This window comes from Streptomyces mobaraensis (assembly GCF_020099395.1).
In the GTDB taxonomy this organism is placed as follows: Bacteria; Actinomycetota; Actinomycetes; order Streptomycetales; family Streptomycetaceae; genus Streptomyces.
In genome coordinates this window covers 3,198,282-3,651,521 of sequence record NZ_CP083590.1, presented here as the reverse complement: position 1 = coordinate 3,651,521, position 453,240 = coordinate 3,198,282, and the positions used below count along the sequence as shown (strand labels likewise).

At 72.6% G+C, this 453,240-nt stretch carries 413 protein-coding genes, 8 tRNA genes, 3 rRNA genes, 1 other RNA gene, 6 pseudogenes and 1 riboswitch (2 of these 432 running past the window's edge); of the genes and pseudogenes, 205 read left to right on the top strand and 226 right to left on the bottom strand.

Annotated elements, in window-relative coordinates; genetic code table 11:
* Positions 1–374, bottom strand: partial view of an ATP-binding protein gene (locus tag K7I03_RS15800; RefSeq protein ID WP_224347069.1) — the 5' portion only. Its footprint begins 67 nt before the window's first position; only the first 374 of its 441 coding nucleotides appear in the window; it begins with the start codon at positions 372–374; its stop codon lies off the left edge, out of view.
* Between the two features lie 153 nt (positions 375–527).
* Between K7I03_RS15800 and K7I03_RS15795 the strand changes: the two genes are divergently transcribed.
* Positions 528–1,844 carry a helix-turn-helix domain-containing protein gene (locus tag K7I03_RS15795; RefSeq protein ID WP_185940429.1) on the top strand — a complete coding sequence of 439 codons (1,317 nt, stop codon included), beginning with the start codon at positions 528–530 and terminating at the stop codon, positions 1,842–1,844.
* Entirely contained in the window at positions 1,845–2,453 is a 609-nt protein-coding gene (locus K7I03_RS15790) for a YdcF family protein (protein ID WP_185940430.1), read from the top strand.
* Between the two features lie 2 nt (positions 2,454–2,455).
* On the opposite strand, the gene K7I03_RS15785 is transcribed toward K7I03_RS15790, so the two are convergent.
* From K7I03_RS15785 to K7I03_RS15765, 5 genes are all read right to left on the bottom strand, one after another.
* Entirely contained in the window at positions 2,456–3,403 is a 948-nt protein-coding gene (locus tag K7I03_RS15785) for an aminoglycoside phosphotransferase family protein (RefSeq protein ID WP_185940431.1), read from the bottom strand.
* Between the two features lie 51 nt (positions 3,404–3,454).
* Entirely contained in the window at positions 3,455–4,732 is a 1,278-nt protein-coding gene (locus tag K7I03_RS15780) for a CynX/NimT family MFS transporter (RefSeq protein WP_185940432.1), read from the bottom strand.
* Between the two features lie 66 nt (positions 4,733–4,798).
* Positions 4,799–5,515, bottom strand: coding sequence for a FadR/GntR family transcriptional regulator (locus K7I03_RS15775; protein ID WP_185940433.1), 717 nt, complete (start codon positions 5,513–5,515; stop codon positions 4,799–4,801).
* Between the two features lie 198 nt (positions 5,516–5,713).
* A complete protein-coding gene (locus K7I03_RS15770; RefSeq protein ID WP_185940434.1) occupies positions 5,714–8,671 on the bottom strand; it encodes a helix-turn-helix transcriptional regulator in 2,958 nt (985 codons plus the stop codon).
* A gap of 69 nt (positions 8,672–8,740) precedes the next feature.
* Complete coding sequence (locus tag K7I03_RS15765) at positions 8,741–9,313, bottom strand: NADPH-dependent FMN reductase (protein WP_185940435.1); 573 nt, start codon at positions 9,311–9,313, stop codon at positions 8,741–8,743.
* 245 nt (positions 9,314–9,558) lie between these two features.
* Here K7I03_RS15765 and K7I03_RS15760 point away from each other — a divergent pair, with 245 nt between their 5' ends.
* Entirely contained in the window at positions 9,559–11,079 is a 1,521-nt protein-coding gene (locus K7I03_RS15760) for an MFS transporter (RefSeq protein WP_185940436.1), read from the top strand.
* A 111-nt stretch (positions 11,080–11,190) separates the two neighbouring features.
* On the opposite strand, the gene K7I03_RS15755 is transcribed toward K7I03_RS15760, so the two are convergent.
* Positions 11,191–11,394 carry a hypothetical protein gene (locus K7I03_RS15755; protein ID WP_398857281.1) on the bottom strand — a complete coding sequence of 68 codons (204 nt, stop codon included), beginning with the start codon at positions 11,392–11,394 and terminating at the stop codon, positions 11,191–11,193.
* Positions 11,395–11,459: 65 nt separating this feature from the next.
* Positions 11,460–11,831: a DUF6247 family protein gene (locus tag K7I03_RS15750; RefSeq protein WP_185940438.1), complete on the bottom strand. Its 372-nt coding sequence runs from the start codon at positions 11,829–11,831 to the stop codon at positions 11,460–11,462.
* A gap of 161 nt (positions 11,832–11,992) precedes the next feature.
* Here K7I03_RS15750 and K7I03_RS15745 point away from each other — a divergent pair, with 161 nt between their 5' ends.
* A complete protein-coding gene (locus K7I03_RS15745) occupies positions 11,993–12,703 on the top strand; it encodes a rhomboid-like protein (RefSeq protein ID WP_185940439.1) in 711 nt (236 codons plus the stop codon).
* A gap of 108 nt (positions 12,704–12,811) precedes the next feature.
* Here K7I03_RS15745 and K7I03_RS15740 read toward each other — a convergent pair whose 3' ends face one another.
* The 9 genes from K7I03_RS15740 to K7I03_RS15700 all read right to left on the bottom strand — a co-directional run bounded on the left by K7I03_RS15740 (position 12,812) and on the right by K7I03_RS15700 (position 22,841).
* The gene (locus K7I03_RS15740; RefSeq protein ID WP_185940440.1) at positions 12,812–13,624 is read right to left on the bottom strand and encodes an HAD family hydrolase; all 813 of its coding nucleotides are present in this window, start codon (positions 13,622–13,624) and stop codon (positions 12,812–12,814) included.
* Complete coding sequence (gene serS / locus K7I03_RS15735; protein ID WP_185940441.1) at positions 13,621–14,898, bottom strand: serine--tRNA ligase; 1,278 nt, start codon at positions 14,896–14,898, stop codon at positions 13,621–13,623. Before serS ends, K7I03_RS15740 begins: the two co-directional genes overlap by 4 nt.
* 640 nt (positions 14,899–15,538) lie before the next feature.
* Positions 15,539–16,489: a prephenate dehydratase gene (gene pheA, locus K7I03_RS15730; RefSeq protein ID WP_185940731.1), complete on the bottom strand. Its 951-nt coding sequence runs from the start codon at positions 16,487–16,489 to the stop codon at positions 15,539–15,541.
* A gap of 97 nt (positions 16,490–16,586) precedes the next feature.
* Positions 16,587–17,927 carry an iron uptake transporter deferrochelatase/peroxidase subunit gene (gene efeB, locus K7I03_RS15725; protein WP_185940442.1) on the bottom strand — a complete coding sequence of 447 codons (1,341 nt, stop codon included), beginning with the start codon at positions 17,925–17,927 and terminating at the stop codon, positions 16,587–16,589.
* 36 nt (positions 17,928–17,963) lie between these two features.
* Complete coding sequence (locus K7I03_RS15720; protein ID WP_185940443.1) at positions 17,964–19,973, bottom strand: copper resistance CopC/CopD family protein; 2,010 nt, start codon at positions 19,971–19,973, stop codon at positions 17,964–17,966.
* A 6-nt stretch (positions 19,974–19,979) separates the two neighbouring features.
* Complete coding sequence (locus K7I03_RS15715) at positions 19,980–20,444, bottom strand: copper chaperone PCu(A)C (RefSeq protein ID WP_185940444.1); 465 nt, start codon at positions 20,442–20,444, stop codon at positions 19,980–19,982.
* On the bottom strand, positions 20,444–21,106 hold the full coding sequence (locus tag K7I03_RS15710) for an SCO family protein (RefSeq protein WP_185940445.1): 663 nt from the start codon (positions 21,104–21,106) through the stop codon (positions 20,444–20,446). Before K7I03_RS15710 ends, K7I03_RS15715 begins: the two co-directional genes overlap by 1 nt.
* 80 nt (positions 21,107–21,186) lie before the next feature.
* Entirely contained in the window at positions 21,187–21,945 is a 759-nt protein-coding gene (locus tag K7I03_RS15705; protein ID WP_185940446.1) for a YcnI family copper-binding membrane protein, read from the bottom strand.
* 98 nt (positions 21,946–22,043) lie between these two features.
* Entirely contained in the window at positions 22,044–22,841 is a 798-nt protein-coding gene (locus K7I03_RS15700; protein ID WP_185940447.1) for a hypothetical protein, read from the bottom strand.
* A gap of 177 nt (positions 22,842–23,018) precedes the next feature.
* Here K7I03_RS15700 and K7I03_RS15695 point away from each other — a divergent pair, with 177 nt between their 5' ends.
* Complete coding sequence (locus tag K7I03_RS15695) at positions 23,019–23,522, top strand: ATP-binding protein (RefSeq protein ID WP_185940448.1); 504 nt, start codon at positions 23,019–23,021, stop codon at positions 23,520–23,522.
* A 122-nt stretch (positions 23,523–23,644) separates the two neighbouring features.
* Here the strand turns inward: K7I03_RS15695 and K7I03_RS15690 are convergent, their stop codons facing one another.
* Positions 23,645–24,793: an RNA polymerase sigma factor gene (locus K7I03_RS15690; RefSeq protein ID WP_185940449.1), complete on the bottom strand. Its 1,149-nt coding sequence runs from the start codon at positions 24,791–24,793 to the stop codon at positions 23,645–23,647.
* Positions 24,793–25,206: a YciI family protein gene (locus K7I03_RS15685; RefSeq protein WP_185940450.1), complete on the bottom strand. Its 414-nt coding sequence runs from the start codon at positions 25,204–25,206 to the stop codon at positions 24,793–24,795. Before K7I03_RS15685 ends, K7I03_RS15690 begins: the two co-directional genes overlap by 1 nt.
* 425 nt (positions 25,207–25,631) lie before the next feature.
* On the opposite strand from K7I03_RS15685, the gene K7I03_RS15680 reads away from it, so the two are divergent.
* Positions 25,632–26,015, top strand: a complete 384-nt coding sequence (locus K7I03_RS15680; RefSeq protein WP_185940451.1) for an RNHCP domain-containing protein — start codon at positions 25,632–25,634, stop codon at positions 26,013–26,015.
* Between the two features lie 26 nt (positions 26,016–26,041).
* Positions 26,042–26,470 (top strand): RNHCP domain-containing protein, encoded by a 429-nt coding sequence (locus tag K7I03_RS15675; RefSeq protein ID WP_185940452.1) that lies wholly within the window; start codon positions 26,042–26,044, stop codon positions 26,468–26,470.
* A gap of 69 nt (positions 26,471–26,539) precedes the next feature.
* Here K7I03_RS15675 and K7I03_RS15670 read toward each other — a convergent pair whose 3' ends face one another.
* Positions 26,540–27,994, bottom strand: coding sequence for an aminopeptidase P family protein (locus K7I03_RS15670; protein WP_185940453.1), 1,455 nt, complete (start codon positions 27,992–27,994; stop codon positions 26,540–26,542).
* A 110-nt stretch (positions 27,995–28,104) separates the two neighbouring features.
* Positions 28,105–29,949: a PP2C family protein-serine/threonine phosphatase gene (locus K7I03_RS15665; RefSeq protein ID WP_185940454.1), complete on the bottom strand. Its 1,845-nt coding sequence runs from the start codon at positions 29,947–29,949 to the stop codon at positions 28,105–28,107.
* A gap of 749 nt (positions 29,950–30,698) precedes the next feature.
* On the opposite strand from K7I03_RS15665, the gene K7I03_RS15660 reads away from it, so the two are divergent.
* From K7I03_RS15660 to K7I03_RS15650, 3 genes are all read left to right on the top strand, one after another.
* On the top strand, positions 30,699–31,454 hold the full coding sequence (locus tag K7I03_RS15660) for a bifunctional DNA primase/polymerase (RefSeq protein WP_185940455.1): 756 nt from the start codon (positions 30,699–30,701) through the stop codon (positions 31,452–31,454).
* 420 nt (positions 31,455–31,874) lie between these two features.
* Complete coding sequence (locus K7I03_RS15655) at positions 31,875–32,579, top strand: hypothetical protein (protein ID WP_224347068.1); 705 nt, start codon at positions 31,875–31,877, stop codon at positions 32,577–32,579.
* A gap of 918 nt (positions 32,580–33,497) precedes the next feature.
* A complete protein-coding gene (locus tag K7I03_RS15650; protein ID WP_185942461.1) occupies positions 33,498–34,466 on the top strand; it encodes a DUF5926 family protein in 969 nt (322 codons plus the stop codon).
* Positions 34,467–34,689: 223 nt separating this feature from the next.
* Here the strand turns inward: K7I03_RS15650 and K7I03_RS15645 are convergent, their stop codons facing one another.
* Both K7I03_RS15645 and K7I03_RS15640 read right to left on the bottom strand, forming a co-directional pair.
* The gene (locus tag K7I03_RS15645) at positions 34,690–35,115 is read right to left on the bottom strand and encodes an ATP-binding protein (protein WP_238513498.1); all 426 of its coding nucleotides are present in this window, start codon (positions 35,113–35,115) and stop codon (positions 34,690–34,692) included.
* A gap of 283 nt (positions 35,116–35,398) precedes the next feature.
* Positions 35,399–36,247 (bottom strand): glycerophosphodiester phosphodiesterase, encoded by an 849-nt coding sequence (locus tag K7I03_RS15640; RefSeq protein ID WP_185942460.1) that lies wholly within the window; start codon positions 36,245–36,247, stop codon positions 35,399–35,401.
* A 322-nt stretch (positions 36,248–36,569) separates the two neighbouring features.
* Between K7I03_RS15640 and K7I03_RS15635 the strand changes: the two genes are divergently transcribed.
* Positions 36,570–38,090 carry a S1C family serine protease gene (locus K7I03_RS15635; RefSeq protein WP_185942459.1) on the top strand — a complete coding sequence of 507 codons (1,521 nt, stop codon included), beginning with the start codon at positions 36,570–36,572 and terminating at the stop codon, positions 38,088–38,090.
* A gap of 106 nt (positions 38,091–38,196) precedes the next feature.
* Positions 38,197–38,283, top strand: a tRNA-Ser gene (locus tag K7I03_RS15630).
* A 67-nt stretch (positions 38,284–38,350) separates the two neighbouring features.
* Here the strand turns inward: K7I03_RS15630 and K7I03_RS15625 are convergent.
* Both K7I03_RS15625 and K7I03_RS15620 read right to left on the bottom strand, forming a co-directional pair.
* Complete coding sequence (locus K7I03_RS15625; RefSeq protein ID WP_185942458.1) at positions 38,351–40,057, bottom strand: fibronectin type III domain-containing protein; 1,707 nt, start codon at positions 40,055–40,057, stop codon at positions 38,351–38,353.
* A 131-nt stretch (positions 40,058–40,188) separates the two neighbouring features.
* On the bottom strand, positions 40,189–41,088 hold the full coding sequence (locus K7I03_RS15620) for an FG-GAP repeat domain-containing protein (RefSeq protein WP_185942457.1): 900 nt from the start codon (positions 41,086–41,088) through the stop codon (positions 40,189–40,191).
* Positions 41,089–41,359: 271 nt separating this feature from the next.
* Here K7I03_RS15620 and K7I03_RS15615 point away from each other — a divergent pair, with 271 nt between their 5' ends.
* Positions 41,360–41,863: a carboxymuconolactone decarboxylase family protein gene (locus K7I03_RS15615; RefSeq protein WP_185942456.1), complete on the top strand. Its 504-nt coding sequence runs from the start codon at positions 41,360–41,362 to the stop codon at positions 41,861–41,863.
* Between the two features lie 97 nt (positions 41,864–41,960).
* Here K7I03_RS15615 and K7I03_RS15610 read toward each other — a convergent pair whose 3' ends face one another.
* The gene (locus K7I03_RS15610; protein ID WP_185942455.1) at positions 41,961–42,629 is read right to left on the bottom strand and encodes a GGDEF domain-containing protein; all 669 of its coding nucleotides are present in this window, start codon (positions 42,627–42,629) and stop codon (positions 41,961–41,963) included.
* Between the two features lie 588 nt (positions 42,630–43,217).
* Here K7I03_RS15610 and K7I03_RS15605 point away from each other — a divergent pair.
* From K7I03_RS15605 to K7I03_RS15590, 4 genes are all read left to right on the top strand, one after another.
* Positions 43,218–43,541, top strand: a complete 324-nt coding sequence (locus K7I03_RS15605) for a hypothetical protein (RefSeq protein ID WP_185942454.1) — start codon at positions 43,218–43,220, stop codon at positions 43,539–43,541.
* A 675-nt stretch (positions 43,542–44,216) separates the two neighbouring features.
* Positions 44,217–45,053 carry a DUF1906 domain-containing protein gene (locus K7I03_RS15600; RefSeq protein WP_224347067.1) on the top strand — a complete coding sequence of 279 codons (837 nt, stop codon included), beginning with the start codon at positions 44,217–44,219 and terminating at the stop codon, positions 45,051–45,053.
* 386 nt (positions 45,054–45,439) lie between these two features.
* The gene (locus K7I03_RS15595) at positions 45,440–45,970 is read left to right on the top strand and encodes a SigE family RNA polymerase sigma factor (protein ID WP_185942453.1); all 531 of its coding nucleotides are present in this window, start codon (positions 45,440–45,442) and stop codon (positions 45,968–45,970) included.
* A gap of 207 nt (positions 45,971–46,177) precedes the next feature.
* Positions 46,178–47,848, top strand: a complete 1,671-nt coding sequence (locus tag K7I03_RS15590) for a long-chain fatty acid--CoA ligase (RefSeq protein WP_185942452.1) — start codon at positions 46,178–46,180, stop codon at positions 47,846–47,848.
* A gap of 302 nt (positions 47,849–48,150) precedes the next feature.
* Here K7I03_RS15590 and K7I03_RS15585 read toward each other — a convergent pair whose 3' ends face one another.
* Entirely contained in the window at positions 48,151–49,404 is a 1,254-nt protein-coding gene (locus tag K7I03_RS15585) for an MFS transporter (RefSeq protein WP_185942451.1), read from the bottom strand.
* A 126-nt stretch (positions 49,405–49,530) separates the two neighbouring features.
* On the opposite strand from K7I03_RS15585, the gene K7I03_RS15580 reads away from it, so the two are divergent.
* Positions 49,531–50,109, top strand: coding sequence for a TetR/AcrR family transcriptional regulator (locus K7I03_RS15580; protein WP_185942450.1), 579 nt, complete (start codon positions 49,531–49,533; stop codon positions 50,107–50,109).
* 13 nt (positions 50,110–50,122) lie between these two features.
* On the opposite strand, the gene K7I03_RS15575 is transcribed toward K7I03_RS15580, so the two are convergent.
* Both K7I03_RS15575 and K7I03_RS15570 read right to left on the bottom strand, forming a co-directional pair.
* On the bottom strand, positions 50,123–54,859 hold the full coding sequence (locus K7I03_RS15575) for a PAS domain-containing protein (protein ID WP_185942449.1): 4,737 nt from the start codon (positions 54,857–54,859) through the stop codon (positions 50,123–50,125).
* Positions 54,860–55,244: 385 nt separating this feature from the next.
* Entirely contained in the window at positions 55,245–55,844 is a 600-nt protein-coding gene (locus tag K7I03_RS15570; protein WP_185942448.1) for an SSI family serine proteinase inhibitor, read from the bottom strand.
* A 207-nt stretch (positions 55,845–56,051) separates the two neighbouring features.
* Here K7I03_RS15570 and K7I03_RS15565 point away from each other — a divergent pair.
* The 7 genes and pseudogenes from K7I03_RS15565 to K7I03_RS15535 all read left to right on the top strand — a co-directional run bounded on the left by K7I03_RS15565 (position 56,052) and on the right by K7I03_RS15535 (position 60,713).
* Positions 56,052–56,142: transfer RNA gene (locus K7I03_RS15565), tRNA-Ser, on the top strand.
* 205 nt (positions 56,143–56,347) lie between these two features.
* Positions 56,348–56,420: transfer RNA gene (locus K7I03_RS15560), tRNA-Arg, on the top strand.
* Positions 56,421–56,467: 47 nt separating this feature from the next.
* Positions 56,468–56,541 (top strand) — tRNA-Met (locus K7I03_RS15555).
* A gap of 101 nt (positions 56,542–56,642) precedes the next feature.
* Positions 56,643–57,713: an amidohydrolase family protein gene (locus tag K7I03_RS15550; RefSeq protein ID WP_185942447.1), complete on the top strand. Its 1,071-nt coding sequence runs from the start codon at positions 56,643–56,645 to the stop codon at positions 57,711–57,713.
* A gap of 181 nt (positions 57,714–57,894) precedes the next feature.
* Positions 57,895–58,209, top strand: a pseudogene (locus tag K7I03_RS15545) (winged helix-turn-helix domain-containing protein); the annotation flags it as partial.
* 112 nt (positions 58,210–58,321) lie between these two features.
* Positions 58,322–59,860, top strand: a complete 1,539-nt coding sequence (locus tag K7I03_RS15540; RefSeq protein ID WP_185942446.1) for an MFS transporter — start codon at positions 58,322–58,324, stop codon at positions 59,858–59,860.
* A gap of 64 nt (positions 59,861–59,924) precedes the next feature.
* Positions 59,925–60,713: a TetR/AcrR family transcriptional regulator gene (locus K7I03_RS15535; protein ID WP_185942445.1), complete on the top strand. Its 789-nt coding sequence runs from the start codon at positions 59,925–59,927 to the stop codon at positions 60,711–60,713.
* 317 nt (positions 60,714–61,030) lie between these two features.
* On the opposite strand, the gene K7I03_RS15530 is transcribed toward K7I03_RS15535, so the two are convergent.
* Both K7I03_RS15530 and K7I03_RS15525 read right to left on the bottom strand, forming a co-directional pair.
* Complete coding sequence (locus tag K7I03_RS15530; protein ID WP_185942444.1) at positions 61,031–62,665, bottom strand: MDR family MFS transporter; 1,635 nt, start codon at positions 62,663–62,665, stop codon at positions 61,031–61,033.
* Between the two features lie 30 nt (positions 62,666–62,695).
* Complete coding sequence (locus K7I03_RS15525; RefSeq protein ID WP_185942443.1) at positions 62,696–63,199, bottom strand: MarR family winged helix-turn-helix transcriptional regulator; 504 nt, start codon at positions 63,197–63,199, stop codon at positions 62,696–62,698.
* A gap of 234 nt (positions 63,200–63,433) precedes the next feature.
* Between K7I03_RS15525 and K7I03_RS15520 the strand changes: the two genes are divergently transcribed.
* On the top strand, positions 63,434–63,655 hold the full coding sequence (locus K7I03_RS15520; protein WP_185942442.1) for a hypothetical protein: 222 nt from the start codon (positions 63,434–63,436) through the stop codon (positions 63,653–63,655).
* A gap of 588 nt (positions 63,656–64,243) precedes the next feature.
* On the opposite strand, the gene K7I03_RS15515 is transcribed toward K7I03_RS15520, so the two are convergent.
* The 4 genes from K7I03_RS15515 to K7I03_RS15500 all read right to left on the bottom strand — a co-directional run bounded on the left by K7I03_RS15515 (position 64,244) and on the right by K7I03_RS15500 (position 66,951).
* Positions 64,244–65,077: an RNA polymerase sigma factor SigF gene (locus K7I03_RS15515; protein WP_004943124.1), complete on the bottom strand. Its 834-nt coding sequence runs from the start codon at positions 65,075–65,077 to the stop codon at positions 64,244–64,246.
* 198 nt (positions 65,078–65,275) lie between these two features.
* Positions 65,276–66,127 (bottom strand): RNA polymerase sigma factor SigF, encoded by an 852-nt coding sequence (locus K7I03_RS15510; RefSeq protein ID WP_185942493.1) that lies wholly within the window; start codon positions 66,125–66,127, stop codon positions 65,276–65,278.
* 268 nt (positions 66,128–66,395) lie between these two features.
* On the bottom strand, positions 66,396–66,689 hold the full coding sequence (locus K7I03_RS15505) for a Dabb family protein (protein ID WP_185942441.1): 294 nt from the start codon (positions 66,687–66,689) through the stop codon (positions 66,396–66,398).
* 97 nt (positions 66,690–66,786) lie between these two features.
* Entirely contained in the window at positions 66,787–66,951 is a 165-nt protein-coding gene (locus tag K7I03_RS15500) for a hypothetical protein (RefSeq protein WP_004943131.1), read from the bottom strand.
* 757 nt (positions 66,952–67,708) lie between these two features.
* Here K7I03_RS15500 and K7I03_RS15495 point away from each other — a divergent pair.
* The 5 genes from K7I03_RS15495 to K7I03_RS15475 all read left to right on the top strand — a co-directional run bounded on the left by K7I03_RS15495 (position 67,709) and on the right by K7I03_RS15475 (position 71,647).
* Positions 67,709–68,206, top strand: a complete 498-nt coding sequence (locus K7I03_RS15495) for an STAS domain-containing protein (RefSeq protein ID WP_185942440.1) — start codon at positions 67,709–67,711, stop codon at positions 68,204–68,206.
* A 149-nt stretch (positions 68,207–68,355) separates the two neighbouring features.
* Positions 68,356–68,877 (top strand): YlcI/YnfO family protein, encoded by a 522-nt coding sequence (locus K7I03_RS15490; RefSeq protein ID WP_185942439.1) that lies wholly within the window; start codon positions 68,356–68,358, stop codon positions 68,875–68,877.
* A 118-nt stretch (positions 68,878–68,995) separates the two neighbouring features.
* Positions 68,996–69,832: a DUF4097 family beta strand repeat-containing protein gene (locus tag K7I03_RS15485; RefSeq protein WP_185942438.1), complete on the top strand. Its 837-nt coding sequence runs from the start codon at positions 68,996–68,998 to the stop codon at positions 69,830–69,832.
* A gap of 46 nt (positions 69,833–69,878) precedes the next feature.
* The gene (locus K7I03_RS15480; protein WP_185942437.1) at positions 69,879–70,850 is read left to right on the top strand and encodes an ATP-binding cassette domain-containing protein; all 972 of its coding nucleotides are present in this window, start codon (positions 69,879–69,881) and stop codon (positions 70,848–70,850) included.
* The gene (locus K7I03_RS15475; RefSeq protein ID WP_185942436.1) at positions 70,847–71,647 is read left to right on the top strand and encodes an ABC transporter permease; all 801 of its coding nucleotides are present in this window, start codon (positions 70,847–70,849) and stop codon (positions 71,645–71,647) included. The genes K7I03_RS15480 and K7I03_RS15475 overlap by 4 nt, the downstream gene beginning before the upstream one ends.
* Positions 71,648–71,710: 63 nt before the next feature.
* Here K7I03_RS15475 and K7I03_RS15470 read toward each other — a convergent pair.
* From K7I03_RS15470 to K7I03_RS15455, 4 genes are all read right to left on the bottom strand, one after another.
* Positions 71,711–71,797, bottom strand: a tRNA-Ser gene (locus K7I03_RS15470).
* Positions 71,798–71,866: 69 nt separating this feature from the next.
* Positions 71,867–72,361, bottom strand: a complete 495-nt coding sequence (gene tadA, locus K7I03_RS15465) for a tRNA adenosine(34) deaminase TadA (protein WP_185942435.1) — start codon at positions 72,359–72,361, stop codon at positions 71,867–71,869.
* A 61-nt stretch (positions 72,362–72,422) separates the two neighbouring features.
* Positions 72,423–72,953: a tRNA adenosine deaminase-associated protein gene (locus K7I03_RS15460; protein ID WP_185942434.1), complete on the bottom strand. Its 531-nt coding sequence runs from the start codon at positions 72,951–72,953 to the stop codon at positions 72,423–72,425.
* Between the two features lie 335 nt (positions 72,954–73,288).
* Positions 73,289–73,576, bottom strand: coding sequence for a hypothetical protein (locus K7I03_RS15455; protein WP_185942433.1), 288 nt, complete (start codon positions 73,574–73,576; stop codon positions 73,289–73,291).
* Positions 73,577–73,714: 138 nt separating this feature from the next.
* Between K7I03_RS15455 and upp the strand changes: the two genes are divergently transcribed.
* Entirely contained in the window at positions 73,715–74,350 is a 636-nt protein-coding gene (gene upp / locus K7I03_RS15450) for a uracil phosphoribosyltransferase (RefSeq protein ID WP_185942432.1), read from the top strand.
* Positions 74,351–74,404: 54 nt separating this feature from the next.
* Here upp and K7I03_RS15445 read toward each other — a convergent pair whose 3' ends face one another.
* The 4 genes from K7I03_RS15445 to K7I03_RS15430 all read right to left on the bottom strand — a co-directional run bounded on the left by K7I03_RS15445 (position 74,405) and on the right by K7I03_RS15430 (position 77,130).
* Positions 74,405–75,076 carry a LytR C-terminal domain-containing protein gene (locus tag K7I03_RS15445; RefSeq protein ID WP_221902864.1) on the bottom strand — a complete coding sequence of 224 codons (672 nt, stop codon included), beginning with the start codon at positions 75,074–75,076 and terminating at the stop codon, positions 74,405–74,407.
* A 174-nt stretch (positions 75,077–75,250) separates the two neighbouring features.
* Positions 75,251–75,547: a type II toxin-antitoxin system VapB family antitoxin gene (locus K7I03_RS15440; RefSeq protein WP_004943146.1), complete on the bottom strand. Its 297-nt coding sequence runs from the start codon at positions 75,545–75,547 to the stop codon at positions 75,251–75,253.
* 93 nt (positions 75,548–75,640) lie between these two features.
* Complete coding sequence (locus tag K7I03_RS15435) at positions 75,641–76,252, bottom strand: HhH-GPD-type base excision DNA repair protein (protein ID WP_185942431.1); 612 nt, start codon at positions 76,250–76,252, stop codon at positions 75,641–75,643.
* A 125-nt stretch (positions 76,253–76,377) separates the two neighbouring features.
* Complete coding sequence (locus tag K7I03_RS15430) at positions 76,378–77,130, bottom strand: SDR family NAD(P)-dependent oxidoreductase (protein ID WP_185942430.1); 753 nt, start codon at positions 77,128–77,130, stop codon at positions 76,378–76,380.
* Between the two features lie 248 nt (positions 77,131–77,378).
* Between K7I03_RS15430 and K7I03_RS15425 the strand changes: the two genes are divergently transcribed.
* Entirely contained in the window at positions 77,379–78,281 is a 903-nt protein-coding gene (locus K7I03_RS15425; RefSeq protein WP_224347066.1) for an alpha/beta fold hydrolase, read from the top strand.
* A 6-nt stretch (positions 78,282–78,287) separates the two neighbouring features.
* On the opposite strand, the gene K7I03_RS15420 is transcribed toward K7I03_RS15425, so the two are convergent.
* Positions 78,288–79,217: a LysR family transcriptional regulator gene (locus tag K7I03_RS15420; RefSeq protein ID WP_185942429.1), complete on the bottom strand. Its 930-nt coding sequence runs from the start codon at positions 79,215–79,217 to the stop codon at positions 78,288–78,290.
* A 183-nt stretch (positions 79,218–79,400) separates the two neighbouring features.
* Here K7I03_RS15420 and K7I03_RS15415 point away from each other — a divergent pair, with 183 nt between their 5' ends.
* Entirely contained in the window at positions 79,401–80,849 is a 1,449-nt protein-coding gene (locus tag K7I03_RS15415; RefSeq protein WP_185942428.1) for an MFS transporter, read from the top strand.
* 46 nt (positions 80,850–80,895) lie between these two features.
* Positions 80,896–81,384: a pyridoxamine 5'-phosphate oxidase family protein gene (locus K7I03_RS15410; RefSeq protein WP_185942427.1), complete on the top strand. Its 489-nt coding sequence runs from the start codon at positions 80,896–80,898 to the stop codon at positions 81,382–81,384.
* A gap of 78 nt (positions 81,385–81,462) precedes the next feature.
* Here K7I03_RS15410 and K7I03_RS15405 read toward each other — a convergent pair whose 3' ends face one another.
* The gene (locus K7I03_RS15405; RefSeq protein ID WP_185942490.1) at positions 81,463–83,751 is read right to left on the bottom strand and encodes a HelD family protein; all 2,289 of its coding nucleotides are present in this window, start codon (positions 83,749–83,751) and stop codon (positions 81,463–81,465) included.
* A 1,522-nt stretch (positions 83,752–85,273) separates the two neighbouring features.
* Complete coding sequence (locus K7I03_RS15400; protein WP_185942426.1) at positions 85,274–86,086, bottom strand: TetR/AcrR family transcriptional regulator; 813 nt, start codon at positions 86,084–86,086, stop codon at positions 85,274–85,276.
* 196 nt (positions 86,087–86,282) lie between these two features.
* Here K7I03_RS15400 and K7I03_RS15395 point away from each other — a divergent pair, with 196 nt between their 5' ends.
* The 3 genes from K7I03_RS15395 (at position 86,283) to K7I03_RS15385 (ending at position 90,954) form a co-directional block, all read left to right on the top strand.
* Entirely contained in the window at positions 86,283–87,719 is a 1,437-nt protein-coding gene (locus tag K7I03_RS15395) for a serine hydrolase domain-containing protein (RefSeq protein WP_185942425.1), read from the top strand.
* Positions 87,720–87,838: 119 nt separating this feature from the next.
* A complete protein-coding gene (locus K7I03_RS15390; RefSeq protein WP_221902863.1) occupies positions 87,839–88,618 on the top strand; it encodes a MerR family transcriptional regulator in 780 nt (259 codons plus the stop codon).
* A 485-nt stretch (positions 88,619–89,103) separates the two neighbouring features.
* Complete coding sequence (locus K7I03_RS15385) at positions 89,104–90,954, top strand: M6 family metalloprotease domain-containing protein (RefSeq protein WP_224347065.1); 1,851 nt, start codon at positions 89,104–89,106, stop codon at positions 90,952–90,954.
* A 513-nt stretch (positions 90,955–91,467) separates the two neighbouring features.
* Here K7I03_RS15385 and K7I03_RS15380 read toward each other — a convergent pair.
* A complete protein-coding gene (locus tag K7I03_RS15380; protein ID WP_185942423.1) occupies positions 91,468–92,034 on the bottom strand; it encodes a cupin domain-containing protein in 567 nt (188 codons plus the stop codon).
* Positions 92,035–92,078: 44 nt separating this feature from the next.
* Entirely contained in the window at positions 92,079–92,732 is a 654-nt protein-coding gene (locus tag K7I03_RS15375; RefSeq protein WP_185942422.1) for a TetR/AcrR family transcriptional regulator, read from the bottom strand.
* Positions 92,733–93,366: 634 nt separating this feature from the next.
* Between K7I03_RS15375 and K7I03_RS15370 the strand changes: the two genes are divergently transcribed.
* Together K7I03_RS15370 and K7I03_RS15365 are read left to right on the top strand one after the other, a co-directional pair.
* Positions 93,367–93,786, top strand: a complete 420-nt coding sequence (locus K7I03_RS15370) for an ester cyclase (protein WP_185942421.1) — start codon at positions 93,367–93,369, stop codon at positions 93,784–93,786.
* A gap of 26 nt (positions 93,787–93,812) precedes the next feature.
* Positions 93,813–94,217: pseudogene (locus K7I03_RS15365) on the top strand (thioesterase II family protein); the annotation flags it as partial.
* 69 nt (positions 94,218–94,286) lie between these two features.
* Here K7I03_RS15365 and K7I03_RS15360 read toward each other — a convergent pair.
* A pseudogene (locus K7I03_RS15360) lies at positions 94,287–94,553 on the bottom strand (thiamine pyrophosphate-dependent enzyme); the annotation flags it as partial.
* A gap of 14 nt (positions 94,554–94,567) precedes the next feature.
* Between K7I03_RS15360 and K7I03_RS15355 the strand changes: the two are divergent.
* Complete coding sequence (locus K7I03_RS15355; RefSeq protein WP_185942420.1) at positions 94,568–94,867, top strand: hypothetical protein; 300 nt, start codon at positions 94,568–94,570, stop codon at positions 94,865–94,867.
* A 77-nt stretch (positions 94,868–94,944) separates the two neighbouring features.
* On the top strand, positions 94,945–95,253 hold the full coding sequence (locus K7I03_RS15350; protein ID WP_185942419.1) for a hypothetical protein: 309 nt from the start codon (positions 94,945–94,947) through the stop codon (positions 95,251–95,253).
* A gap of 36 nt (positions 95,254–95,289) precedes the next feature.
* Here the strand turns inward: K7I03_RS15350 and K7I03_RS15345 are convergent, their stop codons facing one another.
* Positions 95,290–96,258 (bottom strand): PP2C family protein-serine/threonine phosphatase, encoded by a 969-nt coding sequence (locus tag K7I03_RS15345; RefSeq protein ID WP_221902899.1) that lies wholly within the window; start codon positions 96,256–96,258, stop codon positions 95,290–95,292.
* A gap of 1,103 nt (positions 96,259–97,361) precedes the next feature.
* On the opposite strand from K7I03_RS15345, the gene K7I03_RS15335 reads away from it, so the two are divergent.
* The gene (locus K7I03_RS15335) at positions 97,362–98,807 is read left to right on the top strand and encodes a hypothetical protein (protein WP_221902862.1); all 1,446 of its coding nucleotides are present in this window, start codon (positions 97,362–97,364) and stop codon (positions 98,805–98,807) included.
* 140 nt (positions 98,808–98,947) lie between these two features.
* Positions 98,948–100,216, top strand: coding sequence for a competence protein CoiA family protein (locus K7I03_RS15330; protein WP_221902861.1), 1,269 nt, complete (start codon positions 98,948–98,950; stop codon positions 100,214–100,216).
* Between the two features lie 91 nt (positions 100,217–100,307).
* Here K7I03_RS15330 and K7I03_RS15325 read toward each other — a convergent pair.
* Positions 100,308–100,392: transfer RNA gene (locus K7I03_RS15325), tRNA-Ser, on the bottom strand.
* A 121-nt stretch (positions 100,393–100,513) separates the two neighbouring features.
* On the opposite strand from K7I03_RS15325, the gene ffs reads away from it, so the two are divergent.
* From ffs to K7I03_RS15265, 12 genes are all read left to right on the top strand, one after another.
* Positions 100,514–100,608: signal recognition particle sRNA small type (gene ffs, locus K7I03_RS15320), an RNA gene on the top strand.
* A 149-nt stretch (positions 100,609–100,757) separates the two neighbouring features.
* Positions 100,758–103,145 (top strand): DNA polymerase III subunit gamma and tau, encoded by a 2,388-nt coding sequence (locus tag K7I03_RS15315; RefSeq protein WP_185942418.1) that lies wholly within the window; start codon positions 100,758–100,760, stop codon positions 103,143–103,145.
* A 296-nt stretch (positions 103,146–103,441) separates the two neighbouring features.
* Complete coding sequence (locus K7I03_RS15310; protein WP_004939552.1) at positions 103,442–103,780, top strand: YbaB/EbfC family nucleoid-associated protein; 339 nt, start codon at positions 103,442–103,444, stop codon at positions 103,778–103,780.
* Positions 103,781–103,835: 55 nt separating this feature from the next.
* Entirely contained in the window at positions 103,836–104,435 is a 600-nt protein-coding gene (gene recR, locus K7I03_RS15305; protein ID WP_004939553.1) for a recombination mediator RecR, read from the top strand.
* Positions 104,428–105,084 carry a DUF5063 domain-containing protein gene (locus K7I03_RS15300; protein ID WP_185942417.1) on the top strand — a complete coding sequence of 219 codons (657 nt, stop codon included), beginning with the start codon at positions 104,428–104,430 and terminating at the stop codon, positions 105,082–105,084. Before recR ends, K7I03_RS15300 begins: the two co-directional genes overlap by 8 nt.
* Positions 105,085–105,203: 119 nt before the next feature.
* Positions 105,204–105,575, top strand: a complete 372-nt coding sequence (locus K7I03_RS15295) for a hypothetical protein (protein ID WP_185942416.1) — start codon at positions 105,204–105,206, stop codon at positions 105,573–105,575.
* Between the two features lie 375 nt (positions 105,576–105,950).
* Positions 105,951–107,189, top strand: a complete 1,239-nt coding sequence (locus tag K7I03_RS15290) for a MarR family transcriptional regulator (RefSeq protein WP_185942415.1) — start codon at positions 105,951–105,953, stop codon at positions 107,187–107,189.
* A gap of 53 nt (positions 107,190–107,242) precedes the next feature.
* Positions 107,243–107,821 (top strand): Uma2 family endonuclease, encoded by a 579-nt coding sequence (locus tag K7I03_RS15285; protein WP_185942414.1) that lies wholly within the window; start codon positions 107,243–107,245, stop codon positions 107,819–107,821.
* Between the two features lie 226 nt (positions 107,822–108,047).
* A complete protein-coding gene (locus tag K7I03_RS15280; protein WP_185942413.1) occupies positions 108,048–109,319 on the top strand; it encodes an aspartate kinase in 1,272 nt (423 codons plus the stop codon).
* 813 nt (positions 109,320–110,132) lie between these two features.
* Positions 110,133–110,720 (top strand): SigE family RNA polymerase sigma factor, encoded by a 588-nt coding sequence (locus K7I03_RS15275; RefSeq protein WP_423229688.1) that lies wholly within the window; start codon positions 110,133–110,135, stop codon positions 110,718–110,720.
* Between the two features lie 176 nt (positions 110,721–110,896).
* Positions 110,897–112,216, top strand: coding sequence for a hypothetical protein (locus tag K7I03_RS15270; RefSeq protein ID WP_185942412.1), 1,320 nt, complete (start codon positions 110,897–110,899; stop codon positions 112,214–112,216).
* Between the two features lie 80 nt (positions 112,217–112,296).
* Positions 112,297–113,184 carry an SURF1 family protein gene (locus tag K7I03_RS15265; protein ID WP_185942411.1) on the top strand — a complete coding sequence of 296 codons (888 nt, stop codon included), beginning with the start codon at positions 112,297–112,299 and terminating at the stop codon, positions 113,182–113,184.
* A gap of 204 nt (positions 113,185–113,388) precedes the next feature.
* On the opposite strand, the gene K7I03_RS15260 is transcribed toward K7I03_RS15265, so the two are convergent.
* On the bottom strand, positions 113,389–115,209 hold the full coding sequence (locus K7I03_RS15260) for a S9 family peptidase (protein WP_185942484.1): 1,821 nt from the start codon (positions 115,207–115,209) through the stop codon (positions 113,389–113,391).
* 211 nt (positions 115,210–115,420) lie between these two features.
* Here K7I03_RS15260 and K7I03_RS15255 point away from each other — a divergent pair, with 211 nt between their 5' ends.
* On the top strand, positions 115,421–115,912 hold the full coding sequence (locus tag K7I03_RS15255) for a pyridoxamine 5'-phosphate oxidase family protein (protein WP_185942410.1): 492 nt from the start codon (positions 115,421–115,423) through the stop codon (positions 115,910–115,912).
* Between the two features lie 133 nt (positions 115,913–116,045).
* Here K7I03_RS15255 and K7I03_RS15250 read toward each other — a convergent pair whose 3' ends face one another.
* Positions 116,046–116,564 (bottom strand): phenolic acid decarboxylase, encoded by a 519-nt coding sequence (locus tag K7I03_RS15250; RefSeq protein WP_185942409.1) that lies wholly within the window; start codon positions 116,562–116,564, stop codon positions 116,046–116,048.
* Positions 116,565–116,657: 93 nt separating this feature from the next.
* Here K7I03_RS15250 and K7I03_RS15245 point away from each other — a divergent pair, with 93 nt between their 5' ends.
* On the top strand, positions 116,658–117,113 hold the full coding sequence (locus K7I03_RS15245) for a MarR family winged helix-turn-helix transcriptional regulator (RefSeq protein ID WP_185942408.1): 456 nt from the start codon (positions 116,658–116,660) through the stop codon (positions 117,111–117,113).
* Between the two features lie 41 nt (positions 117,114–117,154).
* Here K7I03_RS15245 and K7I03_RS15240 read toward each other — a convergent pair whose 3' ends face one another.
* The 5 genes from K7I03_RS15240 to K7I03_RS15220 form a co-directional block, all read right to left on the bottom strand.
* On the bottom strand, positions 117,155–117,958 hold the full coding sequence (locus K7I03_RS15240; protein WP_185942407.1) for a response regulator transcription factor: 804 nt from the start codon (positions 117,956–117,958) through the stop codon (positions 117,155–117,157).
* Positions 117,955–119,214, bottom strand: coding sequence for a sensor histidine kinase (locus tag K7I03_RS15235; RefSeq protein ID WP_185942406.1), 1,260 nt, complete (start codon positions 119,212–119,214; stop codon positions 117,955–117,957). Before K7I03_RS15235 ends, K7I03_RS15240 begins: the two co-directional genes overlap by 4 nt.
* Before the next feature lie 62 nt (positions 119,215–119,276).
* On the bottom strand, positions 119,277–119,783 hold the full coding sequence (locus K7I03_RS15230; protein WP_185942405.1) for a hypothetical protein: 507 nt from the start codon (positions 119,781–119,783) through the stop codon (positions 119,277–119,279).
* Between the two features lie 255 nt (positions 119,784–120,038).
* Positions 120,039–120,112, bottom strand: a tRNA-Pro gene (locus tag K7I03_RS15225).
* A gap of 136 nt (positions 120,113–120,248) precedes the next feature.
* The gene (locus tag K7I03_RS15220) at positions 120,249–121,178 is read right to left on the bottom strand and encodes a metallophosphoesterase (protein ID WP_185942404.1); all 930 of its coding nucleotides are present in this window, start codon (positions 121,176–121,178) and stop codon (positions 120,249–120,251) included.
* 141 nt (positions 121,179–121,319) lie between these two features.
* On the opposite strand from K7I03_RS15220, the gene K7I03_RS15215 reads away from it, so the two are divergent.
* Positions 121,320–121,781, top strand: coding sequence for a GatB/YqeY domain-containing protein (locus tag K7I03_RS15215; protein ID WP_185942403.1), 462 nt, complete (start codon positions 121,320–121,322; stop codon positions 121,779–121,781).
* Positions 121,782–121,884: 103 nt separating this feature from the next.
* On the opposite strand, the gene K7I03_RS15210 is transcribed toward K7I03_RS15215, so the two are convergent.
* Entirely contained in the window at positions 121,885–124,077 is a 2,193-nt protein-coding gene (locus K7I03_RS15210; protein ID WP_185942402.1) for a transglycosylase domain-containing protein, read from the bottom strand.
* Between the two features lie 384 nt (positions 124,078–124,461).
* On the opposite strand from K7I03_RS15210, the gene K7I03_RS15205 reads away from it, so the two are divergent.
* Positions 124,462–124,797, top strand: coding sequence for a WhiB family transcriptional regulator (locus tag K7I03_RS15205; protein ID WP_004939680.1), 336 nt, complete (start codon positions 124,462–124,464; stop codon positions 124,795–124,797).
* Between the two features lie 219 nt (positions 124,798–125,016).
* Here the strand turns inward: K7I03_RS15205 and K7I03_RS15200 are convergent, their stop codons facing one another.
* Together K7I03_RS15200 and K7I03_RS15195 are read right to left on the bottom strand one after the other, a co-directional pair.
* Complete coding sequence (locus K7I03_RS15200; RefSeq protein WP_185942401.1) at positions 125,017–126,690, bottom strand: ArsA family ATPase; 1,674 nt, start codon at positions 126,688–126,690, stop codon at positions 125,017–125,019.
* Positions 126,687–127,793, bottom strand: coding sequence for an ArsA family ATPase (locus K7I03_RS15195; protein ID WP_185942400.1), 1,107 nt, complete (start codon positions 127,791–127,793; stop codon positions 126,687–126,689). The genes K7I03_RS15200 and K7I03_RS15195 overlap by 4 nt, the downstream gene beginning before the upstream one ends.
* Before the next feature lie 71 nt (positions 127,794–127,864).
* Between K7I03_RS15195 and K7I03_RS15190 the strand changes: the two genes are divergently transcribed.
* The 4 genes from K7I03_RS15190 to K7I03_RS15175 all read left to right on the top strand — a co-directional run bounded on the left by K7I03_RS15190 (position 127,865) and on the right by K7I03_RS15175 (position 130,475).
* Positions 127,865–128,023: a DUF4177 domain-containing protein gene (locus K7I03_RS15190; protein ID WP_003967454.1), complete on the top strand. Its 159-nt coding sequence runs from the start codon at positions 127,865–127,867 to the stop codon at positions 128,021–128,023.
* The gene (locus K7I03_RS15185) at positions 128,020–128,484 is read left to right on the top strand and encodes a RidA family protein (protein WP_185942399.1); all 465 of its coding nucleotides are present in this window, start codon (positions 128,020–128,022) and stop codon (positions 128,482–128,484) included. The genes K7I03_RS15190 and K7I03_RS15185 overlap by 4 nt, the downstream gene beginning before the upstream one ends.
* Positions 128,485–128,673: 189 nt before the next feature.
* The gene (locus K7I03_RS15180; protein ID WP_221902858.1) at positions 128,674–129,639 is read left to right on the top strand and encodes an NUDIX hydrolase; all 966 of its coding nucleotides are present in this window, start codon (positions 128,674–128,676) and stop codon (positions 129,637–129,639) included.
* Positions 129,636–130,475: an MBL fold metallo-hydrolase gene (locus K7I03_RS15175; protein WP_185942398.1), complete on the top strand. Its 840-nt coding sequence runs from the start codon at positions 129,636–129,638 to the stop codon at positions 130,473–130,475. The genes K7I03_RS15180 and K7I03_RS15175 overlap by 4 nt, the downstream gene beginning before the upstream one ends.
* A 99-nt stretch (positions 130,476–130,574) precedes the next feature.
* Here the strand turns inward: K7I03_RS15175 and K7I03_RS15170 are convergent, their stop codons facing one another.
* On the bottom strand, positions 130,575–131,249 hold the full coding sequence (locus K7I03_RS15170; RefSeq protein WP_004939715.1) for a Crp/Fnr family transcriptional regulator: 675 nt from the start codon (positions 131,247–131,249) through the stop codon (positions 130,575–130,577).
* 403 nt (positions 131,250–131,652) lie between these two features.
* On the opposite strand from K7I03_RS15170, the gene nth reads away from it, so the two are divergent.
* The 3 genes from nth to K7I03_RS15155 all read left to right on the top strand — a co-directional run bounded on the left by nth (position 131,653) and on the right by K7I03_RS15155 (position 134,754).
* The gene (nth, locus tag K7I03_RS15165) at positions 131,653–132,657 is read left to right on the top strand and encodes an endonuclease III (RefSeq protein WP_185942482.1); all 1,005 of its coding nucleotides are present in this window, start codon (positions 131,653–131,655) and stop codon (positions 132,655–132,657) included.
* A 97-nt stretch (positions 132,658–132,754) separates the two neighbouring features.
* Positions 132,755–133,447, top strand: a complete 693-nt coding sequence (locus tag K7I03_RS15160; RefSeq protein WP_185942397.1) for an NUDIX hydrolase — start codon at positions 132,755–132,757, stop codon at positions 133,445–133,447.
* A 107-nt stretch (positions 133,448–133,554) separates the two neighbouring features.
* Positions 133,555–134,754, top strand: a complete 1,200-nt coding sequence (locus tag K7I03_RS15155; RefSeq protein ID WP_185942396.1) for a MarP family serine protease — start codon at positions 133,555–133,557, stop codon at positions 134,752–134,754.
* A gap of 152 nt (positions 134,755–134,906) precedes the next feature.
* On the opposite strand, the gene K7I03_RS15150 is transcribed toward K7I03_RS15155, so the two are convergent.
* The 6 genes from K7I03_RS15150 to K7I03_RS15125 all read right to left on the bottom strand — a co-directional run bounded on the left by K7I03_RS15150 (position 134,907) and on the right by K7I03_RS15125 (position 142,742).
* A complete protein-coding gene (locus K7I03_RS15150) occupies positions 134,907–135,128 on the bottom strand; it encodes a hypothetical protein (protein WP_185942395.1) in 222 nt (73 codons plus the stop codon).
* Between the two features lie 131 nt (positions 135,129–135,259).
* Complete coding sequence (locus K7I03_RS15145) at positions 135,260–136,258, bottom strand: alpha/beta fold hydrolase (protein WP_221902857.1); 999 nt, start codon at positions 136,256–136,258, stop codon at positions 135,260–135,262.
* On the bottom strand, positions 136,255–136,713 hold the full coding sequence (locus K7I03_RS15140) for a phage holin family protein (RefSeq protein ID WP_185942394.1): 459 nt from the start codon (positions 136,711–136,713) through the stop codon (positions 136,255–136,257). The genes K7I03_RS15145 and K7I03_RS15140 overlap by 4 nt, the downstream gene beginning before the upstream one ends.
* Before the next feature lie 108 nt (positions 136,714–136,821).
* Positions 136,822–138,219, bottom strand: a complete 1,398-nt coding sequence (gene nhaA / locus K7I03_RS15135; RefSeq protein WP_185942393.1) for a Na+/H+ antiporter NhaA — start codon at positions 138,217–138,219, stop codon at positions 136,822–136,824.
* 192 nt (positions 138,220–138,411) lie between these two features.
* Positions 138,412–140,388: an acetate--CoA ligase gene (gene acs / locus K7I03_RS15130; RefSeq protein WP_185942392.1), complete on the bottom strand. Its 1,977-nt coding sequence runs from the start codon at positions 140,386–140,388 to the stop codon at positions 138,412–138,414.
* Between the two features lie 134 nt (positions 140,389–140,522).
* Entirely contained in the window at positions 140,523–142,742 is a 2,220-nt protein-coding gene (locus tag K7I03_RS15125; protein ID WP_185942391.1) for a SulP family inorganic anion transporter, read from the bottom strand.
* A 274-nt stretch (positions 142,743–143,016) separates the two neighbouring features.
* On the opposite strand from K7I03_RS15125, the gene K7I03_RS15120 reads away from it, so the two are divergent.
* Positions 143,017–144,396 carry a polysaccharide deacetylase family protein gene (locus K7I03_RS15120; RefSeq protein WP_185942390.1) on the top strand — a complete coding sequence of 460 codons (1,380 nt, stop codon included), beginning with the start codon at positions 143,017–143,019 and terminating at the stop codon, positions 144,394–144,396.
* On the opposite strand, the gene K7I03_RS15115 is transcribed toward K7I03_RS15120, so the two are convergent.
* Positions 144,377–145,369: an ATP-binding protein gene (locus K7I03_RS15115; RefSeq protein ID WP_185942389.1), complete on the bottom strand. Its 993-nt coding sequence runs from the start codon at positions 145,367–145,369 to the stop codon at positions 144,377–144,379. The genes K7I03_RS15120 and K7I03_RS15115 overlap by 20 nt on opposite strands.
* A gap of 101 nt (positions 145,370–145,470) precedes the next feature.
* Here K7I03_RS15115 and K7I03_RS15110 point away from each other — a divergent pair, with 101 nt between their 5' ends.
* Positions 145,471–146,292 (top strand): Fic family protein, encoded by an 822-nt coding sequence (locus K7I03_RS15110; RefSeq protein WP_185942388.1) that lies wholly within the window; start codon positions 145,471–145,473, stop codon positions 146,290–146,292.
* 347 nt (positions 146,293–146,639) lie between these two features.
* On the opposite strand, the gene K7I03_RS15105 is transcribed toward K7I03_RS15110, so the two are convergent.
* Positions 146,640–147,491: an HAD family hydrolase gene (locus tag K7I03_RS15105; protein ID WP_185942387.1), complete on the bottom strand. Its 852-nt coding sequence runs from the start codon at positions 147,489–147,491 to the stop codon at positions 146,640–146,642.
* A 474-nt stretch (positions 147,492–147,965) separates the two neighbouring features.
* On the opposite strand from K7I03_RS15105, the gene ssd reads away from it, so the two are divergent.
* The 7 genes and pseudogenes from ssd to K7I03_RS15070 all read left to right on the top strand — a co-directional run.
* Entirely contained in the window at positions 147,966–149,072 is a 1,107-nt protein-coding gene (gene ssd / locus K7I03_RS15100) for a septum site-determining protein Ssd (protein ID WP_185942386.1), read from the top strand.
* Positions 149,069–150,268: a TadA family conjugal transfer-associated ATPase gene (locus K7I03_RS15095; protein ID WP_185942385.1), complete on the top strand. Its 1,200-nt coding sequence runs from the start codon at positions 149,069–149,071 to the stop codon at positions 150,266–150,268. Before ssd ends, K7I03_RS15095 begins: the two co-directional genes overlap by 4 nt.
* Complete coding sequence (locus K7I03_RS15090; protein WP_185942384.1) at positions 150,265–151,164, top strand: type II secretion system F family protein; 900 nt, start codon at positions 150,265–150,267, stop codon at positions 151,162–151,164. The genes K7I03_RS15095 and K7I03_RS15090 overlap by 4 nt, the downstream gene beginning before the upstream one ends.
* Positions 151,161–152,000, top strand: coding sequence for a type II secretion system F family protein (locus K7I03_RS15085; protein ID WP_185942383.1), 840 nt, complete (start codon positions 151,161–151,163; stop codon positions 151,998–152,000). The genes K7I03_RS15090 and K7I03_RS15085 overlap by 4 nt, the downstream gene beginning before the upstream one ends.
* A gap of 173 nt (positions 152,001–152,173) precedes the next feature.
* Entirely contained in the window at positions 152,174–152,311 is a 138-nt protein-coding gene (locus tag K7I03_RS15080) for a DUF4244 domain-containing protein (RefSeq protein ID WP_351503528.1), read from the top strand.
* Positions 152,298–152,642, top strand: a complete 345-nt coding sequence (locus K7I03_RS15075; protein WP_185942381.1) for a TadE family type IV pilus minor pilin — start codon at positions 152,298–152,300, stop codon at positions 152,640–152,642. The genes K7I03_RS15080 and K7I03_RS15075 overlap by 14 nt, the downstream gene beginning before the upstream one ends.
* Positions 152,620–152,910: pseudogene (locus K7I03_RS15070) on the top strand (Rv3654c family TadE-like protein); the annotation flags it as partial. The gene K7I03_RS15075 and the pseudogene K7I03_RS15070, both read left to right, overlap by 23 nt.
* Before the next feature lie 158 nt (positions 152,911–153,068).
* Here the strand turns inward: K7I03_RS15070 and K7I03_RS15065 are convergent.
* On the bottom strand, positions 153,069–155,546 hold the full coding sequence (locus K7I03_RS15065) for a DEAD/DEAH box helicase (protein ID WP_185942380.1): 2,478 nt from the start codon (positions 155,544–155,546) through the stop codon (positions 153,069–153,071).
* Positions 155,547–155,600: 54 nt separating this feature from the next.
* On the opposite strand from K7I03_RS15065, the gene bldG reads away from it, so the two are divergent.
* From bldG to K7I03_RS15040, 5 genes are all read left to right on the top strand, one after another.
* A complete protein-coding gene (gene bldG / locus K7I03_RS15060) occupies positions 155,601–155,942 on the top strand; it encodes an anti-sigma factor antagonist BldG (protein ID WP_049716377.1) in 342 nt (113 codons plus the stop codon).
* A gap of 112 nt (positions 155,943–156,054) precedes the next feature.
* Positions 156,055–156,504, top strand: a complete 450-nt coding sequence (locus K7I03_RS15055) for an ATP-binding protein (protein WP_185942379.1) — start codon at positions 156,055–156,057, stop codon at positions 156,502–156,504.
* Between the two features lie 384 nt (positions 156,505–156,888).
* Positions 156,889–159,348, top strand: a complete 2,460-nt coding sequence (locus tag K7I03_RS15050) for a sodium-translocating pyrophosphatase (RefSeq protein ID WP_185942378.1) — start codon at positions 156,889–156,891, stop codon at positions 159,346–159,348.
* Positions 159,349–159,617: 269 nt separating this feature from the next.
* Positions 159,618–160,190 (top strand): small secreted protein, encoded by a 573-nt coding sequence (locus K7I03_RS15045; protein ID WP_224347064.1) that lies wholly within the window; start codon positions 159,618–159,620, stop codon positions 160,188–160,190.
* A 74-nt stretch (positions 160,191–160,264) separates the two neighbouring features.
* Positions 160,265–161,797, top strand: a complete 1,533-nt coding sequence (locus K7I03_RS15040) for a DUF7059 domain-containing protein (protein ID WP_185942377.1) — start codon at positions 160,265–160,267, stop codon at positions 161,795–161,797.
* A gap of 95 nt (positions 161,798–161,892) precedes the next feature.
* Here K7I03_RS15040 and K7I03_RS15035 read toward each other — a convergent pair whose 3' ends face one another.
* From K7I03_RS15035 to K7I03_RS15025, 3 genes are all read right to left on the bottom strand, one after another.
* Positions 161,893–162,174, bottom strand: a complete 282-nt coding sequence (locus tag K7I03_RS15035; protein ID WP_185942376.1) for a TM2 domain-containing protein — start codon at positions 162,172–162,174, stop codon at positions 161,893–161,895.
* 251 nt (positions 162,175–162,425) lie between these two features.
* Positions 162,426–162,851, bottom strand: coding sequence for a DUF2752 domain-containing protein (locus tag K7I03_RS15030; protein WP_185942375.1), 426 nt, complete (start codon positions 162,849–162,851; stop codon positions 162,426–162,428).
* On the bottom strand, positions 162,844–163,254 hold the full coding sequence (locus K7I03_RS15025; RefSeq protein ID WP_185942374.1) for a TM2 domain-containing protein: 411 nt from the start codon (positions 163,252–163,254) through the stop codon (positions 162,844–162,846). The genes K7I03_RS15030 and K7I03_RS15025 overlap by 8 nt, the downstream gene beginning before the upstream one ends.
* Positions 163,255–163,612: 358 nt before the next feature.
* On the opposite strand from K7I03_RS15025, the gene topA reads away from it, so the two are divergent.
* The 3 genes from topA to K7I03_RS15010 all read left to right on the top strand — a co-directional run bounded on the left by topA (position 163,613) and on the right by K7I03_RS15010 (position 171,959).
* Positions 163,613–166,462, top strand: coding sequence for a type I DNA topoisomerase (topA, locus tag K7I03_RS15020; RefSeq protein ID WP_185942373.1), 2,850 nt, complete (start codon positions 163,613–163,615; stop codon positions 166,460–166,462).
* Between the two features lie 145 nt (positions 166,463–166,607).
* The gene (tmk, locus tag K7I03_RS15015; protein WP_221902855.1) at positions 166,608–170,591 is read left to right on the top strand and encodes a dTMP kinase; all 3,984 of its coding nucleotides are present in this window, start codon (positions 166,608–166,610) and stop codon (positions 170,589–170,591) included.
* A 129-nt stretch (positions 170,592–170,720) separates the two neighbouring features.
* Complete coding sequence (locus K7I03_RS15010; protein WP_185942372.1) at positions 170,721–171,959, top strand: DNA polymerase III subunit delta'; 1,239 nt, start codon at positions 170,721–170,723, stop codon at positions 171,957–171,959.
* Positions 171,960–172,033: 74 nt separating this feature from the next.
* Here the strand turns inward: K7I03_RS15010 and K7I03_RS15005 are convergent, their stop codons facing one another.
* The 7 genes from K7I03_RS15005 to K7I03_RS14975 form a co-directional block, all read right to left on the bottom strand.
* A complete protein-coding gene (locus K7I03_RS15005; protein ID WP_224347062.1) occupies positions 172,034–172,309 on the bottom strand; it encodes a hypothetical protein in 276 nt (91 codons plus the stop codon).
* A gap of 59 nt (positions 172,310–172,368) precedes the next feature.
* Complete coding sequence (locus tag K7I03_RS15000; protein WP_185942370.1) at positions 172,369–173,343, bottom strand: NAD-dependent epimerase/dehydratase family protein; 975 nt, start codon at positions 173,341–173,343, stop codon at positions 172,369–172,371.
* Complete coding sequence (locus K7I03_RS14995) at positions 173,333–174,343, bottom strand: Gfo/Idh/MocA family protein (RefSeq protein ID WP_185942369.1); 1,011 nt, start codon at positions 174,341–174,343, stop codon at positions 173,333–173,335. Before K7I03_RS14995 ends, K7I03_RS15000 begins: the two co-directional genes overlap by 11 nt.
* A 4-nt stretch (positions 174,344–174,347) precedes the next feature.
* Positions 174,348–175,748, bottom strand: a complete 1,401-nt coding sequence (locus tag K7I03_RS14990) for an NDP-hexose 2,3-dehydratase family protein (RefSeq protein WP_185942368.1) — start codon at positions 175,746–175,748, stop codon at positions 174,348–174,350.
* A complete protein-coding gene (locus tag K7I03_RS14985; protein ID WP_185942478.1) occupies positions 175,742–176,782 on the bottom strand; it encodes a GDP-mannose 4,6-dehydratase in 1,041 nt (346 codons plus the stop codon). Before K7I03_RS14985 ends, K7I03_RS14990 begins: the two co-directional genes overlap by 7 nt.
* 230 nt (positions 176,783–177,012) lie before the next feature.
* Positions 177,013–178,065, bottom strand: coding sequence for a methyltransferase (locus K7I03_RS14980; protein ID WP_185942367.1), 1,053 nt, complete (start codon positions 178,063–178,065; stop codon positions 177,013–177,015).
* A gap of 1 nt (position 178,066) precedes the next feature.
* A complete protein-coding gene (locus tag K7I03_RS14975; protein WP_185942366.1) occupies positions 178,067–178,918 on the bottom strand; it encodes a phytanoyl-CoA dioxygenase family protein in 852 nt (283 codons plus the stop codon).
* 201 nt (positions 178,919–179,119) lie between these two features.
* Here K7I03_RS14975 and K7I03_RS14970 point away from each other — a divergent pair, with 201 nt between their 5' ends.
* A complete protein-coding gene (locus tag K7I03_RS14970) occupies positions 179,120–180,577 on the top strand; it encodes an NAD(P)/FAD-dependent oxidoreductase (protein ID WP_185942365.1) in 1,458 nt (485 codons plus the stop codon).
* Positions 180,578–180,743: 166 nt separating this feature from the next.
* On the opposite strand, the gene K7I03_RS14965 is transcribed toward K7I03_RS14970, so the two are convergent.
* Positions 180,744–181,676: an NAD-dependent epimerase/dehydratase family protein gene (locus tag K7I03_RS14965; RefSeq protein ID WP_185942364.1), complete on the bottom strand. Its 933-nt coding sequence runs from the start codon at positions 181,674–181,676 to the stop codon at positions 180,744–180,746.
* Positions 181,673–182,395, bottom strand: coding sequence for an HAD family hydrolase (locus K7I03_RS14960; RefSeq protein ID WP_224347061.1), 723 nt, complete (start codon positions 182,393–182,395; stop codon positions 181,673–181,675). Before K7I03_RS14960 ends, K7I03_RS14965 begins: the two co-directional genes overlap by 4 nt.
* Before the next feature lie 199 nt (positions 182,396–182,594).
* On the opposite strand from K7I03_RS14960, the gene K7I03_RS14955 reads away from it, so the two are divergent.
* Positions 182,595–183,347, top strand: a complete 753-nt coding sequence (locus K7I03_RS14955) for a phytanoyl-CoA dioxygenase family protein (RefSeq protein WP_185942363.1) — start codon at positions 182,595–182,597, stop codon at positions 183,345–183,347.
* 47 nt (positions 183,348–183,394) lie between these two features.
* Here K7I03_RS14955 and K7I03_RS14950 read toward each other — a convergent pair whose 3' ends face one another.
* From K7I03_RS14950 to K7I03_RS14835, 24 genes are all read right to left on the bottom strand, one after another.
* The gene (locus K7I03_RS14950; protein ID WP_224347060.1) at positions 183,395–184,423 is read right to left on the bottom strand and encodes a glycosyltransferase; all 1,029 of its coding nucleotides are present in this window, start codon (positions 184,421–184,423) and stop codon (positions 183,395–183,397) included.
* Complete coding sequence (locus K7I03_RS14945; RefSeq protein WP_224347059.1) at positions 184,420–185,448, bottom strand: glycosyltransferase family 2 protein; 1,029 nt, start codon at positions 185,446–185,448, stop codon at positions 184,420–184,422. Before K7I03_RS14945 ends, K7I03_RS14950 begins: the two co-directional genes overlap by 4 nt.
* A 17-nt stretch (positions 185,449–185,465) precedes the next feature.
* Positions 185,466–186,428, bottom strand: a complete 963-nt coding sequence (locus K7I03_RS14940; protein WP_185942362.1) for an alpha-ketoacid dehydrogenase subunit beta — start codon at positions 186,426–186,428, stop codon at positions 185,466–185,468.
* A complete protein-coding gene (locus K7I03_RS14935) occupies positions 186,428–187,405 on the bottom strand; it encodes a thiamine pyrophosphate-dependent dehydrogenase E1 component subunit alpha (RefSeq protein ID WP_185942361.1) in 978 nt (325 codons plus the stop codon). Before K7I03_RS14935 ends, K7I03_RS14940 begins: the two co-directional genes overlap by 1 nt.
* Positions 187,406–187,463: 58 nt before the next feature.
* Positions 187,464–188,261, bottom strand: coding sequence for an ABC transporter permease (locus K7I03_RS14930; RefSeq protein WP_185942360.1), 798 nt, complete (start codon positions 188,259–188,261; stop codon positions 187,464–187,466).
* Positions 188,258–189,229, bottom strand: a complete 972-nt coding sequence (locus tag K7I03_RS14925) for an ATP-binding cassette domain-containing protein (RefSeq protein WP_185942359.1) — start codon at positions 189,227–189,229, stop codon at positions 188,258–188,260. The genes K7I03_RS14930 and K7I03_RS14925 overlap by 4 nt, the downstream gene beginning before the upstream one ends.
* The gene (locus tag K7I03_RS14920; RefSeq protein ID WP_185942358.1) at positions 189,226–190,416 is read right to left on the bottom strand and encodes a twitch domain-containing radical SAM protein; all 1,191 of its coding nucleotides are present in this window, start codon (positions 190,414–190,416) and stop codon (positions 189,226–189,228) included. The genes K7I03_RS14925 and K7I03_RS14920 overlap by 4 nt, the downstream gene beginning before the upstream one ends.
* Positions 190,413–191,249, bottom strand: coding sequence for a class I SAM-dependent methyltransferase (locus tag K7I03_RS14915; protein ID WP_185942357.1), 837 nt, complete (start codon positions 191,247–191,249; stop codon positions 190,413–190,415). Before K7I03_RS14915 ends, K7I03_RS14920 begins: the two co-directional genes overlap by 4 nt.
* The gene (locus K7I03_RS14910; protein ID WP_185942356.1) at positions 191,243–192,169 is read right to left on the bottom strand and encodes a phytanoyl-CoA dioxygenase family protein; all 927 of its coding nucleotides are present in this window, start codon (positions 192,167–192,169) and stop codon (positions 191,243–191,245) included. The genes K7I03_RS14915 and K7I03_RS14910 overlap by 7 nt, the downstream gene beginning before the upstream one ends.
* 10 nt (positions 192,170–192,179) lie before the next feature.
* Positions 192,180–192,896 carry an FkbM family methyltransferase gene (locus K7I03_RS14905; protein ID WP_185942355.1) on the bottom strand — a complete coding sequence of 239 codons (717 nt, stop codon included), beginning with the start codon at positions 192,894–192,896 and terminating at the stop codon, positions 192,180–192,182.
* Between the two features lie 42 nt (positions 192,897–192,938).
* Positions 192,939–193,670 (bottom strand): class I SAM-dependent methyltransferase, encoded by a 732-nt coding sequence (locus K7I03_RS14900; RefSeq protein WP_185942354.1) that lies wholly within the window; start codon positions 193,668–193,670, stop codon positions 192,939–192,941.
* Positions 193,667–194,680 carry an SDR family NAD(P)-dependent oxidoreductase gene (locus tag K7I03_RS14895; protein WP_185942353.1) on the bottom strand — a complete coding sequence of 338 codons (1,014 nt, stop codon included), beginning with the start codon at positions 194,678–194,680 and terminating at the stop codon, positions 193,667–193,669. Before K7I03_RS14895 ends, K7I03_RS14900 begins: the two co-directional genes overlap by 4 nt.
* Positions 194,677–195,927, bottom strand: coding sequence for a nucleotide disphospho-sugar-binding domain-containing protein (locus tag K7I03_RS14890; RefSeq protein ID WP_224347058.1), 1,251 nt, complete (start codon positions 195,925–195,927; stop codon positions 194,677–194,679). The genes K7I03_RS14895 and K7I03_RS14890 overlap by 4 nt, the downstream gene beginning before the upstream one ends.
* 89 nt (positions 195,928–196,016) lie before the next feature.
* Positions 196,017–196,688 carry a phytanoyl-CoA dioxygenase family protein gene (locus tag K7I03_RS14885; RefSeq protein ID WP_185942352.1) on the bottom strand — a complete coding sequence of 224 codons (672 nt, stop codon included), beginning with the start codon at positions 196,686–196,688 and terminating at the stop codon, positions 196,017–196,019.
* Positions 196,689–196,735: 47 nt separating this feature from the next.
* Positions 196,736–197,452 carry a class I SAM-dependent methyltransferase gene (locus K7I03_RS14880; RefSeq protein WP_185942351.1) on the bottom strand — a complete coding sequence of 239 codons (717 nt, stop codon included), beginning with the start codon at positions 197,450–197,452 and terminating at the stop codon, positions 196,736–196,738.
* 59 nt (positions 197,453–197,511) lie between these two features.
* Entirely contained in the window at positions 197,512–198,540 is a 1,029-nt protein-coding gene (locus tag K7I03_RS14875; protein WP_185942350.1) for an NAD-dependent epimerase/dehydratase family protein, read from the bottom strand.
* Between the two features lie 63 nt (positions 198,541–198,603).
* Positions 198,604–199,656: a dTDP-glucose 4,6-dehydratase gene (gene rfbB / locus K7I03_RS14870; protein WP_185942349.1), complete on the bottom strand. Its 1,053-nt coding sequence runs from the start codon at positions 199,654–199,656 to the stop codon at positions 198,604–198,606.
* A gap of 29 nt (positions 199,657–199,685) precedes the next feature.
* Positions 199,686–200,753: a glucose-1-phosphate thymidylyltransferase gene (locus K7I03_RS14865; protein ID WP_185942348.1), complete on the bottom strand. Its 1,068-nt coding sequence runs from the start codon at positions 200,751–200,753 to the stop codon at positions 199,686–199,688.
* A 191-nt stretch (positions 200,754–200,944) separates the two neighbouring features.
* Positions 200,945–204,763 carry a type I polyketide synthase gene (locus K7I03_RS14860; RefSeq protein WP_224347057.1) on the bottom strand — a complete coding sequence of 1,273 codons (3,819 nt, stop codon included), beginning with the start codon at positions 204,761–204,763 and terminating at the stop codon, positions 200,945–200,947.
* A 52-nt stretch (positions 204,764–204,815) separates the two neighbouring features.
* A complete protein-coding gene (locus tag K7I03_RS14855) occupies positions 204,816–205,850 on the bottom strand; it encodes a ketoacyl-ACP synthase III family protein (protein WP_185942347.1) in 1,035 nt (344 codons plus the stop codon).
* 152 nt (positions 205,851–206,002) lie between these two features.
* Complete coding sequence (locus K7I03_RS14850) at positions 206,003–207,424, bottom strand: cation:proton antiporter (RefSeq protein ID WP_224347056.1); 1,422 nt, start codon at positions 207,422–207,424, stop codon at positions 206,003–206,005.
* A 4-nt stretch (positions 207,425–207,428) separates the two neighbouring features.
* Entirely contained in the window at positions 207,429–208,652 is a 1,224-nt protein-coding gene (locus tag K7I03_RS14845; RefSeq protein ID WP_185942345.1) for a class I SAM-dependent methyltransferase, read from the bottom strand.
* Positions 208,649–209,266 carry an NAD-dependent epimerase/dehydratase family protein gene (locus K7I03_RS14840; RefSeq protein WP_224347055.1) on the bottom strand — a complete coding sequence of 206 codons (618 nt, stop codon included), beginning with the start codon at positions 209,264–209,266 and terminating at the stop codon, positions 208,649–208,651. The genes K7I03_RS14845 and K7I03_RS14840 overlap by 4 nt, the downstream gene beginning before the upstream one ends.
* Before the next feature lie 74 nt (positions 209,267–209,340).
* On the bottom strand, positions 209,341–209,646 hold the full coding sequence (locus K7I03_RS14835) for a cupin domain-containing protein (protein WP_224347054.1): 306 nt from the start codon (positions 209,644–209,646) through the stop codon (positions 209,341–209,343).
* A 520-nt stretch (positions 209,647–210,166) separates the two neighbouring features.
* Here K7I03_RS14835 and K7I03_RS14830 point away from each other — a divergent pair.
* Complete coding sequence (locus tag K7I03_RS14830) at positions 210,167–210,418, top strand: LuxR C-terminal-related transcriptional regulator (protein ID WP_185942342.1); 252 nt, start codon at positions 210,167–210,169, stop codon at positions 210,416–210,418.
* 409 nt (positions 210,419–210,827) lie between these two features.
* Positions 210,828–211,070 (top strand): annotated as a pseudogene (locus K7I03_RS34325) (response regulator transcription factor); the annotation flags it as partial.
* 143 nt (positions 211,071–211,213) lie between these two features.
* Here the strand turns inward: K7I03_RS34325 and K7I03_RS14820 are convergent.
* Positions 211,214–212,245: a GDSL-type esterase/lipase family protein gene (locus K7I03_RS14820; RefSeq protein WP_224347053.1), complete on the bottom strand. Its 1,032-nt coding sequence runs from the start codon at positions 212,243–212,245 to the stop codon at positions 211,214–211,216.
* A 210-nt stretch (positions 212,246–212,455) separates the two neighbouring features.
* On the opposite strand from K7I03_RS14820, the gene K7I03_RS14815 reads away from it, so the two are divergent.
* Positions 212,456–213,340 (top strand): glycosyltransferase, encoded by an 885-nt coding sequence (locus K7I03_RS14815; protein ID WP_224347052.1) that lies wholly within the window; start codon positions 212,456–212,458, stop codon positions 213,338–213,340.
* A gap of 39 nt (positions 213,341–213,379) precedes the next feature.
* On the opposite strand, the gene K7I03_RS14810 is transcribed toward K7I03_RS14815, so the two are convergent.
* Positions 213,380–214,348 carry an NAD-dependent epimerase/dehydratase family protein gene (locus tag K7I03_RS14810; protein WP_185942341.1) on the bottom strand — a complete coding sequence of 323 codons (969 nt, stop codon included), beginning with the start codon at positions 214,346–214,348 and terminating at the stop codon, positions 213,380–213,382.
* A 207-nt stretch (positions 214,349–214,555) separates the two neighbouring features.
* Between K7I03_RS14810 and K7I03_RS14805 the strand changes: the two genes are divergently transcribed.
* Positions 214,556–215,308 carry an rRNA methyltransferase gene (locus tag K7I03_RS14805; protein WP_185942340.1) on the top strand — a complete coding sequence of 251 codons (753 nt, stop codon included), beginning with the start codon at positions 214,556–214,558 and terminating at the stop codon, positions 215,306–215,308.
* 126 nt (positions 215,309–215,434) lie between these two features.
* Positions 215,435–216,466: a glycosyltransferase family protein gene (locus tag K7I03_RS14800; RefSeq protein ID WP_185942339.1), complete on the top strand. Its 1,032-nt coding sequence runs from the start codon at positions 215,435–215,437 to the stop codon at positions 216,464–216,466.
* Here K7I03_RS14800 and K7I03_RS14795 read toward each other — a convergent pair.
* The 29 genes from K7I03_RS14795 to K7I03_RS14655 all read right to left on the bottom strand — a co-directional run bounded on the left by K7I03_RS14795 (position 216,424) and on the right by K7I03_RS14655 (position 240,213).
* Positions 216,424–217,281, bottom strand: a complete 858-nt coding sequence (locus tag K7I03_RS14795) for an RNA methyltransferase (RefSeq protein WP_185942470.1) — start codon at positions 217,279–217,281, stop codon at positions 216,424–216,426. The genes K7I03_RS14800 and K7I03_RS14795 overlap by 43 nt on opposite strands.
* A 319-nt stretch (positions 217,282–217,600) precedes the next feature.
* On the bottom strand, positions 217,601–218,569 hold the full coding sequence (fabD, locus tag K7I03_RS14790; protein ID WP_185942338.1) for an ACP S-malonyltransferase: 969 nt from the start codon (positions 218,567–218,569) through the stop codon (positions 217,601–217,603).
* A gap of 13 nt (positions 218,570–218,582) precedes the next feature.
* Positions 218,583–220,184: an MFS transporter gene (locus K7I03_RS14785; protein WP_185942337.1), complete on the bottom strand. Its 1,602-nt coding sequence runs from the start codon at positions 220,182–220,184 to the stop codon at positions 218,583–218,585.
* 46 nt (positions 220,185–220,230) lie between these two features.
* On the bottom strand, positions 220,231–221,265 hold the full coding sequence (locus tag K7I03_RS14780; RefSeq protein ID WP_224347051.1) for a beta-ketoacyl synthase N-terminal-like domain-containing protein: 1,035 nt from the start codon (positions 221,263–221,265) through the stop codon (positions 220,231–220,233).
* Positions 221,262–222,470, bottom strand: a complete 1,209-nt coding sequence (locus tag K7I03_RS14775) for a beta-ketoacyl-[acyl-carrier-protein] synthase family protein (RefSeq protein WP_185942335.1) — start codon at positions 222,468–222,470, stop codon at positions 221,262–221,264. Before K7I03_RS14775 ends, K7I03_RS14780 begins: the two co-directional genes overlap by 4 nt.
* Positions 222,467–222,955, bottom strand: coding sequence for a 3-hydroxyacyl-ACP dehydratase FabZ family protein (locus K7I03_RS14770; protein WP_185942334.1), 489 nt, complete (start codon positions 222,953–222,955; stop codon positions 222,467–222,469). Before K7I03_RS14770 ends, K7I03_RS14775 begins: the two co-directional genes overlap by 4 nt.
* A complete protein-coding gene (locus K7I03_RS14765) occupies positions 222,939–223,352 on the bottom strand; it encodes a 3-hydroxyacyl-ACP dehydratase FabZ family protein (RefSeq protein WP_185942333.1) in 414 nt (137 codons plus the stop codon). The genes K7I03_RS14770 and K7I03_RS14765 overlap by 17 nt, the downstream gene beginning before the upstream one ends.
* Positions 223,353–223,402: 50 nt before the next feature.
* The gene (fabG, locus tag K7I03_RS14760; RefSeq protein ID WP_185942332.1) at positions 223,403–224,149 is read right to left on the bottom strand and encodes a 3-oxoacyl-[acyl-carrier-protein] reductase; all 747 of its coding nucleotides are present in this window, start codon (positions 224,147–224,149) and stop codon (positions 223,403–223,405) included.
* A gap of 34 nt (positions 224,150–224,183) precedes the next feature.
* Positions 224,184–224,327 (bottom strand): hypothetical protein, encoded by a 144-nt coding sequence (locus K7I03_RS14755; protein ID WP_185942331.1) that lies wholly within the window; start codon positions 224,325–224,327, stop codon positions 224,184–224,186.
* Positions 224,328–224,332: 5 nt separating this feature from the next.
* On the bottom strand, positions 224,333–224,971 hold the full coding sequence (locus K7I03_RS14750) for a 2-hydroxychromene-2-carboxylate isomerase (RefSeq protein WP_185942330.1): 639 nt from the start codon (positions 224,969–224,971) through the stop codon (positions 224,333–224,335).
* Positions 224,968–226,785: a serine aminopeptidase domain-containing protein gene (locus K7I03_RS14745; protein ID WP_185942329.1), complete on the bottom strand. Its 1,818-nt coding sequence runs from the start codon at positions 226,783–226,785 to the stop codon at positions 224,968–224,970. Before K7I03_RS14745 ends, K7I03_RS14750 begins: the two co-directional genes overlap by 4 nt.
* Positions 226,782–227,657, bottom strand: a complete 876-nt coding sequence (locus K7I03_RS14740) for a beta-ketoacyl synthase N-terminal-like domain-containing protein (RefSeq protein WP_221902851.1) — start codon at positions 227,655–227,657, stop codon at positions 226,782–226,784. Before K7I03_RS14740 ends, K7I03_RS14745 begins: the two co-directional genes overlap by 4 nt.
* Positions 227,647–228,750 (bottom strand): beta-ketoacyl-[acyl-carrier-protein] synthase family protein, encoded by a 1,104-nt coding sequence (locus tag K7I03_RS14735; RefSeq protein ID WP_221902850.1) that lies wholly within the window; start codon positions 228,748–228,750, stop codon positions 227,647–227,649. The genes K7I03_RS14740 and K7I03_RS14735 overlap by 11 nt, the downstream gene beginning before the upstream one ends.
* Before the next feature lie 4 nt (positions 228,751–228,754).
* Positions 228,755–229,921 carry a beta-ketoacyl synthase N-terminal-like domain-containing protein gene (locus K7I03_RS14730; RefSeq protein ID WP_185942326.1) on the bottom strand — a complete coding sequence of 389 codons (1,167 nt, stop codon included), beginning with the start codon at positions 229,919–229,921 and terminating at the stop codon, positions 228,755–228,757.
* Positions 229,918–231,123, bottom strand: coding sequence for a beta-ketoacyl-[acyl-carrier-protein] synthase family protein (locus tag K7I03_RS14725; RefSeq protein ID WP_185942325.1), 1,206 nt, complete (start codon positions 231,121–231,123; stop codon positions 229,918–229,920). The genes K7I03_RS14730 and K7I03_RS14725 overlap by 4 nt, the downstream gene beginning before the upstream one ends.
* A 5-nt stretch (positions 231,124–231,128) precedes the next feature.
* Positions 231,129–231,389, bottom strand: coding sequence for an acyl carrier protein (locus K7I03_RS14720; RefSeq protein WP_185942324.1), 261 nt, complete (start codon positions 231,387–231,389; stop codon positions 231,129–231,131).
* Between the two features lie 225 nt (positions 231,390–231,614).
* Complete coding sequence (locus tag K7I03_RS14715; RefSeq protein ID WP_185942323.1) at positions 231,615–232,436, bottom strand: alpha/beta fold hydrolase; 822 nt, start codon at positions 232,434–232,436, stop codon at positions 231,615–231,617.
* Positions 232,437–232,475: 39 nt separating this feature from the next.
* On the bottom strand, positions 232,476–233,039 hold the full coding sequence (locus K7I03_RS14710; protein WP_185942322.1) for a hypothetical protein: 564 nt from the start codon (positions 233,037–233,039) through the stop codon (positions 232,476–232,478).
* An 18-nt stretch (positions 233,040–233,057) separates the two neighbouring features.
* Positions 233,058–233,546, bottom strand: a complete 489-nt coding sequence (locus tag K7I03_RS14705; RefSeq protein WP_185942321.1) for a glutathione peroxidase — start codon at positions 233,544–233,546, stop codon at positions 233,058–233,060.
* Positions 233,533–234,504 (bottom strand): hypothetical protein, encoded by a 972-nt coding sequence (locus tag K7I03_RS14700; RefSeq protein ID WP_185942320.1) that lies wholly within the window; start codon positions 234,502–234,504, stop codon positions 233,533–233,535. The genes K7I03_RS14705 and K7I03_RS14700 overlap by 14 nt, the downstream gene beginning before the upstream one ends.
* Before the next feature lie 35 nt (positions 234,505–234,539).
* The gene (locus K7I03_RS14695; protein WP_185942319.1) at positions 234,540–234,932 is read right to left on the bottom strand and encodes a hypothetical protein; all 393 of its coding nucleotides are present in this window, start codon (positions 234,930–234,932) and stop codon (positions 234,540–234,542) included.
* A complete protein-coding gene (locus K7I03_RS14690; RefSeq protein ID WP_185942318.1) occupies positions 234,932–235,345 on the bottom strand; it encodes a hypothetical protein in 414 nt (137 codons plus the stop codon). Before K7I03_RS14690 ends, K7I03_RS14695 begins: the two co-directional genes overlap by 1 nt.
* Positions 235,345–235,677, bottom strand: coding sequence for a DsrE family protein (locus K7I03_RS14685; RefSeq protein ID WP_185942317.1), 333 nt, complete (start codon positions 235,675–235,677; stop codon positions 235,345–235,347). The genes K7I03_RS14690 and K7I03_RS14685 overlap by 1 nt, the downstream gene beginning before the upstream one ends.
* A gap of 21 nt (positions 235,678–235,698) precedes the next feature.
* Positions 235,699–236,217, bottom strand: a complete 519-nt coding sequence (locus K7I03_RS14680) for a hypothetical protein (protein ID WP_185942316.1) — start codon at positions 236,215–236,217, stop codon at positions 235,699–235,701.
* A gap of 56 nt (positions 236,218–236,273) precedes the next feature.
* Positions 236,274–236,525: an acyl carrier protein gene (locus K7I03_RS14675; protein WP_185942315.1), complete on the bottom strand. Its 252-nt coding sequence runs from the start codon at positions 236,523–236,525 to the stop codon at positions 236,274–236,276.
* Between the two features lie 90 nt (positions 236,526–236,615).
* Positions 236,616–237,626, bottom strand: coding sequence for a beta-ketoacyl synthase N-terminal-like domain-containing protein (locus K7I03_RS14670; protein WP_185942314.1), 1,011 nt, complete (start codon positions 237,624–237,626; stop codon positions 236,616–236,618).
* On the bottom strand, positions 237,623–238,762 hold the full coding sequence (locus K7I03_RS14665) for a beta-ketoacyl-[acyl-carrier-protein] synthase family protein (RefSeq protein WP_224347428.1): 1,140 nt from the start codon (positions 238,760–238,762) through the stop codon (positions 237,623–237,625). Before K7I03_RS14665 ends, K7I03_RS14670 begins: the two co-directional genes overlap by 4 nt.
* 57 nt (positions 238,763–238,819) lie before the next feature.
* On the bottom strand, positions 238,820–239,320 hold the full coding sequence (locus K7I03_RS14660; protein ID WP_185942312.1) for a 3-hydroxyacyl-ACP dehydratase FabZ family protein: 501 nt from the start codon (positions 239,318–239,320) through the stop codon (positions 238,820–238,822).
* Between the two features lie 104 nt (positions 239,321–239,424).
* The gene (locus K7I03_RS14655) at positions 239,425–240,213 is read right to left on the bottom strand and encodes a recombinase family protein (protein ID WP_185942311.1); all 789 of its coding nucleotides are present in this window, start codon (positions 240,211–240,213) and stop codon (positions 239,425–239,427) included.
* Positions 240,214–242,095: 1,882 nt separating this feature from the next.
* Between K7I03_RS14655 and K7I03_RS14650 the strand changes: the two genes are divergently transcribed.
* On the top strand, positions 242,096–242,473 hold the full coding sequence (locus K7I03_RS14650; RefSeq protein WP_185942310.1) for a 3-hydroxyacyl-ACP dehydratase FabZ family protein: 378 nt from the start codon (positions 242,096–242,098) through the stop codon (positions 242,471–242,473).
* Positions 242,474–242,628: 155 nt separating this feature from the next.
* Here K7I03_RS14650 and K7I03_RS14645 read toward each other — a convergent pair.
* Together K7I03_RS14645 and K7I03_RS14640 are read right to left on the bottom strand one after the other, a co-directional pair.
* Positions 242,629–242,702: transfer RNA gene (locus tag K7I03_RS14645), tRNA-Thr, on the bottom strand.
* A 138-nt stretch (positions 242,703–242,840) separates the two neighbouring features.
* On the bottom strand, positions 242,841–244,469 hold the full coding sequence (locus tag K7I03_RS14640; RefSeq protein WP_185942309.1) for an alpha/beta hydrolase: 1,629 nt from the start codon (positions 244,467–244,469) through the stop codon (positions 242,841–242,843).
* 775 nt (positions 244,470–245,244) lie between these two features.
* On the opposite strand from K7I03_RS14640, the gene K7I03_RS14635 reads away from it, so the two are divergent.
* From K7I03_RS14635 to K7I03_RS14615, 5 genes are all read left to right on the top strand, one after another.
* On the top strand, positions 245,245–246,099 hold the full coding sequence (locus K7I03_RS14635; RefSeq protein WP_185942308.1) for an ABC transporter ATP-binding protein: 855 nt from the start codon (positions 245,245–245,247) through the stop codon (positions 246,097–246,099).
* The gene (locus K7I03_RS14630; RefSeq protein ID WP_185942307.1) at positions 246,096–248,234 is read left to right on the top strand and encodes an ABC transporter permease; all 2,139 of its coding nucleotides are present in this window, start codon (positions 246,096–246,098) and stop codon (positions 248,232–248,234) included. Before K7I03_RS14635 ends, K7I03_RS14630 begins: the two co-directional genes overlap by 4 nt.
* A gap of 62 nt (positions 248,235–248,296) precedes the next feature.
* Complete coding sequence (locus K7I03_RS14625; protein ID WP_185942306.1) at positions 248,297–248,626, top strand: hypothetical protein; 330 nt, start codon at positions 248,297–248,299, stop codon at positions 248,624–248,626.
* A 191-nt stretch (positions 248,627–248,817) separates the two neighbouring features.
* Positions 248,818–249,078 carry a hypothetical protein gene (locus K7I03_RS14620; RefSeq protein WP_185942305.1) on the top strand — a complete coding sequence of 87 codons (261 nt, stop codon included), beginning with the start codon at positions 248,818–248,820 and terminating at the stop codon, positions 249,076–249,078.
* Between the two features lie 129 nt (positions 249,079–249,207).
* A complete protein-coding gene (locus K7I03_RS14615; RefSeq protein ID WP_185942304.1) occupies positions 249,208–249,717 on the top strand; it encodes a hypothetical protein in 510 nt (169 codons plus the stop codon).
* Positions 249,718–249,761: 44 nt separating this feature from the next.
* On the opposite strand, the gene K7I03_RS14610 is transcribed toward K7I03_RS14615, so the two are convergent.
* The 3 genes from K7I03_RS14610 to K7I03_RS14600 all read right to left on the bottom strand — a co-directional run bounded on the left by K7I03_RS14610 (position 249,762) and on the right by K7I03_RS14600 (position 252,671).
* Entirely contained in the window at positions 249,762–250,943 is a 1,182-nt protein-coding gene (locus K7I03_RS14610) for a GDSL-type esterase/lipase family protein (RefSeq protein ID WP_185942303.1), read from the bottom strand.
* A gap of 137 nt (positions 250,944–251,080) precedes the next feature.
* On the bottom strand, positions 251,081–251,794 hold the full coding sequence (locus K7I03_RS14605) for an SMI1/KNR4 family protein (RefSeq protein ID WP_185942302.1): 714 nt from the start codon (positions 251,792–251,794) through the stop codon (positions 251,081–251,083).
* A gap of 88 nt (positions 251,795–251,882) precedes the next feature.
* A complete protein-coding gene (locus tag K7I03_RS14600; protein ID WP_185942301.1) occupies positions 251,883–252,671 on the bottom strand; it encodes an SDR family oxidoreductase in 789 nt (262 codons plus the stop codon).
* A gap of 102 nt (positions 252,672–252,773) precedes the next feature.
* On the opposite strand from K7I03_RS14600, the gene K7I03_RS14595 reads away from it, so the two are divergent.
* Positions 252,774–253,673, top strand: a complete 900-nt coding sequence (locus tag K7I03_RS14595) for a sigma-70 family RNA polymerase sigma factor (protein ID WP_185942300.1) — start codon at positions 252,774–252,776, stop codon at positions 253,671–253,673.
* 22 nt (positions 253,674–253,695) lie between these two features.
* Here K7I03_RS14595 and K7I03_RS14590 read toward each other — a convergent pair whose 3' ends face one another.
* A complete protein-coding gene (locus tag K7I03_RS14590) occupies positions 253,696–255,228 on the bottom strand; it encodes an IucA/IucC family protein (protein ID WP_185942299.1) in 1,533 nt (510 codons plus the stop codon).
* Between the two features lie 42 nt (positions 255,229–255,270).
* On the opposite strand from K7I03_RS14590, the gene K7I03_RS14585 reads away from it, so the two are divergent.
* The 6 genes from K7I03_RS14585 (at position 255,271) to K7I03_RS14560 (ending at position 262,480) form a co-directional block, all read left to right on the top strand.
* On the top strand, positions 255,271–257,217 hold the full coding sequence (locus tag K7I03_RS14585; protein WP_185942298.1) for an IucA/IucC family protein: 1,947 nt from the start codon (positions 255,271–255,273) through the stop codon (positions 257,215–257,217).
* A gap of 94 nt (positions 257,218–257,311) precedes the next feature.
* Positions 257,312–258,481 (top strand): cation diffusion facilitator family transporter, encoded by a 1,170-nt coding sequence (locus K7I03_RS14580; RefSeq protein WP_185942297.1) that lies wholly within the window; start codon positions 257,312–257,314, stop codon positions 258,479–258,481.
* A 545-nt stretch (positions 258,482–259,026) separates the two neighbouring features.
* On the top strand, positions 259,027–259,299 hold the full coding sequence (locus K7I03_RS14575; RefSeq protein WP_185942296.1) for a DUF1876 domain-containing protein: 273 nt from the start codon (positions 259,027–259,029) through the stop codon (positions 259,297–259,299).
* A 342-nt stretch (positions 259,300–259,641) separates the two neighbouring features.
* Positions 259,642–259,914 carry a DUF1876 domain-containing protein gene (locus K7I03_RS14570; RefSeq protein WP_185942295.1) on the top strand — a complete coding sequence of 91 codons (273 nt, stop codon included), beginning with the start codon at positions 259,642–259,644 and terminating at the stop codon, positions 259,912–259,914.
* Positions 259,915–260,141: 227 nt separating this feature from the next.
* Positions 260,142–261,350, top strand: coding sequence for a cytochrome P450 (locus tag K7I03_RS14565; protein WP_185942294.1), 1,209 nt, complete (start codon positions 260,142–260,144; stop codon positions 261,348–261,350).
* An 11-nt stretch (positions 261,351–261,361) separates the two neighbouring features.
* Positions 261,362–262,480, top strand: coding sequence for a type III polyketide synthase (locus tag K7I03_RS14560; protein WP_185942293.1), 1,119 nt, complete (start codon positions 261,362–261,364; stop codon positions 262,478–262,480).
* An 81-nt stretch (positions 262,481–262,561) separates the two neighbouring features.
* Here the strand turns inward: K7I03_RS14560 and K7I03_RS14555 are convergent, their stop codons facing one another.
* Positions 262,562–263,017 (bottom strand): tellurite resistance TerB family protein, encoded by a 456-nt coding sequence (locus K7I03_RS14555; protein ID WP_185942292.1) that lies wholly within the window; start codon positions 263,015–263,017, stop codon positions 262,562–262,564.
* A 156-nt stretch (positions 263,018–263,173) separates the two neighbouring features.
* Positions 263,174–264,208, bottom strand: coding sequence for a rod shape-determining protein (locus tag K7I03_RS14550; RefSeq protein ID WP_185942469.1), 1,035 nt, complete (start codon positions 264,206–264,208; stop codon positions 263,174–263,176).
* Positions 264,209–264,564: 356 nt separating this feature from the next.
* On the opposite strand from K7I03_RS14550, the gene K7I03_RS14545 reads away from it, so the two are divergent.
* The 3 genes from K7I03_RS14545 (at position 264,565) to K7I03_RS14535 (ending at position 266,789) form a co-directional block, all read left to right on the top strand.
* The gene (locus tag K7I03_RS14545) at positions 264,565–264,918 is read left to right on the top strand and encodes a UBP-type zinc finger domain-containing protein (protein ID WP_313772152.1); all 354 of its coding nucleotides are present in this window, start codon (positions 264,565–264,567) and stop codon (positions 264,916–264,918) included.
* Positions 264,919–265,170: 252 nt separating this feature from the next.
* The gene (locus K7I03_RS14540; RefSeq protein ID WP_185942291.1) at positions 265,171–266,055 is read left to right on the top strand and encodes an NAD(P)-dependent oxidoreductase; all 885 of its coding nucleotides are present in this window, start codon (positions 265,171–265,173) and stop codon (positions 266,053–266,055) included.
* A gap of 494 nt (positions 266,056–266,549) precedes the next feature.
* Complete coding sequence (locus K7I03_RS14535; RefSeq protein ID WP_185942290.1) at positions 266,550–266,789, top strand: DUF397 domain-containing protein; 240 nt, start codon at positions 266,550–266,552, stop codon at positions 266,787–266,789.
* Positions 266,790–266,802: 13 nt separating this feature from the next.
* On the opposite strand, the gene K7I03_RS14530 is transcribed toward K7I03_RS14535, so the two are convergent.
* A complete protein-coding gene (locus K7I03_RS14530) occupies positions 266,803–267,291 on the bottom strand; it encodes an ATP-binding protein (protein WP_185942289.1) in 489 nt (162 codons plus the stop codon).
* Positions 267,292–267,609: 318 nt separating this feature from the next.
* Between K7I03_RS14530 and K7I03_RS14525 the strand changes: the two genes are divergently transcribed.
* The 5 genes from K7I03_RS14525 to K7I03_RS14505 all read left to right on the top strand — a co-directional run bounded on the left by K7I03_RS14525 (position 267,610) and on the right by K7I03_RS14505 (position 271,648).
* Positions 267,610–268,473 (top strand): helix-turn-helix domain-containing protein, encoded by an 864-nt coding sequence (locus tag K7I03_RS14525; protein ID WP_185942288.1) that lies wholly within the window; start codon positions 267,610–267,612, stop codon positions 268,471–268,473.
* An 81-nt stretch (positions 268,474–268,554) separates the two neighbouring features.
* Entirely contained in the window at positions 268,555–270,021 is a 1,467-nt protein-coding gene (locus K7I03_RS14520) for an aldehyde dehydrogenase family protein (RefSeq protein WP_185942287.1), read from the top strand.
* 93 nt (positions 270,022–270,114) lie between these two features.
* On the top strand, positions 270,115–270,666 hold the full coding sequence (locus tag K7I03_RS14515; protein ID WP_185942286.1) for a DinB family protein: 552 nt from the start codon (positions 270,115–270,117) through the stop codon (positions 270,664–270,666).
* A 78-nt stretch (positions 270,667–270,744) separates the two neighbouring features.
* Positions 270,745–270,960: a DUF4287 domain-containing protein gene (locus K7I03_RS14510; protein ID WP_185942285.1), complete on the top strand. Its 216-nt coding sequence runs from the start codon at positions 270,745–270,747 to the stop codon at positions 270,958–270,960.
* An 82-nt stretch (positions 270,961–271,042) separates the two neighbouring features.
* Positions 271,043–271,648, top strand: coding sequence for a PadR family transcriptional regulator (locus K7I03_RS14505; protein ID WP_185942284.1), 606 nt, complete (start codon positions 271,043–271,045; stop codon positions 271,646–271,648).
* Positions 271,649–271,668: 20 nt separating this feature from the next.
* On the opposite strand, the gene K7I03_RS14500 is transcribed toward K7I03_RS14505, so the two are convergent.
* Together K7I03_RS14500 and K7I03_RS14495 are read right to left on the bottom strand one after the other, a co-directional pair.
* Positions 271,669–272,292 (bottom strand): Uma2 family endonuclease, encoded by a 624-nt coding sequence (locus K7I03_RS14500; RefSeq protein WP_185942283.1) that lies wholly within the window; start codon positions 272,290–272,292, stop codon positions 271,669–271,671.
* Positions 272,293–272,436: 144 nt separating this feature from the next.
* Positions 272,437–272,805: a YbjQ family protein gene (locus tag K7I03_RS14495; RefSeq protein WP_004940357.1), complete on the bottom strand. Its 369-nt coding sequence runs from the start codon at positions 272,803–272,805 to the stop codon at positions 272,437–272,439.
* Positions 272,806–273,084: 279 nt separating this feature from the next.
* On the opposite strand from K7I03_RS14495, the gene K7I03_RS14490 reads away from it, so the two are divergent.
* Positions 273,085–274,341: a DedA family protein gene (locus tag K7I03_RS14490; RefSeq protein ID WP_185942282.1), complete on the top strand. Its 1,257-nt coding sequence runs from the start codon at positions 273,085–273,087 to the stop codon at positions 274,339–274,341.
* 175 nt (positions 274,342–274,516) lie between these two features.
* Complete coding sequence (locus tag K7I03_RS14485; RefSeq protein ID WP_398857197.1) at positions 274,517–276,175, top strand: threonine/serine exporter family protein; 1,659 nt, start codon at positions 274,517–274,519, stop codon at positions 276,173–276,175.
* 126 nt (positions 276,176–276,301) lie between these two features.
* On the opposite strand, the gene K7I03_RS14480 is transcribed toward K7I03_RS14485, so the two are convergent.
* On the bottom strand, positions 276,302–276,799 hold the full coding sequence (locus tag K7I03_RS14480) for an inorganic diphosphatase (RefSeq protein WP_004940362.1): 498 nt from the start codon (positions 276,797–276,799) through the stop codon (positions 276,302–276,304).
* 85 nt (positions 276,800–276,884) lie between these two features.
* Between K7I03_RS14480 and dacB the strand changes: the two genes are divergently transcribed.
* From dacB to folE, 6 genes are all read left to right on the top strand, one after another.
* Positions 276,885–278,360: a D-alanyl-D-alanine carboxypeptidase/D-alanyl-D-alanine endopeptidase gene (gene dacB / locus K7I03_RS14475; RefSeq protein ID WP_224347049.1), complete on the top strand. Its 1,476-nt coding sequence runs from the start codon at positions 276,885–276,887 to the stop codon at positions 278,358–278,360.
* A gap of 242 nt (positions 278,361–278,602) precedes the next feature.
* A complete protein-coding gene (locus K7I03_RS14470; RefSeq protein WP_185942280.1) occupies positions 278,603–279,730 on the top strand; it encodes a zinc-dependent metalloprotease in 1,128 nt (375 codons plus the stop codon).
* Positions 279,731–279,924: 194 nt separating this feature from the next.
* The gene (gene tilS, locus K7I03_RS14465) at positions 279,925–280,953 is read left to right on the top strand and encodes a tRNA lysidine(34) synthetase TilS (RefSeq protein WP_185942279.1); all 1,029 of its coding nucleotides are present in this window, start codon (positions 279,925–279,927) and stop codon (positions 280,951–280,953) included.
* A 118-nt stretch (positions 280,954–281,071) separates the two neighbouring features.
* Positions 281,072–281,611: a hypoxanthine phosphoribosyltransferase gene (hpt, locus tag K7I03_RS14460; protein WP_185942466.1), complete on the top strand. Its 540-nt coding sequence runs from the start codon at positions 281,072–281,074 to the stop codon at positions 281,609–281,611.
* A gap of 301 nt (positions 281,612–281,912) precedes the next feature.
* Positions 281,913–283,925 carry an ATP-dependent zinc metalloprotease FtsH gene (gene ftsH, locus K7I03_RS14455; protein WP_185942465.1) on the top strand — a complete coding sequence of 671 codons (2,013 nt, stop codon included), beginning with the start codon at positions 281,913–281,915 and terminating at the stop codon, positions 283,923–283,925.
* Between the two features lie 155 nt (positions 283,926–284,080).
* Positions 284,081–284,689 (top strand): GTP cyclohydrolase I FolE, encoded by a 609-nt coding sequence (gene folE / locus K7I03_RS14450; RefSeq protein WP_004940397.1) that lies wholly within the window; start codon positions 284,081–284,083, stop codon positions 284,687–284,689.
* Positions 284,690–284,761: 72 nt separating this feature from the next.
* Here the strand turns inward: folE and K7I03_RS14445 are convergent, their stop codons facing one another.
* Complete coding sequence (locus K7I03_RS14445) at positions 284,762–285,874, bottom strand: alpha/beta hydrolase (protein ID WP_185942278.1); 1,113 nt, start codon at positions 285,872–285,874, stop codon at positions 284,762–284,764.
* 170 nt (positions 285,875–286,044) lie between these two features.
* On the opposite strand from K7I03_RS14445, the gene K7I03_RS14440 reads away from it, so the two are divergent.
* From K7I03_RS14440 to K7I03_RS14415, 6 genes are all read left to right on the top strand, one after another.
* On the top strand, positions 286,045–287,895 hold the full coding sequence (locus K7I03_RS14440; protein ID WP_185942277.1) for a phosphatidylglycerol lysyltransferase domain-containing protein: 1,851 nt from the start codon (positions 286,045–286,047) through the stop codon (positions 287,893–287,895).
* Between the two features lie 111 nt (positions 287,896–288,006).
* Positions 288,007–288,894 carry a dihydropteroate synthase gene (gene folP / locus K7I03_RS14435; protein WP_185942276.1) on the top strand — a complete coding sequence of 296 codons (888 nt, stop codon included), beginning with the start codon at positions 288,007–288,009 and terminating at the stop codon, positions 288,892–288,894.
* Complete coding sequence (locus K7I03_RS14430) at positions 288,891–289,391, top strand: nuclear transport factor 2 family protein (protein ID WP_185942275.1); 501 nt, start codon at positions 288,891–288,893, stop codon at positions 289,389–289,391. Before folP ends, K7I03_RS14430 begins: the two co-directional genes overlap by 4 nt.
* 338 nt (positions 289,392–289,729) lie before the next feature.
* On the top strand, positions 289,730–290,089 hold the full coding sequence (gene folB, locus K7I03_RS14425) for a dihydroneopterin aldolase (protein WP_185942274.1): 360 nt from the start codon (positions 289,730–289,732) through the stop codon (positions 290,087–290,089).
* Entirely contained in the window at positions 290,086–290,679 is a 594-nt protein-coding gene (gene folK, locus K7I03_RS14420; RefSeq protein ID WP_004940404.1) for a 2-amino-4-hydroxy-6-hydroxymethyldihydropteridine diphosphokinase, read from the top strand. The genes folB and folK overlap by 4 nt, the downstream gene beginning before the upstream one ends.
* Before the next feature lie 82 nt (positions 290,680–290,761).
* Entirely contained in the window at positions 290,762–291,250 is a 489-nt protein-coding gene (locus K7I03_RS14415) for a DUF3180 domain-containing protein (RefSeq protein ID WP_185942273.1), read from the top strand.
* Between the two features lie 32 nt (positions 291,251–291,282).
* Here K7I03_RS14415 and K7I03_RS14410 read toward each other — a convergent pair whose 3' ends face one another.
* Entirely contained in the window at positions 291,283–292,461 is a 1,179-nt protein-coding gene (locus tag K7I03_RS14410) for an ABC transporter ATP-binding protein (RefSeq protein ID WP_185942272.1), read from the bottom strand.
* Between the two features lie 139 nt (positions 292,462–292,600).
* On the opposite strand from K7I03_RS14410, the gene K7I03_RS14405 reads away from it, so the two are divergent.
* The 4 genes from K7I03_RS14405 (at position 292,601) to K7I03_RS14390 (ending at position 296,440) form a co-directional block, all read left to right on the top strand.
* The gene (locus K7I03_RS14405) at positions 292,601–293,374 is read left to right on the top strand and encodes an ABC transporter permease (protein WP_185942271.1); all 774 of its coding nucleotides are present in this window, start codon (positions 292,601–292,603) and stop codon (positions 293,372–293,374) included.
* The gene (locus K7I03_RS14400; protein ID WP_185942270.1) at positions 293,374–294,111 is read left to right on the top strand and encodes an ABC transporter permease; all 738 of its coding nucleotides are present in this window, start codon (positions 293,374–293,376) and stop codon (positions 294,109–294,111) included. Before K7I03_RS14405 ends, K7I03_RS14400 begins: the two co-directional genes overlap by 1 nt.
* A gap of 126 nt (positions 294,112–294,237) precedes the next feature.
* Positions 294,238–295,224, top strand: coding sequence for an ABC transporter substrate-binding protein (locus K7I03_RS14395; RefSeq protein WP_185942269.1), 987 nt, complete (start codon positions 294,238–294,240; stop codon positions 295,222–295,224).
* A gap of 199 nt (positions 295,225–295,423) precedes the next feature.
* A complete protein-coding gene (locus K7I03_RS14390) occupies positions 295,424–296,440 on the top strand; it encodes a coiled-coil domain-containing protein (protein ID WP_313772151.1) in 1,017 nt (338 codons plus the stop codon).
* Positions 296,441–296,615: 175 nt separating this feature from the next.
* On the opposite strand, the gene K7I03_RS14385 is transcribed toward K7I03_RS14390, so the two are convergent.
* A complete protein-coding gene (locus K7I03_RS14385; protein ID WP_185942267.1) occupies positions 296,616–297,758 on the bottom strand; it encodes an NADH-quinone oxidoreductase subunit D in 1,143 nt (380 codons plus the stop codon).
* Between the two features lie 12 nt (positions 297,759–297,770).
* Positions 297,771–298,790 carry an SAM-dependent methyltransferase gene (locus K7I03_RS14380; RefSeq protein ID WP_185942266.1) on the bottom strand — a complete coding sequence of 340 codons (1,020 nt, stop codon included), beginning with the start codon at positions 298,788–298,790 and terminating at the stop codon, positions 297,771–297,773.
* Between the two features lie 160 nt (positions 298,791–298,950).
* On the opposite strand from K7I03_RS14380, the gene K7I03_RS14375 reads away from it, so the two are divergent.
* Positions 298,951–300,156 (top strand): sensor histidine kinase, encoded by a 1,206-nt coding sequence (locus K7I03_RS14375; protein WP_185942265.1) that lies wholly within the window; start codon positions 298,951–298,953, stop codon positions 300,154–300,156.
* 65 nt (positions 300,157–300,221) lie between these two features.
* Positions 300,222–300,905 carry a response regulator gene (locus K7I03_RS14370; RefSeq protein WP_185942264.1) on the top strand — a complete coding sequence of 228 codons (684 nt, stop codon included), beginning with the start codon at positions 300,222–300,224 and terminating at the stop codon, positions 300,903–300,905.
* A gap of 23 nt (positions 300,906–300,928) precedes the next feature.
* On the opposite strand, the gene K7I03_RS14365 is transcribed toward K7I03_RS14370, so the two are convergent.
* Positions 300,929–301,498, bottom strand: a complete 570-nt coding sequence (locus K7I03_RS14365; RefSeq protein WP_185942263.1) for an HXXEE domain-containing protein — start codon at positions 301,496–301,498, stop codon at positions 300,929–300,931.
* A gap of 59 nt (positions 301,499–301,557) precedes the next feature.
* Positions 301,558–302,430, bottom strand: a complete 873-nt coding sequence (locus K7I03_RS14360; protein WP_185942262.1) for a LysR family transcriptional regulator — start codon at positions 302,428–302,430, stop codon at positions 301,558–301,560.
* 112 nt (positions 302,431–302,542) lie between these two features.
* Between K7I03_RS14360 and K7I03_RS14355 the strand changes: the two genes are divergently transcribed.
* Positions 302,543–303,145, top strand: a complete 603-nt coding sequence (locus tag K7I03_RS14355) for a short chain dehydrogenase (protein WP_185942261.1) — start codon at positions 302,543–302,545, stop codon at positions 303,143–303,145.
* A 70-nt stretch (positions 303,146–303,215) separates the two neighbouring features.
* On the opposite strand, the gene K7I03_RS14350 is transcribed toward K7I03_RS14355, so the two are convergent.
* Positions 303,216–304,340, bottom strand: coding sequence for a DUF5937 family protein (locus K7I03_RS14350; protein WP_185942260.1), 1,125 nt, complete (start codon positions 304,338–304,340; stop codon positions 303,216–303,218).
* 1,021 nt (positions 304,341–305,361) lie between these two features.
* Between K7I03_RS14350 and K7I03_RS14345 the strand changes: the two genes are divergently transcribed.
* From K7I03_RS14345 to K7I03_RS14300, 10 genes are all read left to right on the top strand, one after another.
* Positions 305,362–306,372, top strand: a complete 1,011-nt coding sequence (locus K7I03_RS14345) for a Rossmann-like and DUF2520 domain-containing protein (protein WP_185942259.1) — start codon at positions 305,362–305,364, stop codon at positions 306,370–306,372.
* Positions 306,369–307,247: a pantoate--beta-alanine ligase gene (gene panC / locus K7I03_RS14340; protein WP_185942258.1), complete on the top strand. Its 879-nt coding sequence runs from the start codon at positions 306,369–306,371 to the stop codon at positions 307,245–307,247. The genes K7I03_RS14345 and panC overlap by 4 nt, the downstream gene beginning before the upstream one ends.
* Positions 307,244–308,950, top strand: coding sequence for an L-aspartate oxidase (locus tag K7I03_RS14335; protein ID WP_185942257.1), 1,707 nt, complete (start codon positions 307,244–307,246; stop codon positions 308,948–308,950). The genes panC and K7I03_RS14335 overlap by 4 nt, the downstream gene beginning before the upstream one ends.
* On the top strand, positions 308,947–309,945 hold the full coding sequence (gene nadC / locus K7I03_RS14330; protein WP_224347047.1) for a carboxylating nicotinate-nucleotide diphosphorylase: 999 nt from the start codon (positions 308,947–308,949) through the stop codon (positions 309,943–309,945). The genes K7I03_RS14335 and nadC overlap by 4 nt, the downstream gene beginning before the upstream one ends.
* Positions 309,945–310,742 (top strand): type III pantothenate kinase, encoded by a 798-nt coding sequence (locus K7I03_RS14325; RefSeq protein ID WP_185942255.1) that lies wholly within the window; start codon positions 309,945–309,947, stop codon positions 310,740–310,742. The genes nadC and K7I03_RS14325 overlap by 1 nt, the downstream gene beginning before the upstream one ends.
* Positions 310,743–310,830: 88 nt before the next feature.
* The gene (locus K7I03_RS14320; protein WP_185942254.1) at positions 310,831–311,634 is read left to right on the top strand and encodes a hypothetical protein; all 804 of its coding nucleotides are present in this window, start codon (positions 310,831–310,833) and stop codon (positions 311,632–311,634) included.
* Positions 311,635–311,719: 85 nt separating this feature from the next.
* Entirely contained in the window at positions 311,720–311,905 is a 186-nt protein-coding gene (locus K7I03_RS14315) for a hypothetical protein (protein ID WP_185942253.1), read from the top strand.
* Positions 311,906–312,067: 162 nt separating this feature from the next.
* The gene (locus K7I03_RS14310; RefSeq protein ID WP_185942252.1) at positions 312,068–312,463 is read left to right on the top strand and encodes a BlaI/MecI/CopY family transcriptional regulator; all 396 of its coding nucleotides are present in this window, start codon (positions 312,068–312,070) and stop codon (positions 312,461–312,463) included.
* A 9-nt stretch (positions 312,464–312,472) separates the two neighbouring features.
* A complete protein-coding gene (locus tag K7I03_RS14305) occupies positions 312,473–313,021 on the top strand; it encodes an amino-acid N-acetyltransferase (RefSeq protein ID WP_185942251.1) in 549 nt (182 codons plus the stop codon).
* A gap of 165 nt (positions 313,022–313,186) precedes the next feature.
* Positions 313,187–313,525, top strand: a complete 339-nt coding sequence (locus tag K7I03_RS14300) for a histone-like nucleoid-structuring protein Lsr2 (RefSeq protein ID WP_004949517.1) — start codon at positions 313,187–313,189, stop codon at positions 313,523–313,525.
* On the opposite strand, the gene K7I03_RS14295 is transcribed toward K7I03_RS14300, so the two are convergent.
* The gene (locus K7I03_RS14295) at positions 313,456–314,277 is read right to left on the bottom strand and encodes an SCO3374 family protein (RefSeq protein WP_224347046.1); all 822 of its coding nucleotides are present in this window, start codon (positions 314,275–314,277) and stop codon (positions 313,456–313,458) included. The genes K7I03_RS14300 and K7I03_RS14295 overlap by 70 nt on opposite strands.
* 512 nt (positions 314,278–314,789) lie before the next feature.
* Here K7I03_RS14295 and K7I03_RS14290 point away from each other — a divergent pair.
* The gene (locus K7I03_RS14290) at positions 314,790–317,315 is read left to right on the top strand and encodes an ATP-dependent Clp protease ATP-binding subunit (RefSeq protein WP_004949520.1); all 2,526 of its coding nucleotides are present in this window, start codon (positions 314,790–314,792) and stop codon (positions 317,313–317,315) included.
* Between the two features lie 76 nt (positions 317,316–317,391).
* Here the strand turns inward: K7I03_RS14290 and K7I03_RS14285 are convergent, their stop codons facing one another.
* Both K7I03_RS14285 and K7I03_RS14280 read right to left on the bottom strand, forming a co-directional pair.
* Positions 317,392–320,670 (bottom strand): NACHT domain-containing protein, encoded by a 3,279-nt coding sequence (locus K7I03_RS14285; protein WP_185942250.1) that lies wholly within the window; start codon positions 320,668–320,670, stop codon positions 317,392–317,394.
* Complete coding sequence (locus tag K7I03_RS14280; protein WP_185942249.1) at positions 320,667–321,017, bottom strand: trypco2 family protein; 351 nt, start codon at positions 321,015–321,017, stop codon at positions 320,667–320,669. The genes K7I03_RS14285 and K7I03_RS14280 overlap by 4 nt, the downstream gene beginning before the upstream one ends.
* Before the next feature lie 344 nt (positions 321,018–321,361).
* On the opposite strand from K7I03_RS14280, the gene K7I03_RS14275 reads away from it, so the two are divergent.
* The gene (locus tag K7I03_RS14275; RefSeq protein WP_185942248.1) at positions 321,362–322,081 is read left to right on the top strand and encodes a M23 family metallopeptidase; all 720 of its coding nucleotides are present in this window, start codon (positions 321,362–321,364) and stop codon (positions 322,079–322,081) included.
* 77 nt (positions 322,082–322,158) lie between these two features.
* On the opposite strand, the gene K7I03_RS14270 is transcribed toward K7I03_RS14275, so the two are convergent.
* From K7I03_RS14270 to K7I03_RS14245, 6 genes are all read right to left on the bottom strand, one after another.
* On the bottom strand, positions 322,159–322,995 hold the full coding sequence (locus K7I03_RS14270; protein WP_185942247.1) for a hypothetical protein: 837 nt from the start codon (positions 322,993–322,995) through the stop codon (positions 322,159–322,161).
* A gap of 208 nt (positions 322,996–323,203) precedes the next feature.
* Complete coding sequence (gene cseC, locus K7I03_RS14265; RefSeq protein ID WP_185942246.1) at positions 323,204–324,505, bottom strand: two-component system sensor histidine kinase CseC; 1,302 nt, start codon at positions 324,503–324,505, stop codon at positions 323,204–323,206.
* A 71-nt stretch (positions 324,506–324,576) separates the two neighbouring features.
* Complete coding sequence (gene cseB, locus K7I03_RS14260) at positions 324,577–325,287, bottom strand: two-component system response regulator CseB (RefSeq protein ID WP_185942245.1); 711 nt, start codon at positions 325,285–325,287, stop codon at positions 324,577–324,579.
* 16 nt (positions 325,288–325,303) lie between these two features.
* Positions 325,304–325,990, bottom strand: coding sequence for a hypothetical protein (locus K7I03_RS14255; protein ID WP_185942244.1), 687 nt, complete (start codon positions 325,988–325,990; stop codon positions 325,304–325,306).
* The gene (locus K7I03_RS14250; RefSeq protein ID WP_004949546.1) at positions 325,978–326,526 is read right to left on the bottom strand and encodes a SigE family RNA polymerase sigma factor; all 549 of its coding nucleotides are present in this window, start codon (positions 326,524–326,526) and stop codon (positions 325,978–325,980) included. The genes K7I03_RS14255 and K7I03_RS14250 overlap by 13 nt, the downstream gene beginning before the upstream one ends.
* Positions 326,527–326,733: 207 nt before the next feature.
* Positions 326,734–327,660 (bottom strand): HhH-GPD family protein, encoded by a 927-nt coding sequence (locus K7I03_RS14245; RefSeq protein WP_224347045.1) that lies wholly within the window; start codon positions 327,658–327,660, stop codon positions 326,734–326,736.
* Positions 327,661–327,902: 242 nt separating this feature from the next.
* Here K7I03_RS14245 and K7I03_RS14240 point away from each other — a divergent pair, with 242 nt between their 5' ends.
* The 3 genes from K7I03_RS14240 (at position 327,903) to K7I03_RS14230 (ending at position 329,749) form a co-directional block, all read left to right on the top strand.
* On the top strand, positions 327,903–328,076 hold the full coding sequence (locus K7I03_RS14240) for a hypothetical protein (protein WP_185942243.1): 174 nt from the start codon (positions 327,903–327,905) through the stop codon (positions 328,074–328,076).
* 88 nt (positions 328,077–328,164) lie between these two features.
* Entirely contained in the window at positions 328,165–328,701 is a 537-nt protein-coding gene (locus tag K7I03_RS14235; protein ID WP_185942242.1) for a pyridoxamine 5'-phosphate oxidase, read from the top strand.
* Positions 328,702–328,903: 202 nt separating this feature from the next.
* Complete coding sequence (locus K7I03_RS14230) at positions 328,904–329,749, top strand: hypothetical protein (protein WP_313772150.1); 846 nt, start codon at positions 328,904–328,906, stop codon at positions 329,747–329,749.
* Between the two features lie 75 nt (positions 329,750–329,824).
* On the opposite strand, the gene disA is transcribed toward K7I03_RS14230, so the two are convergent.
* Together disA and radA are read right to left on the bottom strand one after the other, a co-directional pair.
* A complete protein-coding gene (gene disA / locus K7I03_RS14225) occupies positions 329,825–330,958 on the bottom strand; it encodes a DNA integrity scanning diadenylate cyclase DisA (protein WP_185942240.1) in 1,134 nt (377 codons plus the stop codon).
* 97 nt (positions 330,959–331,055) lie between these two features.
* Positions 331,056–332,573, bottom strand: coding sequence for a DNA repair protein RadA (gene radA, locus K7I03_RS14220; RefSeq protein WP_185942239.1), 1,518 nt, complete (start codon positions 332,571–332,573; stop codon positions 331,056–331,058).
* 625 nt (positions 332,574–333,198) lie between these two features.
* On the opposite strand from radA, the gene K7I03_RS14215 reads away from it, so the two are divergent.
* Entirely contained in the window at positions 333,199–335,028 is a 1,830-nt protein-coding gene (locus K7I03_RS14215) for a hypothetical protein (protein ID WP_185942238.1), read from the top strand.
* Positions 335,029–335,837: 809 nt separating this feature from the next.
* On the opposite strand, the gene K7I03_RS14210 is transcribed toward K7I03_RS14215, so the two are convergent.
* Positions 335,838–336,653: a hypothetical protein gene (locus tag K7I03_RS14210; RefSeq protein ID WP_185942237.1), complete on the bottom strand. Its 816-nt coding sequence runs from the start codon at positions 336,651–336,653 to the stop codon at positions 335,838–335,840.
* Positions 336,654–336,698: 45 nt separating this feature from the next.
* Here K7I03_RS14210 and K7I03_RS14205 point away from each other — a divergent pair, with 45 nt between their 5' ends.
* The 5 genes from K7I03_RS14205 to K7I03_RS14185 all read left to right on the top strand — a co-directional run bounded on the left by K7I03_RS14205 (position 336,699) and on the right by K7I03_RS14185 (position 342,023).
* Positions 336,699–337,631 carry a Ppx/GppA phosphatase family protein gene (locus K7I03_RS14205; RefSeq protein WP_185942236.1) on the top strand — a complete coding sequence of 311 codons (933 nt, stop codon included), beginning with the start codon at positions 336,699–336,701 and terminating at the stop codon, positions 337,629–337,631.
* Positions 337,632–337,654: 23 nt separating this feature from the next.
* Entirely contained in the window at positions 337,655–338,479 is an 825-nt protein-coding gene (locus tag K7I03_RS14200) for a sugar phosphate isomerase/epimerase family protein (RefSeq protein ID WP_185942235.1), read from the top strand.
* Positions 338,476–339,108: a TetR/AcrR family transcriptional regulator gene (locus tag K7I03_RS14195; RefSeq protein WP_185942234.1), complete on the top strand. Its 633-nt coding sequence runs from the start codon at positions 338,476–338,478 to the stop codon at positions 339,106–339,108. The genes K7I03_RS14200 and K7I03_RS14195 overlap by 4 nt, the downstream gene beginning before the upstream one ends.
* Positions 339,109–339,322: 214 nt before the next feature.
* Positions 339,323–341,164 (top strand): dihydroxy-acid dehydratase, encoded by a 1,842-nt coding sequence (gene ilvD / locus K7I03_RS14190; protein ID WP_185942233.1) that lies wholly within the window; start codon positions 339,323–339,325, stop codon positions 341,162–341,164.
* Between the two features lie 94 nt (positions 341,165–341,258).
* Positions 341,259–342,023, top strand: coding sequence for a PepSY domain-containing protein (locus K7I03_RS14185; protein WP_224347044.1), 765 nt, complete (start codon positions 341,259–341,261; stop codon positions 342,021–342,023).
* Between the two features lie 271 nt (positions 342,024–342,294).
* On the opposite strand, the gene K7I03_RS14180 is transcribed toward K7I03_RS14185, so the two are convergent.
* Positions 342,295–344,544: a serine/threonine-protein kinase gene (locus tag K7I03_RS14180; protein WP_185942232.1), complete on the bottom strand. Its 2,250-nt coding sequence runs from the start codon at positions 344,542–344,544 to the stop codon at positions 342,295–342,297.
* A 164-nt stretch (positions 344,545–344,708) separates the two neighbouring features.
* Here K7I03_RS14180 and K7I03_RS14175 point away from each other — a divergent pair, with 164 nt between their 5' ends.
* The 5 genes from K7I03_RS14175 (at position 344,709) to rrf (ending at position 351,321) form a co-directional block, all read left to right on the top strand.
* Positions 344,709–345,071, top strand: coding sequence for an SH3 domain-containing protein (locus tag K7I03_RS14175; protein WP_185942231.1), 363 nt, complete (start codon positions 344,709–344,711; stop codon positions 345,069–345,071).
* A 54-nt stretch (positions 345,072–345,125) separates the two neighbouring features.
* Positions 345,126–345,617, top strand: coding sequence for an EamA/RhaT family transporter (locus K7I03_RS14170; protein ID WP_185942230.1), 492 nt, complete (start codon positions 345,126–345,128; stop codon positions 345,615–345,617).
* Positions 345,618–346,202: 585 nt separating this feature from the next.
* Positions 346,203–347,728, top strand: a 16S ribosomal RNA gene (locus tag K7I03_RS14165).
* Between the two features lie 275 nt (positions 347,729–348,003).
* Positions 348,004–351,126: ribosomal RNA gene (locus tag K7I03_RS14160) — 23S ribosomal RNA — on the top strand.
* 78 nt (positions 351,127–351,204) lie between these two features.
* Positions 351,205–351,321, top strand: a 5S ribosomal RNA gene (gene rrf / locus K7I03_RS14155).
* Together the 16S, 23S and 5S rRNA genes form the textbook arrangement of a ribosomal RNA operon.
* A gap of 87 nt (positions 351,322–351,408) precedes the next feature.
* On the opposite strand, the gene K7I03_RS14150 is transcribed toward rrf, so the two are convergent.
* Positions 351,409–352,380: a hydroxyacid dehydrogenase gene (locus K7I03_RS14150; protein ID WP_313772141.1), complete on the bottom strand. Its 972-nt coding sequence runs from the start codon at positions 352,378–352,380 to the stop codon at positions 351,409–351,411.
* 80 nt (positions 352,381–352,460) lie between these two features.
* On the opposite strand from K7I03_RS14150, the gene K7I03_RS14145 reads away from it, so the two are divergent.
* The 4 genes from K7I03_RS14145 (at position 352,461) to K7I03_RS33820 (ending at position 357,834) form a co-directional block, all read left to right on the top strand.
* On the top strand, positions 352,461–353,699 hold the full coding sequence (locus tag K7I03_RS14145) for a sensor histidine kinase (RefSeq protein ID WP_224347043.1): 1,239 nt from the start codon (positions 352,461–352,463) through the stop codon (positions 353,697–353,699).
* The gene (locus K7I03_RS14140; protein ID WP_185941638.1) at positions 353,696–354,382 is read left to right on the top strand and encodes a response regulator; all 687 of its coding nucleotides are present in this window, start codon (positions 353,696–353,698) and stop codon (positions 354,380–354,382) included. Before K7I03_RS14145 ends, K7I03_RS14140 begins: the two co-directional genes overlap by 4 nt.
* Before the next feature lie 150 nt (positions 354,383–354,532).
* Positions 354,533–355,303 (top strand): ABC transporter ATP-binding protein, encoded by a 771-nt coding sequence (locus tag K7I03_RS14135; RefSeq protein ID WP_224347042.1) that lies wholly within the window; start codon positions 354,533–354,535, stop codon positions 355,301–355,303.
* Positions 355,297–357,834 carry an FtsX-like permease family protein gene (locus tag K7I03_RS33820; protein ID WP_185941637.1) on the top strand — a complete coding sequence of 846 codons (2,538 nt, stop codon included), beginning with the start codon at positions 355,297–355,299 and terminating at the stop codon, positions 357,832–357,834. Before K7I03_RS14135 ends, K7I03_RS33820 begins: the two co-directional genes overlap by 7 nt.
* A 47-nt stretch (positions 357,835–357,881) precedes the next feature.
* Here K7I03_RS33820 and K7I03_RS14125 read toward each other — a convergent pair whose 3' ends face one another.
* The 6 genes from K7I03_RS14125 to K7I03_RS14100 all read right to left on the bottom strand — a co-directional run bounded on the left by K7I03_RS14125 (position 357,882) and on the right by K7I03_RS14100 (position 365,340).
* Positions 357,882–359,435 (bottom strand): type VI secretion protein, encoded by a 1,554-nt coding sequence (locus tag K7I03_RS14125; RefSeq protein ID WP_185941636.1) that lies wholly within the window; start codon positions 359,433–359,435, stop codon positions 357,882–357,884.
* A gap of 2 nt (positions 359,436–359,437) precedes the next feature.
* Positions 359,438–360,859 carry an ATP-binding protein gene (locus K7I03_RS14120; RefSeq protein WP_185941635.1) on the bottom strand — a complete coding sequence of 474 codons (1,422 nt, stop codon included), beginning with the start codon at positions 360,857–360,859 and terminating at the stop codon, positions 359,438–359,440.
* 138 nt (positions 360,860–360,997) lie between these two features.
* Positions 360,998–362,551 carry an SCO6880 family protein gene (locus tag K7I03_RS14115; protein ID WP_185941678.1) on the bottom strand — a complete coding sequence of 518 codons (1,554 nt, stop codon included), beginning with the start codon at positions 362,549–362,551 and terminating at the stop codon, positions 360,998–361,000.
* Between the two features lie 2 nt (positions 362,552–362,553).
* The gene (locus tag K7I03_RS14110) at positions 362,554–363,930 is read right to left on the bottom strand and encodes a hypothetical protein (RefSeq protein WP_185941634.1); all 1,377 of its coding nucleotides are present in this window, start codon (positions 363,928–363,930) and stop codon (positions 362,554–362,556) included.
* A complete protein-coding gene (locus K7I03_RS14105) occupies positions 363,920–364,792 on the bottom strand; it encodes a hypothetical protein (protein ID WP_185941633.1) in 873 nt (290 codons plus the stop codon). The genes K7I03_RS14110 and K7I03_RS14105 overlap by 11 nt, the downstream gene beginning before the upstream one ends.
* Before the next feature lie 239 nt (positions 364,793–365,031).
* The gene (locus tag K7I03_RS14100; RefSeq protein WP_004955155.1) at positions 365,032–365,340 is read right to left on the bottom strand and encodes a hypothetical protein; all 309 of its coding nucleotides are present in this window, start codon (positions 365,338–365,340) and stop codon (positions 365,032–365,034) included.
* A 402-nt stretch (positions 365,341–365,742) separates the two neighbouring features.
* Here K7I03_RS14100 and K7I03_RS14095 point away from each other — a divergent pair, with 402 nt between their 5' ends.
* Positions 365,743–367,236, top strand: coding sequence for a serine/threonine-protein kinase (locus K7I03_RS14095; RefSeq protein WP_185941632.1), 1,494 nt, complete (start codon positions 365,743–365,745; stop codon positions 367,234–367,236).
* Between the two features lie 87 nt (positions 367,237–367,323).
* Here the strand turns inward: K7I03_RS14095 and K7I03_RS14090 are convergent, their stop codons facing one another.
* From K7I03_RS14090 to K7I03_RS14080, 3 genes are all read right to left on the bottom strand, one after another.
* Positions 367,324–367,542: a DUF397 domain-containing protein gene (locus K7I03_RS14090; protein ID WP_004955360.1), complete on the bottom strand. Its 219-nt coding sequence runs from the start codon at positions 367,540–367,542 to the stop codon at positions 367,324–367,326.
* A 98-nt stretch (positions 367,543–367,640) separates the two neighbouring features.
* Entirely contained in the window at positions 367,641–368,594 is a 954-nt protein-coding gene (locus tag K7I03_RS14085) for a GlxA family transcriptional regulator (protein WP_185941631.1), read from the bottom strand.
* Complete coding sequence (locus K7I03_RS14080) at positions 368,591–369,187, bottom strand: cysteine hydrolase family protein (RefSeq protein ID WP_185941630.1); 597 nt, start codon at positions 369,185–369,187, stop codon at positions 368,591–368,593. Before K7I03_RS14080 ends, K7I03_RS14085 begins: the two co-directional genes overlap by 4 nt.
* A gap of 368 nt (positions 369,188–369,555) precedes the next feature.
* Here K7I03_RS14080 and K7I03_RS14075 point away from each other — a divergent pair, with 368 nt between their 5' ends.
* On the top strand, positions 369,556–370,086 hold the full coding sequence (locus tag K7I03_RS14075; RefSeq protein ID WP_185941629.1) for a DUF3995 domain-containing protein: 531 nt from the start codon (positions 369,556–369,558) through the stop codon (positions 370,084–370,086).
* Between the two features lie 19 nt (positions 370,087–370,105).
* On the opposite strand, the gene K7I03_RS14070 is transcribed toward K7I03_RS14075, so the two are convergent.
* Positions 370,106–370,306 (bottom strand): DUF397 domain-containing protein, encoded by a 201-nt coding sequence (locus K7I03_RS14070; RefSeq protein WP_185941628.1) that lies wholly within the window; start codon positions 370,304–370,306, stop codon positions 370,106–370,108.
* Positions 370,307–370,316: 10 nt separating this feature from the next.
* Positions 370,317–371,204, bottom strand: a complete 888-nt coding sequence (locus tag K7I03_RS14065) for a helix-turn-helix domain-containing protein (RefSeq protein ID WP_185941627.1) — start codon at positions 371,202–371,204, stop codon at positions 370,317–370,319.
* Positions 371,205–371,439: 235 nt separating this feature from the next.
* Between K7I03_RS14065 and K7I03_RS14060 the strand changes: the two genes are divergently transcribed.
* From K7I03_RS14060 to K7I03_RS14040, 5 genes are all read left to right on the top strand, one after another.
* Entirely contained in the window at positions 371,440–371,925 is a 486-nt protein-coding gene (locus K7I03_RS14060) for an ATP-binding protein (RefSeq protein WP_224347041.1), read from the top strand.
* Positions 371,926–371,988: 63 nt separating this feature from the next.
* Complete coding sequence (locus tag K7I03_RS14055; protein ID WP_185941625.1) at positions 371,989–373,767, top strand: serine/threonine-protein kinase; 1,779 nt, start codon at positions 371,989–371,991, stop codon at positions 373,765–373,767.
* A 165-nt stretch (positions 373,768–373,932) separates the two neighbouring features.
* Complete coding sequence (locus K7I03_RS14050; RefSeq protein ID WP_317988265.1) at positions 373,933–374,964, top strand: bifunctional lytic transglycosylase/C40 family peptidase; 1,032 nt, start codon at positions 373,933–373,935, stop codon at positions 374,962–374,964.
* A 150-nt stretch (positions 374,965–375,114) separates the two neighbouring features.
* Positions 375,115–375,843 carry a phosphatase PAP2 family protein gene (locus tag K7I03_RS14045; RefSeq protein WP_185941624.1) on the top strand — a complete coding sequence of 243 codons (729 nt, stop codon included), beginning with the start codon at positions 375,115–375,117 and terminating at the stop codon, positions 375,841–375,843.
* Positions 375,844–375,944: 101 nt separating this feature from the next.
* The gene (locus K7I03_RS14040; protein WP_185941623.1) at positions 375,945–376,199 is read left to right on the top strand and encodes a hypothetical protein; all 255 of its coding nucleotides are present in this window, start codon (positions 375,945–375,947) and stop codon (positions 376,197–376,199) included.
* 51 nt (positions 376,200–376,250) lie between these two features.
* Here the strand turns inward: K7I03_RS14040 and K7I03_RS14035 are convergent, their stop codons facing one another.
* Both K7I03_RS14035 and K7I03_RS14030 read right to left on the bottom strand, forming a co-directional pair.
* Entirely contained in the window at positions 376,251–377,819 is a 1,569-nt protein-coding gene (locus K7I03_RS14035) for an FAD-binding oxidoreductase (protein WP_185941622.1), read from the bottom strand.
* A gap of 103 nt (positions 377,820–377,922) precedes the next feature.
* Positions 377,923–378,126 (bottom strand): hypothetical protein, encoded by a 204-nt coding sequence (locus K7I03_RS14030; RefSeq protein WP_185941621.1) that lies wholly within the window; start codon positions 378,124–378,126, stop codon positions 377,923–377,925.
* A gap of 121 nt (positions 378,127–378,247) precedes the next feature.
* On the opposite strand from K7I03_RS14030, the gene K7I03_RS14025 reads away from it, so the two are divergent.
* Together K7I03_RS14025 and K7I03_RS14020 are read left to right on the top strand one after the other, a co-directional pair.
* Positions 378,248–379,240 carry a hypothetical protein gene (locus K7I03_RS14025; RefSeq protein WP_185941620.1) on the top strand — a complete coding sequence of 331 codons (993 nt, stop codon included), beginning with the start codon at positions 378,248–378,250 and terminating at the stop codon, positions 379,238–379,240.
* Positions 379,241–379,426: 186 nt separating this feature from the next.
* Positions 379,427–379,621: a hypothetical protein gene (locus tag K7I03_RS14020; RefSeq protein ID WP_185941619.1), complete on the top strand. Its 195-nt coding sequence runs from the start codon at positions 379,427–379,429 to the stop codon at positions 379,619–379,621.
* Positions 379,622–379,687: 66 nt separating this feature from the next.
* Here the strand turns inward: K7I03_RS14020 and K7I03_RS14015 are convergent, their stop codons facing one another.
* The gene (locus K7I03_RS14015; protein WP_185941618.1) at positions 379,688–380,143 is read right to left on the bottom strand and encodes a metal-sensitive transcriptional regulator; all 456 of its coding nucleotides are present in this window, start codon (positions 380,141–380,143) and stop codon (positions 379,688–379,690) included.
* 288 nt (positions 380,144–380,431) lie between these two features.
* Between K7I03_RS14015 and K7I03_RS14010 the strand changes: the two genes are divergently transcribed.
* Both K7I03_RS14010 and K7I03_RS14005 read left to right on the top strand, forming a co-directional pair.
* The gene (locus K7I03_RS14010; RefSeq protein WP_185941617.1) at positions 380,432–381,052 is read left to right on the top strand and encodes a DUF47 domain-containing protein; all 621 of its coding nucleotides are present in this window, start codon (positions 380,432–380,434) and stop codon (positions 381,050–381,052) included.
* Between the two features lie 6 nt (positions 381,053–381,058).
* Positions 381,059–382,057 carry an inorganic phosphate transporter gene (locus K7I03_RS14005; RefSeq protein WP_185941616.1) on the top strand — a complete coding sequence of 333 codons (999 nt, stop codon included), beginning with the start codon at positions 381,059–381,061 and terminating at the stop codon, positions 382,055–382,057.
* A gap of 214 nt (positions 382,058–382,271) precedes the next feature.
* Here the strand turns inward: K7I03_RS14005 and pstB are convergent, their stop codons facing one another.
* The 4 genes from pstB to pstS form a co-directional block, all read right to left on the bottom strand.
* The gene (gene pstB, locus K7I03_RS14000; RefSeq protein WP_185941615.1) at positions 382,272–383,051 is read right to left on the bottom strand and encodes a phosphate ABC transporter ATP-binding protein PstB; all 780 of its coding nucleotides are present in this window, start codon (positions 383,049–383,051) and stop codon (positions 382,272–382,274) included.
* Positions 383,052–383,084: 33 nt separating this feature from the next.
* A complete protein-coding gene (gene pstA, locus K7I03_RS13995; protein WP_185941676.1) occupies positions 383,085–384,152 on the bottom strand; it encodes a phosphate ABC transporter permease PstA in 1,068 nt (355 codons plus the stop codon).
* A gap of 11 nt (positions 384,153–384,163) precedes the next feature.
* Positions 384,164–385,132 carry a phosphate ABC transporter permease subunit PstC gene (gene pstC, locus K7I03_RS13990; RefSeq protein WP_224347424.1) on the bottom strand — a complete coding sequence of 323 codons (969 nt, stop codon included), beginning with the start codon at positions 385,130–385,132 and terminating at the stop codon, positions 384,164–384,166.
* Positions 385,133–385,304: 172 nt separating this feature from the next.
* Positions 385,305–386,435 (bottom strand): phosphate ABC transporter substrate-binding protein PstS, encoded by a 1,131-nt coding sequence (gene pstS, locus K7I03_RS13985; protein ID WP_185941614.1) that lies wholly within the window; start codon positions 386,433–386,435, stop codon positions 385,305–385,307.
* A gap of 499 nt (positions 386,436–386,934) precedes the next feature.
* Here pstS and K7I03_RS13980 point away from each other — a divergent pair, with 499 nt between their 5' ends.
* Complete coding sequence (locus K7I03_RS13980) at positions 386,935–387,987, top strand: C40 family peptidase (protein ID WP_224347040.1); 1,053 nt, start codon at positions 386,935–386,937, stop codon at positions 387,985–387,987.
* A gap of 681 nt (positions 387,988–388,668) precedes the next feature.
* The gene (locus K7I03_RS13975; protein ID WP_185941612.1) at positions 388,669–389,919 is read left to right on the top strand and encodes a PP2C family protein-serine/threonine phosphatase; all 1,251 of its coding nucleotides are present in this window, start codon (positions 388,669–388,671) and stop codon (positions 389,917–389,919) included.
* A 25-nt stretch (positions 389,920–389,944) separates the two neighbouring features.
* Here K7I03_RS13975 and K7I03_RS13970 read toward each other — a convergent pair whose 3' ends face one another.
* From K7I03_RS13970 to K7I03_RS13935, 8 genes are all read right to left on the bottom strand, one after another.
* Positions 389,945–390,283, bottom strand: coding sequence for a DUF2516 family protein (locus K7I03_RS13970; RefSeq protein WP_185941611.1), 339 nt, complete (start codon positions 390,281–390,283; stop codon positions 389,945–389,947).
* Positions 390,284–390,423: 140 nt separating this feature from the next.
* Complete coding sequence (locus tag K7I03_RS13965) at positions 390,424–391,017, bottom strand: hypothetical protein (RefSeq protein WP_185941610.1); 594 nt, start codon at positions 391,015–391,017, stop codon at positions 390,424–390,426.
* 43 nt (positions 391,018–391,060) lie between these two features.
* Complete coding sequence (locus tag K7I03_RS13960; RefSeq protein ID WP_185941609.1) at positions 391,061–391,438, bottom strand: helix-turn-helix domain-containing protein; 378 nt, start codon at positions 391,436–391,438, stop codon at positions 391,061–391,063.
* Between the two features lie 84 nt (positions 391,439–391,522).
* The gene (locus K7I03_RS13955) at positions 391,523–392,233 is read right to left on the bottom strand and encodes an SDR family oxidoreductase (protein WP_185941608.1); all 711 of its coding nucleotides are present in this window, start codon (positions 392,231–392,233) and stop codon (positions 391,523–391,525) included.
* Between the two features lie 135 nt (positions 392,234–392,368).
* Complete coding sequence (locus K7I03_RS13950; RefSeq protein WP_224347039.1) at positions 392,369–393,121, bottom strand: AAA family ATPase; 753 nt, start codon at positions 393,119–393,121, stop codon at positions 392,369–392,371.
* A 9-nt stretch (positions 393,122–393,130) separates the two neighbouring features.
* On the bottom strand, positions 393,131–393,496 hold the full coding sequence (locus K7I03_RS13945; protein WP_224347038.1) for an AAA family ATPase: 366 nt from the start codon (positions 393,494–393,496) through the stop codon (positions 393,131–393,133).
* 108 nt (positions 393,497–393,604) lie between these two features.
* Positions 393,605–393,910 carry a putative quinol monooxygenase gene (locus K7I03_RS13940; RefSeq protein ID WP_185941607.1) on the bottom strand — a complete coding sequence of 102 codons (306 nt, stop codon included), beginning with the start codon at positions 393,908–393,910 and terminating at the stop codon, positions 393,605–393,607.
* Between the two features lie 30 nt (positions 393,911–393,940).
* Positions 393,941–394,996, bottom strand: coding sequence for an aldo/keto reductase (locus K7I03_RS13935; protein WP_185941606.1), 1,056 nt, complete (start codon positions 394,994–394,996; stop codon positions 393,941–393,943).
* A 241-nt stretch (positions 394,997–395,237) separates the two neighbouring features.
* Between K7I03_RS13935 and K7I03_RS13930 the strand changes: the two genes are divergently transcribed.
* Positions 395,238–396,104: a helix-turn-helix transcriptional regulator gene (locus K7I03_RS13930; protein WP_185941605.1), complete on the top strand. Its 867-nt coding sequence runs from the start codon at positions 395,238–395,240 to the stop codon at positions 396,102–396,104.
* Between the two features lie 131 nt (positions 396,105–396,235).
* Complete coding sequence (locus K7I03_RS13925) at positions 396,236–396,697, top strand: helix-turn-helix domain-containing protein (protein ID WP_398858521.1); 462 nt, start codon at positions 396,236–396,238, stop codon at positions 396,695–396,697.
* A gap of 16 nt (positions 396,698–396,713) precedes the next feature.
* On the opposite strand, the gene K7I03_RS13920 is transcribed toward K7I03_RS13925, so the two are convergent.
* Both K7I03_RS13920 and K7I03_RS13915 read right to left on the bottom strand, forming a co-directional pair.
* Positions 396,714–397,211 (bottom strand): GNAT family N-acetyltransferase, encoded by a 498-nt coding sequence (locus tag K7I03_RS13920; protein WP_185941604.1) that lies wholly within the window; start codon positions 397,209–397,211, stop codon positions 396,714–396,716.
* A 53-nt stretch (positions 397,212–397,264) separates the two neighbouring features.
* A complete protein-coding gene (locus K7I03_RS13915) occupies positions 397,265–397,618 on the bottom strand; it encodes a DoxX family protein (protein WP_185941603.1) in 354 nt (117 codons plus the stop codon).
* A 108-nt stretch (positions 397,619–397,726) separates the two neighbouring features.
* Between K7I03_RS13915 and K7I03_RS13910 the strand changes: the two genes are divergently transcribed.
* A complete protein-coding gene (locus K7I03_RS13910; protein ID WP_185941602.1) occupies positions 397,727–398,617 on the top strand; it encodes a LysR family transcriptional regulator in 891 nt (296 codons plus the stop codon).
* A gap of 120 nt (positions 398,618–398,737) precedes the next feature.
* On the opposite strand, the gene K7I03_RS13905 is transcribed toward K7I03_RS13910, so the two are convergent.
* Positions 398,738–400,345, bottom strand: coding sequence for an MDR family MFS transporter (locus tag K7I03_RS13905; protein WP_185941601.1), 1,608 nt, complete (start codon positions 400,343–400,345; stop codon positions 398,738–398,740).
* Between the two features lie 324 nt (positions 400,346–400,669).
* Entirely contained in the window at positions 400,670–401,293 is a 624-nt protein-coding gene (locus tag K7I03_RS13900; protein ID WP_185941600.1) for an NADPH-dependent FMN reductase, read from the bottom strand.
* Between the two features lie 105 nt (positions 401,294–401,398).
* On the opposite strand from K7I03_RS13900, the gene K7I03_RS13895 reads away from it, so the two are divergent.
* Positions 401,399–402,124, top strand: coding sequence for a TetR/AcrR family transcriptional regulator (locus K7I03_RS13895; RefSeq protein WP_185941599.1), 726 nt, complete (start codon positions 401,399–401,401; stop codon positions 402,122–402,124).
* A gap of 88 nt (positions 402,125–402,212) precedes the next feature.
* A complete protein-coding gene (locus tag K7I03_RS13890; protein WP_185941598.1) occupies positions 402,213–402,671 on the top strand; it encodes a GNAT family N-acetyltransferase in 459 nt (152 codons plus the stop codon).
* A 13-nt stretch (positions 402,672–402,684) separates the two neighbouring features.
* On the opposite strand, the gene K7I03_RS13885 is transcribed toward K7I03_RS13890, so the two are convergent.
* The 5 genes from K7I03_RS13885 to K7I03_RS13865 all read right to left on the bottom strand — a co-directional run bounded on the left by K7I03_RS13885 (position 402,685) and on the right by K7I03_RS13865 (position 407,199).
* On the bottom strand, positions 402,685–403,029 hold the full coding sequence (locus K7I03_RS13885) for a winged helix-turn-helix transcriptional regulator (RefSeq protein WP_185941597.1): 345 nt from the start codon (positions 403,027–403,029) through the stop codon (positions 402,685–402,687).
* Positions 403,030–403,216: 187 nt separating this feature from the next.
* Positions 403,217–403,810, bottom strand: a complete 594-nt coding sequence (locus K7I03_RS13880) for an NADPH-dependent FMN reductase (protein ID WP_185941596.1) — start codon at positions 403,808–403,810, stop codon at positions 403,217–403,219.
* A 264-nt stretch (positions 403,811–404,074) separates the two neighbouring features.
* Complete coding sequence (locus K7I03_RS13875; RefSeq protein WP_185941595.1) at positions 404,075–405,313, bottom strand: GNAT family N-acetyltransferase; 1,239 nt, start codon at positions 405,311–405,313, stop codon at positions 404,075–404,077.
* Between the two features lie 203 nt (positions 405,314–405,516).
* Positions 405,517–406,509, bottom strand: coding sequence for an asparaginase (locus tag K7I03_RS13870; RefSeq protein WP_185941594.1), 993 nt, complete (start codon positions 406,507–406,509; stop codon positions 405,517–405,519).
* A 39-nt stretch (positions 406,510–406,548) separates the two neighbouring features.
* Positions 406,549–407,199 (bottom strand): RsiG family protein, encoded by a 651-nt coding sequence (locus K7I03_RS13865; RefSeq protein ID WP_185941593.1) that lies wholly within the window; start codon positions 407,197–407,199, stop codon positions 406,549–406,551.
* Positions 407,200–407,357: 158 nt separating this feature from the next.
* Here K7I03_RS13865 and dtd point away from each other — a divergent pair, with 158 nt between their 5' ends.
* Complete coding sequence (gene dtd / locus K7I03_RS13860; protein ID WP_185941592.1) at positions 407,358–407,783, top strand: D-aminoacyl-tRNA deacylase; 426 nt, start codon at positions 407,358–407,360, stop codon at positions 407,781–407,783.
* A gap of 159 nt (positions 407,784–407,942) precedes the next feature.
* Here dtd and ygfZ read toward each other — a convergent pair whose 3' ends face one another.
* From ygfZ to K7I03_RS13830, 6 genes are all read right to left on the bottom strand, one after another.
* On the bottom strand, positions 407,943–408,923 hold the full coding sequence (ygfZ, locus tag K7I03_RS13855; RefSeq protein WP_185941591.1) for a CAF17-like 4Fe-4S cluster assembly/insertion protein YgfZ: 981 nt from the start codon (positions 408,921–408,923) through the stop codon (positions 407,943–407,945).
* Between the two features lie 53 nt (positions 408,924–408,976).
* Positions 408,977–409,414 carry a Fur family transcriptional regulator gene (locus tag K7I03_RS13850; RefSeq protein WP_185941590.1) on the bottom strand — a complete coding sequence of 146 codons (438 nt, stop codon included), beginning with the start codon at positions 409,412–409,414 and terminating at the stop codon, positions 408,977–408,979.
* A 19-nt stretch (positions 409,415–409,433) separates the two neighbouring features.
* Positions 409,434–410,468 (bottom strand): ABC transporter substrate-binding protein, encoded by a 1,035-nt coding sequence (locus K7I03_RS13845; protein ID WP_185941674.1) that lies wholly within the window; start codon positions 410,466–410,468, stop codon positions 409,434–409,436.
* Between the two features lie 50 nt (positions 410,469–410,518).
* On the bottom strand, positions 410,519–411,289 hold the full coding sequence (locus tag K7I03_RS13840) for an ABC transporter ATP-binding protein (RefSeq protein WP_185941589.1): 771 nt from the start codon (positions 411,287–411,289) through the stop codon (positions 410,519–410,521).
* Complete coding sequence (locus K7I03_RS13835; protein ID WP_185941588.1) at positions 411,289–412,377, bottom strand: FecCD family ABC transporter permease; 1,089 nt, start codon at positions 412,375–412,377, stop codon at positions 411,289–411,291. The genes K7I03_RS13840 and K7I03_RS13835 overlap by 1 nt, the downstream gene beginning before the upstream one ends.
* Positions 412,378–412,477: 100 nt before the next feature.
* A riboswitch (cobalamin riboswitch) is annotated at positions 412,478–412,607 on the bottom strand.
* The gene (locus tag K7I03_RS13830) at positions 412,602–413,207 is read right to left on the bottom strand and encodes an FABP family protein (protein ID WP_185941587.1); all 606 of its coding nucleotides are present in this window, start codon (positions 413,205–413,207) and stop codon (positions 412,602–412,604) included. It overlaps the preceding riboswitch by 6 nt.
* Positions 413,208–413,483: 276 nt before the next feature.
* On the opposite strand from K7I03_RS13830, the gene K7I03_RS13825 reads away from it, so the two are divergent.
* Positions 413,484–413,849: a DsrE family protein gene (locus K7I03_RS13825; protein WP_004949161.1), complete on the top strand. Its 366-nt coding sequence runs from the start codon at positions 413,484–413,486 to the stop codon at positions 413,847–413,849.
* A 27-nt stretch (positions 413,850–413,876) separates the two neighbouring features.
* On the opposite strand, the gene K7I03_RS13820 is transcribed toward K7I03_RS13825, so the two are convergent.
* The 7 genes from K7I03_RS13820 to K7I03_RS13795 all read right to left on the bottom strand — a co-directional run bounded on the left by K7I03_RS13820 (position 413,877) and on the right by K7I03_RS13795 (position 418,561).
* Positions 413,877–414,155 (bottom strand): DUF3099 domain-containing protein, encoded by a 279-nt coding sequence (locus K7I03_RS13820; RefSeq protein WP_185941586.1) that lies wholly within the window; start codon positions 414,153–414,155, stop codon positions 413,877–413,879.
* 156 nt (positions 414,156–414,311) lie between these two features.
* Complete coding sequence (locus K7I03_RS13815) at positions 414,312–414,599, bottom strand: DUF1416 domain-containing protein (RefSeq protein WP_185941585.1); 288 nt, start codon at positions 414,597–414,599, stop codon at positions 414,312–414,314.
* Between the two features lie 45 nt (positions 414,600–414,644).
* The gene (locus K7I03_RS13810; RefSeq protein WP_185941584.1) at positions 414,645–415,487 is read right to left on the bottom strand and encodes a sulfurtransferase; all 843 of its coding nucleotides are present in this window, start codon (positions 415,485–415,487) and stop codon (positions 414,645–414,647) included.
* A 116-nt stretch (positions 415,488–415,603) separates the two neighbouring features.
* Positions 415,604–415,684, bottom strand: a complete 81-nt coding sequence (locus K7I03_RS34320) for a putative leader peptide (RefSeq protein WP_398278107.1) — start codon at positions 415,682–415,684, stop codon at positions 415,604–415,606.
* A gap of 166 nt (positions 415,685–415,850) precedes the next feature.
* On the bottom strand, positions 415,851–416,555 hold the full coding sequence (locus K7I03_RS13805) for an LmeA family phospholipid-binding protein (RefSeq protein ID WP_185941583.1): 705 nt from the start codon (positions 416,553–416,555) through the stop codon (positions 415,851–415,853).
* Positions 416,556–416,728: 173 nt separating this feature from the next.
* Positions 416,729–418,228, bottom strand: coding sequence for a hypothetical protein (locus K7I03_RS13800; protein ID WP_185941582.1), 1,500 nt, complete (start codon positions 418,226–418,228; stop codon positions 416,729–416,731).
* Positions 418,229–418,249: 21 nt separating this feature from the next.
* The gene (locus tag K7I03_RS13795; protein ID WP_185941581.1) at positions 418,250–418,561 is read right to left on the bottom strand and encodes a MoaD/ThiS family protein; all 312 of its coding nucleotides are present in this window, start codon (positions 418,559–418,561) and stop codon (positions 418,250–418,252) included.
* 234 nt (positions 418,562–418,795) lie between these two features.
* Between K7I03_RS13795 and K7I03_RS13790 the strand changes: the two genes are divergently transcribed.
* Entirely contained in the window at positions 418,796–420,529 is a 1,734-nt protein-coding gene (locus K7I03_RS13790) for an ABC transporter ATP-binding protein (protein ID WP_185941580.1), read from the top strand.
* 245 nt (positions 420,530–420,774) lie between these two features.
* A complete protein-coding gene (locus tag K7I03_RS13785) occupies positions 420,775–422,670 on the top strand; it encodes an ABC transporter ATP-binding protein (protein WP_185941673.1) in 1,896 nt (631 codons plus the stop codon).
* A gap of 176 nt (positions 422,671–422,846) precedes the next feature.
* On the opposite strand, the gene K7I03_RS13780 is transcribed toward K7I03_RS13785, so the two are convergent.
* Entirely contained in the window at positions 422,847–423,698 is an 852-nt protein-coding gene (locus K7I03_RS13780) for an alpha/beta hydrolase family protein (RefSeq protein ID WP_260630102.1), read from the bottom strand.
* A gap of 271 nt (positions 423,699–423,969) precedes the next feature.
* On the opposite strand from K7I03_RS13780, the gene K7I03_RS13775 reads away from it, so the two are divergent.
* Both K7I03_RS13775 and K7I03_RS13770 read left to right on the top strand, forming a co-directional pair.
* Entirely contained in the window at positions 423,970–424,773 is an 804-nt protein-coding gene (locus K7I03_RS13775; RefSeq protein ID WP_185941579.1) for a winged helix-turn-helix transcriptional regulator, read from the top strand.
* Positions 424,774–424,797: 24 nt separating this feature from the next.
* The gene (locus tag K7I03_RS13770; protein ID WP_004943907.1) at positions 424,798–425,826 is read left to right on the top strand and encodes a LacI family DNA-binding transcriptional regulator; all 1,029 of its coding nucleotides are present in this window, start codon (positions 424,798–424,800) and stop codon (positions 425,824–425,826) included.
* Between the two features lie 218 nt (positions 425,827–426,044).
* Here the strand turns inward: K7I03_RS13770 and K7I03_RS13765 are convergent, their stop codons facing one another.
* Positions 426,045–427,322, bottom strand: coding sequence for a damage-control phosphatase ARMT1 family protein (locus K7I03_RS13765; RefSeq protein WP_224347037.1), 1,278 nt, complete (start codon positions 427,320–427,322; stop codon positions 426,045–426,047).
* A 355-nt stretch (positions 427,323–427,677) separates the two neighbouring features.
* Here K7I03_RS13765 and K7I03_RS13760 point away from each other — a divergent pair, with 355 nt between their 5' ends.
* The 4 genes from K7I03_RS13760 to K7I03_RS13745 all read left to right on the top strand — a co-directional run bounded on the left by K7I03_RS13760 (position 427,678) and on the right by K7I03_RS13745 (position 432,570).
* Positions 427,678–428,952, top strand: a complete 1,275-nt coding sequence (locus K7I03_RS13760; RefSeq protein WP_185941578.1) for a S1C family serine protease — start codon at positions 427,678–427,680, stop codon at positions 428,950–428,952.
* A 270-nt stretch (positions 428,953–429,222) separates the two neighbouring features.
* Entirely contained in the window at positions 429,223–430,026 is an 804-nt protein-coding gene (locus tag K7I03_RS13755; RefSeq protein ID WP_185941577.1) for a response regulator transcription factor, read from the top strand.
* The gene (locus K7I03_RS13750; RefSeq protein WP_185941576.1) at positions 430,023–431,420 is read left to right on the top strand and encodes a sensor histidine kinase; all 1,398 of its coding nucleotides are present in this window, start codon (positions 430,023–430,025) and stop codon (positions 431,418–431,420) included. The genes K7I03_RS13755 and K7I03_RS13750 overlap by 4 nt, the downstream gene beginning before the upstream one ends.
* A 220-nt stretch (positions 431,421–431,640) precedes the next feature.
* Positions 431,641–432,570 (top strand): RpnC/YadD family protein, encoded by a 930-nt coding sequence (locus tag K7I03_RS13745; RefSeq protein ID WP_185941575.1) that lies wholly within the window; start codon positions 431,641–431,643, stop codon positions 432,568–432,570.
* 95 nt (positions 432,571–432,665) lie between these two features.
* Here K7I03_RS13745 and K7I03_RS13740 read toward each other — a convergent pair whose 3' ends face one another.
* Positions 432,666–434,501: a bifunctional metallophosphatase/5'-nucleotidase gene (locus K7I03_RS13740; RefSeq protein WP_185941574.1), complete on the bottom strand. Its 1,836-nt coding sequence runs from the start codon at positions 434,499–434,501 to the stop codon at positions 432,666–432,668.
* A gap of 203 nt (positions 434,502–434,704) precedes the next feature.
* On the opposite strand from K7I03_RS13740, the gene mshD reads away from it, so the two are divergent.
* The 7 genes from mshD (at position 434,705) to K7I03_RS13705 (ending at position 442,354) form a co-directional block, all read left to right on the top strand.
* Positions 434,705–435,637 (top strand): mycothiol synthase, encoded by a 933-nt coding sequence (gene mshD / locus K7I03_RS13735; RefSeq protein WP_185941573.1) that lies wholly within the window; start codon positions 434,705–434,707, stop codon positions 435,635–435,637.
* A gap of 103 nt (positions 435,638–435,740) precedes the next feature.
* Positions 435,741–436,196 carry a GntR family transcriptional regulator gene (locus K7I03_RS13730; protein WP_185941572.1) on the top strand — a complete coding sequence of 152 codons (456 nt, stop codon included), beginning with the start codon at positions 435,741–435,743 and terminating at the stop codon, positions 436,194–436,196.
* Positions 436,193–437,128 (top strand): ABC transporter ATP-binding protein, encoded by a 936-nt coding sequence (locus tag K7I03_RS13725; protein ID WP_185941571.1) that lies wholly within the window; start codon positions 436,193–436,195, stop codon positions 437,126–437,128. Before K7I03_RS13730 ends, K7I03_RS13725 begins: the two co-directional genes overlap by 4 nt.
* Positions 437,125–438,153, top strand: a complete 1,029-nt coding sequence (locus K7I03_RS13720; RefSeq protein ID WP_185941570.1) for an ABC transporter permease — start codon at positions 437,125–437,127, stop codon at positions 438,151–438,153. Before K7I03_RS13725 ends, K7I03_RS13720 begins: the two co-directional genes overlap by 4 nt.
* Positions 438,154–438,370: 217 nt before the next feature.
* Positions 438,371–440,782 carry an RNA degradosome polyphosphate kinase gene (locus K7I03_RS13715; protein WP_185941569.1) on the top strand — a complete coding sequence of 804 codons (2,412 nt, stop codon included), beginning with the start codon at positions 438,371–438,373 and terminating at the stop codon, positions 440,780–440,782.
* Positions 440,763–441,920, top strand: a complete 1,158-nt coding sequence (locus K7I03_RS13710) for a CHAD domain-containing protein (RefSeq protein ID WP_185941568.1) — start codon at positions 440,763–440,765, stop codon at positions 441,918–441,920. Before K7I03_RS13715 ends, K7I03_RS13710 begins: the two co-directional genes overlap by 20 nt.
* A complete protein-coding gene (locus tag K7I03_RS13705; RefSeq protein ID WP_185941567.1) occupies positions 441,917–442,354 on the top strand; it encodes an NUDIX hydrolase in 438 nt (145 codons plus the stop codon). Before K7I03_RS13710 ends, K7I03_RS13705 begins: the two co-directional genes overlap by 4 nt.
* 166 nt (positions 442,355–442,520) lie before the next feature.
* On the opposite strand, the gene K7I03_RS13700 is transcribed toward K7I03_RS13705, so the two are convergent.
* Positions 442,521–443,336 carry a class I SAM-dependent methyltransferase gene (locus K7I03_RS13700; RefSeq protein WP_185941566.1) on the bottom strand — a complete coding sequence of 272 codons (816 nt, stop codon included), beginning with the start codon at positions 443,334–443,336 and terminating at the stop codon, positions 442,521–442,523.
* Positions 443,337–443,523: 187 nt separating this feature from the next.
* Here K7I03_RS13700 and mshA point away from each other — a divergent pair, with 187 nt between their 5' ends.
* Both mshA and K7I03_RS13690 read left to right on the top strand, forming a co-directional pair.
* A complete protein-coding gene (gene mshA, locus K7I03_RS13695; RefSeq protein ID WP_185941565.1) occupies positions 443,524–444,891 on the top strand; it encodes a D-inositol-3-phosphate glycosyltransferase in 1,368 nt (455 codons plus the stop codon).
* Positions 444,884–445,411: a type III secretion system chaperone family protein gene (locus K7I03_RS13690; protein WP_224347036.1), complete on the top strand. Its 528-nt coding sequence runs from the start codon at positions 444,884–444,886 to the stop codon at positions 445,409–445,411. The genes mshA and K7I03_RS13690 overlap by 8 nt, the downstream gene beginning before the upstream one ends.
* A gap of 7 nt (positions 445,412–445,418) precedes the next feature.
* Here K7I03_RS13690 and K7I03_RS13685 read toward each other — a convergent pair whose 3' ends face one another.
* Positions 445,419–446,690 carry an MDR family MFS transporter gene (locus tag K7I03_RS13685; RefSeq protein ID WP_185941669.1) on the bottom strand — a complete coding sequence of 424 codons (1,272 nt, stop codon included), beginning with the start codon at positions 446,688–446,690 and terminating at the stop codon, positions 445,419–445,421.
* A 144-nt stretch (positions 446,691–446,834) separates the two neighbouring features.
* Here K7I03_RS13685 and K7I03_RS13680 point away from each other — a divergent pair, with 144 nt between their 5' ends.
* Positions 446,835–447,596, top strand: a complete 762-nt coding sequence (locus K7I03_RS13680) for a phosphoglyceromutase (RefSeq protein ID WP_185941564.1) — start codon at positions 446,835–446,837, stop codon at positions 447,594–447,596.
* Between the two features lie 353 nt (positions 447,597–447,949).
* Here K7I03_RS13680 and phoU read toward each other — a convergent pair whose 3' ends face one another.
* Entirely contained in the window at positions 447,950–448,639 is a 690-nt protein-coding gene (gene phoU / locus K7I03_RS13675) for a phosphate signaling complex protein PhoU (protein WP_004943958.1), read from the bottom strand.
* 213 nt (positions 448,640–448,852) lie between these two features.
* Between phoU and K7I03_RS13670 the strand changes: the two genes are divergently transcribed.
* A complete protein-coding gene (locus tag K7I03_RS13670) occupies positions 448,853–450,109 on the top strand; it encodes a sensor histidine kinase (protein ID WP_185941563.1) in 1,257 nt (418 codons plus the stop codon).
* A gap of 76 nt (positions 450,110–450,185) precedes the next feature.
* Positions 450,186–450,867 (top strand): annotated as a pseudogene (locus K7I03_RS13665) (response regulator).
* Between the two features lie 98 nt (positions 450,868–450,965).
* Here the strand turns inward: K7I03_RS13665 and K7I03_RS13660 are convergent.
* The gene (locus K7I03_RS13660; protein ID WP_185941561.1) at positions 450,966–451,685 is read right to left on the bottom strand and encodes a copper chaperone PCu(A)C; all 720 of its coding nucleotides are present in this window, start codon (positions 451,683–451,685) and stop codon (positions 450,966–450,968) included.
* Between the two features lie 522 nt (positions 451,686–452,207).
* On the opposite strand from K7I03_RS13660, the gene K7I03_RS13655 reads away from it, so the two are divergent.
* Both K7I03_RS13655 and ispD read left to right on the top strand, forming a co-directional pair.
* Complete coding sequence (locus tag K7I03_RS13655; protein ID WP_003953493.1) at positions 452,208–452,690, top strand: CarD family transcriptional regulator; 483 nt, start codon at positions 452,208–452,210, stop codon at positions 452,688–452,690.
* Between the two features lie 350 nt (positions 452,691–453,040).
* Positions 453,041–453,240, top strand: partial view of a 2-C-methyl-D-erythritol 4-phosphate cytidylyltransferase gene (gene ispD, locus K7I03_RS13650; protein WP_185941560.1) — the 5' end (the start) only. Its footprint extends 595 nt past the window's final position; 200 of the gene's 795 nt are visible here — the first part of the coding sequence; it begins with the start codon at positions 453,041–453,043; its stop codon lies off the right edge, out of view.

The window sequence follows — 453,240 nt, the reverse complement described above, 5'->3', positions numbered from 1 at the left end:
CACCGTCGGCTCAGCGCCTTGACCATCACCAAGCCGCGGCCCCCCTCCACGGAACCGCATGCGTGCTTGAGCTTCGGGACGCGGAGGGACCGGTCGTAGACGCTGATCCGGACGAGGCGGTCGCCGGCCTGGAAGACCGAAACACGAACTGCACGACAGCGCGTGTGGTCGATTACGTTACCGACGAGCTCGGAGACGATCTGTTCCGCATCACTGACCAGTGCCCCAAGGCCCCAGGTGTCCAGCGCCATGGTGACGAGTCGGCGGGCTCGGCGGGCGGATGTCGGCTCGCGCGGCATGATCTCGGTGTAGGCCGGGGCGCCGACGGCGCGTCTGGCGGCGGTGTGGTCAGGCCGCGAGGCTGTTGCACTCACCTGTGTCTCTTTCGTCTGAGGAGAAGGACACGGTCGCCCGGGGACCGTCCGGGCGATCGACATCAACTCAACGACATTGACGACCCTTTGCGTATCTGCCGCGAGATCTGCCATCGTTCTGCCACCGGGCAGATGGCCGAAGGGGGTTGAGCGGTGCTCACGAAGCCGCCATCGGATCTGGGACCTGTGATCAAGGCGGCGCGACGGGTTCGTGGCTGGACCCAAAAGAATCTCGCTGACCAGCTCAACCAAGCCTCCGGATGGGGCACCTGCACACCCAACGACGTCTACCGGTGGGAGACCGGTCGGCGGACGCCCAACGAGTGGCTGCCGTACTTGGCCGCCGTCTTGGAGCTGGACCTGAGCCCGCATCAGGGGACAATGACGCCGACGGGGACCGCCCCGGTCAGCGCCCCTGTGATTGCGGAGGACGATCCTGTGAAACGGCGCGCTTTGTTCTTGGCAGCCGCCGCGCTGGCCGTCCTGCCGTCGAGTAGAGGGCAACGCGTTGTCGAGGCCCTGAACGTCGTGAGCCAGGGGGACAGTCCCAGGGTCTTGGCGGACAGCTTGAACGAGCTGATCAACCACTACTCTTCGACGATTTGCTCCGCACCTTCTGATGTTGCGTATGACGAAGTTTTCGCGGTCAGGTCCTATGCAAACGCCATCCTGAAAGCTTCACCCGTTTCGGAGCGCAAGGATATTTCGCTCTCCATCGGCTGGCTGTCGTGCCTGCTCGGCATTGCAGCTTGCGACTCGGGAGCGCACGCGGCGGCACAGGTCTGGTGCGCTGACGCGGAGCACAGAAGTGCGGAAGCAGGGCACCCGGAGCTGGCTGGGTGGGCTGTTTTGACACGGTCGATGATTGCGTTCTACCAAGGGCAGTCGCAGCAGGCTTTTCTTTTGGCCTCGAAAGGCCGACATGCAACATCGGTGGGAACAGTGGTGCACGCGAAGCTCGCGGCGCAGGAAATGCGAGCGGCGGCAATGGCAGGTGATACTTCCCGGGTGGAAAAAGCAAGGCGTAATGCAGCGCAGGCGATTGCGTGTCTTTCTCGCGATATCCAGCAGGCCGGGGCGTTTTCCATCGCCCCAGGGGAAGAGCCGCCCTATACGGCCACGTCCCTCATGCTTCTGGGGCGGTTCAAGGAAGCCGTAGCCGCGACAAAACGGGTGCTCCAGACCTGCTACCAGCCCGAGGCGCAGCCGCGCGGCGGGCATGCACCCGGCTACGCGCGCGCCTTGTTGATCCTGGCCCTTGCGCATGCCGGCAACGGTGACCTCGATGAGGCAGTCGCCGCAGGCCACGCCGCGCTCGCCGGAAAGCGCACGGCGTGGCCCACGCTGACCCTTGCCGGAAAGCTCGATCAGGCACTAGAAAGAAACTTCTCCACCGCGCAACAGGTCCAGCACTACCGCGCCCGGTACCTGGAAGCGTCTCACCGTCTTCTCGCGCCGTATGAGGAATAAATGAGCAGCGATAACCTCAGCACTGAACAGGTCGAAACCTGCACGGCATATGTGGACATTGAAGCGCCCCCGCCTGATGGCGAGCCGACCGCTCATCTGCTCTTCGGAACGAATCAGACCCAACCGGTTGATATTGTGGCTGAGCGGTACCACAAGGGCCTGGCGCCCCTGATCATCGCCACGGGTGGCGTCAATCGCCACAACGGGATCATCGAAGGGCGTGAATTCCACCGCCTCCTTGTCGAGCGCGGCGTTCCTGAAGCCGCAATCAGGTACGAAGACACGTCCTGCAACACCTGGCAGAACGTGGAATTCTCACTGCCGTTCCTGCGTGAGGCCCTGGCCTCCGGGCTGAGAATCACCGCGATCGGCAAGTGGTATCACCGCCGTACCCTTCACTGCCTTACGACCCTGCTCCCCGATATCGGACCCTTCTACGGCATCTCGTGGGAGCCCTGGTATGCAGGAAAACTCGTCACACGCACGGAGTGGCCTCACATCCCCGACGGTAAACGCCGAGTGATCCGCGAGTGGGAAGAGGTATCCCGGAGGGTCGCCGACGGGAGCTTTCGCGCCGCGGAGCGCGTTGCCGGCGCCTGGCGCTGCTGAGGTCACACATACCGCCCCACCGCCCGCACCACCGCCATCTGCTCCTCCTGGAGCCGCACCGACCCGTCCTCCACGTCCCACAGGGAGTTCTGCAGCGCCCGCGCCATCGTCCACCGCGCCGCCCGTCCCCGGTCCAGGCTCAGGACGTCGGTCATCAGGTCGAACCGCCGGCGTACGGCCCGCTCCACGTCGCCCGTCGCGACGAGGTCCTCCCAGCGGTTGTCGAACGCCGGCATCAGGTCGAAGCACGGGTCGCCGACGAGCGGTACGGGGTCGATGGCCAGCCACGGTCCGCGGTCGGCGGCGGGGCTGCCGGGCAGCGGGGCCAGGACGTTCTCGTAGTGCAGGTCCCAGTGGAGCAGGCGGTCGCCGGGTTCGGTGGCCACCTCCCGGACGGCTTCGGCGCAGCCGGCGAGCCAGGCGCGCTCTTCCTCGTTCTCCAGGGCGGGCAGGGCCGCTGGTACGGCGGCGAGCATCTCGCGCGTCACGTCGCCCAGGTGGCGCAGGCCGGCCGGGGCGGGGGCCGTGTGCAGCCGGGCGAGCAGCCCGGTCAGGGTCAGCAGGGCGGCCTCGGCGTCCGGTTCGTCATCCAACGAGCGCGCGGGGTCCAGGCGTTCGAGCAGCAGGGTGCCCGTCGCGGGATCGTCCTCCAGGAGCCGGACCGCGCCCCGCCCCGACCAGGCGCGCAGCGCCAGCGGTTCGCCGGCCCGCTCCTCGTCCACCGGCTGGAGCTTGAGCGCCGCCGGGGTGCCGTCCTCCCGGCGGACGGGCAGGACGAGGGCCACGTAGCCGTGGGCCGGCTCCCCGTCGGGCCGCAGGTTCCAGCGGTCCAGGAAGTCGGCCGCCAGGCCGGGCAGGCCCGCGATCCACTCGGCGGCGTGCTCCGGATTGTGCTCCTCGTGGTGCTCGGCGAGCTGCGGGGGGACGGTGATCGGGGGCGGGGTGGACACGGGGCGCACGCTCCTCACGGGTGACAACGGGTCTCACCCACCCCCAACGTCTCAGATCTTCCGATCGCGCCCGGCTCCGAGGCCCAGGAACACCAGCGCCAGGCACGCGGCGAGCAGCACGCCGATCGGCAAGTCCCAGCCGCCCGTGGCCTGGTGGACCGCACCGACGGCGAACGGGCCGACGGACGCGAGCAGATAGCCCCACGTCTGGGCCATGCCGGAGAGCCGGGCCGCCGTGTGCGCGTCGCGGCTGCGCAGCACCATCAGCGTCAGCGCCAGGCCCAGCGTGCCGCCCTGGGCGACGCCCATCATGGTCGCCCACAGCCAGGCGCCCGCGACGGGTGCGAGCAGCAGGCCGGTCGTGCCGCCGGCCATCAGCAGGACGACGCCGACGGCCAGCAGCCGCTGGTCGCGCAGCCGCCCGGCGAGGACGGGCACGACGAACGAACCGGCCATCTGCACCAGGGTGTAGAAGGCGTAGACGAGGCCTGCCTCGCCCTTGTCCATGCCGTGGTCGGTGAAGACGGTCGGCATCCAGGCGATGCACACGTACGCGACCAGCGACTGGGTGCCCATGAGCAGGGTGACCTGCCAGGCGAGGCCGGAGCGCAGCAGGTTCGGGCCCTCGGCGGCGGTCCCGCCGGACGCGGTCCCGCCGGGCGCGGGGGCGGCGACGTGGTGGCCGCCGCGCCGGGCGATCAGCGCCTGCGGGATCCACACCACGACGGCGACGGCGGCGAGCAGCGCCCAGGAGGCGAGCGAACCGCGCCAGCCGCCGAGGGCGTTCTCCAGCGGCACCGCGCAGGCGGCCGAGACGGTGGCGCCGAGGATCATCGCCGTCGAGTAGAGGGCGGTCATGCTCGCGGCCCGGTCCGGGAAGTCCCGCTTGATCAGGCCGGGCATCAGGACGTTGAGGAAGGCGATCGCCGTGCCGACCAGCGCGCCGCCCACGAACAGCGCCACCACCGGCGGCGCGACGCGCACCAGGATGCCGCCGCAGAGCAGGACGAGCGCGGCGCACAGCACCGGCTCGGTGCCGAAGCGCCGGGCCAGCCGCGGCGCGGCGATCGAACCGAGCCCCATGAAGACCAGCGGAATGGTCGTGACCAGGCTGCTCGCGGTCGCGTTCAGACCGAAGTGGTCGTTGATCTCACCGACGAGCGGGGAGACGCCGGCGAGGGCGGCCCGCATGTTCAGCGACGCCAGGACGATGCCCGCGAGGACCAGCGCGGGGTGCGCCCGCAGGGTGCGGACGGCGGTGGGGGCGGGGGCCGCCGAGGAGGGTTCCTCGGCGGCTATGAGGGGTGTCTGGGGCCTCGATTCGGACATGTGCGTGCCTTTCGGTGGAGCTCGGGGTGGCGGGGGCGGGGGAAACCGCAGGCGTGACGGGAGCCGTCACGGCCGCCCGTCGGCCAGCAGCGCCTCGACCGCCCGCTTGGGGCGTTCGAGGAGGGCCCGCGCGGCACGGTCGGCCGCGTCCGGGTCGCCGGAGGCGATGGCCTCCATGACGGCGCGGTGGTCGCCGTGGAGGACGCGCGGCATGTCCCGGTCGCCGAGCGCCGTGAGCAGCGCCTCGCGCACGGAACTGCTGAACCAGGTGTACGTCGCGGTCAGCGCGGTGTTGTGCGCCGCCTCCACGACGGCCTTGTGGAACTCGATGTCGTGGTGCGCGTACAGCTCCACGTTGTCCGCGTCCGGCTGGCCGTGGTCGTCCTCCAGCTCCGTCTGGGCGTCCAGGGCGGCGCGCATCCGCTCCAGATCGGCGGGCTCGTGCCGGGTGGCGGCCAGCCGGGCGGCCTCCGCCTCCAGCGCGATCCGCAGCTCCAGGACGTCGCGTACGCCGGCGCGCTGCACACCGCGCATGATCTCCGCCGGGTCGGCGGTGGACACGACGAACGTCCCCTCGCCCTGCCGGGAGCGCAGCATCCCCGCGTGCACCAGGACGCGGACGGCCTCGCGGACGGTGTTCCGTCCGACCTGGAGCTGCTCGGCCAGGGCGTGCTCGGTGGGAATGCGCTCGCCCACCGGCCACTCGCCGGCCGCCACCTGGGCGCGGAGCTGCTCCACGACGGTGTCGACGAGGGACTGGCGTCCTGCTGCTTGTAGTGCCACGGCCGCCTCCGGCTGGGGTTCGTCTACGGTTCACCGGTATCCCGGTTGCCCAGTCATCCTACAACTTGCCCGACGGGCTGATATCCAGCCCGTCCGGCGCTTGAGGACGAGCGGCGAAGCCGCGACAAGGGGGTCTGGGGCGCAGCCCCGGGAAACGGCGAATGGGGGTGCCCCCTCTGGGGGAGGGACCGGGGCACCTCACAACCCCAGCCGCGCCAGCTCCCTCCGCGAGCTGATCCCGAGCTTCGGGTAGACGTTCGACAAGTGATACCCGGCCGTCCGCGGACTGATGAACAGCCGCGCCCCGATGTCGCGATTGCTCAGACCGTCCGCCGCCAGCCGCGCCACCTGCGCCTCCTGCGGCGTGAGCCGATCGAGCAGACCGGGCGTGGCGGCCGGTACGCCCAGGCTCTCCCCGGTGGCACGCAGCTCCGTCCGGGCCCGTTCCGCCCAGGGAGCGGCGCCGAGCCGGTCGAAGGCGTCGAGCGCGGAGCGCAGCAGGGGGCGCGCCTCGGACGTCTGGCGCCGCCGGCGCAGGTGCTCGCCGTAGAGCAGCTCGGTACGGGCCCGCTCGAAGCCGGAACCCCCTTCGCGGTGCAGCCGCACGGCGTGGGCGAAGTGCTTTCCGGCCTCGGCCGGCTCGGGGGAGAGCAGCGCCCGGCAGCGCTCGGCGACCGCTTCCGTCCACGGCCGCGGGTAGGCCGCCGCGTGCCGTTCGTACCAGGCCAGGGCGGACCGCCCGCCGTCCGGGCGGTCCAGGCGGGCCGCGGCCTCGACGAGGTCGGGCAGGCTGCCGATGACGCCCTGCCGGTCGGGGCCGGAGGCGACGGCGGAGAGCCGGTCGAAGGCCGCCTCGGTGCGGCCGAGGCCCAGGTCGAGCAGGGCGAGGGCGCAGGCGGCGTGCACCGTGCCGGGGGCGACGCCGCGCGCCAGGGCCTCGGCGGTCAGCTCGCGGCAGCCCTCCTCGTCGCCCCGGACGGCGGCGAGCTGGGCGAGGACGGTCGCCAGGTGGACGCGGACGCGGGCGTGCCCGGTGTCCTCGGCGACGCGCATTCCCTCGGTGGCCGTGGCCAGCGCCTCCCGGTGCAGGCCGAGCAGCAGCTGGACCCGGGCGAGGAGCATCTGCACCAGGGCCAGGGTGCCGATCGCGCCGCTCTCCCGGCACCGCCGCTCCAGCGCGACGGCCAGGTCCCGCGCGGCCGGCAGGTCGCCCGCGAACAGGTGCCACCAGCCGAGGCGCACCACCTCCCGCAGGTCCGCCGCCGACTCCCCGTCGGCGCCGATGAGCTGCCGGACGGCGTCGGCGCCGGCGCCCGGGTCGCCGGGGCCGCAGCGGTGCTGCCCGGCGGCGAGCCGGGCGAGCGCGGCGATCCGCCCGGCCTCGGACAGGCCCAGCCCGGCCGCCTGTGCGGCGGTACGGTCGAGGGCGTCCTGGTCGCCGGCGTGCCAGGCGGCCTGCGCGGCCTGGAAGAGCAGCGGCCCGACGAGTTCGGGGGCGGGTCGCACGGCCTCCGGGGCGGATCCGACGGCCTCGCGGGCGGGCCCGTCGAGTTCACGGGCGGGCCCGTCGAGATCGCGGGTGGATCCGACGTGTCCGGATGCCGGCCCGCCGAGCTCGGGTCCGGGCCCGACGCGGTCCGGGACGCTCCCGACCAGGCCCGGAACGCCCCCGACCAGGTCCGGGACGATGCCGACCAGGTCCGGGACGATGCCGACCAGCTCCGGGACGATGCCGACCAGATCCGGGACGACCCCGGCGAGCAGGGCGTACGCGTCCCGGGAGCGGCCCTGTTCGTCGAGGGCCTCGGCCTTGATCCGTACGGCGCCGGCCAGTGCCTCGGGACCGTCCGCCAGTGCCGCGGCCCGGCCCGCGAGCTCCTCCGCGTGGGCCGGCCGTCCGGCGTCGGCGGCGGCCCGTGCCGCGGCCGTCAGCCGGCGGCACTGCCCGGCGGCGTCCGGGGTGAGCTCGGCCGCCCGCTCGTACGCCGCCGCGACGGCGCGTGAACTGCCGCGCGCGCGGGCGCGTTCGGCGGTCTCCTCCAGCAGCCGGGCGGTCTCCGGATCCGGTCCGGTGCCCGCGGCGGCGAGGTGCCAGGCGCGCTGGTCCGCGTGGTCCGGGCGGCCGGCGAGCGCGTCGGCCAGTGCGCGGTGCGCGGCGATCCGGCGGCTCGTGGGCGCGTCCTGGTAGACGGCGGTCCGTATGAGGGGGTGCCGGAAGGCGAGCCGGCCGTCCGCGAGGCCCAGCAGCCGGGCGCGTTCGGCCGGTTCGAGGTCGTCCAGGGAGGCGTCGAAACGTTCCGCCGCGCCGAGTACCGTCGCGAGGTCGGCGCCGCCGGCCGCGGCGGCGACGAGGAGCAGGGCCCGGGTGGGTTCCGGCAGCGCCGTGACGGCCGTGGTGAACGCGCGCAGCAGCCTGCTGTGCGGGGGCAGCGCGGCCATGCCGTACGGCGAGGCGTACCGTTCCGCCTCGCCCTGGACGGTGGGGAGTTCGCGCAGGGCGAGGGGGTTGCCCGCGGCTTCCTTGAGGACGAGTTCGCGGGCGTGCCGGGGCAGCCCGGCGGCGGACTCGTCCAGCAGCGCCCCGGCGGACTCCGCGTCCAGCCCGCCCAGCCGCAGCTCCGGGACGCCGGGGGCGGGGAAGGCGGGCGCGTCGTCCTCGCGGACGGCCAGCAGCACGGCGATGGGCTCGGCGCCGAGCCGCCGGACGGCGAACAGCAGGGCGTCCGCCGACTCCCGGTCCAGCCAGTGCGCGTCGTCGACGACGCACAGCAACGGCCGTTCCTCCGCGAGGCCGTCGAGGAGGGTGAGGACCGCGAGGCCGACGAGGAACCGGTCGCCCCCGGTGCCGTCGGAGGTCATGCCGAAGGCGGAACGCAGCGCATCCGCCTGGGCCGCGGGCAGCCCGGCGACGCGGTCGAGCACCCCGGACAGCATCAAGTGCAGCCCGGCGTACGGGAGTTCACCCTCCGCCTCGACGCCGGTGCCGCTCAGCACCCGCATCCCGGCCTCCCGCGCCGCGTGGGCGGCGTGGTCGAGGAGCACGGACTTGCCGATGCCCGCCTCGCCGCGGAGCAGCAGGGCGCCGCTGCGCCCCTGGCGGGCCTCGGCGAGGAGCCGGTCGAGCGCGTGCAGTTCACCGGAGCGTCCATGAAGCATGACGGTCACAGTAATCGCTGGTCAGAGCCGTGCGAAGGGGTAGCGGAAGGGAGATCGGAAAGGGAATCCTCAGGCCGCGTAGGGCACCTCGTCGCGGGCCTGCCGCAGGGCGCGCCCCCACCAGACGAGCTGGTCGAGCATCCGCTTGGCCGCGCCGTTGACCACGGCCGCGTCCAGCGGCTCGCCCTCCTGGTCGAAGCGCTCCCAGGCCATGTGGAAGCTGACCGTGTCCCGGACGGTGACGGCGTGCAGCTCGGCGAAGACCTGCCGCAGGTGCTCCACGGCGCGCAGGCCGCCGCTCACCCCGCCGTAGGAGACGAAGGCGACGGGCTTGGCCTGCCACTGCGGGAAGTGCCAGTCGATGGCGGCCTTGAGGGAGGCGGGGTACGAGTGGTTGTACTCGGGCGTGATCACCACGAAGGCGTCGGCGGCGGCGAGCCGCGGGGTGACCGCGGCGACCTCGGGGGTGGGCTCGCCGGAGAGGGTGCTCGGAATGCCGGCGTCCGCCAGGTCGATCACGTCCACGTCGAACCCGGTGTGAGCACCGGCCTCACGGACGAACCAGTCGGCCACGGTCGGACCGAACCGGCCCTCGCGGGTGGAACCGACGATGACGGCGAGGCGGAGGGGGGCGGTGTTCATGGCGGTACTCCCTTGTGGAGGCGAAGGACGGGAACGAACGGGCCGGCGGCCCCCGTCGGGGGACGGCGGGGGACCGCCCCCGGCGGGAGCGGCCGGCCCGTCCGGCTGACGTCGAGAACGCTACGAGCCCGGCCCCTGTCCCCACATCTGTCGGATGACCAGGTCTCGGTGACCGGTGACCGGGTCGCCGAACCCGGTCGTCCGGCAGATGTGGCGGCCCGGCCCGCGGACCTAGCGTCACCGCCATGAAAGCCGCCACCGTGAACACCGCCACCGCGACCGCTCCCTCTCCGACCGCCCCCGCCCCGATCACCGCCCCCGAGGCCCCCCGCCGCCCGGCCGTGACCCTGGCGCTGGTCCTGCTCGGGATGCTGACCCTGGCCATGTCGATGTCCGGCACCACCGTGGCGCTCCCGGACATCGGCGCGGACCTCGGGGCGTCCGGCGCGAGCCTGCAGTGGGCGGTCACCGGCTACTTCCTGACGGCGTCCAGCTTCATGCTGGTCACCGGCGCGCTCTCCGACCTCCTCGGCCGCCGCCGCGTCTACCGCGCCGGAGCCGCCCTGTTCACCGCCGGCCTGCTGCTGAGCGCCACCGCCACCGACGTCCTCGTCCTGGACGCGGCCCGCGCGGTCGCCGGCCTCGGCGCCGCCGGGGTGATGGCGAGCGGCGGCGCGCTGCTGGCCACCACCTTCTCCGGCACCGCCCGCACCAAGGCGTACGCCGCCCTCGGCACCACCGGCGGCATCGGCCTGGCCGCCGGCCCGACGATCTCCGGGGCCCTGGTCGGCGGCCTCGGCTGGCGCACCGGCTTCCTGGTCTTCGCCGCGGTGGGCGCGGTGCTGCTGGCCGGCACCTTCCTCGTCGCCGAGTCGCGGGCGGCCGTCCGGCCGCGCCTGGACGTGCCCGGCGCCGTGACGTTCATCGCCGCCCTCGCCCTGGTGATGACCGGCGTCACCCAGGGCCCGCAGAACGGCTGGACGCACCCGCTGGTCCTGGCCGCCTTCGGCGCCGGCGCGCTCCTGCTCGTCCTCTTCGCGGTCCTCCAGCGCCGCTCGGCCCACCCCGTCCTCGACCTGACCCTGGTCCGCGACCGCCGCTACCTCGCCTGGACGCTCGCCGGACTGACCGGAGCCGTCGGCTTCGCCGGCTCGCTGACCTACCTGCCCACCTACTTCCAGGGCGTGAACGGCGTCCCGGCGGGCGAGGCCGGTACGACGATGCTGCTGCTGACCGCTCCCGTCCTCGTCGCGCCGCTGGTCAGCGGGCAGTTGGTGAACCGGGGCGTGCCCGCCCGCCTGGTCATCACCGTCGCCATCGCGCTGGTCGCCGCCGGCAACGCCTGGCTGACCGTCCTCGCCCCGGGCGGCGGCATCGCCCCCCTGGCCGGCCCGCTGCTGACCATCGGCATCGGCACCGGACTGGCCAACGGCATCATCGACGGCCAGGCCATGAGCCTCGTCGACCCGGAGCGCTCCGGCACGGCCGCGGGCTTCCTCAACACCGTCCGCGGCGGCGGCCAGGCCATGATGATCGCCGCCCTCGGCGCGGTGATGCTCAGCCTCCTCCAGAGCCGCCTCGGCTCCGCCGGCCTCGCCGCCCGCGTCGCCTCCGGCCACCTCACCGGCCCGGACCACGCCCATCTCGCCCAGCAGCTCACCGGCGTCTGGCACACGGTCCTCTGGGGCATCGCCGGCCTCACCGCCCTCCTCTGCGTCACGGTGACCACCCTGCTCCGCGCCCCGCGGCCGGCCGCCACACGGTGAGCCCCTCCCCCCTCGCAACCGGCACCGCGAACGGGCCCGGAAGGCACGCACCTCCCGGGCCCGCGAGCCTGTGCGGCCGACAGGGGGGGCGGGCTCTCGCCGGGCGCCCCGCTACAGCGCGTCGAACGGGGGCACGATGCGCACGATGATGATCAGCGGATCACGTGGTGCCACCAGAAAGTAAAACCAGCCACCAGCGGCGTCCATGCGGCGGAGGCCACCGGGGCGGGGCCCGTTGCCGAGATCGCTGACGTCGATACCCGTGCTGGCGAGGTCGACAAGTTGCCCGGCCAGTCGCTCCACCTCCGTCACCACGTGTGCGGGGATCCCACCCGCGACATGGCCGTGGCCGGGGTCGTACTCCCAGCGCCAGTCCCCGCTCACCGGGGCGGCAGACCGATGGCTGCGTGGGCTCCGTCCAGAATCCGCCCGATCGCGGAGGCGGCTGCCCGTGCCTGGTCGGCATCGCCCGAGCGCGCGGCGTCTTCCCAGCGCCGGAGGTCCGCCGCGAGGTCAGGGTGGCGCTGGATGTGGACATAGACCGCCCACTGGGCGATGAAGCGCTGGAGCGGCGCCAGGTCGGAGCCTTGCCGGGACTGGTCCGCGGCTTGGTCCAGTTCCCTGGTGAAGGCCGGCAGCGCGGCGGGCGCGATCTGGCTGATGGCCTGCCGCAGTGCGGTGACCGTGGCGGGGGGCTGTGGGATGAGCGGCTGCCCGGCGGCGGAGGAGGAGGTGGTCACGGTTGCTCCCATGGGCGCGATTCTGATCCCGGCCTCAGCGTATCGGGCACGAGTGCGTTTCCCGCCGCCAGAACGAGTGAGGCAGAAGCGATTCGGCGCCCCCGGTCACCCGGCTCGGCCCCGCGGTGCCCCGTCCGCTGTCCGGGCCGCGGCCCCTCGACTACCGTCGAATGATGGAACAGGACGAACCCGGGGCACCGGAGGGCGGCCGTCCGTCCGTTCCCACCCGGGTGCGCCGGTACGGGCGGGAGACCGCCCGGGCCCGGGACGCCGTCCTCGCCGCCGTCCGCTCCTGGGTCCGCGGCTCTCCCGGCACCCACATCTGGCTGCTCGTCATCGGCGTCACCAGCCTCGTCATCGCGGCGGCCAGCGAGGGACTGGAGACCTTCCTCCTCCACCGCACCAGCAGCAACATCCACGAGCTGAACAAGCACCCGCTCCAGTCCCTGCTCATCAGCGGCTTCTGGATCGAGACGCCCTCGTCGTTCCTGCTCTACGCCGTCCTCTTCGAACTGGTCCACGCCAACGTGGAGCGCTGGGCCGGGACCTGGCGGTGGCTGTTCACCGTCGGCGTCGCACACATCGCGGCCACCCTGATCAGCCAGGAGGTGCTGCTCGTCGCCATCGAGCACCACGCGGCGCCGCGTGCGATGCGGCACGTGGTGGACATCGGGGTGTCGTACGGGCTGGCCGCGGCGGCCGGGCTGCTCACGTACCGGATTCCGCGGCCCTGGCGGTGGGGGTGGCTGGTGGCGGTCGTCCTGTTCTTCGCCACACCGCTGGCGACCGGCGGCACCTTCACCGATGTCGGGCACGCCATCGCTGTGAGCGTGGGCTTCGCCTGCTGGCCGCTCGTCCGGGGCCGGCGGGGCGGGTGGCGGTGAGGTTTTTCGCCGTGCTTCGCGCGGTTTCGGGGTGTGGGGGCGCAGCCCCCGCAAGAAACGGTGAAAGGGCGGGACCGGGGCACCCCCCGCCGAAGGCGTACCCCCGCCTCAGCCGAAGAGCCGCTCCACAACGACGGCGATGCCGTCCTCGTCGTTCCCCGCCGTCACCTCGTCGGCGACGGCCTTGAGCTCCGCGTGCGCGCCGGCCATGGCCACGCCGTACCCCGCCCACCCGAACATCGGGATGTCATTGGGCATGTCGCCGAAGGCGATCGTCTCCGCGGCCTTGATCCCGAGCCGCCGCGCGGCCAGCGACAGCCCGGTCGCCTTGCTCAGCCCGAGCGGGAGCAGTTCGACGATGCCCTCGCCGGCCATCGTGACGTCGACGAGGCCGCCCGCGGCGGCCCGGGCGGCCTCCGCGAGGGCGTCGTCGTCGAGCCGCGGGTGCTGGAGGTAGAGCTTGTTGAGCGGCTCGGCCCACAGGTCCGCCTGGTCGGTGACGGGGACGGGCGGGCGCGGCCCTTCCTGGAGCCGGTAGCCGGCGGTGACGAGCAGGTCGCCGTCGAGGCCGTCGCGGGAGGCGGCGAGGTGCAGCGGTCCGGTCTCGGCCTCGATCTTCTCCACGGCGAGTGCGGCCACCCGCCGGTCCAGGGTCACCGAGGTGAGCAGCCGGTGCTCGCCCGCGTGGTAGACCTGCGCGCCCTGCCCGCACACCGCGAGGCCCCGGTAGTCCAGCACGTCGAGTATGTGCTTCGTCCATGCGACCGGGCGGCCGGTGACGACGATGTGCGCGGCTCCGGCCGCCGCCGCGCGGGCGAGGGCGGCGCGGGTGCGCTCGGAGACGGTCTCGTCGGACCGCAGCAGCGTGCCGTCGAGGTCGGTGGCGACGAGACGGTACGGGGGCGGGGGCGCGGACGTCACTTGGCGACCGGCTCCAGGACCTCGCGTCCGCCCAGGTACGGCCGGAGCACCTCGGGCACCCGGACCGTGCCGTCGGCCTGCTGGTGGTTCTCCAGCAGCGCGACGATCGTGCGCGGCACCGCGCACAGCGTGCCGTTCAGGGTGGCGAGCGGGCGGACGTTCTTGCCGTCGCGCATCCGCACGGACAGCCGGCGGGCCTGGAACTCGTCGCAGTTGGACGTCGAGGTCAGCTCGCGGTACTTGCCCTGGGTGGGGATCCACGCCTCGCAGTCGAACTTGCGGGAGGCGGAGGCACCGAGGTCACCGGTGGCCGTGTCGATCACCTGGAAGGGCAGCTCCAGGCTGGTCAGCCACTGCTTCTCCCACTCCAGCAGCCGGGCGTGCTCGGCCTCGGCCTCCTCGGGGGCGATGTACGAGAACATCTCCACCTTGTCGAACTGGTGGACGCGGAAGATGCCCCGGGTGTCCTTGCCGTACGTGCCGGCCTCGCGGCGGAAGCAGGGCGAGAAACCGGCGTACCGCAGCGGGAGCTTGTCCGCCTCGATGATCTCGTCCATGTGGTACGCGGCGAGCGGCACCTCGGACGTGCCGACCAGGTAGAAGTCGTCCTTCTCCAGGTGGTAGACGTCCTGCGCGGCCTGGCCCAGGAAGCCGGTGCCCTCCATGGCGCGCGGCTTGACCAGCGCGGGGGTGAGCATCGGGGTGAAGCCGGCCGCGGTGGCCTGCGCGATGGCGGCGTTGACGAGGGCGAGCTCCAGGAGCGCGCCGACGCCGGTGAGGTAGTAGAAGCGCGAGCCGGACACCTTGGCGCCGCGCTCGACGTCGATCGCGCCGAGCGACTGGCCCAGCTCCAGGTGGTCCTTGGGCTCGAAGCCCTCGGCGGCGAAGTCGCGGGGGGTGCCGACGGTCTCCAGGACGACGAAGTCGTCCTCGCCGCCGCGCGGTACGTCCGGGTGGACGAGGTTGCCGATGCCCAGCAGGAGGCGCTGGGCCTCCGCCGCGGCCTCGTCCTGCTCGGCGTCGGCGGCCTTGACGGCGGCGGACAGCTCGCCGGCCTTCTTCAGCAGCTCGGCCTTCTCGTCGCCGGTGGCCTTGGGGATCAGCTTGCCGAGCGCCTTCTGCTCGGCGCGGAGTTCGTCGAAGCGGACGCCGGACGACCTGCGCCGCTCGTCGGCGGAGAGCAGTGCGTCGACGATGTCGACGTCCTCTCCACGGGCGCGCTGGGAGGCGCGCACACGGTCGGGGTCCTCACGAAGCAGGCGAAGGTCAATCACCCCCCCAGGCTACCGTTGACCGTCACGATCACTCGACGCGATATTCCTCTTCGGGAGGTTTTGCCCCATTCCGGGTGGTTTTCCCGGTTTTCCGGGACCGGGTGCGGGCCGGTGGGGAAAGGGTGGAAAACCTTGGGGGCGCACGGGGTGAATTCGGTGATCCGCCGCGAAAAGGAGAGAGGTCGACGAATCGTCCCATGGCGGTGGGGAGGCGCCTGTGGGCCTTTGGTTGTCCACAGGAACGGGTGATTCCGGTTTGTTGTCCACAGGGTGTGTGCGAAATCTGTGGACGCCGGAAGCGGATCTTCCGGCTGTTTTCGTTATCGGCCACGGTTTGGTGGCTTTCTGGCGGATAAACCTTGTTCCAACACTCTTTCGAGTGGAGATTTCCTGCTCTTAAGGGTTGTTCGAGACCTTTCGGCTGACCCCGGGGTGGTGGACGATCCCACCACTCGACGGCCGGTCCTGTGGACGATCCGGTGGATTGCTAGAGAGATTTGTCGACGTTGACCGATTCGTACCGCCCGGCCGGGCCTCGCTCTGTCGACTTATCCCCAGGAGTGGACCGCCCTGTGGATAACTCTGTGGACGATCCGACGGTGGACCTCGGGACAGGGCTGAGGACGGTGCTCAGGCGGGCTCAGGCCCGCCCGTCCTGGCAGCGCGCCAGCCACTCCGCCGCCGCCACGAAATCGGCGTCGGACGTCCCCGGCCGCGGCGCACCCCCGGCCGGCGCCCCCGGCTCGCCGCCGTCCGCGCTCGCGCGCGGATACGACCCGAGGAACCGGACGTTCGGGCAGATCCGCTTCAGGCCCATCAGCGTCTCGGCCACCCGCCGGTCGGTGATGTGCCCCTCGCAGTCGATGGAGAAGCAGTACCGCCCCATGCCCTCGCCCGTCGGCCGCGACTCGATCCACGTCAGGTTGACGCCCCGCGCCGAGAACTCCTGGAGCAGTTCCATCAGCGCGCCCGGGTGGTCGTCCCGCAGCCATACGACCATGGACGTCCGGTCGGCGCCCGTCCGGGCCGCCGGCCGCGCCGGCCGTCCCGCGAGCACGAACCGCGTCTCCGCGTTCCGCGCGTCGTGGATGTCGGTGACCAGCGGCTCCAGACCGTACGTCGCGGCGGCGAACTCCCCGGCGAACGCCGCGTCGTAGCGGCCCTCCCGCACCAGCCGCGCCCCGTCCGCGTTGGACGCCGCCGACTCCCAGCGCGCGTCCGGCAGTTGGGCCGCGAGCCACTTGCGCACCTGCGGCTGCGCGACCGGGTGCCCGGTCACCGTCTTGATGTCGGAGAGCTTCGTTCCCGGCCGGACGAGCAGGGCGAACGCGATCCGCAGCAGCACCTCGCGGTAGATCATCAGCGGGGCGCCGGTGGCCAGTTCGTCCAGGGTCGCGGTGACGCCGCCCTCCACCGAGTTCTCGATGGGCACCAGCGCCGCCGCCGCCTCGCCGCCGCGCACGGCGTCCAGCGCGGCCGGGACGGAGACCTTGGGCACGAGCTCACGCGTCGCCGCCTCCGGGAGGGTGCGCAGCGCGGCCTCGGTGAAGGTGCCTTCGGGACCGAGGTAGGTGTAGCGGCTGGCCGACATCACGCGATACTCCTCCGAACGGTCCGCTGCGGAGAGCGGGCTGCCGCCACGATACCGAGCGGGGCGGCAGCGGTCCCCCGCCCATCACCGGCCCCGGCTACCCCTCCAGCAGCCGCTGTCCCACGTACTCGCCCTCGGCGCAGCCGCCCGGCACCGCGAACAGCCCGCTCGCCTCGTGCCGCAGGAAGCGCGACAGCCCGTCCCCCCGGTCCAGCTTCCGCTGCACCGGCACGAACCCCTTCATCGGGTCCGCCTGCCAGGCGACGAACAGCAGTCCGGCGTCCGGGGCACCGTCGTCGCGGAAGCCGTCGTGGTACGAGAAGGCGCGGCGCAGCATCGTCGCGCCGCGGTTGGCGGAGGGTGCGGCGACGCGGACGTGGGCGTCGCCGGCGATGGCCAGCGCGCCGTCGGGGCCGATCTTCTCCAGGTCGACGGGGGTCGTCTCACCGCCGCCGGACAGCGGGGCGCCGTCCGACTTGCGACGGCCTATCACCCGCTCCTGCCGCTCCAGCGGCAGGTTGTCCCAGGTGTCCAGCAGCATCCGGATGCGCCGCACCACCGCGTACGACCCGCCCGCCATCCACGCGTCGGGGCCCTTGCGGTCGCGCGGGACGAAGATCTTCTCCTCGAAGTCCGGGTCCGTGGGCTTGGGGTTGTTGGTGCCGTCGACCTGGCCCATCAGGTTGCGCTGGGTCATCGGGCGCGGGGTGGCGCCGGGGGTGCGGTTGAAGCCGCTCATCTCCCAGCGCGGCCGGACGGCGTCGCCGGCCTGCTTGCGGAGCAGCCGCAGCGCGTGGAACGCCACGAGCGCGTCGTCGGCGCCGATCTGCACCCAGAGGTCGCCGTCGCCGCGCTTGGGGTCGAGGGCGTCCTGGGTGAAGGCGGGCAGCGGTTCGAGGGCGGCGGGCCGCCGGTCGGCCAGGCCCGTGCGGTCGAAGAAGGTGCGGCCGAAGCCGAAGGTGACGGTCAGCGAGGACGGTCCGGCGTCCAGCGCGATGCCGGTGTCGTCGCCCTTCGGCGCCCGCCCCTCCGCCAGTTCGGCCGCCGTCGCCGACCAGCGTCTGAGCAGGGCGGCGGCGGCCTTGCGGTCCGCGCCCGGCGCGAGGTCGAAGGCCAGCAGGTGGCCGTGGGCCTGCGCGGGGTCGGCGATGCCCGCCTGGTGGTCGCCGTGGAAGGGGACGGACGCGGAGCCGACGCCGGACAGCGGGTCCGATTCCTTGCGGACCGCCTCCGCGACGGAGGCGCCGCCCAGCCCGCCGACGACGAGCCCGCCGGCCCCCACCGCGCCGGCGGTGCCGAGCAGCCGCCGCCGGGACAGCCCGTCCGGCTTGCCCTGGGGGTCCGCCTTCTTGCCGGTCTTGCCGGCCCTGTCGATCTTGGCGGCCGCGTCCGGCTTGCCGGTCCGCTGCGTCTTGGTCTTGCCGGAAGTCTCAGCCATCAGCCTCAGCCATCTCAGCCATCACAGTCTCAGCCATCAGTCGATCTTCACGTCGTGGATCTCGGTGACCTGGTCGATCTCGGAGGTCCGTACGGTCAGGGTGAGCTGCCACCGACCCGCCATGGGCAGCTGGAATCCGGAGGCACGCGACCGGCCGGCCGACAGGCGCTTCAGCGGCGCCCGCAGCGGGCCGATGCCCTTCTCCTTCTCGGTGAACGAAACCGCCACCTCGGGGACGTCCACCGGCCGCCCGGCGGGGTCCGTGAGCGTGACGTCGACGGTGTTGGCGCCGGAGCGCCCCGGGGCGACGGTGATCCGGGCCGTGCCGCGCCCGCCCTTCCCCCCGGTGTCGTACGCGATCTCCGCCTCGACCGGCCCGGCGGCGGACGCCGACGAGCCGCCGGCCGCGCGGCCGGCCCTCTCCTGCTCGGTCTCGGCCCGGCCGGGCTGGGTGGTGGTGAGGACGGTGGTGACGGCGAGCACCACGACGGCGACCGCCGCCTCGGCGAGCACGGTACGGCGCAGGCCGGACCGGCCCTCGTCCGCGGCGCGCTCCCGCCGCCCGGCGGCCTTGGCCATCGCGGCCCGCTGCCGGGCGAGTTGGGCCGCCCGCTCGGGCGACGCGCCGGCGGCCCCCTTCTCGGCGGCCCCCTTCTCGGCGGCCCCCTTCTCGGCGGGCTTCCCTCCGGCCTTCTCCGGTACGGCCTTGGGGCGCGGCCCGCGGCCTGGCGCCCGGTCGGTGAGCCGCGCCGTCCAGCGCCGCGAGAACGCCGCCAGGACGACCAGCACCCCCACCAGCCCCACCTTGACCAGCAGCCACCGCCCGTACTCCGTACCGGTCACCGCGGCCCAACCACCGACCTGCCGCCACGCCTGGTAGACCCCGGTGGCGACCAGGACGCAGACGGCGGTGAAGGCCAGCCGGGAGAACCGGCGGGCCGCGCCGCCGGGCAGCGGCTCCTCCGCCCCCAGCGCGGCGAGCAGGGCGGCGAGTCCGCCGAGCCATACGCCGACGCCGAGCAGGTGGAGGACGTCGACGGGCATGGCCACCCAGGGCTGGAGGCCGGCCGAGGCGTGCTCGGCCGCCGCCCAGGTCGCCGCGAGCCCCGCGGCCACCAGCCCGCCGCCGGCGCCCAGCCCCCAGGCGTACGCCCGCCGCCCGCCGCCGGGCCGGGCGCGCTCACCGGAATCCCCCGGCCGGGCGCGCTCGCAGGAAGTCCCCGTCCGCGCACGCTCACCGGAAGTCCCCGTCCGCGCACGCTCACCGGAAGTCCCCGTCCGGACGTGCTCGCCGAACACCACGGCCAGCACCACCGCCGCCGCGCTGAGCAGCAGCAGCCGGGTCAGCAGGGCCGCGCCCGGCCGGCTCGACAGCGCGTCCCCGAGCAGCGACAGGTCGAGGACGGCACCGAGGCCCCGGCCGCTCGTGTACGCGCCGCGCAGCACCAGCAGCGCCGCCGTCGCCAGGAACAGCGCCACCCAGCCGCCGACCGCGACCCGCCGCACCCCGCGCCCGGTGTGGCACACGGCGGCGAACACACAGCCGCCGACGAGCAGCGCGAAGCCCGCGTACGCGGCGTACCGGGCGGTGTCGTAGAGCGTCCCGACCACCGGGTCCGTCCCCTTGACCACCGCCTTCACCGTGGTCGCCGAGGGCGCGCCGACAGAGAAGGTGAAGGCCCCGGCCACCGGGTGGCTGTCGGCGGAGACCGCCTGCCAGGCCACGGTGTACGTCCCGTTCGCGATCCCGGCCCGCAGGGTGACGGCCGCCGTCTCCGACCGGCCGTCGACGTGCGCGGGCCGCCCGTCGTCGACGCGTGCGCCCTTGGGGTCGAGGACCCGCACCGAGTCGGCGCCGAGCAGCACGCCCTCGGAGAAGGTCAGCCGGACCTGGCGCGGCGCCTCCGGCACCACCGAGCCCTGGCGGGGGTCGGTGGCGGTGAGCGCGGCGTGCGCCGACGCGGTGCCGGCGGCGGTCAGCACGCAGAGCAGGGCGGCGGCCAGCGCGCCCAGCAGGCCGCCGAGCCGGCGAACGGTGGTGCTCATGCCGCGTCAGTCCTTGGGCCGGTACGACGCGTCCTCGACCGGCACCTGGATCTTCACCGGCGCGGACGTGGCGAAGTGCAGCGTGAACTCGATCTTCTCGCCCACCTTGGGCAGGTGGTCGAGCTTGCCCAGCATCAGGTGGCTGCCGCCGTGCGCGAGGGACAGGCTGCCCTTCGCCGGGACGTCCAGCTTCTCGGCGTGCTTCATCCGCGAGCCGTCGGTGGTGTGCAGGGTGACGTCGCGGGAGAGCGGGGTGGTGACCTTGGTGAGCTGGTCGGTCGAGTCGCCGTCGTTCTTGACGGTGAAGTACGCCGCGGCCATGTCGTCCATGGCCGGCCGGGGCATGTAGGCGCCGCTGACGGACAGTTCGGGCTTGTCCGAGGAGCCGGTCCCGTACCCGGCGATGGCCACCAGCGCGCCGGCCAGCAGCAGCGGGACGGCCGCCACCGCGGCGAGGGCGGACTTGCGCATCAGGGGTTCTCTCCCTTGACGATCTTCGGGAGGCCCTTGGCGTACTGGTCCGCGGTGGTCTCGGCCGTGTAGAGCCAGTGGCCCTTGTCGTCCTTGGGCGAGAAGCCGACGACCTGGGCGCCATGGCTGACGGTGACCGAGCCGTCCTTCTCCTTCTTCGGCTTGTCGACCAGGATGCCCAGCGGCTTGGCCGCCGCCTGGATGGTGTCGAACGAGCCGGTCAGGCCGACGATGTCCTGCCCGCCCTGGGCGTCCAGCCACTTCCGCATCCGGGCCGGGGTGTCCCGCTCGGGGTCGGTGGTGACGAAGACGATCCGCAGCTTCTCGCGGTCGGCCTGCGGCAGCTTCTTCGCGGCGGCGGCCATGTCGGAGACCACCGTCGAGCAGACGTCGGGGCAGTAGGTGTAGCCGAAGTAGAGCAGCACGGGCCGGCCCGCGGTCTCCTTGACGAGCTGGTACTGCTTGTCGGAGGTGTCCTTCAGGACCAGGTCCGGCTTGGCCTTGGCGTCGTCCAGCGTGATCGGGGACTTCTTCGCCTCGACGCCGGACACGTCGGCGATCGGCTTGTCCTCCGCCTTGTCGTCGGAACCGCCGCAGGCCGACAGGGTGAGCGCGGCGGCGAGGGCCAGCACCGTGCTCGCGGTCTTGGTACGCATGCGCATGGAGTGCTTCTCCAGGTGTGGGTTCGGGGATGGGGGCCGGCGGCCGCCCGGTGCGGCGCCGGCCCTGGCCGTTCCGTGCGTCAGGCCGCCGGGCGGCGGCGTCCGGCGAGCACGCCGAAGGCGGCGCCCGCCACACCGACGACGATGCCGACGACGCCGAGGACGCGCGCGGTGGTGTCGGTGGAGTCACCGTCGCCGCCCGAGGTGACGGCCGCGGTCGCGGTGCCCTGGTTGTTCTTGCCGTCGTCCGCGGGCTTCCCGGCGGCCGGCTTGTCGACGAGCTTCAGGACGGGGGCGGGGTGCTCGGGCTCCTCGCCGCCCGGCTTCGACGGGTCGATCCAGCGCACCACGTCGTCGTCGGAGTACGTCTGGAGCGCCTTGAAGACCAGCTGGTCGGCGTCGGTGGGCAGCTGCCCGACCGACAGCGGGAACTGCTGGAAGTTCCCGGGCTCGATCTTGCCGCCGGTCCACACGACCTTGCTGACGGCCTCGTCGATGGACTTGCCGTGCATCCGCACCGGCTTGTCCAGCTTGGTCTTCTCGACCTTCACGTCCCAGCCCGGCACCGCCTGTGGCATCACGGAGACGAGTGGGTGCTGAGGATCGAGGGCCAGCTCGACCTTGACCGTCGAGGCGTTGTCCTTCTCGTTCGGCACCTTGATCGAGATCGTGCTGTAGCCGCCCTTCTCGGCGGTCCCGGGCTGGACGCTGACGTGCGCCGAGGCGGGCCCGGCGAGGAACAGCACCCCGGCCGCGGCGGCGGTGCCGACGGCGGCGAGACGGCCGGCACGGACGGCGAGACGGGTGCGGGCAGCGGTCATCGTGGTCTTGGTGTGCATGCGGAAACACTCCCTGTGCAGGAGGGGGCGGATGAGGTGGCACGCGTGCGGCCACCACGCGTCCGCCCTCCCGCCGTACGGCGGAGTGCGACGCGTGCTCAGGCCGCGAGGGCGTACCGCGGCGGGCCCCGCCTGACCACGACGTGCTGGAGCTCCGGCTCGCGCGCCGGACGCTCGTCGTCCCCGCCCGTCCGCCGCGCGCGGACCACCGGCTGCCGCGGGACACCGGCCAGGAAGGCGCGGACGAGCCCCGCCGCCGCGCGCAGCGCGCGGACCAGCGCGGCCTCCACGACGCCGCGCGCGGGCCGCTCCGACAGCCGCACCAGGCGCCACAGCGCCGCCTCGCCACGCCACAGCAGCCAGCCGACGGCCAGGGCCGCGAGCAGATGGCCGAGCAGCATCGTCGGCGAGGGCATCAGGACGTGCGCGACGGCGTCCCACGGGCCGTCGCCGCCGTGGACGTTTCCAGTGACCGGTGCCGGGGCCGGTGCCGGGGCGCCGACCCCGGCGTCGGTGAGGATCCGGCGCGCCTCGGCCGCGGAGGCCGGGGGCCGCTGGTTGCACAGCAGCCGGCCGGCGAAGGAGACCAGCGGACCGTCGTGACCGGTGCGCGAGGACGCCTCCGGGCCGCGCTGGCCCACGGCGAACAGCGCGTGCAGCGCCACCTGGCCCACCGCCAGGCAGGCCGCGATCCCCGGCAGCGAGCGCTCCCGCCCGGCCAGCGGCGCGACGAGCCCGAACACCACCGCGAAGCCCGCCGCCAGCGTCCATACCGGAACGGGTGCGCAGGACGCCAGCGCGTGCCCGGCCGCGGACAGCAGAACGCAGACCGCGGTGAACACCGCGGCCCGGAGCAGTCGCAGATCGGCGCCGGCGCGCGCGACGGGGTGAGGCATGGCCGCGCCATCATCCCACCGGACGCACGCCCTCCCCACGGCAGGGTCCACCGCATACCCCAATGCGCCGTCCCGTCGCATCCGCCGAATGAGCGGACTCACACGCCCGGCAGGCTTACCACGTGTCGCGCACGGCTATAGGTATCGGTATGTCGAGCCGCGGCCAGGAGGCTGAGCATGAGCATCTGGTGGTCACTCCATTTGCGGCGCGAGGCTGCGAGCGTTCCGCTCGCCCGGCGGCTGCTGGTCGGTGCGATGGAGACGGCCGGGGTCGACCCCGAGACGGCCTACGACCTGGCGGTGGCCCTCAGCGAGGCATGTGCCAACGCCGTCGAGCACGGCGGTGACGCGTCCACCGGCTACCGGGTGACGGCCCGCATCGACGGGGACACCTGCCGCATCGAGGTCACCGACTCGGGCCCGGGCTTCGCCTCCTCCGAGGGCTCCGCGAGTCCTCCGAGCCCCACGGGCCTCAGGGCGCCCCGCCACCTCCCGCACCGCGCCGAAGCGCGAACCCCCGCTCCCGCCCCCGCTCACGATGAGCACGGCCGGGGCCTGTTCCTCATCGAGTCCCTCACCGACCACGTCCACGTCCGCAACCGCCCGGGGCGGCAGGGGGCGGTCGTCACCTTCGACAAGATCCTCAAATGGCGCGAGGACGCGCTGCTGAAGGCGTCCTGACCGCTGCCCTGGCCGCTGGGAGCCGTACGGGCGGGGGCCCGACCCCACCCCACCGAACTGGTGGGCGCACGCCGGATGCGGGCGGCGCCGCGCCGGGTGCCCGGGGGAGAGGGACCCGGGCGTCAGCGACCCCGGCGACGGGCGTTGAGCCGCGCGGCCCGGCGCGTCAGGTGGTCGCGCTCGGCGAGGGTGGGTGCCTTGAGGGCCGCCTCGGCGTACAGCCGGGCCGCCGTCGTCAGGTCGCCGTCGCGCTCGTGGAGGTACGCCGCCACCGCGGTGTGCCGGGGCAGGGAGGCGTCCAGCGCCGCGAGCGCCGCCAGGCCGGCGCGCGGTCCGTCGGCCTCCCCGACGGCCACCGCGCGGTTGAGCCGGACGACCGGGCTGTCGGTCAGACGCACGAGCTCGTCGTACCACTCCACGATCTGCGGCCAGTCGGTCTCCCCGGCGGTCGGCGCGTCCGCGTGCAGCGCGGCGACGGCGGCCTGGGCCTGGAACTCGCCCAGCCGGTCGCGGGCCAGCGCCGCCTGCAGGATCCCGACGCCCTCGGCGATCAGCGCGGTGTCCCAGCGGCCGCGGTCCTGCTCGGCGAGCGGCACCAGGCTCCCGTCGGGCGCGGTCCGGGCGGCGCGCCGGGCGTGGTGGAGCAGCATGAGGGCCAGCAGCCCGGCCACTTCGGGATGGTCGACGACGGCCGCGAGCTGCCGGGTGAGCCGGATCGCCTCGGCGGCGAGGTCGACGTCGCCGGAGTAGCCCTCGTTGAAGACCAGGTAGAGGACGCGCAGCACGGTCGCGACGTCACCGGGCCGGTCGAAGCGCACGCCGGAGACCGTGCGCTTGGCCCGGCTGATGCGCTGCGCCATCGTCGCCTCGGGAACCAGATAAGCGCGGGCGATCTGCCGCGTGGTCAGCCCGCCGACGGCGCGCAGCGTGAGCGCGACCGCGGACGACGGCGTCAGCGACGGGTGCGCGCACAGGAAGTAGAGCCGGAGCGTGTCGTCCACCGCGGGCGCGGGCCCGGGCGGCGGCTCCTCCTCGACGCGGTCCTCGCGCCGGCGGCGGGCGGCGTCCGCCCGCGTCGCGTCGAGGAACTTCCGCCACGCGACGGTGATCAGCCAGCCCTTCGGATCCCGCGGAGGATCGTCCGGCCAGACCCGGAGCGCCTCGACCAGCGCGTCCTGCACGGCGTCCTCGGCCGCCGCGAAGTCGGCTCCGCGGCGGACGAGAACGGCGAGGACGCGTGGCGTGAGGCTCCTGAGCAGGAGCTCGTCCATCAATGGCACTCGGTGACGCCGGGCTCCGCCGTCATCACCGGCCGCACCTCCAGCCACTCGTGAATCGGCTTCCCCCCGGCCCCCGGCGCGGCCGACAGCTCCCCGGCCAGCTCGACGGCCCGCTCGTGGCTGTCGACGTCGATGAGCATCCAGCCGGCGATCAGATCCTTGGTCTCGGCGAACGGCCCGTCGGTCACCGGCGGCCGCCCCTCCCCGTCGTAACGGACCCACTCCCCCTCGGGAGCGAGCGCGTTCCCGTCGACGAACTCCCCGGTCTCCTCCAGCCGGGCCGCGAAGTCGTGCATGAACCGCACATGCGCCGAGATCTCCTCCGGCGTCCACTGATCCATGGGCACGTTGTTCACCGGAGCCGGGGCGCCGCGGTAGTGCTTCAGCAGCAGGTACTTGGCCATCGTGGGGTCTCCCTAGGTGCTGGTGCGGCCCATTCTGGCCGCGTTCGCACCGGGGACGGAGCGGGACGCGGGATTTCGACACCCCGGCGAAACTTCAGCCCGTCCGACGTTTGAGGACGAGCGGCGAAGCCGCGACAAGCGGGGGTCTGGGGGCGCAGCCCCAGGAATCGGCGAAGGGGCGGGACCGGGGCACCCCCACCGCGCGCGAAGCCCGCGAAAAACCGCTGGCGACGCCGGAACGCCCGCTGCTACGTTCCGCCCGTCCCCACCGGGACCCGACCCCGAACCCCGAAAGAAGAGGTGTGCATGAAGACGACCCGGACCGCGCCGAGCGCCCCTCGACGCACCGCGTAACCCGCGGAACCCCCGAGGACCGCTCGGCCCCTCCTGCTGACAGCGAGAACTTCCCAGCGAGGAGACCCCGGGTGTCCACCCACCACCACGACCACGCCCCCACCATCGGCGGCTTCGGCAAGACCGACACCTTCCCCTGCGTCCACTGCGGCCTGACCGTCTCCGCTCTCGCGGCCGACGGCCGCCGACGCGACCACTGCCCGTCCTGTCTGCACTCCCGGCACGTCGTCGACCATGCCGGGGGCGGCCCCTCGCAGTGCCTCGGCCGGATGACGCCCATCTCCATCGCCGTGCTGCGCACCGGCGACTGGATGGTCGTCCACCGCTGCGTACGCTGCGACGAGCTCACCTCCACCCCCGTCCGCGCGGACGACAACCGGCTGATCCTGATGCGGATGGCCGTCCGCCCGCTCGCCCAACCCCCGTTCCCGCTGGAAGCGTTCGGGGACATCTGAGCGGCGCGAGGGAGAGGAGACGCAATATGCCGCGACGCAAGTACCCTCGTGACGACGGGCGTTCACGCCGCCCGCAGCGCCGCAAGGACGTCCTGCACGGGCAGGGCGGCCACCGGACGGCCGACTTCCGGTGTGTGGGCTGCCGGCTCGGCGTGCCCCTGGCCGCACCCGGTACGGCGCACCGCAACCACTGCCCGCACTGCCTGGTCAGCCTGCATGTCGACGGGCGCGTTCCGGGTGACCGGGCCGCGGCCTGCCGGGGCCGGATGGAGGCGCTGAGCCTGTCCGTCCGCCCGGACGGCGAGTGGCTGATCATCCACGAGTGCCGCTCCTGCGGCGAACTGAGCGCCAACCGCATCGCCGGGGACGACAACGCCCTCGTCCTGATGCGCCTCGCGCTCCGCCCGCTCCGGGACGTCCGGGCCGAGGCGCACGGCGCGCTCCTGGCGCTGTGAGAAACGGCGGCGGCGCGGCCGGTCGGGGAAAACCCCGCCGGGCCGCGCCGCCGCCGATGGATCCGGGCCTCAGCCCTTCAGCCGCGCCATCCACGCCTCGACGTCGGAGGACGTCCGGGGCAGGCCGTCGGAGAGGTTCCGGTTGCCGTCCTCGGTGACGAGGATGTCGTCCTCGATGCGGACGCCGATGCCGCGGTACTCCTCGGGCACGGTCAGGTCGTCGGCCTGGAAGTAGAGGCCGGGCTCGACCGTCAGGACCATGCCGGGCTCCAGGACGCCGTCCACGTACGTCTCGGTGCGGGCGACCGCGCAGTCGTGGACGTCCAGGCCGAGCATGTGGCCGGTGCCGTGGAGCGTCCAGCGGCGCTGGAGGCCGAGCTCCAGGACGCGCTCGACCGGGCCCTCGACCAGGCCCCACGCGACGAGCTTCTCGGCGAGGACGCGCTGGGCGGCGTCGTGGAAGTCGCGGAACTTCGCGCCCGGCTTCACCGCGGCGATGCCGGCCTCCTGCGCCTCGTACACGGCGTCGTAGATCTTGCGCTGGAGCTCGGTGTACGTGCCGTTGACGGGCAGCGTCCGGGTGACGTCGGCGGTGTAGAGGGTGTGGGTCTCCACGCCCGCGTCCAGGAGCAGCAGCTCACCGGCGCGGACCGGGCCGTCGTTGCGCACCCAGTGCAGGGTGGTGGCGTGCGGGCCGGCGGCGCAGATGGAGCCGTAGCCGATGTCGTTGCCCTCGACCCGGGCGCGGAGGAAGAACGTGCCCTCGATGTAGCGCTCGGAGGTGGCCTCCGCCTTGTCGAGGACCTTCACGACGTCCTCGAAGCCCCGGACGGTGGAGTCCACGGCCTTCTGCAGCTCGGCGACCTCGAAGGCGTCCTTCACGAGCCGCTGCTCGCTGATGAAGATCCGCAGTTCCTCGTCGCGCTCGGCGGTGACCTTGTCGGTGAGCGCGGTCTCGATGCCGGCGTCGTGGCCGCGGACGGCGCGGACCGGGCCGGTGGCCTGGGCGAGGGCGGCGGTCAGCTCGCGCACGTCGGCGCAGGGCAGGCCGTAGAGCCGCTCGCCCTCGGCGAGGCTGTACCGGCGGCCGACCCAGAGCTCGCCCATGCCGTCGAGCCAGAACTCGCCGTTCTCGCGGTTCGAGCGGGGCAGCAGGTAGAGCGTGGCGTCGTGGCCGTCCGCCGTCGGCTCCAGGACCAGGACGCCGTCCTGCGTCTGGTCGCCGGTGAGGTAGACGTACTCGGTCGAGGCGCGGAAGGCGTACTCGGTGTCGTTCGAGCGGGTCTTGAGGTTGCCCGCGGGGATCACCAGGCGCTCGCCCGGGAAGCGCGCGGAGAGCTCGGCGCGGCGCCGCGCCGTCTCCTCGGCCTGGGGTATCGGCCGCAGGTCGTGCAGCTCGGTGTCGGCCCAGCCGCTCTTCATGTTCTCGGCGAGCTCGTCGGAGACGGCCGGGTAGAGGCCGTTCTTCCGCTGCTTGATCGGCTCGTCGCCTTCGGGGTTCTCGGGCGCGGGCTGCTCGGTCATGCTTTCCTCCTCGAACGGGGCCGCTCCCATCGTAGGTGGGCGGGGGAGCGCCGGGGGCGGCTGGAGGAGGGGCATACGTCCGGATTCACATGCGGACGAACCTGGATGTGTCAGTCGAAATGTGCCACCAGGAGGACGACGTCCTCGCCGGAGCGGAGTTCGTCATATCCGCCGGAGACGTCGGATCCGCCGGATGCGGCCGTTCCGCCGCCTGGCCCCCGGCCGCGGGCGGCCGTGGCGTCGGTGGCGTCGGTGTCGTCCGGCAGGACCGTGCGGAGGACGTGGTCGGCCACCGCCTCCGGATCCCGCCGCGCCTCGCGGGGGACGCTCGCCGCCGCCGCGTGCAGCCGGGCGAAGGCCCGGTCCATCGCGTCGCCGGTGCGGTGCAGCAGCCCGTCGCTGTAGAGCAGGAGCGTTTCCCCCGGCGCCGGTTCGATCTCGACGCTGGGCGCCTCCCAGCAGGCCAGCATGCCCAGCGGCGCGGAGAGCGAGGTCTCCACGTACTCGGTGCGGTGGTCGCCGATGATCAGCGGCGAGCAGTGGCCCGCCGCGGCGACGACGACCTTGCGGCTGGCCGGGTCGCAGTAGGCGAAGAGAGCGGTGGCGGAGCGGGCGGGCTCGGTCAGCCGCAGCAGGAGTTCCAGGTCGGAGAGGACGGCGACCGGATCCTCGCCCTCCATCACCGCGTACGCCCGCAGGGACGCCCGCAGCCGGCCGGTCGCCGCGACGGCGGACGGACCCGATCCGGTGATCCCGCCGACGGCGAGGCCGAGCGCGCCCTCGGGGAGGGGGAGCGCGTCGTACCAGTCACCGCCGCCGCGCGGCCCGGTGCGGTGCCGCACCGCGAGCCGGATCCCGGCGACGCGCGGCAGCCGGCCGGGAAGCAGCTCGCCGTGGAGCGCGGCCAGGGCGGCGCGGGCGCGGCCGAGCTCCAGCAGCCGGGCCAGGTGCCCGGCCGCGTGGGCGCAGTAGCGGGCGGCGAGCCGGCGCTGGCGCTCGGTGGGTTCGGCCGGTTCGTCGTAGAGCCAGACGGCGGCGCCGATCCGGCGGTCCGGCGGGGGCTCGGCGGGGGCGTCCTGCGCGGGACCGGGTTGGGCGGGACTGTCGTGCGCGGAGGCGTTCTGTACGGGGGTGTCCTGTGCCGGGCCGGACGAGGGGGTGTCCGGCGGGGCGGCGGCGTCCAGGGGCATCGCGTAGCTCGCGGCGTACCCGAGCCGGGCCGCGACCTCGCGGTGCCGGGGGTCCAGGCCCTCCTCGCCGGGGATGTCGGGGCGGGCGGTGCCGGAGCGGGCGCCGACGGGCGGCAGTCCCTCCAGGAGGTGAACGTACGGATGGGACGTGGCGGAGGGGGCAGGCGCGGGGGGCGACGGGCGCGAGGAGGGTGCGGGAGGAGAGGAGGGGGGCGGGGATGCGTGCGAGGTGTGCGGGGCTTGCAAGGTGTCTGCGGTCCGCGAGCTGTCCGAGGCCTGCGGGGCCTGCTGGACGTGCGGAATGGTCTCCAAGTGGCCGAGGTCCGCGCGGCCGAGCCCGAGCGTGGCGGTCGCCGTACGGCCGGAGTCGTCGACCGGGTGGAGGGTGACCAGGCCGCGGCCGGCGCCCAGGAGGGACGCGCCGGCGCGCAGGAGTTCACGCAGCGCGTCGTCCAGATCCGTGGTGCGGGTGAGGCGCTCGGTGAGTTCCTGGAGTGTGGTGAGGTCCGAGACCCAGCCGGCGAGCCGGTCCTGGACGAGGCCGTCGGGGCGCTGGGGGCCGCGGGGAGGGCCGGTGTTCGGGGGAGTCATGGTGCCGGACGGGTCCGTGGTGCCGGACGGGTCCGTGGCGCCGGACGGGTCCGTGGCGCCGGCGAGGGGGGAGGCGGCGGCGTTCGCGGGGCACGCGGCGGAAGCAGAAGCCACGGCCGGGGCGGGGAGGGACGGATCGATTCCGGCCACTTTCGGGAGGTGGGGGGCGCTCATGGCCGTCTGCTCCGCCGGACCCGTGCGGAGACGGCCCCGGGGTCCGCCCCGGAGGGCGTCCGCAGAGCTCCGGCGTCCGGTTTCGACCAGCCCGTCGGCCTGCTTGTTCCATGGAATAGCACCGCAAACCCCCTGTCGTGGTGCGCGCTATCGGTGACTCCACATGTACACGCCCCGGTGAGGCGATGTCCAGCATTGGACCAGTGGGAATGATGGTGTCTGAGGGGTTTTGAAGTTGGCCGGAAAATAGTGCTGTGCTCGCCGAATTGCGGTCGACTGGCCGTGCTCGACAGCGCGTCACCGCCACCGCGGTGGGTACGTACTTGAGGAAGGGCAGGGGGAGTTGGGGGCGCCCCGGAACCCGGCGGAAGGCCCGGGCGTCTTACCCGGCAACGGCCGTGCCCGTCCCCGAGTGGCGTGGGGGAACCCATGCCGTGGGCGAGGGGCGTACCGGCCCCAGCACCAAGCGCCATGCGTGCGCCACCCTCCGCCATGTTTCACGCTCGGCCCCAGGCGTGATGCGCTGCGTTGTACGCGCAGTGACCTGTGATCCATGTGGTGCGCCGACCATGAAGCGCGGCGGCGCGTCGAGTGCCGCGCGAAGCGGCGCCCGTAGTGCCATGTAATGCGACACGCAGTGCTGCACCTGCAACGAATGCAGTGCCCGGAAGCAACGAATGCAGTGCCCTGACGGCCCTGGTCTCCGACCGGGGCCCACCTTCGGCGTTCACGGAAAGGAACGAGCGCTCATGCGCGAGATCCTCGGAAGGCGACGCAAGCTCTCGCTCCGGCGGCCCGGCCGGTCCGCGGTGGTCACCGCGGCCCTGACCTACGCCACGGAGTGGCAGTGGCCCGTACTCCCCGGTGTGGGCCTCCGGCCCGGCATCGGCCGCGTGCGCGAATGCGGCTGCGCCCACCCGGACTGCGCGGTCCCGGGCGCCCACCCGTTCGACCCCGGGCTGCTGGCGGCCACCACGGACGCGCGGATGGTCCGCTGGTGGTGGACCAACCGCCCGGAGGCGCCGGTCGTCCTCGCCACCGGGGGGCGCGCGGCGAGTGCCGTGAGCCTTCCCGCGATCGCCGGGGCGCGCGCGCTGGCGGCCTTCGACCGCGCGGGCGTGCGCCTCGGCCCGGTGGTGGCCACGCCGACGCGCTGGACGCTCCTGGTGGCGCCCTATTCGCTGGAGGTGCTCGGCGAGCTGCTGCACAACCAGGAGTGGGTGCCCGGTTCGCTCCGCTTCCACGGCGACGGCGGTTACGTCGTCCTCCCCCCGTCCACCACGGGCCCCGGCCGGGCCCGCTGGGAGCGGGCGCCGCAGCCCGTCGGCGCGCCGTCCTCCGGATCCGGGCGGAACCGCGCCGGCCGGGCGTCCGGGCGGACGGCCGGCGGAGCGGCCGCGGGGGCGCGGCCCTGGCTGCCGGACGTGGCCTCGGTGGTCGACGTCCTGGTCGAGCAGAGCGCGGCCACCGGCTCGACCGGCGGCGGCAGCCGGCTGGCGTACTGACCGGCCGCACGAACGGCCGCACGGACCGGCCGCGCGGACCGGCCGTAATGAACGGCCTTACTCGACGGCCGCATTGGACGGCCGCCGCCGGAAGACCGGGTGCCACGGCCCCGGAACCCCGGAACGCATCGCTCGGGCGCGGCTCGCCCGTGGAGCGCGTACGGACGGGAGACGCACGCGCTCTCACTCGTACGGGTGCAAGCCGCGCCGAGAACTGCGGGATTCGGGTGGTGAACGGCGGGGTGCCGGGGGTGGGGGCCGCTATGTTCGGGGACCGGGCCTGCGTCGGAAGCGGTGCCGGTCGAACGCCGGTCGTCGCCGGCGGGTTCCGACCGGACGCCCCAATCGGCCGCGCCGGTCCGGCGGGGCGCGTTCCGACCGCCCCGCGTCCAGTGTCCGCGGCGAGTCGCAGGTGGTCCCATGGAGCGTGCGTCCGGTGTGCCCGGCGTGTCCCAGCAACGTGCAGCGAATCTCCGGATGGTCGCGCTCGCGGCCGCGGTGGCGCTCGCCGTCGTCCTGCCGCTCGCGGCGGCGACGGCGGGCCCCGCGGCCCCGGCCGGCCGGTCGAAGGCCGGACCGGACCGGAAACCGGTGGGTGTCCGTCCGGCCGGTGCGAAGGGAGCCGGGGCCCTGGGGGACCTCGGGGACACGGCCGGTGACGCGGTCGCGGCGGCCGGTGCCCTGACGGACGGCGCGCGCAAGGGGACGGGCGCCGGTGGCGGCCCCGGCGCGGAACGGGGCGCGTGGCCCGCCGCCGCGCCGCCCGCGGGCCCGGCCGAGCCGCCCGCCGTGACCCGCTGCGGCCCCGAACTCGACTCGCCCGAGGGCCTGGAGGCCCAGACCTGTGTGCTGACCGAGGGCGCGGAGACCTGGGCGCGGACGTACTACCGGAACGGCACCGACGCTCCGGTCACCGGCGTGTTGACCTTGATGGCGCCGGACGGCGGCTCGCTCCAGGTGCGCTGCCCGATGCCCGCGACGGACGCCCCGGACACCTGTGAGACCCCCCGGCGGCGGACCGTGCCCGGACATGGCGCGTATGCGGCGGTCGCGGAGATCGCCTCGGCCGAAGGGAAGCTGCTCCTCCGCTCCGGCAGCAACTCGCCGGAGAGCGCGGAGGATTAGCGCGGCCCGCGCGGAACGCCCAGCTCCGGCGAGGGGCCGGCGTTCCGCGCCGCCGCCGGGCCGCCTCGTGGCGGCCGTCGCCGCCGGACAGGAGAAACGTCGTGGCCTCGGCCTGCGGGCTTCGAAGAGGGGCGGCGGGGCGGCCCGGGGGATTCCCGCAGGGCCCGCTCCCGGAGACGCCCGGTGATCCGCGGCGGGTTCCGCCGGCATCCGGGCATGGAAGCGCCCGATCGCTGGCGACGGGGGATGCACCAGCGACCGGGCTCCTAGAACGGTAACAAGAGATCGGCGGTTCGCAAATTCGATCGTGGATTTCCGGACGCCGATTTCCGGGCTGACAGCGGGAGTTGTGACAGGAGTCACGCGAGTGACGCCCTCCGCGCCCCGGAACCGATGCCTCCGCCGAGCCGCGAAGCAAGGGTCCAGGGGCCCCGGCCCCCGACTGGACCACGGGCCTCCGCGACGGCCGCCCCCTCGGGGCGCCGGCCCCCGCCCCGGATGCGGACGGCGAGCCGGAAGGGGGCCCCGGACCCCCGGCATCGCGGCTTCGCCGCGAGGTCCTCAAACGCCGGACGGGCTGGAAAACCAGCCCGTCCGGCGTTTGAGGACAACCGCGCGGAGCGCGGTTTCGGGGGTGCGGGGGCTCGCCCCCGCAAGAAACGGTGAAAGGGCGGGGCCGGGGCCTCCCACCCCGCGTGCGAGCGGGCGCTAGGCTCGCGCCCGTACGGGCCGGAGCATCCGGCCGGCAGCCGGCGGGCCGGCGGGCGGACGTCCGGAGCGGACGGCCGGACGCCGGGAGTCCGGCGACAGGAGATCCGGTACCGGAGATCCGGACGTCGGGCATCCGGAGACGGAGCGCCGCGGCGCCGGAACCCCGAGGCCCGGAGTCGGAAGCATCGATCGGGAGACACGCACGCCATGGCCAAGAAGCGCCGCCCCCAGACCAAGGCCGCCGCACCGCGGGCCGTCGACGGGCCGATCCCCGTCGTCGGTGCCCGCGAGCCCTGCCCCTGCGGCTCGGGCCGCCGCTACAAGGCGTGCCACGGCCAGCAGGCCGCCCACGCCTCGGCCGAGCTGGTCCAGCGGCCCTTCGAGGGCCTGCCGGGCGAGGCCGACTGGGTCGCCCTGCGCGAGCTGGTGCCCGCCGCCACCGTGCGGCTCACCCTCAAGGACGGGCTGCCGGAGGGCGTGCCCTCGGTGACCCTGGCGACCGTGCTGCCCATGGCCTGGCCGGCCCTGCGCCGTGACAACGGCGCCGTCCTGCTCGGCCTGCAGAACGACACCGCGACCGGCGACCTCAGCCGCGACCTCGCGGACACCCTCCAGCGCGCCCTCGCCGCCGAGCCGGGCACCCCCGTCGGCGGTTCCCGCACCGGCGGCGACGGGCCGCGGCTCCAGGACCTGCTGGACCTCTCGGCTCCCTTCGAGCCCGAGGTGCACACCGGTTTCGAGTTCTGGGTCGAGAACGCCGAGAACGCCACCGGCGAGGTGGCCGCCTCGCTGGAGCGGGCCAACGCCGCCGCGATCCCGACCGTCCGGCTCACCGGGGCCGAGGGCGCGTACTGGTGCGAGACCCCCGAGAAGAACCACCTGCGCTGGGTGATGACCCACCCGGAGGAGAAGCTGCTGGACGCGCTCGCGCGGCTGCACGCGGCCGGTGAGTCGTCGCTCGGCGAGGGCACCCGCCTCGTCGGCTCGTTCCGCGCGCACGGACTGACCGTGCCCGTCTGGGACCTGCCGACCGGTGTGGGCGCGGCGGACGTCGAGAAGCCGGCCGCCGCGTTCGCGGAGCGGCTGAACAAGGCGCTGGCCGACGAGTCGCCGCTGTCCGGCGAGGAGCGCCGGGCACGCAGCGGCCTGACGAGCCGTCAGGTCACGCTGAACTGACCGTCCTCGGGCCGCCCTTCCGCCGTTCGCGGTCGGTCGTCCGCCGTCCGTGGCCGGTCGTCTGTCGTCGGCCGGTTCCGCTCGCCTGCCGTCCGGAGCCGGGCGGACGGCGGCAGGGCCCGGGCGGTGCCGGGCGCCCCCGCCTCCACGAGGCGTCCCGCGTCCGCGAAGCAGTCGGCGCACCCCCAACCCCCGGAAGGATCGCGTCCGATCGCGCGGCGGCCTACACCAGCCCGTCCAGATCCGAGAAGTCCAGCTCCGGCGCGAGGTCGACGCGCGTAGCGAAACCGGCGCGGGCGGAGAGCGCGGCCCATACCGTCACCTCGCCCGAGGTGTCGCGGACGCCCCACTCCTGGGACAGCGCGCTGATGATGTTGAGCCCGCGGCCGCCGCGGGCCGTGACCGAGGGAGTGGCCGGAAATGGCCGGGTCGGGCCGCCACCGTCGGTGACCTCGACGGTGAGCCGTCCGCGCTCGTCCACCCGCCAGGCGGCGAGGACGCCGCCGTTGCCGTCGGCCCGTGCCGGGCCGCGCTCCCGGCTCAGCGGGCGCCCGTGCCGGTACGCGTTGCTGAGCAACTCCGAAAGGATCAGTACGGCGTCGTCGATGACCGGATCCGGTACCCCGCTCGTTCGCAGGTCCTCACGCATGCGGTGTCTCGCTTCGCCCACACCGGCGGGACCATGGGGTACGGCCATGATCGACGACGTGGGCACCTCCTGTGCCACCACCAACGCCACCCCCGAGACCTCCTTTGCCCCACGTCAGGGGATGAATGCCCCAATGGCCTGGACCGGAAACCGGCCACTCCGGGTCCGATGGGGGCACTCGGGCCGGCCGAACACGGACCGAACGCGCCGGGGCACACCCTGTCATGAGCGCGGGGGCGTGCGAACGCGCCCGACGGCGTGCGGCGTTCGGGAAGCGCGCGTTTCAGCGCCGTCCCACCTGGGTGAGCACCGCCTTCGGCCGGTTGGTGATCACCGCGTCGACGCCCAGCCGCAGGCACAGTTCGACGTCCTCGGGCTCGTTGACCGTCCACACGTGCACCTGGTGCCCCGCGCGATGCAGCCGTGCCACGTAGCCGGGGTGGGAGCGCACGATCCGGATGCTGGGTCCGGCGATGCCCACGCCGGGCGGCAGCCGGCCGTCGCGCAGCCGCGGCGAGAGGAACTGCATCAGGTAGACGGCGGGGAGCGTGGGCGCCGCGGCCCGGATCCGGTGCAGGGAGCGGGCGGAAAAGCTCATCACGCGGACGGCCGGGGGCTCGTCGGGCGACGGCCGGTCGAGGCCGAAGCGGCCGAGCAGCGCGAGCAGCCGGGCCTCGACCAGGCCGGCCCAGCGCGTCGGGTGCTTGGTCTCGATGGCGAGCTCGACGCGGCGGTCGGCGTCGACGACGAGTTCGAGGAGCCGCTCCAGGGTGAGGACGGCGGTGTCGGCCGGGTCGCCGGGGCCCGTCGTCTCGGTGTCGGGGGCCTCCGCGTCCGTCGCGCGCCCCTTCCACGACCCGAAGTCGAGCGCCGCCAGATCGGCCAGCTCCAGGGACGAGACGGCGCCGCGCCCGTTGGACGTGCGGTTGACCCGCCGGTCGTGGACGCAGACGAGGTGCCCGTCCGCCGTCAGCCGCACATCGCACTCCAGCGCGTCCGCGCCGTCCTCGATCGCCTTCCGGTACGCGGCGAGGGTGTGCTCCGGCGCGTCCTCGGACGCGCCGCGGTGGGCGATGACGGCCGGCGGGCGGCTCCCGGGGCGGGACGCGGGGGCCGGGTGCGCAGTGGTCACCGCGTTATGGTGCCACTGCCTGGCACAATCGCGCATGGGCGCTCGTGCCCGGTCGGCCCGCTCGCCGTGCCGTCCGGTCCGCAGCCAGGCCACCCGGCCACCCGATCACCCGGCCGCTCCGGCGGACCGTCACCGCCGTCCCGTACGCCACCGGTGCCACCCGGCCCCCGGTCCGCGCGGCGCGGAGGCGCACAGGGTCCGCTTACGGCGGCCTGACGGGCGATGGGAAAGGCTGGCGGGGGTAGGTGTTCCGGCGTGGCCCCGCCCGTCCCGCAGCGGCTCCGGCCGTGAACGAACCGACGTACGTGATGAGGAGACCACCGTGAGCACCGAGAACGAGGGCGCCGCCGTTCCTTCCGCGGGTGGTTCGCAGTCGGGATCTCCGGCTCCGGAGGAGGCGAACGCTCCGGAGGCGGCGAGGGCCCCGGAACCGGCGAAGGCTCCGGAGGCGGCGAAGGGGGCGACACCGCCTGCGGCACCGGCGGCCGGCCCCGCCGCGACGGAGGGCGGGGACGGACGCACCGAGCGGTTCCCGGCCGTCCCGCCGCACGCTCCCCCCGCCCCCGGAACGCCTCCGCCGCCCGCGGACCAGGGCGCCTGGTTCAACGCGGCGGGCGCCCCGGCCGCGTACGGCGCGACGCCGCAGGACGGCACCGGGCACGGCGGCCCGCTCGTCCCGCCGGCCGCCCCCTGGGGCGCGCCCGAACCGCCGCGGCGCCGGCGCGGGGGCGGTCTCGCGGCGGCGGTCCTGGTGGCGGCCCTGGTCGCCGGCGCGGCCGGCGGCGGCATCGGCTACTGGGCGGCGAACCGGAGCGACACCTCGTCCACGACCGTCTCGGCCCCCGGCGACCCGAAGACCGCCAGCCGGACGCCCGGTTCCGTCGCGGACATCGCCGCAAAGGCGTTGCCGAACGTCGTGACGATCGAGGCGCAGAGCAGCGGCGGCGAGGGCGGCACCGGCACCGGCTTCGTCTACGACACCGAGGGCCACATCCTCACCAACAACCACGTCGTGGCCTCGGCGGCCGACGGCGGCCGGCTCTCCGTGACGTTCTCCAACGGCAAGCAGTACGACGCGGAGGTCATCGGCCGCGCCCAGGGCTACGACGTCGCGGTCATCAAGCTGAAGAACCCCTCCGGGGCGAAGCTCAGCCCGTTGCCGCTGGGCGACTCGGACAAGACGGCCGTGGGCGACGCGACGGTCGCGATCGGCGCGCCGTTCGGCCTCTCCGGCACCGTCACCACGGGCATCGTCAGCGCCAAGAACCGTCCCGTGGCGTCCAGCGACGGCGGCGGCAGCGGCAACGCCTCCTACATGAGCGCCCTGCAGACCGACGCCTCGATCAACCCGGGCAACTCGGGCGGCCCGCTGCTCAACGCGCAGGGCGCGGTCATCGGCATCAACTCGGCCATCCAGTCCGCGAACAACGGCGGCGGCTTCCCCGGCGCCCAGGGCCAGTCCGGCAGCATCGGGCTGGGCTTCGCCATCCCCATCAACCAGGCCAAGAACGTCGCCGAGCAGCTGATCAAGACCGGTAAGCCGGTCTACCCCGTCATCGGGGCCACGGTGAACATGAAGGACGGCGGCACCGGCGCCCGCGTCGCCGACAACGGCACCGACGGGTCCGCGGCGGTGACCCCCGGCGGCCCGGCGGACAAGGCCGGCCTCAAGCCGGGCGACGTGATCGTCAAGCTCGGCGACACCAAGATCGACAGCGGCCCCACCCTGATCAGTGAGATCTGGACCCACAAGCCCGGCACCAAGGTCCCGATCACCTACGTGCGCAACGGCAAGCAGACGACGACGGACATCGTCCTGGGCGAACGCACCGGCGACAAGTAGCCCCGCTCCACCGCTCCCCTCGTCCTCACCGCCCCCGGCAGGTCTCCCCGCCCCAACCCGCACCCGGTAGGCTGTCCCCCGCGCCGCGGCGGACAGCCCGGCGCGGGGAGGCTTGCCCGAGCGGCCTAAGGGAACGGTCTTGAAAACCGTCGTGGCAGCGATGTCACCGAGGGTTCAAATCCCTCAGCCTCCGCCGAGGCCGGCCATCATGCGCTGGCGGGAAGGGGTGCCGACCTCAGGGCGGCACCCCTCGTGCGTTCCTAGCGCTTCTCCACGCGTGCCAGGTTGCTGCGGCCGGATTCCACGCCGTCCTTGGACACGGCGACCACGTAGTAGGTCAGGCGGTCGCGGCGGGCGTTCGTGTCCAGGAATTCCAGGCGGCCGTCGCCGGGGTTCCGGAAGGCGCCGACGAAGGTGAAGGCGGGGCCTTCGTGCTCCTTCTGGACGTAGATGTGGAAGGACGGGGCGTTGTCGAGGGAGCGCCAGTACAGCTTCACGCCCTGCGGGGTGTCCTGGGCTTCCAGACCGAACGGGGGCTGGGGTGCGCCGCGGAATTCGGGGGTGAAGCGGACGGTCTGCGCGGAGCGCTTTCCTTCGCGTTCGTTGACGGCCACCGCGCTGAGGGCGTACTCGTACGTGGTGCCGTCGACCGCGGGGTCGTCGGTGTACGAGAGCACGCTGCTGCCGCTCTTTCCGATGGCCTTCCAGTCGTGCTGGGAGTCACGGCGCCAAATGCGGTAGGCGATCACGTGGTCCTCGTAGGGGCTCTTGTCCCAGGACAGTTTGGCGCGCCGGCCGTCGATGCCCGTCACCTTGAGACCGGTCGGGATTCCGGGCTCGCCGGGACGGCGGATCTCAGGGGTGAAGGAGACGGGTGCGGAGCGCTCCGATGCCGTCTTCTCCGCGACTGCCACGACGGCGTATTCGTACGCGGTGCCGTCGTCCTTGGGGGTGTCGATGGCCGAGGTCTCGGCGGTGGTGGCGGTGAGCTCCCAGTCGTGGCCGGCGGCGCGGCGCCAGACCTGGTACCCGCGGACCTCCGGCTCGGTGTTCTTCGTCCAGGAGAGTTCGGCCTGCCGGCCGTTGGACGAGGTCACCTTGAGCCCGCGCGGGGCGGCCGGTGCGACGGGGGCGGGCGGGACGGGCTTGGGCGTGCTGACGCGTGCCTCGGCGGACCGGGCGGACGCGTTGCCGGCCTTGTCGACGGCGGTGACGGCGTAGGCGTAGGCGCTGCCGTCCTTCGCCGGTCGGTCGGTGAAGGACGTGCCGGTCACCGGCTTGCCGCCGCTGACGGCCTGCCACGGCCCGGGCTTGCCGGCGGCCGGGAGGGTGCGGCGGTGGACCTGGTAACCGGCCAGGTCGAGTTCGCTGTTCCTGGTCCAGGTCACGGTCGCCTTGCTGGACGCGGCGTCGTAGGCGGCCCGCGCCCCGGCCGGGGCCAGGGGCTTGACCTTGTCGTCGGCCTTGCCGGTGACCGGCGTATAGGCGAATTTCACGGCGGCCGGGCCCGTGACATTCGCGTACTCGACGCGGAGGGTGTGCTTCCCCTGGGGGACCGTGACCCGGACGGATTTCTTCCGGGTGCCCTTCGCGCTCTTCCAGAGATCGATCGCGCGGTTTTTGTCCACGAAGACGCGGACACCGCCCTGAACTTCGGTGGCGAGGGTGAAAGGGCCCCCGGAGCCGAAGTCACGGGTGGTCGTCCAGCGCATACCGAAGTTGTCGCGCGGCAGGCCCGCCGGGGCGCCGTTGCCGTAATTCTCGGCTATCGCGTCGTCGCAGGCGGTCTTCTTGGGCTTGCCCGAGAACGTGGTGCCGGCGAAGAATTCGGCCTTCCAGACGCCGGACGCGCAGCCGGAAACGGGTGCCCCGAGGGCGGAACCGGCCGGCACCGTCAGTCCCAGCGCCGCGGAGGCGATGACGAGCGTGGTCGCCGATGCGCGACGTACGGCGTTTCTTCCGTGCATGCTCAATGGGTCCTTGCTGTGAAACGGATGGCGCAAGGATGTGGGGGGAACGCCGCCGTGATAGTGCCATGCGGCGGGCCGGTCCCGCACGCGCGGAGCCGCCGCTCCGGGCGGAGCGGCGGCCCGGTGCGTCAGAAGAGGTCGCGGTACTGGCCGAAGCCCGTACCGATCTTCGTCCTGGCCTTGAACGGCGCGGCGGCCTTGCCGGTGCCCTTGTACAGCCACAGGTCGCCCTTGGGGTCGCGGGCGAGGAGGTCGCTGTGGCCGTCGGCGTCGACGTCGCCCGTGGTCACCAGCTTGTCGAACCGGTTCCAGCCGCCGCCGACGCGCGTCCGGGCGGCGAACGGCTTCCGCGCGTCGCCCGTGCCCTTGTACAGCCAGAGGACGCCCTGCTTGTCCCGGGCGACGATGTCGGCCTTGTCGTCGCCGGTCAGGTCGCCGAGGCCGGTGATCCGGGTGTACTGGCCCCAGCCGGGACCGATCTTCACGCCGGGGGCCGGGGTGCCGTCCGCCTTGGTCTGGAAGCGCCAGAGGACGCCCTGCTTGTCGCGCGCCACCAGGTCGGGGTGGGCGGCGCGGGCGAGCGTGCCGGGCGAGAAGACGTTGTCGTACCGGTTCCAGCCGCCGGCCACCCGCTTCAGCTTCCCGTTCCGCCAGAGGTCGAGCGTCCCGTCGTCCATGACGTGGTACGCGCCGTCCTGACTGCCCGTCAGGTCAGGGTCGACCGACACGCCGTACTTGAGGTGGGGCCAGACGTAGGCGCCGGAGCGGGCGTCGAAGCCGCCCTTCCCGTCGGGCAGGTACACGTACATCTGACCCGACGGCAGGATCGCGGACAGGAAGAAGAACGGCGCGACGGGGGTCGGCTCGTGCCGCCCGGCCTTGGCCTCTGCCGTGCCCGCCTTGCCTGCCGTGGCGCCGCCCTGGCCGGCCGCCGTGGCGGTGCCGGCGGCGGTGCCGACCAGGACGGTGGCGATCGCCGAGGCGACGAGACGCGACAGGACGCGCGCCTGCCGGGAGGAGTGGGTCACGTGGTGCTCCAGGGGTCGTGCGGAACGGAGTCGGGGCGCCTCTCCGGTGGGGAGGCGCCCGCATCATTCTCCGGATCTTCGTACCGGTGGCCCAATGAATTGCGGCGGGGCGGGCATCGAACGGCGTCCGCGGTGGGCGCCGCGTGCTCCGGATCACACTCCGCCGCTGGTCACGTTCGTTTTCCGGGATCCGTCAGTGCGGTGTCAGCGAACAACGAGGAACACGGCGGCGGTTCGGCCGCGGCGGTGACGGATCGAGGAGGAGATGACGATGGCGGAGCGTGCGATCACGGCAGAGGTGGCGGCGGCCTCGCGGATGTCCGACCCGGTGGAGCTCGTGCCGGAGATGGCGGAGGTGTCGGCGGCGCTGTTCAAGGCCGTGGGGAACCGGACGGTGCCGCGGCGCACGATCGGGCTGGTCCACCTGCGGGCCGGCCAGATCGTCGGCAACACGTACCTGACCATGCTGCACACCGACCTGCTGCGGAAGGCCGACGAGACCGAGGAGCGGATCACGGCGGTCTCCTCGTGGCAGGACGCGCCCTACTTCACCGCGGCGGAGCGGGCCGCGCTGGCCCTGGTCGAGGCGGTGTTCCAGCCGTCGGCGTGGGGTGAGCGGGTGTCCGACGAGCTGTACGCGCAGGTGGCCGAGCACTACGACGACAAGGCGCTGGCCACTCTGACGATCGCGATCGGCCAGGTCGGGTTCTTCGTACCGCTGGCTCTCGTCGCCAAGCCGGTGCCGGGGCGGACGTTCTCCGAGCAGTGGAAGTAGGGGAAGTAGGGGCAGTAGGAGCAGTAGGGGCAGTTGAGGCGGCGAAGTGAAGGGGCCGTTCGCCGGGCGGTGGGTGCCGCCCGGCGGACGTCGGCGTTCAGGAGGCGGCCCGGCGCCGGACCGGGGTGAGCAGCGTCAGGTGCGTCCCCGGGCGGCCGGCGCGGCGTCCGGCCACCGTGGGGTACGTGCCGACGGGACCGGCCGGCCGCCAGTGGTCGCCGAGGCGCTTGGCCGTGTACATGGCCTCGTCGGCACCGCGCAGCAGTTCGGGCAGGGCGGCACCCGGGTGGTGCGCGGTGTGACAGAGGCCGATGGATGCGCGAGGGGCGAGCGTGACGGTTCCCGTGTCGAGGGGCGCGGAGAGCCGGGCGGACAGGCCGTACGTCAGCTCGTCGTCCAGGTCGGCGTCGGGGTCGAGGCGGACGACCGCGGCGAACTCGTCCCCGCCCAGCCGCGCGGCGAAACCGCCGCGTGAGGCGCACCAGGCGGCGAGCCGGCGGCCCACGGCGGCGAGGACCTGGTCGCCCACCGCGTGCCCGTGCGTGTCGTTGATCTGTTTGAACCCGTTGAGGTCGAGCAGCAGCACCGCGGCCTGCGGGTGGCGCACCGCGCGCGGGGCGCGGGCCGTGAACTCCTCGCGGCGCATCAGCCCGGTGAGCGGGTCCGTGCGGGCGGTACGGAGGCGGCGGGCGAGGACGAGGGCGTGGGCGGCCCAGCCGAGGGTCGGGGCGGCGATGGGCAGGACCTGGCATATGAGGTTCGTCATCGGGTGCCTTCCTGTGCGATCGCTGGTGCGTGAGGGCGTTCCGGATTGCCGTCCGGCGGTGGGCGCCGGTGTGCCTGAAGTGCCGTGACGCGGTGCGCTGTTGCGCGCCGGGCCGGTGCGTCGACGTGCCGGTGTGTCTCGTGTGCGCTTGCGGCCGCGCACCCGCACGGTGCCGTGCGGAACCACCCGGACCCGCTTGTTCCGCCCGGGAGTTCGCCCGTGGGGTGGGCGGAACGTCGGCCCGCCGGGCGGCGGGAGCGGGCGGTGCACATCCCTTGCCCGTTCCGCGCCGGGGGAGTGGCGGGCCGGCGGTGCGGGGTACACCGGGGCGGATCGGTGGTGAAACGGTTCGGTCCGTGGGACTTTCGGGGGTTCGGGGTGATGAGGGAGGGATGTGCGGCCCGATGCATGGGTCTGTGGAGGTGGTGAAGGTTTATCCAGGGAACGTCATGCTTGCGAGGGAATGAGGAACAGCAGGGGGTTCGGTGGGGATTCGGTGGGCAAATCTGCTGTCGCGACGTCGTTGATCCGCAAGGCGGCCGGCCAACCGCCTTGCCTCGAAGCGCAGTTCCCCTATGGAGGCATGACATGGCAAGCACCCGCACGGCGGCCCGTATCCTCGCCGCTGTAGCCGCCCTCCCGATGGCGGCGCTCCTCTTCGCCGGCTCGGCGCAGGCCGACGACGGTCCCCGTGGGCAGCTCGCCAACCGGGGTTCCAACGCGGCGATCGCCGGCGTCGTCGGCAGCGGCGTCGGTGGCAGCAACCATGGGAACTCCACTACCAGCCAGCAGGTGGCGACGGGCACGGGAGCCACGAACCAGGAGAACACCGCGAGCGTCACCGGCCCCGGCCATACCGCCATCCAGCAGGAGAACGTCCGGGTCGTCTTCGCCAATATCCACGACGACTGAGGCGTTGGTCCGCGCTGTCGCCGAGAGACGCCCGGGTGGCCGGGGAGGCGGCCGAGGTGACCGGCCGGTCGGGGCCACCGGGGCGTGCGCGGCGGGGCGGGTGGTGTGGGAGTGCGAGTGCGGTGACCGGAGGGGCTGAGGTGGTCTGACGGTTCGGGGGCCGGTCCGGGGAGCGGGGGTTCGGGGTTCCGGAGGCCCCGACCACCCGGCCGCCCGACCCCCCGCTCCCCGGACCGGCCGGCCGCCCGGGCCCCGGGCCTCGGGCGGCCGGGGTCTCAAGGAAGCGCCGGTGACGCCGGGGCGGGTCTCGGTCGGGCGCCGATTCGGCGCCGGCGGCCGGAGTGAGGCGGGAGTCCGCAGGAAAGGGGCGGCATCGGACAGCGACAGGCAAGCCGTGGACAGGGTCAGGATCAGGGTCGGATTTCAGGGCCGAAGGCCCGAACGGCCGCGCGGGGATGCCCCCATGCCGTCGCGCGGCCGCTCACCCACAGAGACGGCGAAGCGGCGGGGGAGCGATCACGAAGCAGTGGCGAAGCGGCGACAGAGCGTCCTGAAAAGACGGTTTCGTCACCCTGGAGCCGGAGTTCCCACGTCCGGGCTGCCTTTCGGGCCAGACGGATGAATCGAGGGCGTGTCAGCGAAGGCCCATGGGATCCTGGACCTTGACTTCGCCGTATGGACGCACGAAGAAGGATCATCGGATATCTCGTCGCCCTGATGGCGGGCGTGGCCCAGCTCCCGGCCGGCTACGCGCCCGCCACGGCGGCCGACGCGAACGCGCCGATGGCCAAGGCCCGCGCCGTCTTCCGGGGCCGGGCGTTCGACACCTGCCAGGCCCCGTCACTGGTGACGCTGCGGGCGTGGAAGACCTCTCCGTACCGGGGCGTCGGCGTCTACTTCGCCGGTGACGGGCGGGCCTGCCCCCGCCAGCGGTGGCTCAGCCACGCGTGGCTCACCGGCGCCCGCGACCTCGGCTGGCACGTGCTTCCGCTGTACGTCGGCTCGCAGTCGCCCTGCGTCCGCTCGGAGACCAAGCGGGCCATCCCGATCGGCGACGAGCCGGAGGACCAGGGGGCCGAGGAGGCCGTCGAGGCGGTGGAGAAGGCGCGGCGGCTCGGCATCCTGCCGGGCAGCCCGATCTACCTCGACATGGAGGCGTACAACGACAAGGACGAGGACTGCGCCGCGGTCACGCTGGCGTTCATCCGGTCGTGGAGCGGCACGGTCGCCCGGCACGGCTACGTCTCCGGCTTCTACAGCAGCGCGGAGTCCGGCATCCGGCACATGGAGCGCGCCCGGCGCGCGGGGGTCAGGTCGCTGCCGTCGGTGATGTGGTTCGCCCGCTGGCGCGTCACCGCCTCGACCGCCAACGAACGCACCCTGTCCAAGAGCGCCTGGCAGCCCCACCGGCGCATCCACCAGTACGCGGGGGAGGTCTCGGAGACCCACGGGGGCCGGAAGCTGACCATCGACCGGGACCTCGTCGACGCCCCGGTGGCCGTCATCGGGTGACTCCGGGGCGGGGAGCTCGGGGGGAGCTCGGGGGCCGGGCCGATACCGGCACCGGCGCCGGGGCCCGGGGGCCGGGCCGCCTACCGACCTCGGGGCCGGACCGACACCGAGTCGGGGTCTCGGGAGCCGGACTGGCCCCGACGTCGCGGGGCCCGCGGCCGGGCCGACGCTGACGCCGGGGATTCGGGAGCCGGGCCGATACCGACGCCGGGGTCGCGGCCGATCCGGCACCGACGTCGCAGCACCCGCGGGCGGACCGATACCGACGTCGCGGCGTCTACCCCTCCAGGAGGTGGGGGCGGCCCCACCCGTACGACCTGAGGGGGAGCGGTCTTCGGCACCTCCGGCCGATCCGCCGGGTACAGGGGCGCTCCTAGCGTTGAGGCATGACCACGACCGTGTGCCCCAGTGCATCCACTGCCGTGTACCCGTCGTTCTCGTCGTACGTACGGGCACGCGGTCCGGTGCTGCAGCGCACCGCCCGCTCGCTGACCGCGAACCCCAGCGACGCCGAGGATCTGCTGCAGACCGCCCTCACCAAGACCTACCTGGCCTGGGAGCGGATAGAGGACCACCGGGCGCTCGACGGTTACGTCCGGCGCGCGCTGGTGAACACGCGCACCTCGCAGTGGCGCAAGCGGAAGGTCGACGAGTACCCCTGTGAGGAGCTCCCCGAGCGCGAGGCGCCGCCCGCCGCGGACCCGGCGGAGGCGCAGGCGCTGCGGGACGCGATGTGGCGCGCGGTGCACCGGCTCCCCGACCGGCAGCGGGCCATGGTCGTCCTCAGGTATTACGAGGACCTCACCGAGGCGCAGACCGCCGAGTTGCTCGGCGTCTCGATCGGCACGGTCAAGAGCGCCGTCTCGCGCGCCCTGGGCAAGCTGCGGGAGGACCCGGAGCTGGCCCGGGCGGCGTGACGGGCCGGGGCCGCGCCCTCGTACCCCCGCCGCGCGCCGCCTCCGTGGCGCGTGGGGCACCGCCGCCCCCGAAGATCAAGCCCCGCCGAGGTAGTGACGTACCACCGGAAACGCCACCAGAATCACCCGGGAACGACCTGACGACCTTCGCCTGACGGCCCAACCGGCGGCCAGAGGTGCGAAACAGGCGAAATGGGGAGGCCCCTGGTGCAGAGCACGATGCAGGACGTACCGCTGACCGTCACCCGGATGCTGGTCCACGGGACCGTGATCCACGCGCGTGCGCAGATCACGACCTGGACGGGGGATGGCACACCGCGCCGGCGGAGCTTCGCGGAGGCCGGGGCGCGGGCGACGCGGCTCGCGCACGCGCTGCGGGGGCTGGGCGTCGCCGAGGACGACGTCGTCGGGACGCTGATGTGGAACAACGCCGAGCACGTCGAGGCGTACTTCGCGATCCCCGCCATGGGCGCCGTGCTGCACACGCTCAACCTGCGGCTGCCGCCCGAGCAGCTGACCTGGATCATCCGGCACGCGGCGGACCGCGTGGTGATCGTCGACGGTTCGCTGCTGCCCCTGCTGGCACCGCTCCTGCCGCAGCTCGACTGCGTGGAGCACGTGATCGTCTCCGGCCCCGGCGACCGCTCCGTCCTCGCGGGCTGCCGCCCCCGCGTGCACGACTACGAGGAACTCCTCGCCGCGCAGACCGCCGACGCCTACGCATGGCCCGAGCTGGACGAACGCCGGGCCGCCGCGCTCTGCTACACCTCCGGGACGACGGGCGACCCCAAGGGCGTGGTCTACAGCCACCGGTCGCTCTACCTGCACTCCATGGAGATCAACTCGGCCGCGACGTTCGGGCTGAAGCAGGGGGAGACCTGCCTTCCGGTCGTCCCCATGTTCCATGTGAACGCTTGGGGGTTGCCGCACGCCGCCTTCATGGCGGGTACGTCGCTGCTGCTGCCCGACCGTTTCCTCCAGCCCGGCCCGCTCGCCGAGATGATCGAGCGCGAGCGGCCGACCCTGACCGCCGGGGTGCCGACCATATGGCAGGGCCTGCTGGCCGAACTCGACGCCCGCCCGCGGGACACGTCCTCCCTGGGGGCCGTGATCAGCGGTGGCGCGCCCTGTCCGCCGTCCCTGATGAAGGCGTTCGAGGAGCGGCACGGGTTGCGGGTGGTGCAGGCGTGGGGGATGACGGAGACGTCGCCCCTCGGCTCGATCGCCCACCCGCCGGCCGGGCTCACGCCCGAGGAGGAGTGGCCGTACCGCGTCACCCAGGGCCGCCTCCCGGTTTCGGTCGAGGCGCGGCTCGCCGGTCCGGATGGCGGCTTCCTCCCGTGGGACGGCACGTCGGCCGGTGAACTGGAGATCCGCGGGGCGTATATCGCCGGGGCGTACCACGGGGGCGCGGACGGCGAACCGATCCGCCCGGACGACAAGTTCAGCCCCGACGGCTGGCTGCGCACCGGCGACGTCGGCACGATCACCCCGGACGGCTATCTGACCCTCACCGACCGGGTGAAGGACGTCATCAAGTCGGGCGGCGAGTGGATCTCCTCCGTCGAGCTGGAGAACCACCTCATGGCCCACCCGGAGGTCGCCGAGGCGGCCGTCGTGGCGGTCCCCGACGAGAAGTGGGGCGAACGGCCGCTCGCCGCGGTGGTGCTGCGCGACGGCTGTTCGGCGGGGCACGAGGTGCTCCGCGCGTTCCTCGGGGAGCGTGTGGCGCGCTGGCAGCTGCCGGAACGGTGGGTGCGGGTGTCGTCCGTCCCGAAGACGACGGTGGGGAAGTTCGACAAGAAGGCGCTGCGGCGGGAGTACGCGGAGGGGAAGCTGGAGGTGACGGTGCTGCCGCCGGTGCGGGCGGGGGAGTGAGCGGGCGGGCGCCGGCGCCCGATCGTCATGGACCGATCGTCATGGACCGAGCGCTGTGGTCTGAGTGCCACGGACTGAGCGCTGCGGTCCGAGCGCTGTGGACTGAGCGCTGTGGACTGAGCGCTGCGGTTGAGCGCTGCGGCTTGAGTGGAGAGGCGCCGGCGCCTGGACGCACGGGCCCGAGCAGGGGGCGGGACGCTCGGAACGAACCCCGTCCGTCCAGCCCGGCCTGTCCGTCCCGCCCGGCCTTGTCCATCCCGCCAAGCCGGTCCGGCCTGCCGGCCCCGCCCGTCCCGCCCGGGTCAGCGCTCCCGCGCCACCAGCGCTCCGCCGACCCAGCCCGCCACCGCGCAGACCGCGGCGATCACGCACACGCCGTCCCAGCCCCAGTGCCCGAACGCCGGTCCGGCGAGCGCCGACGTGATCGCGCCGCTCGCGAACGAGCAGACGACGTACGCGGTGTTGGCCGCGGAGGGCGTCGAGGTGGCGCCCAGGGCGCGGGTCTGGTTGGCCACCTGGCCGGCCGTGAAACCGGCGTGCAGCAGGATCGCGCCGGCGCACAGCGCCCACAGGTGCTCGCCGCCGAGCCAGAACAGGGGCAGCGAGACGACCGCCGCCGCGTAGCCGGTGGCCATCACCCGGTGGGTGCCGAAGCGGTCGATCAGGGTGCCCGCGAGGGGCGAGGCCGCGGCCGAGGTGAGGCCGAAGAGGCCGAACAGACCGGCCGTCGCGGTGGACATGGCGTACGCGCCGTGCTCGTCCGTCAGCAGCAGGACGAGGGTCGTCCACAGCGCGCTCCAGGTGCCGAACACGCCGGCCTGCCGGACGCACGCCGCCCGCAGGGCCGGCGAGGAGACCATCAGGCCCGGCAGCCCGGCGATGACCTTGAGCGGGCAGGACCGGCGGATGGGGCGCGTCTCGGGCGGGAGCACGGCCGCCGTCAGGGCGCCGATGCCCAGGGTGAGCACGGCCGCGCCGAAGAAGACCGGCCGCCAGCCGTAGGCCTGTCCGGCGAGTCCGCCGAGCACCCGGGCCGCGACGCTGCCGGCGAACAGGCCGGTCACCACGGCCCCGACGTGCCGTCCCCGGCGCTCGGCGGGCGCCCGCTCGGCGACCAGGGGGACCAGCAGCTGCGGGACGACCGTGGCCGCGCACGCCACGAGGACGGCCGCCGCCAGCGCGGGCGTACCGCGCATCAGCCCGGCCGCCGCGACCGCCACGGCCGCCACGGTGGAGAGCATCCACACCAGCCGTCGCCGGTCGGCGGTGTCGCCGAGCGGGGCGAACAGCAGCAGGCCGACGGCGTAACCGAGTTGGCCGACCGACGCCACCCAGCCCACCGAGGAGGAGGGGACGCCGAAGTCCTTGGCGATCAGGCCGAGGAGCGGGGTCGCCAGGTAGATGTTCGCGGCCATGATGGCCGTGCACACGGAGATGACGGTCAGGAGGAGGCCGGTCCGGGGGCCTTTCCCGCCGCTTACGGGGAGGGTGGGGGCGGCAGGGGCTGGGGTAGTCGTCTCGGCGGTTGCGGCGGATGCGGCAGGTGTGGCGGTCATCGCGGGAGGTGCTCCCCACTTTCGGTAGGACGTCGCGTCGCGCGGCTAGCAACCAACTGGTTGGTTGAAGATATTCCCGAGCCGGTCCCGCCCTTGTCAACCGATTAGTTGGTTACTCTGGGTGGCATGGCAGGAGTAAGGGACCCCGAGGCCACCAAGGCCCGCATCTTCGAGGCGGCCACCGCCGAGTTCGCCGCGTACGGCATCGCCGGCGCCCGGGTGGACCGCATCGCCCGCGAGGCCAAGGCCAACAAACAGCTCATCTACGCCTATTTCGGCAACAAGGCGGAGCTGTTCTCACAGGTCCTGGAGGCCCGGCTGACCCAGCTCGCCGCCGAAGTCCCCGTGGACGCCGAGGAGGTCGACACCTGGATCGACCGCCTGATGGACTACCACGCCGCCCACCCCGAGCTCATCCGCCTCATCTACTGGGAGGGCCTGGAGTACGGCACCGACAGCTTCCCGCACGAGGACGAGCGCAAACAGCACTACGACCGCAAGGTCGCCGTCTTCGCCGAGGCCCAGCGCAAGGGTGTCATCAGCTCCGAGATCCCGCCCGCCGACCTGCTGTTCATGCTGATCGCCCTGGTCTCCTGGTCCACCGTCCAGCCGCAGATGCGCCGCGTCCTGACCGGTGACACGGACGAGGACCGCGCCCGCCTCCGCGCGTCGGTACGGGCCGCCGCGCGGCGCATCGTGAGCTGACGGCCGGGCCGGCTCACCCCGGGCTGGTGCCGATCTTCGTGAGGAGGTCGACGATCCGGCTCTGCACCTCGGCGCTGGTCGAACGCTCGGCGAGGAAGAGAACGGTCTCGCCGGAGGCCAGCCGGGGGAGCTGGGCCGGGTCGATCCCGGCCGAGGTGTAGACGACCAGGGGCGTCCGGTTCAGGAGCCCCTGCGCCCGCAGCCAGTCCAGGATCCCGGCCCGGCGGCGCCGTACCTGCATCAGGTCCATCACCACCAGGTTGGGACGGATCTGCTGGGCCAGCGCCACGGCCTCCGCGTCCGTGGCCGCGCAGGCCACCTGCACGCCGCGCCGCTCCAGCGTCGCCGTGAGCGCGTCGGCGATCGGTTCGTGCTCCTCGACGAGCAGCACGCGGGCCGGGTGCATCTCGCTGTCGCGCGGCGCCAGCGCCTTGAGGAGGACGGCCGGGTCGGCGCCGTACGCCGCCTCCCGCGTGGCCTGCCCGAGACCGGCCGTCACCAGGACGGGAACGCCGGCGGCCACCGCCGCCTGACGCAGCGCCTGGAGGGCGGTACGGGTGATCGGCCCGGTGAGCGGATCGACGAACAGCGCGGCCGGATACGCCGCCATCTGCGCGTCGACCTCCTCGCGCGAGTGCACGATCACCGGGCGGTAGCCGCGTTCGGTCAGGGCCTGCCGGGTGGACGTGTCCGGGGCCGGCCAGACGAGGAGGCGGCGCGGGTTGTCGAGCGGCTCGGGCGGCAACTCGTCGTCCACGGGCGGCGGTACGGACGCAGCGGGGTTGATCTCCACGGCGCCGTTGGGGCCGTCCAGCGGCTCCGGGCCCTCGGCGCCCTCGTCCGGCGCCCCAATGGCGAAGGCGCGGCCCTCCGGCGCGGCGGCGGGCGGGCGGAGGCCGAGAGGACCCGGGTGGCCGGTGCCGGTTCCGGGACCGGTGCTGGTGCCGGCGCCGGGACCGATCGGGCCGCCCGTCGGGCCGGGGCGCGGCGCGGCGGCGGGCGCCTGCGCCCGGGCCTGGGCTTCCCGCTCACCGGCGTTGTCGGCCGGATTGCCCAGTTTGCGCCGCCGCCCGGAACCGGCTCCCGACGCGTTCGGGGTGCCGCCGGGCGGGGTCTCCCCGCCCTGCTGGGCGTAGGGCGCGCCCTGCCCGAGCGTGCGCACGCTGATGGCGCGGGCGACGTCGCCGGCGCCCGGCAGCGCCGTCGCGCCCGGTTCCTCGGCGAGCGCCCGGCGCGCACGCCGGCGCCCGGTGGGCGGCGCCTCAGCCGGACCGTCGAGATCCGTACGGGCGTGGAGAACGTCCTGACCGGCCGGCGCGGCGGGACCGGCGACCCCGGGCGCGGCCGGCGGCGGAGACGCCGGAGAACCGGGCTGACCCGCCGGGCTGACGGGACTCTCGGGACCTGTGGAGCCGACGGGGGCGTGGTGACCAGCGGGGCCGACAGGGTCGACGGGACCGACGGGGCCGACGGGGTCGACGGGGATGGCCGTCCGGCCTGCTTCGGGATGCGCGACGTCGGTGCGGTCGGCGCCCCCGGTGGGGCCGGTGGGGCCGGCGTGGGCGGGATGTCCGGGCTGTCCAGGGTGCCCGGCATGACCGACAGAGCCGGCCCCTACCCCGGCCCCGGCATGTCCCGCACCCGCGGGCCCCGCACCGGCCTCGGCCGGGCCGGAGTGCCCCGGCGCGGCGGGCGAGGCGGCGGGCCCGACGGGCCGGGCGGGGCCCATCGGCCCGGCGGCGTCCGCAGGCCGCGCGGTGACGGGCGCGGCGTTGGGCGCGGTGACGGGTGTGGTGCCGGGCGCACCGGACTGCCCGGCCGGCAGCGGCACGGAGCCGTCGGAGCCGGTCGAAGCGTCGGGCCGGACCCCGCCCCCTGCGCCGTCTACCGCGTTGCCATGACCGGGACCGCTGTGACCACCGGGACCGCCGTGGCCACCGGGACTGCCGTGACTACCAGGACCCCCGTGACCGGGGCCACCATGCCCGGCCACCGCCGGGTCCGTCGGCCGGCCCTCCGCGGGCCCGCCGTCGAGCGGCCCGCCCTGGGCCGGCACCGGACGGCCCGGGACGGGTTCGGCACCCGGGCCGGGCGCCGGCTTGCGGTCGGCTTCGGCCGGCGGCAGCGCGAACGCGGCGCGCGGAATGTCGGGTTCGGCGTCGGCCTGGCCCGGGATGGGCCGCTCGGGCGCCTCGGTGAGAGCGCGCCGGGCGCGGCGCCCGGTGGGCGCGGCGGCGGCCTCGGCGGCCGGGCCGGGTCCGCGGTCCGCCTCGGCGGGCGGCAGCGCGAACGCCGCGCGCCGGGCGTCCGCGCCCGCCGGCTCCGCCGGTTCGGCCGCGGCGGCCTCCCGCCGGGCGCGGCGTCCGGTCGGCTGCGCGGGCGCGGCCACCTGCGGCGGCACGAGCCCGGCACCCGGTGCGGGGGCCTGGTCGGCGCCGCGGCCGTGCCGGTTGGCCCGTACCCGCTCGGCCGCGGCCGCCTCCTCCTCGTCGGGACGGGCCGGACCGCGCCGGCGCCCGGTCGGCTGGGCGGGCACGGGCACGCCGGGTACGGAACCGGGGTGCGGCGCCGCACCCCCCGGCCCGTCACCGGCGGATGGCGTGGGACCGAGAGGTACCGCGGCGTTCGGAACGCCGGGCTGCGCGGGGGCACCAGAGGCACCAGAGGCACCGGTGACCGGGGGGACGTCCCTGGCGGGCGAACTCCCTTGCCGCGCCTGCGGAACGGGGTAGGCCGGATGAGCCACGGCGACCGGCTGAGACGGATGAGGCGAAGGAGAAGCATGCGGCGGGGGAGCCGGATGGCCGGGCTTCGCCTGCTGGTTCTGATGGGGTGGGGCAATCGGCCGTGCCGCGGAGTTCGGCGCATGCGCAGCGGCCGGTGCGCCGGACGTCGCACCGCCGCCATTCCCGGTGACTTCGGTGCCCGCGGAACCCCCGCCGTCCCCGGCGCTCCCGGCGGCCGCGGCGGGAACCGCCGCTCCGGCGGAACCCGACGGCCCCACCCCACCGCCGGAGTCCCCGGAACCCCGAGCTCCCCCAGCCCCGACAACACCACCGGAAGCCGCGGGACCTCCGGAACCCGGAGAGCCCGCCGGGCCCCCGGCCCCGCCAACTCCCGTGGCACCAGAAGAAGCTGCAGAAACAGCAGAAACAGAACTCCCGTCGGCCCCGACCGTCCCCCGAGCCGCCGCCGTCTCTCCCGACCGCTGCCCCGGCATCGGCATGATCGTCGTACCGCTGCCGATGCTGGCCGGGGAGTCGGGCCGGTCGGACGGGATGACGGGCCCGGCCTCCGCCGAGACCGGCACCTCCAGGACGTACGCCTTGCCGCCCCCGCTGCCCGGCACGTCGTGGGTCTGGAGGACGCCGCCGTGCCGCCGGACGATGCCCCGCACGATGGGCCCGTGGACCGGGTCGCCGCCGGGGTGCGGGCCGCGGACCTCGATCCGGACGGCCGTGTCCCTCTTCGCGGCCGCGACGACGATCGTCGAGTCGCCGGACGGCGCCGTGCCGGCGGCGGTCTCGCCCGTCGCGTCCACGCCCGCGACGTCCGCGATCAGATGGGTGAGCGCCCGGGCGAACCACTCCGCGTCGATCTCGGCCTCTATGGCCGGCGCGTGCACCGCGAACTGCGCACGCCCGGGGCCGATCAGCTCGACGGCCCCCTCGACGCCGGCGGCGACGACCTCGTCCAGGGCGGTCGCCACCCGCTCCAGCCGCCCCTCGCCCTCCTCCAGTCGCTGGTAGGCGAGCACACTCTCGACCAGCCGGGCCATCCGCCCGTAGCCGGCGGCGAGGTGGTGCAGGATCTGGTTGGCCTCGGGCCACAACTGCCCGGCCGGATCGGCGGCCAGCGTGCCGAGCTCGCCCCGCAGCCGCTCCAGCGGCCCGTGCAGCGAGCCATCGAGCACAGCCACCAACTGGGCGTGCCGCGCGGCCAGCGCGTCGTACGGACGCCGGTCGGTGAACGTCATCACCGCGCCGACCAGCTGGTCGCCGTCGCGCACCGGCGCCGTCGTCAGGTCGACGGGCACCGCGCGCCCGTCCTTCGCCCACAGCACCTGCCCACGGACCCGGTGTTTGCGACCGGAACGCAGGGTGTCGGCGATCGGCGAGTCCTCGAACGGGAACGGCGTGCCGTCCGCGCGCGAGTGGTGGATCAACGGGTGGAGTTCGCGCCCGCCCAGGTCGCTGGCGCGGTAGCCGAGGATCTGCGCGGCGGAGGGGTTGACGAGGACGACCTTGCCCGCCGTGTCCACGCCGACCACGCCCTCGGCCGCCGCGCGCAGGATCATCTCCGTCTGGCGCTGCTGGCGGGCGAGTTCGGCCTCGGTGTCGAGCGTGCCGGTCAGGTCGCGGACGACGAGCATCAGCAGCTCGTCGCCGGTGTACGGACCCTGTTCGGCGTACGGGGTGCGGCTGTCGGGCAGGTTGGCGCTGGTGACCTCGACGGGGAACTGCGTGCCGTCCGTCCGCCGCGCGATCATGCGCGTCGGCTTGGTGCGCCCGCCGTTCGTCCGGTCCTCGGGCAGGCGCATGGAGCCGGGGATGCGGCGCGAGTCGAACGCCGGCAGCAGGTCGAGCAGACCGCGTCCGACGAGTCCGGTGCCGGGGACCTCGAACGTCTCCAGCGCGATGTGATTGGCGTTGACGACCGTGCCGTTGCAGTTGACGAGCAACAGCGCGTCGGGCAGGGCGTCGAGTATGGCTGCGAGGCGAGCAGCGCCTCGGGATGGCCTGCTGCTCACTGCGACGCTTCCTCCCTGTTACCGCACGGTGCGACCCGAGGGACGGGGGGCACCCCCAGCGACGGCTGGGGGAGTTCCGCCGCCCCTGCGGCGTGTTGCTGGGGGGAAGTCTACGGGCTGTGGAGTCCGGCGCGACGGCGGTCGAGGGGTGCGGCGCCCCTGCCGTGCGGCGCCCGGGACGGGCGGTGTGTCGGCCCGGGGGGTTGGGCGGAGCGATTGGTTCCGCAGGGGGCCGGGGTCGGGCCGGAGTTGGAGGCGGGCGGAGGGCGGCGTCACGGCCGGTGAGGACGGAAGCGGTCGTCGACGGTCGTTGGCGGTCGTCGGCGGTCAGATGAGGAAAGGGAGAAAGGAGAGGAAAGGGAGGAAAGAGAGGAAGGGAACAGGCTCAGCCCTCGGACGGATGCGCGGGCTCGCCCAGGAGGTGGGAGAACCGGTTCCAGCGCGCCATCTCGCACCCGTTCACCCTGGTGAAGTCCGTGTCGACCGGGCGCCCGGCCCACGTCCCGCTCACATGCGCCCGCTCCGGACCGCCGTAGATCATCGTGCACTGCGCGTCGGCCGGCACCGGGGCGAAGAGGTCGCGGTCCCAGCGCGTCTGCCCGTCGAGCTGGTCGCACGCGCCCTGCGGGTCGGGGACGGTGCCGAACGTCGGGTGGCAGTGGAGCTCGTACCGGCCGTCGTTCCGTCCGCTGTCGACGATCACGACGGTGAGGTGGTCCCATGGCGTGCTCCCCGGCGCGCTTGCCGGCGTGCTCCCCGGAGCGTTCCCCGGCCCGGGCGCCGACCCTGCGCCCGGGCCTGGCAGCGGCGCCCCCGTGGCCGGCACCGCCCCGGGCCCCGGCGGGACCGGCAGCGGGCGGGCGGCGGCCGGCGAGGCACCGATCAGCGGGAGCAGCAGCGGTACGAGCGCGGCCGCCGCCAGGGCGGGACGGCCGGCGGGACGGCCGGAAGGGCGGGGCCGGGTACGGGGACGGTGGAGCGGCATGCGGGGACTCCGAGGGTCGCGGGGTGGTGCGGCCCGGCGGACCGGCCGCATCCTCACCCCTCTAACGCCCGGATGCGCCGTGCGTTGCGCGCCCGGAACCGCTTTGCCCGGGGGCCGTCGGGCCCGGTACCGTAGAGTGCGATTGGTGGCGAGCCCCAGGGCTGTGTCATCATCTGCACGCAACATCCGCGCACGCGTGGGTGTGCTGGAGGCGTCGCCTAGTCCGGTCTATGGCGCCGCACTGCTAATGCGGTTTGGGTCTTAAAGCCCATCGAGGGTTCAAATCCCTCCGCCTCCGCAGCCGGGAGCCCCGGCCGTCGATCCGACGGCCGGGGCTTTTCCGTGTTTCCGCCTCGGCGGTGGCTCCTCGGGGTTCCCCAGGGGTTTCCGCGATGTTTCCGCAGGTCAGAGGGGGTTGCGGCAATGGATTTCGCCTCACGGCGCAGTTCATGTAATGTTGTTCCCGCAACGCCGACCGGCAAGAAAGACCGCCGGGAAGCCAAGCGCTCGTAGCTTAACGGATAGAGCACTTGACTACGGATCAAGAGGTTGCAGGTTCGAATCCTGCCGAGCGCACAGCCGAGAGGCCGGTGCCACAGTGTTGGACCCGGTCTCTCGACCGTCGCGGGGTGGAGCAGCTCGGTAGCTCGCTGGGCTCATAACCCAGAGGTCGCAGGTTCAAATCCTGTCCCCGCTACTCGATCCGAAGGCCCGGTACCCAGGTACCGGGCCTTCGGCGTTCCCAACCCGGACCGGAGTCAAACCCGGGCCCGGCCCGGCCGCGCCGAAGGGAGCTCCATGCGAGACGACGACGTACGGCATGGCGGCAGACGGCACGACGGCGTACAGCCCGATGACATCGGGCACGAGGGCGTACTGCCCCACGACACATGGCACGACGACACATGGCACGACGGCGTACCGCCCGACGGCGTATGGCGCGGCGGCGCACGCCCCGGCGACCTGCCGGACGACAGGATTCCCCGCTTCTGGCGCGACCTCGGGCTCCCGGGCCTGATCGACGTGCATACCCACTTCATGCCCGAGCGCGTCCTTACCAAGGTCTGGTCCTACTTCGACGCGGCCGCGGAGGCGATCGGCCGCTCCTGGCCGGTCACCTACCGGGACGCGGAGGACGACCGGGTGCGCACCCTGCGCGCCTTCGGGGTGCGTGCGTTCACGTCGATGATCTATCCGCACAAGCCGGGCATGGCGGACTGGCTCAACGCCTGGGCGGCGGACTTCGCGGCCCGTACGCCGGACTGTCTGCACACCGCCACCTTCTTCCCCGAGCCGGGAGCCGTCCGGTCGGTCCGGACGGCGCTCGACGCCGGTGCGCGGATCTTCAAGGCGCACCTTCAGGTGGGCGCGTACGACCCGTGCGACCCCCTGCTGGACGGGGTGTGGGGGCTGTTGGCGGAGGCGGGTGTGCCGGTGGTGACGCACTGCGGTTCCGGTCCGTTGCCGGGGCCTTTCACCGGGCCGGGGCCCATCGGGCGGGTGCTGGCCCGGCACCCGGGGCTGCGGCTGGTCGTGGCCCACATGGGCGTCCCCGAGTACGGCGCCTTCCTCGATCTGGCCGAGCGGTATCCGGGCGTGCACCTTGACACGACCATGGCGTTCACCGACTTCATCGAGGACGTCGCGCCGTTCCCCGTCGGGGAGCGCCCGCGGCTGGCGGCGCTGGGGGACCGGATCCTGTTCGGCAGCGACTTCCCTAACATCCCCTACGGGTACGGGCACGCCCTGGCCGCCCTCACCCGGCTGGGGCAGGACGACGACTGGCTGCGCGGGGTGTGCCACGACAACGCGGCGCGACTCCTCGGCGTCCCGGGCCCGGACGAGGGCGGTGCGCCGGCCGCCGGATGACCGCGGCTGACTCCCTTTTCCATCCCGCGGCTCCCCCTGCCCCCCCGGCGGATTCTCAGACGTTTCCCAGACGGCGGAAAGGCGGCTCTCAGGGGCCCGGCGCACGCTCATCAGCATGACCATCGCATCGACGGAAGCGCGCCCCCGCCCCGCCCTCGGAGCCCCAAGTGCCCGGCCCCGCCTGGTCGTAGGCGATCTGGTCCTGGACGAGGCGAACCGTGAGGCGGTCCGCGGCGGTACGGCGATCCCGCTGACGGCGACGGAGTGCGCGCTGCTGCGCCAGCTCATGCGGGAGCCCGGCCGGGTGCTCAGCAAGACGCTGCTGCTGGACCGGGTCTGGGCGCACTCCTTCGGCGGGGGCGGCCGGGGCGACCGGGGCAACGTCGTCGAGCTCTATATCTCCTATCTGCGCAAGAAGATCGACGCCGGCCGGCCGCCGATGATCCACACCCGGCGCGGCATGGGGTACGTCCTGAAGCCGGCGGTGGCGGTCTGAGCGTCGCCCGGAAGGCTCTTCTACGGCGTATGGCAAATTCCCTGTACACCGTAGAAGCGCTCCCTGTACGGTGTAGACCGATCACGTCGGTCCGCCCTGCAAGGAGCTCGCCATGGCGGCGTCCACCCCTGTCGCGTCACCCTCTTCGCACACATCCCACCCCGCCCGTCACCCCACCCGCTGGGTGATCCTGGGCGTCATATGCCTCGCGCAGCTCACCGTGCTGCTCGACAACACCGTTCTCAATGTGGCGATCCCGTCGCTCACCACGGAGATGGGCGCCGCGACCGCCGACATCCAGTGGATGCTCAACGCGTACTCGCTGGTGCAGTCCGGTCTGCTGCTCACCGCCGGCAACCTCGCCGACCGCTACGGCCGGAAGAAGATGCTGGCCGCCGGGCTCGCGCTGTTCGGCCTGGGCTCGCTCGGCGCCGGACTGTCGGAGACGACGGGCCAGTTGATCGCCGCGCGGGCCGGCATGGGCGTCGGCGGCGCGCTGCTGATGACCACCACGCTCGCCGTGGTCGTCCAGGTCTTCGACGACGAGGAGCGCACCAAGGCGATCGGCATCTGGGGCGCGGTGGGCTCGCTCGGCTTCGCCTGCGGGCCGCTGATCGGCGGCACCCTCCTCGACCACTTCTGGTGGGGCTCGATCTTCCTGGTCAACATCCCGGTGGCGGTCATCGGTCTGATCGCCGTGCTCAAGCTGGTGCCCGAGTCGAAGAACCCGGCCGGCGACCGCCCCGACTACCTCGGTGCCCTGCTCTCCACCCTCGGCATGACCGGCATCGTCTTCGCGATCATCTCCGGTCCCGAGCACGGCTGGACGTCCGGCCGGGTGCTGCTGTCCGGCGGCGCCGGCGTCCTGATCATGGCCGCGTTCGTCCTCTGGGAGCTGCGCATCCCGTACCCCATGCTCGACATGCACTTCTTCCGCAACCGCCGCTTCGTCGCGGCCGTCATGGGCGGGATCCTGGTGGCGCTCGGCATGGGCGGATCGTTTTTCCTGCTCACCTCGCACCTCCAGCTGGTGCTGCACTACGGCCCGCTGGAGACCGGGCTGCGGATGACGCCGCTGGCCCTGATGATCGTCGTCCTCAACCTCACGGGCGTCGGCGCCCGGCTGATGACGAAGCTCGGCGGCCCGCTCACCATCGCCGGCGGTATGACACTGCTGGCCGCCGGCCTGGCCGTGATCGCCTGGACCGGCGCGCACGGGTACGGCGGGATGCTCGCCGGCCTGATCCTGATGGGCACCGGCATCGCCCTGGCCACGCCGGCCATGGCCACCGCGATCATGTCGGCCATCCCGCCGGAGAAGGCCGGGGTCGGCGCGGGCGTCAACGGCACGCTCCAGGAGTTCGGCAACGGGCTCGGTGTCGCCGTCCTCGGCGCGGTGCTCAACTCCCGCTTCGCCGCGCTGCTCCCGGCCGTCGCCGCCGGGGCCGGCTCGCTGCCGGAGGCCCTGGGCGAGGCCCGGACGGCCGCGCAGCGCTCCGCGGTGCAGGACGCGTTCGCGTCCGGTGTGCAGGCGGGCCAGCTGGTCGGCGCGGCGGCCGTGCTGGCGGGCGGCGTCGTGGCGGCCCTCCTGCTGCGCAGGGCCGAGCGGGCCGACGCCGCGCCGGCCGCCCCGGCGGGGCCGGGTGTTTGAGAGCGGTGCGGCCGGCAGGGCCTAGCATCGAGGACGGAGCAGCGAAGTGGTGGAGAGGGAACGCATGGCCGGCGGCAATCGCGCGGGGAACCCGAGGACCAGCATTTGGCTGGCCGAGGAGAAACCCTCCCCGCGGCGCAGGGCGTCCGCCGACCGGTCCCGGGAGCAGCCGGGCTCGCTGGACCGTGAGCGGATCATCGCGGCCGCCATCCGCCTGCTCGACGCCGAGGGGCTGGCCAAGTTCTCGATGCGCCGCCTGGCCGCCGAACTAGGGGTGACCGCCATGTCGGTCTACTGGTACGTCGACAACAAGGACGACCTCCTCGAACTGGCCCTGGACGAGGCGAACGGCGAGATCGCGCTCCCCGACCCGGACGCCGCGGACGCCGACTGGCGCGACCAGCTCCGGCACCTCGCGTGTGAGTACCGCGGGCTGCTCACCCGGCACCCCTGGGTGGCCCGGCTCGTCGGCCAGTACCTCAACATCGGCCCCAAGGCGATGCGGTTCTCCGACGTCACCCTCCGGGTGCTCCGGCACAGCGGGGTCGAGCCGAGCCGGATCGCGGGTTCGCTGGGCGCCCTCTTCCAGTTCGTCTACGGCTTCGCCACCGTCCAGACACTCTACGAGGAGCGCTGCCGGGCGGCCGGCGTCGATCAGGACCAGTACTTCAAGGAGATCACGGACACGGTGACCGGGCGGGCTGACTTCGCGGACCGGTACCAGGAGAGCGTGGAGATGGCGCACAGGATGCGCGACGGGTTGCTCGACGACATGTGGGAGCGTGATTTCGCCATCGGGCTGGACACGGTGATCGCGGGCATCGAGGTGATGCGGGGCCGGGCGCGGGACTAGGCGTCGTCGTAACGTCCCCTGTCCCGAGGCGGTGAAGTCCCGGCCGCGCGGCTCGGAAGACTCCGTACGGCCTGGAAACGGTGAAGGCCCCCGTCCGCGAAGGAGATTCCTTCGCGGACGGGGGCCTTCACCGTCCTCACCATCGGTGAGCGGAAAAGCACTCGGCCCCGGAAGCCGCGCGCAGGCCGTCCCCTGCCTTGTGTGCGCACCGCTTCCGGGGCCGTTCGCCCGGGGTCATGTCATGCCGTTCGGCCCCGGGCCGCCGGCCGGTCGTCCCCGCTCGTGGACGTCCGGCCGGAGTCTGTGAGGCGTGGGCCTCAGGCGGCGTTCGCCGGCTCGGTGTCCTTCGCCGGGGCGGAGGAGTCCGCCGGCGCGCCGGGCCGGCCCTTGAGGGCCACTTCCTTGATGAACAGGGTCAGCAGGAAGGCGACCAGCGCGGTCGGGGCGGCGTAGGTGAAGACGTCGCCGACGCCGTGCCCGTAGGCGTTCTCCATGATCGAACGCAGCGGCTCGGGCAGGTGCTTGACGTCCGGGATGCCCCCGCCGCCACCGGCCTGCTTGGCGATGGCCGCGCCCTTCGGGCCGAGGGCGGTCAGACCGTCCTTGACGTAGTCCGTGACCCGGTTGGCCATGACCGCGCCCAGCGCCGAGACGCCGACCGCACCACCGAGGGAGCGGAAGAACGTGACGACGGAGCTGGCGGCGCCGAGGTCCTTGGGGGCGACCTGGTTCTGCGCGGCGAGCACCAGGTTCTGCATCATCATGCCCATGCCGAGGCCCATGAGCGCCATGTAGCAGGCGAGCTGCCAGTACGGGGTGTCGTACCGGATGCTGCCCAGCAGGCCCAGACCGGCGGTGAGCAGGACGCCACCGGAGACCAGCCATGCCTTCCAGCGACCGGTCTTGGTGATGACCTGACCGGAGACGGTCGAGGAGATGAACAGGCCGGCGATCAGCGGGATGGTCATGACGCCGGACATGGTCGGCGTCTTGCCCCGCGCGAGCTGGAAGTACTGCGAGAGGAAGACAGTGGCGCTGAACATCGCCACACCGACGAAGAGGCTCGACGCCGAGGCGAGGGCGATCGTCTTGTTGCGGAACAGCCGCAGCGGGATGATCGGTTCGGCGGCCTTGGACTCGACCAGGATGAAGATCGCGCCCAGCAGGACGGAGCCGCTGACCATGACGGCGGTCTGCCAGGACAGCCAGTCGTAGTTCTTGCCGGCCAGGGTCACCCAGACCAGCAGCAGCGTGGCGGCGGCGGATATGAAGAACGCGCCGAGCCAGTCCACCTTCACCTGCCGCTTGACGACCGGGAGGTGCAGGGTGCGCTGGAGCACGATCAGGGCGAGGACAGCGAACGGCACACCGACGTAGAAGCACCAGCGCCAGCCGAGCCAGCTGGTGTCGGTGATCACGCCGCCGAGCAGCGGACCGCCGACGGTGGCGACGGCGAACGTGGCGCCCAGGTAACCGCTGTACCGGCCGCGCTCGCGCGGCGAGATCATCGCGGCCATGACGATCTGGGCGAGGGCCGACAGACCGCCGACGCCGATGCCCTGCACGACACGGCAGGCGATGAGCATGCTCGTGTTCTGCGACAGACCGGCCACCACGGAACCGGCGACGTAGACCACCAGCGCGGCCTGGACCAGCAGCTTCTTGCTGAACAGGTCGGAGAGCTTGCCCCACAGCGGCGTCGACGCGGTCATCGCGAGCAGCGCGGCGGTGACGGTCCAGGTGTAGGCGGACTGGCTGCCGTGCAGATCGTGCATGATCTGCGGCAGCGCGTTGGAGACGATCGTCGACGACAGGATCGCCACGAACATGCCGAGCAGCAGCCCGGACAGCGCACGCATGATCTGGCTGTGCGTCATGTCGATGCCGGGGGCGTCGGACGGGGCGTGATCGGTGTGGCTGTCCCGCACACCTGACGGTGTGGTCTTGGCCATGGACTTCCTTTTCGTGATGCTGTCGGGCGGTCAGTGGGGTGTACGGGCCGACGGGCAGGCCGCGAGGTCGTGCGCCGGGGAGGCCCCGCCGGGGGCGACGGGCCGGTGGCACTCGCCGAAGCTCTCCCGGAGCCGGGCGAGCAGACCGACGATCTGGGCGATCTCCGCGTCGCTCCAGTCACCCAGGCAGTGCGCCAGGGCCTCGGTGTAGCGGGCGCTGACGTCGTCCAGCAGCGCCTCGCCGCTGGGGGTGAGGCGCAGCAGCCGGGAGCGCTTGTCCAGCCGGTCCGGCTGCCGGTCGAGCCAGCCCCGTTCCGCGGCGTACGCCACGTGGCGGCTGGTCACCGACATGTCGACGACCAGGAGCTCCGCGAGCTTGCTCATCCGCATCTCGCCGTACCGCTTGAGCAGGGTGAGCACGATGACCGAGGTGGGCGGGCAGTCGGGGGGAAGGACCCGGGCGAGGCCGCGCTTGATGACGCCGATGGCGCTGAGCTGCTGGGCGAGCTCCTGGTACTGCTCGTGCGCGGCCAACGGATCCTCCCGTTTTAAGTTGCTTAGGGCAACCATAGAGGTTGTTGGTTGCTGAAGGCAAACGAAAAGCGGTAAAGGCGAGGTCAAGTTCAACGATAAAACGATGAGTGAAGGGGGTGTGACGGAGTGCGGCGCCAGGACTGTTCGTAGCGGTGGGTGTCCGCGCCGGCCCCAGACGCGGAGAGTGCCGCCCCGCGCGCGGGGGCCGGGCCGTCTTCGCTAGGGTCCTGGTCCATGGCCAACCCCCATCAGCAGCGTCCCGAGGGCACCTACGACCCCGCGGGCAGCACTCAGATGTTCCGCGCCTTCGTCGACGAGGGCGCTCCCGGGCCCCGCGCGGCCGCTCCGGCGAGCCATGGGCGCTCGTCCTCGTCCGGTCCCCGGGTGGGAGTGATCCTCGGCGTCGTGGCGGCGCTGGCGGTCGTGGCGGCGGTCGCCTGGCTCGCGCTCGGCTGACACGGGGGCGTGACGGACGCGGGGGCGCGGCTCACGCGGCTGGCGCGGCTGGGGCTTGTGTTCGGCTGACGCGAGGGCGCGGTTGAGGCGTGGGTGTGGCTGAGGGTCGCGCTCGGCCGGAAGCTCGTCCTCGGCTGACGCGAGGGCGCTGGTGAAGCTCGTGCTCGGCTGACACGGGAGGCGCGGCTGAGGCTCGCGCTCGGCCGGAGCTCTTCCCCGGCTGACAAGAGAGCGCGGCCAAGGCTCGCGCGCGGCTGACACGAGGGCACGGTTGAGGTCGGGATACGGCTCTTCATGCTCGCCCCCCGAAGCCCTTTCAGCCCGCTTTCTGCCCGCCGCTTCTGATGTGCGCGACGCACACGAGGCGTACCGCCCGTCGCCCGGGAGCGGGGTGTCCGCCGTGCGGGAGGAGGCATCGGCTCTGCGGCCGTCCCCGGAGGGGGTGGCGGGCCGGCGCCGGAGGCGCCGTGTACCTGCCGGACGGCCCGGCGGCCCCCGCCGCGACCTGCGTGTCGCGGTCCGCCGCTGCCGTACCGGGGTCGGTCGACCGGTGGTCCGTCCTGCCTGCGAGTGGGTGGGTGGTGCGGTTCAGTCGGAGATGAGGCCCTCACGGAGCTGGGAGAGCGTCCGGGTGAGCAGCCGGGAGACGTGCATCTGGGAGATGCCGACCTCCTCGCCGATCTGCGACTGCGTCATGTTGGCGAAGAAGCGGAGCATGATGATCTGGCGCTCGCGCGGGGGCAGCTTGGCCAGCAGCGGCTTCAGCGACTCCCGGTACTCGACGCCCTCCAGTGCCGTGTCCTCGTAGCCCAGCCGGTCGGCGAGCGAGCCCTCGCCGCCGTCGTCCTCCGGCGAGGGGGAGTCCAGCGAGCTGGCCGTGTAGGCGTTGCCCACCGCCAGCCCGTCGACCACGTCCTCCTCGGAGACGCCCAGGCACAGCGCCAGTTCGGGCACGGTGGGGGAGCGGTCCAGCTTCTGCGCGAGCTCGTCGCTGGCCTTGGTCAGGGCGAGCCGCAGCTCCTGCAGGCGCCGTGGCACCCGCACCGACCAGCTGGTGTCCCGGAAGAAGCGTTTGATCTCGCCGACGACCGTGGGCATCGCGAACGTCGGGAACTCCACCCCGCGTTCGCAGTCGAACCGGTCGATGGCTTTGATCAGTCCGATGGTGCCGACCTGGACGATGTCCTCCATCGGCTCGTTGCGGCTCCGGAACCGCGCCGCCGCGTAGCGCACGAGGGGGAGGTTGAGCTCGATGAGGGTGTCACGGACGTACGTACGCTCGGCGCTGTCCCGGTCCAGGGCCGCCAGCCGCAGGAAGAGGGAGCGGGAGAGGGTGCGGGTGTCGATGGCTTCGCAGTCGTCGAGCACGGCGTGCGGTGCGTCGTTGGTGAGCACCTTCGCGCTGCCCAGGTCTACGGACATGCCACCCCCTTGAGGTCGCGGACGGATCACAGCACAGCCCCGGCCGCGGATTCGGCCGAGGGTGCAGCCCCCACCTGAATACCGGAGGCTGCGCTGTGGCAAACGCAGTTCCAGCAGAATGTCACATGTCGGCAACGCGCTGTAGCGTCAAGTCGACATATCTGCCGGGGAGTCCGGAGAGGGTGTCACCCACAAGGGTTAGGCGTCGATACGGTTTGCGGATCTCAGCCGGGCGAAGCTCCGGGAGAGCAGCCGCGACACGTGCATCTGCGACACCCCCAGCTCCGCGCTGATCTGCGACTGCGTCAGATTGCTGTAGTAGCGCAGCAGCAGGATGCGTTGCTCCCGCTCCGGCAGCTGGACGAGCAGGTGGCGCACCAGATCGCGGTGTTCGACCCCGGCCAGCGCGGGGTCCTCGTACCCGATCCGGTCCAGCAGGCCGGGCAGGCCGTCGCCCTCCTGGGCGGCCTCCAGCGAGGTGGCGTGGTAAGAGCGCCCGGCCTCGATGCAGGCGAGCACCTCGTCCTCGCCGATTTTGAGCCGCTCGGCGATCTCGGCGGTGGTCGGCGACCGGCCGTGCAGCACGGTCAGGTCCTCGGTGGCGCCGTTGACCTGCACCCACAGCTCGTGCAGCCGGCGCGGTACGTGCACGGTCCGCACGTTGTCGCGGAAGTAGCGCTTGATCTCGCCGACGACGGTGGGCATCGCGAACGTCGGGAACTGCACCCCGCGGTCGGGGTCGAAGCGGTCGATGGCATTGATGAGACCGATGGTGCCGACCTGGACGACGTCCTCCATGGGCTCGTTGCGGCTGCGAAAACGCGCCGCGGCGTACCGCACGAGGGGGAGGTTGGCTTCGATGAGGGCGGCGCGCACGCGGGCGTGCTCCGGTGTGCCGGGCTCCAGGGTGGCGAACTTCTTGAAGAGCACCTGCGTCAGCGCCCGGGCGTCCGCGCCCCGGCTCTCCCGCGTCTGCGGTTCCCGCGGGGTCTCCTGCTGAACTTCAGGCCGGGCTTCCGGCCGGGCTTCCCGGCGGGTCTCTCGCGGGATCTCCGGCGCGATCTCCCGCTGGGCCCCCCGCGGTGGCGGGGGGTTCTCTTCTGACGCCGACGTCTCCTCTGACGCTGTACGGGCCGGCACGGTCACACCACCCCTTCGCGGTCAGCTCCAGGTCAACTCATCCGTCAAAAGCGGTCATAGCATCACAAGACATGTCCACTGTGTGCAAGCACCGCATAACGCCGTGTTGACCACGCGAAAAAGGCCCCTCGCCGTGGTGGCGAGGGGCCCGTGCCGGGGCTCCGGCGGGGAATGCGGCTCAGAACGGATAGTCGGCGATCACCCACGTGGCGAACTCTCGCCACAGGCCGACACCCGCCTGGTGGGCCGGGTGGTCGAGGTAGCGCTGGAGGGCCTCGGCGTCCTCGACGGCGGAGTTGATCGCGTAGTCGTACGCGATCGGGCGCTCGGAGACGTTCCAGCCGCATTCCCAGAAGCGGAGCTCGGGGATCTCCCCGCCCAGCTTCTCGAACGCCTGGACGCCGGCGAGGACGCGGGGGTCGTCGCGCCCGACGCCCTCGTTGAGCTTGAACAGGACGAGGTGACGGATCATCGGATGGCCGCCTTCCGGACGACGGGGTGCACGAAGGGGGACGCGGGACCTGTGGCACGTCGGCCCGCGGCGCACGGAGGCTCCGGACGGCGGGAGCTCACTTGATCAGCTCGGTCATGAACTCGCCGATGCTCTTGGCGGCGTCCGAGATCCCCTCGAAGCCTATCTGGACGAGCTCCGCCGCCCTGGCCGGGGAATGGATGATCGTGTAGCCGATGAAAACGGCGAGCACCCAGAACGTGATCTTCTTGGCCTGCGCCATGCCGCTGCCGCCTCCCCGTCCGCCTTCTTCCGTCGAAGTCCCCCGTAGCGCTTGCGAGAGTCTATCCGTACAGATGGACGAAGCCGGGAGAGAGTGGGTCCGGTGCGGATCGCCGGGGGATTTCGCGGACGGCGTCCCCTGACGGCGGTCGCTCACACCACCTTTAAGGACTTAAGCCCCGGCGAAGGGGGCCCTTCGCCCACCCGTCCGCCGTTTCCCGGAGCGGAGGATGGGGGAGTGCCCGCCGGATCTGGCAGGAATCCGACGGGCCTGGGACAAGGAACCCCTCTGCGGGGTCCGGGCCGCGAGCTTCCCCCTGACTGCGGCCCGTACTCGGGGTCCGTGTCCTCATGGGGGGAAGCGGCTTGTCCCCCCGATGCCGCTTCCCCCCGCCTTCTCCCCCTCTTCTCCGGTGCGCGGAGTCTTCTCCGGTGCGCCGAGTCTTCTCCGGTGTACGGAACTTCTCCGGTGTGCGGAACCCGCTGCCTTCTCTCCTCCCGCTTCCGGTCATGCCCGTGCAATTCCGCCGATTCCGCCGCCCGAATCCGCACAACCCTCTCGGCGGTACCGCGAAAGTTTCCAACACGGATGAACTCTGGGTCAGTTGAGGTGAGAAGAGCCCGGCACCGGGGCACCAGAAAGGCACACGGCCCGAGGCGCTCACCGGCTCGCCGGAGCGGCCGTCCCGGTGCTGTCACGTGGGAAACGGGATCCGGTGTGCTGCGGTACCTGAGTGAGGGAGAACGGTGAGGTTCGCATGGGCGGGTACGAGCTCGCCTTCACCATGCGGGAGCGTGTGGCGGGGGGAGCGGTCACCATTGAACTGTCCGGAGAGATCGACATCCTGGCCGAGCAGGAGCTCGGCCCCCGGCTGGAGGCCCTGGCCGGCCGTCGCCGCGCCGACCTCGTCATCGACCTGCGCGGTGTGACCTTCCTCGACGCGAGCGGCCTCCGCCTGCTGCTCCGCGCCCGCAACCGGGTGGCCCGCGGCGGCGGCCGGCTGCGGGTGGTGCGGGGTGGCCCGCGCGTGTCCAAGGTGATCCGCATCGTCCGCCTCGAGCCGGCCTTCCACTGGCTCGACGCGCCCCCGGGCCCGCCGGCCGGGCTCGGGGTACCGGGCACGGCCGGCGCCGCCGCGCCGGAGGCTTCCGGCGCTCCGGGTGCGCCCGTGACGCCGGGCAAGGCGGCCGGCGTCCCCGCCGCTTCCGACGAGGACGAGGTGCCATGCGGGCGGGACGGAAACGTCCCGGCGTAGCGGACGGACGCACGGACGGAGGGTGGTGCGGGGGTGGCCGAATAGGTGCCCTCCGTCCACCCCCCACGCCGTGCGCCCGAGGGCTCCGCGATGGCTCTGCCGGAGCCAACTCGCTTGCTGTGGCGCCAATATGACGCCATAGTGGCGTCATGGACCTCACCCCCTACGTCGACACCCTCCGCCAGGAGCTCGCGGTCGCCGCGAGCGCGGGCGGGGACGACGCGCGTGCCCTGGCCGAACGGCTGTCCGCGCCGCTGGAGTCGGCCGCCCGGCTCACCCTGCTGAACGCGCTCTCCACCGCCATGGAGGAGGTCACCCGTGACCTGGCGCCGGGCTCGGTCGACGTACGGCTCCGCGGCCTGGACCCGGAATTCGTGGTGACGCCGCCGCCGGCCCAGGGGCCCTACGCGGAGGCCGCGGCGCCCGGCGCCGCCCTGCCGCCGGCCCCCGCCCAGGGCGACGGCGACGAGGGTGGCACCGCCCGCGTTAACCTGCGGCTTCCCGCCCACCTCAAGGCGCGGGCCGAGGAGGCCGCCGCCCAGGAGGGGCTGTCGGTGAACGCCTGGCTGGTCCGGGCCGTCGCCGCCGCATTGGAAGCGGGCGAGCGCGCCGGCCGCCCGGCCGGGCCCACGCGGCACCGGGGCCAGAGCTTCACGGGCTGGGTCCGCTGACCCGGCGCGGATCCGCATACGCCTGACGCCATCTTGGCGCCATCATGGCGCCGCGCCGCCATCTCGCCGTATCCCTTCACCCGCCCGCCTCCCACCCAGTCATGAGGACGGCACAGCCATGCCCATTTTCGAGACACCCCAACCCGTCGGCGCCACCGTCGAGTTCGACATCGGACTGCTCCGGCTCATCGCCGGCGACCGCGGTGACACCGTGGTCGAGGTCCTGCCGACCGACCCCGGGGAGGAAGCGGACGTCCGGGCGGCCGCGCAGACCCGTATCGCCTGCTCGGACGGCGCCCTGCTGGTCAAAGGGCCCCGGCAGCGGTCGCTGTTCGGCCCGACCGGCTCGGTCGAGGTACGGATCGAGCTGCCGGCCGGCTCCGACGTCCGGGCCACCGCGCTCATCGGCGACCTCCTCTGCGAGGGCCGCCTCGGCGACTGCCGGCTGAGGACCTCGACCGGGCACGTCCGCGCCGGCGAGACGGCGGCGGCGTGGCTGCGGACGAGCCACGGCGGCATCCGGCTCGACCGCGCGCGGGGCGACGCCGAACTCGTCGGCGCGGGCCCGATCGACGCGGGAGCGATCGGCGGCACCGCCACGGTCAAGAACCTCAACGGCGAGACGGCGCTCGGCGAGGTCGGCGGCGACCTCCGGGTCAGCTCGTCGAACGGGCCCATCACCGTCGGCACCGCGCGCGGGGACGTCGACGCGCGGTCCGCCAACGGCGGCATCCGGCTGGACGAGGTGGTCCGCGGCCGGGTCACCCTCCAGTCCTCGGCCGGCGACCTGGAGGTCGGCATCGCCCCGGCCACGGCCGCCTGGCTCGACGTCGACACCCGCCTCGGCAGCGTCCGCAATCTGCTCAGCCCGTCGGACGGCCCCGGCGGGGCCGAGCACACCGTCGAGGTCCGCGCCCGCACCGGCATCGGCGACATCGAGATCCGCCGCCCCTGACCGTCCGCCCGCTCGTGACCTCTCACCCACAGAAGGGCAGAACGTCATGAACGCACCACCGACATCACTCGTACCACCCGGCACCGCAGCGATCAGTGCCACCGGCCTCCGCAAGTCCTACGGCGGCCGGCCGGTGCTGGACGGCATCGACCTGAGCATCCCCGAGGGAACGGTCTTCGCGCTCCTCGGCCCCAACGGCGCCGGCAAGACCACCACCGTACGGATCCTCTCCACACTCATCGCCCCCGACGCCGGGCAGGCCCGGGTCGCGGGCCACGACCTGCTCCGCGAGCCCGACGCGGTCCGCGCCCGCATCGGCGTCACGGGCCAGTTCTCCGCCGTCGACAACCTGCTCACCGCCCGCGAGAACATGACGCTCATGGCGGACCTGCACCACCTCGGCCGCCGGGAGGGCCGCCTCCGCACCGAGGACCTCCTGGACCGCTTCGACCTGACCGACGCGGCCGACCGGACCGCCGCCACATTCTCCGGCGGCATGCGGCGCAAGCTGGACCTGGCCATGACGCTCGTCGGCGCGCCGCGCGTCGTCTTCCTCGACGAACCGACCACCGGCCTCGACCCGCGCAGCCGCCGCGTCATGTGGGAGATCATCCGGGAACTGGTCGACGACGACGGCGTGACGGTGTTCCTGACGACGCAGTACCTGGAGGAGGCCGACCGGCTCGCCGACCGCATAGCCGTCCTGGACGGCGGCCGCCTGGTCGCCGAGGGCACCGCCGGGGAGCTGAAGCGCCGGGTGCCCGGCGCCCACATCAGCCTCCGGTTCGCCGACGCCGACGGACTCGCGGCGGCCACGACGGCGTTCGGCACCGGCACCGCCGACCACGACGACCTCACCCTGCGGATCCCCGGCGACCACAGCGTCCCCACGCTCCGCGCCGTCCTCGACGTCCTGGACCACGCGGCGGTCCGCGCCGAGTCGCTGACCGTGCACACCCCCGACCTCGACGACGTCTTCCTCAGCCTCACCGGCCGTCCGAAGGAGCCCGTACGGTGACCGCCCCCTCTCATGCCGTCGCCGACTCCCTGACGATGCTGCGCCGCAACCTCAAACACGCCCGGCGCTACCCGTCCCTGACCGTCTCCGTCGTCATGACGCCGGTGCTGATGCTGCTCCTGTTCACCTACGTCTTCGGAGGCGCCCTCGGCGCCGGCATCGACGGCCCGGCCTCCGGCGGGGAGTACGTCGACTACCTGGCGCCCGGCATCATCCTCATGGCCGCCACGTCCGGCGCCCTGGTGACCGCCGTCGGGGTCTGCGTCGACATGACCGAGGGGATCGTCAACCGCTTCCGGACGATGGCGATCTCGCGCTCCGCCTTTCTCACCGGCCATGTGGCCGGCAGCGTCATCCAGACCCTGCTGAGCATCGTCTGCGTCGTCGCCGTCGCCCTGCTCGTCGGCTTCCGGCCGCACGCGGGCCCGGTCGAATGGCTCGCCGCCGCCGGTCTGCTGACCCTGCTCACCTTCGCCCTCACCTGGCTCGCGGCCGGCATCGGACTGGTGGCCAGGAACCCGGAGTCGGCCAGCAACATCCCCCTGCCCCTCCAGTTCCTCCCCTTCCTCGGCAGCGCCGTCGTCCCCCCGGAGTCCATGCCCTCGGGCCTCCGCTGGTTCGCCGAGTACCAGCCCTTCACCTCCGTCAACGAGACCCTGCGCGGCCTCCTGACGGGCACGGAGATCGGCACCAGCGGCATCACCGCGGTCGCCTGGTGCCTCGCCCTCACCCTGACCGGCTACTTCTGGGCCCGCACGGTCTTCCACCGCGGCGCGGCCGCCGATCGGCGGGCATGACCACGAAAAACGCCGAGGGCCCGACACGATCACACGGATCGGGTCGGGCCCTCGGGCTTGAAGCGGTAGCGGTGGGATTTGAACCCACGGAGGAGTTGCCCCCTCACACGCTTTCGAGGCGTGCTCCTTAGGCCGCTCGGACACGCTACCGAGAGAGAGCTTAGCGGACGAGTGGCCGTGGTCCGAAATCGGTTCTTCGGAGACCCGGGCGGAGGGGGCTCAGCGGGTGCGGAAGAAGTCGGTGAGGAGGGCGGCGCACTCGTCGGCGAGGACGCCGGTGATGACCTCGGGGCGGTGGTTGAGGCGGCGGTCGCGGACCACGTCCCAGAGGGAGCCCGCCGCGCCCGCCTTGGCGTCGGCGGCGCCGTAGACGACGCGGTCGAGGCGGGAGAGGACGATGGCGCCGGCGCACATCGTGCACGGTTCCAGGGTGACGACCAGGGTGCAGCCGGACAGCCGCCACTCGCCGACGGCGCGGGCGGCCTCGCGGACGGCGAGCACCTCCGCGTGGCCGGTGGGGTCGCCGGTGGCCTCGCGTTCGTTCCGGCCGCGGCCGATGACCGTGCCGTCCGGGGCCAGGACGACGGCCCCGACCGGGACGTCACCCGTCCCGGGGGCCCGCGCGGCCTCCTCCAGGGCGGCCCGCATCGCGGGGAGCCAGGGATCGCGGACGGGGTCGGGACCGGGCGGGCGGCCGGGGGCGGCGTCGTTCATGGCACCAGTGTGGGCGAGCCCCGCCGGGCCGCACTCCCCGCGCCCCGCGCCCCCGCGGCCGTCAGCGGACGGCCTCCAGGACGTCGGTGCAGCCGAGGGCGTCCGCGATCTCGCTGAGGGCGTCCCCGGTCAGGGCGAGCAGCTGCCGTTCGCCGATGCCGATGTCCTCCAGCAGCCGGGGGTCGCCCAGCGGACCGCTCGGCACCGCCGTCCCGGCGGCGTCCGCGGTGTCGGCCTCGTCCTCTGCGGGCTCCGGCTCGCCGTCCTCGGTGCCGTCGAGGTCGAGGGTGTCGAGGTCGTCGGCGTCGCTGTCGTCGCGGCCGACGATCTCGTCGACGAGCATGGAGCCGTAGGAACTCCGCTTGGCGAGCAGGCTGTCGGAGAGGAAGATCCGCGGGTCGTCCTCGCCGTCCACCCGGACGATGCCGAACCAGGCGTCCTCCTGCTCGATCAGCACCAGGACCGTGTCGTCGGCGATCGAGGTCTCACGGGCCAGGTCGACGAAGTCGGACAGGGTTTCCACGTTGTCGAGGTCTGTGTCGCTCGCTTCCCACCCGTCGTCGGAGCGCGCGAGCAATGCGGCGAAGTACACCGTGACTCTCCCACTGGTCATAGGCGGTGCCGGGCCGGACGGGGACAGCACCCCGCCCACTCGGAATCGTGGCAGAAACCCGGCCGTTGCGAGAGGTCTTCCGCGCTGCGTCGTGCAGTAGTCCGAGAGATTCCCGGGACTTTTCCGGGGACGATCCGGGGGCGCGGACCCGTGGGGGCGCCCCCGGACGGCCATCCGGGGTGTGTTCGGGGGCCGTCCCGGAGCGCCTTCCGGGAAACGGCGGCGGGACGCGCGAAACGGCGGCGGCGTGACGGCCGTCACCGGGACGGCGGCGGCCGCCGCCCGCTCAGCTCACCAGCCGCCGCCCGCTCAGCTCACCATCTGAACGTCCGCATGCGCATCTGCTGGCGCATGCGCGCCGCCCGCGCGCGGCGCGGCTGCACCCGGTCGCGGAGCTCCCGGGCCTCGTTCAGCTCACGGAGGAACTGGGCGCGCCGGCGCCGCCGCTCCCCGTCGTCGTCCAGGGGGGTGTCCGGGTCCTGCGGGCGTTCGCGGGAGCGCTCCCGGGGACGCTCCCTGGGCCGTATCCCCGAAACCGCCGGTTCCGCCGGGCTTTGGGGGCCCTTACGGGCTCCCGGTCCGCGTTCGTCACGCTCGGCCATGCGCAGCACCACCTCGTGCCGAGGGTCTCGCCCGGCGGAGCAGGCCGGGCGTACGTGCCCACTTTCCCCCTGAGCGGTGGTGTGATGCCACCGTGGGGCCGGGAGCCGGTGTCCGAAAGCTCGGATAATGTCGATGTCATGCGGATCCACGTCGTCGACCACCCGCTGGTGGCGCACAAACTCACCACGCTGCGCGACAAGCGCACCGACTCCCCCACGTTCCGGCGGCTCGCCGACGAGCTGGTCACCCTGCTCGCCTACGAGGCCACGCGGGACGTGCGGACCGAACAGGTCGACATCGAGTCGCCGGTCACCGCGACCACCGGCGTCAAGCTGTCCCACCCCCGCCCGCTGGTGGTGCCGATCCTCCGGGCCGGTCTGGGCATGCTCGACGGCATGGTCCGGCTGCTGCCCACGGCCGAGGTCGGCTTCCTGGGCATGATCCGCAACGAGGAGACCCTCAAGGCGGAGACGTACGCGACGCGGATGCCGGACGACCTCTCGGGCCGCCAGGTGTACGTGCTCGACCCGATGCTGGCCACCGGCGGCACGCTGGTCGCGGCGATCCGCGAGCTGATCGGGCGCGGCGCCGACGACGTCACCGCCATCTGCCTGCTGGCCGCCCCCGAGGGTGTCGAGGTCATGGAGCGCGAGCTCGCCGGCACCCCGGTGACCGTCGTCACCGCCTCCGTGGACGAGCGCCTCAACGAGGACGGCTACATCGTGCCGGGCCTCGGGGACGCGGGCGACCGGATGTACGGGACGGCCGGCTGAGCGACCGGCTGGTTCACCGGTCGGTCAGGCAGTGCTCGGTCAGCCCGTGCTCGCTCAGCACTTCGCCGCGCTCTTCGAGGGTGCCGGGGACGACGGGGCCGGTCGCGGCGCGGCCGGTGCCCGGCTCGCGCCCGGCGCGGGCCTGAGCTCCTTGAAGCCGGTGCCGATGATCAGGTCGATGTCCGTGCCCTTGCGGACGTCGCTCTTCACCGTCGCCTCGCCGACCTGCTCCTCCAGGACGCGCATCGCCCCTTCGGCGTCCTCGGGCGGGCCCAGCAGCAGCGCCGTGCCCTCGACGTTCTTGTCGTAGGGCGCGGGGGCGTTGCCGACCTTGCCGATGCGGAAGCCGCGTGCCTTCAGCTCGTCCGCGGTCGTCTTGGCCAGGCCGCTGCGCGGGGTGGCGTTGTAGACGTTGACGGTGATGTCGCCGGGCCGGGGCAGTTCGCGGGGCGCCGGCCGGCCGGCGGCCCTGGCGTCCGTCGTGTCGCCGTGCCCGTCCCGGCCGCAGTCGGCGCTCTTCCGGGCCGCCTGCGGGGAGCCGCTCCCGCCGCCCGAGAAGACGTCGACGAGCTGGACCGTCCCCCAGCCGCCCAGCCCCAGGACGGCGACCGCGGCGACCGCGGCGAGCACGACCCTCCGCGGGTTCCTCGGCCGGCGCATATGCGGGAACCGACGGCCCGTGATGCGGTACTTGCCGCCCATGCCAGGAGGGGTGAGCATGCTCATGGGCGCAGCGTAGTGCGGGCGGGGGCCGGTGCCTACTAGATGATCAACGGTTGCGCCGACCCCAACCCAAAAGGGCCAATAACGGCCGGAAACGGCCGTGAACGAAGGGGCCGGAGGGGCGGACGGCCCCTGCCGGAGCGATGACCGGACCGGTACGCGACCGGTTCCGGGGGCTCAGTCCAGTTCGAGCACGCGGGCGTGCAGCACCTGGCGCTGCTGGAGCGCGGCGCGCACGGCGCGGTGCAGGCCGTCCTCCAGGTAGAGGTCGCCCTGCCACTTCACGACGTGGGCGAAGAGGTCGCCGTAGAAGGTCGAGTCCTCCGCGAGCAGCGTTTCCAGGTCGAGCTGCTGCTTGGTGGTCACCAGCTGGTCAAGGCGTACCGGGCGCGGTGCGACGTCCGCCCACTGGCGGGTGCTTTCCCGGCCGTGGTCGGGGTACGGCCGACCGTTTCCGATGCGCTTGAAGATCACACGGAAAGCCTACCGGGCCGGTGGTGCCGAGCGCAGCCATGGCACGGGAGTCGGAAGGCGACAATCGGCCGCATACCGGGACCCGCGGCCCGTTCAGCGCTTCGGCGGCGCCGGCTTTCCCCGTTCCCTCTCCTGTTTCGCCTTCTGCTTGGCCGCCTGCTTGAAGGCCCGGACCTCGCGCAGGGAGTCGGGGCCGGTGATGTCCGCCACCGAACGGTGGCTGCCCTCCTCGCCGTACGGGCCCGCGGCCTCCCGCCAGCCGTCGGGGCGCACCCCGAGCCGCTTGCCCAGCAGGGCGAGGAAGATCTGTGCCTTCTGCCGGCCGAATCCCGGCAGGTCGGTGAGGCGGCGCAGCAGTTCGGGACCGGTGGGCACGTCCCGCCAGACGGCGGCGGCGTCACCGTCGTACCGCTCGGCGAGGTGGCGGCAGAGCCGCTGGATCCGCTCGGCCATGGCGGCCGGATAGCGGTGGACGGCCGGCTTGGCGGCGCAGAGCTCCGCGAACGCCTCCGGGTCGTACGCGGCGATCTCGTGCGCGTCGAGGTCGTCACGGCCGAGCCGCCGGGCGAGGGTGTACGGGCCGGTGAACGCCCATTCCATCGGGATCTGCTGGTCGAGCAGCATCCCCACCAGGGCGGCGAGCGGGCTGCGGGAGAGCAGCGCGTCGGCGTCCTCCTGCTGGGCGAGCCGGAGGGTGTGCTCCATGGGACCGATGGTCTCCCGGGAGCGTGTGCTCCGCATGTGCGGGCGGGGGCGGTTCATCACTCCATCGGCGTCACTCCATCGGCGTCACTCCACCGACGTCACTGCACCGACATCACTCCACCGCATCACTCCATGGACAGGAGCAGCCGCTCGACGCCCTTGGGGTCGGTCCGGAGGCCGTCCCGGACCTGCCGGGCGAACGGGTCGGGGAAGATCTCCTCGTCGCCGGCCTCGATGCCGTCGGCGATGGCGCGGGCCGCGTCGGCGGCCGACGCGGTGGGGACGGCGCCGAGGTTCTTCAGGTGACCGGCGGCGTAGCGCAGCATGTCCGTCTCGACGGGGCCCGGGAAGACGGCGTGCACGCTGATCTCGCGCGGGGCGAGGTCCACCCGGACGGCCTGGGTGAGCAGGGCGAGCGCGGCCTTGGACGCGGGGTAGGCGCCCATCGCCGGGGTGCCGGCGAAGGCGCCGACGCTGATGACGTTGGCAACGGCGCCGCCGCCGTTGCGTTCGACGACGGGCGCGAAGGCGCGCAGGACGAGGAGGGTGCCCAGCCAGTTCGTCCGCATGACCGCCTCGACGTCGGTCAGGTCCATGTCGAGCAGGTGGCCCATTCCGTGCCGTCCCGCGTTGTTGACCAGGAGCGTCACGTCGGGCGCGGCCTCGGCGGCGGCCGTGACGGCGGCCGGGTCGGTGATGTCCAGGGTGAGCGGGACGATCCGGTCCGGGGCCTCGGCGGCCAGCGGTTCCAGGGACCGGGGGTCGCGCGCGGCGGCGTGTACGCGGGCGGCGCCGCGGGACAGGAACTCGCTGACCAGGGCGCGCCCGATACCTCGGTTGGCGCCGGTCACCAGGGCGACGGCTTCGTTGATCCGCACGGTGGCTCCTTCGCGTCGGCCGACGACCCACTCGGTACCCACGCGGGAGCGGGGTCCACACCTGTGGAGTCCGCGGGTGTGGACCCCGCGTCGCGAGGGCGGGCGCGCGCCCGGCGCGGCGGAGCCCGTACGTCCGGCTGCCGCGGTGGGCGGGGAGCCGGCGGAAGGGGTGAGGAAGTCGCTAGAGCGACCGTTCTAGTGGTGCTACTGTGACTCCTGTCTGGATAGAACGTTCGTTACAGACGAGCGTGCCCAAGCGATTCCTGTGGGGGAAGTACGTGGAAACCAAGCGCATCACCGTGAACGGCGTCGAGCTCGCCTACGTCGAGCAGGGCGAGGGCCCGCTCGCCCTGCTCCTGCACGGCTTCCCGGAGACGCCGGGGATGTGGCGGCACCTGATGCCGGTGCTGGTGGAGGCCGGATACCGGGTCGTGGCCCCGTACATGAGGGGCTTCGCGCCGAGCCAGGTGCCGGCGGACGGCAGCATGCTGATGAAGGACCTGGTCGCGGACGCCAACGCGCTGCACGAGGCGCTCGGCGGCGACGGGAACGCGGTCATCATCGGGCACGACTGGGGCGGCTTCACCACCTGGGGCGCCGCGGCCCTGGCCCCCGAGCGCTGGTCGAAGGTGGTCGTGGCCGACGTCCCGCCGCTGCGGTTCTACGAGCGCCGGGCGGCGGTCCCCGAGCAGATCCACAAGAACAGCCACTTCTACTTCTTCCAGATGGACGTCGCCGACCAGCTCGTACCCGTGAACGACTTCGGCTACATCGACTGGCTGTGGCAGCACTGGAGCGGCGACGTCCCCGGCTTCGACCCCGCCGAGGACGCGAAGGCCGGCAAGGACGCCCTGCGCGACCCCGCCAACCTCCGGATGGGCCTTGGTCTCTACCGGCAGAACTTCCCGTCGGACAAGTTCGGCACCGCCGAGTGGGAGATGGGCCACCTGCTGGCCGAGCTCCCGACGCAGCCGACCCTCTACCTGCACGGCAGTGAGGACCCGGTCGTCGACGAGGAGATCCTGGCCGACATCGTCGCCGCGCTCCCCGAGGGGTCGGACGGCGCGCTGCTGCGGGGCGTCGGTCACTTCCCGATGGTGGAGGCGCCGGAGGAGGTCAACAGGCGGATCATGGCGTTCCTCGGCAAGTAGGCGTCTCTACGCAGTGAGTACGTCCTGCCCGGCTCCCGTCTTCGCCCGCACCTCCCGCGCCACCTCGCGGGCGGTGCGGGCGAAGGCGTGCACCGCGCCGGTGGTGTCCCCGGCGCGCCACACCAGCCCGTAGTCCACGGGCGCCGCGTCCTCGAACGGCAGGTACACGACGCCCGGGCGGGCGTAGTACGTGGCCGTGTGCGCCGCCGTCAGCAGGGCCCCCTTGCCGCCCGCGACGAGCATCAGCGCCTCCCGCAGGTTGGTGACCCCGGGGCCCCGGCCGATCGGGCGGCCGCCGGGGGTCCGCGCCGGGACGTGGTGCTCCAGCAGGTAGTCGGGCAAGGGCCCGGCGATCGTCAGGAGTTCGACGTCCGCGAGGTCCTCCAGGGAGACGGCCGTCCGTGCCGTCAGCGGGTGCCCGTCGGCCACCGCGAGCACCCGGGCCTCCGTGAACAGCACCGGGCTCCCGCCCAGGTCGTCCTCGCGTACCGGGAACTCCTGCAGCTGGATGTCGAAATCCCCCTTGCGGAGCTGCCCGTAGGGGTCGGAGAGTGGTACCTCGCACAGCTCCACCCCCAGGCCGGGGCGGGCCGCGCGCAGCGCCTCGGCCGCCTTCATGGCGATCTCGCCCGCCAGCGGCCCGGTGAACCCGACGTGCAGCACCCCGCTGACCCCGCGCGCCGACGCGGTGGCCCGGGCGACCGCCGCCTCGATCGCCCCGTGGTGCGGCGCCACGTCGTCGCGGAACCGCCGGCCCAGCGCGGTGAGTTCCACGCGCCGGCTCGTCCGGACGAACAGGGGCGCGCCCAGCCGCCGTTCGAGCCGCTGGACGAGCTGGCTGATCCGTGCCCTGGACAGCCGCATGCGGTCGGCGGTGCGGCCGAAGTGGAGTTCCTCGGCCAGGATGAGGAAGCAGTCGAGTTCGTCGCGTTCCACGGATGTCCCCCCGGATGGCCCTCGGCAAGCCGTGATCGGTAGGCCTTGATCGGTAAGCCTTGATCGGTAAGTCTGGCTGAACGAACGTCGCGTTCTTCGCCGTTGTTCCCCCAGGGGCGCCGGACGGAGGGTGGGGCTCTGAATCCCTCACCTCACCTCCCCTCCCACCACCGAGGAATGCACATGTCTGCGCGTCAATGGGGCGTCCTCCTCGTCCTGTGCGGTGCCGTCTTCCTGGAAGGCATCGACGTGGCCATGCTCAACGTGGCCCTCCCCGTCATCCGGGCCGACCTCGGCCTGTCCACCGGCGAGCTGCAGTGGGTGATGAGCGCCTATGTGCTCGGCTACGGCGGCCTGATGCTGCTGGGTGGCCGGGCGGCCGACCTCTTCGGGCGCCGCCGGATGTTCCTCTCCTGGCTGGCCGTGTTCCTGCTCTTCTCCGGGCTGGGCGGCTTCGCCACCGAGGGCTGGATGCTGATCACAGCGCGCTTCGTCACCGGCGTCGCCGCCGCGTTCATCACCCCGGCCGGGCTGTCCGTCATCACCACCGGCTTCGCCGAGGGCGCCGAGCGCGACCGCGCGCTGCTGATCTACTCCGGTACCGGCGCCGGCGGCTTCTCGCTGGGCCTGGTCGCCGGCGGACTGCTGGGCGCGGCCGACTGGCGGTGGGTCTTCTTCGCCCCGGTCGCCGTCTCCGCCGTCCTGCTGGCCGCCGCCCTGGTCCTCATCCCCCGGTCGCCCCGCCCGGAGCGGGCGCCGGGGGAGAGCCTGGACCTGGCCGGGGCCGTCACCGTCACCGCCGCCATCGTGCTGCTCGTCCTGACCGTCGAACGCGCCGCGCACGGCAGCCCGTTCACGACCGCGGTCACGGCGGCCGCCGGGCTCGGGTTCCTCGCGGTCTTCGTCGCGGTGGAGCGGCGGGCGACGTCCCCCCTCGTCCGGCTCGGCATCCTCCGCGGCCCGCTGGTCCGCTCCAACCTCGTCGCCCTGCTCTTCGCGGCGGGCTTCTTCGGCTTCCAGTTCCTCGTGGTGCTCTACCTCCAGGAACTGCGCGGCTGGTCCACGCTCCGGACGAGCTTCGCCATGATCGTCATCGGGATCGACGCCATCCTGTCGCCCACCCTGACCCCGCGCCTCGTCCGGCGGTTCGGCAACCCCCGGCTCATCCTCGGCGGCATGCTCCTCGCGGCGCTCGCCTACGCCCTGTTCCTGCCGGTGGGCGCCGACTGGACATACGCGCTGATGCTCCCGAGCCTGGTCACCCTCGGCCTGGCGTTCTCGCTGGCGTACGGGCCGCTCACCATCGTCGCCACGGAAGGCGTCGCCGAGGAGGAGCAGGGGCTCGCGGGCGGACTGCTCTACACCTTCTTCCAGTTCGGCGCGGCGCTCGGCCTCGCCGGGGCCACGGCCGTGAACATCGCCGCCACGCCGTCGTCCGGATCCCCGGCCGACCTGCTCGACGGGTACCGTGCGGCGCTCCTCGTGCCGTTCGGCGCGGCCGTCCTCGCCGCGGTGGTGGCGGCGTTCGGGCTGCGGGGCCGAACGGGGGAGGTCGCGGCCGCAGGCGTGGATGTGGACGCGGGCGCGGGTTCCGGTACGGAGGGGGCGGTACGGGCAACGGCCGCCCCCTGAGCCGTCTGCCGCACCGCCTCCACCGCCCCGACCGAGGAGTCATCCCATGACCGACCGCGCCGCTTCCTTCGCCGACATCCGGGACACCTTCCTCGCGTACGTCCGCGAGATCCGGTACGCCACGATGGTGACCGTGGACCGGCGGAACCGTCCCCGGGCCCGCGTCCTGCTCCCCGTATGGGAGATCGTCGACGGGCGCCCGGTCGGCTGGCTCGCCGCCTACCGGACGCCCGTCAAGACGGCCCACCTCGCCGGCAACCCGCACACCACCTACGCCTATTGGAGCCCCCGGCAGAACGCCGCCTTCGTCGACGGCGTCTCCACCTGGGCCGACGACGACGGGTCCCGACGGCACGCCTGGGACCTCTACATCCGGGGCGGCCCGCCGGGCGTCGGATACGACCCGGTGCACTACTGGCGGGGCGGCCCGGACGACCCTCAGTACCACGTCATCCGCATCGACCCGTGGCGGATCCAGGTGGTGCGGGGGGCCGATCTGCGGAGCACGATCTGGCGGGCGGAGGACGGGGGTTGAGGGGCGGGGACTGAGAGGGACGGCGCCCGGGGCCCCGGCTCCGGGCGGGCCCCGGGACCGGGGCCGAAGCCCTCGGGGTCAGCCGGCCGGTGTCTCCTCCGTGTTCGCCGGTGCCTCCGTCGGCTTCTCCGCCGGCCCCTTCTGCAGCCCCTTCTCCAGGCCCGGCGGCAGCGCTCCCGTGTGCACCACGCCCAGCCGCTGAGTGGCCCGCGTGAGCGCCACGTACAGGTCACTCACCCCCATCCGGCCCGGCTCCACCACGAACACCGTGTCAAACTCCAGCCCCTTGGCCTGCCGGGTGTCCAGGAGGACGACCGGCCGTGTCAGGTCCGGCGCCGGGCCGGCGGAGGCGTCCGGGAGGGCGGCCGACAGGGCGTCGAGGAGGTCCCGGGGCGCGATCACCGCGAGCCGTCCCTCCGGATGCTCGGCCAGGGTCGCTGCCACGGCCTCCGCGACCGTCTCGGCCGGCTGGTCCGTCCGGCGTGCCCAGGGGCGTACGCCGGTGGAACGGACGGAACGCGGCGGTCGGAACCCCGGAATCCCGGAGGCCCGGACCACCTCCGCCGCCACCTCCATGATCTCGGCGGGCGTACGGTAGTTGACGCCCAGGCGGATGTGCTCCCAGCGGTCGCCGACGTACGGCGCGAGGGCCGCCTCCCACGATCCGCAGCCGCCCGGCTCGGCGGTCTGGGCCGGGTCGCCGACCAGCGTCATGGACCGGGTCGGGCAGCGGCGCATCAGCAGCCGCCACATCATCGGGGACAGCTCCTGTGCCTCGTCCACGATGACGTGGCCGAAGGCCCAGGTGCGGTCGGCCGCGGCGCGTTCGGCGGCGCTGCGGTGGTCGGTCTCCTCCTGGCGCTCCGCGAGCCGTTCCGCGTCCACGACGTCATGGGCGGCCAGTACCTCCGAGTCCTCGTCCTCCAGGTCCTCGAACTCCTGGGTGCGGGAGCCGTACGACATGTCGAGCACGCCCTGGGCGTAGGCGATTCGTTCCTGCCGGGCGGCCTCGGCGGCGGCGCGGGCGGCCGAGTCGTCCTCGCCGAGCAGCTCGGCGGCCTCGTCCAGCAGCGGTACGTCGGCCGGCGTCCACGGCCCGGCGTCCCGTCGGACGGCGTCGGCGTCCGCCGGGGGAAGGTGGCGGGGGTCGGCGAGGAAGTCCGCCACCAGCCGGTGCGGGGTGAGCGCCGGCCACAACGCGTCGATGGCGGCGTGCACGTCGCGGGAGGCCGCCACGGCCTTGCCGAGCTGGGCGGCGTCGTCCGGGCCGAGGAGGTTCGGGCCCCCGTAGGGGTCGGCCCCGATGCGGTCGACGAGTTGGGCGGTGAGCGCGTCGATCACGGCGAACGCGAAGGTGGGGCGCGCGAGGTTGTGCGGCAGCTTCGTGGCGCGCGCCCGTTCGCGGGCCGCCCGCGCGATGGCCTCGTCCAGCACCAGGTCGCCGTCGTCGTGCGGGATCACGAGCTCCGGGTCGGGCAGCGTCTGCCGGTCCCGGACGTACGCGGCCAGCGCGTCCGCCATCGCCGCGGCGCCCTTGACCTCGGCCGCCCGCGGGGTGTCGGTGCCGGTGGCGATGGTGCCGGGGAAGAGTTCGGCGGGCGTGGCGAGCAGTACCCCGGTCTCGCCGAGGGAGGGCAGCACCTCGCCGATGTAGCCGAGGAACGCCGGGTTGGGGCCGACGATCAGCACGGCGCGGCGGGCCAGTTGCTCGCGGTGGGCGTAGAGCAGGTACGCGGCGCGGTGCAGCGCGACGACCGTCTTCCCGGTGCCCGGGCCGCCCTCCACCACCATGACACCGCGGTGCGGAGCGCGGATGATGCGGTCCTGCTCCGCCTGGATGGTCTGCACGATGTCGTGCATCCGCCCGGTGCGGGCGGCGTCCAGCGCGGCGAGGAGGACGGCGTCGGCGTCGCTGCCCTCCAGGCCGGTGCGCTCGGGGTCGGCGAGGTCGAGGATCTCGTCGTGGAGGGCCGTGACCCAGCGGCCCTCGGTGCTGATGTGGCGCCTGCGGCGCAGCCCCATGGGGGTGTGGCCCGTCGCCAGGTAGAACGGCCGGGCCACGTCGGCCCGCCAGTCGATGACGAGGGGCGTCCGGTCGGCGTCGTCCCGGCGGATGCCGATCCGGCCGATGTGGTGGTCGCGGCCGTCGCGGAACGCCAGCCGGCCGAAGCAGAGCCCGTTCTCCCCCGCGTTGAACGCGGCCAGCAGCCCCGACCGTTCGGCCACCAGCACATCGCGCTCCAGCCGGGCCTGGAAGGTGCCGCCGCCCGGCGAGGCGAGGGCGGCGTTCATCCCGGCTTCGGCCTCGTCACGGAGTTCCGCGAGGCGTGTGTGGAGGTTGTCGATGAATTCCTGTTCGTTCCGCAATTCCTGGGCCGACGCGTTTGACACTGTGACTCCCGCCCCGATATCATGGCCTTACAAAGCTTCTCCATGCCTTGCTTTCGGCGCGGCATAGAAACAATCAATATACGCGAGAAAATGCCCCGGCTGTCAATACGCCGGGGCATTTGTTGTTTTGGCGCGGCCTTTCTCGATCTTTGTTTGGCGGGGCCTTTCGCGGCGGCGCCTGTCGCGGGGGCGTGTTTCGCAGCGGTGCCTTTCGTGGTGCGGGCGGGACCGGGGGTGCGGGTGCGGGGGCGGGTGTGCCCGGTGGGTCAGCGGGTGCGGCGGCTGCCGGAGCGGGGCCGCAGCAGGGCGGCGGTCAGCACGGCGGGTGTGGTGAGCAAGAGGGTGAGCGTGACCACGGAGGTGTGCGGTACGAGAGGGTTACCGCCCGCCGCCACCGTGTTCCGGTAGATGTGGTGCGGGGGAATGGGGAGGTGGACCGGCGGGATCGGCGCCGGGATGTGGCTCTCCGCCGGGGGCGGGGTGGCCGGCGATGACGGTGTGGACGGAGAAGACGGCGCGGCCGGTGCGCCCGGTGCTGGTGTCGCGGCGGCGGGGGCCGATGCGGCGGAGCGGGCGGGCGGGTTCGCGGTGACCGGGGTCGCCGGGCGGGCCGGCTGTGCGGGAGCGGGAGCGGGAGCAGGGGCGGGTGCTGCGGGTGCCGTCGGAGTCGCTGGTGCTGCCGGTGCCGCGGGTGCGGGGGCCGCAGGAGCTGCGGCGGCTGGTGGGGCAGCGGCGGCTGGTGGTGCTGCCGGGGCCGCGGCCGGGGGAGCCGCCGGCGCGGCGGGGGCCGGTGCGGCCGGAGCGGGAGCCGCTGGTGCGGGGGCTGCGGGTGCCGCAGGTGCGGGCGCCGCGGGAGCGGCTGGAGCGGCGGCGGCCGGGGGAGCTGCCGGGGCGGCGGGCGCCGCCGGTGCCGCCGGTGCCGCTGCCGGCGGGGCGGCCGGGGCCGCAGGAGTGGCAGCGGCTGGTGGGGCCGCCGGGGCGGCCGGTGCCACGGCGGCCGGAGGGGCCGCAGGGGCGGGAGCCGCTGGTGCGGCGGCCGCCGGAGGGGTCTGGGCCTGGCAGGCGCCCAGCCGCACATGGGCGGTCACCCGGAGCACTCCCGCCCCGACGGCCAGGCAGCGCACCCCGTCGTCGTCCACATTCGCGCGCACCGCGCCGCCCAGCGCGCGCACGCGCACATGCGACGGCGGGTGCGGTGGCAGCAGCCTTGGCACGTGGTGGACGACCGCGTGCAGCGAACTGTTGCCGGCCGTCGCGTCCGCCTCCAGGTCGTCGGCGGCCGCCTCGCCCGCCAGCCCGAAGACCGCGAACGCCGCCAGCGCCGTCAGCCGTCCCGCTCTCAGCCATCCCCGCACCCGTACAGCCTGGCCAAGGTCGGGTCCCAGTGGGCGAGTTCGGGAGTGCGTTCCACCGATGGGTGGAAAAAACCGTGAATTCGCCGTGAGGAGGTTTGGCACCCGGGATGCCGGCCGGGGAAGCCGGCCCCCGCGTCATGAGGTCACCGAGGGGAGGCCGCCGCGTCGGCGCCCGTGCCGTCCGTGATGCGTGTCGCCAGGCCGTCGAGTACGCGACGCAATCCGTACGTGAACTTCTCGTCCCGCGTCTCGTGCGGGTCGCGGTGGCGCAAGGAGGCGTACTGCACCTGCAGTTGGGGGTGTTCGCCGGTCGCCTCCTCGGCCGCGGGCCACAGGCTCTCGACCCATTCGCGTTCGGTCCGGCCGCTCCGCGCGACCGTCGTCAGCCACGCCGCCTCGCTGATGCTCATGCCGATGACGTAGGCGCTCAGTGTGGACACGGCGAGGTCCGCTTCGCCGGCCGGGAGGCCCGCCGCCTCGAACAGGGCTAGCAGGCCCTCGGAGAGCCGCATGGCGTTGGGGCCGAGCTGTGTGAGTCCGAGCCCGCCCAGGGCGGGGGCCAGCCAGGGGTGCCGGAGGATCGTCGTCCGCAGGCCGTGCGCGGCGCGGGCGGCGGCCTCGCGCCAGCCGGCCGGGTCATCCGCGGCGGGCACGTCGATCTCGCCGTACACCTCGTCCACGGCCAGTTCGATCAGCTCGTCCTTGGTGGACACGTGGGTGTACAGCGAGGTGGCCCCGGCGTTGAGCCGGGCGCCGAGCTTGCGCATGCTCAGGGCTTCGAGGCCGTCGGTGTCCAGCAGGCCGAGGGCGGCGGAGACGATCTGCTCCCGGCTCAGGGCGGGCTGTTCGCGGCGTACCCGGTGCGGCCGCGTCCAGACGGACGGGATCGGCAGGTCCGGGGCGGCCGGGCGGTCCGGTGCCGTCGGCGGGGTGTGGTCGTGCTGGTCGGTCGGCATGCGGTCGTCGTCCCTCTCCCTTGTGTCCGCGTGCGCTTCTCGGTTCCGCGCTCCCGCGTCCACGCGGCCCCAGGATAGCCGGGCGGCGCACAGCGTACGGGCTTGCGAACACTGTGCGGAGTGCCGTACAGTGTTCGGTGTCGGCAGGCCCGGGGAGGCCCGCCGCAGCGATCACTCGTTCCAGGGGGAGCCCGTCATGTCCGAGGACCTCAACACCACCGCCGCCCACGACCGGGACGCGACGCGGCCGACGGGCACCGCCTTCGACGCCGCCCGCTGGCAGCGCCGCCTCGACGAACTCTGCGCGGCCCACCACGTGCCGGGGGCCTCGCTCGCGGTCCTCGCGGACGGTGAGGTCCACGAGCTGGCCGCCGGACTGCTGCACCGGGGGACCGGGGTGACGGCCACGCCCGACTCCGTCTTTCAGCTCGGGTCCATCGCCAAGGTCTATACGGCGACCCTGGTGATGCAACTGGCCGAGGAGGGGGCGCTGGACCTGGACGCGCCGGTCACCGCGGTGCTGCCGGAGTTCTCGGCCGCGGACCCCGAGGCCACCGCCGTCATCACGCCTCGCATGCTGCTCAGCCACACCAGCGGTCTCACCTGTGACTTCACCCTGGACACGGGCCGCGGGGACGACTGCCTCGCCCGGTACGTCGCCGCCGCCGAGGGGGTGGCCCTGGACTGCCGGCCCGGTACGGGCTCGTCGTACAGCAGCGTCGGCTACAACGTCCTCGGCCGCATCGTCGAGGTGCTGACCGGTCTGACCTGGGACGAAGCCCTGAAGCAGCGCCTCGTCGCCCCGCTTGGGCTGACCCGGACCATGACCCTGCCCGAGGAGGCGCTCGCCTTCCGGGCCGCCATGGGCCACCTCGGCGAGCCGGGCCGTATGCCGGAGCCGGCCCCTGCCTGGGACCTGATGCCGCGGTCGGCCGGCCCCTACGGGAGGGTCCTGGCCAGCGCCGGCGACGTCGTCCGGTTCGCCCGGATGCACCTCGCGGGCGGTACCGCCCCTGACGGAACCCGGATCCTCGCCCCCGAGACCGTCGAGGCGATGCGCCGGCGCGAGGTCGACGTCCCCGACAAGTGGACCGTCAGCGCCGACGGCTGGGGCCTGGGCTGGTCGCTGTACGACTGGTCCGGGACCCCCGGCTTCGGCCACGACGGCGCCTCCATCGGCCAGTACGCGTACCTGCGGGTGGTCCCGCACGCGGGGGTGGCCGTCGCCCTGACGACCAACGGCGGCGGCGCCCGCCTGGTCTACGCCGCTCTGTTCCGCGAACTCCTCCGGGAACTGGCCGGCGTGCGGATGCCCGGCTCCTTCGCCCCGGCCGCCGTCCCGCCCGTCGTGGACCTCGCGCCGCTCGTCGGCACGTACCGGCGCGAGGGCGTCGTCATCACCGTCGGCGCGCGTGCCGGGGGAGCGCACCTGCGGTACGAGTTCGTCGACGGCATGAAGGGCTTCTCCGAGCCGCTGGAGATCGACTTGCGGCCGGTGACCGAGACGGTGTTCGCCGGGTCGGGGGTCGGGGCGGCTTTCAGCGAGGACTGGATGCCGGTGGTCTTCTCGACGCTGGCCGATGGCACCGGGTGCTGCTACATCGGTATGCGGGCCGCTCCCAAGGTCGCCTGAGGCCCGGTTGCGGGGCCCCGGTCTCCCGCCGGAGGGCTGAACGATCAGCCCGTCCGGCGATCGAGGACAATCGCGGCGGAGGAGGCACGGAGGAGGCACGCCGGGTGAAGGGGGCGGACATGACGGGTCTCGTGGAGTGGACCATTCAGCAGGTGGCGCGCCGCGCCGGGGTCACCAGCCGGACGCTGCGCCACTACGACGACATCGGCCTTCTCCCGCCCTCCCGCGTCGGTTCCAACGGCTACCGCTACTACGACGTCGACGCCGTGGCCAGGCTGCAGCGCGTCCTGCTCCTGCGGGACCTCGGGCTGAGCCTGCCGGTCATCGCGGAGGTGCTGGACCGGGAGGCCGACGAGGAGACGGCACTGCGGGAGCACATCCGGCTGCTGGAGGCCGAGCGCGAGCGCCTCGACCGGCGGATCGGGGCCGTCCGGCGCACCCTCGACGCCCGCCGCTCGGGGCAGGACCCGACGATGGACATGATGCTGGAGGGATTCAACGACAGCTACGAGGACGAGGTGGTCGCCCGCTGGGGCGAGCGCGCCTTCCGGCTCAGCAACGACTGGTGGCACGGGAAGGACATGCGGCAGCAGCTCGCCTGGAAGCGGGACACCGACGAGCTCGTCGACGCGTGGGCCGCGGCCTGGAGGGACGGCACGTCCCCGCTCTCGGACCGGGCGCAGGCGCTCGCCGCCCGGCACGTCGCCTGGCTCGGCGCGATCCCCGGCACGCCGGTGGCCGACGGGGACCGCGAGCGGTCCGCCGCGATGGTGCGCTGCCTGGGGGACATGTACGTCACGGACCCGAACTTCGCCACCACTTACGGGTCCGTGGAGGGCGCCGCGTTCGTCCGGGACGCGTTGCACGAGTACGTACGGGTCACCATGACCGCTCCATGAGGGGCGCCGCGCGGAGCCGGTTCGAGGGCACGGTCCGAGGATGTGGGGGTGCGGGGGCCCGCCCCCGTTCAAGGGCCCTCGCCCGGCAGCCGGGAGCCGCGTCACTCTGGCGCCACAGCCCCCTCCCCCTTACCTTGGCCCCGGTGGGCACCCCCATCGAACAGCTTGCCGCGTCTCCGGCGGTCAACTCCTGACGCCAGGGGACGACTTCAGACAAGAGGTGAGTCTTGTTCCTCCACCGTCACAGACGTTCACCGGGCTTACCGCCCCGCCGGGCCGGACGCGGCGGACACGACGGACGCGCCGGACGGACCGGACGCGGACGAATACGGTACGGCCGCGTCCGCGTCGCCGCCGCGCTCCTCGGGCTGACGGCCGGCGCCGTCGCCGCGGGGCCGGCGCTGGCGACGCCCGACGCGGGGCCGCGGGGACGGCAGTCTCTGGTCCGTCCGATCGATCCGCAGAACTGGCGCAACCCCGACGACATGACCTGGGCGGAGTACCGCTCGGTCCCCGGCACCCGCTGGGCCGATCCCGCCGTCCAGCCCACGCAGCGCAAGTTCAAGGGCGCGCTGGTGCTCCTGGACTACCCGGACGAGGAGTTCTCGGTCAGCAAGCCGGCCGGCGCCGGCCGGTTCGGCAATCCGCAGGCGCCCGCCTCCGGCATCCCCCGCGACCGCGTGCCCGCCTTCTACCGCGACTTCCTCAACAAGCCGGGCGCCCTCAACCACGGCCACACGATCAACGAGTACTGGATGGAGGACTCCGGGGGCCGCTTCGGCGTCGACCTGACGGCGTTCGGGGCGTACCGGCTGCCGTGGAAGTCGTACCAGTACGGGATCGAGCCGGAGATGAACCCCGGGGCCTGTCCCCGCGGCGACACCTGCGGGAAGGACATCAGGGCCGACGGGAAGCGGGCCTGGGCCGCCGACGTGGGTGCCGACCAGGTGAAGAAGTTCGACTTCGTCTTCTACCTGACGGCCGGCGTGGACGAGTCGTCCGCCTGGCAGGAGTTCGGGCAGATGAAGTTCCGGTCGGCGGCGGACGTGCCCGCCGCCTGGGGCCCGCCGTCCCCGCTGGCGTCCGGCGGCAACGCGGCGAAGACCCGGTACGTGCCCTGGACGTCCTGGCAGGCCGCCGCGCGGATCTGGCCGAACGCGGCGGACGGCTCGTCCACCCAGGCCGAGAGCTCCGGCATGGCGACGTTCGCCCATGAGCTCAGCCACATCCTGGGCATCGGGGACAACTACAACAACCCCTACGGGACGCCCCTGAGCCGCAGTTACACCGGCATCTGGGGGATGCTGTCGCGCGGGTCCTTCAACGGACCCGGTGGCCCGCACACGCGGTGGCGGATCCCCGCGACGGCCGGCGGTTCCATGGGCGCCCAGCACGTCCTGCGGGACAAGATGAAGCTCGGCATCGTGGACGACAAGAACGTCCTCCGCCTCGACCGCGACGACCTCAAGAACCAGGGGCTCATCGTGGCCCGCGTCACCGCGCGCTCCGCACCACCCGGTGACAAGGGCCTCTCCGGCATCAACGTCAGCATGGGCCGCGACCTCTCCCCGGCCTGTGACCGCACCAAGGACCCGCTCTGCGACGGCGGCGGCTACGACAACTACACCGTCGAGGTCGTCGACCGCATGGGCATGGACTCCTTCACCCCCGACCACGGCGTGCTGATCAGCAAGACCAAGAACGCCGACCGCGCCCCCTTCGCCTGGGTGATCGACGCCCATCCCGAGGACATCGGCATGGTCGACTTCAAGCGCCCCGACGGCACCCTCCAGAAGATCACCATGGGCGACTACCGGCAGCTCAGCGACGCCCTGTTCCACGCGGGCGCCGACTCCGGCAGCTCCTACGAGTACGTGGACCAGGCCAACCGCCTGCACTTCTACGTCCTCGACATCCGCCGCGACGCCGCCGGCGTCCTCTCCTACAGCGTCGGCGTGAAGTCCCTCGACGGGACCGGCCCGCAGGCGCGCGGCGCCGCGCTGGGCCGCGGGACGGCGAAGGGCCGGCCGGCCGACGGCCGCGCCCGGTGCACCTTCGACCTCGCCAACACCGGCCGCCCGGCGGAGGCCGACGACGGCTACCGCTCGGCCGACGTCTACCGGCTCTCGGCCACGGCCTCCGGCCGCGGCTGGACGGCCTGGCTGCCCAACCGCCTCGCGACGGCCGGAGCCGGCGCCTCCGTCCCCGTGGACGTCGCCGTCGCCGCGAAGGCGGGCGCCGAGCGGAACGGGAAGATCACCCTCACCGCCCGCTCGGAGAGCGACCCGCGCCGTACGGCCACGGCCGTCTGCTCGGTCCGGGCGACGGGCCGCTGAGCCGGCTCGGGGTCGGACTCCGGGGTCCGGGGGCGGGGTCCGGGGGCCAAGGGCCGACGGCCGGGGCCCGGGCCGCCCCCTCCGGTCGGCCCGGGCCCCGGCCCGAGGGCCCTCCCCAGAGGGCCTGCTGTTAAGGGTTCGCCTCTGAGGGGTCTCCCCTCAGGGTTCTTCCCTGAGGGCCCTGCCCTGATGAACCTCAGGGCAGGGCCCATCCCGCGGGCCCCGGCCCGGTGCCGGCCGGGGCCCGCGACCCGCTGCGGGGCGGTGCGTCAGGCGGGGGAAGCGTCCTTCCGCACCTCGCGCGTGACGGGGGGCAGCGCGCGGGAACCCCGTTCAGCGGGTGACCGGTGGGGCGTGCGGGACCTCGGCGAATCGCGCCGGACTTCGGTGGACCGCCCGGGACTTCAGCGGATCCCAACCCGACCCCACCGAGCCGGGAACGACTTCAACGGGTCCTGAACGACCTCGGCGAGGCTCGGACAACGTCATGCGGACAACGTCATGCGGACGACGTCACTGGGTCTTGAAGGACTTCCGGAGGGACGCCCGGCGCTCCCAGGAGTCCGCCCCCGGCCCCTTGGTCATGTCGGCGAAGAAGCTGTCGTGCCGCACCAGGAACTCGGCCCGCTCGTCGTCGGTCATGGAACCGAGGTGCTCCAGGCCCTCGAAGTACGCCTCGCGGGCGCCGCCGGGGGCGAACAGCATCAGGAACTCGGCCGGTTCGCCGGAGATGTTGCCGAAGGAGTGCACGCCGCCCGGCGGTATGTAGAGGTAGTCGCCCTCCGAGGCGTCGAACCACTGCTCCCCGTCGAAGACGTGGATCTCGCCCGAGAGGACGTAGAACGCCTCGGACATCGTCTTGTGGAAGTGCGGGCTGGTCCCGCCCACGGCCGGTCCCATCCTGTTCTTGTAGAGCCCGAAGAGCCCGTTGGTGGACAGCTTCGTGGAGAGGTAGTGGTAGGTGTTGCCGTTGGGGGCCGTGTAGTCCGGGGGAGTGTCCACGGGCCGGAAGGACGCGGAGAGCTCGCCCTTGTCGCGGTCGTAGAGGACCTCGGGGTAGTCAGGGGACAGGAAGGACACCGCGTGCTCCTTGGATCTGTGGTTCGGGTGCCGCCCGGCCGGGTCTAGGGGGAGCCCGGGGCCGGTGCGTACAGCCGGAGGAAGGTGCGGACGCCGTCCGTGACGATCTCTTCGGTCTCGGCGTCGGGAAGCGGGACCGCTCCGTAGTAGGAGCGGATGAGGACGTCGTGCAGGGTGAGCGTGTTGAGCCGGTGGGCGGCCCGTGCCGCGTCGTCGACGACCAGCAGCCCTCGGTCGGCGATCTTCCGCAGGTAGGGGGCGAGCCGGAGGTGGGAGGTGGGTGGCCCGTGGGCCGCCCAGGTCTCCAGGAAGTCCGCGGGCAGCCGGGTCACCTCCGCGTGGATCGTGCGGACGAGCGCGAAGTGCTCGGGGAATTCGGTGATCGCCCGCGCCCGGTCCAGGCAGAAGTCGGTGAGGTCCTCCTCCAGGTCCACGATCTTCCGCAGGTGCCGTTCCATGAGCGCCCGTACGGCGTCGGTAACGGCGTCGGCGCCCTCGATCGCGACCGAGAGGAACAGGTCCTCCTTGTCGGCGTAGTGGTTGTAGATGGTGCGTTTGGCGACGTTCGCCTCGGAGGCGATGACGTCGAGACTGGCTCGCGCGTAGCCCTCGCGGCCGAACACCCGCCGCGCCGCCTCGGAGATGGCCTGCCGCTTGTCGGGCAGTCCGCGGGGACGGGCGGTCGATGTCAGGGACATGTGGCACTCCTTCCTGGTCGGGCCCCTGAGGGGCTCCGGCCTCAGGGTGCCACCCGGCGCCTCATAAGCCCTGGTGAGTCGGGGGTTTGCGGGTCTTCACGCTGATCTCCCTTGTCCGGTGGGGGTGTTGCCGGGCGATGGTCCGGAGGTTACACAGGGTCGGGACGTTACTCAACCGTTCAGTGCAATCAATGCACTGACCAGTGCAATCCTTGCCGGTGAAAGGGGTCGGACGGTCTTCACGGTGCCCGCCGTTCTCTCAACCGTGTCCGGGACGGCCGGATTTGTGTGTTATTCGGGAGTGCGATTAAGTCAAGATTCACCTCGCCTTCGTTCGGACGGTTGCCCGGGCTCGGCGCATGAATTTGAATCGCAGACAACACGCGGTAATGGCGACAACACGGAGATAAACGTCCCGCTTTGGCGCCGTTGAGGTTGCCGGTGCCGGTGCCGGTGCCGGTGCCGGTGCCGGTGCCGGCCCTTCGGAGTGATGTGTGGTCAGGGTCCGGATCGCGACGGCCGGAGCGACCCGCCTCCACGGCGGAGCTTCGTGGAGGCGCGGGCCGGTGTCGTGCCGGACGCGCGCGGCCGGACGGCGACAGCGCGTCCGGCAACGGGGGAGAAGAGGCGCACGATGCATGACAGCCGACAGCGAACCAAGGCCGACCTGCGAAAACACCGCGAAGAACTGGTCCTCAGGCACACCGCGGCGGTGATGTCGAGCGCCGGGCGGGGGCCCGGGGGCGTCTGCCGCGTCGTCCCGTTCGACGAGCAGCCGCTGGTCGGCGACGACGCGGTCCGCCGGCACTTCGAGGGCATGCTGGCGGCCTTTCCCGACCTCGAACACGAGGTGCTGGCCATTCACCACACCGCCGACGTCGTCATTCTGGAGAGCCGGATCAACGGCACCCAGGCGGCCGACTGGCAGGACATCCCCAACCGCGGCAGGCGGATGGAGCTGCCCGTGGCCGTACTCTCCCAGTTCGACGGGGAGTTCCTCGTCGATGGGACGCTGTACTACGACCGCGTGGTGGCCGCGCGGCAACTGGTCTGAAGCGTGGGACGGGGGATGCCTGCGTGATGACGCCGTACCTGACGCCGGCGGCGGGCGAACGGCCGCCGGCGGGACTGAACCTGTTCTGCCTGCCGTGCGCGGGAGGCGGAGCCTCCGCCTACGAGCGGTGGCAGGAGCACCTGGACGCCCATGGAGCCGGGGTGCGCGTGCTGCCCGTCCGGCTTCCCGGGCGCGAAGGCCGGGCGCACGAACCGCGGTTCACCCGGCTCGACGACCTCGTCGCCGCGCTGGACGAGCACCTCGACGAGGCGCTGTCCCGGCCACACGTCCTGTACGGGCACAGCATGGGCGCGTTCGTCGCCCACGCGCTGACGCTGGCCCGGCAGCGGCGGGGCGCCGCGCCGCCGCGCGCCCTGGTGCTCAGCTCGCACCGCGCGCCGCACGTCCGGCCGACCCGGATCCTCGATCCGGACGCCGACGAGGAGACGCTCGCCGGTGGCGTGGGCGCGGCCGAGGGCCGCGGTCAGCTCGCCGGCGGTACGGACGGTCACGGCCGGCAGGCCGGGGAACAGGGCGGCGGCGCCGTCGCCGATCCGGGCCGGGCGGGAGAGGTTGTACGAGTAGTCGCCGGAGAAGAACAGCCGCTCGCGGGTGGCGCACATGCCGTGTGCGTTGTTGTTGAGCACCACGAACGTGACGGGCAGCCGGTGTTCGACGGCGGTGTGCACCTCCATGCCGTGCATGAAGAACGCGCCGTCGCCCGCGACGACACAGGTGCGGCGGCCGGTGGCGAACGCGGCGCCGATCCCGGCGCCGAGCTGTGGCCGAGCTGGCCCGCCTGACCCACCCGCTCCGCGACGAGCTCGCCCGGCACGCGGCGGACGAGGAACGCGAACTCTCCGTCCGCCTCGCCCCGGTGTTGAACGAGAAGGTGTGGAAGGGGTTCGCGGCGCACATGCGCAAGACGGCGCCTTCGTGGACGCCGAAGTTCATGCCGGCCTGGCTGTCCTCGGTGGCGGGCCCGGACGAGCGCTCGGGGGTCCCGGCACCGCCGGTGGCGGCCCTGTTCAAGGGCTGGCTGGAGAAGCGGCAGCGGGCGGCGTTCGGCGACAATTACTGATCGCGAATTACTGATCGCGAGCTTCCGGCAGCCATGCCGGGCGGCGGCAGCCGAAGAACCCGATCCGTGAGGCCAGGATGACGACCGACCCGAACCCGGACACCACGTGGCGCCTCATGAGCGGCGGCACCCTCGTCGGCACGATCACCGTGGACGACGGCGATATGCCGTGGCTGCGCGGCCGTTTCGTCCCCGAAGCGGCCTTCGACCGGTTCAGGCCCTGGTTCGACGAGGTCAACGCCATCGTCGAGGCGGAGGAGTTCGAACGGTTCGACGCCGCCTACGACCCCATCGAGAGCGCCCTGACGCTGGTGTCGCCGACCGGTCCCGTCGCCGAGTTCCTCCTCCACATCGACCGGGACCGCGCATGGTTCCGCTGGGACTGAGGGGCCCGAGCCTCCGATGCGTCGATCGAGCGGTGATCAACGATCGAGCCGGACCGCGAGCGCGGCGATGTCGTCGTCCAGCCCGCCCCGGCTGTAGCGCAGCAGGTCACGGTGGAGAGCGTCGAGCAGCGCCCTGGGCCGCCCCGGCGTCTGCCGCCGCATCCAGTCCTGGAGCGGGAAGAACGCCCCGCCGTGGCCGCGGGCCTCGGTCACCCCGTCCGTGTAGAGCAGCAGGATGTCGCCGGGGGAGACGTCGAAGACGTCGACGCTGTACGTGTCCCCGATCAGCTCCGCCAGGTTGAGCAGCGGCGAGGGGGCACTGGACTCCAGTACCCGGAGCCCCTCGCCGCCGAGCAGCAGCGGCGGGGGGTGTCCGCAGTTGAGGATGCCGATCCGGCCGCCGTCGTGCGGGATCTCGACGAGCAGGGCGGTGGTGAAGCGTTCCATGAGGTCGTCGGGGGGAAACGCGGCGCTGTACCGGGTGCTGCTGGCCTCCAGCCGGCGCGCGAGGTCGCCCAGGCCGGGGACGTCGTACGCGGCCTCGCGGAACGAGTTCACCATCGCCGCGGCCGACCCGACCGCGGGCAGCCCCTTGCCCCGTACGTCCCCGATCAGCAGCCGCACGCCGAACCGGGTGTCCGCCACCTCGTAGAAGTCGCCCCCGATCCGCGCCTCGGCCGCCGCCGCGAGGTACAGCGACTCGATCTCCAGGCTCCCGCACCGCCGCGGCATCGGGCTGAGCACCACCTGCTGCGCCGCGTCCGCCACCAGCCGCACCTGGAACAACGTCCGCTCCCGCTGCAGCCGCGCATGGCTCCCATACGCCGCCGCCACGGTCACCGCCACGATCCCGGCCGCGGTGTACCCCGTCCCCAGGTCGGGGAACACGATCCCCAGCCCGATCATCAACAGCAGACAGATCGTGCCCAGCAGCACCGTAGGCAGCACCGGCCACATCGCCGCCGCCAGCGCGGGCGCCGCGGGCAGGAGGCGGCTGAACGCCATGCTCCGCGGCGTGTTGTACGCCAGGCTCGCAATCACGACGGTCAGGAGCACCGGCGACAGCAGGGTAAACAGCTCCCGCCCGGGCCGACGCCGGAACCACAGCCGTCCAGGCTTGATCACATTCCATAGCATAGCCAGGCAAGCCGGACATGGCTTTCCGGATTCCTCGGGTGCTCTGACGCGGGAGCGTCGCGCCATCGGCTTTGCGCCGCCACCAGGGGGGCGCAGTGGCGTGCGGGCGAGGAGGGGCGGAAGCCGTACGGCGTGCCGGCGGAGGACGGCGTGGAAGAGGATGCCGGCCTCGCCGCCCGCAGGATGCACCAGGTCCTCAGCGGCGAGAGCGACCGCGAGGCGGTCCTGGCACGCTTCGTCGACGACCTGTCGGCGGCCGACGAGCAGGCCCCTACGCCGCCTGCTGGGCACCCACCTCAACGCACCCCTGGACCCCGACCACTGACCTGGGACTTTGCCCTGCGGACCAGTGACCTGGAGCCCTCTGCCGGGGGCCCAGTGACACGGATCCTGCCGGGGGACCACTGACCCGGGACCCCTGCCCCGCGGACCATTGACCCGGGACCCCTGCCCCGGGGACCACTGACCTGGGACCCCTGCCTCTGGGATCCTTGCCTCCTGGATCGCTGCCCCCCCGGGGCCACTGCCCCCCCCGGGGCCACTGCCCCCCCGGGGCCACCGCCCCGGTCCCCGCCGCCGCCCAAGGACCCGGGATTCACCTGGCCGTCTACCTGCCCCTGCTACCTGCCCCTGCTCTTCCCCCCTCCTCGCCGCCGCCGCGGCCCGCCCCACGGTCGAACGCCTCGAACCGCGCCTGGCCACCTGGCTGCTCACCGTCTCGGCCGTCGCCCTGGCTGCCGCCAGCAGCGCCGCCCTCCTCACCCCGCGCCCCCACAACCGCACCCTCCCCCTCGTACCCCTCCTGACCGTCCTGACCGCCAAGACCATCTGCTCCCTGGACGCCGCGACGGACCTCCACGAACGCTTCGAACTTGCCTGGACCCGCCGAGAGTCGGGGCTTCCTGCCGAAAACGCGCCGTCGGCACGGGGAGCATGCGGGAGCATGGGAACGGTGGCCGAGGGAGGGGCGCATGGGCAAGCGTGAACGTCGCCGGAAGAGGGAGCGGGCGAGGAAGGGGCAGGGGGCTGTACCGACGCCGGTGGTGGTGGAGTTTCCGCCTGGCGCGCCTCGTCTCCGTGTCGTCATCGAGGCCGGACGATCAGCGCAGGAGCAAGAAATCGCGAAGCTGTACTGGGAGATCGCCGAGGACGGTACGTGGGCACGCACCGTCGGCAGCATCGGCGAGCTGCAATGGGCGGCGGCCACCGCGACCTCCGCTTCGTACGCGGTTCTGCTGCGATCCCTGTGCGTCAAGTGCGACGAACCGATCAGGGTCGCCAACCGTTCGTGGGCCGTCAAGGTGGCCGGGAAATTCCTCGACCGTCCCAACGACAAGTACCTGTGCCAGGAATGCGGCGCCGTCCGGGAGGAGGAACGCGAGCGCGAGCGTCAGCACAGACTTGAGGCCGCCCGGGCCGAGAAGGAACGCGAGCGGCTGAAGGCGGAGGAGGAAGCGGCCGAGATCGCCGAGATCCTCGCGGCCGAGGAGGCCAAGGACGGGGCCGGCGCCCGCATTCCCTACGACAGTCCCCTCGCACCGGCTCTGTACCTCGCCTTGGTCGGCCACGCCGCCTATCGCCCCGGCAAGCCACTGCCCAGCATGGTGGATCTGGGCCTTCTCGGGTGGACGGCGGACATCGACCGGGACAGAGACGCCATTCTCGACCTGTACGCAGCGGACCTCCTGGCCGTCGCCGCCGAGACGCCCCGAAAGGCGTTCGTTTTCTCGGAGGGCGACGACAGTCCCCGCTTTTTCCTCACGGAGGCGCGATGGCGCCTGGTAGGCGACAGCAAAGTGATCACGGCGCACGCTCGGACAGTGAAGAGCCACTACATGACGGCTCCCGGGCAGGCGGCACATGAGGCCCGCCAGGCTCTTGCCGAACTCGTCGAGCACATGGAGATCGTCAACCTCATCCTTTACCTCGATGGGCTGTTGACGAAGACGTATCAGTACCCCGAAGTGCCCGAAGGGCGCCGCCGACAGCTCGCCGATATCGTCAAAAAGGGCTTCGACGCCGGATTCACCCCCGGCCAGATGATCTGCTTCGCATGGAGGGCCGCCGACACGGCGGCAGGCTGGAAAGAGCGCAAGGCGATGGGGCCGGCGGAGGCGTCCTCTGCCGCGGTGACCATCCTCAACGGCAAAATCGACACCGCCATCGAGGCCCGCCACGCCATTCCCGAGTACGAGCCGCCGCGCTGGCACCAGCAGCCCCTCGCACTCGACGCACTCAGGGAATTGAACGCCGACGTCAAGCGCGTGCGCGATCGTGCCGTGATGGACGCGTGCCTTCAGTGCGACCATCACGGGCTGCGCGAAACGGACACCGGCGCCGTCGTCCGCTGCGTACACGCCCCACCGGCCACCCCGGAGCAGCACACGGAATCGCAGAACGAGCCGGCCGGCGCCTGATCCGCCCCTCTGTTGCATCAAGATCAGAGGTGACTGCCTCGGGAAGCTGGTGTCAGGGATTGCCATTCCTGTCCTGCCCAGGACAACTCCCCTGACCCCGCGGGCTATTGAATGTCAGTGCCCGTTCCTATCGTGGAGAGATGGCTAATGGGGTGTGGCACACCGGATATGGCATAGAGATCAATCTGTCCCTGCCCGACCTGGGTCACCCGGACCGTCCCGACCTGCTCCAAGAGATCATCGTCAGCGTCTCCGAGCGCGACCCGCGGCTGCTCGAATGCCTCGCGCACCACGACAAGCGCGAGTGCCTGTCGGAGTCGGGCGGCAAGGCACCCTGGATGTTCATCCGCCGAGGACGCGTGGGCGGCCGGCGACCGCTCGTCGCCTCGCATCTGCCGATCACGCACAAGGCCACTCCGGCGGAGAGCGCCCAGCACAAGGCCACCAAGGAACGGATCGTCGAGACCGCCGGGCGGTACGGTCTGGCCGCCGTGGCCGAGGTTCCCATGGCCAACCGGCGGAGCGTCTCGGACGCTGTCGTCACCGGACCCGGCGGCCTGCGGATCGGCTGGGAGATCCAGTACCACCACCTCAGCCCCAGCAGCGTCCACCGGCGCTCGGTCAACGCCGTGGAGCACGGCGTCACCCCGCTCTGGGTGGCGAAGGACCGGACGGCTTCCTTGATCGACCGGGCGCCGTGGGCCCGTGTCGACGACATGCCGTGGAAGGACATCGCCGGAGGCAAGGAGATGGTGATCCGCGGCGGGTACCGGCACCTCGAAGTCTGGAAATGCGCACCGAGCAGCGAGCGTCACTGCCTCGTCAGCGACGGTGCCGGCCACTGTGGCGCGATTCACGCGGACTGGTTCGTCCCCGCACTGTGTCTCCCGCAGCGGAAGCCCGTGCAGATCGAGGACCTCGTCCTGCAGAGCGCCACGGGCGACAGCGTCCCGGTCTACGTACCCAACCGAGGGAATGGCCGCGCCGGCCGCCACATGTGGGTCTCGGCCGACGACCGCGCGCGGTGGCAGGAGCTCGTCGGCGAGAAGACACCTCTCCCTGCGGCCCTGGCCGAGGCGGAGGACGAGGACGACGTGGTCACGTTCGCCGAGCAGGAGATCGACCGCACCTGCCGGGCGGGGGAGGAGGGCAGGTTCGTCAGCGACGGTCGGCCCGCCCGGGATCTCGGTCAGCCGACCGGCGGCTTCACGCTTCCCCGTATGCCGGTCCAGCGCTCCCACGGCCCGATGCGGATCACCGCCGTAGAACGCGCCGCCGCCTCCGCCGCGCTGGGCTGCCCGCCGTGGGAGCTGGGACTGTGCGCCGGCTGCGGCCAGATGATGCGGCGCTATGGGCGGAACGCCGCCATGTACTGCAGGGCATGCAGGGCCCGCCTCAACGGGCGCTAGCCGGAAACCGCCGCCGATTCCGCGACCGCGAAACGACGAAGGTCCCGGCCGCTGAGCGGTCGGGACCTTCATCTGCCCTGCTGGGCGAGTGCGGAGGATACGAGATTCGAACTCGTGAGGGGTTGCCCCCAACACGCTTTCCAAGCGTGCGCCCTAGGCCTCTAGGCGAATCCTCCGCCGCAAACAATACAAGACGTGGAGCAGTGCTCGCGAACCCGATCGGTGACAAGATCGTCGGGAGGGGGTGCGGGTGGGGGAGGGGGCCGGGGTGGGGGTGGAGTGCGCTAGGGTGGGGGTCAAGCCCCTCACGTGGCGCTATCTCACCCAACTCCCCCAGGGCCGGAAGGCAGCAAGGGTAAGTGGGCTCTGGCGGGTGCGTGGGGGGCCCTTGTGTTTTCCGGGGGCTGCGGGGGCGTGCCGGGTTTCGGCGGGGCGTTGCCGGGGGCGGGGCCGCGGGGCGGGTGGGATCTGGCGGCGGGTGGCTGTGGCCGGAAACTGTGAGCGAGGCCACTTGTCAGTGGGGCCCGATATCGTCGTAGGTGTGTCGTCCCTCGCGCTCTACCGCCGCTACCGCCCCGAGTCCTTCGCCGAGGTCATCGGGCAAGAGCATGTCACCGCCCCGTTGCAGCAGGCGCTGCGGAACAACCGGGTCAATCACGCGTACCTGTTCAGCGGGCCGCGCGGCTGTGGCAAGACGACGAGCGCGCGCATCCTCGCACGCTGTCTGAACTGCGAGGAGGGGCCGACGCCCACTCCCTGCGGGCAGTGCCAGTCCTGCCGGGACCTCGCGCGGAACGGGCGGGGCTCGATCGACGTGATCGAGATCGACGCCGCGTCCCACGGTGGTGTGGACGACGCCCGTGAGCTGCGGGAGAAGGCGTTCTTCGGGCCGGCCTCCAGCCGCTACAAGATCTACATCATCGACGAGGCCCACATGGTCACCTCGGCGGGCTTCAACGCCCTGCTGAAGGTGGTCGAGGAGCCGCCGGAGCACCTCAAGTTCATCTTCGCGACCACCGAGCCCGAGAAGGTCATCGGCACGATCCGGTCGCGTACGCACCACTACCCGTTCCGCCTGGTCCCGCCCGGCACGCTCCGCGAGTACCTGGGGCAGGTCTGCGAGCAGGAGAAGATCCCGGTCGAGGACGGGGTGCTGCCGCTCGTCGTCCGGGCCGGCGCCGGTTCCGTGCGTGACTCGATGTCCGTGATGGACCAGTTGCTCGCCGGTGCCGCCGAGGACGGTGTGACGTACGCCATGGCGACGTCCCTCCTCGGGTACACGGACGGGTCGCTGCTCGACGCCGTCGTCGACGCGTTCGCGGCCGGTGACGGCGGCGCCGCGTTCGAGGTCGTGGACCGGGTCATCGAGGGCGGCAACGACCCCCGCCGCTTCGTGGCCGACCTCCTGGAGCGGCTGCGCGACCTCGTCATCCTCGCCGCCGTCCCGGACGCCGCCGAGAAGGGGCTCATCGACGCCCCCGTCGACGTCGTCGAACGCATGCAGGCACAGGCGTCCGTCTTCGGCGCCGGAGAGCTCAGCCGCGCCGCCGACCTCGTCAACCAGGGGCTGACGGAGATGCGCGGCGCCACGTCCCCCCGGCTCCAGCTGGAGCTGATCTGCGCGCGGGTCCTGCTCCCGGGCGCGTACGACGACGAGCGCTCCGTCCGCGCCCGGCTGGACAAGCTGGAGCGGATGGGGCTGAGTGCCGGGCCCGCCGCCGGCGGGTTCATGGGGGCGCCGCAGGGCGGCCTCTCCGCCGGGTACGAGCCGGGGCCGCAGGGGCACGCTCCCGCCGGCGTCCCCGGACCCCCTGGCCTTTCCGGGCCCGCCGCCGCCCGAGCGGCCGTTTCGGGCGCCGTTCCCGGGGGCGCGCAGCCTCCGGCGGCCCCCGCGCCCGTGGCCGCGCCGGCACCGGCTCCCGTCGCGCCCGCGCCCCCGCCGGCGCCCGCATCTGCGCAGCCCGACGCCGCCGCTTCCCGGCCCGGCGCCTGGCCGACAGCTACGGCGCCGGGGCAGGGCCCTGGGTCCGCTGGTGCCACGGCTCCTGCGGCGCCCGCCGGTGGGGCGCCCGCCGCCCAGCCCGGCGCCTGGCCGACCGCGGCCTCCCCGCAGCAGGGGGCCGGCCAGCCGGGTACGCGGCCCGGTGGCTGGCCGACCGCGGCCGCACCGACCGCACCGGCCGCGCAGGCGCCTCAGCAGTCCCAGCAGCCCCAGGCGCATGGCGGGCATGGCGGCAGCGTCGACCAGGCGCGCCAGATGTGGCCGCAGATCCTCGACGCGGTCAAGAACCGCAGACGTTTCACGTGGATCCTGCTCAGCCAGAACGCCCAGGTCAGCGGCTTCGACGGCACCACGCTCCAGGTGGGCTTCTCCAACGTCGGGGCGCGTGACAGCTTCGCCAACAGCGGCAGCGAGGACGTCCTCCGGCAGGCCCTCAGCGACGCCTTCGGCGTGCAGTGGAAGGTCGAGCTCGTCGTGGACGCGACCGGTGGCGGCGGTGGCGGTGCCGGTGGAGCCGGCCCGGCCGCCGGCCCCGGCGGCGGCTTCGGCGGCGGTGGCGCGTACGCGGGCGGTGGCGCCTACGGCGGCGGCGCCGGTGCCGGTGGCTTCGGTGGTGGTGGCGGAGGAGGCGGCTTCGCGCAGGGTGCCTCGGCGCCGGCCGCCCCCCGCCCGCAGGCCGCCGCCCCGGCCCCCACGCCTGCCCCGCAGCCCCCGCAGGCCCCTGCCGGCCCGGCGGCACCGCAGCAGGCCGCTCCGGCCGCCCCGGCGCAGCCCTACCGCGAGCCCGAGCCCCCGTCGGTCTCCATCGAGGACGACATGCCCGCCGAGGACGACCCCGACCTCGACGACACCGCCCTCACCGGCCACGACCTGATCATTCGCGAACTCGGCGCGACCGTGATCGAGGAAATCGCCAATGAGGGATGAGCAGCGGATGAGTAGTTGGACGACCAGCGGATGAGCCGCGAGAGAGGGCGTTAGGGGGCGCGGCAGGACGCCGACGGCAGTGGGCCCGCGCCCCCGGCCCGCCCCCGGCCCGCCCGCGTACGGCCGCGTGCCGGCCGAGTGCCGCCCACCCCGGACTTCTTCCCCTCGCATGGCGCGCCGCGCCCGGCGAGCACGTAGGCTCGGGCTACCGACCCCGCGTCGGACCGGCGTGGCGCCCAGCCGTGCCGCACGGCGCGCCGTCGTACCCGTAGTCGCGAGAGCACAGGAGCGAAGCCGTGATCCCCGGTGGTGGCCAGCCCAACATGCAGCAGCTGCTTCAGCAGGCTCAGAAGATGCAGCAGGACCTCGCCGCAGCTCAGCAGGAGCTGGCGGAGACCCCGGTCGAGGGTTCGGCCGGCGGCGGCCTCGTGAAGGTCACCGTCAGCGGTGCCGGGGAGCTCCAGGGCCTGGTCATCGACCCGAAGGCCGTCGACCCCGAGGACACCGAGACCCTCGCCGACCTGATCCTCGCCGCCGTCCGCGACGCCAACAACGCCGCCCAGCAGCTCCAGCAGCAGAAGCTCGGCCCGCTCGCCCAGGGCCTCGGCGGCGGCATCCCCGGCCTGCCGTTCTGACTGTCTGACCGCCTGGCCGTCCGGCCGCCCGCATCCCAGAAGGAGAACCCGATCCGTGTATGAAGGCGTGGTCCAGGACCTCATCGACGAGCTGGGCAGGCTGCCCGGCATCGGTCCGAAGAGCGCGCAGCGGATCGCCTTCCACATCCTCCAGGCCGAGCCGACCGACGTCCGTCGGCTCGCCCAGGCCCTGACCGAGGTCAAGGCCAAGGTCCGGTTCTGTGCCGTCTGCGGCAACGTGGCGCAGGAGGAGCGGTGCCGGGTCTGCCAGGACCCGCGCCGCGATCCGGCCGTCATCTGCGTCGTGGAGGAGCCCAAGGACGTCGTCGCCATCGAGCGGACGCGTGAGTTCCGCGGCCGCTACCACGTCCTCGGCGGGGCCATCAGCCCCATCGAGGGGGTCGGCCCCGACGATCTGCGCATCCGCGAGCTGCTGGCCCGGCTCGCGGACGGTGCCGTCACCGAGCTGATCCTCGCCACCGACCCCAACCTCGAGGGCGAGGCCACGGCCACGTACCTGGCGCGCATGGTGAAGCCGATGGGACTCAAAGTCACCCGGCTCGCCAGCGGGCTGCCTGTGGGCGGAGACTTGGAATATGCCGACGAGGTCACGCTCGGGCGTGCCTTCGAAGGGAGACGACTTCTCGATGTCTGACGCAACGCTTCACGACGCCAAGCGCGAACCGGACGACTTCGTCGTCTCCGTCGCCGACTCGATCGAGAGCTTCATCGTCGCCGTCACCGAGGTGTCCCGCGGCGATGAACCGGACAGTGCCGTTCCGTTCCTGCTGCTGGAGATCTCCCAGCTGATCCTCACCGGCGGCCGGCTCGGAGCGCACGAGGACTTCCTGCCCGACGAGCGCTACGAGCCCGACGTGGGCCCGGAGCCCGACGTCGACGAGCTCCGCGAGCGGTTCGCGACGCTCCTCGACCCGGTCGACGTCTACTCCGAGGTCTTCGACCCGTACGTCCCGCGCAGCGCCCCCGTCGCCTGCCGGATCTCCGACGACCTCGCCGACATCATCACCGACCTCCGGCACGGCATGGCCCACTACCGGGACGGCCGCGTCAGCGAGGCGCTGTGGTGGTGGCAGTTCTCGTACCTCTCCAACTGGGGCCCCACCGCCTCCGCCTGCCTCCGCGCCCTCCAGTCCCTCGTCGCCCACGTCCGCCTCGACCAGCCCCTCGACGAACTCGACGGGCTCGACACGGACACCGTCGGCACGGAGGAGCAGCTGGAGGAGGAGGCCGGACGCGTCATGGCCGCGGAAATCGGCGGAACGGCGCGGCTGCGCTCGCTCTGACGGACGTTCGCGCGGACGTTCGCGCTCGCTGAGGGATGCCTGTCCGGTGGTGATGCAGGCACACATGCGAACGGATATTCCGTAGCTGTGCGCCGATTCAGGCGGAACGATTCCTCCTCATGGACCGGATCATCGATCTCGACCAGGCGGCCGCCGCGATCGCGGAACGTCTGCCCCACTGGCACGCCCTGGGGCTCGCGGCACAGCCCCTGACGTGGCGTGACGAGACCGCTTCCTGGCCGCGGCCCCTCCTCACCGAACGGGCGTCGGCCCACGACCCCGACTCCGTCGGCCTCGTGCTCACAGGCCCGAACGACACCGAACTCCACGTCGTCCTGTTCCGCGGCGGCTGGGCCGACATCGACTTCCGCGCGGACGCGGACGGGGGCGACTTCGGTTCACTGCCCACCCCGCACCTCTCCTCGGTCGCGGAATTCCCGGCTCACCTTGACCGATGCGTGCGTCGCGTGTGGCCGTCGGCGGTGGTGTGAGGCGGTGTAAGCGGTTCAGGTGGCGCGGTAAGCCAACGAAGCTCGGAGCTCGGAGCGCACGCGGCGACGAGCGACGGAATTCCCAACTCCGGCCCTGGGGCTCAAGCTTCGGAGCTCCGAGCTTCGAGACCCGAGCTTTCTTTATACGGAATGGGAGGTGGGTTGAGTTTTCCCACCCACCCACCCCTCGCGCGCGGCAACGCGCGTATACCACAGGGGAGATGACGTTCGGTGATCAGCTTGCGACGGTCGGTGGGGAACCTCTAGCGTTCGCGACAACAAACGACCCCGGTCGGTGCGCCAACACCGGGTCCGGGGTCTGACCTACGAGATCGGAAAAGGCGATCTGTGGCTACCGCCCATGCTAGTGCTGTCATGCCCACCCCCGCATACCCCATGGCGAAACCGGGGTTCGGGAAGCGCGAGGCGCCGGACCAACGTCCGCGCTCACGTGCCGACTTCGCGCACCTGCCCGCCCGCGAGGAGTCGATCGCGGCGTTCGTCGACCGCCTCCCCGAGGGTGCGGCGATGGACGCCAAGACCCTGGCCAAACTGCTGCCGAACTACGGCCAGGCCGCGTGCCGCACGGCACTCAGGAACCTCGTCGCGGCCGGACACTTGATCAGCAAGCGGATGCAGGTGATCGGGGAACACGGTTCGCGCTGGGTCACCTGCACCTTCTTCTCCCGGACGCCGCGCCCGCGGGAGTGGTGGGAGAGCGTGGCGGAGGGCATGTTGCCCGATGGGGGCGCGTGGGAAGCAGTGCACCACCTGGGCGTACTCCAAGAGCCCGTACGGGATGCGGAATCCGTAGGAGGTGCGGAACCCGTAGGGGACCTCGGGCCCGTAGGGGAGGCCAGGCCCGTAGGAGACGGCGAGCCCGTAGGGGGCGACCCCGACCTCGTACGGGACGAGCCCCATCCCGTACGGGACGACCCCGCCCCCGTACACCACCTCCACCCGCCGTCCCACGCACCCGATCCACCCCTCCCACCCCTCGCACCTCACCCACCCCAAGCGTCCAGCCCGTCCCGTCCCTCCCCCGCCTACCGCGCCCTCGCCCTGCTCGGGAGCCGGGATCCCCGTCTGACCCTGTCCGCCGCCGACTGCTCCGCCCTCGAACCGCTCGCCGCCGAGTGGCTGGCACGCCAGGTGAACAGGGAGCAGCTGTTGGCGGCCCTGTCGAACGGGCTGCCGCCGCAGATCCACAACCCGGCCGCCCTCGTGCGAAAGCGGCTGGAGAGCAAGATGCCGCCCATCCCGTACCGGCCGTCCCTGCCACCTCCGTCGCCTCCGCCACTGCTGCCACCCCCGCAGCCGGAGGGCGCGGACGAAATCGTCGCCCGGAGCCACGTCGCCTGCGCCGTCTGCCACGGGACCGACGCGGCCACCCGCGATGGCGCGGGCGTCTGCGCGACGTGCGCCGTCCCGGAGGAACCCGAGCCGCTGCCCGGCGACTTCGACGAGCTGATGGCACACGTACGGCGCGGCGTGGCGCACGGACGGGCCGGTTTCCGCTCCCGGTGGGAGTACAAATCGCGCCCTGCCCGCGCCGCCGGCCGTCGGCGGCCCGGGCGCGGACCGGTCGAAACGGAGGAGGCCACAACCGAGTGACTGTCACACAGGACGCTCCCGTAGGGGCGCCATGGGGGCGAGGAGGCGACACCATGACACGCAGCGCCGCCGGCCGGCCCCAGATGAGCGTCGAGGACTTCGAAGAGCTCGCGCACGCGGCACCAGAGACCGTGCGCCTGGAATTCGTCAACGGGAAGCTAGAGGTCAAGCCGGTGCCGGACGGGGATCGCGGAGCGATCATCATGTGGCTCTTGGAGCGATGCATGCAGCAACGCTCTGAACTGCGTCTATACCCAGAGCAGGGGCTCAAGGTGGAGAGCTGCCGCACCGGCCGGGCGCGTGCGGACGGCGCGCTCGTGCCCCGCGACCACTTCGTCGGGCAGGGGGAGTGGGTGGACCCGGATGGTGTGCTGATGGCGGTCGAGGTGACGTCGTACGACGGTGACACCGACCGGCGGGATCGTAGGGAGAGGCGCGACGGGTACGCCGCCGCGGGCATCCCCGTCTATCTGCTCATCGATCGTGACGCGTGCGAGGTGACCGTCTACGGCGAGCCGGAGAAGGGGAAGTACCGGACCCGGAATTCGTACCCGTACGGGTCGGTCGTGGAGATTCCCGACCCGGTCGGCATCGCCCTGGAGACAGACCAGTTGAAAAAGTACGTCCGCTAGGGGACCCCCACCGCAAGAACTCCCGTTTCTCCCGCAGGGGGCGCCCCGGAGTTCCCGTAAGGGGCTCGTCGGGGCTTTCCCGCGCCCCTTACGGGCGCATCCGGAAGCCCCCGGATGCGCCCGGAGAAACGGGCGACGACGTCTCAGCATGCGGCTCCCCCGGGGCGCATTCCCGCCGCTCGTTAGACTGAGCCGACCGCATTACACAGAGCTGCGAGGAGCGCACGTGGGCCTTGTCGTGCAGAAGTACGGAGGCTCCTCCGTTGCCGATGCCGAAGGCATCAAGCGGGTTGCCAAGCGAATCGTGGAAGCCAAGAAGAACGGCCACCAGGTCGTTGTCGTGGTTTCCGCGATGGGTGACACGACGGATGAGCTGATCGACCTCGCCGAGCAGGTATCGCCGATCCCTGCCGGGCGAGAGTTCGACATGCTGCTGACCGCCGGAGAGCGAATCTCCATGGCGCTGCTGGCCATGGCGATCAAAACGCTCGGCCATGAAGCGCAGTCGTTCACGGGCAGCCAGGCCGGCGTCATCACGGACTCGGTCCACAACAAGGCGCGCATCATCGATGTCACGCCCGGGCGCATCCAGCAGTCGGTCGACGCGGGCAACATCGCGATCGTGGCCGGCTTCCAGGGTGTGTCCCAGGACAAGAAGGACATCACGACGCTGGGCCGGGGCGGGTCGGACACCACCGCCGTCGCCCTCGCCGCCGCGCTGGACGCCGAGGTCTGCGAGATCTACACGGACGTCGACGGCGTGTTCACCGCCGACCCGCGTGTGGTGAAGAAGGCGCGCAAGATCGAGTGGATCTCGTTCGAGGACATGCTGGAGCTGGCGAGCTCCGGTTCCAAGGTGCTGCTGCACCGCTGCGTCGAGTACGCGCGCCGTTACAACATCCCGATCCATGTGCGGTCGTCCTTCTCGGGGCTCAAGGGCACATGGGTGAGCAACGAGCCTCCAGGAGGTCAGCCGGTGGAGCAGGCGATCATCTCGGGTGTCGCGCACGACACGTCCGAGGCGAAGGTCACGGTCGTCGGGGTGCCCGACAAGCCGGGTGAGGCCGCGACGATCTTCCGCGCGGTCGCGGACGCCGAGATCAACATCGACATGGTGGTCCAGAACGTCTCGGCGGCGTCCACCGGTCTGACGGACATCTCCTTCACCCTGCCGAAGGCCGAGGGCCGCAAGGCGATCGAGGCGCTGGAGAAGACCAAGGGCCGCGTCGGCTTCGAGCACCTGCGTTACGACGACCAGATCGCCAAGATCTCGCTGGTCGGCGCGGGGATGAAGACCAACCCCGGGGTCACGGCGGCCTTCTTCGAGGCGCTGTCCAACGCGGGCGTGAACATCGAGCTCATCTCGACCTCCGAGATCCGCATCTCGGTCGTCACGCGCGCCGACGACGTGAACGAGGCCGTCCGCGCCGTCCACACCGCGTTCGGCCTGGACAGCGACACGGACGAGGCGGTCGTGTACGGCGGCACCGGGCGCTGACCCGCTGACGGTCACAGGGGGGGCAGGACCGGCGGCGCCGTCGTCATGACGACATCGGCGCCGCCTGTTTCGTCAACGGGCTTGCGGGGCAGATGGTTTGTCTCCTCGCGTCCGCCGCGCCCGCCGTCGGTGAGCGTCCGAGCGGTGGCTCCGGGTCCGTATCCCGCCGTCCCCGGATTGCCGAACTCGTGGCGGCGGGGACGGGTGCTCCGCAATACTGGGGAACGTGTGAAGGTTCTGTGATCAAGCCATTGGTCCGGGCCCCTTGAACTGCGCGGACGCTCCGTTCGAGCAGGCGCTTCCCGTTTCGCGCGCTTTCCGCCGCCCTGGCCGGCGGCGGCATGGGCACGGCAGGACCGCGGTGCCCGTCCGGCGCCAGGACCGGCCGCCCGGCGGGGGCCTGCTCGCCGCCTTCGCTCAAGGCGGCCGGGGATCAGGGCGTTTCGCGGCATGAGGAGGGCTGGTACGCATGGCGGCACACGGCGCGGCGGTCCGTGACACGTCGGCGGCCGGGGCGCCGAGCGCGTACAACCCTGTCGGGGGGAAGCGTGTCCAACAGACGTGGCAGAGGTCATCAGCATCGCAACGGTCCCGAGGCGCGGAAGCGTCGCCGCGCGCTCGCGTACGCGGGCTGTGGGCGGTATGCCGGTGATCGCCCCTTGGCCCCCGTCGTCTCCCGCTCCGGGCTCTGAATCCGGCGCTGCTTCGTCTGCTCCCTCTGCCTCGTCCGCCACGTCCGAGCGGACGGCTCGCATCCCGGCCCAGCCCACCCGGGGCCGGGCCGCCGACGCGCAGACCGGTGAAGCCCAGAGCGTGGCGACCCATGCTTCGGTGACCGCGCTGCAGCAGCCCGGGGCGCGTCAGGACGCCGACGTCCGGCCGGGGACCGCCGACGCGGCGATGGCCGTCGGCACCACGGTCGATCACCTCACGGAGACCTACCGGGCGCACTACCGGTCGCTGCTCGGACTGGCCGCGCTGCTCCTGGACGACACCGCGTCCTGCGAGGACGTCGTGCAGGAAGCTTTCATCCGGGTGCATTCCGCCCGTAACCGGGTCCGCGAGCCGGAAAAGACCCTGGCCTACCTGCGGCAGACTGTCGTCAACCTGTCCCGCTCCGCGCTGCGCCGCCGCATCCTGGGTCTCAAGCTGCTCTCCAAGCCGATGCCCGACATGGCGAGCGCCGAGGAGGGGGCGTACGAACAGCTGGAGCGAGACCAATTGATCAAGGCGATGCGCGGCCTGCAGCGCCGGCAGCGTGAGGTGCTCGTCCTGCGGTACTTCGCCGACATGACCGAGGCCCAGGTCGCCGAGGTGCTGGGCCTCTCGATCGGCTCGGTCAAGGCGTACGGCTCACGGGGCATCGCCGCGCTCCGTGTCGCCATGGAGGCTCCGGCATGAACCACCGCAATCCGGGCGACGGCCGCTTCCGCGGCCGCCACGGCAACCGATGGACATCCTCCCCGAACGATCCGACGTCCCCCCACCCCGGACCGCCGCCCGCCGCACCGCCGCCCGCCGCACCGCCGCCCGCCGCACCGCCGCGCCCGGGCGAACAGCACCCGAACGAGCAGCACGTGAACGACCAGTTTCCGGACCGACGCCCACACGACTCGCAGTCGCACGACTCACGGCCGCATGACTCGCAGTCGCACGCTGAGCGGCCGCACGAGGCGCAGCCGTACGACGGGCAACCGCACGACTCACGGCCGCACGACATCCAGCCGCATGGCGCGCACTCACTCGGCGCACCCTCGCCTGGCGCGCAGCCGCACGGCGCGCAGCCTTACGGAAGCCCCCAAAGCGACGACCGGCCCCTCGACGGCCGGCCCCTCGACGAGCAGGCGCTGCGCCGGATGCTGCAGGGGGCCGTCGAGAACCTCGAACCCTCCGACGACGCGCTGGAACACCTGCGCCGTGCCGTACCCGCCCGGCGCACCCGCCGACGTCAGGCGCTGGGCGGCGCGGTGGCGGCCGTGGTGCTGGTGGGGGCGGCGGTGCCCGCCCTGATGCACGTCGCCGACACCGTCGGAGTCCTCGGCTCCGACGACCGCCCCGCCAACGCCGCGAACAGCCACCGGCACGCCGAGGAGACGGTCGGCGCGGGAGAACGCGACGGCGGCCCCGCCGATACCGCACGGCCCGGCGGCGGAACGGCCGCCCGTGGCGAGCACCGCGTCGAGCAGCCGGGCGGTGAGGCCGGCACCCCCGAGGCGAGCCGGGAACCGAGCCGTCCCCACGGCACCGCCGGCAGCACCTCCCCGACCCCCGGCGTCACCTTCAGCGCCGCCGCTCCGACCTGCGACCGCGCCCAGCTCGGCAAGGGGTCGGGGACGGTCGGCGCCGCCGACGGCACGGGCCGCGTGTACGGCGCCTTCCGCATCGTCAACGTCTCGCACGCCCTGTGCGCCGTGACCGGCCCCGGAGAACTCGTCGCCCAGACCGGAGGCGGCGCGCAGAAGGCGCGCGTCTCCGTCGTGGACCACACCGCCGGCGACCCGGCGGCCGGCCTCCCCGACCCTGAGCGGGCACCCAGCACGGTGGTCCTCCGACCGGGGCAGGCGTACGAGGTGAAGTTCGCCTGGATCCCCGCCACGAGCAGCGGATCGGCGGGCTGTACTAAAGCCGCCGGCACCGCCACGCCGCCCCCCGCCGCCAGTGCCCCCGGCAAATCGGTCGGCCGGGACGCCGACGCCCCCGCCGCCTCAATCTCACCCTCCCCTCCCGCCGTCGTGCCGCCCGAGACGCCCGCCCCGCCGGCGCCGACGGGCAGCGTCACCCTCACCAACACCCCGGTGGCCGGTGAACCGGCCGCGGCGGAGGCCCGCATCCCCGACGCGTGCGCCGGGACCGTCTACCACACGGGCGCCCTCCCGGCCGTCGCCCCGCCCACGTAGACCGCGAACCGGCCTCCGAGGGGCGGCCCAACCCGAGGGCCGCCTGCCGTCACGCTCCGCGTTCCCCGTACCGTGGACGTGTGTACCGGTTCCTGCTGACTCCTCGCTGGTGGGGGATCAACGTCTTCGCCGTGCTCGCCATCCCCTTCTGCCTCTTCATGGGCAGCTGGCAGCTCGGCCGCTTCGAGACCCGCGTCGACTCGCACCACGAACAGCAGACCCAGGCCGACGAGGCGCGCCGTGCCGCCGCCACGCCGCTGCGCGACCTGCTGCCGGTGACGACGGAGACCTCGGGACGCAAGGCCAGTGCCACCGGCCGCTACGACACCGAGCACCAGCTGCTCGTGCCCGACCGCGACCTCGACGACCGCAAGGGCTTCTACGTCCTGACGCCGCTGCGCACCGACGACGGCAAGGCGCTGCCCGTGGTCCGCGGCTGGGTGCCCGGTGACGCCGACTCCAAGGCGGACACGGCCAAGGTGCCGGCCCCGCCGCCCGGCCGGGTCACCGTCGCCGGCGCGCTCCAGTCGTCGGAGAGCGCGACGTCGAAGGGCGTGCACACCGGCGGCCTGCCCGCCGGCCAACTGGGCGTCATCAGTGCCGCTTCACTGGTCAACCTCCTTCCCTATCAGGTGTACGACGCCTGGATCACGGCGACGGACGCGCCCGCCCCCCTGACCCCGGTGCCCCCGGCCGCTCCGCCCAACACCGGCCTGGACCTCAAGGCGTTCCAGAACCTCGGTTACACCGGTGAGTGGTTCGTCTTCGTGGGCTTCGTGCTCTTCATGTGGTTCCGGCTGTTCCGTCGCGAGGCCGAGGCCGCGCGGGACGCTGCCCTGGGCCTCGCCCCGGACCCGGGTCCGGTCGCCGCGGCCACGGCATCGGCCGCATCCGCCGCACCCACCGCGGCGGGCAAGACCCCGGCGGCTGGCCAAGCCGCTGCGCCCGACCAGACCCCCGTGGCCTGACGAACCGGTTCCCGGCCGGACCCCGCCCGCCGCCGGACGCAGAGCCCCGCTTCCGGCCGGGGCCCGGCACCTGCACCTGCACTGCACGACGCACCTGCACCTCGCGCCGGGCGCCCGATGTACGGGCCATCCGATATCCGGGGCGCCCGATATCCGGGGCGCCCGATGTCCGGGCGCCTCATGCCCGGCTACCCGACACCGGCATCACGCCGGTGCGGCGCTCCGGTGCTCCGGGCGGCCGTCCCGAAGGCCCAGGTGACGCTCCGCGAAAGCGATCTCCAGCCGGAGCTGCTTGATCCGCTCCTCCACGACCAGCGAGCCGTGGCCGGCGTCGTACCGGTACACCTCGTGCGGGTGACCGCGCTCCTCGAGCCGCCGCACGTAGTTCTCCACCTGGCGTATGGGGCACCGGGGGTCGTTCACGCCGGCCGAGATGTAGACCGGCGCCCGGACCTCGTCCACGTAAGTGATCGGTGACGAGGCGGCGAAGCGCTCCGGCACCTCCTCGGGAGTGCCGCCGAGCAGAGTGCGGTCGAGGGCCTTCAGCGCCTCCATCTCGTCGTGGTACGCCGTGACGTAGTCGGCGACGGGCACGGCGGCCAGGCCCACCGTCCAGGCGCCGGGCTGCGTGCCCACTCCCAGCAGCGTCAGGTATCCGCCCCAGGAGCCGCCCGACAGCACCAGCTTCTCGGGGTCGGCGAGACCGGTGGCGACGACGTGCTCACGGACGGCCGCGATGTCCTCCAGCTCGATCAACCCGACGCGGTGCTTGAGCGCGTCCGTCCACGCCCGGCCGTAACCGGTGGAGCCGCGGTAGTTGACTCGGACGACCGCGAAACCGTGGTCCACCCAGGCCGCCGGGCCGGCGGCGAAGGCGTCGCTGTCGTGCCAGGTTGGGCCGCCGTGGATCTCGAAGACGGTCGGGAAGGGGCCCTCGCCCGCCGGCTTCTGCAGCAGGGCGTGGACCTTGCCGCCGGGCCCGTCCACCCATATGTCCTCCACCGGGACCGACTCGGGCGCCCGGACCACACCGTCCGCCCCGGCCGGTGCCTCCAGCACCACGTGCCCGGCCGTGGAGCGGACCACGGGCGGCTTCTCGGCCGAGGACCAGAGGAACTCCACCGACCCGTCGGGGCGCGCCAGGGCACCGGACACCGTGCCCGAGGGGGTGTCCAGACGGCTCAGAGAACCGTCCGCCAGGTCGTAACGCCACAGCTCGGTGCGGGCGTGGTGGCTGTGCTCGACGAGCAGGGCCGAACCGTCCGGGTACCAGTCGGCTTCCAGGTCGCCGGGGAGGTCGAGGGAGATCACGGTCTCCTCACCGGTGACCGCGTCCCACAGCAGGGGCTCCCACCGGCCGCGCCGCTGGTGGCCGAGGAGCAGCCGGGAGTCACCCGGGACGGGGGAGAAGGCCGTCACCGACAGCCCGAGCTCCTGGGTGCCGCCCTGGGTGTCGTCCAGCTCCGCCACGGTCGTGCCGTCCAGCCGGAGGATCCGCACGGCCGAGTGCATGGCGTCGCCGTGCTCGGTGTGCTCTATCGCGATCAGGGTGCTGTCGTGCGAGAGCCCGGCGACCACGGCCGACTCGTCGTGGCGGTAGATCTCCATCGGCTCCGCGCCCGGGCGGGCCACGTGGACCGACGAGCCTGACTTGTCGGTGGACCGGCCGACGACCGCGGTGCCGTCCCGGCCCAGGGCCAGACCGCTCGGGTAGGAGGGCTCCAGGCCGGGCACCGCCGGCTCGTCCGCTCCGCCGTGGAAGGGCTGTCGCATCCAGACGCCGAACTCGTCGCCGTCCGTGTCCGAGAACCACCAGATCCACTCGCCGTCCGGCGTCAGTATCCCGCCCGTGGTGCCGTTGGGGCGGTCCGTCACCTGCCGCCGCTCACCGCTCGCCCGGTCCCACGCGTACACCTCGTAGGTGCCGGTCGCGTTGGAGGTGAACAGCGAGCGGTCCGGCGCCTCTTCCGCCCATCCGGGCAGCCCCGTGCGGGGCGCCCGGAAGCGCTTCTCCCAGTCGGGCATGGACTCGTCGCCCCGTAGGGCCCCGTTGCTCTCAGTCATGACCCCATTCTGCGCCGAACCACCGACATCCGGCTCGGACGGCACCGAGTCTGTGGACAACCACCCGCTTGTGGATAACTCCGTGACTCTCACGGGTGGTTGTCGAGCCGGTAGGGCCGGACGCCGGGCGTTTCGCCGACCGCTGTCAGTGGCCGGACTCATAGTGGGGAACATGTACGAGACGCCGGAAGACATGAAAGCTCTCCAGCGCCTGCTCGACGACAGCTACGCCGGGGCGGGCCCCCATCTGCGCCGGATCATCGGCGAGGACCGCCGGATGGACGCGACCGGAGTCGTGGCCGCGCTCGACGGCATCAAGATCATGGCGCTGGCCACCGCCGGCACCTCGGGCGACCCCCGGGTCGGCCCCGTCGACGGGCACTTCTACCGGGGCCGCTTCCACTTCGGATCCGGTCCGGATTCCGTCCGGGTCCGTCACATCCGCGCCCGCCCCGCGGTCAGCGCCACCTTCTTCGACGGGCAGCGGCTGCAGATCACCGTGCACGGCAAGGCCGTTCAGGTGTCGCCGACGGAGGACCCGGACCTGGAGAACTACCTGATCGAGTTGCACGGGAGGGCGCTGTGGGACGGATGGCTCAAGGACATGGCGTGGGCCCGGATCGATCCCGGAAAGATGTTCACCTTCCGCAACCCCGAGCCGTAGGGGGAGCCATGAGGGCCGATCCCGAGCGGGCTCCCCTGACCGGTTCGATCGGTCCGACCGGTCTGGGCGGTCCGACCGGTCTGGGCGGTCCGACCGGTCCGGGCGCGTCGGGGCGCCTCGGGGTGCCGTCCGCTCAGCCGACGCGCTCGGCCCAGCCCTCCGGAAGGTCCCCGGGAGCCACGGAGATGACCGAGTCGTCGTCCGGACCGACGTATTCGTCGAGCGTGATCCGGGCGAACTCCGGGACGACGTAGATGGGGTAGGTCGGCCCGGCGTCACGGTAGGCGCGCATCTCGTCCAGGTGGTCGTTCTGGAAGCAGACGGTCCGCTCGCCGTGCTGCCGGATCCAGTCCGGGAAGAAGATCACGCCGTGCAGCCGCCGCTTGCCCGGCATGATGTTGACGGCGACCGAGGTGCCGGTGGGCTCGGTCCAGGACACCTTGAAGCTGTCCTCGCCGAGCTGGACCAGATCGACTTCCTGGTCCTTGACCCAGCGCCCGCCGACGTGGCCGCTGTGGATGCGGTAGTCGATGGTGTGGTCGTTCTTGACGTACATCTCGTACTGCCAGCCGTTGGCGTACGTGTAGATGAACCGGTGGCCGACGATGCCGGAGAGGTCCTGCGCCGGGACGAGGTCGCTGAGCGCACCCATGATCTACCTCCAAGGAGCTGTTGAAGTGCGGGCTACTTCATTTTGCAACAAAACATGTTTGATGCAAAACAACCTCACCGGCACAATGGAGTCATGGACACCGCGACAGAGCTCGGACGGCTGCTCGGCCCCCTGCGCCGCGCCGTGCTGCGCACCCGCCGTTCGGAAGGGCTCCCCGACCTCCCGGAAGCGCAGATCGAGCTGCTGCGCGTACTCGCCGAAACCGGGAGCATCACCCCGCGCGAGGCGTCGATACGCCTCCGCGCCGCCCCCTCCACGATCAGCAACCTCGTCCGCACCATGGCCGCCGCGGAGCTGGTCGAGCGCACCCCGTCCGCCACCGACCTGCGCACGGTCCACCTGTCCGCCACCCCGCGCGCCCTCGACATGCTGGACCGCTACGACCGCACCAGCACCGCCGCCCTCCGCCGCGCCCTCGACGCCCTGCCCCCGGCCGGCCGCCTGGCCATCGACGACGCTCTGCCCGCCCTGGCCGACCTGCTGGTCACCCTGGAACAGCAGGACGCGACCGACCGCCGACGCGCCTGACGACCCGGGGCGCGAGGCGCCGAGGTGTCGGGTGCCGGGCGTCAGCCGACCAGCCCGGAGCGGTAGGCGTAGCGGACGGCCTGGGCGCGGTCGCGGGCGCCGGTCTTCGCGAAGACGCGGTTGATGTGCGTCTTGACCGTGGCGCGGCTGAGGAAGAGGCGTTCGCTGATCTCGGCGTTGGACAGCCCCTCCGCGATCAGGGTGAGGATCTCCGTCTCCCGGGCGGTCAGCCGATCCTGCGGAGGCACGGAGACGTCCCGCGCCGACTGGGACGTCTGCGGCACCTGCGACGTCGGAGGAGTCTGAGTCGCGTGCGACGGCCGACTCGGCTGAACCGGCCGGGGCGCGGCTGCTGGAGAGTCCTGCGGGGAGCCGCCCGGGGCCGCCTCGGACAGGGGAGGCTGGTCCCCGGCGGTGACGACCGCGATCAGGCGTTCCTGCACCACCGGGTCCATCCAGATCCGTCCCCCGTGCACGGCCCGGATCGCCCGTTCGATCTCGTCCGCGCCCGCGTCCTTGGTGAGGTACCCCTTCGCCCCCGCCCGCAGCGCGGGGAAGACCGACGAGTCGTCCGCGTACGTCGTCAGCACCAGGACGGCGATCCCCGGCGCCTGCTCGCGGAGCATCCGGGTCGCGGCGAGTCCGTCCGTCCCCGGCATCGCCAGGTCCATGAGCACGACGTCCGGCCGGTGTTCGCAGGCCAGGGCCACCGCCTCCGCGCCGTCGGCCGCCCCGCCCACGACCTCCATGCCCTCGTTCAGGCCGACCAACAGCATCAGACCCTCACGGGTCACCCGCTGGTCGTCGGCCACCAGCACCCTGATGGGAGCCACGGAATCGCTCATACCGGTATCTCCATCTCCACGGTCCACCCTTCCCCGGCGGGTCCCGCGTGGCTGCGGCCGCCGACACGTTCGATGCGCTCGCGCATCCCCCGCAGACCGTTTCCGCCGCCCGTCCACGCTTCGGCGGGCGGTGCCGGAACGCCGTCGCCGGTGTCGTCGTCCCGCGCGCCCGCGGCCCGTCCTTCGTCCGAGACGGTCAGCGTGGTGGCCTGCGGCGTGTAGCGCAGCACGACGGTGGTGGGCGAACCGGGGGCGTAGCGAGCGGCGTTGGTCAGCGCCTCCTGCGCACCCCGGTACAGCGCGAGGTTCGCCTCCGGCGTCAGCGTCCGGGGCTGTCCGGAGACCGACAGCGTGATGGGCAGCGCGAGGTCGCGACGGCACCGGCCGACCAGCGCGGTGAGTTGGTCCGCCACGGGCGCGTCGTCCCCACGCAGGGCGGCGACGGCCTGCCGCGCGTCGGAGAGGCCCTCCCGGGTCAGTTCGCCGCTGCGAACGATCAGTTGCCGCAGGACCGGGTCGACTTCGTCCCGCTCGGCGAGCTTGCGGGCCCCTTCCAACTGCACGGCGAGCGCGGACAGGGACTGCGCGAGGACATCGTGCAGCTCCCGGGCGATGCGCGTGCGCTCGGCGACGGCGGCGGCCCGCGCCTGCGCTTCCCGGGAGTCCTCCAGCTCGGCGAGCAGCAACTCGGCCTGATCGTGCCGCAGCCGGGCTTGGCGGGCGAACATGCAGACGGCACCGAGCACCGCGCACAGCAGGGCTGCTGCCGTCCCCTCCTGGAACGCGTTGCCGGACGTGCTGACGCACGCGGTGACGACGGTGATCGCCGCGGTCAGCGGTACCGCCGGCAGCACGGCGAGTCCGGGCCGCAGACGCGCGAAGAGCAGCGCGACGGCGGCGGAGACGGGGACGACCATCAGCGAACCCGACTGAAGGAACGCCAGGACGCTGCCGCCACCCCCCAGGACCAGCGACAGCGCGACGGTGACCGCCTCGGGCTGCCTGCGGCGGATCAGCGCCGCGAAGGCCAGGGACAGTAGGCATGCGGCCAACGCCAGGCTGACGACGAGGCGTTCGCCGGTGACACCCGGACCGGGCTGGCTCTGGGCGGCGGACAGCGCGGTGGAAACCATGATCGCCCAGAGCGCCAGGTGCAGGCGTGTGCCCTGACGCAGAGCGCGCAGGGTCGCGCGCGACCGTGCCTCCGCGACCCTCGGACTGTCCCCCGCACGACCGCCGGGCGGCGTCGAACTCATGTCGGACAGCATAGGCGCGGCCGGGCCCGCGAAACGCGAGCCCGGCCTCTGACGTGCGGCGATCACACCGACACCGCGGGGGAGGAGGACATTCGGTAGCCCCGGTACCGGATCACCACCAGGCGGGCTACCGCCTCGGACAGCGCCATCAGGACGAAGGCCGCCACCCATGCCTGGGACGAGGTGATCTCGTGCGTCCGGCTGAAGTCGGCTATGGCGTCACCCGCGCCATGGTCGGCGGCGAAGACGAAGCCCATCCGGAATGCCATCCCGAAGACCCAGAACGCGGCGGCGGCGACGCCCGCCTTGGCGTACACCCCGTCGTTCCGGCGCCAGAGCCGCGTCGTGATCCCGCAGAGCACCCCCAGCACAGCCCCCGCGCCGGCCAGCACCAGCTCCAGCACGAGGTCGTTCCCGGCCGTCGGCACGTCCCGCAGGTAGTACGCGGCGGTGGCGCCGACCAGCACGACCGGCAGCACCAGGTTGGACAGGTCGAGCCGCCCGCCGCGCACCTGGCGCAGGACGATCAGGACGAGGATGCCGTTGACGATGTAATCGGTGGTGTTCACAACTCCAAGACTGCTGCGAACGGCCCTTCCGATCGTCGGCCCCCGGGTTGACCACCGGGTGGAAACCGGGTGGAGAACCATCTCAACCCACGGGTTGACGCCCCCTCCGCGGAACCTGCTTTCACAGAGCCGAACACCTCGTGACCCGCATCACAACGCACCCCGCCGCGCCCCAGCGGCCACCCAGTCGACCATGCCAAAAAGCCGGAGCCCTGATCCACTCTGTGGATCAGGGCTCCGGCCTGTGCAACCAAGTCGGGGTGGCGGGATTTGAACCCACGACCTCTTCGTCCCGAACGAAGCGCGCTGCCAAGCTGCGCTACACCCCGCTGCAACGAGCTCTACTTTAGCGGACTGGAGCCGGGAGGCGAAATCCGGTTCTCAGGGAGGTGCAGGTGGGGGGAGCGGAAGGGGCCGCCCTCGTCGTTCGAGGGCGGCCCGGTGGGGCTTCGGCGGCGGCGCGGGTCAGGCGTCGCGTGGGGTGAGGGTGAGGAGGGTGGCCTCGGGGGGGCAGGCGAAGCGGACGGGGGTGTAGCGGTTGGTGCCGCAGCCGGCCGAGACGTGGAGGTACGAGCGGTGGCCGCCGGCGCGGTGGGTGGAGAGGCCCTTGACCCGGTCGGTGTCGATGTCGCAGTTGGTGACCAGCGCCCCGTAGAAGGGGATGCAGAGCTGGCCGCCGTGGGTGTGGCCGGCGAGGATCAGGGGGTAGCCGTCGGCCGTGAAGGCGTCCAGAACCCGCAGGTAGGGGGCGTGGACGACGCCGATGGAGAAGTCGGCGTCCTGGACCGGGCCGCCCTGGACGGCGTCGTACCGGTCGCGCTTGATGTGCGGGTCGTCGAGCCCGGTGAGCGCGATCTCGGTGCTGCCGATCTTCAGGTGGCCCCGGGTGTTGGTGAGGTTGACCCAGCCGGCCTTGTCGAAGGAGTCCCGCAGTCCCTCCCAGGGGTTGTGGATCACGCCGACGGCCGGTGCGTTGCCGTTGAGGCCGTGCCGTCCGCTGGCCTTCTCGAAGAGGTAGCGGGCCGGGTTCCGCAGCTTGGGCCCGTAGTAGTCGTTCGAGCCGAAGACGTAGGCGCCGGGGAACCGCATCAGCGGACCGAGCGCGTCCAGGGTCTCGGGGACGCCCTCCGGGTCGGAGAGGTTGTCGCCGGTGTTGATCACGAAGTCGGGGCGCAGGCCGGCGAGGGACTGCAGCCAGCGCTGCTTCTTGCGCTGCCCGCTCACCATGTGGATGTCCGAGACCTGCAGCACCCGCAGCGGCCGCATCCCGGGCGGCAGGACGGGCACGGTCACCCGCCGGAGCCGGAAGGAGCGGACTTCGAAGCCGGCGGCGTAGGCGATGCCCGCCGCGCCGACTGCTGTGATTCCCAGGGGTACTGCGTATCGCGCGCGCATACGGCCATGGTCGCAGACGGCGGGGGGCGGCCGTGTCACGGGCCGGGTGGCCAAGGGGAGTTGTGGGCCGCGAGCGGCTCTGGAGGCAGGTGCCTTCGTTAATGCGGGGCGCGGGCGGGGGCGGGATGCGAAGATTGCGGCATGACCACGCTCAAGGCAAAGCTCCAGGAAGACCTCACGGCCGCCATCAAGGCGCGCGACGAGCTGCGCTCCGCCACTCTCCGTCTCACCCTCTCCGCGATCGGTTACGAGGAGACCGCGGGCAAGCAGGCCCGTGAGCTCTCCGACGACGAGGTCCTGAAGGTGATCACGCGCGAGGCGAAGAAGCGCCGTGAGGCCGCGGACGCGTTCGCGAAGGGCGGCCGGGCCGACTCCGCCGAGCGGGAGCGGGCGGAGGGCGAGGTGCTCGCCGGGTACCTGCCGCAGCAGCTGTCGGACGAGGAGCTCACCGCGCTCGTCGCCGAGGCCGTGGCCGAGGCGAAGAGCGGTGGGGCCGAGGGGCCGAAGGCCATGGGCGCCGTGATGAAGATCGTCAAGCCCAAGGTCGGCAACCGCGCCGAGGGCGGCCGGATCTCCGCCGAGGTCAAGCGGCAGCTTTCTTAAGAAGCGGCAGCTTTCGTAAGAGCCGAAAGAGAAAGGAGGGGCCTGCCGGACCGTTCATGGTCCGGCAGGCCCCTCCTCTTTTGTCCCTCTTACGCCTCGCGCCTCAGTGCCCCCGGCCCGGCTTGTCGTTCCCGCCGGGCTTTCCGTTCTTCCCGTTCTTGCCGGGCTTGTTGCCCTGCCGGCCCGAGTCGCCGCCCTTCTTGCCCTTCCCCTTCTTGTCCCCCTTGTCGGAGTCCCCGGTGTCGATGCCGGGCACCGTGTCGAAGGTGGGGGCGGACCTGCTCTCCAGGGCGCCGTTCATGGCGTCCCGCCAGATCGGGCCCGGGGTGTCACCGCCGTAGACCTGGGCGTGGTAGACGCCGCCGATGGTGATGTCCTCCATCGAGACCTGGGTCTCGCCCGCTCCACCGACCCAGACGGCCCCGGCCATGTTGGGGGTGTAGCCGACGAACCACGCCGCCTTGCGGCCGTCCGTCGTACCGGTCTTGCCCGCGCTGTCGCGACCGCCGAGGCCGGCCTCCTTGCCCGTGCCGTCCTCGACGACGCCCTTCAGCAGCGTGCTGATCGTCTGGGCGGTCTCCTCGGACATGGCCCGGGAGCAGTTCGACTTCGGCACGTTCAGCGGCTTGCCGTTCGGGCCGAGCGCGGAGGAGACGACAACCGGCGTGCAGTAGGTGCCGCGGTTGGCGAAGGCCGCATAGGCGGAGGCCATGCTCAGCGGGGACATCGGCTGGGAGCCCAGCGCGATCGACGGGACGGCCTCGAACTTCCTGCCGTCGGCCCGCTTGAGGCCGAGCTTCTCGGTCATCTTCTGCACCGGGCAGAGCCCGATGTCACCGAGCAGCTGGACGAAGTAGGTGTTGACCGACTTCGCCGTCGCCTCCGCCATGCCGTACGGGCCGACCTCGCTCTTGTTCTCGTTGGTGAGCGACTCGCCGCCGTTCTTCCAGGAGGTGCCGCAGGTCTCCACCTCGTCCGGGTAGGGCATGGAGAACGGGGAGGAGTACGACTGGTTGGCCGACTTGCCCTCTTCCAGGGCGGCGGCGGCGATGATCGGCTTGAAGGTCGAGCCGGGCTGGAACCCGTTGGACCCGCCCTGCGAGAAGTTGGTCGACAGGTTGATCTGGGTCTGGTTCTTGCCGAAGCCGTACGGCTTCGACTGGCCCATGCCGAGCACCTTGCCCGACCCCGGTTCCACGATCGAGATCGCCGTGGCCACCGTGTCGCTCTGGTAGACGTGCTCGCTGATCGACTTCTGCACCGACTTCTGCGTCTGCGGGTCGAGGGTGGTGCGGATCGTCATCCCGCCCTCGTTCCACCGCTTGGCACGGGCTTCCTTCGTCTTGCCGAAGGCGGGGTCCTGGAGGAAGGTCTGCCGGACGTAGTCGCAGAAGAAGCCGGCGCCGTTGACGGCGGTGATGCAGCCGCTCTTGGGGCGGCTGACGTTGAGCTTGATCGGCTTCGCCTTCTCGGCGGCCAGCTGCGCGGGGGTGATGTTCTTCAGGTCCGCCATCCGCTGGAGGACCAAGTTCCGCCGCTTGACGGCCTCCTTGGGTGCGTTGACCGGGTCGAAGCGGCTGGGCGACTGGACGATCCCGGCGAGCAACGCGGACTCCCCGAGGGTGAGGTCCTTGGCGTGCTTGCTGAAGTAGCGCTGGGAGGCGGCCTCGACGCCGTACGCCTGCTGCCCGAAGAAGGTGATGTTCAGGTAGTTGGCGAGGATGCGCTGCTTGCCCAGCTCCTTCTCCACCTGGATGGCGTACTTCAGCTCCTTGACCTTGCGGCCGATGGTCTGCTGCGTGGCGACGGCGACCTTGTCGGGATCGTCGCCGGCCTCCTCGATGAAGACGTTCTTCACGTACTGCTGGGTGAGGGTGGACGCGCCCTCGGAGACGCCGCCGCTCTGGGCGTTGCGGTTGACGGCGCGGAGCACGCCCTTGAGGTCGACCGCGCCGTGCTCGTAGAAGCGCGCGTCCTCGATGGCGACGATCGCCTTCTGCATGTACGGGGAGATCCGGCTCAGCGGGACGACCGTGCGGTCGCGGGAGTAGACCTTGGCTATCTCCCCGCCTTCGGAGTCGAGGATGATCGTGCGCTGGCTGAGCGGCGGCGTCTTGAGGTTGGCGGGGAGTTCGTCGAACCCTTCCACCGTTCCCTTGGCCGCCAGGCCGAACGCGCCGACGGCCGGCAGGGCCAGACCGGCCAGCAGAACTCCGGAGAGGACGCTGACGCCGAGGAACTTGGCGGCCTGCTGGGCCCCTGAAGAGGCCCCCCCGCCCGAGCGCTTCATAGCCATGAAGGAAAGCCTACGTTCTCATTCGGCGGACAGACGCCCGTGTGTTCGCCTACGCTGTTTTACGCCAGCCACTGCGGCTTCTTCAGCATCACCCGTGCCTTCACTCCTGTAGGTGATGAGGTGTGTCCGTATTGCCGTATGTGTCACTGGGCGTCCCGTGCGAGAAGGGTGAAGTGTCCCTGTCTGCACAGGAAAGTCTTTGATGTCGTCAGGTCACTCCGTTGGGTGATCTGCCGCGTACGCATAGTCCGTTCGGGCCATTCAAGATTGGGCCCGAAGGGGGTGTTGCCCCCTGTCCTGCTTCCGTAACGTCCTCAACTGGCAACGGTGAATATGCCGCTGCCGCCGTGGGGGAGCCTCAATTCGGGAGAGGACGGCGCCAGCATGGGCTGGGTAACCGACTGGAGTGCGCAGGCCGCCTGCCGCACTACCGATCCGGATGAACTGTTCGTTCAGGGCGCAGCGCAGAACAGGGCCAAGGCGGTCTGCACCGGGTGTCCGGTCCGCACCGAGTGCCTGGCCGACGCGCTCGACAATCGCGTCGAGTTCGGCGTCTGGGGCGGGATGACCGAGCGCGAGCGGCGGGCACTGCTGCGCCGCAGGCCGACGGTCACGTCCTGGCGCAGGCTGCTGGAGACCGCCCGCACCGAGTACGAGCGCGGCGCCGGCCTCCTGCCGCTGGGCGAGGAGGAGTACGACGCGTACGCGGCGGCCGGGTAGACCGCCGGGCTGACGCGGGTCGGCGTCAGGGCCTGCCGCTCCCTGTGGCCCCTCCGGCCGCTCCTTTCCACCACGCCGCCCGGGCCGTCGGACCGGACCCGGTCCTTCCACTGTCACGCGCGCTACGGCTCAGGGCGCTACGGGCCGCGGCGCTATGGCCCGCAGCATTACGGCTCGCAGCAGCGCTATGGTCCGCAGCACTACGGCCCGCGGCCGCGGCTACTCCGCCCGGTCCGCCCCCGGCTGGGACGGCACCGCGCCCTCGGCCGCCCTACCCGGCCCGTCGGCCGGAACCGGCTGCCCGGCCAGCCGGTCGCCGATGGCCCGCAGCCCGGACAGGTCGTGCACGTCACCGGGGAGCGCCGGCACCTCGGCCACCGGAACGTCCGGGTGCAGCGCGGTGAAACGGTCCCGGGTGCGCCGCTCGCGCGTGAGTACCCGCATGCGCTCCGCGTGCAGACGCAGAAGCCCGGCGGCGAGCTTCTCGGTGGAGAGAGTGGTGCCCCCTCCGGCCGAATCCGTGGTTTCCGCTGTGACGGATTCCGTGATGACCGACTCCGCGTCGGAACCCGCCTGCGCGGCACCGACGGAATCCGCGTCCGCGCTCGATGACGTCGACGACCTCGATGACGTGGACGACACCGGTGACGAAGACGACGGCGCGGATGCGGATCCCGATGGTGCCGGCGCTGCCGGAGCTGCTGTTCCTGACGGTGCCGCGGAGTCTGCCGACATCGTGGGCACTCCGGGTGACACGGGCTGGGGGAAGCCGCTCTCGGGAGAGGATGTGTCGAGGGGAGTGACGGTGCCAGGGTCGTCAGCGGTACGTGTCCCAGCTTGCCCGCTGCCACGATCCACAATGCCGGAACCGGCAAGATTTTCTGTGTAATCCGCCGTCGCGGTGCCACCCGCGTGCGCCGGGGACCGTACGGGCTCGTCCGGCCCGCCGGCCTCGTCGGCCAGGGCCTCGGCCGCCGCGAGCGCCCGCTCGGCGGAGAGCCGTGCGGCACCGCTGCCGTGCACCCGGTTCAGCACCAGCCCCGCCAGCGGCATTCGCTCGGCGGCCAGTCGCTGGACGAAGTAGGCGGCCTCCCGCAGCGCGTCCCGCTCGGGGGCGGCGACGACGAGGAACGCCGTTCCCGGAGCCTGGAGCAGGCGGTACGTGGCATCGGCACGGGTACGGAATCCGCCGAACATGGTGTCCATCGCCGCCACGAAGGTCTGTACGTCACGCAGCAGTTGGGCGCCCATCAGTTTGTTCAGGGGCCCGCTCATCACGGACATCCCGACGCCCAGGAACTTCATCCCGGCCCGTCCGCCGATCTTCGCCGGGGCCATCAGCAGCTTGATGAGCTTGCCGTCCAGGAACGACCCCAGCCGGCTCGGCGCGTCCAGGAAGTCCAGCGCCGAACGGCTCGGCGGGGTGTCGACGACGATCAGGTCCCACTCGTCGCGGGAGCGGAGCTGGCCGAGCTTCTCCATGGCCATGTACTCCTGCGTCCCGGCGAAGCCGGCCGACAGTGACTGGTAGAAGGGGTTCTCCAGGATCGCCCGGGCGCGTTCCCTGTCGGCGTGCGCCTCGACGATCTCGTCGAAGGTCCCCTTCATGTCCAGCATCATGGCGTGCAGTTCGCCGCCGGCGGCCGCGTCGACGCCGGGCACCCGGCGCGGCACGTTGTCCAGCTCCTCGATCCCCATCGACTGCGCGAGCCGGCGCGCCGGGTCGATGGTGAGCACGACCACCCGCCGGCCGCGCTCCGCCGCCCGCAGGCCCAGCGCGGCGGCGGTCGTCGTCTTGCCGACCCCGCCCGAGCCGCAGCAGACCACGATCCGGGTGCGGCGGTCGTCCAGGATGGGGTCGATGTCGAGCGCTGTCGTCCTGTCCAGGCTCACTGGGCCCCCTCGGTCGTTCGGCTGGTGACGTCGTGCGACGTGCCGTCGTAGGACGTGCCGCCGTGCGACGCGGTGGTCCGCCGCGCCGCGCCCTCCCGCTCGCCGGCGTCCCGCCGGACGATGTCCTGTTCCCGCAGCGCGCGCGCCATGCGGTACAGGCCGGCCAGGTCCACGCCGTCGCCGAGCAGCCGCAATTCGCTGGTGGGAAGGGACAGTTCCGCCAGCCGGGAGCGGCCGAGGCGTTCCAGCGCCAGCCGTCCGGTGTGCTCGCGTGCCTCGTCGAGCAGCGGCCCGACCAGGGCGCCCGCCGCACCCGCCCGGCTCCCGCCGCCGGACGACGTCCGGGCCAGGGCCTCGGCGAGGGCCGCGGCGACGGCGTCGCGCCGGCCGTTCGCGGCCTCCTCGACGGCGGCCTCGTCGAGGACCTCGGGACGCACCATGTTGATGACCACGCCCCCGACCGGCAGCCCGGCGGCGCGCAGTTCCGCCACCCCGTCCACCGTCTCCTGGACCGGCATCTCCTCCAGCAGCGTCACCAGGTGCACCGCCGTCTGGGGCGACTTGAGGACGCGCATCACGGCCTGCGCCTGGTTGTGGATCGGACCGATCCGGGCCAGGCCCGCCACCTCGTCGTTGACGTTGAGGAAGCGGGTGATGCGGCCGGTCGGCGGGGCGTCCATCACGACGTGGTCGTAGACGAAGCGGCCCGCGCGGTCCTTCCGGCGCACGGCCTCGCACGCCTTGCCGGTCAGCAGGACGTCCCGCAGCCCCGGGGCGATGGTCGTCGCGAAGTCGATCGCGCCGAGCTTCTTCAGGGCCCGGCCGGCGCTGCCGAGCTTGTAGAACATGTGGAGGTAGTCGAGGAGGGCGCGCTCGGCGTCGATGGCCAGCGCGTACACCTCCCCGCCACCGGGAGCGACCGCGATCTTGCGTTCCTCGTAGGGGAGCGCCTCCGTCTCGAAGAGCTGGGCGATGCCCTGCCGGCCCTCGACCTCGACCAGCAGTGCGCGTTTTCCCTCGGCCGCGAGGGCGAGGGCGAGAGCGGCGGCGACGGTGGTCTTGCCGGTACCGCCCTTGCCACTGACGACATGGAGCCTGCTCATGGTGCGGAGCCTAACCAGTCGCCGCGCGGGCTACGCACGAGGCTGTCAGTGTGAGGCATTACAGTCGGGCCATGACCAAGTGGGAATACGCGACGGTGCCGCTTCTGGTGCACGCGACCAAGCAGATTCTGGACACCTGGGGCGAGGACGGCTGGGAGCTCGTCCAGGTCGTTCCCGGGCCGAACAACCCCGAGCAGCTCGTGGCCTACCTGAAGCGGGAAAAGGCGTGAGTGCCGTCGAGGACAGGCTCGCGGAGCTCGGGCTGACCCTGCCGGACGTCGTTCCTCCGCTGGCCGCCTACCAGCCGGCCGTGCGCAGTGGCGCGTACGTCTTCACCGCGGGCCAACTGCCCATGGTCAAGGGGTCCATTCCCGTCACGGGCAAGGTCGGCGCCGAGGTCAGCCCCGAGCAGGCCAAGGAGCTGGCGGGCGTCTGCGCGCTGAACGCCCTGGCCGCCGTGAAGTCGGTCGTCGGTGATCTGGACCGGATCGTCCGGGTGGTGAAGGTGGTGGGCTTCGTCGCCTCCGCGCCCGACTTCACCGGCCAGCCCGGCGTGCTGAACGGTGCCAGCGAGCTGCTGGGCGAAGTCCTCGGCGACAAGGGCGTGCACGCGCGCTCCGCGGTGGGCGTCGCGGTGCTGCCGCTGGACGCGCCCGTCGAGGTCGAGCTCCAGGTGGAGGTCGCGGACTGACGTCCGCTTCGTTTCGAGGGCGGCCGGATCCTTCCGTCGCCGGGCCGGGATCGGTCAGGGCGTGCGGCGCGGACCGGCCGAGTCCCGTCGCGCCGTGAGGAGTTCCGGGCGTGGAGGTCCGTGGCGCCGGGCGCCCCGGGCCTTTCGCGCCCCCTCGAACATCCGCGCACCAGCGCATAGCATCCGGCCATGGTGACGACGAACGGCCGGACGGGCGGCGACGGAGCGGACGACCGCGCGAGCGGCCGCGGGAACGGCCAGTGGTACCCGCCCGAGTGGCCCGACCGGATCCGGCGGCTCGCGCACGGCGAGCTCGAACCCGTACCGCCCCGGCGCGCCTCCACCGTCCTGCTGCTGCGGACGGACACCGACGGCGCCCTGGCCGTGCACATGCTGCGCAGACGCACCTCCATGGCCTTCGCCGGCGGCGCGTACGCGTATCCGGGCGGTGCGGTCGATCCCCGCGACGAACGCGACGTGCCCTGGGCCGGACCCTCGCCGCGGGAGTGGGCCGCCCGGCTTGGTGTCGAGCCGGAGGTGGCACAGGCCGTCGTCTGCGCGGCCGTCCGCGAGACCTTCGAGGAGGCGGGCGTACTGCTCGCCGGCCCGGACCCGGCCACGGTCGTCGCGGACACCACCGGCGCGGAGTGGGAGGCCGACCGTGCCGCGCTCGCCGGCCACGAGCTGTCGTTCGGCGACTTCCTGGAACGCCGTGGGCTGCTGCTCCGCAGCGACCTGCTGGGCGGCTGGGCCCGCTGGATCACCCCGGAGTTCGAACCCCGGCGGTACGACACCTGGTTCTTCGTGGCGGCCCTGCCCGAAGGCCAGCGCACCGCCGGCGTCTCCACCGAGGCCGACCGGGCCGTCTGGATCCGCCCCGCCGAGGCCGTCACCGGATACGACCGCGGCGAGCTGCTGATGATGCCGCCCACCGTCTCCACGCTGCGTGCGCTGCTGCCGTACGGGGACGTGCCCGCGGTGCTGGCGGCGGCGGGTGAGCGGGATCTCACCCCGGTGCTCGCACGGGCCCGGCTCGTGGGGGAAGAGATCGTGCTGAGCTGGCCCGGGCACGAGGAGTTCACCAAGCACCTCTCGTCCCGCCCTCAGGACCCTCCGCAGACCCCAGCGACCGCGACTCCGGGAGCCGACGCATGACGTACGCAGCCGTACCCGCCGAACCGCCGGGGCGCCCCCGGGCGGGCAGCCCGGCCGGTCCCGCCACCCCGCGCGCGACCTGCGTCCTCGCGCCCAACCCGTCCGCGATGACGCTCGACGGCACCAACACCTGGCTGCTGGCCGAGCCCGGGTCCGACCAGGCGGTGGTCGTCGACCCCGGCCCGCTGGACGAGTCCCACCTGCGGGCCGTCATCGCCGCGGCCGAGGAATCGGGCCGGCGGATCGCCCTGGCCCTGCTCACCCACGGCCACCTGGACCACTCCGGCGGCGCCGAGCGCTTCGCCGAGCTGACGGGCGCGCCGGTGCGGGCGGTGGACCCGGCCCTGCGCGTGGGCGGCGACGGGCTCGCCGCAGGCGACGTCATCACCGTCGGAGGCCTGGAACTGCGGGTCGTCCCCGCGCCCGGCCACACGGCGGACTCCGTCTGCCTCCACCTGCCCGCGGACCGGGCCGTGATCACCGGGGACACCGTCCTCGGCCGGGGCACCACCGTCGTCGCCCACCCGGACGGGCGGCTCGGCGACTACCTCGACTCACTGCGCCGGCTGCGGTCGCTCGTCGTCGAGGAGGACGTACGGACGGTCCTGCCCGCCCACGGCCCCGTCCTGGAGGACGCGCGCGGCGCCCTGGAGTTCTACCTGGCCCACCGGGCCAAGCGCCTCGCCCAGGTGGAGACCGCCGTCGAGGCGGGGCACCGGACTCCGGCCGAGGTGGTGGCGCACGTGTACGCGGACGTGGACCGCGCGGTGTGGCCGGCGGCGGAGCTGTCGGTCAGGGCGCAGCTGGACTATCTGAGCGAGCACGGGCTGATCTAGCAGCCCAGGGCCGCGAGACGAAGCGCCCGAGCACGCCGTAGGAGGGCCCCGCCGGAACGGGACCCTCCTACGGGCGGGCGCGCCTCGGCGCCCGCGGGGTCAGCGCGAGCGCTTGGCCAGCCGCTCGACGTCCAGCAGGATCACGGCGCGCGCCTCCAGGCGCAGCCAGCCGCGGCCGGCGAAGTCGGCGAGGGCCTTGTTGACCGTCTCCCGGGAGGCGCCCACGAGCTGGGCCAGCTCCTCCTGGGTGAGGTCGTGCACCACGTGGATGCCCTCCTCGGACTGCACGCCGAAGCGGCGCGACAGGTCCAGCAGCGCCTTGGCGACACGGCCGGGGACGTCCGAGAAGACGAGGTCCGACATGGAGTCGTTGGTGCGGCGCAGCCGGCGCGCGACGGCGCGCAGCAGGGCGGTGGCCACCTCCGGGCGGGCGTTCAGCCACGGCTGAAGGTCGCCGTGGCCCAGGCCGAGGAGCTTGACCTCGGTGAGCGCGGTCGCGGTGGCGGTACGCGGCCCGGGGTCGAAGAGGGACAGTTCGCCGATCAGCTCGCCGGGCCCCAGGACGGCGAGCATGTTCTCGCGGCCGTCGGGGGAGGTGCGGTGAAGCTTCACCTTGCCCTCGGTCACCACGTAGAGGCGGTCGCCCGGGTCGCCTTCGTGGAACAGGGCGTCGCCCCTCGCGAGAGTGACCTCGCCCATGGAGGCGCGCAGCTCAGCGGCCTGCTCGTCATCGAGCGCCGCGAAGAGCGGGGCGCGCCGCAGAACGTCGTCCACGAGTTCTCTCCTTGTCGACATGCACAGAGGACCGTGGTCCCCATGATGCCCGTCGGTAAAACTGTGTGATCAAACACAAGTGTGGCGCATCGTCGACGGAAGCCCTACGGCAGGGGTCCGATTGGGCTGTGCTTTTCCCGCGCTCGGGGCGGATGTCAGTGCCGGGCTTTAGTCTGGCCGGGTGTCCAATACGCCGGTGAGAGCACAGGGCAAGGGGGCCGGGAGGGTGACCTCGACCCGCGATTCCGCTGTGGGCGAACAGCCTGCGGCGAAAACCGCAAAAGACGCAGATACCACCAAATCGCAGGCCCGTGGAGAGAGCGGCCGGACGGCGGGCGGGAAGGCGAAGGCGGCGCCGTCGGCCGAACGGGGGGCGCGGACGGCCGACGGTGACGGCGGGGTGGTGAACGCCGCCCCGACGGCGGCGGCCGGCGGCCGGAGCGCCACCGCCGGGAGAACGGCGGCGAAGAAGGCCGTGGCGAGGAAGCCCACGGCGAAGAAGACCGCTGCCCCCGAGAAGGCCGCCGTCACCAAGAAGACAGTGGGCGCCAAGAAGACCGCAGCCACCAAGAAGACCGTGGGCGCCAAGGAGGCCGCCGCCGGGAAGAGCACGACGCCGCCCGCGAGCGGCAGCGGCGCCTCCGCCGAGTCGCGGACCGCGCTCGTCCGGCGCGCCCGGCGGATCAACCGCGAGCTCGCCGAGGTGTACCCGTACGCCCACCCCGAGCTGGACTTCGAGAACCCGTTCCAGCTCCTCGTGGCCACGGTCCTCTCCGCCCAGACCACCGACCTGCGCGTCAACCAGACCACCCCGGCCCTCTTCGAGGCGTACCCCACACCCGAGGACATGGCGGCGGCCGACCCGGAGCGGCTGGAGCAGCTGATCCGCCCGACGGGCTTCTTCCGTGCCAAGGCCCGGTCCCTGCTCGGGCTCTCCGCCGCCCTCCGCGACGACTTCGGCGGTGAGGTGCCCGGCCGCCTCCAGGACCTCGTCAAGCTCCCGGGCGTGGGGCGCAAGACGGCCAACGTCGTCTTGGGCAACGCCTTCGGCGTCCCCGGCATAACGGTCGACACGCACTTCCAGCGGCTCGTCCGGCGCTGGCGGTGGACGGCGGAGACCGACCCGGAGAAGATCGAGGCCGAGGTCTGCGCGCTCTTTCCGAAGAGCGACTGGACGATGCTCTCGCACCGTGTCATCTTCCACGGCCGCCGCATCTGCCACTCCCGCAAGCCCGCCTGCGGTGCCTGCCCGATCGCCCCGCTCTGCCCCGCGTACGGCGAGGGCGAGACCGACCCGGAGAAGGCGCGGAAGCTGCTCAAGTACGAGAAGGGCGGCCTGCCGGGCCAGCGCCTGAAGCCTCCGCCGGACTTCCCGGGCCCGCCCGCGCCCCCGCTGGGAGCCGAGTGAGGGAGCTGCCGCGCGGAGGCACGGCGCGGATTCCGCCAGAAGACCAGGAAACGCCCGGCAGCCGCCGGGGAGATCGTCGGGAACATTGGGGAAGCGCATGAGGAGCACGTACGGCCGCGACAGCCGTGAGATCACCGTGACCGCCGAGGGGCTGCCCGAGTGGCTGGAACCGGTGGCGCGCTTCCTGACGACCGTCGAGCCGCACCAGCTGAGCCGCTTCCTGCCGCCGGAGACCGGAGGGCGCCTCTCCGCGGTGCTGGTCCTCTTCGGCGAAGGGCAGGACGGCCCCGAGCTGCTGCTCCTCGAACGGTCCGGAACCCTGCGCTCGCACGCCGGCCAGGCGTCGTTCCCCGGGGGCGCCCTCGATCCGGAGGACGGCGAGCCGGCCGATGGCGGCCTGGTCCGCGCGGCGCTGCGCGAGGCCGAGGAGGAGACCGGCCTCGACCCCTCGGGCGTGCAGGTCTTCGGCGTGCTGCCGGACCTCTACATCCCCGTGAGCGGGTTCGTCGTGACCCCGGTCCTCGGCTGGTGGCGCGAGCCCAGCCCGGTCGGGCCGGTCGACCCCGCGGAGACGGCCCGCGTCTTCACCGTCCCCGTCGCCGAGCTCACCGACCCGGCGAACCGGGCGACCGCCGTCCACCCCAGCGGCCACCGGGGCCCCGTCTTCCACGTGGGCTCGGCGACGGTCTGGGGCTTCACCGCCGGGGTGATCGACCGCATCCTGCACTACGCGGGCTGGGAGCGGCCCTGGGACGCCGGCCGGGAGGTGCTGCTGGACCGGACGGCCTGACCACGCCGGCGGCCAGCCCGTACCGTCACACGCGCCCCCCGTCGCCCCCGCACCTCACACCCCGCCGCGTCACCACCGTCGACAACCGCAATGCGAGGCACCCTTCGGTGAACGTTCTGGACATCGTGCTGCTGCTGGCCGCCGCCTGGTTCGCGGTCATCGGCTACCGCCAGGGGTTCGTGGTCGGCGTGCTCTCGGTGATCGGTTTCCTCGGCGGCGGGCTGGCCGCCCTCTACGCACTGCCCGTGATCTGGGACAACGCGACCGGGGACCGCACGCCGGGCACCCCGGCGGCCGTCGCGGCGGTGGTCATCGTGATCGTCTGCGCCTCGGTGGGCCAGGCCGCCACCACCCACCTGGGGAACCGGCTGCGCCGCCACATCACCTGGTCCCCGGCCCGCGCCCTGGACGCGACGGGCGGCGCGCTGGTCAACGTGGTGGCCATGCTGCTGGTCGCCTGGGTGATCGGCTCCGCCCTGGCGGGGACGTCGCTGCCGACGCTCGGCAAGCAGGTCCGCACGTCGAAGGTGCTGCTCGGCGTGGCCCGGGTGGTGCCGGCGGAGGCCAACACCTGGTTCGCGGACTTCAGCACGGCCCTCGCCCAGAACGGCTTCCCGCAGGTCTTCGCCCCCTTCTCGACCGAGCCCATCACCTCCGTCCCGGCCCCCGATCCCGCGCTCTCGGGCAGCGCCGTCGCCGCCGAGGCGCAGCGGAGCGTCGTGAAGGTGGTCGGCAACGCGCCGGGCTGCGGGAAGGTGCTGGAGGGCAGCGGCTTCGTCTTCGCCCCGCAGCGGGTGATGACCAACGCCCACGTCGTGGGCGGGGTGACGGATCCGACCGTGCAGGTCGGCGGGCGTGGCCGGCTCCTCGACGCCAAGGTGGTGCTCTACGACTGGAAGCGCGACATCGCCGTCCTCCAGGTCCCCGACCTGCGCGCCCCCGAGCTGCGCTTCGCCCGCGCGGAGGCGGAGAGCGGGATGAGCGCCATCGTCGCGGGCTTCCCGGAGAACGGCGCCTACGACGTCCGGTCCGCCCGCATCCGCAGCCGTGTGGACGCCAACGGCCCCGACATCTACCACCGCGGTTACGTCCGGCGTGACGTCTACTCGCTGTACGCGACCGTGCGGCAGGGCAATTCCGGCGGCCCGCTGCTCACACCGGACGGGCGGGTGTACGGCGTGGTCTTCGCCAAGTCGCTCGACGACGCGGACACCGGGTACGCGCTGACGGCGGACGAGGTGCACGAGGACGTCGTGGAGGGGCGTACGGCCGTGGAACGGGCCGACACCCAGGGGTGCGCCCTCTGAGCGCGCCCCAGAGGCGCCCGGTCCGGGGCGCGTGAGGGCGCGCTCCGGGGGCGCGAAAGGGGCGTAAAGGGGGTCTGCGCTACGGGCGTGAGCCCCGCGCTATGTCAGCGCCGCGGGGGCCGGCCGAGCCGTACCGGGCGACGGCCCGGCGCTCAGCGCCCGCGAGGATGGCGCAGCCGCGCCGACACCCAGCGCGCGCGGCGCCGGATGATGCGCGGGATGCCGAGCTGGGGGTCCGTGCCCTCCCCCGGCCGGAGGAAGCCGCCGTGCGGTCCCTCCATCCTCTCGGATGCTTCGGTCACCACAGTCACCGCGGCATCGTCATCGGCGCCGCGCTGCTGAGTCAGGTCGCGATGGTCGTGCGTCCAGCCCATACCCGGTCCTGTGCCCGGGGTCGAAGGTCGGTAATCGCCGACGCGACGGGCAATTGGCCTATGCACGAGGCAATGACCGATCGTCGGCCAATTGTTCGACCCGTTGCTCCGGTAGCCCGCGGGCCCGCCCCCTACCGGTCCGGTTCGGGGTCCTTCAGCCAGCCGATCAGCTCCGCCGAGAACGCGGCCGGGTCCTCCTCGTGCGGGAAGTGCCCCAGGCCGTCGAAGAGGCGCCAGCGGTAGGGAGCCTCCACGTACTCGCCCGAGCCCGCCGCGCTCCGGGTCCGCATCACCGGATCGAGCGACCCGTGGACATGCAGCGTCGGGACGCGCACCGGCCGCTTCATCCGCCGGTTGAACTGGATGCCGTCCGGCCGCGCCATCGACCGCACCATCCACCGGTACGGCTCGACCGAGCAGTGCGCCGTCGACGGGATCGTCATCGCGCGCCGGTACACGTCGACCGCCGCATCCTCCGGCTGCCGCGGCCCGGACCAGTCCCGGATCAGCCGGCCGACCAGCGTCGCGTCGTCCGCGACCAGCCGGCGCTCCGGGATCCACGGCCGCTGGAAGCCCCAGACGTACGACCCGGCGGCGGTCTGCTGCGGGTCGGTGAGCATCGCCGAGCGCCACCGCCTGGGGTGCGGCATCGACGACACCACCAGCCGTCGTACCAGCTGCGGCCGCATCACGGCCGCCGTCCACGCCAGATAGCCGCCGAGGTCGTGGCCGACCAGGGCCGCGTCCGGCTCGCCGAGCGAGCGGATCACCCCGGTGATGTCCAGGGCGAGATTGGCCGGATCGTAGCCCCGCGGCGTGCGGTCGCTGCCGCCCACACCGCGCAGGTCCATCGCGACCGCCCGGAACCCGGCCTCCGCCAGCGCGGGCAGCTGGTTCCGCCACGTCCACCAGAACTGCGGGAAGCCGTGCAGCAGCAGCACCAGCGGCCCCTCGCCCATCTCGGCGATATGGAACCGCGCCCCGTTCGCCGCGACGTCCCGGTGCGTCCACGGCCCGTCCGGGCGCACCACCGCCGTCGGCGACGCGGCGGAGACCGCCGGCGCGGACGGGTCCGGGGCCTTGGCGGGTTCGGGAGACGCGGGCGCTGCGGAGGTATCGGGCACCGTCATACGGACGAGCGTGTCACAGATGCGTCCGCAGGGCGCGTGTCCGTCACAGGACGGGGATGCGGCTTGACCGTGCTCAGAACGGCCGCCGTCTCCTTGGCCGACGCCATGGTTCGCTCCGGCTTGCTGATCTTCTTCAGCTTGCTGATGGCCAGCAGCCCCAGCAGACCCGCCAGTACCAGGAACGCACCGCCCGTGATCAGGAACGACCAGGCGAGGCCGAGGCCCAGGTTGTGGATGCCGTACGCCGCCGCGAAGCTCAGCACCGGCAGTGAGAAGAGCGCCAGGGTCCCCGCCGCGGCGATCGCGCCGCCGCCCACGCCGACCCGCTTGGCGTCCTCCCGCAGTTCGGCCTTGGCCAGCGCGATCTCGTCGTGCACCAGCGCGGACAGCTCCGCGGTGGCCGTCGCCACCAGCTGGCCGAGGCTGCGTTCGGCACCGTCGTCGGCTGCGCTCATCGCTGCTCCCTCATCGTCGTCGCTCCCTCGTCTGCGCGTCCTCGGCGGCCCGGACCGGGTCCGGCCTGGGTGTTCCGCCCGCCTTCGGCGGTGGTGAGGACACTCAGATCATGCCGGACCATCGTCGCCGGTGGTGCGCCCGGAGGCGACTTCCGCCCGGCGGCGGTGTTCCGCGGCCTTCGCTTCGAGGATCGCCGCCATGCGCAGGTGGTACGCCGGGTCGTCCTGTTCGTAGATGTCCGGGATGCCGTCCTGGTCCTCGTCCCGGTCCTCCTCGGCGCACAGCTTCTTGTATTTGTTGTCGCGGAGCTTCAGCAGGATGCTCGCGAGGACCGCGGCGATCAGCGAGCCCACCAGGACCGCCGCCTTGATCTCGCCGCCCAGGACCGGATCGTCGCCGAAGGCCAGCTCACCGATGAGCAGGGAGACGGTGAAGCCGATGCCGGCCAGCGAGGCGACCGCGAGGACGTCGGGCCACTTCAGGTCGGGGTTCAGCTCGGCCCGGGTGAAGCGGGCCGCCAGCCAGGTGCCGCCGAAGACCCCGATCGCCTTGCCGAGTACCAGGCCGAGTACGACACCCAGCGTCTCGGGCCTGCGGAAGATGTCGGAGAGCGCGCCGCCGGAGAGCGAGACGCCCGCGGAGAACAGGGCGAAGAGCGGTACGGCGAGTCCGGCCGACAACGGGCGTACGAGGTGTTCGATGTGCTCCCCCGGGGAGACCCGCTCGTCGTCGTGCCGGTGGCAGCGGAGCATCAGTCCCATGGCGACACCGGCGATCGTCGCGTGGACCCCGCTGTTGTACATCAGCGCCCAGTTGACGACGGCCAGCGGGACGTAGACGTACCAGCCGCGCACGCCCTTCCACAGCAGCAGCCGGAAGACCGCGAGGCCGAGCACCGCGAAGCCGAGGGCGACGAAGTCGATCTGCGAGGTGAAGAAGACGGCGATGATCAGGATCGCGAAGAGGTCGTCGACGACGGCGAGGGTGAGCAGGAAGGCGCGCAGCGCGGACGGCAGGGCCGTGCCGATGACGGCGAGGACGGCGAGGGCGAAGGCGATGTCCGTGGCGGTGGGGACGGCCCAGCCCTGGAGGGAGCCGCCGCCGCTGCTCGCGACCGCGGTGTAGACGACGGCGGGGATCGCCATGCCGCAGAGGGCGGCGACCACCGGGAGGATGGCCGCCTTGGGGTCGCGGAGTTCCCCCGCGACGAGTTCGCGTTTGAGCTCGATGCCGGCGACGAAGAAGAAGACGGCCAGCAGCCCGTCGGCGGCCCAGTGCTGGACGGAGAGGTTCAGCCCGAGCGCGCCGGGTCCCAGGTGGAAGCCGCTTATGGACTCGTAGCTGTCCTTGAGCGGAGTGTTCGCCCAGATCAGAGCGGCGACGGCGGCGGCCAGCAGCAGAACGCCGCCGACGGTCTCGGTGCGCAGCGCGTCCGCGAGGTGGTTCCGCTCGGGCAGCGGCAGCCGGCCGAGGAGGACGGAACGGTTCTTCTGGGGCGCGGCCACGGTGGAGACCTCCTGGGGTCGATCGACGGACACACGTGGGGCCACGTGTGCCGAGTGCCGACCAGACTTCCCGGCGCGCCTGTGATTCTTGTCGAGATTTCTACGCGATGTGTCTTTACTTTAGCCCGAACAGGTGAAGGGCGCCCGGTGCGCACACCGAGCGCCCTTCCGTCTCGTGGCTCCCCAGCGGGGTCAGTCCTCGCTGGACGCCGCCGGGAGCTTGGCCTGGATGAGCTCCATGACCGAGGAGTCGGTCAGTGTGGTGACGTCACCGAGGGTGCGGTTCTCGGCGACGTCGCGGAGCAGCCGGCGCATGATCTTTCCGGAGCGGGTCTTGGGCAGCTCCGCCACCGGCAGGATCCGCTTGGGCTTGGCGATCGGGCCCAGCTGCTTGCCCACGTGCGCCCGCAGCTCCTCGACCAGCGCGGCGCTCTCCTCCTCGCCGAGATCGGCCTCGCCGCGCAGGATCACGAAGGCGCAGATCGCCTGGGTGGTCTGGGGGTCGGTCGCCCCGACGACCGCCGCCTCGGCGACCTTGGGGTGCGAGACGAGCGCCGACTCCACCTCGGTGGTGGAGATGTTGTGCCCGGACACCAGCATCACGTCGTCCACCCGGCCGAGCAGCCAGATGTCGCCGTCCTCATCCTTCTTGGCGCCGTCGCCGGCGAAGTAGCGGCCCTCGAAACGGGACCAGTAGGTGTCGAGGTAGCGCTGGTCGTCGCCCCAGATGGTGCGGAGCATCGACGGCCACGGCTCGGTGAGGACCAGGTAACCGCCCGAGCCGTTCGGCACCTCGTTGGCGTCGTCGTCCACCACGGTCGCGGCGATGCCGGGGAGGGGCACCTGGGCCGAGCCGGGCTTGGTCTCGGTGACGCCGGGCAGCGGGCTGATCATGATGCCGCCGGTCTCGGTCTGCCACCAGGTGTCGACGACGGGCGTGGTGCCGGCGCCGATGTGCTCGCGGTACCAGACCCACGCCTCGGGGTTGATGGGCTCGCCCACCGAGCCGAGGACGCGCAGGCTGCTGAGGTCGAACTTGGCCGGGATGTCGTCGCCCCACTTCATGGCGGCGCGGATCGCGGTCGGCGCGGTGTAGAGGATGGTGACGCCGTACTTCTGGACGATCTCCCACCAGCGGCCCCGGTGCGGGGTGTCGGGCGTGCCCTCGTACAGCACCTCCGTGGCGCCGTTGCTGAGCGGGCCGTAGACGATGTACGAGTGGCCGGTCACCCAGCCGACGTCCGCCGTGCACCAGAAGACGTCCGACTCGGGCTTGAGGTCGAAGACCGCGTGGTGGGTGTACGAGATCTGGGTGAGGTAGCCGCCGGTGGTGTGGAGGATGCCCTTCGGCTTACCGGTGGTGCCGGAGGTGTAGAGGATGAACAGCGGGTGCTCGGCGTCGAACGCCTCGGGCGTGTGCCGGTCGGACTGCCGCTCGACCAGGTCGTGCCACCAGATGTCGCGGCCCTCGGTCCAGGCGACGTCCTCCTGGCCGGTGCGGCGGACGACGAGGACGCTGCGGACGTTCTCCGTGCCCGGGCGGGTGAGGGCCTCGTCGACGGCCGGCTTGAGTGCCGAGGGCTTGCCGCGGCGGTAGCCGCCGTCGGCGGTGATGACGACGCGGGCGTCGGCGTCCTCGATGCGCGTGGCGAGGGCGTCGGCGGAGAAACCGCCGAAGACGAGCGAGTGCGGGGCACCGATGCGGGCACAGGCGAGCATCGAGACGACCGCTTCGGGGATCATCGGCAGGTAGATGGCGACCCGGTCACCGGCCTGGACGCCCAGCTCGATCAGGGCGTTGGCGGCCTTCGAGACCTCGCGCTGCAGCTCGGCGTAGGTGATCGAGCGGGTGTCGCCCGGCTCGCCCTCGAAGTGCAGGGCCACCCGGTCGCCGAGGCCGTTCTCGACGTGGCGGTCCACGCAGTTGTACGCCACGTTGAGCTTGCCGTCGGCGAACCACTTGGCGAACGGCGGGTTCGACCAGTCCAGGGTCTGGGTCGGCTCGGTATGCCAGCTCAGGCGGCGTGCCTGCGCGGCCCAGAAGCCCAGCCGGTCGGCCCGCGCCCGCTCGTAGGCCTCCGCGGTGACGTTGGCCTGCGCGGCCAGGGCGGCAGGCGGTGCGAAGCGGCGCTCCTCCTTCAGAAGGTTGGCCAGGCTTTCGTTGCTCACGACATCTCCCTTTCCCAGGGGGCTCGTTGCGTCCCGGGCATAGCTCACCAGCCCGGGGCACACCCTGACAAGGGGTGTTGGCGATTGATTGGTGTAGACCTGTACCCGTCCGGGTGGTGGGAGGTCGTCCGAGGTCAGACGGCATCGAGCACCTCCGGCCGGACGGCGGCGAACGTGCGGGACCGCTGGTCGAGGACGTATGCCTGGGCCTCGCCCACATGGAAGTACATGCCCTGGAGATGGAGCGTGCCTTCCGCCACCCGCCGGGCGACACAGGAATGCGCCCGCAGGTGGTCGAGCTGCTGCATGACGTTGACGAGGGCGAGCCGCTCGATGTCGTCCGCCACGGGCCGGTCGGCGAGCGCCACCTCACCGCGTCCGAGCCGCCCGATCCGCTGCATCCGGGCCAGACTCGGCCGGCCGTGCCGCAGCCAGCGGGCGAGCGGGGTCTCCGGGCCCGCGGCCGTCCCGGAGCCGTCCGCCGCTCCCGGGCGGGCCGCCGGCGGACGCGGCACGGTGTCCAGCAGCGCCTGCATCGCTCCGCAGCCGGAGTGCCCGCAGACGGTGATGCTCCCGACCTTCAGCACCTCGACGGCGTACTCCACCGCGGCGGCCACCGAGTCGCAGGAGGTGTCGGCGCCGGGCGGGGGCATGAGGTTGCCGACGTTGCGCACGGTGAAGAGGTCGCCGGGCCCACTCGACGTGATCATGCTGGTCACCAGGCGGGAGTCGGCGCAGGTCAGGAAGAGCTGGCTGGGGCTCTGCCCATCCCGGGCGAGCCGCGCCAGCTCGTCGCGGACCAGCGGCGCGGTATCCCGTTGGAACGCGCTCACCCCGCCGATCAGCTGCCGCCCGCCGGGGCTCCCGCCGGGCCCGGGCAGCGGTCGGGTGAAGCGGTGGTGGCGCCAGGACGTCCACGGCCGCAAGGCGGGGGATGCCGCACCGGGCGTGGAAACCGGGGCGGGCCGCCGGCCGGCTCCTTCGGAGCGTTCCGACCGATCCCGATGTTCCGTCAGGTCCGGTCGGCCGGACCCCTCATGGCGTTCAGGTCGGTCCCGGCGTCCGCCTTCTTCGGCATGGCCGCGCTGCTCTCCCGCCGCCGTGCGCCCTGCGCGAGCGGACTTCCGCACCGCCATGACGGCGGGCACCACGGCCGCGACCGCCAGCCCGGGCACCACGCCGAACAACGCGACGGCCGCGAAGGCGACCGGGTAGCCGGCCCGGGCCGCACCGCCGCGGGGCCGGTGAGTGTGCGCGTGGCAGGCCATCCGCACAGCGGCCGCCATGACCAGCGCCGAGAGTGCGACCACGGGGATGCGTTCCAGAGCGGTCGCGAAGAGCACCGCCCCCAGGGGGACCCAGAGTCCGTACAGCACCAACGAGGTTCGTGACACCGCCGGCCGGTCCCCGCCCGCCGGGCCGCCGGGCCGGAGCGTGCCCCCTGCGACCGGCAGGCCTCCCAGCAGCCCGGAGACGGCGGTGGCCGCCCCATGGCAGATCAGCTCCCGGTCCGGACGTTCCGCCTGCCGGTCGCCGTGCTCCGGAGCCAGCGTCGCCATGCCGGCCACGAGCGCCACACCGAGCACGGCGGAGGCCACCGCGAGGACGGAACCGGACGGCAGCCCGGGCAGGGTGTGCGTCTCCCATCCGGACAACTCCACCCGTGGCAGCGGCAGCCCCGTGCTCACCGCGGTCACGACGGCCAGCGCGGCGAGTGGCGCCGGCACGGCTCCCGCCCAGCGGCCGGCCCATCTCGGCAGCCTCCGCCACACGAGGAGGACGGCGACCGTGGCCGTCCCGACCAGCGCGCCCCTGAGCCATGGGTGCGCCATGTCCCCGGGCAGCGCCACCAGATTCCGCAGCGTGGACGCTTCGGTGCCCGCCACGCCCAGGACGCACCGCAGTTGGCCCAGCGCGACCGTCAGTCCCAGGCCGGCCAGCGCGCCGTGGACGAGCCCGGGGGCGACGACGGGTACGGCCCGCGCCACCCGAAGGGCACCCAGGGCGATGTGCGCCAGACCGGCCAGCACGGTGATCGCGCAGGTCGCACGCCAGCCGTACCGCTGGGTCAGCTCCGCCGTGACCGCCACGAGCGCGACGGTCGGACCTCCCGCCCGGAAAGGCGCCCGCCCCAGGCCACCCGCCACCAGACCGGCGGCGGCCGCCGCGACCAGCCCCGCCCGCGGCGGTGCGCCCGCCGCCAGGGCGATGCCCAGGCAGAGCGGCGCGGCGGCCAGGGCCAGGGCGACGGAACGGACCAGGTCCCGCTGCCACGCGACGCGGCGCGGCCGGTCCGGAGCGTCGTCGGCGGGCCCCTGGGCGGGCCGGGTCGGATCTCTCGGCTGAACGTGCATGTCGGTCCCGTCTTCATCGTCGGCGGCCGGCGGGAGCGTTGGGCGAGAGGAGCGCAATGGCAACTCTCGGTAAATGAATCGTAATGCTGAGTAAAGGCCGGGGGAAGGGGCAGACAGGAGTCAAGGGGGAGCTTCCTCCTATCAGGTGAATATGCACTTTTATCGGCTTGTCATACTTTTCTCTGTTCTTCGTGCATGCGAGGTTGACGGCGGCTCAGGGCGTCCGAACGCCCACCGAGGGATCGGCCGAGCGGGTCGAAAGGTGAGGTGCCTGATGGCGGCTGCATGGAGATACACACTGGGCGCGCTCGCCGCGCTGTCGCTGGCGACCGGGACCGCGGCCTGCTCCGGTACCGGGCCTCCGGAGCCGAGCGGCCCGCAGGCCGCCCCCGGGCCCAACACGGTCGAGCGTCCGGTCCGCCTCCTCGGTGACGGCTCCACCGCCGACACCGGCCCCCAGCCCCGGCAGCCGAAGCCCCGGCGGATGGCGTCCGGCGAGAAACCGCCGCAGTTCGTCGTCTTCTCCTGGGACGGCGCGGGTGAGGACAGCCAGCGGCTGTTCTCCCACTTCCGCAAGGTCGGCAAGAAGTACCACGCGACGATGACGTACTTCCTCAGCGGCGTCTACATGCTCCCCGAGGACAAACGCACCCTCTATGAGCCGCCCCAACACGCCGCCGGGGCATCGGACATCGGCTTCAACGACGTACGGGGCGTCCGTGACACCGTGGAGCAGCTGCGGGGCGCCTGGCTGGACGGCAGCGAGATCGGCACCCACTTCAACGGCCACTTCTGTGGCCAGGACAGGGGAGTGGGAACCTGGTCGCCGGCGGAGTGGAAGAGCGAGATCCGGCAGGCCCTGTCGTTCGTCCGCAACTGGAAGACCAACGCCGGGCTGAAGAACGAACCCCCGCTGCCCTTCGACTACGCCAAGGAGCTGGTCGGCGGGCGTGCTCCGTGCCTGGAGGGGCAGCACAACCTCATCAAGGCCGCGCGGTCGTTGGGCTTCCGCTACGACGCCAGCTCGGCGGGAGGCCGGCAGGTCTGGCCGTCGAAGATCGGCGGCCTGTGGGACTTCCCGCTCCAGGATGTCCCCGTCCCCGGCCGGGGCTTCGAAACCCTGTCGATGGACTACAACTTCCTGGCGAACCAGTCGGGGACCACCAAGGGCGACCCCTCACGGCGCGAGGCCTGGGGGCGGCAGATGCGCGACGGGCTGCTGGCCGGCTTCGAGCGGGCGTATCACGGCAACCGCGCCCCCCTGTTCATCGGTGACCACTTCGAGTCGTGGAACGGCGGCATCTATATGAAGGCCGTCGAGAGCGTCATGGCCCGGATCTGCACCAAGGAGGGCGTGCGCTGCGTGTCGTTCAAGCAGCTCGCCGACTGGCTGGACGCCCAGGATCCCGAAGTGCTCGCCAAGCTGCGCCGGTTGGAGGTCGGCGAGGCGCCGAGGGGCGGCTGGGCCCACCTCGGTGACGCGCGGTCGTCCGCGCCCCACCAGCCCACCCCGCACCTGCCCTCGTGGCACGCCCCCTCCTCGCAGGAGCCCTCGACGCACGAGCCGTACGAGAGCTCCCAGGGCGATGACGAGGAGGACGACGACAAGCCGATGCGGATCAGGCCCGTCCTGGTCAGGCCGGCTGCGGAGTAGCCGACATCCGCTCCCCGAGCACGAAGGCGGGGTCGACCTGGGCCGCCAGGTCGGCGCCCGTCTTCGCGTTGCCCCAGCTCTCGGCGTTCTTGAGGTGGAAGTGCACCATCTGGCGGGTGTACCGGTGCCAGTCCCGCCGCTCGTAGGCCGCGTCCGCCGCCGTCTGAAGGGTGTCCAGCGCCTGGTGGTTGGCCTTTTCGAGCAGCTCGAAGAGGGGTGGCCGGCCCTTCTCCATGGCCCGGACCCAGTCGGAGTGGCCGAAAGTGGTCAGCAGGTCGTCCCCGACCTCGTCCCGCAGGAAGTCCAGATCGTCCTGGCCCTGCACCTTGTTCCCCACCACCTTCAGACGGACCCCGAAATCCCGGGCGTACTCCTTGTACTGGCGGTAGACCGACACCCCCTTGCGGGTGGGCTCCGCCACCAGGAACGTCATGTCGAAGCGGGTGAACATCCCGGAGGCGAAGGAGTCGCTGCCCGCCGTCATGTCCACCACGACGTACTCGCCCGGCCCGTCGACGAGGTGGTTGAGGCAGAGCTCCACGGCTCCCACCTTGGAGTGGTAGCAGGCGACGCCCAGGTCCGACTCGGTGAACGGGCCGGTGGCCATGAGGCGTACGGATGCCCCGTCGTCGAGGGTGACCGTCCGCGCGCAGGCCGCGTAGACCGGGTTGTCCTCGTCGACGCGGAGCAGTCGGGAACCCTGCCCGGGCGGCGTCGTCTTGATCATCGTGTCGGCGGAGGCGATCCGCGGGTTGGTACCGCGGAGATATTCCTTGATCAGTGGGAGGTGCGCGCCCATCGCGGGCAGGGCGGCGGCCTCCGTCTCGTCCAGCCCGAGCGCGGCCCCCAGATGCTGGTTGATGTCGGCGTCCACGGCGATGACCGGGACCCGGTGGGCGGCGAGCCGGCGGATGAACAACGAGGACAGCGTGGTCTTTCCGCTGCCGCCCTTGCCTACGAAAGCGATCTTCATGTTCACCAAGAGTAGGTGCGGGGGTGCGTGGAGTGAGAGCGGTGAGTGAAGAAGACCACTCCTTCGGGGGGTGTAAGGCTGAAGTGCGTAGTGTCGTACTCATGAGTACGACTGCCGATCCCCTGGCCGCTCTGGGTTCCCTGCCGGGCGTCGCCGCATCCGTGGAGTCCGTGCGCAAGGCGGTGGACCGCGTGTACGGCCACCGGGTGATGCGCCGGCGCAGCAACGAGGTGACGTCCGAGGCGGCCCTCCGGGGCGCCCGAGGGTCGGCCGCGCTCTCCGGTGCCGACTGGGCGTTGGAAGAGGTGCGCCGCCGCACCGACTTCAGCGGGGACGGCGAGCCGCGCACGGTCGGGGCGGCCCTGCGGCTGACCGCCGAGGCGGGGCAGTTGCTGAGCGTGTGGCGGCAGTCGCCGCTGCGGGTGCTGGCCCGGCTGCACCTGGTGGCCGCGGGTGGTGCGCAGCCCGACGACGCGGTGGGCCGGCCCCGGCTGCGGGGCGAGTCCGTCGACGAGCCGCTCGTCGACCTTCCGCTGCCCGACGCGGACGAGATGTCGGGCCGTCTCGAGGGCCTGGCCGCCCTGCTGATCGCGGGGACCGAGGCGCCCGCCCTGGTGACGGCGGCCGTGGTGCACGGTGAACTCCTGGCCCTGCGCCCGTTCGGCTCGTGCAACGGGCTGGTGGCGCGGGCGGCCGAACGCATCGTGCTGGTGGGCAGCGGGCTCGACCCGAAGTCGATCTGCCCGGCGGAGGTGGGCCACGCGGAGCTGGGGCGGGACGCCTACGCGGCCGCCCTCGCGGGCTATGCCTCCGGTACGCCTGACGGAGTGGCGGCCTGGATCGCCCACTGCGGCCGGGCGGCGGAGCTGGGGGTGCGGGAGTCGACGGCCGTGTGCGAGGCCCTGCAGCGCGGCGCGGCCTGAGCTTCACGGGGACGATCGCCGACGGGCGGTGTACGCCCCGGGCGTGGACAGGGTTGCGGCGGTACCGGTTGTGCCTTGGTACCGCCGCTGGCATGTTCGCCGGGTTACCAGTGCGTGCACGAAATGGCGTCCATCAGGCGGGGGTACTTTGCTCCGCCTGGTGCGACAGGCCCGTATTCGACGGGTCGGCGTCGCGTGGGTGCCCGGCGTTCATGCAATCGGTCCGTGGGGCCATGGTGCGTGAAGGGCGTCCTCTCGGATGTCCCTGGTCTCGCGGGCCGTTGACTCCTTTTTACTCCGCTCCCCGCTCAAGCGGAAGGCGGAGGCGCACTTCTTTACTTTTAGCTTCAAAGACGGGTATTCCGGGCACCCCTCTCGGGGGTGCGGCGGCGGCTCGCCAGCCAGAAAAGGCCCGCGGCCGCCAGCGCGGCGCCGACCGTCGCCGCCGTCATCAGGGCGGGGCGGGACGGCATGCGCAGCGCGGCGACACGCTGCTTGAGCCGGACGGGGCGGTCGAAGGTGAGCACGGGCCATTCCCGTGCCGCGGCCTCGCGGCGCAGGGCCCGGTCCGGATTGACCGCGTGCGGGTGGCCGACGGCCTCCAGCATGGGCAGGTCGGTCGCCGAGTCGCTGTACGCGTAGCAGCCCGCGAGGTCGTATCCCTCCGACGCGGCGAGTTCCCGGACGGCTTCGGCCTTCGTCGGGCCGTACGCGTAATACTCCACCTCGCCGGTGAAGACACCGTCCTCGACGACCATCCGGGTGGCGACGACGCGGTCAGCGCCGAGCATCCGGCCGATGGGTTCGACGACCTCGGCTCCCGACGTGCTGACGATCACCACGTCCCGGCCGGCGGCATGGTGCTCCTCGATGAGCGAGGCGGCCTCGTCGTAAATGATCGGGTCGATGAGTTGGTGGAGCGTCTCGGCGACGATCTCGCGGACCTGGTGGACATTCCAGCCCCGGCAGAGCTCGGAGAGGTACTTCCTCATCCGCTCCATCTGCTCGTGGTCGGCCCCGCCCAGGAGGAAGACGAACTGGATGTATGCCGTACGCAGTGCGGCGCGCCGGTTGATCAAACCGCCTTGGTAGAAGGACTTGCCGAAGGTGAGCGTGCTCGACTTGGCAATGACCGTCTTGTCCAGATCAAAGAAGGCGGCCGTTCGGCGAGAGGAGTGGTTTTCCACGTCGCCGAGCATAGGGGCCCTCCATTCGGCGTAAGCTGAGGCGTGTGGGTTTGCCTGAGAAGCCTCTCGGGTACACCATGGAAGTCACGGATCGTTCGCGACCGTGTCTAACCCGGTCCGACTCCTCCCCCCCCGAGTCGGCCGTGGGGACGACCCCCGCTCTCCCCCCCGGCGGGGGTCGTCGCATGTCCGGACGCGTTTCGTGTGTCACTCCGGGCCTCCTCCGCCCTCCGCGGGCCCCGCTCGGCGCCCGTCCTCTCCCCTTCATACACGTGACTGTGTGTAATCGCCGCGCTGCGCTGGGGAAGTCACCGGTATAGGTGAGCGGGATATCCACAACCGGTGAGTTGTCCACAGTTTTTCACCAAGATCCACACGATTTCCCGCGCCGCCGCACGGTGATTCCCCACGAGTTCCGCGATGACCGCGGATGCGAGAGCGCGCCATGGGGCGCGCTGGAGAAGCACCGGAGAAGGGGGAGGGGCCATGACCGGACCCGAGACATCCGATTGGGCGCGGGCCGCCGCCACAACGCGGGGCGGCCCTTTGATTGCCACCGAGGACGAGGATCTGCTCGACGATCTGCTGCGATTGTGCGCGGCGGCGGGAGCGATGCCGGAGGTCTGCCATGGCACGTCCACCCACCGCGGCACCTGGGAGCGGGCCTCCCTGGTCCTGGTCGGCGGCGACTGCACCGGCCGGCTGGCCGGCCTGCCGCACCGCGAGAACGTGGTGCTCGTCGGCCGCGAGCCCGCCGATCCGGACCTCTGGCGGCGAGCCGTCCTCGTCGGCGCCCGGAACGTCGCGCTGCTGCCCGACGAAGAGGGCTGGCTCGTCGACCGGATCGCCGACACGGTCGAGGACGTGGACGGGCCGGCGCTCACCGTCGGCGTGATCGGCGGCCGGGGCGGCGCCGGGGCGAGCACGCTCGCCTGCGCCCTGGCGATCGGGGCGGCCCGGACCGGCCGGCGGACGATGCTGGTCGACGCCGACCCACTGGGCGGCGGCCTCGACGTCCTGTTGGGGGCCGAGCGGATCGACGGACTGAGATGGCCCGCGTTCGCCGGGTCCCGGGGCCGGATGGCGGGCCGGGCCCTGGAGGAGGTGCTGCCCGAGCCGCACGGACTGCGTCTGCTGAGCTGGGACCGCGGCGACTCGGAGGTGCCGCCCGAGGCCGTGCGCGCCGTCCTCGCGGCCGCTCGGAGGCGAGGCGGCGTGGTGGTCGTGGACCTTCCGCGCGGGACCGACGGCGCCGCGGTCGAGGTCCTCAGACAACTGGACCTGGGCCTGCTCGTGGTCCCCTCCGAACTGCGCGCCGTGGCCGCCGCCCACCGCGTCGCGTCGGCGATCGGCCTGATGATGGGCGACCTCCGGCTGGTCGTCCGGGGCCCGTGCGGACCCGGACTCGACGGCGAGGAGATCGCACGGCTCCTGGACATCCCGCTGGCGGGCGAGGTCCCGCAGGAGCCCGGCCTGGCCCAGGCACTGATCAGCGGACGTCCGCCCGGCGGCGCCGAACGAGGACCGCTGGCCGCCTTCTGCGCGGAGTTCTGGGCCCGCGCCCTGCCCGAGGGACCGGAGGTGCCGGCATGAGCACCGCACTGCTGGACGCCGTACGGCTGCGACTGGCCGGCACGGGCGCCGAGCCCACACCCGCCCGGGTCGCCGAGGCCCTGCGCCAGGAGGGCCGGCTCCTCGGCGACACGGAAGTGCTGGGCATCGCCACCCGGCTGCGCTCCGAACTCGTCGGAACCGGACCACTGGAGCCGCTCCTCGCCGAACCGGACGTCACCGACGTCCTCGTCACCGCCCCCGACCGGGTCTGGGTGGACCGCGGCGCCGGACTGCGCCGGGCCGACGTCTCCTTCCCCGACGCCACCGCCGTCCGACGGCTCGCGCAGCGCCTCGCCGCCGTCGCCGGCCGGCGGCTGGACGACGCCCGGCCCTGGGTGGACGCGCGGCTGCCCGACGGCACCCGGCTGCACGCCGTCCTTCCCCCGGTGGCCGTCGGCTCCACCTGCCTCTCCCTGCGCGTCGTGCGCCCCCGGGCCTTCACCTTGGGCGAACTGGCCGCGGCCGGCACGCTGCCGCCCAGTGGCCAGTGGCTCCTCCGGGCCGTGCTGGACGCCCGCCTCTCCTTCGTGATCAGTGGCGGCACGGGGTCGGGAAAGACCACCCTGCTCTCGAGCCTGCTGGGGCTGGTCGCGCCGGACGAACGGATCGTCCTCGCCGAGGACTCGGCCGAGCTCCGGCCCGACCACCCGCACGTGGTCCGGCTGGAGAGCCGGCCCGCCAACCAGGAAGGCACCGGGCGGGTGACCTTGCGGGATCTGGTGCGGCAGGCACTGCGCATGCGACCGGACCGGCTCGTCGTGGGCGAGGTGCGCGGCCCGGAGGTCACCGACCTCCTGGCGGCGCTCAACACGGGCCACGAGGGCGGATGCGGCACGGTCCACGCCAACGCCGCGGCGGACGTTCCCGCCCGGCTGGAGGCACTCGGGTCCACGGCGGGGCTGGACCGGGCGGCGCTGCACAGCCAGTTGGCCGCGGCGCTGTCGGTGGTGATCCATCTGGTGCGGGGCCGTGACGGCCGCCGCAGGGTCGCCGAGGTGCATGTCCTGGACCGGGATCCGGCCGGATTCGTGACGACCGTACCGGCCGCGCTGTGGGGACCGGACGGATTCCGACGGGCCACGGGATGGGACCGGTTGATGGCGCTGTGCGGACGCGGCGGATACGTACCGGATCACGCCGGTGTCCGGCCGGGAGCGGACGGAGTGCTGTCATGAAGGCGCAAGGCGCACTTGTCCCGCCGGTGTTCGCCGTCGCCCTGCTTCTCTGCGCCGCCCTGATGGCCTGGCAACTGGCACGGCGCGGCCAGGAACTCCGGCGCGCCAGGGTCATCCTGGCCGGAGGAGGCGGCCCCTTGGGGCCCTGGGCCCCCGCCCTGTCGGCGCGGATCCGCGCGGGGACCGACCGAGTCGCGGAAACGGCGCGACGGCGACGGGAGTTGCTCTGTCTGCCGGCGGGGTGCTTGATCGGTTGGTGGGGCGACTCGCTTCTTCCACCGCTCGCCGCGCTGGTGGCCGTGCCGCTGGTGAGACGCCGGCTGGACGCCCGGGCGCGCCGGCGCGCCCGTGAGCGGCGTTCCGAGGCGGTGATCGAGCTGTGCGGGGCCGTCGCGGGCGAGCTGCGGGCGGGCCGCCAGCCCGGTGAGGCGGTGCGGGCCTTCGACGGCGAGGCGCTCGGGCCGGCCTGGGCCGCGGTACCGGCCGCCGCGCGCTTCGGCGGTGACGTCCCCGCCGCGCTGCGGGAGGCGGGGCGGCAGCAGGGCGCCGAAGGGCTGGCCGGGGTGGCCGCCTGTTGGCAGGTCGCGGTCGACGGGGGTGCGGCGCTCGCGGCCGGCCTCGAACGGGTCGGGCACGCCCTCTCCGTCGAGCGCGACCAGCGGGAGGAGCTCGCGGCGCAGTTGGCGGGCACCAGGTCCACCGCCGTGATGCTCGCCCTGCTGCCCGCCGTCGCCCTGGCCATGGGAACGGCCCTCGGCGCCGAGCCCTTGAGGGTTCTGCTGCACACACCGGCCGGCCTCGGCTGCCTCGCCCTCGGCGGGCTGCTCGAAGCAGCGGGTCTGGCCTGGACACGGCGCATCGTGCGTGCCGCGGCCGGGGGAGGGGAGGGCACATGACCGGGACGGGGGGAGAGGGAGTCCCGACGCTCGGACCGGCACTGGGGCCGGCGCTCGTGCTGGCCGCCGTCCTGGCGGTTGTCGCGGCCGGCGCGGTGACGGCACTGCGCACGTCACACCGGCGGAACGCCGCCCGACGGCGCCCGGCACGGCTCTTCGCCACCGCCACCCCGGACGGCGGCCCTCGCGGGCCCTCCCGGCTCCGATCGTGGATGACGAGGCCGGTCGTCACCCGAAGGGTGCTGCCGGCGATGGCGGCGGGTGGCGCGGGGCTCGTCCTGGTGGACGGCGCCGGGGGCGGGGCGGTCGGCGTGGCCGCCGCCGGCGCGGCCTGGTGGTGGTGCGGCAGGGCGGCGCGCGCTGCCGCGGTGCGCGCGGTTCTTCCGGTGGACGACGTGCTCCGCCAACTGCCCCTGGCGGCGGATCTGCTGGCGGCGTGCCTTGCCGCCGGGGCCGGACCGGGGGAGGCGGCCGAAGCGGTCGGCGGCTCGCTCGGCGGCCCGGTCGGCGAACGGCTGGCCCGCTCCGCCGCGGAGGTACGCCTCGGCGGGGACCCGGCGGTCGCCTGGGGACGGCTCGGTGAACTGCCGGGTGCCCGGGGGCTGGCCCTGAGTCTGGAACGGGCGCAGGCGACGGGAGTTCCGGCGGTGGACACGATGGCGCGGCTGGCCGGCCGTCTGCGGGCCGCCCGGGGCCGTACGGCGGCGGCCGGGGCGAGACGCGCCGGCGTGCTGGCCACGGCTCCCCTGGGGCTGTGCTTCCTGCCGGCCTTCCTGGCGGTCGGAGTGGTGCCCATGGTGATCGGTCTGGCGAGCGGGTTGCTGACAGGCCGGTGAGCAGCCTGTGGGAGGTCCGGACGGCTCGGCACACAGGGCCGGTGAGGGAACGGAACGCGAAGACGTCCGGGCGACAGGTCCGGAGCGGAAGAACGGCGAACGAAGGGGTGGAGACGGACATGCGGTGGTGGAAGAGGGCCCGGTGCCGGGCCGGGTCGGCGGGGGAGGCCGGCATGACGACGGCCGAGTACGCGGTGGGCACGCTCGCGGCGTGCGCGCTGGCGGCGGTGCTCTACAAGGTGGTCACCAGCGGCGCCGTGAGCGCGGCGCTGCAGGCCCTGATCGAAAAGGGGCTTCATGCGGCGTTCTGACGGGGGTCAGGTCACCGCGGAGGCCGCGCTGGTGCTGCCGGCGCTGGTGCTGGTCGGAACGGCTCTCATGTGGGGGCTGGTGGCCGCATCGGCGCAGCTCCAGTGCGTGGACGCCGCGCGGGCCGGGGCCCGTGCGGCGGCCCGGTCCGAACCCGGTCCCGCAGTGGTCGCCGCCGCGCGGTCGGCGGCGCCCGCCGGCGCCCGGGTGGCGCTGACGAGGGAAGGAGACCTGGTGAGAGTGCGGGTGGAGGCCCGGGCGGCCGGTCCGGGTCCGCTCGCGGTCCGGCTCGACGGAGAGGCGGTGGCCCTTGCGGAGGAGACGGTGGGCTGACCGTTGGGCCGGTCCCGACCGGGGTTCCGCCACGGTCTGGACGGCGGTCGCCACCACGGCGCTCTGCGCGGTCTTCCTGGCCCTGCTGGCCATGAGCCAGGCGGTGCTGGCCCGGCACCGCGCCGGTGGTGCCGCCGACCTGGCGGCCCTGGCCGCCGCCGACCACGCCCTGCTGGGCCAGGAAGCGGCCTGTGGCTTCGCCCGCCGGGTCGCCGACGCCCAGCGGGCGGCCGTGGTCGGGTGCGCCGTGACGGGTGGGACCGCCGAGGTGGCGGCCGAGGCGGGAGCCGGCCCTTACACGGTCCGGGTCCGCTCGCGGGCGGGTCCCGCCTCGGCCGCGGGGGCCCCGGCGGACGCGAAGGCCCCGGTGGACGCGGAGGCCGGGCCGCCGGGCAGGGCGGCGGAGAGGGGGGGCTTGAGGGCGGATCAGGGCTGCTGCCCGGCCTCCGCCGGCGGGTCGTCCACCGGTCGCGGCGCGTCGGCCAGCAGGCGGGTGAGGAGGCGGATCGCGGCCCGCTTGTCGAGGGGGTCGTTGCCGTTGCCGCACTTGGGCGACTGGATGCAGGACGGGCAGCCGGTGTCGCACTCGCAGGCGGCGATGGCCTCACGGGTGGCGGCGAGCCAGCGCGCGGCCGTGTGGAAGGCGCGTTCGGCGAAGCCGGCGCCTCCCGGGTGGCCGTCGTAGACGAAGACGGTGGGCAGGAGCGTGTCGGGATGGAGGGGCACGGAGACGCCCCCGATGTCCCAGCGGTCGCAGGTGGCGAAGAGCGGCAGCATGCCGATGGAGGCGTGCTCCGCGGCGTGCAGGGCCCCGCCGAGGGCCTCCTGCGGGATGCGGGCGTCGTCGAGCTGGTCCTCGGTGACCGTCCACCACACGGCTCGGGTGCGCAGGGTGCGCGGTGGCAGGTCCAGCTTGGACTCGCCGAGGATCTCGTTGGTGATGAGCCGGCGCCGGAGGAAGGAGACGACCTGGTTGGTGACCTCGACCGAGCCGAAGCAGAGCCGTGCGTCACCCCAGGGGACCTCCCGGCTGGTCTCCAGGATGGAGATGGCGGTGGTGTCGCGGGCGGTCGTCGAGTAGGGCGGGTCGGCCTCCTCGACCAGGGCGACGGAGTCGTCGAGATCCAGGTGGCGGACGAGGTAGCTGCGGCCCTGGTGGAGGTGGACCGCGCCTTCGTGGACGGTGGTGTGCGCGGCGGAGGCGTCCACGGTGCCCAGCAGCCGTCCGGTGCCCTCCTCGACGACCTGGACGGGCCGCCCGTCCTCGCCGCGGATGCCGGTGAGGTCGGCGGCGCGTTCCCGGCGGGTCCAGTGCCAGGCGGAGCCGCGGCGGCGCAGCAGCTTGCGGAGTTCCAGCCGGGTGAGCAGGCTCCGCGTCTCCGGGCCGAAGAGTGACAGGTCGGCCTCGGTGAGCGGCAGTTCCTCGGCCGCCGCGCACAGGTGCGGCGTCAGGACGTAGGGGTTGTCCGGGTCGAGGACGGTGGCCTCCACGGGCTGCCGGAAGAGGGCGTCCGGGTGGTGCACGAGGTAGGTGTCCAGCGGGTCGTCACGGGCGACGAGCACGGCGAGGGCGCCCTGGCCCCGGCGGCCCGCGCGGCCCGCCTGCTGCCACACCGAGGCGCGGGTGCCGGGGTAGCCGGAGAGGACGACGGCGTCGAGGCCGGCGACGTCCACGCCGAGCTCCAGGGCGGTGGTGGCGGACAGGCCGAGCAGTTCGCCGGTGTGGAGGGCGCGCTCGATGGCGCGGCGTTCCTCGGGCAGGTAGCCGCCGCGGTAGGCGGCGACACGGGAGGGGAGGGAGCGGTCGACGGCCGCCAGGCGTTCCTGGGCTATGAGGGCGATCAGTTCGGCGCCGCGCCGGGAGCGGACGAAGGCGACGGTGCGGACGCCCTGCACGGCGAGGTCGGTGAGAAGGTCGGCGGTCTCGGCGGTGGCGGTGCGGCGGACGGGGGCGCCCCGTTCGCCGTGGAGCTCGGTGAGCGGCGGCTCCCAGAGGGCGAAGACGAGTTCGCCGCGCGGGGAGGCGTCGTCGGTGATCTCCACCACCGGCACCCCCGTGAGGCGGGTCGCCGCGGCGGCCGGTTCCGAGGCGGTGGCGGAGGCGAGCAGGAAGACGGGTTCGGAGCCGTAGCGGGCGCAGAGCCGGCGCAGCCGGCGCAGCACCTGGGCGACGTGGGAGCCGAAGACGCCGCGGTAGGTGTGGCACTCGTCGACGACGACATAGCGCAGGGCGCGCAGGAAGGAGGCCCATCGGGGGTGCGAGGGCAGGATCGAGCGGTGGAGCATGTCGGGATTGGTGAGCGCGTAGTTGGCGTACTGCCGCACCCACTCCCGTTCCTCGAACGGGGTGTCCCCGTCGTAGACGGCGGGCCGGATGGCCTTGCCGAGCGGCGCGGCGAGCTCCCGTACGGCACGCCGCTGGTCGGCGGCGAGCGCCTTGGTGGGCGCCAGGTAGAGGGCGGTGGCGCCGCGGCCGTTGGGGGCCTCGGAGCCGTCCAGCAGGGTGCTCAGGACGGGCGCCAGGTACGCGAGGGACTTCCCGGAGGCGGTACCGGTGGCCACCACGGCCGATTCGCCGCGCAGCGCGTGCTCGGCCATGAGCGCCTGGTGCGCCCACGGCCGGGCGATGCCGGCGGTCCGGATGGCGTCGGTCACTTCCGGCCGGATCTTCTCGGGCCAGGGGGCATGACGTCCGGGACGAGGGGGCAAGTGCTCCGTATGAGTGATGCGTGCAGCCCGGCCTGCCCCGGCGGCGAGTCGGTCGAGGACCGCCCGGGGAGTGGGATGTACGCCCGCCTCCGGCGGGAGTTGATCGTGGGCCATCGACATCGAGTGTGTCACTGGCGTGACGGACAATGGCGTCAAGGCGTCGTGCGCGCCTGCCGGTAAGTGATTGAATGCCATCGCGGCTGCCGATCCATGGGGGGCGACCGCTCGATGCAAGGTGCTGGAGGATCCGTGGACCTGTCCCTGTCGACCCGGACCGTTGGCGACCGTACGGTTGTCGAGGTGGGTGGCGAGATTGATGTGTACACCGCGCCCAAGCTGCGGGAGCAGCTGGTCGAGCTTGTCAACGACGGCAGCTACCACCTCGTCGTGGACATGGAGCGGGTCGACTTCCTCGACTCGACCGGTCTCGGCGTGCTGGTCGGCGGCCTGAAGCGAGTGCGGGCGCACGAGGGCTCGCTGCGCCTGGTCTGCAACCAGGAGCGCATTCTCAAGATTTTCCGTATCACCGGTCTGACCAAGGTGTTCCCGATCCACACCTCGGTCGACGACGCGGTGTCGGCGACCGACTGACGGTCGCCGCAGGACTGGTACGCGGGGGCGCCGGGCAGGCCGCTCGGTTCCTCCGTGATGTCGCCCTGCCCCGGAGGCGAGGGGGAGGGCACGTACGACTGAGGGGGATGGGATGGCCACCGTCGAACTGCTCTTCAGTGCCCTTCCCGAGCACGTCCGCACCGCCCGCCTGGTGGCGGCGGCGGTGGCGCGTCGGGCGGGTGTCGACGAGGCCGTGCTGGACGAGGTGCGGCTGGCCGTGGGCGAAGCCTGCTCGCGCGCCGTCGGCCTGCACAGGAACGGTGGCATTTCCTCCCCGGTCCGGGTCCGGCTCACGGAGGACGAGAAGAAGTTCTCCATCGAGGTGGGCGACGACGCGCCGCACCCGGTCGTCACCGAGGTCGTGGTGGGCGGCACCACGGTGACGACGGCCGAGCACGACGACGCGGGCTCCGAGGGCGAGGACGACATGGGCCTCGCCGTCATCAGCGGCCTGGTCGACGACGTCGAGGTGTCCGCCGACGAGAACGGCGGCGTCATCCGGATGAGCTGGCCGACGGCCTCGGCGGCCGTCCTGCCGTAGCCCCGCGTCCGCCGTTCGGCCCAGTGGCGGCTGCCGGATCCGCCGTAGCCGTGGGCGATGGCGGAATTCGCTTGTCTAGCCGTGCTTTTCTGTCGGGTTTTCCCGGTCGCGCGGACACCGGTTCCGCCGGTCCCGTCAGGAAAGGGGCGCCGGGCCGGAAACGGGTGCGGCGCATTTCCCGATCTTCACGGGCGGCCCGTCGAGTGTACGGATCATCCACGGATTCTCCACCGGAGAAGACTCATTCCGTTTGTGGCGCCCTGTTGGGACCTCGTCATGCTCCCTACAATCCGTCCATCTTGAGCTCAGGACGCCTGAGCGTGGTGGCCGTCCCGTGTGCACGGTCCGGCCGCGCGCCCATGTGCCAAACGTCAAGGAGGACGAATGGCGGGGCCCTTCACCCCTGAACAGGTGGTCTTCACTCAGAATCTCGCGGTTGAGCTCACCGGCGGCAACCGCGTCCTCGTGATCGTCATCGCGGCCGTGGCCCTCGCGGCCCTCGTGGTGGCCGTGGTGTTGGTGCGGCAGGTGCTGGCGGCCGGAGAAGGCACCGAGAACATGAAGAGAATCGCCGCGGCTGTACAGGAAGGCGCGAATGCCTACCTGGCGCGGCAGTTGCGGACGCTCAGTGCGTTCGCCGTGATCGTGTTCTTCCTCCTCATGCTTCTCCCGGCGGACAACTGGTCGCAGCGTCTGGGGCGTTCGGCATTCTTTCTGGTCGGTGCGCTTTTCTCCGCGGCCACCGGCTATATCGGTATGTGGCTCGCGGTGCGCAGTAACGTGCGCGTGGCCGCCGCGGCGCGGGAGGCGGCGCTTTCCGCGGCCGCACCCCCCGCGGGTTCCTCCGTGGGTTCCCCTGTGGGTTCCCCCGCCGTCCCGGGGCCGGGGGACTCCCCGGTCGCCGGGGACACGGGTGCCACGGCCGCCTCCCACCGGGCCATGAAGATCGCGTTTCGTACGGGTGGCGTCGTCGGCATGTTCACCGTCGGCCTCGGTCTGCTCGGCGCCTCCTGCGTGGTGCTGGTCTACGCGGCTGACGCGCCCAAGGTGCTGGAGGGCTTCGGCTTCGGGGCGGCGCTGCTGGCCATGTTCATGCGGGTCGGCGGCGGCATCTTCACCAAGGCGGCCGACGTGGGCGCCGACCTGGTGGGCAAGGTGGAGCAGGGGATCCCCGAGGACGACCCGCGCAACGCCGCCACCATCGCCGACAACGTGGGCGACAACGTCGGCGACTGTGCGGGCATGGCGGCCGACCTCTTCGAGTCGTACGCCGTGACCCTGGTCGCCGCGCTGATCCTCGGCAAGGCGGCCTTCGGCGACTCCGGGCTCGCCTTCCCCCTCCTCGTGCCCGCGATCGGCGTGGTCACCGCCATGATCGGCATCTTCGCGGTGGCGCCGCGCCGGGCCGACCGGAGCGGGATGACCGCCATCAACCGGGGTTTCTTCGTCTCGGCCGTCATCTCCCTCGCGCTCGTCGCCGTGGCCGTCTACACCTACCTGCCGTCCAGCTACGCGGATCTGGACGGTCTCGGCGACCCGTCCATCAGCGGCCGCGACGGCGACCCGCGGGTGCTGGCGCTGGTCGCCGTCGCCATCGGCATCGTCCTGGCGGCGCTCATCCAGCAGCTCACGGGTTACTTCACGGAGACCGGCAGGCGGCCCGTGCGCGACATCGGCAAGACCTCGCTCACCGGTCCCGCGACCGTCATCCTCGCGGGCATCTCGGTGGGGCTGGAGTCGGCCGTCTACTCCGCCGTGCTGATCGCCCTCGGCGTCTACGGGGCGTTCCTGCTGGGCGGCACGTCCATCATGCTCGCGCTGTTCGCGGTGGCCCTGGCCGGCACCGGCCTGCTGACCACGGTGGGCGTCATCGTCGCGATGGACACCTTCGGCCCGGTCTCCGACAACGCCCAGGGCATCGCCGAGATGTCCGGGGACGTCGAGGGCGCCGGGGCGCAGGTGCTGACCGAGCTCGACGCGGTGGGCAACACCACCAAGGCCATCACCAAGGGCATCGCCATCGCCACGGCCGTCCTGGCCGCGTCCGCGCTCTTCGGCTCGTACCGGGACGCGATCGGGACGGCCGTCGAGGACGTGGGCGCGAAGTCGACCGAGATGAACCTGAGTCTGGACATCTCGCAGCCGAACAACCTGGTGGGCCTGATCCTCGGGGCGGCCGTCGTCTTCCTCTTCTCCGGACTGGCCATCAACGCGGTGTCGCGGTCGGCGGGTTCGGTGGTGTACGAGGTGCGGCGGCAGTTCCGTGAGCACCCGGGGATCATGGATTACACCGAGAAGCCGGAGTACGGCCGGGTCGTCGACATCTGTACCAAGGACGCGCTGCGGGAACTGGCCACTCCGGGGCTGCTCGCGGTCATGGCGCCGATCGCGGTCGGCTTCGCCCTGGGCGTCGGCGCGCTCGGCTCGTACCTGGCGGGCGCGATCGGCGCCGGCACGCTGATGGCCGTGTTCCTGGCCAACTCCGGTGGCGCCTGGGACAACGCCAAGAAGCTGGTGGAGGACGGGCACCACGGCGGCAAGGGCGGCGAGGCGCACGCCGCCACGGTCATCGGCGACACGGTCGGCGATCCGTTCAAGGACACCGCGGGACCGGCCATCAACCCGCTGCTCAAGGTGATGAACCTGGTGGCGCTGCTCATCGCGCCGGCGGTGGTGAAGTTCTCCTACGGAGCCGACGCGAGCAGGCCGCTGCGGATCGGTGTGGCGGTGCTGGCCGCGCTGGTGATCGTCGCCGCCGTGTACGTGTCCAAGCGGCGCAGTGTCACCGTCGACGGCGGTGCCGACCGGTCGGCCAAGTCGACCGATCCGGCGGTGGTGTCCTGACGCGGACGGCGGCGGGAGCGCGGGCGGGACGGCGTGGTCCGTACGCCGGACGGTGTGTCATCAGCCGTTCCGGCCGGGTGCCGTCCCGCTCGCGCGTGTCCGTCCGGCGGCCCCGCGCGCTTCCGGACGGGCGGGTCCGGCGCGGCGAACGCCACATCGAGATTGCCGTAAATGGCGAGGTAGGAGGTCATATGGGATGCTCGGCTCGCGGGCCGTGCCGGTGGGACGTGTAAGTTCCGGGGCCGAGAGCCATTGAAGGGACCGATCCGGTGAACAAGAAGCTTTTGGCCGCACTGTCCGGCGGTGCGGCGCTCGTCCTGGCGCTGACGGGATGCGGTGGCGGCGGCGAGGACAAGGGCAAGAAGCTCGACGACTGGGCCAAGAAGGTCTGCGACACGATGCAGCCCCAGGTCAAGAAGATCCAGCAGGCCAACGCCTCGATCACCTCCGTGCGCACGGAGGAGGACTCGAAGAAGGTCCAGCGGACGGACTCGGCCGCCTTCCAGGCCAACGTCGACGCGTACAACGCCCTCGCCCAGTCCGTGCAGAACGCGGGCGCGCCGCCCGTCGACGACGGAAAGACCAACCAGGAGGACGCCGTCAAGGCGCTCAAGGACCTCTCCGCGTCGTACAAGACCCTGAAGACGAAGGTCGACGCGCTCGACACGTCCGACCGGGCCAAGTTCTCCGAGGGCCTCAAGAACATGGCCGCGGACCTCGGCAAGCTGAGCGGCAAGAGTGGTGACGCGCTCAAGAAGTTCCAGTCGGGCGACGCCGGTCAGGCGATGGCGAAGCAGGAGTCCTGCAAGATCCCGGCGGCCACGCCGCCCGCGCAGGTCTGATCCCCCGGGGCGCCGGCGCGGGAGGTGGCGGCGGGCTGTCACGGATTGTCAGTGGTGCCCCCGACAATGGTTCCGTGAGTACGCTGCCTTCCGCCGACGCACCCGTCCAGTCCGCGCGCACCGACCGGCTGCGCGACGCCCTGCTCGCCGCCGCCTTCACGGCCGACGGTCTGCTCGAACTGCTCGGCGCCCCCGCCTACGCCGCGCTCGCGCGCAGCGAGACCGTTCCCGCCCTGCGCGCCACCAGGGGGGACGGCCCGCTGGAGACCCTGGTCCGGCTCTTCCTGCTGCAGCGGTCCGTGCCCGCCGCGCGGGCCGCCGCCGCGCTCCCCCTGGAGGACTGCCTCGCCGACGGCTGGCTGGTCCGCGACGGTGATGCCGTCCGCGCGAGCGTCGACGTGCGGCCTTACGGCGGCCCGGAGGGGCAGGACTGGTGGATCGTCTCCGACCTGGGCTGCGCGGTCGGCGGCGCGGGGGGTATCGCCGGGGGCGGGGCGGGCCCGTCCGGCATCGACCGCTCGGAGCTCGTCCTCGGCGTCGGCGGCGCCTCCACCACGCTCGCCGGCATCACGGTCCGTACGCCGGTCGGCAGCGCCCTCGACCTCGGCACCGGCTCAGGCATCCAGGCGTTGCACGCGGCCCAGCACGCGGGCCGCGTCACCGCGACCGATCTGAACCCGCGTGCCCTGCGCTTCGCCCGGCTCACGCTCGCGCTCTCCGGCGCGCCGGAGGCGGACCTGCGCCAGGGTTCGCTGTTCGAGCCGGTGGCCGACGAGACGTACGACCTGATCGTCTCGAACCCGCCGTTCGTCATCTCCCCCGGGGCCCGGCTCACCTACCGGGACGGCGGCATGGGCGGCGACGACCTCTGCCGCACGCTGGTGTCCCAGGCGGCGGACCGGCTCAACGACGGCGGTTACTGCCAGTTGCTCGCCAACTGGCAGCACGTCGAGGGGGAGGACTGGCGGGAGCGGCTCTCGTCCTGGGTCCCGGCCGGCTGCGACGCCTGGATCGTCCAGCGGGAGGTCCAGGACGTGGCCCAGTACGCCGAGCTGTGGCTGCGGGACGCGGGGGACCACCGGGCCTCCCCCGAGGAGTACGCGGCGCGGTACGACGCGTGGCTCGCGGAGTTCGAGGAGCGGCGGACGAAGGGGGTCGGTTTCGGCTGGATCACCCTGCGCAAGTCGGGGGCCGAGCGGCCCTCGGTGATCGCCGAGGAGTGGCCGCACCCGGTGGAGCAGCCGCTGGGCGCGAGCATCCGCGACCACTTCGCACGGCAGGAGTTCCTGCGCACGCACGACGACGCGGCGCTGCTGGAGGCCCGCTTCCGGCTGGCTCCCGAGGTCGTCCAGGAGCAGGTCGGGCTGCCGGGCGCGGAGGATCCGGAGCATGTGGTGCTGCGGCAGAACCGGGGCATGCGCCGCGCCACCAAGGTCGACACCGTGGGAGCCGGGTTCGCCGGGGTCTGTGACGGGACTCTCAGCGCGGGCCGCATCCTCGACGCCATCGCCCAGCTCGTCGGCGAGGATCCGGTCCTGCTGCGCGACCGGACGCCCGAGGCGATCAGGCTGCTGGTGGAGCAGGGGTTCCTGATCCCGGAGGGGTGAGGGGAGCCGTCGGACGCGAGGCCTCGTCGCCGGAGAGCTCGGAGCGGCCCCGGAGGCGGGGCCGCCTCCGGGGGGCAGCGGCGCTCGCGGGGGCGTCAGCCGCGCAGCACGTGGCCGTTCTTGTCGGTGCGGGTGTTGCTGACGAGGAAGATGATTCCGTCGATCAGGGCCCAGAAGCCGAGGCCGCCGCAGGTCAGGAGCTGGGCGACGCCCATGCCCACGTGGCCGGTGTAGAAGCGGCCGATGCCGAGGCTGCCCAGGAAGAGCTGGAGGATTCCGGCCACGATCTTGGACTTCTCGGAGTACGGCTGCCCGTTGGGGGCGTAGCCGAAGGGGGCCGGCGGGCCCTGGTAGGGCGGGGGAGCGGGGTACGACATGGATGACTCCTCAAGCGGTCGGGACGAAGCCGCCGGCCCGTCAATGGGGGAAGGGCCTGTATGGCGGCGATCAAGCAGACCGGAAGGTCGCGCGGAAAGTTGTGCCGGACCGGTAATCGTGATCATTCGGTGACAGAGCGCAGGTCGGGCCGGGCGGGGCGGATGTGGCGATCCGTGAGGTGATCCGGCAGGTGCGCGGTTGGCCGAAACCGGTCGGTCGGCGAGCGCGGCCGGCCGGCGGCGTCATCCGGTCAGATCAGATTGCGCACCAGCGACCAGGTCACCGCGGTCCCCAGGACGGCGGCCGTCCCGGCCCGGCCCAGCCGCGGCCGGTAGCGGCGGCCCCTGAGTCCTTCGGCGAGCCAGCGGCCGCACAGGTACGCGGCCGCGGGGAGGCCGAGGAGCAGCAGCAGGGCGTTGTCGTGGAACGCGGCGCCGAGGTCCCCGTGCAGCAGGTCGTAGGCCATGCGCGTGCCGCCGCAGGCCGGGCAGAGCAGTCCCGTCGCCCAGTGGAACGGGCAGCGGGGGAGCCACTGCCCGGGGCGGTGTGGATCGGTGCCCCACAGATAGGCGGCGCCGGCCGCCCCCGCCGCGAGGGCCCCGAGCGGTGCCGCGGCCGGGTGGCGGACGGCGCGCGGGAGTCCGGCCCGCGCCCCGCGGCGGGGCTTCTCAGCCACGGAGCGGGCGCCCCGCCGAGTCGGTGCTGTTGCCGGTCAGCAGCATGATTCCGTCGATCAGCGCCCAGATGCCTAGACCGCCGCAGGTGAAGAGCTGGCCGAGGGCCATGCCCGTGTGTCCGGTGTAGAAGCGGCCGATGCCGAAGCTGCCCAGGAACAGCTGGAGGACGCCCGCCACGATCTTGGACTTCTCGGAGTAGGGCCGCCCGTAGGGGTCGTAGCCGTAGGGGGCGTTCGGGTCTCCCATGTACATCCCCGGCGCGCCCGGAGCCATCGGCGGCGGGTAGGCGTAGCCGGGCTGCTGAGCGTAAGGGGACGACGCCTGCGGGTAACCTGGCTGCTGCCCCTGCTGGGGCCGGCCGTACGGGTCCTGCGGGTACCCGTACGGGGTCTGGTCGGACATGGGCGGAAAACTCCTGCCGTGTGAGGTCTGGCGGAAATCAGTCGCACGATCGGATGGCATGACGTGCGGTGGTCATCCTGCCAGCAGGGTCCGACACGGCGCTCGGGGCTTTCGCCGCGGTTCCTCCACGGCTCCTCCGCGACGCGTTCCCGGCTTCTCCGCCGGCTCGTACGGTGCGGAGGCCGGGACGCGGCGGATGTGGCGTCCGACGCTCCGGGCGGCAGACAGGACGCTTGTCGGGTTACCGTTCGAGTGGCGTTGCGGGCTTTCCCCGTTTGACACGGGGGCGGGATGTACCGTCACACTCCGCAGCGTCACCGCAACTCCCATGCCGATTGCGACCGGAAGAAGAGCGAAGTTGTCCCCGACCAGCGAGACCGCACAGGGCGGCCGCCGACTCGTCATCGTCGAGTCGCCTGCCAAGGCGAAGACGATCAAGGGCTACCTCGGCCCCGGATACGTCGTCGAGGCGAGCGTCGGGCACATCCGTGACCTGCCGAACGGGGCCGCCGAGGTCCCGGCCAAGTACAAGGGCGAGCCGTGGGCCCGCCTGGGCGTGAACGTGGACGCGGACTTCCAGCCCGTCTACGTCGTCAACGCCGACAAGAAGGACCAGGTCAAGAAGCTCAAGGAGCTGTTGGCCGAGTCGGACGAGCTCTTCCTGGCCACCGATGAGGACCGCGAGGGCGAGGCCATCGCCTGGCACCTGCAGGAGGTCCTCAAGCCCAAGGTCCCGGTCCGCCGGATGGTCTTCCACGAGATCACCAAGGACGCGATCCAGGCCGCCGTCGCCCACCCGCGCGAGCTGAACAAGAAGCTGGTCGACGCCCAGGAGACCCGGCGCATCCTCGACCGCCTCTACGGCTACGAGGTCTCGCCGGTCCTGTGGAAGAAAGTCATGCCCCGGCTGTCCGCCGGACGGGTGCAGTCCGTGGCCACCCGGCTCGTCGTGGAGCGGGAGCGCGAGCGGATCGCGTTCCGCTCTGCCGAGTACTGGGACCTCACCGGCACCTTCTCCACCGGCCGCGGCGGTGACGCCGCCGAGCCCGGCACCTTCGCCGCGCGGCTGTCCTCCGTGGACGGCCGGCGGGTCGCCCAGGGCCGTGACTTCGGCTCGACCGGGCGGCTCAAGGACGCCGCCCAGGTGCTGCACCTGGACGAGGCGAACGCCCGCGCGCTGGCCGCCGCCCTCGCCGACACCTCGTTCGCGGTGCGCTCGGTCGAATCCAAGCCGTACCGCCGCTCCCCGTACGCCCCCTTCCGCACCACGACCCTCCAGCAGGAGGCGTCGCGCAAGCTGGGCTTCGGTGCGAAGGCGACCATGCAGGTGGCCCAGAAGCTGTACGAGAACGGCTTCATCACCTATATGCGTACGGACTCCACGACGCTGTCCGACACGGCCATTACCGCCGCCCGGGCGCAGGTCACCCAGCTCTACGGGGCCGACTACCTGCCGGAGAAGCCGCGCACCTACGCGGGGAAGGTCAAGAACGCCCAGGAGGCGCACGAGGCCATCCGTCCTTCGGGTGATCGTTTCCGCACCCCCGCGGAGACCGGTCTGACGGGTGACCAGTTCCGGCTGTACGAGCTCATCTGGAAGCGGACCGTTGCCTCCCAGATGAAGGACGCGGTGGGCAACTCGGTCACCGTGAAGATCGCGGGCCGCGCCTCCGACGGCCGGGACGCCGAGTTCAGCGCCTCCGGCAAGACGATCACCTTCCACGGCTTCATGAAGGCGTACGTCGAGGGCGCCGACGACCCGAACGCCGAGCTCGACGACCGCGAGCGCCGGCTGCCGCAGGTCACCGAGGGCGACGCGCTGACCGCCGAGGAGATCACCGCCGACGGCCACGCCACCAAGCCGCCGGCCCGCTACACCGAGGCGTCGCTGGTCAAGGAGCTGGAAGAGCGCGAGATCGGCCGCCCGTCGACCTACGCGTCCATCCTCGGCACCATCCTCGACCGCGGCTACGTCTTCAAGAAGGGCACCGCGCTCGTCCCGTCCTTCCTGAGCTTCGCGGTCGTCAACCTGCTGGAGAAGCACTTCGGCCGGCTCGTCGACTACGACTTCACCGCCGCCATGGAGGAGGATCTCGACCGCATCGCCCGCGGCGAGGCCCAGGCCGTGCCGTGGCTGCGCCGCTTCTACTTCGGCGAGGGCTCGGGGGAGGTCACCGGCCGTGCCGCCGAGGCGGGCAACGGCGACGGCGACCACCTCGGCGGTCTCAAGGAGCTGGTGACCGACCTGGGCGCGATCGACGCCCGGGAGATCTCCTCGTTCCCCGTCGGCGAGGGCATCGTGCTGCGCGTGGGCCGCTACGGCCCGTACGTCGAGCGGGGCGAGAAGGACACCGAGGGGCACCAGCGCGCGGACGTCCCCGAGGACCTGGCGCCGGACGAGCTCACCGTGGAGTACGCGGAGGAGCTGTTCGCCCGGCCCAGCGGCGAGTACGAGCTGGGCACGGACCCGGAGTCGGGCCACCCGATCGTCGCCAAGGACGGCCGCTACGGCCCCTACGTCACCGAGGTGCTGCCCGAGGGCACGCCGAAGACCGGCAAGAACGCGGTCAAGCCGCGGACGGCGTCGCTCTTCAAGTCGATGTCCCTCGACACGGTCACGCTCGACGACGCGCTCAAGCTGATGTCCCTGCCGCGCGTGGTCGGCGCCGACGCCGAGGGCGTGGAGATCACCGCGCAGAACGGCCGCTACGGCCCGTACCTGAAGAAGGGCACCGACTCGCGCTCCCTGGAGACCGAGGACCAGATCTTCGACATCACGTTGGAGGAGGCCCTCGCGATCTACGCGCAGCCCAAGCAGCGCGGGCGGGCCGCGGCCAAGCCGCCGCTGAAGGAGCTGGGCACCGACCCGGTCAGCGAGCGTCCGGTGGTCGTCAAGGACGGCCGCTTCGGCCCGTACGTCACGGACGGCGAGACCAACGCCACGCTGCGCCGCGACGACGACGTGGAGACGATCACGCCGGAGCGTGGCTACGAGCTGCTCGCGGAGAAGCGGGCCAAGGGGCCGGCCAAGAAGACCGCGAAGAAGGCGGCCAAGAAGGCCCCGGCCAAGAAGACCGCCGCGAAGAAGACGACGACCGCCAAGAAGACGGCGGCGAAGAAGACGACGACGGCCAAGGCGGCCGCCGCGAAGAAGACCGCGGCCAAGAAGACGGCGGCCAAGACGGCCGCCGCGGCCAAGGCCGAATAGGCGGCGCCAGGTAGAGGACGCAGTGGGCGGCGGGCCGGATTCCGGTTCCGCCGCCCGGTCGTTTCCGCAGGCGGGCGCCCCTCGCCATGCGAGCGGGTGTTCCCGGCGGCGGTTGGTATTCAGACGCTCCGGATAGGCTGGCAGGATGACGCGAGCCGAGCAGCCAACAGTGGTGACCTCTCCCTCAGGGGCACTGGCCGCGGACTCCCGCGAGCGTGCCGTCCGCGCCCTGCTGCGCATCCCCCCGTTGCGGCGGCTGTGGAGCGCCCAGGCCGCGGGGGGCGTCGGTGACGCCCTCGGCCTGCTGGTCCTGCTCCTGCTGGCGCTCCAGGCGGCCGTCACCGCCGGATCGTTCGGCGGCGGGTACCGGGGCGCCGCCTTCGCCGTGGCCGCCGTCCTCGGCGCGCGGCTGCTCGCGACACTGCTGCTGGGCACGGTCCTGCTCGGCCCCTTCAACGCGCTGCTGGCGCCCTCAGGGCCGCTCGACCGGCGCTGGACGATGATCGGCGCCGACGCCGTCCGGGCCCTGCTGCTGGCCGTCGCCCCGGTGTGGATCGACTTCACCGAGAGCAACGCGCTGGTCTCCTTGCTGGTCACGGCGTTCGTCCTGGGTGTCGCCGAGCGTGTGTGGACCGTGGCGAAGGACGGCGTGGCGCCTACCCTGCTGCCGCGGCCGCCTCTTGAGGGCGCGGCCGTCCGGCCCGTCCCGGACCACGCCGACGCGCTCCGGCGGCTGACGCTGCGCACGTCCTTCGTCGCCCTGCCGGCCGCCGCGGCGGCCCTCGTCGCCATCACGCTCGTCAGCAATCTGCTGGGGTCCGGCATCGACTGGTTCCACCAGCACCAGCCGGCGCTCGGCTCGTACCTCGCCGCGGCCCTGTTCAACGCCTCCGGTGTGATCGTCTACTTCCTGGCCCTCCCCGGCGCGCGGGAGATGACCCCGCGCTCCCCGCTGGAGGGTCTGCGCCGGCCCCAGCGCGACCAGGCGCCCGACAAGGGCCGGACGGGCGGCATCCCCGTCTTCGTCCTGTCCTGCGCGGCCGTCGCCGGGGCGGTCGCCGCCGCGTTCGGCGTCGCCGTCCTCCAGGCCTACGACCTGGGCGGCGGCCCGGTGGCCTTCGGGCTGCTGGCCCTGGCCCTCACCGGCGGACCCGTCCTCGGCATCCGGAGCGCGGGCCGCGTCCTGCCCGGGTTCTCCCGCCGCAGGCTGCTGGCCCTCTCGCTCGCCGTCACGGGCGTCGCGCTGCTGGCGGCCGGGCTGGTGCCCGACGCCACGACCGTGCTGCTGCTGATCCTGGTCGCGGGCGTCGCCGCCGGCGTCGTCGCGAACACCGGGCACGCCCTCCTCGACCAGGAGGCCGAGGAGGAGCGCCGCCCGCGCGTCACGGAGCACCTGCACGCGGTCGTCCGCGTCACCGTGGCGTCGGCCGCGGTCGTCGCCCCCGTCCTCGCCGCGCTCATCGGCCCGCACCGGGCCGAGAACGGCAACTTCGTCTTCGACCACGGCGGCGCGGCCTTCACCCTGATGCTGATCGGCGCGCTGCTGCTGCCGGTGGGCGCTCTCGTCCTGGGCAAGACCGACGACCGGCACGGCGTGCCGTTCCACCGCGACCTGCTGGACGCCGTCCGCGACGGCGACCCCGCCGAGGCGACCGCCGCCAACGGCTTCTTCCTGGTGTTCGACGGCGGCGACGGCGCCGGCAAGTCCACCCAGGTGCAGGCCATCGCCGAGTGGATCCGCTCCAAGGGCCACGAGGTGGTCGTCACCCGCGAACCCGGCGCCACCGCCATCGGCAAGCGGCTGCGCGCGATCCTGCTGGACGTCGCGTCGGCCGGGCTCTCGGACCGCGCCGAGGCGCTGCTGTACGCCGCCGACCGCGCCGAGCACATCAACGCCGTCGTCCGGCCCGCCCTGGAGCGCGGCGCGGTCGTCATCTCCGACCGCTACATCGACTCGTCCGTCGCCTACCAGGGCGCCGGCCGCGACCTCTCCCCGACCGAGATCGCCCGGATCAACCGCTGGGCGACGGAAGGGCTCGTTCCGCACCTGACGGTGCTGCTGGACGTCTCGCCGGAGACCGCGCGCGAGCGCTTCACCGAGGCGCCCGACCGGCTGGAGTCGGAGCCCGCCGAGTTCCACGAGCGGGTGCGGAAGGGCTTCCTCGCCCTGGCCGCCGCCGACCCGGCGCGCTACCTCGTCGTCGACGCCGGGCAGGAGCCCGAAGCCGTCACCACCGTCGTGCGCCACCGCCTCGACGAGGTGCTGCCGCTGTCCGCCCAGGAGATCGAGGCCCGTGAGGAGGCCCGCAGGGCCGCCGAGGCCGAGGCCCGCCGCAAGGCGGAGGAGGAGGCGGCGCGCAAGGCCGAGGAGGAGCGGCTGGAGCGCGAGCGCCAGGAGCAGCTCGCCAAGCTGCGCGCGGAGGAAGAGGAGCGCAAGCGCCGGGAGGCCGAGGAGGCCCGGCGCCTGGAGGCCGAACGGCAGGCGGAGGAGGCGCGGAAGCGCGCCGAGGAGGCGCGCCGGCTCGCGGACGAGGAGCGCAGGCGCCGTGAGGCGGAGGAGCGCGCCCGGGCCGCCGAGCAGGAGCGGCTGCGCAAGCAGGCCGAGGAGGAGGCGCGGCTGCGCGCCGAGGCCGAGGAGCGGCGGCGCGAGAAGCAGCGGAAGGCCGAGGAGGCGCTGCTGCGCGCGGAGGAGGCGCGGACGGCGGCGGGCGGTGCGGCCGCGGATGGCGTGGCTCGTGGCGGAGCGGCTTCTGGCGGTGTGGCTCCTGACAGTGTGGCTTCTGGCGGTGCGGCGGGGGCCGGCGCCGGGGCGCGGGCCGACGCCGTCGGGGCCGACGAGGTGCCCACGGTCGAGCGGCCGGCGCTGCGGGAGAGCGGTGCCGGTGCGGCAGGGAAGGCCGCCGACCTCACCAAGCGGGCGAAGGCGTCCGACGCCGGGTCCACCGCGCCTCGGGCCGGGGCGCGGGCTGCCGACGCCGAGCGGACCGAGCAGCTCCGGGTCCCGCCCGTGCACCGCCCGGACCCGCGCGAGACGCTGCTCATGCGCGACGCCGACGAGACGGTGACCGTCCAGACGCCGCTGGTGCACCGGAAGGATCCGCACGAGGCCGACAGGGCGGGCGGGGCGGAAGCCGCGTCCGGCGAGGCCGGCGCGGGGGACGAGACGGCCGTGCTGCCGACCACCGGCCCGGCTCGTGCCGGGAAGCGGAAGCCCGTCGGTGCGGAGGACGAGACCACGTATCTGCCGCCGGTGCGTTCGGACGAGTCGGCATCGGGTGAGGAGACCGGCGCTCCGGAAGCGGCCGGGGGCCGTGGTGCGGGGGACGAGACGGCCGTGCTGCCGGCCACCGGCCCGGCTCGTGCCGGGAAGCGGAAGCCCGTCGGTGCGGAGGACGAGACCGCTTACCTGCCGCCGGTGCGTTCGGACGAGTCGGCATCGGCTGAGGAGACCGGCGCTCCGGAAGCGGCCGGGGGCCGTGGTGCGGGGGACGAGACGGCCGTGCTGCGGGCCACCGGCCCGGCTCGTGCCGGGAAGCGGAAGCCCGTCGGCGCGGAGGACGAGACCACGTATCTGCCGCCGGTGCGTTCGGAGAAGCCGGCGTCGGGTGGGAAGGCCGGTGCTCCGGAAGCGGCCGAGGGCCGTGGTGGCGAGGACGAGACGACGGTGTTGCCGCCCGTGCCCACGCTTCCGCCGCCGGTGCAGCGGGTCACCTGGGGGCTGCGCTCCGGCAGGGACGGCGCGGACGGCACGGAGGGCGCGGACGGTGCCAAGGCCGCGGGGCCGACGGACGCCGGGCGGGCCGAGGACCCGGTGGAGCGGGTTCCGGACTGGCTGTTCCGCCCGGAGGAGTCCGGCGGCGCCGAGGGGGAGCGCGCTCCGGCGGACGACGCGGACGGCATGCGCACGCGCGAGATGCCGCGCCCCGGCGCCGGAGCGGACGCCGCGGACGCGGCGGACCGGGCGCGCAAGGCCCGGCGGCGCCCGGAGTGGGCCGAGGGCGGCCGGGAGGGCGACGACGCCGAGGCGCCGACGCTCGCCGACGACCTCTTGGGCCGGCGGGACGGCGGCTCCGGCGACGGCCCGGACGGCGGCGCTTCCGGCGCCTCCGGCCGGCGCGGAGGCCGCTGAGCGGCTGAGGGCGCCCGGAAGCGGGCGCCCGCACTGTGGCGGGGCCCTTGCCCGGGCTCCGTTGTCAGTGGTCTGCCCCACAATGGGTGACCGGGGAGACCGCAGGACCAACGGGCGCGGAGGACAGTCATGGCGGTATGGGACGACCTGGTCGGGCAGGACCGGGTCACGGAGCAGCTCTCCGCTGCCGCCCGTGACGCGGACGCGCTGGTCACGGCCGTGGAGGCGGATCGCGCGGCGGGGCAGGGCGGCGCGCCCGCCGACGTGTCCGGCTCCCGGATGACGCACGCGTGGCTGTTCACCGGCCCGCCCGGTTCCGGCCGGGCCACCGCGGCCCGCGCCTTCGCGGCGGCCCTGCAGTGCGTGAGCCCGGACCGGGCGCTCCCCGGCGGGGCCCCCGGCTGCGGGTTCTGCGACGGCTGCCACACGACACTCGTGGGCACGCACGCCGACGTCGAGATCGTCCGTACCGACCTGCTGTCGATCGGCGTCAAGGAGACCCGCGAGCTCGTCCGGCGCGCCCAGCTCTCACCGGCCGGCGGCCGGTGGCAGGTGATCGTGCTGGAGGACGCCGACCGCCTCACCGAGGGCGCCGGGAACGTGCTGCTCAAGGCCGTGGAGGAGCCCGCTCCGCGGACGGTGTGGCTGCTGTGCGCCCCCTCGCTGGAGGACGTCCTCCCGACGATCCGCTCCCGCTGCCGGTCGCTGACGCTGCGTACGCCGTCCACCGCCGCCGTCGCGGACGTCCTCGTCCGCAGGGACGGCATCGAGCCGGAGCTCGCCGCCCGGGTCGCCCGCGCCACCCAGGGTCACATCGGGCGCGCCCGCCGCCTGGCGACGGACGAGCGCGCCCGGACGCGCCGCGCCGCCGTGCTCAAGCTGCCGCTCCGGGTCGACGACGTGGGCGGCTGTCTGAAGGCGGCCCAGGAGCTGATCGACGCGGCGACAGAGGACGCCAAGCAGGTCGCCGAGGAGGTCGACACCAAGGAGACCGAGGAGCTGCGCGCCGCGCTCGGCGCCGCGGCCGGCACCGGCGGCCGCCTCCCGCGCGGCACGGCCGGTGCCATGAAGGAGCTCCAGGACCGGCAGAAGCGGCGGTCCACCCGTACCCAGCGCGACAGCCTGGACCTGGCCCTGACCGAGCTCACCGGCTTCTACCGCGACGTCCTCGCCCTCCAGCTCGGCTCCCGCGTCGAACTCGCCAACGCCGACGACCGCGACACCCTTCAGCGGATCGCCGCCGCCTCGCGTCCCGAGCACACCCTGCGCCGCATAGAAGCCATCGGCGCCTGCCGCCAGGCCCTCGACCGCAATGTGGCGCCCCTGCTCGCCGTCGAGGCCATGACGATGGCCCTGCGGGCGGGCTGAGGGCGACGGCCGGGAGGAGGGCGAGGGGGCCCGCCGCGGTTCACCGGTCCGCAGCGGTTCGCCAGCTCAGCGGTTCACCAGCCCGGCGGGAGGAACCCGGCCTGCACGCCGACCGAGACGACGCAGTCGCCGATGCGGCGGATCAGTTCGGCGTCCGCCTCACCGTCCGGCTTCTCCGGCTTCTCCGGCAGTCCCGGCCCGGAGGGCGCCCGCGCCGTCAGCGCGGCCCGCTCGCTCTTCGTCGGAGTGCGTGCGGCGAGGTCGCCGACCAGCCGTGCCATCGTGGTCCCCTTCTCCGCCGCCAGGACCGCCAGGCGGTCCCGGACCGTCTCCGCTACTTCGATCGACATGTATCTCATGTCCCGTCAGCCGCTCCTTCCGGCTCAGGGGCGCGAAGCGACGGCTCCCGTCACCGCCGCATCCCCGCGGGGTCGTGGATTCCATGGGCGCGCAGCGTCTCGTCCCACAGTCCGCTCACCGATTCGCGCAGCGAGCGGACGGCGGTCCAGCCGAGGAGCCGGCGGGCGGGTTCGGGGTCGATCCGGACCCAGTCGTCGCCCGCGGTGCCCGTCGTGGCGGCGGGAAGCTCCCGGACCTCGGCGGGCACGCCGCTGACCTCCACGAGGAGGTCGACCAGCCACCGCACCGCCACGGCCTCGCCGCGTCCGATCGGGACGACCAGCCCCGGTATCCGGGCGCGGGTGGCGGCCAGCACGGCTTCCGACACGTCGCGCACGTCGACGTAGTCGCGGTGGGCGCGCAGCTGGGACAGCTCCACGACCGCCGGGAGGGTGTCCCGGGCGACGGCCTCGGCGAGCCGCCCGGCCACCCGGCCCAGCAGGCTGACGGCCGGGGTTCCCGGGCCCGCCACGTTGCCGATGCGCAGCACGCCCGCGTCGACGACGCCCTCCGCCGCGGCCTCCAGTACGGCGCGGCTCGCCGCGAGCTTGGCCTTGCCGTAGGTGGTCGTCGGCCGGGCCGGCGACGCGATGCGGGTCGTCTCGCCGGGCGGGGTCGGGCCGTATTCCAGCACGGAGCCGAGGTGGACGACGTAGGGGCGGCAGGCGGTCCGCCGCAGCGCGTCCATCAGGCGTCTGGCCGGCACCGCGCAGTTGGCCTCGAGGTCCCGTTCGGCGATCCCCCAGTTGCTGCCGATGGCGTTGACCAGGGTGTGCGGGCGGAACGAGTCGATCAGGCCGGCCAGTTCGCCGGGCGAGGCCGTGGTGACGTCCAGGGTGAGGATCCGGCACGGCAGGGGTGAGTCCGGCGCGCGCCGGGCGACCGCGGCCACTTCGGCGCCGGCCGCGACGAGGTCCGCGCAGAGCCGGCGGCCCACGAACCCGGTTCCACCGGCGACGAGAACACGCTCGCGCTCATCGGCCATCTGCTCCTCCTGACCAGCCGTTGCCGAGCAGTCGTGCCCGGTCCTGCACCTGACGTACCAATCGGGCCCGCGCGACGACCTCGGCGCCGTGCGCCGCCGCCCCGCCGCCGGCGATGGCCCGGGCGAAGCGCGCGAGGGTGCCGGCGAACTGGTCGTCGGCCGGCAGGAGGCGCTCCCGTACCTCGTCGGCGCGTTCCAGCCGGACCGTGGGGCGGAGGTCGGGCGGCGGGGTGAAGGCGCGGTCGACGACGATGCGGCCCTCGCTGCCCCACAGCGTGTACGCGCAGCGGTAGACGTGCTCGAAGCCGAAGGACACGTGGGCCGTGCGGCCGTCCGGCGCGCTCAGCAGCGCGTCGCCGGCCACGTCCACGTCCACCGCGGTCCCCTTCCGCAACGTCGCCCCGACGACGTCGAGTTCGGGCCCGAGGAACATGCTCGCCGCCGTGAGCGGGTACACGCCCGCGTCCAGCAGGCTGCCGCCGGCCAGGTCCGCCCGGTAGCGGACGTTGCCGGGGTGCAGCGGCGGGAAGCCGAACTCGGCGGTGAGGGACCGCAGTTCGCCGATGTCGCCCTTCTCCAGCATTCCGCGCACGGCTTCGTGCATCGAGTGCTGGGGGAAGGTCATGTTCTCCATCAGCGTCAGGCCGAGGGAGTGCGCGAGGCCGACCGCCGCCACGGTATCCGGGTGCCGGGCGGTCAGCGGTTTCTCCGCGAGCACGTGCTTCCCCGCCCGCAGCGCCCGCTCGATCCAGTGGTGGTGCAGCCCGGTGGGCAGCGAGACGTAGACCGCCTCGACGTCCGGGCTCTCCAGCAGCGCCTCGTAGCCGGCGACGGCCTCGCCGCCGAACCGCGCGGCGACCGCGCGGGCGTTGTCCTCGCGCCGGGAGGCGACGGCGGCCACCGTCACCTCCGGCACTTTCAGCGCGGCCGGGAGGGTGCGGCGCCGGGCGATGTCGGAGCAGCCGAGAATGCCCAGCCGCACGGGACGCTCGTTCTTCATGGGTTCACCAACTCTGCAGGCAGGCCAGCAGGCTGCGCGCCTCGACGTTGACGTAGTAGCCGTGCCGGAGGAGCAGGGTGAGCTGGTGCGCGGTCATCCAGCAGTAGTCCTCGGGGACGGCCGTGGGGAAGTCGTCGCCGGCTTCGACGAGGAGGTAGTTGTTCTGCGAGTGGTAGAAGCGGCCACCCTCCTCGGCCAGGACGGCGTTGTAGAGCACACGCTCCCGGGGGGCGTTCAGGACGTAGTCGAGGAAGCGCGGCGGCCCGTCGGGGTAGTTCTCCGGGACGCACTGCACGGTCGGGCCCATCTCCATGCCGTCCAGCAGGCCGGGCTGGAACCGGGCGTGGACGAGCAGGTGGGCGACGCCCTCGATCACCTTGATGACGAACGCGACGACGCCGCGCCCCTCCGGGTAGAGCAGGGGCTGGTCCCATTCGGCCACCTCGCGGTTGCCGACCTGCGCGGTCACCCCGATGATGCTGAAGTGCCGCCCGTCCTCGTGGGCGATGGCCTCCGGGGTGGCGCGCCAGCCGGGCAGGGCGCGCAGGGGGATCCGGTGCGCCGACAGTTCGTGCCGGCTCTTGGCGCCGGTGAACCAGCGCAGCACGGCCGCGGTGTCGTTCAGGGCGGGGCCCCGGCCCGTCGTGGAGAGGACGAGCGCCGACGCGGCGTCCCCGGCCGGCACCGGCTGGGACGCGGGGAAGGTGTCCGCCGGGAGGCAGGCGAGCACGGTCCGGGTGTCCATGTTGACGAGGCCGTCGATGCGCAGCAGCCGCCGCAGTTCGGGCAGCGGCAGCCAGTGGTGGTCCTCGCCGGCGGGGACGTCCTCGGTGACCTGTACGACCATGTTGCGGTTGCGTTTGCGCAGGAACCACGAGCCCTGCTCGGACTGGAGGACGTCCACCAGGGTGCGGCCCGCGCCGGGATCGGTGAAGTACTCCAGGTAGCGGGTGCTCCGGCCCTGGTGGATCCGCGTGTAGTTGCTGCGCGTGGCCTGGACGGTCGGCGACACCTGGATGCCGTTGTGGTTCCCGGGTTCGATCTTGGCCTGCACGAGGCAGTACGGGACGCCGTCGACCTCCTTGACCAGCATGCCGAGGATGCCGATCTCGGGCTGGTTGATGATGGGCTGGCTCCACGCGCGGACCGGTCCGTAACCGGTTCGCACCTCCAGGCCCTCGACGACGAAGAAGGCCCCGGAGTCGTGGGCGAGGTTTCCGGTGTCGGGGTCGAACCGCCAGCGCCGCAGCCCGTCCAGGGGTGTCCGGGTCACCCGGCACCGCGCGGCGGCGGAGCACCGGGCGAACCAGTCGATGAACTCCGCGCCGGCGAAGTCCGCGAGATACGCCTCCGGCGGGAGGGACCGTACGAGTCCGTCGGCCGGTCCTGCCGGGAGGGTTACCACAGACCGGCCTGTTCGAGGACGGCTTCGGCGGCGGCGTTCTCGCTCCCGGTGAGCAGGCGCAGGTCGTTGTCGACCATCATGGCGATCAGTTCCTCGAACGAGACCTCGGGCTTCCAGCCGAGCTTCTCCCGGGCGCGGCTCAGGTCGGCGCAGAGCAGTTCGACCTCCGCCGGGCGGAGCAGCCGGGGGTCGACCTCCACGTGGTCGCGCCAGTCGAGGCCGGCGTGCGCGAAGGCGTACTGCACCAGGTCGCGGACGCTGTGGGTGACGCCGGTGCCGAGGACGATGTCCTCCGGCTCGTCCTGGGCGAGCATCATCGTCATGCCGCGCACGTAGTCCCCGGCGAAGCCCCAGTCGCGTTCCGCGTCGAGGTTGCCCAGCCGGAGCTTGTCCACCAGGCCGAGTTTCACGGCGGCCACCCCGAGCGAGACCTTCCGGGTGACGAACTCGGGGCCGCGGATGGGGGACTCGTGGTTGAACAGGATGCCGCTGACCGCGAACATGCCGTAGGACTCGCGGTAGTTCTGCACCATGTAGTGCCCGAACGCCTTGGCCACCCCGTAGGGGCTGCGGGGGTGGAAGGGCGTGGTCTCGCTCTGCGGGGTCTCCCGCACCTTTCCGAACATCTCGGAGGTGGACGCCTGGTAGAAGCGCGGGACGCCGCTGCCGGTGGTCCGGGAGGCGCTGAGCCCCGCCACGCTGCGGATGGCCTCCAGCATGCGCAGCACGCCCTTCCCGGTCACCTCCGCGGCGACGGCGGGCTGCTTCCAGGAGACCGGGACGTACGACAGGGCGCCGAGGTTGTAGACCTCGGTGGGGGCGGCCTGCTCGACGGCGGCTATCAGGCTCGTCTGGTCCAGCAGGTCGCCGCTCACCACCCGGATGTCCGGGTGCAGGGGGCTCCCGTCGCGCGCGTACGGCCGCCCCTGCCCGCGCACCATTCCGAACACCTCGTATCCGGACTCGATGAGCTGACGCGCGAGATAAGTGCCATCCTGGCCTGTGATTCCCGTAATGAGCGCTCGCCTAGACAGAATCATCTCCCAGCCGTGAGGAACCCACAGAACGGCATTCACATGGGTTTTGGATTCCATGCGCCGCGGGGCAATGCGTATCACCGGTCACCGGAAACGGTACGGGAAAAGCACAGGTAATTCACTGTCCGCGCAGGCAGTGTAGTGAATTCACTAGCGTCTTTTCGGGACCGGTCCGGTCATTACGTAACGGCCCACGAAAAGTCGCCGAGCGGGGTGGAATTCCCGGTTCAGGCCGTCGGGCCCGCGGCGGCGGGGGCGGCCTCGATCAGCCACAGGTCGGTGCCGTCCAGCGGGGTGAACGCGCCGGCCGTCAGTCCCGCCGCCGCGCAGAGCCGCTCGAAGTCACCGCGGGTGCGCTCCAGGCCGTTGCCGTTGACGAGCAGGTTGAGGTCGTTGAGGTACGTCGTCGGCACCGCGTCGGCGGGCACGGTGTCGGGCAGCACATGCTCGACCATGACGACCCGGCCGTGCGCCGGCAGCGCCCGGCGGCAGTGCGCCAGGATCGCCGCGGCGCGCTCGTCCTCCCAGCCGTGGACGACGCTCTTGAGCAGGTAGAGGTCGCCGCCCGGGGGGACGGCGGCGAAGAAGTCGCCGGTCTCCACCGTGGAGCGGTCGGCGACGCCCGCCGCCGCCAGCTCCTCGCCGGCCCGGGCGACGCCGGCCGCCGTGTCGTACAGCACGCCGCGCAGCGCCGGGTGCGCGCGCAGCACCGCGGCCAGCAGCGTCCCGTCCCCGCCGCCGACGTCCACCACGGTGCGGACGCCGGAGAAGTCCTGGCGCGCCGCGACGAGGCCGGCGATCCCGCGGGTGCCCTGGCTCATCGCGGCGTTGTAGAGCCCCGAGAGGTCGGGGTCGTCGGCGAGGTGGGCGAAGAAGTCGCGGCCGAAGACCTGGTCGAAGGCCGGGCCGCCGGTGCGGACGCTGTGGTCGAGGTGCTGCCAGGCCGTCGAGACCGCCGGGTCGGTGAGCATCCGGGACAGGGCGTGGAAGGACGGTGTGCGGTCGGCGCGCAGCAGCTCGCCGACCGGCGTCAGCCCGAACACCCCCGGCTCGGACTCGCGGAGCACCCCGAGCGCGGCCAGGCCGCGCAGCAGCCGGTTCATGGCGGCGGGTGCGCCCTCGAAGCGGGCGGCCAGCTCCTCGGTGGTCCGTTCGCCCGCCGCGATGGCGTCGGGCAGCCGGAGCCGCACCGCCAGGCCGACGACCTGGGTGGCCATGCCGCCGAACACCAGCCGGATCACGTCCGTCCAGGGGGCCTGCGCGTCGTGTCGCTCTTCCATGTCACCGGTTCTCTCGTCGCGGAACGTCCTGGCCCAGGCCCCGGCGCACGGCCTGTTCGACCGGGGTGTACCGGCCGTCGGGCCGGTCGAGTTCGAGCTGTCCCACGGGCAGCAGGTTCGGCTGGGCCATGAACCGCGGGCGGGTGCCGGTGTTGGCCACCGGCGTGTGCACCAGGAAGGGGTGGCAGAGGTAGGCGTCGCCGGCCTTGCCCGTCGCGGACCGCAGCGGCCGGTCCCGGCCCACCTCCCCGGCCTCCAGGTAGGTGCCCTCCGCGCCGTACGGCGCCAGCAGCGGCGGTACGTCCAGGTGGGAGCCGACGCGGATCAGCGTGGGCGCGTCCTCCTCGCCGGTGTCGGAGAACAGCAGCAGGAGCAGCAGCGCCCGGCCTCGGGACCACACGTTGTACCGGAAGATCTTGTCGTAGTCCGGCGGGATCACGTCCAGCTCACCGGACCAGTCCCGGTCGGCGTCGGCGCCCTCGGCGAGGAAGCTGGCGTCGATGTGCCAGCCGTAGTCCTCGGTCTCCTCCGGCCGCTTCGTCACGGGGAACCGCACCGGGAACGTGCCGACGTGGGTCAGCGGCTGCCAGCGGCCCTCCCCGGCGAGCTGGTCGTAGGCGGCGTGCAGCGGCGGGGTGTTGGCGGCGCGGACGAACACGTCGTCGTCGCGCACCCCGAGCCGGACCACCTCCCGCGTCCAGGTGCCCGGGTCGTCGGGGTCCATGTCCAGCTGCCGCCACAGCAGGGCGCGCGCCTCCTCGGCGAGCTCCCCCGGGAACGCACCCGGCAGGTGGACGAAGCCGTCGGAGACGAAGCTCTCGACCTGCTCCTCGGTCAGTACGCGGGTTCCCATCACGCTCCTTTGCAGGACGATCGCCGAGCTCGGCACTAATCCCGGAGCGGATGCTACATAGCCGGGACCGGAGAAGGACTAGAGATTCCACTAGAGCGTGCTCACTACACTCGGAGAAGTATTTCGCAATTGACCGTGCCTGGCGTTGGCAATCCATCCGTGACGCGCCGCCATGTGAAACCCGAATTCAGGGGGATCTCGATGCCCAGAAAAGTGCTCGTAATCGGCGGTGGGCCGGCAGGGTCCACTGCGGCCTCCTTGCTCAGCAAGGCCGGAATGTCCGTCAAGCTGCTGGAGCGGGAGACTTTCCCCCGCTATCACATCGGCGAGTCGATCGCCTCGTCCTGCCGCACCATCGTCGATCTGGTCGGCGCGCTGGAAGAGGTCGACTCCCGCGGCTACACGGTCAAGAACGGTGTGCTGCTGCGCTGGGGCAAGGAGGACTGGGCCATCGACTGGCCGAAGATCTTCGGCCCGGACGTGCGCTCCTGGCAGGTCGACCGCGACGACTTCGACCACGTGCTCCTGAAGAACGCGGTCAAGCAGGGCGCCGACGTCACCGAGGGCGTCACGGTCAAGCGCGTGCTGTTCGACGGCGACCGCGCGACCGGGGCGGAGTGGACGGACCCCGACACCGGTGAGCTGGTCAGCGAGGAGTTCGACTACGTCATCGACGCCTCCGGCCGGTCGGGCGTCATCTCCCGGCACCTGAAGAACCGCCAGCCGCACGAGATCTTCCGCAACGTGGCGATCTGGGGTTACTGGCAGGGCGGCTCCCTGCTGCCCACCTCGCCCACCGGCGGCATCAACGTCATCGGCGCCCCGGACGGCTGGTACTGGGTGATCCCGCTGCGCGACGACCGCTACAGCGTCGGGTTCGTCTGCCACCAGGACCGCTTCCTGGAGCGCCGCAAGGACCACGCCGACCTGGAGGCGATGCTCGCCTCGCTGGTCCAGGAGAACCCGACCGTCCGCGACCTCATGGCGGAGGGCGAGTACCAGCCGGGCGTCCGGGTGGAGCAGGACTTCTCCTACGTCGCCGACAGCTTCCACGGCCCCGGCTACTACCTCGCCGGCGACGCCGCCTGCTTCCTCGACCCGCTGCTGTCCACCGGCGTCCACCTGGCGCTCTACAGCGGCATGCTGGCCGCGACGTCCGTGCTCGCCACGGTGAACGAGGACGTCACGGAGAAGGAGGCCGGCGCCTTCTACGAGTCGCTCTACCGCAACGCCTACCAGCGGCTGTTCACCCTGGTCTCCGGTGTGTACCAGCAGCAGGCCGGCAAGGCCGCCTACTTCGGCCTGGCCGACGCGATGGTCCCGGAGCGCGCCACGGAGGAGTACGAGCAGGTGGACGGCGCGGTGGCCTTCGCCGAGCTGGTCGCGGGGCTCGCGGACATCCACGACGCCGTCACCGGGACGCACGAGGACCGCGCCCACCAGGCGCAGGCCCAGGCCGTCGCCCTGCCGGAGGACAACTCCGTCCGCCAGCTGCTCGCCGCGGCCGAGAACGCCCGGCTGATGGCGGAGGCCGGCACGCCGAGCGCCCCGGTCAGCGAGGCCCCCGGCAAGATGGACGCCCACGACCTCTACGACCCGGCCACGGGTCTGTACCTGCGCACCACCCCGACCCTGGGGATCGGCCGGTCCCGGTCCTGACCAGGCGGTTCCGGGCCCCGGGACTCGTGTCGTACGAGACCGGGGTCCCAGACCACGCAGCGCGCCCCGGGCCCGGGGCGGAGAACGCCAACGGCCGTTGACGGCCGCCCGTTTCCCCGCCCCGGGCCCGGGGCGCGTGCGTTCCGCCGCCGGAACGCCGGGGCCGCTAGAGCGTCGAGACGGTAGGGGCCCGGCCGGCGTCGTCGAGCACGCGCTCCCAGCACGCGCGGACGCCCTCGGCCAGCGGGATCTCGGCCCGCCAGCCGAACTCGGCGTCGGCCCGCGTGACGTCCAGCCAGTTGCCCTGCCGGTCGAAGGAGCGTCCCCGCTCCCAGCGCACCGCGACGGAACCGCCGGTCACCTCGGACACGACGTCCAGCAGGCCGCTCAGCGAAGTCGGCACTCCCGAGCCGACGTTCACCACGGAGGGCAGCCGGCCGCCGCCGACCCGGGTGCGCAGCGCGAGCAGGAACCGGGTGACGTCGTCGACGTTGACGTAGTCCCGGACGACGTGCGGATCGCCGAACACCCGCACGGGCTCACCCCGGACGGCCGCCCGCAGCCAGTGCGGCAGCACACCGAACCCGCGGACGGGACGCTGGCCGGGGCCGTAGACGTTGCTCAGCCGCGCCACCACGGCGCGGACGGCGTCCGGGCGCCGGAACAGCTCGGCTTCCAGGCGGAGTTTGGCGTGTCCGTAGGCGGAGTCGGGCCGGGTCGGGGTGGTCTCCCGGTACGGCGGCGCGACCTCGGGCGCGTAGACCGCGCCGCCCGAGCCGGCCAGGACGAACACCGGGCGGCGGCCCGCCGCGGCCAGCGCGTCCAACACCTCGACCAGCAGCAGGCGTTCGGCCTCCACCAGGTCGGGCCGCCGCTCGGCCAGGATCGGACTCAGGCCGGCGGCCAGGAAGTAGACGATGTCGGCCTCGATCAGGCCCGGGGCCGGGCGGCCGCCGGCCACCGGCGGGAACGCCCGGTTGAAGGCGGCCGGGACGCGGGCGTCCTCGTCGGTGAGCGCGGCCGTCAGCCGGGAGCCGATGAAGCCCGTCGCGCCGATCACCGCCGTACGGCCGCCGGACAGCGGGTCCGCCGTGGTCACAGCGCACCGAGGCGCGCCAGGGGCGACGCGGCCAGCTCGGCGAGGGAGGCGACCCGCGGCACGTCGTCGGCCGGGGGCGCGGTGCGGACCGTGCGCAGCGCGCGGTAGGCCCGGACGATGTCCGGGTGGACGCCGGGTGGGACGCGGTAGCCGTCCTCCGGCAGCACGAACACCGCCGGGCAGCCCAGGGCGCGGGCGGGCACCACGTCGTGGTCGGCGCGGTTGCCCACCACCAGCAGGTCGGCGGGCGACAGGCCCAGCCGCTCCAGGGCGATGCCCAGCAGCCGCGGATCGGGCTTGGCGACGCCCTCGAAGCAGTCGAGGACGACCGTCTCCAGGATGGCGGTCAGCCCCCACGCGGCGAGCACGTCCGCGCACTCGGGCGGCTGATTGGCGACCACCGCCGTCGGTATTCCGCGGGCGAGCGCCTTCGTCGCCGCAATGGCGCCGGGAATCTCCTGGGCCAGTTCCCCCCAGGCCCGCAGGATCCGGACCCAGCTCTCGTCGGCGGCCGCCGAACCGAGAATGTCCGGCCGGCCCGCGGGGACTTTCCCGCCCAGATAGAAACGCTCGGTGTCATCGATGAAATCTCGGAGGGTGACGCTCGGGTCAGCGGTGACCGCGAGGTCGAAGGTCCCCTGAAGCCAAGCCAGTTCGAAAGGCTCGTCGTAGTAGATGACGCCTCCGACATCCAACGCAATCGCACTGTGTGCAGTCATAGCAACCCGCTCCCGTATTTCACATACGTCGCGCCGAGAGTATTGCACGCGTTTCATCGGGGTCGCCGTCCGACGGCCGGAGGAATGGCCTTCGACGGCCAGAGTCTAGTCAATTCACTATTCTCCGGCTAAAGGCGATGCCCTATTCCGGGAAGGAACGTATCGTACTCGTCGAATACCTGACGAAAGGAGCCGCCGTATGGGGGCCGTGGAAACCGTGATCGACGAGGAGCTCGTCGCAGCCTTCCGGGACGACGGATTCGCCGCGCTGCCGCGGCTCGTGGACGACGCGGAGCTGGAGTGGCTGCGCGGCGTCTACGACCGGCTGTTCTCCGAGCACGCCGACTTCGGGACCGGCGACTACTTCGACATCGCCGCCCGCCAGGATTCCGACGGGCCGGCCCGGCTGCCGCAGATCGTGCGCCCGGAGAAATTCGCGCCCGAACTGGTCGACAGCGAGCACTTCAAGCGCTGCCGGGCGATCGCCGCACGGCTGCTGGACGTCCCCGAGGACGAGCTCGACTTCTACGGGCACGCCATTCTGAAGCCGCCGAACTACGGCGCGGAGACGCCCTGGCACCAGGACGAGGGCTACATGGACCCGCGCTGGCACCGGCGCGGGCTCAGCGTGTGGACCACGCTGGACGAGGCCACGGTGGACAGCGGCTGCCTGCACTACCTGCCCGGCGGCCACCTGGGCCCCGTCCTGCCGCACCGGCACATCGACGACGACGACCGCATCCGGGGGCTGGTGACCGACGCGGTGGACCCTGCCGCCGGGGTGGCCGTCCCGCTCGCCGCGGGCGAGGCCGTGGCGCACACCCTGCGGGCCCCGCACTACGCGGGCCCCAACCTGACCGGCCAGACGCGCCGGGCCTACGTGCTCGTCTTCATGGGGCCGGTCGAAGAGGTGGCCGACCCCGAGCCGCGCCCCTGGCTGGACGCGAGCTGACGACGTGCCGGGGTCCGGGCGGTGTACCCGCTCCGGACCCCGGCACCTCACGTCCAGGTCACCCCGGAGAGCAGCCTGCGGTACTGCTCCACATACCGGCCGGCGATCTCCACATGGCCCCACAGCCGGACCGCCTCGCGCCGGACCTCGCCGGGCGACGGCAGCTCGTCCAGGACCCGGCGGGCCTCGTCGGGCGCGAAGTCCGTGCCGTAGCCGACGACCCGGCCGACCGCCGGCACGATCTCCGCCAGGCAGCCGTTGCGCGTGCCCACGACGGGGGTGCCGCTCACCGCCGCCTCGGAGACCACCGTCGCGCCCGGTTCGCACCAGGTGCCGCCCCACGGCCCCTCGACCGCCTGGGACATGGCCAGCACCGCGTGCGCCGAGGCGAGCAGGTCGAGCCGCCGCTCGGCGCCCACCTCCCCGATCGGCTCGACGGCCGAGCCGTACCGTGAGGTGATCTCCGCGAAGTAGTCCGGCTCCCAGGCGGGCCCGGCCAGCACCAGGCGCCGGCCGCACGCCGCCGCGAACGCGGCGGCCTCCAGCGCCCCCTTGTGCGGCGAGATCCGGCCCATGAAGAGGAGGAAGTCCTCCTTGGGCACCGCGTCCGCCGCCGACCGGTAGCGGGCCGGGTCGACGGGGATCGGGATGACGGGCGCGTCCTCGCCGCCCCCGCAGTGTGCGCGCTGCGCCCGCGAACTGTAGGTGCAGCCCGCCGGGTTGACCGGGCGGGTGGTGAAGTGGTGCGAGCTGATGAAGGCGGTGCCCGGCCGCAACCCGGCCGGGCCGATCAGACCGCCGCTGTGGTCGTGGACCACGTCGACGTCCGACTCCCGCATCCACCGCTGGATCTCCTCCGGCTCGCCCACCGGCACGACGGTGAGCCCCGGGGCTCCCGCCGGGCTGCCCGGGGCGCCCAGCAGGAAGACCTCGTGGCCGAGCTCCAGCAGCCCGTCCATCAGGTTGGCGACGACCCACTGGATCCCGCCGTACCCCTGCGGCGGCACGGTGATCCACTCGTCGCTCCCCGGCACCCGGAGCGGGATGTTGACCAGCGCGACCTTCAGCGGCCTCATCGGGACGCCCCCTTCGTGCCCCGGGTCCGCAGCGCACGGTGGCTCCGGCGCCGGGACCGCATGGTCGGCACCCGGCCGGCGAGCCAGCGCAGCGCCTCGGCCGTCTCCCGCGCCCCCGTCGCCGCCGGGACGCGGCCGACGACGCTGTGGCCCATGAGGTCCGCGACCAGCCAGCGCCCGGCGAGGCGGGCGGCCTTCGCGGGGTGCCAGTCGATGTCCGTCAGCAGGTAGTAGTAGCGGTTGCGCCGCATGTGGACCCGGCTGTACTCGCTGGGGACGGCGGCACCGCCGCCGCCCCGGTGCTGGATGCCCAGGTCCAGGTGGAGTGCCACCCGCCAGCCCGCCCAGCGGGCCCGGCGGCAGAGGTCGGTCTCCTCGTAGTAGGTGTGCAGCACCTCGTCGAAGAGCCCGGTCTCGCGCAGCATCGCGGTCCGGGCGAACAGCGCCGACCCCTGGACGTAGGCGTGCTCCAGCGTCCGCGGGGCCCGGCCCTCGGCGGGGCCGGCGGTGGAGGGGTGGGCGATGCCGTCGCCGGCGAAGGCGTGCTGCTCGCCCAGCCACAGCACCGTGTGCGTCCACTCGTTGAACTCGTCGAGCGCGGTGGAGTCGGGGTCGTAGCGGTACTGCAGCGGGCCGAGGATGCCGTACTCCGGCCATTCCTCGGCCACTTCGGTGAGTCCGCGCACCAGGCCGGGCGGGGTCCAGGTGTCGGGGTTCACGAGGAACACGTAGTCCGCGCCGGACTCCAGCGCCCGGCGCATGCCGACGTTGTTCGCCCCGGCGAAGCCCAGGTTGCGGTCGTTGCGGATGACCGTCGCCCGGGGGTACTTCTCGCGCACGTGCTCGACGCTGCCGTCCGCCGAGTCGTTGTCGACGTAGCAGACCTCCAGGTCGATGCCGGTGGTGTCGCTGTCCAGCAGGGAACCGAGGCACCGGTCCAGCCAGCGCAGCTCGTTGGTCCCGACGGTGATCGTCACGACCTTCGGCCGGCGCTCGGCGTCCATCTTCTCTCCCGTTGTCGTCACGGCCCGGTCCCGTCCGGTCACTTCAGGACGGCGCGGATCGCGTCGGTCAGCTGGTCCCCGTTGGGCAGCAGCGCCTGGTCGAGCACCAGCGCGTAGGGGATGACCGCGCCGTCCGGCCGGGTCACCCGCCGGGGCGGGGCCACCAGGTCGAACTGCTCGGCGGCGGTGGCCAGGACCTCGCCGGCGAAGCCGCTCATCCGGTTGGCGTCGTCGATCACGACCAGCCGGCCCGTCTTCTCGGCCGAGGCCCGGATCGTCTCCCAGTCCACCGGGTAGATGGTGCGCGGGTCGACCACCTCGACCGACACCTCGTCCGCCATCGCCTCCGCGACGGCCAGGGCGGTGTGCACGCACTGGCCGGTGGCGACGACGGTCACGTCCTCGCCCGCGCGGTGGATCCGGGCGGAGCCGAGCGGCACCGGGCCGAGCTCGCCGGTCACCTCCTCGACCGTGCCCATCAGCGCGCTCGGCGCGAAGACCGCCACCGGGTCGGGGTCGCGCAGGGCGGAGAGGAGCAGGCCGTAGGCGTCCGAGGCGGTGGCGGGCAGCACGGTCTTGATGCCGACGTGGGCGAAGAGGCTGTAGGGGTGGTCGGAGTGCTGGCCGGCCATGCCGGACCGCGAACCCGAACCCGGCACCAGATAGGTGACGGGGACCTCCACCTGCCCGCCGGTCATCAGCGAGAACTTGTGCGCCTGGTTGGCGATCTGCTCGAAGACCAGGTAGAGCAGCGACGGGATCTGGTACTCCACGACCGGCCGCTGCCCGGCCATCGCCGCGCCGGTGGCCAGGCTGGTGAACGCCTGCTCCGACAGCGGCGTGTCGACGACGCGGCCGTCGCCGAAGCGCTCGTGCAGGCCCTTGGTGGTCTGGGTCAGCCCGATCCGGACGTCCTCGCCGAAGACGCAGACGCGGTCGTCGCGCGCCATCTCGTCGTGGAGCGCCTGGTTCAGCGCGGTGATGTACGCGAGTGCACCCATCAGATCATCACTCCGGGCCGTGTCGTCGTGCCGTCGGCATACAGGTGGTCGAGCGCCTCGTGGGGCTCGGGGGCCCGGCCCGCGCGGGCGAACTCCACGGCCTCGTCGATCAGGGTGGTGATCTCGGCGTCGACGGCGCGGACCGTCGCCTCGTCCACCCGGGTGCTCTGGGTCCGCAGCGGGTCGCGGGCCCGCCAGTCGCCGACCTCGGCGTCGTCGCGGTAGTTGAGCGCCACCTGCTCCTCGTAGGAGTGGTGGCCGTGGAACCGGTAGGTCCGGCACTCCAGGTAGGCCGGGCCGCCGCCCGCGCGGCAGCGCTCGACGGCCTGGGCGGCCGCGTCGGCGACGGCCTCGGCGTCCATCCCGTCGACCGCGCGCGCCGCGAGGCCGAACGCGGCCGCCCGCTCCACCGGGTCGCCGGCCAGTGCCCGGCCGACCGGCAGGCTCGTCGCGTAGCCGTTGTTCTCGCAGACGAACACCACCGGGAGCCGCCACAGGGCCGCGAGGTTGAACGCCTCCAGCACCACGCCCTGGCTGAGCGCGCCGTCGCCGAAGAAGGCGACCGCCACCCGGTCCTCGCCGCGCTGCTGGAAGGACCAGGCCGCGCCGGCGGCGATGGGCGCGCCCGCGCCGACGATGCCGTTGGCGCCGTAGACGCCGAGGCCGACGTCGGCGGCGTGCATCGAGCCGCCGCGGCCGCGGTTGAGGCCGTCGGTGGTGCCGAGCAGCTCGGCCAGCATGCGCTTGGGGTCGGCGCCCTTGGCGAGGACGTGGCCGTGCCCGCGGTGGGTGCTGGCGACGACGTCGTCCTGGGTGAGCGCGGCGCAGACGCCGGCGGCCACCGCCTCCTGGCCGATGTAGGGGTGGATGCCGCCGACGATCTCGCCGGTGAGCGACATCGCGAGGCAGCGTTCCTCGAATTCTCTGATCAGGCGCATCGTCCGGTAGAGCCGGACGGCACGTGACTCGGCGCCCATCGCCGGTCCCCCTTTTTCTCGTGGTCGGCGGCTGAGCGTCGTCATCCGCCGGGCGTGGTCAGCGGCTGAGCGTCCGGTAGCGGCGGACCGACAGCGGCATGAAGATCACCAGCAGCACTACGGGCCAGGCGACGGCCAGGGCCACGGCGTGCTCGGTGACCCAGGAGTCGCCCCCGACGCCCGGGTTGCCGAACAGCTCGCGGCAGGCGGAGACCGTGGACGACAGCGGGTTCCACTCCGCGATGTGGCCGAGCCAGCCGGGCATCTTCTCGGGCGAGACGAAGGTGTTCGCCAGCATGGTCAGGGGCAGCAGCGGCACGTACGCCGCTCCGGCGGCGTCCGGGGGCAGCAGCAAGCCCAGGTAGATCCCGACCCAGATGAGCGAGTAGCGCCAGAGCAGCAGCAGGCCGAGCGCGGCCAGCGCCTTGCCGGGGCCCTCGTGCCAGCGCCAGCCGACCAGCAGGCCGCAGACGAGGAGGATCGTCAGCTCGATCACCGAGCTGAACATGTCGGCGAAGCTGCGGCCCATCGCGACGCCCGACTGGGCCATCGGCATCGAGCGGAACCGGTCGGTCACGCCCCGGGAGACCGCGCTGGTGACGGCCAGCATGCTCGTCACGACGCCGAACATCATCGCCTGCCCGAACAGGCCGGGCATCAGGAACGCGCGGTAGTCGCCGCCGCCCTCGACCGACATGGCGCTGCCGAAGACGTAGCCGAAGACCACCGTCATGATCGGGAACATCATGCAGTAGAAGATCAGTCCGGGGTTCCGGCGCCAGTTGATCATGTTGGCGCGGCCGACCACCCAGCCATCGGTGACGGCCCACCGGGCCCTTCCCAGCACGGCCCTCATCCGACCGGCTCCTTCCTTCGACCGGCACGGTTGGTCACGTGCAGGAACACGTCGTCCAGCGTCGGGCGGCGCAGCGACACGTCCGCCACGTCGTGGCCCCGGTCGCGCAGCGTCCGCACGATCTCCACCAGGTCGCCGACCCGGTCGCGTACCGCCGCGTCGACGCGGCGGGTCTCGGTGTCCACCTCGGGCTCGGTGTCCGTGAGGCGGGCGACCTCGGCCACCGCGGCCGGCAGGTCGGCGCCGGCCGCCAGGGTCACCACGATGCGGTCGCCGCCGACGAGGGACTTCAGGGTCTCGGGCGTGCCCTCGACGACCCCGCGTCCCGCGTCGATGACCGAGATGTGGTCGGCGAGCCGGTCGGCCTCCTCGAGGTACTGCGTGGTGAGCAGCACGGTCGTGCCCTGCCCGACCATCGAACGGACCATCTTCCAGACCTCGGTGCGGTTGCGCGGGTCGAGGCCGGTGGTGGGCTCGTCGAGGAAGAGGACCTTGGGGACGGTGAAGAATCCGGCGGCCAGGTCGAGCCGGCGCCGCATGCCGCCCGAGTAGTGCTTGAGCCGCTTGTCGGCGGCGTCCGTCAGGTCGAACTGCTCCAGCAGCTCGTCCGCGCGGCGCCGGGCCTCCTTGCGGCCCACGTGGTACAGGCGGCCCCACATCTCCAGGTTCTCGCGGCCGGTCAGGATCTCCTCGACCGCCGGGTACTGGCCGGTGACCCCGATCTTCCGGCGCACCTCGGCGGGCTCGCGGCTCACGTCGTGGCCGGCCACCACGGCCCGGCCGCCGTCCGCCTTGAGCAGGGTGCTGAGGATGCGCACGGCGGTCGTCTTGCCCGCGCCGTTGGGGCCGAGCAGGGCGCAGACGGTGCCCTCGGGCACGACGAGGTCGAACCCGTCGAGTGCCGTGCCGGTCGGGTAGGTCTTGCGCAGGCCCTCGGCGACCAGGGCGGCGTTGGCCGACCCGCTCATGCTCCTCCTTCGGGGATCAGTTGGGACGGGTCGGCGGCGTTCATGAACGCGCTCAGCGCCCGCAGGTGCTTGGCGGGCTTGGCCCAGTCCAGGCTGTCGCACCACTCGGCCAGGTCGGCCAGTTCGACGGTCGCCCGCCGCTTCTCCTCGTCCGGGAGGTTGGCGACGGAGTAGTCGTCGGGCCACTGCACGACGTTGGCGAGGTCCGCGTCGAGGCCCTCCTCGCGGGCGAAGTGCAGCAGGTCCCGCAGCCCGAACAGGTTGAGCCGCTGGGGCGCGACCTGGAGCCAGAGGTTCACCTCGGTCTTGGCCCGGCGGAGGTTGGCGACGAACACGTCCCACTTCGCGGGCTGCCGGATGCGCTCGAAGACCTCGCCGACGCCGTCGCAGGACGCGCCGATGCCGACGCTCTTGAAGTGCGGGAAGCGGTCGAAGACCTTCTCCGGGAGCACCGTGAGGTTGGAGTTGTAGACGATGTCGACGTCGCCCGCGTTGCCGGTCTCGATCAGCAGGTCGAGCAGCGCGAAGTGGCCCGGCTGCATGAACGGTTCACCGCCGGCGAAGTACAGCCGGCGGATGAGGTGGGCGTTCTCGCGGAGCGTCGCCCACAGCTCCTCGTCCTCGCGGTACGGGTCGATCACCGCGGACGACCACGACGGCCGCTTCTTGGCGCCCCACCCGGAGCTGACCGGGTAGGCGCACATCACGCACCGCAGGTTGCAGGTGTTGCCGAAGCGGATGTCGAGGAAGAAGGGGAACTCGTCGAACGAGCCGTCGGGAGCGGTCCGTTCGGCCAGGTCGGCGAAGTCCACCGTGTCGGCGAACCGCTCGTTGATGCTCTGCCGGTACGAGGTCGCGCCCCGGTCCTCGCGGTGGTAGCAGTAGTCGCACGCGGACACGCGCTCGCCGGCCAGCATCTTCAGCCGGGTGCGCCGCATGTTGGGGCTGTTGAACGCCTCCTTCAGCCCGCGCACCTCGTCCGGGTTGTCCTTGGCGTAGCGCGAGTGGGGGGCGCAGCCGAGGGCGTCGGCGTTGAGCTTGAAGACCGGCTCCTCCACGGAGTCGTACAGCTCGTTGTGGTACATGGAGTCGTCCACGCAGCACCGGCCGTAGACGCCGTCGATGGAGGCGCACTGGTGGATCCACGGCAGCACGCACATGGTGGGGCTGGGCGGGGGCTGGGTCATTTCGCGTCCCTCTCCGGCGTCTCCGGTGCGCTCGGCTTGGTGGCGGTCAGCAGGATGTCCAGGTAGAAGGGCTCGGCCGGGCCCTCGACACGGCCCAGGCCGCCGAAGACGCGGTCGAGGTAGTCGTCGACGAGGCGCGGGCGCAGCCGGTCGGCCAGCGTCAGGGTCCGCAGCAGCAGCCCCACCGGCCCGCCGGCCGGCCAGCCGTGCTGCCGGCCGTGGTGGCGCAGCAGGAGCAGCAGGCCGCGGGGGCCGCAGGTGAGCTTGACCGCGCGGTCCACGGTGAACCCGGACCGCTCGGCCTGGGCCGCGAGCCCGTCCGCCGTCCAGCGCCACAGGTCCTGGCCGCCGTGCTCCTCCCACACGCCATGCGTGGAGAGCACCAGCTTCCCGCCCGGCCGGAGCAGCCGGAGGGCCTCCCGCAGGTGGGTGTCCGGGTCCGTCACGTGCTCCAGGACCTGGGTGGAGAGGATCCCGTCGAACGAGCCGTCCGGCAGGGAACTCATGCCGTCCGCGTCGAGTTCGTGGTCGGCGGTCAGGTCCTCGCCGCCGCGCATCTCGGCGGTCTCCAGCCGGGCGCCCGGGAGCAGGCCGCGGTAGGGCGAGGTGCCCGCGCCGAAGTCGAGCCAGCGGCCCGACGCCCCGCGGAGCTCCTCGGCCAGCGCGTCGCGGAGGTCGAGGAGGTGGGCGTAGGCCCAGTCGCCGGGGCGCGGGTCGGTCCGCTCGCGGTAGCGCTCGGCGACGACCTCGTCGTGGGTGGGTTCGCGGCGCGGGCGGGCCGGAGCCCCGGTCAGGGCCCCCAGCAGCGGCAGCCGGTTCAGCAGGTTCACCACCGCCAGTACTCCTCGTGCGGGAAGCGCAGGCCGGAGATGGCCGGGGACTCGTCCCACAGCCGGTACGACTCCGCCGGGCGGTACGCGAAGGGCTCCTCGCCCCGGTGCTCCTCGGCCGCGGCCCGCTGCTCCAGGCAGGAGCGCAGCACCTGCTGCTTGAGCCCCACGTACTCGGGTGTGTGCGGGCCGAGTTGGCGCTCCACCTCGGCGGGCCGGTACTCGTAGTAGACGACCCGGCGCTGCTTGCCGACCACCGCGGGGGCGCCGTGCAGCGTGAGGATGTTGTGGAACAGGGCGTCGCCCGGCTCCATCACGGCGGGGACGGCCCCGGTGGTGTCCCACTCGGTGGCGTTCATCCGGTCGGCGGTCTCGGTGATCCGCTCGTCGTCCCAGTAGTTGGACTGCGGGATGGCCCAGACGCAGTTGTCCTCGGGCGCGGGGTCCAGGTAGACGCCCACGTCGATGACGCGGCCGCCGCCGGTGACGGCGACGGCGTCGCGGTACATCTGGCCGTCGCGGTGCCAGGCCAGCCGGGGCGCGCCGGCCGGCGTCTTGAACACCATGCTGTCCCAGGTGGGGATGAAGTTGGGGCCGACCAGGGACTCCATGGCGCCCAGCAGCAGCGGATGGCCCGCCAGCCGCGCCAGCACCGGGGACTTGTCCATGACGTACTCGATGCGGACCGGGGCCGCGTCGGGGTCCTCGGGCTCCAGCGTCCAGATGGTGTCGTGCGGGGACCGGGTGCGCCAGGCGTCGTCGATCAGGCCGGCCGCCGCCTCCCGCGCCGCCGCCAGCTCGGCGGGGGTCAGCAGGCCGCGCACGGCCAGCACGCCCTCGCGCCGGAAGGCGGTGATGTGCTCGGGGAGCAGACCGGTCTCCCGGATGTGGCATTCGGGGACCGCTGGGGTGGTGTCGGTCACGGCGGTTGCACTACTCCTCGGGGGTACGGGCGGACACGGGCCCGCGGGCGGCGACGAAGTACCACTGCGTGCGCAGCTCCTCGGCGAAGGCGGCCCGGTCGAGGCCGGGCTCCGCGGCCAGCCAGCCCGCCAGGGTGTGGATCGTGTAGCCGAGGTCGTCGACCAGCAGCGCCCACAGGTCGTCGCTGGTGGTGCCGTAGTCGCGCATCGCGTGGTCGCCGCCGTGCTCGAAGACGACGACGGGGGACTCCCGGCGCAGCAGCTCGGCCGCGCCGCGCAGGGCGCCCACCTCGCCGCCCTCCACGTCCACCTTCACCAGATCGACGCGGGCGTCCGCCGGGACGACGTCGTCGAGGCGGACGGTGTCCACCGCGATCTCCACCAGCGTCTCGTCGGCGCGGTCGTACGGCCGGCGGCGCAGGCCGCTGTAGCCGGGGTTGGAGACGACGTGGACGAAGCTGTCCCGGCCCTCGGTGGCGGCCGCGGCGGCCTGCCACACCGTGACCCCGGGGAAGTCCCGGCGCAGCCCCTCCGCGTAGTGCGGCAGCGGCTCGACGGCGAAGTGCCGGCCCCGGGGGGCGGCCCGGCGCATGTGCGAGAGGATCTCGCCGCCGCCGGCGCCGATGTCCAGGCAGCCGGAGTCGGGGGCGCAGACCCGCCCGATGATCTCGACGGTGAGCTCGTCGTACCACTCGTTGAGCCGGTCGACGGGTATCGGCTCAGCCACCGCGCACCGTCCTCTCCGTACGCGCCCGCGGGGTGGGGGACTTCACGCGGACGCCCCTTCTTCCTCGTCCCGGCGCAGGGTGAGGAAGCAGACGCCGCCCTGGTCCACCAGCGACCCGGGGACGGGCGTCAGCCCGGCCTCCGCCGCGAGCTTGCCGACGACGTCGCTGCCGAGCCAGGACATGAACCCCTTCACGGCGACCGGGTGGGCGCCCGGGTAGCTCGCCACGTACTCGTGGAACTGCGGCCTGGTGACGTCGCCGAAGTCCAGGTAGTTGAAGAGGAACCGGCCGCCGGGGCGCAGCACGCGGCGGATCTCGCGCAGGTAGAGGAAGACCTCGAAGGCGTTCAGGTGGATGAACACGTTGAGCGCGAACCCGGCGTCGAACGAGGCGTCCGGCAGCCCGGCCAGATAGTCGTTCCGGATGTGGTGGTACTCGACGTTCGGGACGCCCGCGCAGGTGGCGCGGGTCTTGTCCAGGAACGACTGGCTGACGTCCGCGCACAGCAGGCTGTTGACCCGGGGGGCCAGCTCGCGGGCCATGACGCCCTCGCCGCTGCCGATCTCGAACAGGTCGACGCCCTGGTGCAGGGCGAGCGCCTCCGAGAGCTGCCCGATCCGCTCGGCGCGGTCGCGCAGGTACTCGTCGCGCGGCTGATAGCCGGCGAGCCGCACCTGCATCCCCTCGGCGTCGTCCCACTCCCAGACGACGTTGAGGTCCTCGACGCTCCGCGGCATGCGCACGCCCTTGCCGGCCGGTGTCTCGCTTGTCATGCCGCCTCACTCCTGATGTCGCTCGAACCATTCACGCCGTCGCGGGCGGTGTCCCGCGGGTAGGCGGTCTGCCACCAGTCGAGGGTGCGCTTGATGCCCTCGGCGAGCGGCACTTCGGGCTGCCAGCCCAGCTTCGTCCTGGCGGTCTCGATGTCGGGGCGGCGCCGGCCCGGCTCGTCCTCCGTGGGCGGGCGGTACTCGGTCCGCAGCTCCACCCCGGCGTGCGCGGCGATCGCCTCCGCGATCTCGCGGACGGTCATCTCCACGGTCGCGCCGATGTTGACCGGGCCCGGGAAGGACGACTCCATGAGGGCCAGCAGCCCCCGCACGGTGTCCTCGACGTAGCACAGCGAACGGGTCTGCTCGCCGCTGCCGTTGATGGTGAGCGGCTCGCCGGCGAGCGCCTGGTCGATGAAGGTCGGCACCACCCGCCCGTCCTCGCGCCGCATCCGCGGACCGTAGGAGTTGAACAGCCGGGCGATGCCGGTGTCCGCGCCCAGCGTGCGGGCGTAGGCGGCGGTCAGCGCCTCGGTGAACCGCTTGGCCTCGTCGTAGACCGACCGCAGGCCGATTGGGTTGACGTTGCCCCAGTAGGTCTCGGGCTGCGGGTGCTCGACGGGGTCGCCGTAGACCTCCGAGGTGGAGGCGACCACGAAGCGGGCGCCGTGCTCCAGCGCCAGCCGCAGCGCGTTCTCGGTGCCGGCCGAGCCGACGCGCAGCGTTTCCAGCGGCAGCGCCAGGTAGTCCAGGGGGGACGCCGGCGACGCCAGGTGGACGACGTGGTGGACCGGTCCCTCGACGTGGAACGGCTCGGTCACGTCGGCCACCAGCAGGGTGAACCGCTCCTCGCCGGCCAGCGCCTCGACGTTGGCGGCCCTGCCGGTCGACAGGTTGTCCACGGCGGTCACCGACAAGCCCCGCTCGACGAGCCGTTCGCACAGGTGGGAGCCGATGAAGCCGGCACCCCCGGTGACCACGGCCCGCTGGCCCTTCTCGAGTCCGATCGTCACGCGACCCTCCGCAGCTCGTTGGCTTTCCCCACGGCCTCGGCGACGTCCTCCGCCGCCAGTCCGCCGTCGGCCACCAGGCGTTCCAGCAGTCCGGCGATCACGGCGGGCGAGGGCGCCCGCTCGACGCCGTCCCGCAGCTTCTCCGCCGCCAGGCGGTAGCGGTGGTCGAACAGCACGCCGCGCAGCGCCTCGTCGATCTTCTCGGCGGTGGCCTCCAGGCCGGAGAGGGTCACCGTCGCGCCGGTGGGGTCGACGCGCCGGCCGCAGACCAGCGTGTCGTAGTTGAGGGCGAGGGAGAGCTGGGGGATCCCCGCCACGATGCCGTTCATGTAGCAGTTGGCGCTGCCGTGGTGGATCAGCAGGTCGCAGTACGGAAGGATCAGCTCCAGCGGGCAGTTGCGCAGCACCCGGACGCCGTCGGGCAGCGAACCGAGCTGCTCCACCTGCTCCGGCGGCGCCGTGAGCACGACCTCCGCGCCCTGCCGCACCGCCGCGTCGATGGCGTGCCGCAGCGCCGGGACGTCGGAGCCGAAGATGCCCGACGCCGAGTTGCCCCAGACCACGCAGACGCGCTTGCCGCGCACCGGCCCGAGCTGCCAAGGGTCGGCGCTCTGCGCGCCGTTGTAGGGCACGTAGCGCATCGGCAGCCGCAGCGCGTCGCCGAGCGGCGGGATCGCCGAGTCCGGCGAGGGGTCCACCGCGTACCGGATCCGGTCGCGGCCCCAGTCGACCCCGTACTTCTCGAAGCACGACAGCGGGTCCGCCGAGACGAGGTCGAGCCCCGGCTCGGTCTCCACGGTCCCGATGAACCCGGGGGAGACGTAGACGCTGGGCACGCCCCGGAGCGCGGCGACCAGCGCGCCCTCGACCGCCATGATGTCGTGCACCACCAGGTCGGGCTTCCAGTGGTCGCCGAAGCTCACCGCGTTGTCGTAGCTGCGCTGCACCGCGTCGATCGACTTCTGCCAGAAGTCCCGCAGGTCGGAGGCGTCGAAGTCGTTGAGCGACTCCATCGGCTCCCCGGTGAACGGGTGCAGCGGCAGCGGCCGCGGGCCGGACTGCGGCGGCGTGTACATGGCCTGCACGTAGAACGCCAGCCGCGCGCTCTCCATCATGTCCGGCGCGTCGAGCACCGGGACCGGCATCAGGCCGGCCGCGGCGACCCCGCGCACCTGCGACGGCGGGCACGCCACCCGGATCTCGTGCCCCGCGCCGCGCAGCGCCCAGGCCAGGGGCACCATGCACATGTAATGTCCCGCCCAGTTCGAGGCGGTGAACATAATCCTCATCCGAAAGACTCCCTGACCTGCCGTTCGATGTCTGCCTGGCCTGCGGCTCAGGGCGCCGGCGGTGCGGCCGGGTCGGCGTACTCGATGACGATGGTCCGCCGCCAGCGGCCGCCGGCGTTCGGGCCGGAACCGTGGACGAGCCGCACGTCGTGCACCACCACGTCGCCCTGGCTCACCGGGACGTGGGCGACGGGCCCGGCGGCGCGGACCTCCGCCACCACCGCGTCGTCGGGGAGCAGGTGCGACCCCGGGACCGCCGTCAGACAGCCGTTCTCCGGGCTCGCGTCGTCCAGGCAGATGCTCAGGTTGCAGACCGTGCGCGGGCCGACGTTGACGCGGTCGCGGTGCCAGGGCACCTCGGCGGCCCGGTACGGCTCCTTGAGGACGAGCGCGTACGCGGTGGGGACGACCGGGCCGTCGACGAACGCGGCGGCGAGCGCGGCCAGTTCCTCCCGGTGCAGAAGGTCCCGCTCCGGGGCCCAGTCCTGCTTCTCCAGGTTGTGCACGCGGTAGAGGACGGGGCGCTCGTCGCCCTCGACGGGGAAGTTCCAGTAGTCGTCGGAGCGCAGGCCCTCGTCGGTGAAGCGGGCGATGAGCCGCTCGGCTCCCGCCTTGAGGCGGGCGATCGCGTCCGGTTCGAGGACCGGGCCCGCGTTCGCGAAGCCGTCCCGCAGGAACCGCTCGATCGCCGCGGCGCGGTCGTGGGTCGCCGTGGTCATGGGGTCATCCGCTCCTTTCGCTCCGTCCTCGCCTCGTCCTCCTCGCGTCACGGGCGGGCGACGCCGGGCTTGCGGGCGGCCGCGACGATGTTGCAGACCTCGGGGGTGACCCGCTCCTGGAGGACCTCGACGTCGGTGAAGCCCGCCTGCTCCAGGGCGCGCATCAGCGACGGCCGGTCCAGCCAGCGCACGTCGACGCTGAGGCCGCGGGCCTGCGGCTCGGGGTGGTCCTCGCGGACGGGGTGGAACGCGTAGCCGTCGACGACGTCCAGGCCCTCCGAGCTGCCCCAGTAGTGGGTGGAGAGGTAGAGGCAGTCGGAGACGGAGCCGATGTCCGCGAGCAGCTCCCAGGGGCGCTGCACGTGGTAGAGGAGGCCCGCGCACAGCGTGGCGTCGAAGTGGCCGAGGGCGGCGAAGTCCATCGTCTCGACGTCGGCGAGGCGCAGTTCGACGTTGGAGACGCCGTGCAGCTCCATGACGAACTCGGCGCGGCGCAGGTTCTCCTCGCGGCCCTCCAGGGCGAGGATCTCGACGCCGTCCTGCCCGGCCAGGGCGAGGGTGTCCGCGCCTTCCAGCGCGCCGAGCTCCAGGACGCGCTTGGCCTGCGGGAACGCGCGGAAGAAGGCGTCGGCACGGTCCTGCGGCGGCTGGCTCAGCAGGTAGTCGCGGGTGGACGCGGTGGCGTACCGGACCCCGTTGTAGACGAAGTCGCCCACCCACGGCTTGAGTTCGGTCACCCGACGCTGGATCTCAAGGTCGTTCACTGCGGTGTTCCTCCACTATCAGGTGCGTTGCGGCGCGGGGCGGGCTGGGGCAGGGGTGTTCAGCGGTCGGCGGCGCTCAGCCGGTCGGCCACGCACCGCGCCCACTCCGGGACGTGCTCCCCGCCGATCTCGAGGGCGAACGAGGGGCTCAGCTCGGCGGGGCCGACGGAGGCGGCCCAGGCGGCGGTCCGGGCGAGCCCGTCCGCCAACGGGGTGTCCGCCCAGTCGCCGAAGACCTCGCGGGCCTCGTCGGTGGCGGTGTAGGCGACCATCACCTCGTCCCGGGCGGGCAGGTGCGCGATGGGGTGGTCGGGGGTGCCGGCCGCCCGGCGCACGGCCTGGGCGAGCTCCAGCACGGTGTTGGTGCGGGACGAACCGACGTTGAAGGCCCGGCCCCAGGCCGCCTCGGTCTCGGGGGCGCGGACGATGACGTCCACGATGTCCTTCACATAGCTGAACGCCCGGACCTGGCCGCCGTCGCCGTACACGGAGATCGGCTCCCCGCGCAGGATCTGGTTGAAGAAGATGGCGACCGCGTTGCGGTACGGGTCGCGCATGTTCTGCCACTCGCCGTACACGTTGTGCATACGGAACGCCGTGAAGGGCAGGCCCTGGGTGCGCATGGTCGTTTCCAGCTCGCGCTCGACCGTGAGCTTGGCGTTGCCGTAGCTGTCGGCCGGGACCGGGATCGACGACTCCCGCATCGGGGTCTCGCCGTGGCCGTACACCGCGACCGAGGACGCGAAGCAGAAGAAGGAGACCCCGTGGTGCAGGGCGGCGTTGATGAGGTTCACGCTGCCCATGACGTTGGTGCCGTAGTTGAGGCTCTTCACCGAGTGGCTGATGGCCTCGGCGGCGAACGCCGCGAAGTGGAAGACGCGGTCGAACCGCTGCTCCGCGAAGAGCTTGTCGACCAGCTCCGCGTCGGTCACCGAGCCGACGAACAGCTCCGCGCCGTCGGGTACGCGCTCGGCGCTGCCGCCGCTGAGGTCGTCGAGGACCGACACCCGGTGCCCGAGGCCGAGCAGGGCCTCCGCCACGTGCGAGCCGATGAAGCCGGCTCCGCCGGTCACCAGACAGTGCGCCATCGAAAACTCCTGGATGTCACGCGAAAAAGGGGGATGGGGTCAGGGAAGGGGGGGCGGCGGCTGTTAAGCGGACCGGCCGGCGACGGCCGGCACCGCGGCCTCGGACCGCGCGCGCTGGTTGAGCGGCTCCCACCAGTCCCGGTTCTCGGCGTACCAGCGCACGGTGTCGGCGAGGCCCTGCTCGAAGGGGACCCGCGGCGTGTAGCCGAGCGCGCGGAGCCGGGCGTCGGAGAGCGAGTAGCGGCGGTCGTGGCCCTTGCGGTCGGCGACGCGCTCCACCCGGTCCCAGTCGGCGCCGAGCGCGCCCAGCAGGTGCCGCGTGAGCTCCAGATTGGTCAACTCGGCCGTGCCGGCGATGTGGTAGACCTGCCCCGGCAGACCGCGCTCGGCGACCAGCCGGATGCCGCGCACGTGGTCGGAGACGTGCACCCAGTCGCGGACGTTGCCGCCGTCGCCGTACAGCGGGATGTCCTGCCCGTCCAGCAGCCGGGTGGTGAACAGCGGGACGACCTTCTCCGGGAACTGGTAGGGCCCGTAGTTGTTGCCGCACCGCGTCACGCTCACCGGCAGCCCGTGGGTGCGGGCGTAGGCCAGGGCGACCATGTCGCCGCCCGCCTTCGACGCCGCGTAGGGCGAGTTGGGCGCGATCAGCGCGTCCTCGTCCCAGGAGCCGGTCTCGATGCTGCCGTACACCTCGTCGGTGGAGACCTGCACGATCCTGCGCGTCCCGGCCTCCATGCACACCTGCATCAGGGCCTGGACGCCCAGCACGTTGGTGCGGATGAAGGGGGCCGCGTCGGCGATCGACCGGTCGACGTGCGACTCCGCCGCGAAGTTGACCACCAGGTCGTGGCCGGGGACGACCTCGGCGAGCAGCCGGGTGTCGCAGATGTCGCCGTGGACGAAGGTGTACCGGCCCTCGACCGGGGCCAGGTTCGCCTGGTTCCCGGCGTAGGTCAGCTTGTCCAGCACGGTCACCCGCGCCGGGCCGCCGTCCCGGATCAGCTCGCGCACGTAGTGGGAGCCGATGAAGCCCGCCCCGCCGATGACGAGGACGTTCCGTCCCCGCTCGGCGCCCGTGCCGCCGTCCCGCTCGTCCGCACTGCCCGTGTTCACCGTCGCGTCCCCCGCTTCCACAAGCCCGCTCAAGAGCCGACCCGGACCCGGCTGTGGTCCCCCAGCACCAGGCGGTGCGCGGTCGACGTCCGGGGGGCGGCGTTCACCTCGGTCTCGCGGCCGATGACCGAGTCCTCGACCCGGGCGACTCCCTCGATGGAGGCGCCGCGCAGGACGATGGAGTACTGGATCTCGCTGTGCGCGATCCGGCAGTTGCCGTCGATGGAGGTGAAGGGGCCGACGTAGGAGTCCTGCACCACGGTGTCCGGGCCGATGACGGCGGGTCCGACGATGCGGGAGCCGGTGATCTTCGCCCCGGCCTCCACCACGACGCGGCCGACGAGCTCGCTGGCCTCGTCCACCTCGCCGTCGACGCGGCCCTCGACGGTCTCCAGCACGTGGCGGTTCATCTCCAGGACGTCGTCGACGCCGGCGATGTCCTTCCAGTAGCGGTCGATGACCGTGGAGCCGACCCGGTGCCCCTGGTCCACCAGCCACTGCACCGCGTCGGTGATCTCCAGCTCGTCGCGCCAGGAGGGCTTGATGCCGGCCACGGCCTGGTGCACCAGCGGACTGAAGGCGTAGACGCCGACGATCGCCAGGTCGCTCCGCGGGTCCTGGGGCTTCTCGACGACGGCGGTCACCCGGCCGTCGACGTCGAGTTCGGCCACGCCGAACCGGCGGGGGTCGTCGACGCGGGCGAGCATGACCTGTGCGGCGGCCTTGTCGCGGCGGAAGTCCTCGACGAAGTCGACGATGCCGTCCACGACGTAGTTGTCGCCGAGGTACATGACGAAGTCGTCGTCGCCGAGGAAGTCACGGGAGATGAGCACGGCGTCGGCCAGCCCGCGCGGGGCGTCCTGCTGGAGGTAGGTGACGTTCAGCCCGAACCGCGCGCCGTCCCCCACGGCGGCCCGGATCTCCGTGGCGGTGGCCCCGACGACCATTCCGACCTCGGTTATCCCGGCCTCCTTGATGGAATTCAGCACATAGGAGAGAACGGGGATATTGGCCACCGGAATCAGCTGTTTGGCCGAGGTGTGCGTGATCGGCCGCAATCTCGAACCGACCCCGCCCACCAATATGAGCGCCTTCATATCCCGCACCTTACGATCAGCGTCGTTGGCTCGACTCGTTTCAAGGGAACTCCAGGTGGCATTGGCTTTCTCCGCTCAAGAACGATCGTAGTGGCGTGTCCTTCGGGTTTTCCCTAGGTTTCCGGGCCGCCGGCGGCGGGATATTCACCCCGCCGCCGTCCCGTGCGGACACGCGCCGCACCGTTCGTGAATCAGGACGCCCGGACGTCCTCCGCCGGAGCGCCGGCGAGGCGTTCGGTCAGGTGGTCGGCGATGTCACTGATGGTGGGCAGCTTCCAGAAGACGTTGGCGGGCACGTCCCGGCCGACGCGCTTCTCCAGCCGGCGGCGGACGACGACCGTCATCACCGAGTCGAGCCCCTGCTCCACCAGCGGGCGGCGGACGTGGAGGTCCGCGGGCGCCAGCCGCATCTCCTGGGCGATCTGCGCGCGCACCTCGTCGAGCACCCGCTGCCGCAGCTCGTCCGGCGACAGGCCCGCGAACGACACCGCGTCCGCGTCCGCCTCCCGCCCCGGCTCGTCGGCGGCCGGCGCGGCCGGCTGCTCGACCACCGGGTAGCGCAGGCCGCGCAGGCTCGCCACCGGGCGGCCGTCCGCGTCGGTGACCAGGGCGTGCACGGTGTCGGCGACGCCGGGATCGAGCACGACCTCGACCGTCGCCGCGTCCGGGGGCGTGCCGTCAACGGTGATCTCGTCCACCTGGACGACCATCCGGAGCTGCGGCAGGCCCATGAAGGCGGCGGGCGCGATGGACATCACGGCGTCCAGCAGCGGGGCCCAGGAGGTGGTGTCGGGCGAGGCGACGCGGGCGTGCAGCACGCCGAAGCCGGCGGACAGGTTCTCGACCGTCCAGTCGAAACCGGTCGAGGGCACGCCCACCTCGGCGAGCCGCCGCGCGACCAGCCCGGGGTCGGCGGGTTCGAGCCGGTGCTCGGCCGGGTCCAGCAGCGACCGCGACGTCAGGGCGGCGAGGTCGGGTGCGGCGGTGCCGGACGCGCAGTGCACGAGCCAGGCGGGGTTCGGGTCGGACGCGTCCGCGACCGTACGGGAGGCCAGCCGGACCACGTCGCCCTCGTGGACGACCTGGATCTGCCGCTGCCCCGCCGTGAGCACGGGGTGGGTCATCGTCATGTCCCGCAGGGCGCGGGGCCCGTCGCCCTCGGCCGCCGCGTTCAGGAACGTGACCGCGAGCACGGCGGCCGGGACGATCTCCACGCCGTTGAGGGCGTGGCTGCCCGGATAGGGGCGGCTGTCGTCGTCCAGCGTGCTGTGCCACAGCTTCACGTCGCTGCCCGCGACGGCGGCGGGGGTGCCCAGCAGGGTGTGCGACGCGACGTCGTGGCCCCGCCCCGCCGTCCGCGACCCGGCGATGGAGCGCCAGAGCGAGCGGTGCCGCCAGGGGTACGGCGGCAGGTCCGCCAGGTCGCCGTCCGGCTGGAGCGCCGACCAGTCGACGGTCACGCCGTGGCAGTGGGCCGCGGCCACGGCCGCGTCGAAGGTGCGCGCCTCGGGCTTGTCGCGCCGCAGCGTCGTGCCGACGAACACGTCCTCCACGCCGCGCTCGGCCAGCGTCTCGTGGACCGAGTGCGTGACCACGGGGTGCGGGGCCAGCTCGACGAACGCCCGGTGGCCGTCCTCGGCCGCGGCGGTGACCGCCGCGGCGAGCCGCACCGGGTTGCGCAGGTTGCCCGCCCAGTACGCGCCGTCGGCGGTCAGCGCGGCCCGCGGGTCCGTGAGCGCCGTCGTGTAGAGGGGGGTGTGCGGGGTGCGCGGGCGCAGCTCGTCGCAGGCGGTGCGGAGCCGGCCCAGCAGCGGGTCCATGTGCGGGCTGTGGAAGGCCACGTCGGAGGCGACGCGCCGGACCACCAGCCCCTCCTCCGTCCAGCGGCCGACGACCTCGTCCACCGCGCCGGGGTCGCCCGAGACGACGGTGGACGACGTCGAGGACGCGATGGCGGCGACGACCGCGGCGTTCCCCGCGAGCCGCTCGGCGACCTCGTCGAACGGCAGGTTCACCATGGCCATCGCGCCGCGCCCGGCGGCCTCGCGCAGCAGCAGCGACCTGCGGCAGATCAGCCGGGCCCCGTCGGCCGTGGTCAGCGCGCCGGCGGTGACGGCGGCGGCGATCTCGCCGACCGAGTGGCCGATGACGGCGGCGGGCTCGACGCCCCGGGACCGCCACAGCGCGGCGAGCCCGAGCTGCATCGCGAAGATCATCGTCTGGGCGCGGTGGACCTCGGCGTGGTCGCCCTCCACCAGCACCTCGCGGGGCGAGAAGCCGATCTCCTCCTTGAACACCGGCTCCAGCTCGTCGATCGCCGCGGCGAACACCGGCTCCGACTCCAGCAGTTCCCGGCCCATCCCGGCCCACTGGGAACCGTGGCCCGAGAACACCCAGACGGGACGGGCGGTGTCCGGCAGCACGGCCCCGGTGACGAGACCGGGCGCCGGCTCCCCGGCGGCCAGCGCGCGCAGCCCGGCGGCCAGTTCGCCGCGGTCGGCCGCCACGACGGCCGCCCGGTGGGCGAGCGGGGAGCGCCGGTGGGCCAGGGTGTGGCCGAGCGAGGCCAGGTCCACGCCCTCCTCGACCAGGGCGGCGAGCGCGCCGGCGTGCTCGCCGAGCGCCTCGGGGGAGGCGGCGGAGAGCGGGAACACGGTGCCGGCCGGCTCCGGCGCGGGGCGGACGGGCGCGGCGGGCGCCTGCTCCAGGACCACGTGGGCCACGGTGCCGCCGTAGCCGAAGCCGGACACCGCGGCGCGGCGGGGGTGCGGGCGCTCGGGCCACGGCACCGCGCCGGTGGCCAGCCGGATGGCGTGGCCGTCCCAGTCGATCTCGGGGTTCGGGTCGCCGTCCAGCAGGGTGGCCGGGATGCTGTCCCGCCCCAGGGCGAGGATGGCCTTGATGACCCCGGCGACGCCGGCGGCGCCTTCCAGATGGCCGATGTTGGACTTCACCGTCCCGACCACGCACGGCTCACCGCCCGCGCGGTCCCGCCCGTAGACCGCGCCGATCGCGCCGATCTCCATGGGGTCGCCGAGGCGGGTGCCGGTGCCGTGGGCCTCCACGTAGTCGACGGTGCCGGCGTCGACGCCCGCGGCCGCCAGGGCGCGCCGCATGACGTGCTCCTGGGCCTGGCCGCAGGGGGCCATGATGCCGTTGGTGCGCCCGTCCTGGTTGACCGCGCTGCCGCGCAGCACCGCCAGCACCCGGTCCCCGTCGCGTTCGGCGTCCGCCAGCAGCTTGAGGACGAGCACGCCGCAGCCCTCGCCGCGGCCGTAGCCGTCGGCCGACGCGGAGAACGGCTTGCTCCGGCCGTCGGGCGCCAGCGCGCCGGCCGTGCCCAGGGCGATCGTCTGGCCGGGCGACACCAGCAGGTTGACGCCGCCGGCCAGGGCCAGGGTGCACTCGCCGAGCCGCAGGCTCTGCGCGGCGGTGTGCAGCGCCACCAGCGAGGCGGAGCAGGCGGTGTCGACGGAGAGACTGGGTCCGCGCAGGTCGAGCGCGTGCGAGACGCGGTTCGACACGGCGCACACGGCCGCGCCGATCCCCGTCCAGGCGTCGATGCCCGGCAGGTCCTCCAGCCGGCCGGCGCCGTAGTCGTAGGTGCAGACCCCGGCGAACACCCCGGTGTCGGTGCCCGCCAGGGTGTGCGGCGCGATGCCCGCGTGCTCCAGCGCCTGCCAGGCCACTTCCAGCATGAGGCGCTGCTGCGGGTCCATCAGCTCGGCCTCGCGCGGGGAGATGCCGAAGAACTCGGCGTCGAAACCGGCGATGTCACCGTCCAGGTAGCTGCCGGAACGGATCGCCTTCCGCAGCGCCGCGTCGAAGCGCGGGCCGAAGTTCCGGTACTCCTCCCAGCGGTCGGTGGGCATGTCGCCGACGGTGTTGCGGCCGGCCGCCAGCAGGTCCCAGAACCCGTCGGGCGAGTCGACGCCGCCGGGGAACCGGCAGCCGATCCCGACCACGGCCACCGGGGGGAGGGAGTCTGCCGGGTGTGCGAGGGGTGTCACGGGCGTATTCCGTTCGTCGTTGCCGGTATTCGTCATGCGTCCCAGCCCGGCGTCATGCGTCCCAGTCCGGCGATTCGAGAACCTGGAGGACGGCGCTGGACACCACGAGGCCGGGGGCGGTGGCGAGTTGCAGGACGTGGTCGCCGGGGGCGAGCTCACCGGTGCGTACGAGGTGTTCCATGGAGAGCAGGTGGTCGCTGGCCCCGCAGTGGCCGATTCCCCGGCCGAACTCCCAGGTCGAACGGGACAGCGGCAGCCCCCAGGCCGCCATGCAGCGCTGTTCGACCACTTCCCGCGAGTAGTTCATGAAGGAGACGCGGGCGACGTCCGTCATCCCGATGCCGGCCCCCGCCAGGGCGCGCTCGGCGATCTCCGTCATGTGGTCCTGGATGTCGGCCATCGCGAGGGACGCGGGGCTGCGGGTGGCGAACTGCTGGCCGATGCGGGCGCTGAAGTCGGTCGGCCGGCCCCGGGTGATGCTCGGCGGGAACAGCGGTTCGTCGCCCCGGTGCAGTGCCTCGATCTCCGGCAGGCCCTTGGACGCCAGCGAGCGGAGCCGGGCGAAGCCGGGCCGCTTGGTCAGCACCAGGGCCGAGGCGGCGTCGCCGCCGATGAAGCCGGGGCCCATCCGCCACCGGTCGACCAGCGGCGTCCCGTAGTTGTCGGCGGCGACGATCAGCGCGCTCGTGCGCCGCGGATCGGCCTGCAGGTAGGCGGCGGCGAGTTCCAGTGCGCTGAAGACGCCGTTGCAGCCCTGCCGGATCTCCAGGGCGAGCATGTCCCCGCCCACCAGGTGCCGTTGGAGGTACGCCTGGGGCGGCCAGCCGTCGGGGCCCTGGTGCCAGGTGCTCGCGTACAGCAGCAGATCGAATTCCTTCGGCGATCCGCCCCACCGTTTCACCGCCTGCTGCGCCGCCCGCAGGGCCATTTCCGGAGGGGGTATGTCGCCGGCGATCGCGACCCCGCCGAGTTCGTGCGCCTCGGCTTCCTCGGCCGGATAGAGGCCGCGTTCCACGGCCCATTCGACGCTCACCACGGGCGGTACGAAAACGCCGAGAGCACCGATGTACAGGTCGGCTGTCTGCACCAACCCACCTCCCTGATTTCAGGTTTACTGGACCCGGCGCGCACAGCAGGTCATTCCGCGCCGATCATAATCAGTGGCACGCCGGCATTTTCGAAGGAATCACCTAGACCCGGCCCCGGCATTCCGTGCCCGGAATTCGCGAGGCCGCCGGGTCAGCGGACGACGGCCGTCGCCTTCGCGGGCGCGGGCGCGGCGCGGCGCGCCTCGGCGCGGTCGAGCAGGTCGAGCAGCGGCGCGGTCATGACGGTGGCGCACAGGGTGACCATGACGAGCATGGTGAACAGCGCCGGTGACAGGACGCCGAGGTCGAGGCCGATGGTGAGGATCACCAGCTCGGTCAGTCCACGGCAGTTCATGAGCACGCCGATGCGCAGGGCGTCGACGCGCTCCACCGACATCAGCGCCGCCGCGGCCGCGCTGCCCGCCAACTTCCCGGCCACGGCGACCAGCAGGGCGACACCGGCCCACATCCACAGGGCCCCGCCGCCCTCGCCGAGCCGCAGCAGATCGGTCTTCACTCCGACCGAGGCGAAGAACGGGGGCAGCAGCACGGCCGTGACGAGTTCCCGGAGTTTGCCGCGGGCGTTCTCCAGGGCCGGCGCCGTCTTCGGGCAGATCGCGCCGAAGAGGAAGGCGCCGAAGATGAGGTGGATGCCGATGAGTTCGGTGGCGACCGCCGACAGCAGGACGCCGGGGACGACCAGGGTGAGCACGCCGCCGTCGGCGAGCCGGCGTTCGGACCGTTCCAGGATCCGGCGCAGGGCGGGGCGGACGAGCACCACCATGACGCCGAAGAAGGCCGCGGTGAGCGCGAGGGTGCGCAGCACGCCCAGGGGCGAACCGCCGCGCAGCAGCGCGACGAGGCCCGCGAGCAGCAGCCAGCAGGCGAGGTCGGCGGTGGCGGCACCCACGATGGCGTACGTGCCGGCCCGGGACTGGAGCATGCCACGTTCCATCAGCAGCCGGGCCAGCACGGGGAAGGCGGTCACGCTCATGGTGATGCCCAGGAAGAGGGTGAACGGCAGGAAGCCGACGCCCTCCGGGGCGTAGCCCGTGTACAGCGCGTACCCCAGGCCGCAGCCGAGCGCGAACGACAGGCAGACGCCGACGATCCCCACGGCGACGCCGGTGCGGCCCGCGTCCTCGTGCCGGGTCTCGCCGAACTCCATGCCGATCAGGAACATGAAGAGCGCCAGCCCGATCTGGGCGACGAGGTTGAGGTACGAGTGGAGGGCGGCGGGGAAGAGGGCGTCGTAGGCCCGGGGGGCGACGAGGCCGAGCACCGAGGGGCCCAGGACGATCCCGGAGACCATCTCGCCGACCACGCGCGGCTGCGCCAGATACCGGCTCGCCAGCGTCCCGAGGCCCCGCGCGACGGCCACCACCACGGCGAGGGCGAGCAGCAGCTGCCAGGCCTCGACGCGCGATCCGCCGTGCGCGGTGCTCCCGCCGGACCGCCCGCCGCCCTTGCCCGCGGTCCCGTGCCACAGCAGCAGGGCCGCGGCCAGCAGCGGCAGGACGGACAGCAGGCAGACGGCGAGCAGCCGGGCGCCGCGCGTTCTCAACCCCGGCACCGCGTCACACCACTTCCAGGGTGGGCAGCGGGAAGACCAGCTTGCCCCCGGAGGCCAGGAAACCGCGTTCCCGGGCGATCATCGCGTCCCGGTAGATCCACGGGAGGACCAGGAACTGGTCGGGTTCGAGCGCCCGGGCCTCCCTCTCGGAGACGATCGGGATGTCCGTGCCGGGCGTGTAGCAGCCGAACTTGTCCTCGTTCACCTCGGCGACGCAGGGCAGCAGCGCCTCGTCCAGACCGCAGTACTGGAGGATGACGTTGCCCTTGGTGGAGGCGCCGTACCCGAGGGTGCGCAGTCCCTTGTCCCGCGAGGCGGTGAGGAAGTCCATGAGCCGGTCGCGCGATTCCTCGGTCCGCCGGGCGAACTCCGCGTAGGGCAGGTCCGTCTCGCCGGCGCGGATCCGGGCCAGGGCCGGCTCGTCGACCTCGCGCGGGGAGTCGCTCCGGGCCAGGACGAGGGAGAGGCTCCCGCCGTAGACGGGGGTCAGCTCGGCGTCGACGACCTTCAGGCCGGTGCGTTCGGCCATCCACTCGATCTGGCGGAGCCCGTAGTAGTCGAGGTGCTCGTGGCAGACGACGTCGTAGGCGGCGGCGTGCAGCATCGACGGCAGGTAGCTCTGCTCGGTCACCCAGATACCGTCGTCCGCCAGGACGCGGCGGATCTCCCGCATGAAGTCCATGGGGCGGGGCAGATCGTAGAACATCGCGATCGAGGTGACGACCTTGGCGCGGCGGCCGCCGAGCAGGTCGGCCGCGAAGAAGTCGGGGATCAGCTCGGCCCCCGGCGGGTAGGTCCCGGCGAAGACCGAGGCGGCGGGGTCGACACCGACCAGGTGGGGGCCGCCGGAGGGGTAGGCCGCCAGCAGGGTGCCGTCGTTGCTGCCGATGTCCAGGACGAGGTCGCCGGGGCCGAGGTCGACCGCCTTCGTGATGGCGGCGACCTTGCCGCGCAGGTGGTCCGCCATGGAGCGGTTGAGGCTGGACCGGTAGCCGTAGCCCTCGCCGTACATGAGGCCGAAGTCGGCGGTGTGCCGCAGCTGCACCAGCTCGCAGCCGGCGGGCGAGCAGCGCACCAGCTCCAGGGGGACGTACGGGACGTCCTCGCCGCGGGTCCGCGGGAACACACCGGTGAGTGCCTGCGGACCGAGGTCGAGCACGGGCAGCAACTCGGTGTTGTCGCAGATCCGGCAACGGTCGATCACTGTCGAGTGACCGGTCGTGGTCATGATTCTCCAGTCAGTGCTCTGCTACGGGCCCCGAGCCAGCCGATGACATCGGCGGCGTCCGGCCAGTCGGGCCGGCTGTCCAGGGGGAACTGGTCGTCCTTCCGGGTGCCGGCGAAGACGGAACGCGAGCCGACCGCGTCCCTGATCTCCCGCAGGCTGACCGTCGTCCGCGCGCCCACTTCCCACAGCCCCTCGGCGTCGAGGTGCGAGGCCACCCAGCGGCCGCACCACTCGACGGGGGCGAAGCTCTGCCGCGAGTCGCCGTGCGCGTAGACCGGCTGGTCCCCGAGGAAGTCCATGAGGACGCCCTTGGTGTTCTCGTCGCCGTACATGGGACCCAGGCGGACGATCAGGTGGTCGGCGCAGAGCTCCTCGGCCTCGGCCCGGTTCCTGCCGTAGGGGGTGTCCGGCTGGGTGCGGGCGGAGAGGGTGCTGATCTGGACGAAGCGGCCCCACTCCCAGTCGCGGAGGAGCGCCCGGGTCTTGTCGACCGTCTCGCGGCGGTCCTCGTCGGGGTGGTGCCGGGCCCAGTAACGCCGGGACGGGCAGGCGGCGTTGACCAGGACGTCGAAGGGGCCGCTGCGGCGGGCCTCCTCGTAGGTCGCACGGGTCACGGGAACCGCCGTGGATCCCAGCGCCCGGGTGATGGCGGTGCCGACGAATCCGCCGGCCCCGACCACCGCGACCCTCACTTGCGCTCCAGGGTGTGCGGCAGCGGCTCGACCTGGACCAGCGGCGGGTCGCACTCGTCCCAGGGCTTGGTGAGCATGGCGATGAACGTCAGCGGCGTGATGGCGTGGACGGCGTGCATGATGCCCGCCGGCGTCCTGGTGCAGATGCCGCGCGAGACGTGGATGAACTCCTCCTCGCAGTCCGGGTCGTCGGCGTCGTCCTTGGTGACCAGTACGCCCGAGCCCTCGACGAAGAGCAGGTATTCGACGAAGTGCGGGTGGTAGTGCAGACCGCGCACCTTTCCCGGGTACAGGTGCAGCATATTGAATTCCAGGATGGGTTCCGGGGGAACCCAGGTGAAAATTCCGCCGCGACCGTCCCGCACCGTGTCAAGGTTGCAGGTCGGTTGGAGCACCTCGATTTTCATGCCGTCTCCCCTCGTTCCGCCACAGATTCGCAGGCGTTGAGGATAAGGCGTATATGTATGAGGAATTTGCTAGTCCTGCCGGCGGAGGCCCCCGGCCGCGGGCCGCCCCCGGTCCGCGGACGCCGCTTGACGTCCTGTGAGTTCCCTGTCGACGCCCTGTGAGGGCTCCGGCCGTTCCGGCGCCTCGTTACCTGCGGTTATGCGTCCAGAACGGACAAGTGGCGCCTGTACGGGATGCCGGAATCCGTCCCATTTGCTCGGACAAACCAATGTTTCAAGAACGGCTGCTTCCACTTGTACAAAAGTCCACTACTCGCCGTGTTGGACTTGTGGATAGAAATGGACCCGCCGCCGGTACCCGGGTTCCGCCACGGCGCTCTCCCCTTCTCAGCGCTCTTCCCTCAGGGAGTACTAGGTGAACACCGCCCCCACGACGTTATCCACCCTGGACGCCAAGATCATGGAGCGCATCGCCGCTGGTGAGCGCACCACCTGTATCGCGAACAAGCTCTACCTCAGCCGACAGGGTGTCGAGTATCACGTCAGCAAGATGATGGACCGCTTCCGGGTGCCCAACCGCACCGCGCTCGTCGCCAAGGCCTACGCCATGGGAATCCTGGGATCGGAGGCATGGCCCCCCAGGGTCCTTCAGGACCGCATCAATTGAGCCGCCGCCGTGGGCGATAGCGGGCGGCTTCGTGGCCGGGCCGGACAAAACGCGCATATGGCCGATGTGAGTTTTGCCGAAACCGGCTTTGATGCCGCCCGCAGGCGTGGTAGCGCCAGACGGGCTCGAAGTCCCCTTCCTGGTAACGCAATTGTCGCGCGCAGAGCGGACGCGGACCACCTTGTCCGTCGCGTCGGCCGGCCCCGCGCATATCGGTTGGCGACACCAAGGAACTCGGCCGTGGATGCGATAAGATGATCTCAGTGGGTTATGTCCAGGGCCATTCGTCGCGTAGGCGGTACGCCGCACGACTTCATTGTCCGGCGGCGCTCTTTCGGTGCCGTACTGCTCGATGCGTCGGATGACCTCTTAGGGATGCACGGAACACAGGCTCATACGGGGGGCCACTTTGCCGTATTCCGAATGCGACACCAGTCATTCTGTCGACGATCGAGTCCTCCATGAGGACCGGTTCCCATGGCTGGAAGGGTTGAGCCAGGTACATCTGCTCTCCGAGCGTGAGCTCCAGGTCTTCTCCCTGCTGAGCCACGGGTACTCGAACCGCGAGATCGCGGCACTGCTCGGGGTCACCGAGCGCACCGTGAAGGCGCATATGGCCCAGATCCTCGCCAAACTCAGGGTCGAGTCCCGCCTGCAGGCCGGACTGGTCGCCTTCGCCCACGGGCTCGCGGCGCTCACCGGTGACTCGCCACCGGTCCCCGGGTCTCCGCCGCGGTGCCGTAGCGCCGTCCCCGCCATCGACGAACTTCCGTGCACGGCACGGGGGTTCCGTCGCTATGCCCGCGCCAGCCCCGGCACCAGCTCCTCGACCGTGCGCCGGAAGGCGGCCGCGAGCCGGTCGTGTCCCTCCTGGCCGAAGTGCAGCGGATCGAGGTGCGGCGGCTCCACGTACAGGTGGGCGGTCTCGGGGCCGGCGAGGCTCGGACCGTGGACGTAGTGCAGGTTCTCGTCGCCGTCCGCGCGCAGCAGTTCGACCGCCTCACGGGTCTGATCCCGGACTTCCGGCAGGGACAGGTAGCCGTCTCCTTTCAGCGGGTCGTGCCACGGGGAGTGGTGGTGCGACGCGATGAGCAAGGGGGTCGCGGGGTGCCGTTCCCGGATGATCCGGATCATGCCGATCAGGTTGGGGCGGTAGGTGAACTGGTTGAGGGCCCGGGTGCCGTAGATGTTGATGCCGACCATGCACGTGATCAGATCGGCGGGCAGATCACGGAGCAGGGTCGCGAACATCGGCTGGAGGTAGCAGCCCGCCCCGATCGCCAGCGACGTCAGGTCGAGGCCGAGTTCCGTGGCGACGGTCGCGGTCCAGTTCCGGCTGGGCGACAGCGCCCCCCGGCCCTGGGACTCGGAGGACCCGTAGTGGACCCAGCGGGGCGCGGTGCCGGTGTCCGCGCTCACCTCCGCGTCCGCCGGCACCTCCACCCCGTGCAGGGTGAACTGGTTCAGGCAGGGCAGCCACAGCTCCACCAGGCGGCTGTTGCCGGCGCCGGGCAGGGACCCGACGCGGCAGGTGTGGATCCCCTGGTCGGTCACCAGCGGGAGGCTGGCGCACGGCTTGCCGTCCACGCGCACGTCCACCTGCGGATTCTCGGGCGGCCCCGGCATCTCGTGGGCGGGACGGGCGGCGTAGCGGAAAGCGAACCCGTCCGCGTCCGTCCGGAAAGTGATCCGCACTCCCGACGGCATCGCGGCGCGCCCCACGCTGCCCTCGGGAAAGAACAGATGCCGTTCCTGAAAAGGTATTCGCCAGGGCAGTATTCCGCCGTCGACCTCCTGGAGGGAGACCGCACCGCGATAGGTCAGCACCGGGTCGTCCGCCTGAATGAGGCGCCCCGCTTCCAACATCCCTCACCCGTCCAGTCGTTCCGTTGGCCGACGCACCGACACTAACAGCAGTCAATGGAGTTGGGGCCGCCGATTCTCTAGTGCATTTCTTAGAAAGCGGTTCCTACAATGAATCCCGACCGGCACTCCCGAGTGCCCCCTCCAACGGAACGCAGCCATACTGGAGTGACTGTGGACAAGAAAGAGACTGCGGACCGGGGCACTCCCGGGCAGCGTCCCATGGTGGTGGCGGTCTGTGCCTTCCGTCTGGAGAACGTGCGCCGGCATCTGCGGCACAACCTCGACCAGTTGAGCGGCGACGAATATGTCGTCCTGCTGGACCGGCCGGTGACCCCCGAGGCCGAGAAGGTCGCCGCCCAGGTGCACGAGGCCGGCGGGACGATGCGCGTCCTGGGCGCCACCCGGGGGCTGTCGGCGTCCCGCAACACGGTGCTGCGGGAGTACGCCGGGCGGCACGTGCTGTTCGTGGACGACGACGTGCGGCTCGACGCCTCCGCCGTGGACGCCGTCCGCGCCGCGTTCCGCGCCGGGGCGCACGTGGTCGGGGCGCGGCTGCGGCCGCCGCACGACATCGGACGGCTGCCCTGGTTCCTGTCCTCGGGGCAGTTCCACCTCGTCGGGTGGCACCGCGCCCGCGGGGACATCAAGATCTGGGGCGCCTGCATGGGCGTCGACGCCGACTTCGCGCACCGCCGGGGCCTGCTCTTCGACCTGGGCCTCAGCCGCACCGGCGGCAATCTGCAGTCCGGCGAGGACACCACCTTCATCGCGCTGATGAAGGAGGCGGGCGCCGTCGAGCGCCTGCTGCCCGAGCACGCGGTCGTCCACGACATCGACCACGGCCGGCTCACCCTCCGCTATCTGCTGCGCAGGGCCTACTGGCAGGGGCACTCGGAGGCGCGCCGGCACCAGTCGGTCGCGGGTCTCCGCAAGGAGCTGAACCGGCACCGCACCGCCCCGGAGTCCCGTTGCACCCCGCTGCTGTTCTGCCTGTACGGCGCCGCCACCGCGATCGGCGTCGGCCACGGACTCGTACGCCGCCTGCGCGGTAAGTGAACACCGGGCCGGGGGCGTCGACCGCCCCCGGCCGCCGGGTCAGGCCCGCTGCCGGACGGGCGAGCCGGACCGGACCCAGTCGTAGGTGGCGGCGATGCCCTTCTCCAGCGGGACGGACGCGGTCCAGCCCAGGTCGGCGGCGGCCCGGGTGACGTCCAGCGTGCTGTGCCGGATCTCGCCCGGCCGGTGGAGCGCGAAGCGGGGGCGCAGCTCGCGCCCGGAAGCGGCGGCGATGTGGTCGAGGACCTCCAGCACCGTGCTGCCCCTGCCCGTGCCGATGTTCCAGACGCCGGGCGCGGGGTGCCGGAGGGCGGCGGTGAACGCCTCGGCGACGTCGCCGACGTACACGTAGTCGCGGGTCTGCAGGCCGTCGCCGTACACGGTGGGCTCCTCGCCGTCGCGGGCCAGCCCGCAGTGGATGGCGATGACACCCGCCTCCCCGCCCGGGCTCTGCCGGGGCCCGTACACGTTGCCGAGCCGCAGCACGCTGTGCGCGGTCCCGTGCAGCCGGTTGAAGAGGCCGATGTACTGCTCCGCGCAGTACTTGGCGGTGCCGTAGGGCGCGCCCGGTCCGGGCAGTGTGTCCTCGGGGGTCGGGACGGGGACGCCCTCCCCGTAGAGGGCCCCGCCGGTGGAGGCGAACACGACCCGCGCTCCGACGGCCCGGGCCGCCTCCAGCACGTTGATCGTCCCCTCCACGTTGACGCGCGCGTCGGCGGCCGGGCGGGCCACCGAGACCCGTACGTCGATCTGGGCCGCGAGGTGGCAGACGGCGGCGGGCCGTACGGACCGCACCGCCTCGTCGAGGGCGGCGGCGTCGGTCACGTCGACGCGGCGCAGGTCCGCCCGCGGGTCCAGCCGTTCCGGGTCGCCGGTGGTCAGATCGTCGAGCACGATGACCTCGGCCCCGGCCTCCAGCAAGGTGTCGACGACGTGCGAGCCGATGAAGCCCGCCCCTCCGGTCACCAGCAGACGCGTTCCGTCCGAGAATCCCGGGAACATGGACATGGCCGCCCTTCCTCGCAACGACAGCATCGGAGTGCGGCGATCGTAAGGCGGGACGCGTTCGGGAAAACCTCAGAGTTTTACCGCGGGAACCCGCGCCGACCACCCCGCTCCACCTGGGACAATGGACAGCCCCGGACGCGCCGGGGCGCGCTGTACGACCGCCGCGGGCCGCGACGGAGGCGGTGCCGAGTTGCTGGGAGTGGACAGGTGAGTTCGTACCGCCACGCCGTCGAGCGGAGCGACGCTGCCGACTTCGCCTGCGGCGTCGTGCTCCACTCCGCGCCGGGCTACCCCGCCTTCCCCGTCCGCCTGGCGACCGAGATCTTCCTGCGGGCCCGGACCAGGCTCCCCGGCGACGGCCCGGTGACGCTGTGGGACCCGTGCTGCGGCAGCGGTTACCTCCTGACGGTGCTGGGGCTGCTGCACCGCCGCTCGCTGCGGCGGGTGATCGCCTCCGACGTGGACCCCGCGCCGCTGGAGCTCGCGGCCAAGAACCTCGCCCTGCTCTCCCCCGAGGGGCTGACCGCGCGCGAACGCGAACGGCGCGAGCAGAGCGAGCGCTTCGCCAAGCCCTCCTACCTGGAGTCCGCGGCCGCTGCCCGCCGGCTGCGGGAGCGCCTGGACGCGGACGGCGGTGCGCTGCCGTACGCCGTCGGCCCCGCGGACGTCTTCGACCCTCGGTCGCTGTCGGCGGTCCTCGCCGGGGCCGCCCCCGACATCGTGCTGACCGATCTGCCGTACGGCGAGCGGACGCACTGGGACGGGGCGGTGCCAGGGCAGCCGGTGGCGGGCATGCTGCGCTCGCTCGCGTCGGTGCTGCCCGCGCACGCGGTGATCGCCGTCACCGACCGCAGCCGGAAGATCCCGGTGGCGCCGGTGCCCACCCTGGAGCGGCTGAAGATCGGGACCCGGTCGGCGGTGCTGGTCCGGGCGGCGGACGTGCTGGACGCCTGCCCCTGAGCGGCGGAACATGCCGAAACGGCGGGCCGGGCCTCAAATCGCGGGGCGGGCTGAGGTTTTCCCCAGTTCCTTTTCCCTAGACTCACCACGCCAGGATGGCTTCAGGTGTGTTCTTGGGAGGGCGGAATGGCGGGAGCCCGGGTGCTCATAGCCGGGAATTTCCATTGGCAGGCGGGGTTCAGCCAGACCGTCGCCGCCTATGTGGAGGCGGCGGCCGAGGCGGGCTGCGAGGTCCGGGTCAGCGGTCCCCTCTCGCGGATGGACGAGCAGATCCCGAAGCACCTGCCGGTGGAGCCGGACGTGGCGTGGGGAACGCATCTGGTGTTCATGTTCGAGGCCCGGCAATACCTCTCGGACGAGCAGATCGAACTGGCCTGCTCCATTCCCCGGGACCGGCGCCTGATCATCGATTTCGACGGCCACTGGGGCGGCGTCGCCACCGCCGGCGACAGTTCCGTGGGAACCCACTCGACCGAGAACTGGCAGCGGCTCTACTCCACGCTCACCGACCTCGTCCTCCAGCCCAAGACGGGCCCCCTGCCGGACGGGGCGGAGTTCTTCCCCTGTTTCGGAATGCCCGGCCCCGTACGGCACCCCCTCGCACTCGGCCGCGAGCGGGACCGCGACCTCCAGTACATCGGCAGCAACTGGGGGCGGTGGGAGCCGTTCGTCGAGGTCGTGGAGGCGGCCCGGCGGGCCGGGCTGCGGCGGATCCGGGTCTGCGGGCGGTGGTGGGACGACGAGACCTGCCCCGGGTTCGAGGACATCACCGCCGCGGAGCCGGCGCGGCTGGCGGGCGTGGAGGTCCGGCCGCCGGTGCCGTTCGGGCACGTCGTCACCGAGATGGGCCGGTCGCTGATCACGCCGGTGCTGGTCAGCCCGCTCGTCGCCGACACCGGGCTGCTCACGGCCCGGGTGTTCGAGACCCTCGCCTCCGGCTCGCTCCCGGTGCTGCCGGCCGCGGCGGAGTTCCTGTCCTTCCTGTACGGCGGGGAGGCGGAACCCCTGCTGCTGGGCCCGGACCCCGCCGCGACGCTGGGCCGGCTGGCGGGCGACTTCGAGCGCCACGCCGAGCTCGTGGGACGGATCCAGGAGCAGGCCCGGGCCCGCTACAACTACCCCCGGCTGCTCACCGAGTTGCTGGCGTTCTTCCGCTGACCGACCCGCTGCCGGACGGTCTCGTAGAGGACCGCGGTCGCCGCGTTCGCGGCGTTCAGCGAGCTCGCGGAGCCGGTCATCGGGATGCTGACCGTGTGGTCGCACAGCCCGCGCCAGGTGGTGCTGAGCCCGGCCGTCTCGTTGCCGATCAGCAGCAGGGTCGGCTGGGTGAAGTCGAAGTCGAAGACGTCGCACTCGCCGTCCTCGTCCGTGCCGACCAGGACGATCGGCGTCCCGGCGGCCCGGCGGGCCTCCACCCACTCCATCACCTCGGCCGGCGACGGCACCCGGACGGCGGGCAGGGAGAACAGCGAGCCGGTGCTCGACCGGACCGTCTTGGGGTCGTAGACGTCGGCGGCGTGCCCGGCCACGATCAGGCCGTGGGCGCCCAGGGCGTCCGCCGAGCGGATGATGCTGCCGATGTTCCCCGGGCTGGTCGGCCGGTCGAACAGCACGCCCAGGAAGTCCTCCCGGACCGGGATCCGGCCCAGGTCGTCGGCGGGCATCTCCACGACGGCGATGACCTCGGGCGGCGCCTCGCTCTTCTCGCCCAGCTCCATCATCAGGTCCGAGGCCATCGCGACCTGCTCGGTCCGCACCGTGCGGAGGAGCTCCCGCGCCCACTTCGAGAGCTGCCGCTGCCCGTCATAGAGGAGCGTGTGCACGGGCCAGCCCTGCTCCACCGCGAGCGAGACCGGGCGGACGCCCATGACCAGGAACTCACCGGCACGCGTGCGCTTGTTGCGGTTGCCGAGCAGCGCCTGCCACTGCTGGAAGCGAGCGTTGCGTGAGGTGATCCGCCGAGCCGCCGGCATCCGCACTCCCTGTGACCTTGCCATTTGCGCGAGCTTACCGCCCCCTCCGGGCGCCGGCCAAAGCCGTGCCGGGCCGGGCTCGGGGCCCGCCCGGCCCGGCGGGAGTCACAGGCCGGAGACTCGTGCCCGGGGTTCCCTGGAGCCGCCCGCGGAAGGTGGACCCGCGACTCCGGAGGCCCCGGCGTCAAGTCCTAGCCATTGGCGGCCGAATGCCAGCAGAACGGTGGCCAGGAGCGCGGCCTCTCCGGGGCCGGGAGCGCCGCCGGCCGCTCCGGGCGCACCGCTGACCGCTCGGGGAGCATGGTGGCTCGCGCGGGCGTCAGGCATGGCGCGCGAGGGTCTCGGCGGGGGCGAGCCCGTCCAGGGTCTTCCGGAGCCGGCGCGCGTCGTACGTCGCGTGCACCGGGATCTCCGGTGCGATCCGGCGGCAGAGCCCGCCGAGAACCCGGCCGGGGCCGACCTCGATGAAGCGGCCGACGTCCGTCCCGGCCATTCGGGTCACGGTGCCGGTCCAGCGGACCCGGGCCGTCAGCTGCCGATGCAGACAGGCGACGGCCTCCTCGGCGCTGTTCACCCGGTCCCCGGTGACCCCGGAGACGACGGGGACACGCGGATCACGGAATTCCACGCGGGCGAGCTCGGCCGCGAACTCCTCTTCGATGCCACGCATCAGCGTGCAGTGGAAGGGCGCCCCGACCGGCAGGGTGATCACCTTCTGTGCCCCGGCCGACCGCGCCTCGGCGGCCGCCTGCGCGACGGCCGCTGTCTCCCCCGAGATGACGAGCTGTCCGGGCTCGTTGTCGTTGGCGACCTCGACGACGCGCCCGGTCGCGGCCGCGACCCGGGCGCAGATCGCCTCCACCTCGGGCAGTGCGAGGCCGAGCACCGCGGCCATGCTGCCCGGCACGCTCTCGTTCACCGCGGCCATCAACTCGCCTCTCCGGCGGACCAGGCGCAGGGCGTCCGTCCAGTCGAGCGTGCCCGCGCAGACCAGCGCCGCGTACTCGCCCAGGCTGTGCCCGGCGACGACATCGGGGACGACGCCGTGGCCCGTCAGTACGTCCAGCGCGGCCAGGCTGGTCAGGAAGACGGCGGGCTGGGTGACCGACGTGTCGCGCAGCGCCTCGTCGGGGCCTTCCCAGCACAGCTTCGACAGCGGGAGGCCGAGGATCTCGTCGGCGGGTCGGTAGTACCTCTCGAGCAGCTCGGGCCACTGCTCCACCAGGTCGCTCCCCATACCAACCTTCTGGGAGCCCTGGCCGGGGAAGAGGAACGCGGTCTTGTCCATGGGTGGCGTCCTTTCACACGGTCGGTCGGTCGATCGGTCGGTCCGTGGCCGGCGGCTGTACCGCCGGCCCCGCCTGGGAGTGCTCCCCGTCGGCCGGCCGCTGCCCTGGCGCGGGCACCGGATCCCGTACGAGAACCGCCACCAGCGCGGCCGCCAGCAGCGTGGCGGCGGCGGCGTACCAGGCGCTGTTCTGGAATCCGTGGGTGACGGCCGCCTGCTGCAACCGCCGGACGTCGCCCGGGAGCAGGGGCCCGCTCTCCGCCCGGCGGGCCACCGCCGCGTGCACGGAATCCGTTTTGCCGCTCAGCAGCGCCCCCATGATGGCGATGCCGACGGCGTTGCCGACCTGGCGGAACATCGTCCCGGCGCTGGCGGCGACGCCGACCTGGTCGCGGGGGGCGGAGGCGATCGTCAGCTCGGAACAGAGGGGCATGGCGATGCCCAGGGTCAGTCCCGTGAGGAGCATGCCCGGCAGCAGCCGGGTCCAGGAGCCGGTGCCGCCGGCCGGGTCGGCCAGGGTGAGTAGCGCGATGCCGGCCGCCATCAGGGCCAGCGCGGCGACCAGTGCCTTGCGCGCGCCGAGCCCCGCCTTCAGCCGGCTGCCGAGCGGCGCGCCGAGGATCAGCATCAGGGTCATGGGCAGCAGCCGGACGCCGGCGGCCTGGGCGGAGAGGCCGAGGCCGGTCTGCAGGTAGATCGAGATGTAGAAGATCACCGAGAACATGCCCGCGCCGAGCAGGAACCCGCCGACCACGCTCCCGCCGAACGACGGCCGCCGGAACCAGCCCAGGTTCATGATCGGGGCGGCGGAGCGCGACTCCAGAACGAGGAAGACGGCGACGAGGGCGGCCGCCGCGGCGAACAGCCCGAGGGCCCCGCCACTCGTCCAGCCCCATGAACTCCCCTGGATGATGGCCAGGTTCAGGCAGAAGAGCATCGCGCTGACGGAGACGAGTCCGGGGACGTCCAGAGGCGCGCGGACGTTCGCGGTGCTCAAGGGCTTGCCGCCCAGTCCGCGCAGTGCCGCGAAGATGACGACGAGTCCGATGGGGAGGTTGAGCAGGAAGATCCATTCCCAGCCCGCGTGTGCGACCAGCAGACCGCCGACGAGCGGTCCCAGGGCGGTGGCGACGCCGCCCACCGCGCCCCACAGCATCATGCCCAGCGCCCGCCGCTTGCCTTCCGACGCGGAGTACACGATGGCGAGGGACAGCGGCATGATGACCGCGCCGCCGAACCCCTGCACCACTCGCCCCAGGTGCAGAACGGTCACGTGCGTCAGGCCGGGAACCTCGATCTTTCCGGCGCCCCCGCAGACCAGCGAGCCCACCAGGAAGACCACGACGCCGGCGGTGTAGATCCGGCGCTGTCCGAAGAGGTCGCCGAGCCGCCCCGCCGTGACGATGAACACCGCCAGGGCCAGCAGGTAGGCGTTGGCGACCCACTCCATGTCACTGAACGAGGCGTTCAGGTCGGTCCTGATGGTGGGCAGGGCGACGGTGACGACGGTGACGTCGAGCAGCGCGACGAACAGGCCGAGCAGGGCGGCGAGCAGGGCCAGGCCCTGATGCCGCCCGGCAGGCCGGGCAGCGCTGGGTGCGCCGGTCGGAGACATGGGCTCCCTCTCCTCAGACTCGATGGCTGGTACGGGAAGCGGGACTTCACATGGCGCCGCCACCCCGGTGGAAGCGAAGGGCCACCAGGTTGCCGTACGGCCCGACGGCCACGCACAGCAAACCGTTCCCCTCGCCGTCACCGGGCTGCCGCGCCAGCCGCCGGGCCAGCGCGAGCACGCCCGTGACGCTTGCCTGCGGGGCGCCGCGGACGACCTCCACGTCGCCGGGTACACCGCGGCTCGCGGCCCACTTGCGGACCGACTCCTCGACGTACCGGCCGACGTGCCCCGCGGGGACGCACAGGTGGAGACGGTCCGGCTCGGCCGCGGTGAGCCGGTCGAGCGCCGGGCCCAGGACACGTTCGGCGCCCTGGGGGTCGTCCGGGAGCATGCGCCGGACCCCTCCGGTCAGCAGGGCGTGAACGCGGGCGTCGCGCCGACGGGCCGCCGCGGGGTCCTCCAGGTACAGCAGGCAGGCGCCGCCGGCGTCGGCCCCGTGACCGGAGTGCGTGAGGAAGGCGGTGGGCGGTGGCCCTTCGACGGCACCGGTCAGCACGGCGTCGGCCCGGTTCCCGGCCAGCGCCCGGGCGCCGAGCAGCAGGGACGCGTACCCGGCCGTGACCAGGTCGACCAGGGTGATGTTGAACGCCTTCAGCCCATGGGCGATGGAAACCTGTCCGACGGGGACGTTGACCGCGAAGTTGGGGCTCTCCACCGGGCTGATCCCGCCGATGCCGCCGGCCAGCAGGGCGCGGTCGATCCGGTCGACGATCTCGCTCACGGCGAAGTTGGTGCCGAGCACGACGCCCGTCCTGTCCGCCGGCCGCTCGGGCGCCGGGCCCGCGTCCGCCAGGGCGAGGCGGACGGCGGCGAGCGCCATCCGCGTCGCGGGCGGCATGAACTTCCAGCCGCGTTTGCCCAGGAAGCGGGACGGTTCGAAATTGTCCAGCTCTCGTGTGCCGTCGCCGGGTCCGTGCCAGGCGGACTCGGGGACGGCGCACAGCTCCTCGACCCCGATGGCGGGCCGGCTGACCGGGCCGATGCCGGTGACGGCGGCGAGGGCCGCACCCTTCGCGCTCATGTCCCTGCCTCCGGGTGTGCTGTGTGGCCGATTGCCGCGCCGATGGCGACGGAGATGTTGTTGCCGCCGAAGGCGTAGGCGTTGACGAGCACCGTGTCGCCGACGGCGGGCTGGGGCCGGTCGCGCACGACACGCAGCGTGCACCGGGGGTCGAGGGTGCGCAGCGTGGCCACCGGCGGCACCGTCCCGTGCCGCAGGACGAGTGCCGCGGTCACGCAGGCGAAGGCCCCCGCGGCGCCGCCGCTGTGGCCGAGCGACGCCTTCACCGCGGTCACCGGCACGTCGGCCGTGCGGTCGCCGAGGAGCTCCGCGGTGACGAGGCTCTCTGTGCTGTCGTTGGCCGGTGTTCCCGTGCCGTGGCACATCACCGCGCCGACGTCCCGGCGGGACGCGCCGCCGCGCTCCAGCGCCTCGCGCGCCGCGCGCCCCGCCTGGACGCCCGACGGGTCCGGGGCCGTCGCGTGGAACGCGTCGCAGCTCCAGCCCGAGCCCAGCACACGGGCGTACGGCACCCGTCCCCGTGCCCGGGCGTGGTCGGCGGACTCCAGCACGAGGAAGGCGGCCCCCTCGCCGTACACCGTGCCCGCCCGGTCGGCGTCGAAGGGGCGGCAGTGGAGCGGGTCGCTCGCGCCGAGGCGGAGGAAGGCGCCGATCGCGGGTCTGCACACCGCTTCGGTGCCCCCCGCGAGGACGATGTCCGCCTCGCCGTCGGCGATCATGTCGGCGCCGAGGGCGACCGCGTACGCCCCCGCCGTGCACGCGGTGGACACGGTGAGGCCGGGCCCGTGCACGTCCAGCTCCCGGGCGAGGACGCCTGTCGTGCCGTACGTGAACCACCGCAGTCCGGTCTGCTCGTGCCGCCCGTCGCGCGCCGCCTCCTGCAGGTCGCTGTCCCCGTTGCCGGTGCCCACGCACAGACCGATGCCGTCGCGCACGCTCGCGTCGGCCGTGTCCAGCCCGGCGTCCACGAGCGCGGACCGGGAGGCCGCCAGGGCGAAGCCGGTGGCGCGGCCCGTGACCTCCGCAGCGTCGGCCGGCGGCGGGGAGGAGACCTGGTACACGGGTTCGCCGTGCACGGGCGTGCCCGGGCTGTGCAGGGGGCCGACCGGCACCCGTCCGGCCAGCAGCCCGTGCCAGAACTCCTGCGGGCCGTGGCCCAGCGGCGAGACCACGCCGAGCCCGGTGATCACCACGTCTGTCGTCATCGGTCCCCCCACGACACCTGGTCGGCGGGGCGCATGACGGCGATGGCGTAGCCCACTTCGCTCACCCGCTCGTCTCCCACATAGGACTCGCCGCTCATGACGATGCTGTCGCCGACGTACTGATCCACTCGCACCACATGGCGGAGGACGTCGCCGGGCAGGACAGGGCGGTGGAACGCCACGTCGCGTACGGCCGCGAGGATCAGCGGCCCCTTCGGTTTCTCCTCCTGCGCCGCGGCCCGCTTCATCCACAGCACCGCGCCCCCCTGGCCCCAGGACTCCATGAGCAGGGACGGCGGGTAGGCGAAGGAACGGCTGCCGAGTCCGTCGGCGAGACGCGTGTAGCAGGGTTCGCTGCCGGAGACGGTCTTGGTGGTCACGATCCGCTCGTACGGCTCGAACTCCACCACCCGGTCGATGAGCAGCATCGGATGGGCGTGCGGCACCAGCCGCCGGATGTCCGCGTACTCAAGCTGCTGAGGCATCCGGCCCCTCCTCGGCGGCGTCCCGGCCCGGAAGGACACGGAGAGTCATCCGGACCGTCGCGGCCTTCGTCCCCCCTTTGGTCACCAGACCGGTGACCGCCAGGGTGTCCGCGGTGAGCGCCCGGCAGGTGCAGCCGGCCTCGATCTCGTCGCCGGGCGCGAAAGCGGCGGTGAAGCGCAACGCGTCGATCCGCAGGGGCTCGACGTGGAGGTCCTCCCCCCGGGTCTCCCACAGCAGGTGGAGCACCGCCTGGCAGACGGACTCGACGAGGAAGACCCCCGGATAGACGGTGACCTCCGGGTAGTGGCCCTCCAGGTACGGGTCGTCGGCGCGGACGAGCCGCCGGACGAGGACCTCGTCCGGCGAGACCACCGCGAAGGAATCCACCGGGTCCACGGGTGCCGCACGCCTGCGCGCGCCCCGGACCGGCGTGAACCGCGGTGTGGTCACAACGTGATCCCGCCGTCGATCCGGACGATCTCCCCGGTGATGTACGAGGCACGGTCGGACACCAGGAACGACACCAGGTCGGCGACCTCCGCGGCCCCGCCGTACCGGCGCAGCGGGATCGACTTGAGCGCGCCGGCGCGGGCCTTCTCCGGCAGCGCTTCCGTCATGTCCGTCTCGATGAACCCGGGTGCGACCACGTTGACGCGGATGCCGTACGGCGCCAGCTCCTTGGCGAGCGAGACGCTCATCCCCTGGATGCCGGCCTTCGACGCGGCGTAGTTGGTCTGCGTCGCGTTGCCGTACACCCCCGCGATCGAGGACATGTTGACGATGACGCCTTCCTTGCGCTTCATGAAGCCGAAGACGGCCGAGCGGCAGAAGTTGAACGTGCCGTTCAGGTTGGTGTCGATCACGGCGCGCCAGTCCTCGGCGGCCATCAGCACCATGGGGTTGTCGCGGACGATGCCCGCCGAGTTGACGAGGACGTGCACGGGGCCGAGCGCCTCGGCGGCCTGCGCCAGGAACGTCTGGGCGGCGTCGAAGTCGGCGACGTCGCAGGGCGCGTGGTGGACGTTCGCGCCCTGCTCACGGATGAGCTTCTCGGTCTCGTTCGCCGTGTCACCGCCGCTGCGGTAGCAGAAGGAGATGTCGTACCCGTCCGCGGCGAGTCGGACGGCCACGGCTCGCCCGATCCCCCGGGAGCCGCCGGTGACGACAGCGTGGCGACGTTCGGTCCGGTTCATTGCTTCGGATCCTTTCGGGGTTCGTCGTGCCGGCTCAGCCACAGCCGCCGGCGGTGTCGTGCTCCAGCACACCGACCCGGTCCAGGACCTCCCGGGGGATGCCTGCCAGCGGGTCCTCGTCCCACTCGTCCGCGATCGGCGGGCAGCCCGCCGGGAGCGTCTCGGAGATCTCGACCATGGTTCTCACTCCTTGCTCGTGGTGGCTGGCGGCGCCTGGTCGAGCGCCGCCTCGAAATCGGCCAGCCGGTCCAGGCCCCAGAACCGGTGCCGGCCCGACGTGAAGTACGGGACGCCGAAGACGTCGTCCTCGTAGACCCGCATCAACGCCTCGACGCCCTTCTCCCGCATCGCCGGGTCGTCCGGGGCGGCGACGAGGGTGGCGCCGTCCAGGCCGGCGGCGCGGCAGATCGTCAACAGCCGCTCGCGGTCGCAGATGTCCTCGCCGCGGCCCCAGCGGGCGGCCATCACCGCCTCGTAGTACTCGCGGTGGATGCCGAGCTCCTTCGCCTTGATCCAGGCGAGGTGGGGGAGTTCCCACCACTCGTCACCCGTGTCGATCGGCCACTTCATGGGGAAGCCGAACTTCGCGGCGAGCCTCTTGGTGTCGCTGAGGATGTAGAGGTGCTTGGCCTTGCTCATCGCCACGTAGTGGAACTCGCCGCCCCGCGCCGTGAGCGCGGCCATGGTCTGCGGGTCGGGCTCGAAGAACGGGATGTACTCGATGAGTTCGTGGGCGTCCGGGCGGTGCTCCTCCAGCAGGCGCACCGCCATCCAGCTGAACGGGCTGCGCAGCGAGAAGTACAGCCGGGGCGGCTTCCTCATGCCGACGCCCGGCCGGCGGTCAGCACCGCGCGCACCTCGTCGTCGAAGACCGCGACGGTACCCGCCTTCTCGCCACGGCTGACGGCGTAACCGTGCATGATGGTCGCGGTCGCTACCCGCTCCAGGCCGTCGCCGCGGCGCACGTAGCAGTCCATGCGCGCGGTGTAGACGGTGTCCTTGATGACGTCCTGGACCTGGAAGACCGTATGGACGGTCTCCTCCATGAACACGTCGGCCAGCATCTGCACCCGCGCGCGGGACACCACCGGGATCCAGGCGCGCTCCTCGAGCAACCGGCCGATGGCGATGCCGCGGTCGTGCAGGAAGCGGTCCACGACCTCCTCGAGGGTGCGCACGTACGCGGAGTGCTGCAGACGGTCGGAGAAGTGGCAATAGGTGTACGGGGCACGCCAGGACCACAGGTACGCGCCGGAGCCCTCGGGCACCAGGACGTCGGCGACCTCCCGGCCCTCGCCGACCGGCAGCGTCGCCGCCTCCGGGTGGGTGAGCGCCGCGACCTCGGGGACGACGTACGGCTCCAGGACCGCCGGCACCGGCTCGGTGCCCGAGCCGTCCTTGACGGCGACCAGCGCCACCCGGACCTTGCCCTTGAGCACGGTCACGGGCCGGCCGTCACGCTCCACGTTCAGCGTCACCGTGAACGGCGCGCCCTTGCCGGGCTTGGGCGTGGCCGAGATGATCGTCGCGTACACCTGGTCCTCGGCCTCCAGGGTGGCCGGCAGCTGCACCGAGCTGTCGACGATCTCCAGGCCGAGCCCGTGGCGGTGGTAGATGTCGCGGGCTCCCACACCGCGTTCCCGGAAGTACGCCAGCACGGCCTCCTCGACGAGATACATGAAGTGCTTGAAGCCGACCCAGGTACGGATGTTGACGCCTTCGTACCGCGGCGAGCCGACATAGCTGGTCGGCTGGTCGTCGAGCAGCTCGGTGGACATGGTGGGTTCTCCTTCGAAAGGGCCGGTCGGCGGTTCGGCCGCCGGACGCAGGGCGCGGCGCAGGAAGGCCGCCGTCTCCCCGCTCAGCGCCGCGGGCTGCGCCACATGGCAGAAATGGCCGTACGACGAACGCAACCGGACAGTGGCGGCGGGCATCGCGCGGGCGAGCGCGGCGGCACGCATCGGGGTGAGCGACTCGTCGTCCACACCGGCGAGGACGAGGGTGGGGGTCGTGACGCGGGTCAGGTCCAGCAGGCCGGAGGCGATGAACTCCTCGTAGAACACGGGGAATCCGGCGGGCATCACCCGGTCCAGCAGCTTGCCGCCCATCGCGATCCTGAGGTCCGGGTCCAGGCTCGCCGCGCGCGGGCCGAGGGCCAGGGTGAAGCCCTCCCGGATCACCTTGCGGAGCGCGGCCCGCGAGCGCAGGCGCAGCGCCGGCGTCGGGTCGAAGTCGGCGGGCCGGTAGAACGGCGCGTACAGCACCACCGCCTTCAGGCCGGGGACCTCCTCCTCCGTCGCCAGGTAGTCGAGGACGGAATTGGCTCCGAACGAGTGCCCGAGGAGCACCTCGGGGGCTTCCGGAACCAGCGCGAGGGCCCGGCGCAGCCACTCCCCAGGCGTGGCCTCCTCGCGCCAGCGGTACGCGTTGCCGCCGCGCCACGGAAGCCGGAGGGCGTACGGAGTGAAACCCTCCAGCCTCCCCGTCAGGCCGCCCCAGATGCTCCAGGCGTCCTCCATCCCGTGCGCCGCGACCAGCGGGCGGCCCTCACCGGGTCCTCGCCAGACCTCCAGGTCGCCGGCCGCGGCGACCCGGGTCCAGCCGGTGGCGCCTGCCCGGCGGGTCCGCCCGGTCATGACGCGGCTCCGTGCGCCGAGGCACGGGAGACCTCAAGGCGGGCCCAGCCGTCCTCGCGGTCGCCGCAGCCCACGGTGACGGGGCCGGTGAGCCGCCCGGCGGCCAGCCCGGCCGCGGCCACCGCGAGGCGTATGACGCCCTCGGCGCCGTAGAGATCACCCAGGCCGGGATCGGGGGTGGCCTCGGTGGGCAGCGGGTCACGGTGGCGGGTGACCGGACCGACGCATACGCCGGTCGTCCCGCCCCACGCCCCCGGCTCGCCGAGCAGCACGCAGCCGGCCGCCGCGGTCAGCGCGCCCGGCGTGCCCGGGCGCAGGGCCGCCAGGCGCCGTGCCACCGGGTCGGCGGGCTCCACACCCACCACCACCGCGCGCCGGGCACGGCCCGCGGCGATCACGAGGCGGGCCAGCCGCACCGCGTCCAGCCCGGCCGTGGCGCCACTGCACACCATCAGGTTGGGTCCGGTGAACCCGTACCACAGGGCGATGGTGCTCGCGATGACGTTGCTGGAGGCGTTGGGGGCGTCCAGCGGGCTGACCACGCGACTGCCGCCCGCGCGCATCTCGGTCTGGATGGCGCACACGGTCTCGACGTTGCCGAGGTTGGAGGCCACGACCACAGCGGTGCCGACGGCGCCCGGGAGCGGTTCGGACGGCCGCGCCGGCGGCAGGCCGAGGGCGCGGTGGACGGCGCACAGCGCGAGCCGGGTCGCGGGCTCCTTGCCCAGCAGCCCCTTGCGGCCCAGCACCCGCCGGGCGTCCTCAGGGCCGCAGGCCGGCTCGGCCGGCGAACCGGGAAGCCGCTCCTCGGTATGACCGGGTACGTGGACCGCCCAGCCGTCGACGGCCGGCCACTGGTTGTTACTGGGCATCGCCGGCCTCCACGATCGCCACGGCATTGACCCCGCCGAAGCCGAATGCGTTGATCTGGGCCACGCGCGGCCGTGACGCCAAGGGCCCTCCATGGACGAGACGGAGCTCCGCGGCCTCGGGGATGGGAGTGCTCAGCCCCACGACCGGGGGCACCTGTCCGGTGCGGATCGCCTCCAGCGCGACGAGCAGGCTCATGAGCGCGGCGCCACCCGAGGTGTGGCCGACGGCCCCCTTGATCGCGGTGACCGGCGGCCCGTCCGGCCCGAACACCTCCAGCAGCGCCGCCGCTTCGGTCGGGTCGTTGAGAGCCGTCGACGTACCGTGCGCCAGGACGAGGTCGACCTGGCCGCTGTCGACTCCCGCGCGTTCGTGAGCCTCCCGTATCGTCGCGACGATCCCGGCACGGTCGGGTGCCGTCTCGTGGAACGCGTCGCACTTCAAGCCGACACCGCGCAGCACGCCGAGCGGCGGCCGGGAGATGTCGCCCGGGCGCTCCAGGACCACGGCGACCGCGCCCTCGCCGAGCAGTACCCCGCGCCGGTCGGCGTCGAAGGGACGCACCGCGTCCGAGGGGTGCTCGGTCACCCGCCCGATGATGGCGAGCATGCTCTCCGTCATCGCGTCGCAGCCGGCGGCGACCACCGCGTCGGCCTCGCCGAGTTCGAGCAGGTCGGCCGCGAGGCCCAGCGCGTAGCCGGACGCGGCGCAGGCGTTGGCGATCGTGTGTACCTCGGTGACGTCCGGCGCGACGGACCGTACCGCCTCGTCGAAGTGCAGCCGCGCCGCGCGCATCGGGGCACCGTCGCCGTGCCACTGCTCCACGGCGCGCAGCTCCCGCAGTCCTGTTCCGACGATCACGGCCACGCGGCGCCGGGCCGGGTCGACCCCCGCGTCGCGCAGCGCCCCGGCGACGCACCGTGCCAGCCAGCGGCCGGCCAGGCGGAGGCCGTCCTCCCCGTCCGGCTCGTCGATGCCGTAGGCGTAGTGGACGTTGAGCTTGTCGGGAGCGCCGTACCGCAGCTCGCTGACGCCGCCGCGCCCGGCGAGCAGCGCCTCGTACGTCGAATCGAGATCACCGAGGCAACTAACCATGGAGCTACCCGTCATCACCGTCGGCACGGCTCCACCCCCTGACGACCGCCGCGCCGGCCGCCCCGTCGCGGGACCGGCTGACGATCACCGAGAGCTCGCCGTCGCGCGCCGGTTCGGCACGGTGGCGGGCGAGAAGCGCGGCGAGCTGGAAGGCGCCGGACGCGCTGAACGCCTCACCCGTCGCCTCCTTGACCCGCAGCCTCGGCACGTCGTCACCGAGTACGGCGCGTACCGCGGCGGCCTCGGCCTCGTCGAGCCGGGTCATGCCGTTGGCCGCCCCGACGACGGTGGTGACGTCGGAGGCGGACACCCCGCTCCGCTCCAGAGCCCGCCTCAGGCACAGCGCGAGGCCGTCGGTGAACGACGTCCCGGACCCGGGCGGTTCGAAGACGCCCACTTCGGTGGCGAGTACTTCCGCGTCCGGCCGGCGGCCTGCGGCACGTACCGCCTCGGCGCTCTCGATGACGAACACCGCCGCGCCCTCGCCGCACGGCACGGTGCCGCCGTCGTCGGCCTGCGCGTAGTGCAGGGCCCACGCGGAGTGCGGGCTGAACTCCTCGACCGCCCCGGCCAGCAGGGCGTCGCCGTAACCGCAGTTGATCAGGTTCCGGCTGTACCGGAGGACATTGAGCATGGCGAGCGGCCCGCCGGCGACGGTGGCGTTCGGCCCCTTGAGGTCGAACCAGATGCCGGCCTGCCCGGCCGCGCAGTTCATCACGGCGTTGGGGAAGAGCAGCGGATTGACCAGGTACGGCCGCTCCTGGGTGAAGGTGTCGCGGCTGTAGTCGCTGGTGGACTTGGCGCTGCCCGCGGTCGTGCCGAGCGCGATGCCGATACGGGCGCGGTTCCCGTCGTCGACGCGCAGGTCCGTGTCGGCCAGGGCGGCCTGGCAGGCGACCAGGCCGAGCGAGGTGCTGCGATCGAAGAACGAGGTGCCCTTGCGGCCGAGGTGGTCGCGGACCCGGAAGTCCACCAGCGCGTACGCATCGTCGCGGGGCAGCGGTTCCTCGAACATCCCGCTGACGTCCGCCGGTTGTGCCGGGCGGGCCACGGCGGAGGCCAGCGGCTCCGGCCCGATCCCGGCCCCGGACAGTACCCCGAAGCCGGTGATGGCCAGCACGCCGGAGGCGGAACCCGCGGCGGGGGCCGTGCGCTCTGGTGCCGTCGTCATGACAGCCTCCCCAGGATGACGATGGCGTTGTTGCCGCCGAACGCGAAGCCGTTCACCTGGGCGATCCGGATGTCGGCGGGCCGCGCGTGGTTGGGCACAGGGTCGATCTCGGGCATGTCCGGGTCCGCCGTGTTGAAGTTGATGGTGGGCGGGAGGAACGATCCGGTGATGCCGAGCACCGACGCGATGGCGCCAAGGCCGCTGGCGGCACCCATGGCGTGGCCGAGCATCGACTTCGTCGAGCTGATCGGCGGCGCGTCCTTCCCGAAGACGTCGACCACCGCGCTGGCCTCGACGTGGTCATTGGTGGGTGTGCCGGTGCCGTGGGCGCAGATGTAGTCCACGTCCTCGGCCCGGATCCCGGCGTTACGGTGCGCCAGACGCATGCACGCGGCGATGCTGTCCCGGTCCGGGGCCACCATGTGCCCGGCATCGCAGTTCAGTCCGTAGCCGAGCACCTCGGCGTGGATACGGGCGCCGCGGCTCTGCGCCGATTCCAGGCTTTCGAGGAACATCGCGGCACCGCCCTCACCGGTGATGATGCCGGAGCGGTCCTTGTCGAACGGCGAACACGCCTTCTCCGTGAGGGCGCCCAGCCGGTAGAAGCCCGCGTGCGACCAGCGGTGCACGGAGTCGGCGCCTCCGGCGAGCATGTAGTCCGCCTCGCCCGTCCTGATCAGGTCGTAGGCGTAGCCCAGCGCGTAGTTGCTGGCCGAGCAGGCGGTGGCGAGCGTCACGGCCTCACCGGTGAGCCCCAGCTCCCTGTTGACCGCCTGCGACAGCCGGGCACTGGACACCTGGCGGACGAGCCCGGAGTCGAGCGCGTGGAAGCCCGCCGCCAGCGAGTCGGCGGTGAGCCGCTCCAGTACCTGGGACTCGCCGCCGGTCGTCCCCATGCTGGATCCGGCTCGTGAGGCGGCGAGGTGCTCCTCGTCGATCCCGGCGTCCGCGACCGCGAGACGGGCCGCGGACGCCGCGAAGAGGCTGGTACGCCCCCACTCCTCGACAGACAGCCGCCGGACCATGTCCTCAGGCCGGAAATCGTGGACTTCGCCGGCCATGTAGTAGGGGAAGCCCGACGAGTCGAAGCCGGCGATCGGTGAGACGCCACTGGCGCCGCGCCGCAACGCCTCTCCGTAGGCGGCGGCTCCGATGCCGATGGCCGACACGGGCCCCAGGCCGGTGATGACTACCCGTCGCATGAAGGTCAGCCCAGCCAGCCGGCGCGCTTGGCGAGGACGTCGTAGACCTCCGCCAGGTTCACCATCTTGGGCAGGTCGGACTGCGGAATCTCGACCTTGTACTTCTTTTCCAGCCGGGCGAGAATTTCGATCGCCCGCAGCGAGTCCGCCTCGTACTCCTCGGCGAAAAGGCCGGTCTCGGTGATTTCCTCGGGCTCCAGCTCCAATACCTCGGCGACAATCTCGCGAATCTCGTCGAGCTGCTCCTGCTTCGTCGCGGTCGTCATTTCTCAACACCCTTCCGGAGGCGATCCGTTCGCCTGCCCGTACCATTTAGCTTAGGAGTTCGAGACGTTCAGGCGGCAGCCCCCATGGGGGTTCACAGCTGACGCCGCCACATCGGCGGCCCGCCTCGCGGACACGTCAAAACGCCCCCGGGAGCAATTCACGGGGGCGTCGGAACGAAAGGGATCTGCGGATTCGGCGTCCGGCACGAAAGAGGAATGACGAGCTCAGAGATAAAGTCCCAGATGCGCGCCGGCCAGCGCGGCGACCTCGTCGGCCTGAGCGACCTGACAGAAGTGGTTGAAGTCCTCCAGGAGCTCCAGCCGTCCGGCCGGGAGCGCCGCCGCGAGGGCCCGGGTACCGGTCCCGACCTCGGTCGCCTCGGCCACCCCGGCGATGATCAGGGTCGGCATGCCGATCCTCCGGAGCTCGATGAACGGGCTGTGGCCCACGAGCCGGAAGAGATTGACCAGGCCATTGGGTCCCACCCGCTCCAGGATGGCGTCGACCATCTTCTCGAAGACCTCGGGCGGGAACTGCCGTCCCTCGGCCCGGACCTTCAGGCCGGCCGAGATGATGTCACGGAAGTTGACCACCGACTCCTGCAGCATCTCCCAGCTCACCTCTTCCCGCCGGGCCCGGTAGATCGGCGAGGTCAGCACCACGGCGTCCACGGGGACGGGGCTGGGGCCGGCCAGGTACTCCAGGATCGTGTTCGAGCCGAAGGAGTGTCCGATGAGTGCCGAGGGAGCGAAGGGCAGCATACCGACCGCCTCGGCGAGCCAGCGGGACGGCGGGAGCGTCTCCGACCAGGAGTAGTCCCCGTTGGCGCGCCACGGCAGGTCGACCGGCAGCAGCCTGTAGCGCGGCGCCAGCCGTTCGGCGAGCGGCAGCCAGCTCTGCCAGACCTCCTCCAGCCCGTGGGTCAGGAGGATCGGAATCCCCCGCGTGTGATCAGGGTGGTGCATCACCCGCAGCGGCTCACCGTTGATCTCTTTCGCCGCGAGCGGCTCCCACTGGGATTCGTACGCGGCCGTGGCAAAGGGCATGGGATGGCTCTCCAGAAGCACATGACGGGATGTCCCGGATCAGGCGGCGCCGGAGGCGAGGGCCAGTGCCCGCCGCTCCATGGCCGCCAGCATGGCCGTCCGCAGCACGCCCGCGAACCGGCCGATCAGATACCAGTAGACGAGGAAGCGGCGGCGGGCGGTCGAGTCGGTGGTGGCGACCCTGGTCGTGGTGACCACCCTGGTCCCCACGCCCAGGGGGGTGAGCTCGAAAGAGATGAGGGTCTTGGCGAATCCCGGGCCGCGGAACGCGTCGAACTCCGCACGGTCGGCGACGACCGGGCCGTTGGTGGGTACCGGCTCCCAGAACCGGGCGATCCTCGCCATCTCCACCAGGCGGTCCTCATCCTTGCTGAGGATCCCGAAGGCCGAGTCCTCCGCCCGCTCGAAGAGCGTCCGGGACCGGGGGGCCGCCGGGACCCGCCCGGCCAGCCGGCCGGGGAAGTCGCGTATCTGCAGAAAGGCACCGGCGACCGGGAGATCGGTGCCGCGGACCTCGAACAGGGAACGCCAGACCAGTGCGGGCGGCGCCTGGATGGTGCGGCTGTGACTCATCTCGACGTCCCACTGCTCTTGCTTCACCACGGTTGTCTCCTCCGGCGGTCAGACGGAAAGGTGGGCCTCGATGGCGGAGACGACCTCGTCGGACTCCGGCTCGGTGGCCGGGCGGATCCGGGCGACGGGGACACCGTCCCGGCCGATCAGGAACTTCTCGAAGTTCCACAGGACGTCACCGGCCTCCCCGGCCGCGTCGGGCAGGCGGGTGAGCTCGGCATACAGGGGATGCCGGTTCTCCCCGTTGACCTCGACCTTCTCGTAGAGGGGGAACGAGATACCGTAACTGGTCGAACAGAAGGTCTGGATTTCCTCCGGGCTGCCCGGCTCCTGGCCTTTGAACTGGTTGCACGGGAAACCCAGGACGGTGAACCCCCGGTCCGCGAAACGCCGCTGAAGCCGTTCGAGACCGGCGTACTGCGGGGTCAGCCCGCACTTCGATGCCACATTGACCACCAGCAAGACCTTTCCCTGGTGCTCGGCCAGGGAGGTCGGGGCTCCCGACAACGTACGCAGCGGAATCTCATACAGCTTCATGACCGGCCTCCACGTCTTTTACGGAGTGTTTTTCGGGATGTGCTTCCGGGGCGGCCCCGACCTCTGCCCTCGGGCGGTGCACCGCGATGAGTGAGTCCACCACGCCGACGCACCGTTCTCCCGACCAGATCGCCCCCGACAGAAACGCCGTACCGGACGACAACTGCTCCAGGCGGATCGTGTGCCGGATAGCGCCGCCGGGCTGGACGCCCCCGGCGAATCGGGCCTTGCGAATCGCGGCCAGCATGAGAACGCCGTCCGGAACGGCCATCTTCTCGCTGGACAGCCACAGCAGGGCGGCACTCTGGCCGAACGACTCCAGAGCCAGGGCACGGGGATAGGCATACGAGGCCGACGTCAGCCCCTCGGGGAGCCCCTGATAGCAGAGTTCGCTGCCGGACACGGCCTTCGTGGTGGCGATGTGCCGGCCGGGCTCCAGAGCGTCCACCCGGTCGACGAGCAGCATGGGGTGCCGGACCGGCAGCAGTTCCCGGATCCGCACGTGGTCCAGGACCGGTGCGGCACCCGAGGGCGCCGGCGGGTCCATGGGTGCGAGAAGTTCTCGCGCGGGGTCGGGAATCCCGACGAGCACCTTCAGCGTCGCCACCGGCACCCCGTCCTGCCGTGTGCACCGGGCGTCGAGCAACCAGCTCGTTCCGTCCGGCTGCGGGTCGACCGGCACGTCGAACGTGATCTCGTCGCCGCCGAGCATGGGGGCCAGCAGCCTGGCCGAGCGGACCTCGAGTACCTCCGGCGGCCGTCCGAGGCCGAAGGCTTCCGCCGTGGCCTGCCGCAACCCTTCCAACAGGAAGACCGCGGGCAACACCGTCAGGCCCGGAAAGTGGCCGCCCATGTAGGGATCACGAGCCGAGACCCTCTTGACGGCACGCAACCTCGGCATGCCGGCATCGGTGCGGAGCTCGGTGTGGTCCGCCGCACGCAGCGGCGACGCGAACATGACCGCGCGGACGTCCGCGTTCGTGGCGGTCCGGCTCATACGAACCACACGCCGTCGAACTCCGCCCAGGACGCGGTCAGTTCGTTCGTATCGAGGCACCGCACACCGGGGACCAGGTCCTGTGGTCCGAACCCCAGGGCACGCAGATCCGGCTCGTCCGCGACGACGGCGACCTTCTCGGCGATCAGCTGCCGCACCGCTGCGCGGTAGTCGGGCAGCGTATCCACGCGGACCGGACCGAAATCAACGACCGGGCGGTAGGTGTCCTCGTCCACCGCCAGGGTGACCGCGGCGCCCCGCAGGGCGATCATCACCCTGTCGAGTTGCGGGAGGAAGTCGAGGAAGCCGTACATGGCGTCGAAGAACTGGACCTCGACGGATCCTCGGTAGCCCCGGTCGATCACGCCCAGCACGCTGTAGCCGGACATCAGGCACCTCCGATGAAGACGGTCTTCTTCGCGGCCTGGATGGTGGCGACAAAGCGCGCGGGCGAACGGAAACGGACCTCGTCGATGTGGTGAGTGGCGCCGCGCTCGGCGCTGCACGCGGTGCAGGAGATCCAGCTGAGGCGACGGGGGTTCGCGGCCAGCATGTCACGGATGATTCGCGAGCTGGACGGGTAAATACCGTCCGGGTCCCGCGTGTTGACGGGTTTGGTATCGGCGTGAGTCGTCTGCGTCAGCATGTTGACGTAACCACACGCCCAAACGCGGACCGACTTACCCTCGTCCAGCACGGCCTGGGCGAGCCGCAGGGCCGAGGTGACGACGTCGTTGGAATGAGGGGCGGCCGTCACGACGAGCAGCAGGTCCCACAGCGCGCGGGCATTCCTGGCGGTCATCAGTGCCACACGTTCCGGCAGTCGTCCGCCAGCAGCAGCCGCGCGGCCGCGTCCATTCCCTTGACCGTTACATGCGGGCTCAGCGTCGTGCCGTGGAGAGCGCGTTGGGCCACCGAAAAGTCATCCGCCCACACCTGGGCGCCGTTCTCCGCCAGGCGCCGGAGTTGGGGTGCGCCCGGCGCCGCGCTGAACACGCCGTCCTGCACCAGGAAGACGCAGACCTCGTGGCCCGCCTCGGCGAGCGCGCAGGCGTCGTCCAGGAAGCGGCCCGCGTTGGGGCCGGCCCAAGGGCCCTGGCTCTCGAACATCAGGTAACGCGAGGCATCGTTCACGTCTGCCCATTCTCCTTCTGGTCATTGCGCCGCCGCATCGCGTTCGGCCAGCCCCTTCAGCGTCAGCAGTTGTTTACGCATGACCACGGCATCGCCGGCGGCGAGCACCGGAATCCGTAGTCGTGCCAGGCCCCGGGCATCCGCCATGTTGAGCCGGACGACCAGTCGACTGGCCTGGTCACCCTGGGGAACGACCCGGTAGGTCACCGCCATCTCCCCGTACATACGGCGGGCCTCGGGACTGGTGATCCCCGTGATATGACTGCCGACCTCGAATTCGACGAGGTGGAACACCAGAAAACGCTGGCCGACAGCGAGCTCGTCCGCGCCGGTGGTGAGGGCCCGGCTGCTCGTGCGCATACGCCCGTAGGAGTACGCATTCGTCTTGAGCTGGCACAGCCACCGGAATGTCAACGGTGCCGGTGCCCGGACGCCCACCGCACGATGGAGACTTCGGTAGGGCTTCGTCAGATGACGGTCACAGGGGTAACCGGCCGTGCGCTCGCCTTCGGTGACACCCCAAGAGTACGGACTGAACATCGCGGCCTCCTGCCGGATCGTGGTGCGGCGAGCGTACAACCACGGTCCACGGCCCATCAGTTGGACAGCTTGCTCCTTACCAGGTCACGAACGTCCGGGAACCGGCGCATCTGCGCCATCTCCGCCTCCGCGACCTTCACCCGGTAGGTGCGTTCGAGCGTCACCGCCAGCTCGAGTGCCACCAGCGAGTCGACGCCGAGATCATCGATGAAATGGGCCTCGTCGGTGAGCGCCTCGGGATCGACGTCCAACGCGTCGGCGACGGTTTCCCTCAAGTCGGCTTCATCGACGTCGTTCTCGGTGGCCATGGGGACTCCCTTCGGAACTGTGACTCTTTCCAGAGACTACGACGCCCGCGATTCCGCGGCGTTCATTCATGGGTGTTGGGAGTAACGGCATCATGCATCGCCGGGCCCGTCGACGGTCAGCGCGGCGAGATGCCCGTCGTCCGAGACGGCGACCACCAGGCCGGGCCCCGGTCCGCCCAGCAGCCCAGCGAGTTGGAGCAGCGGGGAGACGGTGCCGAACCGTGCGTCGGCCCCGACGAAGGCGGCGTCCTCGATCACGACACCGGCCCCGGCGAACGCCTCACGGACCGCCTCCGCGACCGGCGTTGTGGCGGCCGAACCGCAGTACGCGAACCGCGCGCGCCGCTCGCGCTCGCCCAGGGCGGAGATCCGGTGGGCCGCCGCCCTCAGTGCCGTCGGCTCCCAGCCGCCGGCCGTGGAGTACGGAACGAATCGCGAGACGCAGTGCACCAGCCGGCCCGCCTCCGGGTGACGGCCCCGGACCAGCCGCAGCACCGCGGCTCCGCCCAGTGTGCCTGCGGCAGCGCACGCCTCGTCGGTGGCCGCGGCCAGTACCTCGTCGGCCCGCCCACGGCGCAGCGCCGACATCGCGAAGAACACCGCGTCCAGGCCGCCGACCACCGGATTCGTCAGCGTGACGGAGAAGGCCCGGCACGCCATGCCGATCGCCAGCTGGCTGGCCGGCATGTTGGCCGAGAACCCGGGCAGCTCCGCCGGACTCAGCCCGGCGGGGCCGTGTTCCCGGACCGTACGGTCCATCGAGGCGTGTACCGCCTCGATGGCACGGTGGGTACCGACGCAAACACCCGAGCGGGTCGCCCGGCCATTCAGCGCTCGCTTGTCGCCGGGCTCGCGGCCGGTGGCGATGTTGGCGGCGGCCAGCAGATACCGGGTGGCGGGGGTGAGGTACTTCCAGCCACGCCGTCCCAGGTGGGGCACCGGGTCGAACCAGCCTGGGTCGTCGTCCACCGGATCACCGTCCGTCGGGGCGCCGCCCACCGCTACACCGTCCGCCGGGACGCGTACGTCGCTCGCCGCGAGGTCCTCGACGGTGGATACGCCGGGTGCGATCAGCCCCACGCCCGTCACGGAAATCGTCACGATGCCGCTCCGAGGACGATGGCGGCGTTGTTACCGCCGAATCCGGTGGCGCTGACCAGTGTCCGGGGTTCGGTGAGCGGCACCGGGCCGCCGACCGGCACGTCAAGGGGACAGTCCGGGTCGAGGGTGGTCACGTGCGCGTTGGGCGGCACCGTCCGGTGGCGAAGCATCAGCACCGCGGCGACGCAGGCGAAAACCCCGGCGGCTCCTGCCGTGTGTCCGATGACCCCTTTGATGCCGAAGGCGGGGGTCCGGCTCGCCCGTTCGCCCAGTGCCGCCGCGACGACGTCGCTCTCCACGATGTCATTGACCGCGATGCCGGCGCGGTGGAGCACCGCGGCTCCGACCGGTCCCGAGGCCGTGTGCAGCGCTCCCGTCACGGAACGGGCGAGCTGTTCCCCTCCCGGCTCGGGTGCCGTCTGGTGATGGGCGTCGCAGCTCCAGCCGTAGCCCTCGACCATCGCGTATGCCACGGCGCCGCGACGTGCGGCGTGATCGGCGGATTCGAGAACGAGCGCGGCGGCACCGTCGCCGGTCACCATGCCTTGGCGTGCGGCGTCGAACGGCCTGCACACGGTGTGGTCCAGCAGCCCGAAACGTTCCAGCGAGGCGAGCGCCACCCGGGAATGGGCGTCGGTGCCACAGGCGACCACCACATCGGCCCGGCCGCTGTCGATCAGCTCGGCGGCCCAGCTCACCGCGTAGGCGCCCGAGGAACAGGCGGTGCTGACAGTGTGGTTGGGGCCGCAGATGCGGTAGCGGCGGGCGACGACGGAGGCAGTACGGAAGGAGCCATCGGAATCCGTGGCTGGTTCGGACGTCTCGTGCAGAGCGATGTCACCGAGCGACGTGCCGACCGTCAGGCCGGCCTCAGCGAGGTGGTGCTCCTCCAGACCACTGTCGGCGATGGCCTCACCGACCGCCCGGCAGGCCATCGCGCTCGCCCTGCCGAGCGGCTGCCCGGTCCGTTCGTCGTGCTCCTGTGCGGGCCCGCTCACCTGGTAGACGAGTGGCTGCCGGGCCATACCGCAATCCTCGGGCGCCGGGGAGGGCGTCTTCCTGGCGAGCAACAACCCCGACCAGAGGTCTGTGGCCGAGTCTCCCAGGCAGCTGACCGCACCCAAACCCGTTATCACCACGGTCGACACATGAACTCCTCGATTCTATCGGTCTGTTGTGGGAGCGTCCGGCCGTCAGTCGGTCGGCGACAGGGCGGCGCTGGGCCGTAGTGCGGTCATCACATCGGCCACGCGCAGCACCGGCTCGCCGTCGACCGTGGACACGCCCTCGAAGAACCAGGTATCGGCCATCGCGCGGGATATCCGTACCTCGTGGCGCACCAGATCGCCGGGCAGCACCCGGCCGCCGGCCTCGATGCCCGACATGCCGCCGAAGAGCGCCACGGTGCCCGCGAGCGCGTCCGCGTCCCGGTCCCAGGCGGCGAGCAGGGCGGCACTCTGGCACCAGGATTCGATCAACAGGGGTGTGGGGTAGGCGTATTCGCTGTCCTGGCAGTCCTCGGGAATCCCCTCGAACCAGGGTTCGTTGCACGTTATCGCCTTGAGTGTGGTGATCGACTCACCCGGGACGACAGCGAGCACCCGGTCCACCAGCAGGACGGGATAGCGGTGTGGAATGAACGACTTGATGGAGCCGACTCCGTAATGATTCGGAGGGAGAACGGCGGCGGTCATCGGTGGCCTTCCTGGGGTGGTGTGAGGGGTGGCATGAGAAGAGGTGAGGGAAGAGCGGAGCAGGCCCCCGGGCGGGGGCCTGTCCCATGCAATCCGGCGGACCGTTAGATGCGCAGTGCCGTCCGGAGGGCGGGGCGGCCGGTTACCAGGGGGACCTTCACCTCGAGCGTGCGCGACGCGTCCGCATAGGTGAGCCGGACGCCCAATGAGCGGAAGACGGCCGCCTGTTCGTGCTCGGGGGCGGACAATCCGTTCCTGATCCTGCGGCCGAGCGCACTGATGGCCGACAGGTGCCGGTTCGTTTCCGTGGAGTCCGCGAGAAATCGAATGAGTTCACGTGGCGTGCACACCGACCGCAGCCAGGAGGCGAGCGGAGAGATGACCGCCTGCTCCCGGAGATAGACGTTGCGCGGATGCTCGCCGCAGTCCGCCTCCTGGTGCGACGGGGAAGTGCGGCAACGGTAATAGGACTCTCCGTTGGTGCGGGTCCCCTGCATCAGACGGCTGCAGAGCGCACAGCGGATCATTCCGCGCAGCAGGTAACGATGGCAGTCCGCGCGCGCGTCCGGGCTTGAGCTGATCCGCCGTGCCGCGAACTGGTGATGCACCCGGTCGAAGGTGTCCGTCGAGAGCAACGGCTCGCCGATCGTCGCGTCGTCCGCCATGCTGCCATCCGCCGAACGCCCGGCGTAGCGGGGGTTGACCAGGATCGACCGCACCGCCCCCTTGGACCAGGCCGCCGTTCTCTCGTCGGCGGAGTGCCCGCGTCTCCCCGGAGTGGGGATGCCGTCCGCGGTCAGCCCTTGTGCGATGCCCTGTAGTCCCCTGCCGGCCAGATACTCCTCGAAGATCCGCCAGACGATCAGCGCGGTGAGTGGGTCCGGGACGAGCACGGATCCGTGCGCGTCCTCGCCGGCCGCCCTCCGGTACCCGTACGGCGGTCGCCCCCGCAGCCGCTGTGCCGGTTTGGTGAGTTGCTGTTGCGTATGCATTTCTGGTCCCCGTTGTACGTTCTTATGTCACAGGTGGCTCGACTGTGCGGCCACACCGGACAGGTTTTGCCTTCTCCTTGCCCCCGTGTTCGACGCGGTGAGTGACCCGTCGAGTCGGGGGTACGCACCGCCGACACGACGGGCGGGCCCGGACCGCGGCGAATGCTGGCGCCGTGGACCGCGGCCGGGCACCTCAACTCCGCTTGCTCAAGCGCGTTTCAGGCCCTAAGTCATCCATGTGGGCACTCCTGACTGCTTCGACGCAGTGTCCGGAAGCCGACGAACAGCCGTTGAAGAGGCGCGTAGTGGCACGAGCTCTCCTCGTGTTGCCGCCTCGCACACGGGCTGGCCTGATCGCGGACGGTCGCCGGTGCGTTCAACTCGGCCTGCTCGGCGCACTGTTAGGCACCCATCGGGCCGCCTGGGCGCTGCCGGATGCGGCGGGCCCGGCTCGGCGGCGCGAGCGCCGGCCTGGAAGGGTGAACTGGCCTCCGGCCTCTGTATGGATTCGGTTACGTGGCTTCGGTGGGTACGGGACCGGCACGTACGATTCGTGCGCGTCGCTTCGTCGGTGTGTCCTTCGGCTGACAGCCGAGTATTTCGTCGGAAGAGAGTTTCCTCAGCCGGACCGTGACGTATTCGATAGGTAATTCATCGGTTTCCCGTCGGCGGAGTGAGTCGCTCCCGCGATCTGTCGAGTACGTCGTCCGGCACCTTATTCAAGCAGACATGTGAGTCAGAGTGATCTGCGGTCGGCCTCCGCTCGATTCGGAAAGTGTGAGCCCTAAGCGACCGTCCACGGTGATCGTGCCGTGCGGAACGGCCCCGGTGAGCCGGATATCGATCACTCGACTGTCGCGGGCGCCTCTTTTCTTCGGTTGTCCGGAAATTCCGCGGCGCTCGTTCATCGTTGTGAACGCCGCGCATGGATCCGCAGTCCCTCCGACGCGGCGGCCACCGGGTCGCCGATGACGTGGATCGGGATGGGCACCGTCTTCCCCGGTGACGAGCGTGCGCACGGAGCGCTCGGCCTCGCCCTGCTTCGGCTTGAGCCCGTCGGACGCCGCCTCGGAGCTCCCTGGCTCCACTGCCGAGCCGTGACCGCCGGCCGGTCGGAGTCGGCGATCCGGTGTCACGGACTCGACGAGGTCCGGAACATCGAGGAGGGGAATCCCGACCGTTTCCTTGCCTCTCGGAGATTCACCGGCCACGCCTTCGGAATGTGGGCAGGACACGTCAGCGGCACCGAAAGAAACGGTGCGACGATTCACTTATCCCCCTTTGAGCTGCATTGAAGAGTCAACGCGGGGAGATTAAAGGTGTCCACGCCTTTTCGAAGATGCGCTCTGTGAAAGTGCCCCCGCCGAGGGCCGGCTGCGGTCGGGCCCTCCATTCGTCACGACGCTACCGACGTCACGCCTGACGCGTCAAGGCTCATATTTAATGAACGCTAAACGATTGCGGTTTGGGCGCGCCAATGAAGTGCCCACTGACCTGCGGCTATTGGGCTTCCCGGGGGTGCCGGGAAATTGCTCGGCCCTCGTTACCCGGCGGTGCGTCAGGCCGCCCGAGCGGCGGACCGGCCGGGATCCCCGCGGCGAGCGCGAGGGCCCTGGCGGTGGGGTGCCGCCCCCGCCTCCAAGGCCCCGGCCCGCCCCGGCCGCGCCCGCGAGATCGTCGCCGGCCGAGATCCGAACACCCATGGTTTCTGGCTGGAGTTGGCGGTTCCGCGTAGCGTCCGAGGGAGGCCGGCCACTACGGCACACATGAAAGGGAGTCCCTCGTGAGCGCGGTGACGCTGCTGCCAGGTGCACGGATACTGCGCGCGGATGCCGAAGGCATCAAAACGGAGGTCCTGGTGCCACCCACTGCCCCGGTCTTCGCCGGTCACTACCCCGGATTCCCGATAATGCCGGGGGTCTTCGCTTTGGACGCCGTCCACCGGGCGGTTCTGCGCCACGCCGAGGAGGTGGACGGCGTCCGTACGGAGCAGCGGGAGATCAGCTCCGTACGCTTCGCCTCGCCTGTGTTTCCGGGTGATGTGCTGTCCGTCGAGTGCGTGATCACCCGGGGTGAGGGCGCCCGCGTCGTCCGCGCGGTGTGCCGGACCGGCCGCGGCAAGACCGCGACCTTGCGGCTGCGCTACGAGGACGCGCGGTAGCGCCGGAGCCCCGCTCGGCGGACGGTGATCGCCGTGGGCACCGGGCGCCGGTCGGACGGGCGGCGGGCAGGCCGGAAAGCGGGAAGGCGGGAAAGCGGGAAGGCGGGAAAGCGGACAAACAAAAGCCCCAGATCGATGATCTGGGGCTTTTTCTGAGCCGCCTGCGGGATTTGAACCCGCGACCTACGCATTACGAGTGCGTTGCTCTGGCCAACTGAGCTAAGGCGGCAAGCTGCCGGGCCAAGACTGGCATCAGCAGCGGACCCAAGTCTACACAGGTCCGGAGGGTGCTCCGTACCAGGCGGTCCTATGGGCGTATGAGCGGGCCGGAGCGGAGGTGCCGCGGGGGGCGTGGGGCGGGCGGGGGTCAGGAGCAGCGGAGGCCGGAGCGCGGGGGAGTGCCGGTGAGGAGGTAGGAGTTGATCGCGGAGTCCACGCAGGCGCTGCCGCGGGTGTAGGCGGTGTGGCCGTCGCCCTCGTAGGTGAGGAGGCGGCCGGAGGAGAGCTGGGAGGCGAGGGCCCGGGCCCAGGGGTAGGGGGTGGCGGGGTCGCGGGTGGTGCCGACGACGAGAATGGGGGCGGCGCCGCGGGCCGTGATGCGGTGCGGGTGGCCGGTGGGGTGCGTGGGCCAGTAGGCGCAGCTCAGGGAGGCCCAGGCGAGGGCTTCGCCGAGCACCGGGGAGGCTTTGCGGAACGCGGGGAGCGCCTGGCGGACGTCGTCCGGGCCGTGGAAGGCGGACGGCGCGTCCAGGCAGTTCACGGCGGCGTTGGCGGCCATGAGGTTGGAGTACGAGCCGTTCGCGTCCCGCTCGTAGTAGGCGTCGGAGAGGGCGAGCAGCACGGAGCCGTCGCCGGCGGCGGCCAGGGCCAGGGCCTTGCGGAGGACGGGCCAGCCGGCCTGGTCGTACATGGCCGCGATCACCCCCGTCGTCGCCAGCCCTTCGGTCAGCCGGCGGGACTGGCCGGTGGGGAGCGGGCGGGCGTCGACCCGGTCCAGGAACGACCGCAGGCGCTTCCCGGCGTCCGCCGGCCCGGAGGTGCCCAGCGGGCAGTCGGCGTGCCGTGCGCAGTCGCGGGCGAAGGCGGTGAACGCGGTCTGGAAGCCTGCCGTCTGCTCGCGGTTGACGCGCGCCGCGTCGAGCGACGGGTCCAGCGCGCCGTCCAGCACCAGCCGGCCGACGCGGGAGGGGAAGAGCTCCGCGTAGGTGGCGCCGAGGAAGGTGCCGTACGAGGCGCCGACGTAGTGCAGTTTGCCGTCGCCGAGCAGGGCCCGCAGGACGTCCATGTCCCGTGCCGCCTCGACGGTGGAGACGTGCCGCAGCATCCTGCTGGAGCGGGCGGCGCAGCCGTTGGCGAACTTCTTCAGGTTGGCCACGAAGCCGCGGGTCTCCGCGGCGGTCCTGGGGGTGGGGTCGGACTGGGCGTAGCCGTCCATCTCGCCGTCCGACAGACAGGTGACCGGGGCGCTGCGGCCCACTCCGCGCGGGTCCACGGCGACGAGGTCGTAGCGGGCGCGGACGGACGCCGGGTACTTCCCCGCGACGTGGCCCTGGAGGTAGCCGATCGCGGACCCGCCCGGGCCGCCCGGGTTGACCAGCAGGGAGCCCAGGCGTTTGCCGGGTCCCGCCGCCTTTTTGCGGGAGACGGCGAGGGTGACGTCCCCGCCGCTGGGGAGGTGGTAGTCCAGCGGCACCTTCATGCCCGCGCACTCGAACGCGGCGCTCTTCCCGCCGCCGCAGGAGTGCCAGCGCAGCTTCTGGCGGTAGTACGGGCGGAGGGGCTCCGCGAGGGCGGCGGTGTCGGCGTCGGCGGTGCTGTCGGCGGTGTCGGTGGCGCTGGTGTCGGCGGCGGTCGTGTGGGCCGACGCGCCGGGGTCGTCGCGGTCTCTCGGCGCGGCGGCGGCCGGTCCGGGCCCGCCGGCGGCCAGGGCGGAGAGCAGGAGGGCCGCGGTGGCGGCCAGGGTGCCGGAGGTACGGAGCATGCGGCTGGTGTCCATCGGCAGGTCCCTCTGTGTGGCAGACAGGTGGGCGTGCGGCGTACGGCGTGCGGCGATCACCGGAAATGCGGTGGTTCTGGCCGCGTGCGGGTGGATTCGCGCGGATTCGGGAGCCGTGCCGGGCCGGGCACGGGTGTACGGAGAGTATCCGGACGTCTACCGGAAAGGGGTCGTTCGAGCGGTCAGGTCGGCTCGTACGAGTGAGGATTCACTCGGGTTGTGGTGTCCTCGGGCCTCCTGTGCTGGGCCGGTCGGCGGGGGCGCGCAGGGCCGGTTGGCGGGGGTGCGCAGGGAGGGGGTGAATTTCGCGAACCTCTTGACTCTGGGCATATGCGGAGCAGACTGGTCATACACCAGCCAACGGTGAGAGCCGCACCGTCGATGAAGACGTTCATCGGCCCGAGTGACCCCCATCTCGTCGACTGGCCAGGCCCCCGGGAGGGTTCCTGCCGGGATCGGTGCCGTGGGTGACGGCCCGGGTACGCGGTCCGGTGTGGAGCACCGGGGGCTGTCGCATGCCCGTGGCCTGGCGCATGCCGTGGCGCGGACTCCGTGGCGCGGAAGGGGAATCTTTTCCTCCGCTGGAGAAGCGGTTTACCCGCCCCGTCGACGCACTCAACTGACCTGCGCTTACCGCCGGTTGCCGACGCGTACGGGCCCGGTGCCACCCCCCGTCGGAGCCATGACCGGGGCTCCGCATAATGACGCGGTCGGTGAGAGCGGACCGGGCGGCACCTGCCGCCGGGCGGGGCGCCGACGCGATATCGGGGGGAACATGTCAGGCGATCACGTCGTCGCGCCGCACCGTAGTGCTACCGGGGCCGTCACCGCGGCCGTCGCGCTGGAAGGCGTCGGCAAAACCTACGGCACCGCGGGGGCCTCGCCCGCCGTCCGCGCGCTCGACGACGTCTCCGTGACGTTCGGGCGCGCCACGTTCACCGCCGTCATGGGCCCGTCCGGCTCCGGCAAGAGCACGCTGCTCCAGTGCGCCGCCGGGCTGGACCGGCCGGACGTGGGCCGGGTCCTCGTGGACGGTACGGACCTGGGGCCGCTCACCGAGAAGCAGCTGACCGCGTTCCGGCGCGAGCGGATCGGTTTCGTCTTCCAGGCGTTCAACCTCCTCGGCTCCCTCACCGCCGCCCAGAACGTCGGCCTCCCGCTCCGGCTCGCCGGGCGCCGCCCCGACCGGCGGGCCGTGCGCGAGGCCCTGGAGCAGGTCGGACTGGCGGGACGGGAGGGGCACCTGCCGTCCCAGATGTCGGGCGGACAGCAGCAGCGCGTCGCCATCGCCCGCGCCCTGATCGCCGAGCCGCAGGTGGTGTTCGCGGACGAGCCCACGGGCGCCCTCGACAGCGGCAGCGGCCGGACCGTCCTCGAACAGCTCCGCACCCTCGTCGACGTCCGGGGCCGCACCGTCGTCATGGTGACCCACGACCCGGGGGCCGCCTCCTGGGCCGACCGGGTCCTCTTCCTCGCCGACGGGCGCATCCGCGACGAGCTCCACGGCGCCGGCGCGCAGCGGATCGCGGAACGCATGGCCGGCCTCGAACCGGCACGCGCCCACGGCGGGCCGCGGCAGCCCTCGCCGAACCACGGCTCGCTGCACCACGGCTCCGGGAGCCTCCGTTGAGCGGCGGCAGCGGCTCCCGCCGTACGGACGCGCCCCGCGGGCTGCCCTTCGCCCTCCTGCTCCCCGTCGCCGCCGCCTCGCTGCGTAAACGCTGGACCGCCTTCGCCGGCTCGTTCGTCGCCCTCACCCTCGGCGTCGCCCTGATCGGCGCCACCGGCCTGCTCACCGAGGCCGCCGCGGACATCGAGAGCCCCGACCCGGCCGCGCCTTCGCTGAAGAAACTGCTCACCTTCACGGCGGGCGTCTCCGGCTTCGTCTCGGTCTTCGTCGTCGCCTCCACCTTCGCGTTCGCGGTGGCCGCCCGCCGCCGCGAGACCGCGCTGCTGCGGGCCGTCGGGGCCACGCCCCGGCAGGTCGGAGGGCTGGTGCTGGGCGAGGCGCTGCTGGTCGCGCTGGTGGCGTCCGGCTGCGGTGCCCTGCTGGCGCCGGTCCTCGCGCCGCTGCTCGCCGACTGGCTCGTCCGGCGCGCCGTCGCCCCTGACGGCTTCTCGGCGCCCACGACGCCCGGCCCCCTGCTGACCGCCGTCGCCGTCGAGGCCGCCGTCGCCCTGCTGGGCGCCTGGGCCGCGGCCCGGCGCGCGGGGCGCGTGCGCCCCACCGAGGCGCTCGGCCAGGCGGCCGTGGACCGGGGGCGCACGACCGCCGGCCGCCTGCTGTGGGCCGTCCTCGCCCTCGCGGCCGCGGTCACCGTCCCGCTCCTGCTGGCCGCGATGCCCGAACCGCTGCGCCGCGACCCCCAGTTGCGCGACCCGCGCAACCTCCCCGACTGGGCCCTGGTCTGCGACCTGCTGGCCATCACCACGGTGGCGCTGCTGGCCCCGCTGCTGGTCCCGCCGCTCGTGCGGCTCCTCACGCTGCCGGTGCGGCTGTCCGCCGGCGCGGTCGGCCTCCTCGCGCGGCAGAACGCGCTCACGGCCGTCCGCCGGACGGTCTCCACGGCCACGCCCGTCTTCCTCGTCGTCGCCCTCGCCGGCAGCGTCGTGGGCTCCACCGCCGCGTTCGCCGAGGCGCGCGACGAACAGACGCGGGCGGCGCTGCGGGCCGAGTACGTCATGGAGGCGGACGGTCCCAAGGGCATCCCGCCCGAGTTCCCCCTCGGGGCGCCCGGGGACCGGGACGAGGACGCGACCGGCGGGGGCGCCGGCGAGGGCGGGGGCGGCCGTGCGGACCGGGGCCGGCTGGGCGCGTTCGGCCGGATGGGCGGCGACGACCGGATGGGCCTGTACGTCACCGCCGTGGCCGACACCCCGCTGACCGGACTCGACGGGGGTTCCGGGGACGCGGCGGCGGGCGCGGCGGTCACCACCGCCACGGTGGTCGACGGCGACATCACCCGGGCCTGGGAGCTGCCGGCCGAGGCCGGTTCCCTCGCCGACCTCAAGGGGCCGGGGACGGTCGCGGTCTCCGCCGGGCTCGCGAAGAGCCGGCACTGGCGGCTCGGCGACCGCCTGACCGCCGGTCTCGCCGACGGCGCGAAGGCCACGCTGCGGGTGGTCGCGGTCGTCCGTATGCCGCTGAGCCTGTCCGAAGTCCTCGTCCCGTACGCGGCGGTGGCGGGCCACGACCGGACCCTGCGGGCCGGCACGGCCTATGTGTCCACCGACACCCGGGCGTCCGTCTCCTTCCTGTTCGGAGTGGATCCTGGTGAGAGAGGCGCCGGTGGGGTGCGGGTGACGCCCGCCGGGGAGTGGACGGGCGGCAACGACAGTCCGCAGAACCGCTACTTGTGGATCGCCCTGGCCGCCATCCTCGGGCCGGCCGTGCTCTACGCCCTCATCGCCGTCGTCAACACGATGGTCATGTCCACCGGCGACCGTCTCCGCGACTTCGCGACCCTGCGGCTCACCGGCGGCAGCGACCGCCAGGTCCTCGGGATGGTGGCCGGGGAGGCGGTCCTGACGACGGCGACGGCGGCGGTCCTCGGGCTGCTGGTCACGCTGGCCACGCAGACGACGACGGCCTGGCTCTACAACCGGTGGATCGACGGCGCGGCCGTCCCCGCCTTCCGCCTCCCCTGGGCGGTGACCTGCGCGGCAGCCGGTGTGTGTCTCGTCCTCGCCCTGGTGGCCTCGCTCGTCCCGGCGCGGCTCGCCCTGCGCGGGCGGGCGCTGGACGCGGCCGGCGGGCGGGAGTGACGTCTCCGGGATGATGGCGGGGCGGCAGTCGGAACCGCACGGCCAGGAAAGACGGAAACACCATGAACAACCCCACCCCTTCGAACGGCCCACAGGTGAACGACCCACAGGTGAATGGCCCGCAGGCGAACGGCTCGCAGGAGCCGCAGGGCACCGGCGGCGGGCAGGACGGGGCGTCGGCGCCGGACCGCGAGCTGGCGCTGTGCCTGGCCCTCGGCCTGCCGTTCGGCCTCGTGCTCGGCCTGTTGTTCGGCAACATCGGGCTCGGCCTGTCCCTGGGCGTCGGGCTCGGGAGCATGGTCGGCCTGACCCTGCGCGCGCGGCGCGGGCGGGCGGGAAAGCCGGCGGAACCGGACGCGGGCGGCACGGGCGGCGGGATCGGCGGCGCCTGATGCACCACCCGTCCGGAGCGGGCGTGCTGCCGAGGGCAGGTGGGGCCACGGGGAGCGTAGGGGGCGCGTGCGTCGGGTGGAGGCGCGGGGACCGGCGCACCGGCGCACGGCCGGAATGCCGGCCACCGGCCCGGGGCAGACCGGCGGGGCGGCACCCGAAAGATCCGGCAGCGCCGCGAGAGGAGCTCACCATGCAGCGCGTCCCCCACGCCCTCGGCAGCCCGCACGGCGTCCGCGTCCGCGTCCGCGTCCGCCGTGTGCTGGCGACGGCCGTCGCCACCGCGCTGCTCGGCCTGAGCGGCGTCGCCCTCGCGGCTCCGGCCCAGGCCGAGGTCGACGCGCACCTCCTGGGCGGTGTGGCCGACGCCGTCATGAACGGAGGCATCACCGCGCAGGTGCTCCGGACCGACCTCGTGCACCACCTGCCCAACCCGTTGCAGGGCATCATCTGAGCCGGTCCACCGGGGCGGCCGGTCCACCGGGCTGGCCGGATTCCTCTCCCGCCCGTTGCCGGGGGCTCCTTCCTTCGCGATGATCACGTACCGCAGCGACTCGATCACGCAGAGGGCTGGAGATCGGACATGGCATTCCGCATCACGCTCCGCGCTGTCGCCCCCGCCCTGGCAGCCGCCGCGCTGAGCCTCGCCGTCGCCCAAGGCGCCCCGGCGTCCGCGGCGGAGCACGGGGGCATACCGGCGCACACGACGCCGAACGCACTCACCGCGCCCACCACGTCCGCCCCGGCCGACGACAACCCCTTCCGCGCCATGGAGCTGGACGGCCTGAAGGCGGAGTTCCGCTTCATGTGCCCGGCCGGGCACTGTGTGGGCTACTGGTCGCTCGCCCTCACCGAGGACCGCCTCAAGCGGCACTACCAGGGCGGGGAGTTCTTCGCGTACGCGCCCGCGAAGGGCGAGTTCGGCTTCTTCCTCGACACCGACATCGCCTACCGCACGGTCAAGGACCCGCGGCGGGTCCGGCTGGTCGACAGCGACTTCACCCGCCGGAACCCCCGCGTCGAGGTCCGCTACGGCAACCCGGACCGGCCCCGCGAGGCGGACGTCGTCGCCACGGCCACGACGTGGATGTGACGCGATCCCGCGCCGCGGGGTGAGGACCCGTCAGTGACCCGCCCTCACTTCTCCCGGGCGGCGAACGGGCCTCCGGCGCCGAAGACCCGCTCGGCGAAGCGTTCGCCGATGCGGCGGTGCCCGGCGTCGTCCGGGTGGAGGCCGTCCGGGAGCGGCACTTCGGCGAAGTCGGACTCGCCGTAGAGCGCGAGACCGTCCAGGTAGTGCAGGTTCGGGTCCTCGGCCGCCCGCTGCGCGGCGATCCGGGCGAGCTCGTCCCGGATGACGGTCAGCGTCAGCCGGGTGGGGTCGGACGGGTCGCCGAGGGCCCGGAAGGTCATCCGGTTGCCCTCGAACTGGGGCATGAGCGGCCCGGGGGTGGTCTCCTGAACCGGGCAGAAGACCGGGGAGACCACCAGCAGCGGTATGTCGGGGTGCCCGTCGCGGAGGGTGTCGAGGAAGCCGTGGACGGCCGGGGCGAAGGCGCGCAGCCGCATCAGGTCGGTGTTGACCACATTGATCCCGATCTTGACGCTGATCAGGTCCGCGGGCACGTCCCGCATCGTGCGCGCCATGAACGGGTCGAGCAGGGCGTTGCCGCCCAGCCCGAGGTTGACCAGCTCCACACCGCCCTTGGCGGCGGCCAGCGCCGGCCAGGTCGCGGTCGGGTGCGTGGCGGCGGACCCGTGGCTGATCGAACTGCCGTGGTGCAGCCACACCCTGCGGCCCCGGTCGGGGACGGGCTCCACGGGCGCGTTCGTACGGAGGGCGACCAGTTCCGTCGTCTCGTCGTGCGGCAGCCAGATCTCGACGTCCTTCGGCTCGTCCGGCAGCCCGTCGAACCGGAGGGTGCCGGACGGGCCGGGGGTGACGGTGAAGGAGCCGGTGGTCATGTCGACCGTCCGCACGTCGCCGCCCTCCGCGCTCGCCCGCCCGGCCGGGCGGCCGTCGACGAGCAGGTCGTACGTCCCCGAGGGGCGCGGCGGCAGGCCCGGGTACACGGTTTTCGTGGGCAGCACGTCCAGTTCGACGGCGGTGGCGCCGGTCCGGAAGGCCAGCCGGACGCCCGAGGGCTGGGACTCCATCGTCAACAGGCGGTCGTCCGGGAACCGCTGCCGGACCCCGGCCGGCAACCGGTGCGGCAGCAGTCCGCGTTCGGTGCGTTCCAGCTCCAGGGCGCCGCGCAGGATGCGGGTGTCGATCGGGGTGGTGATCCAGTCGGTCACTTCGTTCTCCTCACGAGGCATGGCTGCGCGGGCGTGCTTGTTCCGATCCCGGCACGGGGACGATCCCGGCACGGGGCCGGCCCCGTCCGTCCCGGGTCTCGGCGGCCGGCCCGCACGTCCGTCCGCCCTCCGGCCGCGGAAACCGGGACACCCTCACCCTAAGCGGCCCCACTGACATCGCCCGTCCGCGCGGCCTCCGCGCGCTGCGCGGCCTTGATCCTCGGCTCGGCCCAGTCCAGCCAGCCCAGGTACCACTCGGCGAAGGTCAGGCGCTCGGCCCCGCGCCGCCGCAGGGGCACCAGCCCCTCCCCGATCGCGCGCACGTCCTCCCACATCAGGCCGCGCTCCTCGCCGGTCACGACGAGCAACGAGTAGTACCCGCAGCCCTGGTGGCTCACGGACAGCGATCCCCAGGTCAGTTCGGCGTCGATCTCGTCCCACCGCGCGTCCCAGGCGTGCCAGGCGCGCCAGTAGGTCTCGTCGTCGGGGAACGCCGCCCGGCGCGGCTCGTTCTCCTCGTGCTCGTCGAGCAGTTCCTGGACCGGACCGGGCCGGAAGGGCCGGGCGAGCCGGGGCACCTCGCCCGGTGCCGCGCCCTGTTCGCCGGTCAGCCGGGTGCTCAGGGGGAACACGCCGTATTCGGGCCCCGCGCCGCTCGCGGCCACCTCCAGGAGAAATGAGCGGTAGTCCGCGGGGAAGGTGACGTCCAGGCGCTCCTCGGCGCGGGCCAGTTCGGCCTCGGTGAGGGGCGGTGCCAGCTCGAAGCGGTGCCCGCCGTCGAGCCAGACGGCCCCGAAGACCTGGTCCATCACCTCCGGCGTCGACCGGAGGGCCAGCACCCTCTCCCGTACGCCCGCCCATATGTCCGTCATGGGGCCGACGCTACCGGGCCCGGTCCGTCCTTCACCTCCCGATTTCGCCGGGTGGCGGCTGGTGCCTCCCGCGCGACAGGGCCTCGCCCTACTTCCCGGCGTGGGCGTTCCCGGTGTGCGCGTCCAGGAACTCCTCCCAGGTACGGGTGCCGAACGAGACGTCCTCCAGGGACAGGTTCTCGGCGGCGCGGTAGGCGCGCCCCACCTTTCCGGGCAGGCGCACCGGCAGCATCGGCCGCCGCTTGCCGTGCGCCCGGAGGTAGCCGCGGGCGAGTTCGCCCATGCCGTAGACGGTCGGGCCGGCCAGGTCGGGGACGAGGCCGGCGGGCTCGCCGAGGGCCAGTTCCACGAGGCGTTCGGCCACCTCGCGGGCGTCGACGGGCTGCATGCGGATCCCGCCGGGTACGGGCACCACCGGCATCTTCGCCATCGTGCGCACCACCTTCAGGACCAGGTCGTGGAACTGCGCCGCCCGCAGCGTCGTCCAGGGCAGACCCGACTCCGCCACGGCCCGCTCGGCGCCCAGCTTGGACCGGAAGTAACCCAGCGGGACCCGGTCCGCGCCGATCACCGAGATGTACACGAAGTGCCGCACCCCGGCCTCCGCGGCGGCCCGGACGAGGGCGCGGGTCGCGACGTCGTCCCCCTTCGGGCCGCCCGCGAGGTGGAGGACGATCTCGACGTCCTCCAGCGCCGCGGCGAGGGCCCGGCCGCCGTCCTGCGCGAGCAGGTCGCAGGCGACGTACTCGACGCCGTCCGCCGCCTCGCGGGCGTGCCTGCTCAGCACGCGCACGTCACGGCCGGCCTGCCGCAGGAGGGGGAGGACGTGGCCGCCCAGCGTGCCCGTGCCGCCGGTGACGAGGATGGGTGACGTCATGACTGCTCCACTGTGCTCGGACCCGGAAGCGGAACCTCCGGGCGCGTCCGCCGGTTTCGGTGATCTACTTCTCTGACCCGCAGGGGGAAGGGAATGTGACAGGTGAACGAGAGCGATTTCCCGGCCGTCCGGTTCGAGGAGCACCGGAGCCGGCTGCGCGCGGTGGCGTACCGCATGCTGGGCTCGGTGAGCGAGGCCGACGACGCCGTTCAGGAGGCGTGGCTGCGCTTCGACCGGACGGACGTCAGCGCGGTGGAGAACCTCGGTGGATGGCTGACGACCGTCGTCGCGCGCGTCTGCCTGAACGTCCTGCGCACTCGCGAACACCGTCGTGAGGACCCGCTCGACGCCGTTCCGCGCCAGCCCGATCCGCTCATCGGCCGGGAGGACGCGCCGGACCCCGAGCAGGAGGCGCTGCTGGCCGACTCGGTGGGGCTGGCGATGATGGTGGTGCTGGAGTCGCTGGCACCGGCGGAGCGGCTGGCGTTCGTCCTGCACGACATGTTCGCCGTGCCCTTCGACGAGATCGCGCCGTTGCTGGAACGTTCCACCGCGGCGACGCGCCAGCTCGCCAGCCGGGCCCGCCGGCGCGTCCAGGGCCAGGCGCCGGCCCCCGACCGCGACCTCGCCCACCAGCGCAAGGCGGTCGACGCGTTCTTCGCCGCGGCACGCGACGGCGACTTCGACGCCCTCGTCGCCGTCCTCCACCCCGACGTCGTCCTGCGCTCCGACGGCGGCGCCGCCCGGGCCCGCCGGACGACCGTCCTGCACGGCGCCCGCACGGTCGCCTCGCAGGCGGTCACCTTCTCGAAGCTCTCCCCGTTCGTCCGCCCGGTGCTGGTCAACGGCACCGCCGGTGTCGTGGTCGTCATGAAGGGGCGGTTGCTGACGGTCATGGCGTTCACGGTGGTCGACGGGCGGATCGCGGCCGTGGACGTGCTGATGGACCCCGAGCGGCTGGCCGGGGTCGAGGTGCCGGAGGTGCCAGAGGGCGAGGAGTGAGACGGAAGGGGCGCCTGACCGGTTAGCCCGCACCCACCGGATTCGGCAGCCCCGTCCACAGGTCGCCCCCCACGCCTGTGGACAGCCGCATGGCCGTCAGGGCCTTCGCCGGGAGGGGAGCCGTCCGGAGCGCGCGGACCTCCCGGGTCGAGGGGAGATCCCGGACCGCGGTGTCCAGGAGAGTCGCGAGGGTGGCGGCGTCACCGGCCAGAGGGGCCAGGGCGCCGGTGACGAGACAGCCGACGACCTTGCGGCGCAGGACGGCCGGGTCGTCGGTCAGCAGGCGGCCGGTCAGCGGCGGCGCTGGGATGCCGTGCCGGGCGAGCCGTGCGGGGCTGATGCGGATGTCGGCGAGGTCGCGGTAGACGAGGCGCAGGGGACGGTCGTCCCGGTCGACGACGACGAGCAGGTTCTGGCCGTGCGCCTCCAGGGCCACCCCGACGTCGAGCAGGTCCAGGCAGACGCCGAGTGCCAGGCGGGCGAAGGCGGCGGCCCGCGCCGGGCGTTCGCCGGGCGGCCGGGAGCCCAGCAGCGCCGGCAGGACGGCCGCCGGGACGACGCGTTCCCCGGCCGCCGCGTCCCCGTACCCGTACGGCGACTCGCGCAGCACCGCCGCCAGGTCGGCCGTGCCCGCCCCCGCCGCCGCGAGCGTGCGGGCGATGTGCAGCCGGCCGTCCAGCCGGCGGGCGACGCGTTCGGCGAAGTCGGAGGTGGCGAGGGCATGGGTGACGGAGTACGGCGAGATGTCCCGTACCGCCGATGTCAGTTGGGTGGTGACCGCCGTCTTGACGTGCACGTTCCCGCCCATGTCGAGCGTGCGCAGCGACAGCAGGGGGTGCGCCGGGGGGCCCGGGCGCAGCGGGCGGCCGTCGAGGACGTGCGCGGCCTGCCAGGGGTGCGTCGGTATCAACAGGGACCGGCCGTCGCGCAGTTCGTCCGGCCACGCGCCGGACACCGTCCCGTCCGTCACGGCCGCCAGGCGCAGCTCCACCACCGGCCCGTGCTCCGGCGCGTACGCCAGTTGCTCGGCGGCGGAGAAGCCCGGCCGCGCGCGGCAGGCGGGGTGGTAGGGGTGGCCGTCCGTCGGCCATTGCTCCCACTGCCAGGGGGACCGGACGGCGAACGGCGTGCCGCGTTCGTGGCGGGCGGCGCGGGAGAGCGCCAAGGAGGCGACGCTGTGGTCGAGTTCCGCGGTGAAACGCGGCCCGTTCGGCAGGCCGAGCCGTGCCGACACCTCGGCCATGAGCTCCGCCGGGTGGTCGTGGCGAGCCCCGCCGAGGTCCAGCGCGGTGACGGTGGTGGCCGTCGACCAGGGGTCGGACGGCGGGCCGTGCAGCCGCCGGCCGTCGGACAGGCGCAGGGTGACGCCGTCGTGGCCGTCCGCGCGGGCGGTGATCCAGGGCAGGGGTTCGTGGACGAGGCCGCGCCACAGGCGGGTCAGTACGGACGCCCTGGCGCCGGGCAGGAACGCGCTGTACACGGCCGCCACTTCCGGTGCGGCGGCGGTGAGTTCGCTGGCGAGGATCCGCTCGGCGGAGGTCCGGCACACGCGCATGTCCTACCGCGGGGGAACCCCCTCCACACATACTGATGGCCGATGAATGCACTCACCCGGGCCGCTGACGCGCTGGCCGTGACGCCACTGCTCAACTGTCTGCTCAGAGAAGCCGCCGAACCGGCCGACGTCCCCGAGCCGGCCGGGGCCGCCGCGTCGCCGGCCGCGCTGCCGGGCGAGGCGCCGGGCGCGGGCCCGATCGTGGGCCCGGCCGTGGCCCCGGGCGCGGGCCCGGCGGTGGTGAACGGCGCGTCGAGGGGCGCGGCGGTGCAGGGCTTGGTGCCGGTGGGCCCGACCTCCGCGGCTCCCACGGCTCCTACGGCTTCCACGGCTCCCATGGCCCCGGCGGACCCCGCCGCCCGCAGGGCGGCGCTCACGGTGCCGCCGCCCCTGATACCCGTGCCCCAGGACCGACCTCGTCCCCCTGATCCCCCCTTCCCATCCGCTCCTCCCTCTGTGTACCGACTCCGCGCCTCCGGCCGCCTGTTGCGCGTCCGTCCCGGACACCGCCCGTCCGCGCCCGAGCTGTGGACCGGGCGCAGCTGGCGGCCCCTGCCCCACGCGGGCCTCGTGTCCCTCGCGGCACAGGAGATGCGCGCCGCCACCGGTACGCCGAACCGCTCGCTGCCCGCCGAAATGGCCGCCAGCCGGGCCGCGGTGGAGGCGGTCCTCACCACCCGGGTGCACGCGGCACCGCCCGAGGACCCGTGGCTGCGGTCCGAGCAGGCGCTCGTCATGGGACACCCCTTCCATCCGGCGCCGAAGGCGCGCAGCGGTGGCGGCCCGCCCGCGTCCTGGCTGCGGTACGCGCCGGAGGCGTACGCCCGGTTCCCGCTCGTCCTGCTCGGCGTCCGGGAGGACGCGGTCGTGGAGGACGGCGACACCCGCGCGCTGGACGCCCTGGGCGAGGCGCCGCCCGGTTACCGCCTGCTCCCCGCCCACCCCTGGCAGCTCGAACTCGCCGGCGGCCGACCCGAGATGCGGGCGGCGTTCGCCGACGGGCGGCTGGTCCGCCTCGGTCACACGGCCCGGCAGGCCCGGCCCACGGCCTCCGTGCGCACGGTGTTCGTACCGGGGGAGACCCCGTGCGAGACCGGGCCGCGGCACCGGACGGAAGGGCACCGCTCCCCGGCGACCGCCGGTGATCTGTTCCTGAAGTTCAGCCTGGACGTCCAGATCACCAACGACGTCCGCCGCATGCGCCGCCACGAGCTCCGCCACGTCCGCCGTACCGACCCGTTGGTCACCGCCGCCTTCGCGGCGATGCGCGGCCCGGCGGCCTGGCTCAGCGAACGCTGCTACCGCACCGTCGACGGCCTGTTCGAGACCTGCGCCGTCCTCGTCCGGGACGGGCTCTCCCGGCACCTGCTCCCCGGGACGACCGCCGTCCTGGCCGCGGCGCTCGCCGAGGGCTTCGACGGCAACCCCCTCGACCGGATCGCGGAACCACTGGCCTGGTGGACGGCGTACATGCGGTGCGTGGTGCCGCCCGTGCTGGAGGCGTTCGCACGGTACGGCGTGGTGGTGGAGTGCCACCTGCAGAACACCCTGATCGCCGTGGACGCACAGGGCACACCCGTGCAGGCCGTCTTCCGCGACGCGGAAGGGGCCAAGGTGCTCGCCGAGATGCCGCGGGCTCCGGCGTGGCGGCGGCTCGCCTACTGCCTGGTCGTCAACAACCTCAGCGATGTCGCGGGCGCGCTGGCGCACCGGTTCCCGTGGTGCGGTGCGGAGTTGTGGGCCGTGGCGCGGGACGAGTTCGAGCGCTGCGGCACGCTGCCGGGCCTTCCCGCCCTCCCCGAGCTCGGCGCGCTGCTCGCCTCGCCCACCCTCCCCGGCAAGGCCAACCTGCTCTCCCGCTGGATCGGCGCGGACGGCACCGACCCCCGCTACCTCCCCGTCCCCAACCCGCTCGCCCCGCACTCCGTTACCGCACCGGGCCCGGCGCGCGCCGCCTCGCGCAGCGGGCTGCCCCCGTCCGCTCCCTGACACCAACAACCCGTAACTGCAAGGGATTCGCACCTGGTCAGTGGTGGTATGACCATGGTGGCTGCGATCGAATGCACGTGCCATGGTGGGCCCCATGGCACGCTCTCACGCTCGCGCGCACGGCCATGACCACCCGTCCCACGATCATCCGTCCGACGGCCACCCGCACCACGGCCACTCGCACCACAACCACCCACACCACGACCATCCGTCCCATGGCCGCCCACCGCACGGCCGTGGTCGGCGCGCTCTCGCCGACCGCGTCCGGCGGACGCGGCACCGGGCCGCGCACCTCCTCGCCCCCCACCACCATGACGCCGCGGACAAGGTCGACCCGGCGATGGAGGCGTCCCGCGAGGGGATGCGCACGCTGTGGTGGTCGCTCGCGGTCCTGGGCGTGACGGCGGTGGTCCAGGGGGCGGTCGCGGCGGCGTCCGGGTCCGTGGCGCTGTTCGGCGACGCGGTCCACAACGGGGCCGACGCGCTGACCGCCGTCCCGCTGGGGACCGCCTTCCTGCTCGGGCGGCGGGCGGCGAACCGGCGCTACACCTATGGCTACGGCCGCGCCGAGGACCTGGCGGGCGTCGCGATCGTCGTCACCGTCGCCGCGTCGTCGGCGCTCGCCGCCTACGAGGCGGTCGAACGGCTGCTGAGCCCCCGGCCCCTCGACCACCCGTGGGCGGTGGCGGCCGCGGCCCTGGTGGGGTGCGCCGGCAACGAGGGCGTGGCCCGGTACCGGATCCGCACCGGGCGAAGAATCGGTTCTGCGGCCCTGGTCGCCGACGGACTGCACGCCCGGACCGACGGCTTCACCTCCCTGGCCGTCCTGCTCGGCGCCGCCGGCACCGCTCTGGGGTGGCCCGCGGCGGACCCGGCGGTCGGGCTGCTGATCACCGTCGCGATCCTCCTCGTCCTGCGGGACGCGGCCCGCCAGGTGTTCCGGCGGCTGATGGACTCCGTCGACCCGGAGCTGGTGGACGGCGCGACGCGCGCCCTCCGGGCGGTGGAAGGGGTGCGCGAGGTGGGGCAGGTCCGCATGCGGTGGGTCGGGCACGCGCTGCGCGCCGAGGTGGACATCGTCGTGGACGCCGAGCTGAGCGTGGTGCGGGCCCACGAGCACGCGGTCGCGGCCGAGCACGCGCTGCTGCACGCCGTGCCCCGGCTGGTCGCCGCGACCGTGCACATCGACCACACCACACCCTGCGCCGGGGCGGGCGCCGCCGCGGACCCGCACGCCGCCCTGGCCCACCACCTCACGGCGTAGGCCGCGCCGCCTCCGGTGCCGGTGACGGGACGGCCGCGGTGACGGGAGGGTGGTGGGGGGCGGGGCGCCGCCCGGAGCGCCGTTGGCGCTTGAGGTCGCCGGTACGCCTTGGGGTGCCCATGGCGCGCTCGTGGCGCACCTCCGCACAACCCCTCCGCCGTGGGGGGAAGGCGTGTGCGAGGGGAAGGTTGGTCACTAGAGGTTCACGTACCGTAATCGACCGATGAGGAGGACGGCCATGGCCTTGATCCCCGTTCCCGGCCCGAAGCGAAGCGCGGTGGCGGGCCCGGACCCCGGGCCGGGCCCACGCCGCGGCCACCTGAGCGCGGTGAGTCCCCCCGCCGGCGCCCTGGTGGCCGTGCGGGGCGGCGTCGCGTCCGGGCCCGACCGGGGGCCGTCCCGTGTCCGCCCGGGTCCGGTACGCCGGGCGAGCCCGCCTAGGAGGCCGGGCGCCCGCGTGCGGCCGGTGGGGCGCGGTGTGACGATGGTGATCGGGGGTGTTTCCGGAGTGAGTTCATGCTGAGTGGCTGGAAGAGGGTGCTCCCATGACCGGCATGAAGAGCTGGAACGTACAGATCAGCATCAAGGAGAACGCCGAGACGGTGAACGCGGAAGCGCGGCTGAGCGGGGCCGCCGCCGGGACGATGGTCGGCGAGGGAGTGGCCCGCTGCAATCCCGCCGACGAGAACGTGCCGGAGATCGGCGACGAGCTCGCCGTGGCCCGCGCCATGTCGTCGTTGTCCCACCAGTTGCTGAACACGGCGGCCACGGACATCGAGCGCCACACCCACAAGCCGGTGCAGGGACTCGGGGTCTGAGAGACGCCGGCGCCGCGAACCGCGCGCCGCACCTCCTCGAACCGCTTTTCTCCACCGGCCACGGACGCCGTACACGGACGCCGTTCCCGCATCGCGCCGAGCGGAAGAACGGCGTCCGTGATGTCACCGCGTCCCCGGTCACCGCGTCCCCGGTCACCGGCCGGCAAGGCGTCGCCGGCCCCGGCCCGCCCGGCGGGAGGCCCGCGCATCCTGACGTGCGGGGGCCAGGCCGGCGTGCCAGTCTGACGACTCGGGGCGGACAGGGGCCGACAGGGGCGGACAGCGGGGGCAGGGGGCGGGCCGGGGAGGGCACACAGGAGCAGGCGGCAGAAAGGCCGGCGCATGAGTGGCACCAAGTCCTGGACCGTGAGCATCAGCATCAGCGAGCACGACCACGTCGTCACCGCCGAGGCCCGCCTCTCCGGCAAGCCCCCGGGCCCGATGGTCGGCGAGGGCACGGCCCGCTGCCATCCCGCGGACGAGAACGTGCCCGACATCGGCGACGAGCTCGCCGCCTCCCGGGCCCTGCACGTCCTGGCGGATCAACTCCTCGACATCGCCGTCAAGGACATCGAGCGCCACACGCACGAACGCGTGCGGGGGATCGAACCCTGAACCCGGGCACGCCCCCGGCCCACCCCCGGAACGCTTCGACAGGGGGTCACTCACTCGGGTGAACAGCTCTGGTGTGTTCGACAGAGACCTGTTTCATTTACACGGGTAAGTCCACAAATCGAGTGAATCATCCGGGTATAGGTGTGGCGTGCTTGCCCCTGCGGAATCGGTCTGTAGATATCGGCGCGCCACCAAGGCCGTGCCCTTGGGTATGGGGAGTGCTTCGCATGACCACTGAGGAATCCGAACGGACGTGTCCCTTCCGTCACGATGAAGCGCTGGAACCGGACCCGTTCATGGAGCGGATGCGGACCGAGGCCCCGGTCGCCAAGGTCCGCATGCCGTACGGCGAGGGCGAGTGCTGGCTGGTGACGCGGTACGAGGACGTCCGTACGGTCACCCAGGACCGACGCTTCAGCCGGGCCGCGCTGATCGGGAAGGACTTTCCGCGCATCACACCGGCGCCGATCGCCCAGTCGGAGGCGATCAACCTGATGGACCCGCCGGCGCTGAGCAGGCTGCGCCGCCTGGTGACCACCGGGTTCAGCAACAAGCAGGTGGAGGAGTTGCGGCCGAAGACGCAGCAGCTCGTCGACAAGCTGCTGGACGCGATGGAGGACGAGGGATCGCCCGCCGACGTGGCCCACCACCTGGCGGGGAAGCTGCCGCTGATGACCATCTGCGAGCTGCTGGCCGTCCCCATGGAGGACCGCCCGCAGCTGCGCGCCTGGGCTATGGCCATGATGTCCATGAAGCCCGCGGACAAGGAGGCGGCGGCCGAGGCCAAGGCCGGCCTCCGCCGCTACTTCGCCGGCCTGACGGCCGAGCGCCGCCGCAACCCCGGCAGCGACCTGCTGAGCTCCCTGGCCACGGCACGGGTCGGCGAGGAGATGCTGGACGAGAAGGAGCTCGCCGTCATGGGCATGCTCCTGCTGGTCACCGGGCACGACACCAGCACCTACGAGATCTGCAACATCATCTACACCCTCCTGACCCACCCGAAGCACCTGGCACGGCTGCGCGAAGAGCCCGAGATCATGCCGCGGGCCCTGGAGGAGCTGCTGCGGTACATCCCGTTCCGCCAGGGCGTCGGCATCCCCCGGGTGGCGCTGGAGGACGTCACGTTCAACGGCGTGACGATCCCGGCCGGGGACGTCGTCCACGTCTCGTACCTGTGCGCCAACCGCGACGGATCGGTCTACGAGCGCGCGGACGAGCTCGACTTCGACCGGGAGGACCCGGTACCGCACATGACCTTCGGCCACGGCTCCCACCACTGCCTCGGGGCCCATCTGGCCCGGATGGAGCTCCAGATCGCCATCGGCACGCTCATCAACCGTTTCCCCGAACTGCGCTTGGCCGTACCGGCGGAGGAGGTGCAGTGGAACACCGTGTCGATCTGGCGTTATCCGCTCACCCTGCCGGTCGCCTGGTGAGGAGGCCGACCATGGCGACTCTGTGCAGACCGGCCATCGCCGTCCCCGAGCACATCATCACCAGGGAAGAGACCCTGGAACTGGCGCGCACCCTGCACGCGGACCACCCGCAGCTGGAGCTGGCGCTGCGGCTCATCGGCAATACCGGGGTCCAGACCCGGCATCTGGTGCAGCCGATCGAGGCCACCCTCAAGCATCCGGGCTTCACCGCCCGGAACAACCTCTACGAGGCGGAGGCCAAGGCACGGGTGCCCGATGTGGTGAACCGGGCACTGGAGCACGCGGAACTGACCGTCCAGGACATCGACATGATCGTGTACGTGTCCTGTACGGGCTTCATGATGCCCTCGATGACCGCGTGGCTCATCAACACCATGGGTTTCCGGAGCGAGACCCGCCAACTGCCCATCGCCCAGCTGGGATGCGCGGCGGGCGGGGCGGCGGTCAACCGCGCCCATGACTTCTGCAGCGCCTACCCCGGGGCCAATGTGCTCATCGTGGCGTGTGAGTTCTGCTCCCTGCTCTACCAGCCCACCGACCTGGGGGTCGGCAACCTGCTCTCCAACGGCCTGTTCGGCGACGCCATCGCCTGCGCCGTGGTTCGCGGGGACGGCGGTACGGGAGTGAAGCTCGAACGCAACGGCTCGCACCTGGTGCCGGACACCGAGGAGTGGATCTCCTACGGGGTGAAGGACACCGGGTTCCACTTCATCCTGGACAAACGCGTGCCGGGCACCATGGCGATGCTGGCCCCGGCGATGCGGGAGATGGCCGAGCCGTACGAGTGGGACGTCTCCGAGCTGGACTTCTACATCGTGCACGCGGGCGGCCCCCGCATCCTCGACGACCTCGGCAAGTACCTGCGGCTGGAGCAGTCGATGTTCCGCTACAGCCGGCAGACGCTGGTCGAGCGGGGGAACATCGCCAGCGCGGTCGTCTTCGACGCGCTGGAGCGGCTGTTCCAGGACGGCGGCGCCGAGCACGCGGCGCGCGGTGTGATCGCCGGCTTCGGCCCGGGCATCACCGCCGAGATCGCCCTGGGCACCTGGTCGGGCGCGGTCACCGGCAACGGCCACCGCGCCCGCAAGTCGTCCGCCGACCGGAACTCTTCCGTGACACTGCCGGCCTGAGCGGACGCGGGAGCGCGGGTCACCTTCCCTCTCGGTGACCCGCGCTCCTCGCTGTGCGCTACGGCCTGACTGACGGCCTGCTTACAGGTCGAACTCGGAGGGCGCGATGCCCAGGGCGAAGCACGCCTCGCGCACGACGGCCTGCTCCTCCTTGTCGAAGTCGCCGTCCGCGCCGCCGATGACGATGCCGATCTGGATGACGGCACGCGCCTCGGTGGGCTTCTTCTGGACCTTGCCGATGGTCTGGAGCAGGCTCACCTTGCCGAAGTCGAAGTCGGCGGCCAGCTTCTGGCAGTAGTCCGTGAACTTCGCGTGCAGGTCGTCCGCCGGGAAGTTCTGCAGCACCTCGTTGGTGGCGATCAGCGAGGCGACGCGCTGCCGCTCCGAGGCGTCCACCGAACCGTCGGCCGCCGCCACCAGCGCGCACATCGCCATGCTCGCGTCGCGGAACGCACCGCTCTTGAGGTCGTTCTTCTTCGCGACCAGCTGGCCCTGCATCGTCGTGGCCGATTCCTTGAGCCGGTCCCAGAGCGCCATGTGCGTGTCTCTCCTTGTGAAAACGGGGGTAGCACTGGCAGAACTGACCGGAAGGCGCAGAAGTTCCCCCCGGGACGACGCCGGGCATCCCCGCATCGGCCCGCACCCCCCGTGGTGTCCCCGATGTCCGTCAATCCGCGCCGGGACCGCCGCCCTTCACCCCGCCGTCAGCGGATCCAGCACCATCGGCTTGACCCTCCCCTCCATCATCGCCCCCAGCCCCAGCACCGAGCAGTGGTCCGGGTTGGCCGCGATGTGCACGGTCATCCCCGTCGCGTCCTCGATCATCGTGTCGAGCCCCGGCATCAGCGCACTGCCGCCGGCCAGCATCACGCCGCGCGTCCCCAGGTCCGCGACCAGGTCCGGCGGGCAGTCCCGCAGCACCCGCCCTATGGCGTCCAGGACGACGGTGAGCGGTGTGCGCACCGCCTCGCGCACATGCGCCGTGCTCACCAGCACGGTGCGGGACAGGCCCGTCGCCACGTCCCGGCCGCGGACCTCCGTCTCGGTGCCGCCGCCCATCCGGTCCGCGCGGAGGGCCATGTGCAGCGGGTACAGGCCCTGGGTGGGCAGCATCAACTCGTGCTCCGCGCGCAGGTGCTGGACGATCGCGTAGTCGATGGCGTCCCCGCCGACCTGCACCTTCTCGGCCGCCACGATGGAGCCGAGGGAGAGTACGGCCACCTGGGTGGAGGCCGCGCCGCAGACGATGATCATCGTGGCCTCGGGCAGCTCGACCGGCAGTCCGCAGCCGACGGCCGCCGCGACGAGCGTGTCCACCAGCTCGACCCGGCGGGCGCCGAGCCCGGTCAGCGTCTCCACCGCCGCGCGCTGGGCGATCGGCTCGGCGTCGTGCGGCAGGCAGACCGCGGCCCGCAGCAGCGGCCTGCGCCGCCAGGCGCGGCGCAGCTTGTCGCTGATCAGGTGGCGCAGCATGCGCTGGGCCATGTCGACGTCGACGACCGTGCCGCCGGAGACCGGGCGGACGACGCGGATGTGGGCCGGCGTCCGGCCGGCCATGCCCTCGGCGAGGGCACCGACGGCGATGAGCGAGCCCGTCCTGGTGTTGACCGCGGCGATGCTCGGCTCGTCGACGATCAGGCCGGTGTCGCGGGCGTAGACGCGCGTGCGGGACGCGCCGAGGTCGACGGCGATGGTGCAGCGGCTCAGCTGGGCGAGGCTGAGGGTCATCACGGGCTCATCTCCCCGGCGGCGGTGCGGTGGCGCGGGACCGCCGAACGGCGGCCCCTGGGGCCATCGTGCGGTGCGGCACGGCGCGTCGCCCGCCGGAGTGCGCCACTCGGAGGAGCGGCCCCGCCGGCGGCCGGGCGCACCGGGGCACGCGGAGGTGGACACCCCCGTCACCCACCTCCACGGCCCCGGTGCGAAGAAGTCTGCCAGGGGGGTCTGACAACGCCGCTGACCTGCGGGTTCATAGGGCCGGCCGGCCGCGCGCGGAGTCGGGCCCGGGCGGGGTCCCGACGCGCGTCCGAACCCAGGTGACGTCCCGACGCGCGCCCCGCCCCCGTCCGCCCTACGCTCGGGCCATGAGCGCGTCGAAGAAGGGGCCGGACGGGCCGCACGGGCCGTCGGCGTGGCAGGTCGCCGCCGACGTCGAGGGCCGCCCACCGGACCGCACCTGCGGCCACCTGGCGCAGGCCCGCCCGGTGACCCCCAACACCCCGGAAGGCTGCGAGGAGTGCCTGCGCATCGGGAGCACCTGGGTGCACCTGCGCGCGTGCCTGGTCTGCGGGCACGTGGGCTGCTGCGACAGCTCGCCCCACCGGCACGCGAGCGCGCACGCGCACGGCACGCCCGGTCACGACCTCGCGCGCTCCATCGAGCCGGGTGAGGACTGGGCCTGGTGTTACGCGGACGAGCTGCTGCTCCTTCCGTCGTAGCTGACGGCCTTCAGGAGGGCGCGTCGGCACAGGCAGCGGACGACGGCCAGGTCGCGCAGCACGGACCGCCCCCGGGGCGGCCGACTCCCGGCGTTAATGAAAACCATTTCCACATGCTACCTCGCCCGATCTCCGGCGGCCGGGTGTGCATACCGGACAAATGGCCGAGACGCGCCATTGCGGACCGAGCCTTCCAGCTCTGACAATCAGCCGCGAAAGCGAACGCGCGCGTGGGCCGGGGACGGGGGCGTCATGGACACCGAGGTGAGCGTGGTCGGCCTGGGGGCGATGGGGGCCGCGCTGGCCGGCGCGTTCCTGGCCGCCGGGCACGCGACGACGGTCTGGAACCGGACGCGCGACAAGGCGCTGCCGCTTGTCGCGCGCGGCGCGGTGGAGGCCGCCTCGTCCGAAGTGGCCGTCGGCGCCGCCCCGCTGGTCGTCGTCTGCCTGTCGACGTACGAGGCCGTGCGCGAGGTGCTGGCGCCGTGCGCCGCGGAACTCGCGGGCCGGACGCTCGTCAACTTCACCTCCGGATCGCCGGTCCAGGCCCGGGGCGCCGCCGACCGGGCACGCGAGCGGGACGTCCGCTACCTCGACGCCGCGGTCCTGGTGATGCCGTCCGGTGTGGGCCGGCCGGACTCCCTCCAGCTGTACGGCGGGCCGCGCCCCGCCTTCGACGCGCACCGCGGCGTCCTGGCCGCCCTCGGGGACCCGGTGCACCTGGGGGACGACCCGGCCCTGCCCGCCGTCCACGACGTCGCGCTGCTCGGCCTGCTGTGGTCCACGCTCACCGGCTGGCTGCACGGCGTGGCGCTCACGGGCGCGGACGGGCCGGGCGGCGGGGTGTCGGCGACGGCCTACACCGGGGTCGCGGGCCGCTGGATGAGGACCGTCGGCCGGCTGATGGAGGAGTACGCACCGCAGATCGACGCGGGCGCGTACCCGGCCGGGGAGTTTCCGCTGGACCAGCACCTGATGCTGATGGGGCTGCTGGAGCACGCCGGTGAGCTGCGAGGGGTGGAATCCGGTCTTCCGAGGGTGTTCCTCGGGCTGGCGGGGCGCGCGGTGGAGGACGGGCACGGCGCCGACGGGTACGCCCGCCTCATCGAGTACGTCCGGGGGCGCGCCGCCCGGTGACGGCCGGGCCGCCGCCGCTCCTGGTGGCGATAGGGCGCCCGGTCACCACCGGGCGCGGGAGCGGAACCGCGCCCGGTACGCGCGGTCCGGCCCTTCGAACCGCCCTTCGAGAAAGGGCCGTTCCGCACCCCGCGAATACGTCCGGGAAGAGGGCGGAGTGCGGCCGCGATACGGGAGGGACGGGCGACGACGCCGAAAGGGGCGGACCGGAGGGCGAAGTACCGGAAAAGGACCGGCCCCCGGATGAATCACGCGCCGAGCCGTTCCGCGCGCCATCCGGAGGATTCGCGTCAATGACGGCCGCGACAGCGGCAATTGTCCCGGGCAAGCGGAAATGGGCATGGGAAATCCGCCCCGCGTCGTAGTGGCGGCGCCACCCTCAGTGCACGTGCATCTGCTCGTGCCGGGGAATGTGAACCGCGGCTATGATCCGAAGAAGTTGCCATCCCCGTAAACGCATGGGGATGCCCCCTGCGGCGATCCGGGAGACTCCAGTGCCACACGTCTACAACGGCATGGTTGCATCGGGCATCGATGGAGTCGTCTGGCGGAAGAGCCGGCACTCCAACTCACAGGGTTCCTGTGTGGAGTTCGCGAAGTTGCCGGGTGGCGGGGTCGCAGTGCGCAACTCCCGCCACCCGGATGGCCCCGCTCTCATCTACACCCCCGCGGAGATCGAGGCCATGCTGTTGGGCGTCAAGGACGGTGAATTCGACTACCTGGTGGCCGAGTGACCGCGAAATGCGGTTAATCGCGCGGCAGTCGGAACAGCGCCCAGACGACCTTGCCGTGCAGTGCGCCCGCCAGGGGGTGCCAGCCCCAGGCGTCGCTGAACGAATCCACCAGCAGCAGTCCGCGCCCGTGCTCGTCGCCTGGGGCCGCTTCCCCCGCGAGCGGCCCCTCCTCGCTCGGATCGCGTACCGCGCATACCAGCCGCGTCGTCCACCGCATCAGATGCAGGCGTACGGGAGGTTCATACCCTCCGTCGACGCGGCCGGTCGGTGTGGCGTAGCGCAGGGAATTGGTCACCAGTTCGGAGACCACCAGCGCCACGTTGTCGAAGATGTGCTGGACCCCCCACTGCGACAGGGTGATTCCGGTGAACCGCCGGGCCGTACGGACGGCTTCGAAGCGCGGCGGCAGGGCGCAGGAAGCGGAGTTCGACACCGCGGATGAGTCGAACCGGGGCAGCCCCCGCCAGACGGGGGAGAGCACAGTCGATCCTTCGGTACCCATCCGAGGCACTCCTGCAATCGTGGACGTGACGTGCACGTGTGCGGGGTCCATCGTTTCCGATGCGCAGGGCGGATGCAAGGGCAGATGCACGTGCACGTGGGGGATTTGGGGGCGCACAAGAGGATTGGGGAGCAATTATTCCTACGCCCCTCGCCGTAGCGCACCCGTCGTTGGCCGGTATCCGTAACCGGATGTGCACACAACGATGCCCGGGGGTGGCAGACTTCGGCGCCGAGGGGGAGCGGGGGTCACCCTCGGAAGGGTGAGCGCGACGGCGGACGGACAGGCCGGACCAGACCGGAAGGAAGGGTCGACGAGATGACCACGAGCGAGTCGAGCGGTTCCGTGGTACGCCGCATACTCCTCGGCTCCCAGCTGAGGAAGTTGCGCGAGTCCCGGGGGATCACCCGCGAGGCGGCCGGGTACTCGATCCGCGCGTCCGAGTCGAAGATCAGCCGCATGGAGCTCGGCAGGGTGAGCTTCAAGACGCGGGACGTGGAGGACCTGCTCACCCTCTACGGCATCACCCGGGAGAGCGAGCGCGAGGCGCTGCTCGGCCTGGCCAGGGAGGCCAACGTCGCCGGCTGGTGGCACAGCTACGGCGATGTGCTGCCGAGCTGGTTCCAGACCTACGTCGGCCTGGAGGGCGCCGCCTCGCACATCGGGATCTACGAGGTGCAGTTCGTCCACGGCCTGCTCCAGACCGAGGGCTACGCGCACGCCGTCGTCGTCCGGGGCCAGCCCACGGCCGACCCCGCCGAGGTCGAACGCCGGGTGTCGCTGCGCATGGAGCGGCAGAAGCTGCTGTTCTCCGAGCGGGCGCCGCACTTCCACGCCGTCCTCGACGAGGCCGCGCTGCACCGCCCCTACGGCGACGCGGACGTGATGCGCGGGCAGCTCCAGCACCTCATCGACCTCTCCGAACAGCCCAATGTGACCCTCCAGGTGATGCCCTTCCGGCACGGTGGTCACGCTGGCGAGAGCGGGGCGTTCACCGTGCTCCGCTTCCCCGAGTCGGACCTGCCCGACGTGGTGTACCTGGAGCACCTCACGGGCGCGCTCTACCTGGACAAGCCGGATGAGGTCGCCCAGTACGAGCGCGTCATGGGGCGGCTGCGCGCGGACAGCCTGTCCCCGTCGGGAACGCGCGACCTCATGCGCCGGTTACTCCAACTCCCCTAGCTCGTCAGTACGATGACGGCCAATCAGCAAGTCTGAACCAGCCCGGCCGGACGGTCGGGCTCCGGCAGACAGGGATGACGGATGTCGTACTCCTCCGCGTTCAAGGACCTCGCGTACCAGTACATCGACGGCCGCTGGCGGCCCGGTACGGGCTCGTGGGACATCGTCGACTTCAACCCGTACGACGGGGAGAAGCTCGCCTCCATCACGGTGGCCGGCGTGGACGAGGTCGACGAGGCGTACCGGGCGGCCGAGCGCGCCCAGGTGGCGTGGGGGAGGACCAACCCGTACACCCGGCGGCTGGTCTTCGAGCGCGCGCTGCGGATCATCGACGACCACGAGGACGAACTGGCCTCGGTGATCATGGCGGAGTGCGGCGGGACGGCGCTGAAGGCCGGCTTCGAGCTGCACCTGGCGCGGGAGTTCCTCCGGGACGCGCTGCAGATCGCCCTGCGCCCGGAAGGCCGCATCCTGCCCTCGCCGGACGACACCCGAGAGAACCGGCTCTACCGGCTGCCGGTCGGGGTCGTCGGTGTGATCAGCCCGTTCAACTTCCCGTTCCTGCTGTCGCTGAAGTCCGTGGCGCCCGCCCTGGCGCTCGGCAACGCGGTGGTGCTCAAGCCGCACCAGAACACGCCCGTCTGCGGCGGCGGCCTGCTCGCCAAGGTGCTGGAGGACGCGGGGCTGCCGCCTGGCGTGCTGAACGTCCTGGTCACCGATATCGCGGAGATCGGGGACGCGCTGATCGAACACCCGGTGCCCAAGGTGCTGTCGTTCACCGGCTCCGACAAGGTCGGCCGGCACGTGGCGACCGTCGCCGCCTCGCACTTCAAGCGGGTGGTGCTCGAACTGGGCGGCAACAGCGCGCTGGTCGTCCTCGACGACGCGGACGTGGACTACGCGGTGGACGCGGCGGTCTTCAGCCGGTTCATCCACCAGGGGCAGGTCTGCATGGCCGCCAACCGGGTGCTGGTGGACCGTTCGGTGCTGGACGAGTTCACCGAGAAGTTCGTGGCGAGAGTGAAGTCCCTCAAGGTCGGCGACCCCTCCGACCCCGCCACGCACATCGGTCCCCTGATCAACTCGGGTCAGGCGGAGGCGATCACGTCCCTCGTGGACCAGACCGTCGCGGACGGCGCCACCGCCCTCGTCCGGGGCCGCACGGTGGGCACCCTGGTCGAGCCGAGCGTCCTCACCGACCTCCCCGAGGACTCCCCGGTCCTCCGCCAGGAGATCTTCGGGCCCGTCGCGCTGATCATTCCGTTCTCCGGTGAGGAAGAGGCCCTGCGGATCGCCAACGCCACCCCCTACGGACTGAGCGGCGCCGTCCACACGGGGGACGTCGAACGCGGCGTCCGCTTCGCCCAGCGGGTGGAGACCGGCATGATCCACGTCAACGACGGCACCGTGCACGACGAGGCGATCGTGCCGTTCGGCGGTGAGAAGCACTCGGGCCTCGGGCGGCTCAACGGGGACGCCATGGTGGACGCGTTCACGACGACGAAGTGGATCTCCGTGCAGCACGGGCGCAGCACTTTTCCGTTCTGAGGGTCCCGCCGCCCCAGTAGGTCAGGAGATGACCTACTGGCGCCCTACTGTTGAGCCGTCAACAGGAAGCGATGGAAGGATCGGTGGAGTCCTATGCCTACTCTTGTGATCGAGAAGGACGCCAGTGACGAGCGGGGCACTTTGCTGGCCTTCGTGGACGCCCAGCGCGGCGGCGTCCGCCGGGCGCTCCTCGGTCTGACGGAGGAGCAGGCGCGCTCCCGCCCCAGCGCCAGTGAGATGTCCCTGATCGGCCTGCTCAAGCACGTCATGCATGCGGAACGAGGCTGGCTGGAGCTCGCGAGCGGCACGAGCCCCGACATCGACGCCGACGAGGCGGCGAAGCGCTTCGAGGCCGCCTGGCACCCGGACGAGAGCGAGACCGTCTCCGCGCTCCTCGCCGCCTGGGAGGAGCAGGCCGCCGAGGTGGAGCGGTTCGTCCGCGCCCTGCCCTCCCTGGAGGCGACCTTCGCGCTGCCGCCGGCCCCCTGGTTCCCCAAGGACACCCAGGTGTCGATGCGGTGGTTCCTGGTGCACCTGGTCGAGGAGATCGGCCGGCACGCCGGGCACGCGGACATCATCCGCGAGTCGATCGACGGCAAGACCGCGTTCGAGCTGGTCGACGCGGAGCGGCGCCAGACGGACTGACGCGCGCGGAAGCGGCCGGGGCGCTCACGGGAGGCGCGCGCCCCGGCCGTTGTCAGTGGCGGGTGGGATGCTCACGCCATGACCGAAGCAGTGAAGGGTCCCGTGAGCTATTTCCCCTCGATCGAGAAGAAGTACGGCCGCCCCGTGGCGGAGTGGAAGGAGCTCATCCGCTCCGCTCCCCTGGAGAGACACATGGAGTTGGTGTCCTGGCTCAAGACCGAGCACGGCCTGGGCCACGGCCACGCCAACGCGCTCGTCGCGCACACCTTGGCCGAGGCCGCCGGCCGGCCCTGACCCGCGCCCGCCCGCTCTGCGGCACGCCGCCTAACCTGGGACGGCAGATCCGGCGGAGACGGTGGGAGAGGGGCGGGGAGGTATGTCGGCGATCCGGCTGCTGGTGCTGGGGGCGGTCCGGCGGCACGGCCGCGCCCATGGCTACCAGGTGCGCTCCTCCCTGGAGTTCTGGGGAGCGCACGAGTGGTCCCAGGCGAAACCGGGCTCGATCTACCACGCGCTCAAGGCCATGGCCGGCCAGGGCCTGCTCACCGCGCACGACACCGCCCCGAGCGAGGCCGGCGGCCCGCCGCGCACCGAGTACGAGCTGACGGCCGCGGGCGAGGCCGAGTACCTCCGGCTGCTGCGGCAGGCCCTGTCCGACCACGACCGGAAGATCGACCACCTGACGGCCGCGGTGGGCTTCCTCGTCGACCTCCCGCGCGCCGAGGCGATCACCCTGCTCCGGCAGCGCGTGGCCGCGCTGGAATCCTGGCGCACGGAGATCCGCCACCACTGGCCACCGCCCGCCGGCGCCCACGACCAGGGCCACCTCGGCGAGGTCCGGGACCTCTGGCTGCACACGGTGGCGACGGGGGAGGAGTGGGCCCGCGGCCTGATCGAACGCCTGGAGGCGGGCGCGTACGTGATGGCGGGCGAGGGCGACCCGTGGGAGGGGGTCACTACGTCCCCGGAGGAGGGCGCGTGAGACCGGGCCGCGCCGGGAGCTCAGAAGTCGATCAGCGAGCGGAGATCGATCTCGACGGGGAAAGGCTGGTCGGTCTTGAGGGTGCCGACGTGAATGGCCTGGTCGGGCCGGGGAATGTAACAGTCCACCTCGCGGTGCTTCCAGAACTCGTACAGCACCGGCGCCTCGTCCTCGTCACGTTCCACGCGCCAGTAGGAGCCGATGCCCGCGCCGCTGTACACAGCGGGCTTGTACAGACGGTCCTCCGAAGCGGAGCCCGGTGACACCACTTCCACGGCGAGTACGACTTTCTCCGCCGGGATGCAGTCCACCGTGGCGATGTCGAGGCCGGTCCTGTCGAAGACGACGATGTCCGGCTTCGGCGCGTTCTTCCGGTCGATGAGGATCGACTGCTCACTGTTGACCATCAAGCCGGCCGGCTTGTCGCCCCGCAGGCGGTAATACAGCTCGTCCCGCACCGTGTTGTGCCACCACTTCGCCGCCCCTCGTACCACGATCTTCCCGCCCAGTAGCTCCCAGTCGAACGGCAGGACCAGCTCCTTCACCTGGTCGTACGTCCAACCGTCGGCCGGCGGGTACATCCAGTTCTCGGGTGTGGCCTGCTCGTCCTGTCGGCTGGCTCCTGAGGCCATCACTGCTCCCATGGCGGAGATCGTGGCGGGTGCTCGGCGCGTCGCTCCCGCCTCCGACCGTAGCGCCACCCGTGCGGGTGGCGCTGGACCGTTTTTCCTCATCACACGGGTCTCCGCCCCGCTACGCGGTCCGCCGCGGGGCGGGGCCGGGGCCCGTCACGAATGCGGAGCGATCACCACCGCCGTGCCGTACGCGCACACCTCCGTGCCGACGTCCGCCGCCTCGGTGACGTCGAAGCGGAACATCAGGACCGCGTTGGCGCCCCGGGCCCTGGCCTGCTCGACCAGGCGCTCCATCGCCTGGTTGCGGGTCTGGACCAGGGTCTTGGTGAGCCCCTTGAGCTCGCCGCCGATCAGCGACTTCAGGCCGGCGCCGATCTGGCTGCCGACGTGCCGGGAACGCACCGTGAGGCCGAAGACCTCGCCGATCACGCGCTCGACCCGGTACCCGGGCACGTCGTTCGTCGTGACCACGAGCACATCGGCCTGCTCGTGCTGACCGCCGCCATACTCGTCGATGCCCATCCCTGCCACCTTCGTCCGTTCGGTCTGTACGGAGATTCTTCCGCCTGACGAGCGGGACGCACCCCGGCGGCACGGGGTTGCCCCGACCGGGCGAAGCGCGGCGACAGGCGGGGGCGCGGGCCTGGAGGGGCGAGCGGGGGGAGTGCGGGCGGTGCGACTGGAACCGGGGGGTTCCCGGCCGCGTTGCTACCGTTGAACGGCACGCCTTCTCCCCCCGCCTGTGCCCGGGCCTCGCACGAGCCTGCGCCCTCGACCCAGGAGCCTGTCACCGTGACCCCCGTGACCACACTCGCGCTCGGCCCCCAGTGGCTGGACGCGGACTACCTGATCGGCCAGTTCGGCCTGCTCGGTGTGCTGGCGATCGTCTTCGCCGAGTCCGGCCTGCTGATCGGCTTCTTCCTCCCGGGCGACTCGCTCCTCTTCACCACGGGTCTGCTGGTGACCACGGGCAAGCTGAACGACTACCCGCTGTGGGCGGTGTGCGCCATGGTCGTGCTGGCGGCGGTCCTCGGCGACCAGGCGGGCTACCTCTTCGGACGCAAGGTGGGCCCCGCCCTCTTCCGGCGCCCGGACTCCAGGCTCTTCAAGCAGGAGAACGTCGAGAAGGCCCACGACTTCTTCGAGAAGTACGGACCGAAGTCCCTGGTCCTGGCCCGGTTCGTGCCGATCATCCGCACCTTCACGCCGATCATCGCCGGCGTGAGCCGGATGAACTACCGCTCCTTCCTGATCTTCAACATCATCGGCGGCACCCTGTGGGGCGCCGGTGTGACGCTGCTGGGCGCGGTGCTCGGCAAGATCGAGTTCGTGCGGACCAACATCGAGGCGATGCTGGTCGCGATCGTGCTGGTGTCGGTCGTGCCGGTCGCGATCGAGCTGCTGCGCGCCCGGTCCAAGTCCCGCGCGGCCGGGCCGGCGCCCGACGCCGACGGGGTGCCCAGCGGGCCCCAGCCGCCCCGCCAGTACACCCAGGTGCCGCCGCACTACCAGGACGTGCAGCCGTATCCGCTGCGGCAGCCCGAGCAGGGACAGCAGGCCGCGCGGAAGCAGGGGCGGTCGGGGAAGCAGCAGCCGGGGCCGGCGCCGGACGGTGTTCGTGACGTACGCGGGCCGCAGGGTGCCCAGCCCCCGCAGGCCGCTCCGTACCCGCAGCCGGGCCCGCACCAGCCGGGCCAGTACCCCCAGCCCGCACAGCACCCCCAGCCCGCACAGCACCCGCAGGCTCCGCAGGCCGGGCAGTACTCCTACGCGCCGACCGCGCAGATGCCGCCGGCCCCGCAGAACCCGCAGAACCCGCAGCACCTCCCGAACCCCGCGTACTCCCCGGCCGCCCCGTACCCCCAGGCCGCCCAGCAGCCTCTCCACAGCCGGCAGCCGCAGCCGCATCAGCCGCCGCAGCCGCAGTACACGGAGGACCCCCGGTACTCCGCGTACTCCCAGCCCTCACAGGACGGGCAGGGCACCCGGCCCCCGCAGGACGAGCACGACCCGCAGGACCCGAACCGCGGCCCCCGCGGCCGGCACGCGCGCCGCTGACGTACGCCCCGCCGCGTCCCCGGCCGTCCTCCTGCCTGCCCACCCGGCCGTCCATCCCCTGAGGGGTCGCTCACCCACGCCCCCGCCGGACCTCACACGCGTCTCCCCACCCCCACTGGGCACTCGTACTCCTGATCGGGCATGGTTGACCTGGGCAGGAGGCGTAGAGGAGCGCGTGGTGGCTGATCAGCAGCGGGGCGGCGGCCCACCGGATCCGGGCGAGGACCGCAAACCGCAGAGCGACGAGGCGCGCAGCGCGTTCACCCCGCCCCTCGGGGTGCCCTTGCCGGCGCCCCCGGAGGACGAGCATCCGACGTCGGAGTTCGCCGTCCCCGAGGGCGTGGCGGAACCGGAGGACCGACGTCCGGAGGGTTCGGCCTTCAGCCGGCCCGCCTCGCTCGCGTACCCGGAGATCACTCCGCCGCTCGGCACCCCCCTCGTCAGCCTCACCAAGGACGCGCCCTGGCAGGACCGGATGCGGACCATGGTCCGGATGCCGGTCGGCGAGCGGCCGCTGCCGGAGCGCGCGGTCAAGGAGGAGGAGACCGGGCCGGCCGTCCCGCGCGTGCTCGACCTGACCCTGCGCATCGGCGAGCTGCTGCTCGCGGGCGGCGAGGGCGCCGAGGACGTCGAAGCGGCGATGTACGGCGTCGCGCACGCCTACGGGCTGCACCGCTGCGAGCCCAACGCGACGTTCACTCTGCTGTCCGTCAGCTACCAGCCGTCCCTCGTGGACGATCCCGTCACCGCCAGCCGCACCGTGCGCAGGCGTGGCACGGACTACACCCGTCTCTCGGCCGTCTTCCGCCTCGTCCACGACATCACGACCCAGGGGCTCACCCTGGAGGAGGCGTACCGCGGTCTCGCCGAGATCCGCCGCAACCGGCACCCGTACCCCGGCTGGGGCCTGACGCTGTCCGCCGGGCTGCTCGCCGGCGCGGCGAGCATGCTGGTCGGCGGCGGCGTCGTGGTGTTCCTCGCGGCGGCGGTCGGCGCCATGCTGGGCGACCGGCTGGCGTGGCTCGCCTCGGGGCGCGGGCTGCCGGAGTTCTACCAGTTCGTGGTGGCCGCGATGCCCCCGGCGGCGATGGGCGTGGCGCTCAGCACCGCCCAGGACCAGGTGCATGTACAGGCGTCCGCCGTGATCACCGGTGGGCTGTTCGCCCTGATCCCGGGACGGGCGCTGGTCGCGGGCGTCCAGGACGGCCTGACCGGCTTCTACATCACCGCCTCGGCACGTCTGCTGGAGGTGGGCTACCTGATCGTCGGCATCGTCTGCGGCGTGATGATGGTGCTCTACGGCGGTGTGCGGATCGGCGGCACCACGCTCGACCCGGAGGCGGCGCTCCAGCGTCAGGAACGGCCCGTCGTGCAGATCGTCGCGGCGATGCTGCTGGCCTTCTCGTTCGCCGTCCTGCTCCAGCAGGAACGTCACACCGTGCTGTACGCGACGCTCAACGGCGGCGTCGCCTGGGTGGTCTACGGGGCGCTCGCCGACACCGGCGGCCTCGACCCGGTGCCCGCCACCGCCATCGCCGCCGGGCTGGTCGGCCTCTTCGGACAGCTGCTCGCGCGGTACCAGTACACGTCGGCGCTGCCGTACGTCACGGCGGCCATCGGGCCGCTGCTGCCCGGTAGCGCGGTGTACTTCGCGCTGCTGAACTTCGCCAAGAACGAGCTGGACACCGGCATGGCCAGCCTCACCAAGGCCGCGGCACTGGCCTTGGCCATCGCCATCGGGGTGAACCTGGGGTCGGAGGTGGCCCGGATGTTCCTGGTGGTGCCGGGCGGGGCGGCGTCGCGGCGCGCGGCGAAGCGGACGCGCGGCTTCTGACCGCGGAGGACGGGACGAGGCGGAAACGCGGACGCGCGGCCTCCGAGGAGCCCTTCCGGGGCCCTCAGGAGCCGCGCGTTCCGCACCGGCGCGATCAGCGCTTCCGGCGCGTCAGATCACCACGGATCAGTGGTGGGAGCCGCCCGCGGCCTCCAGGCGCTTGTAGGACGCCTCGATCTCGGCCTCGGCCTCCGCGCGGCCGACCCACTCGGCGCCCTCGACCGACTTGCCCGGCTCCAGGTCCTTGTAGACCTCGAAGAAGTGCTGGATCTCCAGGCGGTCGAACTCCGACACGTGGTGGATGTCGCGCAGGTGCTCGACGCGCGGGTCGTTGGCCGGGACGCAGAGCAGCTTGTCGTCGCCGCCCGCCTCGTCCGTCATGCGGAACATGCCGATGGCGCGGCAGGTGATGAGGCAGCCCGGGAAGGTGGGCTCGTCCAGGATGACAAGGGCGTCCAGCGGGTCGCCGTCCTCGCCGAGGGTGTTCTCGACGAAGCCGTAGTCGGCGGGGTAGCTGGTGGAGGTGAAGAGACGGCGGTCCAGACGGATGCGACCGGTCTCGTGGTCCACCTCGTACTTGTTCCGCGAACCCTTCGGAATCTCGATGGTGACGTCGAACTCCACGAGTGGCTCCTTCATGATCAACACATACGTCTGGTGATTAAGTGTCCCCTACGCAGGTGTGTGGTGGCGAAAGGGGCTGGTCCTCATGCCCGGGAGCGTCCGTCGGCAGGCCCGGTGGTGGCCTGCCGCCTTGCCGCCGCGGTCCGGTACCGGGCGGTTCGTCGCCGCCTCCACCGCGGTGGGACTGCTCGCCGCGGCCGGGGCGGTGGCCGCCGCCGGGCCCTGGGACGGCGGACAGCGTACGGCCGAACGGGTACGCGCCGCAGCCGCCGACCGGGGGGCGTACGCCAGGGGCGCGCCCTACGGGTCCTCACGGGCCGGCCCGGTGCTCGCCGGGGTGCTGGAGGCGCTTTCCGACGGGGCGGGAGGGGGCGGCGGGACGGGAGGGTCCGGCGGGGCGCCCGCCGCGGCCGGTCTCGCCACCGCGCTGGAGCCGCTGCTCGCCGACGCCGCGCTGGGCCCCCGCGTCTCGGCCTCCGTCGTCGACGTGGCGACCGGCGAGCGGCTGTTCGGATCGAACGAGGCCGCGGCCGTCACTCCCGCCTCCACCGTCAAACTCGCCACCTCCGCCGCGGCACTCTCCGCGCTCGGCGCGGATCACCGCATCGAGACCACGGTGACGCTCGGGGCTGACGGGATCGTGCTCGTCGGCGGCGGCGACCCCACCCTCACCGCCCGCCCCTCCCCTCCCGGCCGGGAGCCCACCGGCCTCCCGGCCCTGGCCGACGCCACGGCCCGGGCGCTGAAGGCGCTCGGTACCGACCACACGGCACTCCGATACGACGTCTCCCGCTACACCGGGCCCGTACCGCACGCGATCGGCTCCAACGAGAACCTCGCACCGGTCAGCGCCCTCATGGTGGACGAGGGCCGGCTGGACGACAGCGACCACGGCCCCGCGGACCGTACGGACGACCCGGCCGGGGACGCCGCACGGAAGTTCGCCGCCCTGCTGGGGGAGCGGGGAGTACGCGTCGAGGGCGAGCCCGCCGAGGGCCGCTCGCCCGCCGGCGCCCGCCGGCTGGCCGCCGTCTCCTCCGCCCCGCTCTCCGACCTCGTCGAGCGGGCCCTGACCCACAGCGACAACGACATCGCCGAGGCCCTGGCCCGGCAGACCGCCCTCGCCGACGGGCAGCCGGCGAGCTTCGAGGGCGCGGGGCGGGCGGTGGCCGCGCGGCTGGCGCGGCTCGGCCTGCCGATGGCCGGCGCGCGCTTCGCCGACGGGAGCGGCCTCGACCGGGCCGATCGGGTCTCGGCCGACCTCTTGGCCCGGCTCCTCGCCCGCGCCGGCGACCGGCGTTCGCCCGAGTTGCGGGCGGTGCTTACGGGGCTGCCGGTGGCGGGGTTCAGTGGGACGTTGCAGGGGCGTGTGGACGCGGCTCGGGGTGTGGTCCGGGCCAAGACCGGCACTCTCTCCGGGGTGAACGCCCTGGCCGGGACGGTCGTGAATGCCGGCGGGCGCTTGCTCGCGTTCGCTTTCCTGGCGGACGGGACGTCGGATTCGGAGGGGGCGCAGCGGGCGTTGGACGCGCTGGCGGCGGCGGTGGCCGCCGCCGGGTGAGGGTGCCCCGGTCCCGCCCTTTCACCGTTTCTTGCGGGGAGGACCCCGCACCCCCGAAACCGCGCTCCGCGCGGTCGTCCTCAAACGCCGGACGGGCTGTCTTCAGCCCGTCCGGCGTTTGAGGACGAGCGGCGAAGCCGCGAAAAGCGGGGTCTGGGGCGCAGTCCCAGGAAGCGGCGAAGGGGCGGGGCCGGGGCATCCGCCCCCCTCCGCAACCGCGCCGTACCACGTACCGTGAACCCATGACGAGCATCGGTGGTGCGGAGATGGTCGACTGGAAGCTCGCGGTGGCGACCGCGACGCGGCTCGTGCGGCCGGGGCCGGAGGTGAGCCGGGACGAGGCCCGCGCGGTGGTCGCGGAGTTGCGGCGGCACGCCAAGGCGTCGGAGGAGCACGTCCGGGAGTTCACCGGGATGACGCCATCGGGGGCGGGATCGGACACCCCGGTGCTGGTGGTGGACCGGGCGGGCTGGATCCGGGCGAACGTCGCCGGGTTCCGGGCGGTGCTCGGGCCGCTGCTGGAGAAGATGGAGAAGCGCCGGGGCGGGCTGCCGGGCGGCGCCGTGCTGGGCGCGGTCGGCGGCAAGGTCACCGGCGTGGAGCTGGGCATGCTGCTGTCGTTCCTGGCCTCGCGGGTGCTGGGGCAGTACGAGACGTTCGCGCCGCCCACCCGGGACCTGCCGGGCGGCGCGGGCGGTGGCCGGCTGCTGCTGGTGGCGCCGAACATCGTGCACGTGGAGCGCGAACTGGAGGTCGACCCGCACGATTTCCGGCTCTGGGTGTGCCTGCACGAGGAGACGCACCGCACCCAGTTCACGGGGGTGCCGTGGCTGCGCGACCACATCGAGGGCGAGGTCCAGGCGTTCCTCGCCGAGACCGACATCGACCCGGCCACCCTGCTGGAGCGGCTCCGCGAGGCCCTCCAGTCGCTGGCCGGCGGGCGCCCGCCGGAGGACGACGGGGAGCGGGGCGGGCGCAGCATCGTCGAGCTGGTGCAGACCCCCGCCCAGCGGGAGGTGCTGGGGCGGCTGACGGCGGTGATGTCCCTGCTGGAGGGGCACGCGGACTACGTCATGGACGGGGTGGGCCCGCGGGTCGTGCCGTCCGTGACCGAGATCCGGGAGAAGTTCCAGCAGCGGCGGGCCAGCGGCGCGGGCCGGCTGGACCAGGCGCTGCGCAAGCTGCTGGGTCTGGACGCCAAGCTGCGGCAGTACCGTGACGGCGAGCGGTTCGTCCGGGCGGTGGTGGACCAGGTCGGCATGGAGGGCTTCAACAGGGTCTGGACCTCGCCGAACACCCTGCCGACCAAGGCCGAGATCGCCAAACCCGCGGACTGGGTCGCGCGGGTGCACAGCCGGGCCGACGGGTGACGGTGTCACGCCCCTGACGGACGAACGCTCCCGTAATCACCCGTCCGAGGGACCGTGTGCCAGGGGTGGGCGTGCGATGCTCGGGTAAAGGCTCGTCTCTGTCACCATCTACGCACACAGCGTGACGGCGCAGCCCGCACGTCCCCACAACCCCTTCCCGTCAGCTCCTCGTTGGAACGATTGGACACTCGGACATGGGTCCACACCCCGCGGTCGCGGCGATACGCCTGGCGGTCCGCCGCGTTCTCCACGACGTCCTCACCCTCGCTCCGTCCGAAACCGCAACCGCAAGCGCCCCCGGCGGCTCCAGGCCCCCGCTCGTCCTGGCCGCCTGCTCCGGCGGTGCCGACTCCATGGCGCTCGCCTCCGCCCTCGCCTTCGAGGCCCCCCGGCTCGGCCTCCGTGCCGGCGGCGTCACCGTCGACCACGGCCTTCAGGAGGGCTCCGACCTCCGCGCCGCCGAGGTGGTGAGCCGCCTCCTCGCCCTCGGCCTCGATCCCGTCGAGGCGCTCCCCGTGACCGTCGGCCGGGAGGGCGGTCCCGAGGCCGCCGCCCGCGACGCCCGCTACGCCGCCCTGGACGAGGCCGCCGAGCGGCACGGCGCCGCCGCCGTGCTCCTCGGCCACACCCGCGACGACCAGGCCGAGACCGTCCTCCTGGGGCTGGCCCGCGGCTCCGGCACCCGCTCGCTGTCCGGGATGGCCGTGGCCTCCGGGGTCGGGGGCCGCTACCGCAGGCCGTTCCTGGGCCTCGACCGGCAGACCGCCCGCAAGGCGTGCCTGGTGCAGTCGCTGCCGGTCTGGGACGACCCGCACAACGTCGACCCGGCCTACACCCGCTCCCGGGTCCGCCACGAGGCCCTGCCGGTCCTGGAGAAGGCGCTGGGCAAGGGCGTCGTCGAGGCGCTGGCCCGGACCGCCCAGCTGTCCCGGGACGACGCGGACGCCCTCGACTCCTGGGCCGTCGCCGTGGAGCCGTCCGTACGGGACGACACGGGCGCCCTGGAGGTCGCCAAGCTCTACGCGCTGCCCCCCGCCGTCCGCCGCCGGGTGCTGCGCCGGGCGGCCATCGAGGCCGGTTCCCCGGCCGGTTCCCTCTTCGCCCGGCACATCGAGGAGGTCGACCGGCTGATCACCGGCTGGCGCGGGCAGCGGGCCATCAACCTCCCCGGGCGGGTCGCGGTCCACCGGCATGGTGGCAGACTGGTCCTTCGGCAGGGCTGAATCGAACGGCCGTGAGTGACCGCGGGCAGGCCCGGCCGGACCCTGGCCGGGCGGCAGGCGCCCGGACGGCCGGATGAGCCCCAATCGAACGAGAGTGGCGCGGGTGGACGAGAAGGACATGGGCACCGACCTCAAGTCGGTGCTCATCACCAAGGAAGAGATCGACGCGAAGCTGGCCGAGCTGGCCGCGAAGATCGACGCGGAGTACGCGGGCAAGGACCTGCTCATCGTCGGTGTCCTCAAGGGCGCCGTGATGGTGATGGCGGACCTGGCGCGCGCGCTGTCCACCCCCGTCACCATGGACTGGATGGCCGTGTCCTCCTACGGCGCGGGCACCCAGTCCTCCGGCGTGGTCCGGATCCTCAAGGACCTCGACACCGACATCAAGGGCAAGCACGTCCTGATCGTCGAGGACATCATCGACTCCGGCCTGACGCTGTCCTGGCTGCTGTCGAACCTCGGCTCCCGCGAGCCGGCGTCCCTCAACGTCGTCACCCTGCTGCGCAAGCCGGAGGCGGCCAAGGTCGCCATCGACGTGAAGTGGGTCGGCTTCGACATCCCGAACGAGTTCGTCGTCGGTTACGGTCTCGACTTCGCGGAGAAGTACCGCAACCTGCCCTTCGTGGGAACCCTCGCGCCGCACGTCTACGGCGGCTGACCCTCCCCGACCTGGGAGGACGGTATTGCCCCCGAAGGGCCCGGCGATCGCCGGGCCACCGGGAACCCCTCACGGTTTTCCGCCGTTGGAGGAGGGGAAGACGGATTTGTTGACCGTCTGCGGCGGCGTCGGGTGACAATGCTGGGGTACCGTCCGAAGGTCAGTCTTTTCAAGCATTCTTTAGCAAGCACCGCAAGCAAGTCTGCAAGGTCGAGCAGAACACCGTACGCACAGGCACCCCGATCGAGGGGCACCGTGCCTCACTGTGGCAGGAGGGACGGGGCGCTCGCGCCCCGTATGGATGGACGTGAAGCGCTACTTCCGTGGGCCGGTCATGTGGATCGTGCTGGCCGTCCTCGCCGTGGTCGTGTTGATGCAGGTCGTCGGCTCGTCCGGCGGCTACAAGTCGGTGGACACCAGTCAGGTTGTCGCGGCCATCCGTGACAACAGGGTGAAATCGGCCGAGCTGACCACGGGCGACGAAAACAAGATCAAGGTCGAGCTCAAGAGCGGCCAGAAGATCAAGGGCAGCAGCAAGGTCCAGGCGAACTACATCGGTGACCAGGGCGTCCAGCTGTCCGCGATGCTCCAGAAGGCCGTCGACCAGAAGGACAAGGACGTCCTGCCCGAGGGCTACAACGTGGCGACGTCCAAGCAGAACCCCTTCATCGGGGTGCTGCTGTCCCTGCTGCCCTTCGTCCTCATCGTCGTCGTCTTCCTGTTCCTGATGAATCAGATGCAGGGCGGCGGCTCCCGGGTGATGAACTTCGGGAAGTCCAAGGCCAAGCTGATCACCAAGGACACCCCGAAGACGACGTTCGCCGACGTGGCGGGGTCCGACGAGGCGGTCGAGGAGCTCCACGAGATCAAGGAGTTCCTGCAGGAGCCCGCCAAGTTCCAGGCCGTCGGTGCCAAGATCCCCAAGGGTGTGCTGCTCTACGGCCCGCCCGGTACCGGCAAGACGCTGCTGGCGCGCGCCGTCGCGGGTGAGGCCGGCGTCCCGTTCTACTCGATCTCCGGTTCCGACTTCGTCGAGATGTTCGTCGGTGTCGGTGCCTCCCGGGTCCGCGACCTGTTCGAGCAGGCCAAGGCCAACGCCCCGGCCATCGTCTTCGTCGACGAGATCGACGCCGTCGGCCGACACCGCGGCGCGGGCCTCGGCGGCGGTCACGACGAGCGCGAGCAGACGCTCAACCAGCTGCTCGTCGAGATGGACGGCTTCGACGTCAAGGGCGGCGTCATCCTGATCGCGGCCACCAACCGGCCCGACATCCTCGACCCCGCGCTGCTGCGTCCGGGCCGCTTCGACCGGCAGATCGCCGTCGACCGCCCCGACATGCAGGGCCGCCTGGAGATCCTCAAGGTCCACCAGAAGGGCAAGCCGGTCGCCCCGGGCGTCGACCTCGCGGCCGTCGCCCGCCGGACCCCCGGCTTCACCGGTGCCGATCTCTCCAACGTGCTGAACGAGGCCGCCCTGCTGACGGCCCGCAGCGACAAGAAGCTGATCGACAACCACATGCTGGACGAGGCGATCGACCGCGTCGTGGCCGGACCGCAGAAGCGGACCCGGATCATGAGCGACAAGGAGAAGAAGATCACCGCGTACCACGAGGGCGGTCACGCCCTGGTCGCGGCGGCTTCGCCCAACTCCGACCCGGTGCACAAGATCACGATCCTGTCCCGGGGCCGCGCGCTCGGCTACACCATGGTGCTGCCGGACGAGGACAAGTACTCGACCACGCGCAACGAGATGCTCGACCAGCTGGCCTACATGCTGGGCGGCCGCGCGGCCGAGGAACTGGTCTTCCACGACCCGACCACGGGCGCCGCGAACGACATCGAGAAGGCCACCGCCACGGCCCGCGCGATGGTCACCCAGTACGGCATGACCGAGCGCCTCGGTGCGATCAAGTTCGGCTCCGACAACTCCGAGCCCTTCCTGGGCCGCGAGATGTCGCACCAGCGGGACTACTCGGAAGAGGTCGCCGCGCTGGTCGACGAAGAGGTCAAGAAGCTGATCGAGACCGCGCACAACGAGGCGTGGGAGATCCTGGTCGAGAACCGCGACATCCTCGACAACCTCGTTCTGGCCCTCCTGGAGAAGGAGACGCTGAACAAGGAGGAGATCGCCGAGATCTTCAAGCACGTCGTGAAGCGCCCGGCCCGCCCGGCGTGGACCGGCTCCTCGCGCCGTACGCCGTCCAGCCGCCCGCCGGTGCTCTCCCCCAAGGAGCTCGCCCCGAGCAGCAACGGCGCCACCGGTGCCACCGGCGTCGAGTCGGTGGATCTGCCGGAGGACATCCGCCCGGAGTGAACCGCGCCTCAGGGCCCGGAATGGATGCCGCGTCTCCCAGGTTCTAGCCTGGGGGCGCGGCATCGCGCATGTGTGCGCGCTCCTCCGGCCGGGTGAACGGCCGAGCCGACGGGGAGGGCCGCCGCAGGCGCGTACGCACGAGAGAACGAGGCAACATGATCGATCCGGTGACCCTGGACGGCGAGCGAGCCATCGGGCCGTTCGACGAGAAGCGGGCCGAGCAGGCCGTCCGCGAACTGCTCATCGCCGTCGGCGAGGACCCGGACCGCGAGGGCCTGCGGGAGACCCCCGCCCGCGTCGCGCGCGCCTACAAGGAGATATTCGCCGGCCTGCGGCAGGAGCCGGCCGACGTGCTGACCACGACCTTCGACCTGGGCCACGACGAGATGGTGCTGGTCCGGGACATTGAGGTCTACAGCACCTGCGAGCACCACCTCGTCCCGTTCCACGGCGTGGCGCACATCGGCTACATCCCCGCGACCAGCGGCAAGATCACCGGCTTGTCGAAGCTGGCCCGGCTGGTGGACGTCTACGCCCGCCGCCCGCAGGTGCAGGAGCGGCTCACCACGCAGATCGCGGACTCGCTGGTGGAGATCCTGGAGGCGCGCGGCGTCGTCGTGGTGATCGAGTGCGAGCACATGTGCATGTCGATGCGGGGGATCCGGAAGCCCGGCGCGAAGACGATCACGTCCGCGGTGCGGGGCCAGCTGCGGGACCCGGCGTCCCGCGCGGAGGCGATGAGCCTCATCATGTCGGCCCGCTGAGCCGGCGGCACCCGGGAAACACGAAGGCCGCCCGCTGCGCTGCGGGCGGCCCGGCCGGGGGTCGGACGAGCGTCACGCGCTGAGGCGGCTGCCCATCCACTGGAGGGTGCCGGGGATCTCACGGCGCCAGGTGTTGAAGTTGTGACCGCCGCTCTCCAGGATCATCGAGGAGACCCGGGTGGGGTGCTTGGCGGCGAGGCCGATGAACTTCATCGTGTCGTTGTAGTTGTGCTCGCCCTGCTTGCTGCTGGTGACCAGCATCGAGATCTTGGGCAGCGGCTTGTTCTTCAGCCGCCAGATCAGGTTGTTCTCCTGCTCCAGCTTCTTGCTGCCGCCGAAGAGGGAACCGGTCGTGGGGTCCTGCGGGGCCTTGTAGTAGCCGGACAGCGCGGCGGCGGCGCCGTACGCCTCCGGGTGACGCATCGCGAGCTTGAGCGCGCAGTAGCCGCCGGTCGAGTCGCCGATCATGCCCCAGTTGGCGGCCTTGGTGCCGATCCGGTACTGCTGCGCCATGGCCTTGCGCAGGTCCTTGGTGAAGAACGTCTCGGTCTTGGGGCCGTCGGGTATGTCCATGCACTCCGTGTCCCGGGGCGGGGCGACGGTCGGCCGCATCATCACCAGGATGGTGGGCTGCATCTTCTTCTCTTTGGCCAGCTTGTGCGCCGTCTGCGGGTAGTGCAGGCCCTTGATCAGCGCCTCGGCGGTGCCCGGGTAGCCGGTCAGCACGACGGAGGCCGGAAAGGTGCGCTTGGCGAACTCGGGCTGGAAGTACTCCGGCGGCAGGTACACGAAGGCCGGGCTGGCGATCCGCGACTCGGGCCCCTGGATGTTCACCTTCTCGATCCGGCCGGCCACCCGGGGGACGGAGGCCCGGGGCACGTTCACCTGCTGGGTGCCCACCACCTGGACGCGGTGGGCGCCCGCGCTGTGGTCCACCACGACGCCCTGGTCCTGCTCCTGGCCGAAGAGGTCGGCCCACGAGGCGTAGAAGCCGAACGAGTAGTTCGCGTAGAGGCCGATGGCGGCGAACAGGGACAGCTGGGTGACGAGCAGCATGCCGACGCGGCCCAGGATGGAACCCACGCTCTTCTTGCCGAGCCGAGGCCAGAGCCAGACGGTACACGCGAAGAGCACTACCGCCAGCACGGCGGCCAACAGCAGAACTGTCTTGCTGGTGAGACCCATGAGGTGCTTTCTGCCGAGCGACCCGGCAACGGGTCGCGGAATGGTTACTTCTATCCGGGCCCGCCGCCGGCGGAACCTCCGCCCCTGAACCGTCGTCCTACAGGGCGCACATTGTCCGGAGCGGTACGGCCAGATGCCGTATGCCCACTCGACATGGACGACGGGAAGAGATGTCTGTCAGGGAAGATGGCAAAAAGTCCGATGGGGTTCCTTCGGGTCCGAAGTGGCTGTCGGTGCTTGCCCGGATGGCCAAGGGGCCTCGGCCGGAGCGCGTTCCGGCCGTCGTAGGCACGGTCGCGGCGGTCATCGGTCTGATGGACATCGCCGCCGGCGTCATCCCGCGCTTCCGCTTCAGCAAGATCCACACCCTGGCGGAGGTGCTGCCGGGGGCCGTCACCCAGCTGGCCGCCGCCGCGTCGATCGTCGTCGGCATCCTGCTGCTGATGCTCGCCCACGGCCTCAAGCGCGCGAAGTCGCGTGCCTGGTGGGCCGCGGTCGTCGTGCTGCCGGTGGGCGCCGCCGCGCACCTGATCTACCGGCACTCCATCGCGGGCGCGGTCTTCTCGCTGCTGCTCTTCGCCTACCTGGTGCGGCACCGGAACGCGTTCACCGCGCTGCCCGACCCGCGCAGCCGCTGGAAGGCGCTGGCCAACTTCATCCTCATGGGCGGCGCCAGCTTCGCCCTCGGCTGGGTGATCGTCGGCTCGCACCCGGACCAGATGGTCGGCGACCCGCCGGTGCTGGAGCAGATCGAGCACGTCCTGTGGGGGCTCTTCGGCTTCGAGGGCTCGATCCGCTACACCGGTGGCGTCGACTACGTCGTCGGCTACTCCCTCGGCGCCCTCGGCCTGCTGACCGTCGCCACCACCGCGTTCCTGGCCTTCCGGCCGGAGTACCCGGCGGCCGTCCTCACCGAGGAGGACGAGGACCGGCTGCGCGAGCTGCTGGCCAAGCACGGTGACCGCGACTCGCTGGGCCACTTCGCGCTCCGCCGCGACAAGAGCGTCGTCTTCTCCCCGTCCGGCAAGGCCGCCGTCTCCTACCGCGTGGTCTCCGGCGTCATGCTCGCCAGTGGCGACCCGATCGGCGACGTCGAGGCGTGGCCGGGCGCGATCGAGAAGTTCATGGAGCTGGCCAAGCGCCACTCCTGGACCCCCGCCGTCAACGGCTGCAGCGAGACCGGCGGCGAGGTCTGGACCCGTGAGACCGGTCTGGACGCCCTGGAGATGGGCGACGAGGCCATCGTCGAGGTCGCCGACTTCAGCCTCAGCGGCCGGGCCATGCGCAACGTCCGCCAGATGGTCAAGCGCATCGAGCGCAACGGCTACAGCACCAAGGTCCGCCGCGTCGGCGACCTGAGCCCCGAGGAGCTCGCGGTCGTCCAGCAGGCCGCCAACGCCTGGCGCGACACCGAGGAGGAGCGCGGCTTCTCCATGGCGCTGGGCCGGATCGGCGACCCGAAGGACCTGGACGCGATCATCGCCACCGCCCACAAGGACGTCGAGGAGGGCGAGAACGCCCCCTTCGGCGACCTGCGGGCCATGCAGCACTACGTGCCGTGGGGCAAGGACGGCAGCTCCCTGGAGCTGATGCGCCGCGACCGCAGCGCCGACCCGGGCATGAACGAGCTGCTGATCGTCGCCTTCCTCCAGGCCGCGCCCGAGCTGAAGATCAAGCGCCTGTCGCTGAACTTCGCGTTCTTCCGCTCCGCCCTGGAGCGCGGGAGCAAGCTGGGCGCCGGACCGGTGGTCCGGATCCAGCGCGGGGTGCTGATCTTCCTGTCGCGCTGGTTCCAGATCGAGTCGCTGTACAAGTTCAACGAGAAGTTCCGGCCGCGCTGGGAGCCGCGCTTCATCGTCTTCCCGAACAGCCGCGACCTGCCGCGCATCGGCTTCGCGATGATGCAGGCGGAGGGCTTCCTGGAGCTGCCGCGGCTGCTGCGCCGCCGCCCGGCGCCGCCCAAGCCGAGCTTCGACGAGGACGCGTCGGTGGAGCAGGCGGAGGTCACGCGCGCCGCGTGAGCCGCGCCCGCCGGCCCCTGTGAGAGCCCTTCCCGGAACCGCTTCCGGGGAGGGCTCTCGCCGTGTCGGCCGGTCGTCGCCGCCGGCGGCCCACGGCCTACGCTGGTGGGCATGAGTACCTTGCACGCTCGTATCGGGCCCGTCGGTCTGCCGCGGTGGGACCGCTGCGCGGTGATGGGCGTGGTCAACGTGACGCCCGACTCGTTCTCCGACGGCGGCCGCTGGTTCGACCCCGCCGAGGCGGTCAAGCGGGGCCTGGACCTCGTCGCGGGCGGTGCCGACCTGGTCGACGTGGGCGGCGAGTCCACCCGGCCGGGGGCGCTGCGGGTGGACGAGGCCGAGGAGCGGCGCCGGGTGGTCCCGGTCGTCCGGGAGCTGGCCGGGGAGGGCGTCGTCGTCTCGGTCGACACGATGCGGGCCTCGGTCGCGGAGGCGGCCCTGGAGGCCGGTGCCGGGCTGGTCAACGATGTGAGCGGCGGGCTCGCCGATCCGGCGATGGTCCCGATGGCGGCGCAGGCCCGGGTGCCGTTCGTGGTCATGCACTGGCGCGGTTTCAGCGAGGACATGAACAGCCGGGCGGTCTACGGCGATGTGGTCGGCGAGGTCGTCGACGAGCTGCGGCGGCGGGTGGACGCGGTCGTGGCGGCCGGGATCGAACCGGAGCGGCTGGTGGTCGACCCCGGTCTGGGCTTCGCCAAGAACGCGGGGCACGATCTGGCCCTGGTCGCCCGGCTGGACCGGCTGCGGGCGGAGCTGGGGCTGCCGCTGCTGGTCGCGGCGTCCCGCAAGCGCTTCCTGGGCCGGGTGCTGGCGGGCCCGGACGGCACACCACCGCCGGCCCGCGAACGGGACGCGGCGACCGCGGCGGTCTCGGTGCTGGCGGCGCGTGAGGGCGCGTGGGCGGTGCGCGTGCACGAGGTGGGCGCGAGCGCGGACGCCGTGCGCGTGGTGAGCGCCGTGGACGCCGCGCGCTCCGGAGCCCCCGAGGGGGCGGTGTGAGCCCGGCGCGCACGGACGCCGAGCGGGTCGAGCTCGCCAACACGGCCCTGTACGAGGCGGTGGAGCGCGGCGACACCGAGGCGATGCGGCGGATGTGGCTGGACGACCCCGGTACCGAGGTGTCCTGCGTCCACCCGGGCTGGCCGGTGCTGCGCGGGCGGGGCGAGGTGCTCCGCTCGTACGCGCTGATCATGGCGAGCACCGACTACATCCAGTTCTTCCTGACCGATGTCGAGGTCTCGGTGGCCGGTGACACGGCCCTGGTGACCTGCACCGAGAACATCCTCAGCGGGGCGCCCGCGGAGTCCGAGGGCGAGCTGGGGCCGCTGGTCGGCCAGCTGGTCGTGGCGACCAACGCGTTCCGGCGGGTGGGGTCCGAGTGGAAGGTGTGGTCGCACCACGGTTCGCCGGTGCTGGCGGGCCGGGAGGACGACGAGCGTGAGGAGGGGCCCGAGGACCTGGACGGGGGCTCGGGGCCGGTCGGGCCGCTGGGCTGACGGGCGTCCTTCCCGGGGGCGCGGACCGGCCCACACGTCATCGCCGCGCGTCAGTGTGATGGATCCGTGACCACTCGTTCGAGCTGCTTCCCGGACGGGTATGGGTGCTCATACGCCGGCCGGGGAACGCGGCGGACGCCGGTGACCAGCGTCACAGCCGTTCCCGGGCCGGGGCACCCGCGCCCGGACGCTGTCGGTGCTCGCAGGTAGATTCGACGTTGGGTATCCCGGTCGAAGGCCGGGGACGGGTGATGTCCGGCCGCCGCCGGACGTCCCTCCCCCGTGGCCGCGAGGGCACGGGCGGTACCCGTCACCGACGACCAGCAGGAGTGATTCGTGTGGACCGTGTCGCGCTGCGCGGCTTGAAGGCTCGCGGGCACCATGGGGTCTTCCCCCGAGAACGCGAGGAAGGCCAGACCTTCGTCGTCGATCTCGTGCTGAGCCTGGACACCCGGCCCGCCGCGGCCGGCGACGACCTCACGAAGACCGTCCACTACGGCATCGTGGCCGAGGAGGTCGTCGGCATCGTGCAGGGCGAGCCGGTCGACCTGATCGAGACCCTCGCCGAGCGGATCGCCGAGCAGTGCCTGAAGCACGACCCGGTGCGGGAGGTCGAGGTGGTCGTGCACAAGCCGGACGCCCCGATCACCGTGCCCTTCGACGACGTGACCGTAACGATCACCCGGAGCCGAGTATGAGCAGCAGCGACCCGACCGTGCAGCCGGTGCCCGCCTCCGTGGTGGAGCAGGTGGACGCCGCCGATGTGACCCTGAGCAATCCGCAGTGGGCCGTCCTGTCGCTCGGCAGCAACCTGGGCAACCGCCTGGAGACGCTGCAGGGCGCCGTCGACGCCCTGGAGGACACGCCCGGCCTGCGGGTGAAGGCGGTCTCCCCGGTCTACGAGACCGAGCCGTGGGGTGTGGAGCCCGGCTCCCAGCCGTCCTACTTCAACGCGGTGGTGCTGGTGAAGACCACGCTCCCGCCGGCCTCGCTGCTGGAGCGCGGACACGCCATCGAGGAGGCGTTCGAGCGCGTCCGCGACGAGCGCTGGGGGCCGCGGACGATCGACGTGGACATCGTCACCTACCAGGACGTGATCTCCGACGATCCGCTGCTGACGCTTCCGCACCCGCGCGCCCACGAGCGTGCCTTCGTGCTGGTTCCGTGGTACGACGTGGATCCGGACGCTGTTGTTCCGGGACGTGGGCCGGTCGCCGACCTGCTGGCCGGACTCGCCCGCGAGGGCGTACGGCCGCGGGTCGACCTGGAACTCCGGCTGCCCGAATAGCCGTTGGGCGAGTGGCGGCACGGACGCCATGGACCTGTGTACGACTGGTTACCGATGACGACGACGAGGGGCTGACGGCTCGGTGAAGCAACTTCGGATCGGGGTGCTGCTCGGCCTGTTCGCCGCGGCCGGAGTGCTGTCCTGGGCCGGTGCCCGGCTCTGGGACGCCTTCGACACGCTGCCGAGCGTGCCGGTCGCGGCGCCGATCGTGCTGGCCGTCATCGCCGTCGTCCTCTTCTCGACGGCCCTCTCGCTCCGCGCGCGGCTGCGCGCCCAGCGCGAGCGGCGCCCCGGCGCCAAGGGCGTCGACCCGCTGCTGGCGGCCAGGGCCGTGGTGTTCGGCCAGGCCAGCGCCCTGGTCGCGGCGCTGGTGTCCGGCGCGTACGGCGGGGTGGGGGTCTTCCTGCTGCTGGACGGCATGGAGACGGACGCCCGGCGGGAGCAGACGATCTACGCCGGGGCCTCGGTGCTGGCCGGGGCCTGTGTGGTGGCCGCGGCGTTCTTCATGGAGCGGGTCTGCAAGCTGCCGGAGGACGACGACGAGGGGCCGGGCGAGGGGAAGCCCGCCTAGGCTCCCGCTCCCGGCCGGCCGGGAGCCGCCGCTCAGTTCGGTGAGGCGGCCCGCAGGTCCCCTCCGGACGGCTCCGCCCGGTCCGCCCGCCGCGCGTCGTCCCCGACCGAGCGGCGCAGGGCCCCGTGCAGGCTCGTCGGGGTGAGGACGCCGAGGAAGTGGTCCCCGCGGTCGCCGTCGAGCACGGCGATCCACCCGGCGTCGTGCTGGAGCATCGTGCTGAACGCCTGCTTCAGCGAGGCCCCCAGGGGCAGCCAGGCCTCCATGCGCCGGGCGTGGTCCCGCACGGTTCCGCCGTTCGCGTGGACGATCGCGTCCGCGGCCACCCAGCCGTGCAGCTTCTCCCCGTCGTCGAGGACGACGGCCCAGTCGGCGTTCTCGCCGGCGAGGACGCTGAGGGCGGCCTCCACCGGGTCGTCCAGGTGGACGACGGGAGGCTGCTCCAGGTCGCCGCGTTCGATCGGGGTGACGGAGAGCCGTTTCAGGCCGCGGTCGGCCCCGACGAAGTCGGCGACGTAGGGCGTGGCGGGGGCGCCGAGCACCACCGAGGGCGCGTCGAGCTGCTCGATGCGGCCGTGGCCGTAGACCGCTATGCGGTCGCCCAGCCGGACGGCCTCCTCGATGTCATGGGTGACGAAGAGCACGGTCTTGCGCACCTGTGACTGAAGTCGCAGGAATTCGTTCTGCAGCCGTTCGCGGACGACCGGGTCGACGGCTCCGAACGGCTCGTCCATCAGGAGGACGGGCGGGTCGGCGGCGAGCGCGCGGGCGACGCCCACACGCTGCCGCTGGCCGCCGGAGAGCTGGTCGGGGTAGCGGCCGCCGTGCACGGCGGGGTCGAGGCCGACGAGCTCCAGCAGTTCGGCGGCGCGGTCGCGGGCCTTCTTCCGCTGCCAGCCGAGCAGGTACGGCACGGTCGCGGTGTTGTCGAGCACCGTCTTGTGCGGGAACAGCCCGACCTGCTGGATCACATATCCGATGCGCCGGCGCAGGGCGACAGGGTCGGTCTCCGCGATGTCCTCGCCGTCCAGCAGGATCCGGCCCTCGGTCGGTTCGATCAGCCGGTTGACCATCTTCATCGTGGTGGTCTTGCCGCAGCCGGACGGTCCGACGAGCGTGACCAGCTCGCCCTCCGCCACTTCGAAGGACAGGTCGTCCACGGCGGTCGTGCCATCGGCGTAGCGCTTGGTGACGTGCTCGAATCGGATCACGCCCCCCATTGTTGCCACATCCTCCCCTGTCGTGACGTGCCGGAGCCCTGGCTGTGCGACGGCCCACAGGCGATTGTCAGTGGTGGGCGTTAGGGTCGCCAGTAACCGTCGGTGAAGGCCAAGGGGGAGGTGAGCGTGCATGGCGGGGCAGGGCGGCAATTGCCTGATCGACAACGACTGGATCTGCGGCGAGTACGTGCGGACGCGAAGCCATGAGCTCGTGGACGCGACCCTGCAGCACATCGGCATCACGCTGGCGTCCGTCGGCATCGGGCTGCTCGTCGCGTTCCCGCTGGCGCTGGCGGCCCGCCGCTGGCGCGGTGTGGCGGGCCCGGTGCTAGGGCTGACCACGGTGCTCTACACGGTGCCGTCGCTGGCGATGTTCTCGCTGCTGGTGCCGGTCTTCGGGCTCTCGGCGGCCGTGGTGATCACCGGTCTGGTGCTCTACTCGCTGACGATCCTGGTGCGGAACATCCTGGCCGGGCTGGCCGCCGTGCCGGAGGAGGCCCGCGAGGCGGCGCGCGGCATGGGGTACGGGCCGATACGGCTGCTGTTCGGGGTGGAGCTGCCGCTCGCCCTGCCGGCGGTGATGGCGGGGGTCCGGATCGCCACCGTGTCCACGGTCTCGCTGACCACCGTCGGCGCGCTCACCGGCTACGGCGGGCTGGGCAATCTGATCTACGAGGGGCTGCACAGCGTCTTCAAGGCCCAGGTCCTGACCGCCTCGGTGCTCTGCGTGCTCCTGGCCGTCGTGGCGGACGTGCTGCTGCTGGGACTCCAGCGGCTGCTGACGCCCTGGACGAGGAAGCCGCGGGCGCGACGAGGGCTGGGGGGAACCGGAAGAGCCGGGGGAGTCGGGGGAGCCACGGAAGCGCGGGCGGCGCGCGGTGAGCGGAAGAAGGCGGTGGCCTGATGGACGTCGTCTCCAGGACGTGGACATGGCTCGCCACCGGATCGCACTGGTCCGGCCCGGACGGCGTCTGGCACCGGCTCGCCGAGCACCTCCAGCTGACCGTGGTGTGCCTGGCCCTCTCCTGCGCCATCGCCCTGCCCCTCGCCGTGGTGCTGGGGCACACCGGCCGGGGCGGCGCCCTGGCCGTCAACCTCTCCAACGCGGGCCGGGCCGTGCCCACTTTCGCGGTGCTGGTCCTGCTGACCCTGGGCCCGCTGGGTACGTACGACTCATGGCCCACCATCATCGCCCTCGTCCTGTTCGCGATACCCCCGTTGCTGACCAACGCCTACGTGGGCATGCGCGAGGTGGACCGCGACGTGGTGGAGGCGGCGCGGGGGATGGGGATGTCGGGCCGGCAGGTCATCGGCCGGGTCGAACTCCCGCTGGCCATGCCGCTGGTGATGACCGGGGTGCGGTCGGCGGCCGTGCAGGTGGTGGCGACGGTCTCCATCGCCGCGATCGTCGGCGGGGGCGGGCTGGGGCGGATCATCACCGCGGGCTTCCGGCTCACCGACACCCCGCAGGTGGTGGCCGGCGCCGTGCTGGTGGCCGCCCTCGCGCTGGTGGTGGAAGGGGCGTTCGTGCTGCTGGAGCGCCGGCTGGGGCGCCGGCGGCGGGGAGCCGCCGGGGCGGACCGGATATCCGACGCGTCCGCCACCGCCGACACCGCGCCGACCGCCGGGCGCGCCGCCTGAGCCGGAAGTGGCTTGGCGGCGCGCACAGATGACGGCCTATCAGCTGATGCAACGTCATATACGGGATGCTCGGGTGCACCGGAAGACGGTCGCGCCCGGCGTCCGCCGACATGGATGGAGTGCCGCATGACCAGCACCACCCCGCGCCGTGCGCGGACCGCCCGCGCCGCGCTGGCGGCGGCGGGAGTCGCCGCCCTGACGGCGGGCCTGGCCGCGTGCGGCGGGGACAGCCTGGAGAAGTCCGGGGGCGGTGACGGGGGATCCAGCGCGTCGGGCCGGGGATCCCTCGTGATCGGATCCGCTTCGTTCACCGAGTCGAAGGTGCTCGCGGAAATATACGCGGGCCTGTTGAAGGACGCCGGATATTCCACCTCGATCAAGACGGTGGACGCGCGCGAGCTGTATGAACCGGCGCTGGAGAAGGGGCAGATCGATGTCGTCCCAGAGTACGCGGCGACGCTCGCGGAATTCCTGAACAAGAAGCAGAACGGGAAGGACGCCCCGCAGGTCGCCTCCGCCGACTCCGACACCACGGTGAAGGCGCTGCGGAAACTCGCCGAACCGCGGGGACTCAAGGTGCTGGACGCCGGGCGCGCGGTGGACCAGAACGCGTTCGCCGTGTCGGCCGAGTTCGCGGGGAAACACCAGCTCAAGACGCTTTCGGACCTCGGGGCGTCGAAGGAGTCGGTCAAGCTCGCGGCGGGGGACGAGTGCACCGAGCGGCCGTTCTGCAAGCCGGGTCTGGAGAAGACCTACGGCATCCGTGTCGCGGGCATAGACCCCTTGGAGGTCGGCAGCACCCAGGCCAAGCAGGCGGTCAGGAACGGCAAGGACCAGATGGTCCTCACGACGACCACGGACGCCACGCTGGAACAGTTCGGTCTTGTCGTGCTCAAGGACGACAAGAAACTGCAGAACTCCGACAACGTGCTGCCGGTGGTGAATGCGCGGAAGGCGGGTTCACCGCAGGTCGTGGAAGCGCTCGGCAAACTCAACAAGGTGCTGACCACGGAGGACCTCACCGAACTCAACAAGAAGGTGGACGCCGAGCGGCTCAAGCCGGCCGATGTGGCCGCGCAGTACCTCAAGGACAAGGGGCTGCTGGGGAAGTAGGAGCCAAGGGGGAGGCGAGTAGGGAACTAGTAAGATCAAGGGAACGGTTTGGTGCCGGAGTCACACTTTCGCCGCAACGCACGGTAAGTTTCTGGCCATGCCACGAGGACGCCACCGCCATTCCACATCCCTGCACCGGCTTCTTCCCTCTTCGCTGGTCGCCGCGACATCGGTCGCCTGTGCGGCCGGAGCCTGGACAGTGGGCGAAACGGTCGTCATACGCGGCCTCGCCGCGGGTGCCGCCGTGGCGGCCGTGGTCGGCTCGGTGCTGATGCGCCGTTGGGACCGGTCGGCGGGCAAGCAGGTCGCCCAGCTCACCGCGGCCCGCGCCCGCGACGAGTGGAAGACGGACGAGCGCCTCGCCGAGCTCGAGACGGACCTGGAGGAGACCCGCCAGGCCCGCGCCCGCCTGGAGACCAAACTCCGCGGCAAGCGCGCCGAGCTGGCCCGGCTCCGGACCGAGCACGCCGACCTGCTGCGCCGCTACGCCACCGCCGAGGCCGAGCGGGCCAGTGCCCTCGAGGGCCGGCGGCTGCTGGAGACGGAGCGCTCCACGGGCGAGGCCGCCGCGAACGACGACGAGAAGGCCGGCGTGCCCAAGGCCGCGCGGGCGCTGGAGACCGCCATGCAGGCCCGCTCCCTGGTGCGGGCCCGCTCCGACGGGCGCGTCGGGGAGCGCGAGTACCGCCGGGCGGCGGACGCGCTGCGGGATCTGGCGCGGAACGGGGCCGTGCAGCGGGAGGCGGAGGAGCGGGCTTCTGCTTCGGCCTCGGCTTCGGCTTCCGTTGTGAGTGCGCCGGCCGTTCCGGCCCCGGCTGTCGCGGCTCCCGCCGTTCCGGCTCCCGCTGTCCCGGCGCCGGCCGTTTCGGAGCCTGCCGCGCCCGCCGCCTCCGCCGCGCCCGTCCCCGCCGCGCCCGTTCCCGCCGAGGGCGGCGCGGCCCTGGCCGTGCGCGACGCCCGGCCCGCCATGCCCGTGCGGCGACCCGCGCCTCCGGTGCGGCGTGCCACGGGCGGGTTCGACTTCTTCGGGACGCAGCACCAGGCCAAGCAGGCCGCTGCCGCGGCGAAGTCGGCTGTCGAGGAGCAGGATCTCGCCGATGTCGTGGGCGAGGAGGCGTTGGCCGCGGGGCGGGGTGCCGACGAGCGGGTCATCGATCTGACGGCTCATGACGAGACCGAGCAGATCGACGTGGTGGAGCTGCGCGACGCGATCTGACGCGCCTGCGGCGGGCTGTGCCCCGGTCCCGCCCTTTCTCCCCCAGCTACCGCTGGGAGGTGCCCCCAGTTTCCTGCGGGGGCGAGCCCCCGCACCCCCGAAGCGCGCTGCGCGCGCTGTCCTCAAACGCCGGACGGGCTGAGATCAGCCCGTCCGGCGTTTGAGGCTCCACCCCCTACTTGTCGATGTCCCCCACCACGAAGAACAGCGACCCCAGAATCGCCACCATGTCCGCCACCAGCGTCCCCGGCAGCAGCTCCACCAGCGCCTGGATGTTGTTGTACGAAGCCGACCGCAGCTTCAAGCGATACGGCGTCTTCTCTCCCTTGGAGACCAGGTAGTACCCGTTGAGCCCCAGCGGATTCTCGGTCCACGCGTACGTGGCGCCCTCCGGAGCCTTGAGAACCTTGGGGAGGCGCTGGTTGACCGGGCCGGGCGGCAGCTCGGCCAGGTGGTCGAGGCAGGCGTCCGCCAAGGCCAGCGAGTTGTGCGTCTGGTCGAGCAGGCACTCGAAGCGGGCGAGGCAGTCGCCCTCCTCGCGGGTGACGACCTTGAGGACGTCGGCCAGCTCCCCGTAGGCCAGGTACGGCTCGTCGCGCCGGAGGTCGAAGTCGACGCCGGAGGCCCGGGCGATGGGGCCGCTCACGCCGTAGGCGTGCACGGTCTCGCGGGAGAGGACGCCGACGCCGCGTGTCCGGCCGCGGAAGATCTCGTTGCCGAGGACCAGGCGGTCGTGGACGTCCATGCGGGAGCGGACGTCGGCGATCGCCTGCCGGGCGCGGCCGGTCCAGCCGGCGGGGAGGTCCTCCTTGAGGCCGCCGACGCGGTTGAACATGTAGTGCATCCGGCCGCCGGAGACCTCCTCCAGCACCGCCTGGAGTACCTCGCGCTCGCGGAAGGCGTGGAAGACGGGTGTGATGCCGCCGAGCTCCAGCGGGTAGGAGCCGAGGAACATCAGGTGGTTGAGGACGCGGTTCAGCTCGGCGAGCAGGGTGCGGAGCCACACCGCGCGCTCGGGCACCTCCATGCCCAGCATGCGTTCGACGGCCATGACGACGCCGAGCTCGTTGGAGAACGCGGACAGCCAGTCGTGGCGGTTGGCGAGCATGACGATCTGGCGGTAGTCGCGGGCCTCGAACAGCTTCTCCGCGCCGCGGTGCATATAGCCGATCACCGGCTCGGCGCTGCGGATGCGCTCCCCGTCGAGGACGAGGCGCAGCCGCAGCACTCCATGGGTGGAGGGGTGCTGCGGGCCGATGTTGAGCACCATGTCCGTGCTCTCCGCCGCGCCGCCGATGCCGACTGTCGTCTCCGTCATGGGAACAGTTTCTCAGCCGGGCCAGGGCGGTCGCGCGCTCGTGTCCTCCGTGAGGAGGTCCGCGCACTCCGGGCCGACGGGCTGGAGGAGCCAGCGGAAGCCGCCCATGCCGCCGGGTGAGGTCAGTTCGCCGGCCTCGCTCGCCGCGCCCAGGGCCCGGACGTAGGCGGCCGGGTCGGAGGAGGCGAGGGCGAGCGGCGGCCGGCGGCCGTCCACGCCGAGGGCGCGGAGCGCGGCGCGCTGGCTGAGCAGGGCGGCTCCGGGCCCGGCGCAGGCGTCGAGGGCGACGTGCGCGGTGATGTCGCAGCTCCCGTCGGGCACCGGGCGGACCTCCCGGCCCTCCCGGAAGCCGGTGAGGGTGCCGAAGGGCGGGCGGGTGGCGCGCTCGTGCGCGTAGTCGGCGGCGACGGCCAGGCCGGACCGCAGGGTGCCGACGGCCCGGGACCACGCCTCGTCCCGCGTCCGGCCGATCTCCGCGCGGCTGCCCGGCGGCGCGCCCTCCAGCGGCCACCAGCGGGCGAGCCAGTCCGCGTCCGCGCCCGCCACCGGGTCGCCCGGCAGTTCCTCGCCGTCCTCCTGGACGAGCACCAGGCGCGGGGTGCCGCCGCCGTCCGTCTCGACGACGTCCACCGGGACGTTGTCCAGCCACTCGTTGGCGAAGAGGAGACCGGTCACCCCTTCGGGTGGCGTGTCCCGCCAGACGACGCGCTCGTCGAGGCCGTCGGGGCGGTCGGCGCGCTCCACGGCGTACGGGCGGAGCCGGCCGGCCAGTGCGGGCGGGCACTGCGCGAGTACCCCGGTGATCAGTTCGCCGCGCCCGGCGCCCATGTCGACGAAGGCGAGCTCCTCCGGTGACCCCAGGGCGCCGTCGACCCTCCGCAGCAGCTCGGCGATCGCTCCGGCGTAGAGCGGCGAGGCATGCACGGCGGTACGGAAGTGGCCGGCGGGGCCCTCGGGGCGTCGGTAGAAGCCGTGGGGGCCGTAGAGGGCGGTTTCGGCCGCCGCCCGCCAGGTGCGCGTCCCGGATGTCATGTCCCCACGCTATGCGTACCCGGCCGTTCGCATGGCCTTGGCCCTCCCGGCACCCCTCGCATCCCGCCGCCTCCCTCCACCTTGGGGAGTAGGCGGAGCGGACCGGGATCGATCGCCGGAGGGACCCCGGCACACGGGCGGGGTGCCTACGCTGGGTGACGTGCACCGCCTCTACGAATTCCTCCGCAGACACCCCACAGGTGTGGACAGCTTCTGGGCCGTGTTGCTGCTGGGGCTGTGCGCCCTGACGCTGACCGAGAACGCGACGGAGAGCCCGGCGCAGCGGGTCGCCGCGGTCGGTGTCTCGCTGCTCATGTGCACGGTGATGGCGCTGCGGCGCCGGATGCCGGAGAAGATGCTGATCCTGGCGATCGTCGTCGGGCTGGCGCAGCTCGCGCTCGACGTCGGGGCGAACCTCTACGACGTCCCGATGCTGGTGATCGTCTACACGGTGGCGTCCGGCCCCCGCCGCTGGGCCTCCCGGGTGGCGCTGGCGGGCGGTGTGCTGGCGCCCGTCCTGTACTTCTGGCGCTGGCCCGACGAGTCGAGCGACTCCGTCACCCACGCCCTCTTCGGCCTCGCCTTCGCCGCCTTCCCCTTCCTCCTCTCCTGGGTGCTCGGCGACCGGATGCGGACCCGCCGCGCCTACTGGGACCAGCTGGAGGAGCGCGCCGCGCGGCTGGAGAAGGAGCGCGAGCAGCAGGCGAAGATGGCGGTCACCGCCGAGCGCGCCCGGATCGCCCGCGAGCTGCACGATGTCGTCGCGCACAACGTCTCCGTCATGGTGGTGCAGGCGGACGGCGCCGCCTACGTCCTCGACTCCTCGCCCGAGCAGGCCAAGCAGGCGCTGGAGACCATCTCCGGCACCGGCCGCCAGGCGCTCGCCGAGATGCGCCGGCTGCTGGGCGTGCTGCGTACCGAGGACGGCTCCGCGCCGGCCGGCGAGTACGTGCCGCAGCCCGACGTCGAGCAGATCGAGGAGCTCGTCGAGCAGGTGCGCGGCGCCGGCCTGCCGGTCGACTACCGGGTCGAGGGCAGCGCCCGCCCGCTGCCGAGCGGCGTGGAGCTGACCGCCTACCGCATCGTGCAGGAGGCGCTGACCAACACCCGCAAGCACGGCGGCCCCGACGCCGGTGCCAGCGTCCGGCTCACCTACTTCGACGACGGGCTGGGGCTGCTCGTCGAGGACGACGGGCGGGGCGCGCAGCACGAGCTGTACGAGTCGGGCGGTGCGGACGGCATGGGCCACGGGCTGATCGGGATGCGCGAGCGCGTCGGCATGGTCGGGGGCACGCTGGACGCGGGGCCGCGTCCCGGCGGAGGATTCCGGATCAGTGTGCTCCTGCCCGCCAAACCGGGCCGCTGACCACGGTCACCCGTTCATTTGCGAAAGTTCAGTGGGACAGTCCAGTTGGGAAAGGGAACCTCCGCATGGCGATCCGCGTGATGCTCGTCGACGACCAGGTGCTGTTGCGCACCGGCTTCCGCATGGTGCTGGCCGCGCAGCCCGACATGGAGGTCGTCGCCGAGGCGGGTGACGGCCTGGAGGCCCTGGAGGTGCTGGCGGGCACCGAGGTGGACGTGGTGCTGATGGACGTCCGGATGCCGCGGATGGACGGGGTGGAGGCCACCCGCCGCATCTGCGCCCCGCAGGACCGCGAGCAGGCGCCCAAGGTGCTGATCCTCACCACCTTCGACCTCGACGAGTACGCGTTCTCGGCGCTCAAGGTCGGGGCCAGCGGTTTCATGCTCAAGGACGTGCCGCCCGCCGAACTGCTCGGCGCCATCCGCTCGGTGTACAGCGGCGACGCGGTGGTGGCGCCCAGCACCACCCGCCGCCTGCTGGACCGTTTCACCCCCATGCTCCCCGGGACCGCCCGCGAGCCCGTCGACGCCGAGATCGACCGCCTGACGGGCCGTGAGCGCGAGGTGATGCTGCTCGTCGCCCAGGGCCTGTCGAACGGGGAGATCGCGGCGCGCCTGGTGCTCTCGGAGGCGACGGTCAAGACGCACGTCGGACGCATCCTGACCAAGCTCGGGCTGCGGGACCGGGTGCAGGTGGTGGTGATGGCCTACGAGAGCGGCCTGGTGCGGGCCGGGGGCGGCGCCGGCTGACGCGCCCCCGCCGGGCCGGGGGTTCAGCGCCCGGCCGCCCGCAGGACCCGCCGCGCCAGCGCGTGCGAGCCGAAGGCCGCCGCCCCGGCGAAGGCCAGTCCGGCCGCCGCCCGCCGGGGGCTCGCCGGCCGCAGGACGCCCGCCCGGCGCAGCCGCCCCCGGGCCCACACCGTGAACGGCAGCACCACCAGCGGGGTGGTGACGACGCCGGGCGTATAGCCCCGGGTGGCCGCCGCCTGGGCCAGGTGGACCAGGCCGTGCAGGCCGAAGCCGTCGAGGGCGGCCTGGTAGCAGGCGGAACGCCCGTCCGTCCGCCGGCCGTCGGCCGCCGCCGCGCCGACGATCACGGCCATCGCCGCGACGGCGACGGGGAACTCGGGGCCGCCCATGGACTCGGCCGCGCGCCAGGCCCGTTCGGGTACGCGCGGGTGCCGGGCCCGCAGTGCGGGGAGCCGGTCGCGGACGAAGCGGTTCATCGTCGCCAGCTCCTCGGCGTCGTGCACGGCCCAGGCGGCGAGGAGGCCGAGGGTGACGGCGGGGACGGGAGCCGCGTCCGGGGACGTTCGCGCGGATGGTTCCGTGAGTCCTGTCATGAACGGCCACTCTGGCAAGCCCCTTGGGGCCCGTCACCCCCTCCCGTCACGGACGTTGCTCACACCCCGGGGAACGCGTCCCCGCTCACCAGCTCCTTCACCGCCACCACCAGATCGTGCGTGCTGGGATGCGTGGGCTGTGCGGGGTGGGCGAGGTAGACGGTGGCCGGCTCCGCGTCGGCGATCCGGACGAAGCGCACTCCGGGGTGGGTCTGGCTCTCGGTGGTGCCCGCGGCGGCGATGCCGATGCTGTCGCCGACGGCGATGACGTTCAGCCACTCGTCGACGTCCTGCACCGCGGCCCCGGTCGCCGGCCGCCGTGTGTCACCCCACAGGGCGGGCCCCGAGGTGCTGTCCTCGCGCCACAGGGTCAGCGTCTCGTCGGAGAGTTCGGCGAGGGTGACCACCGGCCGGGCGGCCAGCGGGTGGTTGTCGGGGAGGGCGGCGAAACGGTCCTCCGTGTAGAGGGCGAGGACGCGCAGCCGCGGGTCGCCGGGGTCCGCGCGGATCACGGCCGCGTCGGTCTCGCCGGTGGCCAGCCCGGCGGTGCCCTCGTCCCGGCGGCGCAGTTCCAGCGGGACGTGCGGATGGTCGTGCCGCCAGCTGCGCAGCAGCGGGACGGTGGACCGGCCGAGCACCGCGCAGGAGTAGCCCAGGCGCAGCGGGCGGGAGACGGCGGCGGTGTCGGCGAGGGCGGCGTCGACGTGCGCGAGGATCGCCCGGCCGTGGTCGTACAGCGTGCGCCCGGCGGGCGTGAGGGCGAGCCGGCGGGAGGAGCGGTCGACCAGGGTCACGCCGACGTGGTGCTCCAGCCGGGCGAGCGTACGGGACAGGGCCGGCTGCGTCAGGTGCAGCCGGGCGGCGGCGGCCGTGACGGTGCCCTCGTCGGCGATGGTCACGAGGGCGCGGAGATGACGCAGTTCGACATCCATGCGTGTGGAGCATAGTGCCTGCGCAAATGGCATTTCCGGGCGCGCGGCGGGCTCCGTACGGTCGTTTTCGGCAGTCAGTCCGCATCTCGTGACCTCAGGAAAGAGAGTCCCCGTGAAGATCCTCCTCGTCGGCGCCTCCGGCACCATCGGCCGTGCCGTCCACACCGTCCTGACCGGGCGCGGCCACCAGGTCGTGACCGTCGGCCGCAGCGGCGGCGACCTGCGCGCCGACGTCTCCGACCCCGCCTCCGTCACGCGGCTCTACGAGCAGGTGGACGGGCTGGACGCGGTCGCCGTCGCCGCCGGCGACGCCGTCTTCGCGCCGCTCGGCGCGCTGACGTACGACGACCTCGCCACCACGCTCCGCACCAAGGCCCTGAGCCAGCTCGAACTGGTCCGGCAGGGCGCCCGGCACATCGCCGCCGACGGCTCGTTCACGCTGGTCACGGGTGTGATCACGGACGACCCCATCTTTGCGGGCGCGGCTGCCGCGGCGGCCAACGGGGCCGTCGACGCCTTCGTCCGCGCGGCGGCGCTGGAGCTGGCACCGCAGCGGGTGAACGCCGTGAGCCCGGGCCTGGTCGCGGAGTCCGCGGACGCGTACGAGAGCGCCTTCCCGGGGATGGAGACCGTGCCGGCGGAGCAGGTGGCGCGGGCGTATGTGCGGTCGATCGAGGGGCGGCTGACGGGGCGGACGTTCCGGGTCGGGTACTGACAAGACGCACGTTCCGGATCGGGTACTGGCCGGAGTGGCTCGCCTACCGCGGGATCCCCTGCCGCGCCCCCTACCGCAGGATCCCCTCCAGGAAGTCGCTGCCCAGCCGCGCCACCACCGTCAGGTCCAGCTGGTGGAGGACGTACCGCCCCCGCCGCCGGGTCGTGATCAGCCCGGCCTTCTTCAGCACCTTGATGTGACGGGACGCCTCCGGCGCGCTGATGTTGTGCTCGGCGGCCAGCTCACCGGTGGTGCAGGCGCTGCGCGCCAGCCAGCGGCACATCCGCAGCCGCATGGGGTGGGCCAGGGCCTCCAGGCGGCGTTCGATCAGCTCCAGCGAGGCGGGGCCGGCCGCCTCGGGGGAGTCGATCGGGTAGTGGATCACCGGCCGCCACCCCGGGGCGGACAGCACCAGCAGGTGGGGCCAGCCGAAGGCGGACGGGAGGAGGGTGATGCCGGGGGCGGCCGCCGGGTCCAGGGCGGTGGTCCGGCCGGACGTCAGCTTGTCCACCCGGATGCGGGTGGACGCGGCCTCCTCCTCCAGCGTGACCGCGGGCGACACCTCGGCCAGCGCCCCGCGCAGCCCCTTGCGGCGCAGCAGTTCGTTCTTGTGCCGGATGTCGGTCGCGAGCTGGAAGCCCACCCGGCGCCAGACGTCCCCGAAGAACGCCTCCTCGCAGTCCTCGAACAGGCGGCGCACCCAGGCCCGGACGTCCTGCGGGTCGTCCAGCATGCGGCGCGCGAACTGCAGTTGGCGCGGGCCGCGGGCCGCCGCGCGCTCCAGGGCGCGGTCGCGGGCGACCGGGTCCCGCAGCGGTGAGTCGGAGTTCGGGGCGTAGTAGTTCGAGCAGGCGAGTTCCAGCGCCGCCGAGACGTACTGCTCGTCGTCGAGCCGGTCGAGCAGGTCCAGGTCGTCCTTGAGGGTGGCGCCCGGGCGGCCGCCGGTGTCCGGGAGGGCGGCGAAGGCGTCGAAGATGTCGGAGATCCCCGTCGTCCACAGGAAGTCGGCGTCGCAGAGCCGGTCCGCGAGGTCCGGCTTGAGGCCGGCCGCCGTGGCGGTCACCCAGCCGTGCAGTCCGGGGTGGTGCTTGGGCTCCGCCAGGACGTGCAGGGCGTGCCCCAGCTCGGTGAGGGGCGACGCGGCGAAGACGACACGCTCGGGTGGCAGGCCCGTGACGTCGATCAACAGGGTCATGCCCCTCATTCTGTGCGCTCCGCGGGCCGGTCCCCGATCGATTGACGGTCCGCGTCAATCGACGCGCAGGGGGGCGGGTCCGCGCCGCACCGTGGAGGCATGGACGCAACGCAGCAGCAGATGTTCGACAGCTACCGCGCGGCCCGGCGGGGCGAGACCGCCCCGCCCGCGCCGGGGACGTACGAGGTGGAGACGGTCCGGCAGATCCGGCTCTGGCGGGAGTTCCTGGCCGTGCTGGAGGGGCGGGTGAGGCGGGGTAGATGGAGCCGGGCAGCGCGACGGCCCGCCGGAGCGGCAGTACCCCAGGTGCAGGCGAGGTGCCGGGGACCCGTGGGGTGCTGAGCCCGCGGGCGGGGGCGGGGTGCGGCCTGCGGATGACGGGGGTCGGGCCTGACACCGCTGCCGGACTGACGCGGATCGGGGGCGGTCCGGGCAGGGCCCCGGCCCGTATCCGGCAGCGCCTGTCACGCCCGGCGTGTGTCCCGGCCCGGCCTGTGCGGACGTCCGCCGCTCTTCGCAGGCGGGTGCCGAACGGCCCCAGTGCGGGCGGGGCCGCTACCGCCCACCGTCCACAGCGCGATGGACCGCGCCCAACGGCTCGCGCGCGGGCGGGCCGCTACCGGCTTCGCGCCGGACCGGGAGCGCGGCGGCGTCCCGACGCAGCGGGCCCCCGCCGGGGGTGTCCCGGCGCGAGCCCGGCCCGTTCCCGGCCCGCACACCTCCGGCGGGGGCCCGCTGCGTCGGCACACCCGGAGCGGCTTCACGGCAGCCCGACCGCCGTCCTCCTGGCGTCGGTCCCGAGGCGCGACGGTACCCCGGCGGGGCCCCGGGCCCGGTCCGGCGCCGGACCGGTACGGCACCGCGGACACGGCCAGTTCCGAGCCGGGATCGCCCCGTCGGCAGCCCCGAACGCCCCTTCCCCAGCCCGCCGCCGTCCTCCTCGCGACCGATCCGGAGCGCGTAGCATGACAGCGGAATCGTCCGGTACCCCCGCGGACTGGAACGGAAGGCACCCCGCCGCGTGAACGCACAACCAACCCCCGACCGGCCGAGCCCGCAGGACCGGCCCGCCCGCCTCACGGTCGGCGTCGTCGGCGCGGGCCGGGTGGGCCCCGCCCTCGCCGCGTCGCTCCGGCTCGCCGGGCACCGGCCCGTCGCCGTCTCGGGCGTCTCCGACGCCTCGCTGCGGCGCGCGGCCGAGATCCTGCCGGGCGTCCCCGTCGTCCCGCCCGCCGAGGTGCTGGCGCGGGCCGAACTGGTCCTGCTCACCGTCCCGGACGACGTCCTCCCGGGGCTCGTCGCCGGGCTGGCCGAGACCGGGGCCGTCCGCCCCGGGCAGCTGCTCGCGCATACCTCCGGGCGGCACGGCGCGGCCGTGCTCGACCCGGCGACCAGGGCCGGAGCCCTGCCGCTCGCCCTGCACCCCGCCATGACCTTCACCGGCACGCCGGTGGACGTCCAGCGGCTGGCCGGCTGCTCGTTCGGCGTCACCGCGCCCGAGGAGCTACGGCTCGCGGCCGAGGCGCTGGTGATCGAGATGGGCGGCGAGCCGGAGTGGATCGACGAGGCCGCCCGGCCGCTGTACCACGCGGCCCTGGCCATCGGCGCGAACCACCTGGTCACCCTGGTGGCCCAGGCCATGGAGCTGCTGTCCGCGGCCGGTGTCGGCAGCCCGTCCCGCATGCTCGGTCCGCTGCTCGGCGCGGCGCTCGACAACGCGCTCCGCAGCGGCGACGCCGCGCTGACCGGCCCGGTCGCGCGCGGTGACGCGGGCACCGTCGCCGCCCACGTCGCGGAGTTGCGCCGGCACGCGCCGCAGGCGGTCGCCGGGTACCTGGCGATGGCCCGGACGACGGCGGACCGCGCGCTCGCGCACGGCCTGCTCAAGCCGGAGCTGGCGGAAGACCTGCTCGGCGTCCTCGCCAACGAGGCGAACGAGGCGGGCGGACCGGGCAGGACGGACGGGCCGGGCAGGACGAACGGGACGGACGGAACGGCCGGTTCCGACCCGGCGGACGGAGGAGACGAGTGACCATCCGGCTCGTACGCGACACCGCGGAGCTCCAGGCGCTCCCGCGCGACCCCGCGGCCCGCCGCGCCGTCGTCATGACCATGGGCGCCCTCCACGAGGGCCACGCCACCCTGATCCGCGAGGCCCGACGGCTCGCGGGTCCGGACGGCCAGGTCGTCGTCACCGTCTTCGTCAACCCGCTCCAGTTCGGCCCGAACGAGGACCTGGACCGCTACCCGCGGACCCTCGACGCCGACGTCGCCCTCGCGGAGGCAGCCGGCGCGGACGCGGTCTTCGCCCCGTCCGTCGCCGAGGTCTACCCGGGCGGCGAGCCCGAGGTGCGGATCAGCGCCGGTCCCATGGGCGAGCGCCTCGAAGGCGCCCACCGCCCCGGCCACTTCGACGGTGTGCTGACGGTCGTCGCCAAGCTGCTGCACCTCAGCCGGCCGGACACCGCTCTCTTCGGGCAGAAGGACGCCCAGCAGCTGGCGATGATCCGCCGCATGGTCCGGGACCTCAACTTCCCGGTGGAGATCGTCGGCGTGCCGACCGTCCGCGAGGCCGACGGCCTGGCCCTGTCCAGCCGTAACCGCTATCTCTCGGCCGCCGACCGGGCCTCCGCCCTGGAGCTCTCCCGCGCCCTGTCCGCCGCGGCCGGCGCCGTGGACCGCGGCCCGTCCGCCGTCCGCGAGGCCGCCCGCGCGGTCCTGGACGACGCGGCGACCCTGGAGCCCCCGGTCGTCCTCGACTACCTGGCCCTGATCGACCCGGCCGACTTCACCGAGGTGCCCGCCGGGTTCACCGGCGAGGCGGTCCTCGCGGTCGCCGCCCGGGTCGGCACCACCCGTCTCATCGACAACATCGTGCTGGACTTCACCCCGGGGGAACGGTCATGACCGGCATACGACTCACGGCTCCGCGGCCCGGCTGGTCCGTCGACGCGGACGTCGTCGTCATCGGCTCCGGCGTCGCCGGCCTCACCGTCGCCCTGCGCTGCGCCGCCGCCGGCGCGCGGGTCGCGGTGGTCACCAAGGCCCGCCTCGACGCCGGCTCCACCCGCTGGGCCCAGGGCGGCATCGCCGCCGCCCTAGGCGAGGGCGACACCCCCGCGCAGCACCTCGACGACACCCTCGTCGCCGGTGTCGGCCTCTGCGACGAGGAGGCCGTCCGCACGCTCGTCACCGAGGGCCCGGACGCCGTCCGCCGGCTGATGGCCACCGGCGCCCGCTTTGACGCCGACCCGGCCACCGGCGAGGTCCTGCTGGGCCGCGAGGGCGGCCACCACCGCAACCGCATCGTGCACGCGGGCGGCGACGCGACGGGCGCCGAGGTGTCGCGCGCCCTGGTCGAGGCCGTCCGCGCGGCGGACGTCCGGATCATCGAGCACGCCCTCGTCCTCGACCTCCTCAAGGACGCCGACGGCCGGGCGGCCGGCGTCTCCCTGCACGTCATGGGCGAGGGTCAGCACGACGGCGTCGGCGCCGTCCGGGCCCGGGCCGTCGTGCTCGCGACCGGCGGCATGGGCCAGGTGTTCGCCGCGACCACCAACCCCGCCGTCTCCACCGGCGACGGCGTCGCCCTCGCGCTGCGCGCCGGCGCCGAGGTCTCCGACCTGGAGTTCGTCCAGTTCCACCCGACCGTGCTCTGGCTCGGCCCGGACGCCGAGGGCCAGCAGCCGCTGGTCTCCGAGGCGGTCCGCGGCGAGGGCGCCCATCTGATCGACGCCGACGGCGTCCGCTTCATGGTGGGGCAGCACGAGCTCGCCGAGCTGGCACCGCGCGACGTCGTCGCCAAGGGAATCCTGCGCCGGATGCGGGAGACCGGCGCCGAGCACATGTACCTGGACGGCCGGCACTTCGGCGCGGCGATGTGGGCCGAGCGCTTCCCCACCATCCTCGCCGCCTGCCGCGCGCACGGCATCGACCCGGTGACCGAGCCGGTCCCGGTCGCCCCGGCCGCGCACTACGCGTCAGGCGGCGTCCGCACCGACCCGCACGGCCGGACGACCGTCCCCGGCCTGTACGCGTGCGGCGAGGTCGCCTGCACCGGCGTGCACGGCGCCAACCGGCTGGCGTCCAACTCGCTGCTGGAGGGCCTGGTCTACGCCGAGCGCATCGCGGCCGCCGTGGCCGCGGACCCGGCCGTGCCCGGCGAGCCCGTGACCGCGGACGGACCCGCCGACCCGCTCGTCGCCCCCGAGGACCGCCACACCATCCAGCGGATCATGACGCGCGGCGCCGGAGTCCTCCGTTCCGCCGACAGCCTCGCCGAGGCGGCCGACCGGCTCGACGCCGTCCACCGCGCCGCCCACACCGACGGCAAGAGCGCCGAACCGGGCACCGAGGCATGGGAGGCCACCAATCTCCTGCTGGTCGCCCGCGCCCTGACGGCCGCCGCGCTGCGCCGCGAGGAGACCCGCGGCAGCCACTGGCGCGAGGACCGCCCCGACCGCGACGACGACCGCTGGCGCCGCCACCTCCTCGTCGCCCTCCGCCCGGACCGTACGCTTGCGGTCTCCATCACGGAGACGGCCGCCTTCCCCCCGGTTTTCCCCACCTCCCCCTCTTCCCCGCATTCCGCACCGAGGAGCACCGCGTGACCACGCCCGACGACCTCCAGTACCGGCTCACCACCCTGACCGACGAACCGGGCTGCGGCGGCGACTGCGCCTGCGGCGAGGGGGCCTCCGCCTACGAGTGCGGGCTCGACAGCGGCCTCGTGGCGCTGCTCGCGGACGCCGGTCTCGACCCGCTGCTGGTCGAGGAGATCGCGCACATGACGGTCGAGGAGGACCTGGACGGCGGCGTGGACGTCACCTCCGTGGCCACCATCCCCGAGGACGCCGTCGCCACCGGTGACTTCACCGCCCGCGAGGCCGGCACGGTGGCCGGGCTCCGGGTCGCCGAGGCGATCCTCTCCGTCGTCTGCACCGACGACTTCGAGGTCGAGCGGCACGTCGAGGACGGCGACCGGGTCGAGGCCGGGCAGCGCCTGCTGTCCGTCACCACCCGCACCCGCGACCTGCTCACCGCCGAGCGCGGCATGCTCAACCTGCTCTGTCGCCTCTCCGGCATCGCCACCGCCACCCGGCTCTGGGCCGACGTGCTGGAGGGCACCGGCGCCGCGGTCCGCGACACCCGGAAGACGACGCCCGGCCTGCGCGCCCTGGAGAAGTACGCGGTCCGCTGCGGCGGCGGCGTCAACCACCGGATGTCCCTCTCGGACGCCGCGCTGGTCAAGGACAACCACGTGGTCGCGGCGGGCGGCGTCGCCCAGGCGTTCCGGGCCGTCCGCGAGCGGTTCCCCGAGCTGCCGATCGAGGTCGAGGTCGACCACCTGGAGCAGATCCCGCCGGTCCTCGCCGAGGGCGCCGACCTGATCCTGCTCGACAACTTCACCGTCGAGCAGACCCGCGAGGCCGTCGCCCTCGTCGCGGGCCGCGCCCGGCTGGAGTCCTCCGGCCGGCTCACCCTGGCCAACGCGCACGAGTACGCGGTCACCGGTGTGGACTACCTGGCCGTCGGCTCGCTCACGCACTCCTCGCCGATCCTCGACATCGGCCTGGACCTGCGGGAGCGGGAGGGTGCTGTCTGATGCTGCTCACCATCGACGTCGGCAACACCCAGACCGTCCTCGGCCTCTTCGACGGCGACGAGATCGTCGAGCACTGGCGGATCTCCACCGACCCCCGGCGCACCGCCGACGAGCTCGCCGTCCTCTTCCAGGGCCTCATGGGCCGCCACCCGCTGCTCGGGGACGACCTGGGCGACGGCATCGAGGGCATCGCCATCTGTTCGACGGTCCCGTCGGTGCTGCACGAGATGCGCGAGGTGACCCGCCGCTACTACGGCGACGTCCCGGCCGTCCTGGTCGAGCCGGGCGTGAAGACCGGTGTGCCGATCCTCATGGACAACCCCAAGGAGGTCGGCGCGGACCGCATCATCAACGCGGTCGCGGCGGTCGAGCTCTACGACGGCCCCGCCATCGTCGTCGACTTCGGCACGGCCACCACCTTCGACGCGGTGAGCGCGCGCGGCGAGTACGTGGGCGGCGTGATCGCGCCGGGCATCGAGATCTCCGTCGAGGCGCTGGGCGTCAAGGGCGCCCAGCTCCGCAAGATCGAACTGGCCCGGCCGCGCAGCGTGATCGGCAAGAACACCGTCGAGGCGATGCAGTCCGGCATCATCCACGGCTTCGCCGGCCAGGTGGACGGCGTCGTCAACCGGATGGCGCGGGAGCTCGCGGACGATCCGGACGACGTCACCGTCATCGCCACCGGCGGCCTGGCGCCGCTGGTGCTCGGCGAGGCCACGGTGATCGACGAGCACGAGCCCTGGCTGACGCTGATCGGCCTGCGGCTGGTGTACGAGCGGAACGTGGCGCGGGCGTAGGGACCGGTCGGGGCGAGGGGCTTGTTCGAGCCACGCCGCAGGGGCCGCGCTAAGCGAAAATTGTCCGTTTAGCACTTAAAGTCGGCCCATGCCTACGCCCTATGGATCCCACGGCGGCATGGCGTTCAGCGCCGACGAGCTGCGCGTGCTCCGCCGTGCCCTCGCCATCGCCCTCCAGCCCCGCACCGAGCACGCCGAGAAGCAGAGCTGCCTCCGGCTCGCGCAGGCCGTGGACGAAGCGGCCAGGGAAGGCGGCAGGCTGCGCGCCTTCCTCCGCGCGGACCTCGCCCGCTACCGCGCCGCCCTCCCCGGCACCGCGCCCGGCTACGTGGAACGGCTCCAGGACGCCCTGGCGGCCGGCCACCGCCCCGGGGCGGAGGACCTGGCCGCCCTGCGCGCCCTCTGCGCCGCCCCGGCCGGCGCCGCCGAGAGGGGCCGCCGCCGGTCCCTCCTCCAGCGCTGCGAGCGGCTCGCGGAGGCCGCCGTACGGACCCGGCTCGCCGACTGCACGGCGTCCGGTCCCCGCGGCACCGCCCCGAGCGCCCTCCTGGACGCCCCCGCCGCCGTGCCGGCCGCCCGGCCACGCCGGGGCGCGCACGACGCGCTGCCGCCCGCGTGGGGCCCGGAGGCTCCCAAGCCGGGCGCCCGGCCGGCCGCGAAACCCGGCCCGGCACCGGGTCCGACGCCGAGTCCGGCGCCCGGTTCCGAGCGGCCGAAGACGCCGCCCGCGCCGGCGCCCAAGGCCCCGCAGCCGGGCGGCCGGCCCATCCCGACCCCCGGCGAGGTCTTCCCGCCGCGCCGCAAGCCGGCGCCGCCCGCCCAGGGAGCGGGCGGCCGGGCTGCCGGGTGCGGGACGGAGGTCCCCGGCGGGCCGCCGTTGGCGCGCGCGTAATCTGGACGGGGCGCCCGGCCGCGTCCGGGCCCTCCGGGCGCACGCGCCCCTCCAGACCCCTCCCACCCAGAAGGAGCCGACGGCCATGGACTATGTCGCCGCGCTCGTCCCGCCCGTGGTGATGGCGATCGCCTTCACCGCGCTGGTCGTGACGATCGTCAAGAGCCAGGGCGGTGCGAACAAGGCCAAGGAAGACGCCATCGTCGACGCCATGGCCGCCCGCGCCGAGGCCGCCGGCGGTTCCCCGGAGGCCAAGACCGCGGGAGCGTGAACCGCGCCGGAAACCCGGCGGCGGACAAGGGCGTGCGGCCCGGGGTATTTCCCGGGCCGCACGCCCTTTTCGCGGCCCTCTTCCCCGCCCCGTTCCCCGCCCCCTTCGCGGGCCGCGGCCCGATAAACCGGCATTCGAGACATCTCCCACTATTATTCGCGTGTGGTTCGACGCCTCGGTGATCTGGAAGACGCCGTCATGACGCGCGTGTGGGAGTGGAACCGGCCGGTCACTGTTCGAGAAGTCCTCGAAGACCTTCAGCGGGAACGGTCGATCGCCTACACCACCGTCATGACCGTAATGGACAACCTGTATCAGAAGGGCTGGCTGCGCCGGGAAGCCGAAGGCCGGGCCTATCGATATGAGGCGGTGTCCAACCGGGCCGCCTACTCGGCCGCACTGATGAACGAAGCCTGGTCCGTCAGTGACAACCCCGCGGCCGCTCTCGTCGCCTTCTTCGGCATGATGTCGGCCGAACAACGGGAAGCCCTCCGGGACGCGATCCGCGTCGTCCAACTCGGTCGGCCCGGCGAGGACGAGCCGCCGCCGGGGCGATAGCGTCCGCTTATGCCCGCAGCTTCCGAAGCAGCTTCCGGCCGGTCCGCCCCGGCAAAAGTCCTCACCGTCCGCAGGGCCCGGACCTCCGATGTGCCCGCCGTGCGCCGGCTCATCAACACCTACGCCCGCGACCGCATCCTGCTCGACAAAGCGACGGTGACCCTTTACGAGGACATCCAGGAGTTCTGGGTCGCCGAACGCGACGAAGACGGTACGGTCATCGGATGCGGCGCACTGCACGTGATGTGGGAAGACCTCGCCGAGGTCCGCACGCTGGCCGTCGACCCCGCGGTCAAGGGCGGCGGTGTCGGTCACGCGGTACTCGACAAGCTGCTGCAGACGGCGCGCTGGCTGGGGGTGCGGCGCATTTTCTGCCTCACCTTCGAAGTCGAGTTCTTCGCCAAGCACGGCTTCGTCGAGATCGGTGAGACCCCGGTGGACGGTGATGTCTACAGCGAGCTGCTGCGCTCCTATGACGAGGGTGTTGCCGAGTTCCTGGGTCTCGAACGGGTGAAGCCGAACACCCTTGGCAACAGCCGGATGCTTCTGCATCTGTGATCGCCGGTCCCTATGTCCGAATCGCGCCCCTATCGTGCCGTCCTGGAAGCCGTGGTTCCCGTGCGGAAGGACGACTGAACCTTCCCCGGGGGTTTGTGTTTTTCCGGGAAAGGCGGTTTGCTATTCCTCCGTAATCCCTTTTCTGCTGATGAAAGGAATCCCCCCGTGGCGCAGAAGGTTCAGGTCCTTCTTGTCGACGACCTCGACGGCGGCGAGGCGGACGAGACGGTGACGTTCGCTCTGGACGGCAAGACGTACGAGATCGACCTCACCACCGCCAACGCCGACAAGCTGCGCGGGCTGCTGGAGCCGTACGCCAAGAACGGCCGTCGTACCGGCGGTCGCTCGGCGGGCCGCAGCCGTGGTGGCCGTGCCGCCTCCGCAGGGGCGAGCCAGGACACCGCGAAGATCCGCGCGTGGGCCAAGGAGAACGGTTACAACGTCAACGACCGGGGCCGCGTCCCCGCCGAGATCCGTGAGGCGTACGAGAAGGCCAACGGCTGATCCCCCGTCGGCCCCCTGCGCGACCGTCCGGCGCGCAGCAGCCGGGCTCGGTGGCACTCCGTGGCCGCCGCGCTCACCAGCCGTACGTAATCGGGGGCGAGCCTGCCGCCCCCGAGGCCGGTCACCGGAAGTGTCGGCTCCACCTCGCGACCAGGCCGGGGAGGCCGCAACCACACGGCCTCCCGCGGATCGGAAGGGCCCCTTTCCCAGGGGCGCCCCTTTCCCGGGGTTTCCGGGTATTCCCGGTTTTCCCGGGGCGCGCGGCTTTCGCGGTCCACGCGGGTCTGCCGTTCCGGCCGGGCCGTCCCGCCCGTCCCGCTCGTACGGGACCGGGGGAACCGGACGCCCACGGGTGCCGGCGCGGGGATCCGGCCGCCGGAGCCCAGCGCCGTGAGGTCCAGGGCGATGCCGTCCCACTCCAGCCAGCGCAGCAGCTCCGGCAGCTCGTCCGCGCTGCCCACGGCGGTCAGGAACCACAGCGTCCCGGCCCGCCGGTCGAGCGCCACGGGTCCGGTGGGGCGCACCCGCGCCAGCACCGCGACGCCCGCGTCCGCGGGCAGACCCAGCGCGTCGAAGCGCAGCCCGGTCGGCAGCCCGAGCGGTTCGCCGCCGGTGGTAGGCCAGCCGAGCTCGTGCTCGTACCAGTGTCGTCGGCGGGCCGCCGGCAGGGCGTGGGCGAGGTCTCCGGGAAGGTGTCCGGCGACGTCTCCGGTGGGATCTCCGGTGGGATCTCCGGGGCGGGGTTGCGGCACGGCAGGGGCCATGAACGGTGCAACTGAGCCGACCCCTTGAGGTTACGCGCTGTCCATAAATGGGCACTCTCCGTACTGGAGGGGCGGGGCGCATAAGCGCCCCGGGTAGCGCGAGGGTGTTCGCCCGTAGCGGAGTACGCCGGCCTGCGCCGCATGGAGCGTGCGCCCCTGGGGGTAGGACTCCCACCATGGGGAGAGGCGGTACCGCAGGGCTGGAGGCGCGTCCGCCGGGAAGATCCGGGGGTGCGGCCGGTCCGGCCGGACCAGGGGTGCGTTCGCCATCGGCGTAGTGGCGGTGGGCGTATATGCCTGGCCTGCGGGAACATCGTCTCCCACCATCGGGTTGGAGGAGTTGTCGGCTGTTCGGCAGCAGGTTTCCCCGTCGACGCGGGGGTGATCCGGACGGATGTCGGCAGTTGGAATGAGCTGTCCCGTCCCGCGGGACTAGCATGCGGAAGGACAGGGAGGGGACCGACCCCTTACTGCCTGACCGCTCTGAGGAGCGATTAACGATGTTCGAGAGGTTCACCGACCGTGCGCGGCGGGTTGTCGTCCTGGCTCAGGAAGAAGCCCGGATGCTCAACCACAACTACATCGGCACCGAGCACATCCTCCTGGGCCTGATCCACGAGGGTGAGGGTGTCGCCGCTAAGGCCCTGGAGAGCCTCGGGATTTCGCTCGAGGCGGTCCGCCAGCAGGTGGAGGAGATCATCGGCCAGGGCCAGCAGGCCCCGTCCGGGCACATCCCCTTCACCCCCCGTGCCAAGAAGGTCCTGGAGCTGTCGCTCCGCGAGGCCCTCCAGCTCGGCCACAACTACATCGGTACGGAGCACATCCTGCTCGGCCTGATCCGCGAGGGCGAGGGCGTCGCCGCCCAGGTCCTCGTGAAGCTGGGCGCCGATCTGAACCGGGTGCGGCAGCAGGTCATCCAGCTGCTCTCGGGCTACCAGGGCAAGGAGGCCGCCACCGCCGGCGGCCCGGCCGAGGGCACCCCCTCGACCTCGCTCGTCCTGGACCAGTTCGGCCGCAACCTCACGCAGGCCGCCCGCGAGTCCAAGCTCGACCCGGTCATCGGGCGCGAGAAGGAGATCGAGCGGGTCATGCAGGTGCTGTCCCGCCGTACCAAGAACAACCCCGTCCTCATCGGCGAGCCCGGCGTCGGCAAGACCGCCGTCGTCGAGGGACTGGCCCAGGCCATCGTCAAGGGCGAGGTGCCCGAGACCCTCAAGGACAAGCACCTCTACACCCTGGACCTCGGCGCCCTGGTGGCGGGCTCCCGCTACCGCGGTGACTTCGAGGAGCGCCTGAAGAAGGTCCTCAAGGAGATCCGCACCCGCGGCGACATCATCCTGTTCATCGACGAGCTGCACACGCTCGTCGGCGCGGGTGCCGCCGAGGGCGCGATCGACGCCGCCTCGATCCTCAAGCCGATGCTGGCCCGCGGCGAGCTCCAGACCATCGGTGCCACGACGCTCGACGAGTACCGCAAGCACCTGGAGAAGGACGCCGCGCTGGAGCGCCGCTTCCAGCCCATCCAGGTCGCCGAGCCGTCGCTGCCGCACACCATCGAGATCCTCAAGGGCCTCCGCGACCGGTACGAGGCGCACCACCGCGTCTCCATCACCGACGAGGCCCTGGTCCAGGCCGCCACCCTGGCCGACCGCTACATCTCCGACCGCTTCCTGCCGGACAAGGCGATCGACCTGATCGACGAGGCCGGTTCCCGGATGCGCATCCGCCGGATGACCGCGCCGCCGGACCTCCGCGAGTTCGACGAGAAGATCGCCGACGTGCGCCGGGAGAAGGAGTCCGCGATCGACTCGCAGGACTTCGAGAAGGCCGCTTCCCTCCGCGACAAGGAGAAGCAGCTGCTGGCCGCCAAGGCCAAGCGGGAGAAGGAGTGGAAGGCCGGCGACATGGACGTCGTCGCCGAGGTCGACGGCGAGCTGATCGCCGAGGTCCTGGCCACCGCCACTGGCATCCCGGTCTTCAAGCTGACCGAGGAGGAGTCCTCGCGTCTGCTGCGCATGGAGGACGAGCTCCACAAGCGCGTCATCGGCCAGAAGGACGCCATCAAGGCGCTCTCCCAGGCCATCCGGCGCACCCGTGCGGGCCTCAAGGACCCGAAGCGTCCGGGCGGATCGTTCATCTTCGCCGGCCCCTCGGGTGTCGGTAAGACCGAGCTGTCCAAGACGCTCGCCGAGTTCCTCTTCGGCGACGAGGACGCGCTGATCTCCCTCGACATGTCGGAGTTCAGCGAGAAGCACACGGTCTCGCGTCTCTTCGGTTCGCCCCCCGGCTACGTGGGCTACGAAGAGGGCGGCCAGCTGACCGAGAAGGTGCGGCGCAAGCCGTTCTCCGTGGTCCTCTTCGACGAGGTCGAGAAGGCCCACCCGGACATCTTCAACTCGCTGCTTCAGATCCTGGAGGACGGTCGCCTGACCGACTCCCAGGGCCGGGTCGTGGACTTCAAGAACACGGTCATCATCATGACGACCAACCTCGGCACCCGGGACATCTCCAAGGGCTTCAACCTGGGCTTCGCCGCGCAGGGCGACGTCAAGACCGGCTACGAGCGGATGAAGGCCAAGGTCAACGAGGAGCTCAAGCAGCACTTCCGGCCCGAGTTCCTCAACCGTGTCGACGACACGGTGGTCTTCCACCAGCTGTCGCAGGAAGACATCATCCAGATCGTCGACCTGATGATCGCCAAGGTCGACGAGCGGCTGCGCGACCGCGACATGGGCATCGAGCTGAGCGGCGACGCGAAGCAGCTGCTCGCGAAGCGCGGTTACGACCCGATCCTGGGTGCGCGTCCGCTGCGCCGGACGATCCAGCGCGAGATCGAGGACATCCTCTCCGAGAAGATCCTCTTCGGCGAGCTGCGGCCCGGGCACATCGTGGTCGTCGGCACCGAGGGTGAGGGCGAGGAGAAGAAGTTCACCTTCCGCGGCGAGGAGAAGTCGGCCCTGCCGGACACCCCGCCGGTGGAGCAGGCGGCCGGCGGTGCCGGGCCGAACCTGTCGAAGGACGCGTGAGCGTCGCTTCGGTAGCGCTTACTGAGTAGGGCTGTCGGCCCCGGGACCGCGGATGCGGGACCGGGGCCGGTGGCTTTTACGCGGCGGGTTGGCCGTTGATGGTCAGGCGGTCGCCGAAGAGGTGGGGGTCGAGAACGGTCGGATGACCCTTGAGGTTTTCGACCTCGATTTCGAGGGCCGGTTCGCCCCGCAGGACTGAGAGGTCGAGAGCCTGCTCGGCGTCGTCCCTCACGTCTTCGATGCGAACCTTCCGCAGCCCTGGGAAGCGGCTACGTAGATCGGGTGTCAGGACGGGTGTGTCCACTTCCAGGACGAGTAGCCGGATGCCGGGCAGGCAGTGCCTCTGGTCCTGATCGCTGAGTGCCTTTTCCCGCAGTCCCAGTTCGGTCAGGTGCGGGCGTTCCCGCAGATGCTGGAGTGCGCCTGACCCTGCCAGTTCCGCGTAGAGAAACAAACCCTTCAAGTTCGGTAATGGCGCAAGACTGCCGAGCCGCAGTGCGTTCTGCGAGACCACTGTCAGACGCCCAAGGCCGGGCGGTAAGTCCGGGAATCGCCCGTCGCTGTCGGCAAAGTTGGTGAGCCGCAGGGTGCGGAGGCCGACGAGGCGCGGGAGCACGGTCAACGCGGTGGAGGACAAACGGCGGTTGGCCACCAACTCCAGCGCCGTCAGGTTCAGCTCGGCCAGTGCTGACAGGTCTCTCACCATGGGGCAGCGATGGATCGACAGCTCTTCGATTTCCGGATGGTCGCGCAGCAGGCCGAGGTCGGCGAGTGAGTTGTTGCGGACGAGCGAGAGCTGTCGCGTGGTGCATGCACGAAGGGCCGTCCGGAGATTTTCCGTGTCGCAATCCCCGGAGATGAGCAGTCTGTCGATGTGACCGAGGCGCGGTAGGTGTACGAGCTGGGACTGGCGGAAGATGCGCACGCCCATGTCGTCCAAACGCATGCCCGCGAGGACCTGTTCCGCGAACTGCGGGGTGTCCAGGTAGGGCCACGACGCGACGATTTCCGCGCGGACCTCCCGGGCGTCGAGCCGGCCGTAGCGCGCCAGGCGGGAAAGTCCGGCGTCGCCGAGCAGCCTCAGCACCTGTACATATCCGACGGCGTCCGCCGGGCGCAGACCCTCCGGATCGGGAATCACGGGCAGGGCGTCCGGGCCCAGTGAGGCCAGGTGGAGGACCTCCTGTTCGGTGCAGGGAGCGCCCATCGCCCTCAGCCTTTCCCACACCTCGTCGTGCCGGCTGTCGTCGAGCGCCCCCGCACTCATCGCGCACTCCACGGCGAGGGTGCGCAGCGCGAACCGCGCCTCCCTTTCCCCGGCGGCGTCGCCGGCGGCCACGAGGCCCGCGATCACCGCTTCGGTCTCACGACGGTTGCAGTGCCCGATGACCAGCCGGATGACGTCCTGCCACTGTTCCTCCGCGGCGTGACCGAGCAATTCCTTGAGGCAGTCGGAATCCTGGAACTCCTTCGCGGCGAGGAAGTCCTGGAACGTCCGGTGAATGAACTGGAGGGAGTCCGGTGACCGTTCCTGGAGGAGGCCGCTGCGATTCAGCAAGTGGTCCATCAGGGCGTCGGCCGTGTACTTCCGGAGTTGGCGCAGGCTGCGCATGGCCAATTCGATCTGGCGGACGCCTTGTTCGCGGGTGAGTTCCGTCTGCCGGTTGCGGACGAGCCAGATGGCGATGTGCTGGAGGAGCTGCTGGGCGTCCTCGGCCTCCAGCGCGATGCCTTCCGGGGCGCCGATGCCCCGGCGGACGTCGCGGTTTCCGAGCAGCATGGCGAGCGCCGAGCGGTAGAGAGCCCAGCGGGTGTGCGGGAGGAGGCCGCTGCGGCGGCGGTGGAGGGCGCAGATGACGGCGCAGAGGAGGGGGGTGCGGGCGAGGTCGCTGAGGGTCCTGTTGCGCTGGAACTCGGAGGCGAGGTTGCGTTCCAGCTCGTCCAGGCGGGTGCGTTCCTCGCCGTGCTTGCCCAGGCGCGCCGCGTTGTGCCAGGCCCGCACGAACTCCTGGATGTCCGCGTCGCTCATCGGCAGCATCCGCAGCTCCTGGAAGTCCTGCCAGTCCAGCCAGCCGTCCTCCACGGCTCGCGGGCGGACGGTGACCAGGCAGCGGGTCAGCGGGTAGCGGCGCAGGAACTCGTCGAGCCACTGGCGGGCGGGGGTGCGGGACTCGCGGGGAAGTTCGTCCAGGCCGTCGACCAGGAGCAGGACCCGGCTAGCGTCGAGCATGCGGCCCGCCCAGCCGTCGGGCATGCCGTCCTCCTGGATGGCGATGCCGGGCAGCTGGGCCGGGGAGGGGCTGGTGATGCCGAGGGCGGCGAGGCGGCGCATGGGGACGACGAAGGGGACGAGCCCGTTCAGGGCGGCCAGCTTCTTCGGCAGGGTCTGGCAGGCCGTGTGCGAGGCGAGCCACCACACCAGCGTCGTCTTGCCCGCGCCGGCCTCGCCGCGGAGGATCGCGCGCGGGTGCACGGCCAGCAGGTCCTCGACGCGGCCGGGCTCCAGAGGGGCGCGGCCGGGCTCCTGCAGGGCCCGGACACCCTCCCGGTCCGGGGCGGCCTCCGCCTGGAGGCTCAGGTACGCCGTGTCCAGGTCCCAGCGCCTCTCGTGCTCGCCCAGATCGTCGAGGCCGAACACTTCCAGCTGCCCGTAGCGGGCTTTGACCGCTTTCGCGTAGCGCGCCTCGTACGCGAAGTCGTCGACGCGTGGGTAGTGGAGCGGGATCGCCTCGGGCCGGTTCGGCCAGTACTTCCGGAGGGCGGCGGTGAAGCCTGCTTTGCCGAGGATCTGGGAGAGCGGGACGGCCTCGATGGCGGAGTGCTGCCAGCCCTCCCGGTCCTCGGCGACCACGCCCACCAGCAGTGGGCCGGCGTACACCGGGCCGCCGGAGAGGCCCGACCAGGGCGAGTCGCCCGGGCGCGTGGGAGCCGGCGGATGGTGGTCCGTGCGCAGGACGGAACGGCCGCGCACCCGGGCGGCACCCGGAAGGAGCGTTCCGGGGACCTGGGCGATGTCCAGGGCGTCCGCGGCGGACCGTTCGACGTCCGGGAAGCCGAGGGCCTGGCAGCCGGGGACGGGCTCGCGGGTGGCGAGGACACCCCAGCGGAGCTGAGGCAGGGCTTCCGCGTCGACGAGGGGGCGGTGGGCGCGCAGGAGGGCCGCGTCGCACTGTTCGGCCGCGCCGAGCCACGCGATGTCGCAGACCGTCGGCTCGCGGTTGCCCAGGGCGATCACTTCGGTGCTGGTCCCGGGGGACACGACGTGGCCGCTGGTGAGGATCAGCTCTGGTGTCAGCAGCACGCCGCTGCCCTGCCGCGCCCCCAGGACCGCGACCACCCGGTCCTCCGGCGTCACTGCCCCGGCTCCACCGTCCCGAAGTTCGACACCCCGCCCGGACGCTGGTTGCCGACCTTCCAGCCGGTGCCGGTGCGCATGTCCTTGGGGGTGAGGGTGAAGGTGACCTTGTGGGTGCGGGAGGAGCCGCGGGTGGCGTCGGTGCCCGCGTCGACGACCCAGGCGCGGACCTTGCCGGAGCCCTTGAGTTCGCGGCGCATCTCGATGCCGAACTCCATGGTGATGTCGCCGACCTCGAAGCCCAGGTCCTTGCCCTCGCCGGTCGCGGCGGCGCTGGTCAGGCCGGTGCGGATGGCTTCGACGGCCTCCGCCAGTTCGATGCCGTCGAAAGGTGATGCGTCGGTCATGTCGTGAGCCCCCGGGGCGTCGCGGTGCGTAGGCGATTGCTGACCGGGAGCGTACCGGCGGTGGGGGGCCTTTGGTCCCGGAACGGGGGAGCCGGAGGTCCCGGCGCGGTGACAAGGCGCACAGGGTATTTCCGGAGTACTACCCGCTTTAGCAGGAAAGGCGCCTTCGGAATTGCGGGAAGCGCACCCGGAATTCCAGGGGGCAAGGGTCTCGGTCACTTCGCCCTCGCTACTAGCGGCGGCCGTAGAAAGGCCACTTGGAGCGGCTGGGAAGCGGCGGCTATCAAGGTAGGGCGATCCCGGTCCGCAGCCGGGATCGATTCCTGTCTTGGAGGTTTTTCTTTATGTCGAAGCGCAACGTTTTCCGTACCCGCCGCACCGCCACCACTCTGGCCGTCGGCCTGGGCGCGTCGCTGGCACTGGGTGCGGGCGTGGCGCTGGCCGCGGAGCCCGTCGCGCAGGGGTTCTCCGTGCTGTCCGCCGACTCCGCGACCGCCTTCGGCGAGTCGCTGAAGGCGCAGGCCGAGACGCAGAAGAAGGTCGCCGACAAGGAGCATGCCGAGAAGGCGGCCAAGGCGGAGAAGACCAAGCGCGCGGCCGAGAAGGAGCGGGCGAACCGTTCGCAGGCCCGTGCCAACCTGGCCGACGCCTGGGTGAAGCCGGTCGACGGGTACGTCATCGGCCAGCCGTTCGGCAAGGACGGCAATATGTGGGCCAACAAGCACAGCGGCCAGGACCTGGTCGTGCCCAGCGGCACCGCCGTGAAGGCCGTGCACAAGGGTGTCGTCGTGAAGGCCGGTGCGAACGGCGGCGGTGACGGTGCCGCGTACGGCAACGCCATCGTGATCAAGCACGACGACAACACGTACTCCCAGTACGCGCACCTGTCGTCCGTCGCCGTGCAGGTCGGCCAGAGCGTGACCGCTGGCCAGCAGATCGGCCTGTCGGGCTCGACCGGCAACTCGTCCGGTCCGCACCTGCACTTCGAGATCCGTACGACCCCGAACTACGGCTCCTCGGTCGAGCCGCTCGGCTTCCTGAGCGGTCACGGCGAGAAGCTCTGACGCACGCCGGCCGGTGAGAAGGGCGGGGACCCCCACGTCGCGGGTTCCCCGCCCTTCCGCGTGTCAGGGGGCTGTCGTCACTCCGCCGCGGTCAGGGTCTTCGCCGGGCCACCGCACGCCCGGGCCTCCAGCTCCCGCAGTACCGCCATCTCGACGACGTCGATCCCACCCTCGGGGCGGACCACCGGGACGCCGCGGGCCTCGGCGGTCGTGAGCAGGCTGTGCACCACCGCCGGGCTGCCCAGCAGGAACGCCAGCGGGTACAGGCTCACCTCGCAGCTCTTCTTCCGGCCGAACGCGCCGCCCCGGTAGACGATCTCCCCGGGGACGAGCACGTCCTGGACGGTGCCCGTCTCGTCCGCGCCGCGCAGGCGGCGGAAGAGGAGCGACGTGAGGGCCTCCGCGACCCGGTCCAGGACCCAGTCGCGGCCGGGGACGGCGATCAGGACGCGCCGGACGCCCTCGAAGGCGCCGTCGATGACGTCCTTGGTGAGCGAGCGGTAGCCGCCGACCATGCGGATCTCGACGACCTTGTCCCAGGGGATGTCGTCGCCGTCGAAGCCGACGGAGTCGGGGCCGATGCGCACCGCTCCGAACCGGTCCAGGAGCTTGAGCGGCTTCGCGAGCGCGCCCGGGACCAGCGGGTGGCTGCCGATCAGGCTGCCGAGGGAGACCTCCCAGGGCCGGGTGGCCGGGGCGTCCGGGGCGCCGAGGCGTTCGAGGGCCTCCATGACCCAGTCGCCGCCGGCGGCCAGCCGGTCCCGGCCCGCGTCCGCCGCCGCCCGGCCCGCCGTCGCGGACCGGCCGGCCGCCTCACGTCCGGCCGCGGCCGCGCGCTCGGCGGCCGCCTTTCCGGCGCTCGCCGCCTGGGTCAGCGCTCCGCCGACGTTTCCGAGCCGTCCCTTGATGCCCATGCGTCCCCCTGTACTGCGGCGCCCGTCCGTGCGGCGCCTTTGGTTCAGCGGGCAACTTTAATGGCGATCTTGGGCGGGACGGTGGGTACCCCCTGTGACCCCTTATGGCAGATGGCAGCGGCGGCGGAGAGCTCGGCGTCCGCTCAGCCCGGCACCCGGAGGACTCAGTCCGGTGCCCGGCTGACCTCGGTCCGGCGCCTGGTTGACCTCAGTCCGGCACCCGGATGATCGGAAATGTCCCTGTGCTCGTCGGCGACGACTCCGGTAGCCACAGCACCGCGATCGCCCCGCCGCCGCCCGCCGCCTCCGGGTCCGCGTTGCGGAAGGTGAGGCGGGCGCCCAGCACCCGGGCCTGGCCGGCGGCGATCGTCAGGCCGAGGCCGTGGCCCTTGCCGGCCCGGTCCTCGCTGCCGGTGCGGAAGCGGCTGGGCCCCTCCCGCAGCAGGTCCTCGGGGAAGCCCGGGCCGTGGTCGCGGACGCGCAGGACGCGGCCCTCCACGGTGACCTCGACGGGCCCCCGGCCGTGCTTGGCGGCGTTGGCGAGCAGGTTGCCGAGGATGCGCTCCAGCCGCCGGGGGTCGGTGTTGACGTAGGCGTGCCGGACGACGGTGACCCGGGCCTCGGGCGAGAAGGTGCGCACCCGGCGCACCACGAACTCGCCGAGTTCGATCTCCTGCATCTCGGCCCGTTCGGCGAAGCCGTCCAGCCGGGCCACCTCCAGGACGTCCTCGACGAGGGTGCGCATGGCCTGGGCGCGGTCCCTGACCAGCTCGGTGGGGCGGCCGGGGGGCAGCAGTTCGGCGGCCGTCAGCAGGCCGGTGACGGGGGTGCGCAGCTCGTGGGCGATGTCGGCGGTGACCCGTCGTTCCGCCTCCAGGCGGTCCTGGAGGGCCTGCGCCATGCCGTCGACGGCGCGGGCGAGGTCGTCCGTCTCGTCGCGCACCCGGCCGCCGATGGCCTCCCGCACCCGGACGTCGCGGTCGCCGTCGGCGAGCTTGCGGGCGGCGGCGGACGCCTTGCGCAGCCGGCGGGAGAGCTGGCCGCCGATGAGGATGCCGAGCGCGCAGCCGCCGAGGACCACCGAGACCGAGCCGATGATCAGGGCCCGGTCCATCTCGTCGAGGATCTTCAGCCGGTCCTGGAACGGCTGGTGCATGGAGAGGATCTTGCCGTTGGCCAGCGGGACCGACGCCCAGACCTGGGGGGCGGAGCCGCCGCTGTCCTGGACGAAGGTGGCGCGCTGCCCGAGGGCGGCGGCCTCCCGCAGCTGTTCGGGCAGCGCGGGGTCGTCCACCTTGGCGTGCAGCGTGGTCCGGCCCTGGCTGGTCCGGTAGTAGCGCTCGGCCAGCTGGATGCGCTGGTCCATTACATCGCGGCTGCTGTTGATCATGGAGGCGCGGGCGGCGTTGTGCACGACCAGGCTGAGCGCGACCGCGATCAGCGCGCCGACACCGGCGATGGCGAGGCTGACCTTCCAGCGCAGACCGCTGCGGAGGGTGAGGTTCACCATGGCGGGTGGGGCTCCTGGGGGACCGCGTCCCCGCGGAGGGATGCGACCTGGTGGGGGCGGGTCACGAAAGGTCAGCCTCTGAGTTTGTAGCCGAAACCGCGGACCGTCTCGATGCGGTCCTGACCGATCTTGCCCCGCAGCCGCTGTACGTGGACGTCCACCACGCGGGTGTCGCCGCCCCAGCCGTAGTCCCAGACGCGCTCCAGCAGCCGGTCGCGGGAGAGCACGGTCCCGGGGGCCGACGAGAACTCCAGCAGCAGCCGCATCTCGGTCGGGGTCAGGGCGACGGGCGCGCCGCCCTTGCGGACCTCCATGCCCTCCGTGTCGACCTCCAGGTCGCCGAAGCGCAGCAGGCCGCCGCCCTCGATGCCGCCGTGCTCGTCCGCGCCCGAGGCCCCGGCCGCGCCGCTGGCGTGTCCGAAGCGGCGCAGCACGGCGCGGATCCGGGCGACCAGGACGGCGCCGTCGAAGGGCTTGGTCACGTAGTCGTCGGCGCCGGCCTCCAGGCCGAGGACGACGTCGATGCTGTCGGCGCGCGCCGACAGCATGATGACCGGCACGGTGGACTCGTCGCGGATGCGCCGGCAGAGGCTGACGCCGTCCAGGCCGGGGACCATCACGTCGAGCAGGGCGATGTCGGGCCGCCGCTCCCGGAACCGCTCCAGGCCCTGGAGCCCGTCGGGCACGGCGGTGACGACGAAGCCGTCCCGTTCGAGGGCGAGCTGCGTCGCTTCGCGGATCACATCGTCGTCCTCGACGAAGAGCACATGCGTATCGGCCACGCCGCTCCCAGCCCTCCTAGCCCGAATTCTCGCTCTTGCCCGTGCTGCCGCCCACCTTGCTGAAGTCGGTGTGCGTACGTCCCGTCTCCCGGAACTTTCCGTCCGACCAGTGGTACGTCACCTCGTCCTCGCCCGACGGGTCGGCGACGGGGTCGCCCGAACCGTAGATCTGCGAGGTGATCAGCAGATCCCCGCGGTCGATGTCGGCGTAGACGGGCGACTGCTCGGACGAGAACACATTCTCGTACGAGTCTCCCTTGGCACGGTACACATACGAACCGATGCCGATGGCGTCGCCGCAGGTCAGGATGTTCACGACGACGTCGTCCCGGGAGCCGCCGGTGAGCTGCCCGTAGATCACGTCGACCGGGTACTGGTCCTTCACGCACGGCTTGAAGTTCTTCTTGACCGCGTCGCTGATCTTCGGATCGGATTTGATCAGGGCGGCGGCGTCGATCTTCCGCCGGGTGGGCGGCGCGGAGGGCGTCGCGGTGCGCTTCTCCGCCTTCGCCGCCGACTGCGGCTGGGCGGGGCCCTCCTTGCGGACGCCCTCGCTGCTGGTGTTGCAGCCCGCGAGCAGCAGCCCGGCGACCGCGGCGAACGCGGTGACCGTCCCGCCGGCGATCAGTGCGGGACGGGCGGGTCGCGTGGCCGGATCGGTCCGGCCGGCCTCCTCGCCGATCGCCTTTCTCAGGCCGCGCACCGTTCCTGCCCCCGCTCGTGACGATCGAGGGCGTGGAAGTCCAGGTCCCGGTTCTCCAGCTCCTGACGCAGCCGCGCCAGTGCCCGGTGCAGGGTGCTCTTGACCGTGCCGGTCGACATGCCGAGCGCCTCCGCCGTCTCCTCGGTGCTCATCTGCTCCCAGTGTCGCAGGACGACGACGCTGCGCTGCTTGGGCGCCAGGACCCCGAGGACGTCCATCAGCAGCGCGCGGTCGGCGTGCTGCTCGGTCCCGTCCTCGACGCTCGCGTCGGGAAGCTGCTCGGTGGGCACCTCGTCGAGCTTACGGGCCCGCCACCACTCCGTACGAGTGTTGATCATGACACGGCGGAGGTAGGCGTCGGCCAGCGACTTGTCCGCTATGCCGTCCCAGCGGCCGTAGGTGCGGACCAGCGCGGTCTGGAGCAGGTCCTGAGCGTCGATGGGGTCCGGGACGAGCCGCCGCGCACTCCGCAGGAGAGCGTCCTGACGGTTGCGTACGTACTCCTCGAAGTCCAGAACCTTGCCGCTGCTGGCCATACTCGCAGCCTCCATTCCGCTTGCGTCCCCGTGCCTGCTGGTGCGCGCCGGATGGTCTTCCAGCACGAGAGAGGACGCTACGGAGGAGCTGTTGCGACGTGATGTGCAGCAGCACTGCGGCTGGTGCACAGCTGTCCATAGGTTGTGTAACAGGTGGGGGGTAAGGGCAGCTCTGTCCGATTCAGAGGGGGGTGAGGACGGCCTCCGCTAGGTCAGCGGCAGCCGGTACGTCCCGTCCTCCAGCGGCTCCACGAGCCCGTCCGCCACCAGCCCGTCCAGCGCCCGGGCCCGCTGCGCGGGCTCGTCCCAGACGGCGTCCAGCGCCTCCTGCGGCACCGGCGCCACCGCCTCCCGCAGCACCGCCAGCAGCTTGCCGCGGACCTGGCGGTCGGTGCCCGTGTAGGTCTGCCCGCGGCGCGGCGGTCCGTCGTGCTCGGGGGAGCCGGCGGCGCGCCAGGCGCAGCGGGCGGCGATCGGGCAGCGCCCGCAGACCGGCGTGCGGGCCGTGCACACCAGCGCGCCCAGTTCCATGGACGCCGCCGCCCAGCGGGCGGCCACCGCCTCCTCGCCTGGCAGCAGCTCCCGGGCCAGCCGGCGCTCGGCGGCGGTGGTGGCGTTCGGCGGGTACTGGACGCCGGTGACCGCCCGGGCGAGGACCCGGCGCACATTGGTGTCCAGGACGGCGTGGCGCTGCCCGTACGCGAAGGACGCCACGGCGGCGGCCGTGTACTCGCCGACGCCCGGCAGCGCCAGCAGCTCGGCGTGGTCGTCCGGCACCGCGCCGCCGTGCCGCTCGGTGATCGCCGTCGCCGCGGCGTGCAGCCGCAGCGCCCGGCGCGGGTAGCCGAGCCGGCCCCAGGCGCGGACGGCCTCCCCCGGCGGCTCGGCGGCCAGGTCGGCGGGGCGCGGCCAGCGGGCGAGCCACTCCTCGTACACCGGCAGGACGCGGCTGACGGGCGTCTGCTGGAGCATGAACTCGCTGACCATCACGCCCCAGGGGCCGGCCTCCGGGCGCCGCCAGGGGAGGTCCCGGGCGTGGGCCTCGAACCAGGCGATCACCGGGAGGTGCAGGGCGGTTTCGGAGGCCGAAGCGGAACCGGGCGTCTGCTTCGGCAGGGCGGGAGTCGTAGTCATGGCGCTCCCGATCCTGGCACGGGGGCGCGCGGCGCGGAAAACGCCGACTTCAGGGGGTGCTCCGGAGGTTCGTGCGGGGGAGGGGACGGAACGGCGCGGGCGCGGGGGTCTCGTACGGGTGATCCCGGGCGGCCGGCGGCCCGGCGGCCCGCCCGTCCGCCGACCATGGAACCGTGGAAGGCCGCCGTGAAGCTCCGCCCCTGGTCCGCTGTCGCGCGTGCGCGAACCCGCTGTGGTGGGACATGACGCCCGTCCCCGGCCTGGCGCCGGGCTGGTACTGCTCCGCCTGCAAACACCCGCCGGAGCGTTACCGCAACACGGCCGCCGCCGCCCCGCTCTGCCCCGAGGGGTGCCCGAGCGCGATCGTCGAGACGACGGCGAACGGGAGCCGGCGGTTCATCTGTCACCGGTCGTGACGCGGGGTGACCGGGCCCGGGTTGGTTCCTGACCGGACCCGATCGCGGTGGCGAAGGGTGGAACCGGGCCATGACGGAGACTGGGTCCATGACGGAGACGCACACCGGTCCGGCCGCGGGCCCGCCGCCGGAGATCCGCGCGGCCCTCGGCACGCACACCACCCTCACCCTCGCCTACGGCGACGACGAGGGCCCGCAGGCGTGCGCGGTGCTCTACGCGGTGCGCAACCGGCCGCCGTACGAGCCCGGTTCGCCCGGGGAAGGCCGCGGAGATGAACGGATCTCCCTGGTCTTCGTCACCTCCACCACCACCCGCCACGGCCGTGCCCTCGCATCCGGGAACGCCCGCGCCGCGTTCACCGTGCAGCGCGACGGCCAGGAGTGGACCGCCCTCACCGGCGTCCAGGGGCGCGGCACCTGCCACCTCCTCGCCGGCGCGGAACGCGCGGCGGCCTGGGACGCGTACCGCGCCCGCTTCCCCTACGTGGAACGTTCGGAGCGGCTGCGGCAGGCGATGGACCGGACCGAACTCTGGGAGCTGCGCCCCGACTGGCTCCGACTCGTCGACAACGGACGGGGGTTCGGACACCGGACGGAATGGCGGCGGCCGGACGCCCCCTGCTGAAGGGGCGTGAGATTTGCTGCGTGAAACGACAGAAAAGTGCTTCCCACCGGTCGGATGATGAGAAAAGTAGGCACTCATACGGCGGGTACGGGGTGGAGCCCGGCCGGATCTCTCGTAGAGTTTTCGCGTGGGATCACTGCGCAATCCGATCGGGCCGCTTCCCTCCTCCATCTACTGGCGCCGGAGGGGAGTTGCGCTTGCCGTGCTCGGCCTCCTGGCCCTCCTGGTGGTGTGGCTGCTCACGCTCGGCGGTGAGGACGGGTCGTCGGACGGCAAGAACGGCGCGTCCAAGGGCGGCGGTGACTCGGGCGGTGCCACCATCACGCCCGGCCCGACCCCGTCCGGGCCGCACTACAGCCAACGGCCCGGCGGCCGTGACGAGTCGAACGGCGCCGGCGGCACGGGCAGCGGCGGCGGCAGCGGTGGTTCCGGCCAGGACCAGGGCGGCAGCGTCGGCGGTCTCGGCACCGTCGGCGGCGGCAGTGGCGGCGGGGCCGGTGGTACGGGCGGTGGCTCGGGCGGCGGCGCCGGTTCCGCGGGCGGTGCCGGTGGTTCCGGCGGTACGGGCGGTGGCTCCGGTGCGGGGCCGGCCGCGGGCGTGCTGGGGGCCGGTGACGCCAAGGTGCTGTCCAAGAACGCCTCGGTGCCTGACTGCACGTCAGGTTCGTTCCAGGTGACGGTGCGCAGCGTCAAGGGCTCCTACGGGCCGGGCGAGCGGCCGAAGTTCGAGATCGTGCTCAAGAACACGGGCAGCGGCGCCTGCAAGGTCGACATCGGGTCGCCGACCGCCGTCCTCAAGATCACCGACCCGGCCGGGACGCAGCACGTCTGGGCGTCCGACGACTGCCCGCGCGGCCGCGGCGAGGTGCTGGTGGAGGTGCCCGGCTCGGGCGAGACCAAGCGCACCCTGGAGTGGGACCGCAAGCGCAGCGCCCCGCAGTGCGCCGCCCCGTCGGCCGGGGCGGTGGCCGCGGCGGGCACCTACCGGGTCGAGGTCAAGGTCGGAGGCGTCGTCGACCGCGGGCAGTTCGTCCTGGACAAGGGCTGAGCGCCGCGCGGCGGGTTTCTACGGCGAGAGGGGGGTCCCGTCCGGGACCCCCCTCTCGCCGTCGCCTCCCAGGCCCTACACGTACCGCTCCAGGATCGACGACTCCGCCAGGCGGGACAGGCCCTCGCGGACCGAGCGGGCGCGGGCCTCGCCGACGCCCTCCACGGCCTGGAGGTCGTCCACGCTCGCGGCCAGCAGCTTCTGCAGCCCGCCGAAGTGCTCCACCAGCCGCTCGATGATCGCGCCGGGCAGCCGCGGCACCTTCGCCAGCAGGCGGTAGCCGCGCGGCGAGACGGCCGAGTCCAGCGTCTCCGGCGAGCCGCTGTAGCCCAGGGCCCGCGCCACGATGGGCAGTTCGAGGAGCTCGGTGTGGGTGAGCGAGTCGAGCTCGGCGAGCGCCTCGGGGACCGTCCGGGTGCGCTTGGCGGTCGGCTCGGGGACGTAGTCCCGGACCACCAGGTCGCGCTCCGGCTCCACGCCCGCGATCAACTCGTCCAGCTGGAGGGAGAGCAGGCGCCCGTCGGTACCCAGTTCGACGACGTACTCGGCGATCTCCGTGGCGATGCGCCGCACCATCTCCAGGCGCTGCGAGACCGCCGTGACGTCCCGGACCGTGACCAGATCCTCGATCTCCAGGGCGGAGAGCGTGCCGGCCACCTCGTCCAGGCGGAGCTTGTACCGCTCCAGGGTGGCCAGCGCCTGGTTGGCGCGGGACAGGATCGCGCCGGACTCCTCCAGCACGCGCCGCTCCCCGTCCACGTACAGCGCGATCAGCCGCATCGACTGGCTCACGGAGACGACGGGGAAGCCGCACTGGATGGAGACCCGCTGCGCCGTGCGGTGCCGGGTGCCGGTCTCCTCCGTCGGGATCGACGCGTCCGGCACGAGCTGCACGCCCGCCCGGACGATCTTGGTGATGTCCTTGTCGAGGATCAGCGCCCCGTCGAGCTTGCACAGCTCACGGAGCCTGGTCGCGCTGAACTCCACGTCGAGGACGAAACCGCCGGTGCACATCGAGTCGACGGTCTTGTCCATGCCGAGGACGATGAGCCCGCCCGTATTGCCGCGAAGAACGCGCTCAAGGCCGTCGCGCAGGGCCGTGCCGGGCGCGACGGCGCTCAGCGAGGCGCGCATCAGCCCGTCGGCATGGGAGCCACCGGAGCCGCCCCCGGCCCTGCCGGGGCCCGATGCCCGGTCGTTGGCTGCCACTGCACTCCTCCGGTCGCATGGTCAACGGTGGCCGCGGACCGCCCCCGCGCCCCCGTTTCCGGTCGCGTGCTGGGGGAGGGCGGGACCAGGGGAAAGTCTACTGGCGCCGAGCCGATTGAAGAGGGGCGTCCTCCGGCCGGGCCCGCGACGCGGCCTTCCCGCCGCCGTCGCCTCTGCTGTCGCCCCTGCTGTCGCCCCTGCCTTCGTCCCCGCCGTCGGCCCCGCCGGACCGGCGGCGGCCGCGGGGGAGTACCCGCAGCGCATCGCCTATGTCGGCGACCTCCAGCACCCGCATCCCGGCGGGCACCTTGCCCGGATCGGACGGCACCAGGGCGTGCGTGAAACCGAGCCGGTGCGCCTCCGCCAGCCGGCGCTGGACGCCCGTGACCCGTCTGACCTCGCCCGCGAGCCCCACCTCGCCGATGGCCACCAGGTTCTTCGGCAGCGGGGTGTCGCTCGCGGCGCTGGCCAGGGCCAGGGCGACGGCCAGGTCGGCGGCCGGCTCGGACAGCTTCACACCGCCCACGGTCGCGCTGTAGATGTCCCGTTTACCCAGGGCGCTGATGCGGCCCCGCTGTTCGAGCACCGCCAGCATCATCGAGACCCGGGACGTCTCCAGGCCCGAGGTGGTGCGGCGGGGCGATGGGATCTGGGAGTCCACCGTGAGCGCCTGCACCTCGGCCACCAGCGGGCGGCGGCCCTCCAGGGTGACCGTCAGACACGTGCCCGGCACCGGCTCCGCCCGGCGGGTGAGGAACAGCCCGCTCGGGTCGGCCAGGCCGGTGATCCCCTCGTCGTGCAGCTCGAAGCAGCCGACCTCGTCCGTCGCCCCGTAGCGGTTCTTCACGCCCCGGACCAGGCGCAGCCGGGCGTGCCGGTCGCCCTCGAAGTGGAGGACGACGTCCACCAGGTGCTCCAGCAGCCGGGGGCCGGCGATCGTGCCGTCCTTCGTCACATGGCCGACGAGGAGCGTTGACATCCCGCGCTCTTTAGAGGCGCGGATGAGGGCGCCGGCCACCTCGCGCACCTGGGCCACGCCGCCGGGGGCGCCGTCGATCTCCGGGGAGGCGACCGTCTGCACCGAGTCCAGGATCAGCAGCGAGGGCTTGACCGAGTCGAGGTGGGCGAGGACGGCCGACAGGTCCGTCTCGGCCGCCAGGTACAGGTGCTCCGAGAGCGCGCCGATGCGGTCCGCCCGCAGCCGCACCTGGCTCGCCGACTCCTCGCCCGTCACGTACAGCGTCCGGTGCGCGTCGGACGCCGACTTCGCCGCGACGTCCAGCAGCAGCGTCGACTTGCCCACCCCCGGCTCGCCCGCCAGCAGCACCACCGCCCCCGGCACCAGACCGCCGCCCAGCACCCGGTCGAGCTCCGGGACGCCCGTACCGCGCGCGGTGGCCTGCCGGCCGTCCACCTGGCCGATGGGCACCGCGGCGGACGTGACCCGCCCGGGCGCGGTCGTCCGCACGGCGGGCGCGCCGTATTCCTCGACCGTCCCCCACGCCTGGCACTCCGGACAGCGGCCGAGCCACTTCGCGGTGGTCCAGCCGCACTCGGTGCAGCGGTAGGAGGGCCGGTCCTTGGCGGACGAACGAGAGGTACGGGCAGCAGCCATGCGAGTCACCGTAGCGGCAACCACTGACAACGCTCGGGCGCTCCGCTGTTTGGTGTGAGGGCGCGGGGGCGCGGGAGCGTGGGGAGTGTGCCGCGGCCTGCGGGTGGGTGGGGGCGGGCTGTCCTGTGGGCAGACCGGTCCGCCGTCCTGCTCATCCGCCGCCGGGGTGGTCGGGGTGCCCGCCCTCCGGCGCCACACCTGGGGGCCGGGTCGCGGCGGAGTTCGGCGCGCCGTCCGTGCACGTCCCGCGCCGTCCGGGGCTCGCACGGCGGCGCCCTGATGCGCAGTGCCGGCCTGGGAGGTCGCGGCCCGTGAGGGTCGCTTCCCGGCGCCCGGTCACCTTCCAGCGTTCGGCCGTCTCTCCGCGCCCGGTCGCCTCGCAGCGCCCAGCCGGCGGCCGAAGCGTCCGGCCGGCTGTCCGAGCCGGCTCCCGTCGTACGCGCCCGGCGTGTCCCGCCGCCCCCGCGCACCCGCCCCGCCCCGGCGTGCCCCGGCGCGCTCCGCGCCGTCGAGTCGCCCGGAACGTACTGATACAGCGGCTCTTCTCGGGATGAGCTCCCCCGTACGGGGTAAACCCTGCCGAGCACCGCGAAGCGCCCATCCGGGTCCCCCTACGGTCGCCGGAATGATGACGAGCAGGTACGAGCAGCCCCCGCACGTCCCGGGCGGGTCCCGGCCGCCCCACCGCGCGGCGGCCTCACCGCGGCCCTCGGTCGTCACTCCCGACCCCGACGACCCGCCGCCCCCTGTGGTGCCCCACCTCCACCTCTCCCGCGTGGCCCCCTACCTCAACGGCCTCTACACGTACTGCCTGTTCCTCCTCCGCGAGCCCGACGCGGCGACCTGCGCGCTCGCCGAGGCCCTGGCCCTGGCCGAACGCCGGGCCGACCGCGCCCCCTACGGCCCGGCCAGACCCTGGCTGTACGCCCTGGCCCGCTGGGCCTGCCGACGGCGCCTCGCCGCCGGCCAGGCGGCACCCCGGTGGGCCCCCGGAGCCGACCCGCTGGCCTGGCCGGAGGCGGCCGGAACCGACGCGGTGCAGCGCGAGGCGCTGGAGCTGTCCGTACGGCACGGTCTGCCGTCCGACGCCGTCGCCGCCGTGCTGCGGCTGGAACCGGAGATGGCACGGGCCCTGCTCGCCGGCGCCGCCTGCGAGGTCGAACGCACCCGCACCGCGCTCGCCGTCGTCGCCGCCGGCCGCTGCCCGGCCGTCGCCCGCTTCGCCGCCGGCGGGGGCCCCGGGGTCCCGCTCGCCCCGGCCGCCCGCCGCGAACTGGTCCGGCACGTGGACGAGTGCCCCGGCTGCCGGCGTACGGCGGAGAGGGTGACCGCGGGCGCCCCCTGGCCGGGCACCACCGCGTCACGCGCGGAACTCCCCCTGTTCGAGGCCCCCCTCGCCGCTCTCCAGGCCGCCCTGCGGCACGCCCGCGCCGCCCGCCCCGGCAGCCCGCGCTACGACCGCGAGGGCTTCCCGCTGCCGCCCGCGGACCGGTCGGGCCGGCGTACCCGGCTGCGCCACCGCGCGGTCACCACCACCGTCGTGGCGACGGTCGCCGCCGCGCCCGCCCTGGCGCTGTGGGCCGCCTACCGGGAGACGCCGTCGGGCGACCGGCAGGGCACGGAGTCGGGAGAGGGCGCCGTCACGGCCGGCGAGGCGCCCGCCGACGATTCCGCGCGCCCCTCCCGCGCGCCCGTTCCCGGGCCGGGCGACGAGGAGCGGGCGGAGGACCGCGCCGCGTCCCGTGAAGCCGGTGACCCCGGCGCTACGGACGCCACCGGACCCGTCGGCGGCAGCAGGGGCATCGACGGCATCGGCAGTGGCGACGCCGGTACCCCGCGCGACTCCGGCAGCCCCGGCAGCTCCGGCAGCTCCGGTGCCGCCGGGCCCTCGGGAGACTCCGCTCAGCCCGCGGCCTTCGCCACCTCAGGCGTCGCGGACGCGTCCGTCTTCACCGCCAGGACTGGCACCGCCGAAGCGACCGCCTCCGGCAGCGCCACCGACCCGGCCTCCGTCACGCCTCCACCCGCCGCGCCCATCGTCGCGCCCGCGGCCCCGGCCCCGTCGACCGCCACCCCCGCCGCGCCACGGCGCGCCGCCGACCGTCCCGCACCGTCCGCCAGGCCCGCCCCACCCGGTCCGTCCGGCCCATCAGGCCCGTGGCCCGGCTTCGGGCGGCTGACCGTGGCGGCCCAGCCGAGCGGTCAGGACACGCTCGTCACGGTCACGGCCGTCGGCGGAGAAGTGCACTGGGCGGCCACGCCCGGCGCGGCCTGGCTGCGCCTCGGCCGGACGGGCGGCGTGCTCCTGCCCGGCCGTTCCCTGACCTTCACGGTCGCCACCGACCCCGACCGGGAACCGGCCGACCCCTGGCGAACCCAGGTCCGCCTGGCCCCGGGCCCCGCCACGGTGCCGGTCGACGGCCCGGGACGGCTCCGACGGACGGAGGCCATCTGAGACGACGCGGAGGACGGGGGCGGGGCGGGCGGGGCGGCACCTGCCGCTCCCGAGGGGCATCCGGGTCTCCGACGGGGATCCGGGTCCCCGACGGGCACCCGGATCCCCACTGGTGACCCGTCTCCGACGGCGACCCCGTCCCCGACGGCCACCCGGTCCCGGACGCGACCCCGTCTGTGACGGTCACCCGGTCCCGACGGTTACTCCGTCTCCGACGGGCACCCGGTCCCGGACCGGGCACCCACGTTTCCCCAACGGGCGTCCGGTCCCAGTGGGTCTCCGGCCCCCCCCAGCGGCCACCCAGTCCGGGGGCGGGTACGCGCCCCGCGCGGAACGGCCGCCCTCGTAGGCCGGTCCGTCCAGGGGCTACGTGGCGGTGGGGGAGGGCTCTCCGCCTGCGCAAGCCTGTCCGGGCCCGGGCCCGGACGGCCGGCAGGCCGGGAGAGGGCTTCGCCCGCGCAGGTCGGTCTTGGCCTGGGGCTGTGCGGCCGGTGTGGCGGGAGAGGGCTCCGCCCGCGTACGCCGGTCCGGCCCGAGCCCTCTCGGTCGATGGGTCGGACCAGGACCTTCCTCCGCACGCCGACCCGGCCTTGGCGTGCCGCCTTGCTCAGCCGGGCCCCGCCTTGCTCAGCCGGGCCCCGCCTGGCCCGGCCACCGCCTAGCCCGGTCGACCCGCCCAGGCCGTCCGGCCCGGCCGACCCCCGACCCCGTATCGCCCCGCAGCTCCCGTCAGGCCCGGCAAGCCCAATGAACACCGGCGAGCCCGCGGACACCGGCGAGCCCGCGAACACCGGCAAGCGCCGGCACCCTCACTCCGCCAGATCCACCGGATCCGCCGGATGCGGAGCCATCGGCAGCAGCGAAGCCATCCGCTCCTCGCACAGCTCCACCAGCCGCGCGTACCCCTTCTTCCCCATCAGCTCCGTCAGCTCCGCCCGGTAGCTGACGTACACCGGCTCACCGGCCCCGTGCGCCGAGCGCGCGGAGGTGCACCACCAGTGGAGGTCGTGGCCGCCGGGGCCCCAGCCCCGGCGGTCGTATTCGCCGATGGTGACCTGGAGGATCTGGGTGTCGTCGGGCCGGTCGATCCAGTCGTACGTCCGCCGGACCGGCAACTGCCAGCACACGTCCGGCTTGGTCTCCAGCGGTTCCCGGCCCTCCTTCAGGGCGAGGAGGTGCAGCGCGCAGCCGGCGCCGCCCGCGAAGCCGGGGCGGTTCTGGAAGATGCAGGAGCCCTTCCAGCGGCGCGTCTGCCGTTCGCCGTCCTCGTCGAGCTGCGTCCAGCCGTCCGCCGAGGTGCCCTCGCCGTGGAACTGCCAGACGTCGGGGGTGAGCCGCGCCACGTGGCCGGCCACCCGCCGCTCGTCGTCCTCGTCGGAGAAGTGCGCGCCCAGCGTGCAGCAGCCGTCGTCCGCCCGGCCCGCCTTGATGCCCTGGCAGCCGCTGCCGAAGACGCAGGTCCACCGGGAGGTGAGCCAGGTCAGGTCGCAGCGGAAGACCTGTTCGTCGTCGGCCGGGTCCGGGAACTCGACCCAGGCGCGGGCGAAGTCGAGCCCGACCTCGTCGGGCGCGCTCTGCTGCCGGGCGGGCTTCACGGCGGGCTTCGCCTTCTTCGTCTTTGCCACACCTCAAGCCTATGTGTCCCCACCGGTCCCAGTAGCGTGCACGGCATGAGACTCGGTGTCCTGGACGTGGGATCGAACACGGTCCACCTGCTGGTGGTGGACGCGCACCCCGGCGCGCGCCCGCTGCCCGCCCACTCGCACAAGGCCGAGCTGCGCCTGGCGGAGCTCCTCGACGGCTCCGGGGCCGTCACCGACGCCGGTGTCGAGCGGCTCGTGGACGTCGTCCGGGACGCGCTCCGGGCGGCCGAGGACAAGGGCGTCGAGGAGGTCCTGCCGTTCGCCACCTCCGCCGTCCGCGAGGCGCCCAACGCGGACGCCGTCCTCGCCCGCGTCCACGAGGAGACCGGCGTCCGGCTGTCGGTGCTCTCCGGGGAGGAGGAGGCGCGGCTCACCTTCCTCGCCGTCCGCCGCTGGTTCGGCTGGTCGTCCGGCAAGCTGCTGGTCCTCGACATCGGCGGCGGCTCCCTGGAGATCGCCTACGGGCAGGACGAGGAGCCCGACGCCGCCGTCTCCCTCCCCCTCGGCGCCGGCCGCCTCACCTCCTCCCGCCTCCCCGGCCCGGTGCCCGGCCCCGAGGACGTCCGGGCGCTGCGCCGTCACGTCCGCGCGGAGATCGCCCGGACGGTCGGCGAGTTCGCCCGGCTGGGCGCCCCCGACCACGCGGTCGCCACCTCCAAGACGTTCAAACAGCTCGCCCGCATCGCCGGCGCCCCGGGCTCCGGCGCCGGCCTGCTCGCCCAGCGCGTCCTCACCCGCGAGGCGCTGGCGGACTGGGTCCCCCGGCTGGCCGCCATGACCCCCGGGGAGCGGGCCGCGCTGCCCGGCGTCTCGGCGGGCCGGGCCCCGCAGCTGCCGGCCGGGGCGCTGGTCGCGGAGGCGGCGATGGACCTGTTCGGGGTGGACGAGGTGGAGCTGTGCCCGTGGGCGCTGCGGGAGGGCGTCATCCTGCGACGGCTGGACCACCTGCCCGCCGTGTGACGGGCGGTCGTACGCTGTCCTTCGTGACAGAGCCAGTGGTGCGCATCCCGGATGCGAAGGTCGCCCTGTCCACGGCCTCGGTCTACCCGGAGTCCACGGCGACGGCCTTCGAGATCGCCGCCCGTCTGGGCTACGACGGCGTCGAGGTCATGGTCTGGACCGACCCGGTCAGCCAGGACATCGACGCCCTGCGCAGACTCTCGGACTACCACCGGATTCCCATCCTCGCCGTCCACGCGCCCTGTCTGCTGATCACCCAGCGCGTCTGGTCGACCGATCCGTGGGTCAAGCTCCAGCGGGCGAAGGCCGCGGCCGAACGGCTCGGCGCGAGCACGGTCGTCGTCCACCCGCCGTTCCGCTGGCAGCGCTCCTACGCCCGCGACTTCGTGCGGGGGATCTGGCGGATGGCCGACGAGACGGACGTCCGCTTCGCCGTGGAGAACATGTACCCGTGGCGCTACCGGGACCGCGAACTCCTCGCCTACGCGCCCGACTGGGACGTCACCAAGGACGACTACCGGCACTTCACCGTCGACCTCTCGCACACGGCGACGGCCCGTACGGAGGCGCTCGACATGATCGCCCGAATGGGTGACCGGCTCGCGCACGTCCACCTCGCCGACGGCAACGGCTCCAACAAGGACGAGCACCTGGTCCCCGGGCGTGGCAAGCAGCCCTGCGCCGAGCTGCTGGAGCGGCTGGCGGTCGGCGGTTTCGACGGGCACATTGTGGTCGAGGTCAACACCCGGCGGGCCATGTCGGCCGCCGAGCGGGAGGCGGACCTGGCGGAGGCGCTGGCCTTCACCCGGCTGCACCTCGCCTCGCCGACGGGCGCGGCCCGGCCGTGACCGAGCCCGCGGTCCCGCCCCCGCCCCCGCCCAGACGGCGCGGCCGGCCGCCCCGCGCGGAGGCCGGGAACGGTCCCGGCGCCCGGGAACGCATCGTCGCCGCCGCCCGCGCGGAGTTCGCCGAGCGCGGCTACGACAAGGCGTCCATCCGGGCCATCGCGCGGGGCGCGGACGTCGACCCCGCCCTCGTCCACCACTACTTCGGCCCCAAGGAGCAGGTGTTCGCGGCCGCCGTCGAGGTCGCCTTCGCACCCGCCCTGCCCGCGCCGGACGTCGTCCTGGAAGGCGACCGGGAACACGCGGGCGAACGCATCACCCGCTTCATCCTCGGCGTCTGGGAGAACCCCGTCACCCGCGAGCCGGTGCTCGCCATCCTCCGCTCGGCCGTCGCCAACGAGACGGCCGCCGGCGTGTTCCGCGACCTCGTCACGCACCGGCTGATGCTGCGGATCGCCGGGGGGCTGGGCATCCCGGACGCTCAGTTGCGCTCCGAGATCGCGGCGGCGCATCTGGTGGGGGTGGTGATGCTGCGGCATGTGATCAAGGTGGAGCCGCTGGCTTCGGCGGAGTTCGAGGTGGTGGTGCGGATGGTGGCGCCGGCGGTGCAGCGGCATTTGGACGGGGGGTAGGCCCCGGTCCCTCCCCCAGAGGGGGCACCCCCATTCGCCGTTTCCCGGGGCTCCGCCCCGGACCCCGTATCGCGGCTCCGCCGCTCGTCCTCAAACGCCGGACGGGCTGACTGGTTGCGCCCGCACCGGGGCGCATCTCACATCCCGGAAACCGTGTCCGGATCACGGATCCCCCACGTACCCTCGAACCCACACCACGACGAGCGGAGCGAACATGCCCGAGCTGAGGTCCCGTACCGTCACCCACGGCCGCAACATGGCGGGCGCCCGAGCCCTTCTGCGCGCCGCCGGTGTAGCGCGCGAGGACTTCGGCAAGCCGATCATCGCGGTGGCGAACAGCTTCACGGAGTTCGTGCCGGGGCACACCCACCTCCAGCCGGTCGGCCGGATCGTCTCGGAGGCGATCAAGGCGGCGGGCGGCGTGCCGCGCGAGTTCAACACCATCGCGGTGGACGACGGCATCGCCATGGGCCACGGCGGCATGCTCTACTCCCTCCCGTCCCGCGACCTGATCGCCGACTCGGTCGAGTACATGACCGAGGCGCACTGCGCGGACGCGCTGATCTGCATCTCCAACTGCGACAAGATCACGCCGGGCATGCTGATGGCCGCCCTCCGTCTGAACATCCCCACCGTCTTCGTCTCCGGCGGCCCCATGGAGGCCGGCAAGACGACGCTCGTCGACGGCACGGTCCGCACCAACCTCGACCTGATCAGCGCCATGTCGGAGGCCGTCTCCGAGACCGTCTCGGACGAGGATCTGGCCCGTATCGAGGAGGCCGCCTGTCCCACCTGCGGCTCCTGTTCCGGCATGTTCACCGCCAACTCCATGAACTGTCTGGTCGAGGCGCTCGGCCTGGCCCTCCCCGGCAACGGCTCGGTCCTCGCCACGCACACCGCCCGCAAGGAGCTGTACGAGGCCGCGGGCCGCACGGTCGTCGAGATCACCCGGCGCTGGTACGAGCAGGACGACGCGACGGTCCTGCCGCGCTCCGTCGCCTCCCTCGCCGCCTTCGAGAACGCGATGGCCCTCGACGTCGCCATGGGCGGCTCCACCAACACCGTCCTGCACCTGCTGGCCGCTGCCCAGGAGGCCGGGCTCGACTTCGGCATGACCCGCATCGACGCGGTCTCGCGCCGCGTCCCCTGCGTCTGCAAGGTCGCGCCCAACGGCTCGTACCACATGGAGGACGTGCACCGGGCCGGCGGCATCCCCGCCATCCTCGGCGAACTGCACCGCGCCGGGCATCTGCACGAGGACGTGCACAGCGTGCACGCCGACTCGCTCGCCGAGTGGCTCAAGCGCTGGGACGTGCGCGGCGGTTCGCCCGCGCCCGAGGCCGTCGAGATGTTCCACGCCGCCCCCGGCTGCGTCCGCTCGGCCGAGGCGTTCTCGCAGTCCGAACGCTGGGAGACGCTCGACCTCGACGCGGCGAACGGCTGCATCCGCGACACCGCCCACGCCTACTCCGCCGACGGCGGCCTCGCCGTCCTCTACGGCAACCTCGCCGAGGACGGCTGCGTCGTGAAGACCGCCGGCGTCGACGAGTCGATCTGGACGTTCGAGGGCCCGGCGGTCGTCGTCGAGTCCCAGGAGGAGGCGGTGGACGCCATCCTCACCAAGCGCGTCAAGGAGGGCGACGTGGTCGTCGTCCGCTACGAGGGCCCCAAGGGCGGCCCCGGCATGCAGGAGATGCTCTACCCCACCTCGTTCCTCAAGGGCCGCGGCCTCGGCGCCAAGTGCGCGCTGATCACCGACGGCCGCTTCTCCGGCGGCACCTCGGGCCTCAGCATCGGCCACGCCTCGCCCGAGGCGGCGTCCGGCGGCACCATCGCCCTCGTCGAGGACGGCGACCACATCCGCATCGACATCCCGTCCCGGAGCATCGAACTGCTGGTCACCGACGAGGACTTGGCGGCCCGCCGTGCCGCCCTCGGCGGCGTCTACGCGCCCCGGAACCGCGAGCGCAAGGTGTCGCAGGCGCTGCGGGCGTACGCGGCGATGGCGACCAGCGCGGACAAGGGCGCGGTGCGGGACGTCACCAAGCTGGGTTGACCGGGCTGACCGGGCGTCCTCCCTGTACCGCGCACTCGGGTGATCCGCGCGGGCGCGGGACATGGAGGGCGGCGGCCGGGCAACACGTTCACTCATGGCACCGAGTGGACTCGACCAGGACCGCACCGACGGTATCGACGACAACCCGTTCCCCCGCGCACGGCCGCCCCGCCGCCGCGCCACCCTGATGGCCGTCTGCGGCGCCACGGCCGCCGGACTGCTCCTCGCCGGGTGCGGGGACGACGGCGGGGACGGCGGGAAGACCGCCTCCCCGTCGGCCGGAGCCTCGCCGTCCGGCTCCCGGGCGCCGACGGTGACGGGCCCGAGCCCCGCCCCCGAACGGCCGTTGACCAGCGACCAAGCCGAGCGCAAGGCGCTGGTCCCGGCGGTGAAGACCAACTGGGAGCAGGCCGCCCGGGCCGCGACCGGCGGCGTCGCGGGAAGCAGGCTCCTCGCCGTCGAACTGAAACGCGCCCCGGACGGCGGGCCCGAGTGGCACACCGAGGTCGCGACGGCCGACGGAACGGCTCACTCCGTGGTCGTCGACGGGGTCACCGGCAAGGTCAAGAAGTCGTCCGCCGACGCCGACCAGGACAGCGACGACAAACGGGAACGCGCCGACCACCTCAAGGCCGCCCGCGTCACCCCGCAGGACGCCGCCGCGACGGCCACCGACGGGAAGAAGAAGGGCACGGTCACCACGCTCGAACTGGAGACGAGCGACGAGAAGAAGACCGGAGGAAGCAAGAAACTGATCTGGAAGGTGGATGTCGTGACCCCGGACGACTGGAACAAGACCACTTACGACATCGACGCGACCGACCGGGCGGTCCTGCGGGAACACGTCGACCGCGACTGACGGCCCGGTGCCGCGCCGCGCGGAGGCCCACCGCACCCACCGCACCGCACCCACCGCACCGCACCGCATCCGCCGGAGCGGCCGGACAGGACCGGCCGCACGGGACCGGCCGCGCCGCGATGGACGGCACCGCGCGGCGACCGGCTGACCGCGACCCCCCCCGCGACCGGCCCACCGCCGTACGTCCAGCGGCGGCGGCCGCCGCGGCAGCAGCCGCGGGTCGCCCCCGGGACCGCCCCCCGGGACGGCCCCCTCCGGGACGGACGGCCCCTCAACGCCAGTGCTCCGGCTCCCGCCCGTTCAGCGCGAACACCGTCCCGTCGGGCGCCGAGCCGTACACCTTCCCGCGCGCCGCGACCGGCGGCGGCAGCACGCCGGGGAAGCCCTGCCCGGCCTTGGCCAGCCGCGGTTTCGTCTGGCCGAGCAGCTCGCCGCCGAGCGCGTCCACCGCTATCAGGCGTCCGTCCGCCGCCGAGAAGTACACCCTGCGGTGGTCGGCCACCAGGGCCGACGCGTTGGCCACGGACGTCTCCGTCCGCCACAGCTGCAACCCCCGCTCGGTGTCGACCGAGGTCAGCCCGCCGTCGTTCGACAGCACGTAGACGGCGTCCCGCCGCGCCACCGCGCTCGCCGCGATCACCGGCGCGCTCAGCAGCACCCGCCGCTCCCGCCGCGCCGACGGGTCGTAGCGCACGACGGCGGAGACGCGGTTGTCCGCGTCGGCGGCGGTCAGGTAGAGGCCGCCGTCCCACCGGGCGCCGACGACGGACAGGTTGCCGTTCGCCGTCCACTGCCACAGCGTCTTGCCGGTGAGCGGGTCCACGGCGACGACCCGCGTGGATCCCCCGTTGTCCGACGGTGTGACGGCGTAGGCGGGGCCGGTGCCGTAGGAGGAGAAGACCGGGGTGCGGAAGCCGGGGATGCCGTGCCGCCACCGTTCTTTGTGCGTCCGCGCGTCCAGCGCGGTGACCGTGCCGTCGTCGGCGACCAGCAGGACCGTGTCCTCCGCGAAGGAGACCCGCCCCGCGTACCGCGACACGTCACCGGACCAGCGCTGCCGTCCCGAGGCGGCGTCGAGGGCGAGCAGCCGGCGGCCGTCGGCGGACAGGACGTGCACCAGGCCGCCGGCGACGACGGGGGCCGCCGGTGCCGTGTCGGCCCGCCGGCCCGCCTCGTCGCGCCGCCACGCCACCGTGCCGTCGTAGCTGTTGATCCGGACGGCGAGCAGCCCGGGAGCGGAGCAGTACAGCGCGTCTTCGGAGTGGTCGCAGAAGGCCGGCCGGGCCTCGCCGGGCTTCCCGGGCGGCTTCCCCGGCAGCGGGACCTGCCAGGGCTGCCAGACGGTGCTCGCGGCGCTGGCCCGGGTCTGCAGCGGTTCGTCCTCGGAGTCGGCCTGCCGGACGGCCCATCCGGCGCCCACGCCCAGCGCGACGGTCGCCAGCGCCCCCACCGCGAACCAGGTGACGCGCCGCCACGGGGGCCGCCCGGCCGGCGGTTCCCCGTCCCCGCCACGGGCCGTGCCCTGGGCCGGGAGCCGGGCGGGGTGGGTGACGGGAGTGTCCGCCCGCGCGGGCCGGGCCTCCGCCCGGGGCGGGCGCAGGGCGCGGCGGGGCGGCCGGGGCGGCGGCTCGTACGGGACGTCCGGCAGCCGGGGCGCGACCTCCGGCAGCCAGGCGGGAGCGAGCCGCCCGCCCGGCGCGGGCTCCGGCAGCCGGGACATGATGACGTCCGGCGTCGGCCGCAGCTCGGGATCCTTCGCCAGGCAGTCCCTGAGCAGCGGTACGAGGTCCTCCGGCACCCCCGCCAGCTCCGGCTCGTCGTGCACCACCTGGTACGCGACGAGGTACGGGCTGTCGGACGCGAACGGCCCGCGCCCGGTCGCCGCGTGGACGAGCACGGAGGCGAGCGCGAACACGTCGGCGGCCGGGCCGACTTCGCGCGGCCGCTGGAACTGCTCGGGCGCCATGAACGGCGGGGTGCCGACCAGCTTGCCCGTCTCCGTCCGCAACTCGCTGTCGTACGGCCGGGAGATGCCGAAGTCGATGACCTTCGGCCCGTCCTCGGAGAGCAGGACGTTGCTGGGCTTCAGATCGCGGTGGACGACGCCGGCCCGGTGGATGTCGCGCAGCGCCTCCGCGAGCCCCGCCGCCAGCCGGCGCACCTCGTCCGGGGGCAGCGGGCCGTTCCGCTTGATGTACGCGGCGAGGGTCGGCCCGGCGATGCACAGCGTCGCCATCCACGGCCGGTCGCAGTCCGGGTCGGCGTCCACGACCGGTGCGGTGAACGCGCCGCTGACCCGGCGGGCCGCCGCCACCTCCTGCCGGAACCGCGCCCTGAACTCCGGGTCCGCCGCGTACTCGGCGTGCACGACCTTCACGGCGAGCCGCAGCCCCGAGGGCGAGTGCGCCAGGTGGACGACCCCCATGCCGCCCGCGCCGAGCCGACCCTCCAGGCGGTACCGGCCCGCGTACTCCGGATCCTCCGCTTCCGGGCCGTTCCCGGTGTCGCGCAGCGGCGGCATTCCCCACCCCCGTGTCGTGTCGGCCGCATAGGCGGCTTGCGGAGCCTAATCGATGGGGCACCTGATGCCCGGGAGGACGTGCCCGACCTTGCTAGCCTGCGCATGTCATCGGCCCGTCAACAACACTCTTTTGACGGTCATTTCGAAACAGGGGAGGGCGCACCATGGCCAGCGAAGAGATCGTCGAGGAGCAGGACCGAAGCGGAGCCGAGGGCGGATCCGTCGTCACCGACGCATCGTCCGCGTCATCCATACCGTCCGTCCAGGCCGCGGCGGACGCCGTTTTCTACCCACTGGCCCCCGGCTACCAGGTCAACGTGCGCAGCGGCCCCAGCACCAGCAGTCAGCTGGTCAAGATCCTCCCGCAGAACACGCGCGTCGCGATCCGCTGCCAGACGCGCGGCGAGACCGTCTCCGGGCCCTGCGGTACGACGAACATCTGGGACAACATCGCGCCGGGTCAGTATGTATCCGACGCCTATGTGAAAACCGGAAGCAGCGACTTCGTGACGGTGCGGTGCGCGTGACGATCGATATTGATCGACACTGACTCGGGGCGCCACCGGGTCAATAATCGGCGCATGAGCACCCAGAAGCGGACAACACCCTCCGCCGGCCCGCCGGAGCCCGAGCCCATCCGGTTCTTCGGAACGACCTGGGTCGGGCACGACGGAGGCTACGCCTGGCGCCGCGCGGCCGTCGCCGCCGGCGGTCTGGTGGCGGCGGTGGCGGGCACCCTGGTCCTGCGCCTCGGATATCAAGGGCTCGCCATCGCCAAGGTGGGCGGCCTGGTGAACACGATCGTGGTGGTCGGTATGGCCATCTGTACGGCCCTCGCCTTCCGGCGCACGTGGGAGGGGTTCGTCCGGGGTGCGGAGAAGCGGGGAGAAGGAAGGGGCGGGGAGTCCACCCAGTCCCTGATGGTGATCGGCTTCATCGGCGTCCTCCTCGCCTGGTCCCTGCGAGCGTTCCAGGAGGCCCCCGGAGAGAAGCTGCACCGGCGGGAGTACGAGGAACGGGTCCGGCGCGCGGGGGAGAAGCGGGCCGCGCGGGGCGGCAGGAAGCGGAGGTGAGGGGTGGGCGCGAGCACCGCTGAACCTCGTGTAGAGTTCTCCGAGTTGCCACGGCGTCCGCGAGGAAGCCGGGGCGGCACTTCACGCCAGCTCGGCGGGATCCACTACTGCACGGCCCTTGAACGGGATTGATTTCGGCATGCCGGAATTCGGTTCGGTTTGAGCCCCAGGCGCCGATTAGGCGCCGCCGGGGAAATCCGCTAAAGTAGTGATCACGCCGAAGGGCGCGGCAGTAACAAATAGCCGCTCCACGGCGGGAAACCCCCTCCAACGGGGATCGGATTTCGAATCCGGGCCGGAAACGGAACGGAAAACGGATCTGGTAAGGTTGGAAACACCGAAGGGAAGCGCCCGGAGGAAAGCCTGAGAGAGTCTCTCGGGTGAGTACAAAGGAAGCGTCCGTTCCTTGAGAACTCAACAGCGTGCCAAAAGTCAACGCCAGACTATAAAACAACCCCGTCCACGGATTCTTGTGGTCCTGGATGAGGTTCCTTTGAAAAACACAGCGAGGACGCTGTGAACGACCGGGCTTATTCCGCCTGGTCGTTCCGCTCTCGTGTGTGTGCACCGGATGACCGGTAAACATTCACGGAGAGTTTGATCCTGGCTCAGGACGAACGCTGGCGGCGTGCTTAACACATGCAAGTCGAACGATGAACCTCTTTCGGGAGGGGATTAGTGGCGAACGGGTGAGTAACACGTGGGCAATCTGCCCTGCACTCTGGGACAAGCCCTGGAAACGGGGTCTAATACCGGATACGACTACTGACCGCATGGTTGGTGGTGGAAAGCTCCGGCGGTGCAGGATGAGCCCGCGGCCTATCAGCTTGTTGGTGGGGTGATGGCCTACCAAGGCGACGACGGGTAGCCGGCCTGAGAGGGCGACCGGCCACACTGGGACTGAGACACGGCCCAGACTCCTACGGGAGGCAGCAGTGGGGAATATTGCACAATGGGCGAAAGCCTGATGCAGCGACGCCGCGTGAGGGATGACGGCCTTCGGGTTGTAAACCTCTTTCAGCAGGGAAGAAGCGAGAGTGACGGTACCTGCAGAAGAAGCGCCGGCTAACTACGTGCCAGCAGCCGCGGTAATACGTAGGGCGCAAGCGTTGTCCGGAATTATTGGGCGTAAAGAGCTCGTAGGCGGCTTGTCGCGTCGGATGTGAAAGCCCGGGGCTTAACCCCGGGTCTGCATTCGATACGGGCAGGCTAGAGTTCGGTAGGGGAGATCGGAATTCCTGGTGTAGCGGTGAAATGCGCAGATATCAGGAGGAACACCGGTGGCGAAGGCGGATCTCTGGGCCGATACTGACGCTGAGGAGCGAAAGCGTGGGGAGCGAACAGGATTAGATACCCTGGTAGTCCACGCCGTAAACGTTGGGAACTAGGTGTGGGCGACATTCCACGTCGTCCGTGCCGCAGCTAACGCATTAAGTTCCCCGCCTGGGGAGTACGGCCGCAAGGCTAAAACTCAAAGGAATTGACGGGGGCCCGCACAAGCAGCGGAGCATGTGGCTTAATTCGACGCAACGCGAAGAACCTTACCAAGGCTTGACATACACCGGAAAGCGCTAGAGATAGTGCCCCCCTTGTGGTCGGTGTACAGGTGGTGCATGGCTGTCGTCAGCTCGTGTCGTGAGATGTTGGGTTAAGTCCCGCAACGAGCGCAACCCTTGTTCTGTGTTGCCAGCATGCCTTTCGGGGTGATGGGGACTCACAGGAGACTGCCGGGGTCAACTCGGAGGAAGGTGGGGACGACGTCAAGTCATCATGCCCCTTATGTCTTGGGCTGCACACGTGCTACAATGGCCGGTACAATGAGCTGCGATACCGTGAGGTGGAGCGAATCTCAAAAAGCCGGTCTCAGTTCGGATTGGGGTCTGCAACTCGACCCCATGAAGTTGGAGTTGCTAGTAATCGCAGATCAGCATTGCTGCGGTGAATACGTTCCCGGGCCTTGTACACACCGCCCGTCACGTCACGAAAGTCGGTAACACCCGAAGCCGGTGGCCCAACCCTTGTGGAGGGAGCCGTCGAAGGTGGGACTGGCGATTGGGACGAAGTCGTAACAAGGTAGCCGTACCGGAAGGTGCGGCTGGATCACCTCCTTTCTAAGGAGCACATAGCCGACTACGAGCGAATGACTCGTACGGTTGCTCATGGGTGGAACGTTGACTATTCGGCACAGTCTCAAGGGACTTGTTAGTACTGCTTCGGCGTGGAACACAGGGTCTGGAGAGGCTGGGTCGGGCACGCTGTTGGGTGTCTGAGGGTACGAGCGTGAGCTTGTTGCCTTCGGTCCGGCCCCGGTAAAGGTCTGCTTCGGCGGGTTGTGACGGGTGGCTGGTCGTTGTTTGAGAACTGCACAGTGGACGCGAGCATCTGTGGCCAAGTTTTTAAGGGCGCACGGTGGATGCCTTGGCACCAGGAACCGATGAAGGACGTGGGAGGCCACGATAGGCCCCGGGGAGCTGTCAACCAAGCTGTGATCCGGGGGTGTCCGAATGGGGAAACCCGGCAGTCGTCATGGGCTGTCACCCGCTGCTGAACACATAGGCAGTGTGGAGGGAACGCGGGGAAGTGAAACATCTCAGTACCCGCAGGAAGAGAAAACAACCGTGATTCCGGGAGTAGTGGCGAGCGAAACCGGATGAGGCCAAACCGTTTGTGTGTGATACCCGGCAGGGGTTGCGCAGGCGGGGTTGTGGGATCTCTCTTTCATAGTCTGCCGGCTGTGAGACGAGTCAGAAACCGTAGTGATAGGCGAAGGACATGCGAAAGGTCCGGCGTAGAGGGTAAGACCCCCGTAGCTGAAATCATTGCGGCTCGTTTGAGAGACACCCAAGTAGCACGGGGCCCGAGAAATCCCGTGTGAATCTGGCGGGACCACCCGCTAAGCCTAAATATTCCCTGGTGACCGATAGCGGATAGTACCGTGAGGGAATGGTGAAAAGTACCGCGGGAGCGGAGTGAAATAGTACCTGAAACCGTGTGCCTACAAGCCGTGGGAGCGTCGCATGGCAGGCTTGCCTGTCATGTCGTGACTGCGTGCCTTTTGAAGAATGAGCCTGCGAGTTTGCGGTGTGTTGCGAGGTTAACCCGTGTGGGGAAGCCGTAGCGAAAGCGAGTCCGAATAGGGCGATTGAGTAGCGCGCCCAAGACCCGAAGCGGAGTGATCTAGCCATGGGCAGGTTGAAGCGGAGGTAAGACTTCGTGGAGGACCGAACCCACCAGGGTTGAAAACCTGGGGGATGACCTGTGGTTAGGGGTGAAAGGCCAATCAAACTCCGTGATAGCTGGTTCTCCCCGAAATGCATTTAGGTGCAGCGTCGTGTGTTTCTTGCCGGAGGTAGAGCACTGGATAGGCGATGGGCCCTACCGGGTTACTGACCTTAGCCAAACTCCGAATGCCGGTAAGTGAGAGCGCGGCAGTGAGACTGTGGGGGATAAGCTCCATGGTCGAGAGGGAAACAGCCCAGAGCATCGACTAAGGCCCCTAAGCGTACGCTAAGTGGGAAAGGATGTGGAGTCGCAGAGACAACCAGGAGGTTGGCTTAGAAGCAGCCACCCTTGAAAGAGTGCGTAATAGCTCACTGGTCAAGTGATTCCGCGCCGACAATGTAGCGGGGCTCAAGCGTACCGCCGAAGTCGTGTCATTGCAGCATGAGGGCCAACGCCCGCTGTGATGGGTAGGGGAGCGTCGTGTGCCGGGTGAAGCAGCCGCGGAAGCGAGTTGTGGACGGTTCACGAGTGAGAATGCAGGCATGAGTAGCGATACACACGTGGGAAACGTGTGCGCCGATTGACTAAGGGTTCCTGGGTCAAGCTGATCTGCCCAGGGTAAGTCGGGACCTAAGGCGAGGCCGACAGGCGTAGTCGATGGACAACCGGTTGATATTCCGGTACCCGCTTTGAAACGCCCAATATCGAATCAGGCGATGCTAAGTCCGTGAAGCCGTTCCGGACCCTTCGGGGAATGGAAAGTGGTGGAGCCGACGATCCAGACTTGTAGTAGGTAAGCGATGGGGTGACGCAGGAAGGTAGTCCAGCCCGGGCGGTGGTTGTCCCGGGGTAAGGGTGTAGGCCGTGTGGTAGGTAAATCCGTCACACGTTAAGGCTGAGACCTGATGCCGAGCCGATTGTGGTGAAGTGGATGATCCTATGCTGTCGAGAAAAGCCTCTAGCGAGTTTCATGGCGGCCCGTACCCTAAACCGACTCAGGTGGTCAGGTAGAGAATACCGAGGCGTTCGGGTGAACTATGGTTAAGGAACTCGGCAAAATGCCCCCGTAACTTCGGGAGAAGGGGGGCCATGTCCGGTGATGGGTCTTGCACTCTGAGCTGGGTGTGGCCGCAGAGACCAGCGAGAAGCGACTGTTTACTAAAAACACAGGTCCGTGCGAAGCCGTAAGGCGATGTATACGGACTGACGCCTGCCCGGTGCTGGAACGTTAAGGGGACCGGTTAGCTCTGTTTCGACAGGGCGAAGCTGAGAACTTAAGCGCCAGTAAACGGCGGTGGTAACTATAACCATCCTAAGGTAGCGAAATTCCTTGTCGGGTAAGTTCCGACCTGCACGAATGGCGTAACGACTTCTCGACTGTCTCAACCATAGGCCCGGTGAAATTGCACTACGAGTAAAGATGCTCGTTTCGCGCAGCAGGACGGAAAGACCCCGGGACCTTTACTATAGCTTGATATTGGTGTTCGGTTCGGCTTGTGTAGGATAGGTGGGAGACTGTGAAGCATGCACGCCAGTGTGTGTGGAGTCGTCGTTGAAATACCACTCTGGTCGTGCTGGATGTCTAACCTGGGTCCGTGATCCGGATCAGGGACAGTGTCTGGTGGGTAGTTTAACTGGGGCGGTTGCCTCCTAAAGGGTAACGGAGGCGCCCAAAGGTTCCCTCAGCCTGGTTGGCAATCAGGTGTTGAGTGTAAGTGCACAAGGGAGCTTGACTGTGAGACCGACGGGTCGAGCAGGGACGAAAGTCGGGACTAGTGATCCGGCGGTGGCTTGTGGAAGCGCCGTCGCTCAACGGATAAAAGGTACCCCGGGGATAACAGGCTGATCTTCCCCAAGAGTCCATATCGACGGGATGGTTTGGCACCTCGATGTCGGCTCGTCGCATCCTGGGGCTGGAGTCGGTCCCAAGGGTTGGGCTGTTCGCCCATTAAAGCGGTACGCGAGCTGGGTTTAGAACGTCGTGAGACAGTTCGGTCCCTATCCGCTGTGCGCGTAGGAGTCTTGAGAAGGGCTGTCCCTAGTACGAGAGGACCGGGACGGACGAACCTCTGGTGTGCCAGTTGTTCTGCCAAGGGCATGGCTGGTTGGCTACGTTCGGGAGGGATAACCGCTGAAAGCATCTAAGCGGGAAGCCTGCTTCGAGATGAGGACTCCCACCCACTTGATGGGGTAAGGCTCCCAGTAGACGACTGGGTTGATAGGCCAGGTGTGGAAGACCGGTAACGGTTGGAGCTGACTGGTACTAATAGGCCGAGGGCTTGTCCTCAGTTGCTCGCGTCCACTGTGTTGGTTCTGAAACCACGAACAACCAAAGTGCCGGTTGTTTGAAATTGTTTCATAGTGTTTCGGTGGTCATAGCGTTAGGGAAACGCCCGGTTACATTCCGAACCCGGAAGCTAAGCCTTTCAGCGCCGATGGTACTGCATGGGGGACCGTGTGGGAGAGTAGGACGCCGCCGAACTAAATTTGATAAAGCCGTAGGCCCCGGATCGATGACAAATCGATCCGGGGCCTACGGCTTTTTTGCGTTCGCGGAACCTTTCCCCGATCACGCCATCCGTGCCCATTCCTCCCGCCGTACCGCCCCCACCAGCGGCTCGCCCCGCGCCAGCCGCCCCACTTCGTCCACCGCGAACGCTCCCAGCCGCCGGACCTCGTTCCCCTGGCAGCCGGCGATATGCGGTGTGAGGAAGACGTTCGGAAGGGAGAACAACGGGTGCCCGGCGGGCAGTGGTTCCGGGTCCGTCACGTCGAGGAAGGCGTCCAGCCGGCCCGCGGCACACTCCCGTACCAGCGCGGCCGTGTCGATGAGCGCGCCGCGCGCGGTGTTCACCACGGTGGCACCGTCCGGCAGCAGGGCGAGGCGTTCGGCGTTCAGCAGCCGCCGCGTCTCCGGGAGTTCGGGGGCGTGAAGCGTGACGATCGAACTGGTTGCACACAGGGTGTGGATATCGACGGACTCGACGCCCAGCCGCTTCGCGTCCGCGGCGGAGACGTAAGGGTCGTACAGCAGAATCCGGTAACCGGCCTCCGAACCGCGCAGCCGGGACAGGACGCGCCGGCCGATCCGGGACGCACCCACGACCCCCACTGTCCGGCCGTCCGCACCCTCCCGGGCCCCGAACGCCGGCCACCGCCCCGCGTGGTAACCCGCCGCGGCACCGAGGGCTCTTTTCGCGGCCAAAGTGATCTGGGCGTAGGCGAATTCGGCGACCGGGCCGGCGTTGACGTCGGCGGCCGAGGAGACGGCGAGCCCCCGCTCCCACACCGCGGGGGTGACGATCGTCCTCACCGAGCCCCCCGTGTGCACCAGCGCCCGCAAACGGGGTGCCGCCGCGAGGGTCTCCTCGTCCAGGACGAGGGATGTGCCCCAGCCGGTGACGACGACGTCCGCGTCCGCCAAGGAACCGGCCGGCGTCGCCCAGGCCATGAGCCGCGCCAGCAGCTCCGGAGGGAGTATGGCGGCTTCCTGCCGCCGGCCCATCGCCACCCATACGCGCAGTTCCGTCGCCACCGTCACCTAGCGCGCTTTGCCCTTCCCTCCTGTGGGGGAAACGTCCCCCGTTGTTCCCGAGGGTGAGAACCCGTCACCATCTTCGGGTGCACTTCACCCTTTCCAGTCGTTTCGACGGCTTCCGTTCCCGTCCCGCCGCCGTGGATCTGCTGGTCGCGCTGGTGGTCCAGGCCGCGGTGACCATTCCGTTCGCCGTGCCGCGCGCGCCGGGCGCGGCGGCGGCCGGCTGGGGTGCGTACGGGATGACGACGCTGACGGTGGTGCCGCTGCTGTGGCGCTCGCGGGCGCCGCTGGCCGTCCTTCTGCTGGTCGTGGCGGCGGTGGCCGCCCACGAGCCGTTCGGCGGGCCGGGGCAGCCCCTGCCGTACAGCCCGCTGGTGGCGGTGTTCACGGTGGCCGCGGCCGGTGGTGTGCGGCAGCGGCGGGCCGTGCTCGGACTGGGGATGCCGCTGGTCGTGGCCGGCAACATGGTGCATTCCGATTCCGTGCGCGAGCACCTCTTCAACCTCTTCGTCTTCGGTATGGCCTACGCCCTGGGGTCCCTCGCCCGGACCCGGCAGGCGTACACGGCGGCGGTCGAGGCGCGCGCCGCCGAGCTGGAACGCTCCCGGCAGGCCGAGATCGAGCGGGCGGCCGAGCGGGAACGGGCCAGAATCGCGCGCGAAATGCACGACATCCTGTCGCACGCGGTCAGTTTGATGATCGTTCAGGCGGAGGCCGGACCGTTGGCGGTGCGTTCCGACCCCGACCGGGCCGTACGGGCCTTCGACGCCATCTCCGGAGCCGGGCGGGACGCGATGCACCAACTGCGGCGGATGCTCGGCCTGCTGGAGGAGCGCGGGGAGGGCGGCGGCCCACGGCGGTCCGCGGACGGCGAGCGGGCCGGCCGTGTGCCCCAGCCCACGCTGGACCGGCTCGGTGAGCTGGTCGACGACGTCCGGGGCACCGGCCTCGACGTCGCCTTGGAGGTCGAGGGCGAGCCCGTGCCCCTCGCGGCCGACACGCAGGCCACCGTCTACCGGGTGGTGCAGGAGGCGTTGACGAACGTCCTCCGGCACGCCGACGCCCGTACGGCGACCGTCCGGCTCGCCTGGGAGCACGAGCTGTTGACGGTGTCCGTGGTGGACGACGGCCCCGGCACCGGCCCGTTCGGCTTGTCGGGCACCTCGCCCACGAGCGGCGGGCGCGGGCTGATCGGCATCCGGGAGCGGGCCGCGGCGCACGGCGGGGCCGTCGTCGCCGGGCCGGTCCCCGGCGGGCGGGGCTTCCGCGTTGCCGTCGACCTCCCGATCGTGATCTGCTCGCCCGCGGAGGTGGGTACGTGACGATCCGCGTCGTGGTGGCCGACGACCAGGAACTGGTGCGCGGCGGCTTCGCGATGATTCTTTCCGCGCAGCCCGACATGGAGGTGGTCGCGGAGGCGGGCGACGGCGCGGCGGCCGTCGCCGCGGTGCGTGCCCACGCGCCGGACGTCGTGCTGCTCGACGTCCGGATGCCCCGCATGGACGGGATCGAGGCGGCCCGCGTCGTCTGCGCCGAGTCGTCCGCCAAGGCGGTCATGCTCACCACCTTCGACCAGGACGACTACGTGTACGACGCGTTGCACGCCGGCGCCAGCGGCTTCCTCCTCAAGGACGTCCGGCGCGACGATCTCGTGCACGCGGTGCGGGTGGTCGTCGCCGGGGACGCGCTGCTCGCGCCGTCCGTCGCGCGGCGTCTCGTCGCGGACTTCACCCGGCGCGGGCCGGGCGTCCCGGAGGACGCCGGGCGGCTGGACGTCCTGACGGCGCGCGAGCGCGAGACGCTCCTGCTGCTCGGGCGGGGGCTGTCGAACCCGGAGATCGCGGCCCGCCTGGTGGTCAGCGAGCACACGGTGAAGACGCATGTGAGCAACGTTCTGGCGAAGCTGGGGCTGCGGGACCGTGTCCAGGCGGTCATCTGCGCGTACGAGACGGGGCTCATCGCGCCCGGAGAGCCTGGAGAGCTCGGAGCGCCCGGAGCGGAGTGAGCGGCTGACGGGGGGGCGCACGAGAGCCCGTCGGCCCTCCCCCGTGTGAGGGATGCCGGTGGCTACCGGATCGCCGGTGTCGGCGATGTGCGCGGCACACGGTCGGCGCCAGCATGGAGGCCGAGCCGCCGCCCGATCCGGAGAGCCACCGTGACCCTGCCCGCCACCGGCACCGCCCCCGCCACCGGCACCGCCGTCGTCCGCCTCGTCGGGGCGCGCAAGACGTACGGCTCCGGGGAGAACGCGGTCACCGCCCTCGCCGGGGTCGACCTGGCCTTCCCGGCGGGGAGCTTCACCGCCGTCATGGGTCCTTCGGGATCGGGCAAGTCGACGTTGTTGCAGTGTGCGGCCGGGCTCGACCGGGTGGACGGCGGTCGGGTGGAGCTCGCGGGGGCCGACCCGGCGGCGCTGACCGAGACGGAGCTGACCGTGCTGCGGCGCTCCCGCGTGGGCTTCGTCTTCCAGCACTTCAACCTGCTGCCGTCGCTGACGGCCCGGCAGAACGTCGAACTCCCGCTCCGGCTCGACGGGCTGCGGCCCGACGCGGCACGGGTGGACCGGGCGCTGGACGAGGTGGGGCTGCGAGACCGGGCGGGGCACCTGCCCGGGGAGCTCTCCGGCGGCCAGCAGCAGCGGGTGGCCATCGCCCGCGCCCTGGTGGCCCGTCCCGACGTGCTGTTCGCCGACGAGCCGACCGGCGCCCTCGACACCACCGCCTCCCGCGGGGTGCTGGCCCTGCTGCGCCGGGCCGTGGACGGGCACGGGCGGACGGTCGTCATGGTCACCCACGATCCGGTGGCCGCGGCCGGTGCCGACCGCGTGGTGTTCCTGGCGGACGGCGCGGTCGCCGGCGAGCTGGACCGGCCGACGGCCGCGGGCGTCGCCGCCCGGATGGCGGGGCTGGAGGCGGTCGCGTGCTGAGTCTCGCACTGGCGACGGTGCGGACCCGGTGGGCGGGTTTCGCCGGAGCGTTCCTCGCCCTCGTCCTCGGTACCGCGGTGATCGCGATGATGGCGCTCACGCTCGGGGCCACCTTCGGCACCCCGCACCCCGGCCCGCAGCGCTTCGCCGCCGCCCCGGCCGTCGTCGTACCGGCCGATCCGCGGGGCGACCGCGCGCGGCCCCCGGCGTCCCTTCCGGACCGGACGGTCGCCGCGGTGGCCGCGACGGGCCGGGTGACGGCCGACCGCAGTTTCCCGGTCACCGTGTCGAGCGGTGCGCCGGGCGGTCCGTCGTCCGGGGGCCGGAGTGTGGTCGGCCACGGCTGGTCGGCGGCCGGTCTCGGCCGGTACCGGCTCGTCGCTGGCCGGGCGCCCGGCGGGGACGGCGAGGTGGTGCTCGGCGGGGGCGCGGCGGAGCTCGTGGGCCGCGCCCTGGCGGTCGGCACGGCGGACGGGGTGCGGCGGTACACGGTGGTGGGGGTGACGGCGCCGGTCTGGTTCGAGGACGCGGTCTTCTTCGGCGACCGGACGGCGGCCCGGCTGTCGCCGCCGGTCAACGCCCTGGTGGCCTACGCGCCCCCGGACCGGGTGCGGGCGGCGGCGGGCCCGGGGGCCCTCGTCCGTACCGGGGACGGGCGCGTCGTCGCCGATCCCGATCCGTCCGGTGGCGCCGCCGCCCTGTCCAACGCCCAGGCGATGGCGGGGACGACGATGGTGATCGCCGCTTCCGTGGCGATGTTCATCGTGATCGCCACCTTCGCCTTCGCCGTGGAGCAGCGGCGGCGTGAACTCGCCCTGTTGCGGCTGATCGGCGCGACGCCCCGGCAGGTCCGGCGGACCGTGCTGGCGGAGGCGGCGGTCGTGGGGGCCGTGGCGTCCGCGGTCGGATGCGTCCTCGGGGCCGGTGCGACGGGCGTGCTGGAGACGTGGATGACCGGCCACGGGGTGGCGCCGCGCTGGTTCTCCATCGGCCTCGAACCCGTGGCACCGGCCTGCGCGTTCCTCGCGGGGACCGGCTCCGCGCTGCTCGGTGCCGCGTCGGCCGCCCTGCGGGCGGCGCGGGTGCGCCCGGCGGAGGCGATGCGGGACGCCGCCGTGGGCCGGCGGTCCCTGACGCCCGTGCGGGTGGTGCTCGGCGTCGGGATGCTGGCCGGTGCGGTCGTCGCGGGATGGGTGATCGCGCGGCAGGCGCCGGAGACGGCCGTGAACCCGCGCAAGTACGGGTCGGTGCCGCTGCTGTTCACCGGCGGGTGGGCGCTGCTGGCGCCGCTCGTCCTGCCGGCCGCCGTGCGGCTGGCGACCCGGCCGTGGACGCGGCGCGGGGCCGGAGCGCTGTTGGTGCGCCAGAACATGCTGAACTCCCGGCGGCGCGCGGCCGCCACCATGGTGCCGGCGGTGATCGCGGTCGGCCTGGTCGCCACCATGCTCTGCGTCCAGGCCAACGGCGACCGCGCCCGGCTGGCGCAGGCGCGCGAGGAGACCCGGGCCGACCGGGTGGTCGTCCCGGCGGCGGCCGGCGGACGGCTGGACCGTCCGACGCTGGAGGCGCTCCGGGCCGTCCCCGGGGTGGCCGCCACGTCCGTCACTCCGGTGCGCGCCTACATCGGGAAGCGCTCCGGTCCCGTTCTCGACTCCCTCAGCGCGCAGGCCGTGGCGCCGGGCGCGCTCGGTGGCGTGCTCCGGCCGCGGGTGGTGGAGGGCTCGTTGGACGGGCTCGGGGACGACGCGGTCGTCATCGACCGGCGGACGGCCCGGAGCAACGGTCTCGCGCTCGGGGAGCGCGTCGTCGTCCGGCTGCCGGACGGGGTGCCGCACGAGCTGCGGATCGCGGCCGTCGTGCGGACGGGCCTCTCGGGGGACACCACCTATGTGTCGTCCGCCCTCCTCCCGGCGGGAGACAGGGCGGGGATCACCCCGGACCGGGTCCTGCTGATGTACCGGCCGGGCACGGACCGGGCTGCCGTGGCGGACCGTCTGGCGGCGGCGCTGCGGGGGCGTCCGGCCCGGACGGCGACGGTCGGCGACTGGTTCACGGCCATGGAGGCGGGCCTGAGGGAGAAGGCGGACACCGCGGCCACGGTGGTGCTGGGGGTCTCGGTGGGGTACGCGCTGATCTCGGTGGCCAACACGCTCGTCATGGCGTCGGCCGGGCGGCGGCGGGAGTTCGCCGCGCTCGGCCTGACCGGCGCCACGCGCGCCCAGGTGCTGCGCATGGCCGGGGGCGAGGCCCTGCTGGCCGTGGGCGTGGGCGGGATCGTCGCGGCGGGGGCGGGGGCGGCCGTCCTGGCCGTGCAGCGGCTGTCGCTGGACCGGATCGCGGACGGGTACGGGCCGGCCGTGCCCTGGGGGCCCGTGGGGATGACGGCGGTGGTGTGCGCGGTGGTGGCGACGGGCGCGGCGGTGCTGCCGGTGGCGCTTCCGGCGGCTCGGGCGGTGGTGCGATCGGTGGTGTGGTCGGTGCTGTCTTCGGTGCTGCGGGTGGGGCGGGGACGCGGCGGGGCGTCGGTGTGACGGACGGATCCGGCCGTGAGCCGGTGCGTGAGTGATCGGCGGCGCGTTCAGCCCGTCAGCGTGCGGCGGGGCCAGCGGGTGCGGGCCTGTTCCTCGGAGCGCATCAGGGCCAGGGTGGGCATGCCGAGGTCGGCGCCGTCCTCCAGGAGGTCCGGGAGGGCGGGCAGTGGAGCGACGGCCGCCACGTCGTCCAGGACCAGGGTGAGTGGTGGGTCGAGCCGACCGGAAGGTGACCGTTCGGCCACGCCCCGGCCGCGCTCGACCACGTTCGCGGTGAGTGCGGTCAGCAAGGGCATCGCACCCGGGCGGGTGCGGGGATCCTCAATCGCCTCACCCACCACGTAGAGCGTTCCCATCTCCGCGGCGAATGATTCCAGCGCGAGCACATCCGACCGATTTGGATTGCACGCGTCGCGGATGTGGACCGAAGACAGCGCATTGAGGGCGCGGGCCGTCAACTCCTGTGCCATGTCTCTTCGTTCCGGGTGGCCGGTCAGCGCGGACTCCAGTTCGCCCGCCGCGCCGGCCGCCGCCTTGGGGCTGGTGCGGAGGATCCGTACGGGCTCGTGGGCCGAGGTGCCCTGGGCCCAGCGGTGCACCTGCCGGAACGGGCGGCCGTCCACGGCCGCCGCGTGCAGCCAGCAGCCCAGCAGCGTCTCCGCCGTCTCGGCGGTCAGCGAGTCCAGGGCGCTCAACGGGCGGACGGGCGCGAGGAGCGCGTTCGCGCGGGCGGCGGCCGTGGTGCGCGACTCGCAGCCGGCGGACGGGTTCCAGCGGAGCCGGTCGGGGGTGTCGAGAAGGTGCCCGGGGTCGAAGACGCGGACCGGGCCGAGCTTCGCGCGGGAGTCCTTCGTCTCCGCCCACAGTTCGGGGTCGCTGGTGGTGACCAGCACCGGCCCGGCGGCCTCCAGGATCGCCCGGGCCGCCGCGGAGCGCCGGTCGGTGCCGTAGACGAGGCGTGGGGGTGTGGCGGGCGGGCGGGGTGAAGGGACGTGCGGGGGGCGGTCGTTCGTGGGGGTGGCCGGCTCCGGCGGGGGCGGCTCCGCCGCCGGAGCCTGCTGTGCTGTCGTCGGCCGGGGCTCCGGCGGTGTGGGTGCCTCGGTCTCGACGGCCGTGGGTGCGGGCGGTGCCAGTGGTACGGCCGTGGGGGCACCCGCCGCGTCCGCCCCCGCCGCGAGCGCCTCCTCCGCGAGCCCTGGGCCGCCGCCCACCGTCCGTACCGCCGCGTCCCGCCGGGCCCGTCGGACGCGGCGCCAGCGGGCCAGCGTGCCGAGCGCGAACACCAGCAGCACCACGGCCACCAGCGCCTCGCTGATCACGATGCCCCAGAACAGCCCGTACCCCGACAGTTCGTCCGGCGGGGTGTCCGGCCAGGCGGCCGACAGGTCGCGCGGGTCGGACATCAGGTGCCGCAGGGCCAGGGGCGTGCGGGTGAGGGTGACGGCCTCGGGCCAGCCGCCGTGCGCGAAGAAGCCCGCCAGGCCCGTCGCCGACCACAGCAGCACCGTTATCCCCAGCAGGAAGGCGAAGGCGCCGACCAGCAGGCCGTCCGGTACCCCGCCGGTGCCCCGCTCGCCCGGGGGCCGCGAACCCTGCGCCACGGTCAGGCCACCGTCGACCGGGGCGTCGTGCCGTACACCTCGTCCGGGTCGGGATACCGTTCGCGCGCCGCGGTCGCGCGGTCCGCCGCCGTCCGTTCGGGGGCCGGGCCGCGGTCGAGGACGCCGTCCTCGGTCATGGCGCGGTCGGTGTAGACGAGCGGGCGTTCGGCGTCCGTGATCAGGTGTTTGACGACCTGGACGTTGCCGTTGACGTCCCAGACGGCGATGCCGGGGGTGAGCGTCGGGATGATCTCGACGGCCCAGCGGGGGAGGCCGAGGACCCGGCCGGTGGCGCGGGCCTCGTCCGCCTTCTGCGCGTAGATCGTGCGGGTGGAGGCCATCTTGAGGATGGCCGCGGCTTCCTTGGCCGCCGCGCCGTCGACGACGTCGGAGAGGTGGTGCACCACGGCGACGAACGACAGTCCGAGCCGGCGGCCGAACTTCAGCAGCCGCTGGAAGAGCTGGGCGACGAAGGGGGAGTTGATGATGTGCCAGGCTTCCTCGACGAGGAAGATGCGCTTCTTGCGGTCGGGCCGGATCCAGGTGTGTTCGAGCCAGACACCGACGATCGCCATGAGGATGGGCATGGCGATGGAGTTGCGGTCGATGTGGGAGAGGTCGAAGACGATCAGCGGGGCGTCGAGGTCGATGCCGGCGGTCGTCGGTCCGTCGAACATGCCGCGCAGGTCGCCGTCGACCAGGCGGTCGAGGACGAGCGCGACGTCCAGGCCCCAGGCGCGAACGTCGTCTATGTCGACGTTCATGGACTCCGCCGACTCGGCCTCGGGGTGCCGGAGTTGTTCGACGATGTCCGTCAGTACCGGTTGCCGGTCGGTCACCGATTCATTGACGTAGGCGTGGGCGACCTTGAGCGCGAAACCGGAACGTTCGTCGAGGCCGCGGCCCATGGCCACCTCGATGATCGTGCGCAGCAGGGCGAGCTGGCCGGTGGTGGTGATGGACGGGTCGAGCGGGTTGAGCCGGATGCCGCCGTCGAGGGCGGCCATGGGGTCGAGCCGGATCGGGGTTATGCCGAGCTGCTGGGCGATGAGGTTCCACTCGCCGACGCCGTCCTCGCCCTGCGCGTCGAGGACGACGACCTGCCGGTCGCGGAAGCGGAGCTGCCGCAGGACGTACGTCTTCTCCAGCGCCGACTTGCCGTTGCCGGACTCGCCGAGGACCAGCCAGTGCGGCGCGGGCAGTTGCTGGCCGTACAGCTGGAACGGGTCGTAGATGTAGCCCTTGCCGGAGTACACCTCGCGCCCGATGATCACGCCCGAGTCGCCCAGGCCGGGCGCCGCGGTGGGCAGGTAGACGGCCTGCGCCTGCCCGGTGGAGGTGCGGACGGGCAGGCGGGTCGTCTCCACCTTCCCGAAGAGGAAGCTGGTGAAGGCGTTGGAGATGGCGGAGAGCGGATCGAGCACGGCGGTCGCCCCTAGGTCTAGCGTCGTCTGCGGCGTCTGGCGTTCATGGGCCGGTCGTGCCGGTGGTGCGGGTAGTGCTGGTGGTGGTGCCGGTTCTGCCGGCCTTGCCGGTCTTACCGGTTCTTCCGGGCATGTCGGTCATCGTCGGATGCCGGTCGCGAACGGCAGCGTGTTGACGAAGGCCCGGTGGTGCTCGCGGTCGCACCACTCCAGCTTGAGGTAGCTCTTGCCGGCCGACGCTCTTATGGTCCGCTTGTCGCGGGCCAGTTCCTCGGGGGAGCGGGACGAGACGGTGATGTAGCCGACGAGGTTGACGCCGGCGGCGCCGCTGGCCAGGTCCTCGCCGCGCTGGTCGACGCGGGAGTGGTGGGCGACGTCGCGCGGGTCGACGACGCGGTTCATCTTGGCGGCGCGGGAGGCGTCGGCGTCGTCGTTGGTCTTCTCGGTCAGCATCCGCTCGATGGCGACGTCCGTGGGCTCCAGGTCCATGCAGACGGCGACGGTGCGGATGACGTCCGGGGTGTGGACGAGCAGCGGGGCGAGGAAGTTGACGCCCACCGGGGTCATCGGCCACTCCTTGATCCACGCGGTGGCGTGGCACCACGGCTCGCGCGTCGACGACTCGCGGGTCTTCGCCTGGAGGTACGTCGGCTGCAGGGCGTCGAGTTCGGCGGGCCAGGCGTTGCGCTGGGTCATGGCCTGGATGTGGTCGATGGGGTGGTCGGGGTCGTACATGGAGTGCACGAGGGACGACAGCCGGCTCTGGCCGAGCGGCTGCCGGACGCGGATATCGGCCTCGGCGAGCCGGGCGCAGATGTCCGTCAGCTCGCGGGCCATGACGACGGCGAGACCGCCGTCCCGGTCGAGCTTCCGCCTGCCGCCGCCGTGCCGGGAGGCGCGGGCGATGGCCTGGGCCTCGGCGGAGAGGTCGCGGGTGTAGTGCATGCAGGCGACGAGGTAGGCGCGGTGCTGCTCGGAGGAGGTCGAGACCATCGACTGGAGCTGGTCGTAGGACTCCTTGAGCCACTCCGGCGACCTGTCGTCGCCGCGCCGCTCGACGTCCTTGGCGTGCGCGTCGGGGTCGGCGGGCAGGGTGCGGGCCAGCATCTGGAGGCGGGTGACGTAGCCGTCCCCGTTGGCGACGTGCTTGAGCAGCGTGCCGAACCGTTCGACCAGGGCCTCCTGGTCCTCCGAGTCGCGCAGGCCCACGCCGGGGCCCTCGATCTCGATCGCGGCGGTGACGGTACGGCGGTCGGCGTGCAGCAGGACGGCGATCTCGTCCGGGCCGAAGGGGGCGGACAGCCAGTTGATCCGGCCGATGCCGGGCGGCGGGCCGACCTCGACCTCACGCCCGTCGAGCCGGGTGCCGGCCTCGACGGCGGCGGAGCGGTAGGTGGTGCCGCGGCGCAGGGCGCGCTTGTAGCTGCGGTTGATTTCAAACCACTTGTAGAAGGTGCGCTGCTTGTAGGGCACGTAGACGGCGGCGAGCGCGAGCGCGGGGAAGCCGGTGAGCGTGAGGATCCGCAGCGGCAGGATGGGCACCAGCAGGCCGCACATCATGCCGAGGAAGGCCCCCGCGATGATCAGTCCGATCTCACCGGTCTCCCGGTTCTTGCCGACGACCGCGTTGGGGCGGGCCCGGCCGATCAGATACGTACGGCGGGCCGCGACCGGCGGGGACTGCGCCTCGATCGTCAACTCCGCTCACCTCCAGAGGTATTGCCGTTGTTCTGTGCCCGCGGTGCTGGGGCGGCCGGGGCCGCGGGGGCGCCGCCGGCCGGTGCTCCGCCGCCCGTGCTCGGGGGGCGGCGGGCGCTGTGGGCGGCGACGCCGCCGGAGAGGGGGTTGGCGGGACGGGCGGGCTGGGTGCCGTCCCCGCCCCCGCCTCCACCGCCGCGGGCGCTGTGGGTGGTGATGCCCTGCTTGACCAGGGTGGCGGGAGAGGAGATCACGGCCGCCGCCTGGCGGGACGCGGCGTCCCTGCTGGCGTTGCGGCTGCTGATGATCTCGTCGCCGAAGCCGGGGACGAAGCGGTAGATCATCGCGCTGGAGAAGATGGCGAGGATGATGATCGCCAGGCCGGACACGACGGCGGACAACTCCTTCGGGCCCTGCCCGGAGGAGAGCGCTCCGGCGAGCGCCAGCACGATCACGATGATCGGCTTCACCAGGATCACCGCGATCATGATGCCCGCCCAGCGGCGGACGTGCCCCCACATGTTCTTGTCGACGAGCCCCGAGTAGACCGCCGTGCCGAGCAGCGCGCCCGCGTAGAGCAGCGCGGCCCTGATCACCAGCTCCAGCCAGAGCACGCCGGCGGCGAGCACGGAGACCAGGGAGACGACGATCAGCATGATCGGACCGCCGCCGATGCCGTTGCCTTGCTTGAGCGCTTGCGAGAACGCGTTGAAGAACTGGTCGTTCTTCGCACCGGTGCCCGAGGCGATGGCCTCCGTCACGGCGTCGGTGGCTTGTACGACGGTGTACAGGATGAGGGGCGTGAAGGCGGAGGCCAGCACCGTCAGCCACAGGAAGCCCACCGCTTCCGTTACCGCCTCCGTGAACGGCACGCCGCGCACGGCGCGCTTGGCGACGGCCAGAAGCCAGAGGACGAGCGTCAGGATCGTCGACGCGGCGAAGACGACGGCGTACTGGCGGAGGAAGGTGCTGTTCGTGAAGTCCACGTTGCTCGTGTTCTTCACGGCTTCCGAGAGCTTCTCGACCGTCCACTGGGCCGCCTCGGCGCAGCCTTTGGCGAGGGCGGCGGCGGGGTCTAGGGCGGTGGCGGTGTCGGGGGGGCTTTTGGCCTTGTCGGGAGTGGACTGGCAGTACTGGCGGGCTGGGCCGACGATCAGGTCGCAGGAGTCCTTCACCGACGAGCTGGGGCTCGGAGTCACGGTCGCGCCCGGCGAAGGCGATGTGCTTCCGCCGGGGGTCGGACGTGCGGTGGTCCCGGGAGTCGGCGTGGGCGTCGGTGCCGCCATGGCACGGCTCGCCAGCAGCACCACGGTTGTTTGGACGCCGGCCAGGACGGCAGCGAGCGTCACGGCACGGCGGGGCCTAACGGGCATAGGTGAACGCTCCGTATTGCTCGACTGCCTTGGAGATCTCGTCCGCCGGCGAGGCGGGCTTGTCCCCGTTGACGGGTGCGGGACCGCTCTTCTGCGAGAAGGAATCGGCCTTCCAGTCACCATCGACCCAGCGCAGGGCGATCGTCATCGTGAACCAGTCATTGGCCACGGGGTTCGTCGAACCGACACCCGCCGTGCCGTATACACCGGTGCACCACACTTCGACGGAAGCGTTGGAGGAGCTGTACTCGGTGACCTTGGTGCCCACGGGCATCGTCCGGGACACGTAGGTCATGCCCTTGGCGGCCTCTCCCTGCTCGTTCAGGCCGAGTTTGCCGAGGAAGTCCTTCGAGTAGGTTCTGTCGAACTTGCTCTGCAGGTCGGAAACCTTGTCACCGGCGAAGACCTTGGGGATGATCTCGTGCCGCCGGTCGGGCTTCACGATGTCCGCCGAGACGAGGGCCACCGCGAAATTCGCCGCCGCCGACTGAGCCCCCTGCTCGTCGTGCGCGAACCCCGACGGAATCCCCCCGCTCTTCCCGTCCACCGGCTTCACCCCCGACGGCGCCGTCGCGCTGCTGCCGCCCTTAGCCGAGTTCCCGTTGTCGCCGTCCGACGACGACTTGTCGCCGCCGCGGTTGGCGAAGGCGATGGCGGCGACGAGGAGGACGACCACCGCGACGATGGTGATGAGGTTCCGGCTGGGGCGTGCCGGGCGGCGTTGGGGGGCGTAAGGGTCGACTTCGCCCTCGGGGAGCCGGGTGCGGGTCAGGTGGTGGTCGTCGGCGTCGTACCCGCCGTAACCCCCGCCGTCGCCGCCGGAGCCCTGACCGCTTCGGTAGCCGTCGTCACCGAGACTCATCGCGTGCCTGCTCCCTCATGCGTCGTCGCGGGCCTGCCGCCATGAGACGACGGTAGCGGTGCGGGCGGTTTCCGGGGGGAGGGCGTGAGGGAGTGAGGGGGCATCAGGAAGCAGCCTTGGGTGGGGGGACCCGCGGGTGAGCGGGTTCGCGCGGGGTGGAGACGCCGTACGGGCGCGCCGGGGTCAGGGGCGCGCCGGGTGTCCGCCGGCCGGGGCGGCCGGGTCCGGCGGACGCCGGATCACACGGCCATGCCGTAGACGATCGTGAACAGCGTGCCGAGCGAGCCGATGATGAACACACCGGTCAGGCCCGCGACGATGAGCCCCTTGCCCTGTTCCGCGCTGAAGGTGTCGCGGAGCGCCGTCGCGCCGATGCGCTGCTTCGCCGCGCCCCAGATCGCGATGGCGAGGCAGAGCAGGATCGATACGGCCATGATGACCTCGATCATTACCCGGGCCTCCCGGCCCAGGCTGCCGAAAGGCCCCCAGTTTGGGGCGATTCCGCCGATAATGGTGTTGATGTCGCCTTTTCCGGCTGCCAAGAACATTCGTAACTCACCGCCCCTAGAGGGTAGTTGTGCCGCCCCTGCCGCACGGCAAAGGTCGGTACCTATCTTCGCTGACGATGCCGCACTTGCATGTCGACTTGGCGGCATTTTTTGATGGAACCCGCATATGCCTGCGCCATCTTCGGCCGGTGCGGCCACCCGGCCCGCCGGCCGTTGTCAGTGGGTAGCTCTATGGTGACTCTGTGTATCACGCATGCCCACGGCGGGCAATGGGCGTGAGGGCAGGGGGTGTACGGATGTTCGGGGAACCGTTGGTGTGGTCGGTAGGCTGTGGGGGCCGCTCTCGCACGCGCCGCAGGGGGCGGTCGCGGGGCCGGTTCATCGCGTTCATCGCACTCATCGCATGGTTCGTGGGGTGCGTCGAGTTCAAGGGTGGTAGGGGTGCTGGTTGCCGAACGCTACCGGCTGGGGGAGCTGCTCGGCCGGGGCGGAATGGGCGAAGTCTGGCGCGGCCAGGACGAGGTGCTGGGCCGTCAGGTCGCGGTCAAGCTGCTCCTTGGCGACGACGGAGACGACTCCGCCGCCCAGCGTTTCCGGCTGGAGGCCCAGACGGCGGCCCGGCTGAATCACCCTCAAGTGGTGTCGGTCTACGACTTCGGGTCCTGGGACGGCCGCTTCTACCTGGTGATGGAGCTGGTGAACGGCCCCAGCCTGGCCCAGCAGCTCGCCGCCCGCGGTCCGCTCTCGCCGGCCGGGGTGGCCGACGTCGCCGCGCAGGCCGCGGCGGGGCTGGCGGCCGCCCACCAGCAGGGGGTCGTCCACCGGGACGTGAAGCCGGGCAACCTCATGCTGGACCGCAGCGGCACGGTGAAGATCGGCGACTTCGGCATCGCCCGCTTCGTCGACGAGACGTCGGCCGGGCTGACCCGGGCCGGCCAGATCGTCGGTACGAGCACCTACCTCGCGCCCGAGCGTGCGCTGGGGCGCGTGGCGGGGCCGGCGTCGGACGTCTACGCGCTGGGGTGCGTTCTCTACCACTTGTTGGTCGGGCAGCCTCCGTTCTGGGCCGAGAGCCCCACCGCGCTCCTCTACCTCCATGTCGACACCCCGCCGACGCCGCCGCGGGAGCACCGGCCCGAGGTCTCGCAGGCCCTGGACGGCTACCTGCTGCGCATGCTCGCCAAGGAGCCGGAGGAGCGGCCCTCGGCGCGGGAGGTGGCCGACTGGTTCGCGAGCGGTGCCTGGCGGAGCGACCGGCAGTCGCCGGTCCAGGCGCAGCCGCCGCTGTCCGCCGGGGTGCCCGTGGGTGCGGCGTCCCCGCCGCCGCCGGTGCCGTCCTCCCCGCCGTACGCGCCCTCGCCGTACGTTCCTCCGGCGGGGGCGCCCGTAGGTCCGCCCGCAGGGCCTCCGCCGGGCATGCCCGGGACCGGCCACGACCCGATGCTCCACCAGGAGAGCGTGACGACGTACGCCCTCCCCGGCTCCCCGGCGACGCGCTCGACCCCCGCCCTGACCGGGCACCGCCGGGCCGACGCCGGCCGGGGCAGGAGCGGGCCCGGAACGCGCGGCGGCAAGGGCCTGCGCAGTCCGAAGGCCGTGGCCGGCGCGGTGGCGGGAGTGGTGGCCTTCGCCGTGGCGGCGGTCATCGGGGCGTCGCTGTTCGCCTCCGACGGCGGCGACGACAACAACGGGGTCCGCCCGGGTGGCGGCCAGACCGGGGAGATGAGCGAGGGCCTGCCGCAGGACGGCGGTGCCGCGGACACGACCCGGCATGTGACACCTGCCGCCACGCCGCCACTGGCACCGCGGGGTGACGGGAGCGATCGGAAGAAGGGGAAGAAGGACCATCACGGCCCGACCCGGCACGACCGCCACGGCAGTGGCGCGGACGAAGGGGACGGCGGAGACGGTGGGGATGAAGGAGACGACGACTGAGGGCGGCGGTGACCGACCCGGCGGTGACTGACAGCGGCGCCGACTGACGGCGGGGGCGACGGCTGACGGCGGGCGTCGCCCGGGTGATCAGACGTCCTCGACGAAGTGGTCGAACTCACCGGCCCGCACGCCGAGAACGAACGCCTCCCACTTGCGTTCCGTGGTGATGACGACCTTCTCCGGAGTGAGGTTCTCGCGGAGGTAGACCTGTCCCTCGCCGTCGAACGCGACCTCCAGGTACGTGGTGTCCGTCGGGTCGTCGGTGGCCGGGATCCAGTTCAGGCCGTCCGGTACGCGCTGCGGCACGATGTCCCCACCCTCTCGCTCCTGTTGCGACGCTGACGTCCGCTCACCATAGAGGAGTTGGGGGAGGGGGAGGGGGAGGGGGAGGGGGAGGGGGAGGGCTACCGGAGGCCGGCCGGTTCGCGGTCTCCGGCGGGAGCGGGGCAGGTCTGCGCCCGGCCCCTGAGCCGGCGGAGCATCCGGGCGTCCTGGAAGCCGACGGCGCGGGCCGCCGATTCCACCGTCGAGCCCTGGGCGATGAGGTGTTCGGCGTGCTCGACGCGCAGCTCCTGCTGGTACCGCAGGGGCGTCAGGCCGGTGGCGTGAGTGAAGTGACGGGTGAGGGAGCGCTCGCTGAGTCCGACGGACGAGGCCAGGTCGGAGAGGCGGAGGACGGAGGTGTAGCGGGAGTCGATGAGGTCCTGCGCGTGGTGGACCGCGTCGCTGAGGTGCGCGCGGTGCCGCAGCATCGCGCTGTGCTGCTGGTCGTCGCCGTTCCGCCGGGCGAAGACGACCATCTCCCGGGCGACGCGCGCCGCGGTCGCCGCGCCGTGCCGGAGGGCGACGAGGTGGAGGGCGAGGTCGATGCCGCTGGCGATCCCCGCGGAGGTGATCAACCGCCCGTCGGTCACGTACAGCACGTCCCGCACCACCTGCGCCTTCGGGTAGCGCCGCGCCAGGGCGTCCTGGACGTCGTGGTGCGTGGTGCAGCGCCGGCCGTCCAGGAGGCCGGCGCGGCCCAGGGCGTCCGCGCCCGCGCAGATGCTGGCCACCGTGCCGCCGGCGTCGTGGTGTTCGACGAGCCGGTCGAGCAGCGCCCGGGGGATGTCCACGTGCTCCCTGAGGCCCTTGGTGCGCCAGCCCGGGACCACGACGAGGTCGTCGGGCGTCAGCGCCGGCCACTCGGTGCCGGCGCGCAAAGTGATGCCCTGGGCCGTGGGGACGTCTTCCCGCTCGCTCACGTACATGATCCCGTAGGGGTGCCCGAGGTCGTCGGCCGTCGAGAAGACCTGGGCGGGGCCCGCGAGGTCCAGCAGGTGAAGTCGCGGCACGAGCAGGAAGACGACACGGGTCACGATCCGGTCAGCTCCTCGGTCAGCTCGTCGACGGTGGCGATCCGCGCGAACCGGCCCGCCAGGACGTACTCGGTACGGGCCACGATCGCGTCGGTCTGCAGCGTACGCGGGTCCGCGAGGATCTCCTCCAGCGAGCGGCCCTCCGGGGCGTCCGGGTGCTCGATCGGGTGCGTGGCCGTCGCGTCCGTCACGAACGTCACGTCGTACCCGAGGTCCGACGCCACCCGGGCCGTCGTCTCGCAGCACTGCTCCGTACGGATACCGGTGATCAGGACCTCGCGGACGCCCTGCTGGGTGAGGTACTGCTGGAGGTTGGTGGTGGTGAAGGCGTTGTGCGACGTCTTGACGAGCACGGGCTCGCCCTCCGCCGGCTCCAGCCCCTCGATCGGCCGGTTGAAGCCGCGCTCGGGGTCGAAGACGGTGCCGGTGCCCGGCTCGGAGTGCAGGATCCAGACGACCCCCTCGCCCTTGGCCCGCTGGGCCGCCAGCAGGCGGTTGATCTTCTCGACGACGTCGGGGTTGTGGGTGGCGGCCCAGTTGGCCCGCTGCCGGAAGGACTCCTGGACGTCGATCACGATGAGTGCGCTGTTCATGGCTTCATCCTGCGGCGCGGGAGCCTGTCGGATGAAGGCTTGATCGGGCCCCGACCCGGAACGATCCGGTCACGCGCGGCCGGTGCCGGTACGGGCGCCCGGCGGACGGTCGCGGGCGCTTGGCGGACGGTCGCGGGTGCGGCGCCTCAGCGCCTCAGCGCATCGGCCGGCAGGCCGCAGGGCCTCGCGGCCGGTCCTTGTCGCCGTGCGTCCCGCGCCGCGCGGACACGGCCTCAAGCGGCGGTCCCGGCTCGCCACTGCGGCCCATGTGCCCCGCCTCGCGGAGGAGGTCCGCTCCCCTCGACGGGGGAGTGGGACCGTCCGCCCGGACGATCCGCCCGGCACGCCCGCCCGGTGAAGGTGGACCCATGGACCTCGATCCCCACGCCATCGCCCCTCGGGCAGCCCGCCTTCCCCAGCCGCTCCTTCGGGCCGCCGCCTACGCGGCCGCCGCCTGGGCCATCGCGTTCTCCCTGGTCCACCTGTACTGGCTCTTCGACGGCCGGATCGGCCTGCCGGCCGGTCTCTCCGTGCGCGGCGACACCCCGCTCCTCGTCATCGACGTCCTCGCCGTCCCCGTTTGCGCCGTGGCCGCCGCGCTGGCCCTGGCGCTCGTCCGGCCCTGGGGCACACGCTTGCCGGCCGGACCGCTCACCGTCCTCCTCTGGGGCACCACCGCACTGCTGCTTTTCCACGCCGCGCCGTCCGTTCCCGACTGGGCGGCCCTGGCCGTCGGCGCTCGTACGGCTTCCGACCTCGACGCGATGGGCAGGTTCGCGACCTTCCTGTACGAGCCGTTCTTCATGACCGGCGGGCTGCTCTTCGCCCTCGCCTGCCTCGGCCGCCGAGCGGGGCGCCCGAGGGGCGCGTTCGGTCTTGGGGGCGCCAACGCGAGGTGAGAGCTTCTTGCCCACGGCACTAACGGCCGGTTTCCAGCCGCCCGTTTCGGGCCAGGGCGAGGAGGGAGCGGAGGGCGGCCGGGGCGAGGGTGAGGACGGTGCCGGGGTCGTCGCTCTCGCGGAGGTGGAGGGCGTCGGCTCCGTGGGAGGCCACCTCCAGGCAGTCGCCGTTGCCGCCGCTGGTACTGAAGCTCGACTTCTGCCAGAGGAGCTTGGGCATGGGAGGCCTTTCACAGGGTGTACAGCACGTGGTGGATGAGGCTCAGGGAGTCTCTGTCCGTAGAGAACTCGCGTTCATTTCCAGGGTCAATGGGTGGCAGAGCGATGGCTTGCAGGTCCTCGAACGACTTGGTGAAACCCCGCAGGTGTTGCTGATCGCTGATGAAGGGGGACGAAGCCGGTTGCTCGATGTAGACGGTGTCAAGTTCAGGGACGGTCGCCTGGAAGACAAGAAAAGGCGTGTTGGACAGGGGCGGATAGACGCCGGTCTTGAACGGCAGGAGTTGAATGCGTACCTGAGGGAGGCGGGCCATATGGACCAAGTGCTCGATCTGGTCGCGCATGACGTGTGGCGGCACGAACTGTAGGCGCAGGGCCGTCTCGTGGACCACGGCGTGGAGCCGCAGCGCGCCTGTCCGAACCGCGTCCTGCCGCCGCAGCCTGAACTCGATGTACTTCTCGCGAAGCGCCGGATCGGCCTCGCGTTCCCCCTCTTCGATGAGTGCCCGGACATAGTCGGGTGTCTGGAGCAGGCCCGGCACGTAGAGCCATTGGAAAGACCGGCACGACACGGATGACGCCTCCAGCTCCGCCAAGTCGAGTGCCTCGCTTGCCATATGGCGCTTGTAGTCGGACCACCATCCCCGCCCAGTGGATCGACCCATCTCCACGAGCGCGTCAATCAGCGGTTCGGATCGGCAACCGTATGCGTCAGCAAGCGCCCGTAGCTTCACCTCGGGAATGGCTGTGCGAGCCGCCTCGATGTGGCCCAGGTGGGGTGGGCCGAGGCCCGCCACGGCGGCGGCCTCGCCGACTGACAACCCGGCCGCAAGGCGGAGTCTGCGCAATTCAAGGCCCAGTCGGCGCTGACGTTGGGTGGGGTTGGCGCGTAGGCCCATGCATGCCCTCCTGTGGATCGTCAGCAGTCTGCCGGGTTTCGGTGGGAGCGATCCACTCGATGGGGGCAATCACCCTGAACAGGTTGCAGGTTGGCAACCGGTTTCCTCTACGGTCGTCGCGACCGCCCTTCCCGCCGCCGTAAGCCGGAAGCGCACCGTCGAGCCGATCCCTGTGTGTCGACGGCAATGCCACCGCATGAGACGGACGGGCACCGGTGAACCCAAGGAGTCACGCATGTGTCCCATCACCACCCTGGCCCCGGCTGCCGACCCACACCCGCACCTCCGGCCCCGTACCGACTTCTCCCTCTCCTTCCCGCCCGCGCCCGCGTGGGTGGGGGTCGCGCGGGAGGCCGTGCGGACGGCGATCGGGGAGGTCCACACGTCCGAGCTGACGGAGATGGCCATGCTGCTGACGTCCGAGCTGGTCACCAACGCGATCGACGCCTGCCGCCGCACCGGATGCCCGGCGCCGGTCGGGGTGCATGTGGAGTGGGCGACGGGTGGGGTGCGGGTGCTGGTGCGGGACGACGTTCCCGGGCTGCCCGTGCCGGTGCCGCCCCGGCGGTGGGAGCCGGACGAGAGGCCGGAGCGCGGCAACGGCATGCTGATCGTCGGGGCGTGCGCGACGGACTGGGGGGGTCTGCCGGCATGGTCCGGGGACCGGGAAGACGGTCTGGTTCCAGCTCGGTTCGTGAGAAGGACCGGACGTCGTGTGTGATCTTCGTCCACGGTGTTCTTCCGGGCCCTCCCGGACCGTTCCGGCTGTGGCAGAGTCTGGCCCGTGGATCCCCTGCGCCCTCACGACCCCCCGGCCATCGGCCCGCACACGCTCCTCGCCCGACTCGGCAGCGGCGGCATGGGGCAGGTGTACCTGGGCAGGTCGCCCGGCGGACGGCAGTTGGCGATCAAGGTGATCCGGGAGGACTTCGCCCAGTCCGGCGACGCGGCGGCCCGCTTCCGGCGCGAGGTGGAGACGGTACGGGCGGTGCGCAGCGCGTACACGGCCAACCTGGTGGACGCCTCGCTGGAGACGGTGCCGTACTGGCTGGCCACCGAGTACGTGCCGGGGCCGACGCTGACGCGGGTGACGGGTGAGCGGGGGCCGCTGCCGCCGGAGACGTGCTTCCGGTTGTTCGCGGCGCTCGCGGAGGCGCTGGCGCAGGTGCACGAGCACGGGATCACCCACCGGGATCTCAAGCCGCACAACATCATCCTGTCGCCGGTCGGGCCGAAGCTGATCGACTTCGGGATCGCGCGGGGTGCGGAGCAGACGGCGCTCACGCGGACCGGTGTCGCGGCCGGTACGCCCGGTTACACCGCGCCCGAGGTCATCACGCGGAACGAAGTGACGTTCGCCGCCGACGTGTTCGCGCTCGGCGCGACGATCGCCTGCGCGGCGACGGGCCGACCGCCGTACGGCGAGGGGTCGCTGGAGTCCGTCGTGTACCGGGTCGTGCACGGGGAGGTCGACGTCGACGGGGTCGAGCCCCGGCTGGCCGGGCTCGTCCGGGCCTGCACGGCGGCGGACCCGGGGGCGCGGCCCGCTCTCTCCGAGGTGATCGGGCGCTGCGGCGTGACGTCGTCGCTCGTCGACGATCCGGTGTACGGCGCGTTCGCCGAGCTCGGGGAGCGGGCTCCGGAGGACGTTCAGGCGGCGGCAGCGGCCGGCCTGATACCTCAGCGGCTCGTGGGGGCCGCCGCGTACACGCCCACGTACGCTCCGACGTACGTACCGCCGCCGCAGGCGCCCGAGCCGCCGCGGCGCCGGTCCCGGCGGGGGCTGTGGATCGGCGCGGCAGCGGGTTCCGTGGCGCTCGGGGTCGCCATCGGGCTCGTGGTCGCCCTGCCGGACGAAGGCGACCGCGCGTCGGGGGCCGGCGCGGCCGGTGCCGGACCGTCCGGGCAGCCGGCGGCCGTTTCCTCCGGGCTGCCCGCCGGCACCCCGGGCCCTGCCGGGAAGCAGAGCGGCGCCCCACAGAGCTCCGAGAGTGCCGCGCCCACGAGCGCCGCACCGCCCGCTGGGCCGCGGGAGGAGCCGAAATACATCGAGGCCACGAATCCGAACCGCGACTTCTGGAGCCCGGCCGGCGGCTCCGGCATGGGCAGTTGCAACATGCCGTCCGAGGAGCGGAGCGAGTACTTCCAGGCGGGGATCCCGGCTATCGCCAACCCGGCCGAAGGGCCCGTGGTGACCGCCGACGGCGGAGGGATCTCCTTCCGCCTCAAGTACGCCGATCCGAAGCTGGAAAAGCCGTATTACGTCTCGGTGGCGGTGAAACCGCCGCACGAGATCGATCCCGCGACCGGTAAGGCGTCCAGGTTCACCAATCTCGGTATGGGATACACCAGCACTCCCGTCGACCTGTTCGCAGGCGGCGACCCGACGAAGGACGTCGAGTTGAAGTACCCGGACGACTTCCGGGCCGTGCAGGACGGCAAGCCCTACGCCTCGGCCGTCCCGTTCCACGCCGACCCGGGAAACTGGACGGTGATCTTCTATCACGTCAAGGGACCGAAGGAGTACGCCAGCGTGATGTGCCGGGGATTCACGGTGCGGTAGCGCTTGGGCCGCCCTCCGTGCGCGACGTCGCACGCACCGGCTCACGCTCGGTCGTACCGGCCGGGCGAACACGCTCCCCCCGCTCTGTACCTTCGGCCAAAGCCTTGCGAACCGCGGGTATATGACACCGCGCTGGGGGAGTATTGCCGGGTGCGTAAGTGGTGGATGGGCATCGGTATCGGTATCGGGCTGGGCATGAGCCTCCTCGGGCTGCTGTTCTTCGCGACGTTCACCATGGCCGGCAACATCGCGAGTGGGGCCCGGGGCGCCGTGGGCCTGGCCAAGGGCGCGGTTCCCGTGGAGTACCAACCACTGATCGAGAAATGGGGCAATCTCTGCCCCGCGATCTCGCCGCCGCTGCTCGCGGCGCAGCTCTACACCGAGAGCAACTGGAATCCGAAAGCGCGGAGTCCCGCCGGTGCGCTGGGGATCGCCCAGTTCATCCCCGAGACGTGGGCCCAGTACGGGGTGGACGCCAACGGCGATGGAAACCGGGACATATGGGAACCGGCCGACGCCATCGCGTCGGCCGCCACGTACGACTGCGCGCTGGCGCGGGACGTCAAGGGCATTCCGGGCGATGCCACGAACAACATGCTGGCCGCGTACAACGCCGGCGCCTATCGGGTCATCAAGGCCGCGGGCGTCCCCGCGATCAGCGAGACCCAGGGCTACGTCAGATCCATCCGCGACCTCGAGAAGAGCTTCGCCCGCCCCGTAGGCCGCGTAGCCCCCTCGCAGCAGGCGGCAGGGGCCATCTACTTCGCCCAGGAGCAGCTGGGGAAGCCCTACCTGTGGGGCGGGGAGGGGACCGCGGCGGACGGGGGGCGGTTCGACTGTTCGGGGTTGACGAAGGCGGCTTACGCGTCCGTCGGGATCGAGTTGCCGCGCGTCGCGAACGACCAGTGGAACGCCGGGCCGCACCCGAAGCGGGACGAGCTGATGCCGGGGGACCTCGTCTTCTTCGCGCACAACCTGAACGACCCGCGTTCGATCCATCACGTGGGGTTGTACGTGGGCGGGGGTTACATGATCAACGCGCCGCACACGGGGGCCGTGAACCGGTTCGACAAAATCGACACGCCGGATTACATCGGTGCCACGCGCGTGACGGATGCGGGGGGCGAAGGCGTTGCCCAGGGCGAACGGCGTGTGAACCCTGGGCCTCCTGCTCCGCCCCTGGTCACCCTTGGATAACGTCCTGGTGATCATTGAGTGGAGAGCGGAACGCCGGGTCGGATGGGCGCGTTCCATGGGGGTGGGCGAGCCGCGCCTCACCATGGGCGCACGGACCACGGGGGTTTGGCAGCTGCACCGAGCTACAGGCGACAGATAAGGGGGCACCACATGCCCGGACACGAGGCGGTCCATCCCCTGGCGGAGGCCAAGGGAGGCTCGTCGGGCCCCGACGTCAGCCTGCTGTACGACATCAACGGGCTGGCCAAGGACGCCCCGGGCTGGCTCGACCGGACGGTGGAGTTCGTCGGCGAGTACGGAATCGTCGTCGGGCTCGGCTTACTGATGGTCTGTGCGTGGTGGAGCGTGCGCCGCGGCCCGGACGCCCCCGGTGGCGTCGCCGCGCTGCTGTGGGCGCCCCTGGCGGCGGGTCTGGCGCTGCTCGTCAACGTGCCGATCCGGGGCTTCGTCCGGCGGCCCCGGCCGTTCCTGGAGCACCAGGGGCTCGACGTGCTGGTCAAGGGCAAGACGGACTTCTCGTTCGTCAGCGATCACGCCACGCTGACGATGGCGCTGGGCGTCGGGCTGTTCGTGGCGCACCGCCGGTACGGGCTGATCGGCATCGGCCTCGCGTTCCTGGAGGGCTTCTGCCGGGTCTTCATGGGGGTGCACTACCCCACGGACGTGATCGGCGGTCTGGCGCTCGGCACGGCCGTGGTGCTGCTGCTGGCGCCGCTGGCGATGATGCTGCTGACGCCGCTGGCCGGGTGGGTCGCCGCGTCGCGCGCCGGGTGGCTCGTACGGTCGCGGAGCGCGCCCGCGCCGATCGTCGTCGCGGAGGAGGCCGGCACTGTCACGGGCCGTCAGCCGTCGCACGGTGACAAGGGTTTGGCGGCCTGAGACGCGGGCGAAGGGCCCTCACGGCGTGCACGGCCCCTGTCGGATAATCCCGGCGGGGGCCTTCGTCATGTCCATAGGATCCGGCCTCGATGAAGAGACGTGTGCAGTTCACCGAGCAGGTCGTGCGGTTCCGTGACTACATGCCGGTCGAGGACCGGGAAATGTTCCTGCGCCTCGTCGACCGGATCGCAGCCGAGCCCGAAGGCGCCGGCAGTCACCTTGCCTATACGAATGACGCTGTGACGCGCGCGGCGTGGGAGGACCGAGTGGTGATCCACTACGTCGTGACGTCCTTCTCCGTGGTCGTCTTCGAGCTCGACATCTATGACGTGGCGCGTGGTTTCAACGAGTTCTAGTCGGACGCGGTGAGGGCCCCGAGACCGGTCGGGGCCCTCACCGCGTCCGCGCTACAGCGCCTGCGGGAAGCTGAACACCCGCTGCGGGTCGTACTGCCGCTTCAGCTTCGTCAGGCGGTCCGCCGCGTCGCCGTAGTACGCCGTGCGCCAGTCCTTCAAACCCGCGTCCGCGTAGTTCTGGTAGGCGGCGCCGGACGCGTAGCGGCGCATCGCCGTGTGGACGCCGTCCAGCCAGGCGACCTGCGGGCCGCCGGAGGCCGAGGCACCCCATGAGGTGAGGTACTGGGCCAGGAACCGCGAGCGGCGGTGGACGAACGCCGTGTCCAGCGGCTTGACGCGGTTGACCGCGCCGCCGAGTGCCGTCAGCTGGATGGATCCGCCGCCGCCCCCGCCCTTGCGGCCGAAGCGTTCCGTCTGGTCGAGGAGGGTGCGGATGCCGGCCGCGCTGAGCGAGCGGTCGTAGAAGTCGGAGCGCGCCGCGTACGTCTCGCGGCCGAGCTTGCCGGCCTTGTCGCGGCCGGGGGTGCGGCCCGGGAGGTGGGACTGGGCGAGGGTGAGGTCGGCGCAGCCGGCGTAGCGGCGCATGCTGTCCAGGTACGGGCGGCTGCGCACCGAGATGCTCGCCTTGCCGCCGCCGACCTTGGCGGCCAGCTTGTCGAGCGCGTTGGCGAGGCCGCTCTTGGTGCCGAGGGAGAAGGCGGCGACGGCGATGTGCGGGGTGCGGCCGGGGCTGACGGACAGGTCGCAGGCGGACCAGATCTCGTCCGGCTGGGTCGGCCCCCACTCCTGCCAGGCGCGGAGGACGTCGGCGGCCTTGGCCCACGGCCAGGAGACGTAGCCGGTCACACCGTCGCCCACCCGGCGGGTGCGGAAGCGGAGTTCGGTGACGACGCCGAAGTTGCCGTTGCCGGCGCCGCGCAGGGCCCAGAAGAGGTCGGGGTTGCGCTGGGCGTCGCACTCGACGGTCTTGCCGTCGGCGGTGACGAGGGTGGCGCCGGTGAGGCTGTCGCAGGTCAGGCCGTACGCCCGGGAGAGGACGCCGTGGCCGCCGCCGAGGGTGAGGCCGGAGACGCCGACCGTGGGGCAGGAGCCCGCGGGGATGGTGACGCCGCTCGCCGCCAGGCCGGTGTAGACGTCGATGAGCTTGGCGCCGGCGCCGATGACGGCCGAGGACGAGGTGGGGGTGCGGATGGTCCTCAGCCGCGAGACGTCGAGGACGAGCCGCCCGTCGCCGCTCGACCAACCCGCATAGCTGTGGCCGCCGTTGCGTATGGACACCGGTATGGAGAAGCGGCGGGCGAAGGAGAGGCAGGCGGCTATGTCCTGGGTGCCCGCGACGTAGGCGACGCCGGCCGGGCGCTGTCCGTCGTAGCGGGTGTTGTAGAGCTGCCGGGCGGTGCCGTAGTCGGCGTCGTCGGGGCGCACGATGCCGCCCTTGAGGCCCTTGCCCAGGGCCGTCCAGTCCGCCGCCCGCACCTTGGCGGAGCGCGCGGTGGTACGAGACGCCGGGGTGACCGGGGCGGCCGGGGCCGCGGTCGCCGTGCCGCCCGTGAGGGCGGGCGCCGCCCAGGCCGCCGCCGTCAGTCCTGTCGCCGCCGTCAGCAGTGTGCGCCTGTCCATGGTGCGTTCGCCCCCGTTGTTCCCGTGTGCCCTGATCCCCGTTCCGACGTAAGGAACAGATGATCAGGGCGGGGGAACGGTTCCCGGGGGAGGGACGAAGGGGTCAGTGGCCGGTCTGTGCCAGATGTCCGTCGGCGTCGGTGCGGGCCTGGGAACGGGCCCGGCGCGCCGGGCCGAGCCAGCCGCAGGTGCAGCGGGCGGAGCAGAAGGAGCCGCGTTCGCCGGTGCTGACGTGGTGTTCGGCGGCGGGGGCCGGGGGCCGCGTGGAGTGCTGTGCGGGGTGCTGTGCTGGGTGCGTCTCGGACACACCACCACGCTACCGGCCGGACCGGCCCCCGTCCGCCGCCTTCCGCGACCGTGACGGCGGCCCGGACGCGGTCGTTGGAAGAGAACAGGTTCCACCAGCGCGCGGCAGGGAGCTGACGGTCATGGCGGTGCACGGGCACGGACGCGGGGCCGCGGTGGCCACGGCGGTGGCGGGCGGCCTCGCCCTCGGTCTGCTGGTGACCGGCTGCGCCGAAATCAAACCGGGCGAGGAGGCGCGGGACGCCCTCGGCGGCGGGCACGGCGGGGTGCTGCGGGCGGTGCGGACGGCCGACGAGGCCCGGCCGGGGCGGGCGGCCGACGCGCTGCGCGGGGTGCGCGAGGCCCTGGCCGCGGCGGGCGGCGCCCGCGTCCGTACCGTCATGGAGACGGAGAGCGGCGGGACGCGGCTGACGATCCGGGGCGCCGGGGTCTACGACTTCGCGCGGCCGGCCGGGAGGCTGACGGTGCTGGTGCCCGAGGACGCCCGGGGGGACGCCGAGCACCGGCCGATCACCGAGGTGTTCACGCCGGGCGCGCTGTACATGAAGAACCGGGGCGCGGGCGTCCCCGCGGACAAGTGGGTCCGCCTCGAAACGGGCACCCTCGCCGACGGCGACCTCCTCACCAGCGGCGCGACGGACCCGCTCGCGGCGGCCGAACTGCTCGGCGGCGCGCGGGAGGTGACCTGCGCGCGCGACGAGGGCGTGGACGGCGTCCCCGTACGGCATTGCCGGGGGAAGGTCGACCTGACGGAGGCGGCGCGCCGGGCCCCGGCCCGTGACCGGGCGGCGCTGGCCGCGGCGGCGAAAGGGTTCTCCTCGGGGGCCGTGGACTTCGACGCCTTCCTCGACGACGCGGGCCGGGCGCGGGTCCTGCGCTACCGGTTCAGCGTCCGGGAGGACGCGGAACGGGGGAAAGCGCGGCGGGGGGAAACGGAGCGGGGGAAAGGGGCGGAGGGCGGGACCTCTCCGGGCCGTACGGCCGCCCCAGCCGCCGGTGCGCCGATGACCGTGGTGTCCACGGTCGAACTCACCTCGTTCGGATTCGCGCCCGACATCCGTCTCCCGGCGCCCGCCGATATTTATGCGGGGACGGTCGCCTCACCCCGCAAATAGCGGAGCCGGGCCTGGTTGGCCATGGAAATGGTCCTTCTGTGCCATGCGCGGCGTGTGTACCGATCACTAATCTGGAAACCGGACCCTCGTAAGACGCCCGGCCGGTCCCGCCCGGCCGGAGGCCAGTGAGTGAGCGCTCCCGAGTGCTCCCGTACCAGACACGCAAGGCCCGAGGAGGTGAATCACGTGGTTTCGCGGCGCGGTTCGGCACCCGGTCCGGACCCCGTGGCCCTCATCGAGATCGACCTCTACGGCGAGTTGATGATCGCCGCCACGGGTGCGGCCGAGGATCGGCTGAGCCCGGACCGGATCGACGAGGTGCTCAGAGTCGTACGGCCCCGGTCCCGGCGGCCGGCTCCGCCGGGGGACGCGGACGGCTGAGGGCGACCGCGGGCGATCGAGGGCGGGGTGGCGGCTTCGTACGCTCCTCCCCGCGCCCGGGGCAGGTCAGGAGCGCAGCAGCCGTGCGATGGCCGCCGTCGCCTCGGCGACCTTGGCGTCGATCTCGTCGCCGCCCTTGACCGCCGCGTCCGCGACGCAGTGCCGCAGGTGCTCCTGGAGGAGCTGGAGGGCGAAGGACTGCAGCGCCTTGGTGCCCGCGGAGACCTGGGTGAGTATGTCGATGCAGTAGACGTCCTCCTCGACCATGCGCTGGAGGCCCCGGATCTGGCCCTCGATCCTGCGCAGTCGCTTGAGGTGCTGGTCCTTCTGGTGGCTGTAGCCGTGGGGGCCGTGGTGTGCACCGCCGCTGTGAGCGCTCTGGGTGCTGTGAGCATTGTCGCTTCCGGTGGCTCCGGTGGCTCCAGCCGCCCCGGCGGCTTCCGCGGCGGGCGCGGGGCCGCCGTGGCAGGACGCCGCGGCCGGTTCGCCGGTGCCGGCCGCTGTGGTTCCCGTGGTGGTCATGGCGTCCTCCGTTGTCCCGCGCGTTCCGCGCCGTCGGACGGCGCGTCGCCGTCCGTTCGGGGGCGGGGCCGTGGCGCGTCCCGTGTGGCTGTCCGGCTTATACCCCATGTGTATACCCCTGCCGGGTATATGTTACCGAAATCCCCGGCGTACGGCCGTGGAGAGGGTGGTACCGGCTTGGTGTGCACTCTGCCCGATGGGCGACACTGAGGGAATGCCAGTTAGCTGTGGCCGGATGATGCGCCTAGCATCAACGAGACCGAATCCGCTGCACCCCGAGGATCCCACGTGCGCTTTCGTCTGACCCCCAGGGAGACGAGCTTCTACGACATGTTCGCCGCGTCCGCGGACAACATCGTCACGGGCTCCAAGCTCCTGATGGAACTGCTCGGTGCGGAGCCGTCCGCCCGGGCCGAGATCGCCGAGCGGATGCGGGCAGCGGAGCACGCCGGGGACGACGCGACCCACGCGATCTTCCACCAGCTGAACTCCTCGTTCATCACGCCGTTCGACCGCGAGGACATCTACGCCCTCGCGTCCTCGCTCGACGACATCATGGACTTCATGGAAGAGGCGGTCGACCTGGTCGTCCTCTACCAGATCGAGGAACTGCCGAAGGGCGTCGAGCAGCAGATCGAGGTCCTCGCGCGAGCCGCCGAGCTCACCGCCGAGGCCATGCCGAACCTGCGCACGATGACCAACCTCACCGAGTACTGGATCGAGGTCAACCGCCTGGAGAACCAGGCCGACCAGATCCACCGCAAGCTGCTCGCGCACCTCTTCAACGGCAAGTACGACGCCATCGAGGTGCTCAAGCTGAAGCAGGTCGTGGACGTGCTGGAAGAGGCGGCGGACGCGTTCGAGCACGTCGCGAACACGGTCGAGACCATCGCGGTCAAGGAGTCCTGACCTCCGGTGGATACGTTCGCACTTGTCGTGACCATCGCGGTCGCGCTCGGATTCACCTATACCAACGGCTTTCACGACTCCGCGAACGCCATCGCGACCTCGGTCTCCACGCGGGCGCTGACCCCGCGCGCGGCCCTGGCGATGGCCGCGGTCATGAACCTCGCCGGTGCCTTCCTGGGCAGCGGCGTCGCCAAGACCGTCAGCAAGGGCCTGATCGAGACGCCGGTCGGCGACAAGGGGATGGGCATCCTCTTCGCCGCGCTGGTCGGCGCGGTCGTCTGGAACCTGGTGACCTGGTACTTCGGTCTGCCGTCGTCGTCCAGCCACGCGCTGTTCGGCGGCATGGTGGGCGCGGCGCTCGCGGGCGGGACGACCGTCATCTGGTCGGGCGTCGTCGAGAAGGTCGTCGTCCCGATGTTCCTCTCGCCGTTCGTCGGTCTGATCATCGGCTATCTGGTGATGGTCGTGATCATGTGGATGTTCCGGAAGTCCAACCCGCACAAGGCCAAGCGGGGCTTCCGGATCGCCCAGACCGTCTCCGCGGCGGGCATGGCGCTGGGGCACGGCCTGCAGGACGCCCAGAAGACCATGGGCATCGTGGTCATGGCCCTGGTCATCGGGGACGTCCAGGACAAGGACGCCGCGATTCCGCTCTGGGTCAAGCTGGTCTGCGCGATCACGCTGTCGCTGGGGACGTACGCGGGTGGCTGGCGCATCATGCGGACGCTCGGGCGGCGGATCATCGAGCTGGATCCGCCGCAGGGGTTCGCCGCCGAGACGACGGCCGCCTCCGTGATGTACACGGCCTCGTTCATGTTCCACGCGCCGATCTCGACGACGCATGTGATCACTTCCGCGATCATGGGTGTGGGCTCGACCAAGGGGTCGCGGGCCGTGCGGTGGGGTGTCGCCAAGAACATCGTGATGGGATGGTTCATCACCATGCCGGCCGCGGCGATCGTGGCCGCGTTCAGCTATTGGATCGTGCAGCTCGCCTTCGGGTGACCTCGGCTGTCTGACGGATCGGGCCCGCCCCCTGCCACCCAGGGGGCGGGCCCTTTTCGCTCCGCGGCGGCACCGCCATGCAGCGCCGCGGGGCGAGTCGGTGGGGGGTGCCCCGGTCCCGCCCCTTCGCCGATTCCCGGGGGCAAGCCCCCGGACCCCCGAAGCGCGCTGCGCGCGCTGTCCTCAATCGCCGGACGGGCTGGAAGGTCAGGGCCTACCCGAAGCGCCCCGAGATGTAGTCCTCCGTCGCCTGCACCGACGGGTTGGAGAAGATCCGCTCCGTGTCGTCGATCTCGACGAGCTTGCCGGGCTGGCCCACCCCCGCCAGGTTGAAGAAGGCCGTGCGGTCGGAGACGCGCGCCGCCTGCTGCATGTTGTGGGTGACGATGACGATCGTGAACCGTTCCTTCAGCTCGCCGATGAGGTCCTCGATGGCGAGGGTGGAGATCGGGTCGAGGGCCGAGCAGGGCTCGTCCATCAGCAGGACCTGGGGTTCGACGGCGATGGCGCGGGCGATGCAGAGGCGCTGCTGCTGGCCGCCGGAGAGGCCGGCGCCGGGCTTGTTGAGGCGGTCCTTGACCTCTTTCCAGAGGTTGGCGCCCTTGAGGGACTTCTCGACGACGCCGTCCAGTTCGGACTTGCGGATCCGGCCGCCGTTGAGGCGGATGCCGGCGGCGACGTTCTCGTAGATGGACATGGTCGGGAAGGGGTTGGGGCGCTGGAAGACCATGCCGACCGTGCGGCGGACGGAGACGGGGTCGACGCCGGAGCCGTAGAGGTTCTCGTCGTCCAGCATCACCTTGCCCTCGACGCGCCCGCCCGGGGTGACCTCGTGCATCCGGTTGAGGGTGCGCAGGAAGGTGGACTTGCCGCAGCCGGAGGGGCCGATGAAGGCGGTCACGGAGCGGGGTTCGACGGTCATCGAGATGTCGTCGATGGCCTTGTGGGCGCCGTAGTAGGCGGAGAGGCCGCTGACGTCGATGCGCTTGGCCATGATGATCACTTCTGCTTTCTTACGCGGGGCGGGTCAGCGACCGGCCTTGGGGGCCTTCCAGCGGGCGATGCCGCGGGCCACCAGGTTGAGGACCATGACGAAGGCGATCAGCACCAGGGCCGCGCCCCAGGCGCGGTCGTAGCTGGCGTCGTTTCCGGCCGCCCACTGCTCGTAGATGTAGTACGGCAGCGAGGACTGCGCCCCGTCGAACGGGTTGTTGTTGATCACCTGGGAGCCGAAGACCAGCAGCACGATGGGCGCGGACTCGCCGGCGACGCGGGCGACGGCGAGCATGACACCGGTGGCGATGCCGCCGATGGCCGTCGGGAGGACGACCTTGAGGATCGTCCGCCACTTGGGCACGCCCAGGGCGAGGGAGGCTTCGCGGAGCTCGTTGGGGACGAGCTTGAGCATCTCCTCGGTGGAGCGGACCACCACGGGCATCATCAGGATCGCCAGGGCCATCGCGCCGGCGAAGCCGGAGTAGCCGAAGTCGAGCATGATGATCCAGAAGCTGAGGATGAACAGGCCGGCGACGATCGACGGGACGCCGGTCATCACGTCCACGAAGAACGTCACGGCCCGCGCGAGCCGGCCGCGGCCGTACTCCACCAGGTAGATGGCGGTCAGCAGGCCCACCGGAGCGGCGATGGCGGTGGCGATGCCGACCTGCTCCAGGGTGCCGATGATGGCGTGGTAGACGCCGCCGCCGGGCTGGATGGTGAGCACGCCGGCCATGGAGTGCGAGAGGAAGCCGCCGTCGAGGACCTTGGAGCCGCGGGAGATCGTCTCCCAGATCAGCGAGACCAGCGGGACGACGGCGATCAGGAAGCACATCCAGACCAGGCTGGTGGCGAGCCGGTCCTTGGCCTGCCGGCGGCCCTCGACGCGGGCCGTGAAGCCGTAGGTCAGGCCGACGTAGAGCACGGCGGCGATCAGGCCCCACTGCACCTTGCTGTCCATCCCGGCGCCGAGGCCGATCCCGCAGCCGACGGCGAGGGCGAGGGCGGCCAGGGCGGCGGGGGCCCAGCGCGGCAGCCGGGGCCGGTGCAGGCCGGGGGCCGGCCGGGACGCGTCGTCGGCGGTCGCGGGACGGTTCATGGTCACGTCGCTCACGAGAACTCCTTGCGGCGGGCGATGATCATCCGGGCCGCGCCGTTGACCAGCAGGGTCAGGAGGAACAGGACGAGGCCGGAGGCGATGAGCGCGTCCTTGCCGGTCTCGCCGGACTCCTTGAAGCTGCTCGCGATGTTCTGGGCGAAGGTGCCGCCGCCCGGGTCGAGGAGGCTGGTGGAGATCAGGAAGCTGGGGGAGAGGACGGTCGCGACGGCCATCGTCTCGCCGAGGGCGCGGCCGAGGCCGAGCATCGAGGCGCTGATGACGCCGGAGCGGCCGAAGGGCAGGACGGCGGTCCTGATGACCTCCCAGCGGGTGGCGCCGAGGGCCAGCGCGGCCTCCTCGTGCATCTTCGGCGCCTGGAGGAAGACCTCGCGGCTGACGCTGGTGACGATCGGCAGGATCATGATCGCCAGCAGGATGCCGATGGTGAACAGCGAGCGCGCGGCGCCGTCGTGGTAGGCGAGGACGCCGGTCCAGCCGAAGTACTCGTCCAGCCAGCCGTAGAGCCCGCCGAGGTGCGGCACGAGGAACAGGGCGCCCCACAGGCCGTACACGATCGACGGCACGGCGGCCAGCAGGTCGATGACGTACGACAGCGGCGCGGCCAGCCTGCGCGGCGCGTAGTGCGAGATGAACAGCGCGATGCCGACGGCCACCGGGACGGCGAGGACCATCGCGATCAGCGAGCTGACCACGGTGCCGAAGGCGAGGACCGCGATGCCGAAGACCGGCGGGTCGGCGTTGGCCTTCCAGTCGAACGTGGTGAGGAAGTCGCCCTCGTCGACGGAGAGCGCGTGGGCGGCGCGGACGGTGAGGAAGACCGCGATGGCGGCCATGATCACCAGGAGGAGGACGCCGGAGCCCCGGGAGAGCCCGAGGAAGATCCGGTCGCCGGGGCGGACGGTGGCCTTGGTCGCCTTCGTCGTCCTGGCCCCAAGGGCGGGGGCGGGCTGTGCCGCCACCAGGTCGGGGGTGGCCTGGCCGGGTGGCCGGCCGGCCGGTGCCGGGTTGGCTATGTCCTTGTCATTCACGGAATTCTCCGGTCTGCGGGGCCGGACGCGCTGTGCGTCCGGCCCGTGGCGCGGCGGTGCACCGGATCGTGCGAACGCCCGCGGGGGCGGCCGCACGGGGGGTTCAGGAGAGGCTCGCGACGTTCTCGCGGACCTTCTTCGCGATCTCGGCGGGCAGCGGCGCGTAGCCGAGCTGCTTGAGCACGGACTGGCCGTCCTCACTGGCGATGTAGGTCAGGAAGGACTTGGCGGCCGGCAGCGTCTCGGCCTTGTTGCCCTTGTCACCGACGATCTCGTAGGTCACCAGGGTGAGCGGGTAGGCGCCCTCGGCCTTGGTGGTGTAGTTGAGCTTGAGCGCCAGGTCCTTGCCGGTGCCGGTGATCTTGGCCTCGGCGATGGCCTTGGACGCGTTGTCGGGGCTGGCCTCGACCGGGGCCGAGGCGCCGGTGTTGAGCTTCACCGTCTTGATGCTGCTGGCGGTGGCGTAGGACAGCTCGAAGTACGAGATGGCCCCCTGCACCTGCTTGACCTGCGAGGAGACACCGGCCGAACCGTCCGCCGCCTGGCCGCCCTTGGGGGCCCACGCCTTGGCGGGCGCGTACGGCCAGGAGTTGCCGGCGGCGGCCTTGAGGTACTTGGTGAAGTTGTCGGTGGTGCCCGACTCGTCCGAGCGGTGGAACGCCTGGATCTTGGTGTCCGGGAGCTTGGCGTCCTTGTTGAGCTTGGCGATCGCCTCGTCGTTCCACTTCTCGATCTTGCCGTCGAAGATCTTGGCGAGGGTGTCGGCGTCGAGGACCAGGTTGTCCACGCCCGGCAGGTTGTAGCCGATGGCGATGGGCCCGCCCACCATGGGCAGGTTGATGCCCTGGCCGCCCTTGACGACGTCCTTGGACTTGGCGACCTCCTCCGGCTTCAGCGGCGAGTCGGAGCCCGCGAAGGCGGTCTTGCCCTGCAGGAACTCCTGGATGCCGGCGCCGGATCCGGTGGCCTTGTAGTTGATCTGGATGTCCTTGCAGGCGGACATGAAGTTCTTGACCCACAGGTCCATCGCGTTCTTCTGCGCGGACGAGCCGGAGGCCAGGAGCTGGCCCTTGCCCTCGCACTTGACGTTCGACGCGGTCTTGGCGGTGCCGTTGCCCCCCTGGCCGCTGTCGCTGTTGTCGTCCGAGCCGCACGCCGTGAGGACCAGGGCGCCGGAGACGGCGATGGCGCCGAAGGCGACGGCCCGGAGCCGGTTCTTGCGCTGAAGCTTCACTTTCGGGTGTTCCTTCCGGGAGCCGCCGCTGGGGCGGCGTGCGAGAGGTAGGTGGTGCGGTTTCGGAATTCTGTGGTGCGGTGTCGGGATTCTGCGGTGTCCGGTCCTGCGCGCGGAGCGGCCACGCACGGGTGGTGACCGCCCAGCCCCTGTTCTACGGCCGAAATTAAGCAGATCAGGTGAAGCCGTCGAAGGAGCGAGGTGAACGAGGGGTGAACCTCGGCCGTCAGGGCGGTGGCAGGGCTCGGGGAGGGGGGACCGCGGGATTCGGGGAGGCGCTACCGAACGAATCGCGCCAGCGCGGGATTCCGGACAACTGTGACGCAGATCTCTGTCGGTTCGCCCGCCCCCATGACACGATCCGTTCCGCGCGTTGCGGCATGTGAGGACGTGGCGTTCGAGTCGCGGAGGTATTCCGGTGGGGCGGAACGGCGGAGCCGTTGGTGGCGTGGACAGGGACGTCGCGGGAGGCGCGCGGAACGGCAGACCCGATAACCGGGTGCCGGTATTCCGCAGAGTGGTCGTCGCGACGGCCGTCGTCTGCGCCGCCGTGACCGCCGGCGCCGCGCTCCCGCAGGCCGCCTGGGCCGACCCGGCGCCGCCCGCGAAGAGCCTGGAAGAGGTCCACCAGGAGGTGGAGTCCCTGTACCGCAAGGCCGAGTCGGCCACGGACGCGTACAACGCGGCGAACGAGCAGACCCGGCTTCAGGAGAAGAACGTCGGCGACCTCACCAAGCAGGTCTCCGCCGCCCAGGAGCGGGTGAAGGAGCTCAAGGACCGCGTCGGCGAGCTGGCCCGCACCCAGTACCGCACCGGCGGACTGGCGCCGTCCACGCAGCTGTTCATGGCCCGCTCGCCCGAGGAGTTCCTCGACGCGCTCGACACCACCCGCCGGGGGCAGGACGCCACCCGCCGGCTGCTGACCGAGACGGAATCGGCCAAGGCCGAGCTGGAGAAGTACGTCAAGGCCGCCGACGAGCGCTGGAAGCGGCTCAAGGACGAGCGGAAGAAGAAGGACGAGGCGAAGAAGGAGATCGAGGCCCGCCTCGACGCCGCGAAGAAGCTGGAATCGCGCCTGGAGGAGAAGGAGCGCGAGCGGCTGCGGCAGATCGAGGAGGAGAAGGCCCGCCAGGCGCAGCGGACGTGGCTCGCCTCCGACGCCCTCAAGGGCGTCTCCCTCAAGGACGCCGGCTCGGCCACCGAGATCGGCCGCCGCGCGGTCGCGTTCGCCACCGCTCAGATAGGCAAGGACTACGTCTGGGGCGCCGTGGGCCCGGACACCTACGACTGCTCCGGCCTCACTTCCCGCGCCTGGGCGACGGCCGGCCTCGGGATACCGCGCACCTCGCAGGAGCAGTGGCGGCAGCTGCCCAAGGTCGACGTCCGGGACATGCGCCCCGGTGACCTCATCATCTACTTCTCGGACGCCAGCCACGTCGCGATGTACGTCGGCGACGGGATGATGGTGCACGCGCCGCGTCCCGGCCGGCAGGTGACGATGGCGGGGGCGGGGTCGATGCCGATCCTCGGGGTGGTCAGGCCGGGGGCGTGAGGCCGTGCGGGAGGGGCGTGGGGGTTCGGAAGCGCGCTCCGGAAGCCGCGACGGTGGCTTGGGGCGCGTTCCGGGGGACGGCGGGGCAGCTCGGGTCCGTCCTCGGTACCGCGGGGGTGCTCCCTCTGCTGCTTGCCGCTGCCGCCTCCCGCTCGACGGCGGGGGCCGGGGCGTGACCGCCGTCTCGTAACGGGCGTCACGTCCACCGCGTGTGCTGTGCCGGTGGCTCCCTCCGACTGGCTGTGGCCACGTAACGGGGGTCACGTAACGGCGGTCACGTAACGGGCTTCGCGTAACCTCCGTCACGTAACGGGCTTCGCGTAACCTCCGTCACGTAACTCCCGCCACACAAGCGGCGGCACGTGAGGCGGACCACGTAACCCACGTCACGCGACGGCTGGTTCGCGCTCCAGAGCGGGCGTCGTATGGACTTCGGGGAAGCGCGCGACCCGTTCTCGTACGTACGTGTGCGACGTGACGTTTCTCATGACGTTTTCCTCCCGGCCCGCCCCAAAAGCGGCGTTGGCGACGGCATATGACGGAGGCGGGTGGCTCCGTACCATTCCGTTCGCCCGCGGCCTGCCGCTACTGTCGCGTCGGGCGCCCGCCGACCTGCGCGGCGTCGCCCTCGGGGGTGGGGCGCCTCCCGGCGATCGCCGGGGGAGGAAGGAAACCGACGTGATGCCCGTATCCGCACCCGGACCGGTGGCGCCCGCCGCCGGACCGTCCGACGGCGGGCTGACCCTGCTCGTGATCGAGGACGACCCGGCGGGGTCGCTCTCCATGCCCGAGATGGCCGACATGACCGTGGTGGCCGGCAAGCCGGTCCGCATCCGCACCGCCCGCAACCTCACCGAGGCGGAGCGGCTGCTCACCCACGACGTCCAGTGCATCCTCCTCGACCTCGCCCTGCCCGCCGCCGGGGAGCCCGCCGGCGGCGGCCCCGACGCGCCCCGCGACGAGCTGGACACCCTGCGCCGGGTGCTGCGCCTCGCCCCACGGCACGCCGTCCTCGCGCTGACCTCGGAGAACGACGCCGAGCGGGCCGCCGAGGCGGTCCGCGTCGGCGCGCAGGACTACCTCTTCCGCGACGAACTGGACGGCCGGGTGCTCAGCCGCGCCATCCGCTACGCCGTCGAACGCAAGCGCGCCGACCTGGCCCAGCACCAGCTCACCGAGTCACGGCTGCGCGCCCAGGAGAACGCCCGGCTGGAGCGCGGCCTGCTGCCCCACCCGCTGCTGGCCGGATCCGGCCTGCGGTTCGCCGCCCGCTACCGGCCGGGCCGCAGCCGCGCCCTGCTCGGCGGCGACTTCTACGACACGGTCCGGACGCCCGACGGCACCGTCCACGCGATGATCGGCGACGTCTGCGGGCACGGCCCGGATGAGGCGGCGCTCGGCGCCGAACTCCGGATAGCCTGGCGGGCGTTGACCCTCGCCGGGCTCCACGGCGGCGAGCTGCTCGGCGTCCTCCAGGAGGTCCTGGAGCACGAACGCGCCGACGAGGAGATCTTCGCGACCCTCTGCACGCTGGACATCGCGCCCGACGGCCGCTCGGCCGCCCTCTTCCTGGCCGGCCACCCGGCCCCGGTGCTGGCCCGCCCCGGCGAGCCGCCGTGCCTGCTGCCGCAGGACGACGGCGGCCCGGCCCTCGGCCTGCTGCCGGAGGCCCGCTGGCCGCGGCTGGAGGTGGCGCTCGGCGACGCCTGGAGCCTGCTGATGTACACCGACGGCCTGATAGAGGGACGGGTGGGCGGCCGGGAGGGCGGGGCGCGGCGGCTCGGGCAGGAGGGGATGGTCGAGATGATCGCCCGGCAGATGAAGGAAGGTCTGTCGGGTGAGGAGCTGCTGGACGCGGCCGTCACCGAGGTGCGGGCCCTGAACGGCGAGGAACTGACGGACGATCTGGCCGTGTTGCTGCTGGACCGCTAGCCGTTCGCGGGGTGCGGCGCCGCGCTCAACGGCCGCCGTTGTACGGCCCGTACGGCCCGTCGGAACTCGACCCCCGGCGGCGCGGGCCGCGGCCCGTGACCTGCTTCAGGGCCGGGCGGACGTCGACGAAGTAGACGATCGTGGCCACCAGGCCCAGGATCGGCAGGAAGCCCCACACGCCCAGGAACAGGTTCACGGCGACGGCGAGGCCGAGGATGATCAGCCAGAAGCCCTTGTTCTGCTTGTCGGCGGCCCGGTAGGCGTCATCGCGGTGGACCGCCGCGTTCACGAAGGCGGCCGTGGCGAAGACCAGCAGGCCGAGGGAGATAAAGGCCCAGATCGTGTTGAAGCCCTGTACCAGCATGGCCGCCCACCTCTCGTCCGTCCGTGCGCCGCGTACCGTCCGCCGTGCTGCCCACCGTACTCGGCGAACGGCCGGAAGGCGGGGGAGGTGCCCGGAACTCCCGGCCGTTCGCGCGCGCCGCTACCGAGCGCGCCGGCCCGTCACGCCCCGGACTTGGCGGCGTCGGTGTCGTCTGCCTTCTTGGCGGCGGCGGTGCGCTTGGTGCCGCTCTTGCGGGCGGCGGGCTTGGCGTCGTCCTTGGCGCCCTGGTTCGCCGTGGCGGCCTTCGCCTCCTTCTCCTCCTTGCCGGCCGCCTCCGCATCGTCGGACGGCTCGGTGGCCACCGGGATCTCGGCGACGTCGGCGGGCTGCTCGCCGCGCCAGACCCGTACCGCCTCCCGGCCGCGCTCGGCCAGCTTCTCGAAGGTCTCGCCGCCCCGGGCGGCCAGCCCGACGGCCTGACCGACGCCCTGGAGCGCCAGGTCCTGCGCGGTCTGCCCGAGCTTCTTCAGGTCGCCGTCGAGGGACCCGACGAGCCCGGTGACCTTGGCCGTGACCTGCGCCTGGGCTTCCTTGGCCTGCTTGCCGACCCGGCCGCCCAGCTCCTTCGGGTCGGTCTTCCGCAGCTGCTCCAGCCGCCCGGGCGCCTCGGCGACCACCTGTCCGAGCTTCTCGGCGGCGAGGTCCGCGGCACCGGCCGCGGCGTAGGCCGTGTCGGTGGCCGCCTTGCGGATGTCCTGGGTGGTGATGGCCATGCGATGGGTCTCCCGTCTCGCGTTTCGGCCGCCCCGGAAGGGGTCAGCCGGAGGGCTTGCCGTCGTCGTCTTCCTTCGGCCCGTTCTCCCTGCGGAACGAGTCGTAGATGTCCAGCAGCACCTGCTTCTGCCGCTCGGTGATCGAGGGGTCGGCGAGGATCGCACTGCGCACCTCCGCCTCCTCCCGGGCCCGCTCGTCGAGGATCCCGGCCTGCACGTACAGCGTCTCCGCCGAGATCCGCAGCGCCTTCGCGAGCTGCTGCAGGATCTCCGCGCTCGGCTTCCGCAGGCCGCGCTCGATCTGGCTGAGGTAGGGGTTGGACACCCCTGCCGCGTCGGCAAGCTGACGCAACGTCAACTGCGCGCCGCGCCGCTGCTCGCGCAGGTACGCGCCGAGGTTGCCGACGTTGAGCGATGCCATGCGGTCGATGCTGCCGCATGCTGCTAACTTTTGCAAGCGGCTGCTTGCAGGTGTTGCCGCGGGTGGGGCGACGGGCGCGGCTGTTCAGCGGCCGCCCAGGCTGCTCCCGCCGTCCACGTCGAGGACGTGGCCGGTGATGAACCCCGCATCGTCCGACAGCAGGAACGCCACGGCCGCGGCGACATCGTCGGGGGTGCCCAGGCGCCCCATCGGAATCGCCGCGATCGCCTTGCGCTCGCCCTCACTGCCGGCCGGCCGCGCGCGGCGGAACAGTTCCGTCGCCGTCGGGCCGGGCGACACCGCGTTGGACGTGATGCCGTCCGGGGCCAGCTCCAGCGCCCATGAGCGCGTGCAGCCCACGAGCGCGCTCTTGGCGGCCGCGTAGGACGTGCGGTCCCTGGCCCCGTACGTCGCCCGGGAGGTGACGTTCACGATCCGGCCGAACCGCTCCGCGCGCATGCCCGGCACCAGCGCCCGCACGACCTGGACCGAGGCGCGCAGGTTCAGGTCCACCACCTGTTGCAGGACGGCGAGGTCCAGGTCCTCGATGGGCTGGGGGTGGGCGATGCCCGCGTTGTTGACCACCCGGCACACGGCGCGCCCCCGGGTCGCCTCCTCGAGCATGCGGGCGGTGTCCCCGACGTCGGAGAGATCACACCGCAGGAACGTGCCGGGGAACTCCCCCTCGGGCGAGCTCCGGGCCACCCCGATGACCCCGTACCCCTCTTCCGCCAGCCACCGGGAAACCGCCCACCCGATGCCCTTGCTCGCGCCGGTGACCAGAACGTCCTTCATGCCGCCCGCTCCTCACACGTTCACAGCTTTCCGGCCGCTGCTCGCCCCGTCCTCCCGCACGCGGCCCCTTCCGATCATGGTGGCACTCCCCAAATCACCTTCCCCACCGCCCCCTTGCGCACCGAGCCGACGGGCTCAGCGCTTCGGCCAGTGCCACGCCGGCTCGTCCAGCAGTCCCTGCCCGCGGACGGCGGTCCGGCCGGACTCCTTCACCAGTTCGACGACGCGGGCCTCGGGGGCGAGGGCGGTCGTGAGGGGATGGGCATGGGTGACGACCATGACCTGGGAGCGGCGGGCCGCGGTGCGGATGAGGCCGGCCAGGGGTGGCAGCAGGTCGGGGTGGAGGCTGGTCTCGGGTTCGTTGAGGACGAGGAGCTCCGGCGGGCGCGGGGTGAGCAGGGCCGCGGTCCAGATCAGGTAGCGCAGGGTGCCGTCGGACAGTTCGGCGGCGGTCAGCGGGCGGAGCAGGCCGTGCTGGCGCAGCCGCAGGTCCAGCCGGTCGCCAAGTGGATTGATCTCCACCCGGCTGCCGGGGAAGGCGGCGTCGACCGCCGCGTCGAGCGCCTCGGCGTCGCCGGTCTCGCGGATCGTCTGGAGGGCGGCGGCCAGGTCCGCGCCGTCCCCGGCGAGCACTGGGGTGCGGGTGCCGATCCGGGCCTCGCGGGCGGGGGCGTGGGCGTCGGTGCGCACGTGGTCGTAGAACCGCCAGGCGCGGATCCGCTCGCGGACCGCGAGGACATCGGGGGCGTGCCGGGGGTCCGCGACCTCGCTCAGCATCGAGTCGTACGCGCGGAGGGCGCCGGTCCGGCGGTGCCAGCCGCCGTCCGCCGAACGCACCCTGACGTACGGGCCCTTGCGCTCGGACAGGAGGGCGGCCGGGCGCAGCACCGGGCCGCTCTAGACCGCCTCGGACTTGATCTCGGGGTCGAGGGCGAAGAACGACCCGGGGTGGCCGGCCGCGCCGCTCGGGTAGCCGAAGTCGACGGCGTACCCGAAGTCGTCGCCCGCGAAGCCGAGGCGCAGGGCGGCGGCGTCGCGGCCCGCCGTCTTCCCCGGGCCCGCCCAGAGGGTGGAGGGCAGCCCGCCCTCCCGGGCGAGCGCCGCGACCGCGCCGCCGCGCGCCGCGTCGGCGAGCAGGCGCAGCGAGCGGTACAGCGACGACTTGCCGGTGCCGTTGGCTCCGGTGACCACGGTGAGCGGGCCCAGGGGCAGGACGAGGCGGCTCAGTGAGCGGTAGTTCTCGACGGCGAGGGTGATGAGCACGGTTCCGAGCGTACGGAGGGGGTCTGACAACCGCCCGCCCGTCGCCGTCCCCGGCCCGTCACCGTTCCCCGTCCGCCGTTCCCCGTCCGCCGCGCGGGGCCGCGGTGTTCAGGCCGCCGGGGTCTCGGGGGCGGGGACCAGGCGGTGGATGGCCAGCGGCTCGGCCAGGATCTCTTCCAGGACCTTGGCCACGTGGCGGAAGTGCGGGGTGGTGAAGTGCTCGGCGAGCGCCTCTTCGCCCGTCCACTGTTCGACTATCACCATGCGCGCGGGGTCGTTGGGGTCGGTGTAGGGGCGGTAGGCGAGGCAGCCGGGCTCCTCCAGGGACGGCTCGATCATCGCTTCCAGGGCGGTGCGGAGCCGGTCCTCCTTCCCGGGGGCGGCGAGGCATTCGGCGACGACGAAGAGGGACATGACGGGTCTCCTGACGGGTGAACGGGGTGGTTACGGGCGCGCGGGGCCGGTGCCCGCGCCGGTCGTCGTGATGGCGGTGGCGATCTCCTCCAGGTCGGCTGCCGACAGTTCCACCGCCGCCCCGCCGATCCAGCCGTCGATCTGGGCGGGTGTGCGGGCGCCGGCGATGGCGCCGGTGATGCCGGGCCAGGCCAGCACCCAGGCGAGGGCGGTCTCGGCGACGGTGGCACCGTACCGTTCGGCCACGGGCCGCAGCGCGTCTGCCAGCCGGAGGTTGGCGGCGAGGCCGGTGGTGAAGTCGTGGTGGTCGGTCCGCCAGTCGTCCGCGGGGAGGTTCGCGACGCGCTCGGCCGAGAAGGCGCCGGTGAGCAGGCCGGACTGGAGCGGGGAGTAGGTGATCACGCCCGTCCCGTTGGCGTGCGCCCAGGCGATCTCGGCCGCCGCGGAGCGGTTGATCGCGGAGAACGGCGGCTGGACGACGTCGACGTGGGCGATCCGCTCGGCGGCCGCCAGCTGCTCGGCCGAGTGGTTGGAGAGACCGATCGCACGGACCTTGCCCTCGGCCTTCAGATCGGCCATGACCTGCCAGTACTCCTCCAGCGGAGTGGCGTTCGGCGAGACGGCGCCGAAGCCGCCGCCCGCGTACTCCAGCGACTCGCCGGTGTCCGGGTAGTGCACCTGGTAGAGGTCGATGTGGTCGACGCCGAGCCGGCGCAGCGAGTCCTCCAGCTCCCGGCGGACACTGGCCGGCTTCATGATCCGGCGGGGCGCGGCCTGCGGGTGCTCCGGGTCCCACACCAGGCCGGCCTTGGTGAACAGGTACGGGCGCTCGGCGGCGGGCAGCCCGGCGACGGCCTTGCCGACCAACTCCTCGGCGTGGCCCAGGCCGTAGACGGCGGCGGTGTCGATCCAGTTCACGCCCGAGGCGACCGCGTGCCGGATCGCGGCGACGGACTCGGTGTCGTCGGTTGCACCCCAGCCGAAGCGCCAGCCGGGGCCGGCCACCACCCAGGAGCCGAAGCCCAGGCGGGTGATGTCCATGCCGGTGGTGCCGAGGGGGAGGGTGGGGAGGGGGGCGCTGGCCATGTCGGGGCTCCTTGGGGTGGCGATGTGCGTGTGGGTGGGGAGTCGGTCGTCTTTCGTGGCCCTCGCCACGGTGGAGACCGGTTGGTTTCCGTGGCCCTCACCGCGGTGGGGGCCGGTCGTCTTCCGTGGCCCTCACTCTGGCCGTCCGGCGGCGGCCCACCCAGTGGCAGCCGGTGCCTGGGCACGGCATGACCAGGCTGGGGCGGCGACAGCGGGCGGCCCGGACGGCGATACTCGCCGCATGGCACTGGACAGACGCGCGGAGTTGGGCGAGTTCCTGCGGTCCCGGCGGGCCCGGTTGCGGCCCGCGGAGCTGGGGCTACCGGACTACGGAGGGCGGCGGCGCGTACCCGGGCTGCGGAGGGAGGAGCTGGCCCGGCTGGCGGGAGTGAGCGTCGACCACTACGTCCGCCTGGAGCAGGGGCGCACCCTGCACTTCTCCGAGGCCGTCCTGGACGCGGTCGCCCGCGCCCTGCGCCTGGACGCGGTCGAGCGCGAGCACCTGTACCGGCTGGCCCGGCCCTGGTCGGACACCGACCGGCCGGACGGGGCCGCGCCCGCCCAGCGGGTCCGGCCGGGGCTGCGCCGGCTGCTGGACTCGGCTGCGGACGTGCCGGCGTACGTCGTCGGGCGCAACACCGACGTCCTGGCGTGGAACCGGCTCGCGGCGGCCCTCATCACGGACTTCGGCGCGCTGCCGCCCCGGCAGCGGAACCTGGCCCGGCTGGTCTTCCTGGACGAGGGCGTACGCGGCCTGTACGCCGACTGGCGCGGCAAGGCGAGCGACGTCGCCGCCTACCTCCGGCTCGACGCGGGACGGCACCCGGACGACCCGGAGACGGCCGCGCTGATCGCGGAACTCTCGGCCGTGAGCCCGGAGTTCAGGGAGGCGTGGGCCGAGCACCGGCTCAAGGACAAGACGCACGGCCGGTACCTCTACCGGCACCCGGCGGTCGGCGAACTCGACCTGGGCTTCGAGACGTTCCGGCTGCCCGACGACCCGGACCAGGCGCTCGTCGCGCACACGGTGGACGAGGGATCGCCGTCCGACACGGCGCTGCGGCTGCTGGCGGTGTGGGCCCGGGAGGGGCTGCCGTCGGGGCGGTGAGGTCCGGGGGCGCGCGGTGCCGGTGGCCGCGCTCCGGCGCGTCCGCTTCCGTGCCGTTTCCGCGCCCGTTTCCCTGCCCGTACGTGGCGTTGATACGGCGCGTGGAGCTGTGGGCGCCGGGCGCGTGCGGCATGCGCCGGACGCCGGACGCCGGAGATCGGGTGCCGGGTGCCGGTGCCCGCCGCGCGTCCCGCGCACCGGCGGAGTGCCCCGGCGCACCGGCCAGGGCCTGGTGCTGGTGCCTCGGCCTTCACCTGGCCGCGTGTCTTCACGACGGTGGACGAGCTGGGGCAGGCGTCGCTGCACTACCCGCCGCGTGGCGTCGGCACGTTGTGGGAGGCGCGCCCGAGGGAGGTCTCCGACGCCCTGGCAGGGGTGGTGGGCCGCTCGCGTGCGGCCCTGCTGGCCGAACTGGCCGCCCCGTCTCCACCACCGGCCTCGCCCGCCGCACCGGCCTCACTCCCGGTGGCGCCTCGCAGCACCTGAAGGCCCTCCGCACGGTCGGCCTGGTCAGCTCGCACCGCGTGGGGCGGCAGGTGCTGTACGCGCTGACGCGGGCGGGGGAGGCGCTGGTGGCCGCGGCGGGGGCGTGAGGCCCGAGGGTTGGCCTCAGCAGATCCGTTCGTACTCGACCTGGGCGATCGGGGTGCCGTCGCCGTAGTCGACGACGCGGGTCGCGCCGCTCTCCGTGAAGCCGCACTTGGCGTAGAAGCGGCGGGCACGCGGGGTGTCGCGCACGGTCCACAGGTGGACGCGGGGGTGGCCGTCGGCCCGCAGACGGTGCAGCGTCGCGGTCATCAGGGCGGCGGCGACGCCGGTGCCCCAGCCGTCGGGGTGCCCGTAGAAGCTGTGGAGCTCCGCGAGGCCCGGACGGGTCGGGGAGGGGAAGGAGCGGGACAGGGCGGACGGACGGTCGTCGAGCGTGGCGAGCAGCAGCGTTCCGGTCCCGTCCGCGATCCGCGCGTGCCACCGCGTGCGCCGGTCCCGTACGGCGCTCGCGACGAACTCCGGCGCGAAGAAGGGCCCGTACGCCGCCTCCCACGCCGCCGCGTGGATCTCACCGAGGGCGTCGCCGTCGGCCGGGCCGGCTTCCCGTATCGCGATCACGCGGGTAGCGTACCGCGCCCGTTCGGGACAGGAGTTGAGGGAGGTGCGGCCGTTCATGCCGTCGCCGCCGTCAGCGCGAGCGTGCCGACGGCGAGTGCGAAGTAGGTCCCGGGGAAGGCGATGTTGTGGAAGACGCGGGCGCGGACGTGTGCGATCAGGGCGCCGGTGTAGAAGAGGACGAGTCCGACGGCGGCGGCGAGTCCGAGCGGACGGACGCCGAGGAGGCCCAGCAGGAGGCCGGCGGCGCCCGCCGCCTTCAGCGTGGCCAGCAGGGGCACCCACGACCGCGGGACGCGCACCTCCGCCGAGTTGGCGAGGACGAACTCGAGCTTGGCGTAGTCGCCCGCGGCGATGGCGGCGTTGGCGGCGATCGTGAGGACGGTGACGACGGCGTATGCGGTGACCATGCGGATCCGGTTCCGTTCGGGGAGGCGGGCAGAGGGGCGGCGCCGGCCCTTCCAGCGTCCGCCGCGGGCCCGGTTGGCGTCCAATACCCGCGTCCATAACCTGACGGAATGGATGTCGACACACGTCTGCTCCGCTCCTTCGTCGCCGTCGCGGAGGAAGGGGGCGTCACCCGCGCCGCCGAACGGCTGTACGTCTCCCAGCCGGCGCTCACCAAGCAGATCAAGCAGCTGGAGAACCGGCTCGGGACGCCGCTGTTCACCCGCTCCCGCGCGGGCATGACGCTCACCGCGCCCGGCCGCGCCCTCGCCGAACGGGCGCCCGCGCTGCTGGCCCGGTGGGACGCGGCGGCGCGCGAGACCCGGCGGGCGGCCGGGCGGGCCGCCCGCGTGCTGCGCGTCGGCTTCCTGGCCAGCGCCGCCAACGAGGCGACCCCGCGCATCGTCGCGGAGTTCGCCCGCCGACGGCCCGGCTGGCGTGCCGACATGCGGCAGGCCGCCTGGTCGAACCCGTCCGCCGGACTCCTCGACGGCGACGTCGACGTGGCCCTGCTGCGGCTGCCCTTCCCCGGGCAGGAGGCGCTGCACGTCGAGGAGTTGTTCACCGAGCCGCGCTGCGTGGCCCTCGCCGCCGGACATCCGCTCGCCGCGCGGCAACGGATCGCCTTCCACGAGCTGTGGGACGAGCCGTTCGTCGCCGCGCCGCCGGAGACCGGCCCCTGGCGGGACCACTGGCTGGCAGCCGACGAGCGCGGCGGCCGGCCCGTCCGCGTCGGCGCGGTCACCGACCAGCCTGATGAGTGGCTCAGCGCGATCGCCCATGGGTACGGCGTCGCGCTGGCGCCGGAGTCCGCCGCACGGTTCTACGCGCGGCCCGGGGTGGTGTACCGGGCGGTGAGCGGGGTGAGTCCCAGTCGGGTGGGGGTGGCTTGGGGGGTGGGGGAGGAGGGGGATTCGGTGGTGGGGGAGTTCGTTCGGTGCTGCTTGGAGGTGGGTGGGTGAGGGTTGCCCCGGTCCCGCCCTTCCGCCGTTTCCTGGGGCTGTGCCCCAGACCCCGCTTGTCGCGGCTTCGCCGCTCGTCCTCAAACGCCGGACGGGCTGAGTAGTGCCCCCGGCGCGCATTCAGCCCGTCCGGCGTTTGAGGACAGCGCGCGCAGCGCGCTTGGGGGTGCGGGGGCCCAGCCCCCGCGAGAAACGGTGAGAGGGCGGGGCCGGGGCGTCCTCTCCCCGGGTGGAGCGGCGCGTCGCACCCACCGCCACGACGAGCACCACCCCCGACAGCACGACCGCACCCACAAGCACCCCGTACAACCCCTGGGTCACCGCCTCCCCGACCGCCCCCCGCACCCGCGCGGGCAGCTCCGCCAGGGCCGCGGGCGAGAGCCCGCCCCCGTCGGTCAGCCGGTCGGCCGCCGGCCGGCCGAGGCGTGCGGCGAGTTCGTCGCCCATGCGGCTCGTGTAGACGGCGCCCAGGACGGACGCGCCGAGGGTACCGCCGATGGTGCGCAGGAGCGTGACCGTTCCGGCGGCGGCGCCCATGTCGCGCGGGGGCGCGCTGCGCAGGGTGGCGAGGGTGGCGCTCTGCATGACCGTGCCGAGGCCCAGCCCGAGGACGGCCGTCAGCGCCGAGGCGACGGGCTTCGAGGTGCCGGCGTCGAGGACGAACAGCAGCAGCGCTCCGGCGAGCATGAGGACGCCGCCCACGACCGGGACCGGGTGGTAATGGCGGAGCCGCCCCTCGAGCCGGCCGACCGTGAGCTGCGCGGCGAGCATGCCCAGCATCAGGGGCAGCAGCAGCGTGCCGCCCGACGTCGACGAGGCGCCGCGCGCGAGCTGAAGGTACTGCGGGAGGCAGCTGATGACGGCGAGCATGGCGGCGCCGCCGAGGAAGCTCAGGATCTGCGCCGAGACGAAGGTCCGGCTGTGGAACAGGCGTGGCGGGATGATGGGTTCGGCCGCCCGCCGCTCCGCCCGCACGAACCCGGCGAGGGCCGCCGCGGCGACCGCGCCGAGGGCGGCGGTCTGCGGGGACAGCCAGGCGTAACGGGTGCCGCCCCAGCTGCCGAGCAGGGTGAGGGCGAGGATGGTGAGGGTCAGCAGCGTGATGCCGGCGACGTCGACGCGGGCCTTGATGCGCTCGGCGGGCAGCCGGACCCCGGCCACGGTCACCAAGAGGACGACCGCGCCGACGGGCAGGTTGACGTAGAAGGCCCAGCGCCAGCCGACGTGGTCGGTGAGGAACCCGCCGAGCAGCGGGCCGCCCACGAAGGCGACCGGCATCATCACGCCGATCATGGACTGCGAGCGGCCCCGGTCTTCCGGGGCGACCAGGACGCCGATGACGGACAGCGCTCCGACCATCAGGCCCCCGCCGCCCAGCCCCTGGACCGCGCGGAAGGCGATCAACTGCTCCATGTCGGAGGCCATTCCGGACAGCGCGGAGCCGGCCAGGAAGAGGACCACGGAGGCCAGGAACGCGCCCTTCCGGCCGTAGAGGTCGCCGAGTTTGCCCCAGAGCGGGGTGGTCACGGAGGCGGTGAGCAGGTAGGCGGTGACCAGCCAGGAGAGCTGGTCGACGCCGCCGAGGTCGCCGACGACCGTGGGGAGCGCGGCGCTGAGGATCTGGCCGTCGAGCGCCGACAGGAAGATGCCGAGCATCAATCCGAAGACGCCGAGGCGGGGGAACGGCCGGGGCGCGGGCTCCGGTCCGTCCTGTGGGGTGGTGGTCATGGGGTCCCCCGGGAAGGTTCGATGACTGTGGTGGCTGTGGCTGTGGCTGTGGCTGTGGCTGCGGCCGTGGCCCGTGAGCTGGGTGTGAGCGGGCGCCGGGTACGGGCCGGGGTCGTGGCCGCCGGCTCCGGCGTCCGGGACGGACCGCTGGGCCGACGGCCGGCGAGGTGCGACCGCCGCCCCCCGGGCGCCGCCCCCCGGGCGCCGCCCCCCCCGGGCGCCGGCGGTCGCCTCCCCGTCGCCCCCGCCCCCGTACCCGCGCGCCCCCCCGGGCCGACGACGTGCCGGTCGCGCGGAGCCGGTCCGGCCGGCCCGGGCCGCGCCTCAGGCGGCCGCCGCGGCGTAGGGCCCCGCCCGCCGCGCGTCGCGCAGCGCGCCCGCCCACCAGGCCAGTTGGTCGAGCTGGGCCTTGGCCGCGGCCTCGGCGTGGCGGTCGGTCAGGCGGCCGTCGGCGTCGAAGGGGCCGTCGGAGAGCTGGAAGGAGACCGTGTCGCGCAGGGTCGCCGCGTCGAGTTCGGCGAGGACCAGCCGCAGTTGCTCGACGGCGCGCAGGCCGCCGGACCGGCCCCCGTAGGAGACGAAGGTGACCGGCTTGGCCTGCCATTCCCGGTGGTGCCAGTCGATGGCGTTCTTCAGCGAGGCCGGGAAGCTGCGGTTGTACTCCGGCGTGACGATGACGAAGCCGTCCGCCGCCGCGAGCCGGGGCGAGACGGCGGCGAGCAGTTCCGCGGCGCCCTCGGGGGCGGGGCCGCCGAAGGCGGGGAAGACGGTGGGTAGCGGGGTCTCGACGAGGTCGACGAGATCGGCGTCCATGTCGTCCCGCTCGGCGAGGCGGCTCATCACCCAGCGGGCCACGACCGGGCCGAAGCGCCCTTCCCGGGTGCTGCCGTTGAGGACGGCGATGCGCAGGGGGTCGGGGGTGGTGCGGGCTGTGTACGTCGTATCCATGAGCGTACAACGTACACACCAATGTGTACGGCGTCTACCGCTGATACGCTGTACGCGGCATTCGACGGCGGGCCGACGGCCGCCGACAGGACGAAGGAGCGGCGCATGGCGGACGCGAACGGTGCCGACGGCGCCCCCGGCCTGTGGGAACGGCTCGAACGGCCGGCCCCCGCGCCGCGTCCGGCCGCGCTCACCCCGCAGCGCATCGCCACCGCCGCGGTCGCCATCGCCGACGCGGAGGGCCTGGAGGCCGTCACCATGCGCCGGCTCGCCGCCGACCTCGGCGTGGCCCCCATGGCCGCGTACCGCTACGTCTCGGGCAAGGACGAACTCATCGCGCTGATGGTCGACTTCGTCCACGGTGAGATGGAGCTGCCCGACGCCACCGACGACTGGCGGACGGTCCTGCGCGCGGTCGCCGTGCGCACCCGGGCCCTGGCGCTGGAGCACCCGTGGATGGCGCGGGCCGACCATCTCTCGCTCACGCCGAACCAGTTCGCCGTCTCCGAGCGCGTGCTCGCCGCCCTGGGCGGCCTCGGCCTGGACGCTGACACGATGATGGCCGTCTACCGCACGGCCTCCGCCTACGTGCGCGGCGCCGTCGACTCCGAGATCAGCCTGACGCTGATGATGCGCAAGCGGGGCTGGAACACGGGCGACGAGACCCGCGAGGGGCTGGCCCCCGAGATGACCTGGCTCATGAAGACCGGGCGCTACCCCGCGACCCACCGCTACCTGGCGGAGGCCCAGCGCAAGGACGACGCCGAGTGGCGGTTCGAACTGGGCCTGGACTGCGTGCTCGACGGCATCGCGGCCCGGCTGGGCATCTGAGGGCGGCGGCGGGGGTGCGCGGCCGACCTGACAAGCTCTCCGGCGGCCGGCGGACCACCCGCCCCGCCCGTCGCTAGCATGCCGCCGCATGACCATGCGCAGACAGGACGGGTACGAACTCTCGACCGATCCCGACCGCCTTGACGTCGGTCTTGTCCACCACTGGCTGTCCACCGATGCGTTCTGGGCGATCGGCCGCAGCCGGGAGACCGTCGAGAAGGCCGTCGCGGGCTCCCTCAACTTCGGGGTGTACGACCCCGAGGGCCGGCAGGCCGGTTACGCGCGGGTGGTCACCGACCTGGCGACGTTCGGCTGGCTCTGCGACGTCTACGTCTCCCCGGACCACCGCGGCCGCGGCCTCGGCGCCTGGCTGGCGACGGCCGTCCGCGACCACCTCGCCCCGTACCGGCTGAAGCGCCTGCTGCTCAGCACCAAGGACGCCCACGGGCTGTACGCCCAGGTCGGGTTCAAGCCCGTGGCCGACCCGGACTGGCTGATGATGATGGACTTCGGAAGCGACCCGCTCCCGGGCGCCGCCGCCGGCTGACGCCCGGCCGGGGTCAGGCCGCCGAGTCCGCCTGCGCGTCCTGGGACAGCATGCGGCGGGCGCCCCAGGCGCCCAGCGGGGCGAGGGCGGCGTTCAGCCCGTGGCCGTCCTCGGTGAGCGAGTAGTCGACCTTGGGGGGCACGGCATCGTGCACCCGCCGGTGCACGATGCCGTCCGTCTCCAGCTCGCGGAGCTGCTGCGTGAGGACCTTCTCGCTCACGCCCGGAAGGGATCTGCGCAGGGCACCGAACCGGCGCGGCCCGTCGCGGAGTTCCCAGAGGATCAGCACCTTCCACTTGCCTTCGATCACATGCATGGCGGCGTCGATCGGACAGTGATACGGCATCAGCTTGGTCATGACCCCATCGTGCCGCAACGCCCCGCCTCCCGCGCCGTCCGAGGGATGCCGTCCGAGGGATGCCGGCCGAGGGATGCCGTCCGAGGGATGCCGGCCGAGGGATGCCGTCCGAGGGATGCCGTCCGAGGGATGCCGTCCGAGGGATGCCGTCCGACGGATGCCGGCCGGTGGGAGCCGCGGACGCGGCTCAGACGGTGTACGGCCGGGCCTCCCGGGCCTCGCGGAGCGAGACGGCCCACCAGGTGAGCTGGTCGAGCAGCACCTTGGCCGCGCCGGCGGCCCGGTTCCCCGCCTCCTCGTCGAGGTGGCGGCCGGAGGCGTCGAACGCGCCCCAGGGGCTGTGGAAGCTGACGGTCTCGCGGATGGTGACGGCGTGCAGCTCCGCCAGGACCGGCCGCAGGTGCTCGACCGCCCGCAGGCCGCCGGACAGCCCGCCGTAGGAGACGAACGCCACCGGCTTGGCCCGCCACGGGGTCGCGTGCCAGTCGATCAGGGCCTTCAGCGAGGCCGGGTAACTGTGGTTGTACTCGGGCGTGATGATGACGAACGCGTCGGCCCGTTCCAGCCGCGGCGACACGGCGGCGAGCAGCGCGGCGTCGTCCGCGTCCGGCTGCGGGCTGAGCCGGGCGGGGAGCGGGAGGTCGGCGAGGTCGACGACGTCCACGTCGATGTCGTCGCGCTCGGCGAGGTGGGTGCCGAACCAGCCGGCGACGGTCGGGCCGAAGCGGCCGTCGCGGGTGGAGGCGACGATCACGGCGAGGCGGTAGGGGGCGTGCGGCATGGCGGTTCCTCCGGACGGTGAGGGTGAACGATGGGTGGGCCCGGCGTCGTGGGTGCTGCGGGGGCGACGGGGCGACGAGGAAGAGCTTGAAGCCTCAAGCTCACTTGAGGTCAAGCCGGGAGCGCGACGGCTCGTCCCCTGGTCGGAACCGGTCGGACCCCGTCTCCCGGCCGGAACAGGTCGGAACCCGTCCCCCGGCCGGAACCGGTCGGAACCCGTCTCCCGGCCGGAACCGGTCGGAACCCGTCTCCCGGCCGGAACCGGTCAGAAGATGTCGGGGCACCACGGCTGGCGCGGCGTCCGCAGCAGCAGGTCCGCCCGCGCGGCGGCCCCCGGCCGTTCCTCGGTGACGGACCCGGTCGCCACCAGCCGTACGGCCGACTCGTCGCCGAGGTACAGGGACCCCAACGTGCCCGCCCCGAGCGTGAGATCAGCGTCCCGCGTCGTGGACGAGCAGACGGCCCCCTCCCGCCCGGCCTCCAGCAGGTAGCGCCCGGCGGCGTACCCGTCCGGGTCGGTGACCTCCAGGACGAGGGAGCCCTCGGCGGCGTACGTCCGCGCCTCCAGCAGCACCGGCACGTCGAGCGGGCGCAGCCAGAGGAGGTCCGCCTGGCCGGTGATCCGGGCCGCGCGCGGGTCCGGCAGCAGCAGCGGCATGATGTCGTCGGGCGCGCGGTCGCGGGTGGTGACGGTGGTGATCCAGTCGACGGCGAACAGGTAGTGCCACAGGGCGCGTTCGGCGGCCGGGGAGACGGCGATGAGGTCGCGCACGACGGCCTTGTTCTCCGGCTGCATGGCGGTCCACTGCTCTTCGACGCCATAGGTGAGCAGGCCGTCCACGCGCCCCTCCGGAGACCGGTACAGCACATGGAACGGCTCCTTCCAGCCCATGGGGCTGGGGAGGTCACCGGTGGCGAACCGCCACCAGCGCTCGGTGCGGTCGACCACGCCGTGCCGCTGGGCGCGCAGCCGTTCGTGCAGGCCGGGTCCGAACTCGCGGACGGTGGCGCCGTCCGCGAAGTCCACCCGACCGCCGCACTCCGGGCCTGCGTACCGCCGGTCCAGGCCGCCGCGCGCGAGGTGCACCTCCCAGGCGGTGGAGGTGGTGGCCGCGCCGAAGCCGTACCGCCCGTAGATCGGGTACTCGGCGGCGACCAGCGTCGCGGCGGCGTCCCCGCGCTCCTTGGCGGCGGCCAGGTCGCGCGCCATCATCCGGCTGAGCACGCCCCGCCTGCGATGCGTGGGGGAGACGGTGACGTTGGTGATCGCGTTCACGGCGGGCTGCGCGCCGCCGGGCACCGTCAGCCACTGCGGATGGCTGCGGAACGTGCCGACGCAGCGCCCGTCGTCGAAGGCGCCCTGGGTGCGGGCGCGGTCCATGCCCGCCGCGCGGACCTCCACCTCCTCCTTGTCGGGGGTGGGGGAGGTGAGGAAACCCGTGCGCATGGCGGTGACCCAGGAGGTCAGATCGCCGTCATCGATCGTCCGTATCTCAAGTGCCATATGGCGTACGGTAGGCGGGCGCTCCGGGGGAGCGCCCCTGGTTTTCGGGGCGCCCCGAGGGCTTTCCGGGGCGCCGCGTCGGCTTTCCAGGACACCGTGTCGGCTTTCCGGGACACCGCGTCGGTTTGTCGGGACACCGCGTCGGTTTCTCGGTACGCCGCTCCAAGCCTCGGGGGCGCCCCCGGTCGCCTCGTTTCCGGCGCTCAGAACGCCGCGCGGATCTCCCCGACCCGCTCGCCGCCGCCCAGCAGCGGCGCGTCGGCGATCCGGGCGAGGACGGGCGCCTCGACGCCCGCCAGCTCCAGCGCCCGGGCCAGCACCGGGCCGAGGGCCCGCAGCGAACCGTCGTCGATCTTGAACGCCAGGGCCCGGCCGTCCGGCAGCGCCACCGCCTGGACCGCCTCCGCGCCCATCTTCGACAGCGCCCCCGGCACCTCGCGCATCAGCCAGGTGTCGGGACGGCGGGTGCCGGCCACGTACTCCGGGTGGGCGCGCATCGCGTCCGCCACCCGCCGCTCCGGCGAACCGGGCTCGGCGAGCACGAAGTGGCGGAAGGCGCGGGCGAGACCGGTGAGGGAGACGGCCATCAGGGGCGCCCCGCAGCCGTCCGTGCCGACGTGCGCGACGCGCTCGCCGCTCGCCTCCTCGACGACGCGCAGGGCGAGCCGCTGGAGGGGGTGCTCGGGGTCCAGATACGAGTCCACCGGCCAGCCGTTGGCGGTGGACGCGGCGATCATGGCGGCGTGCTTGCCGGAACAGTTCATGGTGACCCGGTCCCGCACCCGGCCCGCGGCCAGGTACGCCTCCGCCTCGGCGGGGTCCAGCGGCAGGTCGGGCGGGGTCTGGAGATCGCCCTCGGTGAGCCCGAACTCGTCCAGCATGGTGCGGACCAGCTCCAGGTGGAACGTTTCGCCCGAATGGCTCGCCGCCGCGAGGGCCAGCCGCTCCCCGGAGAGCTCCAGACCGGCCCGGAGGACGGCCGCGGCCTGCATCGGCTTGTTGGCGGAGCGCGGGAAGACCGGCGCGGAGGGGTCGCCGAGCGCCAGCTCCACACTCCCGTCCGCCCCCAGCAGCACCAGCGAGCCGCGGTGCCGGCCCTCGACGAAGCCGGACCGGACGACCTCGGCGAGAACCGGACGTATCGCGACGTCGTCCGGCGCGGATATCGCGGGCGGGGAAGGGGTGGAGGTGCTCATGGGCCGGGCCTTCCGGGGGCGGGGACCGCCCCCGGGATGTCACGGGAGCAGGTCGTCTACTTGCGCTTCTCCTTCACGGTACCTGCGCGCGATCTCCGCACCGCAATCGTCCGCCGTCCGCTGGAGCTGCCGGCGCCGCTCGGAGACGTGCCGCTCGTAGGCCGCGAGCCGGGCCAGCCCCGCCCGCAGCTCGGCGTCCGTCCGGGCGGCCAGGTCCGACAGGCCGACCTCGCCCAGCGTGTCCTCGGCCAGCCGCCGGTACTCCTCGCCGTGCGGCGTCCCCAGCGTCACATGGCGGGCGGAGGAGCGGTGGGCGGACGGATCGTCCGTGAGGATCTCCGTCAGCCGGTCCACCAGCAGCCGGCGGTCGGATGACGGGGTGCCCGGCGCCGACCGGCGCTCCAGCTCGGCCCGCAGGATGTCGATACGGCCCTGGAGCAGCCGCCGGACGTAGCTGAGGTCCGCCTCCTCCCGCCGGGCCTCCTTGCGCACCGCCCGCAGCTCCGCCAGCCGCAGCTCGCCGAGCTGCCGCACGGGAACGTCCGCGAGCCGCCCGGACCGCTGGCTCGGCGGCCTCGCGTGCAGACTGTCCACGGCGTCCCCGGCTTCCGATGCCTTCGCCCTGAGCGCTTCGAGCGTCTTGGGCGTCTTCTCGGGTGTCTTGAGGTGGTGCTCGATCGGTGTGGTCATGCGGCTCCGTCCCCTCGCGCCGGGTGCGTACGGAACGCTGTGCCCGCATATCGCACCGCCTGCACGCATCGTGCCACTGTGCCCCGCCCGGCCGCAGGCCGTCTCCACCCGAACGGCCCTGAACGGGCGGCCCGACGGCGCCCGGCATCATGGACGGCATGCGTGCTGTGGTGCAGAGGGTGAACGGGGCGTCCGTCGTCGTCGACGGCCGGACGGTCGGCGAGATCGTGGGCGAGGGGCTGTGCGTGCTGGTCGGGGTGACCCACGACGACACCCCCGAGAAGGCGGCCCAGCTCGCCCGCAAGCTGTGGTCCGTCCGGATCCTCGCCGACGAGAAGTCCTGCTCCGACGTGGGCGCGCCGCTGCTCGTGATCTCCCAGTTCACGCTTTACGGTGACGCGCGGAAGGGGCGGCGGCCCACCTGGAACGCGGCTGCTCCGGGCCGCGTGGCCGAGCCTTTGGTGGATGAGGTGGTGGCTCGGTTGCGGGAGTTGGGGGCTCGTGTCGAGACCGGGGTCTTCGGGGCGGACATGAAGGTGTCGTTGACGAACGACGGGCCGTTCACGGTGTTGGTGGAGGTGTGAGGGTGCCCCGGTCCCGCCCCTTCGCCGCTCGTCCTCAAACGCCGGACGGGCTGAACAGTCAGCCCGTCCGGCGTTTGAGGACAACCGCGCGGAGCGCGGTTTCGGGGGTGCGGGGGCTTGCCCCCGCGAGAATCGGCGAAAGGGCGGGACCGGGGCACCCTACGGCTCGACCACGACCTCCTGCGCCGCCGCCGTCCCCTCGCCCACGACCAGCGCCGCGTCCACCGGAACATTCCGCTTCACGAGGGCGAGAGCGATCGGCCCCAGCTCGTAATGCCGCACAGCGGTCGTCACGAACCCGAGCTGCCGCCCGTCAGGCCCGTCAGAGGCCAGCCGCACCGGCGCCCCGTGCCCCGGCAGGTGCACGTCGCTCCCGTCCAGGTGCAGGAAGACGAGCCGCCGCGGCGGTTTCCCCAGGTTCTGCACCCGTGCCACCGTCTCCTGCCCCCGGTAGCACCCCTTCTGCAGGTGGACGGCCGTGCCGATGAGCCCGAGCTCGTGGGGGATCGTCCGGTGGTCCGTCTCCAGTCCGAGCCGGGGCCGGTGGGCCTCGACGCGGAGGGCCTCCAGGGCGAGGGTGCCGGCGGCGGGGCCGTGGTCCGCCGCGAAGGACTCCAGGCGTTCGCGCGGCAGGAACAGGTCGCGCCCGTGCGGCGTCTCGCGGACGACGACGCCGTCGGGGGCCTCGGTGATGGAGCCGGCGGGGAGGTGGACGACGGCGATCTCGTCGGTGCGGTCGGCGACCTCCACCCGGTAGAAGAACTTCATGCTCTCCAGGTAGGCGAGCAGCGCTTCCTGGGTGCCGGGTTCGACGTGGGCCCAGACGGTCGTGCCGTCGTCGACGAGGGAGAGGGCGTGTTCGATGTGGCCGTTGGCGGTGAGGATCAGCGCCTCGGTGGCCTGCCCGGGCGGCAGCTCGCTGACGTGCTGGGTGAGCAGCAGGTGCAGCCAGCTCAGCCGGTCGTCGCCGGAGACGGCGACCACGCCCCGGTGGGAGAGGTCGACGAAGCCGGACCCGTCGGCGAGCGCGCGCTGCTCGCGGAACGGGTCGCCGTAGTGCGCGGCGACGCCTTCGTCCGGGCCCTCGGCGGGGACGGCGCCGGGCAGCGACAGCAGAGGGCTCTTGGATTGACGCAGCATGCGCCCAGCCTACGACTCGCGCGGGCGTGGGCCGATGCCCCGTACGGTCCGCCTTATGAGCCGGCCGGAGCCTTCCCCGAGGCACAGGACCCGCACCGGCCGAAGATCGCGAAGTGCTTCATGTCCGTCTCGAAGCCGAACTCCGCGCGCAGCCGCTCGGTGAAGTCGGCCGCCACCGACAGTCCCGCCTCGATCACCCCGGTGCAGTCCCGGCAGACCAGGTGTATGTGGTCGTGCCGGTCCGCGAGGTGGTACGTCGGGGCGCCGTGGCCGAGGTGGGCGTGGCTGACCAGGCCGAGCTCCTCCAGGAGCTCCAGCGTCCGGTAGACGGTGGAGATGTTGATGCCGCCGGCCGTCTTGCGGACCTCGGTGAGGATGTCGTCCGGCGTCGCGTGCTCCAGCCGGTCCACCGCTTCCAGGACGAGCTGGCGCTGGGGCGTCAGCCGGTAGCCGCGCTTGCGGAGATCGCTCTGCCAGTCGGTGTCCACCACGCCTCCAGTCTAGGCGGGGTCAGCCTTCCCCGACCCCCTCCCGGACCTCCTTGAGGTAGCCGGCCAGGGCCGCGACGGCGTCCGGGTTGCGCGGGCTCTCCACGAGGTCCACATAGTCGAGGACGAAGATCCGCTTGTTCTTCACGGCCGGGACGTCGGCCAGCGGCGGGTAGGAGAGCAGAAACTTCCGCTTCTCCTCGGCGGTGACGTCACCGTAGTTGTTGATGACGATGACGTCGGGCCGCCGGTCGACCACCGTCTCCCAGCCGACGGTCGTCCAGGTGTCCTTCAGGTCGCTCATCACGTGGTCGCCGCCGGCCTTGGTGATGATGTCGTGCGGCCCCGCGTAGGCGCCGGCCGTCACCGGCTTGTCGCGGCCGTCGTCGTAGAGGAAGACCTTGGGCCGCTTGCCGTCCGCCGGGATCGCGGCCTGCGCGTCCGCGACCTTCTTCTTGAACCCGGCGATGAGCTTCGCCGCCCGGTCCTCGACGTCGAAGATCTTCCCCAGGGTGGTGAGATCGGTGTAGAGCGCCTCCAGCGGCGGCATCACGCCCCGCTCCTTGCCGCTGCCGCTGCGGCAGGACTCGGTGAGCACGTACGAGCCGATGCCCAGCTTCTTGAGCGCGGCGGGCGTGAAGCCGTCGCCCTCGCCGAAGCCGTAGTTCCAGCCGGCGAAGACGAGGTCGGCCCTGGCGTCGAGGACCATCTCCTTGTTGATCTGCTTGGTGGACAGCCGCTTGACCTTGTCGTAGCCGTCCTTCCAGGGGATGTCGTCCTCGCGGCTGGTCTTGTAGTCCGGCGCCACGTAGCCGGCCATGTGGTCCTCCAGGCCGAGGGCGAACATGATCTCGGCGATGCCCACGTCGTTGGTCACCACCCGGCGCGGCGCCTTGTCGTACACCGTCTTCACACCGCAGTTCTCGATGGTGACGGGGTAGTGGCCGGAGGCCGGTGCCTTCTTGGCGTCGTCGGTCTTCTCGTCGTCCACCTGGGCGCCACAGCCCGCGAGGGCGAGGGCGGCGGTCAGGCAGACGAGGGCGCGGGCGGTGCGCATGGCTCGCATGGCGGGGCTCCTGGGGAAGGGGGTCACCGGGGTCACCGGGATCACCGGGGCAGGCGGTCGAAGAGGAGTTGCGGGACGCCGGACACCGGGTGGGGCACCCGGTGCGCCCGGACGCCGAAGACGTCGGCCAGCAGCCCGGACGTCAGCACCTCGTCCGGCGGTCCGGAGGCGACGAGCCGCCCGCCGTGGACGACGTACAGGACGTCGCAGTGGGTCGCGGCGAGGTTGAGGTCGTGCAGCGCGGCGAGCACGGTGAGCCCCGAGTCCCGTACCAGCGCGAGGACTTCGAGCTGCTGGCTGATGTCCAGGTGGTTGGTCGGCTCGTCCAGGACGAGCACCTTGGGCCGCTGGGCGAGGGCGCGCGCGATCAGGACGCGCTGCTTCTCGCCGCCGGAGAGGGTGAGGAAGCCGCGGTCCGCGAGATGCCCGGCGCCGACCCGTTCCAGGGCCGCCGCGCAGACGTCGGTGTCCTCGCGGGAGGTGCGGCCGGCTCCCCGCTGGTGCGGCAGCCGGCCCATCGCGACGACCTCGGCGACCGTGAAGTCGAACTCGCTCCCCGACTCCTGCGGCAGCGCCGCCAGCCGCCGGGCGCCCTCGCGGGCGGTGAGCCCGTGCAGGTCGTCGCCGTCCAGCAGCACCCGGCCGTGCGTCGGCCGCAGCGCGCGGTAGACGCACCGCAGCAGCGTCGACTTCCCGCTGCCGTTGGGGCCGACGACACCGACGAACTGCCCGCTCCCGGCCCGCAGTTCCACGTCCCGGACCAGCCGGGCGCCGGCCACCTCGACCGACAGGTCCTCGATGTCGACCCGCATCAGGCCCCTCCGAAGGTGTAGCCGCGCCGGCGCATCAGCAGGATGAAACAGGGCACGCCGATCAGCGCCGTGATCACCCCGACCGGCAGTTCGACGGGCGCGAGCAACAGCCGCGAGACGACGTCCACCCACACCAGCAGCACCGCGCCCAGCAGCGGCGCGACCGCGAGGACCCGGCGGTGGTCGGCGCCGACCAGCATCCGGGTGGCGTGCGGGACCATCAGCCCGACGAAGCCGATGGCGCCGCTGACGGCCACCACGGCACCGGTGACGGCCGCGACCACGACGAACAGCACCCGGCGCCGCCGCTCGGGGTCGACGCCGAGCGCGGACGACGTCTCGTCGCCCATGGCCAGCACGTTCAGGCCGCGCGCCGACCACAGCAGATAACCCAGGCCCAGCAGCACGGCCCCGGCGGCGATCGGCACGGACTGCCAGCTCGCCCCGCCCAGGCTGCCGAGCAGCCACATCATCGCCGAGCGGGCGGCGTCGCCGCGGTCCGCGCTGAAGACCATCAGGGTGGTGATCGCGGAGAAGCCGTAATACATGGCCGTCCCGACCAGCACCAGCCGCAGCGGGGTCAGCCCGTGCCCGGTGCCGCGGGCCGCCGCGTACACCAGGGCCATGGAGGCGAGCGCGGAGAGGAACGCGGCGCTGGACAGCGCCCAGACGCCCAGCGAGCCGAGCACGCCGAAGAGGAGCACCGCGTTGGCGCCGACGGCGGCGCCGGAGGAGATGCCGAGCACGAACGGGTCGGCGAGGGCGTTGCGGACCAGCGCCTGGGTGGCCACGCCGACGGCGGCGAGCCCGGCGCCGACCACGGCCGCCAGCAGGGCGCGCGGGAAGCGCAGCTCCCAGACGATGGTGTAGGCGGAGACCTCGTCCGCCCCGATCCTGCCGCTGGTCAGCCCCGCGCCCAGGTAGTGGAGCACCCGGCCCCAGCCGATGCCGGAGGAGCCGAGGGCGACGCAGCAGAGCAGGGAGCCGAGCAGGGCCACGGCCAGCCCGGCGAGCAGGGGTGGCAGCGGGATCCGCCGCGCCGGTGCGGTGGTGCCGGGGCCGGGCGGGGCGTGTGCGGTGGTCGCCAAGGGGGACGCCTTCGGCTCGGGCCGTGGGCCCGGGCGAGACGTGCCCGGAGGAGCCCCGCCGCGCCGCGGGGGGCCTCCCCTCGCAGTCCACGGCGAGTTGTCAGGAGCTGACACCGCCGCGGGTGATCGGGCTCGCAGAGCGGGTGCTCTGCCTACCGTTGCGGGTCAGCGCCGGACTTCGACCGGACTTCCCCCGCGGGGCGCTTCGTACGGCAGCCTGGGGCTTACGGCTGCTCGGGGTTGTAGGGGGTGCCGTCCGGGCGGAAGAAGGAGACGCCGTCCGGCAGGTCGTCCGGCAGGTTCCGCGCCCACTCCTCCAGAGCGGCCACGTCGGCGGTCTTCTTCAGCTGCGCGGACATGTACGGCCGCAGCGGCACCTCGGGGGTGGCCTTCTCGCCGACCCACATCAGGTCGCCCTTGACGTACCCGTAGAGGCGCTTGCCGCCGGAGTACGGGCCGGACGCGGCGGTCCGCGCGACCGCGTCCGTGACGATGTCGATCTGCGGCTTTTTGTCGGCGAGCTCGCCGTACCAGACCTCGACGACGCCCTGGTCGCGGATCATGACGACCTCGACCTTGCGGTCCTTGTCGATCCGCCAGTAGCCGCTCTCGGTCTCCAGCGGGCGGACCTTGTTCCCCTCGGCGTCGAGCACCCAGCTGTGCGAGACGTACTCCAGGAAGTCCCGGCCGTCGTGGGTGAAGGTGACTTCCTGCCCGAAGTTGCACTTCTCGGAGCCCGGGAAGTCGGCGACGCCCGCCCCCTCCCACTTGCCGAGGAGGAAGACGAGGGGCACCAGGTCCCGGTGGAGGTCGGACGGAATCTCGATCATGGGCTCAGCTCAGACGATCTGTAGGGGGTGGTCGGGGAGGCTCAGCGCTGGCCCTGGTACAGCTTCTTCCAGGTCAGCCCGGCGAACGAGAGAACGCCGACGGCGACCAGGACCAGCAGGGTGGTGAAGACTGCCTCAAGCACGAGCGCGCTCCTCGGTCGGAGTGAGGGGTTACGGACCTGCGACGAGTCTAGTCGGCCCGGTCCGGAACGGCGGTGTGAGGTGGTACGGGCCGCACGAGCCCCCGGGAACGGGCGCCCGGCCTACAGTGATCCCATGCGGAAGAAGCTCGTGATCAAGGTGACGGCGGGCGCGGACGCGCCCGAGCGGTGCTCGCAGGCGTTCACGGTGGCGGCCGTCGCCGTCGCGAGCGGCGTCGAGGTCTCGCTGTGGCTGACCGGGGAGTCGTCCTGGTTCGCCCTGCCGGGCCGGGCGGCGGAGTTCGAACTGCCGCACGCGGCGCCGCTGCCGGAGCTGATCGACGGCATCCGGGCGGGCGGCGGCATGATCACCGTCTGCACGCAGTGCGCGGCGCGGCGGGACATCGAGGAGAAGGACCTGATCGAGGGCGCGCGCATCGCGGGTGCCCAGGTCTTCGTCGGCGAGGCCATGGCGGACGGCGTGCAGGCACTGGTCTACTGAGCCGTCACTGATCGTTCTGCTGAGCCGTCACGGGCCGTCCCGCTGGTCGTCGCGGCCGCGCCGGTCGTCCAGCTCGTTCCACCAGCGGTCGGACTCGGGGTCGCCCGTCTCCTCGTCCCACCAGCGGTCGTCGGGGCCCCGGCGGTTGGCCACGATGGCCGCCACCGGGGGGATGACCATCGCGAACAGGCACATGCCGATGGCGGCGGGCACGGACCACAGCCGTACGACGGCCCAGGCCAGGACGAACGTCCCGACGCACGTGCCCATCATGGCGAAGTACAGGTGGCGCCGCCGCGCGTACATGCTTCAACGGTACGGCGGGGCCCGGTCGCCGTACAGCGCGCGCGGCCCGTCCGAGGGCGTGCCGGAGGGCCGCACCCCGCCATCAGGTCGTCCAAACCCCGGGGTGCGGCCCTCCGGCCGTCCGGCGCGCGAGGCGCCGTGCTCTGTACGGCTCGCTCAGACGGCGATGGCCACCTCCGCCAGCCCGCCCTCCTGGGCGACGACGGTACGGTCGGCGGTCGCGCCCGGGACGAGCGCGCGGACCGTCCAGGTGCCCTCGGCCGCGTAGAAGCGGAACTGCCCGGTCGCGGAGGTGGGGACCTCCGCGGTGAACTCGCCGTCGCTGTCCAGCAGACGCACGTAACCGGCGACGGGCACCCCGTCACGGGTCACGGAACCCTGGATGGTCGTCTCGCCCGGCTTGGCCGTCGAGGCGTCGGGGCCGCCGGCCTTGGCTCCACACATGCTGCGTACCTTTCCTCGTGGTCCTGGTGGTGTCGCTCGGGCGGGTCAGTTGGCGCCGAGCTCGATCGGCACGCCGACGAGGGAGCCGTACTCGGTCCAGGAACCGTCGTAGTTGCGGACGTTGGGCTGTCCGAGCAGCTCGTGCAGGACGAACCAGGTGTGCGCCGACCGCTCGCCGATCCGGCAGTACGCGATGGTGTCCTTCGTCAGGTCCACGCCCGCGCCCTCGTAGACGGCCCGGAGTTCGTCGTCCGACTTGAACGTGCCGTCGTCGTTGGCCGCCTTGGACCAGGGGATGTTGCGCGCCGACGGGACGTGGCCCGGGCGCTGCGACTGCTCCTGCGGGAGGTGGGCGGGGGCGAGCAGCTTGCCGCTGAACTCGTCGGGGGACCGGACGTCGACCAGGTTCAGGCTGCCGATCGCGGCCAGCACGTCGTCCCGGAACGCGCGGATCGAGGCGTCCTGCGGCTTGGCCTTGTACTCCGTGCGGGGCCGCCGCGGGACTTCGGCGACCAGGTCGCGCGAGTCCAGCTCCCACTTCTTGCGGCCGCCGTCGAGGAGGCGGACGTCCTGGTGGCCGTAGAGCTTGAAGTACCAGTAGGCGTAGGCGGCGAACCAGTTGTTGTTGCCGCCGTAGAGGACGACCGTGTCGTCGTTGGCGATGCCCTTCGCGGACAGCAGCTCCTCGAAGCCCGCCTGGTCCACGAAGTCGCGGCGGACGGGGTCCTGGAGGTCCGTCCGCCAGTCGATCCGGATGGCGGACTTGATGTGGTTCTTGTCGTAGGCCGAGGTGTCCTCGTCGACCTCGACGATGACGGTCTTGGCGTCGCCTGCGTCGATGCGGGCCTGGACCCAGTCGGCATCCACCAGGACGTCATTGCGGCTCATGCTGTTCTCCTCCGGGGCAGTTGCTGAGGTACGCCGACGGCGCGCCGGGCGCCGGCACATGGCGGTGATGCGGGAGGGGGGCCGGAGCGGCCGGCCGAAGAGGGGGCGGAGCCCCGTCAGGCACGACGACACAGCATGGCGGCCACACGGCACAGGTCGACTGCCCGCCGCTTGGTGAGATCCGCCTGTCGCCTCATGATGCGATCGTAGGGAGGGTGGGGGAGGGGTGTCACCGGTGTGTCGCTATGTGAGACGAATTGTCTCGCATTTCAGCCCGTCCGGCGTTTGAGGACGAGCGGCGGAGCCGCGAAAGGGGGGTCTGGGGCGCAGCCCCAGGAAACGGCGAAGGGGCGGGGCTGGGGCTCATCCCGCCAGGCGGACACCCGTCCCACCCAGTGTGATCTCCACACCCTTCTCATTCGTCTCAAGCTTCTCCAGCTTGATCCCCCGGGGCAACCCGGTGATCTCCCGCTCGAAATCCGTCTTCGAGCGAATCAGCCCCTCCAGCCCCGGCAGATCCGCGGGCACCTTCTCCGCGTGCACCCGCACCCGCGTGTCCCCCACCAGACTCACCGTGGACACCACACTCCGCTTCACCACGCCCATCGGCAGCGGGATACTGCCCGTCACCTTCACCCGGCTGGTGCCGGACGCGTCCTTGCCGCCGTAGCCGACGGTGATGCCCTGCCCGGCGATGCGGCTGAGGTCCTCGTACGAGATGTGGGCCGTGCCGGTGGCCCGGTCGGCGACGGCGGAGGTGAAGCTGCTGTCGACGCGGACGCCGTGCAGGGTCGCGTCGAAGTCGCTGACCCGGATCGACTTGTCGCCCGTGCCGGCCGTGACGCCGCCGTCCAGCGAGACCTCGACCTCGTCCAGCTTGGAGTCCGCCACCTGGGTCAGGAACGGGAAGCCCTTGATGGAAACGTCGGGCTTGCCCGACATGTTCTGGCTGCTCTGTATCTTGCCCGCCGCCTCGTCCTCCACGTACCAGACCGCCACACGGTCGGCGGCGACGAAGAGGCCGCCCAGGATCACGAAGAGGATCAGCAGGGTGCGTATGGCGCGCATCGGGTGACGTTCCCCCAGGGTCGGTTCGGGCTTGCCGTTCCGGCGAGCCTACCCAGCCGGTGGTCGGGCACCGGTGGTCCTGACGACCATGGAGACGGCGGAGGGCCGCCCCCGGTTCTCCGGGGACGGCCCACGTGACGGGTCACACGGCCCGTCGGAACCTGCGGGGTGTGTCAGAAGAGCGCCCGGCCCACGACGTAGACCGCCGGGGCGGCGAGCGCCAGCGGCAGGGCGACACCCGCGGTCATGTGCACGAAGCGCGACGGGTAGTCGTAGCTCGCCACCCGCAGGCCGGCCAGGGCGCAGACGCCGGCCGCCAGGCCCAGCAGGGCCGCCGAGCCCCCGGTGTGCGTGAGCTGCCCGCCGAGCACGCCCGCACCCGCCGCCGCGAGCAGCGCGACGACCGGGGACGCCATCGACGGCAGGGGCAGCGCCCGGGCCAGGACCGTCACGGCGACCGCGATGCCGCCGACCACCACCGCGTCCGTGTCCGCGGCCAGATGGCCGGCCGCGAGGACCGCGAGGACGGTCGAACCGCCGGCCGTCGTCAGCCCGTACAGCCGCTCGTCCGGCGAGGCGTGACTGCGCAGCTGGAGCATGACCACCAGCAGCAGCCAGACCCCGAGCGTGCCGAGGACCACCGTGGGGGCCCGCTCGGCCTTGACGGCCAGCAGGCCTGCGTCGGCGACCAGACCGCCCAGGAACGCCAGCGCGATGCCCTGGCGGGCGGGCCACATCCCGTTGAGCCGGAACCAGCCCGCCGCGGTCACCGCCTGCAGCAGCACGACCGGGACGGCCAGCGCCGCCTGGCCCAGAGGCGCGGCGAGCGCCACCAGCGCGGCCAGGACGGCCGTCAGCAGCGCGGGCCGCAGGCCGGGCGACAGGATCTGCGGCCGCCCTTCCGCCTTGGCCTTCTCCGCGGCCGTCATCGGCCGCTCCGGCTCCTCGACGACGGCCGGCACCCGCGCGGGCACCGCCCCCGGCCGGCTGCCGGGGTCCGTCCCGAACCCGGCGGCCGGCTCGGGCCGCCGGTGCCGCGGCCAGTCCGCGGCGTCGGCTTCCGGCCCGGCGGCACCGGCCCAGGCGGGGGCCTGCGCGGGCGTCTGTACGGGGGCCTGTGCGGGAGAGGGGACGGAGGGCTGGGACCCGTACGACGGCTCGGCCACCGGCAGCTGCTGCTGCCAGGTCTGCGTCTCCCAGGTCTGGGCCTGCCACGTCTGCGTCGGCTGGTCGTCGGCGGGCGCCCAGCCCTGCTGCCCGCCGGCCGTGGGCCAGGCGGCCCCGGTCTGCTGCGACGCCTGCGGGTGCTGCTGCTGGTGGGCCTGGACCTGGGCCTGGTGCTGGTGGGCCTGGTGCTGGTGGGCCTGGGCCTGGTGATGCGGCTGCTGCGGCGCCTGCTGCTGCGGGTGCTGAGGGGGGTATGCGTAGCCGTAGGCGCCGCCGCCCGTCGTGCCGCCGCCCGTCGTGCCGTCGCCGGCCTGCGGGTCGTACGCCGCGTAGCCGTCGTGGCCGGTGCCGGCCTGGTGACCGCCGTGCTGGTGCCCGTTCTGGTGGCCGTTCTGGTGCGCGCCGTTCTGGTGCGCGGCACCGCCCTGGTGGCCGTTTCCGTCGTACTCGCCGTACCCGGCGTACGGGTCCCGCGGCTGGTACGGGTCGTGGTACTGGTCGCTCATCGTGCCCTCATCGTGCCGGTGTCACCCTCCTGCGAAGGGCGGGAGCACTTCGACCGTGCCGCCCTCGGCCAGCTGGACCGTGGTGTGCGCGCGGGTGCCGACCGGGTCGCCGTCCACGAGGAAGGAGCAGCGCGCGAGGACCCGCGCGAACTCCGGGTGCTCCGCGTGCCGCTCCCGGGCGGCGGCCAGCGCGTCGGCGAGCGTCGGTGCCGTGTAGGGCTCCTCGGCCGTGCCGGCGGCGGCCTTCGCCGCGGCCCAGTACCGGATCGTGCCCGTCGGCGCCGTCCGGCCCGGCGGCCCCGGTCGTGCCGTTTCTGCGGTCGCCACGGCCACCCCGCTTTCGCGTCTCGGTTCCCTGTGCAATCGGCTGCGTCGTCGCCGTTTCTTCCGCCTCCATGATGACGGGTACCGGGCCGCCCCCGGCCCCCGGCCGCGAAATCCGGACGGAATCCCGGGAGAACCCGGAGGGAATCGGGGCGGATTCCCCAGTGACGGCAGGGAATCAGGGGTGAAACCCCCGGCGAAAACCAGGGGATCGGACGAACGGCGTTCGCATAGGCTTCTCGTGTGCTGGTACGCCTACTCCGAGCCCGAATGAAGCGCTACTCCCGCCCCTTGGCGCTGGTGGTGCTCCTTCAGCTCGTCCAAACCCTCGCGACGCTCTATCTGCCGACGCTCAACGCCGACATCATCGACAAGGGCGTGGTGAAGGGCGATACCGGCTACATCCTCACCACCGGCGGGGTAATGGCGGCGGTGGCCCTCGTCCAGCTCGTGTGCTCGCTCGGCGCGGTCTACGTCGGCGCGCGCATCGCCATGGGCGTCGGCCGGGACCTGCGCGAGGAGGTCTTCGACCGGGTGCAGTCCTTCTCGTCCCGCGAGGTGGGCAGATTCGGGGCGCCCTCTCTGATCACACGGACCACCAATGACGTCCAGCAGGTCCAGATGCTGGTCCTGATGTCGTTCACGCTGATGGTGGGCGCGCCCATCATGTGCTTCGGCGGCATCGTGATGGCCCTCAAGCAGGACGTGCCGCTGTCCGGCCTGCTGCTGGCCATCGTGCCCGTGCTCGGCGTCGTCATCTCGCTGACCGTCCGGCGGCTGCGACCGATGTTCAAGGACGTGCAGGAGCGGGTCGACACCGTCAACCGCATCCTCCGCGAGCAGATCGCCGGCATCCGCGTCATCCGCGCGTTCGTCCGGGACAAGCACGAGCGCGAGCGCTTCCACGCGGCCAACACCGCGCTGATGGACGTCTCGATGCGCTCCGGCCGGCTGGCGGCCGTCATGTTCCCGGCCGTGATGCTGATCGTGAACGCGGCCTCGGTCGCGGTGCTGTGGTTCGGCGGGCACCGCATCGACAGCGGCGACATGGAGATCGGCGCCCTCACCGCGTTCCTCAGCTACCTGATGCAGATCCTGATGGCGGTCATGATGGCCACCTTCATGTTCATGATGGTGCCGCGCGCCGAGGTCTGCGCCGAGCGGATCCACGAGGTCCTCGACACCGACACCAGCGTGGTGCCGGCCGCCGCGCCGGTCACCGAGCTGCGCGGGCACGGCCACCTCGAACTGCGCGGCGCCGGCTTCCGCTACCCCGGCGCCGAGGAACCCGTCCTCCGGAACGTCTCCCTGGTCGCGCGCCCCGGCGAGGTCACCGCCGTCATCGGCTCCACCGGCAGCGGCAAGTCCACGCTGCTCGGGCTGGTCCCCCGGCTCTTCGACGCCACCGAGGGCGAGGTCCTGATCGGCGGCGTGGACGTGCGCGAGGCCGACCCCGCCCTCATCGCCCGCACGGTGGGACTCGTCCCGCAGAAGCCCTACCTCTTCACCGGCACCATCGCCTCCAACCTCCGCTACGGGCGGCCCGACGCGACGGACGAGGAGCTGTGGGCGGCACTGGAGACCGCCCAGGCCCGGGAGTTCGTCGAGGCCATGGAGGAGGGGCTGGAGGCCCCCATCGCCCAGGGCGGCTCCAACGTCTCCGGCGGCCAGCGCCAGCGCCTGGCCATCGCCCGCACCCTGGTGCGCCGACCCGAGATCTACCTGTTCGACGACTCCTTCTCCGCGCTCGACTACGCCACCGACGCCCGGCTGCGGGCGGCGCTGTCCCGGGAGACCGGGGATGCCACCGTCCTCGTCGTGGCCCAGCGCGTCTCCACCATCCGCGACGCCGACCGGATCGTCGTCCTGGACGAGGGCCGCGTCGTCGGCACCGGAACCCACACCGAGCTGATGGCCTCCAACGAGACCTACCGGGAGATCGTGCTGTCCCAGCTCACCGAGGAGGAGGCCGCGTGAGCACGCCGGCGAAGTCCCAGCGGTCGACGGAGCCCGAGCGGCCCGGACCGCAGGCCACCGAGGGCTCCGGACCGGCGTCCGCCGCCGGACCGGCGGAGCCGTCCGGGCGGCAGCAGCCGGGCGGGCAGCCCGGGAAACGGTCGCGGAAGCAGTCGGGGAAGGCCGGGAAGCAACCCGGTGGACAGCCCGGGAAGGCCGCCCCGGCCCGTCGGGGGCCCGCGCCCGCGTCCGGCATCGCCCGCTACATGGGCGGCCAGCCGACCGAGAAGTCCGCCGACTTCAAGGGCTCCGGCCGGCGCCTGTTCGCCCGCATGGGTCCCGAGAAGCACATGCTGTGGGCCGTGCTGCTGCTCGCGGTGGCCAGCGTCGCCATGTCGGTGGCCGGCCCCAAGGTCCTCGGCCACGCCACCGACCTCATCTTCGCCGGTGTCGTCGGACAGCAGATGCAGGGGGGCACTACCAAGGCCCAGGCCCTTGAGGGGCTGCGCCACAGCGGTCACGGCAACATCGCGGACGTCCTGTCCGGCGTCGACTTCACACCCGGCCAGGGCATCGACTTCGGCGCCGTCGGCACGGTGCTGCTGTGGGTGCTGCTGATCTACGTCGCCGCGTCCTTCTTCGGGTTCCTCCAGGCGCGGGTCGTCACCGCCGCCATCCAGCGCACCGTCTTCCGGCTGCGCCAGGACGTCGAGGAGAAGCTGGCGCGGCTGCCGCTGAGCTACTTCGACAAGCACCAACGCGGCGAGATCCTGTCCCGCGCCACCAACGACATCGACAACATCGCCCAGACCTTCCAGCAGACCCTGAGCCAGATGATGGCCTCGGTACTGACCATGGTCGGCGTGCTCGCCGTGATGTTCTGGATCTCCTGGCTGCTGGCCGTCGTCGCGCTGATCACCGTTCCCGTCTCGGTGTACGTCGCCACGGCCGTCGGCAAGCGCGCACAGCCGCAGTTCGTGTCCCAGTGGGCGTCGACCGGCCGGCTCAGCGCCCACGTCGAGGAGATGTACACGGCCCACTCGCTGGTGAAGGTCTTCGGCCGGCAGGAGGAGTCCGCCGCGGTCTTCCGCAAGGAGAACGAGGAGCTCTACCGGGCCAGCTTCAAGGCGCAGTTCATATCCGGCGTCATCCAGCCCGCGATGATGTTCATCGGCAACCTCAACTACGTGCTCGTCGCCGTCGTCGGCGGACTGCGGGTGGCGAGCGGCTCGCTGTCGATCGGCGACGTCCAGGCGTTCGTCCAGTACTCGCGCCAGTTCAGCCAGCCGCTGATGCAGGTCGCCTCCATGGCCAACCTCGTCCAGTCCGGCGTCGCCTCCGCCGAGCGCGTCTTCGAGCTCCTCGACGCCGAGGAGCAGTCCCCGGACGACGACGAGCGGAAGCTCGGCCGGGTCCGCGGCGAGGTCACGTTCGAGAACGTCTCCTTCCGCTACGACGCCGACAAGCCGCTCATCGAGGACCTCTCCCTCACCGTCCGGCCCGGCCAGACCGTCGCCATCGTCGGCCCCACGGGCGCCGGGAAGACCACCCTGGTCAACCTGCTGATGCGGTTCTACGAGGTGAACGGCGGCCGGATCACCCTCGACGGCACCGACGTCGCGACCCTCTCCCGTGAGGAGCTGCGCTCCCACATCGGCATGGTCCTTCAGGACACCTGGCTGTTCGGCGGCACCATCGCGGACAACATCGCCTACGGCGCCGACGGCGCCTCGACCGAGCGGATCGTCGAGGCGGCCAAGGCCACCCACGTCGACCGCTTCGTCCGGACGCTGCCCGACGGCTACGACACGGTGATCGACGAGGAGGGCGGCAACGTCAGCGTCGGCGAGAAGCAACTGATCACCATCGCGCGGGCGTTCCTCGCCGAGCCCGAGATCCTCATCCTGGACGAGGCCACCAGCTCGGTGGACACCCGCACCGAGGTGCTCATCCAGCAGGCCATGGCCGAACTGCGCTCCGGCCGCACCAGCTTCGTGATCGCCCACCGGCTGTCCACGATCCGGGACGCGGACCTGATCCTCGTGATGGAGTCCGGGCGGATCGTGGAACAGGGCGATCATGAGTCGCTGCTGGCGGCGGACGGCGCGTACGCGCGGCTGTACGCGGCACAGTTCGCGCAGCCGGTGGCGGAGGAGGCGTAGGGGGCCCCGGTCCCCGCTTTCACGGCTTCGCCGGACGGGCTGAATAGGGCGCCCACTCCAGCCCGTCTGGGGGCACCCCCTCTGGGGGAGTTTGAGGACAACCGCGCGGAGCGCGGTTTCGGGGGTGCGGGGGCCGGCCCCCGCAAGAAACGGTGAGAGGGCGGGACCGGGGCCTCCTACCCCTCGACCACCCACCGGGCGATCCGCCGCATCAACCCGTCCGGCGCAGCCGCCTCCGCATGGCCGAACCCCGGTTCGATCCACAGCTCCGTGGCCGCCGGATCCCCGGCCGCCGCGAGCGCCCGCCCATGCTCCAGCGGGAAGTACGGATCCCGATCCCCGTGCACGATCAGCACCCGCCGAGGCCCGATCAACCGCACCGCCGCCACCGGCGGCACCGGCACCGGATCCCACTCGCCGGAGTGCACCCGCGTGCGCAGCGCCCAGCGGGCCACCGCCCGCCCGGCCGGCCGGGTCACCGCCCAGTGCAGCCGCCGCATCGGGGCCGTCCCCCGGTAGAACCAGCGGGCGGGCGCGCTCACCGACACCACCATGTCGGCGTGTGCCCCCGTGCGCCCCTCGTGCTCTCGGCCGGTCTCCGGGAGGTACAGGCCACCGTGGCGCAGTGCCACGGATCCGCCCATCGAGAAGCCGACCGTCGCCACCCGCTCGTACCCCAGCCGCCGGGCCCAGCCGACCGCCGCGGCCAGGTCCAGCACCTCCCGGTCGCCGACGGTGGAGTGCCCACCCGAACGGCCGTGTCCCCGGAACGAGAACGTGATCACGCCCGTGTGCTGGGCGAACACCCCGGCCGCCCGGCGCAGCGCGGGCCGGTCCAGGGCTCCCGTGAAGCCGTGCGCGAGCACGACGGCCGGGGGCCGCGGGCCCTTCCCGGACGGCGGTGGTCCGGGCTGGTGGGCGGCCTCCACCCGCACTCCGTCGGCTGTCAAGAGGACGATGCGATGACCACCCGAAGTGATCGACGAAACACAAGGTCGGGCAAAGTCGTCGGCGCCCGGGAAAGTCATGTGGGCTATTCTGCTGCGCAGAGAGGATCCGGGCAGAGTCGCCCCCGGGTCCTTTTGTGCATTCGGCCGTGCGCGCCCTGCGGACGACCGGGCGCACGCGTGCTTCCGGGCGCGCACCCGAACACTCCCCCAGCACCACGCCTGGGTGGTACCCCCGTCGCAGGGACCGAGGAGGAACCGACGCCATGGGCGAGCGAAGCGCGCACGACAGGAACGGCAGGACCGACGCCAGGCCGGGGGAGAGGACGGACAGCGGGGCGGGTGACCGTCGATGAGCTCCCTTCTGCTGCTGACCAATGCCCTCCAGCCCTCCGCCGAGGTGCTGCCCGCGCTCGGGCTGCTGCTGCACAGCGTCCGCGTCGCTCCCGCCGAGGGCCCCGCGCTGGTGGACGTGCCCGGAGCCGACGTCATACTGATCGACGGCCGGCGGGACCTCCCGCACATCCGCAGCCTCTGCCAGCTGCTGCGCTCCACCGGCCCCGGCTGCCCGCTGCTCCTCGTCGTCACCGAGGGCGGCCTGGCCGCCGTGACCGCCGACTGGGGCGTGGACGACGTCCTCCTCGACACCGCCGGTCCCGCCGAGGTGGAGGCCCGGCTGCGGCTGGCGATGGGCCGGCAGCAGATCTCGACGGACGACAGCCCCATGGAGATCCGCACCGGCGACCTGTCCGTGGACGAGGCGACGTACAGCGCCAAGCTCAAGGGACAGGTACTGGACCTCACCTTCAAGGAGTTCGAGCTGCTGAAGTACCTGGCCCAGCACCCGGGCCGGGTCTTCACCAGGGCTCAGCTCCTCCAGGAGGTCTGGGGCTACGACTATTTCGGCGGCACCCGGACCGTGGACGTCCATGTGCGGCGGCTGCGGGCGAAGCTCGGGCCCGAGCACGAGTCGCTGATCGGGACCGTCCGGAACGTCGGTTACCGGTTCGTGCTGCCGGAGAAACCGGACAAGAGCGAGAAGGCGGACGCTTCCGCTCCGGCGGCCGAACGGGTGGCGGAGCCGCCGGCGCGGACCCCCGCCGCGGAGGCGCCGGCCCCCGGCCGAACAAAGAGTCCGCGACCGGCCAAACGGTAGGTGGACCCGCGTAGACTGCCGCGCGTGGCCAAGGTGACGCGGGACGATGTGGCGAGACTGGCGGGGACATCCACCGCGGTGGTCAGCTACGTCATCAACAATGGACCGCGCCCGGTGGCACCGGCGACGCGGGAGCGGGTGCTGGCCGCGATCAAGGAGCTCGGCTACCGGCCGGACCGGGTGGCCCAGGCGATGGCCTCCCGTCGGACGGACCTCATAGGCCTGATCGTCCCGGACGCCCGCCAGCCCTTCTTCGCGGAGATGGCGCACGCGGTCGAACAGGCCGCGGCGGAGCGCGGCAAGATGGTCCTCGTCGGAAACTCCGACTACCTCGACGAACGCGAGGTGCACTACCTGCGGGCCTTCCTGGGCATGCGGGTCTCCGGCCTCATCCTGATCAGCCAGGGCCCGAGCGAGCACGCCGCCATAGAGATCGACGCGTGGGACGCCCGCGTGGTCCTCATGCACCGCCGCCCCGACGCGATCGACGACGTGGCCGTGGTGACGGACGACATCGGCGGCGCCCAGCTCGCCACCCGGCACCTCCTGGAGCACGGCCACCCCTACGTCGCCTGCCTCGGCGGCACCGAGCACACCCCGGCCGTCGGCGACCCGGTCACCGACCACGTCGAGGGCTGGCGCCGGGCGATGCGCGAGGCCGGCCGGTCCACCGAGGGCCGCCTCTTCCACGCCCCCTACAACCGCTACGACGCCTACAAGGTCGCCCTGGACCTGCTCTCCGGCCCGGACCGCCCGCCCGCCGTCGTCTGCGCCACCGACGACCAGGCCATCGGCGTGCTGCGCGCGGCCCGGGAGCTGCGCATCGACGTCCCCGGCGAGCTGGCCGTCGCCGGCTTCGACGACGTCAAGGAGGCGGCGCTCACCGACCCGCCGCTGACCACCGTGGCCTCCGACCGGCAGGCGATGGCCCGCTCGGCCGTCGACCTGGTGCTGGACGACGGCCTGCGGTTCGCGGGCACGCGGCGGGAGCGGCTGAAGCAGTTCCCCTCGGCGCTGGTCGTCCGGCGGTCGTGCGGGTGCGGCGGGGAGTAGCGGACCACCAGGCCCACGGCACCGGCGCGGGCACCACAGGCCGCGCCACCGTTTCCACTGATCTCGCAGGCTCCACCGGCTCCACCGGCTCCACCGGCTCCACCGGCTCCACCGGCTCCACCGGCCCCACCGGCCCCACCGGCCCCACCGGCTCCGTCGGGCGTGCCGGCCGCGAGGCTCCCGCCTCCACGGGCGCGAACGCCCTCCGCCCGTCCCGTTCACGGCCGCAGCCGTGTCTGGACGAGGGCCTGCGAACCGTCCGTGCGCCAGCCCGGCCGTGCGGTGTCCAGCCGGTCCGCGGTCTCCCTCGGGAGACCCACCGCCACCTCGGACTTCAGGGTGCGGAGCGCGACGAGCGACCCGGGCACGCCGGCCACGGCGTCGGCGAACGGGCGGTCCGCCGGCCAGGCGCGGTCGCCCACCAGGCGCCGGTAGTTGAGATCGCCCTTGTACACGCACAGGCCGGCCGAGGCGAGGCCGGCGCGGAGATCGGCGGGCATGCCGGCGAATTCGAGGGGCGAGCAGAAGAAGTCGTGGGTGGCCTGCCGGAGCCGGCCGGTGGCGGCGGCCTCCCGGAGGCGCCGGGCCGCCCGGCCCGCCTCGTTCCCGAAGCCGGCCATGCGCACCAGGCAGTCCCGGACGTCCGAGGCCGTGGCGTCGGAGACGTAGTACGGCCGCGGTTTGACGTGCAGCACCACGGACGTCGCGCGTCCGGTCGTCAGCAGGTGGTCCGCGAGGAGCAGGTCGGCGAGGAGCTCCCGGCCCGCGTTGTCGAGGATCATGTGGACGTCGCCCGGTGGGCGGCGGCTGACGTGCTTCCACAGGGCCTCGATGTCGTCCGCGAGCAAGGGGATGCCGGAGGCTCCCGGACCGCCCGAGGGATCGCCGTCCGAGGGATCCGAGGGATCCGAGGGATCGCCGTTCGCCGAGTCACCTTCCGTGGGGTCGGCGACCGCCTGGACCAGCCGGAACCCGAGGTCGGCGCGGTTGCCGTAGAGGGAGGCCAGGACCAGGGCGCGGAACGCCTCGTCGGGCGGCGCGCCGGCGAGCCCGTCCAGCCAGCCGGTATCGGACTCCAGCCCGGGATCGGCCAGTTCGGCGCTCTTCATGGGCGCGAACGGATCGACCCCCTGCCAGGGGCCGGGGGAGAAGTGGTCGACGCACTCCAGCAGGCGTAGGTAGAAGTAGCTCTCCGCCCACAGGAACGGCGCCTCGCTCCACGGCCGGCCGAAGCGGCGCCGGTCCCGGGCCGCCCACGGAGCGGCCGCGGCCGTCTCCGGCGCCGGCGGCCGGACCCTGCCCGTGCGGGACTCGTCCAGCAGGGCGTCGAGACGGGCCCGCTGCTCCGGCCCGTACGGATTGCCCTCGCACAGCCGCCGGACGAGGACGGGGTGCCGTTCGTGGAAGACCCCCCAGCCGTATGCGCCGGGGTCGGCGATGCCGTGGGCGGGGGCGGGGGCCGTGCCATTCGCGTTTGTCGTCGTCATCATCGTCATCGTCCTCACTCCTCGAACACTCCGAGCGCGCTTCCGGGCCGTCCCGGGCGCTGCGGGGAAAACCGAATGGATGGGGAGGGGTGGGAAAGGCGGCCCGGTGCTCCCGGAGCCGTCCCTGCCCTCCGCAACATCAGGATGCCCACCGGACAGTGCCGTATCGCCCGTTCGGACCATGACGGAACCCTGTCAGGGGCGCTCGGGGATACCCGCGCGCCCCGCGACCCGTCCGCGCCACGCCGGAGCCGTGCCCCGGCGGTGCGGGGCGGTGCCGGGGGCCGGTGGCAGCGCATCCTTCTGGCGAGCTTTTCAGCGCCCACTCAGACTGTTCTCATGAACAGGGAGGAAAGTCATACATATGACGACGGAGAACCCCCGCCCGAGCGGTCACCAGCACCCTGAGTCCCCCCGTGCCTACCCCGCCCTGCCGGCCCAGCCGCCGCAGGGCCCGGTGAGCACGCCGGACGGCTCCACCGTCTGGCCCGGCGCCGCCACGGGGGCCGGCGCCGACGGGAGTGCCGCCCACGGCGGCGGCACGTACGCCACCGGTGTGCACCGAGGCGGCGCGTACGCTCCCTTCGGCCCCGCGAGCCCCATAGGCCCCGACGGTTACGGCAACCACGGCGGTCATGACGCTCACGGCACCCACGGCGGCAATGGCGGCAATGGCGGTCACGACGGTCATGGCGGTCACGGCGGCTACGCCACCTTCGGCCACCCCGCCCCCGCCCCCGAGCCGCCCCGGCGCCGACGTGGCGCCCGTACCCTCGTCGCGACCTGCGCCCTCGTCGCCGCCCTGGTCGGCGGCGGGTCCGCCGCGCTGGTCTCCGGGCTGACCGGCGGCGGTGGCGACACCGGCCGGCCGACCCCGGTGCAGAACGCGGCCAGCCGCAGCGCGGGCGTCAGCGCCGTGGCCCAGGCCGTCAGCCCCAGCATCGTCGAGATCAAGGCGGCCACCTCCGGCGGCCGGTCCACCGGCTCCGGCGTGATCGTCGGCGCGAGCGGCGAAGTGATCACCAACAACCACGTCATCGCCGGCGCGGACACCGTCCAGGTCACCCTGCACGACGGCACCACCAAGAACGCCAAGGTCGTCGGCACCGACCCCGGCAAGGACCTCGCCCTGATCAAGATCGAGGGCGCGAGCGGCCTCAAGCCCGCCAAGCTCGGCGACTCGAGCAAGCTCCAGGTCGGCGACCAGGTCGTCGCGATCGGCTCGCCCGAGGGCCTCACCGGCACCGTCACCAGCGGCATCGTCTCCGCCCTCAACCGCGAGGTCACCGTGCCCAAGGAGCAGGGCGGCGGCGGTCGCCAGCGCGACAACGGCCCCCAGTGGCCGTTCGAGTTCGGCGGCGAGCAGTACAACGGCGACACCGGCTCGTCCAAGACCACCTACAAGGCCATCCAGACCGACGCCTCCCTCAACCCGGGCAACTCCGGCGGCGCGCTCATCAACATGAACGGCGAGATCGTGGGCATCAACTCGGCCATGTTCGCGCCCGGCTCCGGTGGCGGCGGCGGATCGTCCGACTCTGCGGGCAGCGTCGGCCTCGGCTTCGCCATCCCGGTCAACGACGTCAAGGCCGACCTGGCCGGTCTCCGCGCGGGCGGCACGGGCGGCAGCGGCGACTGAGCCGCGGGCCGCGGGAGCCGCGGAGGGCCGCGTGGGAAGCTGAGGTACCGGCGGACCGGCCGCCGGCCGCCCGGGCGACCGCGAGGCGACCGCCGAGCTGACCGTCGAGGCACCCGCCAAACCGTGGCGCCCGCCGGAAGAAGCCCTGGCGACTGCCGAAAAGAAGCCCTGGCGACTGCCGAAGCAGCCAAGGCGGCACCGGAGGCAGCCAAGACGCCCGCCGAAGCAGCCGAGGCGCCCGCCGAAATGAAACACGTGAGGAACGTCGAGATGAGCTCCGCCGACCCGTCCGCGTCCACGACCGCGCACACCCCCGCGCCCGCCCGCATCCTGGTCGTGGACGACGAGCCCGCCGTCCGTGAGGCGCTGCGCCGCAGCCTCGCCTTCGAGGGCTACGGCACCGAACTGGCCGTCGACGGCCTGGACGCGCTCGCCAAGGTCACGGCGTACGAGCCCGAACTGATCGTCCTCGACGTGCTGATGCCCCGCATGGACGGCCTCACCGCCGCCCGCCGGCTGCGCGCCGCCGGCGTCACCACCCCCATCCTCATGCTCACCGCCCGCGACACCGTCGGCGACCGCGTCACCGGCCTCGACGCCGGCGCGGACGACTACCTCGTCAAGCCGTTCGAGCTCGACGAGCTGTTCGCCCGCATCCGCGCCCTGCTCCGCCGCAGCGCGTACGCCACCCCCGCCGCGCCCGAGGAGACGCACGTCCTCGCCTTCGCCGACCTGCGCATGGACCTCGACACCCGGGAGGTCACGCGCGGCGCCCGCCATGTGGAGCTGACCCGCACCGAGTTCACCCTCCTCGAACTCTTCCTCGCCCACCCCCGCCAGGTGCTCACCCGCGAGCAAATCCTCAAGCACGTATGGGGCTTCGAGTTCGAGCCGTCGTCCAACTCCCTCGACGTGTACGTCATGTACCTGCGCCGCAAGACCGAGGCCGGCGGTGAGCCGCGCCTCGTCCACACCGTGCGCGGCGTCGGCTACGTCCTCCGGGCGGACGGCGCTCAGGGTGCGCACGGCGCGGACGGTGCGCACGGCGCGGAACGGGCGGACGGCACCGAATGATCAAGCGCTTTCGCCGGTTGCCCCTCCGCTCCCGGCTCGCCCTCCTCACGGCCGCGGCCGTCGCCGTCGCCGTCGCGGTGGCCGCCGGAGCCTGCTGGATACTGACCAAGGAGCAGCTCGAACAGCAACGGGACACCACGCTCAGCCGCCAGAAGGTCGCCGACGACTACGTGCAGGGGCTGCTCGACCGGTGCGGCACCCGCGTCCCCGACAAGCTGGTCTCCCCGTCCCCGTACACGATTCAGGCCGTCACGGCCGACGGCGTCGCCTGCACCCAGCTCGGCCGGTCCCCGGTCCGCGTCGCGGTCGAGGACCTGGCCGTCGCCACCGGGCGGCTGGACGACGCCCTGCACGACGCCCGGGCCGACGACGGCACCGAGATGCGCGTGGCCACCTCCCGGGTGACGCCCGGGATCGCCGTGATGATCGCCCAGCCCGTGAGCGACGTCGACCGGCCCATGAACGCGCTCGCCATCGTCCTCGTCGTCACCGCGGGCATCGGCGTCCTCGGCGCGGCGGCCATCGGCCTCGTCATCGCCCGCGCGGCCCTCCGCCCGGTGGACCAGCTCACCGGTGCCGTCGAACACATCGCCCGCACCGAGGACCTGGCCGTCCGCATCCCCGCCGAGGGCGAGGACGAGATCGCGCGGCTCTCCCGCTCCTTCAACTCCATGACGGCCGCCCTCGCTTCCTCCCGGGACCGCCAGCAGCAGCTCATCGCCGACGCCGGCCACGAACTGCGCACCCCGCTCACCTCCCTGCGCACCAACATCGACCTGCTCGTCCGCAGCGAGGAGACCGGCCGGGCCATCCCGCCCGAGGACCGCAAGGCGCTGCTCGGCAGCGTCAAGGCGCAGATGACCGAACTGGCCGATCTCATCGGCGATCTCCAGGAGCTCTCGCGGCCCGACAGCGCCCCGGGCGCAGCACCCGTCCAGGTCGTCGGACTGCACGAGGCGGCGGCGCGGGCCGTCGAACGCGCCCGGTTGCGCGCCACGGGGCTCACGATGACGGTGGCGCTCGACCCCTGGTACGTACGCGCCGAGGCGCCCGCGCTGGAGCGCGCGATCGTCAATCTGCTCGACAACGCGGTGAAGTTCAGCCCGCCCGGCGGGGAGATCGAGGTCCGGCTGTCCGGCGGCGAGCTCACCGTCCGCGACCACGGTCCTGGCATCCCCGCCGAGGAACTCCCGCACGTCTTCGACCGCTTCTGGCGCTCCCCGTCCGCGCGCGGCCTTCCCGGCAGCGGTCTCGGCCTCTCCATCGTCGCCCGAACCGTCCGCCGCGCCGGCGGTGAGGTCGGCCTCCGGCCGGCGGAGGGCGGCGGCACGGTGGCCGTCGTCCGGCTGCCGGGGGCGGCGGTGGAGCCGCCGGCGGAGGTACCGGGCGGGTGAGGCCACGGGCGTTCGCCGTGCGCCTGCCCCTTGACCCGCGCGGAGGGCGCGCGGCGCCGCTCGGGCTCTCGCCGGGCGGCGCACCGGAATGCGCCGCACGCCGTGGCGAACGGCGAGGAACGCGAGTTCGCAAAGGAACAGGTGATCGCGCCAGGCGTCGAATGAGTGACCGCCCGCCGAAAGCGGGGTGAATGCTCCACGGCAGTCCTACGTTCAGCCCATGGTCACGTCACAACATGAGACGTCACACCGGATCTTTCAGGAGCGCCCCGGGCTGTTGTCACCGGTGTTCCGGATCCTTGGCGTCTCCCTGCCGGAAGAAGCGGCCGTCGAAGTCCTCACAGGGGATGTCACGGAGATCCGACCGCTGGAACGCCGGGTGGACAGCGTTCTGCGTATCAGGCCGCCCGACGGTGGCGACGGGTTCCTGCTCGCCATCGAGGCGCAGGGACGCAGGGCCGAGGACAAGCCGGTGAGTTGGGCCTACTACCTGTCGTTTCTGATGGCGAAGTATTCCTGCCCGGCGCTGCTGCTCGTCGTGTGCCAGGACAAGGCCACGGCAGGTTGGGCCGTCGGTCCCTTCCCCCTGGGGCACGCCGAGTGGACGTCACTCTCCGTACAGCCGCTCGTCCTGGGGCCGGGCAATCTTCCGATCATCCTGGACGTCGAAGAGGCCGCACAGGACCTCACCCTGGCGGCGTTCTCCGCGCTGACACACGGGCGGCATCCGGATGCCACGGCCATACTGGAGACACTGGCTCAAGCGCTGTACACGGTCGACCGGGAGACCTCCAAGTACTACTGGGAAATGCTGGAGATCGGCCTGGGAGACACCCGGGCAAGGGAAATCTGGAGGAAGCTGATGAACGTCCGCACGTACTTCCCCGGCCGCGGCACCCTCATTGAGGAGACGTACGACAAGGGCTTGGCCGAGGGCCGGGAGAAGGGCTTGGCCGAGGGGTGCGCCGAGGGCCGCCTCAGGGAGCGTGCGCAGCAGGTACTTCGTATCCTGGCCCACCGCGAGCTCGACGTGCCGGACGCGGTGCGGGAACGCGTCAGCGGTTGCGCAGATCTCGACACTCTCGGCCTGTGGCTCGACCGTGCCTTCACCGTCACCCGCGCCGAGGACCTCTTCGACGAGCGGTCCTGACGTCGGAAACCATCACGGCCGTGTGAGGACGTCGCGCCCCGCGGCGGAGGGTTCCGCCGCGGGGCGACGTCACGGATGGTGCCGCCGTCCGGTGCTTACTTCACGACCGTGATCCGGTCCGCCTTCGGCGGGGACAGGGGGCTGGTCTTGGTGGAGTGCGCGCCCAGGTAGGCGAGGAAGACGTCCAGGTCCGACGCGCCGACGCGCTTGTTCTTGGCCTCCTTGAAGGTGGCGAAGCCGTCGCCGCCGCCCATCAGGAACTCGTTCGCCGCGACGCGGTACGTCTTCGCCGGGTCGATCGCCGTGCCGTTGAGCTTGACGGTTGAGGCGACGACGCGGTCGGCGCCGGTCCTCGTCAGGTCCAGGGTGTAGGTCAGGCCCTTGCTGATCTGCAGGATCTTCGGCTGGGGGCCGTTGACCGCGCCGCTGACCTGCTGCTGGAGGACGGAGATCACCTGTGCGCCGGTGAGGTCGGCGGTCTGCATCATGTTGGTGAACGGCTGGACGGTGAACGCCTTGCCGTAGGTGACGACGCCGTCGCCCTCGCCGCCCGCGGCCTTGTAGGCGAGGTCGGAGCGGATGCCGCCGGGGTTCATGAAGGCGATCTGGGCGCCGCCCTTGTCGGCCGGGGCCAGGGCCTCGAGCTGGGAGTCGGCGATGACGTCGCCGAGCGGCTTCTCGTACGCCTCGGAGCCGCGGCCGTTGATGTCGGCGCTGATGTAGCCGACGGGCCGGTTGGCGATCGGGGCGGCGAGCGCGTTCCAGCGGGCGATGAGGGAGGTCATGTCCGCGGCCTTGGGCCGGTCGCGGTCGACGACGTGGTTGGTGGCGTGCGGCCGGGCGACCGGGGTGCGGACGAAGTCACGGGTGCGGCGGTCGTACGTCAGCGTGGTGTCCGTGTACAGCCGGCCGAAGGAGGCGGCCGAGGTCACCGTGCGCGGGTTGCCGGCCGGGTCGGGGATGGTGCAGGCGTACGCCTGGTGCGTGTGGCCGGTGATGAAGGCGTCGACCTTCGGCGTGACCTTCTTGGCGATGTCGACGATCGGGCCGGAGATGCCGGCGCCGGCGCCCGGCGAGTCGCAGTCGTCGTTGTACGCGCCCGAGGCCGGCATGCCGCCCTCGTGCACGAGGGTGACGATCGCCTTGACGCCCTGGCGGTCGAGCTCCTTGGCGTACTTGTCGATGGTCGCGACCTCGTCGGCGAACTTCAGGCCCTTGACGCCCTCGGCCGTGACGACGTCGGGGGTGCCCTTGAGCGTCAGGCCGATGATGCCGATCTTCACGCCCTTGTGCCGCCAGATCGTGTACGGCTTGAGGATGGGCTTGCCGGTCTTCTCGTCGGTGACGTTCGCGGCGAGGTAGGGGAAGTCCGCGCCCCGGAACTTCTTGCCCTTCTCGAAGCAGCCGTCCTTGGGGTGGCACCCGCCGCGCTGCATCCGCAGCAGCTCGGCCCGGCCCTCGTCGAACTCGTGGTTGCCGACGGAGGTGACGTCGAGCTTCAGCTTGTTGAGCGCCTCGATGGTGGGCTCGTCGTGGAAGAGGCCGGACATCAGCGGGCTGGCGCCGATCATGTCGCCGGCCGCGGCGGTGATCGAGTACTCGTGCCCCTTGCGCGCGGTGCGGAGCGCGTCGGCCAGGTACTCCATCCCGCCGGCGGGTATGACCTTCTTCGTCCCGTCCTTCTGCGCCTCGGTGACGGTGCCGGACGAGCCCTGCGGCGGCTCCAGGTTGCCGTGCAGGTCGTTGAAGGACAGCAGCTGGACGTCGACGGTCCGGCCGTGGTCACGGCCATGCCCGTGGTCATGGCCGTGACCGTGCGAGGTCGCCGCCCCTGCGGGCGTGGCGGCGAGGACACCGGCGGTGGCGGCGAGGGCGGCGGCGCTGGCGGCCAGCCGTCTCGCGAGACGCTTCCGTGGCGGCGTCGCGTGCATGGGTTCCCCTTTGTGAATGTTCGTGCCGGTCTGGCGCGTGCCAGGTGATGCGGTCTGCCGCAGCCTACGGTCAACGCGCGTAGTGCGCAGGAGCCTTGAGGTGACGAATCGGTAGCGCTCGGGCGTTTCCCCCCGTGCCGTACGCCGCGGGGGCCCCGCCCCGCACCGCTGTCCCGCTCCGGCCGCGGCATAGGCTCGGTGCCATGACTGACGAGTGGAACGACGACAGCGGGCGGCGCCGGATCGAGGTGCTGGACGAGCCGGCGCCCGAGCGTGCGCGGGACGTGCTGCGGCTGATCGCGGAGGCCGCCGCGGCCGACGGCCGGCAGGCCGTCTCCGAGCAGGGCCGGCTTCAGCTGAAGGGCGGCCGGCCGGGCGTCCGCCACCTGCTGCTGCACGACGTGACCGACGGCACCGAGGTCCTCGCCGGGTACGCGCAGCTGGAGGACACCGATCCCGTCGAGGCGCCCGCCGGCGAGCTCGTGGTGCACCCGGCGTACCGGGGGCGCGGCCACGGCCGGGCGCTGGGCAACGCGCTGCTGCGGGAGTCCGGCAAGCGGCTGCGGGTCTGGGCGCATGGCGGCCACCCGGCCGCCCGCCACCTCGCGCAGGTGCTGGGGATGAGCCTGTTCCGCGAGTTGCGGCAGATGCGGCGTCCGCTGGAGGGCCTGGACCTGCCCGAGCCCCGGCTGCCCGAGGGCGTCACCGTCCGGACCTTCCGGCCCGGGGACGACGACGCGGCCTGGCTCGCCGTCAACGCCGAGGCGTTCGCCCACCATCCGGAACAGGGCTCGCTCACCCAGCGCGACCTGGACGACCGCAAGGCCGAGGGCTGGTTCGACCCCGAGGGCTTCTTCCTCGCCGAACGCGACGGCGCGATCGTCGGCTTCCACTGGACGAAGGTGCACGCCGAGGAGGGCCTCGGCGAGGTGTACGTGGTCGGCATCCGGCCCGGTGCCCAGGGCGGCGGCCTCGGCAAGGCGCTGACCACCATCGGCCTCCGCCACCTCGCCGCGGCCGGGCTGCCGACGGCGATGCTCTACGTGGACGCGGACAACGTGCCGGCCGTGACGGTGTACGAGCGGCTGGGCTTCACCGTGCACGAGACGGATCTGATGTACCGCACGGAGTCCTGACCCCTCCCCGCACAGGGCGGCTGTTGACGAAGGAAGCGGAGTGACGTCATCCTGCTTTCACTAGGTATTTAGTGGAATAGGTCAGTGGAAGCAGGGTGAGGGCGTGGTCGAGTTCCGCATCGACCGCCGCAGCGGCGTCGCTCCCTACGTGCAGATCGCCCGGCAGGTCGAACAGGCCCTCCGGCTGGGCCTGCTGATGCCGGGCGACCAGCTCCCCACCGCCCGCGAGGTCGTGGCGGCCACCGCCATCAACCCCAACACCGTCCTGAAGGCGTACCGCGAACTCGACCGCGCGGGCCTGGTCGAGGCGCGCCCCGGGCTCGGGACGTTCGTCCGGCGCTCCCTGGCCCGGCCGGGCGCCGCCGCCGACTCGCCGCTCCGCGCCGAACTGGCCGGCTGGGCCGAGCGGGCCCGCGCGGCGGGGCTCGACCGGGACGACGTCTCCGCCCTGGTGGCGTCCGTCCTGGACGAGTGCTTCGGCGGCGCGCCGCCCGGCGGCGGCCCGTACGCCCTCGACCGCACCGACCGTACCGACCACGCCGACGAGAGGACCGGATGACCGACCTCACCTACGTCCCCGGCGGAACCGCCGTCGAGGCGGCCGGGCTGGGCGTGAAGCACCGGCGCTCCTGGGCGTTGCGGGACTGCTCGTTCCGGGTGCCCACGGGACGGGTCTGCGCGCTCGTCGGTCCCAACGGCGCCGGCAAGTCGACCCTGCTCTCCGTCGTCGCGGGGCTGCGGCGGCCGGAGTCGGGGCGGCTGGAGGTGCTGGGCGGGCCGGTGGGGCACCGGGGGACGCGGCCCCGGGTGGCGTACCTGCCACAGGACAAGCCGCTGTACCCGCAGTTCACCGTCGCCGACACGCTGCGCATGGGACGCGAGCTCAACCCGGGCCGCTGGGACCAGGCGGCGGCGGAACGCCTGGTGCGGGAGGGGAACCTGCCGTCGCACGCGCGTGTCGGTGCGCTCTCCGCGGGCCAGCGCACGCGGGTCGCGCTCGCTCTGGCCTTCGGCAAGCGGCCCGACCTGCTGTTGCTGGACGAGCCGATGGCCGACCTCGACCCGTTGGTGCGGCACGAGATCACGGCGGCCCTGATGACGGAGGCCGCCGAGCACGCCACCACGATCGTGCTGGCCTCGCACGTCCTCTCCGAGCTCGACGGCGTCTGCGACTACCTGTTGCTGCTGGGCGGCGGCCGGATCCGGCTGGCGGGCGAGGTCGAGGATCTGATCGGCGTCCACCGTGTCGTCGTGGGCCGCCACGAGGGGCCGGGCCTGCCGAAGGCGTTCGACGCGCACACGGTCGTCTCGGCGCGGACGACGGGCCGGCAGCTCACCGCCGTCCTCCGGCCGGAAGGGCCGATCGCGGGCCGGTGGGAGACGTCGGAGCCCACCCTGGAGGACCTGCTCCTCGCCCACCTTCGCGCCCCCGCCGTCCCCCCGCTGCTCACCCCGAGCGCCGAACCCCGGTCCGGGAGGGCCGCCGCGTGACCGCCACTCTGTCCCCCGCTTCCTCACCGGTCCCCGCCGACTCCACGGCAACGGAGTCCGGCCGGAGCCGGTTCCGGCCGCGCGGCTTCGTCTGGCTCGTCCTGCGCCAGCACCGGGCGACCCTGGTCGTCCTGACGCTGCTGCTGGTCGCCGAGCTGGTGCAACTGGCGCTACTGGGACTGCTGTTGCGGAAGGACGCGGACATCCGGACCCTCGCCGACCTCTGCGCCGGCGGGGACCGGGAATGCGCCGAACGCTGGTCGCCGGCCGCCGACTTCCGGGCCGGGTACGGTGACGCGCTGCACTTCAACGGGCTGCTGGTGCAGTATGTGCCGCTGCTGGCGGGCCTGTTCACGGCCGGCCCGATGGTCGCCCGGGAGCTGGAGAGCGGTACGTGGCGGCTGGCGTGGACCCAGTCCCTCCCGCCGGCCCGCTGGCTCGCGGCCAAACTCGCGGTGCCCGCGGTGCTGGTGCTCGTCGGGGTGTCGCTGATGTCGGCGCTCTACACCTGGTGCTGGACCGCCGTCCCCACCGAACTGCTGCCCGGCCAGCGCTGGTACGACTCGTTCGGGATGCTCGGCCCGATGCCGGTCGCCAACGCCCTGTGCGGCGTCGCGTTCGGGGCGCTCGCGGCGCTGGCGACGCGGCGCACGGTGCCGGCGATGTTCGTGACGCTGCTGGGGTACGGGGTGGTGCGCTCCGCGCTGGGTTACCTCCGCCCCCATCTGTGGCCCCGCACCCGGACGGTCTCGCTCCGCATGCCGGGGTATCCGAATGACGGCACCTGGGTCATCGGGCGCGGGATGCTCACTCGTTCGGGTGAACGTATACCGGACGACGCCTGCGGCGTCGGGGTCTCCCCGGAGCGCTGTCTGACCACGCACAACGCCGACCGCTGGTACCTCGACCACCATCCGCCGGGGGACCACTGGCCCCTGGCGTGGCTGGAGGCGGGCATCCTCGTCGCACTGGCCGCGCTCGCCGCCTGGGCGGCGCTGCGGTGGGTACGGCACGTCGTTCCGTAGGCCCGGCCGTGCCCCGCGGCGCGGCACCGGAATCCTCCGGTCACCCCCGGGAGGCTCCCGGGTTCCCCGCACGCCATGTGGGCGTTACCCGTGATTCAACCGCGGTTGCCAGTCTTGCGGAATGCAGCCGGTCGCCCCCCACGCACGACAACGCAGGCCACGCGCCGCCGCGGTCTCCGCCGTGCCCGCCCTCCCGGACGAGCGGAACAATGAGGGTATGGCAGATCCTCCGGCGTTCTCGCGCCCCCGGGAGGCGGAGGGGCCCTCCGGCGACCGGTACGCGGGCCCGCGCCCCGGCGGCTTCCTCGCCGCCGCGCACCGGGCGGGCCCGGCCGCCCCGGACGTCCCCGAACCGGAACCCGACCTGGACGCCGACCTCGACGGCTACGCCGAGTACGACGCGTACGACGGGCCCGAGCCCGCCCCCCATCCGGTGGCCCCCTACCCGGCGGCTCCCTACGCGGCGGCTCCCTACGCGGAGGCCCGCGCGGCGGACGCCGGGATCGACTACGCGGACGGCTACGACGACCGCGAGCAGGACCCGGCCCGGGACGGCGAGCCGCTGCCCGAGAACCGCTTCCTGGACCGCGAGCGCAGCTGGCTGGCGTTCAACGAGCGGGTGCTGGAGCTGGCCGAGGACCCGGCGACACCGCTCCTCGAACGCGCCAACTTCCTGGCGATCTTCGCGAGCAACCTCGACGAGTTCTTCATGGTCCGCGTCGCCGGCCTCAAGCGCCGCATCGCCACCGGCGTCGCCACCCGCTCCGCGTCCGGCCTCCAGCCGCGCGAGGTGCTGGAGCTGATCTGGACCCGCTCCCGGGAGCTCATGGCCCGGCACGCCGCCTGCTACCAGCAGGACGTCGCCCCCGAGCTGGCCGAGCGGGGCATCCACCTGATCCGCTGGGCCGAGCTGACCGAGAAGGAGCAGGCACGCCTCTTCACCCTCTTCCGCCGGCGGATCTTCCCCGTCCTCACCCCGCTCGCCGTCGACCCGGCGCACCCCTTCCCGTACATCTCCGGGCTGTCGCTCAACCTGGCCGTGGTCGTCCGCAACCCGGTCAGCGGGCATGAGCACTTCGCACGTGTGAAGGTGCCGCCGCTGCTGTCGCGGTTCCTGGAGGCGTCGCCGCAGCGGTACGTGCCGCTGGAGGACGTGATCGCGGCGCACCTGGAGGAGTTGTTCCCGGGGATGGAGGTGCTGGGGCACCACATGTTCCGGGTGACGCGCAACGAGGATCTGGAGGTCGAGGAGGACGACGCGGAGAACCTGCTCCAGGCGCTGGAGAAGGAGCTCATGCGCCGCCGCTTCGGCCCGCCCGTGCGGCTGGAGGTCGAGGAGTCCATCGACCCGTACGTCCTCGACCTGCTCGTCCGCGAGCTGAAGATCTCCGACGCGGAGGTCTACCCGCTGCCGGGGCCGCTCGACCTCACCGCGCTGTTCCACATCGCCGCCCTGGACCGGCCGGAGCTCAAGTACCCCACGTTCGTCGCCGGGACGCACCGCGATCTGGCCGAGGTGGAGTCCGCGACGGCACCGGACGTGTTCGCCGCCCTGCGCGAGCGGGACGTGCTGCTCCACCATCCGTACGACTCGTTCTCCACCTCCGTCCAGTCCTTCCTCGAACAGGCCGCGGCCGATCCGGACGTCCTCGCCATCAAGCAGACGCTGTACCGGACGTCCGGCGACTCCCCGATCGTCGACGCGCTGATAGACGCCGCGGAGTCCGGGAAGCAGGTGCTCGTCCTGGTCGAGATCAAGGCGCGCTTCGACGAGCAGGCGAACATCAAGTGGGCGCGGAAGCTGGAGGAGGCCGGCTGCCACGTCGTCTACGGGCTCGTCGGCCTGAAGACGCACTGCAAGCTGTCGCTGGTGGTACGGCAGGAGGGCGACACCCTCCGACGCTATTCGCACGTGGGAACGGGCAACTACCACCCGAAGACCGCCCGGCTCTACGAGGACCTGGGACTGCTCACCGCCGACCCCCAGGTGGGCGCCGACCTGTCCGACCTCTTCAACCGGCTGTCCGGCTACTCCCGCCGGCAGACCTACCGGCGGCTGCTCGTCGCCCCCCGCTCGCTCCGCGACGGCCTGGTCGCCCGCATCACGCGCGAGGTCGCCCACCGCCGGGACGGCCGGCCGGCCTCCATCCGGATCAAGGTCAACGCGATGGTGGACGAGACCGTGATCGACGCCCTCTACCGCGCCTCGCGCGCCGGGGTCCCGGTGGACGTATGGGTGCGCGGCATCTGCGCCCTGCGGCCCGGCGTGCCCGGGCTGTCGGAGAACATCCGGGTGCGCAGCGTCCTCGGGCGGTTCCTGGAACACTCCCGCGTCTTCGCCTTCGCGAACGGAGGTGAGCCCGAGGTGTGGCTCGGCAGCGCCGACATGATGCACCGCAATCTCGACCGGCGCATCGAGACGCTCGTCCGGGTCACCGACCCCGCGCACCGCGCCTCGCTCAGCCGGCTGCTGGAACTCGGCATGTCCGACCGGACCGCGTCCTGGCACCTCGGCCCGGACGGCGGCTGGACCCGGCACGCGACCGACGCCGACGGCCGGCCGCTGCGCAACGTCCAGGAAATCCTCATCGACGCCCGGAGGCGCCGGCGTGGCACAGCGACCCCGTGACGCCTCGGGCGCCCTCACCGCGGCCGGTGGGCGGACCGACACGACGACCGACACGACGACCGACACGACGACGGACACGGCCGCCGCGCCACCGCCCCAGGCGCGCCGCGCGCCCGGCGACGGCAGGCCCGCGCACGGCACCGGCAGCGCCGCCGACGTCCTCGCCCGCTACCTCCACCAGCAGGCGACGGAGTTCCTGCGCGGCCTGCGGCTGCACGGCGACAGCGGGCACGGCGCCGGGACCGCCGCCGAGGAGGCGGCCGAGGCCGTCCGGCTGCTGCGCGCCGCCGCCCGCCGCATCGCGGGGACGCTCCAGGTCTTCCGCCCGCTGACCGAGGTGCCCTGGACCGATCAGTTCCGTTCCGAACTCGCCTGGCTGACCGAGACGTTGGGACGCGAGTACGCCTGCGCGGCCCGGCTCGCGCGGCTGCGGGGCGCGTTGCACCGACTGTCCGGCGCGGCCGAGGCCGGGAGCGCCGCCGCACCCGCCGTGGGCGCCGCGCGCGCCGGCGCGCTGCTGGAACGCCAGCTCACACTGGCCCGGACGCGCGCCCACTCGGCGGCCCTCCAGGCGCTCGGCTCCGCGCGCTTCCACGCGGTCGCCGACGCCGTCGCCGTCCTGTCGACCGACCCGCCGCTCGACTCCGCCGCCCACGACCTGCGGGCCCAGGAGGCCCTGCCGCTGCTGGCGGAGCAGAGCCACCGACTGCTCCTGGAGGAGGTCGACACCCTGCCGCTGACCGCCGCCGGCCTGCCCTACAACGCCGAGGCGCTCTCCCACGCCCTCGCCGACGCGGGCGTCCCCGCGGCCGAGAGCCGGCAGGACGCCCCCTGGCACCAGGTACGCCTGCTGGTGCGGCTGCGCCGGTACGCGCAGGAGGTGCTCGACGAACAGCACCAGACGGAGGTGGAACCCGGCCTCACCATAAGGCTGTTGAGCGCCGGCCAGGCCCTCGACCGCCACCGCGACGCGGCCGAGGCCGCCTCCTACGCCGCTGCCGCCGCCCGCACCCCGCGCATCGCCCCGGCCACCGCGTACGCCCTGGGCGTGCTCCGCGCGGACCAGCGCTACGAGGTGGAGGCCGCGCGCTTCGCCTTCGTCCGGGTCTGGCAGCGGATGGGGGTGCCCGCCCGGTGAAGCCCGTGCGGCCGCCCGCCGGGGCGGAGAACGCGGTCGTCCGCGCGGCGGGGTGCGTGCTGTGGCGGCGCGGCCCGGAGGGGATCGAGCTCGCGCTCGTCCACCGGCCGAAGTACCTGGACTGGTCGTTCCCGAAGGGCAAGTTGAAGCGGGGGGAGGACGCGCGGTCCGGGGCGCTCCGCGAGGTCCGCGAGGAGACGGGTCTGGACTGCGTCCTGGGGCCGCCCCTGCCGACCTCGCGGTACCCGGTGGCCGACGGCCGCACCAAAGAGGTGCGCTATTGGGCGGCCGGGCCCGTCAGTGGCACGTTCGTCCCCAACCGGGAGGTCGACCGCCTGGCGTGGTTGTCCCCTGACGAGGCGCGGACTCGTCTGACGCACGACCGGGACCGGGGGTTGGTGGACGCCTTGCTGGTGGTCTTGGGGGTGGAGTAGCCCCGGTCCCGCCCTTTCACCGTTTCTTGCGAGGGCTGCGCCCGCGCACCCCCCAGGCGGGCTGAATTCAGCCCGTCCGGCGCTTGAGGACGAGCGGCGGAGCCGCGACAAGCGGGGTCTGGGGCGCAGCCCCAGGAAGCGGCGAAGGGGAGGGCCCGGGGCACCGTCACCCCCGAGGGGCCACCGCCTCCCACCGCACCGTGACCTCCCCCTGCCGCCACCGCCGGGGCCCGTCCGCGAGCGGCCAGTTCCCGGCCAGGGAGGTCACCGCCCGGATCCACCGCTGTCGGGCCCCCAGCGAGGCGTAAGGAGCGGCCGCCGCCCAGGCCCGGTCGAATTCCCGCAGAAAAGCGTGCACGGGCTCCCCGGGCACGTTCCGGTGGATGAGCGCTTTCGGCAGCCGCTCCGCCAGGTCGGACGGTGTCCCGAGCGACCCGAGCCGCGTCGCGAAGGTGACGGTCCGCGGCCCTTCCGGACCGAGGGCGACCCATACGTGCCGCCGCCCGATCTCGTCGCAGGTGCCCTCGACGAGCAGCCCGTCGGGGTCGAGCCGGGCGCACAGCCGGGCCCAGACGGCGGCGACGGAAGCCTCGTCGTACTGCCGCAGCACGTTCGCCGCCCGGATGATCAGGGGCCGGCGGCCGGGCGCGAGGGGTACTTCGAAGCCGCCGTGGGCGAAGGTCAGCCCGTCCCGCTCGTAGGGCACGGCCGCGGCCACCCGGGCCGGGTCGATCTCGACGCCGACCACCCGCGCGTCGGCGCGTACCCGGCGCAGCCGGTCCAGCAGCTCGACGGCGGTCCAGGGGGCGGCGCCGTAGCCGAGGTCGACGGCGACGGGGTCGGCGGCGCGGCGCAGGGCGGTGGCGTGGGCGGCGGTGATCCAGCGGTCCATCCGGCGCAACCGGTTCGGGTTGGTCGTGCCGCGTGTCGCCGTCCCGACGGGGCGGTGCGGCGGGGCGGGGGCGGGTCGGGCGGCGGCCATGCACCGAGCGTAAGCGGTTCCGGTTCGGCGCCGGACCGTGAGGGCCGCATCACTCTTTGGTAAAGGAGGGAAGGGGAATCCCCGGCCTCGTGTTCGAAGGGTTGACCCCTGCATCAGGCCCTGCACGAGGCCCCCTGACGCATCAGACCCACGCACGCCCCCCACAGGCGGACGGAGGACCCGAACGGTGAGCCAGTACGCACCCCGGCGCGGCACGCGCCGCACCCGTACGCATGGCAGCCCCTTCTCCCGGCCCCAGCAGTTCCTGCGCCGCGCGCAGGGCCGGCTGCCGCGCCGCGTCGCGATGCTCAGCGTCCACACGTCGCCGCTGCACCAGCCCGGCACGGGCGACGCGGGCGGCATGAACGTCTACATCGTCGAGCTCGCCAAGCGGCTCGCCGCGCTCGGCATCGAGGTGGAGGTCTTCACCCGGGCGACCACCGGGCAGCTGCCGCCCGCCGTGGAGCTGGCGCCCGGTGTCCTCGTCCGGCACATCGATGCCGGCCCGTACGAGGGGCTGGCGAAGGAGGAGCTGCCGGCCCAGCTGTGCGCCTTCACCCATGGGGTGACGCAGGCGTGGGCGGGCCACCGGCCGGGTTACTACGACCTCGTCCACTCGCATTACTGGCTGTCCGGCCATGTCGGCTGGCTGGCGGCCGACCGCTGGGGCGTGCCGCTGGTGCACGCGATGCACACGATGGCCAAGGTGAAGAACGCGGCGCTCGCCGCGGGCGACACCCCGGAGCCGCAGGCCCGGGTGATCGGCGAGACGCAGATCGTCCGCGCGGCCGACCGGCTGATCGCCAACACGGAGGGGGAGGCGGAGGAGCTGGTCCGGCACTACGACGCGGCGCCGGACAAGGTCGCCGTCGTCCATCCGGGCGTCAATCTGGAGCGGTTCCGGGAGGCCGACGGCCGGGCCGCCGCCCGCGACCGGCTCGGGCTGCCGCGGGACGCGCTGGTCCCGCTGTTCGCCGGCCGGATCCAGCCGCTGAAGGCGCCCGACGTGCTGCTGCGCGCGGTGGCCGAGCTGCTGGACCGCCGGCCCACGCTGCGCTCGCGGATCGTCGTCCCGGTGGTCGGCGGCCCGAGCGGCAGCGGTCTGGCGAAGCCGGAGGAGCTCCAGAAGCTGGCCGCCCGGCTGGGCATCGCCGACGTGGTCAGATTCCGTCCGCCGGTCGACCAGGAACGGCTCGCGGACTGGTACCGCGCGGCGTCCGTGCTGGTCATGCCCTCGTACAGCGAGTCGTTCGGCCTGGTGGCGGTGGAGGCGCAGGCCTGCGGCACGCCGGTCGTCGCGGCGGCGGTGGGCGGGCTTCCGGTGGCGGTCCGGCACGGGGCCAGCGGCTTCCTGGTGGACGGCCACGACCCCGTCGACTACGCGCGGGCGCTCGAACGCTTCGCGGACGCGCCGGAGCTCGCGGACACGATGGGCGCCGCGGCGGCGGCACACGCCCGGTCCTTCGGCTGGGACACGGCGGCCGCCGCCACGGCCGCGGTGTACACCGAGGCGATCGGCGAGCGGCGGCGTCGCCTACGCTCGTCGCATGGCTGAACGGCAGATGTCCGACGCGAGGACCGTCATCGAGCGCACGCTCGCCGAGGCCGCGATCGAGTGGGAGAGCCCGGCCGACGGCACGTACGTCGTGAAGCTGCCCGGCACCCGGAAGCTGTCGACGACCGTGTCGCTGGTCGTCGGCAATCACTCCCTCTCCGTCAACGCCTTCGTGGTGCGCCGCCCCGACGAGAACCACGAGGCGGTGCACCGCTGGCTGCTGGAGCGCAACACCCGGCTGTACGGCGTCGCGTACGCCGTCGACCACCTCGGTGACGTCTACCTCGTCGGGCGGCTGCCGCTGGCGGCCGTCACGCCGGAGGAGGTCGACCGGATTCTCGGCGTGGTGCTGGAGAACGCGGACGGCAGCTTCAACACCCTGCTGGAGATGGGGTTCGCGAGCGCGATCCGCAAGGAGTACGCGTGGCGCACCGCGCGGGGCGAGTCCACGCGCAACCTGGAGGCGTTCGGACGGCTGACGGGGGAGGGGCGTACGGGGCCTGACGCCCCGTCGGCCTGACGGCAGGTCAGGCGGCCTGCGGTGCGGGCCGCTCCTCCCGCTCCGTTCCCCCCGTGCGTACCGCGTCCATGGCGCCTTCTTCCGGCAGGTTCCGGGTCAGCAGCCAGTAGCCGGCCGCCGCGAAGGTGCCGATCACCGCGCACCCGGCCCAGAGCACGTCGGCGCCGAACTCCTCGATGACCGCGCCGCCCGTCAGCGGCGCGACCAGCGACGACAGGGTCCAGGACAGCGAGAACACACCCTGGTAGCGGCCCCGCGCGTGGCGCGGCGAGAAGCGCACCACCATGCCGGACTGGGTGGGGGCGTTGACGATCTCGGCGAGCGTCCAGACGGCGATGGTCAGCGCGAAGAAGCCGACCGAGCCGGCGAACGCGGTCAGGCCGAAGCCGTACCCGGCGAGCAGGGCGGAGAAGACCAGCAGCATCCGGGGGTCGCGGCGTTCGATGAGGCGGGTCACCGGGATCTGGAGGGCGACGATCATGATGCCGTTGACGGCCATGACCATGCCGTAGTCCTGGGTGGAGAGCCCGGCCCGGCCCATCGCCACCGGCAGCGCGACCGAGCTCTGTGTGAAGAGGAGCGCCACCAGGAACGCCAGGCCGGTGACGCCCATGAACCGGCCGTCCCGCAGCACCGTGCCCAGCCCCACGGCGGGCGCCCCCTCGCCGGCGGCCGACGGCGCGGCCGGCTCGGGCCGCGACTCGGGGAGCGTGAAGTAGGCCAGGACGGCGCAGGCCAGCGTGATCGCGGCCTCTCCGAGGAAGCCGGCCAGATAGCTGTACTCGGCGACGAACCCGGCCGCCGTCGAGGAGATCGCGAAGCCGAGGTTGATCGCCCAGTAGTTGATCGAGTACGCCCGGAGCCGGTCCTCGGGCCGGACGATGTCGGCCATCATCGCGGTGACGGCGGGCCGCGAGGAGTTGCTCGCCAAGCCCACCAGGAAGGCGGCGCCCGAGATCGACACGGGATCGTGGACGAAGCCGAGCAGCGCCACCGAGGCGGCCGTCCCGACCTGGGCGATCATCAGGGTGGGCCGCCGTCCGAGCCGGTCGGTCAGCACGCCCGCCCCGACCGAGGCGATCACCCCGCCGAGCCCGTGCAGGGCGGCGACCAGCCCGGCGAAGAACGGGGAGTAGCCGCGCTCCAGCGTCAGGTACAGCGCGAGGAACGTGGCGACGAACCCGCCCAGCCGGTTGACCAGCGTGCAGACCCACAGCCACCAGAACGCACGGGGGAGCCCCGCCACGCTTTCCCTCGCCGCCCTGCCCATCCGCGTCATCACGCGTCCGCCCCCCCTGTGGTAAGTGCCGTCTCGGTGGTCCGCACGTTACGAGCGTCTGGCGTGAGCACGCCATTCAATTGACAAGGTGCGTCAAACGGCATCGTGAGCGGCACCCCCAGCCCGTCGATTACGCTCAAGGGCATGGCCGACGCACCGTACAAGCTCATCCTCCTCCGCCACGGCGAGAGCGAGTGGAACGCGAAGAACCTGTTCACCGGCTGGGTGGACGTCAACCTGAACGAGAAGGGCGAGAAGGAGGCCGTCCGCGGCGGAGAACTGCTCAAGGACGCCGGCCTGCTCCCTGACGTGGTCCACACCTCCCTCCAGAAGCGCGCCATCCGCACCGCGCAGCTGGCCCTGGAGGCGGCCGACCGCCACTGGATCCCCGTCCACCGTTCCTGGCGCCTGAACGAGCGCCACTACGGCGCCCTCCAGGGCAAGGACAAGGCCCAGACGCTGGCCGAGTTCGGCGAGGAGCAGTTCATGCTCTGGCGCCGCTCGTACGACACCCCGCCGCCCGCCCTGGAGGACGGCGCCGAGTTCTCCCAGAGCGAGGACCCGCGCTACGCCTCCATCCCCCCGGAGCTGCGCCCCCGCACCGAGTGCCTCAAGGACGTCGTCGTCCGCATGCTGCCGTACTGGTACGACGGCATCGTCCCGGACCTGCTGGCCGGCCGCACGGTCCTGGTCGCCGCCCACGGCAACTCGCTGCGCGCCCTGGTCAAGCACCTGGACGGCATCTCCGACGCCGACATCGCGGGCCTCAACATCCCCACCGGCATCCCGCTCGCCTACGAGCTCGACGCCGACTTCCGCCCGGTCGTCCCCGGCGGCACCTACCTCGACCCGGAGGCCGCCAAGGCCGCGATCGAGGCCGTGAAGAACCAGGGCAAGAAGAAGTAAGACCTCGGCACGGTACGGGCAAGGGCCCCCGAGCGGCGTTCGGCCGCCCGGGGGCCCTTCCCGTGAGTGACGTGTGAGGCGTGTCAGCCGCAGCTGCCGCCGCATTGGCAGGAGCCGCCCTGCTGGCAACCACAGGAGCAACCTGGGCCGCACTGGCATCCGCTCATCGCGGGCGCTGCGGGGATCACACGCTCAGGGGTGTTCGCGAGAGAACCGGTCATGCGGTACCTCCTCGATGGGTGGTCTGCCACACCCCACTCAACGCTCACCCGCCGCCGGCCGTCAATGCGCTCGATGTACGAGTGTGTGGGCGCACCGGGTGCGTCAGGGGGCGTACGGGCGCACGCGGGGTATCACGAACTCTCCCCCGCGCCGGGGGCGCCCGCCGTCTGGTTGAGCTCGTCGGCGTGCTCCCCGGTGACCAGGTAGACGACGCGCTTGGCGACCGAGACGGCGTGGTCCGCGAACCGCTCGTAGTAGCGGCCCAGCAGGGTCACGTCCACGGCCGTCTCGATGCCGTGCTGCCAGCGGTCGTCCATCAGATGCTGGAAGAGGGCGCGGTGCAGCAGGTCCATGGCGTCGTCGTCCTGCTCCAGCTGGAGCGCCAGGTCCACGTCCTTGGTGATCAGCACCTCGCCCGCCTTGGCCATCAGCCGCTGGGCGAGCTGGCCCATCTCCAGCACCGTGGAGTGCAGGTCGCGCGGGACCGCCGTGTCCGGGAAGCGCAGCCGGGCCAGCTTCGCGACGTGCTGCGCCAGATCGCCGGAACGCTCCAGGTCGGCGCTCATCCGCAGGGACGTCACGACGATCCGCAGGTCCGTGGCGACCGGCTGCTGCCGGGCCAGCAGCGCGATGGCCCGCGCCTCCAGGTCCCGCTGGAGGTCGTCCACCTTGCTGTCGCCGGCGATCACGGCCTCCGCGAGCTTGAGGTCCGCGTCCAGGATCGCCGTCGTGGCGCGCCCTATGGCGGAGCCGACGAGCCGCGCCATTTCGACCAGCCCGTCGCCTATCGAGTCCAGCTCCTCGTGGTACGCGTCCCGCATCGTGTCCTTCTCTCGCTTCGAGTGGTGCGGCGGCCGGGGCCGGGTGCCGGCGCTTTTCGGTGCCTTCCGGTACCACGATCCGGCCGGAACGCGACGGGTGTCGACCCCCGGAGTGAACCACCGCCGACCTCAAGGTGAACTCTCGGCAACGTGTGTTCGAGGCGCCCCCCTTTTGACTGTGGGGCTGTCGGTGCCCCCGCATAACCTGGAGGCATGAACGTGGACGCGGCCGTCGCCGCAGCGGCAGCCCTCGCCGGCCTGTGCACCGGTGTGATCGCCATGCTGGCGTTCCGCTGGAGCGAGCGCGACCAGGCACGCCCCAGCCGCAGCTCGCTGCACACCGACGCGGTCCTGCCGCCTGGCGTCGACACCGTCCTGTCCGTGCTGCGCTCCTCCGCCGTCGTCCTCGACGAGGGCGACGCCGTCGTCAAGGCCAGCTCGGCGGCGTACGCCCTGGGCCTGGTGCGCGGCGGCCGGCTGGCCGTGGACGCGATGCTCCAGATGGCCCGCGACACCCGCCGCGACGGGGAGATACGCCAGGTCGAGCTGGACCTCCCGCGCCGCGGCACCGGCCGCGGGGAGGCCCTCGCGGTCTCCGCGCGAGTGGCGCCGCTGGGGTCCCGCCTGGTGCTGCTGCTGGTCGAGGACCTCACCGAGGCCCGCCGTATCGAGGCGGTCCGCCGGGACTTCGTCGCCAACGTCAGCCATGAGCTCAAGACCCCCGTGGGCGCGCTGTCGCTGCTCTCCGAGGCCGTGATGGACGCCAGCGACGACCCCGAGGCCGTCACCCGCTTCGCCGGCCGGATGCAGATCGAGGCCACCCGGCTGACCAACCTGGTCCAGGAGCTGATCGACCTCTCCCGGGTGCAGAACGACGACCCCCTGGAGGACGCCGAGCCCGTCCGCGTGGACGAGCTCGTCGCCGAGGCCGTCGACCGCTGCCGCCACCAGGCCGGCACCAAGCAGATCACCATGGCCTCGGGCGGCGCCGCCGGCCTGCACGTCTGGGGCAACCGGGGCCAGCTCGCCGCGGCCCTCGGCAACCTCGTCGAGAACGCCGTCAACTACAGCCCCGCCCGCACCAGAGTGGGGATCGCCGCCCGCAGAGTGGCCGCGCCCGGCGGCGACCTGATCGAGATAGCCGTCACCGACCAGGGCATCGGCATATCCGAGAAGGACCGCGAGCGGGTCTTCGAACGCTTCTACCGGGTCGACCCCGCCCGCTCCCGCGCCACCGGCGGCACCGGCCTCGGCCTGTCGATCGTCAAACACGTGGCCGCGTCGCACGGCGGCGAGGTCACCGTCTGGAGCGCCGAGGGCCAGGGCTCCACCTTCACCCTCCGCCTCCCGGAGGCGGGCGTCGGCCGCGACCGGCTCCGGCTGCGCCGCCTCGACTCCGACGACCCCCGGGACGCGGCCGAGGCGACGGGCCACCTCCACGGCCTCGCCACCCCGGAGCCGCACCGGTGAGGCTCCCGCGCCCCGCGCGCCCCGCCGCCTTCTTCCGCCCGCACCGCCAGAACGAGATCCGACCGGAGGTCGCCCCGTGACCCGAGTGCTCGTCGTCGAGGACGAAGAGTCCTTCAGCGACGCGTTGTCCTACATGCTGCGCAAGGAGGGGTTCGAGGTCGCCATCGCGGCCACCGGCCCCGAGGGCCTGGAGGAGTTCGAGCGCAACGGCGCCGACCTCGTCCTGCTCGACCTGATGCTGCCGGGCCTGCCCGGCACCGAGGTCTGCCGGCAGCTGCGGGGCCGCTCCAACGTGCCCGTCATCATGGTCACCGCCAAGGACAGCGAGATCGACAAGGTCGTGGGCCTGGAGATAGGGGCCGACGACTACGTCACCAAGCCGTTCTCCTCGCGCGAGCTGGTCGCCCGCATCCGCGCGGTGCTGCGTCGCAGGGGGGGAGCCCGAGGAGGTCGCGCCCGCGGCGCTGGAGGCCGGCCCGGTGCGGATGGACGTGGACCGGCACGTCGTCACCGTCGCCGGCGGCAAGGTCGACCTTCCGCTGAAGGAGTTCGACCTGCTGGAGATGCTGCTGCGGAACGCCGGGCGGGTGCTGACCCGGATGCAGCTCATCGACCGGGTGTGGGGCGCCGACTACGTGGGCGACACCAAGACGCTCGACGTCCACGTCAAGCGGCTGCGCGCCAAGATCGAGCCGGACCCGGGGGCCCCGCGCTACCTGGTGACGGTGCGCGGCCTCGGCTACAAGTTCGAGCCGTAGGCCCGTAGGCCGCGGCACCACCGCGGCGGAACGGCCAGGGCCCGGAGCCGACGGCTCCAGGCCCTGCCGCGTTTTCCGTCCCAGGATCCCGGACGGACTCAGCGCTCGGCGTCGGGCGCCGCCGGGGTCTGGCGGTTCTTGTCGCCCTTCTCGCCCTTGTCGCCGCTCTCCGGCTTCCCGTCCTTCTTGGACTTGTCCTCGGCCTTGCCGGACGCCGGGGCGGTCGCGCCGCCCGGCTTGCCCTGCTTGCCGCCGCCCGGCTTGCCCGGCTGCGGGGACGCGGAGGTCTGCGGGGACTGGGAGGGCTCCGCCGGCCCCCAGTCCTTGAAGTAGCTGGTGGCCGGGACGACGAAGGCGCCGATCCGGACGTCACCGGTGCTGCTGAAGACGAACGACAGCTGCTGCTGCGCGCCGTCCTTGAGGCTCTCGCGGCCGTTCGGCAGGACGGCGGAGGCGTTGCCCTTGCCGCCCAGCGTCACCGCGCCCCCGGCCGGGACCACGATCGGGCCGCTGCCCTTGGCGCCGGTGAGCTGCACCGCGACGTTCTTGCCGGGCAGCTTGACCGCGTTCAGCGTCTGGTCGTGCTTGCCGTTGTTGAACACCTGGCCCGTGATCACGGCAGGTCCGGTGGTGGTCTGCCCCGGCTGGGTGACCACGGTGACGTTCTGGAGCTTGATGTCACCGACGGAGGCGGCGACGTTGTCCGGCTTGACCTGCAGCGTCTGCGCGTCGTTGCCCGCCGCGCAGGCGGAGAGCGAGGCGATCGAGAGCGCGAGGACGGTGGCGGCGAGAGCGCCGCGTCGAAGGCTGCTGCTCACGGCGGCGGCATCTCCTTGGACGAAGTAAGAGGTGTGTCAGCGGGCTTAGGTTACCGAGCCGTCGCCTGGCCCCCGCACCCGACCCGCCCCTCAAGGTCCACTCGGCCGTCGAGCGTCCTACCACCGGCTTATCGGAGGAGGTGTCCGGTGGATTATCGGTAAGGAATGTGAGCGGTGAGGGGGAACGAGTTCCGGAATTGATCAAGTTCGGCTTGATCAATTCCGTAATGCGCGCGCGGAAGGCCCCGCCGCCCCGAACGGAGTACCGGAACTGCCGCGACCGGACCCCGGCAAAACGGGACGTTCGACCGCTCGCGGGCCCGTCCCGGTACGTGTAACGTGCCCGTTTCGCTTGCCCCGGACAACCGCTCCGACCTGCGAATACCTGCTTCCGGAACCCCCGCGCAGCACGTCCCGGCCGTTGTTGTCAAGCCCCGAGATATGCCCTGACCTGCGGAAACGCCATTCAGAACGAACACTTCCCGTGTTAGACTGGATAGCCACGGAAGGGGTACCTGTCACATGACGTTCAAGGTTGGCGACACCGTGGTCTATCCCCATCACGGGGCCGCGCTGATCGAGGCCATCGAAACTCGCCAGATCAAAGGCGTGGACAAGACCTACTTGGTGCTGAAGGTCGCCCAGGGTGACCTGACGGTTCGGGTGCCGGCGGACAATGCGGAGTTCGTCGGTGTTCGCGATGTGGTCGGCCAGGACGGGCTCGACCGGGTCTTCGAGGTTCTTCGGGCGCCGTACGCCGAAGAGCCGACGAACTGGTCCCGCCGCTACAAGGCGAACCTGGAGAAGCTCGCCTCCGGCGATGTGATCAAGGTCGCCGAGGTCGTGCGCGACCTGTGGCGCCGGGAGCGCGAGCGCGGTCTGTCCGCCGGTGAGAAGCGCATGCTCGCCAAGGCCCGCCAGATCCTGGTGAGCGAGCTCGCCCTCGCGGAGAACACGAACGAGGACAAGGCCGAGGCCCTGCTCGACGAGGTCCTCGCGTCCTGACGCACACCTGACGCTCAGGTGCCGGCTCCCCGCCGCACAACAGAAGTGCGACGCAGAGGTCGCGACGTGGAAGTGCCGCGGTGCCCGCCGACGAACGAAAGCTCGTCCGACGGGCGCTGCGGCATCTCTGCTCCGGCCGGGAACCGGTGTTTCCCCGCCCGTGCCACCCATGGCCCGTACCACCGCCCCGAGGGCCGGTGCGCGGACGCCGGTGGGCGAGCGGCCGGACCAGTCGTTCACGGAAGGGGCTGGTCACGGTGAGCGCCCGGCACGTCCCGAGCCCTGCGCGCTCGGGGTTCCCCCAGGCCATACCCAACTCGGCCGAGGAAGCAAACCTGAACGCCAACGCGATGTCTGATCGAGCCACTGTTCCCGACGGGCCGGAGCGTTCCGGCGTGCCCGCGCCCCGCACCGCCGCGGTGATCCCCGCGGCCGGACGGGGTGTCCGGCTCGGCCCCGGCGCGCCCAAGGCGCTGCGTGCCCTGAGCGGCACGCCCATGCTGGTCCGCGCCGTCCGCGCCATGACCGCCTCCCGGGCGGTCTCCCTGGT

Coding starts and splice junctions, on each gene's coding strand:
- K7I03_RS15300 (WP_185942417.1), top strand. CDS start 104,428: ATGTCTGACGCAACGCTTCACGACGCCAAGCGCGAACCGGACGACTTC.
- K7I03_RS13760 (WP_185941578.1), top strand. CDS start 427,678: ATGACGACGGAGAACCCCCGCCCGAGCGGTCACCAGCACCCTGAGTCC.
- K7I03_RS15065 (WP_185942380.1), bottom strand. CDS start 155,546: ATGGCATTCAATCACTTACCGGCAGGCGCGCACGACGCCTTGACGCCA.
- K7I03_RS14335 (WP_185942257.1), top strand. CDS start 307,244: ATGACCGGCATACGACTCACGGCTCCGCGGCCCGGCTGGTCCGTCGAC.
- K7I03_RS14110 (WP_185941634.1), bottom strand. CDS start 363,930: ATGCCCGTTAGGCCCCGCCGTGCCGTGACGCTCGCTGCCGTCCTGGCC.
- K7I03_RS15245 (WP_185942408.1), top strand. CDS start 116,658: ATGGACACCGCGACAGAGCTCGGACGGCTGCTCGGCCCCCTGCGCCGC.
- K7I03_RS14770 (WP_185942334.1), bottom strand. CDS start 222,955: ATGCCTCAGCAGCTTGAGTACGCGGACATCCGGCGGCTGGTGCCGCAC.
- K7I03_RS14580 (WP_185942297.1), top strand. CDS start 257,312: ATGGCACGCTCTCACGCTCGCGCGCACGGCCATGACCACCCGTCCCAC.
- K7I03_RS15220 (WP_185942404.1), bottom strand. CDS start 121,178: ATGCGCGCGCGATACGCAGTACCCCTGGGAATCACAGCAGTCGGCGCG.
- mshD (WP_185941573.1), top strand. CDS start 434,705: ATGACTGACGAGTGGAACGACGACAGCGGGCGGCGCCGGATCGAGGTG.
- K7I03_RS13725 (WP_185941571.1), top strand. CDS start 436,193: ATGACCGACCTCACCTACGTCCCCGGCGGAACCGCCGTCGAGGCGGCC.
- K7I03_RS15500 (WP_004943131.1), bottom strand. CDS start 66,951: ATGGCGCAGGCCAAGAAGATCACGTTCTGGGTGCTCGCCGTTTTCATC.
- K7I03_RS15085 (WP_185942383.1), top strand. CDS start 151,161: ATGACCGGGACGGGGGGAGAGGGAGTCCCGACGCTCGGACCGGCACTG.
- K7I03_RS13815 (WP_185941585.1), bottom strand. CDS start 414,599: ATGTGTGGAGCCAAGGCCGGCGGCCCCGACGCCTCGACGGCCAAGCCG.
- K7I03_RS15205 (WP_004939680.1), top strand. CDS start 124,462: ATGGGCTGGGTAACCGACTGGAGTGCGCAGGCCGCCTGCCGCACTACC.
- K7I03_RS14785 (WP_185942337.1), bottom strand. CDS start 220,184: ATGTCTCCGACCGGCGCACCCAGCGCTGCCCGGCCTGCCGGGCGGCAT.
- K7I03_RS15600 (WP_224347067.1), top strand. CDS start 44,217: ATGGACGCACGAAGAAGGATCATCGGATATCTCGTCGCCCTGATGGCG.
- K7I03_RS13910 (WP_185941602.1), top strand. CDS start 397,727: ATGGATGTCGACACACGTCTGCTCCGCTCCTTCGTCGCCGTCGCGGAG.
- K7I03_RS14620 (WP_185942305.1), top strand. CDS start 248,818: ATGCAGCGCGTCCCCCACGCCCTCGGCAGCCCGCACGGCGTCCGCGTC.
- K7I03_RS13745 (WP_185941575.1), top strand. CDS start 431,641: ATGGTCACGTCACAACATGAGACGTCACACCGGATCTTTCAGGAGCGC.
- K7I03_RS15645 (WP_238513498.1), bottom strand. CDS start 35,115: ATGCGTGAGGACCTGCGAACGAGCGGGGTACCGGATCCGGTCATCGAC.
- K7I03_RS14690 (WP_185942318.1), bottom strand. CDS start 235,345: ATGACCGCCAGGAATGCCCGCGCGCTGTGGGACCTGCTGCTCGTCGTG.
- K7I03_RS15145 (WP_221902857.1), bottom strand. CDS start 136,258: ATGACGGTGCCCGATACCTCCGCAGCGCCCGCGTCTCCCGAACCCGCC.
- K7I03_RS13670 (WP_185941563.1), top strand. CDS start 448,853: ATGAACGTGGACGCGGCCGTCGCCGCAGCGGCAGCCCTCGCCGGCCTG.
- K7I03_RS15580 (WP_185942450.1), top strand. CDS start 49,531: ATGGCAGGAGTAAGGGACCCCGAGGCCACCAAGGCCCGCATCTTCGAG.
- K7I03_RS15665 (WP_185940454.1), bottom strand. CDS start 29,949: ATGAGCGCCCCCCACCTCCCGAAAGTGGCCGGAATCGATCCGTCCCTC.
- K7I03_RS13965 (WP_185941610.1), bottom strand. CDS start 391,017: ATGGCCATCACCACCCAGGACATCCGCAAGGCGGCCACCGACACGGCC.
- K7I03_RS14325 (WP_185942255.1), top strand. CDS start 309,945: ATGCTGCTCACCATCGACGTCGGCAACACCCAGACCGTCCTCGGCCTC.
- K7I03_RS15345 (WP_221902899.1), bottom strand. CDS start 96,258: ATGGCGTTCAGCCGCCTCCTGCCCGCGGCGCCCGCGCTGGCGGCGGCG.
- K7I03_RS15770 (WP_185940434.1), bottom strand. CDS start 8,671: ATGCTTCATGGACGCTCCGGTGAACTGCACGCGCTCGACCGGCTCCTC.
- K7I03_RS14270 (WP_185942247.1), bottom strand. CDS start 322,995: ATGGGCATCAAGGGACGGCTCGGAAACGTCGGCGGAGCGCTGACCCAG.
- K7I03_RS14530 (WP_185942289.1), bottom strand. CDS start 267,291: ATGGGTACCGAAGGATCGACTGTGCTCTCCCCCGTCTGGCGGGGGCTG.
- K7I03_RS15285 (WP_185942414.1), top strand. CDS start 107,243: ATGACACGCAGCGCCGCCGGCCGGCCCCAGATGAGCGTCGAGGACTTC.
- K7I03_RS15445 (WP_221902864.1), bottom strand. CDS start 75,076: ATGAGCATGCTCACCCCTCCTGGCATGGGCGGCAAGTACCGCATCACG.
- K7I03_RS13750 (WP_185941576.1), top strand. CDS start 430,023: ATGATCAAGCGCTTTCGCCGGTTGCCCCTCCGCTCCCGGCTCGCCCTC.
- K7I03_RS15410 (WP_185942427.1), top strand. CDS start 80,896: ATGACCGACCGCGCCGCTTCCTTCGCCGACATCCGGGACACCTTCCTC.
- K7I03_RS15675 (WP_185940452.1), top strand. CDS start 26,042: ATGCCGCGACGCAAGTACCCTCGTGACGACGGGCGTTCACGCCGCCCG.
- K7I03_RS14540 (WP_185942291.1), top strand. CDS start 265,171: ATGGACACCGAGGTGAGCGTGGTCGGCCTGGGGGCGATGGGGGCCGCG.
- K7I03_RS14350 (WP_185942260.1), bottom strand. CDS start 304,340: ATGACCCTGTTGATCGACGTCACGGGCCTGCCACCCGAGCGTGTCGTC.
- K7I03_RS14105 (WP_185941633.1), bottom strand. CDS start 364,792: ATGAGTCTCGGTGACGACGGCTACCGAAGCGGTCAGGGCTCCGGCGGC.
- K7I03_RS14780 (WP_224347051.1), bottom strand. CDS start 221,265: ATGAGCGCGAAGGGTGCGGCCCTCGCCGCCGTCACCGGCATCGGCCCG.
- K7I03_RS15415 (WP_185942428.1), top strand. CDS start 79,401: ATGTCTGCGCGTCAATGGGGCGTCCTCCTCGTCCTGTGCGGTGCCGTC.
- ssd (WP_185942386.1), top strand. CDS start 147,966: ATGACCGGACCCGAGACATCCGATTGGGCGCGGGCCGCCGCCACAACG.
- K7I03_RS14470 (WP_185942280.1), top strand. CDS start 278,603: ATGACGAGCATCGGTGGTGCGGAGATGGTCGACTGGAAGCTCGCGGTG.
- K7I03_RS13830 (WP_185941587.1), bottom strand. CDS start 413,207: ATGATCGAGATTCCGTCCGACCTCCACCGGGACCTGGTGCCCCTCGTC.
- K7I03_RS15250 (WP_185942409.1), bottom strand. CDS start 116,564: ATGGGTGCGCTCAGCGACCTCGTCCCGGCGCAGGACCTCTCCGGCATC.
- folE (WP_004940397.1), top strand. CDS start 284,081: ATGATCGATCCGGTGACCCTGGACGGCGAGCGAGCCATCGGGCCGTTC.
- K7I03_RS15765 (WP_185940435.1), bottom strand. CDS start 9,313: ATGAACACCGCCCCCCTCCGCCTCGCCGTCATCGTCGGTTCCACCCGC.
- K7I03_RS14585 (WP_185942298.1), top strand. CDS start 255,271: ATGAATGCACTCACCCGGGCCGCTGACGCGCTGGCCGTGACGCCACTG.
- K7I03_RS15210 (WP_185942402.1), bottom strand. CDS start 124,077: ATGGCTATGAAGCGCTCGGGCGGGGGGGCCTCTTCAGGGGCCCAGCAG.
- K7I03_RS14605 (WP_185942302.1), bottom strand. CDS start 251,794: ATGACGGACATATGGGCGGGCGTACGGGAGAGGGTGCTGGCCCTCCGG.
- K7I03_RS14235 (WP_185942242.1), top strand. CDS start 328,165: ATGACGGAGACGCACACCGGTCCGGCCGCGGGCCCGCCGCCGGAGATC.
- K7I03_RS13715 (WP_185941569.1), top strand. CDS start 438,371: ATGGCAGATCCTCCGGCGTTCTCGCGCCCCCGGGAGGCGGAGGGGCCC.
- K7I03_RS14380 (WP_185942266.1), bottom strand. CDS start 298,790: ATGACATCCGGGACGCGCACCTGGCGGGCGGCGGCCGAAACCGCCCTC.
- pstA (WP_185941676.1), bottom strand. CDS start 384,152: ATGAACCGTCCCGCGACCGCCGACGACGCGTCCCGGCCGGCCCCCGGC.
- K7I03_RS15750 (WP_185940438.1), bottom strand. CDS start 11,831: ATGGGAGCAACCGTGACCACCTCCTCCTCCGCCGCCGGGCAGCCGCTC.
- K7I03_RS14045 (WP_185941624.1), top strand. CDS start 375,115: ATGCCCGGACACGAGGCGGTCCATCCCCTGGCGGAGGCCAAGGGAGGC.
- pstB (WP_185941615.1), bottom strand. CDS start 383,051: ATGGCCAAGCGCATCGACGTCAGCGGCCTCTCCGCCTACTACGGCGCC.
- K7I03_RS14080 (WP_185941630.1), bottom strand. CDS start 369,187: ATGAACAGCGCACTCATCGTGATCGACGTCCAGGAGTCCTTCCGGCAG.
- K7I03_RS15385 (WP_224347065.1), top strand. CDS start 89,104: ATGACCTGGGCGGAGTACCGCTCGGTCCCCGGCACCCGCTGGGCCGAT.
- K7I03_RS15490 (WP_185942439.1), top strand. CDS start 68,356: ATGGACCTCACCCCCTACGTCGACACCCTCCGCCAGGAGCTCGCGGTC.
- K7I03_RS14400 (WP_185942270.1), top strand. CDS start 293,374: ATGGACGTCGTCTCCAGGACGTGGACATGGCTCGCCACCGGATCGCAC.
- K7I03_RS14385 (WP_185942267.1), bottom strand. CDS start 297,758: ATGACGGAGACGACAGTCGGCATCGGCGGCGCGGCGGAGAGCACGGAC.
- K7I03_RS14545 (WP_313772152.1), top strand. CDS start 264,565: ATGAGCGCGTCGAAGAAGGGGCCGGACGGGCCGCACGGGCCGTCGGCG.
- cseC (WP_185942246.1), bottom strand. CDS start 324,505: ATGGTGAACCTCACCCTCCGCAGCGGTCTGCGCTGGAAGGTCAGCCTC.
- K7I03_RS14810 (WP_185942341.1), bottom strand. CDS start 214,348: ATGTCCATGTTCCCGGGATTCTCGGACGGAACGCGTCTGCTGGTGACC.
- K7I03_RS14890 (WP_224347058.1), bottom strand. CDS start 195,927: ATGTGCATGGTGCCCCTGGCCTGGGCGCTGCGCGGCGCGGGGCACGAG.
- K7I03_RS14440 (WP_185942277.1), top strand. CDS start 286,045: ATGTCTGTCAGGGAAGATGGCAAAAAGTCCGATGGGGTTCCTTCGGGT.
- K7I03_RS14720 (WP_185942324.1), bottom strand. CDS start 231,389: ATGACGACCGCGACGAAGCAGGAGCAGCTCGACGAGATTCGCGAGATT.
- K7I03_RS13890 (WP_185941598.1), top strand. CDS start 402,213: ATGACCATGCGCAGACAGGACGGGTACGAACTCTCGACCGATCCCGAC.
- K7I03_RS15655 (WP_224347068.1), top strand. CDS start 31,875: ATGGAGCGTGCGTCCGGTGTGCCCGGCGTGTCCCAGCAACGTGCAGCG.
- K7I03_RS14675 (WP_185942315.1), bottom strand. CDS start 236,525: ATGGCCACCGAGAACGACGTCGATGAAGCCGACTTGAGGGAAACCGTC.
- radA (WP_185942239.1), bottom strand. CDS start 332,573: ATGGCTGCTGCCCGTACCTCTCGTTCGTCCGCCAAGGACCGGCCCTCC.
- K7I03_RS14615 (WP_185942304.1), top strand. CDS start 249,208: ATGGCATTCCGCATCACGCTCCGCGCTGTCGCCCCCGCCCTGGCAGCC.
- K7I03_RS15240 (WP_185942407.1), bottom strand. CDS start 117,958: ATGAGCGATTCCGTGGCTCCCATCAGGGTGCTGGTGGCCGACGACCAG.
- K7I03_RS13895 (WP_185941599.1), top strand. CDS start 401,399: ATGGCGGACGCGAACGGTGCCGACGGCGCCCCCGGCCTGTGGGAACGG.
- K7I03_RS15140 (WP_185942394.1), bottom strand. CDS start 136,713: ATGAGCGCAGCCGACGACGGTGCCGAACGCAGCCTCGGCCAGCTGGTG.
- K7I03_RS14920 (WP_185942358.1), bottom strand. CDS start 190,416: ATGACCCAGCCCCCGCCCAGCCCCACCATGTGCGTGCTGCCGTGGATC.
- K7I03_RS15495 (WP_185942440.1), top strand. CDS start 67,709: ATGGGCGGGTACGAGCTCGCCTTCACCATGCGGGAGCGTGTGGCGGGG.
- K7I03_RS13690 (WP_224347036.1), top strand. CDS start 444,884: ATGGCTGAACGGCAGATGTCCGACGCGAGGACCGTCATCGAGCGCACG.
- K7I03_RS14940 (WP_185942362.1), bottom strand. CDS start 186,428: ATGGGTGCACTCGCGTACATCACCGCGCTGAACCAGGCGCTCCACGAC.
- K7I03_RS14845 (WP_185942345.1), bottom strand. CDS start 208,652: ATGACCACGACCGGTCACTCGACAGTGATCGACCGTTGCCGGATCTGC.
- K7I03_RS14925 (WP_185942359.1), bottom strand. CDS start 189,229: ATGAGCGGGTCGGCCAACGCCGCCCTGGTCGCCGAGGGCCTGCGCAAG.
- K7I03_RS15530 (WP_185942444.1), bottom strand. CDS start 62,665: ATGGCCAAGACCACACCGTCAGGTGTGCGGGACAGCCACACCGATCAC.
- K7I03_RS14560 (WP_185942293.1), top strand. CDS start 261,362: ATGGCGACTCTGTGCAGACCGGCCATCGCCGTCCCCGAGCACATCATC.
- K7I03_RS15090 (WP_185942384.1), top strand. CDS start 150,265: ATGAAGGCGCAAGGCGCACTTGTCCCGCCGGTGTTCGCCGTCGCCCTG.
- K7I03_RS15605 (WP_185942454.1), top strand. CDS start 43,218: ATGGCAAGCACCCGCACGGCGGCCCGTATCCTCGCCGCTGTAGCCGCC.
- K7I03_RS14715 (WP_185942323.1), bottom strand. CDS start 232,436: ATGCCCTTTGCCACGGCCGCGTACGAATCCCAGTGGGAGCCGCTCGCG.
- K7I03_RS14240 (WP_185942243.1), top strand. CDS start 327,903: ATGACGCCCGTCCCCGGCCTGGCGCCGGGCTGGTACTGCTCCGCCTGC.
- K7I03_RS14590 (WP_185942299.1), bottom strand. CDS start 255,228: ATGCGCGTGTGCCGGACCTCCGCCGAGCGGATCCTCGCCAGCGAACTC.
- K7I03_RS15330 (WP_221902861.1), top strand. CDS start 98,948: ATGGCTAATGGGGTGTGGCACACCGGATATGGCATAGAGATCAATCTG.
- K7I03_RS15540 (WP_185942446.1), top strand. CDS start 58,322: ATGGCGGCGTCCACCCCTGTCGCGTCACCCTCTTCGCACACATCCCAC.
- K7I03_RS13865 (WP_185941593.1), bottom strand. CDS start 407,199: ATGACCACACCGATCGAGCACCACCTCAAGACACCCGAGAAGACGCCC.
- dacB (WP_224347049.1), top strand. CDS start 276,885: ATGCCCGGGAGCGTCCGTCGGCAGGCCCGGTGGTGGCCTGCCGCCTTG.
- K7I03_RS13765 (WP_224347037.1), bottom strand. CDS start 427,322: ATGACGATGATGACGACGACAAACGCGAATGGCACGGCCCCCGCCCCC.
- dtd (WP_185941592.1), top strand. CDS start 407,358: ATGCGTGCTGTGGTGCAGAGGGTGAACGGGGCGTCCGTCGTCGTCGAC.
- K7I03_RS13955 (WP_185941608.1), bottom strand. CDS start 392,233: ATGAAGGACGTTCTGGTCACCGGCGCGAGCAAGGGCATCGGGTGGGCG.
- K7I03_RS13960 (WP_185941609.1), bottom strand. CDS start 391,438: ATGGCATCGCTCAACGTCGGCAACCTCGGCGCGTACCTGCGCGAGCAG.
- K7I03_RS14610 (WP_185942303.1), bottom strand. CDS start 250,943: ATGCCTCGTGAGGAGAACGAAGTGACCGACTGGATCACCACCCCGATC.
- K7I03_RS14975 (WP_185942366.1), bottom strand. CDS start 178,918: ATGGGAACCCGCGTACTGACCGAGGAGCAGGTCGAGAGCTTCGTCTCC.
- K7I03_RS14960 (WP_224347061.1), bottom strand. CDS start 182,395: ATGACTGCACACAGTGCGATTGCGTTGGATGTCGGAGGCGTCATCTAC.
- K7I03_RS15025 (WP_185942374.1), bottom strand. CDS start 163,254: ATGTCCGACCAGACCCCGTACGGGTACCCGCAGGACCCGTACGGCCGG.
- K7I03_RS14395 (WP_185942269.1), top strand. CDS start 294,238: ATGACCAGCACCACCCCGCGCCGTGCGCGGACCGCCCGCGCCGCGCTG.
- K7I03_RS14170 (WP_185942230.1), top strand. CDS start 345,126: ATGAGCACCCAGAAGCGGACAACACCCTCCGCCGGCCCGCCGGAGCCC.
- K7I03_RS15690 (WP_185940449.1), bottom strand. CDS start 24,793: ATGGACGAGCTCCTGCTCAGGAGCCTCACGCCACGCGTCCTCGCCGTT.
- K7I03_RS14035 (WP_185941622.1), bottom strand. CDS start 377,819: ATGGACAGGCGCACACTGCTGACGGCGGCGACAGGACTGACGGCGGCG.
- K7I03_RS13840 (WP_185941589.1), bottom strand. CDS start 411,289: ATGCGGGTCGACATCGAGGACCTGTCGGTCGAGGTGGCCGGCGCCCGG.
- ftsH (WP_185942465.1), top strand. CDS start 281,913: ATGGACGTGAAGCGCTACTTCCGTGGGCCGGTCATGTGGATCGTGCTG.
- K7I03_RS14360 (WP_185942262.1), bottom strand. CDS start 302,430: ATGGATGTCGAACTGCGTCATCTCCGCGCCCTCGTGACCATCGCCGAC.
- K7I03_RS15400 (WP_185942426.1), bottom strand. CDS start 86,086: ATGCCGACCGACCAGCACGACCACACCCCGCCGACGGCACCGGACCGC.
- K7I03_RS14445 (WP_185942278.1), bottom strand. CDS start 285,874: ATGGGTCTCACCAGCAAGACAGTTCTGCTGTTGGCCGCCGTGCTGGCG.
- K7I03_RS14070 (WP_185941628.1), bottom strand. CDS start 370,306: ATGCCCAAGCTCCTCTGGCAGAAGTCGAGCTTCAGTACCAGCGGCGGC.
- K7I03_RS15595 (WP_185942453.1), top strand. CDS start 45,440: ATGACCACGACCGTGTGCCCCAGTGCATCCACTGCCGTGTACCCGTCG.
- K7I03_RS14970 (WP_185942365.1), top strand. CDS start 179,120: ATGCCCAGAAAAGTGCTCGTAATCGGCGGTGGGCCGGCAGGGTCCACT.
- K7I03_RS13925 (WP_398858521.1), top strand. CDS start 396,236: ATGCGCCGGACGCCGGACGCCGGAGATCGGGTGCCGGGTGCCGGTGCC.
- K7I03_RS15105 (WP_185942387.1), bottom strand. CDS start 147,491: ATGCTCGGCGACGTGGAAAACCACTCCTCTCGCCGAACGGCCGCCTTC.
- K7I03_RS15035 (WP_185942376.1), bottom strand. CDS start 162,174: ATGTCGTACCCCGCTCCCCCGCCCTACCAGGGCCCGCCGGCCCCCTTC.
- folP (WP_185942276.1), top strand. CDS start 288,007: ATGAGTACCTTGCACGCTCGTATCGGGCCCGTCGGTCTGCCGCGGTGG.
- K7I03_RS13785 (WP_185941673.1), top strand. CDS start 420,775: ATGGGCGGCCAGCCGACCGAGAAGTCCGCCGACTTCAAGGGCTCCGGC.
- fabG (WP_185942332.1), bottom strand. CDS start 224,149: ATGAACCGGACCGAACGTCGCCACGCTGTCGTCACCGGCGGCTCCCGG.
- K7I03_RS14290 (WP_004949520.1), top strand. CDS start 314,790: ATGTTCGAGAGGTTCACCGACCGTGCGCGGCGGGTTGTCGTCCTGGCT.
- K7I03_RS14280 (WP_185942249.1), bottom strand. CDS start 321,017: ATGACCGACGCATCACCTTTCGACGGCATCGAACTGGCGGAGGCCGTC.
- K7I03_RS13900 (WP_185941600.1), bottom strand. CDS start 401,293: ATGGATACGACGTACACAGCCCGCACCACCCCCGACCCCCTGCGCATC.
- K7I03_RS14865 (WP_185942348.1), bottom strand. CDS start 200,753: ATGAAGGCGCTCATATTGGTGGGCGGGGTCGGTTCGAGATTGCGGCCG.
- fabD (WP_185942338.1), bottom strand. CDS start 218,569: ATGGACAAGACCGCGTTCCTCTTCCCCGGCCAGGGCTCCCAGAAGGTT.
- K7I03_RS15125 (WP_185942391.1), bottom strand. CDS start 142,742: ATGCACGTTCAGCCGAGAGATCCGACCCGGCCCGCCCAGGGGCCCGCC.
- K7I03_RS13655 (WP_003953493.1), top strand. CDS start 452,208: ATGACGTTCAAGGTTGGCGACACCGTGGTCTATCCCCATCACGGGGCC.
- K7I03_RS14525 (WP_185942288.1), top strand. CDS start 267,610: ATGACCACGAGCGAGTCGAGCGGTTCCGTGGTACGCCGCATACTCCTC.
- K7I03_RS15215 (WP_185942403.1), top strand. CDS start 121,320: ATGACCACGCTCAAGGCAAAGCTCCAGGAAGACCTCACGGCCGCCATC.
- K7I03_RS15760 (WP_185940436.1), top strand. CDS start 9,559: ATGAAAGCCGCCACCGTGAACACCGCCACCGCGACCGCTCCCTCTCCG.
- K7I03_RS15160 (WP_185942397.1), top strand. CDS start 132,755: ATGAGGAGCACGTACGGCCGCGACAGCCGTGAGATCACCGTGACCGCC.
- K7I03_RS14180 (WP_185942232.1), bottom strand. CDS start 344,544: ATGCCGCCGCTGCGCGACACCGGGAACGGCCCGGAAGCGGAGGATCCG.
- upp (WP_185942432.1), top strand. CDS start 73,715: ATGCGGATCCACGTCGTCGACCACCCGCTGGTGGCGCACAAACTCACC.
- phoU (WP_004943958.1), bottom strand. CDS start 448,639: ATGCGGGACGCGTACCACGAGGAGCTGGACTCGATAGGCGACGGGCTG.
- K7I03_RS14025 (WP_185941620.1), top strand. CDS start 378,248: ATGGCGGTGCACGGGCACGGACGCGGGGCCGCGGTGGCCACGGCGGTG.
- K7I03_RS14320 (WP_185942254.1), top strand. CDS start 310,831: ATGCCTACGCCCTATGGATCCCACGGCGGCATGGCGTTCAGCGCCGAC.
- K7I03_RS14995 (WP_185942369.1), bottom strand. CDS start 174,343: ATGAAGAACGAGCGTCCCGTGCGGCTGGGCATTCTCGGCTGCTCCGAC.
- K7I03_RS15150 (WP_185942395.1), bottom strand. CDS start 135,128: ATGGGCTGGACGCACGACCATCGCGACCTGACTCAGCAGCGCGGCGCC.
- K7I03_RS15520 (WP_185942442.1), top strand. CDS start 63,434: ATGGCCAACCCCCATCAGCAGCGTCCCGAGGGCACCTACGACCCCGCG.
- K7I03_RS15005 (WP_224347062.1), bottom strand. CDS start 172,309: ATGTCGATCGAAGTAGCGGAGACGGTCCGGGACCGCCTGGCGGTCCTG.
- K7I03_RS13940 (WP_185941607.1), bottom strand. CDS start 393,910: ATGTCCCTCTTCGTCGTCGCCGAATGCCTCGCCGCCCCCGGGAAGGAG.
- K7I03_RS15790 (WP_185940430.1), top strand. CDS start 1,845: ATGAGCAGCGATAACCTCAGCACTGAACAGGTCGAAACCTGCACGGCA.
- K7I03_RS15115 (WP_185942389.1), bottom strand. CDS start 145,369: ATGAAGATCGCTTTCGTAGGCAAGGGCGGCAGCGGAAAGACCACGCTG.
- K7I03_RS14735 (WP_221902850.1), bottom strand. CDS start 228,750: ATGGTTAGTTGCCTCGGTGATCTCGATTCGACGTACGAGGCGCTGCTC.
- K7I03_RS14955 (WP_185942363.1), top strand. CDS start 182,595: ATGGGGGCCGTGGAAACCGTGATCGACGAGGAGCTCGTCGCAGCCTTC.
- K7I03_RS13810 (WP_185941584.1), bottom strand. CDS start 415,487: ATGAGCCGCAATGACGTCCTGGTGGATGCCGACTGGGTCCAGGCCCGC.
- K7I03_RS15120 (WP_185942390.1), top strand. CDS start 143,017: ATGGCGGCTGCATGGAGATACACACTGGGCGCGCTCGCCGCGCTGTCG.
- K7I03_RS14555 (WP_185942292.1), bottom strand. CDS start 263,017: ATGGCGCTCTGGGACCGGCTCAAGGAATCGGCCACGACGATGCAGGGC.
- K7I03_RS15585 (WP_185942451.1), bottom strand. CDS start 49,404: ATGACCGCCACACCTGCCGCATCCGCCGCAACCGCCGAGACGACTACC.
- K7I03_RS15720 (WP_185940443.1), bottom strand. CDS start 19,973: ATGAGCACCACCGTTCGCCGGCTCGGCGGCCTGCTGGGCGCGCTGGCC.
- K7I03_RS14370 (WP_185942264.1), top strand. CDS start 300,222: ATGGCGATCCGCGTGATGCTCGTCGACGACCAGGTGCTGTTGCGCACC.
- K7I03_RS15700 (WP_185940447.1), bottom strand. CDS start 22,841: ATGCCTCACCCCGTCGCGCGCGCCGGCGCCGATCTGCGACTGCTCCGG.
- K7I03_RS15455 (WP_185942433.1), bottom strand. CDS start 73,576: ATGGCCGAGCGTGACGAACGCGGACCGGGAGCCCGTAAGGGCCCCCAA.
- K7I03_RS14700 (WP_185942320.1), bottom strand. CDS start 234,504: ATGTTCGCGTCGCCGCTGCGTGCGGCGGACCACACCGAGCTCCGCACC.
- K7I03_RS14185 (WP_224347044.1), top strand. CDS start 341,259: ATGGCACCGAGTGGACTCGACCAGGACCGCACCGACGGTATCGACGAC.
- K7I03_RS14705 (WP_185942321.1), bottom strand. CDS start 233,546: ATGAAGCTGTATGAGATTCCGCTGCGTACGTTGTCGGGAGCCCCGACC.
- K7I03_RS13820 (WP_185941586.1), bottom strand. CDS start 414,155: ATGTACGCGCGGCGGCGCCACCTGTACTTCGCCATGATGGGCACGTGC.
- K7I03_RS14795 (WP_185942470.1), bottom strand. CDS start 217,281: ATGCCGGCGGCTCGGCGGATCACCTCACGCAACGCTCGCTTCCAGCAG.
- K7I03_RS14275 (WP_185942248.1), top strand. CDS start 321,362: ATGTCGAAGCGCAACGTTTTCCGTACCCGCCGCACCGCCACCACTCTG.
- K7I03_RS13680 (WP_185941564.1), top strand. CDS start 446,835: ATGGCCGACGCACCGTACAAGCTCATCCTCCTCCGCCACGGCGAGAGC.
- K7I03_RS14405 (WP_185942271.1), top strand. CDS start 292,601: ATGGCGGGGCAGGGCGGCAATTGCCTGATCGACAACGACTGGATCTGC.
- K7I03_RS13975 (WP_185941612.1), top strand. CDS start 388,669: ATGCCCGTATCCGCACCCGGACCGGTGGCGCCCGCCGCCGGACCGTCC.
- K7I03_RS15335 (WP_221902862.1), top strand. CDS start 97,362: ATGGGCAAGCGTGAACGTCGCCGGAAGAGGGAGCGGGCGAGGAAGGGG.
- K7I03_RS15190 (WP_003967454.1), top strand. CDS start 127,865: ATGACCAAGTGGGAATACGCGACGGTGCCGCTTCTGGTGCACGCGACC.
- K7I03_RS14565 (WP_185942294.1), top strand. CDS start 260,142: ATGACCACTGAGGAATCCGAACGGACGTGTCCCTTCCGTCACGATGAA.
- K7I03_RS14060 (WP_224347041.1), top strand. CDS start 371,440: ATGTGTCCCATCACCACCCTGGCCCCGGCTGCCGACCCACACCCGCAC.
- K7I03_RS14640 (WP_185942309.1), bottom strand. CDS start 244,469: ATGGACACCAGCCGCATGCTCCGTACCTCCGGCACCCTGGCCGCCACC.
- K7I03_RS15350 (WP_185942419.1), top strand. CDS start 94,945: ATGACGACCGACCCGAACCCGGACACCACGTGGCGCCTCATGAGCGGC.
- K7I03_RS15370 (WP_185942421.1), top strand. CDS start 93,367: ATGCATGACAGCCGACAGCGAACCAAGGCCGACCTGCGAAAACACCGC.
- K7I03_RS13685 (WP_185941669.1), bottom strand. CDS start 446,690: ATGACGCGGATGGGCAGGGCGGCGAGGGAAAGCGTGGCGGGGCTCCCC.
- K7I03_RS13935 (WP_185941606.1), bottom strand. CDS start 394,996: ATGGCCAGCGCCCCCCTCCCCACCCTCCCCCTCGGCACCACCGGCATG.
- K7I03_RS14935 (WP_185942361.1), bottom strand. CDS start 187,405: ATGGGCGCCGAGTCACGTGCCGTCCGGCTCTACCGGACGATGCGCCTG.
- K7I03_RS15715 (WP_185940444.1), bottom strand. CDS start 20,444: ATGCGCAAGTCCGCCCTCGCCGCGGTGGCGGCCGTCCCGCTGCTGCTG.
- K7I03_RS15780 (WP_185940432.1), bottom strand. CDS start 4,732: ATGTCCGAATCGAGGCCCCAGACACCCCTCATAGCCGCCGAGGAACCC.
- K7I03_RS14495 (WP_004940357.1), bottom strand. CDS start 272,805: ATGGGCATCGACGAGTATGGCGGCGGTCAGCACGAGCAGGCCGATGTG.
- K7I03_RS14950 (WP_224347060.1), bottom strand. CDS start 184,423: ATGAGGCCGCTGAAGGTCGCGCTGGTCAACATCCCGCTCCGGGTGCCG.
- K7I03_RS15710 (WP_185940445.1), bottom strand. CDS start 21,106: ATGCGCATGCGTACCAAGACCGCGAGCACGGTGCTGGCCCTCGCCGCC.
- K7I03_RS13880 (WP_185941596.1), bottom strand. CDS start 403,810: ATGCCGCACGCCCCCTACCGCCTCGCCGTGATCGTCGCCTCCACCCGC.
- K7I03_RS15625 (WP_185942458.1), bottom strand. CDS start 40,057: ATGCACGGAAGAAACGCCGTACGTCGCGCATCGGCGACCACGCTCGTC.
- K7I03_RS15535 (WP_185942445.1), top strand. CDS start 59,925: ATGGCCGGCGGCAATCGCGCGGGGAACCCGAGGACCAGCATTTGGCTG.
- K7I03_RS15235 (WP_185942406.1), bottom strand. CDS start 119,214: ATGAGTTCGACGCCGCCCGGCGGTCGTGCGGGGGACAGTCCGAGGGTC.
- K7I03_RS13970 (WP_185941611.1), bottom strand. CDS start 390,283: ATGCTGGTACAGGGCTTCAACACGATCTGGGCCTTTATCTCCCTCGGC.
- pheA (WP_185940731.1), bottom strand. CDS start 16,489: ATGTCGGCCAGCCGCTACACCTACCTCGGTCCCGAAGGCACCTTCACC.
- K7I03_RS14515 (WP_185942286.1), top strand. CDS start 270,115: ATGCCTACTCTTGTGATCGAGAAGGACGCCAGTGACGAGCGGGGCACT.
- K7I03_RS13915 (WP_185941603.1), bottom strand. CDS start 397,618: ATGGTCACCGCATACGCCGTCGTCACCGTCCTCACGATCGCCGCCAAC.
- K7I03_RS14775 (WP_185942335.1), bottom strand. CDS start 222,470: ATGACGACAGACGTGGTGATCACCGGGCTCGGCGTGGTCTCGCCGCTG.
- K7I03_RS15110 (WP_185942388.1), top strand. CDS start 145,471: ATGAGTACGACTGCCGATCCCCTGGCCGCTCTGGGTTCCCTGCCGGGC.
- K7I03_RS15095 (WP_185942385.1), top strand. CDS start 149,069: ATGAGCACCGCACTGCTGGACGCCGTACGGCTGCGACTGGCCGGCACG.
- K7I03_RS14750 (WP_185942330.1), bottom strand. CDS start 224,971: ATGAGGAAGCCGCCCCGGCTGTACTTCTCGCTGCGCAGCCCGTTCAGC.
- K7I03_RS14510 (WP_185942285.1), top strand. CDS start 270,745: ATGACCGAAGCAGTGAAGGGTCCCGTGAGCTATTTCCCCTCGATCGAG.
- K7I03_RS15685 (WP_185940450.1), bottom strand. CDS start 25,206: ATGGCCAAGTACCTGCTGCTGAAGCACTACCGCGGCGCCCCGGCTCCG.
- ygfZ (WP_185941591.1), bottom strand. CDS start 408,923: ATGCTGCGTCAATCCAAGAGCCCTCTGCTGTCGCTGCCCGGCGCCGTC.
- tmk (WP_221902855.1), top strand. CDS start 166,608: ATGACGCGAGCCGAGCAGCCAACAGTGGTGACCTCTCCCTCAGGGGCA.
- K7I03_RS15570 (WP_185942448.1), bottom strand. CDS start 55,844: ATGCCGCTCCACCGTCCCCGTACCCGGCCCCGCCCTTCCGGCCGTCCC.
- efeB (WP_185940442.1), bottom strand. CDS start 17,927: ATGGCTGAGACTTCCGGCAAGACCAAGACGCAGCGGACCGGCAAGCCG.
- K7I03_RS14215 (WP_185942238.1), top strand. CDS start 333,199: ATGATGACGAGCAGGTACGAGCAGCCCCCGCACGTCCCGGGCGGGTCC.
- K7I03_RS15080 (WP_351503528.1), top strand. CDS start 152,174: ATGACGACGGCCGAGTACGCGGTGGGCACGCTCGCGGCGTGCGCGCTG.
- K7I03_RS14065 (WP_185941627.1), bottom strand. CDS start 371,204: ATGGGCCTACGCGCCAACCCCACCCAACGTCAGCGCCGACTGGGCCTT.
- K7I03_RS13740 (WP_185941574.1), bottom strand. CDS start 434,501: ATGCACGCGACGCCGCCACGGAAGCGTCTCGCGAGACGGCTGGCCGCC.
- K7I03_RS14680 (WP_185942316.1), bottom strand. CDS start 236,217: ATGTTCAGTCCGTACTCTTGGGGTGTCACCGAAGGCGAGCGCACGGCC.
- K7I03_RS15075 (WP_185942381.1), top strand. CDS start 152,298: ATGCGGCGTTCTGACGGGGGTCAGGTCACCGCGGAGGCCGCGCTGGTG.
- K7I03_RS15390 (WP_221902863.1), top strand. CDS start 87,839: ATGACGGGTCTCGTGGAGTGGACCATTCAGCAGGTGGCGCGCCGCGCC.
- K7I03_RS15705 (WP_185940446.1), bottom strand. CDS start 21,945: ATGCACACCAAGACCACGATGACCGCTGCCCGCACCCGTCTCGCCGTC.
- K7I03_RS34320 (WP_398278107.1), bottom strand. CDS start 415,684: ATGAGGCGACAGGCGGATCTCACCAAGCGGCGGGCAGTCGACCTGTGC.
- K7I03_RS14175 (WP_185942231.1), top strand. CDS start 344,709: ATGGCCAGCGAAGAGATCGTCGAGGAGCAGGACCGAAGCGGAGCCGAG.
- K7I03_RS14660 (WP_185942312.1), bottom strand. CDS start 239,320: ATGACCGCCGCCGTTCTCCCTCCGAATCATTACGGAGTCGGCTCCATC.
- K7I03_RS15550 (WP_185942447.1), top strand. CDS start 56,643: ATGCGAGACGACGACGTACGGCATGGCGGCAGACGGCACGACGGCGTA.
- K7I03_RS15175 (WP_185942398.1), top strand. CDS start 129,636: ATGACGTACGCAGCCGTACCCGCCGAACCGCCGGGGCGCCCCCGGGCG.
- K7I03_RS13775 (WP_185941579.1), top strand. CDS start 423,970: ATGAGCTCCCTTCTGCTGCTGACCAATGCCCTCCAGCCCTCCGCCGAG.
- K7I03_RS14075 (WP_185941629.1), top strand. CDS start 369,556: ATGGACCTCGATCCCCACGCCATCGCCCCTCGGGCAGCCCGCCTTCCC.
- K7I03_RS15505 (WP_185942441.1), bottom strand. CDS start 66,689: ATGATCCGTCACCTCGTCCTGTTCAAGCTCAACGAGGGCGTCGGGCGC.
- K7I03_RS15260 (WP_185942484.1), bottom strand. CDS start 115,209: ATGCCCGACTGGGAGAAGCGCTTCCGGGCGCCCCGCACGGGGCTGCCC.
- K7I03_RS15290 (WP_185942415.1), top strand. CDS start 105,951: ATGCCCACCCCCGCATACCCCATGGCGAAACCGGGGTTCGGGAAGCGC.
- K7I03_RS14205 (WP_185942236.1), top strand. CDS start 336,699: ATGAGACTCGGTGTCCTGGACGTGGGATCGAACACGGTCCACCTGCTG.
- K7I03_RS14520 (WP_185942287.1), top strand. CDS start 268,555: ATGTCGTACTCCTCCGCGTTCAAGGACCTCGCGTACCAGTACATCGAC.
- K7I03_RS15375 (WP_185942422.1), bottom strand. CDS start 92,732: ATGTCCCTGACATCGACCGCCCGTCCCCGCGGACTGCCCGACAAGCGG.
- K7I03_RS15195 (WP_185942400.1), bottom strand. CDS start 127,793: ATGAGCAGGCTCCATGTCGTCAGTGGCAAGGGCGGTACCGGCAAGACC.
- ilvD (WP_185942233.1), top strand. CDS start 339,323: ATGCCCGAGCTGAGGTCCCGTACCGTCACCCACGGCCGCAACATGGCG.
- K7I03_RS14365 (WP_185942263.1), bottom strand. CDS start 301,498: ATGACAGGACTCACGGAACCATCCGCGCGAACGTCCCCGGACGCGGCT.
- K7I03_RS15435 (WP_185942431.1), bottom strand. CDS start 76,252: ATGGAGCACACCCTCCGGCTCGCCCAGCAGGAGGACGCCGACGCGCTG.
- K7I03_RS14305 (WP_185942251.1), top strand. CDS start 312,473: ATGCCCGCAGCTTCCGAAGCAGCTTCCGGCCGGTCCGCCCCGGCAAAA.
- K7I03_RS13845 (WP_185941674.1), bottom strand. CDS start 410,468: ATGCGCACCGCCCGCGCCCTCGTCTGCCTGACCGCCGCCCTCGCCCTC.
- K7I03_RS14245 (WP_224347045.1), bottom strand. CDS start 327,660: ATGACTACGACTCCCGCCCTGCCGAAGCAGACGCCCGGTTCCGCTTCG.
- K7I03_RS14745 (WP_185942329.1), bottom strand. CDS start 226,785: ATGACCGGGCGGACCCGCCGGGCAGGCGCCACCGGCTGGACCCGGGTC.
- K7I03_RS13905 (WP_185941601.1), bottom strand. CDS start 400,345: ATGACCACCACCCCACAGGACGGACCGGAGCCCGCGCCCCGGCCGTTC.
- K7I03_RS14730 (WP_185942326.1), bottom strand. CDS start 229,921: ATGACGACGGCACCAGAGCGCACGGCCCCCGCCGCGGGTTCCGCCTCC.
- K7I03_RS15650 (WP_185942461.1), top strand. CDS start 33,498: ATGGCCAAGAAGCGCCGCCCCCAGACCAAGGCCGCCGCACCGCGGGCC.
- K7I03_RS13930 (WP_185941605.1), top strand. CDS start 395,238: ATGGCACTGGACAGACGCGCGGAGTTGGGCGAGTTCCTGCGGTCCCGG.
- K7I03_RS13875 (WP_185941595.1), bottom strand. CDS start 405,313: ATGGCACTTGAGATACGGACGATCGATGACGGCGATCTGACCTCCTGG.
- K7I03_RS14695 (WP_185942319.1), bottom strand. CDS start 234,932: ATGTCCGGCTACAGCGTGCTGGGCGTGATCGACCGGGGCTACCGAGGA.
- K7I03_RS14050 (WP_317988265.1), top strand. CDS start 373,933: ATGGGCATCGGTATCGGTATCGGGCTGGGCATGAGCCTCCTCGGGCTG.
- K7I03_RS14875 (WP_185942350.1), bottom strand. CDS start 198,540: ATGGCGCACTGTCTGGTGACCGGCGGAGCCGGCTTCATCGGCTCGCAC.
- K7I03_RS14600 (WP_185942301.1), bottom strand. CDS start 252,671: ATGACGTCACCCATCCTCGTCACCGGCGGCACGGGCACGCTGGGCGGC.
- K7I03_RS15050 (WP_185942378.1), top strand. CDS start 156,889: ATGGCGGGGCCCTTCACCCCTGAACAGGTGGTCTTCACTCAGAATCTC.
- K7I03_RS14900 (WP_185942354.1), bottom strand. CDS start 193,670: ATGACAAGCGAGACACCGGCCGGCAAGGGCGTGCGCATGCCGCGGAGC.
- hpt (WP_185942466.1), top strand. CDS start 281,072: ATGGGCACCGACCTCAAGTCGGTGCTCATCACCAAGGAAGAGATCGAC.
- K7I03_RS15395 (WP_185942425.1), top strand. CDS start 86,283: ATGTCCGAGGACCTCAACACCACCGCCGCCCACGACCGGGACGCGACG.
- folK (WP_004940404.1), top strand. CDS start 290,086: ATGAGCAGCAGCGACCCGACCGTGCAGCCGGTGCCCGCCTCCGTGGTG.
- K7I03_RS14625 (WP_185942306.1), top strand. CDS start 248,297: ATGAACAACCCCACCCCTTCGAACGGCCCACAGGTGAACGACCCACAG.
- K7I03_RS15670 (WP_185940453.1), bottom strand. CDS start 27,994: ATGACCGAGCAGCCCGCGCCCGAGAACCCCGAAGGCGACGAGCCGATC.
- K7I03_RS13780 (WP_260630102.1), bottom strand. CDS start 423,698: ATGACTTTCCCGGGCGCCGACGACTTTGCCCGACCTTGTGTTTCGTCG.
- K7I03_RS15180 (WP_221902858.1), top strand. CDS start 128,674: ATGGTGACGACGAACGGCCGGACGGGCGGCGACGGAGCGGACGACCGC.
- K7I03_RS14100 (WP_004955155.1), bottom strand. CDS start 365,340: ATGTTCTTGGCAGCCGGAAAAGGCGACATCAACACCATTATCGGCGGA.
- K7I03_RS13825 (WP_004949161.1), top strand. CDS start 413,484: ATGCGGAAGAAGCTCGTGATCAAGGTGACGGCGGGCGCGGACGCGCCC.
- tadA (WP_185942435.1), bottom strand. CDS start 72,361: ATGAACGACGCCGCCCCCGGCCGCCCGCCCGGTCCCGACCCCGTCCGC.
- K7I03_RS14250 (WP_004949546.1), bottom strand. CDS start 326,526: ATGGCCAGCAGCGGCAAGGTTCTGGACTTCGAGGAGTACGTACGCAAC.
- K7I03_RS15010 (WP_185942372.1), top strand. CDS start 170,721: ATGGCGGTATGGGACGACCTGGTCGGGCAGGACCGGGTCACGGAGCAG.
- K7I03_RS14835 (WP_224347054.1), bottom strand. CDS start 209,646: ATGCTGCACCTGTACCCGGGAAAGGTGCGCGGTCTGCACTACCACCCG.
- K7I03_RS15515 (WP_004943124.1), bottom strand. CDS start 65,077: ATGTCCGTAGACCTGGGCAGCGCGAAGGTGCTCACCAACGACGCACCG.
- K7I03_RS14980 (WP_185942367.1), bottom strand. CDS start 178,065: ATGGAAGAGCGACACGACGCGCAGGCCCCCTGGACGGACGTGATCCGG.
- K7I03_RS15000 (WP_185942370.1), bottom strand. CDS start 173,343: ATGGCCGATGAGCGCGAGCGTGTTCTCGTCGCCGGTGGAACCGGGTTC.
- K7I03_RS14550 (WP_185942469.1), bottom strand. CDS start 264,208: ATGACCCTCAGCCTCGCCCAGCTGAGCCGCTGCACCATCGCCGTCGAC.
- K7I03_RS14570 (WP_185942295.1), top strand. CDS start 259,642: ATGAGTGGCACCAAGTCCTGGACCGTGAGCATCAGCATCAGCGAGCAC.
- K7I03_RS14930 (WP_185942360.1), bottom strand. CDS start 188,261: ATGAGGGCCGTGCTGGGAAGGGCCCGGTGGGCCGTCACCGATGGCTGG.
- K7I03_RS15480 (WP_185942437.1), top strand. CDS start 69,879: ATGAACGCACCACCGACATCACTCGTACCACCCGGCACCGCAGCGATC.
- K7I03_RS14505 (WP_185942284.1), top strand. CDS start 271,043: ATGTCGGCGATCCGGCTGCTGGTGCTGGGGGCGGTCCGGCGGCACGGC.
- K7I03_RS14740 (WP_221902851.1), bottom strand. CDS start 227,657: ATGCCCAGTAACAACCAGTGGCCGGCCGTCGACGGCTGGGCGGTCCAC.
- K7I03_RS14725 (WP_185942325.1), bottom strand. CDS start 231,123: ATGCGACGGGTAGTCATCACCGGCCTGGGGCCCGTGTCGGCCATCGGC.
- K7I03_RS14015 (WP_185941618.1), bottom strand. CDS start 380,143: ATGACCACCACGGGAACCACAGCGGCCGGCACCGGCGAACCGGCCGCG.
- K7I03_RS14500 (WP_185942283.1), bottom strand. CDS start 272,292: ATGGGAGCAGTGATGGCCTCAGGAGCCAGCCGACAGGACGAGCAGGCC.
- K7I03_RS14315 (WP_185942253.1), top strand. CDS start 311,720: ATGGACTATGTCGCCGCGCTCGTCCCGCCCGTGGTGATGGCGATCGCC.
- K7I03_RS15485 (WP_185942438.1), top strand. CDS start 68,996: ATGCCCATTTTCGAGACACCCCAACCCGTCGGCGCCACCGTCGAGTTC.
- K7I03_RS14885 (WP_185942352.1), bottom strand. CDS start 196,688: ATGACCACGGCGACCCACGACCGCGCCGCGGCGATCGAGCGGTTCCTG.
- K7I03_RS14635 (WP_185942308.1), top strand. CDS start 245,245: ATGTCAGGCGATCACGTCGTCGCGCCGCACCGTAGTGCTACCGGGGCC.
- K7I03_RS13700 (WP_185941566.1), bottom strand. CDS start 443,336: ATGGCCGCCGCCCGACCCGCCCCCGCCCCGCCGCACCGCCCCGTCGGG.
- K7I03_RS15055 (WP_185942379.1), top strand. CDS start 156,055: ATGGCCACCGTCGAACTGCTCTTCAGTGCCCTTCCCGAGCACGTCCGC.
- K7I03_RS15255 (WP_185942410.1), top strand. CDS start 115,421: ATGTACGAGACGCCGGAAGACATGAAAGCTCTCCAGCGCCTGCTCGAC.
- K7I03_RS13800 (WP_185941582.1), bottom strand. CDS start 418,228: ATGAGCGACCAGTACCACGACCCGTACCAGCCGCGGGACCCGTACGCC.
- K7I03_RS15745 (WP_185940439.1), top strand. CDS start 11,993: ATGGAACAGGACGAACCCGGGGCACCGGAGGGCGGCCGTCCGTCCGTT.
- K7I03_RS15295 (WP_185942416.1), top strand. CDS start 105,204: ATGGACCGGATCATCGATCTCGACCAGGCGGCCGCCGCGATCGCGGAA.
- K7I03_RS13805 (WP_185941583.1), bottom strand. CDS start 416,555: ATGCGCGCCATACGCACCCTGCTGATCCTCTTCGTGATCCTGGGCGGC.
- tilS (WP_185942279.1), top strand. CDS start 279,925: ATGGGTCCACACCCCGCGGTCGCGGCGATACGCCTGGCGGTCCGCCGC.
- K7I03_RS13885 (WP_185941597.1), bottom strand. CDS start 403,029: ATGACCAAGCTGATGCCGTATCACTGTCCGATCGACGCCGCCATGCAT.
- K7I03_RS14575 (WP_185942296.1), top strand. CDS start 259,027: ATGACCGGCATGAAGAGCTGGAACGTACAGATCAGCATCAAGGAGAAC.
- K7I03_RS15660 (WP_185940455.1), top strand. CDS start 30,699: ATGCGCGAGATCCTCGGAAGGCGACGCAAGCTCTCGCTCCGGCGGCCC.
- K7I03_RS15610 (WP_185942455.1), bottom strand. CDS start 42,629: ATGACGAACCTCATATGCCAGGTCCTGCCCATCGCCGCCCCGACCCTC.
- K7I03_RS13755 (WP_185941577.1), top strand. CDS start 429,223: ATGAGCTCCGCCGACCCGTCCGCGTCCACGACCGCGCACACCCCCGCG.
- K7I03_RS13870 (WP_185941594.1), bottom strand. CDS start 406,509: ATGAGCACCTCCACCCCTTCCCCGCCCGCGATATCCGCGCCGGACGAC.
- K7I03_RS14800 (WP_185942339.1), top strand. CDS start 215,435: ATGGCGGGAGCCCGGGTGCTCATAGCCGGGAATTTCCATTGGCAGGCG.
- K7I03_RS15615 (WP_185942456.1), top strand. CDS start 41,360: ATGGCGGAGCGTGCGATCACGGCAGAGGTGGCGGCGGCCTCGCGGATG.
- K7I03_RS15695 (WP_185940448.1), top strand. CDS start 23,019: ATGAGCATCTGGTGGTCACTCCATTTGCGGCGCGAGGCTGCGAGCGTT.
- K7I03_RS14755 (WP_185942331.1), bottom strand. CDS start 224,327: ATGGTCGAGATCTCCGAGACGCTCCCGGCGGGCTGCCCGCCGATCGCG.